The organism is Niveispirillum fermenti (assembly GCF_048066175.1).
GTDB classification, from domain to species: domain Bacteria; phylum Pseudomonadota; class Alphaproteobacteria; order Azospirillales; family Azospirillaceae; genus Niveispirillum; species Niveispirillum fermenti.
Genome location: NZ_JBLTXA010000002.1, coordinates 1 through 385253 on the forward strand (window position 1 = coordinate 1; position 385253 = coordinate 385253).

The 385253-nt window shown below is 65.3% G+C and carries 313 protein-coding genes, 2 tRNA genes and 1 pseudogene; 132 read left to right on the forward strand and 184 right to left on the reverse strand.

Features of this window, described 5'->3' with window-relative positions; all coding sequences use genetic code 11:
• Nucleotides 1-260: 260 nt before the first annotated feature.
• The 5 genes from ACM9LZ_RS01900 to tagF all read left to right on the forward strand — a co-directional run bounded on the left by ACM9LZ_RS01900 (nt 261) and on the right by tagF (nt 8235).
• Entirely contained in the window at nt 261-1454 is a 1194-nt protein-coding gene (locus ACM9LZ_RS01900) for a type VI secretion system-associated FHA domain protein (RefSeq protein WP_416617642.1), read from the forward strand.
• A gap of 19 nt (nt 1455-1473) precedes the next feature.
• On the forward strand, nt 1474-2787 hold the full coding sequence (gene tssK, locus ACM9LZ_RS01905; protein ID WP_416617643.1) for a type VI secretion system baseplate subunit TssK: 1314 nt from the start codon (nt 1474-1476) through the stop codon (nt 2785-2787).
• 146 nt (nt 2788-2933) lie between these two features.
• Nucleotides 2934-4103, forward strand: a complete 1170-nt coding sequence (icmH, locus tag ACM9LZ_RS01910; protein ID WP_416617644.1) for a type IVB secretion system protein IcmH/DotU — start codon at nt 2934-2936, stop codon at nt 4101-4103.
• Entirely contained in the window at nt 4100-7609 is a 3510-nt protein-coding gene (tssM, locus tag ACM9LZ_RS01915) for a type VI secretion system membrane subunit TssM (protein ID WP_416617645.1), read from the forward strand. The genes icmH and tssM overlap by 4 nt, the downstream gene beginning before the upstream one ends.
• The gene (gene tagF / locus ACM9LZ_RS01920; RefSeq protein WP_416617646.1) at nt 7591-8235 is read left to right on the forward strand and encodes a type VI secretion system-associated protein TagF; all 645 of its coding nucleotides are present in this window, start codon (nt 7591-7593) and stop codon (nt 8233-8235) included. The genes tssM and tagF overlap by 19 nt, the downstream gene beginning before the upstream one ends.
• A gap of 51 nt (nt 8236-8286) precedes the next feature.
• Here the strand turns inward: tagF and ACM9LZ_RS01925 are convergent, their stop codons facing one another.
• Complete coding sequence (locus ACM9LZ_RS01925; RefSeq protein ID WP_416617647.1) at nt 8287-9720, reverse strand: NAD-dependent succinate-semialdehyde dehydrogenase; 1434 nt, start codon at nt 9718-9720, stop codon at nt 8287-8289.
• A 151-nt stretch (nt 9721-9871) separates the two neighbouring features.
• On the opposite strand from ACM9LZ_RS01925, the gene ACM9LZ_RS01930 reads away from it, so the two are divergent.
• The 5 genes from ACM9LZ_RS01930 (at nt 9872) to ACM9LZ_RS01950 (ending at nt 15581) form a co-directional block, all read left to right on the forward strand.
• Complete coding sequence (locus ACM9LZ_RS01930) at nt 9872-10024, forward strand: hypothetical protein (protein WP_416617648.1); 153 nt, start codon at nt 9872-9874, stop codon at nt 10022-10024.
• A 21-nt stretch (nt 10025-10045) separates the two neighbouring features.
• Nucleotides 10046-11152: an acyl-CoA dehydrogenase family protein gene (locus ACM9LZ_RS01935; protein WP_416617649.1), complete on the forward strand. Its 1107-nt coding sequence runs from the start codon at nt 10046-10048 to the stop codon at nt 11150-11152.
• A gap of 8 nt (nt 11153-11160) precedes the next feature.
• Entirely contained in the window at nt 11161-12393 is a 1233-nt protein-coding gene (locus ACM9LZ_RS01940; protein ID WP_416617650.1) for an acyl-CoA dehydrogenase family protein, read from the forward strand.
• A 141-nt stretch (nt 12394-12534) separates the two neighbouring features.
• Entirely contained in the window at nt 12535-14664 is a 2130-nt protein-coding gene (locus ACM9LZ_RS01945; RefSeq protein WP_416617651.1) for an acetate--CoA ligase family protein, read from the forward strand.
• Between the two features lie 23 nt (nt 14665-14687).
• Complete coding sequence (locus ACM9LZ_RS01950) at nt 14688-15581, forward strand: crotonase/enoyl-CoA hydratase family protein (RefSeq protein WP_416617652.1); 894 nt, start codon at nt 14688-14690, stop codon at nt 15579-15581.
• Here the strand turns inward: ACM9LZ_RS01950 and ACM9LZ_RS01955 are convergent.
• Nucleotides 15578-16492 (reverse strand): alpha/beta hydrolase, encoded by a 915-nt coding sequence (locus ACM9LZ_RS01955; protein ID WP_416617653.1) that lies wholly within the window; start codon nt 16490-16492, stop codon nt 15578-15580. The genes ACM9LZ_RS01950 and ACM9LZ_RS01955 overlap by 4 nt on opposite strands.
• A gap of 152 nt (nt 16493-16644) precedes the next feature.
• Here ACM9LZ_RS01955 and ACM9LZ_RS01960 point away from each other — a divergent pair, with 152 nt between their 5' ends.
• Entirely contained in the window at nt 16645-17862 is a 1218-nt protein-coding gene (locus ACM9LZ_RS01960) for a CoA transferase (RefSeq protein WP_416617654.1), read from the forward strand.
• Nucleotides 17863-18008: 146 nt separating this feature from the next.
• Nucleotides 18009-19205 (forward strand): LLM class flavin-dependent oxidoreductase, encoded by a 1197-nt coding sequence (locus ACM9LZ_RS01965; RefSeq protein ID WP_416617655.1) that lies wholly within the window; start codon nt 18009-18011, stop codon nt 19203-19205.
• A gap of 105 nt (nt 19206-19310) precedes the next feature.
• Here the strand turns inward: ACM9LZ_RS01965 and ACM9LZ_RS01970 are convergent, their stop codons facing one another.
• The 3 genes from ACM9LZ_RS01970 to ACM9LZ_RS01980 form a co-directional block, all read right to left on the reverse strand.
• On the reverse strand, nt 19311-20756 hold the full coding sequence (locus ACM9LZ_RS01970; protein ID WP_416617656.1) for an FAD/NAD(P)-binding protein: 1446 nt from the start codon (nt 20754-20756) through the stop codon (nt 19311-19313).
• An 897-nt stretch (nt 20757-21653) separates the two neighbouring features.
• Nucleotides 21654-21929 (reverse strand): translation initiation factor IF-1, encoded by a 276-nt coding sequence (infA, locus tag ACM9LZ_RS01975; RefSeq protein WP_445376389.1) that lies wholly within the window; start codon nt 21927-21929, stop codon nt 21654-21656.
• A 79-nt stretch (nt 21930-22008) separates the two neighbouring features.
• Nucleotides 22009-22221, reverse strand: coding sequence for a cold-shock protein (locus ACM9LZ_RS01980; protein WP_416617657.1), 213 nt, complete (start codon nt 22219-22221; stop codon nt 22009-22011).
• A 428-nt stretch (nt 22222-22649) separates the two neighbouring features.
• Between ACM9LZ_RS01980 and ACM9LZ_RS01985 the strand changes: the two genes are divergently transcribed.
• On the forward strand, nt 22650-23051 hold the full coding sequence (locus tag ACM9LZ_RS01985) for an NUDIX hydrolase (protein WP_416617947.1): 402 nt from the start codon (nt 22650-22652) through the stop codon (nt 23049-23051).
• Nucleotides 23052-23138: 87 nt separating this feature from the next.
• Here ACM9LZ_RS01985 and ACM9LZ_RS01990 read toward each other — a convergent pair whose 3' ends face one another.
• The 7 genes from ACM9LZ_RS01990 to ACM9LZ_RS02020 form a co-directional block, all read right to left on the reverse strand.
• On the reverse strand, nt 23139-28967 hold the full coding sequence (locus ACM9LZ_RS01990; protein WP_416617658.1) for an SDR family NAD(P)-dependent oxidoreductase: 5829 nt from the start codon (nt 28965-28967) through the stop codon (nt 23139-23141).
• A gap of 94 nt (nt 28968-29061) precedes the next feature.
• Nucleotides 29062-29616 (reverse strand): hypothetical protein, encoded by a 555-nt coding sequence (locus ACM9LZ_RS01995; RefSeq protein ID WP_416617659.1) that lies wholly within the window; start codon nt 29614-29616, stop codon nt 29062-29064.
• Nucleotides 29617-29669: 53 nt separating this feature from the next.
• Complete coding sequence (locus tag ACM9LZ_RS02000; protein WP_416617660.1) at nt 29670-30494, reverse strand: hypothetical protein; 825 nt, start codon at nt 30492-30494, stop codon at nt 29670-29672.
• A gap of 666 nt (nt 30495-31160) precedes the next feature.
• A complete protein-coding gene (locus ACM9LZ_RS02005) occupies nt 31161-32465 on the reverse strand; it encodes an amidase (protein WP_416617661.1) in 1305 nt (434 codons plus the stop codon).
• 97 nt (nt 32466-32562) lie between these two features.
• On the reverse strand, nt 32563-33969 hold the full coding sequence (locus tag ACM9LZ_RS02010) for a phenylacetate--CoA ligase family protein (RefSeq protein WP_416617662.1): 1407 nt from the start codon (nt 33967-33969) through the stop codon (nt 32563-32565).
• Between the two features lie 24 nt (nt 33970-33993).
• Nucleotides 33994-35364 (reverse strand): MmgE/PrpD family protein, encoded by a 1371-nt coding sequence (locus tag ACM9LZ_RS02015; protein ID WP_416617663.1) that lies wholly within the window; start codon nt 35362-35364, stop codon nt 33994-33996.
• 1 nt (nt 35365) lies between these two features.
• Nucleotides 35366-36733, reverse strand: coding sequence for an MmgE/PrpD family protein (locus ACM9LZ_RS02020; protein WP_416617664.1), 1368 nt, complete (start codon nt 36731-36733; stop codon nt 35366-35368).
• 194 nt (nt 36734-36927) lie between these two features.
• Between ACM9LZ_RS02020 and ACM9LZ_RS02025 the strand changes: the two genes are divergently transcribed.
• Nucleotides 36928-37650, forward strand: coding sequence for a GntR family transcriptional regulator (locus ACM9LZ_RS02025; RefSeq protein WP_416617665.1), 723 nt, complete (start codon nt 36928-36930; stop codon nt 37648-37650).
• A gap of 25 nt (nt 37651-37675) precedes the next feature.
• On the opposite strand, the gene ACM9LZ_RS02030 is transcribed toward ACM9LZ_RS02025, so the two are convergent.
• The gene (locus ACM9LZ_RS02030) at nt 37676-38521 is read right to left on the reverse strand and encodes a helix-turn-helix domain-containing protein (RefSeq protein WP_416617666.1); all 846 of its coding nucleotides are present in this window, start codon (nt 38519-38521) and stop codon (nt 37676-37678) included.
• Nucleotides 38522-38876: 355 nt separating this feature from the next.
• On the opposite strand from ACM9LZ_RS02030, the gene ACM9LZ_RS02035 reads away from it, so the two are divergent.
• From ACM9LZ_RS02035 to ACM9LZ_RS02050, 4 genes are all read left to right on the forward strand, one after another.
• Nucleotides 38877-40025 (forward strand): FAD-dependent monooxygenase, encoded by a 1149-nt coding sequence (locus tag ACM9LZ_RS02035; protein ID WP_416617667.1) that lies wholly within the window; start codon nt 38877-38879, stop codon nt 40023-40025.
• A gap of 17 nt (nt 40026-40042) precedes the next feature.
• Nucleotides 40043-41557, forward strand: a complete 1515-nt coding sequence (locus ACM9LZ_RS02040; RefSeq protein WP_416617668.1) for an aldehyde dehydrogenase family protein — start codon at nt 40043-40045, stop codon at nt 41555-41557.
• 195 nt (nt 41558-41752) lie between these two features.
• Nucleotides 41753-42517: an SDR family NAD(P)-dependent oxidoreductase gene (locus ACM9LZ_RS02045; protein WP_416617669.1), complete on the forward strand. Its 765-nt coding sequence runs from the start codon at nt 41753-41755 to the stop codon at nt 42515-42517.
• 474 nt (nt 42518-42991) lie between these two features.
• Entirely contained in the window at nt 42992-45997 is a 3006-nt protein-coding gene (locus ACM9LZ_RS02050; protein WP_416617670.1) for a TonB-dependent receptor plug domain-containing protein, read from the forward strand.
• A gap of 111 nt (nt 45998-46108) precedes the next feature.
• Here the strand turns inward: ACM9LZ_RS02050 and ACM9LZ_RS02055 are convergent, their stop codons facing one another.
• Nucleotides 46109-46699 carry a TetR/AcrR family transcriptional regulator gene (locus ACM9LZ_RS02055; RefSeq protein WP_416617671.1) on the reverse strand — a complete coding sequence of 197 codons (591 nt, stop codon included), beginning with the start codon at nt 46697-46699 and terminating at the stop codon, nt 46109-46111.
• Between the two features lie 176 nt (nt 46700-46875).
• Between ACM9LZ_RS02055 and ACM9LZ_RS02060 the strand changes: the two genes are divergently transcribed.
• The 6 genes from ACM9LZ_RS02060 (at nt 46876) to ACM9LZ_RS02085 (ending at nt 54406) form a co-directional block, all read left to right on the forward strand.
• Nucleotides 46876-48048 carry an isovaleryl-CoA dehydrogenase gene (locus ACM9LZ_RS02060; RefSeq protein ID WP_416617672.1) on the forward strand — a complete coding sequence of 391 codons (1173 nt, stop codon included), beginning with the start codon at nt 46876-46878 and terminating at the stop codon, nt 48046-48048.
• 154 nt (nt 48049-48202) lie between these two features.
• Nucleotides 48203-49810 (forward strand): carboxyl transferase domain-containing protein, encoded by a 1608-nt coding sequence (locus ACM9LZ_RS02065; RefSeq protein WP_416617673.1) that lies wholly within the window; start codon nt 48203-48205, stop codon nt 49808-49810.
• Between the two features lie 13 nt (nt 49811-49823).
• A complete protein-coding gene (locus tag ACM9LZ_RS02070; RefSeq protein ID WP_416617674.1) occupies nt 49824-50603 on the forward strand; it encodes an enoyl-CoA hydratase/isomerase family protein in 780 nt (259 codons plus the stop codon).
• Entirely contained in the window at nt 50600-52585 is a 1986-nt protein-coding gene (locus ACM9LZ_RS02075) for an acetyl-CoA carboxylase biotin carboxylase subunit (protein ID WP_416617675.1), read from the forward strand. Before ACM9LZ_RS02070 ends, ACM9LZ_RS02075 begins: the two co-directional genes overlap by 4 nt.
• A 128-nt stretch (nt 52586-52713) precedes the next feature.
• Nucleotides 52714-53469, forward strand: coding sequence for a substrate-binding periplasmic protein (locus tag ACM9LZ_RS02080; RefSeq protein WP_416617676.1), 756 nt, complete (start codon nt 52714-52716; stop codon nt 53467-53469).
• A 40-nt stretch (nt 53470-53509) separates the two neighbouring features.
• On the forward strand, nt 53510-54406 hold the full coding sequence (locus ACM9LZ_RS02085) for a hydroxymethylglutaryl-CoA lyase (RefSeq protein WP_416617677.1): 897 nt from the start codon (nt 53510-53512) through the stop codon (nt 54404-54406).
• Between the two features lie 69 nt (nt 54407-54475).
• Here ACM9LZ_RS02085 and ACM9LZ_RS02090 read toward each other — a convergent pair whose 3' ends face one another.
• Nucleotides 54476-56647: a malate synthase G gene (locus tag ACM9LZ_RS02090; RefSeq protein WP_416617678.1), complete on the reverse strand. Its 2172-nt coding sequence runs from the start codon at nt 56645-56647 to the stop codon at nt 54476-54478.
• A 170-nt stretch (nt 56648-56817) separates the two neighbouring features.
• Here ACM9LZ_RS02090 and ACM9LZ_RS02095 point away from each other — a divergent pair, with 170 nt between their 5' ends.
• The 3 genes from ACM9LZ_RS02095 (at nt 56818) to ACM9LZ_RS02105 (ending at nt 60053) form a co-directional block, all read left to right on the forward strand.
• Complete coding sequence (locus tag ACM9LZ_RS02095; protein ID WP_416617679.1) at nt 56818-57624, forward strand: IclR family transcriptional regulator; 807 nt, start codon at nt 56818-56820, stop codon at nt 57622-57624.
• A 134-nt stretch (nt 57625-57758) separates the two neighbouring features.
• Nucleotides 57759-58142, forward strand: coding sequence for a response regulator (locus ACM9LZ_RS02100; protein WP_416617680.1), 384 nt, complete (start codon nt 57759-57761; stop codon nt 58140-58142).
• 30 nt (nt 58143-58172) lie between these two features.
• Nucleotides 58173-60053, forward strand: coding sequence for a response regulator (locus ACM9LZ_RS02105; protein ID WP_416617681.1), 1881 nt, complete (start codon nt 58173-58175; stop codon nt 60051-60053).
• Here ACM9LZ_RS02105 and ACM9LZ_RS02110 read toward each other — a convergent pair.
• The 4 genes from ACM9LZ_RS02110 to ACM9LZ_RS02125 all read right to left on the reverse strand — a co-directional run bounded on the left by ACM9LZ_RS02110 (nt 60019) and on the right by ACM9LZ_RS02125 (nt 63587).
• A complete protein-coding gene (locus ACM9LZ_RS02110) occupies nt 60019-60513 on the reverse strand; it encodes a PaaI family thioesterase (protein WP_416617682.1) in 495 nt (164 codons plus the stop codon). The two genes, ACM9LZ_RS02105 and ACM9LZ_RS02110, sit on opposite strands and share 35 nt — an antisense overlap.
• A 135-nt stretch (nt 60514-60648) precedes the next feature.
• Nucleotides 60649-61197: an AAA family ATPase gene (locus ACM9LZ_RS02115; RefSeq protein WP_416617683.1), complete on the reverse strand. Its 549-nt coding sequence runs from the start codon at nt 61195-61197 to the stop codon at nt 60649-60651.
• A complete protein-coding gene (locus tag ACM9LZ_RS02120; protein WP_416617684.1) occupies nt 61198-62217 on the reverse strand; it encodes an alpha/beta hydrolase family protein in 1020 nt (339 codons plus the stop codon).
• Nucleotides 62218-62336: 119 nt separating this feature from the next.
• Complete coding sequence (locus tag ACM9LZ_RS02125; protein WP_416617685.1) at nt 62337-63587, reverse strand: MFS transporter; 1251 nt, start codon at nt 63585-63587, stop codon at nt 62337-62339.
• Between the two features lie 254 nt (nt 63588-63841).
• On the opposite strand from ACM9LZ_RS02125, the gene ACM9LZ_RS02130 reads away from it, so the two are divergent.
• Genes ACM9LZ_RS02130 through ACM9LZ_RS02140 form a run of 3 tightly spaced genes read left to right on the forward strand, consistent with a single transcriptional unit; the run spans nt 63842 to nt 65957 of the window.
• The gene (locus ACM9LZ_RS02130) at nt 63842-64303 is read left to right on the forward strand and encodes a GNAT family N-acetyltransferase (protein WP_416617686.1); all 462 of its coding nucleotides are present in this window, start codon (nt 63842-63844) and stop codon (nt 64301-64303) included.
• A 53-nt stretch (nt 64304-64356) separates the two neighbouring features.
• Nucleotides 64357-65412 (forward strand): N-acetyl-gamma-glutamyl-phosphate reductase, encoded by a 1056-nt coding sequence (argC, locus tag ACM9LZ_RS02135; RefSeq protein ID WP_416617687.1) that lies wholly within the window; start codon nt 64357-64359, stop codon nt 65410-65412.
• A complete protein-coding gene (locus ACM9LZ_RS02140) occupies nt 65409-65957 on the forward strand; it encodes a gamma carbonic anhydrase family protein (protein WP_416617688.1) in 549 nt (182 codons plus the stop codon). Before argC ends, ACM9LZ_RS02140 begins: the two co-directional genes overlap by 4 nt.
• Before the next feature lie 44 nt (nt 65958-66001).
• Here the strand turns inward: ACM9LZ_RS02140 and ACM9LZ_RS02145 are convergent, their stop codons facing one another.
• Nucleotides 66002-67315: an APC family permease gene (locus tag ACM9LZ_RS02145; RefSeq protein ID WP_416617689.1), complete on the reverse strand. Its 1314-nt coding sequence runs from the start codon at nt 67313-67315 to the stop codon at nt 66002-66004.
• Between the two features lie 365 nt (nt 67316-67680).
• Here ACM9LZ_RS02145 and ACM9LZ_RS02150 point away from each other — a divergent pair, with 365 nt between their 5' ends.
• Entirely contained in the window at nt 67681-68163 is a 483-nt protein-coding gene (locus ACM9LZ_RS02150) for an Lrp/AsnC family transcriptional regulator (protein WP_416617690.1), read from the forward strand.
• A gap of 5 nt (nt 68164-68168) precedes the next feature.
• Here ACM9LZ_RS02150 and ACM9LZ_RS02155 read toward each other — a convergent pair whose 3' ends face one another.
• Nucleotides 68169-68990, reverse strand: coding sequence for an SDR family NAD(P)-dependent oxidoreductase (locus tag ACM9LZ_RS02155; RefSeq protein WP_416617691.1), 822 nt, complete (start codon nt 68988-68990; stop codon nt 68169-68171).
• Nucleotides 68987-70507: a flavin-containing monooxygenase gene (locus tag ACM9LZ_RS02160; RefSeq protein WP_416617692.1), complete on the reverse strand. Its 1521-nt coding sequence runs from the start codon at nt 70505-70507 to the stop codon at nt 68987-68989. Before ACM9LZ_RS02160 ends, ACM9LZ_RS02155 begins: the two co-directional genes overlap by 4 nt.
• 149 nt (nt 70508-70656) lie before the next feature.
• On the opposite strand from ACM9LZ_RS02160, the gene ACM9LZ_RS02165 reads away from it, so the two are divergent.
• The gene (locus ACM9LZ_RS02165; protein WP_416617693.1) at nt 70657-71262 is read left to right on the forward strand and encodes a TetR/AcrR family transcriptional regulator; all 606 of its coding nucleotides are present in this window, start codon (nt 70657-70659) and stop codon (nt 71260-71262) included.
• Between the two features lie 100 nt (nt 71263-71362).
• Here ACM9LZ_RS02165 and ACM9LZ_RS02170 read toward each other — a convergent pair whose 3' ends face one another.
• The 10 genes from ACM9LZ_RS02170 to ACM9LZ_RS02215 form a co-directional block, all read right to left on the reverse strand.
• A complete protein-coding gene (locus ACM9LZ_RS02170; protein ID WP_416617694.1) occupies nt 71363-73930 on the reverse strand; it encodes a beta-glucosidase in 2568 nt (855 codons plus the stop codon).
• On the reverse strand, nt 73927-74238 hold the full coding sequence (locus tag ACM9LZ_RS02175; RefSeq protein WP_416617695.1) for a hypothetical protein: 312 nt from the start codon (nt 74236-74238) through the stop codon (nt 73927-73929). Before ACM9LZ_RS02175 ends, ACM9LZ_RS02170 begins: the two co-directional genes overlap by 4 nt.
• A gap of 86 nt (nt 74239-74324) precedes the next feature.
• Nucleotides 74325-75935, reverse strand: a complete 1611-nt coding sequence (locus ACM9LZ_RS02180) for a tannase/feruloyl esterase family alpha/beta hydrolase (RefSeq protein ID WP_416617696.1) — start codon at nt 75933-75935, stop codon at nt 74325-74327.
• Complete coding sequence (locus ACM9LZ_RS02185; protein WP_416617697.1) at nt 75932-76828, reverse strand: alpha/beta hydrolase; 897 nt, start codon at nt 76826-76828, stop codon at nt 75932-75934. The genes ACM9LZ_RS02180 and ACM9LZ_RS02185 overlap by 4 nt, the downstream gene beginning before the upstream one ends.
• Nucleotides 76825-78336 carry a carboxylesterase/lipase family protein gene (locus tag ACM9LZ_RS02190; protein WP_416617698.1) on the reverse strand — a complete coding sequence of 504 codons (1512 nt, stop codon included), beginning with the start codon at nt 78334-78336 and terminating at the stop codon, nt 76825-76827. The genes ACM9LZ_RS02185 and ACM9LZ_RS02190 overlap by 4 nt, the downstream gene beginning before the upstream one ends.
• The gene (locus ACM9LZ_RS02195; protein WP_416617699.1) at nt 78333-81629 is read right to left on the reverse strand and encodes a family 78 glycoside hydrolase catalytic domain; all 3297 of its coding nucleotides are present in this window, start codon (nt 81627-81629) and stop codon (nt 78333-78335) included. The genes ACM9LZ_RS02190 and ACM9LZ_RS02195 overlap by 4 nt, the downstream gene beginning before the upstream one ends.
• A gap of 8 nt (nt 81630-81637) precedes the next feature.
• Complete coding sequence (locus tag ACM9LZ_RS02200) at nt 81638-84298, reverse strand: TonB-dependent receptor domain-containing protein (RefSeq protein ID WP_416617700.1); 2661 nt, start codon at nt 84296-84298, stop codon at nt 81638-81640.
• 193 nt (nt 84299-84491) lie between these two features.
• Entirely contained in the window at nt 84492-85325 is an 834-nt protein-coding gene (locus ACM9LZ_RS02205) for a DeoR/GlpR family DNA-binding transcription regulator (protein ID WP_416617701.1), read from the reverse strand.
• 132 nt (nt 85326-85457) lie between these two features.
• Nucleotides 85458-86753, reverse strand: a complete 1296-nt coding sequence (gene rhaI / locus ACM9LZ_RS02210) for an L-rhamnose catabolism isomerase (protein WP_416617702.1) — start codon at nt 86751-86753, stop codon at nt 85458-85460.
• Nucleotides 86754-86846: 93 nt separating this feature from the next.
• Nucleotides 86847-88961 (reverse strand): bifunctional rhamnulose-1-phosphate aldolase/short-chain dehydrogenase, encoded by a 2115-nt coding sequence (locus tag ACM9LZ_RS02215; RefSeq protein WP_416617703.1) that lies wholly within the window; start codon nt 88959-88961, stop codon nt 86847-86849.
• 107 nt (nt 88962-89068) lie between these two features.
• Between ACM9LZ_RS02215 and ACM9LZ_RS02220 the strand changes: the two genes are divergently transcribed.
• The 7 genes from ACM9LZ_RS02220 (at nt 89069) to lpdA (ending at nt 98116) form a co-directional block, all read left to right on the forward strand.
• Nucleotides 89069-90463, forward strand: a complete 1395-nt coding sequence (locus ACM9LZ_RS02220; RefSeq protein ID WP_416617704.1) for an FGGY-family carbohydrate kinase — start codon at nt 89069-89071, stop codon at nt 90461-90463.
• Between the two features lie 82 nt (nt 90464-90545).
• Nucleotides 90546-91625, forward strand: a complete 1080-nt coding sequence (rhaT, locus tag ACM9LZ_RS02225) for an L-rhamnose/proton symporter RhaT (RefSeq protein ID WP_416617705.1) — start codon at nt 90546-90548, stop codon at nt 91623-91625.
• A gap of 49 nt (nt 91626-91674) precedes the next feature.
• Complete coding sequence (locus ACM9LZ_RS02230) at nt 91675-92625, forward strand: alpha/beta fold hydrolase (RefSeq protein ID WP_416617706.1); 951 nt, start codon at nt 91675-91677, stop codon at nt 92623-92625.
• Between the two features lie 57 nt (nt 92626-92682).
• Nucleotides 92683-93144 carry an Lrp/AsnC family transcriptional regulator gene (locus ACM9LZ_RS02235; protein ID WP_416617707.1) on the forward strand — a complete coding sequence of 154 codons (462 nt, stop codon included), beginning with the start codon at nt 92683-92685 and terminating at the stop codon, nt 93142-93144.
• Between the two features lie 141 nt (nt 93145-93285).
• Nucleotides 93286-95376 carry a thiamine pyrophosphate-dependent enzyme gene (locus ACM9LZ_RS02240; protein ID WP_416617708.1) on the forward strand — a complete coding sequence of 697 codons (2091 nt, stop codon included), beginning with the start codon at nt 93286-93288 and terminating at the stop codon, nt 95374-95376.
• Nucleotides 95377-95453: 77 nt separating this feature from the next.
• The gene (locus ACM9LZ_RS02245) at nt 95454-96713 is read left to right on the forward strand and encodes a dihydrolipoamide acetyltransferase family protein (protein ID WP_416617709.1); all 1260 of its coding nucleotides are present in this window, start codon (nt 95454-95456) and stop codon (nt 96711-96713) included.
• Nucleotides 96713-98116, forward strand: coding sequence for a dihydrolipoyl dehydrogenase (gene lpdA / locus ACM9LZ_RS02250; protein WP_416617710.1), 1404 nt, complete (start codon nt 96713-96715; stop codon nt 98114-98116). The genes ACM9LZ_RS02245 and lpdA overlap by 1 nt, the downstream gene beginning before the upstream one ends.
• 247 nt (nt 98117-98363) lie before the next feature.
• Here lpdA and ACM9LZ_RS02255 read toward each other — a convergent pair whose 3' ends face one another.
• Nucleotides 98364-98957 carry a TetR/AcrR family transcriptional regulator gene (locus tag ACM9LZ_RS02255; protein WP_416617711.1) on the reverse strand — a complete coding sequence of 198 codons (594 nt, stop codon included), beginning with the start codon at nt 98955-98957 and terminating at the stop codon, nt 98364-98366.
• Nucleotides 98958-99051: 94 nt separating this feature from the next.
• On the opposite strand from ACM9LZ_RS02255, the gene paaY reads away from it, so the two are divergent.
• Complete coding sequence (gene paaY, locus ACM9LZ_RS02260) at nt 99052-99645, forward strand: phenylacetic acid degradation protein PaaY (protein WP_416617712.1); 594 nt, start codon at nt 99052-99054, stop codon at nt 99643-99645.
• 32 nt (nt 99646-99677) lie between these two features.
• Here paaY and ACM9LZ_RS02265 read toward each other — a convergent pair whose 3' ends face one another.
• The 8 genes from ACM9LZ_RS02265 to ACM9LZ_RS02300 form a co-directional block, all read right to left on the reverse strand.
• Nucleotides 99678-99980, reverse strand: coding sequence for an EthD family reductase (locus tag ACM9LZ_RS02265; RefSeq protein WP_416617713.1), 303 nt, complete (start codon nt 99978-99980; stop codon nt 99678-99680).
• A gap of 14 nt (nt 99981-99994) precedes the next feature.
• The gene (locus tag ACM9LZ_RS02270) at nt 99995-100774 is read right to left on the reverse strand and encodes an enoyl-CoA hydratase-related protein (RefSeq protein WP_416617714.1); all 780 of its coding nucleotides are present in this window, start codon (nt 100772-100774) and stop codon (nt 99995-99997) included.
• Nucleotides 100764-101840: a 1,2-phenylacetyl-CoA epoxidase subunit PaaE gene (gene paaE / locus ACM9LZ_RS02275; RefSeq protein ID WP_416617715.1), complete on the reverse strand. Its 1077-nt coding sequence runs from the start codon at nt 101838-101840 to the stop codon at nt 100764-100766. The genes ACM9LZ_RS02270 and paaE overlap by 11 nt, the downstream gene beginning before the upstream one ends.
• A 14-nt stretch (nt 101841-101854) precedes the next feature.
• The gene (paaD, locus tag ACM9LZ_RS02280) at nt 101855-102340 is read right to left on the reverse strand and encodes a 1,2-phenylacetyl-CoA epoxidase subunit PaaD (RefSeq protein WP_416617716.1); all 486 of its coding nucleotides are present in this window, start codon (nt 102338-102340) and stop codon (nt 101855-101857) included.
• Between the two features lie 4 nt (nt 102341-102344).
• On the reverse strand, nt 102345-103100 hold the full coding sequence (gene paaC, locus ACM9LZ_RS02285) for a 1,2-phenylacetyl-CoA epoxidase subunit PaaC (RefSeq protein ID WP_416617717.1): 756 nt from the start codon (nt 103098-103100) through the stop codon (nt 102345-102347).
• A gap of 76 nt (nt 103101-103176) precedes the next feature.
• Nucleotides 103177-103461: a 1,2-phenylacetyl-CoA epoxidase subunit PaaB gene (paaB, locus tag ACM9LZ_RS02290; protein ID WP_416617718.1), complete on the reverse strand. Its 285-nt coding sequence runs from the start codon at nt 103459-103461 to the stop codon at nt 103177-103179.
• Nucleotides 103462-103512: 51 nt separating this feature from the next.
• Nucleotides 103513-104493 (reverse strand): 1,2-phenylacetyl-CoA epoxidase subunit PaaA, encoded by a 981-nt coding sequence (paaA, locus tag ACM9LZ_RS02295; RefSeq protein WP_416617719.1) that lies wholly within the window; start codon nt 104491-104493, stop codon nt 103513-103515.
• Nucleotides 104494-104636: 143 nt separating this feature from the next.
• Complete coding sequence (locus ACM9LZ_RS02300) at nt 104637-105368, reverse strand: helix-turn-helix transcriptional regulator (protein WP_416617720.1); 732 nt, start codon at nt 105366-105368, stop codon at nt 104637-104639.
• Nucleotides 105369-105517: 149 nt separating this feature from the next.
• On the opposite strand from ACM9LZ_RS02300, the gene ACM9LZ_RS02305 reads away from it, so the two are divergent.
• From ACM9LZ_RS02305 to ACM9LZ_RS02315, 3 genes are read left to right on the forward strand one after another with little or no spacing between them, the layout of a single operon-like run.
• A complete protein-coding gene (locus ACM9LZ_RS02305; RefSeq protein ID WP_416617721.1) occupies nt 105518-106477 on the forward strand; it encodes an MBL fold metallo-hydrolase in 960 nt (319 codons plus the stop codon).
• 5 nt (nt 106478-106482) lie between these two features.
• Nucleotides 106483-108087, forward strand: a complete 1605-nt coding sequence (locus ACM9LZ_RS02310; RefSeq protein WP_416617722.1) for an FAD-dependent oxidoreductase — start codon at nt 106483-106485, stop codon at nt 108085-108087.
• Entirely contained in the window at nt 108084-108269 is a 186-nt protein-coding gene (locus ACM9LZ_RS02315) for a DUF2783 domain-containing protein (protein WP_416617723.1), read from the forward strand. Before ACM9LZ_RS02310 ends, ACM9LZ_RS02315 begins: the two co-directional genes overlap by 4 nt.
• Before the next feature lie 62 nt (nt 108270-108331).
• Here ACM9LZ_RS02315 and ACM9LZ_RS02320 read toward each other — a convergent pair whose 3' ends face one another.
• Genes ACM9LZ_RS02320 through ACM9LZ_RS02340 form a run of 5 tightly spaced genes read right to left on the reverse strand, consistent with a single transcriptional unit; the run spans nt 108332 to nt 112695 of the window.
• Complete coding sequence (locus ACM9LZ_RS02320) at nt 108332-109093, reverse strand: SDR family NAD(P)-dependent oxidoreductase (protein ID WP_416617724.1); 762 nt, start codon at nt 109091-109093, stop codon at nt 108332-108334.
• A gap of 40 nt (nt 109094-109133) precedes the next feature.
• Nucleotides 109134-109931, reverse strand: coding sequence for an SDR family NAD(P)-dependent oxidoreductase (locus ACM9LZ_RS02325; protein ID WP_416617725.1), 798 nt, complete (start codon nt 109929-109931; stop codon nt 109134-109136).
• A 52-nt stretch (nt 109932-109983) separates the two neighbouring features.
• Nucleotides 109984-110460 (reverse strand): VOC family protein, encoded by a 477-nt coding sequence (locus ACM9LZ_RS02330; protein WP_416617726.1) that lies wholly within the window; start codon nt 110458-110460, stop codon nt 109984-109986.
• Nucleotides 110457-111857 carry an aromatic ring-hydroxylating oxygenase subunit alpha gene (locus ACM9LZ_RS02335; protein ID WP_416617727.1) on the reverse strand — a complete coding sequence of 467 codons (1401 nt, stop codon included), beginning with the start codon at nt 111855-111857 and terminating at the stop codon, nt 110457-110459. Before ACM9LZ_RS02335 ends, ACM9LZ_RS02330 begins: the two co-directional genes overlap by 4 nt.
• 43 nt (nt 111858-111900) lie before the next feature.
• Nucleotides 111901-112695 carry a ThuA domain-containing protein gene (locus ACM9LZ_RS02340; protein WP_416617728.1) on the reverse strand — a complete coding sequence of 265 codons (795 nt, stop codon included), beginning with the start codon at nt 112693-112695 and terminating at the stop codon, nt 111901-111903.
• A gap of 233 nt (nt 112696-112928) precedes the next feature.
• Between ACM9LZ_RS02340 and ACM9LZ_RS02345 the strand changes: the two genes are divergently transcribed.
• Nucleotides 112929-113672, forward strand: a complete 744-nt coding sequence (locus tag ACM9LZ_RS02345) for a TetR/AcrR family transcriptional regulator (RefSeq protein WP_416617729.1) — start codon at nt 112929-112931, stop codon at nt 113670-113672.
• A 220-nt stretch (nt 113673-113892) separates the two neighbouring features.
• Complete coding sequence (locus tag ACM9LZ_RS02350) at nt 113893-115275, forward strand: aromatic ring-hydroxylating oxygenase subunit alpha (RefSeq protein WP_416617730.1); 1383 nt, start codon at nt 113893-113895, stop codon at nt 115273-115275.
• Between the two features lie 140 nt (nt 115276-115415).
• Here the strand turns inward: ACM9LZ_RS02350 and ACM9LZ_RS02355 are convergent, their stop codons facing one another.
• The 18 genes from ACM9LZ_RS02355 to ACM9LZ_RS02440 all read right to left on the reverse strand — a co-directional run bounded on the left by ACM9LZ_RS02355 (nt 115416) and on the right by ACM9LZ_RS02440 (nt 135747).
• Nucleotides 115416-116186, reverse strand: a complete 771-nt coding sequence (locus ACM9LZ_RS02355; protein WP_416617731.1) for an enoyl-CoA hydratase/isomerase family protein — start codon at nt 116184-116186, stop codon at nt 115416-115418.
• Between the two features lie 164 nt (nt 116187-116350).
• Nucleotides 116351-117712 carry an MFS transporter gene (locus ACM9LZ_RS02360; RefSeq protein ID WP_416617732.1) on the reverse strand — a complete coding sequence of 454 codons (1362 nt, stop codon included), beginning with the start codon at nt 117710-117712 and terminating at the stop codon, nt 116351-116353.
• A gap of 86 nt (nt 117713-117798) precedes the next feature.
• On the reverse strand, nt 117799-118206 hold the full coding sequence (locus ACM9LZ_RS02365) for a hypothetical protein (protein WP_416617733.1): 408 nt from the start codon (nt 118204-118206) through the stop codon (nt 117799-117801).
• Complete coding sequence (locus tag ACM9LZ_RS02370) at nt 118206-119975, reverse strand: FAD-dependent oxidoreductase (protein ID WP_416617734.1); 1770 nt, start codon at nt 119973-119975, stop codon at nt 118206-118208. The genes ACM9LZ_RS02365 and ACM9LZ_RS02370 overlap by 1 nt, the downstream gene beginning before the upstream one ends.
• A 23-nt stretch (nt 119976-119998) precedes the next feature.
• Nucleotides 119999-120595, reverse strand: a complete 597-nt coding sequence (locus ACM9LZ_RS02375; protein WP_416617735.1) for a nuclear transport factor 2 family protein — start codon at nt 120593-120595, stop codon at nt 119999-120001.
• 3 nt (nt 120596-120598) lie between these two features.
• Complete coding sequence (locus ACM9LZ_RS02380) at nt 120599-121141, reverse strand: VOC family protein (protein ID WP_416617736.1); 543 nt, start codon at nt 121139-121141, stop codon at nt 120599-120601.
• Between the two features lie 71 nt (nt 121142-121212).
• Nucleotides 121213-121767, reverse strand: coding sequence for a nuclear transport factor 2 family protein (locus tag ACM9LZ_RS02385; RefSeq protein WP_416617737.1), 555 nt, complete (start codon nt 121765-121767; stop codon nt 121213-121215).
• A 63-nt stretch (nt 121768-121830) separates the two neighbouring features.
• Nucleotides 121831-123147 (reverse strand): aromatic ring-hydroxylating oxygenase subunit alpha, encoded by a 1317-nt coding sequence (locus tag ACM9LZ_RS02390; RefSeq protein ID WP_416617738.1) that lies wholly within the window; start codon nt 123145-123147, stop codon nt 121831-121833.
• 91 nt (nt 123148-123238) lie between these two features.
• Nucleotides 123239-124408 (reverse strand): acyl-CoA dehydrogenase family protein, encoded by a 1170-nt coding sequence (locus ACM9LZ_RS02395; RefSeq protein WP_416617739.1) that lies wholly within the window; start codon nt 124406-124408, stop codon nt 123239-123241.
• Nucleotides 124405-125562, reverse strand: coding sequence for an acyl-CoA dehydrogenase family protein (locus ACM9LZ_RS02400; RefSeq protein WP_416617740.1), 1158 nt, complete (start codon nt 125560-125562; stop codon nt 124405-124407). Before ACM9LZ_RS02400 ends, ACM9LZ_RS02395 begins: the two co-directional genes overlap by 4 nt.
• Before the next feature lie 119 nt (nt 125563-125681).
• On the reverse strand, nt 125682-128129 hold the full coding sequence (locus tag ACM9LZ_RS02405) for a TonB-dependent receptor (RefSeq protein WP_416617741.1): 2448 nt from the start codon (nt 128127-128129) through the stop codon (nt 125682-125684).
• A 340-nt stretch (nt 128130-128469) separates the two neighbouring features.
• The gene (locus tag ACM9LZ_RS02410; protein ID WP_416617742.1) at nt 128470-129126 is read right to left on the reverse strand and encodes an EthD domain-containing protein; all 657 of its coding nucleotides are present in this window, start codon (nt 129124-129126) and stop codon (nt 128470-128472) included.
• Nucleotides 129123-129461 carry an NIPSNAP family protein gene (locus tag ACM9LZ_RS02415; RefSeq protein WP_416617743.1) on the reverse strand — a complete coding sequence of 113 codons (339 nt, stop codon included), beginning with the start codon at nt 129459-129461 and terminating at the stop codon, nt 129123-129125. The genes ACM9LZ_RS02410 and ACM9LZ_RS02415 overlap by 4 nt, the downstream gene beginning before the upstream one ends.
• Nucleotides 129458-130681 carry an iron-containing alcohol dehydrogenase gene (locus ACM9LZ_RS02420; RefSeq protein ID WP_416617744.1) on the reverse strand — a complete coding sequence of 408 codons (1224 nt, stop codon included), beginning with the start codon at nt 130679-130681 and terminating at the stop codon, nt 129458-129460. The genes ACM9LZ_RS02415 and ACM9LZ_RS02420 overlap by 4 nt, the downstream gene beginning before the upstream one ends.
• Before the next feature lie 13 nt (nt 130682-130694).
• Nucleotides 130695-132242, reverse strand: coding sequence for a long-chain-fatty-acid--CoA ligase (locus tag ACM9LZ_RS02425; RefSeq protein ID WP_416617745.1), 1548 nt, complete (start codon nt 132240-132242; stop codon nt 130695-130697).
• Nucleotides 132243-132265: 23 nt separating this feature from the next.
• Nucleotides 132266-133741 carry a 2-oxo acid dehydrogenase subunit E2 gene (locus tag ACM9LZ_RS02430; protein WP_416617746.1) on the reverse strand — a complete coding sequence of 492 codons (1476 nt, stop codon included), beginning with the start codon at nt 133739-133741 and terminating at the stop codon, nt 132266-132268.
• Between the two features lie 5 nt (nt 133742-133746).
• Entirely contained in the window at nt 133747-134763 is a 1017-nt protein-coding gene (locus ACM9LZ_RS02435; protein WP_416617747.1) for an alpha-ketoacid dehydrogenase subunit beta, read from the reverse strand.
• A gap of 15 nt (nt 134764-134778) precedes the next feature.
• The gene (locus tag ACM9LZ_RS02440) at nt 134779-135747 is read right to left on the reverse strand and encodes a thiamine pyrophosphate-dependent dehydrogenase E1 component subunit alpha (protein WP_416617748.1); all 969 of its coding nucleotides are present in this window, start codon (nt 135745-135747) and stop codon (nt 134779-134781) included.
• Nucleotides 135748-136007: 260 nt separating this feature from the next.
• Between ACM9LZ_RS02440 and ACM9LZ_RS02445 the strand changes: the two genes are divergently transcribed.
• The 8 genes from ACM9LZ_RS02445 to ACM9LZ_RS02480 all read left to right on the forward strand — a co-directional run bounded on the left by ACM9LZ_RS02445 (nt 136008) and on the right by ACM9LZ_RS02480 (nt 145052).
• On the forward strand, nt 136008-136883 hold the full coding sequence (locus ACM9LZ_RS02445; protein WP_416617749.1) for an enoyl-CoA hydratase: 876 nt from the start codon (nt 136008-136010) through the stop codon (nt 136881-136883).
• 22 nt (nt 136884-136905) lie between these two features.
• On the forward strand, nt 136906-137271 hold the full coding sequence (locus ACM9LZ_RS02450; protein WP_416617750.1) for a Rieske (2Fe-2S) protein: 366 nt from the start codon (nt 136906-136908) through the stop codon (nt 137269-137271).
• Between the two features lie 38 nt (nt 137272-137309).
• On the forward strand, nt 137310-137627 hold the full coding sequence (locus ACM9LZ_RS02455) for a 2Fe-2S iron-sulfur cluster-binding protein (RefSeq protein WP_416617751.1): 318 nt from the start codon (nt 137310-137312) through the stop codon (nt 137625-137627).
• Between the two features lie 260 nt (nt 137628-137887).
• The gene (locus tag ACM9LZ_RS02460; protein WP_416617752.1) at nt 137888-140698 is read left to right on the forward strand and encodes a TonB-dependent receptor plug domain-containing protein; all 2811 of its coding nucleotides are present in this window, start codon (nt 137888-137890) and stop codon (nt 140696-140698) included.
• Between the two features lie 74 nt (nt 140699-140772).
• Complete coding sequence (locus ACM9LZ_RS02465) at nt 140773-142044, forward strand: spinster family MFS transporter (protein WP_416617753.1); 1272 nt, start codon at nt 140773-140775, stop codon at nt 142042-142044.
• Nucleotides 142044-142910, forward strand: coding sequence for an SDR family oxidoreductase (locus tag ACM9LZ_RS02470; RefSeq protein ID WP_416617754.1), 867 nt, complete (start codon nt 142044-142046; stop codon nt 142908-142910). The genes ACM9LZ_RS02465 and ACM9LZ_RS02470 overlap by 1 nt, the downstream gene beginning before the upstream one ends.
• A gap of 1 nt (nt 142911) precedes the next feature.
• Entirely contained in the window at nt 142912-144102 is a 1191-nt protein-coding gene (locus tag ACM9LZ_RS02475) for a CaiB/BaiF CoA transferase family protein (protein WP_416617755.1), read from the forward strand.
• A gap of 26 nt (nt 144103-144128) precedes the next feature.
• Entirely contained in the window at nt 144129-145052 is a 924-nt protein-coding gene (locus ACM9LZ_RS02480; protein ID WP_416617756.1) for an SMP-30/gluconolactonase/LRE family protein, read from the forward strand.
• Between the two features lie 73 nt (nt 145053-145125).
• On the opposite strand, the gene ACM9LZ_RS02485 is transcribed toward ACM9LZ_RS02480, so the two are convergent.
• Complete coding sequence (locus tag ACM9LZ_RS02485; RefSeq protein WP_416617757.1) at nt 145126-147336, reverse strand: TonB-dependent receptor; 2211 nt, start codon at nt 147334-147336, stop codon at nt 145126-145128.
• Between the two features lie 41 nt (nt 147337-147377).
• Nucleotides 147378-148886 carry an aldehyde dehydrogenase family protein gene (locus ACM9LZ_RS02490; protein ID WP_416617758.1) on the reverse strand — a complete coding sequence of 503 codons (1509 nt, stop codon included), beginning with the start codon at nt 148884-148886 and terminating at the stop codon, nt 147378-147380.
• Nucleotides 148887-149195: 309 nt separating this feature from the next.
• On the opposite strand from ACM9LZ_RS02490, the gene ACM9LZ_RS02495 reads away from it, so the two are divergent.
• Nucleotides 149196-151406 carry a beta-glucosidase family protein gene (locus ACM9LZ_RS02495; protein ID WP_416617759.1) on the forward strand — a complete coding sequence of 737 codons (2211 nt, stop codon included), beginning with the start codon at nt 149196-149198 and terminating at the stop codon, nt 151404-151406.
• A gap of 136 nt (nt 151407-151542) precedes the next feature.
• On the opposite strand, the gene ACM9LZ_RS02500 is transcribed toward ACM9LZ_RS02495, so the two are convergent.
• Nucleotides 151543-152805: an NAD(P)/FAD-dependent oxidoreductase gene (locus ACM9LZ_RS02500; protein ID WP_416617760.1), complete on the reverse strand. Its 1263-nt coding sequence runs from the start codon at nt 152803-152805 to the stop codon at nt 151543-151545.
• A gap of 463 nt (nt 152806-153268) precedes the next feature.
• On the opposite strand from ACM9LZ_RS02500, the gene ACM9LZ_RS02505 reads away from it, so the two are divergent.
• Nucleotides 153269-154900, forward strand: coding sequence for a methyl-accepting chemotaxis protein (locus tag ACM9LZ_RS02505; RefSeq protein WP_416617761.1), 1632 nt, complete (start codon nt 153269-153271; stop codon nt 154898-154900).
• Nucleotides 154901-154959: 59 nt separating this feature from the next.
• Here ACM9LZ_RS02505 and ACM9LZ_RS02510 read toward each other — a convergent pair whose 3' ends face one another.
• Entirely contained in the window at nt 154960-155703 is a 744-nt protein-coding gene (locus tag ACM9LZ_RS02510) for an aspartate/glutamate racemase family protein (protein WP_416617762.1), read from the reverse strand.
• A 204-nt stretch (nt 155704-155907) separates the two neighbouring features.
• Here ACM9LZ_RS02510 and ACM9LZ_RS02515 point away from each other — a divergent pair, with 204 nt between their 5' ends.
• The 6 genes from ACM9LZ_RS02515 (at nt 155908) to ACM9LZ_RS02540 (ending at nt 165423) form a co-directional block, all read left to right on the forward strand.
• Nucleotides 155908-158613, forward strand: a complete 2706-nt coding sequence (locus ACM9LZ_RS02515) for a winged helix-turn-helix domain-containing protein (RefSeq protein WP_416617763.1) — start codon at nt 155908-155910, stop codon at nt 158611-158613.
• Nucleotides 158614-158744: 131 nt separating this feature from the next.
• Entirely contained in the window at nt 158745-160310 is a 1566-nt protein-coding gene (locus tag ACM9LZ_RS02520; protein ID WP_416617764.1) for a hydantoinase/oxoprolinase N-terminal domain-containing protein, read from the forward strand.
• Nucleotides 160311-160322: 12 nt separating this feature from the next.
• Nucleotides 160323-161423, forward strand: coding sequence for a DUF917 domain-containing protein (locus ACM9LZ_RS02525; RefSeq protein ID WP_416617765.1), 1101 nt, complete (start codon nt 160323-160325; stop codon nt 161421-161423).
• 192 nt (nt 161424-161615) lie between these two features.
• On the forward strand, nt 161616-163700 hold the full coding sequence (locus tag ACM9LZ_RS02530) for a TonB-dependent receptor (protein ID WP_416617766.1): 2085 nt from the start codon (nt 161616-161618) through the stop codon (nt 163698-163700).
• A gap of 426 nt (nt 163701-164126) precedes the next feature.
• A complete protein-coding gene (locus ACM9LZ_RS02535; RefSeq protein ID WP_416617767.1) occupies nt 164127-164951 on the forward strand; it encodes a tetratricopeptide repeat protein in 825 nt (274 codons plus the stop codon).
• Between the two features lie 238 nt (nt 164952-165189).
• Nucleotides 165190-165423: a (2Fe-2S)-binding protein gene (locus ACM9LZ_RS02540; protein WP_416617768.1), complete on the forward strand. Its 234-nt coding sequence runs from the start codon at nt 165190-165192 to the stop codon at nt 165421-165423.
• A gap of 46 nt (nt 165424-165469) precedes the next feature.
• Here ACM9LZ_RS02540 and ACM9LZ_RS02545 read toward each other — a convergent pair whose 3' ends face one another.
• Entirely contained in the window at nt 165470-165919 is a 450-nt protein-coding gene (locus ACM9LZ_RS02545) for a tetratricopeptide repeat protein (protein WP_416617769.1), read from the reverse strand.
• 254 nt (nt 165920-166173) lie between these two features.
• Between ACM9LZ_RS02545 and ACM9LZ_RS02550 the strand changes: the two genes are divergently transcribed.
• The gene (locus tag ACM9LZ_RS02550; protein WP_416617770.1) at nt 166174-166692 is read left to right on the forward strand and encodes a PAS domain-containing protein; all 519 of its coding nucleotides are present in this window, start codon (nt 166174-166176) and stop codon (nt 166690-166692) included.
• A gap of 6 nt (nt 166693-166698) precedes the next feature.
• On the opposite strand, the gene ACM9LZ_RS02555 is transcribed toward ACM9LZ_RS02550, so the two are convergent.
• Nucleotides 166699-168636 carry a cache domain-containing protein gene (locus ACM9LZ_RS02555; protein WP_416617771.1) on the reverse strand — a complete coding sequence of 646 codons (1938 nt, stop codon included), beginning with the start codon at nt 168634-168636 and terminating at the stop codon, nt 166699-166701.
• Between the two features lie 343 nt (nt 168637-168979).
• On the opposite strand from ACM9LZ_RS02555, the gene ACM9LZ_RS02560 reads away from it, so the two are divergent.
• Nucleotides 168980-169393: a VOC family protein gene (locus tag ACM9LZ_RS02560; protein ID WP_416617772.1), complete on the forward strand. Its 414-nt coding sequence runs from the start codon at nt 168980-168982 to the stop codon at nt 169391-169393.
• Here ACM9LZ_RS02560 and thiL read toward each other — a convergent pair.
• From thiL to rpiB, 9 genes are all read right to left on the reverse strand, one after another.
• The gene (gene thiL, locus ACM9LZ_RS02565) at nt 169390-170391 is read right to left on the reverse strand and encodes a thiamine-phosphate kinase (RefSeq protein ID WP_416617773.1); all 1002 of its coding nucleotides are present in this window, start codon (nt 170389-170391) and stop codon (nt 169390-169392) included. The two genes, ACM9LZ_RS02560 and thiL, sit on opposite strands and share 4 nt — an antisense overlap.
• Nucleotides 170388-170945: a transcription antitermination factor NusB gene (nusB, locus tag ACM9LZ_RS02570; RefSeq protein ID WP_416617774.1), complete on the reverse strand. Its 558-nt coding sequence runs from the start codon at nt 170943-170945 to the stop codon at nt 170388-170390. Before nusB ends, thiL begins: the two co-directional genes overlap by 4 nt.
• 15 nt (nt 170946-170960) lie before the next feature.
• Entirely contained in the window at nt 170961-171425 is a 465-nt protein-coding gene (locus ACM9LZ_RS02575; protein WP_416617775.1) for a 6,7-dimethyl-8-ribityllumazine synthase, read from the reverse strand.
• Nucleotides 171426-171455: 30 nt separating this feature from the next.
• The gene (ribB, locus tag ACM9LZ_RS02580; RefSeq protein WP_416617776.1) at nt 171456-172598 is read right to left on the reverse strand and encodes a 3,4-dihydroxy-2-butanone-4-phosphate synthase; all 1143 of its coding nucleotides are present in this window, start codon (nt 172596-172598) and stop codon (nt 171456-171458) included.
• Between the two features lies 1 nt (nt 172599).
• On the reverse strand, nt 172600-173190 hold the full coding sequence (locus tag ACM9LZ_RS02585) for a riboflavin synthase (protein WP_416617777.1): 591 nt from the start codon (nt 173188-173190) through the stop codon (nt 172600-172602).
• A gap of 80 nt (nt 173191-173270) precedes the next feature.
• Nucleotides 173271-174377, reverse strand: a complete 1107-nt coding sequence (ribD, locus tag ACM9LZ_RS02590) for a bifunctional diaminohydroxyphosphoribosylaminopyrimidine deaminase/5-amino-6-(5-phosphoribosylamino)uracil reductase RibD (protein ID WP_416617778.1) — start codon at nt 174375-174377, stop codon at nt 173271-173273.
• A 12-nt stretch (nt 174378-174389) separates the two neighbouring features.
• Nucleotides 174390-174854 carry a transcriptional regulator NrdR gene (gene nrdR / locus ACM9LZ_RS02595; protein WP_416617779.1) on the reverse strand — a complete coding sequence of 155 codons (465 nt, stop codon included), beginning with the start codon at nt 174852-174854 and terminating at the stop codon, nt 174390-174392.
• 96 nt (nt 174855-174950) lie between these two features.
• On the reverse strand, nt 174951-176240 hold the full coding sequence (gene glyA / locus ACM9LZ_RS02600; protein ID WP_416617780.1) for a serine hydroxymethyltransferase: 1290 nt from the start codon (nt 176238-176240) through the stop codon (nt 174951-174953).
• Nucleotides 176241-176270: 30 nt separating this feature from the next.
• A complete protein-coding gene (gene rpiB / locus ACM9LZ_RS02605; protein WP_416617781.1) occupies nt 176271-176705 on the reverse strand; it encodes a ribose 5-phosphate isomerase B in 435 nt (144 codons plus the stop codon).
• A 401-nt stretch (nt 176706-177106) separates the two neighbouring features.
• On the opposite strand from rpiB, the gene ACM9LZ_RS02610 reads away from it, so the two are divergent.
• Complete coding sequence (locus ACM9LZ_RS02610; RefSeq protein ID WP_416617782.1) at nt 177107-177529, forward strand: Ros/MucR family transcriptional regulator; 423 nt, start codon at nt 177107-177109, stop codon at nt 177527-177529.
• A gap of 255 nt (nt 177530-177784) precedes the next feature.
• Here the strand turns inward: ACM9LZ_RS02610 and ACM9LZ_RS02615 are convergent, their stop codons facing one another.
• The 4 genes from ACM9LZ_RS02615 to ACM9LZ_RS02630 form a co-directional block, all read right to left on the reverse strand.
• Nucleotides 177785-177988 (reverse strand): DUF6898 family protein, encoded by a 204-nt coding sequence (locus ACM9LZ_RS02615; protein ID WP_416617783.1) that lies wholly within the window; start codon nt 177986-177988, stop codon nt 177785-177787.
• An 18-nt stretch (nt 177989-178006) separates the two neighbouring features.
• Entirely contained in the window at nt 178007-178492 is a 486-nt protein-coding gene (locus tag ACM9LZ_RS02620) for a MarR family winged helix-turn-helix transcriptional regulator (protein ID WP_416617948.1), read from the reverse strand.
• Nucleotides 178493-178635: 143 nt separating this feature from the next.
• A complete protein-coding gene (locus ACM9LZ_RS02625; protein ID WP_416617784.1) occupies nt 178636-179166 on the reverse strand; it encodes a hypothetical protein in 531 nt (176 codons plus the stop codon).
• Nucleotides 179163-179837, reverse strand: coding sequence for a response regulator (locus tag ACM9LZ_RS02630; protein WP_416617785.1), 675 nt, complete (start codon nt 179835-179837; stop codon nt 179163-179165). The genes ACM9LZ_RS02625 and ACM9LZ_RS02630 overlap by 4 nt, the downstream gene beginning before the upstream one ends.
• Before the next feature lie 268 nt (nt 179838-180105).
• Between ACM9LZ_RS02630 and ACM9LZ_RS02635 the strand changes: the two genes are divergently transcribed.
• Together ACM9LZ_RS02635 and ACM9LZ_RS02640 are read left to right on the forward strand one after the other, a co-directional pair.
• Nucleotides 180106-180927, forward strand: coding sequence for a class I SAM-dependent methyltransferase (locus tag ACM9LZ_RS02635; protein ID WP_416617786.1), 822 nt, complete (start codon nt 180106-180108; stop codon nt 180925-180927).
• 386 nt (nt 180928-181313) lie between these two features.
• Nucleotides 181314-181856, forward strand: a complete 543-nt coding sequence (locus tag ACM9LZ_RS02640; RefSeq protein ID WP_416617787.1) for a PadR family transcriptional regulator — start codon at nt 181314-181316, stop codon at nt 181854-181856.
• Between the two features lie 158 nt (nt 181857-182014).
• On the opposite strand, the gene ACM9LZ_RS02645 is transcribed toward ACM9LZ_RS02640, so the two are convergent.
• The 8 genes from ACM9LZ_RS02645 to ACM9LZ_RS02680 all read right to left on the reverse strand — a co-directional run bounded on the left by ACM9LZ_RS02645 (nt 182015) and on the right by ACM9LZ_RS02680 (nt 189358).
• Nucleotides 182015-182260 carry a hypothetical protein gene (locus ACM9LZ_RS02645; protein WP_416617788.1) on the reverse strand — a complete coding sequence of 82 codons (246 nt, stop codon included), beginning with the start codon at nt 182258-182260 and terminating at the stop codon, nt 182015-182017.
• Nucleotides 182260-182664, reverse strand: coding sequence for a hypothetical protein (locus tag ACM9LZ_RS02650; RefSeq protein WP_416617789.1), 405 nt, complete (start codon nt 182662-182664; stop codon nt 182260-182262). Before ACM9LZ_RS02650 ends, ACM9LZ_RS02645 begins: the two co-directional genes overlap by 1 nt.
• 68 nt (nt 182665-182732) lie before the next feature.
• Nucleotides 182733-183647, reverse strand: a complete 915-nt coding sequence (locus tag ACM9LZ_RS02655) for a ribokinase (RefSeq protein WP_416617790.1) — start codon at nt 183645-183647, stop codon at nt 182733-182735.
• Nucleotides 183648-183717: 70 nt separating this feature from the next.
• A complete protein-coding gene (locus ACM9LZ_RS02660) occupies nt 183718-184302 on the reverse strand; it encodes a hypothetical protein (protein ID WP_416617791.1) in 585 nt (194 codons plus the stop codon).
• A gap of 102 nt (nt 184303-184404) precedes the next feature.
• Nucleotides 184405-185592 carry an acetyl-CoA C-acyltransferase family protein gene (locus tag ACM9LZ_RS02665; protein ID WP_416617792.1) on the reverse strand — a complete coding sequence of 396 codons (1188 nt, stop codon included), beginning with the start codon at nt 185590-185592 and terminating at the stop codon, nt 184405-184407.
• Between the two features lie 137 nt (nt 185593-185729).
• Nucleotides 185730-186512: an enoyl-CoA hydratase gene (locus tag ACM9LZ_RS02670; protein WP_416617793.1), complete on the reverse strand. Its 783-nt coding sequence runs from the start codon at nt 186510-186512 to the stop codon at nt 185730-185732.
• 28 nt (nt 186513-186540) lie between these two features.
• A complete protein-coding gene (locus ACM9LZ_RS02675) occupies nt 186541-187683 on the reverse strand; it encodes an isobutyryl-CoA dehydrogenase (RefSeq protein WP_416617794.1) in 1143 nt (380 codons plus the stop codon).
• A 175-nt stretch (nt 187684-187858) separates the two neighbouring features.
• The gene (locus tag ACM9LZ_RS02680; protein ID WP_416617795.1) at nt 187859-189358 is read right to left on the reverse strand and encodes a CoA-acylating methylmalonate-semialdehyde dehydrogenase; all 1500 of its coding nucleotides are present in this window, start codon (nt 189356-189358) and stop codon (nt 187859-187861) included.
• Between the two features lie 864 nt (nt 189359-190222).
• Between ACM9LZ_RS02680 and ACM9LZ_RS02685 the strand changes: the two genes are divergently transcribed.
• The 4 genes from ACM9LZ_RS02685 (at nt 190223) to ACM9LZ_RS02700 (ending at nt 195423) form a co-directional block, all read left to right on the forward strand.
• Nucleotides 190223-190828: a helix-turn-helix domain-containing protein gene (locus tag ACM9LZ_RS02685; RefSeq protein WP_416617796.1), complete on the forward strand. Its 606-nt coding sequence runs from the start codon at nt 190223-190225 to the stop codon at nt 190826-190828.
• 74 nt (nt 190829-190902) lie between these two features.
• Nucleotides 190903-192282, forward strand: a complete 1380-nt coding sequence (locus ACM9LZ_RS02690; protein WP_416617797.1) for an aspartate aminotransferase family protein — start codon at nt 190903-190905, stop codon at nt 192280-192282.
• Nucleotides 192279-193667 carry a glutamine synthetase family protein gene (locus tag ACM9LZ_RS02695; protein ID WP_416617798.1) on the forward strand — a complete coding sequence of 463 codons (1389 nt, stop codon included), beginning with the start codon at nt 192279-192281 and terminating at the stop codon, nt 193665-193667. The genes ACM9LZ_RS02690 and ACM9LZ_RS02695 overlap by 4 nt, the downstream gene beginning before the upstream one ends.
• A gap of 112 nt (nt 193668-193779) precedes the next feature.
• Complete coding sequence (locus ACM9LZ_RS02700) at nt 193780-195423, forward strand: YjbH domain-containing protein (RefSeq protein WP_416617799.1); 1644 nt, start codon at nt 193780-193782, stop codon at nt 195421-195423.
• On the opposite strand, the gene ACM9LZ_RS02705 is transcribed toward ACM9LZ_RS02700, so the two are convergent.
• Together ACM9LZ_RS02705 and ACM9LZ_RS02710 are read right to left on the reverse strand one after the other, a co-directional pair.
• Nucleotides 195424-196851 carry an ATP-binding protein gene (locus tag ACM9LZ_RS02705; RefSeq protein WP_416617800.1) on the reverse strand — a complete coding sequence of 476 codons (1428 nt, stop codon included), beginning with the start codon at nt 196849-196851 and terminating at the stop codon, nt 195424-195426.
• Nucleotides 196848-197579 (reverse strand): response regulator, encoded by a 732-nt coding sequence (locus tag ACM9LZ_RS02710; protein WP_416617801.1) that lies wholly within the window; start codon nt 197577-197579, stop codon nt 196848-196850. Before ACM9LZ_RS02710 ends, ACM9LZ_RS02705 begins: the two co-directional genes overlap by 4 nt.
• Nucleotides 197580-197769: 190 nt before the next feature.
• On the opposite strand from ACM9LZ_RS02710, the gene ybaK reads away from it, so the two are divergent.
• Nucleotides 197770-198252 carry a Cys-tRNA(Pro) deacylase gene (ybaK, locus tag ACM9LZ_RS02715; RefSeq protein WP_416617802.1) on the forward strand — a complete coding sequence of 161 codons (483 nt, stop codon included), beginning with the start codon at nt 197770-197772 and terminating at the stop codon, nt 198250-198252.
• A 117-nt stretch (nt 198253-198369) separates the two neighbouring features.
• Nucleotides 198370-199389, forward strand: coding sequence for a GGDEF domain-containing protein (locus ACM9LZ_RS02720; RefSeq protein WP_416617803.1), 1020 nt, complete (start codon nt 198370-198372; stop codon nt 199387-199389).
• Between the two features lie 153 nt (nt 199390-199542).
• On the opposite strand, the gene ACM9LZ_RS02725 is transcribed toward ACM9LZ_RS02720, so the two are convergent.
• The 10 genes from ACM9LZ_RS02725 to ACM9LZ_RS02770 all read right to left on the reverse strand — a co-directional run bounded on the left by ACM9LZ_RS02725 (nt 199543) and on the right by ACM9LZ_RS02770 (nt 208461).
• On the reverse strand, nt 199543-201255 hold the full coding sequence (locus ACM9LZ_RS02725) for a long-chain-fatty-acid--CoA ligase (protein ID WP_416617804.1): 1713 nt from the start codon (nt 201253-201255) through the stop codon (nt 199543-199545).
• A 238-nt stretch (nt 201256-201493) separates the two neighbouring features.
• Entirely contained in the window at nt 201494-201862 is a 369-nt protein-coding gene (gene mnhG, locus ACM9LZ_RS02730) for a monovalent cation/H(+) antiporter subunit G (protein ID WP_416617805.1), read from the reverse strand.
• Entirely contained in the window at nt 201849-202187 is a 339-nt protein-coding gene (locus ACM9LZ_RS02735) for an MrpF/PhaF family protein (RefSeq protein ID WP_416617806.1), read from the reverse strand. Before ACM9LZ_RS02735 ends, mnhG begins: the two co-directional genes overlap by 14 nt.
• Nucleotides 202184-202657 (reverse strand): Na+/H+ antiporter subunit E, encoded by a 474-nt coding sequence (locus ACM9LZ_RS02740; RefSeq protein WP_416617807.1) that lies wholly within the window; start codon nt 202655-202657, stop codon nt 202184-202186. Before ACM9LZ_RS02740 ends, ACM9LZ_RS02735 begins: the two co-directional genes overlap by 4 nt.
• Nucleotides 202654-204225 (reverse strand): Na+/H+ antiporter subunit D, encoded by a 1572-nt coding sequence (locus ACM9LZ_RS02745; RefSeq protein ID WP_416617808.1) that lies wholly within the window; start codon nt 204223-204225, stop codon nt 202654-202656. Before ACM9LZ_RS02745 ends, ACM9LZ_RS02740 begins: the two co-directional genes overlap by 4 nt.
• A complete protein-coding gene (locus ACM9LZ_RS02750) occupies nt 204222-204569 on the reverse strand; it encodes a Na+/H+ antiporter subunit C (protein WP_416617809.1) in 348 nt (115 codons plus the stop codon). The genes ACM9LZ_RS02745 and ACM9LZ_RS02750 overlap by 4 nt, the downstream gene beginning before the upstream one ends.
• 11 nt (nt 204570-204580) lie before the next feature.
• Nucleotides 204581-204982 (reverse strand): Na+/H+ antiporter subunit B, encoded by a 402-nt coding sequence (locus ACM9LZ_RS02755; protein ID WP_416617810.1) that lies wholly within the window; start codon nt 204980-204982, stop codon nt 204581-204583.
• Nucleotides 204979-207297, reverse strand: a complete 2319-nt coding sequence (locus ACM9LZ_RS02760) for a putative monovalent cation/H+ antiporter subunit A (protein WP_416617811.1) — start codon at nt 207295-207297, stop codon at nt 204979-204981. Before ACM9LZ_RS02760 ends, ACM9LZ_RS02755 begins: the two co-directional genes overlap by 4 nt.
• A gap of 244 nt (nt 207298-207541) precedes the next feature.
• Nucleotides 207542-207670, reverse strand: coding sequence for a hypothetical protein (locus ACM9LZ_RS02765; protein ID WP_416617812.1), 129 nt, complete (start codon nt 207668-207670; stop codon nt 207542-207544).
• A gap of 62 nt (nt 207671-207732) precedes the next feature.
• Nucleotides 207733-208461, reverse strand: a complete 729-nt coding sequence (locus ACM9LZ_RS02770) for an alpha/beta fold hydrolase (RefSeq protein ID WP_416617813.1) — start codon at nt 208459-208461, stop codon at nt 207733-207735.
• Between the two features lie 172 nt (nt 208462-208633).
• Between ACM9LZ_RS02770 and ACM9LZ_RS02775 the strand changes: the two genes are divergently transcribed.
• Nucleotides 208634-210274, forward strand: a complete 1641-nt coding sequence (locus ACM9LZ_RS02775) for a DEAD/DEAH box helicase (RefSeq protein WP_416617814.1) — start codon at nt 208634-208636, stop codon at nt 210272-210274.
• A gap of 3 nt (nt 210275-210277) precedes the next feature.
• Nucleotides 210278-210520: an Lrp/AsnC ligand binding domain-containing protein gene (locus ACM9LZ_RS02780; protein WP_416617815.1), complete on the forward strand. Its 243-nt coding sequence runs from the start codon at nt 210278-210280 to the stop codon at nt 210518-210520.
• A gap of 141 nt (nt 210521-210661) precedes the next feature.
• On the opposite strand, the gene ACM9LZ_RS02785 is transcribed toward ACM9LZ_RS02780, so the two are convergent.
• The 4 genes from ACM9LZ_RS02785 to ACM9LZ_RS02800 all read right to left on the reverse strand — a co-directional run bounded on the left by ACM9LZ_RS02785 (nt 210662) and on the right by ACM9LZ_RS02800 (nt 212536).
• Complete coding sequence (locus ACM9LZ_RS02785) at nt 210662-211387, reverse strand: hypothetical protein (RefSeq protein WP_416617816.1); 726 nt, start codon at nt 211385-211387, stop codon at nt 210662-210664.
• Between the two features lie 144 nt (nt 211388-211531).
• On the reverse strand, nt 211532-212107 hold the full coding sequence (locus ACM9LZ_RS02790; RefSeq protein WP_416617817.1) for a glutathione peroxidase: 576 nt from the start codon (nt 212105-212107) through the stop codon (nt 211532-211534).
• A gap of 64 nt (nt 212108-212171) precedes the next feature.
• Nucleotides 212172-212405: a hypothetical protein gene (locus tag ACM9LZ_RS02795; protein WP_416617818.1), complete on the reverse strand. Its 234-nt coding sequence runs from the start codon at nt 212403-212405 to the stop codon at nt 212172-212174.
• The gene (locus ACM9LZ_RS02800; protein WP_416617819.1) at nt 212393-212536 is read right to left on the reverse strand and encodes a hypothetical protein; all 144 of its coding nucleotides are present in this window, start codon (nt 212534-212536) and stop codon (nt 212393-212395) included. Before ACM9LZ_RS02800 ends, ACM9LZ_RS02795 begins: the two co-directional genes overlap by 13 nt.
• A gap of 17 nt (nt 212537-212553) precedes the next feature.
• On the opposite strand from ACM9LZ_RS02800, the gene ACM9LZ_RS02805 reads away from it, so the two are divergent.
• Nucleotides 212554-213105 carry an isochorismatase family protein gene (locus ACM9LZ_RS02805; RefSeq protein WP_416617820.1) on the forward strand — a complete coding sequence of 184 codons (552 nt, stop codon included), beginning with the start codon at nt 212554-212556 and terminating at the stop codon, nt 213103-213105.
• A gap of 39 nt (nt 213106-213144) precedes the next feature.
• Here the strand turns inward: ACM9LZ_RS02805 and ACM9LZ_RS02810 are convergent, their stop codons facing one another.
• Together ACM9LZ_RS02810 and ACM9LZ_RS02815 are read right to left on the reverse strand one after the other, a co-directional pair.
• Nucleotides 213145-215379 carry an LPS-assembly protein LptD gene (locus ACM9LZ_RS02810; RefSeq protein ID WP_416617821.1) on the reverse strand — a complete coding sequence of 745 codons (2235 nt, stop codon included), beginning with the start codon at nt 215377-215379 and terminating at the stop codon, nt 213145-213147.
• 200 nt (nt 215380-215579) lie between these two features.
• Complete coding sequence (locus ACM9LZ_RS02815; protein WP_416617822.1) at nt 215580-217796, reverse strand: intermembrane phospholipid transport protein YdbH family protein; 2217 nt, start codon at nt 217794-217796, stop codon at nt 215580-215582.
• Between the two features lie 111 nt (nt 217797-217907).
• Between ACM9LZ_RS02815 and ACM9LZ_RS02820 the strand changes: the two genes are divergently transcribed.
• From ACM9LZ_RS02820 to ACM9LZ_RS02855, 8 genes are all read left to right on the forward strand, one after another.
• Nucleotides 217908-218486 (forward strand): peptidylprolyl isomerase, encoded by a 579-nt coding sequence (locus ACM9LZ_RS02820; protein ID WP_416617823.1) that lies wholly within the window; start codon nt 217908-217910, stop codon nt 218484-218486.
• Between the two features lie 108 nt (nt 218487-218594).
• Complete coding sequence (locus tag ACM9LZ_RS02825; RefSeq protein ID WP_416617824.1) at nt 218595-219074, forward strand: peptidylprolyl isomerase; 480 nt, start codon at nt 218595-218597, stop codon at nt 219072-219074.
• 233 nt (nt 219075-219307) lie between these two features.
• The gene (locus ACM9LZ_RS02830) at nt 219308-219556 is read left to right on the forward strand and encodes a GlsB/YeaQ/YmgE family stress response membrane protein (RefSeq protein ID WP_416617825.1); all 249 of its coding nucleotides are present in this window, start codon (nt 219308-219310) and stop codon (nt 219554-219556) included.
• Between the two features lie 148 nt (nt 219557-219704).
• Complete coding sequence (locus tag ACM9LZ_RS02835) at nt 219705-220466, forward strand: ABC transporter ATP-binding protein (RefSeq protein WP_416617826.1); 762 nt, start codon at nt 219705-219707, stop codon at nt 220464-220466.
• A complete protein-coding gene (locus ACM9LZ_RS02840; protein WP_416617827.1) occupies nt 220463-221992 on the forward strand; it encodes a hypothetical protein in 1530 nt (509 codons plus the stop codon). The genes ACM9LZ_RS02835 and ACM9LZ_RS02840 overlap by 4 nt, the downstream gene beginning before the upstream one ends.
• A 13-nt stretch (nt 221993-222005) precedes the next feature.
• Nucleotides 222006-223103, forward strand: a complete 1098-nt coding sequence (locus ACM9LZ_RS02845; RefSeq protein WP_416617949.1) for a bifunctional transcriptional activator/DNA repair enzyme AdaA — start codon at nt 222006-222008, stop codon at nt 223101-223103.
• A 50-nt stretch (nt 223104-223153) separates the two neighbouring features.
• Complete coding sequence (locus ACM9LZ_RS02850) at nt 223154-223966, forward strand: isocitrate lyase/PEP mutase family protein (RefSeq protein WP_416617828.1); 813 nt, start codon at nt 223154-223156, stop codon at nt 223964-223966.
• 209 nt (nt 223967-224175) lie between these two features.
• Nucleotides 224176-225075 (forward strand): DMT family transporter, encoded by a 900-nt coding sequence (locus tag ACM9LZ_RS02855; RefSeq protein ID WP_416617829.1) that lies wholly within the window; start codon nt 224176-224178, stop codon nt 225073-225075.
• Here ACM9LZ_RS02855 and ACM9LZ_RS02860 read toward each other — a convergent pair whose 3' ends face one another.
• The 4 genes from ACM9LZ_RS02860 to uxaC form a co-directional block, all read right to left on the reverse strand.
• Nucleotides 225076-226536: a ribonuclease J gene (locus ACM9LZ_RS02860; protein WP_416617830.1), complete on the reverse strand. Its 1461-nt coding sequence runs from the start codon at nt 226534-226536 to the stop codon at nt 225076-225078.
• Between the two features lie 269 nt (nt 226537-226805).
• Nucleotides 226806-227564 (reverse strand): 2-dehydro-3-deoxy-D-gluconate 5-dehydrogenase KduD, encoded by a 759-nt coding sequence (kduD, locus tag ACM9LZ_RS02865; RefSeq protein WP_416617831.1) that lies wholly within the window; start codon nt 227562-227564, stop codon nt 226806-226808.
• A gap of 32 nt (nt 227565-227596) precedes the next feature.
• Nucleotides 227597-228442 carry a 5-dehydro-4-deoxy-D-glucuronate isomerase gene (gene kduI, locus ACM9LZ_RS02870; protein ID WP_416617832.1) on the reverse strand — a complete coding sequence of 282 codons (846 nt, stop codon included), beginning with the start codon at nt 228440-228442 and terminating at the stop codon, nt 227597-227599.
• Between the two features lie 77 nt (nt 228443-228519).
• Complete coding sequence (uxaC, locus tag ACM9LZ_RS02875) at nt 228520-229932, reverse strand: glucuronate isomerase (RefSeq protein ID WP_416617833.1); 1413 nt, start codon at nt 229930-229932, stop codon at nt 228520-228522.
• A 417-nt stretch (nt 229933-230349) separates the two neighbouring features.
• Between uxaC and ACM9LZ_RS02880 the strand changes: the two genes are divergently transcribed.
• The 3 genes from ACM9LZ_RS02880 to ACM9LZ_RS02890 are packed head-to-tail and all read left to right on the forward strand — an operon-like array spanning nt 230350 to nt 232866.
• Nucleotides 230350-231441, forward strand: a complete 1092-nt coding sequence (locus ACM9LZ_RS02880) for a methionine ABC transporter ATP-binding protein (protein ID WP_416617834.1) — start codon at nt 230350-230352, stop codon at nt 231439-231441.
• Nucleotides 231410-232075, forward strand: a complete 666-nt coding sequence (locus ACM9LZ_RS02885; protein WP_416617835.1) for a methionine ABC transporter permease — start codon at nt 231410-231412, stop codon at nt 232073-232075. The genes ACM9LZ_RS02880 and ACM9LZ_RS02885 overlap by 32 nt, the downstream gene beginning before the upstream one ends.
• Nucleotides 232076-232086: 11 nt before the next feature.
• Entirely contained in the window at nt 232087-232866 is a 780-nt protein-coding gene (locus ACM9LZ_RS02890; protein ID WP_416617836.1) for a MetQ/NlpA family ABC transporter substrate-binding protein, read from the forward strand.
• Nucleotides 232867-232911: 45 nt separating this feature from the next.
• Here ACM9LZ_RS02890 and ACM9LZ_RS02895 read toward each other — a convergent pair whose 3' ends face one another.
• The 5 genes from ACM9LZ_RS02895 to ACM9LZ_RS02915 all read right to left on the reverse strand — a co-directional run bounded on the left by ACM9LZ_RS02895 (nt 232912) and on the right by ACM9LZ_RS02915 (nt 238658).
• Complete coding sequence (locus tag ACM9LZ_RS02895; RefSeq protein ID WP_416617837.1) at nt 232912-233850, reverse strand: hydroxymethylglutaryl-CoA lyase; 939 nt, start codon at nt 233848-233850, stop codon at nt 232912-232914.
• A 2-nt stretch (nt 233851-233852) separates the two neighbouring features.
• On the reverse strand, nt 233853-235061 hold the full coding sequence (locus ACM9LZ_RS02900) for a CaiB/BaiF CoA transferase family protein (protein WP_416617838.1): 1209 nt from the start codon (nt 235059-235061) through the stop codon (nt 233853-233855).
• Between the two features lie 25 nt (nt 235062-235086).
• Nucleotides 235087-235695, reverse strand: a complete 609-nt coding sequence (gene leuD / locus ACM9LZ_RS02905; RefSeq protein ID WP_029013476.1) for a 3-isopropylmalate dehydratase small subunit — start codon at nt 235693-235695, stop codon at nt 235087-235089.
• Between the two features lie 3 nt (nt 235696-235698).
• Complete coding sequence (leuC, locus tag ACM9LZ_RS02910) at nt 235699-237108, reverse strand: 3-isopropylmalate dehydratase large subunit (RefSeq protein ID WP_416617839.1); 1410 nt, start codon at nt 237106-237108, stop codon at nt 235699-235701.
• A 137-nt stretch (nt 237109-237245) separates the two neighbouring features.
• On the reverse strand, nt 237246-238658 hold the full coding sequence (locus ACM9LZ_RS02915) for an aldehyde dehydrogenase family protein (protein ID WP_416617840.1): 1413 nt from the start codon (nt 238656-238658) through the stop codon (nt 237246-237248).
• A 115-nt stretch (nt 238659-238773) separates the two neighbouring features.
• On the opposite strand from ACM9LZ_RS02915, the gene ACM9LZ_RS02920 reads away from it, so the two are divergent.
• Nucleotides 238774-239826 (forward strand): nitrilase-related carbon-nitrogen hydrolase, encoded by a 1053-nt coding sequence (locus ACM9LZ_RS02920; protein WP_416617841.1) that lies wholly within the window; start codon nt 238774-238776, stop codon nt 239824-239826.
• A 22-nt stretch (nt 239827-239848) separates the two neighbouring features.
• On the opposite strand, the gene ACM9LZ_RS02925 is transcribed toward ACM9LZ_RS02920, so the two are convergent.
• The 11 genes from ACM9LZ_RS02925 to ACM9LZ_RS02975 form a co-directional block, all read right to left on the reverse strand.
• Nucleotides 239849-240157 (reverse strand): DUF1330 domain-containing protein, encoded by a 309-nt coding sequence (locus tag ACM9LZ_RS02925; RefSeq protein WP_416617842.1) that lies wholly within the window; start codon nt 240155-240157, stop codon nt 239849-239851.
• Nucleotides 240154-241398 carry an MFS transporter gene (locus tag ACM9LZ_RS02930; protein ID WP_416617843.1) on the reverse strand — a complete coding sequence of 415 codons (1245 nt, stop codon included), beginning with the start codon at nt 241396-241398 and terminating at the stop codon, nt 240154-240156. The genes ACM9LZ_RS02925 and ACM9LZ_RS02930 overlap by 4 nt, the downstream gene beginning before the upstream one ends.
• Nucleotides 241399-241527: 129 nt before the next feature.
• On the reverse strand, nt 241528-242352 hold the full coding sequence (locus ACM9LZ_RS02935) for an ABC transporter permease (protein WP_416617844.1): 825 nt from the start codon (nt 242350-242352) through the stop codon (nt 241528-241530).
• Nucleotides 242353-242392: 40 nt separating this feature from the next.
• Nucleotides 242393-243274 (reverse strand): hypothetical protein, encoded by an 882-nt coding sequence (locus ACM9LZ_RS02940; protein WP_416617845.1) that lies wholly within the window; start codon nt 243272-243274, stop codon nt 242393-242395.
• A 108-nt stretch (nt 243275-243382) separates the two neighbouring features.
• Nucleotides 243383-244438 carry a zinc-binding dehydrogenase gene (locus ACM9LZ_RS02945; protein WP_416617846.1) on the reverse strand — a complete coding sequence of 352 codons (1056 nt, stop codon included), beginning with the start codon at nt 244436-244438 and terminating at the stop codon, nt 243383-243385.
• A complete protein-coding gene (locus ACM9LZ_RS02950; RefSeq protein WP_416617847.1) occupies nt 244438-245181 on the reverse strand; it encodes a DUF3108 domain-containing protein in 744 nt (247 codons plus the stop codon). The genes ACM9LZ_RS02945 and ACM9LZ_RS02950 overlap by 1 nt, the downstream gene beginning before the upstream one ends.
• 33 nt (nt 245182-245214) lie before the next feature.
• Nucleotides 245215-246048, reverse strand: a complete 834-nt coding sequence (locus tag ACM9LZ_RS02955; protein ID WP_416617848.1) for an alpha/beta fold hydrolase — start codon at nt 246046-246048, stop codon at nt 245215-245217.
• A complete protein-coding gene (locus ACM9LZ_RS02960) occupies nt 246045-246665 on the reverse strand; it encodes a glutathione S-transferase family protein (protein WP_416617849.1) in 621 nt (206 codons plus the stop codon). Before ACM9LZ_RS02960 ends, ACM9LZ_RS02955 begins: the two co-directional genes overlap by 4 nt.
• Nucleotides 246666-246710: 45 nt before the next feature.
• Nucleotides 246711-248927 (reverse strand): TonB-dependent receptor, encoded by a 2217-nt coding sequence (locus ACM9LZ_RS02965; RefSeq protein ID WP_416617850.1) that lies wholly within the window; start codon nt 248925-248927, stop codon nt 246711-246713.
• Nucleotides 248928-249048: 121 nt separating this feature from the next.
• A complete protein-coding gene (locus tag ACM9LZ_RS02970) occupies nt 249049-250062 on the reverse strand; it encodes a zinc-binding dehydrogenase (RefSeq protein ID WP_416617851.1) in 1014 nt (337 codons plus the stop codon).
• A gap of 10 nt (nt 250063-250072) precedes the next feature.
• Entirely contained in the window at nt 250073-250825 is a 753-nt protein-coding gene (locus ACM9LZ_RS02975) for a glutathione S-transferase family protein (protein WP_416617852.1), read from the reverse strand.
• 102 nt (nt 250826-250927) lie between these two features.
• Here ACM9LZ_RS02975 and ACM9LZ_RS02980 point away from each other — a divergent pair, with 102 nt between their 5' ends.
• From ACM9LZ_RS02980 to ACM9LZ_RS02990, 3 genes are all read left to right on the forward strand, one after another.
• Entirely contained in the window at nt 250928-252286 is a 1359-nt protein-coding gene (locus ACM9LZ_RS02980) for an MFS transporter (RefSeq protein WP_416617853.1), read from the forward strand.
• Nucleotides 252287-252374: 88 nt separating this feature from the next.
• The gene (locus ACM9LZ_RS02985; protein WP_416617854.1) at nt 252375-253205 is read left to right on the forward strand and encodes a GntR family transcriptional regulator; all 831 of its coding nucleotides are present in this window, start codon (nt 252375-252377) and stop codon (nt 253203-253205) included.
• Between the two features lie 232 nt (nt 253206-253437).
• On the forward strand, nt 253438-254892 hold the full coding sequence (locus tag ACM9LZ_RS02990) for a DHA2 family efflux MFS transporter permease subunit (RefSeq protein WP_416617855.1): 1455 nt from the start codon (nt 253438-253440) through the stop codon (nt 254890-254892).
• Between the two features lie 199 nt (nt 254893-255091).
• Here ACM9LZ_RS02990 and clpX read toward each other — a convergent pair whose 3' ends face one another.
• The 8 genes from clpX to ACM9LZ_RS03030 all read right to left on the reverse strand — a co-directional run bounded on the left by clpX (nt 255092) and on the right by ACM9LZ_RS03030 (nt 263857).
• Entirely contained in the window at nt 255092-256357 is a 1266-nt protein-coding gene (gene clpX, locus ACM9LZ_RS02995; protein ID WP_416617856.1) for an ATP-dependent Clp protease ATP-binding subunit ClpX, read from the reverse strand.
• A 244-nt stretch (nt 256358-256601) separates the two neighbouring features.
• Nucleotides 256602-257225 (reverse strand): ATP-dependent Clp endopeptidase proteolytic subunit ClpP, encoded by a 624-nt coding sequence (gene clpP, locus ACM9LZ_RS03000; RefSeq protein WP_416617857.1) that lies wholly within the window; start codon nt 257223-257225, stop codon nt 256602-256604.
• A gap of 83 nt (nt 257226-257308) precedes the next feature.
• On the reverse strand, nt 257309-258649 hold the full coding sequence (gene tig, locus ACM9LZ_RS03005; RefSeq protein WP_416617858.1) for a trigger factor: 1341 nt from the start codon (nt 258647-258649) through the stop codon (nt 257309-257311).
• A 127-nt stretch (nt 258650-258776) separates the two neighbouring features.
• Nucleotides 258777-258860 (reverse strand) — tRNA-Leu (locus tag ACM9LZ_RS03010).
• Nucleotides 258861-258975: 115 nt separating this feature from the next.
• A complete protein-coding gene (locus tag ACM9LZ_RS03015) occupies nt 258976-261351 on the reverse strand; it encodes a 1-deoxy-D-xylulose-5-phosphate synthase N-terminal domain-containing protein (protein WP_416617859.1) in 2376 nt (791 codons plus the stop codon).
• A 173-nt stretch (nt 261352-261524) separates the two neighbouring features.
• Nucleotides 261525-261794 carry a hypothetical protein gene (locus tag ACM9LZ_RS03020; RefSeq protein WP_416617860.1) on the reverse strand — a complete coding sequence of 90 codons (270 nt, stop codon included), beginning with the start codon at nt 261792-261794 and terminating at the stop codon, nt 261525-261527.
• A 344-nt stretch (nt 261795-262138) separates the two neighbouring features.
• Complete coding sequence (locus ACM9LZ_RS03025; protein WP_416617861.1) at nt 262139-263605, reverse strand: NAD(P)H-hydrate dehydratase; 1467 nt, start codon at nt 263603-263605, stop codon at nt 262139-262141.
• A 176-nt stretch (nt 263606-263781) separates the two neighbouring features.
• Nucleotides 263782-263857, reverse strand: a tRNA-His gene (locus ACM9LZ_RS03030).
• Between the two features lie 338 nt (nt 263858-264195).
• Here ACM9LZ_RS03030 and ACM9LZ_RS03035 point away from each other — a divergent pair.
• The 4 genes from ACM9LZ_RS03035 (at nt 264196) to ACM9LZ_RS03050 (ending at nt 267541) form a co-directional block, all read left to right on the forward strand.
• Nucleotides 264196-264534, forward strand: coding sequence for a P-II family nitrogen regulator (locus ACM9LZ_RS03035; protein ID WP_416617862.1), 339 nt, complete (start codon nt 264196-264198; stop codon nt 264532-264534).
• A gap of 163 nt (nt 264535-264697) precedes the next feature.
• Complete coding sequence (glnA, locus tag ACM9LZ_RS03040) at nt 264698-266107, forward strand: type I glutamate--ammonia ligase (RefSeq protein WP_416617863.1); 1410 nt, start codon at nt 264698-264700, stop codon at nt 266105-266107.
• A gap of 235 nt (nt 266108-266342) precedes the next feature.
• Complete coding sequence (locus ACM9LZ_RS03045; protein ID WP_416617864.1) at nt 266343-267104, forward strand: ABC transporter permease; 762 nt, start codon at nt 266343-266345, stop codon at nt 267102-267104.
• Nucleotides 267105-267115: 11 nt separating this feature from the next.
• Nucleotides 267116-267541 carry a hypothetical protein gene (locus tag ACM9LZ_RS03050; protein WP_416617865.1) on the forward strand — a complete coding sequence of 142 codons (426 nt, stop codon included), beginning with the start codon at nt 267116-267118 and terminating at the stop codon, nt 267539-267541.
• Nucleotides 267542-267602: 61 nt separating this feature from the next.
• Here the strand turns inward: ACM9LZ_RS03050 and pssA are convergent, their stop codons facing one another.
• The 3 genes from pssA to ACM9LZ_RS03065 all read right to left on the reverse strand — a co-directional run bounded on the left by pssA (nt 267603) and on the right by ACM9LZ_RS03065 (nt 270018).
• Nucleotides 267603-268511 (reverse strand): CDP-diacylglycerol--serine O-phosphatidyltransferase, encoded by a 909-nt coding sequence (gene pssA / locus ACM9LZ_RS03055; protein WP_416617866.1) that lies wholly within the window; start codon nt 268509-268511, stop codon nt 267603-267605.
• A complete protein-coding gene (locus ACM9LZ_RS03060; RefSeq protein WP_416617867.1) occupies nt 268511-269203 on the reverse strand; it encodes a phosphatidylserine decarboxylase in 693 nt (230 codons plus the stop codon). The genes pssA and ACM9LZ_RS03060 overlap by 1 nt, the downstream gene beginning before the upstream one ends.
• 128 nt (nt 269204-269331) lie before the next feature.
• Entirely contained in the window at nt 269332-270018 is a 687-nt protein-coding gene (locus ACM9LZ_RS03065; RefSeq protein ID WP_416617868.1) for a TetR/AcrR family transcriptional regulator, read from the reverse strand.
• A gap of 118 nt (nt 270019-270136) precedes the next feature.
• Here ACM9LZ_RS03065 and ACM9LZ_RS03070 point away from each other — a divergent pair, with 118 nt between their 5' ends.
• Complete coding sequence (locus ACM9LZ_RS03070; RefSeq protein ID WP_416617869.1) at nt 270137-270904, forward strand: SDR family NAD(P)-dependent oxidoreductase; 768 nt, start codon at nt 270137-270139, stop codon at nt 270902-270904.
• Between the two features lie 14 nt (nt 270905-270918).
• The gene (locus ACM9LZ_RS03075; RefSeq protein WP_416617870.1) at nt 270919-272115 is read left to right on the forward strand and encodes an acyl-CoA dehydrogenase family protein; all 1197 of its coding nucleotides are present in this window, start codon (nt 270919-270921) and stop codon (nt 272113-272115) included.
• A gap of 78 nt (nt 272116-272193) precedes the next feature.
• Here the strand turns inward: ACM9LZ_RS03075 and fcl are convergent, their stop codons facing one another.
• The 4 genes from fcl to ACM9LZ_RS03095 form a co-directional block, all read right to left on the reverse strand.
• Nucleotides 272194-273168, reverse strand: a complete 975-nt coding sequence (fcl, locus tag ACM9LZ_RS03080; protein WP_416617871.1) for a GDP-L-fucose synthase — start codon at nt 273166-273168, stop codon at nt 272194-272196.
• Nucleotides 273165-274223, reverse strand: a complete 1059-nt coding sequence (gene gmd, locus ACM9LZ_RS03085; protein WP_416617872.1) for a GDP-mannose 4,6-dehydratase — start codon at nt 274221-274223, stop codon at nt 273165-273167. Before gmd ends, fcl begins: the two co-directional genes overlap by 4 nt.
• 129 nt (nt 274224-274352) lie before the next feature.
• Entirely contained in the window at nt 274353-275450 is a 1098-nt protein-coding gene (locus ACM9LZ_RS03090) for a glycosyltransferase family protein (protein WP_416617873.1), read from the reverse strand.
• Nucleotides 275451-275506: 56 nt separating this feature from the next.
• Complete coding sequence (locus ACM9LZ_RS03095; RefSeq protein ID WP_416617874.1) at nt 275507-277189, reverse strand: SulP family inorganic anion transporter; 1683 nt, start codon at nt 277187-277189, stop codon at nt 275507-275509.
• Nucleotides 277190-277271: 82 nt separating this feature from the next.
• Between ACM9LZ_RS03095 and ACM9LZ_RS03100 the strand changes: the two genes are divergently transcribed.
• The 3 genes from ACM9LZ_RS03100 (at nt 277272) to ACM9LZ_RS03110 (ending at nt 280791) form a co-directional block, all read left to right on the forward strand.
• A complete protein-coding gene (locus tag ACM9LZ_RS03100; protein WP_416617875.1) occupies nt 277272-278603 on the forward strand; it encodes an ROK family transcriptional regulator in 1332 nt (443 codons plus the stop codon).
• Nucleotides 278604-278711: 108 nt separating this feature from the next.
• Nucleotides 278712-279608, forward strand: coding sequence for an ROK family protein (locus tag ACM9LZ_RS03105; RefSeq protein WP_416617876.1), 897 nt, complete (start codon nt 278712-278714; stop codon nt 279606-279608).
• Nucleotides 279609-279630: 22 nt separating this feature from the next.
• Nucleotides 279631-280791, forward strand: coding sequence for an AGE family epimerase/isomerase (locus ACM9LZ_RS03110; protein ID WP_416617877.1), 1161 nt, complete (start codon nt 279631-279633; stop codon nt 280789-280791).
• 48 nt (nt 280792-280839) lie between these two features.
• On the opposite strand, the gene ACM9LZ_RS03115 is transcribed toward ACM9LZ_RS03110, so the two are convergent.
• On the reverse strand, nt 280840-281904 hold the full coding sequence (locus tag ACM9LZ_RS03115) for a citrate synthase (RefSeq protein ID WP_416617878.1): 1065 nt from the start codon (nt 281902-281904) through the stop codon (nt 280840-280842).
• Between the two features lie 104 nt (nt 281905-282008).
• Here ACM9LZ_RS03115 and ACM9LZ_RS03120 point away from each other — a divergent pair, with 104 nt between their 5' ends.
• Complete coding sequence (locus tag ACM9LZ_RS03120; protein ID WP_416617879.1) at nt 282009-283193, forward strand: citrate synthase family protein; 1185 nt, start codon at nt 282009-282011, stop codon at nt 283191-283193.
• A 48-nt stretch (nt 283194-283241) separates the two neighbouring features.
• Nucleotides 283242-283673: a YkvA family protein gene (locus tag ACM9LZ_RS03125; RefSeq protein ID WP_416617880.1), complete on the forward strand. Its 432-nt coding sequence runs from the start codon at nt 283242-283244 to the stop codon at nt 283671-283673.
• Nucleotides 283674-283976: 303 nt separating this feature from the next.
• Here the strand turns inward: ACM9LZ_RS03125 and ACM9LZ_RS03130 are convergent, their stop codons facing one another.
• The 4 genes from ACM9LZ_RS03130 to ACM9LZ_RS03145 all read right to left on the reverse strand — a co-directional run bounded on the left by ACM9LZ_RS03130 (nt 283977) and on the right by ACM9LZ_RS03145 (nt 288987).
• Nucleotides 283977-286103 (reverse strand): sodium-translocating pyrophosphatase, encoded by a 2127-nt coding sequence (locus tag ACM9LZ_RS03130; protein WP_416617881.1) that lies wholly within the window; start codon nt 286101-286103, stop codon nt 283977-283979.
• A gap of 187 nt (nt 286104-286290) precedes the next feature.
• Nucleotides 286291-286749, reverse strand: a complete 459-nt coding sequence (locus tag ACM9LZ_RS03135; protein ID WP_416617882.1) for a flagellar basal body-associated FliL family protein — start codon at nt 286747-286749, stop codon at nt 286291-286293.
• Nucleotides 286750-286958: 209 nt separating this feature from the next.
• Complete coding sequence (locus ACM9LZ_RS03140) at nt 286959-287765, reverse strand: 2-keto-4-pentenoate hydratase (RefSeq protein WP_416617883.1); 807 nt, start codon at nt 287763-287765, stop codon at nt 286959-286961.
• 124 nt (nt 287766-287889) lie between these two features.
• A complete protein-coding gene (locus ACM9LZ_RS03145) occupies nt 287890-288987 on the reverse strand; it encodes a LacI family DNA-binding transcriptional regulator (protein WP_416617884.1) in 1098 nt (365 codons plus the stop codon).
• Nucleotides 288988-289276: 289 nt separating this feature from the next.
• On the opposite strand from ACM9LZ_RS03145, the gene ACM9LZ_RS03150 reads away from it, so the two are divergent.
• Nucleotides 289277-290638 carry a hypothetical protein gene (locus ACM9LZ_RS03150; RefSeq protein WP_416617885.1) on the forward strand — a complete coding sequence of 454 codons (1362 nt, stop codon included), beginning with the start codon at nt 289277-289279 and terminating at the stop codon, nt 290636-290638.
• A gap of 86 nt (nt 290639-290724) precedes the next feature.
• On the opposite strand, the gene ACM9LZ_RS03155 is transcribed toward ACM9LZ_RS03150, so the two are convergent.
• The 3 genes from ACM9LZ_RS03155 to ACM9LZ_RS03165 form a co-directional block, all read right to left on the reverse strand.
• Nucleotides 290725-291258, reverse strand: a complete 534-nt coding sequence (locus tag ACM9LZ_RS03155) for a PepSY domain-containing protein (protein ID WP_416617886.1) — start codon at nt 291256-291258, stop codon at nt 290725-290727.
• A gap of 160 nt (nt 291259-291418) precedes the next feature.
• The gene (gene eda, locus ACM9LZ_RS03160; RefSeq protein WP_416617950.1) at nt 291419-292048 is read right to left on the reverse strand and encodes a bifunctional 4-hydroxy-2-oxoglutarate aldolase/2-dehydro-3-deoxy-phosphogluconate aldolase; all 630 of its coding nucleotides are present in this window, start codon (nt 292046-292048) and stop codon (nt 291419-291421) included.
• A gap of 107 nt (nt 292049-292155) precedes the next feature.
• The gene (locus tag ACM9LZ_RS03165; RefSeq protein ID WP_416617887.1) at nt 292156-295008 is read right to left on the reverse strand and encodes a TonB-dependent receptor; all 2853 of its coding nucleotides are present in this window, start codon (nt 295006-295008) and stop codon (nt 292156-292158) included.
• Between the two features lie 274 nt (nt 295009-295282).
• Here ACM9LZ_RS03165 and ACM9LZ_RS03170 point away from each other — a divergent pair, with 274 nt between their 5' ends.
• Nucleotides 295283-296302 (forward strand): PfkB family carbohydrate kinase, encoded by a 1020-nt coding sequence (locus ACM9LZ_RS03170; protein ID WP_416617888.1) that lies wholly within the window; start codon nt 295283-295285, stop codon nt 296300-296302.
• Between the two features lie 206 nt (nt 296303-296508).
• On the opposite strand, the gene ACM9LZ_RS03175 is transcribed toward ACM9LZ_RS03170, so the two are convergent.
• From ACM9LZ_RS03175 to paaG, 4 genes are all read right to left on the reverse strand, one after another.
• Nucleotides 296509-297267 (reverse strand): IclR family transcriptional regulator, encoded by a 759-nt coding sequence (locus ACM9LZ_RS03175; RefSeq protein ID WP_416617889.1) that lies wholly within the window; start codon nt 297265-297267, stop codon nt 296509-296511.
• A gap of 110 nt (nt 297268-297377) precedes the next feature.
• On the reverse strand, nt 297378-298142 hold the full coding sequence (locus ACM9LZ_RS03180) for an alpha/beta fold hydrolase (RefSeq protein WP_416617890.1): 765 nt from the start codon (nt 298140-298142) through the stop codon (nt 297378-297380).
• 71 nt (nt 298143-298213) lie between these two features.
• On the reverse strand, nt 298214-300229 hold the full coding sequence (gene paaZ, locus ACM9LZ_RS03185) for a phenylacetic acid degradation bifunctional protein PaaZ (protein ID WP_416617891.1): 2016 nt from the start codon (nt 300227-300229) through the stop codon (nt 298214-298216).
• Nucleotides 300230-300253: 24 nt separating this feature from the next.
• Nucleotides 300254-301048, reverse strand: coding sequence for a 2-(1,2-epoxy-1,2-dihydrophenyl)acetyl-CoA isomerase PaaG (gene paaG, locus ACM9LZ_RS03190; protein ID WP_416617892.1), 795 nt, complete (start codon nt 301046-301048; stop codon nt 300254-300256).
• A gap of 132 nt (nt 301049-301180) precedes the next feature.
• Between paaG and ACM9LZ_RS03195 the strand changes: the two genes are divergently transcribed.
• The 13 genes from ACM9LZ_RS03195 (at nt 301181) to cydX (ending at nt 320033) form a co-directional block, all read left to right on the forward strand.
• Nucleotides 301181-302623: a 3-hydroxyacyl-CoA dehydrogenase NAD-binding domain-containing protein gene (locus tag ACM9LZ_RS03195; RefSeq protein ID WP_416617893.1), complete on the forward strand. Its 1443-nt coding sequence runs from the start codon at nt 301181-301183 to the stop codon at nt 302621-302623.
• Nucleotides 302620-303063: a hydroxyphenylacetyl-CoA thioesterase PaaI gene (gene paaI, locus ACM9LZ_RS03200; protein ID WP_416617894.1), complete on the forward strand. Its 444-nt coding sequence runs from the start codon at nt 302620-302622 to the stop codon at nt 303061-303063. Before ACM9LZ_RS03195 ends, paaI begins: the two co-directional genes overlap by 4 nt.
• Nucleotides 303056-304258 (forward strand): 3-oxoadipyl-CoA thiolase, encoded by a 1203-nt coding sequence (gene pcaF / locus ACM9LZ_RS03205; RefSeq protein WP_416617895.1) that lies wholly within the window; start codon nt 303056-303058, stop codon nt 304256-304258. Before paaI ends, pcaF begins: the two co-directional genes overlap by 8 nt.
• Before the next feature lie 526 nt (nt 304259-304784).
• On the forward strand, nt 304785-306113 hold the full coding sequence (locus ACM9LZ_RS03210) for a surface lipoprotein assembly modifier (RefSeq protein WP_416617896.1): 1329 nt from the start codon (nt 304785-304787) through the stop codon (nt 306111-306113).
• A gap of 17 nt (nt 306114-306130) precedes the next feature.
• On the forward strand, nt 306131-309682 hold the full coding sequence (locus ACM9LZ_RS03215; protein ID WP_416617897.1) for a mediator of RNA polymerase II transcription subunit 21: 3552 nt from the start codon (nt 306131-306133) through the stop codon (nt 309680-309682).
• A gap of 131 nt (nt 309683-309813) precedes the next feature.
• Entirely contained in the window at nt 309814-311991 is a 2178-nt protein-coding gene (locus ACM9LZ_RS03220) for a sensor histidine kinase (RefSeq protein WP_416617898.1), read from the forward strand.
• On the forward strand, nt 311988-312635 hold the full coding sequence (locus ACM9LZ_RS03225) for a response regulator (protein WP_416617899.1): 648 nt from the start codon (nt 311988-311990) through the stop codon (nt 312633-312635). Before ACM9LZ_RS03220 ends, ACM9LZ_RS03225 begins: the two co-directional genes overlap by 4 nt.
• 78 nt (nt 312636-312713) lie before the next feature.
• A complete protein-coding gene (locus tag ACM9LZ_RS03230) occupies nt 312714-313628 on the forward strand; it encodes a DUF2189 domain-containing protein (protein WP_416617900.1) in 915 nt (304 codons plus the stop codon).
• 143 nt (nt 313629-313771) lie between these two features.
• Nucleotides 313772-315361: a thiol reductant ABC exporter subunit CydD gene (cydD, locus tag ACM9LZ_RS03235; RefSeq protein ID WP_416617901.1), complete on the forward strand. Its 1590-nt coding sequence runs from the start codon at nt 313772-313774 to the stop codon at nt 315359-315361.
• Nucleotides 315358-317043 carry an amino acid ABC transporter ATP-binding/permease protein gene (locus ACM9LZ_RS03240; protein ID WP_416617902.1) on the forward strand — a complete coding sequence of 562 codons (1686 nt, stop codon included), beginning with the start codon at nt 315358-315360 and terminating at the stop codon, nt 317041-317043. Before cydD ends, ACM9LZ_RS03240 begins: the two co-directional genes overlap by 4 nt.
• A gap of 93 nt (nt 317044-317136) precedes the next feature.
• Nucleotides 317137-318717: a cytochrome ubiquinol oxidase subunit I gene (locus ACM9LZ_RS03245; RefSeq protein ID WP_416617903.1), complete on the forward strand. Its 1581-nt coding sequence runs from the start codon at nt 317137-317139 to the stop codon at nt 318715-318717.
• A 5-nt stretch (nt 318718-318722) separates the two neighbouring features.
• A complete protein-coding gene (gene cydB / locus ACM9LZ_RS03250; protein ID WP_416617904.1) occupies nt 318723-319877 on the forward strand; it encodes a cytochrome d ubiquinol oxidase subunit II in 1155 nt (384 codons plus the stop codon).
• A 27-nt stretch (nt 319878-319904) separates the two neighbouring features.
• The gene (cydX, locus tag ACM9LZ_RS03255; RefSeq protein ID WP_416617905.1) at nt 319905-320033 is read left to right on the forward strand and encodes a cytochrome bd-I oxidase subunit CydX; all 129 of its coding nucleotides are present in this window, start codon (nt 319905-319907) and stop codon (nt 320031-320033) included.
• Nucleotides 320034-320120: 87 nt separating this feature from the next.
• On the opposite strand, the gene ACM9LZ_RS03260 is transcribed toward cydX, so the two are convergent.
• From ACM9LZ_RS03260 to ACM9LZ_RS03300, 9 genes are all read right to left on the reverse strand, one after another.
• Complete coding sequence (locus ACM9LZ_RS03260; protein ID WP_416617906.1) at nt 320121-322298, reverse strand: TonB-dependent receptor; 2178 nt, start codon at nt 322296-322298, stop codon at nt 320121-320123.
• A gap of 218 nt (nt 322299-322516) precedes the next feature.
• Nucleotides 322517-323317 carry a hypothetical protein gene (locus tag ACM9LZ_RS03265; protein ID WP_416617907.1) on the reverse strand — a complete coding sequence of 267 codons (801 nt, stop codon included), beginning with the start codon at nt 323315-323317 and terminating at the stop codon, nt 322517-322519.
• Nucleotides 323310-323621, reverse strand: a complete 312-nt coding sequence (locus tag ACM9LZ_RS03270) for a hypothetical protein (protein WP_416617908.1) — start codon at nt 323619-323621, stop codon at nt 323310-323312. The genes ACM9LZ_RS03265 and ACM9LZ_RS03270 overlap by 8 nt, the downstream gene beginning before the upstream one ends.
• A 6-nt stretch (nt 323622-323627) precedes the next feature.
• Nucleotides 323628-325187 (reverse strand): ABC transporter substrate-binding protein, encoded by a 1560-nt coding sequence (locus ACM9LZ_RS03275; protein WP_416617909.1) that lies wholly within the window; start codon nt 325185-325187, stop codon nt 323628-323630.
• Between the two features lie 2 nt (nt 325188-325189).
• On the reverse strand, nt 325190-326401 hold the full coding sequence (locus ACM9LZ_RS03280) for a class I SAM-dependent methyltransferase (RefSeq protein WP_416617910.1): 1212 nt from the start codon (nt 326399-326401) through the stop codon (nt 325190-325192).
• A complete protein-coding gene (locus tag ACM9LZ_RS03285; protein WP_416617911.1) occupies nt 326331-327227 on the reverse strand; it encodes an ABC transporter ATP-binding protein in 897 nt (298 codons plus the stop codon). Before ACM9LZ_RS03285 ends, ACM9LZ_RS03280 begins: the two co-directional genes overlap by 71 nt.
• Nucleotides 327224-328045 (reverse strand): ATP-binding cassette domain-containing protein, encoded by an 822-nt coding sequence (locus ACM9LZ_RS03290; RefSeq protein ID WP_416617912.1) that lies wholly within the window; start codon nt 328043-328045, stop codon nt 327224-327226. The genes ACM9LZ_RS03285 and ACM9LZ_RS03290 overlap by 4 nt, the downstream gene beginning before the upstream one ends.
• Nucleotides 328042-328854, reverse strand: coding sequence for an ABC transporter permease (locus ACM9LZ_RS03295; protein WP_416617913.1), 813 nt, complete (start codon nt 328852-328854; stop codon nt 328042-328044). The genes ACM9LZ_RS03290 and ACM9LZ_RS03295 overlap by 4 nt, the downstream gene beginning before the upstream one ends.
• Nucleotides 328847-329785 (reverse strand): ABC transporter permease, encoded by a 939-nt coding sequence (locus ACM9LZ_RS03300; RefSeq protein ID WP_416617914.1) that lies wholly within the window; start codon nt 329783-329785, stop codon nt 328847-328849. Before ACM9LZ_RS03300 ends, ACM9LZ_RS03295 begins: the two co-directional genes overlap by 8 nt.
• A gap of 310 nt (nt 329786-330095) precedes the next feature.
• Here ACM9LZ_RS03300 and ACM9LZ_RS03305 point away from each other — a divergent pair, with 310 nt between their 5' ends.
• Nucleotides 330096-331295: an FAD-dependent oxidoreductase gene (locus ACM9LZ_RS03305; RefSeq protein ID WP_416617915.1), complete on the forward strand. Its 1200-nt coding sequence runs from the start codon at nt 330096-330098 to the stop codon at nt 331293-331295.
• A gap of 19 nt (nt 331296-331314) precedes the next feature.
• Complete coding sequence (locus ACM9LZ_RS03310) at nt 331315-332787, forward strand: aldehyde dehydrogenase (protein WP_416617916.1); 1473 nt, start codon at nt 331315-331317, stop codon at nt 332785-332787.
• 7 nt (nt 332788-332794) lie between these two features.
• Here the strand turns inward: ACM9LZ_RS03310 and ACM9LZ_RS03315 are convergent, their stop codons facing one another.
• The gene (locus ACM9LZ_RS03315) at nt 332795-333613 is read right to left on the reverse strand and encodes a GntR family transcriptional regulator (RefSeq protein ID WP_416617917.1); all 819 of its coding nucleotides are present in this window, start codon (nt 333611-333613) and stop codon (nt 332795-332797) included.
• 278 nt (nt 333614-333891) lie between these two features.
• On the opposite strand from ACM9LZ_RS03315, the gene ACM9LZ_RS03320 reads away from it, so the two are divergent.
• Together ACM9LZ_RS03320 and ACM9LZ_RS03325 are read left to right on the forward strand one after the other, a co-directional pair.
• Nucleotides 333892-336087, forward strand: coding sequence for a xanthine dehydrogenase family protein molybdopterin-binding subunit (locus ACM9LZ_RS03320; RefSeq protein ID WP_416617918.1), 2196 nt, complete (start codon nt 333892-333894; stop codon nt 336085-336087).
• 15 nt (nt 336088-336102) lie between these two features.
• Nucleotides 336103-336579 (forward strand): (2Fe-2S)-binding protein, encoded by a 477-nt coding sequence (locus ACM9LZ_RS03325; RefSeq protein ID WP_416617919.1) that lies wholly within the window; start codon nt 336103-336105, stop codon nt 336577-336579.
• Between the two features lie 19 nt (nt 336580-336598).
• Here ACM9LZ_RS03325 and uca read toward each other — a convergent pair whose 3' ends face one another.
• The 5 genes and pseudogenes from uca to ACM9LZ_RS03350 form a co-directional block, all read right to left on the reverse strand.
• Nucleotides 336599-339259: an urea carboxylase gene (uca, locus tag ACM9LZ_RS03330; protein WP_416617951.1), complete on the reverse strand. Its 2661-nt coding sequence runs from the start codon at nt 339257-339259 to the stop codon at nt 336599-336601.
• A 36-nt stretch (nt 339260-339295) separates the two neighbouring features.
• A pseudogene (locus ACM9LZ_RS03335) lies at nt 339296-340190 on the reverse strand (ATP-binding protein); the annotation flags it as partial.
• A gap of 21 nt (nt 340191-340211) precedes the next feature.
• Nucleotides 340212-342002: an allophanate hydrolase gene (atzF, locus tag ACM9LZ_RS03340; RefSeq protein ID WP_416617920.1), complete on the reverse strand. Its 1791-nt coding sequence runs from the start codon at nt 342000-342002 to the stop codon at nt 340212-340214.
• Between the two features lie 184 nt (nt 342003-342186).
• Nucleotides 342187-343101, reverse strand: a complete 915-nt coding sequence (locus tag ACM9LZ_RS03345; protein WP_416617921.1) for a response regulator — start codon at nt 343099-343101, stop codon at nt 342187-342189.
• Nucleotides 343091-346468, reverse strand: a complete 3378-nt coding sequence (locus tag ACM9LZ_RS03350) for a hybrid sensor histidine kinase/response regulator (protein ID WP_416617922.1) — start codon at nt 346466-346468, stop codon at nt 343091-343093. The genes ACM9LZ_RS03345 and ACM9LZ_RS03350 overlap by 11 nt, the downstream gene beginning before the upstream one ends.
• Nucleotides 346469-346712: 244 nt before the next feature.
• On the opposite strand from ACM9LZ_RS03350, the gene ACM9LZ_RS03355 reads away from it, so the two are divergent.
• From ACM9LZ_RS03355 to urtE, 6 genes are all read left to right on the forward strand, one after another.
• Nucleotides 346713-347882 (forward strand): porin, encoded by a 1170-nt coding sequence (locus ACM9LZ_RS03355; RefSeq protein WP_416617923.1) that lies wholly within the window; start codon nt 346713-346715, stop codon nt 347880-347882.
• 92 nt (nt 347883-347974) lie between these two features.
• On the forward strand, nt 347975-349273 hold the full coding sequence (gene urtA / locus ACM9LZ_RS03360; protein WP_416617924.1) for an urea ABC transporter substrate-binding protein: 1299 nt from the start codon (nt 347975-347977) through the stop codon (nt 349271-349273).
• Nucleotides 349274-349408: 135 nt separating this feature from the next.
• Nucleotides 349409-351001: an urea ABC transporter permease subunit UrtB gene (gene urtB / locus ACM9LZ_RS03365; RefSeq protein ID WP_416617925.1), complete on the forward strand. Its 1593-nt coding sequence runs from the start codon at nt 349409-349411 to the stop codon at nt 350999-351001.
• A 13-nt stretch (nt 351002-351014) separates the two neighbouring features.
• Nucleotides 351015-352157, forward strand: coding sequence for an urea ABC transporter permease subunit UrtC (gene urtC, locus ACM9LZ_RS03370; RefSeq protein ID WP_416617952.1), 1143 nt, complete (start codon nt 351015-351017; stop codon nt 352155-352157).
• Between the two features lie 5 nt (nt 352158-352162).
• Nucleotides 352163-352915, forward strand: coding sequence for an urea ABC transporter ATP-binding protein UrtD (gene urtD, locus ACM9LZ_RS03375; protein ID WP_416617926.1), 753 nt, complete (start codon nt 352163-352165; stop codon nt 352913-352915).
• Nucleotides 352916-352918: 3 nt separating this feature from the next.
• On the forward strand, nt 352919-353614 hold the full coding sequence (urtE, locus tag ACM9LZ_RS03380) for an urea ABC transporter ATP-binding subunit UrtE (protein WP_416617927.1): 696 nt from the start codon (nt 352919-352921) through the stop codon (nt 353612-353614).
• On the opposite strand, the gene ACM9LZ_RS03385 is transcribed toward urtE, so the two are convergent.
• The 4 genes from ACM9LZ_RS03385 to ACM9LZ_RS03400 form a co-directional block, all read right to left on the reverse strand.
• Nucleotides 353615-355033, reverse strand: coding sequence for an amidase family protein (locus ACM9LZ_RS03385; RefSeq protein ID WP_416617928.1), 1419 nt, complete (start codon nt 355031-355033; stop codon nt 353615-353617).
• The gene (locus tag ACM9LZ_RS03390; protein WP_416617929.1) at nt 355030-357219 is read right to left on the reverse strand and encodes a S9 family peptidase; all 2190 of its coding nucleotides are present in this window, start codon (nt 357217-357219) and stop codon (nt 355030-355032) included. Before ACM9LZ_RS03390 ends, ACM9LZ_RS03385 begins: the two co-directional genes overlap by 4 nt.
• Before the next feature lie 97 nt (nt 357220-357316).
• Nucleotides 357317-359545, reverse strand: coding sequence for a TonB-dependent receptor (locus ACM9LZ_RS03395; RefSeq protein ID WP_416617930.1), 2229 nt, complete (start codon nt 359543-359545; stop codon nt 357317-357319).
• 453 nt (nt 359546-359998) lie between these two features.
• Nucleotides 359999-360964: an alpha/beta hydrolase fold domain-containing protein gene (locus ACM9LZ_RS03400; RefSeq protein WP_416617931.1), complete on the reverse strand. Its 966-nt coding sequence runs from the start codon at nt 360962-360964 to the stop codon at nt 359999-360001.
• A gap of 183 nt (nt 360965-361147) precedes the next feature.
• Between ACM9LZ_RS03400 and ACM9LZ_RS03405 the strand changes: the two genes are divergently transcribed.
• The 3 genes from ACM9LZ_RS03405 to ACM9LZ_RS03415 all read left to right on the forward strand — a co-directional run bounded on the left by ACM9LZ_RS03405 (nt 361148) and on the right by ACM9LZ_RS03415 (nt 364759).
• Nucleotides 361148-361906, forward strand: coding sequence for an AraC family transcriptional regulator (locus tag ACM9LZ_RS03405; RefSeq protein ID WP_416617932.1), 759 nt, complete (start codon nt 361148-361150; stop codon nt 361904-361906).
• Nucleotides 361907-362302: 396 nt separating this feature from the next.
• Nucleotides 362303-364321, forward strand: coding sequence for a serine hydrolase (locus ACM9LZ_RS03410; RefSeq protein WP_416617933.1), 2019 nt, complete (start codon nt 362303-362305; stop codon nt 364319-364321).
• A 78-nt stretch (nt 364322-364399) separates the two neighbouring features.
• On the forward strand, nt 364400-364759 hold the full coding sequence (locus ACM9LZ_RS03415) for a RidA family protein (protein ID WP_416617934.1): 360 nt from the start codon (nt 364400-364402) through the stop codon (nt 364757-364759).
• 159 nt (nt 364760-364918) lie between these two features.
• On the opposite strand, the gene ACM9LZ_RS03420 is transcribed toward ACM9LZ_RS03415, so the two are convergent.
• Together ACM9LZ_RS03420 and ACM9LZ_RS03425 are read right to left on the reverse strand one after the other, a co-directional pair.
• A complete protein-coding gene (locus ACM9LZ_RS03420; protein ID WP_416617935.1) occupies nt 364919-366400 on the reverse strand; it encodes a M81 family metallopeptidase in 1482 nt (493 codons plus the stop codon).
• Nucleotides 366397-367545 carry an NAD(P)/FAD-dependent oxidoreductase gene (locus tag ACM9LZ_RS03425; protein ID WP_416617936.1) on the reverse strand — a complete coding sequence of 383 codons (1149 nt, stop codon included), beginning with the start codon at nt 367543-367545 and terminating at the stop codon, nt 366397-366399. The genes ACM9LZ_RS03420 and ACM9LZ_RS03425 overlap by 4 nt, the downstream gene beginning before the upstream one ends.
• Before the next feature lie 382 nt (nt 367546-367927).
• On the opposite strand from ACM9LZ_RS03425, the gene ACM9LZ_RS03430 reads away from it, so the two are divergent.
• A complete protein-coding gene (locus ACM9LZ_RS03430) occupies nt 367928-370150 on the forward strand; it encodes a TonB-dependent receptor (RefSeq protein WP_416617937.1) in 2223 nt (740 codons plus the stop codon).
• Nucleotides 370151-370314: 164 nt separating this feature from the next.
• The gene (locus ACM9LZ_RS03435; protein ID WP_416617938.1) at nt 370315-370965 is read left to right on the forward strand and encodes a helix-turn-helix domain-containing protein; all 651 of its coding nucleotides are present in this window, start codon (nt 370315-370317) and stop codon (nt 370963-370965) included.
• Between the two features lie 165 nt (nt 370966-371130).
• Here the strand turns inward: ACM9LZ_RS03435 and ACM9LZ_RS03440 are convergent, their stop codons facing one another.
• Nucleotides 371131-371619 (reverse strand): Lrp/AsnC family transcriptional regulator, encoded by a 489-nt coding sequence (locus ACM9LZ_RS03440; protein WP_416617939.1) that lies wholly within the window; start codon nt 371617-371619, stop codon nt 371131-371133.
• 125 nt (nt 371620-371744) lie between these two features.
• On the opposite strand from ACM9LZ_RS03440, the gene ACM9LZ_RS03445 reads away from it, so the two are divergent.
• On the forward strand, nt 371745-375215 hold the full coding sequence (locus ACM9LZ_RS03445) for an indolepyruvate ferredoxin oxidoreductase family protein (RefSeq protein WP_416617940.1): 3471 nt from the start codon (nt 371745-371747) through the stop codon (nt 375213-375215).
• Nucleotides 375216-375308: 93 nt separating this feature from the next.
• On the opposite strand, the gene ACM9LZ_RS03450 is transcribed toward ACM9LZ_RS03445, so the two are convergent.
• From ACM9LZ_RS03450 to ACM9LZ_RS03475, 6 genes are all read right to left on the reverse strand, one after another.
• The gene (locus ACM9LZ_RS03450; protein WP_416617941.1) at nt 375309-376937 is read right to left on the reverse strand and encodes a family 43 glycosylhydrolase; all 1629 of its coding nucleotides are present in this window, start codon (nt 376935-376937) and stop codon (nt 375309-375311) included.
• 420 nt (nt 376938-377357) lie between these two features.
• Nucleotides 377358-378938, reverse strand: a complete 1581-nt coding sequence (locus ACM9LZ_RS03455; RefSeq protein WP_416617942.1) for an aldehyde dehydrogenase (NADP(+)) — start codon at nt 378936-378938, stop codon at nt 377358-377360.
• A 264-nt stretch (nt 378939-379202) separates the two neighbouring features.
• Nucleotides 379203-379643 (reverse strand): ATP-binding protein, encoded by a 441-nt coding sequence (locus ACM9LZ_RS03460; RefSeq protein ID WP_416617943.1) that lies wholly within the window; start codon nt 379641-379643, stop codon nt 379203-379205.
• An 8-nt stretch (nt 379644-379651) separates the two neighbouring features.
• Nucleotides 379652-379987 (reverse strand): STAS domain-containing protein, encoded by a 336-nt coding sequence (locus tag ACM9LZ_RS03465; protein WP_416617944.1) that lies wholly within the window; start codon nt 379985-379987, stop codon nt 379652-379654.
• A gap of 8 nt (nt 379988-379995) precedes the next feature.
• Nucleotides 379996-381204, reverse strand: a complete 1209-nt coding sequence (locus ACM9LZ_RS03470) for a PP2C family protein-serine/threonine phosphatase (RefSeq protein WP_416617945.1) — start codon at nt 381202-381204, stop codon at nt 379996-379998.
• A 1-nt stretch (nt 381205) separates the two neighbouring features.
• Nucleotides 381206-385253: beta strand repeat-containing protein (locus ACM9LZ_RS03475; RefSeq protein ID WP_416617946.1), on the reverse strand; the 4048-nt coding region annotated here is incomplete at its 5' end.

Consider the following 385253-nt stretch of genomic DNA (forward strand, 5'->3'; position numbering starts at 1 on the left):
CACATCGCATCCTCTTTTGCATGCCCCATTGTTTGCATACTGTATTGAATATAACCTTCTTGGTTTATTGATTTCGATATTTAGAACATCAATCAAATTTTGCGGCAATAGGGTAAATATATGGACGATCATGATTTATAGTGTATGTCGCGGTCCAAATATCAATCATCATTTTCTATTGAACATGAATTGAAACTTCCTTCATACTAAGAACAAATTTGGTTTGTTTCTACTTTTAATCACAAGGGCGATGATAATGGATGGGCCGCGCCGGCGGCGTCCGGCGCCATAGGCGATGCCCGCATGGAAGGTGCCGACAGGTCATGCCTGAACTCCGCATTGTCGAGGGGCCGAACAGGGGGGCCGTTTTCCGCTTTACCGACTTGCCGCTGACCGTGGGCCGTGACGAGGGGTACGACTGGAAATTGCTGGATATTCGAAGAAATCCCGTCATTTCACGTCAGCATTTCCGGATCGACATGCGGGATGGTCTGTATCTGATCACCGATCTTTCCCTGAACGGCGTTTTCATCGATGGCCGGCCGGAACCGCTTCCGAAAGGGCGGCCGCAGCCGCTGGTCGACGGTCAGCAACTCCTGATCGCCGACTATGTGCTGGAATTCCGCGTCCGGGCGCCGGTGGTTCCGGCCTCGCCGGTCCGGCCGCCGGCCGTGGCCGCACCGGTTCCGGCGCCTGCCCCGGTTCCCGATCCTGGCATCGATGATTTGGGGGATTGGGATGATCTGCCGGCCGATGACGCCCCGCGCGGCCACATGCCCGCGCCGTCCGTGGCCGCCCCCGACAGTTTGCTGGCCCGCTTTCTGGAAGGGGCGGATCTTCCGGCGGCCAGGCTGCGGCCGGACGTGATGCCGGGTGACATCCTGTTCATGGCCGGCCGGCTCTGCCGGGAAAACCTGGAGGGTCTGCATTCGCTTCTGGAAGGGGCCGAAGCGGCACAGCGTGGTTTTCCGGCCGCCGGCATGTCGTTCGGGCCGGGCGCGCGCCACCCGCTCCTGAAAACCACCGACATGTCCCGCCTTCTTGCCGACCTGTTGGCCCCGCCGCGTCATGCCGGGCAGCCCGCCGATCAGGTGACCCGGCTGGCTTACCATGATCTCGTCCGCTGGCAATCGGCCCTTTCCCGGCTTTGTGAACGGGCGCTGGACACCGTGATCGACAGCCTGAACCCGGAGAGCATTCGGCGGGAATACATGTACCAGAGAAGTGGGATAAGAAAAATAATAGACAAGGTGATGGTGATATTGAGTGTAAATGGCAAATTTCATTTCTTCTGGAACAGGTATAATGCAAAATGGAACAGATTGAATTACGATAAATTAGAAGAATATGATGAAATAATGCGACGTGTATTTGATGATATATTTGCTGAAATGGACAATATCGACGAAGCGATAAGTAAAAATGATGTCAGGAATGGCGTTCGATCGAAATAAATGATTTTGGGGGTGGGGCATGGAAAACCGTGTGGTTTGGTCGCAGGGCCTGTTTATCAGGCCACAGCATTTCCAGCAGATGGAAAGGCATATCGAATGGCAGGTTCAGCGCCATGCAGGCGCGCTTGGCGCCTATGGCTGGGGCGTGACGGATCTGTCCATCGATCTGTCGCGGTTGCGGATGGGGGAATTCGCGCTGGCGCGCTGTGCCGGCATTTTTCCCGACGGCACGCCCTTCCAGGTGCCGGAAACGGGCTTGCTGCCGCCATCCCTGACCCTGCCGTCGGGTTACGTGGGGCTGGTCTATCTTGCCTTGCCGCAGGACCGTCCCGGACAGGGTGCGATCTCTGACGGGGTCGCGACGCGCTACGGGACGTTCGTTGCCCTGGTGCGTGACACGGGCGACGGGCCTGACGGCGAAGCGGTGGAGATGCGGCTGGCGCGCCTGAACCTGTCGCTGCATCTGGAAGGGGATGTGCCGCCCGACCGCGCCTGCATCGCCGTGGCGCGTGTGCAGGATGTCGCGGCCAGCCGTCAGGCCGTCCTGGACGACGGGCATATCCCTTCCTGCCTGACCATCGGCACGTCACCGGTATTGCGGGGCTTCGTGGCGGAGGTCCGGGGGCTGGTGGCCCAGCGCCGCCATGGGGTTCCGTCGGGGCCGGATGCGGGGGTGGAGGATTGGCTGCTGCTGACGGCCCTGGGGCGGGCCCAGCCCCTGCTGGCCCACATGGATACTGATGGCACCTCACATCCCGAGGCGCTTTACCGCTTCTTTCTGTCGCTGGCTGGTGAATTGTCCAGCTTCACCGAACTGCGCCATGTATCTGAACTGCCGCCATACCGGCATGATGATCTGCGGGCCTGTTTCGGCCCGCTGATGTGGGAATTGCGCCGTTTCCTGTCGGCGCGCGGCGCGCAGGTCGTGAAGCTGGGGTTCGAGCCCTGCACCATCCGCCAGGAGACCTGGTTCGCCGTCGTTCCCGACGCCGACTGGATCGACAGCGCGGATTTCGTCCTGTCGGTCAAGACCATCCTGACGCCGGAGGACACGGTAAACAAGGTCCATGCCAAACGTCTGAAGATCTATCTGGGGAACGAAGTGGAGAGCCTGCGCAAGCAGGGCATCAATGGCTTTGGCCTGCAGCCCCTTGAACGGCAGGTGCGCCATCTGCCGGCCGTGACGGGCCGTGCCTATTTCCGGTTGGAGAAGAACCATGTGAATTGGCGTGACCTGCATGCATCGGGCCGATTTGGGCTGATGGCCCTGCCGGATGTGACCAAGCAGGAATTTGAAATCCTGATGTGGGTCTTTCCGGGCGGCATGCCATGACGGCACGCGACGGTTACGGCTCATCGGGGGCCGGGATGCGGCCCGTGCCGGGGGGACGGCATGCCTTTCCCCCTCGCGGGGGGCGGCGGCGTTCCGACAGAAGCTGGTCCGGCGGGGATGCACGTTCCCGGAGCGATGCCGGGCGATTGGGCACGGCCGACCCTGCCACCTCGCTGGTGCTGGCGGCCCAGCCGTTGCTCCAGCAGGCCTCGCGTATCAATGAGACCATGGAACAGCCGGACCTGCGGGCGCTTCATTCCTGGTTCGTCGAGGGGGTAGGGGCGTTCACGGCTGTCACCACTTCCCTGTTGCGGGACGGCAACGATATCCGGATCGCCGAATTTCTGGTCTGCGCCACGATTGATGACCTGATCGAGAACAGCGACTGGTGTCAGAACAACGAATGGATGGGGATCTCCATGATCACCACCTTCAAGTTCGATGATACCCGCGGCGAGGTATTCTTCGACCTGCTGGAAGACCTGCTGGAACGCCTCCGGCATGATAAACCGGCTGCCGGGGCGTTGGCCTTCCTGGCCCTGACCTGTCTGTCCGTGGGTTTCCGTGGTCCCTTGCGGGCGGGGCCGGAAGGCAAGGTCAGGGTCCAGGCCTACATGGGTGCCCTTGCCAGGGAACTGAAACATCTCTGGCCCGACGCCGATGGCCGGCTTTCGCCGAACTGGCGGGGAGAGGATGTGCCGCGTCCCCCGCTGTGGTCCAGCCTGTCGTGCCTGTTGCCGGTTCTGTTCGCCGTGCTGGTGGTGGCGGCTTTCTATGGCTTGTTCTGGTACGGCCTGACCGATCCGACGGATCGGGTGCTCGACCGCTATGCGACCCTGCCGCAGCCACCACCGCCCCCGCAATTCCCCCCGCCCGCCCCGCCCCCGGCCCCTCCGCCAGCGCCCGTGTCGGTGGCGCCGGTCTCCGGCGTCCGCATTGCGGAGACGGTCGGGGCGGTCAGCTTCGATCTCGGCGGTCTCAACCTGTTCTCATCGGCCAGTGCGACCGTGTCGGACGAAGCCCGTCCCGTCCTGCGTGAGGTGGCGCGCCGGCTGGCCGGTCTGCGGGGCCGCATTGTCGTGGAAGGCCATACCGACAGCCGGCAAAGCCGCGATCCACACTTTCCGAACAACGAACTTCTGTCGCTGATGCGGGCGCAGGCGGTGGAGAGCGTGCTGCGCGCGGAATTGGGTGGGCGCGCCATGGATGTCCGCGGCAAGGGAGCGAGCGAGCCGGTGGCAGAGAATACGACGGAGGAGGGGCGCCAACGCAACCGCCGCGTGACCGTCACCCTCTGGCGGGAGATGATGCCATGAGACGGCGCATGCTGCTGCGAACCAGGGGTCTGGAAGAGGCGGTCTATGCCGGCTTCCTGCTGGCCTCGGGTCTGGCGGCCTGGTATCTGGCACCCAAGACCTCGCTTCCGGTCTTCCTGCCGCCGCCGGCCCATCAGGCCCGGGGCGTGACGGTGGCGGTCGTGCTGCTGCTGGGCGCTGTCGTTCCTGTGCTGTACCGTTTGGTCAACCGGTGGCGCCAGCGGCGGTTGCTGGAGGGCATGACCGATACATCCTCTGCCGAACTGTCGGAGGATGAGACCGTCCGCCGGGAGGTTGAACAGCAAAGACGGAACCTGAAGGAAGGGCTGCAAGCCCTTGAACAACAATCGGCGAACGGGGAAGAAGACGGCCGGCTGAGGCGCGACAGGGTCTACAGGAATCCCTGGTATCTCATGATCGGTGTTTCCGCGTCTGGCAAGTCCACGGTGCTTGAAAATGCCGGTCCGTTGAAGTTCAAGACCCATGGCGGTGTCGGGGGGACCCTCGATTGCCGATGGCTGCTCAGCAAGGACGCTGTGCTGCTGGATACGGCTGGCCGCTATTCGGGCGGGAAGGAACGGGCCAACAAGGATCACCGGGCCTGGCTGGGCTTCCTGAAACTGCTGGTGCGCACCCGGCCCCTGCAGCCGGTCAACGGGATCATCGTCGCCATCGCTGTCGATGATCTGGTCGGCGAGAAGGCGGACGAGGCGGAACGCACCATGCAGGCCGATGCCATCCGTGCGCGCCTGGTTGAACTGTATCAACAGTTCAGTTGCCGCCTGCCGGTCTATGTGATGTTCACGAAGATCGATCTGCTGCGCGGTTTCCAGGAATATTTCGACGATTTCGACCGGGATGACCGTCTGCAGGTCTGGGGCGCGACGCTGCCCTTGCCGTCGGGGCGCGATGGCCCCGACCTGTCGCATCTGGCCCATGAATATGATCTGCTGGTCGATCGTCTGTACCAGCGTCTGCCCAGGTTGCTCGGCGCTCGCCCGGGGGCGGATCCAGCTCGCATCCTGGATTTTCCGGCACATTTCGCCAGCCTGCGCGGGGTCTGCACCTCCTTCCTGGAAAACCTGTTCGATCCGGGGAAAAGCGACAGCCCGCTTCTGTTGCGCGGTTTCTATTTCAGCAGCGGTATACAGGATCATCGCCAGATTGATCTGATGACCGACCGTGCCGCGGCGATCCATTATCAGGCCGGGTTGACCAATGTTTTCCCCGGTCAGGCGTTGCGGCAGGGACTGACCCGCATCCTGGAATTGCAGCCGGCCGTGGAGCGCAAGGGCAGCAAGGGTTTGAGCTACTTCATCGTGGATCTGGTGAAAGACGTGCTGATCGGCGAGGCCGGGTTGGTCGGGATCAGCACCCGGGCATGGCGGCGGCACCGGTGGCGGATGCGTCTCGCCTGGATGCTGGCAGCGGTGATCCTGCTTGGCGGGTTGGCGGGCCTGGGCATCAGCTTCCAGCAGAACCGGGCCATGCTGGCCGATAATGCTGTGCAGCTCGATCGTTTTGAAAGGACCCTGGCCGACCTGCTGCAGGAAAAGCCGGCGCCTCGGGTCACCGATCTGCTGCCCTTACTCGACACGATGGGCGACCGGGTGGCGGCGGCCGACGGGCCTGTCCCGGTCTGGCAACGTTTCGGCCTGTCCCGGCATCAGGATGTGGCGACCGCGGCGCGGAACATGTACGAGCGTACCTTGCAGGTACATATGTTGCCGGCCCTGCTGCGCACACTGGAAGACCAGTTGCGGCGCGACCTGTCCCCGGCCCAGCGGTTCGAGGGGTTGGCCGCCTATATGATGCTTGGCATGCCGGACCAGCGCGACCCGGTCCAGCTTCTGGCGGTCCTGCCGGCCATCCTCCCCCCCTTCGCCCCGAACGGCCAGGCGGCCGCGATGCAGCACCTGGAAAGTCTGATTACGGCCTCGCCGACAGCCGCCGCCGCACCATGGCTGGATGGCAATCTGGTCGGGATAACGCAGGATCTGCTGTCCAGCATGTCCCTGCCGGCGATCGGCTATCAACGGCTGGAATGGATGCTGAAGGCGAAGCATCTGCCTGTGTCCACCCTGTCATCAATGGCCGGGCCGAACGCTGCGGTTTTCGTCCGGCGGTCCGGCGGGGCAGGGCCGGGGGATGGGGTGCCGGGACATTTCACGCCCGAGGCGTTCCGCGACCATGTCTTGCCGGGCATTGCGCTGGTGGCGCGGCAACTGGGGCGGCAGGGCTGGATTCTGGACCCGGCCGGCGCGCCCGCCAGCCCGGTGCCGGATACGGTCCTGGCCCAGCATATTCTCGGTGAATATGAAAGCCGGTACCGGGCCGAATGGGATGGACTGCTGGATGATGTCCGCCTGGCACCGATGGAGGATCAGGCGCGGGCCAGCCAGGTGCTGGGCCACCTGACGGCCGGGGATGCGGGCTCGCCCCTGCAGGCACTGATGGATGTGATCGTGTTCCGGACCCGCCCTGCGGCCTTCCTGGAACAACAGGGGGCCGGTGGCGGTGGGGCAACACCGGCCATGCCGGTCCTTCCGGCCGGCGGCACGATGCCGGGCCGTGCCATCGACCGGCATTTCCAACCCCTGCATGCCTTCGTGACGGGCACCGGCGGGGGACGGTCATTATCCCAGCTTCTGGAAGCGATGCGTGAGGTGAGAAGCCAGATCAGCCACCATGATGCGGGGGTGCCCGTGGACCCGGCGGTCATCCGGCGCCTGAACAATGCCGTCGATGACCGGTCGCCGCTGGTGCGGGCTGTTGCCAGTGATATCGGCCGGGTGGCGTCCAGCGCGGTGGTCGCAGGGCAGCGCGATGCGCTGGTCCAGGCATGGGCGCAGGTTCGCGACCTGTGCCGTGCCGTGGACGGGCGTTATCCGTTCAGCCGTGATGCTCCTCGTGAAATCTCCGGTGCCGATTTCGATGCGCTGTTCGCGCCCGGCGGCCTGATCCCGGATTTCTTCGACAAGCACTTGCGGGCCCATGTCGACAGGGGGCAGGCGACCTGGGTCTGGCGGCCGGCCAATGGTGTCGATCTGGGCCTGTCACCGGACGTTCTGCGTCAGTTCGAGCGCGCTGATGCCATCAGCCGTAGCTGGTTCCAGAATCGCGGATCGCGGCGGAACATCAGCTTCAACCTGCGTCTGGTCAGCGTGAGCGGTGGTATCCAGTCCACCCGATTGCAGGTCGGGGCTGCGGCCCACGTCTTCAATCAGGTGCCGTCGGATAATGAGCGTGTGACATGGCCCCCCGATGGCGATTTGCGGGTGGAACTGACGGCTGCTCCCTATGGGCGTCTGTCGGTGCCGGCCGGTGACTGGTCGCTGTTCCGGCTGTTGGATCAGGCGGCTTGGTCTACCGGCGGCAACGGCACCTACCTTCTTGAGTTCAGGTTGGATGGCGGTGTGGTCCGTTACCAGCTCGACCCGTTGCATCTGACCCATCCGTTCGACCGGCGCGAGGTGGAGGGGTTCTCATGCCCGGTGATCCAGTAATGGAGACGGCCGCCCCCTGGCGCTGGAGCGGCCTGTTCGGCAAGCTGCCCTTGTTCGGTGATTTCATCAGCCGCAACGTGCCGGCGGCCCTGGTGGAACGTCTGAACGGCTGGGTGCAGGCCGGCATGCTGCGCAGCCGTGCCGACCTGGGGGATGAGTGGCTGTCCTACTATCTTTGTGCGCCCATCTGGCATTTCGCGCTGGCGCCGGGCCTGTGCGGACCCTGGGCGGTGGCCGGGGTCATGATCCCCAGCGTCGACAAGGCCAGCCGCCATTTCCCCCTGCTGGCGCTGGCCGGTCGGGCGGGTGACCTGCCGGCCCTGCTGGCCGGGGCCGGCGGCTGGTATGCCCAGGCCGAATCCCTGCTCCTCACGGCCCTGGCCGATGATCTGGATTGGGACGCCCTGCTGGCTGCTGTGACGGGCCTGGCGGCCGGCGACGCGGACACCCCCCGCCCTGTCGCCTTGCCGGGGGAGGGGGGCACAGGCGACAGCCTCTGGTGGACGCAAGGCAATGATACATTGCCGCCGCTGCTGCTGTCGCTGCCGGGCCTGCCGGACCCGGCCGGTTTCGCGATGCTGCTGGGCCGGCCATCACCGCCGCCGGAGCCGGCACAACCGCCTTGATCCATGCAATTTCCCTGTATGGATATTGTATGGAGTGATATATCCATACAATTAATATGCGCTTGTCTGTTGCATTACCGATTTCAGGAAAGTGTAGCCGTCCAGCCCTTCCGCCCCGCCTTCCCGGCCATATCCGCTATCCTTCACGCCGCCGAACGGCATGTCGGGATAGGTGGAGTTATAGTGGTTGATGGCCAGGCTGCCGCTTTCGATCTCGTCCGCCAGACGGGCGGCGACCCCGGCCCGGTCGGTGAAGGCATAGGCCGCCAGCCCGAATTCCAGCGCATTGGCCCCGGCTATGGCCTCGTCCAGGCTTTCCACCCGGCTGACCAGGGCCAGGGGGCCGAACGGTTCCTCCACCATGGCGCGCGCGTCGGCGGGTACATCGGCCAATATGGTCGGCGCGAACAGAAAGCCCTGGTCGCCCAGCCTTTCCCCGCCGCACACCAGCCGTGCGCCGCGTTGCAGCGCATCGGCCGTCAGCGCCTGCATGGCGGCCAGCCGGCGCTGGTTGGCCAGGGGTCCCATCTCCAGCGCCGGGTCCGGGCCGGTTCCGACCTTCAGCGCCGCCGTCGCCGCCGCGAAACTGTCCAGGAACCGGTCATGGACACTGGCATGCACGAAGAACCGCGTCGGGGCGACGCAGACCTGTCCGGCATTGCGGGTCTTGCCTCGCGCCGACAATGCCCCCGCAGCGTCGGCATCGGCATCGTCCCAGACGATCACGGGTGAACTGCCCCCCAGTTCCATGATTGCGGGTTTCATGTGCTGGCCGCACAGGGCCGCCAGATGCTTGCCGACCGGCACCGAGCCCGTGAAGGTCACCAGCCGCACGGCCGGCTGCGCGATCAGGTGGGCGGAGATGTCGGCCGGCTTGCCGAACACCAGATTGACCACCCCGTCCGGCACGCCTGCCTCCTGGAAGGCGCGGACCAGTGCCACCGCCCCGGATGGCGTTTCCTCCGCCGCCTTCAGGATGATGGAACAGCCCGCCGCCAGCGCCCCCGCCACCTTGCGGGTGGGGGAGGCGAGCGGGTAGTTCCAGGGAGAGAAGGCGGCCACGACGCCCAGCGGATGGCGCGTCACCATCTTGCGCATGCCGGGTCCGGCCGGCACGATCCGGCCATATAGCCGCCGCGCCTCCCCCGCATCCCACAGGATGCGGTCATGGGCCACCCGCACCTCGTTGCGGGCTTCCCTTATGGTCTTTCCCTGGTCCAGCACCAGCCCGGCTGCGATCTCCTCCCGCCGGTCCATCAGGTTGGCAGCGGCGCGAACCAGTATGCGCTCGCGTTCGTCGGGATCGGTGGCGCGCCAGACGCGGAAGCCCTTTTCCGCCGCCGCCAGCGCCTCGTCCAGGTCGGTCCTTTCCGCATGGGGCACGGTGGCCAGCACGCTGCCATCGGCCGGGTTCACGACCGGCCCGCCCCGGGCCGTCTTGCGCCAGCGGCCGCCAATGAACAGGGTCGGTTCGGGATAGGACATGGGTGGGCCTCCTCCGGGCATTGCGCTGTCGGCCGGGCGTGGCCGTCCGGTCCGTGCCGTCTGACGAATAGGCGCGTCCCCATCCAGCCCGCAAGTCCCGGCCCGCCAGCTTCCCGATCAGCATGATATTTCTTCAAGCCATTGAGATTGAATGAATATTTATGTCCTTTCCGGTGCGGCGATGACCGCCCCTCATCGCCGCATTCCAAAAAATAGCACCCCGCCGGGGATGAGCCTTCGTCATGCTGGCTTCGGAAAACTGGCTTGCTGCCGGGCGGCGATCGCCCAAGCTCAGGCGCTGTGATGCCAGCGGATGTGAGGCCCGATGAATTTCGAATTCAGCGATGATGTGACGGCCATGCGGCAGGAGGTACGCCGGTTCCTGGCGGACCGGCTGCCCCCCGGCACGGTGCGCCAGCAGATGGAGCAGGGACCCGTCATTGACCGCCCGCTATGGTCGGAAATGGCCGCCATGGGCTGGCTGGGCCTGACCATTCCGGAACAGCATGGCGGGTCAGGCCTGGGACATGAAGCCCTGTGCATGCTGGCGGAGGAGATGGGGGCCTTCCTGCCGCCGGTCCCCTTCGCTTCGACCCTTTACCTGGTGGCAGAGGCGGTACTGGCGTTCGGCAGCCCGGCGCAACAGGCTGAATGGCTGCCGAAGCTGGCCGACGGCAGCGTCGCCGGCACCTTCGCGCTGGCCGAGGGGGCGGGGGAACCGGCAGCCGGCACCATCCGGGCGCGCGTGGCCGCCGGCCGGCTGTCGGGTATGAAGGTGCCGGTGCATGACGCCGCAGCCGCCGGGCTGCTGCTGGTGGCGGCGCGGGATGTGGAGGGGGAGGTGGGGCTTTTCCTGGTGGCCGGCGATGCGCCCGGCATCCGGCGCACACCGTTGCGCACGCTGGACATCGCCCGCGATGCCGCCCGGCTGGATTTCCAGGATGTGCCGGCCGAGCCGCTGCCCGGTGCCGCCGGCTGGCCGGCCATCGCCCGGCTTCTGGACCGGGCGGCCGTGCCGCTGGCCTTCGAGCAGGTGGGCGGCGCCCGGGCGGCGCTGGAGATGGCTGTTGCCTACGCCATGGACCGGTTCGCCTTTGGCCGGCCGATCGCGTCCCTGCAGGCTATCAAGCACAAGCTGGCCGATATCTATGTGGCCGTGGAACTGGCCCGTTCCAACGCCTATTTCGGCGCCTGGGCGCTGGACCGCGATGCGCCGGAGCTGCCGCGCGCCGCAGCGGCGGCCCGGCTGGCGGCCATCGATGCCTACCAACTGGCCGCGCGGGAGAACATCCAGACCCATGGCGGCATGGGCTTTACCTGGGAGGCCGATTGTCACCTGCATTACCGTCGTGCGGCCCTGCTGTCCGGCATCATCGGCGGGGCGCGCCATTGGCGCGACCGCCTGTTCGACCAGCTCGCCCTTCAGCATTGAGGCTTCCCATGGATTTCAGCGACACCCCGGAGGAAGCGGCATTCAGGGCCGAGGTGCGGGCCTTCCTGACCGCGCATGCCCCGCGCCGTACCGCCGGCAGCCGCACCTATCGCAGCCGGCAATTGACGGCGGCGGATGTGCGCCTGTCCCAGCAATGGCAGGCGACCAAGGCCGCCGCCGGCTTTGCCGGCATCCATTGGCCCCGCCGCTATGGCGGGCGCGACGGCACGCAGATGCAGGCCGCCATCTTCGCCGCGGAGGAGGAGGCGTTCGACGTGCCGCCCGGCGTCTTCAACCAGAGTGTCGGCATGGCCCTGCCCACCATCATGGCGCATGGAACCGAGGCCCTGATCGACCGTTATGCCCGCCCCGCCCTTTATGGGGAGGAGATCTGGTGCCAGCTTTTCTCCGAGCCGGCGGCCGGGTCCGATCTGGCGGGTCTGCGCACCCGCGCCATGCGCGACGGGGAAGATTGGGTCGTGAACGGCCAGAAAGTCTGGACCTCCAACGCCCATTTCTCGCAGTTCGGCATGCTGGTGGCCCGCACTGATCCCACAGTGGCCAAGCATGCGGGCCTGACCTTTTTCATCCTGGACATGTCGGCGCCCGGTGTGGAGGTCCGGCGGCTGAAGCAGATATCCGGCACGGCCAATTTCTGCGAAGTGTTCCTGACCGATGTGCGCATCCCCGACCATCACCGGCTGGGTGCCGTCGGTGAAGGCTGGAAGGTGGCGCTGACCATGCTGGCCAATGAGCGCTTCACCGTGGGCAAGACGGAGGGACCGGATGTGGATGACATCCTGGCCCTGGTCCGGACCCTGACCATCGACGGACGGCCCGCCATCCAGGATCCCGCCGTGCGGGAGAAGATTGCCCGCTGGTATGTGCAGTCGGAGGGGCTGAAATATACCCGCCTGCGTACCCAGACCGCCTTTTCCCGCGGCCGCGCACCGGGGCCGGAAAATTCCATCGGCAAGCTGGTCAGCGCCACCAAATTGCAGGAGATCGCCGCCTACGGGATCGAACTGCTGGGACAGGCCGGGGCCGTGATGGACCCCGATTTCGCCCCCATGAATGCCTGGTTCCAGGAAGCGCTGCTTTATGCCCCCGGCAAGCGCATCGCCGGCGGCACGGATGAGATTCTGCGCAATATCATCGCCGAGCGTGTCCTGAAGATGCCGGGCGAGATGCGGGCCGACAAGGACGTGCCGTTCAACCAGATCCCGACGAGCCGGCGGTGAGCGAGCGTCCTTTTCGCCTTCCCGGCGAAAGTCCGTGCTGTGCGGGTTTCATCAATCTCCACCGTCACCCCGGCCTTCGCCGGCGTGACGGTGGAGAGAGTGGCAATGCATTTCGGTCAAGCAGAATTCAGGGAGAACCCCTTGTCCCGTCCCGTTTATACCCATGCCGAGCTGCGCCGCCTGATCGATCCCGCGTCGGTGGCCATTGTCGGCCTGTCGCGTAACGAAAAGTCCTTCGGTGCGCGTACCGCCGCCAACCTGTCGGGCTTCACGGGCCGCACCTGGGGTGTCAATCCGAATGCGGCTGAGCTCTATGGCATTCCCTGCTTTTCCGGCCTGTCGGCGCTGCCGGGGGTGCCTGACTGCGCCGTTCTGGCTGTGCCGGTCGATGCCGTTCTGCCGCTGGTGGAGGAATGTGCCGCGCTGGGCGTGGGCGGCTGTGTGATCTATGCCTCCGGCTTTGCCGAGACGGGGCTGGCCGACCGTATCGATTTGCAGAACCGGCTGGCGGCCATCGCGCGCGGATCGCAATTGCGCATCGTCGGGCCCAACTGCATCGGCCTGATCAACAATATCAGCCGGGCCGGCCTTTCCTTCGCCTCCGGTTATGGCGCCCGCCGTCCCGCCACCGGACCGGTCGCCATCGTCAGCCAGTCGGGCGGGCTGGGCCAGGCCCTGGCGCAGGTGGCGGAACGCGGCGGCTCCTACAGCCATTTCATGGCGGCGGGGAACAGTTGCGACGTCGATGTCTGTGACTATGTCTCCTATCTGGCGGACGATCCCGGCTGCACTGTCATCACCTGCATCGCCGAGGGGCTGAAGGACGGGGAGCGGCTGCTGCAGGCGGGCGAGCGTGCGCTGGCGGCCGGCAAGCCCGTCGTCATGTACAAGATCGCCACCGGCACGGCCGCCGCCAAGGCCGCCCTGTCACACACCGGTACGCTGGCCGGTGCGAATGCCGCCTATGAGGCCGCCTGGCGCCGCCTGGGTATCATCCAGGTCGACAATATCGAGGATGTGTATGAGACCGCCGCCTTCCTGGCCAAGGCCGGGCGGCCCAGGGCGACGGGCGTGGCGGCGGTGGCGGCCTCGGGCGGGGCCTGCGTCATCACCCTGGACAAGGCGGAGGCGGCCGGCGTGCCAATGCCGAAGCCGGCCCCCGCGACACTGGCCGTGCTGGACGCCAATGTCCCCGATTTCGGCAACCCGTCCAATCCCTGCGATATCACGGCCCAGGTGGCGACCAATCCCGGCTCCTATGGTGCCTGTCTGGAGGCGATGCTGGCCGATCCCGGCTATGCCGCCGTGCTGGTCATGGCGCCCAGCATCAGTGACCCTGGCACGCCCAGCAACGTGGCCCTGTTCTCCGGTCTGGCGGCGAAGGCCGGCAAGCCGCTCTGCCTGTCCTGGATGTCGGAATGGAAGCACGGGCCGGGGGCGGCAGCGGCGGAGGCCGATCCGCATGTGGCGCTGTTCCGTTCTACCGCCGGTGCCTATCGCACGCTTGCCGCCTGGCTGGAACGGGAACGTCGCATCACCGGCCCGGCACCGCGCCCGCGGGGCGGCAGTCCCAATCCGGCCGCTGCCCACGCGCGGGCCCTGCTGGCGGCGGCCGGGGAACGGCTGACAGAGCGGGAGGCCAAGGCGGTTCTTGCCGCCTACGGCATTCCCGTGGCGACGGACCATGTCGTGCAGGATGCGGATGCGGCCGTTACGGCGGCGGATCGGCTGGGCTATCCGGTCGTGCTGAAGCTGGAAACACCGGACATCGCGCACAAGACGGAGGCGGGTGTTGTCCGCCTGGATCTGCATGACGCGACGGCCGTGCGCGGGGCGTTCGCCGCCATCATGGATGCCGCCGGCCGGGTGGAACCCGCCCCGCGCATCGCCGGCGTCCTTGTGCAGCCGATGATCGCGGCGGGGCTTGAGATCGTGGTGGGCAGCCAGTTGGACCCGACCTTCGGTCCCATGGTGGTGGTGGGGCTGGGCGGTGTGATGGTGGAGCTGCTGCACGACAGTGCCGCCGAACTGGCCCCCGTCAATCAGCAGCAGGCACGCGACATGCTGGACCGGCTGAAAGGGGCGGCGCTGCTGCGCGGCTTCCGGGGACAGGCGGGGGCCGATATCGACCGGCTGGCGGGTATCATTGTCGCCCTATCGGAACTGGCCGCCGACCTGTCGGACCTGATCGCGGAAATCGACGTCAACCCCATCATCTGCGGCCCTGGCCGCGCCATCGCCGTGGACGCGCTGATCGTGCGGCGGTCGTGACAAAAGACACAGGAGGAAAAATCATGGCTAAATGGCTGAAGACCCAGGAATTCCTGACTTTCGAGGTCCGTGACCGCATTGCCTATGTGACGCTGAACCGGCCCGGCAAGCGCAACGCCCTGTCGCCGGACCTGATCAAGGAAATCCACGACGCCATGCTGGAGGCCGATGACCGCACCGATGTGCATGTCATCGTGCTGGCCGGGGCGGGGGATGATTTCTGCGCCGGGTATGATCTGGGCTATGGCTATAATCCCGACAATCAGCAGGATGCCACGGCCACCTATCGCAGCCGCATGGGCAGCTTTGATGATGATGTCTGGACCATGACCCGCAAGATGGGCCAGATGCATATCATTCCCGACATCCACAAGCCGGTCATCGCCAAGATCCAGGGCCGCGCCCTGGCCGGTGGGGCGGAACTGGCGCTGGCCTGCGACCTGATCATTGCCGCCGACGATGCCCGCATCGGCCATCCCGGCACGCGCGGCCTGGGGTCGCCGCCCGTCAACTACTGGTTCTACCATGTCGGTCCGCAATGGGCGAAACGCCTGCTGCTGACGGGTGACAGCATCGCCGGCATCGATGCCGCCCATATCGGCATGGTGCTCGACAGCGTACCGGCGTCGGAACTGGATGCGGAAGTGGACGCGCTGGCCCGGCGCATCGCCCTGATCGATCCGGAGATCGCGGCGGCGCAGAAGCGCATCGTCAACACCGCCATGGACCTGTCCGGTGCCCGTGTCCTGCGCCAGTTCGCCATCGAGGCCGATGCCAAGGCGCATCTGTCGCAGGGGCCGGGCCGCAGGACCTGGCGCGAGAATGTGAAGGCCCATGGCGTGCGCCAGGCCATCCGCATGCGCGACGCCACCTATGGCAGTGACCCGGTGCGCATCCGGTCGAAGGAGCCGCGTTAAGCGACCAGCGCCCGCGCCACGTCCCGGACGGCGGCGCGGGCCAATTCCGCATGCGCCGTCATCTGCAGGAAGCCGTGTGTGGCACCATGCCAGGTGACGGTTTCCACATTCACGCCCGCCGCCTGCATCCGCGCCACCATCATCCGGTTTTCATCTGCCAGCACGTCGCATTCGGCGATGCCGATGAAGCAGGGGGGCAACCCGCGCAGGTCGGCATCCAGGGGTGCCGCCAGCACCGGCGGCGCATCGGCCAGGGCACCCAGATACTGCCGCCAGTACCATTGCATGCGCGCGGTGGACAGGCCGTAGCTGCCATCACCGAAACGGTGTTGCGAGCCCGTGTCCAGCCCTGGGGCATAGCATCCATAGGCCAGCGCCGCGATGGGGGGCATGTCGTCGCGGCCCGCATCGCGCAGCGACAGCATCAGCGCCAGCGCCAGATTGGCGCCGGCACTGTCCCCGGCCAGGGCCGGCACGCCCATGCCTAGCCCCAGGGCCCAATCCCAGATCGCAGTTGTGTCGTCCATCGCGGCCGGAAACGGATGTTCGGGTGCCAGCCGGTAATCGAAACCGATCACCACCCGCCCGCTTTCCAGCGCCAGCCGGCGCATGACCGGGTCATGGGTATCGATGTCGCAGGCGAACCAGCCGCCGCCATGCACGAACAGGATGGCGCCGGGTGCCGGCCCCGGTGCGGGATGGTAGAGCCGCACGCGGATCGGGCCGCCGGGACCGGGCACGGTTCGCGTCTCCACCCGGTCCAGCCCGGCGCCGGGATCGGTGAAGACCATGGCCAGCCGGTTCATGCCCGCCCTTGCTTCTGCCGGAGCCATGCGGGTGATGTCGAAGCCGGGCGGGGCCTGTGCTGCCTGCAACTGCCGGGCGGCCTGGATTTCCGGATCGACGCTCATTGCTGCCTCGGCTGGGGCTCCTGCTGGTTCAGTATCCTCCGCTCCCCCGCCCTTGGCCCGCGAAATATTCTCCGGCCCGATACGCAAATCTCCATTCCGGCCGCGGCGCTGCCGGGGCCTTATGAGATCCGTACCGTAACGGAGCAACCCGTATGGCCATCCTGTCCGGCCTGAGCATCGTCGAATGCGCCGCCTTCATCGCCGGTCCCTTCGCCACGGGCGCCCTGGCCCGGCTGGGGGCCGACATCATCCGCATCGACCCGATCGAAGGCGGTATCGATCAGCACCGCTGGCCCGTCACGGCCGCGGGCCGCAGCCTTTACTGGGCCGGCCTGAACAAGGGCAAGAAATCCGTGCGCATCGATATCCGCCGGCCCGAAGGGCGGGAACTGGCCCAGGCCCTGATCACGGCCCCGGGGGAGGGGCGGGGCCTGTTCATCACCAACTTTCCCGCCGTCGGCTGGCTGGATTATGATGCGCTGTGCCGCCGGCGGGCCGATCTGGTCATGGTGAACATCCTGGGCAACCGCGACGGGTCGACGGCCCTGGACTATACCGTCAATTGCGCGGTCGGCTTTCCGCTGGCCACAGGGCCCTTGGGGGACGACAGGCCCGTCAACCATGTGCTGCCGGCCTGGGATTTCATCTGCGGTCAGACGGCCGCCACGGCCCTTCTGGCGGCCGAGCGGTTCAGGCGCCTGCATGGCAGGGGACAGCGGCTGCGCATCGCGCTGTCCGATGTGGCCCTGGCCGTCGTCGCCGACATGGGGCTGCTGGCAGAGGTGGAGATCAACGGCGCGGAACGGGAACGCCATGGAAACCATATCTATGGCGCCTTCGGCTGCGATTTTGCCACGTCGGACGGGCGGCGCCTGATGGTCGCCGCCGTCAGCACCGGACAATGGCAGGCGCTGGTCCGCGCCACGGGACAGGAGGGGCCGCTGTCGGCCCTGGCGTCGGCGCGGGGGCTGGACCTGTCGCGCGAAGGCGACCGCCACGGGGCCCGCGACGCCATCGCCGCCCTGCTGGCCCCCTGGTTCGCGGCCCGCACGCTGTCCGACGCCGGCCGGGCGCTGGATGCCGCGCGTGCCTGCTGGGGACCCTATCAGCGTTTCGAACAGTTGCTGGCCGAGGATCCGCGCTGTTCCCCGGCCAATCCGCTTTTCGCCCGGGTTGATCATCCCGGCATCGGAACCATGCTGACCGCCGGCAGCCCCATCGATTGTTCCGCCTGCCCGCCCGTGCCGCCCGCGGCCGGACCCGTGCCCGGACAGGATACCGATGCGGTGCTGGCCGACCTGCTGGGCCTGGGGACGGCGCAACTGGCTGGCCTGCATGATCGCGGCATCATTGCCGGTCCCGCCGCATGAAAGCTGGTCATGTACCCGAAAATAAAATCCGGCATGATGCGTTCTATCCGGCTTTTGTTTTGATGGACGGGATGAATTCCATATTCTAGCTTTTAGGACAAGGCGGTGGCCCCGATGAAGGCGGCTGTCGGCATGGGAGGAATGGAATGTCGAAGACAAGCCTGCGCCATGGGGTATTCCTGGCGCCGCTGCATCCGGTGGACGAGGATGCGCACGCCCTGATGCATCGCGATCTGGAACTGATGGAATGGCTGGACAGGCTGGGCTATCACGAGGCCTGGATCGGCGAGCATCATTCCGGCGGGTTCGAGACCATCGCCTCGCCCGAACTGTTCATCGCCGCCGCGGTCGAGCGCACCCGCCATATCCGGTTCGGGACGGGTGTGATCTCGCTGCCCTATCACAACCCGCTGATGGTGGCGAACCGCATCATCCAGTTGGACCATCAGTCCCGCGGGCGGGTGATGTTCGGTTTCGGTCCCGGCCTTCTGGTATCGGATGCCCGCATGCTGGGCATCGACCCCAAGACCCAGCGCGACCGCATGGCCCAGGCGCTGGATGTCGTCCTGCGCCTGCTGGACGGGCAGACGGTGACGGAGACGACCGACTGGTACGTGCTGCGGGAGGCTCGCGCCCATCTGCTGCCCTATACCCACCCGCGGCCGGAAATCGCCGTGGCCAGCGCGGCGACGCCGTCGGGCGGACGGCTGGCCGGCAGGTACGATCTGGCCATGCTGTGCGTGGCGGCCACCGACGCGACGGGCGGTTTCAACGTGCTGGACGTCAACTGGAAGCACGCCTGCGACGTGGCGGCCGAGCATGGCCGCAGCATGGATCGCGCGCGGCTGCGCCTGATGGGCCCCATGCACATTGCCGAAACCCGGGAAAAGGCGCGTGAGAATGTGCGCCACGGCCTGGAAAAATACCTGGACTATGCCCGCACCGTGACGCCGGGCCGCTTCGGCAACCTGGTCGGCCGTGACCCGGTCGACGTACTGCTGGAAGCCGGCCATATCGTCATCGGCACCCCCGATGATGCCGTGGACGTGCTGAAGAAGCTGCAGGCCAAGCAGGGGGATTTCGGTGTCTTCCTGCATCAGGCCCATGATTGGGCAGACTGGAACGAAACCAAGCGGTCCTATGAACTCTACAGCCGCTTCGTCGTGCCGCATTTCACCGGTTCCAACCGCGCGCGCGTGGAATCCTTCGACAATTGGAAGGCCCATTCGCTGGATTACAGCAGCCAGTCCCACGCGGCGGCCAAGGCGACGTTCGAGAAATATGGCGCCGGCGGGGCGCTGGAAAGTGCCGCCAAGACGGGGATGATCGGGGCCAGGGACTGAAATCGCGCTCCATCCGGTTCGCCGCCGGGTCACCTGTGCAGGCGGGCGGTTCCCGTCTCCCGGTCGATCGCCCGCGCGTTCCGGCACGGGCCCGACTGCTGATGCTCAGCCCGCCACGATCTCCCGCAGGATCGTGGCGGCCAGGTTCTTGGCCTGTAGGCGAATATCCGGCACGGCCGTGATTTCCCACGACGTTCCCTTCATGATGGGGCCGACGGCGTACAGGCCGGGAACGGTCGCGCCACCGGCAGTGCGCAACCGGCCCACTTCGTCGGTGTCCAGGCCGAGGCGCAACGGGTCCGGCACCACCAAACCCTGTTCCAGCAGGTTGCGCAACAGGGGGTCCCGCGTGCGGGCGATATCGCCACCCGGACCCACACAATTGATGGCATGGGCATAATCCGCCGTCTCACCGGTGGTTTGCCCGCGCCGTCTGAACCGCAGACGCAAGGTCGATGCGTCGGCATCCAGTGAGAGTATGCGCCCCGCCACGACGGTCAGGCGGCCTTCATCCATCATTTCCCGGATACGACAGGCGATGGTCGGTGCCAGCCGATGCCGGTGGACATCCCACCAGGGGCGCAGATGCCGGATGAACCGCAACCGCGCCTTTATGGGCAGGTTCTGCCAATAGCCGGCCGTGGCACCCCGCAGACTGTCGATCACCTCGTGCCAGCCGCCGCCACGGGCCTGTGCCGCCCCGACGGCCGCCCGCACGGATCGGAGCGAGCCGGCCAGGGACGGGGTGAGTGTGGGGATGACCGGTGGTGCCGGATGACCGGGGTCGGCATGCCGGCGCGGCAACAACCCCCGGCGCGACAAGGCCATGATCGGTCCCCGATGGCCGCGATCCGTCAGGGATATCGCCACGTCCACCATGGTCAGGCTGGTTCCCAGCAGCAGGACCGGTTCATCGGGCTTTACATGGTCCAGGGTGCCCGTCGCCCAGGGATCGGTATGGAAACGGGGGGATTGCAGAAGCGTCTGGGCCACGCCTGGTGGCGGGTCCGGCGGAAAATTACCGACGGCGAGGACGGCCGCGTCGATCCTGTAGGACCGGCCGACACCGGTCACCAGCGAGAGGCCCGCGCCATCTTCCGTCCGAGCCAGGGAAACGGCATCGTCAGCGACCAGGACCAGCCGGCCCAGGGCGCCATGCCCCTTCGCGGCCTGTCCCAGCAATTCCTGAAGATAGCGGCCATAATCCGCGCGGGAGACAAATCCGTTGCCGTCGCCAGGGTACATCGCCACCTGGTTTTCCCGGACCCAGTCGATGAAATGGCCCGGCTGGTCCGGAAACGCGCTCATGTTGCCGGCACGTACATTCAGCAGATGCGCGCCATGCCGCGTGCTGTAGGCTACCCCCTTGCCAAACCCGCGCGCCTTTTCGACCAGCAGGATACGCGCGGCACCATCACTGCCGGCCAGCAGGTGGAGTGCGGTCAGCGCCCCGCTGAGCCCGGCGCCGATGATGGCGATCGTTGGCCTTTTCCGGGCCGCCGCGACCATCAGCGACACCCGTGGCACGCCGGCCGGACGGGCCCGCCGCAATGCGCATCGCGGTGCCGGACAATATGGTCCCGGTCGGCGGAGGGCAGAGGAAAACCATCATACGGGGCCATCATGCTCTCCTTTCGTGCCGATCATGGTTAAGCTCATATAATATTCCTATAACGTCAATAGGGAATATTGCTCCACAGAGGATGGCAGCAAAGGCCGCAGCGGCCGGTGGGTTGACCCGGTGAACCGTTGTGGTCAAAAGAGGCGCACGGAGATGGGGGCGCCCGGAAGCAGGATGTTCGGCATGCGGCGATAGGCCGGCATGCTGCTGTTCTGTACCCTTTTGCTGTGCGGGATGATCCCCGGCAGCTATATGCCGAATTTCGGTGCGGTCGAGGGACAGGGTTCCCTGGACATCTGCTCGGGCATCGGGAAACGGCTGCTGCCGGTCGATGGCGATGCCGCCACACCGGTGGATATACCCATAGGATGGGCTGTACGCCTTTGCCATGCTGGGCGGGCTGGCCCTTTTCCTGGCGTGCCACTCGCAGGTCGGCGCCGCGTCCGGCCCAGGCGCGCGCCAGAGAGGCCAGATAGGGATGTGCCAATATCCGTCTTGACAGTATTATTTTACGTCAAGGCTTTGCACGATTTGACTCTGGAACGCCATTGGAAGGGCAGGTGCGGCTGTCCCAACACACTCCCTTTGTTCGGGTTGCGGCTGGTGCGGGTGCGTGACGGTGCCGGCCATTGCCGAGGCGCTGGGGCAATGCCGGGATCGCGCCGGCTTTGCCATCGCCCTGCCGGTCCAGTCCTGTTGACATCGGATATTCGAGCCCAAAGGCGGGCGCGAAGCGTGATGAAACCGCATCATCGGGCGGCTTGCCCGGCCGTTCCCACCCTCCGCGGCTGTTGCTTGACCTTGGGGGTGGGGGGCAGCCATTCGCGTCAGCGACGGCGCGGCGGTGCCGGACGGCGGGCAACGCCCGCAGTGGACGGCCGTTCGTCCTTGTGGCGATAGGTGATCCGGCCCTTGGTCAGGTCATAGGGCGTCATTTCCACGGTCACCCGGTCACCGGCCAGTGACCGGATGCGGCTCTTACGCATGCGGCCGGCCGTGTAGGCGATGATCTCGTGTCCGTTTTCCAGCTTCACGCGGAAACGGCCATCGGGCAGGGCTTCTTCGACGATACCGTCGAACTCGATAAATTCTTCCTTGGCCACGCGCGGGCTCCCCCTGAATGTGAAAAGGGCGGCGGCATGGACCCCCATGCCGCCGCCCCAAACCTGAAACCGAACCGGATCAGGCCACGCGCAGGTTTTCAGCCGCCGTCTTGCCCTTGCGCGGATCGCGGACCGCGTCGAAGGAGACCTTCTGGCCTTCGTTCAGGGTGCTGAGGCCAGCACGCTCAACGGCGGAGATGTGAACGAAAACGTCGGCGGAGCCATCCTCGGGCTGGATGAAGCCAAAGCCCTTGGTGCTGTTGAACCACTTGACGGTACCGGTGGTGGACATGAATGCCTCCTGGGATCTTTCCCGTTCGGAGCTGCCCGGCGCGGGAGTGCGGACGGGCGCCAAAGTCACGACAGGGAAGGACCAGCGGTAGCCGGAAGATAGCCCAGTAGCAAAGTCGACCCGCCAAAGGTGGTCCATGGCACGCCGAATGGCAAGCATCTGGTTGTGACATATCAGGCATGGCTGGAATGTGCTGACGTTTTTTGCTTTTCGCCAAGCTTGTGATGACAGGGGATGGACCTGAAGGAAGGAGCGCGGCGGAAGGCTCTGTGACGGACCATCGGGTCGGGTTCCACCCACAGAACGGGCTCGGCCGGGAACATTTCTGCTCCCCCGCTGTTCTTCCTGATTGCGATCCCCCCTGCCATCCCCCCAATGCCCGGAGGCCCCGACCCTTGTCCAAGCGCCGACGAAAGCAATGTGCCGCCGTGCCATTCCGGATCGCGGCGAAGGGTACCCAGGTCATGCTCGTCACGTCGCGTGAGACGCGGCGCTGGATTCTGCCGAAAGGCTGGATCAAGAAGAAGCTGACCCCGGACGCCATGGCCGCCAGGGAAGCGTTCGAGGAGGCCGGCGTTCTTGGCCGGATCGCTTCCTGCCCCATCGGTGATTATCATTATCTGAAGCGCATGCCTGATGGTGCTGCCATCGAATGCGATGTGGCTGTCTATCTGCTGGAAGTGACGCGCGTGCTGGATACCTGGCCGGAGATGGACCAGCGGGAGCGGCGCTGGATGCGCATCGATGATGCGGCTGCGCTGATCAGCGACGGCGAACTGGTGCCGCTGCTGCGCCGGCTGGCACAGGTGCCCTATCCGGCTGCCCTGTAAAACAAGGGAGCCTGTAAAACAAGGGAGGTCGTATCCGGCCGGCTCCCGGCGCTGCGGCGGGATGATTTTCGATCACCGGGGTCAAACCTATCCCATCGCCGCCTTTCCATCGTCGGTGACGGCGATGGCGACGCCGGTCAGTGTGCCGGCCGGGGCCTCGGTCACGATCAGGGACAGCACCTCCACCCCGGCGGCACGCAGGATGACGGCGCCCGCCATTGGCGTGACATCAAGGGTCAGGGGTGTGTTCCAGTCCCGGCCCGCCTTTTTTATCGCTTCCCGGCCCATCCAGACCCGCGTTGCTGCAACCTCCAGCGCTTCGTCCCTTTCATGGGCGATTTGCCGGGCCAGGTCGAAGCCCTGATGTCCCAGCAGGTCGCGCCACATGGCGGGTTCCCGGACGGATACCGTCTGAACATCGCATCCGACGGGGACCCGGCCGGACACCGCCATCCGCCATGGTCCGTCATGGGCGATCGAAAGGTGCCTGTCGGGCTGCAAGGGCTCCGGCCGCCCGTCAGGCCGGCGCCCGATGGCGCCCGCCGTTACAGCATCTGGTGCCCCGGCGCCGGCCGTGATCCGGGCCGACAGGAAGGCATCGGGCCGGCGCTCGGCCGCCAGACGCTCCAGCAGCGCCACGGCGAGCGGCAGGGCAGCCAGGTCGGACGTTTCCACCGCACTGATCGCCTTGTAGGAAAGGCGGGACCATCGCTCGACCGGCTGGCCATGGGCATCGGTGATCACCAGATCGAAGACGCAGACATCGCCGATCGTCTGGATTTCCTGTGCCCACAGGCTCCAGGGGCCGCTGCCCGGTTTGAGAACACCGATATCGATGCGTTCCACCATCACGGGGATCATGATCCTGTGGGGGATGCAGGCCTGTACGGCATGCAGTGCGGCGTCACGGACGCCCGGGTCCCCGATCAGGCCGCCCGGCGGCACCCGGTCCGAAAACCACGATCCCACGGGAATATCGGCCAGAAGACACCGGCAGTGACGCGCGTTGACGGCGTGATAGGCGGCGATACGGCGAAACCGCCCCGTCTGGAACAGCAGATGATCATACATCGCCGCCTCGGTCCGGCCCGGCAGGATAGCGGCAGCGACGGGAGGAGGGGGAGCTTCGTCATCGGCCGGCCGGGCGTCCAGCCGGCACCGCGCCTCCACATGGTTGATCTGGTAGCGGGTGGTCGAGCAGCGGACGGCAAGGGTGACGGTGCCGGCCCCGTCGGCCAGCCCGACCAGCCGAAGGGTCAGGGGATTGTCGGCCGCCGGCACGATGATGGCCTTGTTGAAGCGCACGGCCTCGAAAACCAGCCGGGCGTCGGCGCGATCCATCAGGGTGGTGGCCGTCTCGGCCAGGGCCTCCAGGATCATGACGGCCGGCAGGACGCGCTCTCCCGATATACGGTGATCTTCCAGATAGGGGTCGGTATCGATGGTCAGGTCGCTGTCCGCAACGATCTCCACCTTGGGGTAGAAGACCCGGACCCTTTCCAGGAACCGTCGCTGCCGCCCCGATGCCGGCGTCGGTGTCCGGCCATATCGGCCGGCGATGACGAGACGGACCGGCAGGTCCGCCATCTCCACCGACTGCATGAACGCCTTGATGCCGGCATCGATGGTGATCGGCGTGATACCCTGGCTGGTCAGCGCCTCCACCCGGCCGAGACGCTGGCCCATGCCCGTTCCCGACCAGAGCGACCATTCCAGTGCCCGGCAACGGCAGCCCGGCAGCGCGCGCTGCTGATCTTCGGTCATGCGGCTCAGCCATTCATTGGCGAAGGCGTAATCCGCCTCGCCATGCAGGCCGATCCGGCCGATGATCGAACTGAAGGTGACCAGCAGCTTCAGTGCGTGCCGGTCGACCTGCGCGAGGAGATGTCGCAGGCCGGCGATCTTGGGTGCCAGTGTCGCGGCCATATGCTCGTCGCTCAATCCTTCCACCGAACGGGGCGCGTTCTGTCCGGCGCCATGGATGATGCCGGTTACCGGCGCCCCGAGTTCCCCCGTGCCCCCGGCGATGGCGGCGGCGACGGCAGCCGGATCGGTGACATCGGCCACCTGATAGGAGACGCGGATTCCGGCGCCGCGGATGCGGGCCAGGTTGGCGGCGAGCTCGGCCGACCCATCCACCGTCGACCGGCCAAGCAGCAGCAGCCCGCAGCCGGTGTCACGCGCCAGTTGGTATCCGCATTCCGCGCTGATGCCCTTGCCGCCGCCGGAGACCAGAAGCACGTCGGCCGGCCCCAGGGGCGGCGACCGGCCGGCCGTTTCTGGCTGGATGATTTCCAGCGCCTCCATTTCCCGATGGCCGGCCCGGTCGATGAAGATTTCGCGGAAACCGTCTCCCATCTCCATGACGTCGCGGATGATCAGTTCGGCCAGCCGGCCCGCCCCCGCATCCGCCGCCGTGATGACCAGGGTGGGGATATGGGGGTTCTCCGCATGGAACGAACGGGCGAATCCGCCGCCGGACGGACCATCCTGGACGACGACCAGCATGGCGGGGTGCTTCGCGTTGCGCGTTTGCCGGGCACAGCGATGGGCCGCCGTCAAGAGAAGCGGGCCGGCCGTCTCCTCCTCTGCGCCCGCCAGCCAGACGACAACCCCGTTTCCGCCCGCCGTTTCCGAGAGCCGGCCGGTCAGGTCGGCCAGCCCGCTGGGAACGGTCCCGACAAGGCTCCAGGTGCCGGGCGGGCGGGCGGGAGCGCCGGCCGGGTCCGGTGCCGGATGCCGGACAGGCTTGAAGAAACGGACCCAGTCATCCAGCCCGGCCGGGACGGTGTCCCCGTCCTCTGCGCCGGGGTTCCCGTCCCGGGCCGACAGCGTTTCGACGAACGCGACGATCTCATCCAGGCTGGAATTGACGAAGCGGGTCGGATCGGCGGTGGCCGGAAGGCCGAGGGAGGCCGTGAAATGTGCGAGGATTTCCCCCACCTTGATGGAATTGAGATGCAGATCCGACAGAAGCCGGCTCGTGCCCTGAATCGTCCAGACCGGCAGCCCGGCCGAGGTGGAAACGATCTGCCGCAACCGATCCAAGGTCCCTCCCGATGATGGGCCATCCAAGGCGGGTGCGGGGGCTGCCGTACCATCCGGGGCATCATCGTCCGGCCCGGATGGCGCCATGTCCTGGGTCAAGACCTCCTCGCAGGGGTTCTTCAGCAGGTCGGGGACCCAGTACCAGTTGATCCGGCGGTGGAACCGGTCGGCGGCCAGCTTCCCCACCTCCCTGGCCCGATCAAGGACAAAGGCCGCGCCGACCGCACCCAGGAAGGGCGCGATCGATTCACCGCCCACATCCAGGGACAATACCGGAATATCCGTGGTCGCCCGGCCCAGGGCGGCGAAGACATCGCCCGGCCCCACCTCGATCAGCAAATCGACGCGGTCCGCCACCTGCTGCACGGCGGCGGCGAACGCCACGGGCTGAACGATCTGCGCCTGGAGATGCGCGGCGATGTCCGTGTCGGCCGGCAGCAGGCCGGCGGTGACCGTGGAGATGACGGGGCGCAGCAGGGGAATTTGCGGCAGTGCGGCCAGCTCCGGCCGCAGCCGTTCCGCCACCCCCGCCATCGCCGGCGTATGAAAGGCCTGGCGCAGGCGCAGACGCTTTGCCGGCACGCCGGCATGCGCCAGCCGGTCGGCCAGCGCCTCCACCGCCGGTCCTTTGCCGGCAATCACGGTTTGCGCGGGGGTGTTGATGTTGGAGATATGCAGTCCGGGTTCGCCCGCCAGCAGGGCCGCCACCCTGTCGTGACCGGCGGCGATGGCCAGCATCGCCCCGTCGGCGCCGGGATCGGTCGCCATCAGACGCCCACGGGTCCGGGCGAGCCGCAGCAGCGCATCCGCGTCCATCCCGTCCGCCCAATGCAGGGCGACCAGCTCGCCAAGGCTGTGCCCGACGGCGACATCCCCGTCGATCCCCAGCCAGCGCAGCAGACGCAGGCCGGCCAGGGAAGCGGTGACGATCGCCGGCTGGGCGAAGTCCGTGTCGGTTCCGGCCGGCAGGGCCGCCAGGTCCGACCGGGCATAGGTCTGGCGTACAGCCTCGAACCGATGCCATTGCGCGTCATAGCCGCGCCGGGCCGGCGCCGCCTGCCCGGAGAAGATCAGGCCGATCCGGCCCGTGACATTCTGGCCGGCGGCGAAAATGCCCTCGCGCGGGTCGATGACCCTGCCGTCATCGTCCCACTGTGTCAGCTTGTCATGAAGCAGGCGCAACTTGCGCGCCATTTCGGCCGGTGTGCCGGCGACAATCGCGGCTTTCCAGGGGGCCCAGGACGTGCGCGTGGCGCGCCGGATGGTTTCAATGCCAAGATCGGTCAGTTCGGCACGGGAGAGGTTGCCGGCCATCTCGGCCAGGTGATTGACGGTCCAGGCGAGATCGCGCAGCCGGAAGGCCGCGAACAGGAACAGTTCTGCATCCTGGGCGCCGTTGAACCGTTCCAGGTCGGTTTCGCCCAGCGGCGGCGTGCCCGTTGCCGCCGCCGGCATGTCCGATGACGGCAGTGCCTCCTCCAGGGTGATGTGGGTGTTGATCCCCCCGAACCCCATGGCGCTGACGCTTGCCCGCCGGGGCGTGGCGGTCCCGTACCACGGGACCGGATGCCGGATCACCCGCAGGCCTGCCGCCGCGCCATCGAGCAATGGATGCGGCCGCTGGCAGGCAGTCAGAGGCGGTAGGACCCGTTCGGAAAGGCATGCCACCGCGCGCAGCAATCCCGCCAGGCCGGCGGCGGCCTTGGTATGGCCGATATTCGCCTTGACCGAGCTGATCACCGCCGGAACCGGGGTGGCACCGGATCGAAGGCGGGTGTCAATGATCGCCTGAAGCTCGGCTGCGTCGCCCACCTTCGTGCCTGTGCCATGACCCTCGAAATAGCCGACCGACGCCGCATCATATCCGGCGCGGGTATAACAGCGCTCCAGCGCCAGGGCCTGGCCCGCGGATTCCGGGCGGGTGAGGCCACCCTTGCCGTCGGAGGAAACGCCCCAGCCCCGGATCACGGCATGAACCCGATCGCACAGGCCCATGGCGTCATCCAGGCGCATGAGCGCCACGAAGCCGCAGCCCTCCCCCGGCCAGAAACCTTCCGACCTTTCCTCATAGACCCGCATTTCCGTCCGGGCCAGGGCGGCCGTCCGGGAGAAGCCGATCAATTCGAACGGATCGATGCTGAGATCGACGCCGCCGGCCAGGACCATGTCGGCATCCCCGGCCGCCAGGGCGGAACAGGCATCCGCCACGGCCAGCAGGGACGAGGCGCAGGCCCCATCGACCGTATAGCCGCCGCCATGGAAATCGAAATAGTTGCATATGCGGCCGGCGATGGTGTTGGCCAGGCCGCCGGCCAGGGAATCCTCGTTGGGGACGGGGAAGGATTGCTTGTAATCGGCCTCTATCTCCCGCAGAAGCTGGCGGCGCGCCGCCTCGTCCCCGTCCGGGACCAGCCGGTCCAGATGACGGGCCAGCACGCCCCGCACATAGGGCCAGCGCAACCGCATCAGTCCGGCGCGGGAGAATTCACCCGTCAGGGTGTTGCCGACGATGACGCGGACACGATCCCCGGAAAGTCCGGGTGCCCCCTCGCGGAAGGAGATGCCGGTCAGCGTTTCCTGCGCGACGGTCAGCGCCAGCCAATGGGTGAGGTCCGTGACCTCATAACTTGACCGGGGAACCTTGAAACGGTCCCGGTCGAACCGGAACCCCCGCAGCAGCGATGCCTGACGGGTATAGGCCTTGTCCCGTGACCGGCCCGTTTCGTCGAAATACCAGGATGAAAGCCGCGTTCCCGGAATGGCGCGGAAGGACCGTCGCTGTGCCAGGGAATTTTCAAGGAACTGTGCAACATTGTTCGCATCCGGATAGCGGCATGCCATCCCGACCACCGCGATTGAGCAGCTCATGTTCCCGGCCGTTCTCGCTTCAACGGAAATGCTGTGGCAGATGGCGGGATGGCCGCGCCCCGAAGAGGCGGCCATCCCGCCGGTCAGCCGGTGATCAGGATGAAATCATGTTCACGCTGACCGGGTTCGACGGTGCGTTGCCCACCGGGCTGCTGGTGGAGACCATGATCGGCGAAAGCGCCTTGGCCGGAGCGGAAACCCAGGAGTAGGACTGGTTCTGGGCATTGAACGCCATCTGACGCGACATCAGCGTTCCCTGATAGAAGAACGCCTTCTGCCCGGCCGGGCAGTTGCAGGTGATGGAGGTGGTTGTCGTCGTCGTCCATTGCTCGGTGATGGACAGGGCGAAGGAAAAGGTCGTCTTCTCCGTGACGATCTCGGCATTCACACCGACTTCCTCGGAGATGCTGAAGGTCTCATTGGCGCTGAAGGTGAAGCCCGTGGAGACCGACAGGGAATAAGAGCTGTCCGCCTTCGAGTTGGAATTGTCCATCGTGGTCAGAAGCGACAGGTTCGGGGCGAACAGAATGACCGAGATGGCCTGGTTGTTCGCCGCGATCCCCTGGATGCCGGAGTTGAACGTATCGACATTCAACGGCGGCATGGTTTCGAAGATCGTCAGCGTTGTGGAGGGCGGGCCGAAAGGCATCTTGAAACTCCTGTTAACGATGGTGGTGAATGCCAAAGCTGCAACGGGCCGGATCAGTTCGGCGGGCAGGTCATGGGCGTCAGCCCGAACTGGGTGCAGACGGCGTTGTAGTCGCGGCAGAGGATGGAGCCGTCCTCATAGGTGACGCTCCAGGATTCCACCGTCAGCGTGGTCGGGTGCGTATCGCCGCCATCCTTCGATTTCCGCTTGTAATCGGAGATCGTCAGCGTCCAGCCGACATAGAGCACGCCGATCGCATCGGCATAGCCCGTCGACGTATTGTAGTTCTCCACCAGCATGATGGTGCGGCTGGCGGTGTTGTTGTAATCGGACAGCTGGGCATCGTTGAGCGGCTGGATGACATTCGTCAGGATGGCCTTCATCGTCGTCTGATCAAGGCCGTTGATCAGGGTGGCCGAGGCGGTCGTGCAGACATTGACGAACAGATCCTGGATCGCCTGGGCGTTCGGATAGTTGCCGCTGGTCGCCTGCGGCGCCTGATAGACGCCCGTGAACTGGTTCTGGGGGACGCCGCTGAGCAGCCACTTGAAGTGGTCGGGATAGGCGATGACTTCCAGATAGTTATTGAAGCCTTCCGCCTGCGTGCCCGGCTCCCAGTTCGCGGTGGCAGCCTGGACCAGGGCGGAGTTGTTCGACCCCGCCAGGGCCTTCAACGCCATCCCGGACGACGCGGTCAGATCGGACGATTTGGCGAGGATGCCGAAGGACTGGACACTGCCATTGGGCAGTTGGGAATCCACATTCGCCACATAACCGGCGAGGTTCGCGTCGGTCAATTGCTGGCAGCTCAGGCCGACATTCTGAAGCTGTCCCTTGAGCACCTGCGGGGTGAACTGCGAGGGCGATGTCTGCGCCAAGCTGACCTTGACTCCTTTGGGCGGTCCAAACGGCATGATGCTCTCCTCAAGGCAATGGGGTGGAACAGTCCGGCTCCGAACGGGGCGTGGGAGCGACCCTGATTGGGTGGCATTAAAATTGATGAAATCACTTAATAAGGCAATAGGTCATATAACTTTAACTTATAAAAAGAATCGTATTTCAATGAATGAAACTTCATGGGATGATTTTGTTCGGACAAAATCCCAATAAGATATTTTAGGCTAATTTAAACAATTAAATTAGCGTCGACCCGAGGAAAGGCCGAACGGTGTCGGGGGGAATGGTGGGTGCCAGATGAACCGTTCCCGCGCCGGAGTGGCGGGGGGCGAAGGTTCGTTTGGCGGCGGGTCAGGCATCTATCCCTGCACGCTCCGACGTCCGGCCGAAGACAGGCATCAGGCTTGCGCTGACAAGGGTGGTGATGGCGGCGCAGAGGATCACACCGCCGACGGTGGCCCCATGGCGATGGCCGCTTGCAAAATCGAGGACAGCAGTGCCCCGGGACTTTCGGCATGGTCGGGTGGCGGCCCACGGCGGTGCCGGCATTGTTCACCCGGGCAAGACAATGGTCTTGGTCAATTTCGTGGCGCAGATGTTCAAGGCCGACGCCGATGCCCGGCTTATTGCCGGCATCCGGGCCTGTCTCACTCCAGTGCCGCCGCGACGGCCAGCACGATGGCGGCATCGCGGCCGATCACCTGGACAGACAGGGGCAGCCCTTCGGGTGAAAGACCGGCTGGCACGGCGATGGCCGGGCAGCCGATGAAATCGGCCAGTGCCGTGAAATCGGCTTGATTGGCCGGCACCGGGTCGGTGAAGGGAAAGGCCGTCTGGGGGGCCGTGGGCAGCAGCACGGCATCGACCCGATCCAGCCAGGCCAATCCGCCCAGCTTGATCTCGTCCAACCCCTGATAGGCGGCGGCCACTCTGGTGGCCGGCTGCTTCCCACCCCAGCGCAGCAGGCTCAGGAACCCGGCGGAGAAACCTTCCTCGCTTTCAGCCAGTTGGGCGGCGTGGGCATTCAGCCCCTCCACCTCCGACACGAGCAGACCCATGCGGCGGGCCTGGCCGGGCTGATAGGATTGCATGTCGGCGTCGCTGGAGACCATACCCAGGTCGAGCAAGGCGGCAGCGGCATTGTCCCGTGCTGCCCAGATAGGGGCCGGGGCCTCCACGCGGGCGCGCCAGTCCGGAACCGCGAGCGTCAGGCCCGCCAGCGAAGCGACCGGCTCCACCGGTCCCGCGCCGGCATGGGTGGCGACAAGGGCACAATCTGCAACGCTGTGCCCATGCACCCCCACATGGTCCAGCGTGGTGGAAAGCGGGATCACCCCCTCCAGGCTGATGGCGCGGCGGGCGGGCTTGTAGCCGGCCAGGCCGCAATAAGCGCTGGGGATGCGCACCGATCCCATCGTGTCGGACCCCAATGCCGCCGCAGCCAGTCCGGCCGCCACGGCTGCCGCCGACCCGCCGCTGGACCCGCCGGCGGTATAGCCGGCTTTCAACGGATTTTCGGTGCGGCCGAACCAGACATTGTCCGTCGTTGCCCCCAGCGCGCCCTCATGCATGTTGACCGTGCCCAGGATGATGGCCCCGGCCGCACGCAGGCGGGCCACGCAGTCGGCATCCGTTACCGCCACCCGGTCACGATAGGCACCGATACCGGCATGCCAGAAGGCCCCGCCGATGGCGATGTTGGCCTTCACGGCAATGGGAACACCATCCATGGCCGACAGGGGCCGCCCCGCCGCCCAGCGCGCCGCCGAGGCCGCCGCCGCCGCCAGCGCCGGTTCGGCCAGTACCTGGGTATAGGCGCGGACCCGCCCGTCCAGCGCCGCGATACGGTCCAGGTAGAGGCGGGTGACGGCGACCGGATCGGTTGTACCGTCACGGTAAAGGGCGGCCAGACCAGCGGCACCGGCGGAATGAAGCATGTGGGCGTCGGTCATGGCTCTGGCTTTCGCGGGGGGAGGCACTCTGGTGAAGGCGCCAGCCTGACGGCCATGTCTGCGGCGGGGAGACCGTCGGGCATGGCCGGGCGTCGTCCTACTTCTTGAACCGCTCGTCGATCAGGCGGATCGGCTTCTGCCGCACGTCGATCTGGGTCAGGCCGGCCGTGGCGCGATGATCCACCAGTTCCACACCCACCTCGATCCCGATCTTCTGCTTCAGCACGGCGCGGCAGCGCTCCGCCACGCTCTGGCGGTCGCCGGCACCGGCGTTGGTTTCGGCCACGACGATGAACTCGTCACGCCCGGCGGCGTCGCGCACGGCCTTGCAGATATATTCGCCGGCGACACCTTCCACGCCGTTCAGCATCGGGCCGATGGCCTGGGGGAAAATGTTGATGCCGCGGATCTTGACCATATTGTCCGACCGGCCAAGGAAGCCCTCGATCCGCTTGAACTCCACCCCGATGCCGGACTTGCCGGGGCGGACCTGGGTCACGTCATGGGTGTTGAAGCGGATGATGGGGTGGATATCGTCCTTGTAGATACAGGTGACGATCATGTCGCCGAGCCCGCCATCGGGGACCGGCGCGCCGGTATCGATATCGCAGACTTCCAGATACTGGGCGTCTTCCATCACATAAAGACCGTCGCGGTCCGGGCCTTCACCGGCGATGCAGCCGGTATCACCCACGCCATACCAGTCGAAACATTCCGCCCCGCCCCAGGCGGCAGACAGGCCCGCCTTGTCCTCCTTGCCCAGATGGCCGGAGATCATGCGGATGTTCAGGTCGCGGACGGGATCGATCCCGTTCTCCCGCGCCACCTCGGCCAGCTTCTTGATGTAGTCGGAGAAGCCGACGATGACCGTCGCGCCGAACTCCTTCATCAACTGCACCTGCTGGATGGAGCGGGTTTCCACGCCCGTGCCGGCCGACATGAAGATCGACGAGGTCCAGTGCAGCACGCTTTCGCGCACGTAATGGCCTCCATTGATCATGCCATGGCCATAGACGGAATGGACCACATCATCCGGGCGCAGCCCCTGGAACCGGTAGAGGCGGCCCAGCAGCAGGTTCTGGGCCTCGCGCCCCTTGGCGCCGAACAGCAGAACCTGCGGCTTGCCCGTGGTGCCGCTGGTGGTATGGAACACGACAGGCGGCCGCTCCCCGGCCGGGTAGCTGGAAAAGGCGGAGAAATCGCCAAAGGGCGGCGCCAGTTCCAGGCTGGCCATGATGTCCGACTTGTCGAAAGCCGGCAGGCGGGGCAGGTCGGCGATGGAGCGGATATCGCCCTTTTCGATCCCGGCCTTGCCCCACAGGCGCTGATAGAAGGGCGTGGCCCAGGCGCGGGCAACACAGCGCATGAACAGGCGGTTCTGATGCGCCGTCAGCTCATCCCGGCTGGTCTTCGTGGCGAAGCGCACGAAATCGTCACCGATCGGGTGGTCCTTCTGCAAGGCATCCCAATCCACGGCATTGAAATAGGTCTTGTGCCCGTCCATAGGGTCCCTGTCTCCCTGTTGTGCTCAGCCCGGCAGGCCGCCGGCACGGCGCAGCAACGCCGCCATGTCGTCCTGGCTGTCGAGCGTGTCAATGGCCTGGATCAGCGGGTCGGCCAGATGGCACATCCCGGCGAAATCCAGGCAGGCGCGGAATTTCCGCAGATGCTGTTCACGGGTCAGCGGCGTGACCGGGCTGCCCAACTGGCTGTCGACGCGCGCCACCACGCGGCGACCGTCGGACAGGACCGCTTCGGCCAGGGCCGGGGTGAAGGCGGCGGGGTCGGGATTGTTGTCGGCAACCACCCTGATCCTGCCGCCCAGCGCATGCAGCACCGGGTCGGACAGCCGGCCGGACGTGAAATCCGCCAGGCTCACGGTGCCGCGCGTCAGCACCACGGCGCCCAGCCAGGCGAAGCAGAGCCGGGCATAGTTCGCCGTCATGGCCGCCGGATAGGCCGGCAGCGGCCGCCCCACCAGCCGGTGGATCAATGGCGGGGCCGTATAGGTCAGGCTTTCCAGGTTGGCGGGCGACACACCATGGTCGCGCATCAGGGCCTGGGTGGCGACGATGGCGCCATGGGCGGCGCGGCCCGTGGGGAAAGGCTTGTGGCTGACCTCCGCGATGCGCCAATCCTGCCCCAGCCGGTCCAGCAGCGGCGCCAGCGCGCTGCCCGTCTCGAACAGGGACAGATAACCGAAGGGGCCATCGATGCTGCCCTGTGTGCCGGGAACGCCGGCCATGGCAAGGTCCAGCGCCATCAGGCTGGCCTGCGCGGCATGCGCCACCTGAAGGGGCAGGCCGGGCTTGCCTTCCACATGGGCCTGCATGGTGCCGGACGCAAAGGCCAGCGCATGGCCGAAGGCGCTGACCGTCGTGGCCAGGTCCAGCCGGCGCAGCCGCGCCATGGCCGCCACGCAGCCGAAGATGCCGGCCGTGGCGGGACGGAAGAATTTCAGCGGTGTCGTGGCCGCCAGGCCCAGCGTGGCGGCGATATCGACGCCGGCGGCCATCGCCGCCCCGAATTCCGCGCCATTCACACGTGCGGTATGCCGCGCCGTATCGGCCATCAGGGCCGACAGAATGGTGGCCAGCGGATGCACGACCGCCGCTTCATGCACACAGTCGAATTCCTGCGCATGGATCTGGAAGCCGTTGATGAAGGCGGCCTGCGGACCGGAACAGCGAATGGCGCGGCCCAGGATGGGGGCCGGTCCGGTACTGCCCCAGCCCAGCGCCGCTGCCGTCGTCTCTTCGGCAAAGGGTGCCCTGGCCCCGGCGATGCCCACGCCCAGCGTATCCAGCAGGAAGATGCGGGCCGCCTCGCGGGCCGGCTCCGGCAATGTCACCCACTCAACAGACAGCGCATGCTGCGCCAGCCTTTCCGAAGCCGTCATCTCAAACCTTCCCCGGCATGATCCGCGTCGGCCAGGACCGCGGGATCGTTCCGCCATCGGCCAGCGCCAGACATTCTTCCACCAACCGCTCCACCGCCATCGCATCCATGCCGGCGGCGTGCATCAGGCTGCGCGCCTTGCCGACGGCACGGTCGTGCGGCAGCGGGTTTTCCGGATCGCCCAGCGCGTCGGGCTGTTCGCGGACCAGAAGGGTGCCGTCGGACAGCGTGATGGACAGGCGGGCGCCGAAATGGTCCGGATACGCGCCGGCGTAGGGTTCCGCCGTCACAACCTTCACCCGCGACCGCAGGGCGGTCACCTCCGCATCGGCAATCATGGCCGGGTCGAAGGCGGACAGGGGCGGGGGGCCACCCAGCAGGGTGACGGCAACCGCATGCTGCAGGGAGAATTTGGCCTCGATCACGCTTTTCGGCGCCGGCCGGTCGCAAAAGCGCAGGGCGTCGGCATAGGTCTCGATGGCCACGCCCTTCACTTCCGCCACCTCCAGCCGGTCGCGGTCCACCTGGTCCAGCAGGGCCAGGGCCGCGTCGATCACGGGATGGGCATGGCGACAGGCGGGCCAGGGTTTCAGGCTGACATCGGCCAGACACCAGGTCTCCGGGGCCGCGCCAGCCAGCAGGGCCGAAGGGTCGGCCCCGGCGGCCGTGGCTGCGAACAATCCCTCGCCCCCTTCAAGGATGCGGGCCGGACCCCGCAGCCCGGCCTGAGCCAGCCTTGCCGCCAGCAGGCCATCACCGGCGGCCTGGGCGTTGTGGACTTGCTTGGCATTGGACAGTGGATCATTGCGGGTTTCCCACAGCCCACCGGTCCGGGTGACGGCCAGCGCCATGGCCTGGGCCAGCGCGTCGCCCCGCAGGTCGAGGATGGAGGCGGCCGCCACCGCGGCCCCCATCGTGCCGCAACTGGCTGTCGTGTGCCAGACGCTGTAATGGGCATCGCCCAGCGCACGGCCCAGCCGGATCATCGCCTCGTACCCGCGGACGATGGCGTCCAGCAGCCGGTCACCGTCCGCCCCCTCCGCCTGGGCCAGTGCCAGGGCGGCGGGAATGACGACGGGACCGGGATGCAGGCGCGCCCGCTTGTCCACATCGTCCATCTCATAAATATTGCCCAGCGCGCCATTGTACCGCGCCGCCGCTTCCGCCCCGACGGTGCCGGCATGGCCGATCGCGGTGCAGCCGCCCGACCCGTCCGACAGGAAGACATGTGCCAGCGCCTGTGCCACGGGCGTGGCGACGCCGATCACGGCGCATCCCGCCCAATCCAGCAGGTGCAACGCCGCCTGACGGCGCATACCCGCCGTCACGGGGCGGGAAAGATGGTCAGCCAATTGTGCGACGAGGGGCATGGCACTTCCATTTGTCCGGACATAATGTTTGTACCATGGTGTTTTTCCGGGGGGAAGGGTGCTGAACGATGCGCCGCAAAAAAACACCGCAATTCGGATAAATCCGGCAGCGGGCTTGACGGGCATGGCCACCCCATGGCCTTGATCCGCCATGCCCGCCCCGGAACGGGCGGAAAAGAAAGGACAGGGCGGACTTGGCTATCGGCACGGCACCCCGTTATCAACAGATCGCCCAGATGCTTCGGGCGGCCATTGCAAACGGCACCTACAAGGTGGGCGACCTGCTGCCGACCGAACAGGAATTGTGCGAGATTCACGGGATTTCCCGCCATACGGCCCGCGATGCCTTGCGCCTGCTGTCCGATGCGGGTCTGGTCACGCGCAAGCGGCGGGCCGGCACCATCGTGGCGGCCCCGGCGGAACCGGTGCTGTTTGTGCAGCCCCTGGGTGGCTTCCAGGACCTGCTGCAATATGCCCGCGACGCCCGCTTGACCATCATGTCCTATGGCCCTGCGCCGGAGAACGGGCTTGCCCATGAACTGGGGTTGAAGCCGGCCGACTGGTGGGAACTGCGCGGCCAACGCGGCACGGGCACCAAGACGGTCGGGCTGACCCGCGTTCTGGTCCGGGCCGACTGCGCGCCGTCCAAGGCGGAGATCGAGGCAAGGCCCACCATCGCCGATGCCATCGAGGCGCGGTATGGGATCGCCGCCGCCCGGATCGATCAGCAGATCAGTGCCATGGTACTGGACGCGATGCTGGCCCCTTTGCTGGGCAGTGAGGCCGGGGTCGCCGCCTTGCGCACCCGTCGCCTTTACCATGATGCCAAAGGTGTTCTGTTCCTGGCCAGCGAAAGTGCCCATCCCGCCGACCGTTTCGTCTATTCGCAAAGCTTCACGCGCGAACGGGCGGAGTGAGCAAAGGCCCGCCCCGCCCCCGTCATCAATGTTCGACGCGGCGTTCCAGGGTCCAGTCCCAACGCGGCGCCGGCATCTGTTCGACCGGATCGGGCGCGATCCCGCCCTTCCAGTCTGCGTAGGCGCCGCCGATCTCCCGCGCGGTCTGCTTCAGGTCGGGAAGATAGCGGTCGGCGAAGACCTGTTCCGTCACCGCCTTGTCCATGAACCGCATGCCGACGACGCCCAACAGGTTCGTTCCGCTATAGACCGGAACGGCTGCACTCGACTCGCCCCGGTACTGGCGGATCGTGATGGCGTAGCCGGCCTTGCGGATATTGGTCAGGATCTTCTCGATCATGTCGCGCTGGCGGCCCGCCCCCTCCATCTCCCCACCGGAGCCGAGGGCGATGTCCAGCAGGGCCGCACGCTGCGGAGCGGGGCTGTAGGCAAGATAGGTGCGGCCCGCGGCACTGTTCAGCAGCGGCACGCGCACGCCGGCATTGTAGCGCTCCAGCGCCAGGGGGCTGGTCTTGTCCGTCGTGTGGCGCACCAGCATATGGTTGCCCTGATTGGTGCAGATCGACACCGGCCAGACCAGCTTCTGGCCAAGCTGGGCCAGAAGCGGCTGCGCCACCTCGCCGATCCAGGCCTCGTCGTCATAGCCGTCCGACAGGCCGCGCACCAGCACCGTCAGCCGGTAGCGGTCGTCCGATCCGTCGCGCACGGCATAGCCGGCCGAACAAAGGGTCTCCAATACCCGATAGGCCGTCGTCCGCGGCAGGTCGATGGCGTTGGCGACATCCGTCACCGTCACGCCGTTGCGGCTGTTCAGCACCTGCAGAACATCCAGCACGCGGAGCATTGCCCTGACGGGCTTCACCTTGTCCATCCCGAACCTCCAGACACGACAACCATGCGCCAACCGCATGGATCATGACAATAATCTGTAACTCTAACCGCAGAATATGCGCGTATGTCCACCTGTCGGATAGAAGGGGTGGATGGCGGTGCCGTCGCACCCCCGCTTCGGGGTCCTTTTGACCGATCCCGCGAAATATTATGACCGCCAGACGGATAGATCGGCGGTAAATGCCTACTGGATATACATTTTGCCTGTTTGCGGGTCCGTCCGCCATGTGGACAGAGGACAGCCGCCGCCTATGCCGCGGGCATTTCCGCACGGCCTAATCAGAGCGACGCCGATAGCAGGTCGGCCTTATGCGAATCTGAAGGCTTCAGCGCCCATGAGCAAAGCAAGAATAACCATCGTCGGTGGGGGCATCGGCGGTTTCACGGCCGCCATCGCGCTGCTGGCCCGCGGTTTTCCGGTAACCCTGCTGGAGGCGGCGCCCGCCTTCGGTGAGGTGGGGGCGGGTGTCACCCTGTCGCCAAACGCCATGCTGGGCTATGTCTATCTGGGGCTGGCGGAAAAGATCGCGGCGGCGGGTGTCGAGCCCGTGCGCCAGCGTATCCAGCATTGGGCCGACGGCCGCACGCTGCGGGTCATGGAACGGGCCGACATGCGCCAGCGCCACGGCGCGCCTTATGTCTATATCCATCGTGCCGACCTGCACGCCATCCTGGTTGCGGCAGCAGCAGCGGGCGGCGGTGTCCTGCTGACGGGGGCCGCCGCCGTGGCGGTGGAAGGCAGCGATGTCATCCTGGCCGATGGCCGCCGTATCGAAGGTGATCTCGTGGTCGGCGCCGACGGCCTGAAATCTGTCGTGCGCCAACGGTTCGAGGAGGACAAGGCGCATTTCACGGGCCATGTCGTCTGGCGCGCCCTGGCACCTGTGGAAGGACCGCTGGTCGATCTGGCGCATTTCCCCGGCATGCATATCGGCCCCGGACGCATGGTGGTGCGTTATCCGGTGCGCGGGTCCAAGGTTCTCAACATGGTGTTCTTCGCCCGGCAGCCGGGCTGGGAGCAGGATGGATGGACCATCCCCGCGGCGCGCAGTGACCTGGAACAGACCTTCGCCGGCTGGGCGCCGGAGGTGCAGGCCATGATTGCCGCAGCACCGGAGGGCCAGCTTTACAAATGGGCCATCAATGCCCGCAAGCCGCTGGCCGACTGGGCGCTGGAAGACAAGGTCGTCCTGCTGGGCGATGCCGCGCACGCCATGACGCCTTTCATGGGCCAGGGTGCGGCCTGCGCGATTGAGGATGCCATCGTGCTGTCGCGCGCCCTGTCGGTGGCGGGCAGCATCGGCGAGGGGCTGCGCCGCTATGTTGCCGCCCGCCATGAACGGGCCACCTTCATCCAGGGGGAATCGAACGCCAATGCCGATCGCCTGCAGGCTGCCGATACCGAGCTGTTCGGCCTGGAAGAGCTTCGCAACGAGGATTCGCTGGGCCTGCTGGATTATGATTGCCGTACCGTCCCCGTCTGAGAACAGAGCCGTTCGACATGCCGATTGATGTTCCGCCCTTTGAAGGCCATCCCATCTCCGACGCCACCGCCGCGTTCCTGGCCCGCACACATGGGATGCTGATCGATGGGCAGTGGCGGCCGGGCCTGGGGGGAGAAAGCCTGATCACCTGCGATCCCGCCACGGGATGGTCGCTTGCCACCGTGGCGGCCGGTGGGGCGGGGGATATCGACGTGGCCGTGGCCGCGGCGCACCGGGCCTTCAACGGCCCCTGGTCGCGCCTGGCGGCGCGGGCCCGCGCCGGGCTGATCAACCGGCTTGCCCGCCTGCTGGAACGCGACGCCGAGATGTTCACGGAACTGGAGATCCTGGACAATGGCATGCCGCGCTTCATCGCGGGGCTGACGGTCGGCAATTGTGTCGAGATGCTGGACTATTACGCCGGATGCATCCTGGGGATCGAAGGTGTCACCACCACCCCGCCGCCACACGTGACGGCCGATGCCGAGGCCCTGACCTATACATTGCGGGAGCCTGTGGGGGTGGTGGGCCTGATCGTCCCCTGGAACGTGCCCTTGTCGACCCTGGTGCTGAAACTGGCCCCGGCATTGGCGGCGGGATGCACGGTCGTCGTGAAGCCGGCGGAGGAAACGCCGCTGTCGGCCCTGGCCCTGGGGGCGCTGGTCGTGGAGGCGGGATTTCCGCCCGGCGTGGTCAATATCGTCAACGGTCCGGGGGAGACGGCGGGGGCCGCCCTGTCAGCCCACCGGCTGGTCGACAAGATCAGTTTCACGGGATCGACGGAGGTCGGGCGCAAGATCGTGCAGGCGGCCGCTGGCAACCTGAAGAAGGTATCGCTGGAACTGGGCGGGAAGTCGCCCGTCATCGTCATGCCCGATGCCGACCTGGATCTGGCCGGGCCCGGCGTGGCCATGGCGACCTTCTTCCTGCAGGGCCAGAACTGCATGGCCGGCACCCGCATCTTTGCCCATGCCGATATCCATGATGCCCTGGTGGCGCGGATATCGGCCTTCTGCGCATCCTTCAAGCTGGGACACGGGCTGGACCCGGCGGTCAATTTCGGGCCGCTGATCAGTGCCGGCCATGCGGCCCGTGTCGTGGGCCATATCGACCGGGCCGTGGCCGATGGCGCGCATCTGGCATTGGGCGGCGGCAAGCTGGACCGGCCCGGCCATTTCGTGCCCCCCACCATCCTGACCGGGGTGACCCCCGACATGGCCATCTTCCGGCAGGAGGTTTTCGGCCCCGTGATGGCCGTCCACCGGCTGGAGACGGCGGATGTGGACGCCATCGCCGCCCTGGCCAATGAAAGCGACTATGGCCTGTCGGGCAGTGTGTGGACACGCAGCCTGTCCACGGCGCACAAGCTGGCGGCCCGCATCCGGTCGGGACAGGTTTCCATCAATTGCCATGGTGCCATCGCCACGAACATCCCGTTCGGCGGCTACAAGCAGTCCGGCTGGGGCCGGGAATTCGGCCGCGAGGCGCTGGACGCCTATCTGGAAACCAAGGCCGTGACGGCAAGGCTGTAGCACCGCCAGGTCACCTCCGAACGCTCACCCGTCTTTCCACCCGCGCCGCCGGCCCTTTTTACCGCCCGCGGCGCGGGGCAGCTTCCCACCTTCTTTGAATTGCTGCGTCGGCGCATTCGCTGGGATATTGAACCGGTTGCTGTAAGCGGGCCGGGACCGGATGGCCACGCGAATGACAAGAAGAGGAGTGAGGTGATGGATATCAAGGGCGTTTCCGCGATCGTGTCGGGCGGTGGTTCGGGTCTTGGCGCCGCGACGGCCCGGGCGCTGGCCGCTGGCGGGGCTCGGGTGGCACTGCTGGACGTGAACCTGGAAGCGGCGCAGGCCGTGGCCCAGGAAGTCGGCGGCGTGGCGATCCGCTGTGACGTGACCAGCGCGGACAGTGCGTCCGCGGCGATTGCGCAGGCCGCCGCGGCCCATGGCCCGGCCCGCATCGCAGTGAATTGCGCCGGGATTGCGCCGCCGGCGAAGATCCTGGGCAAGAACGGCCCGCATGATCTGGAGCTTTTCCGCAAGGTGATCGAGGTCAACCTGATCGGCACCTTCAATATCCTGCGTCTGGCGGCCGATGGCATGGCAGGGCTGGAGCCGGTGACGGCGGATGGCGAACGCGGCGTGATCATCAACACGGCGTCTGTGGCAGCATTCGAGGGGCAGATCGGCCAGGCGGCCTATGGCGCGTCGAAGGGGGGCGTTCACGCGCTGACCATGCCGGCCGCCCGCGAACTGGCCCGCAGCGGCATCCGGGTGGTGACCATCGCGCCCGGCATCTTCATGACCCCCATGCTTCTGGGCCTGCCGCAGGATGCGCAGGACAGCCTGGGCAAGCAGGTGCCGTTCCCCTCCCGCCTCGGCCGGCCTGAGGAATATGCCGCCCTGGCCATGCATATCGTGGCCAACAGCATGATCAATGGCGAGACGATCCGTCTGGACGGCGCCATCCGCATGGCGCCGAAGTAACAGCAGGCCGGGCATCGGAATTGCCCCTTGGCGCTGCTCCGGCGGCAGGGGGCATCGCCTGTGGCGGGTCCTTGATCCGGGGACCCGCCATTTTCATGTCCGGAGATACGCTCCGGCTTTCTGGTTCCCCACGTTTCGCCGTCGCAGGCCGTAATGTTTGCATCCCATTCGATTTTACAAATTGTTTTCATTGGCGAATATTTCAAAGATGAATGAAATATAAATCCAAATGCCCGATTTTTTCGGAAATAAAATTTTTAAAGAACCAATTTTGAAAATAATATTTTGTTATAAATTGCTATGTAATTGCAAAATTGAAATGAATAGTGTCGGAAATGGCACGCCTTTTTGTTATCGAACGAGCGTTTTTCTTTATCGTTTGATCCGTGATGCCTGTCGGTGTCTCAATCGCGTCACAAAGCGGCCGCGGCTGATATCGGGCAGATGCCGGGGCATAACGAGAAGAGGTTCGTAATGACGAAGGGTAAGAAGGCCATTGCCGGCCTGCGGGGTATGCTTTTGGTTGGTGCTGCGGTCGGCATGGCGGGTGCTGCGGCTGCACAGGATGCCAACCTTGCGCAGTTGGAAGAAATTGTTGTTACAGGGTCGCGTATTGCGCGTAGCAACCTCAATTCCTCGGTGCCGCTGAATGTGGTCACCGAAACCGAGATCCGCTTCGCCGGTTTCACGAACCTGGCCGATGCCGTGTCCACCGCCCCGCAGATGGCCCCGTCGCTGAACGGGCAGAGCTCGGGCGGCTTCCTGTTCGTGGGCGGCCAGAGCCGCGTCGATCTGCGGGGCCTGGGCACCAACCGCACGCTGGTTCTGGTGGACGGCAAGCGCCACGTCACCGGCGCGCTGGACAGCCCGGCGGTCGATCTGAACACGATCCCGTCCAGCATGGTCCAGCGCACGGAAATCATCACCGGCGGCGCTTCCGCCGTGTACGGCTCCGAAGCCGTGGCCGGTGTGGTGAACATCCTGCTGCGCAAGGACCTGGAAGGTGCCGAGTTTGATGCCAGCTACGGCATCAGCGAATATGGCGACGGCCAGGAGATGCAGTATAGCGGTGTGTTCGGCAGCAAGTTCCATGACGGCAAGGGCTATGTCATGGCCGGCATCGAATATACCAAGGTCGACAGCGTCCTGGCGAAGGACCGCAAGTGGGCCAGCCCTGGCATCACCTTCAACACCCTTGTGTCCCCGAACACCGTGGTGCCGAACCCGATGAGCCGCACGGGCCGCGGCGGCGTGTTCCGCACGCTCGTCGCCAATCCGGGCAGCGGGCCGCTGGCCGCCAACGCGCCGGCCGGCGTGTCGATCGATTTCGAAAGCCGTTCGGTGCAGGGGCTGGACGCGACCTGTCTGACGCCGCGCAACAACCCGACGGCTGCGACGCCGTTCTGTAACGACCCGTCGCTGGACTACACGTCAATCTACACGACGCTTCAGGGCGAGAGCGAGCGTCTGCTGGGCCGCGCCTACGGTTCCTATGAACTGAACGATTTCGTGAAGATCACGGCCGAAATCGGTGCGGCCAGCGTGGACAGCAAGAACCCGCTCGCCCAGCCCGCCTTCACCGGTTCCGCCTCCTTCCGTCACATGGTGCGGCGTGACAACGCCTTCCTGAACGGCAATACGGCGAATGCGGTCGAACTGCGCCGCATCTTCGATGCCAACGGCCTGACGAGCCCGTCCTCTTCCGCCGAGCTGTACCGCTTCACCGAGGAATTCGGCCAGCGCGTCATCGAGCAGCAGCGCGACATGATCCGCACGGCCATCGGCCTGGAGGGTGATTTCGAGTTGGGTGACCGCAAGGTCAAGTGGGATACCTACTACCAGTACGGCCAGTTGGACGGCAAGTCGATCAACCGCGGCCAGTTCCACAAGGAACGCTACACCCGCCAGCTTGATTCGGTGATCGATCCGGCCACTGGCCAGCCGATCTGCCGTGACCTGCTGTCCTCCGACGCAGGCGTGCGCGCCAATGCCGCCGGCTGTATTCCGTTCGACTGGCTGAACGGCGCCAGCCAGGCCGCCATCGACTATTCCAAGGCGACGTCGGTCACCGTCGGCCAGGCTTCGCAGCAGGTTGCCGCCGTCAATCTGACGACCGACCTGTTCGAGCTGCCCGCCGGCAATGTCGGTATCGCCGTGGGTGCGGAATACCGCGAGGAGAAGTCGGACCAGGAAACCGACAGCGCCACAGCACAGGGCCTGCTGTTCACGAACGCCATTCCGCGCCGCAAGGGTGCCTATGACGTGAAGGAATTCTATGCCGAAATGCTGGTGCCCCTGCTGAAGGACATGTTCCTGGTCAAGGAACTGACCCTGGACGGCGCCTATCGCTGGGCTGATTACAGCACGGTTGGCGGCGTGGATCAGTGGAAGGTCGGTCTGGACTTCACCCCGATCGATGATATCCGCTTCCGCGGTACCTATTCGGAGTCGGTGCGTGCGCCGAACATCATCGAGCTTTATGCGCCGACGGGTGAGAACTTCACGACTGCCCAGCAGGACCCCTGCGACCGGTCGCGCGTTGCCACCCTGACCGGCGACGCCCGCAGCACCCGCGTCGCCAATTGCTCGCGGGATATCGCCGGCTATGATCCGCTGGCGTTTGAAAGCAACATCGGCACGGGCCGTTCGTCCCTGCGTCTGCTCCAGGGCGGCAACGCCAACCTGCGCGAGGAACTGGCCAAGACCTACACGTTGGGCGCGGTGATCCAGCCGACCTTCCTGGAAGGCTTTGCGGCCACGGTCGATTATTACGACATCAACATCAAGGACGCGATCAACCTGCCGGCGCTGTCGGGCGTGTTCCAGGCCTGCTATGACACGGTCGGCGGCTCTGCGCTCTGCTCGCTGATCACCCGTGATGCGACCGGTGCGCGGACCAACGTCGTCGGTGGCGTCGATGTCGTGCAGTTGACACAGGCGAACATCGCCAGCTTCAAGAACCGGGGTATCGACTTCTCCGTCGCCTATGGCTTCGATCTGACCGATATCTCCGAAAGCCTGGGCGAAGGCCGCCGTCTGGACCTGAGCCTGCAGGGCACGCACCTGCTGAAGTACGATTTCGTGTCGCAGGCCGGCCAGGCGCCGCGCCGCTATGCCGGTACGTCCGGGACCCCGTCCTGGAAGCTTCAGGGCACCGCGACCTATTCCGACGACGCGCTGACCTTCTCCTGGACGACGCGGTTCGAGGACAACATGGTCGCCGACGAGGCGCTGCTGCCCATCGCCGATGGCCAGCCGCTGCCGCGCATCCCGTTCTACACGGGTGATTACTGGGCCCATGATGTCCGCGTGCTGTACAAGGTCACGGACGACCTCGTCCTGCGCGCCGGTGTCCAGAACGTCACCAATGAGCGTCCGCCGAACCATCCGACCGTCTATACCGGTACGGGTAACGGCACCTCCGCCAACTGGGACAACCGTGGCCGCTATTTCTACGGCGGCGTGAATGTGAAGTTCTGATCCGTATCCTTCGCCTGAAGGGTAAACTTCCGGGGCCGTGGTCTTATCGACCACGGCCCCATTTTTTTAACAGCTGCGCGGTTGCGCCCCGTGCCGGACATGTCGGGCGGATCAGGCCACGACGCCGCGCAGGATCAGGTCGCGGTGCAGGGTGACAAGCTGCTCGGCCGATTTGCGGCCGCCCGGCTGATACCAGGAACAGATGCCTGTCAGCATGGACAGGATGGCATAGGCCGCGATCGTCGCCTCGTCCACGCGCAGGCTGCCATCCTGGCCGCCACGGCGCAGGATGTCGATCAGCACGCCTTCATAGCGTTTGCGCAGGCCCACGATCACGGCGTGATTACCCGCTTCCAGGCTGCGCAACTCCGAATTCGCGATGAACACCTGCTCGCGCCGGGTGATATGATAGGTGACGTGGAAGGTGATGAACCTTTCCAGTTGCGCCAGCGGCGTGGCCCCCGCCGGCACCGCCTGTTCCACTTCCGCCAGCAGCGTGGTCATATGGTCATGGACCAGATCGAACAGAATATCCTGCTTGTTGCGGACATGGTTGTAGAGCGAACCCGGCTGGATGCCCACGGCATCGGCCAACTGGCGCAGCGTGATGGCCTCGTACCCCTTGCGGTAGATCAGAGCCAAAGCCGCCTTGCGGATCGCTTCCATGGTTTTCGGCCCATGGCTGCCGGCCGTTCGGGCCATCTATGGCCTCACTTCCCGGTAATCGATGCAAGGCGCCAAGCTGCGGTGGGCAGGGGGGTGCCGTCAACTGGAAATCACGCATGCCATGCGGAGGCCAGGCCGCGGAATTCCTTGTTGAAACGGCCAATAAAAAAACGTATGACCGTTTCTATAAATGCCATCGGAGGAGACGCCCCATGCTGCGCAACAGCCTGCCCATGTTCGATTTCGGCCTTGGTGAGACGGCCGATGCGCTGCGCGATGCCGTGGCTGGCTTCGCGGCCGACGAGATTGCGCCCCGCGCGGCCGAGATCGACCGCACCGACCAGTTCCCCATGGACCTTTGGAAGAAGATGGGCGACCTGGGCGTGCTGGGCGTCACGGTGGACGAGGAATATGGCGGCGCCGGCATGGGCTATGTCGAGCACATGGTGGCGATGGAGGAAATCTCCCGCGCCTCGGCCTCCGTCGGCCTGTCCTATGGCGCGCATTCCAATCTCTGCGTCAACCAGATCCGCCTGAACGGCAACACGGACCAGAAGGGGCGCTATCTGCCCAAGCTGATCAGCGGCGATTTCGTCGGAGCGCTCGCCATGAGCGAGCCGGGTGCCGGTTCGGATGTGGTGTCCATGCGCCTGCGTGCCGACAAGCGGGGTGACCGCTATGTCCTGAACGGCACCAAGATGTGGATCACCAACGGTCCCGACGCCGATGTACTTGTTGTTTATGCCAAGACCGAGCCCGAGGCCGGGCCGCGCGGCATCACGGCCTTCCTGGTGGAGAAGGGGTTCAAGGGCTTCTCCTGCGCGCAGAAACTGGACAAGCTGGGCATGCGCGGCAGCCACACCGGCGAACTGGTGTTCGAGGATTGCGAGATCCCGGAAGAGAACGTGCTGGGCCAGGTGAATGGTGGCGTGCGCGTGCTGATGTCGGGGCTGGATTACGAACGCGCCGTCCTGGCCGCCGGCCCCCTGGGCATCATGCAGGCGGCCATGGACATCGTGGTTCCGTATATCCATGAGCGCAAGCAGTTCGGGCAGTCGATCGGTGAGTTCCAACTGATCCAGGGCAAGGTCGCCGACATGTATGTCGCGCTGAATTCCTGCCGCGCCTATGTCTATGCCGTCGGCCGCGCCGCCGACGCCAAGCGCATCACCCGCAAGGATGCCGCCGGCGCCATCCTGCTGGCGGCGGAAAAGGCGACGCAGCTGGCGCTGGATGCCATCCAGATCCTGGGCGGCAACGGTTATATCAACGAATACCCCACGGGCCGCCTGTTGCGCGACGCCAAGCTGTACGAGATCGGCGCCGGGACCAGCGAGATCCGCCGCATGCTGATCGGGCGGGAGCTGTTCAAGGAAACGGCGTAAGCGTCGATACAGTCCCAGTCTCTTCAACCGTCACCCCGGCGAAGGCTGGGGGCCAGTTCACTGGCGCCTCATTCCACGATGCTGGACCCCGGCCTTCCCCGGGGTGACGGTTGAGGGAGTGATCATGGTGCCGCAACGAAGAGGGCCACCGCCCATGCCCGTCCTTCCCACCAATATCGATACGCGCAGCCCGGCCTTTACCGAGAATGCGGCAGCCATGAAGGCGCAGGTGGAAGACCTGCGCGCCACCGTCGGCCGGATCAGCCTGGGCGGCGGCGACAAGGCCATGGCCAAGCATCTGGCCCGCGGCAAGCTGAGCCCGCGCGAGCGGGTCCGCACCCTGCTGGACCCCGGCACGCCCTTCCTGGAATTCAGCCAGTTGGCGGCCTATGGCGTCTATGCCGACGATGTGCCAGCGGCCGGCATCATCACGGGCATCGGGCGCATCGCCGGGCAGGAATGCGTCGTGGTGGCCAATGACGCGACGGTGAAGGGCGGCACCTATTATCCGCTGACCGTGAAGAAGCATCTGCGCGCCCAGGACATCGCGCGGGAGAATAACCTGCCCTGCGTCTATCTGGTGGACAGCGGCGGGGCCAATCTGCCGAACCAGGACGAGGTGTTTCCCGACCGCGACCATTTCGGCCGCATCTTCTATAATCAGGCGACATTGTCGGCCAACGGCGTGCCGCAGATTGCCGTGGTGATGGGGTCCTGCACGGCGGGCGGTGCCTATGTGCCGGCCATGGCGGATGAAAGCATCATCGTGAAGAACCAGGGCACGATCTTCCTGGGCGGGCCGCCGCTGGTCAAGGCGGCGACGGGGGAGATCGTGTCGGCGGAGGATCTGGGCGGCGGGGAGGTTCATACCCGCATTTCCGGCGTGGCCGACCATCTGGCCCAGGATGATGGCCATGCGCTGGGCATCGCGCGGCGCATCGTGGGCAACCTGAACCGGGTGAAGCGGCCGGACATCGCCATCCGGCCCGTGGTCGAGCCGCTGCACGGCGCCGACGAGATTTACGGCATCATCCCGACCGACACACGCAAGCCCTATGATGTGCGGGAGATCATCGCCCGCATCGTGGACGGATCGGAACTGGACGAGTTCAAGGCCAATTACGGTACGACGCTGGTCTGCGGCTTCGCCCATCTGTGGGGCATGCCGGTGGGGATCATTGCCAACAATGGCATCCTGTTCAGCGAAAGCGCCGTAAAGGGGGCGCATTTCATCGAACTGTGCTGCCAGCGCAAGATCCCGCTGCTGTTCCTGCAGAACATCACGGGCTTCATGGTGGGCCGCAAGTACGAGAATGCCGGCATCGCCAAGGACGGTGCCAAGCTGGTGACGGCTGTCGCCTGTGCCAATGTGCCGAAGATCACGCTGATCATCGGCGGGTCGTTCGGGGCCGGCAATTATGGCATGTGCGGTCGGGCCTACAGCCCCCGCTTCCTTTACATGTGGCCCAACGCCCGTATCAGCGTCATGGGCGGGGAGCAGGCGGCCACCGTGCTGGCCACGGTCCGCCGCGACGGGCTGGAGGCCGCCGGCAAGGAATGGAGCGCGGAGGACGAAGCCGCGTTCAAGGCCCCCATCCGCGAGCAGTATGAACGCCAGGGCCATCCTTACTATGCCTCGGCCCGGCTGTGGGATGATGGCGTGATCGACCCGGCCGATACGCGCAATGTGCTGGGCCTGTCGCTGTCGGCGGCGCTGAACGCGCCGATCCCACCGGCGAAGTTTGGCGTGTTCCGGATGTGACGGAGAGCGACAGATGAGCGATATCCTGACCGGCATCGACGCGCGGGGGGTGGCCACCGTCACCTTGAACCGTCCGGAGTTGCACAATGCTTTCAACGATTCTGTCATCGCCGAACTGACGGCCATCTTCCACCGCCTGGGGGAAGACCCGGCCGTGCGGGTTGTCTTGCTGCGCGGCAATGGCAAAAGCTTTTCGGCCGGCGGCGACCTGAACTGGATGCGTCGCATGGCCAGCTATGATTTTGCGCAGAACCAGGCGGATGCCATGGGGCTGGCCGGCATGCTGCGCACCCTGAACGATCTGCCCAAGCCGACGCTGGCCGTCGTGCATGGCAATTGCTTCGCCGGGGCCGTGGGGCTGGTATCCGCGTGCGACATCGCAATCGCGGCCGAAGGCGTACAGTTCGCCCTGACCGAGGTGCGGCTGGGCCTGATCCCGGCCACCATCGCCCCTTACGTCGTGGCCGCGATGGGCGCGCGGGCCTGCCGCCGTTACTTCCTGACGGCCGAGCGGTTCGGGGTGGATGAGGCGTATCGGCTGGGCCTTGTGCATGAGGTGGCGGCGGCAGAGGCGCTGGAGGCCCTGGCCGGGACGTTGACCGGCCAGCTTCTGGCCGGTGGGCCACAGGCCGTGACGGCAGCCAAAGCCCTGATCCCGCTGGTGGACCGCCCCATCGATGACGCGCTGGTGGCGGAGACGGCCACCCGCATCGCCCAGGCCCGCGCCGGGGTAGAGGCGCGGGAGGGGCTCGCCAGTTTCTTCGACAAACGCAAGCCGGGATGGGCGCCATGAGCAAGATCACTTCCGTCCTCATCGCCAATCGCGGCGAGATCGCCTGCCGGGTCATCCGCACGGCCCGTCGCATGGGTTTGGCCACTGTCGCCGTTTATTCGGATGCCGACGCAAATGCCCTGCATGTGGCCCTGGCGGACCAGGCCGTGCATATCGGCCCGGCCCCGGCCCGCGAGAGTTATCTGGTGATCGACCGGATCATTGCGGCGGCCAGGGCGGCCGGGGCCGATGCCATCCATCCGGGCTATGGGTTCCTGTCGGAGAATGCGGCCTTCGCCGATGCCGTCGCAGCCGCGGGGCTGGTCTTCATCGGTCCGCCGGCCGGTGCCATCCGCGCCATGGGCGGTAAGTCGGAGGCCAAGGCCCTGATGGAAAAGGCCGGCGTCCCGCTGGTGCCGGGATATCACGGCGAGGACCAGGGGGATGAATTGCTGGCCGCCCAGGCGGCACGCATCGGTTTCCCCGTCCTGATCAAGGCTTCGGCCGGCGGTGGCGGCAAGGGCATGAAGGTCGCGGCCAGCGCCGACGAGTTCCCCGCCGCCCTGGCTTCGGCCAAGCGGGAGGCGAAGGCCAGCTTCGGCGACGACCGGGTGCTGGTCGAGAAATATCTGGCCCGTCCGCGGCATGTGGAAATCCAGGTGTTCGCCGACAGCCATGGTGACTGCGTCTATCTGTTCGAGCGGGACTGTTCCATCCAGCGCCGGCATCAGAAAGTGGTGGAGGAGGCCCCCGCCCCCGGCATGGACCCTGCCGTCCGCGTTCGCATGGGCGAAGCGGCCGTGGCCGCCGCCAAGGCCATCGGCTATGTCGGCGCCGGCACGGTGGAATTCCTGCTCGATACAGATAATTCCTTTTATTTCATGGAGATGAATACTCGTCTTCAAGTGGAGCATCCGGTAACTGAGAAGATCACGGGCCAGGATCTGGTTGAATGGCAATTGCGGGTGGCGGCCGGGGAACGGTTGCCGTTGCGCCAGGAGGAACTGGCCATCCAGGGGCACGCCATCGAGGTCCGGCTCTATGCGGAAGACCCGGCCAAGGGGTTCCTGCCGCAGACCGGCACGCTGGCGCATCTGCGCTTCCCCGAACAGGGGGAGCATGTCCGGGTGGATACGGGCGTGCGCACTGGCGACGCCATCTCGATCTTCTATGATCCCATGATCGCCAAGCTGATCGTTTGGGATCGCGACCGGGATAGCGCGGTACAGCGGCTGCGCGGCGCCCTGGCCGCGACGGAGATCGCGGGCCTGAACGCCAATGTGCCCTTCCTGTCGGCCGTGGCCGCCCATCCGGGTTTTGCCGCCGCTGACCTGGATACCCGCTTCATCGAGCGGTATGAGGCCGATCTGCTGCCCGCCGCCGCGGAACCGGCGGCCCCGGTGCTGGCCCTGGCCTCTTTGGGGCAGCTGCTGTCGCGCCGTGTGGCCACGGGCACCGATCCGTGGGACGCGGTGGGTGGTTTCCTGATGAACCTGCCGGCCGTGGACAGGATGGAATGGGTTGTTCCGGGCGAGGGGGGCAGCCGCCACAAGGTGGATGTGACCTGGACCGGCACCGGCTTCACCATCGCCACGGACGGACGGACACTGACCGTATCGGGTCGGCTGGGGCCCGACGGCACGCTGTCGGCCACGCTGGACGGGGTACGGGTGTCGGCCCGCTGGGTGCAGTGGGGCGAGCATGTCACGCTGTTTCATGCCGGCGGCACGCACAGCCTTGTCCTGGCCGATCCCCATGCCGGCGCGCATGCCGACCAGGGCGGCCATGGCCGCCTGACGGCCCCGATGCCCGGCAAGGTCATCGCCATCCTGGTGGAGGAGGGGGCGGCGGTGACCAAGGGCCAGCCCGTCATCGTGCTGGAAGCCATGAAGATGGAACATACGCTGAAGGCCCCGGCGGATGGAAAGGTCACGCACCTGCGTTACGCCGTGGGTGACCAGGTGGGTGAAGGGGTGGAACTGGTCGGGTTCGAGGCCGCCTGAGAATCGGTGGCGGGTCCGGCGCGGCCCGCCACTTGAAACTGTCATCCGGCCTCGTCTCCACGCTTGTTTTCCTCAAGGAATTTCTGGGCTACACTTCATGCTGACGTCGGGAACGATGGGGCATCGCCATGTTCTCTCGCAGGGGCTTCCTGGGGGGGCTGACCGTCGCCACGGCGCTGTCCTGGCGCCCGGCGCAGGCGCGTCCTGCAATCTTCCGCATGGTGTATTTCAGGGATTTCGTCCCCTTCTCGCAGGTGGACGATGCGGGTCGCGTGCATGGCATGTTCGTGGATGCGGCCCAGAGCGTGCTGCACGACCGGCTGGGGCAGACGGTGGAGCATCAGGCCTTTCCCTGGGCCCGCGCGCAGGCCATGGTACGCGGCGGGGAGGCCGATGGTTTCCTGACCGTGCCCACGCCCGAACGCATGGCCTATGTCCTGGCCAGCGCCACGCCCGTGTTCCGCTTTCCCATGAGCATCGTGGCCGCGCGCGACAATCCGCGGCTGGATGCCCTGCGACGGGTCCGGTCGCTGGCCGATCTGGCGCCGTTCCGCGTCGGCCATTATATCGGTTCGGGCTGGGCGGAAGCGCATTTGCGCCCTCTGGGACTGGATATCCATTGGGCCACCGATCTGGCCGGTGCCCTTCGGCTGGTGGCCAATGGCCGTGTCGATGCCGTTGTGGACAATGCCGTCTCGTTGCGCCACCGTCTGGCGGACCCGGAATTTGCGGGCCGGCTGTCCGAACTGCCACACACATTGGCACAGCAGCCCTATCACCTGTGCATCGGCCGGTCGTCGCCCTTCGCCCCGCTGATGGCCCAGGTGGATATGGTGCTGTCCGGCCATGGACCGGCACCCTTGCCCGCCAGCAAGGCAAGCTGAGCCTTTTTGATCTTCCCGCCCCACAACCCCGGACATGAACATGCACGACATCCGTCTTGTCGAGGTGGGCCCGCGCGACGGCCTGCAGAATGAAAAGACCCTGGTTCCCCTGGCCACCAAGGTGGAACTGGTCAACCGCCTGTCCGCTACGGGCCTGTCGGTGGTGGAGGCGGGCGCCTTCGTCAGCCCGAAATGGGTGCCGCAGATGGCCGACAGTGCCGAATTGATGCGGGCCATCGACCGACGGCCGGGCATCACCTATCCCGTGCTGGTGCCAAACGAGAAGGGGCTGGAAGCGGCGCTGGCCGTCGGCGTCACCGAGGTGGCGGTGTTCGGCGCCGCATCGGAAGGGTTCAGCCGCAAGAACATCAATTGCACCGTTGCGGAAAGCCTGGACCGGTTCCGGCCCGTGGTGGATCGGGCGCGGGCCGCCGGGGTGCGGGTGCGGGGCTATGTCTCCTGCGTGCTGGGCTGTCCCTATGATGGCGCCGTCGACCCGGCCAGGGTTGCGGAGGTGGCGGCAAGCCTGATGGCGATGGGCTGCTATGAGGTCAGCCTGGGCGACACGATCGGCGTCGGCACGCCGGGGGCGGCACGCGCCATGCTGCGCCGCGTGGCGGAGGATGTGCCTATGGGCCGCATCGCCCTGCATTTCCACGATACCTATGGCCAGGCGCTGGCCAATATCCTGGCCTGTATCGAGCTGGGGGCCCGCGTTTTGGACGGGGCCGTGGCGGGCCTGGGCGGCTGCCCCTATGCGAAGGGCGCATCGGGCAATGTCGCGACAGAGGATGTGCTGTACATGCTGAACGGCATGGGCCTGTCCACGGGCGTCGACCTGGACAGGCTGGCCGCGATCGGGGAATGGATCAGCGCGGAACTGGCCCGGCCCAATGGCAGCAAGGTCGGCCGGGCGCTGGCTGGCCGCGCCGGCTGATACCCCCACCGATGGCAGATGCCGCCGCCCTTCCTGCATCGGAAAGGCGGCAGCTTGGCGGGCCGGCGGTCAGCCCTGCGCCTTCAGGGCGCGGCGGTGATGGTGCAGCAAGGGCTCCGTATAACCGCTGGGCTGTTCCACGCCTTTGAACACCAGATCGCAGGCGGCCTGGAAGGCAATGGAGCGGTCGAAATCCGCCGCCATGGGGCGATAGAGCGGGTCGCCCTCGTTCTGCTTGTCCACAACGGCGGCCATCCGCTTCATCACCGCCAGCACCTGCGCCTGCGTGCAGACCCCGTGCAGCAGCCAGTTGGCGATGTGCTGGCTGGAAATGCGCAGCGTGGCCCGGTCTTCCATCAGGCCCACATTGTGGATGTCCGGCACCTTGGAACAGCCGATGCCCTGGTCGATCCACCGCACGACATAGCCCAGGATGCCCTGGGCGTTGTTCTCCAGCTCTTCGTTGATCTCCGCCTCGGACCAGTTGATGCCGCGTGCCAGGGGGATGGTCAGGATGTCGCGCAGGCTGGCGCGCGGGCGGCTGGCCAGTTCGGCCTGCCGGGCGGCCACATCGACCTGATGGTAGTGAAGCGCGTGCAGCGTGGCCGCGGTGGGCGAGGGGACCCAGGCTGTGGTGGCACCCGCCATCGGATGGCCGATCTTGGCCTTCAGCATCTCCGCCATCCGGTCGGGCATGGCCCACATGCCCTTGCCGATCTGGGCATGGGAACGGAAGCCGGTGGCCAGGCCGTTATCGACGTTCCAGTTCTCATAGGCCCCGATCCAGGCGGCGGCCTTCATGTCCGCCTTGCGGATCATGGGGCCGGCCTGCATGGAGGTGTGCATCTCGTCGCCGGTACGGTCCAGGAAGCCGGTATTGATGAAGCAGACCCGGTCCTTGGCGGCGCGGATGCATTCCTTGAGGTTGACCGTGGTCCGCCGCTCCTCGTCCATGATGCCGACCTTCAGCGTGTGGCGGGCCATGCCCAGCACATCCTCGATCCGGTCGAACAGGTGGTTGGCGAAGGCCACTTCCTCCGGTCCATGCATCTTGGGCTTGACGATATAGACAGAGCCGGCCCGGCTGTTGGACAGGCCGCCGGTGCGGCGCAGGTCGTGCAGGGCAATCAGGCTGGTGACGATGCCGTCCAGGATGCCTTCGGGCACCCAGGACCCATCCTCCAGCGTGACGGCGTCGATCGTCATCAGGTGGCCGACATTGCGGATGAACAGCAGGGAGCGGCCGTGCAGGGTCACGTTGCCGGTGCCATCTGCGCTCTTGTAGGTGCGGTCGGGGTTCAGGGCGCGGTCCATGGTGCGGCCGCCCTTTTCGAACGTCGCCGTCAGGTCACCCTTCATCAGCCCCAGCCAGTTGCGATAGACCGTGACCTTGTCGGCGGCATCGACGGCGGCGATGCTGTCCTCGCAATCCATGATGGCCGTCAGCGCCGATTCCAGCACGATGTCGGCGACGCCGGCCGCATCGGACTTGCCGATCGAATGGCCGCGGTCGATGACGATGTCCAGATGCAGTCCATGATGGACGAGCAGGATGTTGGACGGTGCGGCGGCATCGCCGTCATAGCCCTTGAACTGTCCGGCATCGGCCAGACCGGTTACCGACCCGTCGGCCAGCGTCACGGCCAGGGCGCCGTCGGCAACGCGATAGCCCTTGGCGTCCTTGTGGCTGCCCGTGGCCAGAGGCGCCGCCTGGTCCAGCACCTCCCGCCCCTTGGCGATGACGGCGGCACCGCGCACCGGATCGTAGCCCCGGGCGCCGGGCGTGCCGACATCACCCAGTGCATCGGTGCCGTATAGTGCATCGTAAAGGCTGCCCCAGCGGGCATTGGCGGCGTTGAGCGCGAAGCGCGTGTTCATGACGGGCACGACAAGCTGCGGCCCGGCAACCTGGCTGACCTCCGGATCGGTATTGGCCGTCGTGATGGTGAAGTCCGGTCCCTCCGGCACCAGATAGCCGATATCGCGCAGGAAGGCCTCGTAGGTGTCCGCATCGATATCCTGGCCGCGCCGGGCGATGTGCCAGCCGTCGATCTTGGCCTGCAGCGCGTCGCGGCGGTCCAGCAGGCGACGGTTTACGGGCGACAGGTCGCGGAACAGGGCCGCGAATCCCTGCCAGTAGGCGGCCGGGTCCACGCCGGTGCCGGGCAGGGCTTCGGTCTCGATGAAGCGGTGCAGTTCGGCATCGACCTTCAGGCCATGGACATCGACGGTGGCGGACATGATCGCTCTTCCCCTGGTGGCGGGCTGTTATGGCTGGCACAAGGCGTAGCAGCGGGCCGGGTGCGACGCAACTGATCATGGAACTCTTTCCACAATGTGGAAATTGATGGGTTCCGGTGCTATCTATTGCTGCCCCGGGCGGCGATATTCCAGAACAGGGACCGACAGCAATGGCCAGATCCGGCACCGACAGCAGCGGCAATGTCCAGGTCCTGGGCCGCGCCATTGCCATCCTGAACCATCTGGCCCAGGCCGATGGCGGGGCCAGCCTGACGGAAGTGGCGACGGGTGTTGGTCTGGCTGCATCCACGGCGCACCGGCTGCTGACATCGCTGGAGTCGGAACGGTATGTGCGCTTCGATGCCGAAACCAGACTATGGTCCGTGGGTGTGCAGGCCTTCATCGCCGGCAATGGCTTCCTGCGCACCCGCGACGTGGTGCGCATGGCCCGCCCCCATATGCGTGCCTTGATGGAAGCCAGCGGGGAGACGGTCAATCTGGCAATCGAGGATCAGGGGGCGGCCGTTTATCTGGCGCAGGTGGAATGCCGGGAGATGATGCGCACCTTCGCCCGGCTGGGCGCGCGGGTACCGATGCATTGCTCGGGCGTGGGCAAGGCGCTGTTGTCCGCACTGGCCCCGGCCGGCCTGGACCGGCATGCCGCCCGGCACGGGCTGGCCCGGATGACGGCGCGCACCGTGACGGGGCTGGCCGATCTTCACGCGGACTTGGCGGCGAGCCGCGCCCGCGGCTATGCCATCGATGACGAGGAACATGCCGTGGGACTGCGCTGCGTGGCCGCCACGGTCTTCAACGAACATGGTGATCCGGTCTGTGCGGTGTCCCTGTCCGGGCCCATGGCGCGCATCACGGATGGCCGCATCGCCACGCTGGGCGGCCTGGCGCGGGAGGCAGCCTTGCGCATCACGGCGGAGATTGGCGGCCGCCCCCCGGCAGATTTGGGTCCGGCCGGATGATGGCCGGATGATGTACGTGCCTTCGGCCTTGATAGGCCATTCGGAATAAAGCACAACGCTTAGCGTCAAGTCCCGGTTCAGGGGGTAGTATAAGGCTCCGGAATCGTTTTTGTTGATGGCAGGACAGGGTGAGTATGAGGAGTGACCAGCGGATACTGGTTGTCGAGGATGAATTTCTGATCGCCATTCATGTCGCCGACATCATGGCCGATCTGGGGTTCATCGTTGCCGGTCCCGTGGGCAGCGTCGGACAGGCCCTGACGCTGGCCGACCAGGACCGCATCGACGGGGCCGTCCTGGACGTCAACCTTTCCGGACAGTTGGTGTTTCCGCTGGCCGCGGCACTGGCTGAACGGGATATCCCCTTCATCCTGACCAGCGGATACGATGCCGGTGGCCTGCCGCCCGAATGGCGGTCACGACCCCACCTGCGTAAGCCGGTGGAGGAGCGGGAACTGGCCCGGTTGGCGCTGGCGACCTTCTGTCCGCAGATGCATGAGACGCTGTCCGACGCCTGACGGGCGCGATGGACGGGGAAGGGTGATGAAGTGCCGCGTATCCTGTTGGTGGAGGATAGTCCGACCCAGGCCCTGCGCCTGCGTCTCCTGCTGGAGGACGAAGGGTACGGCGTGGAACAGGTGGACAGTGCGGAAGCGGCCCTGCCGGTTCTGAACCGCACATTGCCGCACCTGCTGATCGTGGATCACCACCTGCCCGGCCTGCAGGGGGCGGATTTGTGCCGGCTGATCCGCCTGCATGTGGCCACCCTTTCCATGCCGATCCTGATGCTGACCGCGGACGAGACGCCGCAGCGTCAGCGGGAGGGGCTGGAAAGCGGGGCCGACGATTTCCTGCCGAAATCGACCGACCCGTCGCTGCTGCTGCTGCGGGTGGCGCAATTGCTGCGGCATGCGCGGCGCGACGCGGATGTCGATGTTCTGCCCCAAACCCATTTCCGCCAGCCCCAGGCCCTGATGGTGGGGTTCGACCCCGGCCCGGCAGAGGACCTGCGCGGCCTGCTGCTGGAGGAAGGTTGCCATATCCAGACCGTGCGGGAAGGTGCCACGGCGCTGCCCATGCTGGCCCACGGCGCCTTCGACGTGGCCTTGATCGCGGAAGTGCTGCCCGATATGGACGGGCTGGCGCTCTGCCGGCGCTACCACCGGGCCGACGATGCGCAGACAGCAATGATCCTGGCCCATCGCGGCGACCTGGATCAGCATTCGGTGCGCGACATCCTGGCCACGGGCGCCGACGACCTGTTCACCGAGGATGCACTGCCGCCGCTGCGGGCCCGGCTGCGGGCCATTCTGCGCCGCCGGTATCTGGAAGAGCAGAACCGCCGCCTGCTGGCCGATTTCCGCGAACGCGAGGGACGGGCCCTGCAATTGGAGGCGGAGCGCAACGCCGCCCGCACCCGCGCCCTGCTGGCCGATCAGTTGGCGGCAGCCAACCGGCGGCTGGCCGATCAGGCATTGATCACCACCACGATCACGCGCAACGTGCCGTCGGGACTGGTGCTGACCGACGCCGACGGCGTTGCCACCTATCTCAATCCGCCGGCCATGGAATTGCTGGGCGATGACGTGCCCAGTGCCGATCTTTTCGGTCGGCTGGGCCTGCTGCGCAAACCCGGTGCCGCCATCCCCGCCGTGGCGGAAGAAGCGGCATCGCTGGTTGCACCGGATGGGCGGGTGGTGCCCGTGCTGTTCTCCATCACGCCGCTGGACGGGGATCCGGGCCCGTCCGGGGCCGTTGTCCAGATCATCGATGTGACCGAACGCCGGCAGGCGGAGGAACGCCAGGCCCTGCTGATGGCGGAATTGTCGCACCGGGTGAAGAACACGCTGGCCACCGTCCTGTCCATCGGCAGCCAGACGCGCCGCCGGCACGCCACGACGGACGATTTCTGGCGCTCGTTCGAAGGGCGGCTGCGCGCCCTGTCGGAGACGCATAACCTTCTGGCCGACCATTTCTGGGAATGGGTGCGCCTGGACGAGGTGGTCCGGCACGAGGTCAATCCCTATGCCCAGGAACCCCAGGATGTCGATCTGGACGGACCCGTGGTGGAGTTGCGTCCCAAGGCAGCGCTGGCCCTGGCCCTGATCTTCCACGAACTGTCGACCAACGCCGCCAAGTACGGGGCCTTCTCACAGCCCGGCGGGCATGTCTGCGTGCGGTGGGCCCTGCCCGATGAACAGCCGGGCGATGCCGGGCCGCGCATCGTGCTGGATTGGAAGGAAACAGGTGGGCCACCCGCCAACCGGCCGGGACCGGCCGGTTTCGGGTCCACACTGATCCAGCGATCCATCGCCTATGAGCTTCAGGGCTCCTCCTCGCTGCTGTTCGAGGAGGATGGCATACGCTGCCATCTGGAATTCCCGATGGGGGACGTCATCCGCCGCCGGGCCGGGCGGGAGGGCGGCTGACCGCAGCGGCGCTGTCAGGCCGGTCGCGCAGGCAGATCAGCGTCTGCTGGCCGACCGCCACCATGCTGCGGCTGTCGGCAGTGCAGCCGAACACCTCCAACTGGCAGACGGTCAGGGTGCGCCCGGCCTTCACCACGCGGCCCACGGCTTCCAGATAGTCGCCCTGGCCGGGGTTCAGGAGGTTCAGCTTGAACTCCACGGTCAGGACCGAGCTGTCGGCTGGAAAGAGCGTGAAGCCCGCATAGCCGCCCGCGCTGTCCGCGATGGCCGAACTGCCGCCCGCATGAAAATAGCCATGCTGCTGTGTCAGTTCCGGTCGATAGGGCATTTGGATGATGGCCAGGCCATGGCCCAGCCGGTGCAGGCGCGCCCCCAGATGCGCCATCAGCCCCTGTCGGGCGAAACTGTCGCGCACCCTCTGTTCCACATCCGCCGTCAGTGGCGCCCCGATTTCCGCCATGCTTTCGGTCCTCCCGGCCTGGTTTGCAGTTCGAACCGATCCTATCGGCCGCAGATCGGGTTCAGGCATGAGAAAATCTGAACCAGGCGTGAAGGCGATTTCATCCTTGCCGGTATTGCCGATGCTGTCGGCCGCTCATGCTTGCCATCTGGCGACATGGTCCCGCACGAAAGCGATCCTTGCCGCCACGGGGGCAAGCGGCAAGGCGATCGGGCTGTAGCCATGGGCGCGATAGGCGTCCTCCATGGCGCGGCAGGTCGCCGCCGCTTCGTCCGCATCCTGGCGTCTCTCCGCGTCCTGTACATAGATCGCGGGCCAGGGCGGGGCCACGAAGACAAAGGGATGATAACGGAACAGAGATGCCGCCCGCGCGGCATGCCCCGGCACTGGCAGCCCGCAATGGCGCAGATAGCCGATGACGTCGATGATGCCGCGGTCGAAAACCACAGGCGCCTTGCCGTGGCGGCCGGCCTCATGATGGGACCGCATCTCCCAGCCCAGCATCTGTTCGGCAAACGACGCGCGATCGGCCCATGGCAACGCCGTGCCGGCAATGGCCATCTGGTCCCGGATGATGGCGCGTCCCGCTTCCGGCATGCATATCATGCCTTGGGCCTGCAGGGCTTCGGCCAGGGTGGTCTTACCTGATCCAGGGCCGCCGGTGATAACAAAATAGTTTTTCATTCAATATCTTATTGATGTTTGCTGAAGTGATCTGAAAGCGGATTCGGCTTGCCTCTCGGCGGATGCCGCCGGATGGCCGGGTGCCCAGGCCGGGATCTGCCCGGACAGCAGCCAGGCAAGCGCCACGGGCCACAGGCTATCCTTGAACCGGTCATGGAAGAAGGCGAAATGACCGATGGCCTTCTGGCCGATCTCACGCGGGGCGATACGCCAATGGGTCCGGTGGCTGTTCGTGAAATAGTCCAGCAGCCGGTCGATGGCCGTCACGGTGCCATGCGGATCATCTTCCAGCCCGATGGCCAGTGTGGGTGCCGTCACCTGACGGAAGCGCAGCGCCAGATGGTCGCCCTCCCGCTGGCCGTCATGCATGCGGCCGGGGCGGACCGTATCCTCGAACCGGGCGCGCATCCGGCTCCAGTCACGGACCACGCCGGCGGGCAGATCCTCCATCCAGCCCAGCCGCCGGGCCGGAAGATACCCCAGAAGGGCCGTCAGGGCGGGCATGACGAGATGCCATTTCACGACCATGCGCCAGCGCCGGTCGCCTGCATAGTCGCGCCAGTAAGCATATTGCGCGCCGACCGTCAGGATGCGCCGCACCACACCGTTGGACGGAGCCAGCCCGATGGCGAAGCCGCCGATGGAATGACCGACCACCTGCAATGGCTGGCCGGGAAAGGCGGCCTGGGCGTAGCGCAGCAGGGCCTCCAGGTCCTTCTCGCCCCAATCGGCCCAATCGGCCCTCAATCCGCGCAGGGACGATGGGCGCGACTCGCCGATGCCACGATAATCATAGGTCAGCACGTCGAAGCCATTGGCGTGGAGATAGGCCGCAAAGCGTGCGTAATAGCGGCAGCGCACGGCGGTTGCGGCCGTGATGACGACAAGCGGCCGGCCCGGGCGGCTTTCCCCATGGCTCCAGATGAAGCCGCCCAGCGGCATGCCATCGCCTGCCATGACGCGGAAGGGAACGCCGGTCCGGTCCTGCCGTGCCAGCGCGGGCGGGGCGATATCCGGCATGCTGTCCCTCCGTTTCCCGTCATCGCGTGATCGGGTACAGGATCGGGCCGGCCGGCGCCGCTGTCGAATGAACAAGTCCGGTTCGTGGCTGAGGCTTGTTCACCCGTGCCCGCAAGGGGTCAGGAGCGCTCCACCGCGCCGGGGAAACGGTCCACCTTGCGCAGGGCCGGGAACAGCACGCACCAGAGCGCCACGATGGCCAGCGTGCCCATGCCGCCGACAATGACCGAGATGCTGGCGCCCCACCAATGGGCTGTGACGCCGGATTCGAACTCCCCCAACTGGTTGGACGCACCGATGAACAGGCTGCTGACGGCGCTGACGCGGCCGCGCATGTCGTCGGGCGTTTCCAGTTGCACCAGTGATTGCCGGATGAAGACGCTGATCATGTCCACCGCCCCCATGACGACCAGGGCACCGCCGGCCACCAGTGCCGACGCGGTGGAACCGAAGATGATGGTGCAGATGCCGAACACGGCCACACTGACATAAAGCGTCAGGCCCACGCGCCGGCGCACGGGCCGGAAGGCCAGGAGCAGGCCCGTGGCCAGCGCCCCGACCGAGGGGCTGGCCCGCAGCAGGCCGACCATTTCCGGTCCGGCATGGAACTGGTCCTTGGCCAGTACCGGCAGCAGTGCTGTCGCCCCGCCCAGCAGCACGGCGAACAGGTCCATGGAGATGGCGCCCAGCACGATGGGCTTGCCCCAGATGAAGCGGAAGCCCGCGAACAGCGTTTCCAGGCTGATCTTCTTCACCGCCTCGGGCCGGACCCTGGGGGCCAGCCTGATGAAGCAGACCAGGGTGAAGGCCACGGCGAACAGGCCGGCGCTGACCGCGAAGACCCAATGGCCGATCAGGCCATAGATCAGCCCGCCAAGGGCCGGGCCCACGATGGCCGCCCCCTGCCATGCTGTTGAATTCAGGGCCACGGCGCGCGGGAAGATGGCGCGCGGCACAAGGTTGGGGACCAGGGATGCGGCCGCCGGCATTTCGAATGCCCGGGCGGTGCCCAGGATGATGACGGCAATGAAGGCTGGCCAGATGGCGCTGTTGTCGTCCCACAGGGCGAACCACAGAACCAGCATGGCCGTCACTTCCAGCCCCTGGCAGAAATTGATGACCCGGCGCCGGTCGAACCGGTCCGCCACATGGCCCGTGACCAGCACCAGCAGGATGGATGGCAGGAATTCCGCCAGCCCGACGAAGCCCAGCGCCATGACACTGCCCGACACGTCATAGATGCGCCAGCCCGTGGCCACGATCTGCATCTGCAAGGCCAGGATCGAACAGATGCGGGCGAACCAGTAAAGCCGATAGGGCACATAGGCGAAGGGACTGGTCGGCTGATCGACCGGAGAAGCGTCGGACATGGAACCGGGACCGGGTGGCGGGCGGGCGGGCGGGCGGGCGGGCGGGAACTATGCGCCGCGCCCTTGCGGTGCGATAAGGGCGCATCCTGCAAGGCAGGGCCGCGCGGGACCGTTGGCATGGGGGAAGGGAGCGGCGGGGATTCTGGCGGCAATCATGTGTTCCGTCATGTTTTTTCAACCGCTTGCGCATGCTGAAATCGGTTCGGTACGGCGTTCGCAGGCCCTATGATGGGATTCGCTTTCAGGGGGACCGGATGTCGATCAAGGATGATGTGGTTGTGCGCGTGGCCCAGCGCCGGGACGTGCCGGAGATGGTGGCCTTGCTGGGCGATGACATGCTGGGCCGCACCCGTGAGCAGGATGGCGACCTGGAACCCTATTACGAGGCCTGGGACGAGATCATGCTGGACCCCAGCGCGGAAATCCTGGTGCTGGACCTGGACGGGCGCGTCATCGGCATGGCGCAGTTGAATTATGCCCGCGGCCTGGGTCGCCGCGGCATGCGCCGCTGCACCATCGAGGCGGTGCGCGTCGCTTCGTCCTTCCGGTCGAAGGGGCTGGGCGCCGTCCTGATCGAGAATTGCCTTGATATGGCACGGGCACGCGGCTGCGGGCTGGTGCAGCTTGCCACCGACAAGCGACGGACCGATGCGCACAGGTTCTACCAGCGCCTTGGCTTTGATGCTTCGCATGAGGGCATGAAGCTGTATTTGTAACGGACGGTAGCCAGAATGACGGCTCCCATCCGTTGACCAGGAGATTGCAGTACATGTCCAGCGCTTCCACCCCCGTCCGCGTCGCCATCCTTGGCGCTTCCGGCTATACGGGTGCCGAGCTGATGCGATTGCTGCTGCGCCATCCCCATGTGCGCATCACCGCCCTGACGGGGGAGCGGGCGGCCGGCAAGCCGGTGGCCGAGGTGTTCCCCCACCTGGCCCCCTACGACCTGCCGGCCCTGACACGGATCGCCGATGTGGATTGGACGGGGGTTGATTTCGTCTTCTGCGGTCTGCCGCACGGCACCACGCAGGAAGTGATCGCCGCATTGCCGGCCCATGTCCGGATCTGCGACCTGTCGGCTGATTTCCGCCTGTTCGATGTCGCCACCTATGCCGAATGGTATGGCCATGCCCACAAGGCCCCGGTCTTGCAGGAAACCGCCGTCTATGGCCTGGCCGAGATGGCGCGTGACCAGGTGGCCGGGGCGCGGCTGGTGGCCAATCCCGGCTGCTATCCGACCGCATCGCTGCTGCCGCTGCTGCCGCTGCTGCGCCAGGGACTGATCGCCGGTGATGACATCATCATCGATGCCAAGTCCGGCGTGTCGGGTGCCGGCCGCGATGCCAAGCAGGGCAGCCTCTATTGCGAGGTCGCCGAGGGCATGCATGCCTATGGCATCGCATCCCACCGCCACGCGCCGGAGATCGAGCAGAGCCTGGGCTGGGCCGCGGGCCGCACCGATCTGCGGGTTGCCTTCACCCCGCATCTGATCCCCATGAACCGGGGCATGATGGCCACCACCTATGTCCGCCTGAAGGACGGGGCAACGGCCGCCGACCTGCGCGCGACCCTGGAACAGACCTATGCGGGGGAGGCATTCGTCAAGGTCCTTTCCCCCGGCGTCGGCCCGCAGACCCGTCACGTGACCGGGTCCAACCTGGCTTTGATCAATGTCTTCCCCGACCGCATCCCCGGCCGTGCCATCCTGGTATCGGTCATCGACAACCTGATGAAGGGCGCTTCCGGTCAGGCCGTGCAGAATTTCAACATCATGCACGGCTTCGACGAAACGCTCGGCCTCGACGTTATACCGGTGTTCCCATGATCCAGACCCGTGCCATCCCGACCGTCCTGCCTTACCAGGGCAAGGTTCCCGTCATCGATCCGACGGCGTTCCTGTCCAACGCCGTCGTCATCGGTGACGTTGAGATCGGTGCCGGCAGCAATATCTGGTTCAACGTGACCATCCGGGGCGACGTGCATTCCATCCGCATCGGAAAGAACACGAACATCCAGGATGGCAGCGTCGTGCATTGCACCAAGAACCGGTTCAGCACGACGATCGGCGACAATGTCACCATCGGTCACCTGGCCCTGCTGCATGGCTGCGTGGTGGAGGATGGGGCCTTCATCGGCATGAAGGCCTGTGTCATGGACGGGGTCGTCGTGGAGTCGGGCGCCATGGTCGCGGCGGGGGCGCTGGTCACGCCGGGCAAGCGGGTGAAGTCCGGGGAATTGTGGGGCGGCAGCCCGGCCCGCTTCCTGCGCGCCCTGACGGAAGAGGACCTGCGGATACAGATGTCCATCGCCCCGCATTACGCGGAAATGGCGCAGACCTATCTGGAGGAGGTCGGCGGCGGCGTCGAATGACGCGGCCGCATGCCGTCCGTCAGAATGCCATGGCCGGGGGGCGGTCAGCGTCCCCGGCGGCTGACAATGTAATAGACCGCCCCCACCACGCCCCAGGCCGACAGCATGGCATAGGGGCGCCAGTCCGCCTCGAACCCCACGACAATCAGCACCAGTGACGACAAGGTTCCCAGGCCTGCTACCAGCAGCATCTGGGGCTTGGGCAGCTTGAAGCCGGCACGGTCATACAGATCGGGATGGTCCCGGGTGACGCGGGCCGCCGCCAGACAGATGGTGCCATATTTGACCAGATTGGGAATGTTCACCGCCAGGAACAGGAATGTGAGTTCCATGGGCAGGAACAGGCCCACGCAGCCCAGCGCGAAAACGGCCAGCAATGCCATGTAGGGCGTCTGCCAGGTCGGATGCACACGGGCCAGCGCTGCCGGCAGCACGCCCGCCCTGGCCATGGCGAACAGGCTGCGGCTGAACAGCATGAAAAGGCCGTTCAGGGACTTGCCAATGGAAGCGGTGGCGGCCAGCACGATCAGCGGAATGGCGGCCGGGCCCATGAAGCGCTGCGCCGCCTCCAGGATCGGTGCCTCGCTGGCGCCCAGGTCACCGGCCCCCAGTACGCCCAGCGCCACGAAGGCGACGCCCAGATAGAGCAGTGTCGCCGACCCGATCGACAGGGCGATGCCCAGCGGGATGTTGCGGCGGCTGTTCTTCACTTCGCTGCCGGCCTCCGTCGCCGCCTCGATCCCGGCAAACAGGCCGGTCAGGATGGGGGCGGCGGCGATCACGGCCATCCAGCCGTGCGGTGTGAAAGGCGTCAGGTGCGACAGGTCGACTGCCGTGCCGGCACCCCAGACGATGAATATCGCGAACAGCACCACCACCAGGGCCATCAGCACCTTCTGCGCCCGGGCCGCGATATGCACCCCGAACAGATTGGCCAGCAGGGCCATCACGAACAGGGCGAACATGGTGGGTTTGGTTGGCAAGGGCACGATCATGGAGAGATAGCGCACCAGCACCAGGGCCAGCACGACCATGGCCCCCATATTGGCCACCAGCCGCAGCCAGGTGATGAAGAAGGCCACCTTGGGATGAACGAACCGCGCCGGCCATTCATAGGATGCGCCGGAAACGGGCAGGGTGGAGCCCAGGAAGGCATAGCTGACGGCGATCAGGAAGATCGGCAGCGCACCGACCAGAACCGATAGCAGCATGGCCGGCCCCGCCAGCCCCGCCGCCGGCGCCATGGCCGAGAAGATGGCCACCCCCACGGCCGATCCCAGGCCCAGCGCCACCACGCCCCCCAGATCGATACCCTGCCGCAATTCCGGTGCATCGGGGATAGGCTTGGCATCTGTCATCACGGGGCGTTCCTGGTTCTGGCTGCTTCATGCGCGGTTCATGCGGCTCTGCCGCTGTTCTGGCAGGATAGGGTATGCGGGTGGGGAAGTTTTTCCGGGTTTGGGCCGGTTGTGGAAGTTTCTATGCCCCTTGGATGCCGGCAGCACCCCTGGATGGAATGGGGTCTGTTATCCGGGTATGCCATCCGGGTATGCCTGTTACGGCGCTGGCGGTCTGCGGCCGATCGATATTATCCTCGGTATGATCTGTTTCCGGAAAGTTGATACCGGATAATGCCCGATCATTGGATAATGATATTGGGAATATCCCCAAGCCGGGATCAGCATGCCGGACGGGTGAGATTACAGGGAGCCAGGGGAAATCCATGTCCGAGGAACTATCCGCCGCAGATATCCGCATTCTGGAGCAGTTGCAGAAGGATGCGTCTCTCTCCACCGGCGAACTGGCGGATAAGGTCGGCCTGTCCCAGTCGCCCTGCTGGCGCCGCCTGCAGCGGTTGAAGGAGGAAGGCTATATCAAGGGGCAGGTGGCCCTGCTCAACCGGGAAAAGCTGGGCCCGGGCATGGTGATCTTCGCCGTCATCAAGATGACGACGCTGACGGACGAACAGCGCGCGCAGTTCATACGAACCATCGAGCTGACGCCACAAATCCTTGAATGCTATACAATTTTTGGGGAAATGGACATCATGCTGAAGGTCGATGCCATGTCCATGCCCTGGTATCAGGAATTCATCTTCAATGTGCTTCTGAAGCTGCCGGGCGTGGTGGATGTGCAATCCACCGTGACCTTGAAGGAGATGAAATACACCACGGCCCTGCCGCTGCGCGGCGGCAAGGCCTTGTAGCCCGCCTATCGCCGCTTCGGTCCGATAAGGGACCAGTAGCGGGAGGGAAACAGGCGCTGGAACAGTTCGGCCATGCGGGCATCCCGGCCCACCAGCACGCGGTCACGGCGCTGTTCGATGGCTCTGACGATGATCTCCCCGGCTTCGGCCGGCGGCATCTTCAGCATGCGCCCCGCCAGAGCCTTCTGCTCCGCCCGCATTTCCGGCGTCATGTCCTTGTGCTGGCGCGCGCTGGCGGCGATGGCGGTGGCGACCCCGCCCGGATGCACGACCGTTACGCCGATCCGGCTGCCGGCCAGTTCATGGCGCAGGGCTTCGCTGAAGCCGCGCACGGCGAACTTGCTGGCGGCATAGGCGGCCTGTCCCGGCGGCGCGATGATGCCGAAGATGCTGGACAGGTTCACCAGCCTGGCATCGTCGCTGTCCGACAATAGCGGCAGGAAGGCGCGGGTCATGCGCACGACACCCTGGAAATTGATATTCATCAGCCAGTCGAAATCCGCCGCCGACACCTGCCGGAATGTACCGCTTAACGCCACGCCGGCATTGTTGACCAGGATGTCGGCGCCGCCATGTTCGGCCGTCACCAGGGCCGGGAAGGCCGCGATGGCGGCAGCGTCGCCGACATCCAGCGCATAGGCACTGGCAGGGACGCCATGATCACCGGCGGCGGTCAGGGCGGTGGCCTTTGCCGCGTCGGGGTCGATATCAGTCAGTACCAGCCCGCAGCCGCGCCGGGCCAGGGACATGGCAATGGCGCGGCCGATGCCGCCGCCGGCGCCGGTGATCACGGCCGTGCGGCCTTGCAGTCGCATGGGTCGGGTCATGGTGTGTCCCCATCGGGTCGGGTCCGGCCCGGGCCATGGAAGGCCAGGGTGCCGTCGGCGGGGCCGGACAGGTGGAAGGAGGCGAGATCGGCCAGATAATTCTGATGCACGCGCCAGGGCGGATTTTCCCCCTGGGCCGGCAGATGCGGGGCTGCGCGCAGGACATAACCGGAATTGAAGCCCAGCAGAGGTTCCCGGCCCGGCCCGGCCGTTGCCGACCGGGGCACGCAGACCGTCAGCCCCTGCCGGTCCATATGGTTCAGCAGGCGGCAGACCTGCCGCGCCGTCAGATCGCATTTCAAGGTCCAGGAGGCGTTCACATAGCCGAAGGCCAGGGCGAGGTTCGGCACATCGCCCAGCATCATGCCCCGGTAGACCAGACGGTCGGCCAGATCGACGGGCACGCCGTCAACCCGCAATTCCGCCCCGCCCAGCAGACGCATCTCCAGGCCTGTGGCCGTGACGATGATGTCCGCCGGCAGTTCCTCCCCCGTTTCCAGCCGGATGCCATCGGACGTGAAACCGGTGATGCGACCTGTGACGATGCCCGCGCGGCCCGTCTTGAGTGCCGCGAACAGGTCTCCGTCGGGGACCAGGCAGACACGCTGGTCCCAGGGGGCATAGGCCGGTGTGAAATGCCGGTCGACATCGATGCCGCTGCCAAGCGCCGCGCGGATGGCCTCGATGATGTGCCGCTTCACCTGCTCCGGCCGCCTTTTGGCCAGCCGGTAGGTCAGCAGGCTCCACCCGATATATTTCCAGCGCACCAGGGCGGAGGCCGGACCGTCCGGCAGCCAGCGGTAAAGGCGGTCGGCCAGACCATCATGCCGCGGCCGGGAGACAATATAGGTGGGGGAGCGCTGCAGCATCGTCACCTGAGCGCCCCGTTCCGCCAGGGCCGGCACCAGGGTCACGGCCGTGGCCCCGCTGCCGATGACGATGACGCGGCGGCCGGCCAGGGGCAGGTCCTGCGGCCAGTGCTGGGGATGGACGATGCGGCCCCCGAAACTGTCGGCCCCCGGAAAATCCGGTGCGAAGCCGCGGTCATAGCGATAATAGCCGCTGCACAGATAAAGAAACGCGCAACGGACCCGCCGGTCCCCGTCCGGCGTGGACAGCGTCACGGTCCACGCCTGTTCGTCGCTGGACCAGTTGGCCGCCGTGACCCGGCAGTTGAAGCGGATATGGGACATCAGCCCATAGGCCCGGGCCGTATCCTCGATATAGTCGCGGATGGCGGGCCCATCGGCGATGGCCGCCTTTCCCTTCCAGGGACGGAAGGGAAAGCCCAGCGTATGCATGTCGCTGTCGGACCGGATGCCGGGATAGCGGAAAAGGTCCCACGTGCCGCCGATCCGGTCGCGCGCTTCCACGATGGCCCATTTCTTCTGCGGGCAATGCATGGTCAGGCGGCAGGCGGCATCGATGCCGGACAGGCCGGCCCCGACGATCAGCACATCCAGCTTCTCGATCGGGTCCTGGTCGGCATAGGGGGGGGATTGGGTATCGGGGGGCATCGATGCCTCCTATTATTTACATTAATGTAAATATCATGGGTGGTCGGTCAGGCAAAGCACTTTCCGTAGGGGAAAGTGGACCGTTTGCGATCCCTTGACGGCTGCTGAAACCCTCGACCGGCGGCGGATGCCGTCCTATGGTGGCCACCATGCCGACAGAGAATCCGCCCCCAACCCGGCGCCCGCGCCGTACACCCGAGGAAGTCCGCCGTCTGGCGCTGGAGGCAGCGCGCGCCTGCCTGCTGGAGGCCGGCCCCGGTGCCTTGACGTTGCAGGAGGTGGGACGGCGGATCGGCATGACGCATGTCAACCTGATCCACCATTTCGGATCGGCGGCGGGTCTTCAGGCGGCGCTGATGGGCAGCATGCTGGAAGATCTGAACGACGCGCTCGGCAAGGCCGTCGCCAAGATCCTGTCGGAGGAGCCGGCGGCCCAGCGGGAAATGATCGACCTTGTGTTCGATGCCTTCGACCAGGGCGGCGCTGCGAAACTGGCGGCCTGGATCACATTGAGTGGTGAGACGGACCGGTTCCAGCCCATCCGCATGGCGGTTCAGTCGCTGGTGGATGATATCGGGCGCCGTCTGCCGCCGGACAGCGAGGTCACCATCGGGCGTATCAAGTCCAGCATCCTGTTCATCGCGCATAATGCCTTTGCTGATGCCCTGATCGGGGGTTTCATGCGGGACACGCTGGACCGGGAACCCGATGCGGCCCGCAAGATGGTCGCCCGGCTGCTGCCTTCCTTTTATTGACGGGCTGTTTATTGTCGGGTTCCGGTTCTGTCCGGAGGCCCCGTACCCCTGCCGTCCGGGGTGGCGGGAGGGGTACGGGGGAAGGGATCACCGTCGCGGGTCAGGGTAGCGTGGCGGCACCGCCGCTGACCCTCAGGCGGCCCTGCTGGCGGATATCGCCGGCGGAACTGCCGACCAGCAGCGTGTAGTCGCCGGGCTTCACCCGCCATTGCCCCGTTTCCTCATCCCAGGCCGCAAAGGCGCGCGGATCAAGGGTGAGGCTGACCTGCCGGCGCTCACCGGGCTGCAAGGCGACCTTGGTGAAGGCGCGTAACTGCCGGAGAGGCTCCGCCGCATCCCGGCTGGCCGGGGCGACATAGAGCTGCACCACCTCCTGCCCCGCCGGGCCGGCACTGTTGCGCAGGTCCAGCGTGACCGTCACCGGTTGCCCGCCGCGGATGCGCGATGGGGCCTTCAGCCTGCCATAGCTGAAGGTGGAGTAGGAAAGCCCGTGCCCGAAGGGATAGAGCGGCGTCACGCCCCGGGCCTCCAGCCCGCGATAACCCACCAGCAGCCCTTCGGCATAATCGCTGTCCAGGGCGGCCAGATCCATGGGGATATCGCCGTCCGCCGCCGGAAAGCTGACGGGCAGCCTGCCCGACGGATTGGCCTTGCCGAACAGCAGGTCGGCCAGGGCGCGCGACCCTTCCTGTCCCGGCAGCCAGAGCTGCAGGATGGCCCCGGCCTCGTCCTTCCAGGGCATGGTGACGGCGGCGCCGCTGTTCACCACCACGACGGTGCGCCCGTTCGCGGCAGCCACGGCCCTGACCAGCCTGTCCTGCTCACCCGGCAGGGCCAGCGTCGTGCGGTCATAGCCTTCCCCTTCGGTCATGGAGGAGGAACCGACCAGCACGATCGCGGCATCCGCTTCCCGCGCGGCAGCGACCGCTGCTTCGAACGCCGGAAGCGGCTGCCGGATGCCCAGGACCAGCGCTTCGTATGGTGTCTGGCCCGTCGCATAGTCGAGCTGGAGCCGGTAACCGCGCCCGGCTTCCAGGTCCAGGGCAACGGTGCGGCGCAGGACGGGAAAGCCGATCACGTCACGTGGATCGGGTTGTCCCTTCACCGACCGGTCCAGGATCGTCTGGCCATCCAGCGACAGCACCGCACGGCCCGTCCCGCGCACGCTGAATTCGTGCCGTCCGCTGCGCTCCGGCCAGAACCAGCCCGACCAGCGCAGACCGGCATAGCCGATCGTCTTGGCATCGGGCACATTGCCGGCGATCCGCTTGACGAAGGTCGTTGCCTCCTCGCTGCGCAGCGGCGGGCCGGCCAGATCGGCCGTGGCGAAATAGTCCGCCTGCAACCCCCTGCGGCTGCGGGCCTCATCGGGGCTCAGCATGGCGGCATCGGCGGCGGGCGGCGTTTCCTCGTTATCCACGCCTTGGGCATGGATGATGCGGGTGCCGGGCAATGCCTCCCGCAGGGCAGCCAGCGGAGTGGGGATGGAGGCAAAGGGCACCACGGCCGAACTGCCGCCGCCCTGGACGCGGATGACATCGGCATTCGGGCCGATGACGGCCAGTGTGCGGATATCGGACGGCAGCGGCAGCAGGTCCTTGTTCTTCAGCAGCACGATCGCTTCACGCGCGGCGGTGCGGGCCAGTTCGGCATGGGCGGACTTCATGTCGGCCGGGATGGTGCCGTCGCCGCCTTCCCTGACCGTGGATCGCAGGATCAGGCGCAGCACGCGGCCGGCATTCTCGTCGATCTGGTCCAGGCCGACCTCGCCCTTTTCGACGGCCTGACGCAGCTTGTCTCCGAAATGGGCGGGCGGTCCCGGCATTTCCAGGTCCAGGCCCGCATTTGCGGCCGCCGCCGTGGCGTGGGTGGCGCCCCAGTCGGAAACGACCATGCCCGGATAGCCCCATTCCTTCTTCAGCAGGTCGGTCAGCAGCCAGCGGTTCTGCGTGGCATAGGTGCCGTTCAGCTTGTTGTAGGAGGCCATGACCGACCAGGGGTCGGCCTGCTTGACCACCGTTTCGAAGGCCGGCAGGTAGATTTCCCGCAGCGCGCGGGCCGACAGCCTGGCATTCACGAAGAAACGGTTGGTTTCCTGGTTGTTGGCGGCGAAATGCTTCAGGGAGACGCCGATCCCCTTCGCCTGCACACCCTGGACATAGCCCAGGCCCATCTGTGCCGAAAGGTGCGGGTCTTCCGAATAGGTTTCGAAATTTCGGCCCCATAGCGGGGTGCGCACGATGTTCACCGTGGGGGCCAGCAGTACCGACGCGCCGTGGGCCCGCGCCTCGTCCGCGATGGCCCCGCCGACCCGGCCGGCCAGTTCCGGATTCCAGGTTGCCGCCACGGCCACACCCACCGGGAACACGGTGGCCGGTATGTCATCGTGCGAGCGTACCCCGGTCGGCCCGTCGGTCATCTTGATCGAGGGCACGCCCAGCCGGGGCACGCCATTCAGTTCCATGATGCCGGCCCCGGCGAGAAGATCGATCTTCTCGTCCAGGGTCATCTGCCGGATCAACTCATCGACCTTCACGGTCAGTGCGGCGTGGGTCTGGCCGGCTGCCGCGGGGGCGGCATCGCCGGCCAGGGCGGGGGCCGGAAGATGACAGGTCATGGCCAGCGCGATGCCGGCCACCGCCAACCGGCCCAGCAAAGGCCTTCTCATTGGACCTCCGCCAGGGCGGCTTCGGTCTTGGCGAGCAATTCGTCGGTCAGGTGCCCCCCGGAATAGGGCTGAAGCTGGCGCAGGGAAAGGCCCTTCACCATCTCGTATTGCGGGATTTCCAGCAGGCCGGGCAGTGTGCTGGTCAGCGCCGCCTTGGCGCCTTCATGCGCGGCCAGTTCCTCGATCGGCGTATCGAGCGAAAATTTCGCTTCGGCCGCTGACGTCTGCGCGGCGGCCGTCTGGGCGGCCACGACGGGCACGGGCAGAAGGATCGCCATGGCGGTGAGAAGGGGGAGCAGGGTCTTCATTGGTCGCGTCTCCTGGATATGGCCGTTCCGTTTGACGGCTGCTTGTCGGGATGGGGTGCCTTGGCCGGGATGTCGCCCCTTCTGCATCAAGGCTGTTGCGGATCGGTGCAGATGAAATTGGTGGCGTCGTCGGTGGACCCGCTTCCCGTCCAGCGTGCCACCTGCGGATAGGCACAGAGCGGACGGGTACGCAGCGGCTTTGCCGGCAGGCCGAGATAGCCGAACATGTCGTTGTCATATTTTGTGGCGACGATACGGTCCGGGGCCGGGCCGCCCTGGCGCCACTGGTCCAGCGCTGCCAGCCCGTCGAAGACATTGGGGCCGGGGCCGGCCAGGCAGTGGGACATGCCGGGCGCCATGAACAGCCGCACCGAACCGGCGGCCTTTGCGCCGCTGGCCTCCAGCACGTCACGGTAAAAGTTCACCGTGTTCTGCGGCGGTATCGCGGCGTCGCCATAGCCGTGATAGAGGATCAGTTTGCCTCCGGCGGCGAAGAAGCGGCCCAGGTCGGGGCCGCCGGGCGTGATATCCGCCTGGATGGCCTGCGCCAAGGGATAGTCGGTCTCCAGGTTGAAATCCGCGGTCGTCCATTGCGGATTGCCATGCACGAAATAACGATAGAACTCGGTCGCGAACCGGCCCTGCTGTGCGCCCGGTCCTGTCAGCCAGAGATCCCAGGCGCCGGGCGTGGCCTCCGCCCCGGGCATGAAGCCGGGGAAGAAGGGACGGCCCTGCCCATCATGCGGTCCACGGTAAAGGGCGCGGGCCGATTGAACCTGCGCGGCCGTCAGGCAATCCGCGGCGTCACCCTGGCGGCAGGTCAACACGCCGGGGTCGAAGGCGCAGCGGCGCGGATCGTCGATCACACCGTCCACCACGCCATCATCCGCATCGCACCGGGCCAGCGCGGCTTTCTGCAGTAGTGGCAGCTTCGCGTTGGGAATGGCGCCGCCCGGCCGCCCGAACACGGCCCGGTCGTTCATCGCCTTGGCTGTGGCCAGCCGTGCCCAGGGCATGGCGGGCGCCCCCGCCAGGATGGCGTCATAATCGTCGGGGAAGCGCGAGGCTTCCATCAGCGCCTGACGCCCGCCATCCGAACAGCCATGGAAATAGCTGGCGGACAGGCGGCTATCATAGTAGGCGGCGATGACCCGCTTGGCCGTGGCCGCCGCCAGGTGATTGGCCCGCCAGCCATAATCGCGGATCCGTTCCGGCTGGCCCTGTGCCCAGGTGGCGTCGACATCGCTTTTGGCATGATGCCCCATGTCGCTGCCCACAGACGCATAGCCCCTGGCCACGCCGCCGCGCATCAGCAGTGACGGCACCATCATGTTGCTGCCGAAGCCGCCATTGCCCGCCCCCAGCAGCTTGCCGTTCCAGGCGGCCGCCTCCGGCAGCCAGACCTCGACCCGGATGGAAGAGGCCGGCGTCGGTGTCAGGCGCACCTGGACGCGGCAGAAGGCGGCGGGGGCCGGCAGGCCGATCGCGCCCTTGTCCGGCGTGACAGTGGCACCGGCCGTCACGGATGTCGCGGCTTCGACCGTGCCGTCCACCAGGGGCAGACCGGTCAACTCCTCGCACTGCGCGATGCGCGGGATGGCGGGAGGCGGTTCGACGGGGGTTCGGGCACAGCCGGCCAGAAGGGCGGCGATCGCCCCCATGGTCAGCAGCCCGGAATGGAAAAGGTTGTTTTTCATTTGGACAACAGTCCCCTGCTATCGAGCCAGGCCGCCAGGCGTGCCGTCCATTCGTCCGTAGGCTTGCCCTGCGGCTTCATGCCGAAGCCATGTCCGCCCGTCGGATAGGTGGTCAGGGCCACATCGCGGCCCGCGGCGCGCCAGGCATCGGCCAGGCGGGTCGTTTCCTTGTTGGATATGTTGTCATCCTCTGCCACCAGCGCGAAAAGGGGCGGGACCCCGGCAGGAACCGACAGCGGGTCGGGCAAAAGGCCGGGATATATCGCCATGGCGAAGTCGGGCCGGCTTGCCGGCTCCCCCGCCAGGATGGTCCAGACGGCAACGGCCCCGCCCGCGGAAAAGCCCATCAGGCCGATCCGGTCCGGCTTCACGCCATAGCGCGCCGCCTCCGCCCGCACATGGCGGACGGCCTGCTGGCCATCGGCCGTGGCCAAGGGACGCAGCGGGGCGAGTGCCGCCTCCATTTCTGCCGGCTTGGAAATGCGCTGGAACAGTTTCAGCGCCACATCCTCGCCCGTCGGGATCAGGCGGTAGCGCAGCACGAAGGCCGTGATCCCCATCCCGTTCAGCCATTTGGCGACGGCGATACCTTCGTTCTCGATCGACAGCATATGGAACCCGCCACCCGGTGCCACGATGACGGATGTGCCATTGGCCTTGCCGGGGTCGGGCTGGAAAACCAGCAGCGACGGGTTGGAGACGTTGCGCGCGATGGTGCCGAAGGGCATTCGGTCCTCCGTCACCTCCGGCCGCGTACCGGCGATGGTGCCTGGCGCCCCCTGGGGCCAGAGCGGGATGGCAGTGCCCTCCGACAGGGTCACGGCCCTGGCACAGCCGGCCAGCATCATGCCTAGGCTGCCGATGGTGAAAAGACGTCGGGAAAGGGACATCATGGCGTGGCCTCCCGTGCGGCGGTGATGGCGGTGATGACCGGTTCTGCGGCGGAAACGGCCTTTGTCTCCACACCGATGGACAGCATCTGCGGCCGGGCCGCGTCATAGCGTGGCCAGGCGGGCAGATCGCCGCCATTGGGGTCGCCCGTTTTCGCGAAGCGGGCCCACAGGTCGGCCATCAGGCGTGCGGTCGCCCGGTCGGCCGGCGCCGGTTCGTCACCGGCATGGCCGAGTGTTTCGAAATGATAGGGCATGTCGGTGGCATGGCCGGCACCGCTATCCTTTTCCCGCTTGGCTTCGGCAACATAGCCGAAGCGGTAAAGCCAGGTGGGGGCACCCGCCGCCGCATGGCGGCGGGCCAGCGCCACCGATGGTTCAACAAAGACAACATCGCTGGCGATGGAACGCCGCATGGCACCGGCGGAACCATAGGCGGCCTGCACGGCATCCTTGTTGATCTCCACAGCCTTCAGGTGGGGACCATTCAGGAACATGCGGAACAGGCCGGGCACAAAGCTGAATTCATCATCATTGGCCCCGACGATAAGGGGAACCGCCGGCTGTGCGCCGGCTGCGAACCGGGCCATCAACTCGCCATCGATGATCCGCCCGTCGGTGATGGGGCCGGAATAGGTCTTTTCCTCCTTGTCCAGCAGGGTGATGCCGCCGCGCACCTTGTCCGCCGGCAATGCCCGCAGGCCCGCCACTCCGTCGGCGGCACCGGCGGCCTTGGCGAAGGCGACACCACGGGCCTCCGCCGCCGCCAGACCGGGCCAGGCATCCCGCCCGCCGCCGGAAATGACCGCCGCCTTCTGGAACAGGCCGCGTGCCGAAGATGAGGCCATCAGGCGCGCCACGGACTCCCCGCCCGCCGATTCCCCGATGAAGGTGATGTTCGCCGGGTCGCCGCCGAAGGCCGCGATATTGCGCTGGACCCAGTGCAAGGCCGCGATCTGGTCCATGAATCCCCAATTGCCCGTCGGCCCGTCACCGCTTTCGGCCGTCAGGTCCGGATGGGCGAAGAAGCCGAAGCGTCCGAGCCGGTAATTGAAGGTGACGACGACAAGACCCCGGCCGGCCAGGCCGGCCCCGTCCATGACGGGGTTTGCGGCGCTGTCGGTGACGAAGCCGCCGCCCGGCACCCAGACCAGGACGGGCAGGGGCCTGCCGTCGGCACCGGCCGTATCGGGGGCCCAGACATTCAGATAAAGGCAATCCTCGGCCGGTGGCTGTGCCGGCTTGGCGCCGGGAAGGGGGTTCTGCATGCAGTCCGGGCCGAACCTGTCGGCCTTGCGCACCCCGTCCCAGGTGGCCGGCGGGGCCGGTGGCCGCCAACGCAGGCCGCCAACCGGCGGGGCGGCATAGGGAATGCCCCTGAAGGCGTTCACACCACCGGCTTGAACGCCTTCAATGCGCCCGCCCTCCACCGCCACGTGCGTGCCGGCCGCTGCCGGCGCGGTGGTCAGAAGCAGGGCCGTGACCAGGGCGATGATAGTCGAGCCTTTCATCGGGCGCCCTCCGTGGTGAAGCGGTGCGTGCCCGGTTCCACCGAATAGATGGTGAAGCGATCATTCCCGCCGGTGCGCCTTGCACCCTTGGGCACCGCGCGCACCGGGCCGAACCGCCGGGGCACCCATATGTCGCCCACACTGTTCGCCGGCACCTGCACCGTCAGGGTCAGCGCACCGTTCTCCACACGCCAGGCACTGGCGGCACGGCCGTGGACGGTCTGCATCGTGGCTTCCGCCCAGGCCAGCCCGTCGGGGATCTCCGGCCGGACAAGAACGCGCTTGTAGCCGGCATCACCGGGTCGCAGCCCCGCCAGGCGGGTGCGCATCCAATCGCCGATGGACGAGAAATAATGGTGGTTGCGGGACCGGCTGTTCAGGCTCCAGGTCTCGAACATGGTCTGGTGGCCGTTTTCGATCCACCAGCCCCAGCCCGGCTCGTCCGTGCGGGTGGCGATCCGGTAAGCCAGATCGGCATGGCCATGGTCGCTCAATACCTCCAGCAGATATCGCGTGCCGAACACGCCGGTGCGCAGCCCGTTCTTCTCCGCATCGGCGGCGATGGCGGCGGCCACCGACGCTTCCTGCCCGTCCGGCACCATGCCGAAGGCCAGCGGCAGGACATTTTGAATCTGCGTGGGCGGCCCCGCCACGCCCTTGCCGTCCATGGTGCGGTACCAGCCATTGCCGGCGTCCCAGTAACGGGCGTTGTAGGCCGCGCGGATGGCATTGGCCAGGGCACGGTAGCGGGCCGCATCCCCGTCGGCGCCGATCACCGCCGAACTGCGGGCCAGCAGATCGGCTTCCAGGAAGAAATAGGCGCTGGTCACCGCATCGATGCCACCACCGCGGGCATTCAGGATGTCCAGCGGCCCCGGCGGGCTCCATTCGCTGAGGCCCAACCGGCCGCGATAGTCCGGCGCCTTGAAGATGGTGGCGGTGTAATCGACCAGCCGCCGCTGCATCGCGTGGTTTTCCGCCAGGACGCGGGTGTCGCCATAGGTGGTGTAAAGTTCCCATGGCAGGATCAGTGCGGCGACATCCCAGGGCGGGGTGGGGCCCCAGACCAGGTTCCAGCCCGGCGTGTCCTGATAGCCGTAGAAGGGCGTGGTGGGGATCACCTCCGGCACCTCGCCGCTGTCGGCCTGGGCGTCCCGGAAATCGGCCAGCCATTTGGTGAAGACCCGCGCCACGTCCAGGCTGCGCACGGCCATGCCGGCCGATGCCTGCGCGTCGCCCGTCCAGCCGTTTTTCTCATAGGTCGGCGTGTCGGTCAGGAAGCCGTGCAGGTTGTTGAGGATGCTGGCGCGAGCGGCCGCGTCGATCCGGTCCAGCAGCGGGTTGGCGCTGGCGAAGCTGCCCGTGTCGGCCACGGCGGAATGCACGATCTCGGCTGTCAGCATGTCGTGTGCGGGCGGGCCGGTCAGCCCTTCGACCTGGATATAGCGGAAGCCGGCATAGCCGAAGCGCGGGGACCAGCGTTCCGTGCCCGTGCCCGCCAAAATGTAGCGGTAGGTCTGGAGCTGGGCGTTGATCAGTCCGGAGGCAGGGGCCACCAGCCCGGCATCGTCCAGCTTTTCCGCCGCCACCAGGGAGATGGTGGTGCCGCGCGGTCCATTGGCCTTCAGCACGGGCAGGCCGGAGATGATACGCCCGAAATCATAGACCCAGATGCCGGGCTGCACCTCGCGCATTTCCACGGGCTGGATCGTGGCGACAGGGGCGATGGGCTCGACATTGGCGAAATCGATGGTGCCGGCGGGGCCGGGGACGCGGCGGGCCGGCACCCAGCCCGTATCATCGAACCCCGCCTGTTTCCAGCCGTCGGGCGTCAGCCGCGCGTCATGGCGTTCCCCGCGATAGACACTGTCGGACAGGGTGGGGCCGGATTGGCTGCGCCAATCCCCGTCGCTGGTCACGACCTGTCGGGTTCCGTCGGCGAAATCGATCTCAAGCCGGGCCAGAAGGGCGGGATCGGCATGCCAGGGCGCGCGGTGGAAATACCATTCGTTGGGATCGGTGACCCCGTACCAGCCGCGTCCCAGTTCCGCCGCGACGACATTGTCACCCGGCCGCAGCCTGTCGGTCACATCCTCCACATAGGCCAGGACGCGCTTGTCATAAGCGGTGAAGCCGGCACCCAGCGATGTGGCGCCGACCATGCTGCCATTCAGCAGCAGCCGCGGCATGCCGGCCCCGGCCCAATAGAGGCGGGCGCGGGCCACGGGTTTGTCCGGCAGCGCGAAGGTTCGGCGCAGCAGCGGGGCCGGCGCCCCCAAAGGCAGCACGATGTCGACCGACGGCACACCAGCCGCAACCCGCAACCCGTCGGCACCGACATTGCCACCTGTGAAGGGGTTGTCGTTGCCGGCGAAGATGGTCTTTACCTCCGGCGACCCGGTACCGCCCACCCGCACCCCGTGGATTACGGCGGCATCGGCCTGGCGGGCCGTGAAGCCGACCGTGCCGTGCGTCTGGGTGGGGTCGGTCAGCCGGGCCACCTGCACCCCGTCCAGGATGGTGGTGATCTCCTGCCCCCTGGCCCGGACGGACAGGTTCAGGCGGCGATCCTTCAGCGGGCCGCCGGGCAGGCGGGCACGGGCCAGTTCCGTGGTCCGCATGCCGCCCGACTTGCCCCCGCCATAACGCCGGACGGACTGGACCAGGGTGGGGCCGTCCTTGGTGTCGGTCAGGGTCCAGACATAGGCTTCGCCGAACTTCTTCCCTTCGCCCCGGGCACGGAACAGGATGTCCAGTGCTGTGCCCTTCAGGGTCAGGTCGATATCCAGTTCCAGATCGGACCAGTCATGGACCGTCTGATCCGGTCCCGAAATCCACCCGGCCTGCCACTGGTCCGCATCCAGCAGGCCCATTTCCCACCAATCCGGCGGGCTCCAGGCGCCGGGGCGACCGTTGGCGTCCCAGACCATGACCTGCCACCAATAGCGTGTACCGGCGGCAAGCCGGTGGCCGGCATAAGGGATATGGACATTGTCGCCCGAAGCGACCTTGCCGCTGTCCCAGGCCAGCGGCCCCGTTTCCAGGGCCGCCGGGTCCTGTGCCACCCGGATGCGGTAGGCGGACTGGCGGGCGACCGGCGAAAGCCAGGCCAGACGCGGGGCCTGTTCGTCCAGGCCGATCGGGGTCACGGCATATTCCACCCGCAGACCCTGCGGCGGACCGTTTCCCGGTGTGCCGCAACCGGCCAGCACCAGCACCGCCGTGCAGGCTGCCCACTGCAACCGTCCCTTCAAGGCCTGCCGCCGTCCTTCGCCCCGCCGATCGTCCCGCATCGCCATCCTCAGAAGCTCGTCCGCAGTCCCACGGACACCAGACGGCCCAGGGTGCTGCCATTCGTGTAGCCGGGAACGGCATTGTAGAAGGGCGGGTCCTTGTCGAACAGATTGTCGACATTCAAAGTGATGCTGGTGCCTTCCGCCAGACTGGCCAGGTTGTAGCTGGCGAACAGATCGATGGTGTTGAAGGCGCCGACCCGGTCCTGGCTTGGCACGCCCAGGATGGGATAGCTGTCGCGATGGTTCCAGGAAATGCGGCCCGACCAATTGTCGACATTGGCCCCCAGGCTGGCCACCAGGGCCAGCCGGCCCGTGCCGTTCTTCAGATTGTCGCTGAAGGCGCCACCCTGCACGGCCTGGGTCTTGCGGTTCAGGGTGTAGGTGCCCGATACCCGCGCGCTGATGATGCCGAAATCCATGCGATGCCGGTAATCAACCTCGAAATCGATGCCATCGGTATGGATGGCGCCCAGGTTGTTGCGCCGCGCATCGAACAGCACATAGGGGCTGGAAAAGGCGTACAGGGCGGGCAGGCTGGGCACACCATCGACCCGCATCGAACCGGCCAGGGCCATGGCCTGTTCCAGGGTCGGGTTCAGGACGAAATAGCCGGCAAAGTTCGGATCGGAATAGATCTGCGGCTCCAGGACAGGGGCAAGGCCGATCGCATCCTTGAACTTCACATTGAAATAGGTCGCGGACAGGCGCAGCCCGTCAATGGCGTCGGGCGTGAAGTCGAAGCCCAGTGACCATGTGTCGGCCGTTTCGGGCCGCAGGTCCGGGTTGCCGCCGGCCAGCACGATGGTGGGACGCAGCAGGTCGGTAAAGGGGCTGCCCGGCAGGCGGTTGGGCGAGAACAGCACCACCTGGACGCGGGAATCCACCGAATTGCCCATGTCGGCCAGGCTGGGCGCATGGAAGGAGGTGCCGTAATTGGCGCGCAGCGTCAGGTCCGACACCGGCCGGTAATTCATGGCGATCTTGGAATTGGTTGTGCCGCCGACATCGTTGTAATCGTCATGGCGGACGGAACCGGACAGTTCCAGACCATAAATCCCCGCGACCCGGTTGGCCGCACCCACCAGCGGCACATGCAGTTCCCCGAAGATCGACTTCACGTTCCGGTCGGCCTTTGCCCGCTGCAGGCTGGTCGGCGCGCCCGCCGGGCCGGAACCGATGCTGCTGTCGATATCCTCGTAATGATATTCAACGACCGCCGCGGCCCGGACGTCCCCGCCGGGAATGGAGAAGATCGGCCCGTCGACCACGGCGCGGAATTCGGCCAGTTGCTGCGTGGCCCGGCCGACATTCCAGTAATCATTGATCCGGGCCAGCAGGCCTGCGTCGCTGGCTCCGATATTGTAGGGATTGAGGGCCGTGGCCGCCGTCGTGCCGTTCAGGGCGCCGGTCGCCAGGGTGGTGTCGATCAGATCCTCGTTCGTCTCGTTGTAGGACCGGCCCAGATTGCCGATCAGACGGAGCTGCCAGGTGTCGCTCAATTCCACATGCAGTTCCGGCGTGACGCCGTAGGATTCAAAATAACCGTCGCTGACATTGCTGCGCCCGAATACCTCGTCGAACGCGATGGCGACATCATGCTGCACTTCCGTGCCGATGGGCCGGAAATAGGGGTTCAAGGCTGAAACCGTACCGCTCAGCGATGATTGCGCGGTGCGGGTCACGGTGTCGCGCGCCGACCAGTAACCCGTGGCATTGAAGGTGACGCCCTCGCCCAGATCCTGCACCAGCCGGCCGAACACGCTGTGGCGTTCCTCCTTCGGATAAAGGTCGGCATAGTCGGTCTGGTCGCACTGGTTCAGCGTGCCGGGCAGCCGCGTCTGCATGGCGAACGGGATGCCGCCCAGCAGGATATTGCCGGGCGAACAGGCCGTGCCGCGGAAATCGGAGCCGCCCCGCCCCGTCAGATCGGCCGTGGCATGGTCGCGATCGATGCCCAGCAGATTGTCATGCCAGGCAAAGGAGTAGGAGAGCCAGGCCGCGCCGGAGCCCCAGTCCCGCCCGCCGATCAGGCTGGCTTCCGTGCTCTTGAAATCCGCCGCGCGGCCATAGCGCACATTGGCGGATACACCGTCGTAGCGGTCACGGGTGATGAAGTTGATCACGCCGCCGATGGCATCGGAACCATAGATGGAGGAGCCGCCGTCGGGGATCACTTCCACCCGCTCGATGGCGTCGGGCGGGATGATGGAAGGATCGACGCTGGTCTGCAGGATGCCGGCACCCACCAGCCGGTTGCCGTTCAGCAGCACCAGCGTGCTGGCACCGCCGGAGGCGGCCAGATTGCGGATGTTGGGCCGCACGATGGGCAGGCCGTAATTGCCCTGGGCACGGGGGACGGTGCCGAAATTGCCGACCTGGGGTATCTGCGCCAGCAGGTCGTTGGCCGAGGCCGCGCCGGAGGCCACCACATCCTCGCGCTGCATGGCGATGGCATTCGTGCCGATGGGACCGACATTGCGGATCATCGTGCCCGTGACGATGATCTCCTCCAGCAGCACGTTCTGCGCGCCGGCCGCCGATCCTCCGGGGGAGACTTCCTGGGCCTGCGCGGCCGTGGCGGTGCCGATGGCCAGGACGGAGACGCCAAGCGCCAGCCGCCGCAGCCTGGACGATGTGCGGCGCCAGATCGGATCAAAACTGCTCATCAATTTCCTCCCCGAAGCCGAGCCATGCGGTATGGCCGCGGCTGAATCCTTTTTGGTTCGGTGGGGGGCCCTCACCCCCCGGGGGCGGATGCAGCGAGGCAACCGTCACCCTGTAAGAATGATCATTATTTATCTTAATCGATCACGTCAATAATCAATTTCAATCAAAACGGCCGTCTCCGCATGAATTGCGTCAACGCCCCGCTCTGACCACGCCCTGCCGGGGCATGTCGGCCACCATCAGCCTGATACCGGCGCCTTCCAGCATTCCGGCCTGCGCATCGGTGATGCCGGGATCGGTGATGACGGTATCGATTTCCGACAAGGCGCAGACGACATGGCCCGACGGACCACTGAACTTCGAACTGTCGACAAGAACGATGACCTCGTCGGCGCGCTCGATCAGGCGGCGCTCGGAAACCACCAGGATGATGTCGGCCTGCATCAGGCCCGCCGGCCCGATCGAGGCAGCCCCCATGAACAGCTTTGGCGCATGGAAATGCGGCATGCTGTCCTCGCCCGACGGCGACAGGATGACGTTCTGTTCGCGGAAGACCTGTCCGGATGGCAGCAGTATTCGTGTGGCGGGCTGCGGCAACAGGGCGCTGACGATATGCAGGGACGTGGTCAGCACCTGCAGACCCAGCGGGGCCAGATGCGGACACATCTGCAAGGTTGTCGACCCGCCGTCGATCATCACGCCCTCGCCGGGCACGCACAGCTTTGCGGCTGCGCGGCCGATGGCTTCCTTGGCGGCGCGGTTGCGCCCTATATTCTCGTGGAACGGCACACCCAGAAGCCCGCCCGGCGGGCTGGGCTGGGCGGTGGCGGGTGCCGGCTTGTCACCGCCCGCGCTGCGGGCGCCGCCACGCACACGCTCGATCCGTCCCTGTTCGACCAGACGGTCGAGGTCACGGCGGATGGTTGCGGGGGAGGCGGTGATCCTGGCCTCAAGGTCGCGGAAGGAGATGAAACCGCTATCTTCGAGGCTTTCCAGTATGATGCGTTCACGTTCGGCGGCGTGCATTGCGTACCTGCTTGTTTTCGCAGAATTTTGACGCGATGCGCGCGATTTTGCAATGATTGGCTTTGTCATGGCTGCCGCTCCAGACGGAAAGGGCCGGAGCGGCAATCGCATGGCGGGCCCGCAACGGCCTGGTCAGACGATGCCGGCGGTACTGCCGGCAGGCCGGCGCCGGGCCGCCATGGCCGTGCGCCAGCCGCTGGCGCGGTAGGTTGCAATCGGGTCGGCGGCCCCGCCCGCGCCGACACGCGCCATGGCCAGGATGGGGCTGACATCCGTGCGATAGGCTGTGCGCAGCGCCTGGAAGGCGGCCATGACGTCGTTTTCTTCCTGCGCCGTCTTCAACATGTCGCGGTCGACCAGCAGCGCCTTGGCGAAGGCCGTCGCGATGGCTTCCGCCGACGACAGCAGGCTTTCGATCGGATCGGTCACATTGTGCGACTGATCGATCATATAGGCCGGATCGAATCCGTCGCGCGGGTTGCGCTCCGCCTCCAGCAATTCGTTGAAGACCAGGAAAAGGCGATGCGGATTGACCGATCCGCTGTCCAGATCGTCGTCCCCATAGGAACTGTCGTTGAAATGGAAGCCCCCCAGCTTGCCGAACCGGTGCAGGCGGGCCACGATCTGTTCGATATTGACGTTGGGAGCATGGTGGCCGAGATCGACCAGGCAACGCGCCTTCGGGCCCAGATGCTGGGCGGCCAGGATTGAACTGCCCCAATCGGCGATCACCGTGGAATAGAAGGCCGGCTCGAACATCTTGTGTTCGATCAGCATCCGCCAGCCGTCGGGCAGGGCGGCATAGATTTGCGCGGCCGAATCCAGGTAACGGTCGAAGGAGCGGCCCAGGTCCTGCTGACCGGGAAAGTTGGTGCCATCCCCGATCCATACCGTCAGATCGCGGACACCCAGCGCGCGGCCGATGTCGATACATTCGATATTGTGTGCCACGGCCTGTTCGCGCACGGCTGGATCGGTGGAAGTCAGGGAACCCGTGGCATAGGAGTGTTTCTGGCCCGGCTGATCCTGGAACGTGTTGGAATTGACGGCATCGAAGCCAAGGCCGAGTGATGCGGCCACTTCCCGCAGCCCGGCATAATCCGACACCTTGTCCCAGGGGAAATGCGGGCTGACGCGCGGGGTGATGCGGCAAAGCTGCTGCACCACGGCGCAATCTTCAAGCTTTTCAAGAATGCCGGTCGGCTCTCCCGCCAGGGGAAAGCGGGCAAAGCGCGTGCCGCCGCGCCCCGTACCCCAACTGGGCACGGCGACGGAGAAGGCAGCAACGCGGCTGCGGATGGTCTCGACATCGATGCCCCGCCGGGCCAACTGACGGCCCAGGCTGGCATAATCATCCTCCAGCGCGCCCAGCGCCCCTTCATTCAGCCGTTCGATCAGTTGGCCGTCGATCGGAAACCCATTGGCCATGCTCTTAACTCCTCCCCCCATGCGCGCCGGCGGTCCGTCACCGGTTCTAACGGATTTATACCCAGTCCCGGTGATCGCATCCGATCATCGGCCTCAGCGTGTGAAGGCCTGTGCGTTCCCGGCATCGACATTGATCATGTTGCCGGTCGATTTGGCCGACAGATCGCTGGCGAAGAAATGGACGGCCTGTGCCACATCCTCGGGCAGGACTTCCCGCTTCAGCATGGAGCGGTCGCGGTAGTGCGCTTCCAGCCCGGCCCCGTCGTCGATGCCGTGGGCACCGGCCCGCTCGCGCCGCCAGGCGCCGTCCCAGATGTGTGAGCCCTTGATGACCGCGTCGGGGTTGACGGTATTGACGCGGATGCCGAACGGCGCGCCTTCCAGCGCCAGGCAGCGGGCCAGATGGAGGGAGGCGGCCTTCGCGGAGGCGTAGGCCGCGGCATTGGTGGCCGCCGCCACCCCGTTCTTGGACCCGATGAAGACGATGGAGCCGCCGTTGCCCCGCTTCATCAGCGTGAAGGCCGCCCGTGCCGTCAGGAAATAGCCTTCCGCCAGAACGGCGAAATTCTGGCGCCAGAGATCGGTCGTCGTGGCTTCCAGTGCAGCGGAAGACGCGATCCCGGCATTGGCGACCAGGATGTCCAGCCCGCCGAATTCCCGCGCGCAGGCGGTGAAGGCAGCCTCGATTTCCGCCTCGCGCGTCACGTCGGCCACGGCCATGCGCACGCGGTCCGCCCCGGCCTGCTTCTCCAGGCGCTCCGCCGCCTCGCGCAGGCGGTCCGCATCGCGGTCGACCAGCATGATGCAGGCCCCGTCCTCTGCCAGTCGCGCCGCCGTCGCCGCGCCGATGCCGCCGGCTCCGCCCGTGACCAGGGCGATCTTGCCGACCAGCGGGCGCGGTGCCGGCATGCGGCGCAGCTTCGCCTCTTCCAGCGCCCAATATTCGATACGGAAGGCCTCCCGCTCGTCCAGCCCGACATAGCCGCCGATCACTTCCGCCCCGCGCATCACATTGATGGCGTTGGCATAGAACTCCCCGGCGATGCGCGCCGTGCTCTTGTCCGCGGCCAGGGTGAGGCGGCCGATGCCCGGCACCAGCACGACGACCGGGTTCGCATCGCGCATCGGCGGATCGTCCGGTCCGGCGCAGCGCTGGTAATAGCCGGCATAGGCGCTGCGGTAATCTCCCGTCATGGCGGCCAGATAGCTGTCATCGTCAAGGCGCGCCGGGTCCAGCACCATGGGAACGATCTTGGTGCGCAGGAAATGATCGGGGCAGGACGTGCCGATGGCGGCCAGCCGGTCCAGGCCGCGGCTGCCCACGAATTCCAATGTTTCCGCGTCGTCGGCGAAGTGGCCGATCTTGCCGCGCGCACCCTGCATCAGGCCACGCAGTTTCGGCAGCAGCCGGGCGGCGGCGGCCGACCGTTCCGACGCCGGCCGGGCCGGCAGGGCAACCCCGCCGAACGCCGGACCATGGGCCAGACGCTCGTTCAGGTAATGCGCGGCATCGGCGATCAGGGCGATCGTGTTCTCATAGCAGGATCGCGCCGTATCCCCCCAGCAGATGATGCCGTGGCCGGCCAGCATGACGCCGCGCAGGCCCGGGTTCCTGGCGACATGGTCGCGCAACCGCAGCCCCAGCGCGAAGCCCGGTCGCTGCCAGGACAGCCAGCCCACGGCACCGCCCCAGACTTCCCGCGTCACCGCCTCGCCGTCGCGGGCCGCGGCCAGGGCGATGATGGCATCGGGATGCACATGATCGACATGGGTGAACGGCAGGTAGGCGTGCAGCGGCGTGTCGATGGAGGCAGCCCGCGGATTGAGATCGAAGGTGCAGTGGGGCAGGTAGCCCACCATTTCGTCCTCATGCTCCTGACCACGATAAAGCGCTTCCAGGGACAGCAGCTTGCGCTGTTCCAGCGTCGCGAACCCGTCCAGCTTCATCGAGCCCAGGTCACCGCCTGACCCCTTCACCCACAACACCTCGATATCGGCACCCGTCAGCGGGTCGCGGCTGATCAGCTTCGCCGAGGTATTGCCGCCGCCATAGTTGGTCACCGACAGATCGGCCCCCAACAGGTTGGAGCGCAGCAAAAGGGCCTGGGGCCCTTCCAGCCGGTCCATATGGCTTTCCCAACGGGAGCATGGGACAAGAAACGGGGTGGCTTTGGTGGCAATCGGCGCTTTGGCCTGGATATCTGACATGGAAGTCACTCGCACGATCAGTGTTGAGCGGTTATGTATCGAATCTTCTGGCCATAAACAATCATATTCGATAGGTTTCAATCAAACACTATCTTCGGAGTTGGCCGGTGAAGGATAGGGCCGTCGTCGTCCTGGATATCGGGAAGTCCCTTACGAAATTGAGCCTCTGGAGCGATGGCGGCCGGTGCCTGGCCCGGCGCAGCCGGCCCAGTGGCGCGAAGGAAAGCAGCGGGCGCGCCACGCTCGACACCAAGGGGGTGGAGCAGTGGCTGGAGGCTGTGCTTGGCGAGTTTGCGACGCTTGCCAGGGTCGGTACAATCGTTCCCGTGGGACATGGCGCGGCGGCGGCCATCCTGCGGGGCGACGGTCTGGCGTGCCCGCCGCTGGATTACGAGGTGCCGGTTCCGGCCGGGGTGCGGGCGCGGTACGATGCCATGCGCGACCCGTTCCGGGAGACGGGGTCGCCCGCACTGCCCCTGGGGCTGAATCTGGGGGCTCAGCTTTTCTGGCTGGAAGAGGAGGAGCCGGCGTTACGGGACGGCACAACGATCCTGCCCTGGCCGCAATATTGGGCCTGGGTGCTGACCGGCATCGCCGCGTCGGAGGTCAGCAGCCTCGGCTGTCACACCGACCTGTGGCAGCCCGCCGCCGGCCGGCCATCTGCCCTGGCCGAGGCGCGCGGCTGGGCCGGGCGGCTGGCACCGCGCGTCTTTGCGGGCGATGTGCTGGGCACCATCACGCGCGGCTGGGCGGCCCGGACCGGCCTGCCGGCCGATGTGACGGTCCGCTGCGGCTTGCATGATTCCAATGCGGCACTGCTGGCAGCGCGGGGTTTCGGTGAAATCGCCGGGGGCGAGGCGACGGTGCTGTCGACGGGGACCTGGTTCGTGGCCATGCGCACGCCGGCCGCCGGGACCTGTTTCCCCATCGAAAACCTGCCGGAGGGGCGGGATTGCCTGGCCAATGTCGATGTGCATGGCACCCTGATCCCGTCGGGCCGTTTCATGGGCGGGCGGGAGATCGAGCGGCTGCTGGGGCCTGCCCCGGATGTCACCGGACCGGCCGTCAACGAGGCGGCCCTGGCAGCGTCGATGGCGGAAGGGGCCGTGGTGCTGCCCGGCTTTGCCGAGGGGGTCGGGCCCTTTCCCTCCGGCCGGGGCTGCTGGCTGGCCCAGCCATCGACCCCGGCCGGACGGCAGGCGGCCGTGGCATTCTATGCGGCGCTGATGGCCGATACCGTGCTGGACCTGGTCGGTGCGCAATCCCGCCTGCTGGTGGAGGGACGCTTCGCCGAATCACGCCTGCTGACAGGGGCGCTGGCCGCGTTGCGGCCGGAGATGACGGTCTATACCAGCCATATCGACAGCGACGTTTCCTATGGCGCGCTGCGGCTGGTGAATCCGGCGCTGGCGCCGGCGGCGACACTGCGGCCCGTGGCGCCGCTGGCGCTGGACCTGACCGAATGGCGCCGCCGCTGGCGCATCGCCGCAGGAGAATGTTGAGCCGGCCTGTGCCGGCTGGCAGAACGGGTCACAAACCAAGACCGGGCCGGAAACCCGGCTGGACAGGGGGAAGGAAACGGGAATGGATGCCAATCCGCTGGCAGGGGTTTTGTTCCATTGGCTGGGTGGCCTGTCGTCGGCCAGCTTCTATGTGCCTTATAAAAAGATCAGGCGCTGGTCCTGGGAGATATTCTGGATAACGGGCGGCGTCTTTTCCTGGCTGTTGGCGCCGTGGCTCTTTGCGTTTCTGCAGACGGAGGATCTGCTGGGTGTCCTGGCCGGGGCGCCTCCCGCCACCCTGGCCTGGTGTGCCTTCTGGGGCGCCATGTGGGGCATGGGCGGGCTGACCTTCGGCCTCACCATGCGCTATCTGGGCCTGTCGCTGGGCATGGCTGTGGCGCTGGGTCTGACGACGGTGGTGGGGACGTTGGGACCACCCCTCTTCCATGGCACGCTGCCGGCCTTCGCGGCCACGCTGAGCGGCCAGTTGGTGCTGCTGGGCATCCTGATCACGCTGGCCGGCATCGCCACCGTGGCCCGCGCCGGGCACCGGCGGGATCGGATGCAGGCCGGTGCCGGCGGGGGAGAAGACACGGAAGGCTTCGATCTGCGGCGCGGCATCCTGATCGCGCTGTTCTCCGGCATCATGTCGGGCTGTTTCGCCTGGGGCCTGGATGCGGGGCAGCCCATCCGCGATGCCACGCTGTCGGCCGGCACAGACCCTATATGGCAGGGACTGCCTGTGCTTTGTGTCGTGCTGCTGGGCGGGCTTGCCACCAATCTGGTCTGGTGCGGCTGGCTGATCCGCCGCAACGGCACGGCGGGGGAATTCCTGGGCCGTCCCGGTCGGGGTAGTCCCGCCGCCGACGGGCCGATGCCCTTGCGCGCCAACTACCTTCTGGCCGCCCTGGGCGGCACGCTCTGGTATTTCCAGTTCTTCTTCTACACGATCGGCGAGAGCCAGATGGGGGCCTATGGCTTTTCGTCCTGGACCCTGCACATGGCCAGCATCATTCTGTTTTCAACGCTCTGGGGTTTTGCGCTGAAGGAATGGCGCGGGACGGACAGGCGCACGCGGGGGCTGGTCTGGCTGGGCATCGGACTGCTGGTCTTCGCCACCGCCGTCATCGGCCTGGGCAACCGGCTGGCCGTGAACGGATGATCAGGGGAAAGGGTCCGGCGCAAAGGACAAGTAGGGGAGCACGGGCAAGATGATGGGTGCATTCGCCGCTGTTACGGCCGTGCTGGCCGGTGGGGTCCTGGGCGGGCTGGCCCTGTTCACGGGCCTGACGGCCCGCCGGGTGGAAAGGGCCCTGCCGCCGCGCGGCCGTTTCCTGGAGGTCGAAGGCCACCGACTGCACTACCGCGACGAGGGCACCGGACCCGCCATCGTCATGATCCACGGGCTGGGCGGACAGATGGCCCATTTCAGCCATTCGCTTCTGCCGCGCCTGACCGACCGGTTCCGCGTCATCCTGGTCGACAGGCCCGGATCGGGCTATTCGACCCGGCCGGCGGGGGCCGGTGCCAACCTGCGGGCGCAGGCGGCCATTATCGCCGGCTTCATCCGGGCCCTGGGGCTGGAGCGGCCGCTGCTGGTGGGCCATTCGCTGGGCGGCGCCGTGGCGCTGGCCGTGGCGCTGGAACATCCCGACTGCGCCGGCGGGCTGGCCCTGATCGCCCCCCTGACGCGGCGCCAGCCGCAGGTACCCGATTGTTTCAGGGGGTTGGTGATCAAGTCGCCCCTTGCCCGCTGGTTTCTGTCCTGGACGCTGGCCACGCCCATGGCCATCCGGCAGTCAGAACGGATCATGGATACCGTGTTCGGCCCGGACAAGGTGCCGGCCGATTTCGCCACGGCCGGTGGCGGCTTGCTGGGGTTGCGGCCGGGGGCGTTCCAGTCGGCCTCCGCCGACCTGATGGCATCCAATGCCGACCTGAAATGGATGGCGGAACGCTATGGCGGCCTGACCCTGCCCGTCGCCATGCTTTATGGGCGGGACGACCGGGTGCTGGACTGGCGGCTGCATGGCGACGGGTTGCGCGCGTTGCTGCCCGCCATGGAACTGACCCTGGTGGAAGGTGGGCACATGCTGCCGCTCACCGCTCCCGACAGCACGGTCGCCTGGCTGTCCACCGTTGCGGGGCGGCGGGCGGATTGACGCCGTTGCCAACTGCATTATGCTCCGCGCCGGCCCCAACCCCGCAGGCGGACGATCATGGCGCTGGATGCATTCGACGTAAAACTTCTGCTGGCCGTCCAGGAGAAGGGCGATATCACGCAAGGCGAGTTGGCCGAGATCGTCTGCCTGTCCCCCTCGCAATGTTCGCGCCGGCTGCAAAGGCTGCGGGACGAGGGGTATATCGCGCGGGTCACGGCATTGTTGTCGCCGGCCAAGCTGGGCTTCACCCTGAAATCCTACATCGTCGTCACCCTGCGTTCCCATACGACGGAACATACGGCGGAATTTTCCGAATTCGTGCGCACCGCACCGCAGATCCTGGAATGCTGCATGCTGACCGGTGACAGCGACTATCTGCTGAAGGTCATGGCCACAGACCTGAAAAGCTTCGATCTTTTCGTCCAGGAACTGCTGCGGCTGCCCAGCATCGCCACCGTCCGTTCCTCCCTTGTGCTGCGTGATCTGAAGGAGACGACGAGCCTGCCGATCCCCGGCTGAGCATACCGGATGCCACAGATGCGCGTTTCGTGCGTTTGGGGCCATTTGGGGCCTGTGCTTCGCAAAGTTTCCCCATCCGATAGTGGCTATAATTTACAGATCGACCGGACGGTCATCTAATTCCAGCCCCTGGGGAACCCCATGATCGCACAGACCCGTCGCGCCGTGGACGAAGTGCCGCGCAACACGCCCGATCCGTCCTATGACTGGCGCCGTGTTGCCCACCTGCTGCATATCTCGCGCACGCTGGACGAGTTGGAGGAGAAGGTTCTGGTGCCGGAGCGCAAGGTGCTCTACCAGTTCTCCGCCCGCGGACATGACATGGCGCAGATCCTGCTGGGTTCCCGCCTGACCGACAGACACGACGCGGCGTGCGGTTATTACCGCTCGCGTCCCATGCTGCTGTCGCTGGGTGTCGATATCGAGGATGCGCTGGGATCGTCCATGGGGCGTTCGGGCGGGTATTCCGACGGCCGGGACATCGGTGTCGTCTTCAATTATCCCAACCCGCACGGCGCCCAGGCCCTGCCCATGTGCGGCGGGGTGGGGGCGCAATACACGCCGACGGCTGGCTGGGCGCAGGCCATCGACTATTATGCCCGCGTGCTGAAGCAGCCAGAGTATGATCAGGCCCTGGCCGTGGTGCTGGGGGGTGACGGGTCGGTTGCATCCAACGGGTTCTGGGCGGCGCTGACCATCGCGACGACCCAGCAATTGCCGATGCTGTTCTATATCGAGGACAATGGCTACGGCATCTCCGTCCCGTCGATCATGCAGACGCCGGGTGGCAACATCGCCGCCAACCTGGCCAGTTTCAAGGGGCTGACGATCCTGGCCGGCGACGGGGCCGAACCGGCAGAGGCCGCCCGCCTGGTGTCGCAGGCCGTGGCGCATGTCCGCGACCGCAAGGGTCCCTGCCTGCTGCGCCTGACGGTGCCACGCCTGCAGGGCCATTCCTTTCAGGACACGCAGACCTACAAATCGCCGGATTTCGTGGCGTCGGAATGGGCGCGCGACCCGCTACCGCGCCTGAAGGAATACCTCGTGCCGGCCCTGCTGGAGGAGGAGGAGTGGGAGGCCATCGCCGCCAATGCCAGGGCAGAGGTGGAGGCCGCGCGCCGGAGGGCCGAGGCCCGTCCCGTGGCCGATCCCGAAGGCGTGGTCCGCCATGTCTTCGCCGAGGAGGGGGAAATCCAGTCCCAGGGCGGACAATGGTCGCACGGCTATGTGCCGCCGCGATCAACGGCGGACCCCCGGCCGGAGGGGCAGCGCCTGAACATGGTGACCGCCATCCGCCGCACGCTGGATCAGGAAATGACGCTGAACCCCCGCGTCGTGCTGTTCGGGGAGGATATCGGGCCGAAGGGCGGCGTGCATGCCGTGACGCTGGGCCTGCAGGAAAAGTACGGCACGACCCGCGTATTCGATACCAGCCTGTCGGAGGAAGGGATCGTCGGCCGGGCCGTGGGCATGGCGCTGGCCGGGCTGGTGCCCGTACCGGAAATCCAGTTCCGCAAATATGCCGAGCCGGCCATGGAGCAGATCAACGATTGCGGCACGATGCGCTGGCGCACCAACAACCGCTTCGCCTCGCCCATGGTGCTGCGCGTGCCCGGCGGCTTCTTCAAGTGCGGCGACCCCTGGCACAGCCAGACCAACGAGGTGCAGTTCTGCCACGCGCCCGGCTGGAAGGTGGCCGTGCCGTCCAATGCGGAGGACGCCGTCGGGCTGCTGCGCGCGGCCCTGCGCGGCAACGACCCGGTGCTGTTCTTCGAGCATCGCGCCATGCTGGACGATGCCTGGGCCCGTCGTGCCTGGCCGGGTGACGATTACGTGCTGGAATTCGGCAAGTCCAGATCCCTGGCCGAGGGCGACGACCTGACCATCGTTACCTGGGGCGCCATGGCACCGCGCTGCCAGGCGGCGGCCGAGGGGCGGTCGGTGCATGTCATCGACCTGCGGACCCTGATGCCGTGGGACGAGGCGGCCGTGCTGGCATCGGTGAGCCGCACGCGGCGCTGCCTGATCGTGCATGAGGACATCCAGACGGCCGGCTTCGGGGCGGAGATCGCGGCCGTGGTGGCCGACAAGGTGTTCCTGGACCTGGATGCCCCCGTCGCCCGCCTGACCATGCCCGACATTCCCAGCCCGCATAACCCGGTATTGCTGGACTGGGCCGTGCCGTCGGTGGATCGCATCCGCGCCAAGATCGACGCACTGATCGCCTTCTGATGATGGTCAGCGGGCCGGGTCCCGACCCCGCCACCCGGCCCCGCGACCCCGACATTCCCCCGATAAGGAACCAAACCGTGATCGACATTCTGGCACCCAGGGAGCAGGAGGGGACCAAGGCCACCGTGCGCGCCTGGCTGAAGAAAGTGGGCGACACCGTGGCGCTGGACGAACCGCTGGTCGAACTGGAAACCGACAAGGTGACCCAGGAGGTGCCGGCGCCCGCGGCTGGCATCCTGACCGAGATCCTGTTGACCAGCGACAATGAGGCGGCACCCGGCGCGCTGCTGGGCCGCCTGCGTCCCGCCGGGCAAGCGGCGGTCGAAGCAGCCGCTGCATCGGCGTCCGTCCCCGCCACAACCAGCGTGGCGCCGGCGGCCGTGGCCACTGCCCCCACAGGGGGCGAAACCCGTCTTTCGCCATCGGCCAAGCGTGCGGCCAAGGAATTCGGCATCGACCCTGCCGGCGTGAAGGGCAGCGGCCATGCCGGCCGGGTCACCCGTGCCGATATCGAACGCGCGGCCGCCGAGCAGGCGGCCCGGCCGGCCGCGCCCTTGGCGGCCCCTGTCGCGGCCCCGCCGGCCCCTGTCGCGGCCTCGCCGGCCATGACTGACACCCCGTCGGCGGGCGTCCGGTCCCATACGGTTCCGCATGACAGCATGCGCCGGCGCATCGCCGAGCATATGTCGCATTCGCTTTCCGTTGCCCCGCATGTCACGGCCGTATTCGAGGCGGATTTCAGCGCCATCATGGCCCATCGCCGTGCCAACAAGGCGTCGTTCGAGAAGGCCGGCATCAACCTGACCTTCACCGCCTATTTCATCGCCGCCTGTGTGGAGGCCATGAAGGTGGCCCCGTCCATCAACAGCCGCTGGCATGATGACCATCTGGAGATCTTCGACGATGTGAATATCGGCATCGGTACGGCGCTGGGTGACAAGGGTCTGGTCGTGCCCGTGGTGCGGGGGGCGCAGGACCTTTCCCTGAAGGGCATCGCCTCTCGCCTGCAGGACCTGACCGACCGGGCGCGCGGGGGCAGGCTGAACCCGGCGGACATGCGCGGTGGCACCTTCACCATTTCCAACCACGGGGTTTCCGGCTCCCTGGTCGCCACGCCCATCATCATCAACCAGCCGCAATCGGCCATTCTGGGCATCGGCAAGCTGGAAAAGCGTGTCGTGGTGCGCGAGGTGGGCGGCGTGGACACGATCCAGATCCGGCCCATGGCCTTCGTGTCCCTGACCATCGACCATCGCGTCGTCGATGGACACCAGACCAATGGCTGGTTGTCGCGCTTCGTAGAGGTCCTGGAAAACTGGCCGCAGGGGAACGGTTGATGCGCTACGATCTCGTCGTCATCGGCGCCGGGCCCGGCGGCTATGTCGCCGCCATCCGTGCCGCGCAGAACGGGCTGCGCGTCGCCTGCGTGGAGAAACGTGCGACGCTGGGCGGCACCTGTCTGAATGTCGGCTGCATTCCGTCCAAGTCGCTGCTGCATGCCTCCCACCTCTACGCCCAGGCGCGGGGCGGCCACATGGCGCGCTTCGGCATCCGGTTGCCGGAGGTCGGGCTCGACCTGGACGCGATGCGGGCGGAGAAGGACAAGGCCGTGTCGGAGCTGACCGGCGGCATCCAGGGCCTTTTCCGGAAGAACAAGGTGGAGCGGGTGGAGGGTACGGGCCGCATCCCCGGCCCCGGCCGCGTGGCCGTCGCGCTGGCCGATGGCGGTGAACGGGTGCTGGAGACGGCGGAAATCCTGATCGCCACGGGATCGGAGGTCATGCCCCTGCCGGGTGTCGCGGTGGATGGCGACCGCATCGTGACATCAACCGAAGCGCTGGACCTGCCCTCCGTTCCCGGCCGGCTGGTGGTGCTGGGAGCGGGCTTCATCGGGCTGGAGATGGGGTCCATCTACAGCCGGCTGGGCAGTGCGGTCACCGTGCTGGATATGGCCGACCGCATCGCACCCGGCCTGGACGGGGAGGTGGCGGACGCCGCCCATCGGCTGCTGGTCCGCCAGGGACTGGCCATCCGCACCGGCACCCGGCTGGTCTCGGTTGAGACACCGGCGGCCGGCGGCGTGGTACTGACCGTTGCACCCGTGGCGGGCGGGGCCACGGAACGGATCGAGGCCGACCGCCTGCTTCTGGCGGCGGGACGCCGTCCCCTCACAGCCGGGCTGGGGCTGGAGGATGTGGGTATCGCGCTGGACGCGCGGGGCCGCATTCCCGTTGATGGCGAATTCCGGACGAAGGTGCCGGGCATCCGGGCCATCGGTGATGTGGTGGAAGGCCCGATGCTGGCCCACAAGGCGGAGGAGGAGGCCATCGCCTGTGCCGATGCCATTGCCGGCCGCACCGGCTTCGTCGATCACGCCCTGATCCCGTCGGTCATGTACACCGATCCGGAAGTGGCCAGCATCGGCCAGACGGAGGAGGCATTGAAGCAGGCCGGCACCCGCTATACGGCCGGCAGGTTCCCCTTCGCCGCGAACAGCCGGGCCAAGGCCAACAGGGAAACCGATGGTTTCGTGAAGGTGCTGGCGGGTGACGATGGCCGGGTGCTGGGCGTGCATATCATCGGTGCCTTGGCAGGCACCATGATCGCCCAGGCGACCCAGGCCATGGCGTTCGGCGCCACGGCGGAGGATATCGCCCTGACCTGCCACGCCCATCCCACCCATGCCGAGGCCTTGAAGGAAGCCGCCATGGCCGCCATCGGCAAGCCGATCCATATGTGAGGAACAGCAGGATGCGGGAAAGCAGGGGGCCTCGGCCGGTGCGCCCCCTGCCGGACAGACTCTAATTCTATTTTGCGGTGACCAGAACCTATTGGTTCTGGTCACCGCCCTCAATCGCCGGCGCCAACATTCGTTGGCTTGGCTGCGCCGCACGAGCGGTGCTGTGGCAGTCGCCGCCGGACCAACTTGCGATGAGTTCTACTCATCGCAAGTTGGTATAAGAGGTTGCGGCGCGCGCAAACAGGTTTCAGATGCCGCCGATGCCGTTCAGCACCATGCCGGTAGCCATGTCGGCGATTTCGTCGGCACCCAGCGGGCCGGCGGGTTTCATCCAGGTGTGGGTCCAGTTGATCATGCCGAAGAACAGCATCGCGGCCGTGCGGCGATGCGCGGCATCATCGGCCAGGGAAGGGCGCAGGTCGGCCAGGATGTCTTCCACCATGGCCACCAGGGCGCGCTGCCCCGTCACGATTTCTGCCCGGCGTTCGGCCGGCAGGTGCGCCAGATCGTTTAGCAGCACCTTCTGCCGCGCCGCCGCCCCGACATAAAGCCGCATGAAGCGCCGCGACAATTGCCGCAGCCTTTCCGCCGCCGGCAGCTTCATGCCGGCTACTTCCCCCGCAGCCATCGACAATTGTTCCACATGCGACGCCATGACGGCGTGAAGGATATCCTCCTTCGACGGATAATAGTGGTATATCAGCGACTTCGACGTGCTGCACGCTTCGGCCAGGTCGGCGACGGAACTGCCCAGGAACCCCTTGGCGGCGAAAAGCGCCGCCGCCCGGTCGATGATTGCCTCGCGGCGCTGTTCATAGTCCGCTGCCTGCTTGCGTGCCATGCCTGTTCCGGTTCTGCAAAGCTTGTCCGCCGACGGCGGTGATGGACCATAAGTCACCACCGGGCAACAAGAAATCAATGAAAGGATTGCCTTCATGCCCTGTTATCGCTTCGACGGGCTGGTGCCTGTGGTGGACCCCACGGCCTTCGTCCATCCCACGGCCAGCCTGATCGGCGACGTGATTATCGGGCCCCGCTGCTATATCGGCCCCGGTGCCGCCCTGCGGGGCGATTTCGGCCGGCTGGTCGTGGAGAACGGTGCAAATGTTCAGGATAACTGCGTCATGCACAGTTTCCCCGGCGCCGATTGTGTTGTGGAGCAGGATGGCCATGTCGGCCATGGTGCCGTCCTTCACGGCTGCCGGGTCGGCCGCAACGCGCTGGTCGGCATGAATGCGGTGGTGATGGATGGGGCCGTCATCGGGGCTGAAAGCCTGGTGGCGGCCATGTCCTTCGTGAAGGCGGGGATGGTGGTGCCGGCCCGCACCCTGGTCGCCGGCTCTCCGGCCCGCGTCATGCGCGACCTGACGGAGAAGGAGATCGCCTGGAAGTCCCACGGGACGGCCGAGTACCAGGAACTGGCCCGCCGCTGCCATGAAACGCTGGCCGAGGTGGAACCGCTGCGCGAAATGGAAAAGGACCGCCCGCGGTTCGCGGGCGGCCATGTCACCCTGGACAAAGCAAGGTAAGTTTGAGGGGAAAGCGATAGGAATGGCGGACGTCAATCCACGTCCGCCACCAGCAACGTCACGATATCACGGGCAAAACCCATCAGATCCTTGCCCGCCGCCCGGTTTTCCGGAGACTTCATGGCGGCGTCGAAGCTGTCCTGATCGGCGAAATGCATTTCCGCGATCATGAAATAGGCCGGTTCTCCGCCCATCGGCGCCGACGTGACGCGGTTGATGACGGTGCGCAGCAGGCCCGGTGTCCGGGCCACCAGCGGCAGATGGACCTCATTGTAATGCTTCAGGAAGGCCTCAACATCGTCGGGTTTCCGGTAAAGCGCGATCAGCTTCTTCATGGGTCCTCCTGTTGTTACCGTCCCTGCCAGACGGGCTTGCGTTTCTCAAGAAAGGCGGCAACGCCTTCCTGCTTGTCCCCGGTGCCCAGCAGCGACAGGAAACGCCGCCGCTCGAACAGCAGGTGATCACCGTGGGGCAGGTCGAAGGCGGCCCTGACGCTGGCCTTTGCCATCCGCAACGCCACCGGTGCCCGTCCGGCGATGGTGCGCGCCAAATCCAGGGCGCGATCCAGCGCCTGGCCGGCGGGCACGGCCTCGCCGACCAGCCCGGCCTCCACGGCGCGGGCCGTGTCGATCATCTCGCCGGTCAGTACCATGCGCATGGCAAGCTGGCGGCCGACCAGACGGGGCAGCGTCGCTGTTCCGCCGGCGCCAGGCATGATGCCCAGGCTGCTTTCCGGCTGGCCGAACCTGGCACCTTCGCCCGCAACCGACAGGTCGCAGCACATCAGAAGCTCACACCCGGCCCCCAGGCACCAACCCTCCACGGCGGCGATCAGTGGCTTGGGGCAGTCACGGATGCGGTCCCAGGCCTCCTGCCGGGGACCATGGGGCGCATCGTCGGGACCCGATGCGGCCAGTTCGCGGATATCCGCCCCGGCCGCGAAGACCGTCCCGTCCCCGGTGAGGACCACGACACGGATGGTTTCATCCAGCGCCGCTTCTTCCAGCGCCCTGGCAAGACGGGACAACAGCGGTGTCGCCAGGGCATTGCGCCGGTCGGGCCGATTCAGCCGCAGCAGGCGCACGCCATCGGACGGCGTTTCGATCAGCAGATGGTCCTTAGCCGTCATAATCGACCACGACATCCGATCCGACGGGCACCGACTGGCAGGTCAGGATATAGCCTGCCGCGACCTCGGCTTCCGACAGGCCGTAATTGGCGCCCATCTCCACCTTGCCGCTGACCAGCTTGGCCCGGCAGGTGGCGCAAACCCCGGCCTTGCAGGCATAGGGGGCCGGCATTCCCGCGGCACGGGCATTTTCCAGGATGTTGCCGAGGGTCGGATCGAAGCTGACATGGCGGCGGCGTCCGTCCAGGATCAGGGTGACCCGTGACCCTGCCGCCTCGGCGGCGCGGGCGGCATTGGCAGCCAGCCGGGCCGCGTCGGGCCGGTCCACGGTGAACCGCTCCAGCAACACCTTTTCCCGCGCCACGCCGCGTTCCAGCAGGCTCGCCTCCACCGCGTCCATCATGGGGCCGGGGCCGCAGATGAAAAAGGCGGCCACATCCGCGACAGGAATGACATGTTCCAGAAGCTCGGCGCACTTGGCCGCATCCAGCCGGCCATTGAACAGGTCGATCTCCTCCTCCTCATCCTCCAGGAAATGCAGGATGTTGAGGCGACCCATGAACCGGTCCTTCAGGCCGGCCAGTTCCTCCAGGAAGATGATGGAGGCGGTGTCGCGGTTGCCGTAAAGCAGGGTGAAGCGGCTTTCCGGCTCGCTCAGCAATGCTGCCTTCAGCAAGGACAGCACGGGCGTGATGCCTGACCCGCCGGCGAAGCCGACATAATGGTTGCGGGCCGATGGATCGAAGGTCCAGGTGAAGGCCCCCAATGGCGGCATCACTTCCACCACCATGCCGGGTTCCAGTTTCGCGTTGGCGAAGCTGGAGAACTGGCCGCCGGTCACCCGCTTGATGGCGACCCGCAATTCACCATCCTGCGGGGCGACGCAGACGGAATAGTTGCGGCGCACATCCTGCCCGTCCAGATCGGCGCGCAGCGTCAGATGCTGGCCAGGCTTGAAGGCAAACAGCGGCTTCAGCGCGTCGGGCACGTCGAAGCGGATGGAAACGGCGTCGGCGGTTTCGCGCCGCACCTCCGCGATGGTCAGGGGATGGAAGCCGGTGGACATGGGTTCTTGGCCCCTCAATGGCATTTGAAACGGTCGAACGGTTCCAGGCAATCCTCGCAGCGCCACAGCGCCTTGCAGGGTGTGGAACCGAAGCGGCTGACCTCCACTGTGCGGGTGGAACCGCAGCGGGGGCAGGGGGTGGGCATGGGCTGGCCGCGCAGGTTGGTGGCAGCCGATCCCTTGGGCGGCGGGGCGATGCCGTAGGCACGCAGCTTCTCCCGGCCCGCATCGCTGATCCAGTCTGTGGTCCAGGGCGGCGACAGCACGGTTTCCACCGCCAGATGACCCAGCCCATGGGCCGCCAGGGTGCTGCGCACCGCCATCTCGATGGCCAGCGTTGCCGGGCACCCGGTATAGGTCGGCGTCAGCAGCACGGAGCCGCGTCCGGCATCCACCCCCCGCACGATACCCAGATCGACAATGGACACGACCGGGATTTCCGGGTCCGGCACGGTGGCCAGCACATCCATGACCTGGCCGGGATCGACGGGGGTGGTCATGGTGTCACCAGGTCGCGTTGGGATAGGAGCGCTGCAGGTGCTGCATCGGGGCCAGCAGATGGCCCAGATGCTCGGTATGGTGGCCCCGGCGCCCGCCGGTCACGGGGCGGTGGGCCGGCAGCGGCGGCAGCGTGGCCTGTTCCAGCACGGCGGTTACCGCGGCATCGAAGGCCGGGCGCAGGGCCGTGCGATCGACGGCGATGCCGCGCGCCACCAGATCGGTTTCCACCGCATCGGTCATGAACAATTCATCCACGAAGCGGACCATCCATTCCAGCCCGTCGATCATGCGCTGGCGGCTTTCCGCCGTGCCGTCGCCCAGGCGCACCACCCAGCCGGCGGCCAGGTCGGCGTGATAGGCCACTTCCTTGACGGATTTGGCGGCGATGGCGGCCAGATGGCTGTCGGTGGACCGCGTCAGCCCGTCGAACAGCAGGCGCTGATAGGTGGAGAACAGGAATTGCCGCGCGATGGTCTGCGCAAAATCGCCATTGGGCTGTTCCACGAGCAGGCAATTGCGGAAATCCAGCGCATCGCGATGGAAGGCCAGACGATCGGCGTCACGGCCCTGTCCTTCCACCGTACCGGCATGGCCCAGCAGATAGGTGGCCTGCCCGATCAGGTCGAGCGCCACATTGGCCAGCGACAGGTCGATTTCCAGCGTCGGCGCGTGCCCGCACCATTCCCCCAGCCGCTGGCCCAGGACCAGGCTGTCATCGCCAAGGCGCAGGAGATAGTCGAAACAGGTGGTGTCGGACATGGGATGACCCTTGATGGTGAACGGTGCCGGACATGTCGGCGGCAGTCTGGGCGGGACGGTGGCCCGCCGTCCGCCGTCAGATATGCTTGATATGGTCCGGCACGGTGTAGAAGGTCGGATGGCGGTAAACCTTGTCGGCTGCCGGCTCGAACAGCGGACCCGACTGGGCCGGATCGGATGCCGTGATCTGGGCCGACGGCACCACCCACAGGCTGACGCCTTCCATCCGGCGGGTATAGGTGTCGCGGGCGTGGCGGATCGCCATGTCCGGATCGGCGGCATGGACAGACCCGACATGCCGGTGCGACAGGCCGTTCTTGGTACGGATGAAGACTTCCCAGAGGGGCCATTGCATGGACATCAGTTAAATTCCTTATCGTTGGGCCTTGTTGCCGGCGATGCGGGAAAGGGCTCAGGCGGCGTGGCGTGCCCGTTGCTTTTCGGCATGCGCCGTCGCGGCCTCGCGGACCCAGGCGCCATCGTCCCAGGCCTTGCGGCGGGCCTGCATGCGTTCGCGCGCCACAGGTCCCTCACCGCGCACCACGGCGTAGAATTCTTCCCAGTCGATGGCGCCGAAATCGTAATGCCCACGCGCCGCATCCCATTTCAGGTCGGCATCCGGCACGGTCAGGCCGATGGCTTCGGCCTGTGGAACGGTGACATCGACGAATTTCTGGCGAAGCTGGTCGTTCGTGTCACGCTTGATCCGCCAGCGCATGGACTGCGCCGAATTGGGCGAATTGTCATCCGGCGGGCCGAACATCATCAGCGACGGCCACCACCAGCGGTTCAGCGCATCCTGCGCCATGCGCTTCTGGTCCGGCGTGCCGGCGGCCAGCGCCATCATGATCTCGTAGCCCTGGCGCTGGTGGAAGCTCTCTTCCTTGCAGATGCGCACCATCGCGCGGGCATAGGGACCGTAGGAAGTGCGCTGCAGGGGCACCTGGTTCATGATGGCGGCACCATCCACCAGCCAGCCGATGGCGCCGATATCGGCCCAGGTCAGGGTCGGATAGTTGAAGATCGTGGAATATTTGGCCCGGCCGCTATGCAGCGCGTCGATCATCTCCTCCCGCGAGGTGCCAAGCGTCTCCGTCGCGGAATAGAGATAGAGCGCATGCCCGCCCTCGTCCTGGACCTTGGCCAACAGCACGGCCTTGCGGCGCAACGAGGGGGCGCGGGTGATCCAGTTGCCTTCGGGCAGCATGCCGACCACTTCGGAATGCGCATGTTGCGACATCTGCCGCACAAGCGTCCGGCGATAGGCCTCGGGCATCCAGTCCTTGGGCTCGATGAAATCGTCGGCGGCCACCCGCGCCTCGAACGCGGCCAGAAGTTCCGCCGGTTCGGCCGTGGCGACGGCTGCCTGCTTTTGAAACTCGGTCGTATACATCGGGTGGCCCCTTCGCTGTTCTCTGGGGTCACCATAAAATAGTCCGACCAGACGGTCAATTAATTTAGTGCAAGAATACGCATGCCAATCGCGGGCTGGACGAAGGATGTCCGGCGGGGCAAAAAGCGTCCCCTAGGCAGGGGTCAGTGCAGGACGCCGTCCAGCAGTTGGGCCGGCGAGGACAGGCCCAGGCGGGCGCAGGCCCGCCGGCGGTAGGTCAGCACGCTGTTGGCGCTGATGCCCAGGCTTTCACCGGCCTGATCGGCTGTCGCACCGGCCAGCAGCAGGGCGCAGACCCGGCGTTCGCGTGCCGTCAGGGTGGGATGGGCCTGGGCCAGCCGGGCTTCCAGCCGGTCGGGCAGGGGGCTTCCCGCCGCCGTCACCTGACGGGCATGGCGCAGCAGGATGCCCATGCACAGGCTGCCGAATGCCGGCAGGGATGCCATGTCCGCCGGTGCCGGTTCCGTCAGGTAGAAGCTGAGGACATAGTCCTGTGGTCCGTCGCGCCAGCCGAAGCAGATTTTTTCCGCAAAGCCGGGCTTCTCGAAACATTGCCAGCGATAGTCGCCGCGGCTGATCTGACCGCTGCGGACCCGGGTGACGAAGCTGCCACCCGGTGGCGTGGTGGCGCGCGTGTCGCGCACCGGGTCGGCAATGTGGAAATGGCTGGCGAAGGAACGGGCCCGGCGTTCGGACTGACCGTCCAGCCCATGGCTGAGAAGGGGTTGCGGGGTAGCCCCCTCGGCCCCCGCATAGGCGAACAGTTCCACCACGGGCAGCCGCAGCCGCGCCACCGCCAGCATGCGCGTGGCCAGATGCGGGGTGCCGATGGCATCCAGCAGGCCGGCGATCCTGTCAGGGGTGAGGTCCAGCATGGCGCAAGGGCTCCGGAGCCGCGGGGTCACCCTTTATGCGTAACGCCATCCGGTCGGCCTGTCATCAATTCCGATGACAAACCGATCGGCCGCCGCCGTCTATCCTGGCGCCAAGGCGAGCCCGGAACCGTATGGAAGAAACCAGACAGATGAGCAAGGCATTCGCATCCTCCGCCGATCTGGCGGAAAAGCAGGAGACGCTGGAGATCGTGTCCGACGGGGTCTATGCCCTGACGGCGGAAGGGGACCCCAATGTCGGGGCGGTGGAGGGCGAGGATTTCCTGGTCTGCATCGACGCGCGTGCCACGCCGTCATCGGCGCGCGACTGGCTGGCCAAACTGCGCCAGCATACCGACAAGCCCGTGCGCTATCTGGTGCTGACCCATTATCACGCGGTGCGCGCCTTGGGGGCGGGGGCCTTCGGCGCCGACACGGTGCTGGCCAGTGCCCCGACGCGCAGGCTGATCCACGAGCGCGGGCAAGCGGATTGGGACAGCGAACAGGGGCGCATGCCGCGCCTGTTCAAGGGGGCGGAAGAAATCCCCGGCCTGACCTTCCCCGACCTGTCATTCGACAATGGTCTGGAGATCGAACTGGGCGGGTCGCGTGGAACCCTGGAACTGCGCTTCTGCGGGCGCGGGCACACGGCCGGCGACATCGTGGCCTGGCACGGCAAGACGAAAAGTCTGTTCGCCGGTGATCTGGTGGAGGCGGAGGCCGCCCTTTACACCGGCGACGCCTTCCATATGGATTGGTCCGCCGGCACGCTGGATCGTATCCGGGCGTTCGGGGCGGAACAGCTTGTCGGCGGCCGCGGTGCCGTGGCGCGCGGGCCGGCGGCCGTGGAGGCCGCGATCGAACAGACGCGCGGCTTCCTGACCGGGATGATCACCCAGGTCGGCCCCGTGCATGCGGCCGGCGGCAGCCTGAAGGAAGCATTTGAGGCGACGCACCGGGCATTGGCCCCCACCTTTGGCCATTGGCCCATCTTTGAACATTGCCTGCCGTTCAACGTTCAGCGTCTTTGGGATGAGATGGATGGCATCGACTGGCCCCGGGTCTGGACCATGGAGCGCGACCGCGAGGTTTGGGCACTGTTGCAGGGGTGAGGGCCATGAACGGAACGGCCAGTCAAGGACACATTCCCGTCTGGCACCATATCGGTGCCAGCCCGCCACCGGTTGCCGGCGTCGATGATGCCGGCAACTCCGCGGTTCCGGTCGTCATCGTCGGGGCCGGGCCGGTCGGCCTTGCCATGGCACTGGACCTGGGGCGGCGGGGTCACCGGGTCGTGGTGCTGAACCGGCTGGATTTCATTCCCGCCGGCTCAAAGGCCATCTGCTTTTCAAAACGCTCGCTGGATATTTTCGACCGGCTGGGCGTGGGTGACGCCATCACGGAGAAGGGCGTCGTGTGGAATGTCGGCAAGGTCTTCCGCGGCGCGGAGACCGAGCCCGTGTTCCAGTTCGACATGCTGCCCGTGAAGGGGCAGAAGCGGCCGGGATTCGTCAATATCCAGCAATATCATGTTGAGGAATATCTCTGGCGGGCCGTGGCGGGCCTGTCCAATGTGGAACTCCGCTGGGGGCATGCCGTCACGGGCGTGCGGCCCGATGCCGATGGGGTGGAACTGTCGGTCGATGCAGGTGGCGACCCCTATCGGTTGCGGGCCGGCTGGGTGGTGGCCTGCGATGGCAGCCGGTCGGCCGTGCGTTCCCTGATGGGCCTGGATTTCGACGGACGGGTGTTCGAGGATCATTTCCTGATCGCCGATATCGCCATGAAGGGGGACCGGCCGGCGGAACGCTGGTTCTGGTTCGATCCGCCCTTCAATCCCGGACAGTCAGCGCTGCTGCACCGGCAGCCGGACGATGTCTGGCGGCTGGATTTTCAGCTTGGCTGGAACATCGATCGGGAAAAGGCGCTGGACCCGGCCAATGTCACCCGCCTGGTGCGCGCCATGCTGGGTGACGATGTCGTGTTCGAGCCCGTCTGGACCAGCCTCTATACCTTCCAATGCCGGCGCATGCGGCGGTTCCTGCATGGTCGCGTGATCTTCGCGGGCGACAGTGCGCACCTCGTCTCCCCGTTCGGGGCGCGGGGATGCAATGGGGGAGTGGCCGATATCGACAATCTGGGCTGGAAGCTGGATCTGGTGTTGAAGGGGCTGGCCGGTCCCGACCTGCTGGAAAGCTATGATCATGAAGCCGTCGTGACGGCAGATGAGAATATCCTGAACTCCAGCCGGTCCACCGATTTCCTGACGCCGAAATCGGCGGTCAGCACGCTGTTCCGTGATGCCGTGCTGGAACTGGCGGGCCGGCAACCGTTCGCGCGGCCCATGGTCAATTCCGGCCGTCTGTCCACGCCCGTCAGCTATCCCCACAGCCCGCTGAACAGCCCCGACATGCAGGACTGGCACGGGGCCGGCGTGGCGCCGGGCAGCCCGGCCGTTGACATGGCGCTGGAGGATGGCTGGCTGCTGGAAAGGCTGGGGGACGGGTTCGTCCTGATGGCCGATGGCTGGGAAGGCCCGGTGCCGGACGATGTGCGCCTGCTGCCCGTCGAAGCAGCGGGTGCGGCGGCACAGCGCTATGGGCTGATGCCGGGTGCTGCCTATCTGTTCCGGCCGGACCAGTATGTCGCGGCGCGGTGGCACCGTCCCGATGCCGGCGTCGTTGCCCATGCCTGCCGCAAAGCCCGGGGGTTTAAGTCATGACCGCATTGATCCTGACACCCAACATCCCGGACCCGGACGGGTTCTATGCCGAACTGCTGGCCCTGCACCAGGGGCGCACCGATGCGGACAGCCTGGCTGTCAACGCGCGTCTGATCCTTGTCCTGGCCAACCATATCGGCGACAGGGACGTGCTGCGTCAGGCCTTGCAGGCGGCGGGATAGGCGGCGTGCATCCCCGTGTCCGCCGTGGCGGGCCATTCCATTGTGACCCGCCACGGTTCCCGTCAAAGCTGGACGCGCTTGGTATAACCGCCATCGACGACAAGATTGATGCCGGTGACCCAGCCGGCGGCATCGCTGGCCAGGAAAGTCAGGCATGTCGCCACCTCCGCCGGCGTGCCCAGGCGGTTGCTGGGCTGCACGGCGACATTCTGGGCATAGACCTCCGGCCGGTTCTCCTTGATCCGGTCCCAGGACCCGCCTTCGATGAAGATGGGGCCGGGGGAAACGACGTTGACGCGGATGTTCTTCGCCATCAGCACCTGCGACAATTGCTTGGCATAGATGATCAGGGAGCCTTTCAGGGCGTTGTAGGCCATGGGAGCCATGAAGGTTTCCACGGCTGCCGTCGTGCTCATGAAGATGATGGAGCCGCCGCCGGCCTTTTCCATGAAGGGCATCACGGCCTCGCAACCGCGGAAGGCGCCCATCACATCGCCTTCGAAACAGCGATACCAGCTTGCTTCCCCATCCATGCCGGCGCCGCCGGACACATTATGGATGAAGATATCGACGCCGCCCAACTGTTCGCCCATGTCGGCGATCCATTGGCGATAGGCGGGGCCATCGCTGACATCGACGGGGGCACCCACCGCCGTGCCGCCGGCCGCCTGGATGGCGGCCACCGTTTCGGCCACCGCGTCGGCGTTGCGTGAACCGATGGCGACGGCACAGCCTTCGGCCGCCAGCAGTTCCACCGTCTGCCGGCCGATGCCGCGGGTCGATCCTGTCACGATGGCCTTCTTGCCGGCCAGTCCGAGATCCATGGTGTCTATCCTGTTCGTAACGTTCTGGAAGGGTACCGCGTCAGCCGGCGCGGCGCTGGGCGTCACGGATGGCGGCGTCGCGCTGCTTGGGGGTGGGGTTGGCGCGCAGGGTCAGACCGCCATTCACCTGCAAATTCTCACCCGTCATGAAGCATTCGTCCGATGCGAGCCAGACGGTGGCGGCGGCGATGTCGTCCGACGTGCCGATGCGGCCCAGCGGATAGCAGTCCACAAAGGCATCGACCACGGCCGGCAGCTTGAACACGCCCTGGGTCATCGGCGTTTCCGTCAGGCCGGGGGAGATGGAATTGACGCGGATGCCCTTGTCCCCGAACTCGTTCGCCACGGCCCGGACGACATGGTCGATGCCGGCCTTGGTGCCCATATAGGCCGCATAATTGTAGGTCATGATGGTGGCCGTGGCGGAACTGATCTGGATGATCGACCCGCCGGTCGGCTGCATGGCCCCCACCATCACCTGCAGGAACTGGAAGGCGCCCTTGAACTGAATATCCATGATGGTGCGCAGCGCGTCTTCCGGCATGTCCAGGAAGGGGGAGGCATAGCCCCACCCGGCCGCATTGACGGCGATATCCACGCGGCCCGACTGCGATAGCGCGGCGTCGGCCAGTTTCTGGATATCGGCCTTGTCGGTAATGTCGCAGGCAACGGCGATGGCACCGCTGGCGGCGGCGTAACGGTCCAGTTCGGCCGCGTCGCGCCCGCCGACAATGACGGTCGCCCCTTCCTTCAGAAGCCGGTCGGCGATGACCTGGCCCATATTGTCGCGCTTGCTGGCGCCCAGCACGATGGCGGTCTTGCCCTTAAATGTGGTCATGGTGTTTTCCCCCTTGTTCTGGTTGTCGTTCGCGGGTGCCTGTGGTGCGGCATCAGCCGGCAGCGGGTGCAAGCCTTTCCAGGGCGAACGGATGGTCCGGATCCGTTTCCTGGATCTCGACGATGTTGCCGTCCGGGTCCTTGCCATAGACGGCGCGCAGATTGCCGAAATCGCAGGGCTCCTCATGGGCGAAGCGCATGCCGGCGGACGAAAGCCGGGCGTATTCCGCCTGAATATCCGTCACATCCAGGCAGAAATGCGTATAGCCATGGTCGCAGGGGCGCAGCGGCTCGCCGGAACGGGCGGCCGGCGCCGAATATTCGAACAATTCCAGGTAGCAGTTGCCGGCCCGCAGCATGACGGTGCGCGCGGCCGACCCTTTCAGCCCGACCGCCCTGTCCGCCAGTTCGGCATCGGCCCACCGCACCTGGTCGATGGCGGGCACGAAGCCCAGCACATCGCGGTAGAAGACCAGCATCCGGTCAAAATTCGGCGTGTTCAGCGCGATATGATGGATGCCGCGGATCATGACGGTTCCTTTCCCAGAACATACCTGTCGATGGTCTGCTGGAAATGCCGGACGCGCACCTCCTGGTAGTTGGTCAGGGTCTGGCCCTGCTTGTGGGCGGCCTTCATGCCTTCCTGCTGGTCGCGCAGATTGTTGGTATCCTGGTCATAGACATGGCCGAACGCTGGGTCGATGCCCTGAGCCTTGGTGTAGCTGTCGCGCTCTCCCAGCCGCTGCGGCACCGCGGGTTCCGGCCGGTCGCCATTGTCGGGCACGGGGCGCAGGAAGATCAGTTCGAACAGACAGCGGTCGGGGTCCATCCCGATCGGCCGGAACCGGTAGACCATGGGCAGCGACAGGCCGGGAAACAGCACCATGTTGGGGAACAGCGAATATTCCACCACGTCCAGCATTTCGGTGTCGGTATAGCGGGACATGTCCGCCTTGTAGGTTTCGCCCAGCACCTTGCGCAGCACGCGCGCCATGACGATGCGGGCCGTCTCCCCTTCACCCAGCGTCAATTCGTCCTTCAACAGGGTGCGGTCGCCGACCAGCATCGTGTTGATCAGTTCCTCCTCGCTCAGTGCCTTGGGCAGATGCGGGCTGGAAACGCCGTTGGTGGCGTAAAAGCGGGAGACATTGTCGGTGAAGATGTCGTACTGCGTATTCTCGTCGCCGTTGCCATAGAGCAACTGGGGGTGCGTTTCCTGAGTATGGTAATTTTCCATGAACGCTTCCTGGGCCGTCTTCCAGTTGGCGAACAGTTCCTTTTCGATATGCAGGTCGATATAGCGGTTGGCGATGTCCCAGTTTTTGAAATGGTCCTGCATGGGGGCCATGTAATCTTCCAGGGACGGCGCATTCTCATCCATGTTGATGAAGACGAAGCCCCCCCACAGGCCGACGCGCACCTGTGGCAGACGGTGGCTTTCCGCCGTGACATGCGGCAGGTCCCAGGGGCAGGGGACACGCTTCAGTTCCCCATCCAGGTCCCAGGTCCAGCCATGGAAGGGGCAGCGCAGTTCCGTGGCATTGCCCTCGCCGCCCGTGGGACGCAGCTTGGTGCCGCGATGCAGGCAGGAATTGTGATAGGCCTTGATGGTGCCGTCCTGCGTGCGGACCACCAGGATGGAATAAGGACCGATCTCATAAACGTGATAATCGCCGGGCTCGGGTATATGTTCCTCCCGGCAGGCCCATTGCCAGACTTTCGGCCACAGGTTCTTCATCTCCATCGCGAAGAATTCCGGTGAGATGTAGCGGTCGAAGGCGATATCCTCGTCGCCCAGGAACCTGTAGCTCTCCATGGCCAGAACGGGTGGCACGGGCCGGCCGTCGCGATGGACGATCTCCTGCGTGCTGGGCCCGCGCGGGCAGCGCGCCTCTCCCGGCTTGGGGGTGGGGATCATCGTATCCATTCTTCATTTCCTCCCTGTCATATTCTTGGGGTTGCCTGTCCGGTCAGAAGCCGGACCCGCCCTCCGGCATGACACCGGCCGCCCAGTCCAGTCCCCGGCGCAGCAGCGTATGGAACACCGGATTGTCCCAGGACCCGCGTTCCACGCGAGGATAGAAATCCGTCAGCGGCTGCATGTCGTAATGGCCGCGGCAATGGCCCAGCGTCAGGTACAGGATGGTGCCCGACCCGATACGCCGCAGATAAAGCACGGGATGGTCCTGCTGTTCCCATTGCGAGGTCGTGAACCGGTCCGTCCTGCCCGCGAAGCCCGCCGCCAGCAGCACCTCGATCTCCGCCAGGATGGTCGACAGGTACAATTCATCCACCGTTTCGAACGGTTCGATGTCGGCCGTCAGCGGGTGGTCCCGGCCCGCCGCCGTCTTGTGTACCTGGTAGGGGCCGATGGGCGGATGCCCCTGGAACATCGTGCCCAGCGTTTCCATGAAATGCGGTGCCAGATTCGGGGTGTCGACCAGCCCCTCGGCCGTGAAACGCAGGATGGAATTGGTGCCGTGCAGCGCATACCAGCGCCCGCCACCCGCGATGTAGCGCCGCAGCGCCTCCTGCTCGGGCAGCGACGGCGTGACGTCGCAGGTGTAGGAGACGATGAAGTCGGCAGCCATGATCGCCTCGATCCGGCTGTAATCCTCGAACACGCGGGTACGGATACAGGGATTGCCGCCCAGTATCTTCAAAATCTCCAGCCGGGCATGGTCGATATCATGATAGCGGCCACTGGCGATCAATACGGCGTTGATCGGCCTGGAGGGGGGTGATGGGGCTTCGCCATTCAGCATGTGGGGCCATTTTTCGTGAAATGGTACGGCTGCTCCGCGTCGGATGGGCCGGCGGAGGGGGGCCAAAATCGCCAAGCGGTGCTGCTTGCAGTCAATTACGCTGATAACATGACAACGTGACGGTTTCAAGGCGCCAATATGCTTGTGTTCCACCTTCAGCCAGCGTATCTAATGCGGGTGACCCCCAGTCGCATTGCCCGGGGACCGCTCCCCTTATTTTACCGAGATTTCGGATGGACGAATCCACTAGCAACCTGACAGACCTGGAACCGGAGGGCTTCGCGCGACCGGACGCCGGGCTGCAGCAGCGGCGCAGCGCGGAAACGCGCATCGCCATCCTGGAAGCCACCATCGATTGCCTGGCCGAATTCGGCTATGCCCGCACCACCACGCTTCTGGTCGCCAGCAAGGCCCGCGCTTCACGCGGGGCCATGCTGCATCACTACCCGACCAAGCAGGCGCTGATCGAGGCGACGATCGAATACGCCTTCTATCAGCGCATGAAGAATTTCATGAAGAAGGTGACCAGCCTGACGGATGAGCAGCGTGTCTATGACAATGCCGCCATCCAGTTGAGCTGGCAGCAGTATCAGAGCCGGGAATACAAGGCCTATCTGGAACTGCATGTCGCGGCCCGCACCGATCCCGAACTGCGCGAGATGTTCCTGCCGCGGGCCCGTCTATATGACCGCATCTGGCGGGACGAGGTGTGCCGCGCCTTCCCGGAATGGAACCACGATATCGAATTGCTGCACCGCGCCTCGGAATTCACGCGCGCGGCCCTGGAAGGGCTGATGCTGAACGTGGATATCTGGGACGATCCGGACGCTGAGAAGTTCGTGGTGGAACTGGTTTCCACCACGCTGCTGATGCTGCGTGACGGGCGCATTCCTTTCAAGAAGCCGGTCGAAGCCCCGCCGCCGCCAGCCCGCAAGCCGCGCAAGGCAGCGGCCAAGCCGGCGGCGAAGAAAGCCTGACGGGGCGATAGCCACTATCGATATTTGCAGGAAGGGCGGCATGGGGTCCCCCCATGCCGGCCTTCCTGCTTTGTATTCCTTGGGTTTTTCCGGTCCGCCGGGCGGGCAAAGGCGCACCTGCGCGTCACTGTCAATACGCAAGCAGGCTGACATAAAACAATCAGGATTGCTTTTCTTATGACCGGATGTTAGCGTCCTTCTGAATACGGGAGGAACAAGAATGACAAAGGAAACCGCTTCGCCGGCCGGCTGCGGCGCACGCAGCCCGGGCCCGAGCTGGAACGATTATGCCGAGCGGGATACCAACCCCGTTCCCGATTTCCTGATCGCCGACAGCAGCCCGGACCTTGGGTCCGCCCCCATTGCCGCCAGCCGCTATACCAGCCCCGATTTCTTCCGCCAGGAATGCGAGAAGATGTGGCCCGCTGTCTGGCAGTTCGCCGCGCGGGAAGAGGAACTGCCCGAGCCCGGTGATTATGTGCTGTACGAGAATGCCGGCCGCTCCTATCTGGTCACCCGTCAGCCGGACGGATCCGTCCGTGCCTTCCACAATGTCTGCCTGCATCGGGGACGCAAATTGCGCACCGAAAGCGGCTGGGCAGAGACTTTCCAGTGCCCTTTCCACGCCTTCACCTGGAATATCGACGGGTCCCTGAACCAGATACCCTGCCGGTGGGATTTCCCGCACCTGGCGGACGCGGAAATGAAGCTGCCGGAGGCGGCCGTTGCCCGCTGGCAGGGATATATCTTCGTGCGCGAAAGCCACGAAGGCCCGTCGATCGAGGAATTCCTGGCCCCGCTGCCGGATCATTTCCAGCGCTGGCGGCATGATGAATGCGTCACCAGCGTCTGGGTGGCCAAGGTGGTCAAGGCCAACTGGAAGGTGACGGCTGAAGCCTTCATGGAGGCGTATCATTCCATCGCCACCCACCCGCAGATCCTGCCGTTTGCCGGTGATTCCAACACAAAGTACAGCGTCTATGGCGACAATGTGAACCTGGCGATCACGCCGTTTGCCGTCACCTCGCCGCACCTGCTGGACCAGGAATTATCGGAACAATGGATCATCGATCAGATGATCAAGTATAATGGCCGATCCGCGCAGGCAAATCTCAACATCACCGTTCCGATGGACAGTACGGCGCGTCGTGAACTGGCCGCGGTCAACCGCCAGCGGCTGGGACAGGATGCGGGCCGGGATTTCAGCGCGATCAGCGATGCGGAGATGATTGACGCCTTCACCTACAATGTGTTTCCCAATTTTTCTCCCTGGGGCGGCTTTCCGCCCAATGTCGTCTATCGCTGGCGCCCCTGGCCGGACCAGGATCATACCTTGATGGAAGTGCGGCGGATCACCCGTGTTGCCCCTGGTGCGCCCCGGCCGCCTTGCCCGCCCATGCGCCTGCTGGCCGAGGACGAGGCCTGGGGATCGGTGCCTGAACTGGGGGCGCTGGGGGCGGTCTTCGACCAGGATTGGGCGAACCTGCCCTATGTTCAGGAAGGGTTGAAAGCGTCGAAGAACGATCGCGTCAACCTGGGCAATTATCAGGAAAGCCGTATCCGCCAGTTCGCCCAGACACTGGACAAGTATCTGGCGCGCTGAGCGCCAGTTTTGCCTTGAAGTGGCCATCCCTTCTTTGGGGTGGCCCTCCTTCAGGGGCTCCTTCCAAAAAAACTTCGGCCGCCGTTCCGGGATTTGGGAACGGCGGCCTTTTCTTTGCGGGATGTCGGATTGCGGATCCGTCATACCGTGAGGAAAGGGGCGGGCGCCTTGGTCAGGAAGGCCGTGCGTGCCCGCGCGTAATCGGCGCCGGTAAGAAGCAGGGCCTGCGCCTGCGCCTCGAAATCCAGCAGCGGGTTGAGGCCCTGCGGCCCCCGCGCCAGGGCGGTCTTGGTCAGGGCGATGGCCTCCGGCGCCGCACTGGCCAGGCGGCGCGCCTTTTCCTTCGCCAATGCCAAGGCGCCATCGGGCGATATGTGATCGACAAGGCCGGCGGCATGCGCCTGGCCCGCATCCAGCACCTCGCACAGCATCATGAATTCCCGTGCCGCACCGGCGCCCAGGCGCTGTGGCAGGGTCCAGAGCAGGCCAAGATCGGGGATCAGGCCTACACGGCCGAAGGCGGCACAGAACCGGGCTGCCGGACCGGCGATGACGATGTCGCAGGCCAGGGCAATGGACAATCCTGCCCCGAAGGCCGCGCCATCCACGGCTGCCACCGTCGCCTTGCGGCCTGCCGCCAGGGCGCGGATGATCCGGTGCAGATCGCGCATGGTGGCCAGCATGCGCATGGGGTCGTCACCGTCCAGCCCGGACAGGTCACCGCCGGCACAAAAGGCTCTGCCATCCCCGGCCAGCAGGATGGACCGGCAGGCAGCATCGCCCTGCAATGCCTCCAGCGTGGCGATCAGCGGAACGGCCAGTTCCGGCACCAGGGCGTTGCGCTTTTCAGGCAGGCTCAACGTGACAAGGGCAACGCCGTCCGCCAGCGTGCAGGAAACGGTTTCGGACATTCATTCTCTCCAGGGTGGGCGGGCCGCAGGCTGGAGCGTATTCGCGTTGACGGGAAACACGAGCTCCAGCTTTCAGTTTCCAAAGCGCCGACGCCGCATCCGCGGCACGGACCGCACGGTGGCAGTCGCCGCCGGAGCGGTTTTCCAGTCAAAGGACAACCGCTCTAACCGTTGCCGGCGGCGGCCACGGCCCGGCGCATGGCGCCAAGACCGCTGGTGAACAAAAGTGATGCTGACAGCATCAACAGGATGCCGGCGCAGGCGATGGCCGGACCCAGCCGGGTCTCGTCACCAAAGACATAATCCGTCATGGCGGCCACGATGAACGGGCCGCCCGCAGCGCCGACCAGGCCGGTGGCCAGCACATAAAGCGCCGATGCCCGCCCCCGCAATGGCCGGGGCGTGGCGATCTGCAGCGCGGCCGGACCGATGCTGGCGCAGGAAATGGTCAGGAAATAGACCAGACCGAAGCCCAGGATGGTCATCCAGCCCGCCGGCGCCAGATAGGCGGCCGCCAGCAAGGGGGCGGCACAGAGGCTCAACACCCGGAACCAGCGCAGATGCGCGTCGAGTATCCCGCGGCGGAACATCCGGTCGACGATCCAGCCATGGGTCATCAGGCCCAGCAGCGGGGCCACGATCTGCGCCACGCCCAGCCACAATCCCGCATCCTTCAACGACCAGCCGTGAATGCGCGAAAGGAAGGTGGGGGTCCACATCTGAATGGCGACGATACCCGCCTGGACCAGTGCGAACCCGAGATTATGCGCCAGGTAGAAGCGAGCGTGCGGGCGCATGTGGCGGAACAGGGCGCCAAATCCCGGCTCGGTCATGTCCGTTGCGGACAATGGCAGCGATCGCGTCCGCGTTTCCGGCAGCAGAAAGACCAGAAAGGCCAGCAGCATTCCCGGTACGCCGGTTATGATGAAGACCAGTTGCCATGCCTTGACCTCCCCCAGCAGCGGAAGGGTCCGGGCGCCGGCATCCAGCAGCATGCCCACCAGGGGCCCGCCCACCAGAAAGGCCAGGCCGGTACCGACGGTGCCGCCGATGACGAAGACCGACAGGGCCGTCGACAGCCGCGACGGTGGAAAGAGATCGGCCATGATGGCGAAGGTGGCCGGGGTCAGCGACGCCTCGCCGGCACCGACCCCGGCCCTGGCCGCGAACAATTGCCAGAAGGATTGCGCCAGCCCGCAGCAGGTGGCGGCGATGCTCCAGAAAGTGACACCCACCCAGATGATCATCCGCCGGCTGTACCGGTCCACGGCCCAGCCGATGGGAATGGCGGCCAGCACATAGAACAGGGCAAAGGCCACGCCCTGCAGAAGGCTGACCTGCACATCGGTCAGCCCCAGGTCTGCCTTGATGGGTGGGATCAGCAGCGCCAGGATCTGCCGGTCCAGCATCGCCACGAAATAGAGCATGCCGAGGATGACGACGGACAGCCAGCGCCCGGATGAGGAGAGTTCTTTTCCACTATCCGTCGTCCCGCCGCTTCCCGCGGTCCCGGTCGCCGAAATCATTGCCCGATTTCCTTCCACCGATACCATCCCGGCGACCATGGCCGGTCACCGGGATGAGGTTGCCGGCACAGGCCGACCCCGCCCTGTCAGTTGCGTGGTGCGCCCGCCGCGATCCAGGCCTGGATACGGGCGATTTCAGCCCCGTTCAACGGCGGGCCATCCATCGGCATGCGCACACCCACACCGCCGGCTTCCACATGCGTGCCCTTCAGCTTGTGCAGAAGATAGCTGCCGGCCGGATCGCCGGGCTGCACGCGCTTCAATGCCACTTCTTCCGACGGCATACCGACCAGGCTGGCATAGGCGCCGCCCGGATGCAGGGCCATGCCGCCTGGTTCCTCCCCCGTCAGGTGGCAGGCGGCACAGCGGTTCTTCAGCAGCGGCACGATATCCCGCTGGAAGCTGGGCGCATCGGCGGCCGCAGCGGGACCGGCAACAACCAGCCCCCCCAACAGCATCAGCGCTGCGATCCGGATCGAACGCGGGCGGGTCATCATCCCTCCTTGCCGCCGTCTGTGGCGTGCATGGCAGCGATATAGGCATAAGTCATGGCCGGGCCGATGGTGCCGCCCGCCCCGAAATAGGCACCGCGGGTCGGCGATGCCACGCAATTGCCGGCCCCGTAGAGGCCGGGGATGGGCTGGTTGCCCATCGCCAGGACCTGTCCCTTCTCGTTGGTCAGGGGGCCGCCGCTGGTGTCGAGCGCGCCGGGCGCCAGGATGATGGCGTAATAGGGCCCCTTGTCCTGGAACGGATACATGGTCGGGTTGGGCATGCCGCCTGTCCTGGCCTTGCTGCCGGGCCGCAGGATGGAGAAATAGCCCTGCCATTCCCGGTCATAGCCATGCAGACCACGGTCGAAATCCGGGTCGCGGCCGTCGCGGGCATAGCGGTTGAACCGGTCGATCGTCTGCCGGGTCCGGGCCAAGAAATCCCTCGCCAACGTCACTCCGCCGGTCCGACCGGCCAGCGATTGCAGGCGTGCGGCGATGTTTTCCGCCAGTTGATCCAGGCTGTCCCCCTTGATCAGATAGGAGGCCGCATCGGGATTTTCCGGCAGCGGATAGTTGCCGCCATAGGCGTCCAGGGCCCGATGGTCGAACAGCATGAACAGCAACTGGTTGGGGTAGTCGGCATTCACCGGGTCATAGACGTAATGGACCTTGGTCCGGTCATTGTAGTTGCGCTTTTCATTGACGACACGGTGGCCATATTTGTTGACCAGGACCATGGAATCCGATGGTACGAAGAACACGCCGACACCCATGACGCGGTTCTCCAGCGCCTGGTCCAGCACCACCTGCGTGTACCAGGCGGTGGACAGCGTGCCGGGCACAGCACCGGCGGACGCCGCCATGCCGATGAAATCACCCTGCGACTGCGGCACGGCGCAGGACCCGTACAGCATGGTCTGGTGCAGTTGCAGCAGGTCGGTATTGTGGGCGAAGCCACCCGTGGCGAAGATCACCCCCTTGCGCGCGCCGATGGTGACGGTGCGCTCACCCGTGCGCGCCTCCAGCCCGATCACGCGGCCTTCCTCCAGCACCAGCTTCGTGGCGCGATGGCCCGTCAGGATGGGCGCGCCGCGCGATGTCAGCCAGGTCTCACAAGCGTCCGTGATGCGCCCGCCATGGCCCACGGTGCCGGCCAGGGTCTCGCCATTCTCGTCCTTCGGTGCCAGGGCGCGGCCCACCGGGACCTTGTTCTCGGGCAGATGGTCGGCATAGTCGGGGGACGGCTTCTTGTCCGTGCCTACCGTGAAAAGGCCGAATTCGACGGCCCCCAGCGCCTTCATCTTGTCGACCATGGGGGCGCCATTGTCGTAGAAGGCTTCCAGCAGCTTGTAGGACCGTTCATCCAGACCAAGGGTCGGATGGTCGGCATTATAGTCGTTGGGGAACGCATAGCGGCACATGTAGCGCATGGCATCCGGCTTGGGGTCGGTCAGCCCCAGTTCGGACAAGAGCGGGTGATTGGGCACCCAGGCCACGCCACCGGATTTGCGCGTCGTGCCGCCCAGCATGGGGGAGGCTTCCAGCAGCACGACCCTGGCGCCGCGATCGGCGGCGATGACAGCCGCCGTGCAGCCCGCGGCCCCACCGCCGACCACGACGATATCGGCCTCGACATCCCATGTACGGGCGGTCTTGCCATCATCCGCCTGGGCACAGCCGGCCAGCAGGGCGGATCCGGCGGCCATCCCGGCACCGGCACCTGTCAATATCCTGCGCCGGCTGAGGCCTGGCTGTTCATGTTGCGTCATGATCGTTTCCTCACCCTGTATCGTCAGTTTTGTGTCTTGGGGGCCAGGGCCCCGGTATAGACAGGATCGCCGACGCCGCGCCGGCCGACCATGTCGGGACCCATCAGGCCGAAATGGCGCTCGTCGGCAGCACGCCAGCTTTCCCAATCATGCAGACCGGTCCGGTGCGCGATGCGCCAGACGCCATCACGCCGCTGGAAACGGTCGATATAGCGGCCACCGATCCAGACATCCTCGTCCAGGGACATGTCATGGCGTTCAAAAACGCCTGTGCAGGCCCGCCCCTTGGGAAGACGGTGATAGGCCAGGAAATAGGATTCCACATGCGCCGCGTCGCCCGACAACTCGATCAGCACATTGCCCAGATGGTGCTGTGTGCGGTCCAGTTCGGCCAGCACGGCCATGGCATAGGTGCAGAACAGGGTCGAAGAACCCTCGTATCCGCCATGGCTGTGGGTGGCATCGGGATGGAAGACGGAACGCAGCAGCGCCTCATCCATCCGATCCAGTGCCCGGCAGTAGCGGTGGCACTGGTCGGTGATTGCCTGCCGGTCGGCCAGTGCCCGCAGCAATGCGCCATCCATCCCTGGCTGGCCGGGATCGTTCATCATCGTCATCATGTCTCACCCGACCTTGCGCAGCGGGTCGCCGCCATCCCAGTCGCGTGCGGCGTTGCGCATGCTGGTGAACAGGTCCAGCAAGGCCGGCGGGGCCTGCAGCACCTCCACCATGGTGCCGGGACCGCCATGGGTGTCGGCATAAAGGAACGCCCCATCATCCAGGCGGCCTTCCTGGATGATGTCGGCACCGGCCGCGGCCAGCTTGCGACGTGCGTCGCCCATATCGGATGTCAGCAGGCAGACATGGTGCAGCCCGCCAGCACCGTCCCGCTGGCCATCACGATAGACCGATGGCGCCTCATTATGCTGCACCACCAGTTCAATCTGCATGTCGTGCCAGTAGCCCAGCGCCACGGAGAAATCGACCTGCACCTCCTGACCGCGATAGGACATCCACGGCACGGCCACATGTTCCATCAGGAAGAAGGGGCCGGCCCCCATGCTGCCGGCCCAGAAGCGTACCGCCTCTTCCAGGTCCTGCACGATATAGGAAAGCTGCATCACGGGGCCGATGGCGGCGGTGAGCTGGCGGGGCGGCAGGGGCATCGGGCATCTCCGGTCTTGTACGATTTCCGGTGGCTTCAGCACATAGGCGTGCGGCCGGGCGGGCCGGGTGTTCAGCGGCGGGGCGGCAGTCCCTGGTCATACGGGTCGTCGGGAAAGCGTGCGCCGCGGGTCAGCAGCATGTCGTAGATGCCGCCTTCCCAGCGGGCGGTCGACGGCTCGTTGCGGTTCCAGTCCATGACATAAAGCCGGTCGATGATCCGCCATTCGCCATCGCGGCGTTCATAGCGGTCCAGATACCGGCCGGCGACGATCAGGTCGTTGACCTGGTCGCCATCGGCCACATGCATGAAGCCGACGACATAGGTCTCGCCGCGTGCGTGATCGCCATCGGGGTCGATCTGTATCCAGGCATTGCCAATCTTCTGCATGGACCGCAGCATGCCGCTGCGCATTGATGCCGTCATGTGATCGGCGAATTCCCAGGCATTGCCGTTGAAGGTGCCATGGGTTTCCGTGGCATCAGGCCAATAGGCCGATTTCAGCGTGTCCGCATCACAGCGGTCGATCCCATGGCAATAGCGGCACAGCAGGTCGTAGATGGCCTGCCTGGCCAGCATGTCATCAATCGCCCTTTCACGGGCAGACGCGGCGGGGACGGGCGACACGAGCGTTTTTCCTTTTTGAAAACAAAAGAGGGGGCGACCGGCCTCGGAAGGACCGGCAAAGGGTCAGCGCCGGCCCTCCAGATAATCGTTCAGAACCTCGTGGAAGCGGCGCACACGGGCTTCCTGTTCACTGAGGTAGGCATCGTCATAGCCGCGCGACCGCAGACCCTTCTGCTGCTGCACCGCCACGGACAGGTCCTGGTCGATGAAATCGCCGACATCGTCGCGGCCATAGACCAGATGTTCCAGTTCCGCCTCACGCAGGGGGCGCGGGCCGCAGACGGTGTTGACGCTCTCCACCCCTTCGATCCGCGGGACCAGGCCCCAATATTCGAAGGTGCATTTGTTGGGGTCGCTGATATGCGGCTCGGTCCGGAAGATGTGGACGGAACCGTCCACGGGCGTGCCGGTGATGGTGATGTTCGGGAACAGGGTGTGGTGGAAATAGTCGGTCAGTTCCGCATCGCTCAGCTTTTCAAGATAGGTGTGGCCGCGGCTGGCCCCCACCTCGCGCTTGCGCTGCTGCAAGGCCTGGCGACCGTCGCGCGACCGTCCCTTGAAATCAGCCGGGTCCAGGTCCCAGGCCCGCAGCATCATTTCCCAGATCGGCTCCACCTCGTTGGGATGTTCGGCCCGCATGGAGGGCTGGCCCAACTCGATCATGCGGTTGTGGCCGCTGGGATACATTTCGAAGATGGTGGCCTTGTAATCCTCATCGATCATCTGGACCATCTGCGGATGGACGGTCGGCAGATGATAGCTTTCATTGAAATTGTCGGATGCGAACTTCCAGTTCGTCTCCACCTCCACCTTGCGCCAGACGACGCGGACCATCTTCTCCATCTCACGGTTTGCCAGCAGGGCCGGCAGCGGGTCGAGATAGTCCAGCAGAGGCTTGGCGTCGGGATCCATGCTGTACCAGACGAAGCCGCCCCAGGTGGCACACGGCACCTCCTTCAGCCGCAGCTTGCCGCAGGGATTGCCCTTGGCGAAATTCTCCGGGTCCTGTGCCGCCTGCAGCACGCCGTCCAGACCCCAGCGCCAGCCGTGATAGGCGCAGGTGAAGGCCGGGACGGAACCTGCCTCGCTGACCACAAGCCGGTTCCCGCGATGGCGGCAGACATTGTAGAAGGCACGTATGGACCCGTCTTCCTGCCGGACCAGCACCACGGCCTCGTGCCGGAACCGGTGGACCACGAAGTCGCCGGGTTCCTCCAGCTCCGCCTCACGCGCGCCGATATGCCAGATACGGGTCCACATATGGTCCCATTCGGCCTCCATGAAGGCGGGGGACCAGTAGCGGTCACCGGTGATCGGGTCGCCGCGCAACTGTGCGCTGGTGCCGCCATCCATCACGTCGGGATGAAGAATCGTGTCCATGTCCGGCCCTCCCTGGGGTGTTTATTCTTATATAATGGTCAGTGATGATTAAAGCAGACAGAACTGCTTCTTTCAAGGCAAATGCCCCTGCTCATGGTCCCGTGAGGGCCCGCGCGATCAGACCTAATTGCACCTCCGCAGCACCACCGAAGATGGTAGCGGCACGGCTGTTCAGGTAATCGCCGGGGATGGCCTCGCCGGGAACAGTCGGGCGGGGTGTCCAGCGCAGGGCGCGGGCCGACAGGATCTCTACCCCGATCTCGCCCACGGCCTGTTTCAGCCGGCTGGCCCGCAGTTTCAGGACGGAGGCGACGGAGCCGGGGCTTTCGCCGGGTCGCAGGCCGCCCAGGGTCTTCAATTCCAGCATTTCGAAGCAGTCGATATCGATCGCCACCTCTGCCAGGCGCGCCATCAGGCCGCGGTCACGACGGGGGTCGTCGCCTTCGGCGGCCATGGCGTCCATCGCCCGCTCTATCCGGCCAAGCCCGGCGCGGAGCCGGCTGCTGAACAGCCCGGCTCCGCGTTCGAACTCAAGCAGGTATTTGGCGTAGGTCCAGCCCTTGTTCTCTTCCCCGATGCGGTTGGCGCGGGGAACGCGCACATCGGTCAGGAATACCTGGTTCAGGTCATGCTCCCCCCCGATGGAGATGATGGGCCGCACCTCCACGCCGGGGCTGTCCATATCGATGACCAGGAAGCTGATCCCGTCCTGCTTGCGCCCGTCGGTCCCGGTGCGGACCAGGGTGAACATGCGGTTGGCATGATGGGCGTGAGTGGTCCAGATCTTGGACCCGTTCACGATGTAATCCTCGCCATCCGCCACCGCGCGGGTGGTCAGAGAAGCCAGGTCCGATCCGGCGCCGGGCTCGGAGAAGCCCTGGCACCAGTAATCCTCCCCAGACAGGATGCGCGGCAGGTATCGCTGCTTCTGCGCGTCCGATCCGAAGGCGATGATCACGGGACCGGCCAGCCGGACGCCAAGCGGATAGATCAGCGGGGCACCCGCCGCCGCGCATTCGCATTCGAATATGAAGCGCTGGATGGCGGTCCAGCCGGTCCCGCCATGCGCGCGCGGCCATAAGGGGGCGACCCAGCCGCGCGCGGCCAGCCGGCGGTGCCAGGGCAATGAGACTTCCGGTTCCGGAAAGACGCCGGTGGTCAGCCGCTGGCCCTGGCGCATCTCCGCCGTCAGATTGTCGGCAATGAAGGCGCGGACTTCTGCGCGGAACGCCTGTTCCGTGGTTGTCAGGTCCAGGTTCATGCTGTCACTCCCTGGTCCGGCGGCGGTAATACGGCGCTATGCATGTGCCCGCCCCCCGGCAGGATGGCGGCGGCATAGGCTTCATTGGCAGCGGCGGTCCCGCCATGGGACAGATCGAAGGCCAGCAGCTTGCGGAAATAGCTGGCGATGGGCAGTTCCTCCGATACACCCATGCCGCCATGCAGTTGCACCGCCTCCTTCGCCACCAGTCGGGCACAGCGTCCCACCTTGGCCTTCGCGGCCATGCCGGCCCGCGATCCGGCGGGCCCGCCGGATCGCAGGGAAGCCAGGATGGTGATGGCCTCCGCCTCCTCGCAGCAGACGGACATTTCGGCCAGCTTGTGCTGGACAGCCTGGAAGGCGGCGATGGGCCGTCCGAATTGCTGGCGCTGCTTCACATAATCCACGGTCTGTTCCAGCGCCGCGCGCATGGCGCCCACCGTTTCCCAGCAGGCGGCCAGCCGCACAGCATCCAGGTCGAGGGACAGCAACGTGGTATCGTCGGACGCACGGCCCAGAAGCACACCGGCCGCCGCCGGGGTGCTGTCCAGCGTGATGTCGGCGGCGTGGGTTCCGTCCAGGCAGGCAGCGGCACAGATCGTCAGGCCCGGCGCCGTGGCCGGCAGCAGGAACAGACCGCGCCCGCCATCGGGCAAGCAGGCGGTGATCAGCAATCGCCCTGCCGTGGCGGCACCGGCGGCCAGCGGCTTCCGCCCCGTCAGGCGCCATCCGCCCTGGTCGTCGGCATCGGCCTTCACCGGGGCTGCGGCCGGTTCCTGGAAGGCGAGGGCGGTCCGTTCGCCCCCCTCCATCATCGTCGTCAGGGCCGCCACGGCATCGGCATGATGGGCGTGACGGGCCAGCACGCCGCCGGCCAGGATGATGCAGGGCAGGAACGGTTCCACGACCAGATGCCGGCCCATGGCACGAGCCAGAAGGCCCGTTTCCAGCGCGCCACCGCCGAAACCGCCGGCATCTTCCGGGAATGGCAGGGCCAACCAGCCCATGTCAGCGAAATGGGCCCAGATTTCGGGCCGGCAGCCACCCGGCGACGCCAGACTGTGGTGCCTGTCCTCGAAGCCGTAGAATTTGCCAAGGAACCGCACGGCGCTGTCCTCAAGCAGCCTTTGTTCCTCGGTAAGGTCCAGTTGCATGGGCGTGCCATCCAGTCTTCAACGATCGACAAGCAAGCGGCTCGGCCGATAGCCGGAATGGGGTTCAAACAGGAAAGACCCGGCCATTCAGAAAATGGCCGGGTTCCGGTGGAAGGCCGTCAGAACTTGTATCCGACCTGCAACAGCACCTCACGCGGGCGGGCCAGCACGCCATTGGTGTCGCCAAGGCCACCCGGACGGTCCTGGCCGGAGACCAGCACCTTCTCGTTCGTCAGGTTCCGGCCGATCAGGCCCAGTTCCCAGCGCTCATCAGACGGGAACAGGCGCAGGCTGGCGCTCAGACGAGCGAAGCTGTCCTGCAGCGCTGCCGGCGACTGGGTCTGGATATAGTAGTAGTCGTCGGAATATTGCACGTCGCTGCTGACACTGAAGAACAGGTCCTCGGTGACATTCTGGGTGAAGGTGAAGCCAAGGCCCGCGACCCAGTCCGGCGCGTTCAGCGTCGGCCGGCCCGACAAATCCTGATAGGCGCCGCCGATGCAGCCCTGGGCCTGCGTCTGGCCGGAATAGCATTGGGCGTTCAGGTAGGAACGGTAGCGGCTGTGATTGTAGGCGAGCGAGCCGCGCAGCGTCAGGTCGCTGGTGGCCGCATAGGTGCCTTCCAGCTCGATGCCTTGCTGCCGCACCCGCGCCGCGTTGGCCGTGAAATAGGAACTGCTGACCGGGTCCCAGGAACTGACCTGCAGGTCCTTGAAATTATAGCGATAGGCCGTGACGTTATATTGCAGGCGGCGGTCGAGCGCCTGATGCTTCATCCCGGCTTCGAATCCCTCCACCGTTTCCGGCCCGTATTCGACCTGGCTGGCCAGCAGCCCCGCATTCACCAGCGAGGAAAGGCCAGCACCACCGGACTTGTAGCCCGTCTTGTAGGCGCCATAGATCATCAGATCGCTGTTGGGGCGCCAGGCCAGCGTTGCCTCGGGCGAGATATCGTCGTCCTTGAAATCCAGGTTGATGCGCCGGACCGGGAAGGCGGCGGCCACAGCGGCATTCGACCAGCCCACGCCGACGAAGGATTTCTTTTCCTCCCGTGTCCAGCGCGCACCACCGGACAGTTCCAGTTCCGGCGTGATGTCCCAGTTCAACTGGCCGAACATCGACCAGGTCTTGCCCGATGTCGCCGCCTCGCGGTTGATGGTGTGATACCAGCCGGTCAGCGGATCACGCGGGATGTCGTCCAGCTTGGTGCTGCCGCCGAAATCAAGCTGGCTGTCCTGGTAATAGGCCCCCAGCATGAAATTCAGATTGCCATCATATTCGCTGTAGAGCCGCAGTTCCTGGGTGACCTGCTCATACTTTTCCGCCTCCGTGGCGGAGATGGAGGCGAACGACGTCCAGTCGTTGTTCATCAGGTACTTGCTGTTATGGGTGTAGAACCCGGTGGAGGAGGCAAGCACCAGATTGTTGGCGAAGGCATAGCTGAGCGACAGGACGCTGACCAGTGAATCCTGGTCGCTATACTGTTCGCCGTCGCGGCCATGCAGATAATATTGCGCCACTTCCTGCGGAATGTCGGTGCTGGCGATGCGCCAGTCGGCCTTGCAGTCACCCTGCGGGTCGACGATGGTGCCACCGAAGATCCGGCGCAGCACGACCTGGTTGCTGCCGGAGCAATCCACGATCTCCATCTGCGAAACGGCACCGTCATCCTTGTACTGGGTGCCGGTCACCTTCAGCGTGGCCGTCAGCGGTCCGCCATCATCATAGGTCAGCGTCAGGCGGCCGTTCAGTTCCTTCTCGCCCAGCCGCTTGTCGCGCGCACCAGGCAGGATGGGCGGCTGCGTCGGGCTGGGATTGGCCTGCGCCACCGCGTCGTTGCGCATCCAGCCCTGCATCTCCCGCGCCCGCACCGCCAGACGCAGTCCCCAGGCGTCGTTCAGCGGGCCGCCGATCGCCGCCTCGCCGATCAGTTCGTCGGCGTTGAATTCATAGCCGATCCGGCCCGTCGCCTCGAAGTCGCGTGTCGGCCCCTTGGTCACGATGGAAACGACACCGGCGGGGCTGTTCTTGCCGAAGAACAGGGCCTGCGGCCCCTTCAGCACTTCCACCTGCTGAATGTCGAAATAGCTCTGCCACAGGGCGCGGCCGCGGCTGACCTGCACGCCGTCGATATTGATCGACACGGCCTGTTCAAAGCCGACATTCGCCCCTTCGGTGCCGATGCCGCGGATCGTGATGCCGGCACCGGCACCGCCCGCCGTGCGTGAGGCGACGTTCAGGTTTGGCGTCATCTGGGCGATATCGCCGATATTGTTGGAGCTGTACCGCTCGATATCCTCCGCCCCCATGGCGGAAACGGCCACGGGCACATCGGCCAAGCGTTCGGCGCGACGGCGTGCCGTCACGACGATTTCTTCCATGGCCAGTGCGTTGCCGGCCTGCGGCGAGGCCGTTTCCTGGGCCAGAACGGATGGCACGACGGTCAGCGGCAACAGCGCCGTGCTGGACAGCAGCACGAGGCGGGCGGCGAGCTTCTTGCTGTCGCGCCGGGCGCGACATTGATTCTTGCTGTCGCGCCGGGCGCGACCTTGGTGAATATTGGACATTTTCCCTCCCTGGGTGGCGCTTATTTGCTTTTGTCGACTGACCCCTTGCGGGGCCGTCCAGGCGCCGTCTTGTTGATATCAGGCCGTGCCGCTCCTTTGCTGGATTGATTCCATACGTATGTAATCCAGGAAGGGCGTGTTTATGCAAGCTCGCTGATAATGGCCGTGCCGGACGGGGGTGGCGTGGTTACAAGACAGGCACTTTGGATGCCCGGTCGGACATCCATCGGCGGGTCTTCTTCTCCCTGCTGATGGTGATTCTTTTCGTTGGAAGGAAGCCTAGCGCGCAATCATGATACAGTCAATACTGACTGATAAAAAACGGAATGATTGCTTGTTTTCAGGATTGGTGAACCTCACCGTGCTGCCACAATACGGCTTCTTCCAGAATGACCATGCCATGAACCGTGACCGGACCAACCGTTTCCCAGGCGGATTGCAGGGATTGCGCGCTTTCCCACCAACTGCTTTCCACATGGCGGCAGCAGGGCCGCCCCAGGCTGTCGGGCCAGTTCCCGATCAGGATATCACGTTCCACCCGCAGCGCTTCGCCGTCCGGCAACAGAACGCTGTGCCGATCCTGGCTTGCCGGCGGCACGGGGCGGGCATCATCCAGGAACAGCATCAGCTTCACCCGGCCGGCCAGGGCCGGGCGTGTGGGGCCGGATTTCACGGTTCGCGTGGTCGTAATGGTCATGCGCGCACCACCGGACATGAAATTGGGCTCGTCCAGTGCTGCCCCGTGCAGATATTCCGGACAATCGCGCAGCCTTTCCACCGCGGTGGCATCGTCCACCCATACTTCCGGGCAGCCATCGCCAGCCCAGACCAGGCCGGGCAGGTCCAGCTCCGCGCGGTGGTTCTGGACATAGGCGCGCATGATGCCGGGCGCGACCAGGCGCAGTGCCAGTTCGCGATGGATGGTGCGCCAATGGTGGCTGAAGCTGGCAAGATCGATATCAGGCCGGCGATCCAGCAGGCTGATCAGCTTCATCATGCGGAAATCCCCGAACCGTCTTCGCCATAGGGCACGCGGGTCATCATGCTCACTACCTCCTCTTCCACGGCGCGGGATAGAATGGTGCGGTATTCGGCGAAGCGGGGATGCCGGGTGAAGGGCAGCCTTTCCTGGAAATAGGTGTCGGCGTCGGGCAGTTCCCAGATGACGCGCAGGGTGAACGCCCGGCCGACACGCACCTGCCAGGCCCCCACCAGCTTCCAGCCTGAGGCGATGATCAGCGGCGTGACTTCCTGCATCGTGTCCAGGAAGGTGCGGAATTCAGCCGGTACGATGCGCAGTTCGACATGCAGGAAAACAGGCTCGGCCATCATGCTCCCTCCCAGGCGGAACCATCTTCGGCCAGTCGCAGGATGGCCAGCACGTCATCCGGTCCATTCAGCGCGCGGGCATTTGTGCGGCCCCAGATATCGTGCAGGGTCTTTTCCGCGATCCGTGCATAAAGGTCCGGTCCCACCCCCACCTCTGCCAGGGTGCGCGGCATGCCCAGCCGCAGGATCAGCCGGTCCAGCACCTGCGGCACCGGCCGGTCACCGGCATCCAGGGCGCGGGCGATGCGCTGATGGGCGGCCGCGACCGTGGCACCGTTCCACAATTGCACGGCCGGCGCCATGACGCAGGAGGTGTGGCCGTGCGGCACGCCGGCCACCGCCCCCAGCGCATGGCCGATGGCGTGGCTGGCGCCCATCGGGATGCCGCCGGCCAGCGCCGTCATGGATTGCCAGACCCCGATCTGGCAGCGCAGGCGGGCCGCCAGGTCACCGGGCCGGTCCTTGACCCGGACCAGCCCTTCGCCCAGCAGGCGCAGTGCGCTTTCCGCCAGCCCGTCGCAATAATCATTGGAAAAGGGGGAGGTCAGCGTTTCCACCGCGTGGTCGATGGCCCGCACGCCTGTGGACAGGAACAGCCATTCCGGCGTGTGCAGCGTGATGGCCGGGTCCAGCACAACGCAGACCGGTGCCATGCCCGCATGCCGGAACCCGTGCTTTTGCGACAGCGCCTCGTCCTTGGCGCCGGCCAGGGTATTGAACTCGCCGCCCGACAGGGTGGCGGGCACGGCAACCAGGGGAATGTCGGGGGCTGCCAGACCCGCGTCGGCGATCCGGCCCTGTTCATCATAGTGAACCTTCAGCCGGTCCAGCCCTTCAAGATCATCCACCCCGTGGCGCAGCGCCAGGATCAGGATCTTGGCGGCATCGATGACCGATCCGCCGCCAACCGCCACGACCATATCGGCCCCGGCATCACGGGCGGCACGGGTGGCGATGACGATATCGGCCTTGGGCGCATGCGGGCGGATGCCGCAATGGGTGGCGACATGACGCCATGCCAGCGCATCGCGGATACGGGTGATCTCGCCGGTCTGCTCTGCGAGATGGCGCCCCGCCAGCAGGAAGACGCGCCGGGCCCCCTGGCGGGCCGCTTCGCCGGCCACGATGTCGGCGGCCGGATACCCCATGGTCACGCGGCCGATCCCGCTGCCAGCCAGCTCTGTCCGGGGCAGGCCTTCATGCGCGCTCTCAATTCCGCTCATGCGGCGGTTCCTTTCAATTGACGCGGCGGGAATGGCCCGCCCAGTAGCGTTCGCGCAGGTCGCGGCGCAGCACCTTGCCGGCCGCACTGCGGGGCAGGGCTTCGGCGAAATCGATGCTTTTCGGCAGCTTGTACCCGGCGATACGGCCGCGGGCCCATTCGATCAGGCCGGCCGGGTCGGGCGTGCAGCCCGGCTTGGGCACGATGACGGCCTTCACCGCCTCGCCCCAGCGCGGATCGGGAACGCCGACCACAGCCACATCGGCCACATCGGGATGACCGAAAAGCGCGTTCTCGACCTCTGCGGGATAGATGTTTTCCCCACCGGAGATGATCATGTCCTTCAGCCGGTCCTGGATGAACAGGTATCCCTGGTCATCCATCAGCGCCGCATCGCCTGTGCGCAGCCAGCCGTCGGCTTGCAACGCCGCCGTTTCCGCGGGCATCTGCCAATAACCCGCCGTGTTGGCAACCGACCGGACTGCGATCTCGCCTACCGTTCCGGCCGGCAGGGGCCGGCCGTTCCCGTCCAGAATGGCGATATCGATGCCCGGCAGTGCCCGGCCGGCCGACCGAAGGCGCGCCCTGTCCGGTGAAAGATGGTCCTCCGGTGACAGGGCGGCCACCGTACCGGAAGTTTCCGTCATCCCATACATCTGCACGAAACCGCAGCCGAACCTCTCCATGGCCGCCCGCAGCAGTTCTTCCGGAATGGGGGAAGCGCCGTACAGGACATGGCGCAGGCAGGAGAAATCGGTTTGCGCCGCCAGGGGATGACGGATGACCGACTGGATGGCCGACGGTACCAGGAACAGCTTCGTGACGCGGTGTTCGCCCACGGCCCGCAGGATGGCCTCAACCTCGAATTCCCGCTGCACAAGCAGCGTCGCCCCGCCCTTCAGCGCCCGCAGGCCTTGGCCCGTGCCGCCGATATGGAAACAGGGCATGGAAACCAGTGCCACCTCTCCCGGCGTCCAGGTGAACCAGTCCGGTTCCGTCAGGCAGACGCCGTCGCGCACGCGCAGCAGGTTGCGATGGCTCAGCATCACCCCCTTGGGCCGCCCGGTCGTTCCGGAGGTGTAGAGCAGCAGGACCGGATCATCGACCCATGATGGCGCGCCGGGGGATGCCCCGGCATCGCGTGTTGCCCAATCCCACAGGCCCGGCACCTCACCGGACTCTGTGGAGAGGACAGGGCAGGTGCCGGCGAGGACAGCCGCCCTGTCCATGAAATCGGGCGTGGCGAACAGCAGCGACGGTGTGCAGTCCGCCATCAGCCCGGCCAGTTCGGCCGCCGCCATGCGCCAGTTCAGCGGAACCACCATGGCGCGCACCCGTGCGGCCGCCAACAGCAAAATGAAATAGGCATCGCTGTTCTTGCCCAGATAGGCGATGCGGTCACCCGGACGGATGCCAGCCGCGATCAGCGCACCGGCCAGCCGGCCCATCATCTGGTCCAGACCGGCATAGGATGTCCGCCGTCCGTCGAAGATCAGCGCCGTTGCCGCCGGTCTGGCTGCCGCATGGACGGCGATCAGGTCCGGAAGGGTCGGATCATGCATGGATGTCCTCCTGTCCCGGCCCGTCAGGCCGTCAGTGCCGCTGGCTCTTCCAGCAATCCGCGCAATGTCGCCATGAACTGCGCCGCCAGGGCCCCGTCGATGGCACGATGATCGGACGACAGCGACAATTGCATCAATGTGGCGAAACCCAGCGCGTGGTTCATGTCGATGGGCTGCCGCCGGGCCGCACCGACCGCCAGGATGGCGCCCTGCGGCGGATTGATGATGGCGTCGAACTGGTCGATGCCGTACATGCCCAGGTTGGAGATGGAGAAGCTGCCACCCTGGAATTCGTCCGCCTGCAGCCGGTTGGCGCGCGCTCGCTCGGCCAGAGCCTTCACATCGGCCGCGATGCGGGCCACGGACTTGGTGTCGGCCGCCCGCACGATGGGGGTGACCAGCCCCTTTTCGGTCGCCACGGCGATGGCGATGTCGGCCTGCCCGAAACGGTGGATCTCGTCGCCATGCACCTGGATATTCATGGCCGGATGCCGTTGCAGGGCCAGGGCCACAGCGCGGACGACATAGTCGTTGACCGAGGGTGCTTCCCCCGTGGCCGCCTTGGCCGCAGCCCGCATGGCCTGCAGCGCGTCCACCCGCACGCTCATGCGCAGGTAGAAATGCGGAATCGTCTGCTTCGACAGGGACAGTTGCCGCGCGATGGCCTTGCGCATCGGCGACATCCTGACAATCTCCACCACGCCGGGATCCGCCGTCGCGGGTGCCGGCGGCGAGGCGACCGGTTCCGAACGGGGGGCCGGGGCGGGCGGGAGGGTTGCGGGCTGCGATGCCACACGTTCCACCCTGCCCAGCACATCCTGCTTGCAGATGCGCCCGCGCGGACCCGTGCCGGTGAGGCCGGACAGGTTCACCCCATGCTGCACCGCCAGGCGCTTGGCCAGGGGCGAGGCGAAGACGGTATCCAACCCCGTCGTGGTCGGCATGACGGATACCGGCGCACCGCCACCGACGCTGACCGGCGGCCGGCTGGCCTGATCCACATCCTGATGGGTCACGCGGCCATCGCGGCCCGATCCCGCGATGGCGCCCACATCCACGCCCCGGCCCAGGGCCAGTTCACGGGCAGCCGGACTGATGCGGACATGATCGGGGATGGGGGATGGAGCCGATGCTATGGGCGGCGGCGGGGCCGGGGGGGCAGCCGGGGAGGGGCCGGCCGCGTCACCTGCCGCCGTGGAAACATCGGCCGGCTTGAAGGCCGCGATGAAGGCATCCAGTTCGGCCGGCGACGCGGTGCCGTCGCTGAACACACCCAGCAAGGCCCCGACCGGCAGGGTCTGGCCGACCTGTGCCAGGACGCGGGCAAGCGTGGCGTCGAACTCTGCCTCGACCTCGTTGGTGATCTTGTCGGTTTCGATCAGGGTGATCAGCTGACCTTTCTTGAAGGCATCGCCTTCCTTCAGCATCCATTCCCCAATCGTCCCCTCTGTCATCTCGATGCCCCATTTCGGCATCGTGAAGGCGCGCAGTTTGGCCATGTCGCTCACCCCTGCCGATAGGCCAGCGTCCGGCGGACGGCATCGGCGATGGAGGTGGGGGAGGGCAGGTACGCCTTTTCCAGTTCACGGGCGAACGGCACCGGCGTGTGCGGCGGGGTCACCATCGACACGGGCGCCCGCAGGCTGGCGAACGCCTTCGATGCCACCAATCCCGCGATATCGACGGCCAGGCCGCAGCGCGGCGGCGCCTCGTCCACCACGATCAGGCGGCCCGTCGTCTCCACGCTGTCCAGGATCGCCTCTTCGTCCAGGGGGCTGGTCGTGCGCAGGTCGATCACGTCGCAGGCGATGCCTTCCGCTGCCAGCGTGTCGGCCGCACGTTCGGAGAAACCCACCATCTGTCCGCAGGTGACGATGGTGGCGTCGCGTCCCTCCCGCGTCAGCCGGGCATGGCCGAAGGGGATCATGTACTCCCCCTCCGGAACCTCACCCTTGGTCGCGTACATGGCCTTGTGTTCGAAGAACAGCACGGGGTCGTCGCTGCGGATGGCCGTGGTCAGCAGGCCCTTGGCATCGGCCGGCGTCGTGGGCATCACCACCTGCAGGCCGGGGATGGAGGTCATCATCTGATAGGCGGCTTGGCTGTGCTGGGCGGCGGCATTGACGCCGGCACCGTAGGATATGCGCACCACCGCCGGGCAGGTCGACTTGCCGCCAAACATGTAGCGGAACTTGGCCATCTGGTTCCAAAGCTGGTCCAGGCAGACGCCGATGAAGTCGGCGAACATCAGTTCGGCAACGGGACGCTTGCCGGCAAGGGCCGCACCGGCGGCGGCGCCGATGATGGCGCTTTCCGAAATCGGCGTGTCGATCACCCGGCCGGCACCGAATTTATCGTAAAGACCGATGCTGGTCTTCCAGATGCCGCCGATGGCCTCCGGTCCGCCCTCGGTTCCCATGCCGCCGACCACGTCCTCGCCCAGAAGGATGACGTTCGGATCACGCGCCATCTCTTGATGCAGGGTGAGGTTGATCGCCTCACGCATCGTCATGACAGGCATTGGCGCTCACTCCCCTCAATAGTTTATGTAGACGTCCTTCAGGACGTCCTCGGGCCGCGGCGGGGCGGCGTTGCGCGCGGCTTCCACGCTGGCATCGATCTGGCTGACAACGTCGGCATCGATCCGGTCCAGGTCGGCCCCTTCCAGCAGTCCTGCCTCCGTCACGCGCTGGCGGAAGATGGTCAGGCAATCGCGCTCGTTGCGCAGCCGCTCCACCTCGCCGGGGCCGCGATAGCGCTGCGGGTCGCCCTCGAAATGGCCGAAGAAACGCTCAGTATCCAATTCGACGGCGGCGGGGCCGTTGCCGGCACGGCAATATTCCACCACCTCGCGCATGATGGCGTGCGTCTCGAAGAAGTCGCAGCCATTGCCACGCCAGACCTTCATGCCGAAGGCGGCGGCGCGGCCCGCGATGTCACCGGAGCCGACGGCATATTGATGGCCGGTATGTTCGGAATAATGGTTGTTCTCGAACACGAAGATGCAGGGCGCCTTGGTGACGACAGCCATGTTCATGGCCTCGAACGTCGTGCCCTGGTTGCAGGCGCCATCACCGCTGAAGGCAACCGACACCTGGCCCTTGCCATCCAGCCTGGCCGCGATGGCGGCACCGACGGCAATGGGCGCACCGGCACCGACGATGCCATTGGCCCCCAGCATGCCCTTCGTCACGTCGGCAATATGCATGGACCCGCCCTTGCCCTTGCACAGGCCGTCGGCGCGTCCATAGATTTCCTTCATCATGCCATCGACATCGCAGCCCTTGGCGATGCAATGGCCATGGCCGCGATGGGTGGAGATGATGAAATCCTCATCCGTCAGGTTCTCGCAGACACCGACGGCCACCGCCTCCTGTCCGGCATAAAGATGGGTGAAGCCTGCGATCTCGCCCGTCATGATCTGGGCATGCAGGCGTTCCTCGAACTCCCGGATGGTGCGCATCTGCCGGTAGGCGCGCGTAAGGTCTTCCCGATTGAGCTGCATTTCCCTCGCCTCTCGGCCTTGTTGGATCGGCATGGCGGCGGGCCGGGCCGCCATCGCCTTCTGGATATGCGGCGGCGTCGCCGGCGGGGGCCGGGCACCGCCCGTCATCTGCCTGGTCTGTCGAATTTTCCGCGCTTTGAAGGCTTGCGGCGCGCGGCCAGGCGGTTATACTGCATGCGTGCATTATAAAGTCAGGACAGACTGTTTTTCAAGCGACAAAACACCGCCAGGACGAAGGCGGGCACAGGGGAGGCAAGGATATGGAAACGCCCCAGCCGGCGGCCACACCCGTCTACGAGACGGCAGAGCCGGTATTGACCCGTGTCGATGGCGCGGTGGCCTGGATCACGCTGAACCGGCCATCCTTCGCCAATGCCCAGAACGGGCAGATGACCTACGCCCTTGACGATGCCTTCCGCCGGGCGGTGGATGACGATGCCGTCCGGGTCATCGTACTGGCGGGAGCGGGAAAGCATTTCTGTGCCGGCCATGATATCGGCACGCCCGGGCGTGATGCCGATGTCACCCAGGACCGCCGCCACCTCTGGTACGATCATGTCGGCAAGCCGGGTGCGGAATGGGCCTATGCGCGCGAACAGGAACTGTATCTGGGCATGTGCCGCCGCTGGCGCGATATGCCCAAGCCGACCATCGCCATGGTGCAGGGCGCCTGCATTGCGGGTGGTCTGGCGCTGGCCTGGGTCTGCGACCTGATCGTCGCGTCGGAAGATGCTTTTTTTCAAGACCCGGTGCTGCGCATGGGCATCCCCGGCATCGAATATTTCGCCCATGCGTTCGAGATGGCACCCCGTATGGCCAAGGAGTTTCTGTTCTTGGGCGACAAGCTGCCGGCGCGGCGTGCCATGGAAATGGGAATGGTCAATCGCGTCGTCGCGCGGGACGAACTGGAAGCGACGGTGGCGTCCATCGCCGAACGCATTGCCGCCAATCCGCGCCTGGCGCTGGCGCTGGCCAAGCAGGCTGTCAACCATGTCGAGGAATTGCGCGGCAAGCGCACAGCCATGGATGCCGTCTTCCATATGCACCATTTTGCACATGCCCAGAACAACCTGCTGACCGATGACCGGATCGGCGGGGTGACACACCGCGACATCGCGCGGAACAACCGCTCCTGACAGATTGGAGAGAGAGAAGAAGATGAGTGAGACGTTTCACCGGTTCGGCGCCGTGGATGACATCGCGAACGGACAGAGCCGTGCGGTGGAGTTGAACGGCTGGCCGGTCCTGGTCTGCCGTCAGGAAGACAAGTTCTTCGCAGTCATCAACCGTTGCACCCATGCCGCTTCGGCCATGGAAGGGGGGCGCATCCGCCGCAACACGGTATCATGCCCGCTGCACGGCGCGCGCTTCGACATGGGCAGCGGGGCCTGCGTCGGCGCGCCCTACCTGCCCTTGAAGACATTTTCCGTGCGGGTGGAGGACGGGCAGGTGGCGGTGGCCGTGCCCGATACGCCGCCGGGCCCGGAACATATGCCGATCCGCGGCGCCTATCCGGCCGGCTGAGCGGAAACCATAAAGGTCGTAGACAAGGAGAAATGCGGATGGTGGACATCATCGTCACCGATCGCGACGCCAGTATCCACCGGCTGGATGTGGAGGATGGCCAGTCCCTGATGCGCGCCCTGACCGGAGCCGGGTTGGATGTGCCGGCCCTGTGCGGCGGTGCCCGCGCCTGTGCCACCTGCCACGTCCATATCGACCCGGACTGGGCCGGGCGTCTGCCGGCGCAGGAGGAGGGGGAGCGGGAGCTTGTGTCGGAGGAGCCATCCTTCATCGATGGCCGGTCACGTCTGTCCTGCCAGATACCGGTCACCACAGCGCTCGACGGGCTGGCCCTGACCCTGGCCCCCCTGGACTGATCGCGAGCGGCCTGTCGCTGGCGATACGCGCGAAAAATACAGTCATAGTTGACTGACACATTCATTTTGCATTTGAACAGTCACAAATGACTGTTATAGTGGGCTCTGCCTGTTACAGGGTGTCCGTTCTCATAGCCGGGCTGTTCCCTGTGGCCGCCAGCCCGCCGCGTCGGCCCGGGCACACAGGTTCAATCAAGCACCAATAACCCGCCCGGCCATCGGCCAGGGGCGGGAAGCCGACCTATAGGGGGAGGAAGAAAATGGCCCATAATCCCGACGCCATCCTTGCGTCCACGTCGCGGGCGGCAGGCCCGTTCCTGTCGTTACGTCCCTGGCTGCTGGCAGGTGCCGCCTTCATGGCCGCACTGCCTGCAGCAGCGCAGGGGCAGCCGGCCGAGATGGATCAACTGGAAGCCATCGTCGTCACCGGCAGCCGCATCGTGCGCGACGGGTACGAGGCACCGACCCCTGTCAGCGTCGTGACAGCCGTGGAAATCGCCAAATCGGCGCCCGTCACCATCGCTGATTACGTGAACCAGATGCCGGCCCTGTCGGGCTCCACAACCCCGCGCACCGGTCAGGCCCTGGTAGGCGGCGGCACGGCGGGTGCCAATCTTCTGAACCTGCGCAATCTGGGTCCGAACCGTACCCTGACGCTGTTGAACGGCCGGCGGGTCACGCCGTCCATGCTGACCGGGGCCGTCGATGTCAACACCATGCCGACCGCGCTGGTGCAGCGCGTGGATGTGGTGACGGGTGGTGCTTCGGCCGCCTGGGGGTCCGATGCCGTGGCCGGCGTCGTCAATTTCGTGCTGGACACGAAATTCAGCGGCCTGAAGGGCGAGGTGCAGGGCGGGGGGACGACGCATGGCGATGGCGGCAACTGGTCCGGCAACCTGGCCGGCGGCACGTCGTTCGCCGATGGTCGCGGCCATATCGTCGCGGCCCTGAACTATTCCAAGGCCAGGACGGTGCTGGCGGAGGACCGCGACTGGTTCCGGGGGCACAAGGTCGTGCCCAACCCCACACCGGGCAATGGCCAGCCGGCCCGCCTGCTGCTGCCGGGCACGTCGCTGAACGTCACGTCGGGTGGGCTTGTCACCACCGGCCCGCTGCGTGGCGTGCATTTCGATGCCAACGGGAATTACGACCCGACGCCCTTCAATTTCGGGCAGGAAAGCGGCATCTATGCCATTGGCGGCGACCAGGATGATTATTCGGGCCGCACGGCGGAAATCGCCCAGCCGCTGGAGCAGGGCAGCGTCTTCTCTCATGTCAGCTACGACCTGACCGAGAATATCAACGTCTTCGGCGAGTTCTCCTATGGCGATTCCCGCGCCATCAACCATTCCGGCCCCTTCTTCCGCACCAGCGGCCAGTTCGCCGTGCGGACGGACAATGCCTATCTGCCCGCGGATGTGAAGGCCATGGCCGATGCCGCCGGGATCAACAGCTTCGGCCTGGGCTTTTCGGGCGAGCGCTACGGCCGGCCGCAGGGTATCAACGACCGGTCGGTACAGCGCTATCTGGGCGGTTTCGAAGCGGAACTGGGCGGTGACTGGCGCATGTCGGGCTATGCCCAGCACGGCGTGTCCAAGGTCGGCAATGTCGTGGAAAACAATCCGATCCTGTCGCGTTTCTTCCTGGCGGCCGACGCCGTCGTGGACCAGACGACGGGCGATATCGTCTGCCGCTCCACATTGTCCAATCCCATGAACGGGTGTGTGCCCATCAATCCGTTCGGCGCCGCGGCCCCCACCGATGCACAGCGCAATTACATCTGGGGTCGCGCGGAACAGAATATCCGTATTCAGCAGGATGTCTTCGCGCTGGACTTCTCCGGTACGCTGGCCAGCCTGCCGGCCGGCGACCTGTCGGTCGCGTTCGGCGGTGAATACCGCAAGGAGAAGGGGGAAGCCGATGCCGATCCGATCTCGCAGCAGACCCAGTTCTATGTCGGCAACTACAAGCCGTTCAGCGGTTCATACGATGTCAAGGAAGCCTATGCGGAATTTCTGCTGCCCGTCTTCCGCGACAGCAAGCTGGGCCGTTCCCTGGAACTGAACGCGGCCGGGCGCATCGCCGATTATTCGGAAAGCGGCCAGGTGGAAACCTGGAAACTGGGCGGCACCTATCGACCCGTGGACGAGGTGCAGTTCCGTGTCACGCGGTCCCGCGACATCCGCGCGCCCAACCTGAACGACATGTTCCTGGGCGGTGCGACGGTCCTGACCAATCTGGTCGATCCCTTCCGCGCGAACGAAGCGATCCAGGTCAATGTGACCGTGGCCGGCAACCGCAATCTTCAGCCCGAAATCGCCAATACCCTGACGGCCGGCGTGGTATATCAGCCCGACTGGCTGCCCGGTTTCTCGGCGTCGCTCGATGTCTATGACATCAAGATCAAGGAAGCTATCGCCACATCCTCCGCCCAGCAATTGCTGAACGCCTGCTATGGCGGCGACCAGCTCTATTGCTCCTTCATCACGCGCGACGGGGCGGGTGGCCGGGTTTCCTCCGTCCGCGTGGAACCGTTCAACCAGCGGTCGGAGGTGGCGCGCGGCCTGGATATCGAATTCGGCTATCGCACCTATCTGGGTGAGGGGTCGCTCGACCTGCGCGGCATGCTGAACTATGTCGACAAGCTGGACATCAATTCCACCGTCGCCACCGTCTCCCGCGCGGGCGAGGTGGGCACCAATCTGGGCGCCGCGCAGGGCGTGCCGCACTGGCGCGGTCTGTTCACGGCCGGGTACAGTCTGAACCCGATCGATGTGCAGTTGAAGGCCCGCTTCATCGGCGCGTCCAAGATCGAGGCGGATTATGGCCCCGCCGACATCAACCGCAACAAGGTGCCGGCCATCGTCTATCTGGACGCCTTCTTCGGCTGGACCTTGCCCGTGGCGGAAGGCACGACGCAGCTTTTTGTCGGGGTGGAAAACCTGCTGGACCAGAATCCACCCATCTCGCAGTCGCAGGACAATTCCGGCTGCTGCTCGTCCGGCGCCAACCCCTTCGTTTATGACCTGATCGGCCGTTCCATCCGGGGCGGCATCCGGTTTAAGTTCTGATCGCATGGATCGCGGCCGGGGCCTGGGTCCCCGGCCGCAACCGCCTTCATGGACATGCGGAAGGGGATAAGGCCTTGCTGAAACGACTGGCGACCTCGCCGTCCTACGCGATGGTGCTGCTTTTCCTGGCCTATACGATGAATTTCGTGGATCGCCAGTTGATCACGGTGCTGCTCAATGACATCCGCGCCGACCTTGGTCTGAGCGATGCCCAGCTTGGCATCATCAGCGGCGCGGGTTTCGCGCTGTTCTACGTCATCGCGGGCGTGCCGCTGGGCTATCTGGCAGACCGCATCAACCGCAGCCGGCTGCTGGCCGCCTCCATCATCGTATGGAGCGGGATGACGGCACTCTGCGGTGCTGCGAGCAGCTTCACCCAGATGCTGCTGGCCCGGATCGGCGTGGCGGTGGGGGAGGCTGGTGGCACCCCGGCATCCCTGTCGCTGATCGGCGACTATTATCCGCCGGCTGTGCGTTCTTCCAAGCTCGGCATCTATTTCTCGGGCGCGGCGCTGGCCACCATGGTGTCCTATGCCGTGGGTGGCTGGGTGAACGAGATGTTCGGCTGGCGTGTGACCTTCGCCCTGTTCGCGCTGCCCGGCATCCTGATCGGGCTGGCGCTTCTGTTCACGATCCAGGAGCCGCCGCGCGGCCGGTTCGACGAGGGAAAGCCGGTCGCAGACCTGACGCTGCGCCGGGGCCTGGCCGTGCTGATGCGCACGCCGCTGTTCCCCACGCTGTGCCTTGGCTATGTCGGGTCGAATTTCGTGCTTTACACGGTGCTGACCTGGGGGCCCAGCGTGGCCATGCGCAGCTATGGGCTGGGCAGCGGCGATATCGGTCTCCTGATGGGACTGACATCCGGGATCGTGGCGGGTGCTGCCCATATCCTGGGCGGGTTGCTGGCCGACCGGTTGCGCCGGGCCGGCGGGCATGTGCCGCTCTACTACACTGCCGCGACCCAGGTGGCGTGCGCCCTGCTGGTCCTGGCCTTCCTGACAGCCGGCAGCTTCAGCCTGTTCGCCGTGTTCTTCGCACTGGCCTTCGGGGCCGGGGCGCTTTACGCCGCGCCATCCATGGCGGTGACGCAATCGATCCTGCCCCCCAACCTGCGGGCCATGGGTGCCGCCATCCTGCTGCTGTTCGGCACGGTGGCCGGGCTTGGGATGGGGCCGCTGATCGTCGGCGCGCTGAGTGATCATCTGCACCCCGTCCATGGCGAGCAGAGCCTGCGCCTGGCATTGCTGGTGCTGGTGCTGGTCGGGCTGCTGACATCGCTGGTCTATGCCTATGCCGCCTGGCGTTTGCGCGCCGATCCGCAAGACACAGCAATGGAGCCCGGCTGATGCAAACAAGGTCGCAAGCCTTCGGCCTGACCGACGCGGAACTGGCCACCCGCTCCACCGTCTATCGCGATGACGCGCTGCTGGGCCAGGTGATCCTGGTCACGGGCGGGGCCGGTGGGTTCGGCCGGGCAATGGCCATCCTGTTCACCCGGCTGGGGGCGGATGTGGTGATCGCCGGACGCGACGGCGACAGGCTGGCCGCCGCCGCCGCGTCCGTCGGCAATCTGACGGGCCGCACCCCCTTCCACCATCCCGTCAATATCCGCCAGCCCGACAGCGTCGATGCCCTGTATGACGCCGTCCAGGCACGGCACGGGCGTATCGATACGCTGGTCAATAATGCCGGCGGCCAGTTCGCGCAGAACGCTATCGATTTCAGCCGCAAGGGCTGGCTGGCCGTTATCGACACCAACCTGAACGGCACATGGTGGATGATGCAGGGCGCCGCCCAGCGCTGGCGCGATCAGGCCCGGCCCGGCAACATCATCAATATCGTTGTGCCCATCGCCCGTGGTATCCCCCAGACGGCACATACGACCGCGGCACGGGCCGGCATCGTCTATCTGTCCAAGACGGTATCGACCGAATGGGCGCCCTTGGGCATCCGCGTCAATTGCGTCGCCCCCGGCACCATCGAAAGCGACGGGTTCCAGCATTACGACCCGGTGGCCGTCGCCCGGTTCCGCAATGCCAATCCCTTGAAGATGCTGGGCGATGTCTGGGATGTGGCGGAAGGCTGCGCCTATCTGGCCGCCCCCTCCGCCAAGTTCATCACGGGCGAGGTGCTGACCATCGATGGCGGCATGCAGCAATGGGGTACGGCCTGGTCCGCCGGGCGGCCCGATTACTTCAAGGAAGGGGAATGACATGACGCAGATGGCAACCGGACCCCAGGCTGGTCCCCTGGCCGGACTGCGGGTGATCGACTGTACCCATGTCATCGCCGGTGCCTGGTGTTCCATGATCCTGGCCGACCTGGGCGCCGATGTGGTGAAGGTGGAAGGGCCACAGGGCGATGTGGCCCGCGCCCCCATCGGCCTGCACGGTTATGCCAACTATGATTATGTGAACCGCAACAAGCGTGGCCTGATGCTGGATCTGTCGCAGGAAGCGGGCCGTGATGCGCTGCGCCGGCTGCTGGTCACGGCCGATGTCTTTGTGGAGAACTACCGGCCCGGTGCCATGGACCGCATGGGGCTGGGGTATGCGGCGATGTCGGCCCGCAATCCGGGGCTGGTCTATTGCTCCGTCTCCGGCTTCGGCAACCGTGGTCCCTATCGCAACCGCGGCGGGCTGGACCTGGTGACCCAGGCGATGAGCGGGATCATGGGTTTCACGGGCCAGCCCGACGGCGATCCCATGCCCTGCGCCCTGCCGATTTCCGACCTGAATGCCGGCAGCTTCGCGGCGATCGGCGTGCTGGCCGCATTGCGGGAACGCGACCGGTCGGGGCATGGCCAGCATGTGGAGACCAATCTGCTGTCTTCCGCCTTCGCCTACACGGTCAACAACACCGGCGAATATCTGATGACGGGGCATCTGCCCCGGCGCACGGGCGGCCGTGGTGCCTATACAGCCCCCTATGAGGCGTTCCCGACGCAGGATGGCGATATCGTCATCGGGGCGGGGACGGAGGCATTGTGGCAGCGCACGGCCGCCGTGCTGGACGACCCGGTGCTGGCCACCGATCCGCGCTTCGCCACCACGCCGTCGCGGCTGGCCCATCATGCGACCCTGCGCGAACGCATGATCGCCGTGCTGACCACCCGGCCGCGGGCGCACTGGCTGGCGCGGCTGGGGGAGGCCGGTGTGCCCGTCAGTCCCATCAACAGCGTGGCCGAGGCCATCGATGACCCGCAGTTGCAGGAACTGGGCGCCGTGGTGACGGTGGAGGGCCGCCGCCATATCCGCACCCCCATCGATTTCAGCCGCACACCCGTTTCTGTGACGCGCGACGCCCCCCGGCTTGGCCAGCACGCGCGCGAGGTGCTGTCCGAGGCGGGCTTCACCGCCGACGAGATCGCCGCCCTGCTGGCCGGCCGCGAACCCACCGCCTGACCCAACCGACGCCCGAGGACAGATCCATGTGTGCCATCCGCGTGCTGACAGACAAGCTGCGCTTTCCCGAAGGTCCGGTCCCGCTGCCCGATGGCTCCGTCCTGGTCGTGGAAATCCAGGGACAGGCGCTCACAAGGGTTTATCCGGACGGCAGGGTGGAGGTGGTGGCCGAACTGGGCGGCGGCCCCAACGGTGCCGCACTGGGACCGGATGGCCGTGCCTATGTTTGCAACAATGGCGGCTTCCACTGGCCCGACCCCAAGGGGGGGGCGCTATTGCCCCATGGTCCCGCCCATGATTATCAGGGCGGCAGCATCCAGGCCGTCGACCTGTCATCCGGCAAGGTGGAAACCCTTTACACCCATTGCGGTGAGGTCGGCCTGAAGGGACCGAACGACCTTGTCTTCGACGAGACGGGTGGCTTCTGGTTCACCGATCACGGCGGGCACCATGGCCGCAGCGAATATCTGGGCACGATCTATTATGCCCGCCCCGATGGCAGCGCCATCAGCGAGGTGCTGTTTCCCTTCCGCCATGCCAACGGTATCGCGCTGTCCCCGGACGACCGGTCGCTTTACATCGCCGACAGTTTCGCCTGCCGTCTGTGCCGATACGATATCGTATCTCCCGGCGTGCTGGCGGATGACGGGCCTCGCCTGAGCGGACGGTCCACCCACTACCAGTCCCCGACCTATCGCGTGTTCGACAGCATCGCAGTGGAGGCGTCGGGCAATATCTGCATTGGTGTGGTGGCGGCGCAAGGCGGGATCGCGACCGTCAGCCCGCGGGGCGAACTGGTCGATTTCCTGCCGCTGCCCGACCCCGTCGTCACCAACATTGCGTTTGGCGGGCCGGATATGGACAAGGCCTATGTCACCCTGTCCAGCACGGGGCAGTTGCTGGAAATCGATTGGCCCCGGCCCGGCCATCCCCCGCATTTCGCGGGGTAAAGCCCGGCACGGGGGGCAATCGGGGGGCGGCTGGGTCACCCCGACACCATCCCCCCAACCGGAACGGACGGGTTCAGAACTTGTAACCCGCCGTCAGGGTCCAGGTCCGCGGTTCACCGACCGCGAGCGCCGCATTGCTTGGCGCCGTCGTGAAATATGAACGGTTCGTCAGGTTCTTGCCCGACAAGGTCAGGCTCCAGCTATCATTCTCCGACAGCAGGGCCAGCGAGGCCGCGAACAGGCCAACCGTGTCGGTCACGATCAGATTGGCGACGGTCGAATAATAATCGTCCTGATACTGATAGCTGCCGGACAGGCGCAGGCGGGCCTGATCCTGCCAGAAGGCGGGGGTTTCATAGGTGAACCCCGTCTGTACAGACCAGGGAGAGACCAGCGGCAGGTGTTTGGCACCGGCGGTGGCGCTGTCCGACAGCGGGTTCTTGGACTTGTACCTGTCATCCATCAGACCCAGGTTGGCGAAAAGATCCAGCCCGTCGGTGGCCCGCAGGGTCAGTTCCAGTTCGGCACCATTGACGCGGGCATTGCCGATATTGCGGATGGCATAGGAGCCTGCGGCCACCTGCTCGGTCTGCTGCAGGTCCTCAAGATCGTTGCGGTATACGGAAAGGTTTGCACGCAGGCGCCCATCCAGCATGGTGGCCTTCAACCCGGCCTCATAGGCCCAGACCGTCTGCGGATCGTAAACGGTGCCGAACACGACGGGGTTGGCAACAGCCAGCCCGTTGAACCCGCCGGCCTTGAAGCCCCGTGACACGGTGGCATACCCGAAGATGTCGTCGGTGAACTTATAATCCAGGCCAAGCTTGGGCGACCAGGAACTGAAGCGCGGCTCCCGCACGACGGGCACCAGCGCGATGGCCGGCCCGGGTGCAAAGGGCAGATAGTTCTGGATGGTGCCGTCCAGCTTCTTCTTGTCCTTCGTATAGCGCAGGCCGGCCGTGAACGACAGGCGGTCGTTCACATCATATGTACCCTGGGCAAAGGCGGCATAGCTGTCGGTGGTGCTGTCGATGGTCTGCGGCAGTACGGGCATGGAAAAGCCCGGCCCCAATACCAGCACATCCTTCATCACCTGCAGGCTTTCCTCACGGAAATAGTAAAGGCCGGTGATCCAGTTGAGGCGGCCGTCCAGCCCCTCGCCCTGGAACTGCACCTCCTGGCTGTACTGGTCGGTCCGGCCGCGGCCGTCCCGTACCAGGCCATTGGGGCGGTAGGTGCCATCGGGATCGCGGATGCCACCAGACAGGTCGAAGACGAAACCGTCGCTGGTGCCGACAAAGGCGGAGATGGAGCGCACCGTGACATCGCCCCAGTCGGCCGTGATGTCCAGAGACACGGCGGTCTGGTCGGTATAGCCGTCCGGTTCCGCCGTCGACAGGCTGACATAGCGCGAGCCCGCGCGCGCTGTGGCATCCCTGGTGGATACGGCGTTGGCCGCCTGTGTGGGGTAGGTGCCGGGGAAGGTGACAGGGATCAGGTTGGCCGGCCCGTCATTGCGATCCTGCGTGCGGGTGACCGACAAGGTGGCCTTCAGCCCGTCGCGGCCATAGAAATGCAGCTTGCCGCGCAGGGCCAGATTCTGCTGGCCGAACACATCCCGGTCCAGCGCTTCGTTATAGACATAGCCATCCTGGTCGCGGAACAGGACGGACAGCGACGCCCCCAGGCTGTCTTCGATCAGGTCACCGCCCCAGGAAGCCGAGGCATGGTATTCCTTGTGCGATCCGATGCCGGCCTGCACCTCGGCCCATTCATCCTCGCCCGGCGTGCGGGTGACCACCTTGATGGCACCGGAGAAGGAGTTGCGGCCGTAAAGCGTGCCCTGCGGTCCGCGCAGCACCTCGATCCGCTGGATATCGGCCAGTTCCAGGTTCGACCCGGCCAGACGGCCGCGATAGACATCATCGACATAGAAGGCGACGGCGGATTCGGAAGTGACCAGCCCGCCGGACTGTTCGGAGCCGCCACGCAGGCCAACCTGCAGGGTGGAGCGGCTGGCCGTCACGGGCATCAGCGTCAGGCCCGGCACGACGGCTGAAAGATCTTCGGCCGTGCCGATCTGCTGGTCGGCCAGGGCGGCGGCGGTCAGGGCCGTCACGGCGACGGGCGTGGTCTGCAGCGGCTGCTGCCGGCGTTGTGCTGTCACGATGATCTCGTCCAGCGTCAGCGTATCGGCAGCACCTTGGGCCAGCGCCGGCAACGTGGCGGCGGACAGCGCGGTCGCCAGCAACAGGGCACGTTGCCGTTTGACAAAGAAGTACATGAAAGAAGCATCCCTGCGTTTCTTGTTGCCATGCCCGTCGTTCAGACGACCATGCACACGGTTTTGATTTCCAGATAATTTTCGATGGCGCCGGCACCGCTTTCCCGTCCCCAGCCGGATTGCTTGAAACCGCCGATGGGCAGCGCGACGTCCCAGAAGGAATGGCAATTGACCCAGACGGTGCCGGCCCGGATGTCCGACGACAGGCGATGAGCCGCCGACAGGTCGCGGGTCCAGACGCTGGCGGCCAGACCGAACTCGGTATCATTGGCCGCGGCGATCACCTCGGTCACGTCATCGAAGGGGGCGGCCACCACCACCGGGCCGAATACCTCCTCGCAGACAATGCGCGATCCGGGATCGGCACCGGTGATGACGGTCGGCTCGATGAAGGTGCCGGCCGGCCCTTTCTGCCCGCCGCCTGTCACCAGCGTGGCCCCATCGGCGATGGCACCGTCGATATAGGCCTTCACCCGGTCAGCCTGACGGCGGCTGACCAGCGGACCCATCTGCGTCTCGGGCGCCAGCCCGTGGCCAAGGCGGATGGTGCGTGCGATCTCCGCCACGCCTTCCACCACCTTGTCGAAGACGGACCGGTGGATATAAAGGCGGGAACCCGCGACACAGACCTGTCCGCCATTGAAGAAGATGGCGTTGGCAGCACCGGCAATGGCGGCGTCAAGGTCGGCATCCGGCATGATGACGACGGGCGACTTGCCGCCCAGTTCCAGGGTGACCTTCTTCAGGTTGCCCCTGGCACCGTCCAGAATGGCGCGGCCGGTGGCCGTGGAGCCGGTGAACGCCACCTTGTCGACACCGGGATGGGCCGACAGCGCGGCACCCACGACCGAGCCAAGGCCCGTGACCACATTGACGACACCAGCCGGCACGCCGGCCTCCACCAGAAGTTCCGCCAGGCGCAATGCCGTCAGCGATGTCTCCTCCGCCGGTTTCAGCACCACGGTGCAACCCGCCGCCAGTGCCGGCGCCAGCTTCATGGCATGCATGATGAGGGGCGAGTTCCACGGCGTGATGGCGGCGACCACGCCAACCGGCTCCTTGGCGGTGAAGGCCTGGATGCGGGTGCCCGCCGGCTGATAGGTGATGGAAGAGGGGATCGTGTCGCCTGTCACCTTGGTGCAAAGACCGGCGAAGAACCGGAATTGCTCGGCCGCCATCGGGATTTCCGCCCAGCGGCCGACATAGAGGGCCTTGCCCTGGTCCAGGGTTTCCAGTTCCGACAATTCGTCGATATGGGCATCGATCAGGTCGGCGATGCGCCACAGGAGGCGGGCGCGCGCCGCCGGGACCATGGATCGCCATTCACCATCCTCGAACGCCTTGCGGGCCGCGGCGACGGCGCGATCCACATCGCCGGCATCGGCCGCTGCGATCTCCGCGATGGTCTCCCCCGTCGCGGGATTGACGGTGGGAAGGTAGCGTCCGGCGGCCGGGGCCACCCAGTCACCGCCGATCAGCAATCCGTGCCGGGGCTTCTTCAGCCACTCAAGGGCTGCCGGCTGTGCCGGCGCGAGATTTTCGATGCGCATTCCACCGCACTCCCAAGTTCGTAAGGGGCCGCCTCGGCCGGCGTTTTTTCTGCCAAGCAATAGAGTGCAGGGAAACGCAACCTGTCAGGGATGATCTGGCGTTTATCCGCTGTGTGGTGATAAACATTGCCTAATATGGGGCGCGGATGCCGGAAGAACGGTTTGTCGGACAATATCCATCTGGTTCTATGACCACCTGATGGACAGGTATGGCATTGGTGATGGTGATTGTTTCTTATCAGTGGATATTTGAAAACTTCACCCGCCAAATATTTGGCCGTATCAATATTGTTCCGGAGAGGTATGGTCATGTCAATGAACCGGGCCCTGAAGCCTGTGCTGGCTGTTGGTCTTTGCGCTGGCAGCCTCCTTTGCTACGCCGTGACGGCACAGGCGGCGGAGGGCTGGCGCAACCCGTCGCTGTCGCCCGATGAGCGGGCCCGCCTGCTGGTGCAGGAACTGACCCTGGATGAGCGGATCGGCCTGCTACATGGTCCCATGGCGCTGAGCTTTCCCGGCGGCCCGCCCTTGCCGGCCGGGTCGGTCGGCGGGGCCGGCTTCATTCCCGGTGTGCCGCGCCTGGGCATTCCGGCCCTGACGGAAACAGATGCAAGCCTGGGCATCACCAACCCGGGGAATGTCCGGCCCGGCGATACGGCCACCGCCCTGCCGGCCAGCATCGCACTGGCGGCCAGCTTCAATGCACCGCTGGCCTATCAAGGCGGCGTGATGATCGGGCGGGAGGCCGCCGCGCGCGGCTTCAACGTGCTGCTGGCCGGCGGCGCCAATCTGGCGCGCGACCCGCGCAATGGCCGCAATTTTGAATATCTGGGGGAAGACCCCCTGCTGGCCGGAGTGCTGGCGGGCGAGAGCATCCGGGGAATCCAGGACCAGAACATCATCTCCACGGTCAAGCATTTCAGCCTGAACGGGCAGGAAACTGGCCGATTCCACGCCAATTCGGTCATTGATGAGGCTGCACATCGCGAAAGCGATCTGCTGGCCTTTCAGATCGCCATCGAGAGGGGCCAGCCCGGCTCCGTCATGTGCGCCTACAACCTTGTGAACGGCGCCTATTCCTGCGGCAACGACCACCTTCTGAACAAGGTGCTGAAGGGGGATTGGGGCTACAAGGGCTGGGTGATGTCGGACTGGGGGGCCGTGCATGCGACAGATTATGCCCTGAAGGGCCTGGACCAGCAGTCGGGCGAACAATTGGATGAGCAGGTCTGGTTCGGGGAACCGCTGAAACAGGCGGTTGCCGCCGGGACCATCCCCGAAACCCGCCTGTCCGACATGGCGCAGCGCATCCTGCGTTCCATGTTCGCCGCCGGCCTGTTCGATGGCAAGCCGGTGAAGCCGGAGATCGATGCCGCGGCGCATGCCGCCATCGCCAAGCAAGTGGCAGACGAGGGGATCGTACTGCTGGCCAATGCCAAGGGCCTTCTGCCGTTGTCGCCGGCCGTCAGGACGATTGCCGTCATCGGCGGCCATGCCGACAGCGGTGTGCTGTCAGGCGCAGGGTCGTCGCAGGTGACGGCCACCGGTGGCAATGCGCGCGTTGTGCCGGTTGGCGGGGAGGGGCCGCAGGCCATGTGGGGCCGGCAGGTCTTTCATCCGTCCTCGCCGCTGAAGGCGCTGCGCGCGGTGCTGCCCGATGCCAGCATCACCTTCAATGACGGCCGGTATCCCGCTGCCGCGGCCGCGGCAGCGGCGCAGGCGGATATCGCCATCATCTTCGCCAATCAATGGATGGCAGAGGCGCTGGACGCCTATGACCTGTCGCTGCCGCAGGGCCAGGACGCGCTGATCGACGCCGTGACGGCGGCCAATCCCAACAGCATCGTGGTTCTGCAGACCGGCGGTCCCGTGCTGATGCCGTGGCTGGACAAGGTGGGGGGCGTGATCGCCGCCTGGTACAGCGGTCAGAAGGGCGGGGAGGCCATCGCCGATGTGCTGACCGGCCGGGTCAATCCGTCCGGCCGCCTGCCACAGACCTTTCCGGCCAGCCTGGACCAGTTCCCGCGTGCCGATCTGCCGGGCTGGGGCCTGCCGGCCAAGCAGCAATTCGACGTGGTCTATGACGAAGGGGCCGATGTCGGTTACCGCCTGTTCGCCGCCAGGGATATGAAGCCGCTGTTCCCGTTCGGCCACGGCCTGTCCTACACCAGCTTTGCCTATGACAAGCTGCGAGTGAGGGGCGGCGACACGCTGACCGTCAGCTTCGAGGTGAGCAATACGGGCGCGGTGGCGGGAAAGGACGCGCCGCAGGTCTATCTGGCCGACGCGGCCGGCACGCCGTTGCGGCGCCTGATCGGCTTCGACAAGGTGGAACTGGCGCCGGGTGAACACCGGACCGTCACCGTGAAAGCCGATCCCCGCCTGCTGGGGCACTTCGACGAAGCGGCCAACAAATGGCAGATCAAGGGCGGAAGCTACACGGTCGTCGTGGGCCCGTCGGCTGGCGTGGATAGCCTTTCCGCCAAGGCCCGCGTTCGCGCTCAACGCCTGAAGCCCTGAAGACGCGGAAAGGGCTGGCGGGCATCCCGCCAGCCCTTGTTCGGAATCCGAAGTTTTTCGCACTGTATTATGCATATTAAATCAATAGATAAGAAAAATTATCTTATCTATTGATTCATACGGAAAATATCCTGATCTATTCAGCCGGGGCCGGGGCCGGGGCGGCAGCCGCCATCAGGCTTTTCAGGTCGATGCCCGTATCAGCCAGCTTTTCCGGATCGACAGCGGCACGGGCCGTCACCAGCGCCCGGCACTGCATGAAATCCTTGGGCGAGCCCAGACAATCCAGCGCGATCAGCTTGCCCTGCTTCAGATAGGCGACGGAGAATGGAAGCTTGCCTTCCGTCCCACGGACCACGACCTGATCATGGCCGATCGACAGGCCTGCGGTCTGCATCTTCACCTCGTACTGGTCGGACCAGAACCAGGGCATTGCCGTATAGGGCTTGGGATTGCCCAGGATGACATCGGCCGCGACCTTCGCCTGATCGATGGCATTCTGCACCGATTCCAGCCGGATATGGGCGTCGGCGAAACCGTTGGGATGCAGGGCGCAATCGCCGATGGCCAGGATATGCGGGTCGGAGGAACGGCAGAACTCATCCACGGCCACGCCGTTGGGGCAGGGCAGCCCGGCCGCCGCCAGCGGTTCCACATTGGGAATGATGCCCACGCCGACCACCACCAGATCGGCCGGCAGCGTGCTGCCATCGGACAGGGCCACACCCGTGACGCGGCCATCCACGCCCGTCAGGCCGGTGACACCCGTGGACAGCATGACCTTGACGCCATGGCCTTCATGCAGGTTCCGGAAGAAGCGCGACACGGTGGGCGAGGTGACGCGCGCCAGCAGCCGGTCCTGCATTTCCAGGACGGTGACGCCATGGCCGAAGGACCGCAGCACCGCCGCCGCCTCCAGCCCGATATAACCACCGCCCACGATGACGATGCGGCGTCCGGGTTCGGTCAGGTCGGCCTTCATGCGGTCGATATCGGCGATGGAGCGGACATAATGGATACCTGCCAGCCCTGCACCTTCGCATGAAAGCTGCCGTGGCCGGCCGCCGGTCGCCCAGACCAGCCAGCCATAGGGCAGCGTTTCCCCGCTTTGCAGGGTGACGGAGCGTGCCGCGGCGTCCACCGCCGACACGCGCTGTCCCAGCCGCATGTCAACCTGACGCTCGGCCCAGAATTCCGGCTTGCGCAGGAAAAGGCGTGCGGCGTCGCGCTTGCCCGCCAGATAATCCTTGGACAGCGGCGGCCGCTCATAGGGCGGAAACGCCTCTTCCCCGATGACCGTGATGGTGCCCTTGAAGCCCCCCTGACGCAGGGATTGCGCCAGTTGCGCGCCGGCCTGTCCCGCGCCCGCGATGATGACCGGGTCCTGAACCTGTTCCATCTTCCTCGCTACCCTCCTCGTCTGGCGGGGAGACTGGTCCATTGTCCCTGTCCTGCGGGCATGGCGGGATCACGGCCCCTTGTCCTTGTTCTCTCCCCATGGGGGCAAAGCGATACAATGACAGGCGGGGTCTTGCCTACCCTCTTTGCTCCGGCAGGTTCACATATCGGCCTGTCGCTGCCCGGACCTGGGCTGCTGACTGCGACCCGGCTTGCATCTGAATGTTTCGTTTGGCTTGAAATTTAATAACCTGTTGTTCGAAATGAAAATATGAATATAGAAGTAATAAATACTGTAAATGTAAAATAAACCATTTTCATATCCCCTTGTATATCTGTATTTCGTGCGATGATTGTTTTAAATTAATGCTGAAACCATTTCCTTGGTTGTCCGCCTCAAGAGGATCATGATGGCTCTGTCCCGCTTCAGTATCGCGGTCCGCATTCTCTCTGTTCTTGGCTTGATGGGTATATTGACCGGCGTCATTGCGGTCTATGCCAGCGACCGGCTGTTTTCGATCGACGATCGCTATTCCCATCTGATCAACCATGAAGCGGCGGCGGCGGCCGAGGTCGTGACAAGTACCCGCGCCGTTATTGGGATCGGCCGCCAGACTTACAAGCTGATCGCCCAGACCGAAAAGGCTCGGATGGATGAAGCAGTTGTGACAGCCGCCACGAACGAAAGGCAAATGAGGGACACCCTTGCCGGTATCCTGAAGCTTCTCCCTGCCCGGGAACAGGAAATCAGCAAGTTGACCAGCCAGTTCGACAACCTGATGTCGATCTACAGGGAGATACAGCCCCTGGCCATGGCGAACAGGAACGAAGAAGCGCTCGACATCCTGAATACGCGCTTCGACCCGGCACTGGACAAATTGCGCGATGATACCGGGGAATTTGCCGAAAGCCTGCGTCGGGGGATGGCAGCCACATCCGATGCCGCCACGGAGAACTCAATCGCCACCCGGAACCTGTTGTTCACTTTGACGGCCCTGGGCCTTCTGCTCTGTGGCGGGCTGGCCTTCTACATCGCCCGGTTCACGATCACCAAGCCTGTCGCCCTGCTGACGGGTGCCATGACCCGCGTGGCCGGTGGCGACCTGACGGTGGATGTCCCCGGCGCGGGGCGCGGGGACGAACTGGGCCAACTGGCGGCGGCACTGGAGACGTTCAAGGCCAATGGCCTGGAGAACCGCCGCCTGGCGGAGGAGATGAAACTGGCCGAGAAGCGGGCCGAGGAGGACCGCCGCCGCGGCATGCTGAAGATGGCTGACAGTTTCGAGGCCAGCGTGATGGGGGTGGTGGCCCAGGTCGCGTCCGCCGCAACCGAACTGAACGCCAATGCCCAGTCCCTGTCGGCCGCGGCGGAACAGACCCGCTCGCAAAGCAGCATCGTGTCGGCCGCGACAGAGCAGACGAGCGCCAATGTGCAGACGGTCGCCGCCTCGGCGGAGGAGATGACCAGTTCGATCAGCGAAATCTCCCGTCAGGTGGGCACTTCGGCCAGCATTGCCCGTGCCGCCGCCGACCGGGCAGATGGCACGAACCGCACCATCCAGGAACTGGCAACGGAGGCCGACGCCATCGGCGCCGTGGTCAAGCTGATCGCCGAGATCGCCAGCCAGACCAACCTGCTGGCGCTGAACGCCACCATCGAGGCGGCCCGTGCCGGGGAAGCCGGCAAAGGCTTCGCCGTCGTGGCATCGGAAGTCAAGAGCCTGGCCAGCCAGACGGCCAAGGCGACGGAGGATATCTCCGTCCGCATCAACGGCATTCAGCAGGCCACCAACAGCGCGGTGACCGCAACACTGGAGATCACCCGCACCATTGAGGAGATCAACAATATCGCCTCGGCCATCGCTGCGGCGGTGGAGGAACAGGACGCGGCCACGCGGGAAATCGCGCGCAATGTCCAGCAGGCGGCCATCGGCACGCAGGAAATCAGCAGCAACATCGCCGGCGTCGAACAGACGGCCCAGAACACCAGCCAGGCGGCCGGCAACGTGCTGGAAGCGTCCGGTAGCCTCTCGCTTGAGGCGGAGACCCTGCGACTGGAAGTGGAACGGTTCATCCAGCAGGTCCGTGCCGGCTGATATAGCGTCGGGACGGAAGCCTGTCGCGCCGGGGTCCCCGTGGCCCCGGCGCCTGCCGTTTACCGGTCGATGGTGAACCCGATCAAGGGCTTGATGACGGGCGTGGCATAGGCCTTCTTGCTGTGCCGCAGGCCTGCACGCACCATGCCGGCCGCCATCAGGACCGTGGCCGGAATGGGGTCGATGACGGGGATGTCATACCCTTCCGCCAGCAGCCGCCGGCTGATCCGGTCGGCACAGCCAAGGAAACCCGTGCAGCCCAGCACGATCACGTCGGCATGCTGGTGCCGGACGGCCAGCAGCGCCTTTTCCGCCAAAGCTTCCTGCACCTCTTCCAGCCTTGCGTGCAGTTCCAGCACGGGAATGTCCACCACTTCCAGCGAGGCCAGCCGGTCGGCCACGCCATAGGCCCGTGCCAGATTGCCCAGCAGCGGTCGCACGCTTTCCAGCACCGTGACGATGCTGAACCGGTGCCCCAGCATGGACGCCAGATGCATGCAGGTTTCCGACGGGCCCAGGACCGGAACCTTGACCAGTTCGCGCACGGGCTTCAACCCCGGATCGGCCATGCAATCGATGACGATGGCATCCACCCCCTCGCGCTCCGCCTGCAATGCCTTGGCCAGGGTGCCGGGCACGGCCAGGGCATCATCGAACTCGCTCTCGATGGAGGGGGGGCCGATATCGATCATGGAATGGCTGAAGCCCAGATCAGCGCTTTCAAGATGCGCGATTTCCGCCAGGTCGCGGATGCCCGTTGTGGTGACGGGTGTGATCAGCCGGATATCGAATTTGCGTGCCATCGCCAGCCTTCCTTGTCATGGGATCGTGGAATGGCCGGATGATCGGGCCGTCCCGCCGCCCTGGGCAACCGGTCGCGGCGGGTAAGACCGTCCGTCCTACCCGCATCGCCCCCGTTTCCTACCCAAGGGCAGGCATGGCGGGGGCGACGCGGCATGGCATTGATGCTATGTGCGGATATCGGCTTTCCAAAACCGACGAGGCCCATGGACCCGATCCACGATATCCATCTTGCCGCCAAACTGACGCCGCCGCGCCAGATGGTGGCGCTGGTGGAAAGACCGGAACTGGCGCCCGTCGCCGACGGGCTGGCGGCGCGCGCCCTGACACTGGTGCGCACGCCGGCCGGCTATGGCAAGACGACGCTGCTGACCCAATGGTGGGCGGGCCTGGATGAAGGGGCGGTCCACCGGGCCTGGGTCACGCTGGAACCGGAGGACCGGGCGCCGCTGGCTTTCCTGTCCGCCATCGTCGCCTCGCTGCGCCGGGCCGGACTGGAGCTGGGGGAGGTGGTGCAGAGCGCGGAGCGCACGCTGCGCGACCTGCCGGCCAATTTCGTGCTGCGCCTGCTGCTGCGCGACGTGGAGACGGCGGCGCGCCCCATCGTGCTGATGCTGGATGATTATCATCTGGTGGAATCCAGCGACAATGACGCGCTGATGGGCTTCATCCTGCGCAACCGGCCGGAACACCTGCATCTGGTCGTCGCCATGCGCACGCGGCCCGGCTTTCCCGTTTCGGCGCTTCGCCTGGCCGGTGCGCTGGTGGAGGTGACGGAGGCGGCCCTGCGCTTCACCCCGGCCCAGATACAGCAATATTTCGCCGACCGGCTGGGACCCGATGATATCGCCCATCTGATCGACCGGACCGAAGGCTGGCCCGTCGCCCTGCAGCTTGTGCGCCTCTGGCTGGACCAGCAGGGCGATGTCGCGCAATGGGTACGCAGCTTCACCGGGTCGCGCGATGAGATGGCCGCCTATATCGCCGAGCAGGTGGTGGCCGGCCTGCCCGACAATCTGCGCGACTTCCTGGCCGCCACCTCCATCCTGGAACGGGTCAACGGCGAACTGGCCGATGCGGTGTGCGGCACGCAGGAAGGCTGGGCATTGCTGGACGAGCTGGCACGGCGCAATTCCCTGATCTTTCCGCTGGACCGGGAGGGGCATTGGTTCCGATACCACCAGTTGCTGCGCGAGTTCCTGGGCGGCTGGCTGCGCCGCTACCGGGGTCGTGATCTGCCGGCGCTGCACGGCAATGCCTCGCGCTGGTACGAGGCAAGGGGACAGTTGGTCGATGCCGTGCGGCATGCGGCACTGGCCGAGGACATGGACCGTGTCATCGACCTGATCGGCGGCAATGATTGCATGCTGGTGCTTCTGTCGCGCGGGGCGCATGTGGTGGATCTGATCCTGTCGCACGTGCCGCCGCATGTGGCCGCCCGCGAACCGCGCATTCAGGTGGCCCAGGCACTGCGTGCCGCCAAGCGGGGCCAACTGGCGGAGGCGCACCAGCTTCTGGACGCCATCCGCGCCCATCACCGGGCCGCCGATCCGGCCAGTCCCGATCCCGTGGAAGCCGACCTTCTGGTCATGGAAGGTCTGCTTGCGGCCTATCAGGACAATCGTCTGCCCCAGGCGCGGCTGGAGGCGCTGGAACAGGTGGGCGCCCGGCTGAACAGCAGCGATTATTACCAGGGGTTCGTGAACAATATCCTGTGCATCATCCATTACCGGCAGGGGGAGGTGGCCTTTGCCGGGGCCACGGCCGCCACGGCCGACCGGTTGTTCGTGCGGGCCAATTCCTCCTATGGCCGTATCTTCATCGCCATCCACCAGGGCTTCTTCCTGATTGAGCGGCTGCGCCTGGACGCCGCGGCCGAGGCTCTGGACCGTGCCCAATCCATGGCGAATACCGACATTCCCGACGATCGCCGCCTGCACGCCGTTCTGCAGGTCTTCCGCGCCACGCTGTTCTTCGAGCATGGCGAGCGGGAACCGGCGGAAGAACTGATCCTGGACGGGTTGAGCGGTGTGGAGGAGGGGGAGGGCTGGGTCGAGGTGTTCGCCACGGGATACCGCACAGCGGCCGGCCTCGCCTTTGCGCGGGCCGGGCTGGACGCGGCCCTGGCCATCCTGGACCGGGGAGAGGCCACGGCCCGCGCCCGTGCCCTGCCGCGCCTGTCCGCCCTGCTGCTGGGGCTGCGCATCGATCTGCTGCGCCGGGCGGGGCAGGTGGAGGCAGCCCGCCTGCTGGCCGATCGCTCGGGTTTCTCGGTGACCGGCGCCCATTGCACGCGACCCGAACTGATCCAGCGGCTGGAAGCGGTGGAAGCGGGGTTGACCCTGGCCGCCCTGGCCCTGGCGGAAGGACATCCCGACCAGGTGCTGGCCCTGCTGTCGCCCCTGGAGGCACCGGCGCGTGCCGGGGGCTTCGACCGCGGCGTGGCGCGCATCCTGCTGCTGCGCGCACTGGCGCTGGCCGCCAACGGCCGGCTGGAGCAGGCCGTGCCGGACCTGCGGCAATTGCTGGCCGTGACGCGGGAGGAGGGGGCGCGGCAGATCTTCATGGAACAGGGCGCCCCCGTCATCGGCCTGCTGCGCCAACTGGTGGTGCAGGTAGGTGCCGCGGGCCTGGCGCGCGCCAATCTTGACTGGATCGCCGACCTGCTGGTGGTCCTGGGGGACCATGATGGGGCGGCCGACCGCAGCCTGCCGGCCATGCTGCTGACCCCGCGGGAGCGGGAGATATTGCAGTCTCTGGCGGAGGGTGGTTCCAACAAGATCATCGCCCGGCGGCTGGACATGACGGACAATGCCGTGAAATTCCACCTGAAAAACATCTTCCGCAAGCTGGGGGCCAATGACCGCAAGCTGGCGCTGGCCATTGCCGAGCGGCAGGGGCTGCTGGAATAGCGACCGGGGAGCGGATGGCGGAATTCCGCTACCCATCACCGCCGCCCGGCCTACCCCCGGCCCCTGTCGCCTGCGCGTCCCGCCTTGGTCATGATCGGACCCAAGGAGCAAGCGACAAGGGAGCTGTGGCGATGCGCATAGGGGTGGATGTCGGGGGCACGAACACCGACGCCGTGATCATTCACGAGGGCAAGGTGATCGCGGCCCTGAAGACGCCGACCACCGATGATGTGGGCACGGGCGTGGTGCTGGCCATCCGGGGCGTTCTGGCCCAGGCCGGCGTGCCGCCGGCGGCCATCGGGCAGGTGACCATTGGCACGACCCATTTCACGAACGCCTTCGTGGAACGGCGGCGGTTGATGGAAGTGGCGGTGCTGCGCCTTTCGCTGCCGTCCAACACATCGGTGCGGCCCATGATCGACTGGCCGTCGGACCTGACGGCCGTCATCGGTGACCATATCTACTGGGCGCATGGCGGGTACGAGTTCGACGGGCGCGAGATCGCCCCCTTCGATGAGACCGAAATCGAGGCCGCGGCCCGTGACATGATGCGCAAGGGGCTGCGCCATGTCGCCATCTCCTGCGCCTTCTCCCCCATCAATGATGCGATGGAACAGAAGGCCGCGGCCATCCTGCGCGCCATGATACCCGGCGTGCATGTGACGCTGTCCAGCGAAGTGGGCCGCATGGGCATCATCGAGCGGGAAAACGCTGCCATCATGAATGCCGCGCTGTCGGCCATGTCGGGCACGGTGGTCGGCGCCTTCCGCTCGGCCCTGCAGAAACTGTCGATCACCGCCCCCTTCTATATCAGCCAGAATGACGGGACCATCATGGGGGCCGACCATGTGGAGCGGTTCCCCGTGCTGACCTTCGCATCGGGGCTGACCAATTCCATGCGCGGGGCGGCCTGGCTGTCGGGCCTGCAGGATGCCATCGTGGTCGATATCGGCGGCACCACCACCGATGTCGGCGTGCTGGCCCATGGCTATCCGCGGGAAACATCCATGGCCATCCAGGTGGGTGGGGTGCGCACCAATTTCCGCATGCCCGACCTTCATTCCATCGGCCTGGGCGGCGGCAGCCTTGTGGTGCGCCAGCCGGATGGCGCCGTCACCGTGGGGCCGCGCAGTGTCGGTTACGATCTGATCACCAAGGGGCTGGTGTTCGGCGGCGACGTGCTGACGGCCACGGACATCGCCGTAGCGGCCGGGCGCGGCGGGATCGGCGATGCCACCGCGGTGGCCGGTCTGGATCGCGGGCTGGTGCAAGGGGCGGTGGCGGCCATGCATGGCATGGTGGAAGCGGCGATCGACCGCATGAAGACCAGCGCCACGGCCGTGCCCGTCATCCTGGTGGGCGGCGGCGGGGTGCTGGTGTCCCGACCCTTGCCCGGCGTGTCGGAACTGCATGTTCCGGCCCATGCCGATGTGGCCAATGCCATCGGCGCGGCGATGGCCCAGGTGGGTGGCGAGGCCGACCGCATTTATTTCTATGACCGTATCGGCCGCGCGGCAGCCCTGGACAGCGCCAAGGCCGAGGCCGTGGAGGCCGCGGCAGCGGCGGGCGCCGATCCTGCCACGGTGCGCGTGATGGAGGTGGAGGAAACCCCTGTCGCCTACATGCCCGGCAATGCCATGCGCGTCCGCGCCAAGGCCGTCGGCGATCTGGCCACCCCATCGCGCAATGCCGCCTGAGGAACCGATACCATGCAGATTACCATCGACGATCTGGTTGATTTCGTGCGCGGTGCCGCCTTCCTGGGCACCGGCGGCGGCGGCGACCCCTATGTCGGCCGCCTGCTGTTGAAGCAGGAGATGGAGAATGGCCGCTCCCTGACCATCATCCCGCCCGAACAGGTGGATGATGGGGCACTGGTCATCCCCATCGCCGCGATCGGTGCGCCATCGGTCATGCTGGAGCGCGCACCGAAGGTGGAGGCACTGGAAGCGGCGCTGCGCACGCTGGAGGCCAAGCTGGGCCGCAAAGCCGATGCGCTGACCTGTATCGAATCCGGCGGGATCAACGCCACGCTGCCCCTGATCCTGGCGGCGCGCACCGGGCTGCCCATCGTGGATGCCGACGGCATGGGCCGCGCCTTCCCGGAATTGCAGATGGTCACCTTCAACATCTACGGCATGAAGGCGTCGCCCTTCGTCATGACCAATGACCGGTGCGAAACCGTGACCTTCGAGGTGGGCAGCAACCATTTCGCGGAGCAGCTTGCCCGCTCCACCGTCATGGCCATGGCAGGGGCCGCCCATCTGGCGATCTATCCCATGACAGGGCGGCAGTTGAAGGATGCGGGCGTGCCCGGAACCTTGTCGCTTGCCCTGGATATCGGCCGCGCCATCGCGCAGGCCCGGCGCGGCCGGGCCGACCCCGTGCAGGGATTGCTGGATTTCCTGCGCACCATGCCCCAGCCCCGCCACGCCGTCGTGCTTGCCGAAGGCAAGGTGGTGGATATCAGCCGGGAAACGCGCGACGGGTTCAATTTCGGCCGCGTGCTGGTGCAGCCCTTCGGCGATGCGGCGGGGGAGCCGGCGGAGATCGTCTTCCGCAACGAATATCTCACGGTCAGGCGGGGCGCCCGGTTCCTGGCCATGGTTCCGGATCTGGTCTGCGTGCTGGATGCGGAATCCGCCGAGCCGATCACCACGGAGACCTTGAAATATGGCGCCCGCGTCAAGGCTGTGGGCATCAGCACGCCACCCGTCATGCGTACCGATGCCGCCCTGGCCACGTTCGGTCCGCGCGCCTTCGGTATCGACAGCGACTACCTGCCGATCGAGGAACTGGTGCCCGCCTGACGGACCCACCCGCCGCTACCCTTTTCCGGGGCCGGGTCTACCCGCCCCCCGCTTTGACGGTGGCGGCGGGATTTCAGGAAGATGACGAACGGTAACACAAAGACGCGGGCGGCACCGGTGTGGCACACGGGCAAGTGTGTGCGAGACGAAACCGGTTCCGTGGCAAAACAATCAGCAGGAATGGGGATGCACATGGGACGGACCAATCACCACCGGTACTTGGGTGCCGGCATTTTCACAGGTTCCCTGGCCATTCTGGCCCTGGCGGCACCGGCCATGGCCCAGGATGGCCTGGTTCTGGAGGAAATCATCGTTACGGCGCAGAAGCGGGCCGAGCGGTTGCAGGAGGTGCCGGTTTCCGTCACCGCCTTTTCTGCCAGCACCATCGAGGATGCAGGCATCAAGACGGCGGAAGACTTCCTGTCCATGTCGCCGAACATCCGCATGGTGCAATCCTTCACGGTCGGCAACAGCTTCGTCACCGTGCGCGGCATTTCCCAGATCAACAACAATGACCCGTCGGTGGCCGTTGTCGTGGATGGCGTGCCGCAATCCAATCAGAAGCAGTTGGCCCAGCAATTCTTCGATATCGAGCGTATCGAAGTGCTGAAGGGGCCGCAGGGCGCCCTTTATGGCCGCAATTCGATTGGTGGCGCCATCAACATCATCACCCGCCAGCCCAAGGACAAGATGGAGGGTTCGGCTGAGGTCGGCTATGCCAGCGGCAATACATGGTCGGCCACGGCCGCCGTGGGTGGACCTGTCGTGCAGGACAAGCTGCTGTTCCGCGCCGCCGTCTCCTATCAGGACAGCGACGGGCTGATCACCAACACCTTCCTTGATCGCAAGGCCGATTTCTATCAGGACAAGACGGGCCGCCTGCAGGCCACCTGGATGCCGACCGACAGCATTTCCGTCGATGCCCGCGCCTCGCTGTCACGCACGGAAGGCGGCGCCGTTCTCTACAGCCAGTTGCCGACCAATGGCTTTTCCAACGCCACCTGGATCAAGCCGGAAGAGAATGTGCTGGGCGAAAGCCAGCGTGACATGGACGACCTGTCCCTGAAGGTCGACTGGGATTTCGGTGCCGCCACACTGACCGCCATCACGGCCTATTCACGGGTGAAGGAAAGCTATCGCGGCGATCTCGACTTCTCCTCAGTCCAGGCCCTGGGCCAGGGACAGGACCTGGATGTGGAGATGATCAGCCAGGAAGTGCGCCTGACCTCTCCCAACGATCAGCCTTTCCGCTGGATCGCCGGTGCCTATTACCTGCATACCGATCGCAGCCTGAGCACGACGGTGTTCGCCGACACCGACAGCACGGTCGCGGGCTTCGTTCCCCTCATGGTGTTCGGGGATGAAAGCAACGACAATGATGCCTATGCCGTCTTCGGGCAGGGGGCTTTCGACCTGACTGACAAGCTCGAACTGTCCGCGGCCCTGCGATATGACAGCGACAAGCGCGAACAGACCGACCTGCTGCGGGCCAGTGCCGTGCGGCAAAAGACCTTCAGCAAGTGGCAGCCCAAGGTCACCGCGAAGTACCAATGGACCGACGCGGTGATGACCTACGCCACCTATTCAACGGGTTTCCGCTCCGGCGGCTATAATGTTCCCACCGTGACGCCGCCCGTCTTCGCCAAAGAGACGACGACCAATTACGAGGCGGGCTTCAAGGCTACCATGGCCGACGGACGCCTGGTGCTGAACGGCTCCGCCTTCCATACCAGGCTCAGCAACGCGCAGATATTCAAGGTCGACCTGACCTCCGGTGCCCAGATCATCGACAATATCCGGCGCGCGACCCTGACCGGCCTGGAACTGGAGATGCAGACACGCCTGGCGCTGGGCTGGGACCTGTTCGGTGGAATCGGCCTGACGGACAGCGAGATCAAGGATTTCGACGGGACCGCCTCCTATCGCGGCAATCAGGTGCCGAACAATACGAAATTCACGCTAAACGCCGGCAGCCAGTACAGTTTCGAAATCACCGAAAATCTCGGTGGGCTTCTGCGTATCGACGTGGATCATCGTGGCAAGCAATATTACCATGCCGACAATACCGATTTCCGCCGTAAGATCACGCTGATCGATCTGCGGGCCGGGATGACTTATGAGAACTGGTCGCTGACGGCCTATGTCAAGAATTTGACCGATAAGCAATATTTCTCCGAATATGGCGATGCCTTCTGGACAGGCTCGCCGTCGGGGGAGGATGTCGGGCAATTGTCCCGACCGCGCACCTTCGGGGTAACCGCCAAGGTTCGTTTCTGAGTGTCCGTTCGAATAATTTCAGATGCTTCCAACTGTTTACAGGTCTTGTCTTTCAGCACCACCGTCACCCCGGCAAAGGCCGGGGTGACTGAATCAAGACATCAACATGCTGGAAAATAAGAAAACTTCTCAGACGGGCCCTAAGAATCACATTTTTTCGATTGGCTGCTGAAACTGGCCCCTGTCCATCCAGACAGGGGCCTCTTTTTGGCCGGTGAGTGCAAAGACCGTCTTTGTCTGCTATTGTCTCAATATTGGGTGAGTGAACGGGGCTGTTGCGGAATGAACCGGCGATGTGGGTTTTATGGCCAGCATGCGCAGCAACCACTCCGTCGATGGCTGCAACGCGGGGCATTAAAAGGCCTTTTGGCTGCGACTATCGTTACCGCCACATCCTTGGCCTCGGAAGTGAATGATGCAAGGGGAGTGGATGGCCTGCTGGTGAGGGTTTGCTCCGACGAGAGCTGTCTTCAGTCAGGCATCCGCTCTCTGGAGGGGCTGGCCGAACATGAGAAGGCTGCAGCGTTCAATACGTTGAAGCAAGCGGCATCGGGCAGAGATGCGTCATCCGTCAATGCAGCGAACCTTCTGGTCGGATGGTTTGTGCAAAGCCGTACTGCCGGATTAGGCAACATGTACGATCTTGCCCGCAAGGTGGCAGAGAGTGGCCATTACGTGTCGGGGGACGTCTATTATCTGCTTGCGCAATGCCATTTGGAGGCGCTTTGCGGGCAGGAACACGATGCGCATCTGGCGCTGCATTATCTTCGTATGGCAGCCGGAAAGGGGAATGCGAAGGCCATCAACAACCTTGTGCCCCACCTGGGCCGCGACACCGAAGAGGGCCGGACGACAGTGGCGGCATTACAGCGACTGGCGGAAGCAGGGGACTTACGCTCCATGCACAACGTAGCGGTTCTTCATGGAACCGGTTGGTTCGGGCAGGTGGATAATGACTTAGCGCGGCACTGGTACCACAAGGCATCGGCCAAGGGAGACAGAACCTCCCTTTTTTCACTGGGCCGGATGATGGTGATGGGCGTGGGCGGAGAGCAGAACCCGGCTCTGGGATATGCTCTGATAACCTTGGCAGCAGATGCGGGAGAACCGAACGCCAGCCGATACATCCGCGACAAGGGGACAGCCAGTATCGACGACGCGCAGGTGGCGGCGCTAAGACGGCAATGGCTGTCGATAAATGCATTGCCAGTATGTTTTGTGCCTGGGCGCTGTCCGAACCTCCACCCTTGAAGAGGCGCATCAATCCGGCGCCGTTCCGCCAAACTCAGGTGCGAATAATGCTCTCCCATGGCAGCATCCATTGCTAACCACCTGATTATAAAGAAGAGTCGCACTTCAAAATAGAATCTACCCCGCCCAAACGGGAAAGATTGATAATTTATCTTATGGAAAATATCTATATCGCGAATGGCTCGCAGAATCTGCTGGATTATGAGAGTGATTTGCAGTAACTATCTGACCAACACCCATGCACGAGCCTGGATTCGTTTCGACCATGTATGTCTGCATCTGCAACGCGATCAATTGCAAGTCGGTCCGCCGCAGTGTCGATGGCGGCGCGGGCAGCGTCGCCGGTGTATTCAAGGCCTGTGGCAAGACCCCGCAATGTGGTCGCTGCTTCACGACCATCCGGGAAATGGTCGGTTCGGCCAAGTCCGCCGCGGTGGCCGGGGGCATGGCGCCGGCTGTGGCTGCTGAATAACGGACGGCGGCGTAACGCTCGTTCAAATGTTCCGACCAATCTTCGGCTATTCGTTCGGTGTCACTGCCATTGCGGGCCTGTGTGCCTCGTCAAGACCCAGACGGGCGCGTAACAGCAATACCTGCTCCTCTGCCGCCTGGAACATCGGCACCGTTCCGCGTTGTCCGTTGAAAAGGAGCGCCGGCTTCCTTTCCCCGGACACATAGACGATGCGGTAGAGCCGATGGGCCTCTTCGTATCGCCCCAGTTCCTGGTTGATCTGGGCCAGGGCGAAATGGGCCTGCATATTGTTGGGCTGATCGCGGACGATCTCCTCATAGAATTGCAGCGCCATGACATAATCACCGGCTTCCCGTGCGGCAACCGCACGATCCGTGGCGCCGTTGCGCCAGGAGCCTGCCCCCTTCCCGCCCGGCGACCCCGAACAGGCAGGAATGGCTATCATGGTTGCCAGGATCAGCAGGCACAGTGGCAGGCGGGTCCTTTTATCCCTCATGATTTCGCCTTCCGTTCCTGTCCCCCTGCGGCCGCATCCACAGCCATTGCTGTCAGGGTGGCGCAACAGCGCTGAGCCTGCAAGAGGGGCTGCCGGTTACGATGTGCATGTGTATAGGATGGTATACGGTTGTTTACCAGGAACGGCGGAATACCCATCCTGCCGGCAAGTGAAGAACAGGAACAAAGAAGGCGGTTGGCGGCGTGATTGGTCCTGAACAGTCAGACATATCCATCCTCATGGCGGATCGCGGAATGCGGGCGCTGATCACCTTGTGGTGGCAAGAACGGGCGGCAGGCGGCGGCTCTGTGGTGCCGGCGCGCGCGCAGTTGGACCCCTGTGCCATTCCGCGCGGCATCCTGCCTTATATGTTCATTTATGAACGGGTGGCCGGCCGGCTGCGCTGCCGGCTGGCCGGTACCCGGCTCCGGGATATTTTCGGGCGGGATGAAACCGGTTGCCATCTGGACGAAGTCATCGCCCCGCAACATCTGGCAGGACGAACCGCCCTGTTCGACCGGTGCCTGGATGCCGGTCTGCCCCTGTTCTATCGCGGGTATCTGGTTCCAGCCGGCCGGCATTGGCGGGCTTTCAACCGGCTGCTGCTGCCGGCGGCCGCCAAGGCCGGGCAGCCGGCAACACAGGTGATGGGCCTGCTCAGGGTCTATGACCCGTCGCAGGCCAGGACCGTCGCCACCCTGCCTGCCGATGCGGACGGCTTGGTCGATTTCCGGCTGCTGGGTGAGGATGATTGCCGGTCGTTGCTGCTGTGACCGCCGTCAGGCCGCTGCCAGAACGGTCGCCAGCCTCTGCGCCGTTGCGTCGTCCATGCGGAACTGCACGCGCAGGACGCCGTCATCATTGCTGATCACACGCGCCGGCAACGCCGCGCCGTCCAGACCGGAGATATCGATCTCGTCCCCCGGGCCGGCATCAAGGGTGATGCGAAGAGCGGCGCCGGCCGTCGACAGATCGACCACGCGCCCCGCTACATCGGCGGCGGGCCGGTTGCGCCGCGCCCGGCTGGCAACACGGACCGGAATGTCAACGGCACGCCGTTCCACGGTGCGGCGCTCCCCGGCATGTTCCATGGACCGCAGGAATTCCTCCACCTCGCTGCGCAACTGTTCGGCCTGTTCGGACAGTTCGCCGGCTGCGGCATGCAACTGGCTGGACGCGGACATCGTGAAATGGGCGCCCTCCCGCACCGTCACGATGCTTTCCGAAACGTCCCCCGTGCGCAAGGCGGCTTCATGCACATTGCGGCTGATCTCTGCCGTGGCGGCGCCCTGCTGGTTCACGGCACTGGCGATGGCGCTGGAATTGTGCCCGATGCTGTCGATGATATCGGCAATGGCACTGATCATGCCGGCCGCGTCATCGGCAGCGGTCTGGACGGCGCGGGCCTGACTGCCGATATCATCGGTGGCGCGGGCCGTCTGCCCGGCCAGATTCTTCACCTCGCCGGCCACGATGGCGAAGCCCTTCCCGGCCTCCCCTGCCCTTGCCGCCTCGATCGTGGCGTTCAGGGCCAGCAGGTTGGTCTGGCTGGCGATCTCGCTGATCAGGCCGACCACGCCCTGCACATTGGCCACGACGGCCGACAAATCATCGACGATGCGCCTGGCATTGTGTGCCTTGTCTACAGCTTCCGCGGTGATCTGGGCTGTGATGCCCACCTGCCGGCCGATCTCCGCGCTGGATGCCGACAATTCCTCCGTCGCGGCGGCCACGGTTTGCGCGTTGTCACGCGCCACCTGGGCATTGTCGGCGACCAGGTTCGACTGGTCCCCCGTCATTTCGGCCTGCTTCTGCAATGCACCTGATGTGGCTTCCAGTTCCGTCGCGGCGGCGGCCACGGTCTTCAGCTTGCCGGCCACGGCCAGCTTGAAATCGCGCGTCAACACCTCCAGTGCCTGGCGGCGACGCTCCTTGGCCTCCTCCTCGCGCTGCTTCTCCGCCTCCAGCGTTCGGGCGTGCAGGGCGTTATCGCGGAAGACGGCAACGGCCCGTGCCATGGCACCCAGTTCATTTCGCGCATTGGTATCGGGTACATCGACTTCCAGCCGACCGGCGGCGAGACTTCCCATGAGGTCCGTCATGCGCGACAGCGGCCGGGCCAGCGTGCGGGCAATGGCGCTGGATGCGCCGGCGGCAAGCCCGCCCAGAACAACGACGGCACCGATCAGCACGATCAGCATTTCCCGGTATTTACGGCCGACATCATCCAGATAGACACCAGAACCGACCACCCAGTTCCAAGCGGGCAGCAACGTCACATAGGAAATCTTGTCCACGGGCCTGTCATGGCCGGGCTTGGGCCACATATAGGGCACGAACCCGGATTGTCCGGCACCGGTCGCCGCCTTCACGAACTCCCGGAACATCAGCGTGCCGGCCGGGTCCTTGAAGTGGGACATGTCCTGCCCGTCCAGTTCAGCGCGGATCGGATGCATGATCATCTGGTGATTGGTATCATTCACCCAGATATATTCCCCGGCGAACCGCATCGCCTTGACCGCTGCGAGCGCACGGGCCTGCGCCTCATCCCTGGTCAGGGTGCCCGCCCTCTCCTGCGCCATGTAGGCGTTGATGACGGACGCGGCCCCCTCCACCGCAGCCTGGGCGCTGGCATGGTACCGATCGCGCAATTCGGTGCGCTGAAGTTCACTGGCCAGAACGGCAAAAGCCAGGAGACCGGCAATCGAGAATATCACAACAAGGCCGAGTCTTTTTGAAATACTCGTATTATGGAACCAAGCCGAAATATTCGCTAACCACACCATTTTTATCCGCCCTAAATCTCATTATTTCTGCGATTGCAGCATATCGATGTCTTAAAGCGGGATTATACGAAAGTGAATATCCCGCCAATAGGGGATATTACCTATTGGCGGGATATTGTACGGAAACACTGGGTGGAGACGTGTATGGTCTTGATTTTCAAGGATACTGACCCGATGATTCTTGGTGAGAGAAGCCCGACCAACGTACATGTGTGCGGTATTGCGACACTGCGCCGCACCGAAAGGCGGGGCCATGAACAGGGGAGGAACGACGATGACAGTGCCCTTTGAACTCAAGGGACTGGACCATATCGTCCTGCGTGTTCGCGACATCGACCGGATGATCGGCTTCTACACCGATATACTGGGCTGCCGGATGGAGCGGATATTGCCGGAGGTAGGGCTTTACCAACTGCGGGCCGGCAACAGCCTGATCGATCTTGTGCCATTGGATGGCAAGCTTGGAGCGGCCGGCGGCGCCGGGCCGGGGGCGGAGGGGCGCAATCTGGAGCATTTCTGCCTGGAAATCAGCCCGTTCGATGAAGCGGAGATCAAGGCCCATCTCGCACGCCACGGCGTGGAGGCCGGCCCTGTCGGCCAGCGCTATGGCGCCGGCGGCGAGGGGCCGTCTCTCTATCTCCGCGATCCGGAGGGCAACAATGTGGAGTTGAAGGCCCGCTTGCCCTAAAAATGGCGCCAGCCACCGATGCCGAAATCAGGTGACATCCCTTCGGTACCCGATACGTCCAGCCCCGGGTCACCTTCAATCACCTTGCCGATGCGGGTAACCGCGATCCCGGCACTGGCGGCGGCGGCGGCGATGTCTTCCGCCTTTTCCTGCGGGGCCGTGAAGGCCACTTCGTAATCGTCACCGCCCGTCAACATCAGGGACCGCAGAGCGGGCTGGGACAGCAGGACGCGCAAGGCCGGGGCCGAAAGCGGCACGGCCCGGGCATCCAGGTGCAGGCGTACCTTGCTGGCCAGGGCCAGGTGACGCAGATCCGCGATCAGCCCGTCCGATATATCCAGGGCTGCCGTGCCGAACACGCGCAGGGATGCCACGAAATCCAGCCGCGGGCTGGGCCGGCGCAGCCGGGACAACAGATAGGCCCGGTCATTGTCCGCCACAGGGCTGGTCAATGTCCCCTGGGCCAGCTTCAAGCCAAGGGCCGCATCGCCGATATGGCCCGTCACGAACAGCGCGTCGCCCGGCCTGGCTCCCTTGCGGCGGATCATGCGCTGGAACGGCACCAGTCCCAGGGCGGTGACGGTCAGCGACAAAGGACCGGAGGTCGCAACCGTATCGCCCCCCAGCAGGTTGACCTTGAATTCCTTCTGCGCCCTGCCCAACCCGCCGGCAAAGGCACCGACCCATTCGTCCCCGACCGCGCGCGGCAGGGCCGTCACCAGGCTGTAGGCCAATGGCTCGGCCCCCTTGGCGGCAAGGTCCGACATATTGACGGCCAGCAGCTTGTACGCCAGGTCGGCCGGATCGTCCTGCGGCAGGAAATGCACGCCGGACACCATGGCGTCGGTCGTGACGACGAGTTGCTGGTCCGCGGGAATGTCCAGAACCGCGGCATCATCGGTCAGGTCGAAGGCACCGGGCACACCGACAGCCAGCGGCCGGAAGAAACGCTCGATCCGGCCGAACTCCCCCAGCCTGTCGCCAGCCTGTTCCGTCACGGCGTTCCCGCCCCGCCTTTTGCCGCCGTCCGGGCCGCCATTTCAGCCGGACGCAGGGTGCGGGCCAGCTTGTCCAGCACCCCGTTCACCATTCCCGGTTCCCGACCGGAAAAGAAGGCATGGGCCACATCGATATAATCATTGATGATGATGTGGGGCGGCACGGCCTCGTTGGCCAGCAACTCCCACGCCCCGGCCCGCAGGATGGCGCGCAGCAGCAGTTCCATGCGTTCCAGCGACCATTGCTGGCTCAGCAGGCCCCCCAGCATCTGGTCCACATCGGCCAGGCGGGCCTGCACGCCGCGCACGATGTCGGCGAACAATTGCGGCTCGGCCGTCACGAACTCGTCGCCATCCTGTTCCTGCCCGATCCGGTGACGAACGAATTCATGGATCACCGTCTCGCTGGAGGCGCCGGCCAGATCAATCTGGTAAAGGCCCTGGACAGCGGCCAGCCGGGCGGCACTGCGCCGGGCCTTGGCGGAGCCGGTGGGCTTGATCTTGGGCGGCGGCTCCGGCTTGGCGGGCGCGGTGATCTTCTTGCGGGGGGGCATGTCGGGACCTGGAACTCAGCGGGAATAGAGACGGAATTGCTTCTTCAGCTCGATCATCTGAAGGCAGGCATTGGCGGCGAATCCGCCCTTGTTCTTCTGGTTGACGGCGGCGCGGGCCCAGGCCTGCTCATAATTCTCCGTCGTCAGAATGCCGTTGCCGATGGCCAGCGTGTGGCGCAATGCCAGTTCCGACAGGCCACGGGCGCTTTCCTGACAGACATAGTCGTAATGCGTTGTCTCACCACGGATCACGCAGCCCAGGGCCACATAGCCGTCGAAACGGCGGCGACCGGAATAGAAATCCATCGATCGCACGGAAAACTGGATGGCGGCCGGGATCTCATAGGCGCCGGGCACCTGGAAAATCTCATAGGTCGCACCGGCCGCTTCCAGCGCCGCCACGGCACCCTTGACCAGTTCATCGGCAAGGTCGTCGTAGAAACGGGCCTCGACGATCATGATATGGGGCGCGTCGGCCATGGTCGTATCCTGTCAGACTGAAGGAATGGATCAGAAGAGGCTGGGTATGGCCCGCTGGCCGACAATGGTCAAGCCATAGCCTTCGAGGCCCACCACCGTCTTTTTGGTATTGCTCAGCAGGACCATGCGCTTCACACCCAGATCGTTGAGAATCTGGGCGCCGATGCCATAGTCGCGCAGCTCGCCCGCCAGGTCGGCATTGCCATCATCGATGGCGCGCAGCCGGTCAGCCAGCGAGAAGGGCTGTGCATCGCGCATCAGCACGATGACGCCGCGCCCATCGTCGCCCACGGCCTTCATGGCAGATTCCAGCCCGCCCACGGGGCCGTGGCGGTTGTCGCCCAGCAGGTCCTTCACGATGTTCAGGGAGTGCATGCGTACAGGCACCGGCACACCATCATGGATGTCGCCCTTGACGAGGGCGATATGTTCGGCCCCGCTGATGCGGTTGCGATAGACGATCATCTCGAACCGCCCGCCATGGTGGCTGTCCAGCACGGTGCGGTACGAGCGCTCGATGATGGTTTCCGTCCGGCGGCGATAGGCGATCAGGTCGGCGATGGTGCCGATCTTCAGGCCGTGCAACTGCGCGAACTTCACCAGGTCCGGCATGCGGGCCATGGTGCCGTCATCATTCATGATCTCACAGATCACGCCGGCGGCAGGCAGGCCGGCCAGACGGGAGAAATCAACAGACGCCTCGGTATGCCCGGCCCGGACCAGCGTGCCGCCATCGCGTGCCAGCAGCGGGAAGACATGGCCCGGCGTGACGATGTCGCGCGGGTCCACATTGGGATCGATGGCGACCTGGATGGTCCGCGAACGGTCGGCAGCGGAAATACCGGTCGTGACACCTTCACGCGCTTCGATGGAAACCGTGAAGGCCGTCTGGTGACGGGTGCCATTCTGCTGTGCCATCAGAGGCAGCCGCAGGCGCTCGTTCATCGGGCTGTCGATGGCCAGACAGATCAGGCCACGGCCGAACCGGGCCATGAAATTGATGGCCTCGGGCGTGGCCGCCGATGCGGGGATCACCAGATCCCCCTCATTCTCGCGATCCTCGTCATCGACCAGAATGAACATGCGGCCCTGGCGCGCCTCCTCGATCAGTTCCTCCGTGCTGGACAGCACGGGCCGATCCTCTTCCGTCAGGCGGGTTTCCGTGGCCGACATCTCAGGCTTCCTTTCCAACCAGCCGCGCGACGTAGCGCGCCAGCATATCCACTTCAAGATTGATGCGCGCGCCCGGCCCGATCAGGCCGAAGGTCGTCTGTTCTGTCGTGTGCGGGATGATGTTGACGCCGAAGACATCGTCCTCCACCTCATTCACGGTCAGGGACACGCCGTTGAGCGCCACCGACCCCTTGGCCGCGATGAAGCGTTTCAAAGTGCCCGGTACGCGAAAGCGCCAGCGATGGCTGTCGCCGTCGGGCGTCACCGAAACGACCTCTGCCACACCGTCGACATGGCCATAGACCAGATGTCCGCCCAATTCGTCCCCCAGTTTGAGGGATCGTTCCAGGTTCAGCGGCGTACCGACGATCCAGTCGCCGACGGTGGTCTTGGCAATGGTTTCTGCGGACACATCAGCCTTGTAGGCATGCGCCAGCTTCTCCACCACGGTCAGGCAGACCCCGTTGGACGCGATGGACGCACCCATGGCGACATGGTCCAGGTCGAACCGCGTCTCGATGGTCAGTCTCAGGTCGCCACGGCGCTCGATCTCCACGACGCGGCCGACATCGGTGATGATTCCGGTAAACATGGGCGATAACCTAGGGCTTGGCGCGACAATGCGCGAGAGGGCGATGGTTGCGCGGGGCGCATGGCGGGGGGGACCGGCCGTCAGCCTGACAGGCGATAGGACACCTGCTGGTCATCGGGGGGCAGAAAACGCAGGGCCTGGGCCAGGATGTCGGTTCCCAGCGGACCGATGGCCGCCAGCCCGTCACCACCGATCAGCATCGGCGCCCTGAACCATTCCACACGATCGACCAGTCCGGCCTTCAGGAAGGATGTAGCGACCGCCGCCCCGCCTTCCACCAGCACCCTGGTGATCCCCTGTCCGGCCAGCGTGGCCAGCGCGCCGGCCACCGGCAACCGGCCATCGGCATCGGGTGCCACGCGAAGCACCCGCACGCCCAGCGTCTCCAGCGCCGCGATACGGTCTGCGTCCGCGTCCGCAAGGGTGACGACCCAGGTGGGAGTCGCGGCTGCGCCGACCGCCAGCTTCGAGGTGACGGGCAGGCGCAGGCTGCTGTCCAGCACGACGCGGATGGGGCTATGATCCTCCAGCCCCGGCAGGCGGCAGGTCAGTTCCGGATCATCGGCCAGAGCCGTGCCGATGCCGACCAGGATGGCATCATGGTTGGCCCGGAGCATGTGCCCGCGCGCACGGCTTTCGGGGCCCGTGATCCATTGACTGTGACCGCTGACGGTGGCCACCCGCCCGTCCAGGCTGGTGGCCAGCTTCAGGGTGACGCCGGGTCGGCCTTTCACAATGCGCGTGATGAAACCGAAATTGACGTCCAGCGCTTCCTGCGCACACAGCCCCACATCCACGCGGATGCCGGCTTCGCGCAGCCGGCGGATGCCACCGCCCGACACGCGCGGGTCGGGGTCCTCGCAGGCCACCACGACACGCGCCACGCCGGCGGCGATCAGCGCCTCCGAACAGGGGGGCGTCCGGCCGTGATGATTGCAGGGTTCCAGGCTGACATAGACCGTGGCCCCGCCCGCGCCGGCACCCGCCTGTGCCAGGGCCTGCGGTTCACCGTGCGGCCGGCCGCCGGGGGCGGTGACGCCGCGGCCCAGGACGCGACCATCGCCGCCAACCACGATGCAGCCCACCGACGGGTTGGGCCAGACCCGGCCCAGATTGCGCCGCGCCAGCGCCAGGGCCGCCCCCATATGCGCGCGGTCATCCTCGGTGAAGGCCGGCAGGACGGTCATGCGGGAGCCGCCTCAGTCCGTCTTGGTGTCGGGCCGCAGCGTTTCGACGAACTGGTTGAAGTCCGACGCCTCGCGGAAATCCCGATAGACGGATGCGTAACGGATATAAGCCACCTTATCGATGCCGTTCAGATGGTTCATCACCATCTCGCCGATCTGGGTGGACGGGATTTCGGTCTCGCCGCTGCTTTCAAGCTGGCGCACGATGGAATTGACCACGCGGTCGACCCTGTCGGCATCGACGGGACGCTTGCGCAGGGAAATGCGCATGGACCGCAACAGCTTCTCCCGGTCGAATGGTTCCCGCTGACCAGAGCTTTTGACGACATACAACTCGCGCAACTGCACCCGCTCGAACGTGGTGAAGCGGGCCCCGCAGGCGGGACAGAAACGGCGGCGGCGGATGGCGGACCCGTCTTCGGTCGGACGGCTGTCCTTCACCTGGGTGTCGTCATTCCCGCAGAACGGGCAGCGCATGAAACCCCTCCGTCGTTATTGTCGTTGCACCAGCGGCCACTGCCAGAAAAGGCCCCCGGCCCTGTCACAGGATCCGGGGGCGGTACTCACGAGAAATCAAAGCGTCGGATAAATCGGGAAGCGGCGGCACAATTCCTGGACGCGGGCCCGTACCCTGCCTTCCGCGGCACTGTTGTCGCCATTGCTGACGGCCAGCGCGTCCAGCACCTCAACGATCATGTCGCCGATCTGCGCAAACTCCGCCGTGCCGAAACCGCGCGTCGTGGCAGCCGGGCTGCCCAGGCGCACGCCGGAGGTCACGAACGGCTTTTCCGGGTCGAACGGCACGCCGTTCTTGTTGCAGGTCATGCCGGAATTTTCCAGGGCATGCTCGGCAGCCTTGCCCGTCAGCTTCTTGGGGCGCAGATCGACCAGCACGATGTGGCTGTCGGTGCCGCCGGACACGATGTCCAGGCCGCCGGCGATCAGCCGTTCCGCCAGGACCCGCGCATTGGCCACCACATTGCCGGCATAGGTCTTGAATTCCGGCTTCAGTGCTTCGCCGAAGGCCACGGCCTTGGCAGCGATGACATGCATCAGCGGGCCGCCCTGCAGGCCCGGGAACACGGCGGAGTTGATCTTCTTGCCCAATTCCAGGTCATTGGACAGGATCATGCCGCCGCGCGGACCGCGCAAGGTCTTGTGCGTGGTGGTCGTGACGATATGGGCGTGCGGCAGCGGCGAGGGATAGACGCCGGCCGCCACGAGACCGGCATAATGTGCCATGTCCACCATGAGATAGGCGCCGATCTCGTCCGCGATCTTGCGGAAGCGGGCGAAATCGATCTGGCGCGGATAGGCCGAGCCGCCGGCAATGATCAGCTTCGGCTTGTGCTCACGCGCCTTGGCCTCCATGTCGTCATAGTCGATCAGGTGGGTGTCGCGGGTCACCCCATAGGACACAACCTTGAACCACTTGCCCGACTGGTTGGCCGGCGCGCCATGGGTCAGGTGGCCGCCGGCCGCCAGATCCATGCCCATGAAGGTGTCGCCGGGTTGCAGCAGCGCCATGAACACGGCCTGATTCGCCTGCGCGCCGCTATGCGGCTGCACATTGGCATAGGCGCAGTCGAAAAGCTGCTTGGCCCGCTCGATCGCCAGCGTCTCGGCAATGTCGACATATTCGCAGCCGCCATAATAGCGCTTGCCCGAATAACCTTCGGCATACTTGTTGGTCAGGACGGAGCCCTGTGCCTCCAGCACGGCGGTGGAGACGATGTTCTCCGACGCGATCAGCTCGATCTGGTCCTGCTGCCGGCCCAATTCCTTGCGGATGGCGGCGTGGAGATCGGGATCGGCCTCGGCCAGACTGTCGGTGAAGAAACGGGAACCCTGAATGCTGTCCATTTGCTCTTGGTCCTCATATACCGGTCGGGATCAACCCAACATGGCAACGCGGCGGGCATGTCGGCCGCCTTCGAATTCCGTGGAGAAGAAGGTGGCGACGCAGTCCTTCGCCACTTCCACCCCGATGGTACGGGCGCCCAGCACCAGGACGTTCGCATCATTGTGCAGGCGCGTCAGGCGGGCATCGGTGGGTGTATGGCAAAGGGCGGCGCGCACATGGCTGTGGCGGTTGGCGGCAATGGAAATGCCGATGCCGGTGCCGCAGATCAGGATGCCCATCTGGGCCCGGCCATCGGCCAGGGCCGCGGCCACCGCATCGGCGTAACGGGGATAATCGACCGATTCCGGACCGTTCGTGCCCAGATCCAGGACCGTGTGGCCGGCCTCCCGCAACTGTTCCGACAATTGCGCCTTCAGTTCCGGTCCGGCATGATCGCTGGCAATCGCGATGATCTGCGCACCCATGGACAATCCTTTTCCGGGCCGCATGCCCGGCGCAGAGAAATGGTTGCCGGCACCCAAACATAGTGGGTACCCGACGCGCTGGACCCTAGCAGAAGTGTTGCGCTTACACCAGTTTCCGCCCCCGGACGCCAAAGCAGCCCGGCATTGCCCATCACGCGCGCCTCATGCCCACCCTGTCCAAAAGGTAGATATTTCAAAATGGAAACAATTGAAACATGCAATCTGCAATGTCTCCACAAAGGAGATATGACATCAGGCCGAGCGCGTCACACAGGGGATACAAGAGCGCACAATGAAATATAAGTAATCAACACGAATACCCACTCAGTTCTTGTTGACAGCCGCGGGTGTGCATGCCATGTGACACATGCATGATGTTTACTGTTCAGGACCCAGAAAAAATGGATCAGCCGGACAACACTATCTCGGCCAATGAGCTTCTGCGGATGACGACGGACATCGTTTCCGCCTATGTGGGCCACAATACATTGTCCACGCAGAACCTGCCGGATGTGATCAACGCGGTCTATGGCACCCTGTCCGGCCTGCATGAAATCCCCGAAGAGGTGCCGGTGGAGCCGGTGCGTCCCGCCGTGCCGATCAAGAAGTCGGTGACGCCGGAATACATCATCTGCCTGGAAGACGGGAAGAAGCTGAAGATGCTGAAACGGCATCTGCGCTCCACCTACAACATGACCCCGGACGAATATCGGGCCAAGTGGGGGCTGCCGCCCGACTACCCGATGGTTGCACCGAACTATGCCGCGCAGCGGTCGGAATTCGCCAAGCAGATCGGTCTTGGCCGCGGCCCCTCGCGCCGCTGACGGCAGGGGGTGCCGTCCCAACCCGCTGTTTTAATTACCACCATGGCCATCCGCGTAAACCAGCCGGGCGGCCATGGTGCTTTAATACTATTTTGCGGTGACCAGAACCTATAGATTCTGGTCACCGCCCTCAATTGCCCGCGCCAACATTCGTTGGCGCGGGCGACGCCGCACGAGCGGTGCTGTGGCAGTCGCCGCCGGACCAAATTGCGTTGAGTTCTACTCATCGCACGTTGGTATAAGCAGGCAGGAACGTCACGAAACGCCGCCTGCCTTACGCAGCACATAATTCAACTTGGCCAGCGCGTTACGGGTCAGAACAAGGCGCCCGGCATTGGCCGGCCCCTGTATGACCACCTCCGTGTTGGTCACGGGGTCGATGGCGCTCACCCTTACGATGGCGCCCATCGGCTGGAATTCAATGAGCACGTCGCCTTCGTTGAGGGGGCGTCGCGGCATGATGCAACCCCATCCCGATCACTGCGTTCCCGGCGCCACATAGGCGCCATAGGAAAGCGAGGAGGTCCAGAACCGTTCCAGTTTGCGCATGGTGTCGTTAGCATTGGCCAGTTCGCCAGCCGCCAGGCCGTTCCGGTCCAGGGCATCTACCTGACGGGCGAACAGTTCGCTGATCCGGTCACGCAGCAGCAGGCCCTTATCCGACAGGCGCACCCGTACCGACCGGCGATCATGAGGCGAGCGTTCCTGCGTCAGATACCCGTTTTCGTGCATCTTCTTGACATTGTAGGACACGTTGGAGCCGAGGTAGTAGCCCCGGGCCGTCAACTCCCCAACGGTTAGCTCGTCATCGCCAATATTGTAGAGAATCAGGCTCTGAACATTGTTGATGTCCTGCATGCCGAGACGATCCAGCTCTACCTTCAGCACTTCCAGGAAATGGCGGTGCAGCCGCTCAATAAGCAGGATGCTATCGTAATAGGGTTGACGCAACGCCATCTCCATCCGTCGCAGATAATCGGCGGGAAGTGAACCAAGCAACAAACATCGCGTTTTAACACGATATTGCATAATGCCTAGTCAAAAACGATACCCCATTCGCGCCGCGATGGCCTCGCGGCACGGGAGAATATGGTTTTCCCGTTTAATCAGCTTGTTCGCTTGGCACCCAGCTTGGTCCGCGCCATCTGAAGCGAAAGGGCCAATGCCTGTCCCAATTGCCCGCCATCGCCCTTGATATCGTCACGGACCAGCGCGTGCATGGCATCAATATGCAGGCCGACCACCTGGAGCTGGGCCACCGTAGGAGCCGAAAGCGGGACGAGAAAATGGTTGAGCGAATTTGCAAAGTCCGACAGCAGATCATAGCCGAAGGTCTTGCCCAGCGTCATGATGCCGTCACTGATCTTGATGATGCGGCGCAGATGCTGGGCCCGCCCGTCCGTATCGGTCAGCGCCTGCTGATAGGCCTGCTGCAGGTCGGAAATGTCGAGCCGGGTCTGGGCATTGTGGGCATCCGACATGCGGGAGACATGCGTCATCGCCCGTGTCAGCGACATGGGATCAATGCGGCCCGGCTTGCCATCCGGCGAGCCACCCACCTTCTCGCGCAGCTTGTTGGGCCGCTTTATGATCTCAACACCGGATGCCAATGCTTCAGGCCTGAAATTGTCGTTCATGCGCTCACCCGACGGGTTCCGGCCTCACTATTGGCCGCACCCTCCTCCGTCACGGGAAGATCGGGATTCTCCATGGTTTCGGGCGCGCTGTCGATAACCATATGCGCGCCTTCGTCCACAACGCGCACATCTTCGGGGTTCATCAGACGTTTTTCGGGCCCGTCATAGGAAGTGGATTGTCGCCGCCGGTCCGGCCCGAAATAATTCGGCGCGCGGACGAACGATCGTGGCCGATCGATGATGGCCAGAAGCCGGGTGGCAACATTCATCACCGACATGGGCTTGGCCAGGTATTCCGTGACGCCATTGTCGCGGGCCAGCCGCACGGCAGCCTCGTCGGCCTCGCCGCTCATCATGACGAACGGCAGGAACCGGACCTTGTCGCTTTCGTGGCCGCGAACCCATTTCAGAAGGGCCACACCATCCATCGGTTCCATCAGATGGTCGGCGAAGATGATATCCACATCCCTGCCGGCCGTGCTGTCCATCTGCGCCGAAACGTCCAGGATGGCCATCGCCTCCTCACCATTGTCGGCCTGCAGCACCTTGCCGACCCCCAACGCCTTCAGGATGGTTACCATGATGGACCGTACGAAGCGGTTGTCATCCGCGACCATCACGGACAATCCGTCGAAGCGATAGAATTTTCCGGTGGAGGATTGCTTGCTCATCGGCCTGAATGCATGGGAGCGGGAAAGGCGTGATTAAACCTTCCACAGCTATCGGCCCGCAATCCATCGATTGCAAGCGCTGAAATGATATTCTTAAGCATAAGTTTATGGAGTCCCAATAGGCGGCGCCACCTTACGCAGGTGTTCATGCCTCATTAACATACGATTTCGCTTTTACATTGATCCTATTACAAAACGAACGCATGCCGAGAACAGTGGTACAACCGATGTTAATCATTTCTTAAAGCTAATGCAGAAGGGTGCAGTCATGGACTTGCAGGAACAGCTGCGCTGGACGCAAAGTGCCGACGCCTGGAGCCGATGGGCCGAACAGGTCGCGGACCCGGCGATCCGTATCAATATGCCGTTGTTGGACCTGGCGGCGGCAGCGCCGGGCGCACGGGTCCTGGACGTTGCGGCCGGTGTCGGCGAACCCTCCTTGAGCCAGGCGGAGAGGCTGGGTGGCAACGGGCTGATCGTGGCCTGCGATCTCGTGCCTGACATGCTGCGTACCTTGCGGGCGCGCGCTGCGGGCCGGACATCGGCGGCACCAGTACCTGTCGCGGCCGACATGACCGCCCTGCCCTTTCCGGACCGGAGCTTCGACCATGTCCTGTGCCGTTTCGGGCTGATGTTCGTGCCGGATGTGCCAGCCGCATTGCGGGAGATGCACCGCGTTCTGCGACCGGGCGGCAATGCTGCCCTGGCTGTGTGGGGAAACCGGGCGGAGAACAGCCTGTTCGATCAATTAGACCAGTGCCTGGACACTGTTCTGGGGCCCGATCCGGCGTCCTTGTTGCCGCCGCTGTTCCGTTTCGCCGATCCGGCCCCGCTCTTGCCCGCCGCCCGGCAGGCGGGATTTGCAGCGGCCGAATACAGGACGCTGCGGCTGCGCACCATGGCGGACGGGACAAGGCCATTCTGGCGCGCCACGCTGGACATGGCCTTCACACCACGGCTGGCCGGGGCGGACACCATGGCCACAGCCCGCCTTCACGACCATATCGCCAGCCATTACAGGGCCCTTGCGGACGCCCAGCACCGAGTCGAGGTCAGGAGCGCCGTCCACTTGCTGTGCTTCCAGGCCTAATACTATTTTGCGGTGATCAGAACCAATTGGTTCTGATCACCGCCCTCAGTCGCCGGCGCCAACATACGTTGGCTCGGGCGACGCCTCACGAGCGGTGCTGTGGCGGTCGCCGCCGGACCAACGTGCGATGAGTTCTACTCATCGCACGTTGGTATAAGTGCCAAATTACGATCACGAGAAGGCAGGGGTCCAGAATGACAGGGCCATGCTCGACGATCTGGCCCCTGGCCTTCGCCGGGGAGGTGGGAAAAAAGCAGCTAGAAAAAGAATAACTTCTCGACCGCCCCTCACCAAAGGGATTAGCGGTCCGAGATATATCAATTTGATGCATGCCTTGACTAAGTGAAGCCACGCTATATCGTGTCGGGACTTCAGACAGGTGTGTGATGATTGACGTTAAGACACTATGCCTTGGGGTTCTCAGCCGCGGCGACGCATCGGGGTATGAGATCCGCAAGGAGTTCGAGGACGGGCCGCTCAGCCATTTCAGTGATGCCGGCTTTGGTTCGATTTATCCGGCGTTGCGGCGCCTGCTGGACGATGGCCTGATCGTCATGTTGCCGCACAATGGCGATGGCCGCCCGGACAAGAAACTGTACCGCATCACGCCGGCGGGCCGCCATGCGCTGTATCAGACGCTGACCCGGACCCCCGCGCCGGACAAGCTGCGGTCAGACCTGATGTTCATCCTCAGCTTCGGGCATCTGCTGCCGCCGCGGCATCTGGACCGGATCATCGGGGACAGGATCGCCGATTACCGCCGGATCATCGCCACGCTGGAAGTGGAGGGGGAAACAACCCTGCGCACTCCCGGTGAGCGGTTCGTGGAGGGCATGGGTCTTGCCATCTACCGGGCCGTGGCAACCTATCTGGAGGAGCACCGTCATGAACTCGTGGCGGCTGCCCTGATGGAAAGCCAGGTGGCGTAACCGGTCCGCTTATCCGTATCTGCATTGATCAGAACCTATGATGCTGATCAATGCATCCCTCATGCGCCGGGCGCCGCCATCCGTGGGTTGGCTACGCGGCACGGGCCGCGCGGCGGCAGTCGCCGCCGGATCGGATTTCCCGTCAACGGAAAACCGCTCTAACGCAGCACGGTGCAGGTCCGGTCCCGGCACTGGATGACGACAAAAGCGTCCTTCTGGCCGGTACAACTGACCTTGTAAATAGTCTCTCCGACGCGGCCTGTGACCTGCTTCAGCACCTCCAGCTTGCCCGGGGCGCAATTGGCAGATCGGGCCGCTTCCTTGGCTTCCGCCTGCTGTGCGGCGGCAGGCATCGTCACAGACACCAGGACGGCCAGCAGAAGGATGGCGGTGATGCGCCGCATCACGGCTTCTTGCGCTGGGTGAACGCGGCGGCCAGTGCCTTCAGGTTGTCGGCCTGATCCGGTGCCCCGTCATCGGGTTTGGGCGGGGTGCCTCCCGTTCCCATGCGGGCGATGATGGCATCCATCATCTGCGGTGACAGCTTCTTCGGGCCGCCGGCCGGCCGGGCGGATCGGGCGATACCCTGGCCCGGCGCCGGCGACACCGGCGCGGCTGCGCCGCCGCCCCGGGCCACGCGATCCACGGCACTGCCGGCAATGGCCTTCAGAAAGGGCTTGCACAGGCCCCGAAGCAGTTGCTCGTCATCCAGCGCCCAGGTGATCAACACGCGCTGTGCCTGGGCACGACTGCCCTGGGCCACCTTCAAGGCTTCGCGAATCTTGAGCGTGACATAGGTGTCGCTCATGGCAAGGGCTCCCCTGGCTGGGTCCTTCCGCCAGAGTAACGAACCCGGCGGTCGATCCCAAGGCAATTTCACATGGCGGCGAGGACCTCTGTCGCTGTGGGCATGGCCGTTCCCGTCCCGATGCGGGTGCAGGCGATCGATGCGGCGACATTGGCATAGCGCAGCGCATCCCGCATGTCGTCACCGGCTGCCAGCCGCGCGGCCAGGCTGCCGACAAAGCAGTCACCGGCGCCTGTCGTATCGATGGCGGCTACTTTGCGGCCGGGCACCAGCACATGGGCATCCGCCGTCACGGCCAGCGCCCCCCGCACCCCCAGCGTGGCAATCACCGTCTGCCCCGCGCGGCGGAACAGGCGGCGGGCCGCATCGGCAATCGCCGCCTCGGTCGCATCGCCGGCCAGTTCGACGCCGGCGAAATGGCCCAGCTCGGTTTCATTGACGACGAGGATATCGGTATCGGCCCACAGGCCGGGCGGCGCGTCATCCAGCGCCGGCGCGGCATTCAGCAGGGTGCGGGCACCGGCGGCGCGGGCGCGGGCAAACAGGGTAGCGATGGTGTCCCGGGGCACCTCGAACTGGCTGACCAGCAAATCCCCCGCCCTGATGGGCAGACCGTCGGCGTCGGCCGGCACGATCTGCCGGTTCGCCGCGGGAATGACGACGATACGGTTTTCCCCTGTCGCCTCCACCAGGATCAGGGCGGAACCCGTCGCCTCGTCGGGGGACCGTCCCACATGGGTCGCCGCGATCCCCTTATCCTTGAAGAAGGACAGAATCCGGTCACCGAACATGTCCTGTCCGACCCGGCCGACGAAATGCACCTCCAGCCCCTGCTGCGCGGCGGCCACGGCCTGGTTCAGGCCCTTGCCGCCGGGCATCAGTTGCACCGTGTCGCCATTCACCGTTTCGCCGGCACGGGGCGCACGCCGCATGGTGGACAGGATATCGTAATTGATGCTGCCGACGACAATGACCTTGGACATGGGGCTTCCCCTCTCATTGGAGAGCCCTTCCTATCGCGTTCGCCGTCGGCTGCAAAGCCTTACGCGCGGCTCACTCGTGGCCCCAGGGCGCCGGCGGCGGGGGCACGGGACGGGTCAGGTCGAAAGTGACACGGAACAGCCGGCCCGGACGCGACAATTCATAGATGAACTCGGAACCCGGCTTCACCTCCATGGCCCAGACATTCTGCTGTGCGCCGGGCGGCAGCTTCTGCTCGGCGAACATGGTCTGTGAGAAGGAATCGACGGGAAATTCCTGACGCTCCGCCGTACCGGGGGCGGACGTGTCGCCGCCATATTGCGTGACGGCATCCTCGGACCCGTCCTCATGCCGATGGTCGTGCTTCAGGCGCAGCCCGTCCGCCGTGCGCGTCAGCACCCAGGTGCGCGACCGATCATCGCCCACATGAAAGGGCACCTTGACCTGATCGGCGGCACATTCGCGCACATGCATGACAAGCCGCTTGCCGGCGAACGGATCGTTGCCCGGATTGGGGTCACTGTTGGCCGTGATGCTGCCTTCGAACGCCTGACCGCACAGGGCGTTCAACCGGGTCAGGAAATCATCGGCCGGTGCCGCGGCCGACGGGGAGGCAAGGCCAAGCGAAAGGATCGCCAGGGTCAGGATTTTGCGCATGGATCCAACCTTTTATCGTTCGTTCTTCATGTGGCCATAAAAGAAAAGGCCCGCCGCACCATTCCGGTGGGCGGGCCGATCCTAACCGCAATCGCGGGATGATTACAGCCGTTCGATCACCATTGCGATGCCCTGACCGCCGCCGATGCACATGGTGACCAGGCCGTACCGCCCGCCTGTGCGCTCAAGCTCGTACAGCGCCTTCACCGTGATGATGGCCCCGGTTGCGCCCACCGGGTGGCCCAAGGCCACGCCGGAGCCATTGGGATTGACCTTTTCAGGATCGAAGCCCAGCACCTTGGACACGGCACAGGCCTGCGCGGCAAACGCCTCGTTGCTTTCGATGACATCAATGTCCGCCAGGGTCAGGCCGGCACGTTCCAGCGCCACCGGCACGGCATGGACGGGCCCCAGTCCCATCACCTCCGGCTCCAGGCCGGCATGGCCCCAGGCCACGATACGGGCCTTCGGGGCCAGCCCGCGCTTCTCAGCCTCCGCAGCGGACATCAGCACCAGGGCGGCAGCCCCGTCATTGACGCCCGAGGCATTGCCGGCCGTGACCGTGCCATCCTTCTTGAACACAGGCTTCAGCTTGGCGAAGTCGGCTTCGCTGGCGTCGGCGCGGAAATGCTCGTCCGTGTCGAACAGGCGGGTGCCGCCCTTGGCCTTCACCTCCACGGGCAGGATCTGCGACTTGAACCGGCCCTCCGCCGTGGCGCGGGCGGCCCGGCGATGGCTTTCCAGGGCCAGCGCGTCCTGCGCGGCGCGGTCGATATCATGCCGCGCTGCCACATTCTCCGCCGTGACCCCCATATGGATCTTGTGGAACGGATCGGTCAGTACCGTGACCATGGCATCCACCACGGCGGCATCGCCCATGCGCTGCCCCCACCGCACCGACGGGATGATGTGGGGCGACCGGCTCATGCTTTCAGCGCCGCCGGCGACGGCGACCTCGCACTCGCCCAGCTTGATCATCTGCGCCGCGGAGATGATGGCCTGAACCCCGGACCCGCACAGGCGGTTCAGCGTCAGGGCCGGCGCCGCCACGGGAACGCCGGCTTCCACGGCGGCGACGCGCGCCAGATAGGCGTCATGCGGCCCACTGGGAATGACCTGGCCCAAAACGACATGCTGCACGTCGCCGGGCGTGATGCCGGCACGGCTGACGGCTTCCTTGATGACCAGGGCACCCAGTTCGGCCGGGGTGAAATCCTTCAGGCTGCCGCCGAAACCGCCGATCGCGGTACGGGTGCCCGCTACGATGACCACATCATTCAACGCGCTCATGGAAATCCCTCCGGTCTATTTTATTGCACCGCAGCGAACCTAAGCGGTCGGTAGCGGTCTGGCAACCGTTACAACAGGTGCCCTGCGAAAGAGGGGGCGGGAAAGCCGTCTGCCTTCCCGCCCCCTCTCTCCTGTCGTCAGCGATCCGTGAAGTTCGGGGGACGCTTGTTCACGAAGGCGTCCATCCCCTCCTTCTGGTCGTCCAGCGCGAAGGTCGCATGGAACACGCGGCGCTCGAACAGCAACCCGTCGTTCAGGCCGGTTTCCAGGGCGCGGTTCACGCTTTCCTTGGCCATCATGGTGACGGGGCGGGAGAAGCCGGCGATCTTCTCGGCCGTCTTCAGTGCTTCGTCCATCAGGTCGGCGGCCGGCACGACGCGGGCCACCAGGCCGGAGCGCTCGGCCTCCTCGGCATCCATCATGCGGCCCGTCAGGCAAAGCTCCATGGCCTTTGCCTTGCCGACGGCGCGGGTCAGGCGCTGGGTGCCGCCCGCGCCGGGAATGGTGCCGATGGTGATTTCGGGCTGGCCGAACTTGGCATTGTCGGCGGCGATGATGAAATCCGCCATCATGGCCAGTTCACAGCCGCCGCCCAGGGCATAGCCGGCGACCGCGGCGATGGTTGGCTTGCGGCATGTGGCCAGACGACCCCATTTCTTCGTGATGAAATCGTTGAGATAGGTGTCCTGATAGGTGAACTTGGCCATTTCCTTGATGTCGGCGCCGGCCGCGAAGGCCCTTTCCGACCCGGTGACGACGATGACATGGATGGCCGCGTCATCCTCGAACGCATTCAGCGCCTTTTCCAGGTCCGTCACCAGGCCGTCGGACAGGGCGTTCAGGGCCTTGGGCCGGTTCAGGCGGATAATGCCCACCTTGCCCTTGGTTTCCACCAGGATGTTCTCGTAGGTCTCGGTCATTTCCCTCGTTCCTGTCTTGGTGTCAGGATCAGCCTTCGGCCAGCAGCCGCCGGGCGATGATCACGCGCATGATCTCGTTCGTACCTTCCAGTATCTGGTGGACGCGCAGGTCGCGCAGGATGCGTTCCACCGGATATTCACGGATGTACCCGTAACCGCCGTGAAGCTGAAGCGCATCATTGGCAACCTTGAAGCCCGCATCGGTGGCAAAGCGCTTTGCCATGGCACAGTAAAGGCTGGCATCGGGGTCGCCGGCATCCAGCTTCACGGCCGCCCGATGCACCATCAGGCGGGCCGCTTCCAGCTCCGTCGCCATATCCGCGAACTTGAACTGGAGTGCCTGGAAATCGCTGAGCTTGCGGCCGAACTGCTGGCGCACGGCCATGTGCGCCCGCGCCGCATCCAGACAGGCCCGCGCGCCGCCCAGCGAGCAGGAGGCGATGTTCAGCCGGCCGCCATCCAGCCCTTTCATGGCGATCTTGAAGCCGTCCCCCTCCCCGCCCAGCCGGTTCGACACAGGCACCCGGCAATCCTCAAAGATGACCTGGGCAGTGGGCTGGCTGTTCCAGCCCATCTTCTTTTCCTGCTTGCCGAAGGACAGGCCGGGCGTCCCCTTCTCCACCACCAGGCATGAGATGCCCTTGGGGCCAGCCCCGCCGGTGCGGACCATGACCACATAGATGTCCGACGCACCGCCACCGGAAATGAAGGCCTTGGAGCCGTTCAGCACGTAATGGTCACCATCCCGGTCCGCCCTGGTGCGCAGCGACGCGGCGTCGGAGCCGGCGCCCGGCTCGGTCAGGCAATAGCTGGCGAAGGACGCCATGCTGAACAGGCCCGGCAACCATCTCGCCTTCTGGTCCTCGTCACCGAAGGTGTCGATCATCCAGGCGGCCATGTTATGGATGGAGATATAGGCGGCGGTCGATGGACAGGCCGCCGACAGTTCCTCGAACAGGATGCTGGCATCCAGCCGGCCAAGGCCCGTGCCGCCATGGGCCTCGCTGCTATAGATGCCGGCGAAACCCAACTCTGCCGCCATGCGCAGCGTATCGATGGGGAAATGGTGATGTTCGTCCCATTCGGCGGCATGGGGGGCCATATATTCGGCCGCAAAGCCGCGGGCCAGGTCCTGGATGGCGCGTTGATCCTCGGTCAGGTCGAAATCCATCGCGGGCGATCCTGTCTTCTCTTTCAGGAGTTCGGGCATTCCCAAGGGTCAGGATCGCCCAACGGAAAGATGGACGGCACCGCCGGCGGGACCAGGCCCGGCAGCGACACCGCCCCAGTTTGGCGGCTCCCCGGCTGGGAGAGCGGAAAGGAGCCGCATGAACGCGACGCCGCGGTCAGCCCATGGTCGGAATGACGAAGCTGGCGCCCGATCGGATGCCCGACGGCCAGCGCTCCGTCACCGTCTTGGTGCGGGTATAGAAGCGCACGCTGTCCGGGCCATGCTGGTTCAGATCACCGAAGCCCGACCGCTTCCAGCCGCCGAAGGTGTAATAGGCCAGCGGCACGGGAATCGGCACATTGATGCCGACCATACCCACATCGACGCGCGCCGCGAAATCACGTGCCGTGTCACCGTCGCGGGTGAATATGGCAACACCATTGCCATATTCGTGCTCATTGGGCAGGGCCAGGGCCGCCTCATAATCGGGGGCGCGCACGATCGACAGGACGGGGCCGAAGATCTCCTCCTTGTAGATGCGCATGTCCGGCGTGACACGGTCGAATAGGACGCCACCCATATAGAACCCGTTCTCGTAGCCCTGCAGGCGCATCTCGCGGCCATCGACCACCAGTTCGGCCCCTTCCTTGACGCCGATATCAACATAGGACTTGACCTTGTCCAGGTGCTGGCGGGTCACGACGGGGCCGTAATCGGCCTTCTCGTCCGTCGACGGACCGACCTTCAGCGCCCGGACGCGCGGAGCCAGGCGGGAGACCAGCTCGTCCGCCGTCTTCTCGCCGACCGGAACGGCGACGGAAATGGCCATGCAGCGTTCCCCGGCCGACCCGTAGCCGGCACCGATCAGCGCGTCCACCACCTGATCCATGTCGGCATCGGGCATGATCAGGGCATGGTTCTTGGCGCCACCGAAGGCCTGCACGCGCTTGCCGTTGGCGGTGCCGCGCGTATAGATGTATTCACCGATGGGGGTGGAGCCGACAAAGCCGATGGCCTTGATGTCGGGATGGTCCAGGATGGCGTCCACTACCTCCTTGTCACCATTCACGACATTCAGGATGCCCTTGGGCAGCCCGGCCTCATACATCAGTTCCGCCAGCATCAGCGGCACCGACGGATCACGCTCGGACGGCTTCAGGATGAAGGCATTGCCGCAGGCGATGGCCGGCGCGAACTTCCACATCGGGATCATGGCGGGGAAGTTGAACGGCGTGATGCCAGCCACGACCCCCAGCGGCTGCCGCATTGAATACATGTCGATTCCGGGGCCGGCGCCTTCGGTATATTCACCCTTCAGCAGGTGCGGGATGCCGATCGCGAACTCCACCACCTCCAGGCCGCGCTGGATGTCGCCGCGGGCGTCGGGCAGGGTCTTGCCATGTTCCAGTGCCAGCTTCAGGGCCAGTTTCTCATAGTCGCGCTGCAGAAGTTCCAGGAACTTCATGAGGACGCGGGCCCGCTTCTGCGGGTTGGTGGCGGCCCAGCCCGGCTGCGCCGCCCGGGCATTGGCCACGGCCCCGGCCAGTTCCGCGGTGCTGGCCAGCGGAACCTCTGCGGAAATCTCGCCCGTCATGGGCGTGAAGATGGGGGCGAAACGGCCGGACTTGCCCTCGACTCGGGCACCGCCGACGAAATGATACAGCTTCTCGACCAACTGAACCTCCCTGGGTGTTTGGCCTGGACAGTGGCACGTGACGACGCGCACGACAAGGCGCGCATAAACCCATTCCATCGTGCATAAACCCCCACACCGTCCCCGGACATCCCTAAATGGGGATCACCGCAGCAAGAGCTTGGAGGGCAAACATTTCCATCCTTGCGATCCTGTCTCCGCCCCCTTGCCAGAACGGGGCGGAGACGGACCGGGAACCTTGCACATGGGGAGCGGCCATCCTATCCGATTGTCGGATTTTTATGATTCCGTCCAGTTCACATGCGGGGTTTCTACCTGTCGGTTGATATGGAACCAAGGAAGAAAGGTATAGGATATCCGTCAAAAAGTTCGCCTATCGCATCTTCCATGATACTGGAATCGATCGAAACTTTGCGCATGATTACTTAAATTATTTTTTCCTTATATAATTATATTCTTATATTTCTCTAGGATAATGGGATAAATTTCACATACAATCCGATAAAAATCACAAGACGAAAGTATAATTTCTTATAATCCTGGAATGCGCCTTAAAACAACGAATTAAAAATTATTGCCTGCCTTCATCAGTTTTGAAAGTCCCGTTTTGAATATGGGAGCATGCAACCGATGATATTTGATGTTGATCAAGAAATGCGTCTTTTCCTATCGGATAACTTTTCATAAGGTGAGATTATCGCCGGGCAGACGGCACCCGTTGGCAGTGACGGCACAGTGCCGAAAGCGATTGTCCGCAGGCAAATCAACCTGGGTAGGGAGGATACAACCTAACCCTTTGGACGATGCGCCCGGCCTTTCCGGTTAAAATCAATGCTGTATGTTTCTGCCTGACTGTACAAGGATACACAGGGGAGACACGGTCAAGTGCAACATCATGACGGTATCCATCTGCGCATGATGCGGACCTCCCGGGGTATGAGTTTAGCTGCCCTGGCGACATCCGCCGGCCTTTCCAAAAGTGAAATCTCCAAGCTGGAGAACGGGGTCCGGCCCTTTCGGCCCGATCATGTCATCCGGCTGGCCAAGATTTTCGGCGTCGGGCCCATGGAGATGCTGTCTCCGGCCAGTCCGCTGCGCACAATGTTGAGCGACAGCAAGACGGACAGTGAGTTGCCATTGTTCGATGGCCGCGATCTGGCGCGGGAAGGGGCCAATGCGACGGCACGCAGCAGCGTGCCCCGCCCGCCGCAGATGCGCGGGACCACGCAGGCCTATGCCGTGACGGTGGCCGATCTGTCCAACGCACCGGCCCTGGCCATCGGTTCGACATTGCTGGTCGATCCCGACATGCCTGCCAATGTCGGTGATCTGGTCGTCAACCGCGTTTCCTTCGCACCGCTGGCCTTCTATCTGCGCCAGGATGACGAGGGCGGCATCTACGGCATGACGCTGTCACGCCGCCGTGTTGATCTGACCATTGAGGATGTTGAGAAACTCCACCGGGTCATCGGAGTCTGGTTTCCTCACTGACCTTTTCCCGTGCTTGACGGCCGACCGTACCACGCCGGAAAATCATCGCCGTCGCAGTCAACGGGGTCAATGGAATGGCGGATGGGCCGGGTGGGGTCGGACAGGCGGCGATCGATGCGCTGATGAAGGCGGAGCAGGCGCGTTTCCGGGCGGGCCATCCGCAATCAATGGCCCTGGCGGGCGACGGGGCCGACGGCTTCTATCAGGGCGTTCCCATGCACTGGATGCGGGACTGGCCCCTGCCGTTTCCCCTGATCGTCACGGGTGCCCGCGGCGCCACCCTGACCGATGCCGATGGTCATGAACTGGCCGATTTCTGCCTGGGCGATACCGGGGCAATGTTCGGCCACTCGCCGGCGCCCGTGCGCGATGCCATCCGGGAACAGGCGGAGCGCGGTCTCACCTACATGTTGGCGACCCTGGATGCGCTGGTGGTCGGCCAATTGTTGCGGGAGCGGTTCGGGCTGCCGTTCTGGCAGGTCGCGACGACGGCCACGGATGCCAACCGTTTCGCTCTGCGCGTCGCCCGCGCGGTTACGGGACGGCCGAAAATTCTGGTCTTCAACGGCTGCTACCACGGCACGGTGGACGAGACCTTCGTCCGCCTGATCGACGGCGTTGCCGTCAACCGGCCGGGATTGCTGGGGCAGTTCACCGATCTGACGGCGGACACCAGGATCGTGGAATTCAACGATCTGCCGGCCCTGGAAGCGGCCTTGTCCGGCCGGGACGTGGCCTGCGTCATCACCGAACCGGTACTGACCAATTGCTGTATGGTGCTGCCCGATCCGGATTTCCATGCCGGGCTTCGCCGCGTGACGCGCGAGACCGGTACCTTGCTGCTGATCGACGAGACCCATACGATTTCCACCGGTCCCGGCGGCTATACCCGCGCCCATGGGCTGGAGCCGGACCTTTTCGTGCTGGGCAAGCCCATCGCTGGCGGGGTGCCGGCCAGCGTATGGGGATTCACGGATACCGTGGCGAATGCTTTGGACCGCGTGCGCGCCGATCTGCCGGCCGGCCATTCCGGTATGGGAACCACCTTGTCGGCCAACGCGCTTTCCCTGGCGGCCATGCGTGCCACCCTGGAACAGGTGATGACGGACGGGGCTTATGCCCATATGGAACGGCTGGCCGCCCGCCTGGCCACGGGGCTGACCGCCGCCATCGCACTACGGGGCCTGCCATGGCACGTCGTGCGGGTGGGGGCGCGGGTGGAGTTCATCTGCGCGCCCGGCCCCTTGCGCAACGGAACCGAGGCGGAGGCCGCACATGCCGGCCCGCTGGAACAGGCCATTCATCTGGCACTGCTGAACCGCAATATCCTGATCGCCCCCTTTCACAGCATGATGCTGGTCTGCCCGGCCACAACCGGGGAGCAGGTGGAAGCGCTGATCACCGCTTTCACGGAAGTGATCAGCCTGTTGGCCGGCGAAGGGGAACCGGCATGAGCGCTCCTTTCGACTATGGCGACGAGGCCACCGATTTCCTGGCCCGGCATCCGGAAATCGAGGCCATCGACATTGTGCTGACCGACGCCAACGGCATTGGTCGCGGCAAGATCATCCGTCGGCATGAACTGGCGGGGCTTTACCGCGACGGCCGGCACCTGCCCAGTTCCATCCTGGGCCTGGATGTGACGGGGCAGGATGTGGAGGAAACGGGCCTGGTCTGGTCGGTCGGAGATGCCGATCTGCGGGCCTGGCCCCTGCCCGGCACCCTGGTGCCCCTGCCCGGCACCGAACCGGCGCGCGGACAGGTACTGATCAGTCTTTATCAACTGGACGGGCGCCCCCATGGGGCTGATCCCCGCCATGCGATGGCGGCCCGGCAACGGGCGCTGGTGGCCGATGGACGGCACCCGGCCGGCGCCTTCGAACTGGAATTCTACCTGCTGGACCGGGAAGCCGGTCCGGATGGCAGGCCACGTCCGGCCGCCATGGCGCTGGACGGCCGTCGCCACGACCAGACCCAGGTCTATGGGCTGGATGACCTGGATGGCATGCAGCCTTTCTTCGGGCCGGTCTATGCGGCAGCCAGGGCGCAGGGACTGCCGCTGGAGACGCTGATCGCCGAATATGCGCCGGGCCAGTATGAACTGACCTTGCATTACCGGCACGACCTGCTGCGCGCCGCCGATGATCTGGTGATGTTGAAACGGCTGGTGCGTCTGCTGGCACGGCGCCAGGGGATGATGGCCTGCTTCATGGCCAAGCCGTTTGCGGGGCTGGCAGGATCGGGGATGCACCTGCATGTCTGCCTGAACGACAGGGAAGGCCGGAACCTGTTCGCGGAACCCGATGGACAAGGTCCGCCCGCCGAGATGCTTCGTCATGCCATCGGCGGTCTGGCCGCAACCATGGGCGACGCCATGCTGGTCTTCGCCCCTCACGCCAATTCCTGGCGGCGATATGTCAGCAACCTCTACGCGCCCGTACAGCCAAGCTGGGGCATCAACGACCGGTCCGTCGCCCTGCGTATCCCGGCCGGCCCGGCCGCATCGCGTCGCGTGGAGCACCGGCCGGCCGGTGTGGATGCCAACCCCTATCTGGTGGGGGCGACCGTGCTGGCCGGCATCCGGCATGGCATCGCCCTGTCCGTCGATCCCGGCCCCATGGCGCAAAATGACGGTTTCACCAGCGCCACACCGTTCACCAGCCAGATGCCGGCGGACTGGCGCACGGCCTGGGTCCAGGCCGGACGGTCGGACTTCCTGCGCGAAGCGCTGGGGTCGGACCTGCTGCGCGCTTTCCTGGCGATCAAACAGGCAGAGATCGGCCGTGTGGCTGGAACCATCCCCGATACCGATTACCTACTATATATAAATCACGTCTGATCATCGCTTTATGGTTGATCGGGCGGGCGGGTTGGGGAGATAGTGTGCCTGCACTATTCATCATCGCCTGCCATTGATGCGCCTTGGACTTGTTCTGATCCTTTTCTGCCTGATGATTGGTGCGGTCCGGGCGGAAAGCCCGCCGGCCGGCACACCGACAGCCTGGCTGCCGCCCGTAGGGTCCGCATGGATGCGGGTGGACGGCACGACGGACGGACGCCAACCCGTGGGGGGATTTGGGCTGCGTCCCGTGCGCCCCCTGGTGGCCGGCGTCCGGCAGGGGCGGACAGGGATGCTGGCCGATCTGACCTTCGAACTGCTGCCCCTGGACGAGGACTGGCCGGCCCTGGTGCTGGATGCACGCGGTATCGGTGGAGCCCCGGACGAACAGACGGACAGCTTGTTGCTGGGGCTGGATTTGTCGGGGCTGGAGGTTTCCGCCGGTGTCGGCTGGCATGGTACAGGGGCGAAACGGCCCGTCCTGCATCTGCGCCGGGAATTGCCGATAGAAGGCCGGCTGTGGATTGCCGGGGGTTTGGGCGGCCCGGACGGTCCTGCCGTCACGGCCGGATGGTACCCGCTGCCCGGCCTGTCCCTGCATGGCGGGTGGCAGCGGGACAGGGGTGCGGTGTCGGGCTTCTCCCTGATGCTGGCCGCCGATCGCTTCAACCGTCCCTGGCCGTTTGGAACAGGCAGGCCTGCCACGGGGTCTTCGCCGGCCGCCGCCAGCCCATGGCGGTCATCGGCCGCGCACTTGGCAACGGCCATGCCGGACAATGCGCAGGCACCTGTCACACTGGCCACCCACCGCCTGGGCCTGCCCGGCACGATGGTCACCATACCGGCCCGGGACATCGCCCCCTGGCACGTCCACCGGCGTAGCGGCGCCGAAATCCGCCGGCACGCACGTTTCCAGCGGGCCGGCACACCGTCGCACCTGGACCGGCACTGGGAACTGGTTGTGGATACAAGCCTGGACCTGGAGCCTCCCGGCACCGACCGGCAATGGCCACGGCGCCTGTCTGCCGGCCTGCTGGCCCATATATTGCCCTGGCCCGGCTGGATCGCCACAGCGTCCGGCCGGGCCGGCTGGTCGTCCGGTCTGCCGGCGACGGAAACGACATCAGCCATGGCCGGCAACGGCGACGCCGGCTGTTACCTGCGGCGGCATCTCATGTTGGAAAGGTTGCAACTCGCCCATGCCACTGCGCTGACCCCCGCCTTCGATCTGTTGCTGGAAGCCGGCTATCTTGATGCAATGCATGGCGGGGGTGGCGGAGAACTGCGCCTGCAGCCGCCGACAGCACGCTGGTCCGCCGGTCTGGCGGCGCATCAGGTCTGGAAACGGACACCATCAGATGGTCTCACCCTGGCCCGCGGAAGCCGCCGGCACAGCCTTCACGCCACCCTGGGATGGGACAGCGCCGATGCCGCAACCCGCACGCAATGGCTGGCCGGCCGATATCTCGCCGGCGACTGGGGCGGCGGCCTTATCCTGTCCCACCAGGCAGGAACGGGCGCCGTGCTCGCACTGGAAGCCACGGCGACGACACGGGCCAGCCATCTGGGTCTGACCCTGACATTGCCACTGGGCGGACCGGCGGACGGGATCGACCTGCTGGCACAGATGCGGGTGCGAAGGCTGGCACCGACCGGCGGGGCCCGGCCAGACCGGGTGCTGACCCTGGCCGACCTGCGTCACACCGCAGGCTATGGAAGGCTGATCACGGATTGGGACCGACAATTCCGTCCCTGATCAGGCCGCCTTCTTCAATGGCAGACTGTCATGCAGCGGCCGGGCCGTGATGGGCAGCATGGCGATGGCATCCAGTCCGCCATCCGACCGGTTGACCAGCCGGACATCGCCGCCATGGCCGCGGATCACAGACCGCGCGATGGACAGCCCCAGCCCGACCCCGCCCGTGCGGCGGTTGCGGGAGGATTCCAGCCGCACGAAGGGTTCGAATACCCGCTCCATCTCCGCTTCGGGGATGCCGGGACCATGGTCGGACACCACGATCTCGGCATGTGGCCCGACCACCCGGACCGACACCTGCGCATCACCGCCATAGGCCAGGGCGTTTTCGATGAGATTGCGCACGGCGCGGCGCAGGCTGCCCGTCCGGCAGACAACCGGCAGGCGCGCCGCGGGAGAGAACGCAACGGGGCGGCCGACATCGGTGAAATCGTCGCAAACACTTTCCACCAGGGAGGTGAGGTCGGCCCGTACCGCCTCCTCCCCCAACTCCTCCCGCGTGAAGGACAAGGTCGCCTCTACCGTGCTGCGCAGTTCGTCGAGGGTTTCCAGCATGCGGGCCTTGGTCTCGCCTTCCTCCAGCAACTCCACGCGCAGGCGCAGGTTGGTGATGGGCGTGCGCAGGTCGTGGCTGACCGCAGCCAGGATGCGGGTGCGGTCATCCACGAAGCGACGGATACGCTCGCCCATCGCATTGAAGGCGTGGGTGACGCGCCGTACCTCTTCCGGTCCGCGGCCGGCATCCAGAATGGTCACCGTCTCCCCCCGACCCAGCCGGTCGGCACTGTCGGCCAGTTGGCGCAAGGGACGGGAAATGCGGCGGGAGATATAGAAGGCCGCCGCGGCCACCATCAGGATGGAGGAAATCAGCCCCAGCGTAGCCGTGGTGCTCCACACTGTCGGTTGCACCATGCGGCGGTTGATGGCGTTCAACCATTGGCCATCGGGAAGCTGAATGGCGAATTTCATGCCCATGGCAACGGGATCGATCGCAGCCCAGGGATTGTGCAGGAAACCGGGATCGGCATTTTCCGACCGGTACCAGATCTTCAGCCGGACCTGGCCCTCCTCCAGCCCCAGCAGGTCGCGCAGGCGCGCCCTGGCGGCCTCCACCTGCTGCGGGTCGCTGCCGACATAGTCGGCGCGCACGGCCGGCTTGTCCTCCAGCATGAAGCGGGTCTCCGTCGTGCCCAGGGCCGACAGGGCATTCGCCCGGTGTTCGGCCGGCAGGCTGGCCATCACGCGCGTGGTGGCCGCCACTCGGAGCAGCATTTCCTCCACATGCGTGCGCCTCACCGCGGCGGCGCGGTCGTCAAGCGACACCGTCCAACTGCCGAGCTTGCCCATCAGCACGGCCGCAATCAGCAGCGCCACCATATGGGTGAACAGGCTGCGCGGCCGCAGCAGGAACCGGAAACCACGCATCATGAGCCCCGGACCTCCGTCGCCAGGCAATATCCCCCGCCCCACACCGTCTTGATCAGGGTCGGGTTGCGGGGGTCGGGCTCGATCTTGCGACGCAGGCGGCTGACCTGGTTGTCGATCGACCGGTCGAACACATCGGCTTCCCGGCCCTTGGTCAGGTCCAGCAACTGTTCCCGCGTTAGGACCATGTTGGGATGGCGAACGAACGCCTCCAGCAGCGAGAATTCCGCCGTGGACAATGACACGACGACCCCGTCGGCCCCGGTCAGTTCCCGCCGGCCGAGATCCAGCACCCAGCCATCGAAGGTCAGCCGCCGTTCCTCTGCCCGGCGCCGGGCGACATTGACTGGCAGGCTGTGGCTGCGCCGCAGCACGGCGCGGACACGGGCCAGCAATTCCCGCGGCTCGAACGGCTTGGTCACGTAATCGTCGGCACCCATTTCCAGACCGACGATACGGTCCGTCGGCTCCCCGATCGCCGTCAGGAAGATGACGGGCGTATCCGTTGTCTCCCGGATATGGCGGAACAGGGAAAGGCCATCCTCTCCCGGCATCATCACGTCCAGCACGATAAGGTCCGCCGCGCAGGCCCGCAGACGGCGGCGAGCGGTCGCCGCATCCTCCGCCGCGGTCACGCGCATGCCGTGCTTTTCCAGAAAGCGCGTCAGGGTTTCGCGGATGTCGCGATGGTCATCGACCAGCACGATATGGGGGGACTCGACGGGAAGCATTCTCTTATCAGCGGCAACATGACGGATCGGGGCAAGTGCGATCTCACCTTCGCATGGGGCCGGCCCGACCGGAAGCACAGGTTGGTATCAAAGTGTATCAAGGCGCGTTCCACCGGATGGCTTGACCGTCGGGGTGTCGCGCATTGAAAATGGCACCTTGCCAACTTCCTGAAAGCACGTGTCCCTTCCCATGTCCGCGAAATCGACCCCGGCGGTGATGGCCCTGAAGATGGCGGGCGTGGCCCACCGGCTGCTGGAATATGATTATGATCCCGATGCCGATGCCATTGGCATGGCGGCAGCGGCGGCGCTGGGCGTGGACCCCGCCACCCTGTTCAAGACACTGGTCACGGATGTCGAGGGGGCGGGCCTGGTGTGCTGCGTCATCCCCTCCCCCGCGCGGCTGGACCTGAAGGCCGTGGCTGGCGCCGCTGGCGGCAAGCGTGCCGCTCTGGCCGATCCCCGGCACGCGGAAAAGATATCCGGTTACGTGATCGGCGGCATCAGCCCGCTGGGCATGCGCCGCCGGCTGCCGACCCTGATCGACCGCAGCGCCGAAACCCTGCCGGAAATGATCATGAATGGCGGGCGGCGTGGCCTGCAGATCGCCGCTGCCCCGGCCGACATCGTGCGCGTCCTGTCGGCGCGACTGGCTGCCATTACCGCCCGGTGAACTTTCGGTCTAGGACCTGCTGTATCTATATTGATGGTGCTCACTACCGCCCCTGTCTGACTTGCATATACAAGTCTGTCGTAACACCTTGTCAGACAAGATTTGCAAGGAGGCGGAATGGACCAGGGTACGGTAGGTGGTTTAACCGAGGTCGTCGGCCGTGAAGGTTCACGGCTGTCGGCCCTGCATCGATATGATATCCTTGACACACCGCCAGAGCCGCAGTTCGACCGCATCGTGTCCATGGCTTCGCGGATGACGGGTGCCCCCATAAGCCTTCTGAGCCTGATCGCCGAAGACAGGCAGTGGTTCAAGGCCCAGGAAGGACTCGGCAGTACGCAGACACCACGCTCGCTTGCCTTTTGTGACCATGCCATCCGGCATCGCGGCGTCATGGTGGTAAAGGATGCGCTGACCGATGCGCGTTTTGCGGACCATCCGATGGTGACCGGCACCCCGAACATTCGCTTCTATGCCGGTGCCCCCCTGATCACGCGCGATGGACACGTCCTGGGTACGCTGTGCATCATCGACCGGCAGCCGCGCGCGCTTTCAGTGCGTGAGGAGGGGTTCCTGCTGGATCTGGCCGCCATAGCCATGGATGAGCTTGAGTTGCGCCTCGCCAACCGGGAACTGGCGGCGCTGGCCCGCACGGATCCGCTGACGGGATGTTTCAATCGCCGCACCTTTCTGACCCTGGCGGAACGGGAGATCGGGCGCCTTCAGCGGGCGGGCAATGATCTTGCGGTGATGCTGCTGGACATCGACCATTTCAAGCGGGTGAATGACCACAATGGTCACGAAGCCGGCGACCATGTGCTCAGCGCCTTTGCCCGGCGGATAAGTGACACGGTGCGTGTACAGGACATATTTGCCCGCCTGGGCGGCGAGGAATTCGGTCTGATCATGCCCGACACAAATCTGACCGCCGCACAGCAAACCGCAGAACGGCTTCGCGAGGCAGTGATGGCAACACCGGTGGAAACCGGCAGCCTGTCCATCCCCGTGACTGTCAGTATTGGCGTCGCTCAGGTGAAAAAAGGAGAAAGAAGCATCGACATCGCCATGCGTCGCGCCGATTGCGCCCTGTACCTTGCCAAGCTGGAAGGCAGGAACCTCGTGCGTACACATATTTGACACCCCGCTGCATTGATCAGAACCTGTTGCTCTGATCAATGCAGCCCAGGTGCCGGGCGGCGACATCCGGCGAGCGCGCTACGCGCGCCGAGGCTTGCGGGCGCTCAACGCGCCAATGATGCGGTGATGAATTGCTCTCGCCGCTGCCTGCGCTCAGCCTGTCTTTTTGCTATTGGCTTCCAACTCGTCCAGCAGGGCCTTGCGCGACAATTTGCCGATCATGGTCTTCGGCAGTTCATCGCGGAATTCGTAAAGCTTGGGCTGCTCGATGGTGGACAGCTTGTCCTCCAGGAAGGCCTTGATGTCCTCCTTGGTCAGGTCCTGTCCTTCGCGCTTCTTGATATAGGCCTTGACCGTCTGGCCGCGATAGGGGTCCGGCACGCCCAGCACGATGCATTCCGCGACGCCGGGATGCTGGTAGATCGCTTCTTCCACATTGCGGGGATAGACATTGTAGCCACCGGCCAGGATCATGTCCTTGATCCGGTCGACGATGAAGATATAGCCGTCATCATCGAAATAGCCGACATCGCCCGTGTGCAGCATGCCGCCGTCCAGCGTCTCCGCCGTGGCCTCCGCCTTGTTCCAGTAACCTTTCATGACCTGCGGGCCAATGATGCAGATTTCGCCCCGCTCACCGTGCGGCAGTTCCGTCTTGCGGTCCTCCAGGCTGATGATCCGGATCTGCGTGCCGGGCACCGGCAGACCGATCGAGCCGGCCCGATTGGCATGCGGCGGATTGATCGTGGCGATGGGGGAGCTTTCCGACAGGCCATAGCCCTCGACCAGCTTGCAGCCGGACAGTTCCTCGAACTGTGCCTTGACCTCCACGGGCAGCGGCGCGCCGCCGGAGTTGCAAAGCTTGATGGAGGACAGGTCGTACTTCGCCACATCCTTGTGATTGTTGATGGCCGTATAGATGGTCGGCACGGCCGGGAACTGGGTCGGCTTCTTCTTGTCGATGACCTGCATGACCTGGTCCAGTTCGAACCGGGGCAGCAGGATCATCTCCCCGCCCTTCATCAGGCTGAGATTCATCACGCAGGTCATGGCGAAGACATGGAAGAAGGGCAGCACGCCCAGCATCCGTTCCTCTCCGTCGACCGCCTCATGGAACCAGGTCACGGCCTGGCGGGTGTTGGCTGTGATGTTGAAATGGGTCAGCATCGCGCCCTTCGGCGCCCCGGTGGTGCCGCCGGTATATTGCAGCACGGCGACATCGTTCACGGCATCGATCGCCACCGGCGCCGGCCGGCCGTCATTGGCGATCAGGTCCTTGAACCACACATGTTTGTCGTCCGACGGGATGGTGGCGATTTCCTTGCGCTTGGCCAGCGGAAACAGCCAGTTCTTGGGAAAGGGCAGGACGCCGGCCATCGGCACGACGATGATCTTCTGCAACCGCGTCTGGCCGAACATCCTGGCCAGCTTGTCATAGGTCACCTTCAGATCGAGACTGACGATCCAGTCCGTCTCGCTGTCATTGATCATATGGACGATTTCCCGCTCGGCATAGAGCGGGTTGTAATTCACGACGGTGCCACCGGCCTTCAGGATGCCGAAATAGCAGATGACCGAGTAAGGCGTATTGGGCAGGAACAATCCCACCTTCTGCCCCTTCTTCAATCCCAGCTTCTGCAACCCCGCAGCGAACCGGTCGACCAGGGCGCCGACCTCCGCATAGGTGTATTTCTTGTCCAGGAAGTCGATGCAGGGCCGGCTGGCAAACCGCGCAACGGCATTGTCCAGCATGGCGGGCAATGATTGGGCGGGCAGGTCGATATCCCAGGAAACATCTGGCGGATAGCTCTTCTCCCAGATAAAGGGCTCGCGCTGTCCTTGCGGCTTCACTGCGGCATCGGCCATATCCGTCCTCCCGGTCCCGTGTCGTTGAGCGCCCGCTGCCCCGGCGCTTTCATTGACCTATATCGGGTGGGAAATCGCAACCTCAAGCGATTATTCCGGGTGACGTTACGGAAAGTGTGCCGATTTTTCGCAGAATGGAAGTCAAGTGGATTTTGAACGCTCGTCCCACATTTCCGGACATGCCGGCAAACCGGCGGTCAATGGCCCGCGAACCCGCTGTGTCCCTGGCAAATCCGTATCAATTCCCGCCCAGCCGATTGGCCGGATCATCGGGCGTGCCGCGCAATTCATCAACAACCATCCCACTCCACAATTTCTCGCTGCTGGCATAAAGCGCGCGGCCGATCATATGGGCGGCCACGGGGGTGGTCAGCAGCAGGAAAAGAATGGCCGCCCCCGCGCGCGCCACCACGTCGATACCGGGAAAGAACAGCGCCACGGCCACCAGGATCATGCCGCATCCCAGCGTGCCGGCCTTGCTGCTGGCATGCATTCGGGTCAGTGCGTCGGGCAGCCGGATGACCCCGATGGCGGCGATCAGGCTGAAAATGGCGCCGGCCAGAATCAGCAGGCCGAGAAATCCCTGCCAGATATCAAGGAACGTCATCTTTGTCCTCCGCGGCTTGCTTTTCCGGTGTTTCCGCCATCTTCTGATTGTAGACTGCCGCCTTGTGTTCCAGGAACCGTGCATAGGCGACCGTGGCAAAGAAGGCCACCAGCGCCAGCGCAATCGCGGCATCGAGGAAGACCACCTGATCGATATGGATGGCGAACAGCGCGATGAACGCCACGGCCAGCACCGTGAACAGGTCGGCCGCAACGATCCGGTCCCCTGCCCGCGGCCCGCGCAGCACGCGATACATGGTCATGACCATCGACAGGATGAGGATCACCAGCGAGACCTCAAGGCAGATATAGAAGAAGAAGGTCATCGCAGCACCTCCAGAATCCGCCGTTCCATGTTCGACTTGATTTCACGGCGCACCGCGTCCGGGTCGGAACCGAACATGGCGTGGATGTAAAGCGTCCGCCGGTCCGGCGCGACGTCCAGCGACAGGGTGCCCGGCGTCAGTGTGACGGCGCAGGCGAACAACTCGATCTCCCAGTCTGTCTCGACATCCAGCGGAATGGCGACCACGGCGGGTTGTACCTTCTCCCCGATGCCCACGATGCCGGCAGCCACCTTCAGGGCCGACCAGACGATCTCCTTTGCCAGCCACAGGGTGAAGCCGAGCCCGCCCCAGAGCCGCTGGAAGTAGCTCTGATCCGGATAGAGCGGCCTGGCGATCCACAGGATGAAATGCGACAGCACGATGCCCGAGATGAAGCTTTCCAGGCTGAAATCAGCCATGATGCCCATCCAGGCAAGCGCCAGCAGGATATTGACGACCAGCAGGCTCATTCCATGCCCTCCCCGCCCGCATCTTCTTCAGCGTGAAGGCCACCGATCAGCGTAGGCTGGCTGGCAGCAGGCCCCAGCACGGCATCCACATAGGTGGCCGGATCGCTGAGGCTTTCGGCGACACGGGTGACCGCGTTGGCCAGCGGTTCCGGCCGCAGGCCGATGGCGACCGTGATGATGGACAGCAGCAGCAGCGGGAAGACCAGCGGATAGGACCGGGCCGCGGGCATCTCCTCCAGGCTGGTCGTCCCCTCCTCCGGCGCCCGCTTCCATATCATCTCCACCCACACCCGGCCCACCAGCCAGAAGGTGAGCAGACCGGTCAGCAGCAGGGCCCCGACGATCACATAGTTCCCGGCCCCCAGACCGGCCTGGACCAGCATCAGCTTGCCCCAGAAACCCGACAGCGGCGGAAAGCCGGCCAGCGAGGCCATCGGAATGAACAGCAGGATGCAGAACCACGGCGCCGCCTTGAACAGGCCACCCAGCCTGTCATAGTCGGCGCTTCCCCCGGCCAGCCGCCGCACGACGCCCGCCCCCAGGAACAGGTTGGTCTTCACCACGATGTCATGCACCAGATAGAAGCTGGCCGCGGCCAGGGCCAGCGGGGTGGCGATGGCCAGCCCCATGACCATGCTACCGATATGGGCCACCACCTGCCAGGACCAGGCACGCTGAAGGTTCCGCACGGCCAGCGACGCCAGCACACCCGTGATCATGGTCAGCCCCGCCAGCCAGAGCAGGATGCCATGGGTCCAGGGCTGGTCGCCCGTGAAGATCAACGTGAACATGCGGATCAGCGCATAGACGCCGACCTTGGTCAGAAGCCCCGCGAAAATGGCCTGCACGGTCACCGCAGGGGTGTGATAGGCGGCGGGCAGCCAGGCGAAAAAGGGAAACAGCGCCGCCTTCATGCCAAACGCGATGATGAACAGCACGGCGATGGTGCTGACCAGCCCCTGATTGGCCACCTGCGGCAGGCGCACCGCCAGGTCGGCCATGTTCAGGGTGCCCGTGACGCCGTAAAGCAGCGCCACAGCCAGCAGCAGGCACGTCGTGGCCACCAGGTTGATGCCGACATATTTGACGGCACCGTCGATCTGCTCCCTCGTGCCGCCCAGCGACAGCAGCACGAAGCTGCTGATCAGCATGACTTCGAACCAGACATAGAGATTGAAGACGTCGCCTGTGATGAAGGCGCCGCAGACACCGACCATCAGCACCTGGAAGATGGCATGGAACCCGCCCTGTTCGCGCACCGGATCGATATCGCCCAGGCTGTAGATGGCCACACAAAGGGCCATGACGGACGAAATCCAGACCAGCAGGGCGGCCAGCGGGTCGGCCACCAGCGTGATTCCGAACGGGGCCGCCCAGGATGCCATCTGCACGACCTGGATACCATCATCCATGACGACGGACATCAGCAGGCCCGACAGGATGGTCAAGACCAGCGCACCGGCCAGCGAAAGCACGCGCTGCACCACCGGCCACCGCCAGAAGACCATGCAGAGCGCCGCGGTGACCAAAGGTGTCAGAATGGGGGAAACGGTCAGCCAGCCATTCATGATCTGTCACCCGGTTCCGCCGCACGCATATCGTTCGTGTCCAGCGTGTCCATTTCCTGATAGGCGCGCCAGCCCAGCGCCAGGGCAAAGGACAGAAGGCCGAAGCCGATCACGATCGCCGTCAGGATCAATGCCTGGGGCAAGGGGTTGGAAACGACCGTGGCCATCACCTCTTCCCCCTGGCCGATAAGCGGGGGCATGCCCTGGGTGATGCGCCCGACGGTCAGGATGGAGATGTTGACGGCGTTCGACAGCAATATGACGCCGAACATCATGCGCAGATATTGCCGTGACAGAAAAAGATAGACGGCACAGGCAACCATGCCGCCCACAACCAGGGCCATGATCACTTCCATCAGGCGGGCCCCCCTTCTTCCATCAGGGTCTGGACCATGGCCAGGATGCCGCCCAACACAACCAGATAGACGCCGATATCGAACAGCACCGGCGTGCCCAGGGCACCCAGCCAGAGAGCCGTCATGTAATTCTCTTCCGCAAAGGCCGCCAGCATGCCGGACAGCACACCCAGCAGCAGCCCGACGCCCAGAATGGTGCGGGGGGCGATCCGCAGCGCTTCCTTCATCGAAGCGACGCCGAATGCAAGCGCGTGCAGCGAAAAGGCCACGGCACAGATCAGACCGCCGACGAAGCCGCCACCGGGTTCATTATGGCCGCGCCACAGGATGAAGATGCTGAACAGCATCATCAACGGCATCAGCAGGCGCACACCCGTGCGCAGGATAAGACTGTCCATCATGGCTGTTCATCCTTGTCCTTGCGCCCGGACACACGCGCCTTCAGCAGGGCCAGCACGCCCAGCCCCGCCGTGGCGACCACCGTGATCTCGCCCAGCGTATCGAAGCCGCGGAAATCGACCAGGATGACATTCACCACATTGCGGCCATGGGCCTCCACATAGGACACGTCACCGAAGAAGCGGCTGAGATCGAGCGCCAGCGGCTGGTCCAACACGGCCAGCAGGATGGCGCTGGTCACGCCCCCAATGCCGATGGCGATGCCACCATGCAGCAGGCGCGCCGGGGGGGGCCTGTCACGGCCCTTTGGTAGCAATGGCAGGCGCGCCAGCACCAGGACCAGGATGATGGCCGTCAGCGTTTCCACCATCAACTGCGTGATCCCCACATCCGGCGCGCCGGACACCAGGAAGAACAGCGCGATGGAGACGCCCGTCACCGACAGCGACAGGATGGCCTCCATACGCGACACGGCCCGGACGGCACCGATGGAACCGATCAGCATGCTGACGGCCAGCGCGATCCCCACCGCGTCACTGCCGGCGACGGACAATCCCGGCCATGCCAACGCATCACGGAAGATCAGCGTGGCGCCCAACAGTACCAGAATGCCCGTGAACGCCATCACGAGATACCGGTTGAGCAGACCAGCCTGCAGGATCCCTGTCTGCCACGTGGCCAGACGATCGATCGCCGACAGGATGCGGTCCCAGGCCCTGTCGTGATCGATATGTGTCCTGGCCTGCAGGCGCTCCAGCGCCGCCTTGACCTGCGGCAGCTTGTGGAACAGCCCGACACCGATGGCGATGGTCACAGCCGACAGGCCCAATGCCGGGGTCAGCCCGTGCCACAGGGAAAGCCCCAGCGGAATTGCATCACCACGCACCGCCGACGCGGCCGCTGCCACCAGCCCCTGCGGCAGCCCGCCCCAAAGACCGAACAGCAGCGAGAGGGACGCCAGGAAAGCCGGACCCAGCCAGAGCTCCGGCCCCCCTTCATGCGCATGGCCGGTCGCCTTCGTGGGAGCGCCCGTGAAAGGCTTCAGGAAAACGAGGCCGGCGGCCCCCAGCATGGTGGCATTGGCCAGCACCAGCACCGCCAGCACCAGCCAGTTACCCCGCTCCAGCACACCCTCGTAGATGAGTTCCTTGCCAATGAAGCCGAAAAAGGGCGGCAGGCCGGCCATGGACAGCACGGCCAGCGCGATGAACAGCCCCGTGACGGGCATCTTGTGCCGCAGGCCACCCAACTCCCCCACCTCGCGCGTGCCGGTACCGTGGTCGACGGCGCCGGCACCCATGAACAAGGCCCCCTTGTAAAGGCTGTGGGCCAGCAGGAAAGCGGCGAAAGCGCCGACGGCCCCGTCCGTGCCCGTGCCGATCAGCAGCACCAGCACCCCCAACGCCATCAGCGTCGTGTAGGCCAGAATTTTCTTCAGGTCGGTGGAGCGCAGGGCCATGCCCCCGCCCCACAGCGCCGTGATGCCGCCCGCGATGGTCAGTGACCAGTACCAGGCTTCCGTGCCACCCATTTCGGGGTTCAGCCGGGCCAGCAGATAGACGCCAGCCTTCACCATGGTGGCGGAATGCAGATAGGCGCTGACCGGTGTCGGCGCGTCCATGGCGTTGGGCAGCCAGAAATGGAACGGCACCTGGGCCGATTTCGTGAAGCTGGCCAACAGCAACAGCACGAGCATGGCGGGATAAAGCGCGTGGGTGCGCAGATCGGTTCCCGATGCGGCGATGCCCGACAGGGTCCATTCCCCCGTCGCCTGCCCCATCAGCACCAGCCCGGCCAGCAGCGCCATGCCGCCCCCGCCCGTGACAAGCAGCGCCTGGATCGCGGACCGACGGGACCTTGCATCCTCATGGTTGAAACCGATCAGCAGGAAGCTGGTGACACTGGTCAATTCCCAGAACACGAACAGGCTGACAATGTCATCGGCCGTGACAAGCCCCAGCATCGCCGCCATGAAGCCCATCATGAACAGGTAGAACCGGCCTTCCCGCGGATGGCCACGCAGATAACCACCCGTATAGAGGATGATGAAGGTGCCGATGCCGCTGATCAGCAGGGCAAAAAGCAGCGACAACCCGTCCAGCCGGAAGGAAAGGCCCACCCCCAGCGATGGTGCCCAGGGTGTGTATTCCATCACCGGTTGCCCGGCGGCGATGCCGGGGACCTGCGTCAGGAACCAGCAAAAGGCCCCCAGCGGGACCATGGCCAGAAACCAATGGGATATGGCCGGAAAAATCCGGTTCAAGGTCGGCGCCACAGCCGCCGCCAGGATGATTGCGATGATCGATGTCAGGATCAAGGAACCGCCCGCCGTCATTCATGCTTATAGTTGACGGTGAATATAGGGATTGGCCCGTTCCAGCTTCAACCACTACCGGGAACATATGTGTCGTTTTGTCGCCACACCGTTCCCAAATAGCAACTCGCCAACAGGAAAAGCCGCCCTCGGCCGGTCCGGGCGGCTTTCTAATTCAAGGGGATGATGGGGAATGCCGGGAACCGGCTGTCTGCCGTTACCTGTTCCCGCCCGGTCACCCGCCTGCTTAATGGTGGCCGTGGCCACCATGATGCCCGTGATGAGCGTCATGGCCTTCGGGTGCCTTGATGGCGGCGATGCACAGGGCCGAAAGGACGCTGGCGGCGATGAACAGACCGATGGCGGCGAAACTCATGGGGAATCTCCAAATCCCGGAACGGCTGTAAACTTACCGGCCGGTGGACCGGCATGCAACCGCTATGGTGCCGCCGGCAGCGACAGCCAGTCTCTCATCAGTCCCGTCACCGTCTCCGGTTGCTCCAACGGGGCCAGATGCCCGCATCGCGGGATCACATGCAGCGCCGCGCCACGGATCATCCCCGCGATCTCATGTGAACGGTCCGGCGGCGTCTGGGCATCCTCGGCACCGACAATGACCAGCGTAGGCACCCGGATGGCAGGAAGATCCGGCCGGCTGTCGGGTCGCGACAGGATGGCAGACTGCTGACGACAGAAGGCGTCCCGGCCCACACGGGCCGTCATGGCCAGGACCACCCCGCCGATCTCCGGCACCTCAACATGGTCGGGATGGACCTGCGTGGCCAGCAGGCGGGGTGACATCCCGCGAAACCTGCCCATCCGGGCCAGCGTCAGAAGCGCCTGGCGCCGCTGGCGCTGTTCATCGGTATCGGCACGCGCGCTCGTATCCACCAGGCACAGGCGCGCCACCCGCTCGGGTGCCTGGCGCATGATCTCCATCGCGACATAGCCGCCCATCGACAGGCCGGCCAGCGCGAAACGCGCCGGTGCCTGCGCCAGCACGGCCGCTGCCAGCCCGCCCACCGAGTCCGCCATTGTCAGGTCCGGGACATGGCAATGGGCGATATCAGCAAGCTGCTCTGTCTGGTGCGCCCACAACGCATGGTCGCATAACAGCCCCGGCAGCAGGAGGAGGGGCTGCCTTGCGTCCGGCGTGGGGTGCATCATCGCCCGAAATCCTTGCTCTCAAAGGCCGAAATTGTTATCGAGAGCGCGACCGTAATCGAAGTGCCCCCCTCAAGGCCAATGCCGGGGACGCAAGGTTGTCAACGGTCGCTGTAAACCGCCGCCGACGTCACGGTGTTGTGCTTCGACGTCACTCAAGCCTGACGAAGGTCTAATGCTGTTCTCGGAACTTGGGCTCGGGTCCGAAGTCCTGCGCGCCGTTGAAGAAGTCGGTTACACCACGCCGACGCCGATCCAGGAGAAAGCCATCCCCTGGGTGCTGCAGGGCCGCGACGTGCTGGGCTGCGCCCAGACCGGCACGGGAAAGACCGCCTCCTTCACCCTGCCCATGATCGAAATCCTGGGGCGGGGCCGTGCCAAGGCACGCATGCCCCGGTCACTGATCCTGGAGCCGACGCGCGAACTGGCCGCACAGGTGGCGGAAAATTTCGAGCTGTACGGGAAATACCACAAGCTCTCGATGGCGCTGCTGATCGGCGGCGAGAGCTTTGGGGACCAGATCAAGAAGCTGGAACGCGGTGTGGACGTCCTGATCGCCACGCCGGGCCGCATGATGGATCTGTTCGACCGCGGCAACATCCTGCTGACTGACATCAAGGTTCTGGTGATCGATGAGGCCGACCGCATGCTCGATATGGGGTTCATCCCCGATATCGAGCGGATCGTCAGCCTGTTGCCGCGCAAGCGCCAGACCCTGTTCTTCAGCGCCACCATGCCGCCGGAGATCAAGCGTCTGGCCGACAAGTTCCTGACCTCTCCGGAAGAGGTGACGGTCAGCGCACCCGCCAGCACGGCCACCACCGTGGCCCAGCATCTGCTGGTCGTCCATGACGAGGACAAGCGCGGCGCATTGCGCCATCTTCTGTCGACCGACGACGTGAAGAACGCCTTCATCTTCTGTAACCGCAAGAAGGATGTGGCCGTCGTCCATGGCTCGCTGGTCAAGCACGGCTTCAATGCCGGCGCGCTGCACGGCGACATGGTGCAGTCCAAGCGCACCGAAACGCTGGAGGCCTTCAAGGCCGGCACCATCGATCTGCTGGTCTGTTCCGATGTGGCGGCGCGCGGCATCGATATTTCCAATGTCAGCCACGTGTTCAATTTCGACACGCCGCACCATGCGGAGGATTATGTCCACCGGATCGGCCGGACCGGGCGCGCCGGCAAGTCCGGCCGCGCCTTCACCATCGCCACGCCGGAAGACGGCAAGCTGGTGCAGGCCATCGAAAAGCTGATCGGCAAGGAAATTCCCCGGTTCGAGGTGGAAGGGATCGAGAAGGCTGAGCTGTCATTCGACGATGATGGCCGCCGCCGCCGGGGTGGGCGTCCCGAGAAGAAAGACGACAGGCGCCGTCCGGAACCCCGCAACCGCCGTGACCGGCCGGTGCGCGAAGCTACGGCCGAGCCCGTGGAGACAGTGGAAGCCGCTGCCGCGCCCGAGTCGCGGGAACAGAAGCGTGAGCGCCCCGACCGTGGCCGGTTTGAGGCCCGCGGAGAGGCGCGGGGCGAGTTCCGCCGGGACGAACATCGGCGCGAGCGCGATGACCGGCGTGACGATCGGCGTGATCGCCGTCCCCGCCGCGATGATCTGGACGATGATCGCGGCCCGCCCGTGGTCGGCTTCGGTGACGATGTTCCCGCCTTCATCCTGCGTCAGGCCCGTCCGCCGCGGGCGGCATCGGCCGTTGAATCGGAAGCGGGCACAGACGACCATAAGGCCGCCACGCCGGCCCGCCTTCCGTCGGAGCAAGCGCACATTCCTATTGCCGGTGAAGTCGATACCGCGGGGTCGTGAGCGATGCAGACGATCTTCATCCTGGTGAAGTGCGATTTGGGTCGGGCCTATGACGTCGCTGATCTGGCGGTGCAAAGCATCCCCGAAGTGTCGGAGGTGCATTCCACCTCCGGCCAGTATGACCTGATGATGAAGTGCTTTCTGGAAGATGGTGAGGATATCGGCCATTTCGTGACGGGACAGATACAGACATTGTCCGGCGTGAAGGACACCTTCACCATCATCACCTTCAAGGCCTTCAGTTGAAGGATTTTGACCAGAATTGAATGAACGAAAAAGGGTGGAACCACGTGGTTCCACCCTTTTTCGTTTGCAGAGACCTATGGTTAGAGCGGTTTTCCTTTGGACTTGAAACTGCTCTGGCGGCGACTGCCGCCGTCCGGATTTTCAGGGGAAACGGCAGACCTGTCCGGTGACTTCCACGAAGGAACGGGCGCCGACAGCGACAGTCAGGCGTATTTCCTTGTCGGCGGTGATCAGGGAATGTTCCAGGGGCAACACCCCGCTGGCCTGCGTGGCCTTGCCGGCTGCATCTGTGAACTGGATATTCACGGGCTTGGCCGGATCGTACCACGCCTCCGGATTGCCGCCCATATTGCGGGCCGGCACGCCTTCCCCCGTCACGGTGATGGCACCGTCCGCAAAGGCAACCGACGTGTTGGCCCCACGATAGATGGGCGTCGGCAGGACGAACCGCTTCGTCTCCGACTGGCCGCAGGATTGGGGATTGCTGGTCTGTTCAATAACGAAGGCCATGCGGTCGGGATTGACGCCTTCCGCCAGCTTGCGGGCCATCAATTCGTTCAGCTTGGCCAGGTCACCGCTGGGAATTTCGCGCTGCAGGCGGATTTCCAGTTCGTTGGCCCTGATCTCATGACTTTGGGCAATCTGCTGGACCTGCTGGGCACGTCGCTCCGCCTTTTCCCGCGCGGCGATGGCGGCGGCCAGTTCCTCCTGCATCGACCCCTCGCGGGATTTGAGCTGTTCGACACCGACCAGATAGGAAAAGCCGGCAACGACGCCCAGCACGCCCAGCCAAAGACCGGCCTTGCCAAGCCGCACCCAGAAGCGCCGGCGGTACCGCCGCTGATGATCATAAAGCCCGTAGCTCATCGCACACTGATAAATCAAGGGGATGACAGGCGCATCCACCTATGTGGACGCGCTCGCCGACCCTACTCCAGCCGGTCATGTAAATACAAGGGACGGGGAGCTGTCCTGAACAGGCAAGGGCCAAGGGGCGCCGCTCTGGTCCGTTCAGCCCTTGGGCAGTACCTGTTCGATCGCCGTCGCCAGTTCGGTAGAATCCGGCGTCACCTTGGACGAAAACGCTTCCACAAGGCTGCCATCCGGACCGATCAGATATTTATGGAAATTCCATTTCGGCTCACCCTTCTGGGCGGTCACCCATTTATAGAAGGGGTGCGCGGCACCGCCCTTTACGGGCTCCTTCGTCGTCATGGGAAAGTCGATGGCGAAATTGACCTCGCAGAACTCCTTGATCTCCTTGTCGGATCCCGGCTCCTGCCCGCCGAAGTCATTGGACGGCACGCCCAGAACGACCAGACCCCTGTCACGGTACTTGTCCCACAATTCCTGCAGGCCCTTGTATTGCGGGGTGTAGCCGCACATCGACGCGGTATTCACCACCAGCACCGCCTTGCCACGATACCCATCCAGCTTCAGCGGGCCGCCTTCAATGGCGGTAAAGCTGAAATCATGGGCGTTTTCCGCCTGGGCCGGGCCGGGCAGGCCCATCACCCCCATCATTGCGAGGCCACCGGCCAGCGCCAGAACAGCCCTGCGGCCCACGATCCCTGCCTTGTCGTCCATGATGCACCCTGCTGCGCGTCGATCCAGCCTGACAATGTAGTGCGCGAACACCATTCGTCCAGCATTACAGACGGGTCGCGACCTGCGCACCCGTCTGGCTGTTACGGACAAGGCACCGTTCCAGGGCGGCGCCGCGGACGGCGTTGGCCCCATCGCCCGGCATGGAGACCTGGACATAGTGGGCACAATTGGCGAAATGCGGATGTTCGTCGGCGATCTGCAGCGGCGGCGATACCGGTGCCCCGCCACAGGCGGCCAGCAAGGATGCCAGCGCCAGGATCGAAATCAAGCGGCCCATTGCCGCCTCCCTTTCATCATCGTGAAATTGCGAATATTGATGCCGACAATCACGTCTTCGCGCTTGCGGCGAAGTGATCCGCCGCACAGAGTCGCGATCGGGCGGGCATGGACGATGCGCGCATCCTGCATGGACCGGAGGAACCGTGATGACGCAGAATCCCCTGCCCCGCTTGCTGCTGTCGGATGACAGCCGGCTGGTCGTCATCGACATGCAGGACCGGCTGCTGGCCGCCATCGACCAGGGCAGCGCGGTCGTCACCCGGTGTGAAATCCTGTTGCGGGCGGCCCATCGCCTTGGCATCCCCATCGCCGCCACCGAGCAGAATCCGGCCGGCATCGGCCCCACGACGGCGGTATTGGGCGCGCATCTGCCGCTGCGGTTCGGGAAGGTCCATTTCTCCGCAGCGGAAGAAGCGGATTTCCTGGCCTGGGCGGCATCGGGCGGATCGGTGGTGCTGACCGGGACGGAGGCCCATGTCTGCGTGTTGCAGACGGCACTGGGTCTTCGGGCGTTGGGATTGCGGGTAGCCGTCGTCGCGGATGCCGTCGGCTCCCGGCATCCGGCCGACAAGCAGGCGGCACTGGACCGCCTTCGCCATCACGGGGTCGACATCGTGACGACGGAGATGGTCGTCTTCGAATGGCTGGGCCGGTACGACCGGCCGGAATTCAAGGAGTTGCTGCGGCTGATCAAATAGATCGGCCCCCACCGTCTCCCCTGCCCCCGCCTGTCTTTCCTATTGCTGCTGCCCGAATACCGACCCTGACAGGGACGGGCTCAGGAATTCGCCCAGATTCTTCAGCACGACGCGGAAGAATAGCCGGTCACCCGTGTCGATGCCGATCCGGCGGGTATAATTGCGCTCGCCGACAAGCTGGAAGGTCAGGCATTCCTCCTGATAGGTCAGGGTCGCGCTGCTCAGCACCGGGCCCCCGTCAGGGGCGAGATCACGGCGATGGCTGACGCCGACGGACCAGCGATCGGTCAATGCCGAACTGACGCCCAGCGACAATTCCTCCCGGTTGCGGGTGGCAAGTCCGCCATCCTGGATCTGCTTGTCCAGATAGATATAGCTGCCGGTCACGCGGAACTGCGACGGGCCGAAGACGCCCGACACGTCGTGCAACCGCTGGGCCAGCGTTTCGCTGTCCAGCCGGAACGAGTAGCTGACATCCAGCCAGGGGCTCGGCGTCAGCTCGACCTTGCCGACCACGTCGGAGGTGCGGCGGCGCAGGCCCGATCCATTGGGGAAATCGGTGTCGCCCTGCAGGCGATGGCTTTGCCCCAGGAACAGCGTGCTGGACCCGCCGCTGAAGCCGTAGAAGCCGGCCTTCATGCCGTAGGTCAGGCGCTGTCCGCCCTCCAGCCGGTCGATGCCGGGATAGCGCGAGGCCCGGAACAGGTTCGTGTAGTCGAACTCGATATCCTGGCTGTCCTCGTTGGGGATGTTGCTGCTGTTGGAGATATTCGGCGCCACCGACAGCATGACCAGGGGTTCCAGCAGCGTCTGGACCGTGCCATCCTGGCGCGCCAGCGGATAGCTGACGGTCCAGTCGGCATGGGTGAATCCGCGGAACCGTACCTTGTCGTCATCCAGCACGGTACCGTCCGACCGGCGCAGGTTGCTGACCCAATACCCATCGGTCCGTGCTTCGGCCTGTACGGTGGAAACCAAGCCGAATCCGGTCACATCGTCACGGCGCCAGCCCAGGCTGCCCGACACACGCCGCGTATCGTTGCCGTTGGACCGCAACAGCGACAGGAAACCGGCATCGGCCGACCAGCGCCCGCCCATCACGCCGCCGGGTTCCCCCATCGCGGCATAGGTCACCATGGGCAGGACGACGGGTTCCTCTTCCGGGTTGCCGGGGCGAAGGTCCTGGAAATCATAGACATTGATGGACAGGTAGTTCCGGGCGTCGAACTGCTCGACGAAGGCGCGGCTGGCCAGGATATCCTCTGTCGAATAATCGTAGCGCAGCAGGTGCGTATTGTCGGTCACCCGGCGCAGGTCGAAGCCCCAGCGCCATTGCTCATCAATGTCGAAACGGCCGGTGGCGAAGATATGGCCGCGGAATTCCTTCTTTTCCACCACGCCGGCCCCGGTATCGCGGGCGCGGTCGGTATAGACAGCGCTACCGGCCGCCGTGATGGAGCCTGTGGCGAAACGCTGCCGATATTCACCGCCCAGCAGCAGGCCGTCCTTCGTGCTGGGCGTCACCTCCAGGGTGAAATCCTTCGACTCGTCGATATCGAAGAAATAATAGAGCCGCGCATAGGTACCGAGATCGGAACTGATGCCGCCACCGGGGGAAAGAAAGCCGCTCCGCCGTTCCACGGTCGGGTCGGGATGGCCGAAAAACGGCAGCCAGAAGATGGGAATGCCCGCCACCTCCAGCGTGGCATCGCGATAATAGACGTCGCGCTTTTCCTGGTCATGGGTGATACGGGCCGCCCTGATCTGCCAGATGGGCGGGCGCGACGGGTCCTCCGCGCACAGTTCGCAAGGAGAGTAGACGGCATTTTCCATGCGCGTGTAGCGCCCCTCCAGCCGTTCCCCCTCAAGCGCGGCAAACTTGGAATTGTCCGACATCAGAATTCGGACCTGATCCACGAAGCCGCGCGACATGTCGTCGGTCAGTTCCAGGTAGTTGGCGAACAGCACCTCGCCCGTCGGCTCCAGGATGGAGACGTTACCCGATGCCGTGACGACATTGGTCTTTTCAGAAAAACTGACCGTGTCGGCCAGCAGCAACCGGGCCCCCTGGCTCAGTTCGACCTGTCCCCGCGCCGTGACGATCCCCAGGTCCTGATCATAGTCGACCCGGTCGGCATAGAGCAGGACCGGCTGCCCCTGGCCCTGCCCGGTACCGTCGGCTGCAGGGGTCTGCGCCCGGGCCATGGGCACGGCCAGCCCGCAAGCCAACGCCGTGGACAACAGCAAGCGGCGAAAGGAACGGGCGCTGTTCATCGTCTTGGTCGTCTCACGGATCACGGGACATGGTCGAATGCTTGTCCCCGACCGCTGCGCATGTGTCAACTGAAGCCTCCCGCGGCGCAACCGCGCCATGCCATGGTCGCGCGGCAATCATATGCTGGTTTCAGCAAGGGGATAGGGTCCGTCTGCGGCATTTTCATGCCCTTTTTGCCGCCGGCTCGACAGATGGAGACCTATTCCCCCATCGCCTTGAAGGCGGCGATGGCCGACGTGATGTCGTCCGGCGGCGCCGACGGTGGCGGCGGCGGCACCCGGAATGGGGCCAGACGCAAGGACATGTTCATCGGATAGCCGCCATAAAGGCCGGGACTGGCCCCGGACAGGTCCAGCCGGCGTTCCAAACCATCAAACGACAATTCCAACCCGTCATAACGGTAGTCATTCAGCGCACGGGTCACCAGCGCCAGGCTGTCATTGTGGCCGGGGTCCAGCCAGACAGGTATGGCCGGAGAGGCCAGCGCCAGGCGCCCGGCCCCGCCGGCATGCAGACGGCCGGGTCCCAGCCGGACCCCGGCCGCATCCCATCGCAGCGGCAGCCGCCCCGACAGCGCGCCATCGGCATTCAGCCCCATCACCCCCACCGCCCGCAACGCATCCGCCAGCGGCAGGCCAGCCACCTCGATCCCCATATCCAGTCGGGAACTGCCCAACCGATAGGTGGTGGCTGCGACCGTCACGGGATTGTCTGTCCACCTGAAAGCCTCCGGTGTCAGCCTCAGCACGCCATCACCCGGCAGTTCAAGGCCGACGGCGCCCGCGCGCAACGGGACGCCGACATCGGCCAGCGCCACGGACAGCCGCTGGGCCGGCATGGACAAGGGGGACAAGCGATCGAAGCGCAGGACGCCGTTCACCCCGGCCAGCCGCAATCCCGGCCGCTCCAGCGCCACCTGGTCCAGCAGCAGGTCGGCGGTACCGTCCAGGGTGCCCTCGTGCCACCCGGCCCGCAGACGTGCCGCGATGGTGCCGGAAAGACCGGCGGGCAGCGGACTGCCAGGGAACAGGCTTTCCACACGCCGTCCGTCCGCCCCGACCCGCAACGGAGAGAGCTCCAGCATCGCCCGGCCACTGCCATCCGGCAGGTGCAGGGTGACCTCGCCCTTCAGCGAAACAGCCCGATCCACCCCGCCGGCCGTCCAGTCCAGGCGTACTTCGCCGGCGGGGTCGCCGTGCAGACGGCCATCGACGGGCAAGGCGGCCGTCCACCCCGTGCGCAGCGACGCCACCCCCAGCCGCAGATCAAGCGGGGTGATCACGGGACCGGCCACCATCAGGCCCCGCCCCTCCACCCCCAGCGTCGGCAGGTTCACACTGCCCGCCGTAACGGGATCCGGCGCCAGCCACCATCCCCCGTCGCGACGGACCAGCAGCAGGCCAAGCGACAGTGAATTGTCACGAGGGCCGCCACCGATGCCGATGCCATCGGCTGTCAGACGCAGCGCCACAGTTGGTCCCGTGGCGGGAATCGCATCCAGCGAAAGCAGGTTGTCGGCCTGGAGGGCCAGCAGGACGGGACCACCGGTCAATCCGGGATCAGGCAGCCCTGCCCTTGTCGCGAACTGCGTGATATCGGTGATGGTCAGCCCGCCTTCCAGCCGGTGACGCCCCTGCCCGTCATCCTTCACGGAAAGGTTCAGCCGGGCGGCTGTCGCCCAATCGGCCCGCACCGTCCCTTGTCCGTCATGCCAGTTCAGCACCAGATCGGGCAGGCCCCTGCCCAGGCCGGCAGCCTGCAGATCGATCGCCGCCGTCCAGTTGCTGCGGTCCGGGCGCACCAGCCGTCCCTGCCCTGACAGACGGCTTTGCCCCGCCTCGTCGCGGGGGGTCAGCCGATAGTTCAGTTCGGTCAGTCTGCCAGCGTCCCAGGCTGCCGCAGCCTCCACCCCCGCCTGTGCCACGCCGAAACGCGCGGTGCCGCCGATGCGGCCTTGCCAGCCGTCAGGTCCCCTATCCAGGCGGCCATCGCCCTTGATAATCAGCGGGGGCAATCCGACGTCGGATGTCAGGGCGATGCGTGCCCCCCCGAACGTGACGGGACCGGTGATCGGCAAGGCGGTGCCTTGCGGCAGCCGGATACCGTCCGGCCCCACGGGCAGTGACAGATGCAAGCCTTCGATATGCAAAGGGCCGATCCGTCCATGCCAGAGATCGGCGGGGCTGAAACGCAGGCTGAACTGGTCAGCCCCCTGGTCGCCGCCCAGGCTGAAGGCGCCGGATATCCCTCCAGGCCCCAGATGATCGACGGCCAGTTCCGCCTGTGGATATCCCCAGGCCCGCAGATCGGCCGTCCAGCGGGCGGCCAGCATGGCCGGCAGCAGCATCCAAAGAAACATTGCCCCCGCCAGCATCAGGGCCGCGAGAACCAGTCCCATCCTTGTCGCGCGCGTCATCCCACGGCACCACCCGGCAATTCCCGCCGCCCCTGCGGCCATACCGCCCTTGTTCTTGCAAGGATGCTGCCGTTATCGTGGCCACGCAACCGATGCACGATGATGCCGCCAATGTTGAAGCGCCTTGCCTGTCTGATCATCCTTCTCCTGCTGGCGCCGGCCGCCCTGGCAGAGCGTCCGCCGGCCATGCCGGAGCACATGCTGGTCATGGAACTGGCCACCGGCACCGTCCTCATCCAGATGCGCCCCGATCTGGCGCCTGTGCATGTGGCGCGCATCAGGCAACTCGTGCGCCGGGGCTTCTATGACGGCCTGCCCTTCCACCGCGTCATTCCGGGCTTCATGGCCCAGACGGGGGACAATAGCGGGACCGGCCATGGTGGCACGGGGCGTTGGCTGGACCTGGAGCCCTCCGCCGAGCCGCATGTGCGCGGCGCCGTTTCCATGGCCCGCGGCATGAACCGCAACAGCGGCGACTGTCAGTTCTTCATCCTCACAGGGGGTGACCCATCACTGGACGGCAATTACACGCTCTGGGGCCATGTGGTGCAGGGGATGGACCTGATCGACGGGCTGAAGACGGGGGATGTAAAGAAGAACGGCTATGTCAAGGACCCGGATCGCATCCTGTCACTGCGCGTGTCGGCCGATCCGCCACGCCCGCCCAAGGCCGTGCCATCCCGGAATTAGCGGGTAGCCATCGCGCCCGCCCCTGTTCCCAACCGCCGTCCGTGCCGTTATGGTACGCGCAGCATGCAACCGACAGCCGGGCAGCATCCGGCGACAAGGAAGACCATCATGGACCTGGAAAATACCCTCTATCTCGACTTGGCATCGGGCCGCGTCACCATCCAGCTTCGCCCCGACCTGGCGCCCAAGCATGTGGCCCGCATCAAGGAACTGGCGCGGGAGGGTTTTTACGACGGCCTGACCTTCCATCGCGTGATCGAGGGGTTCATGGCCCAGGGTGGCTGCCCGGACGGTAACGGCATGGGCGGTTCCGGCCAGAACCTGCCACAGGAATTCAGCCGCGAACCGCATGTGCGCGGCACCTGCTCCATGGCGCGCGCGGCCAACCCGAACAGCGCCGACAGCCAGTTCTTCATCTGCTTCGCCGACGCCCGGTTCCTGGACGGCCAGTACACCGTGTGGGGCCAGGTCACCGAGGGCATGGAGCATGTGGACAATATCAAGCGCGGCCAGGGCCGCAATGGCGAGGTCCGCGACCCCGATACGATCGTGAAGCTGTCCGTGGCGGCGGATCAGGCCGCCGCCTGACGGGCACGCCTTACATCTTCGTTTCGCTGCCGATGACGCCGCCCGCAGGTCAATGCGGGCGGCGTTTTCATTTTGAAATTTACATCCGCCGCTTCCGCGCGCCTCATGGTCGGTGAACCGGCCGGCAATTCCGGGGCAGCCAATTCGGACGGGAACCATCGCCGGTGATAATCCGTTATGTCATCTGCCGGTGAAGGCCGGTGGCAAGCACCCAACATCCATAGAGGTTGCTGATGAACGACGCGAATATCGGCTGGATCGCAGCCATCATCATCGGGGGCCTGGCGGGCTGGATCGCCTCGATGCTCATGAAAAGCGACACGGGTGTTCTTCTGAACATCATCCTGGGCATCGTGGGAGCGGCGCTGGCCAGCTTCCTGTTCGGCATCCTGGGTGTCTATTTCGGCGGCTGGCTCGGCTATCTGGTGGCCGGCATCCTGGGCGCCTGCATCCTGATCGGGGGGGTGCGGGCCATCCGGTAGGTTTTCCCCGCTGAAACCAGACGGGTTGAACGGTTTCGCCCCGCCGGCCGCGCGGGGCGAAAGCCGTTGTGGTGTTCCATATGGTTGCGAAACTCTTTAATCTGCTCCATGCAAACCTGTCCCCGCGCCCGCATGGAGACCCGCCGAGATGATCGACCCCTCCCTTCCCCCCGCATTGGAAATCCGGGGCCTGCGCAAATCCTATGGCTCAAAAGAAGCGGTCCGCGGCATCGATCTCAGCATCCGGCAGGGGGAGTTCTATGGACTGTTGGGGCCCAATGGTGCCGGCAAGACCACGACGCTGAAGATGGTCGTCGGGCTGCTCAACCCGACGGCAGGCAGTATCAATGTCTTCGGCTTCGACACGGGCCGCGACCCCGTGGCAGCCAAGCGGCAGACCGCCTGGCTGCCGGATGAGCCGATGCTTTACGACAAGCTGACGCCGCTGGAATATCTGGAATTCGTGGCAGGTTTGTGGGGTATCGACGCAAGCGTCGCCAGCGACCGCGCGGACGAACTGCTGATCCGGCTCGACCTGCATGACCACCGGCATGAACGGTGCGAGGGGTTTTCACGGGGAATGAAGCAGAAGGCGGCGCTTGCCGGCGCGCTGATCCACGATCCGCGCCTGCTGATCCTGGACGAGCCGCTGACGGGGCTGGATGCGGCCATCGCCCGGCAGGTGAAGGACCTGCTGGTTGAGCGCGCGCGCAACGGCTGCACCATCATCCTGACCACCCATATTATGGAGGTGGCCGAACGGCTGGTGGACCGGATCGGCATCATTCAGCACGGGCTGCTCCTGGCCGAAGGGACGCTGGATGCGTTGCGCCGGCAGCATGGGCGCGACGGCGCAACGCTGGAGGATCTGTTCCTTGATCTGGTGTCCGGCAAGGCGGTGGCCGCATGACATTGCTGAAGCCCGGCAGCCTGCCCTGGCTGCTGCGTCATGAACTGCGTCTGGCCCTGCGGACCCGCAAGGTCGGCCCCTGGGCCTGGGCCGCTCTGATCTTGGGCGTCCTGTTCCTGCATGGGGTTGGCGTGCTGTCCGCCTTCGGCTTTGCCAAGATCAGAATCTCGCCGGAAGCCGTTCAATTGATCTTCGGCGGTGCAGCCATCTTCGCCGTGGCCGTGATGCTGGCCGGGGCCATGCAATTGACCGTGAACGCCTTCTATACGCGCGGCGACATGGACCTTCTGCTGTCTTCCCCGCTGCCGGCGCGCACCATCATGCCCGTGCGACTGCTGGCCGTCGCCATCACCATCATGTCCGGTACGGTGCTGACCACGGCCGCCTTCATGAATACCGGGGCCGTGATCGTGTCGGGCCGTTGGCTGGTCGGCTATGTCAGCCTGCCGGCCGTGGCGCTGCTGGCCACCACGCTTTCCTTTCTGATGGTGCTGGGACTGGTGCGCCTGCTGGGACCGCGGCGGGCGCGGACCGTGGCGCAGGTCATTGGCGGTGTGATCGGCATCGGGGCGGCCGTGGCGGCGCAAATCCCCAATATGAACAGCACGGCCGACAGCGCCACAAGACGGCAGAACTATGCGGAGATGGCAGCCTTTTCCGACCATCCCATGGCGGAGCCGGTACGCTGGCTGGGTGCGGCGATCACCGGGGAGCCGATACCGCTGGCCATCCTGCTGGTTCTGTCGCTGGGGGGATTCGCAGCCTGCACCCTGCTGCTGGGGCCGCTTTTCGTGCGGTCTGTCAATGCGGCCGCGGGCACCGATGCCACCCCGCGCAAGCGAAAGACGGATGGCAAACCCGTCGCTCTCAAGGTGCGTGGTGCCACGTCGGCCGTGCTGTGGAAGGAATGGCGGCTGATCCTGCGCGATCCCAGCCTGCTGACACAGGTGGCCTCCATCCTGCTTATCGCCGTACCGGTGGCCCTGCCCACGCTGGGCAAGACCATCGACACTGCGACGGGAGAGGCATTGGCCTTCGCCTGGCTCAGCGTCGTACCGGTGGCGGGGCTGCTCTCCGGGGCGCTGGTCTGGCTGGCCCTGGTGGCGGAGGATGCGCCGGACCTTCTTGGCACCGCACCCGTCCCTGCCCGACGGCTTCTTGCCGACCGTTTGCTGGCCGCGGCCCTGCCAGCTCTGGTGCCGTCCACGCTGATCTGGCTGTATATCGCGCCGTCGGCCCCCTGGTCCGCCCTGGTTCTCTGGCTGTCGACGATACTGGGCATCGCGCTGTTCCTGCTGCTGGACATAAGGCAGAGCCCTGTGACCGGTGGGCGCAAGGCGTTCCAGAAACGCTACCAGGGCAACCTGGTCGCTCTGTTCGCTGAAATGCTGCTGGCCTTCGCAATGTTCGGACTGGCCATCGTCCTTGTGCAGTTCCTGCCCCCTCTCTGGGCCGTGCCCTTGTTGTTGCTGGGCAACGCGGTGGCGGTGGGTTGCTTGATCCTGCCTGCGCGCAAGGAATACTGAGCCCCCTGTGGCGATGTCCGAAAACCGCGAGCGGGCCGCCCCCGGCCGTGGCAGGATCGACGCCATGGAAATGCTCGATCCCATCGCCTGTTACCGCGCCGTGCAGACACGGGACGCCCGATTCGACGGGCGTTTCTTCACGGCCGTGCTGACCACCGGCATCTATTGCCGGCCGGTATGCCCGGCGCGCACGCCCAAGGTGGACAATTGCCGTTTCTATCCCAGTGCCGCGGCGGCACAGGAGGGGGGGTTTCGCCCCTGCCTGCGCTGCCGGCCGGAGGCGGCACCCGATCTGGCCGTATGGCGTGGCACATCCAACACCGTGTCGCGTGGACTGACGCTGATCGCCGACGGGGCCCTGGATGGGGATGATGCCAGCGTGGATGCGCTGGCTGGTCGGCTGGGCGTCGGGGAACGACAGTTGCGTCGCCTGTTCAAGCAGCATCTGGGGGCCAGCCCTGTCGCCGTGGCCCAGACGCGCCGTGTGCTTTTCGCCAAACAGTTGCTGCACGAAACCCGTCTGCCCATGGCGGAGGTGGCGCTGGCCGCCGGGTTCAGCAGCATCCGCCGTTTCAACGAGACATTCCAGGCGCTTTACGGTCGCCCCCCGCGCGACCTCCGCCGCCAGGCGGTGGCGTCGGATCAGCCGGAAGGCAGCGTCGCACAGGATGGTATCCGGTTGCGTCTGCGCTACCGCCCGCCGCTGGACTGGCCGGATCTGCTGTCGGCCATCTCGGCGCAGGCCGATCCGGCCGAACAGGTCGGCGAGGGCCGCTGGCAGCGACGTCTGCCGGACGGGGGCGAGGTGACGGTGACCTGTCTGCCGGACCAGCATGCGCTGCAGGCGGTTATCCGCACGGCCGACATCCGGACCCTGTCTGCCATCGCCAGCCGCCTGCGCCGCCGGTTCGACCTGTCGGCCGACATGCCGACCATCAATGCCCATCTGTCGCTGGACCCTGTTCTCGCCCCCCTTGTCGCGGCGTGCCCGGGCCGCCGCGTACCCGCCCCGTGGGATGGCGCACTGCCCCCATCCTCCCCCACCGGCAAACGGCAATGGGAACCCTGGGGCGCCTATGCCCGGCGGCACATCACAGGCCCTCTCCCCTGACCGGCCGGGCGAGGTCTTTCCGCATCCACCCCCTTCCCCCTGGAACAGACATGATGACCCACGATCTGCCCACCTTCTTCCGGGCCCTGCATAGGGGACCTGACCCGTTGATCCTGTGCAATGCCTGGGATGCCGGCAGCGCCCGGATGATCCGCAGCCAGGGCGCGCGCGCCATTGCCACCACCAGCGCGGGGATGGCCTGGGCCCTCGGGATCGCCGATGGCAATCATCTGCCGGCCGACCTTCTGCTGGCCATGTCTGCCGGCATCGTGAAGGCGGTGCCCGACCTGCCGGTCAGCATCGATATGGAAGCCGGTTACAACGATGATCCCGCGACCGTGGCCGATCTGGCGCGCCGTGTGGTGGAAACCGGTGTTGCCGGCATCAATATCGAAGATGGAACGGACGCACCCGACCTGCTGGCCGCGAAGATCGCCGCCATCCGGAAGGCGGTCGGCCCTGCCCTGTTCATCAATGCGCGGACGGATGTGTATCTGCGCCAGCTCGTGCCCGGCGAAAGCCGGGTGGCAGAGGTGATCAAGCGCGGTGAATTTTATGGAGCCGCCGGCGCCGATGGGCTGTTCACACCGGGCCTGATGGACAGGGCGGCAATCGGGGACATCGCCGCCGGGACAAGCCTGCCCTTGAATGTCATGGCTGTGCCTGGCCTGCCGGCCGTGGCAGAACTGGCAGCACTGGGCGTCCGCCGGCTTTCATCCGGATCGGCATTGCCGCAACATCTCTGGGCGCGCGTAGCCTCCCTGGCCGGTGCCTTCCTGACGGATGGGGCATCGGACCCGCTCTGGGTGGAAAGCATGGCCTATCCGCAGATCAACGCCATGATGGCAGGGGCGTCGGCGTGATATCAAGTACCGGTGATCGCAACCGATCACCGGCCTCCATCGCCGGCGCCGGCATTTCGTGGAAACACGGCTCCAGCCACACAGTGGACCCCTTTCCCCACCGTTCTTGCCCCTGTCAATCCACCACCGCAAGATGCCACCATGATCATTCCGCCTCATGGGGGCGACCAGACGGATGGACCGGCTGCGAAACCGATACAGGACCCTTCATGACCGCCGCCAGCCCGCCGCTTTCCCCTTCCCGGAACCGCGCCACGATGGTCGCCGTCGCGGCGATGCTGGTCACCGTCACCAGCTGGGGCTCCGCCTTTCCCGCCATCCGGCTGGCACTGGACAGCATGGACCCGCTGCCGCTGGCCGCGGCACGGTTCGCCATGGCCGGGTTGATGGCCCTGGCCTATCTGGCCTGGACGCGGCCCGCCCTGCCGCGCGGTCTGGATCTTGTGCGGGCCGGCCTGTGCGGTGGCATCGGCATTTCGCTGTACAATCTGCTGCTCAATACCGGACAGCAGACGGTGGCAGCCGGTGCTGCCAGCTTCATCGTGAACATTGCACCCGTGCTGACCGTGATCATGGCCACCCTGTTCCTGAAGGAACGGTTCCGCGCCTGGGCATGGGCCGGCATGGTGCTCAGCATGGCCGGCGTCGGGCTGATCGCATCCGGCCAGCCGGGGGGAATGCGGCTGGGCGCCGGGACCAGCCTGCTGGTGGCGGCCGCCATGGCGACGGCCTGCTACTTCGTATTGCAGCGTCCTCTGGTGGGTCGCTATGGACCGCTGACCTGTTCGGCGCTGACCTTGCTGACGGGCGGCTTGTGGCTGCTGCCCTGGCTGCCGCAGGGAATTGCCCAAGCGGCGGCGGCGCCGGCACCGGTACAATGGGCGCTGGTCTTCCTGGCAGTTTTCCCCGCCGTCATCGGCTATGCCGCCTGGATGCTGGTGCTGGGCCATTTCGGGGCGGCCCGCGCATCCAACTTCCTCTATCTGGTGCCCGTCGTCGCTTCCACCGTCGCCATCCCGTTGACCGGAGAGGTGCCGGTCTGGACAACGCTGGCCGGGGGGGCGCTGGCCCTGGCCGGCGTGGCGCTGGTCAATATCAGGGGGCGGTGATCACACCTGTCCCGCCACCAGCACCCGGCCGGGATCGTAGGAGACGCGGTCGCCATCGGGAGAACTTTCCAGCGCCAGCAGCGGAGCGTTCACGCGGCCCAGGACCCTTGATCCCTGCGGTGACAGGCGGATCACTTCCGCTTCCTCCGCCACGATGGCGGCCTCACAGCCGGCGGCACGGGCCAGGCGGGCATGGGCGGCCAGATGCATATCGGTGCCATGCACAGGCAGCGCGATGCGCGGACGGACCAACTCGTAAAGCGCCCGCAGCTCGTTGGCGCCGGGGTGGCCGGAAACATGCAACGGTTCCCCGCCCAGCAGGTCGGTGCCCATCAGCACTTCCACCCCACGGGCCCGCAGCTTGGAGACGACCTTTTCCACCGCCTCCTCGTTGCCGGGAATGATCCGCGCGGACAGGACCACGGTGTCACCGGCCCCGAACGGCGGGAAGCGCCGCTCGCCTCGGGCCAGCTTGGCCAGGGCCGCCTTTTCCTCCCCCTGCCCGCCGGTGCAGACCAGGGCGACCTGTGTCCGGTCCAGCCCCTTCAGGTGGGCCGGTTCGGCCAGCGGCACGGGCACATGGTCCAGCATGCCCAGCGCGCGGGCCGTCTCGTCGCAATTGCGCATGGAACGGCCGGCCAACGCCACATGACGGCCCGCGGCCACAGCCGCTTCAACCGCCGACGACACGCGCGCCACATTCGTGGCGAAGCAGCAGATGGCGACCTGACCCTTGCGGCTGGCGAACAGCCGGTCGAAAGCGCGTCGTACCTGTGCTTCGGACGTGGCGGGCAGGTCCTTGTGGGCATTGGTGCTGTCGCACAGCATGGCCAGCACGCCGTCATCCCCCAGCCGGCGCAGCGCGTCGAGATCAGTGGGTTGGCCGATGCGCGGGTCCGTATCGAATTTCCAGTCGCCGGTATGCAGCACGGTGCCCGCCCCGGTATCGATGGCCAGTGCCACCGGTTCCGGGATGGAATGCGTCATGCGGATGGATCGGATGTGGAATGGCCCCACATCGAACGCCCCGCCCACCGGATAGGCATGCAATGCCACCTTCTCCAGCACGCCCGCCTCGTCCAGGCGGCGGGTGATCAGGCCCAGCGCGAAGGGCGTCGCCCAGATGGGGCAATCGATCCCCTGCGGCCAGAGCCGGTCGATGGCGCCGATATGGTCTTCATGGCCATGGGTGACAACCAGACCCAGCAGGCGGTCGCGGATGGGTGCCAGGAAGGCCGGGTCGGGAATGATGCAATCCACCCCCACAACCCCCTGATCGGGGAAGGCGATGCCGGCATCGACCAGCAGCCAGGCGCCGTCATGGCCGTAAAGCGTCCAGTTCATGCCGATGCGGCCCAAGCCGCCCAGGGGCACGACCAGCACCTCGCCCTGCCCCGGCACGGGCCAGCGGCGATCAAATTCAGTATAGCGGTGAAAGGGGATGACCGTGGCATCCGCCAAGTCTGTCGCCGCGGGGGCCCCGATGCGGGGGGAAGCGGCGGCGCTTTCGTCCAAAGCGCCAGAAATTTCTTCTCTCATGTGCAGGTATGATTCTGCATTGCAACATGAAAGTCAAAGGGTGCCAACGCGGGGCAGGCATCGCCTTATGGCGGGTGTTGCGCTCGCAACCACCAAAAAGAACCCCCGCCCTGGATGAAGGGCGGGGGAGCAGGTGGCATGCGCATCTGCGCGATGCCGGGAGGTTGAGGGGGAAAGAGGACAGTCCGGCTTTAACGGGCCAGCCAGCCGCCATCCACGGGAAGGGTGACGCCGTGGATATAGTCGGCTGCCGCGGAAGCCAGGAACACGGCCGCCCCACCCAGATCCGACGGTGTCCCCCAGCGGCCGGCGGGGATACGGGCCAGGATGTCGCGGTTGCGGTTCTCATCGGCGCGCAGCGCCTCGGTATTGTTGGTGGCGAAATAGCCGGGGGCGATGGCGTTCACATTGATCCCCCTGGCCGCCCATTCATTTGCCAGAAGCTTGGTGACACCGGCGATCCCGCTTTTCGACGCGGTGTAGGAGACGACGCGGATGCCGCCCTGGAAGGACAGCATGGAAGCGATATTGATGATCTTGCCGCCAGACCCTTGCGCGATGAAATGCCTCGCCACGGCCTGGGACAGGAAGAAGGGCGTCTTCAGGTTGACGTCCAGCACATCGTCCCAATCCTGTTCGGAAAAATCCAGCGCATCGGCGCGGCGGATCGTGCCGGCATTATTGACCAGAATGTCGATGCGCCCGAAGGCGGCGGCCACCTTGTTCACGATATCGGCGATCGGCGCGCCCGTTCCCAGATCGGCGGGCACGAACGCGAAGCGACCACCGACCCCCTCCACGGCAGCCTGGGTATCGCCGGGCGTCGACCGGCCGACGGCCACGATGGCGGCGCCCGCCCCGGCCAGTGCCAGTGCGATTCCCTGGCCGATGCCGGTATTGGCACCGGTGACAACAGCCACCTTGCCGGAAAGGTCGAAGGGATGGGTCATGACTGGAGTTCTCCCGCTGGCAGCCGTACTCTTCAACGCAACTGGCAGATATCGATGACGTTCATGTCGGTATAATCGAGATTCTCGCCGCCCATGGCCCAGATGAAGGAGTAGTTGGCGGTGCCGCTGCCCATATGGATGGACCAGGGCGGCGACATTACGGCTTCCCCGTCGCCAACCACGATGTGGCGGGCAGCCTCCGGCTCGCCCATGAAGTGGAACACGCGGTTGTCACCGGGAAGGTCGCAATAAAGGTAGACCTCCGACCGGCGATCATGCAGGTGCGGCGGCATGGTGTTCCAGACGGAACCCGGCTTCAGCATGGTCAAACCCAGCAGCAATTGCGCCGACTGACAGGTTGCCGGCACGATATACTGATAGATCGTGCGCTCGTTGCTGGTCTCCAGCGCGCCGCGATCCAGCGCGACCGCATCCTTGATACCGATCTTCCTGGTGGGAAAGCTGGCATGGGCCGGTGTGGATACCAGATAGAACCGGGCTGGATTGCCGGCATCGGCTGAGTCGAAGGACAGATCGGCCGCCCCCATGCCAACATAAAGCCCGTCCTTGTTGCCCAGTTCATGCACGGTGCCGTCGACCGTGACGCTGCCCGCCCCACCGATATTCACGATGCCCAGTTCGCGCCGGGACAGGAACGGGTGGCCGGCTGCCGATGCCGGTTCCGTCTGGCGCGGCAGGTCCAGCGTGCCGGACACGGGCGTGGCGCCGCCGACGATGAAACGCTCATTGTGGCTGTAATTCAGCACCACCTTGTCGGCCACGAACAGGCCCGTCATCAGGTAGCGGTCGCGCAGATCATCGTTGCTGGCGCCCTGCATCATCACGGGATGGGTGGCGTGATAGGTCTTGGCAAACATGGGGCTTCCTCCCGCTATATTCGTCATTAACTGTGAGGGACCCGCCAGGCGGCAGGCCTTCCCCCCTCAGCGATGGGTCAAAGCTTGTAGGCGCGCTTGGGCAGATTATAGGCGAGGTCGACGGCGACTTCTGCCGCATCGTCCTCGTGCAGGCGGTGTTCGGCCACCATCCGGGCCAGGAAGGCGCTGTCGACACGGCGCGCGACGTCATGGCGGGCCGGAATGGACAGGAACGCGCGCGTGTCGTCGTTGAACCCGACGGTATTGTAGAATCCGGCGGTCTCCGTCACCTGCTCACGAAAGCGCATCATGCCTTCCGGACTGTCATGGAACCACCAGGAGGGGCCGAGCTTCAGCACCGGATAATGGCCGGCCAGCGGCGCCAGTTCACGCGCATAGGTCGTTTCATCCAGGGTGAACAGGATGATCGACAGGCGCGGATCATTGCCATACCGGTCCAGCAGCGGCTTCAGCGCCCGGATGTAATCGGTGCGCGACGGCACATCGCCGCCCTTGTCGCGGCCGAACCTGTCGAAGACCTGGCCGTTGTGATTGCGGAAGGCACCGGGATGGATTTGCATGACCAGTCCGTCCTCGATGCTCATCCCCGCCATCTCGGTCAGCAACTGGCCCCGGAAAACCTCTGCCTCGGTAGGGGTGAAATCCCCTTTCAGCACCTTGCGGAACAGCTTTTCCGCGTCAGCTTGAGAGAGATCGGCCGTGTTGGCCGTAATGTGGCCATGGTCGGTGCTGGTGGCGCCGACGGCCATGAAATCGCGCCGGCGCTTGCGATGGGCGTTCAGATAGCCCTTCCAGTCATGCACATCCTCCCCCGTCACCTCGGCGAAGAGGTGGAGCGCGGACTGGAAATCCTCATGCTCGGGATCGACGACGGGGTCGGGACGGTAAGCGGTGACAACCCGGCCGGGCCAGCCGCTGGCACGTATGGCGTGATGATGGTCCAGCGTGTCCGTCGGCGATTCCGTGGTGGCCAGCAGTTCGATGTTGAACCGGTCGAACAGGGCGCGGGGCCGGAAAGCGTCGGTCTTAAGCGCGGCATCGATCGTATCGTAGTAAAGATCGGCCGTGTCGGCAGAAAGGGCCACTTCCATACCGAAGACATGCACGAACACATGGTTCAGCCACAGCCAGGACGGCGTGGCGCGGAACAGGTGGAAGTTGCCGGCGAACAGACGCCATGCGGCCCGCGGATCGGCCTTGGACGGGCCGGACCGGTCCCCCACCCCGATATCCCCCATGGCGATGCCCTGGCTGTAGAGCATGCGGTAGAGATAGTGGTCAGGCGCCAGAAGAAGCTGCGTGGGGTTGCCGAAATGGGCGTTGCCCGAGAACCAGGCCGGGTCCGTATGGCCGTGCGGGCTGATGATCGGCAGATCCCGGATCAGGCCATAAAGCCGCCGCGCGATGGCGCGCGTGCCGGGATCGGCGGGAAACAGGCGATCATCATGAAGGGCCAGGGGTTTGGGCATGTTCCGGACTACCTTGGACACGAACCGTTGGCGAGGGTGAGCACCACCCCGGCACTATCTGCGGCACTCCATTGTGGTAACCGGTGTCATATCGAATTTCAACAGGATTGTTTGGTAGCCTGCCGAAAGCACAGGCCAGGCAACGGATCATAGGATACCGATACCAATGACACACGGTTACCGCTGTGGAGCAGCATGCCCGGCGCTGCGGCCATGAAAGCCCGTGCCAGTCGCACCAGCAAACTATCAACGAACATCATGTGTTATTTTTCCAACAACACATGGCAGGAACGTGAATTATCCGGTTGTGCGTGCCGGGCCGTCGTTTCACCCTTTGCGCAAAGCAGCAATCGGGGCAGGATCGGACAGAAGCCACCCGGAATGGCCGTCCGGCATGTCAGGACAATGGATCGGATATTGACGCAGCAGGCAACGGGCGCCCCACCCGCATCGATGGTGCGGTTGTCGGGCATCGCCAAGATTTTTCAAAGCAAGGACGGTACGCCGGTCGCCGCGCTGGATGGGATCGACCTAGATATCCCCCATGGCGGCATCACGGCCATCGTCGGCCCCAGCGGGGCGGGCAAAAGCAGCCTGTTGCGCGCCGTCAACATGCTGGAACGGCCGGATGCCGGCCGCGTCGTGGTGGACGGGACGGACCTGACCATGCTGGACGAGCCGGCATTACGCCGTGTGCGGCAATCCATCGGCATGATTTTCCAGCATTTCAACCTGCTGGCCAACCGGACGGTGGCGGGCAATGTTGCCCTGTCGCTGGAACTGGCCGGCTGGAACCGGGACCGTATCGGCCCGCGCGTGGCCGAACTGCTGGCTCTGGTCGGGCTGACGGAAAAGGCGGGCCAGTACCCGGCGGCCCTGTCGGGCGGGCAGAAGCAGCGCGTCGGCATTGCCCGCGCGCTGGCGCCCAGCCCACGCCTGCTGCTGTGCGATGAGGCGACATCGGCCCTGGACCCGGAGACGACGCGGCAGATCCTGGCGCTGATCCGGCGCATCAACCGCGAACTGGGCCTGACCGTCCTGCTGATCACGCATGAGATGGGCGTGGTCCGCGAAGTGGCCGATCAGGTCGTGGTGCTGGAAGCCGGCCGCATCATCGAACAGGGGCCGGTGGCCACCGTTTTCGCCCACCCGCGCCATCCCACCACGCGCCGCTTCCTGTTGGGGGAGACGGGAACGGCTTTGCCGCCGGCACTGGCCACACGCCTGTCATCCGCGCCGGTGCAGGACGGGGCCGTGCTGATACGCCTGCATGCCGTGGGCGGGCTTGCCGCCTCCCCCCTCCTGTCCGATCTGGGGCGGATGGGGATCGGGGTGCGGCTGGTGGCCGGGCGCGTGCAGTCCCTGGGCGACCAGCCCTTCGCCGGCCTGGTCGCGGCACTGACGGGACCAGCCGGCGGCATCAATGACGCCATCCATCAATTGCGCGCCCAAGGGGCGGAGATCGAGGTTCTGGGCCATGTCGCCACAGATGCTGTCACTGCTGTCTGACGCCACCGTGCAGACATTGGTCATGGTGGCCGTGGCCGGCAGTCTGGCCACGCTTGCCGGGGTTCCGCTGGGCCTGTTCCTGGCCCTGTCCGGTCCCGGCGACCTGATGCCCCGCCCTGCCCTGCAACGCCTCTTGGGGCTGGTCGTGAATGCCGCGCGTTCCACCCCCTTCATCATTCTGGTGGTGGCCATCGTGCCGCTGACCCGGGCGCTGACCGGAACATCCATCGGGACGGCAGCGGCCACCGTGCCCCTGACCCTGGCCGCCATTCCCTTCATCGCGCGCGTCGTGGAAGCCGCCGTGCGCGATGTCGATCATGGATTGCTGGATGCCGCCCGCGCCATGGGCGCGCGGCCGGGCCAGATGGTCACCAAGATCCTGCTGCCCGAGGCACGGGCCGGCATCGTGCGCGGCCTGACCCTGGCCGCCGTCAACCTGGTCGGCTATTCGGCCATGGTCGGGGCCGTGGGGGGTGGCGGCCTGGGCGATCTTGGCATCCGTTATGGCTATCAGCGCTTCATGCCGGAAATGATGCTGGCCGTCGTGCTGATCCTGATCATCCTTGTACAAGCCCTGCAATCGGGCGGCGAGGCGCTGGCCCGCCGCCTGGACAAGCGCAACCCCGGCAATTGAGGACCTTTCCCATGCGCATTCCCGCCCTGCTGGCCCTGGCCGCCGCGTTGATCCTGTCCCCCGGTGCCGGGGCGGAAACCATCCGCGTCGGCGTTTCCGCCGGTCCGCATGCCCAGATCATGGAAAAGGTGAAGGAACAGGCCAGGGCTGACGGCCTGGACATCCGCATCCTGGAATTCAGCGACTATGTCGTGCCGAATGCCGCCCTGGACAGTGGCGACCTGGAGGCCAACAGCTTCCAGCACCAGCCCTATCTGGACAACCAGATCGCCGACCGGCGTTACAAGCTGGTGGCCGTCGGCCAGACCGTGACCTTTCCGCTCGGCCTGTTCTCCAGCAAGGTCAAATCATTGGACATGCTGCCCCGCCGGGCCCGGATCGCCATTCCCAACGACCCGACCAATGGCGGCCGCGCCCTGCTGCTGCTGGCCCGCGAAGGGCTGATCGGTCTTGATCCCAAGGTTGGATTAAAGGCAACCGTGCTGGACATCACCGACAATCCGCGGCGGCTGGACATCATCGAACTGGACGCCGCACAATTGCCGCGCAGCCTGGGTGATGTGGATGCCGCCGCCATCAATGGCAATTACGCGCTGGAAGCCGGGCTGGACCCGATCCGCGATGCCATCGCACGCGAACCCGCCAACGGCCCCTATGCCAACATCATCGCCGTGCGGGAAGCCGACAAGGACAAGCCCTGGGTGAAGAAACTGGTCGCCGCCTACCATTCCGAGCCCGTGAAGGCCTATATTGAGGAAACCTTCAAGGGGGCGCTGGTGCCGGCCTGGTAAGGTGACGTCCAGGGGAAAGGCCCTTGCCTTTCCCCTGGACCGGGATCACACGCCCCAGGCGCCGCAGAAGCCTTTGGGCAGACCGGCATCGGGGGTGAAGCCGTACATTTCCGTATCCGGCAAGGCCTGCTTCACCACATCGCGCACCGCCAGCAGCTTTTCCAGGTCGATCCCGGTGTCATAGCCCATGGCGGCCAGCATGAAGGCCAGATCTTCCGTCACGATATTGCCCGACGCGCCCGGCGCGAACGGGCAGCCACCGATACCGCCCAGGGAGGCGTCCAGCGTCGTGATCCCTTCATCCAGGGCGGCCAGCGCATTGGCCAGGCCCAGGCCGCGCGTATTGTGCAGATGCACGCCGGAACAGGCATGATCGCCCACCACGCCACGCACCGCGCGGATCATGCGCTTCAATTGCGCCGGGTTGGCGTAGCCAGTGGTGTCGGACAGGCCGACCTCGTCACAGCCGGCCTTCATCAGCGCCTCGGCGATTTCCAGCACCTTGGCCTCCGGCACCACCCCTTCCAGGGTGCAGCCGAAAGCAGTCGACAGGCCGCCTTCGAATTTCGGGCGGTTTTCCGGCGGCTGCGCCTTGATCAGTGCCGCGATGGCCGCCGTCTCCTCCAGCATCTGCGCGTGCGTGCGCCGCACATTGCGCAGGCTGTGGGTTTCCGACACCGACAGCGGGATGGTGATCTTATGGGCACCGGCCGCCACGGCGGCTTCCGCGCCGCGCAGGTTGGGCACCAGCACCGCCACGGTCAGGCCGGGGATGGTCCGGGCATAGGCCACGATCTCCGCCGTGTCGGCAAGCTGCGGCAGGATCTTGGCCGGCACGAAGGAGCCAACCTCGATCTCCCGCACCCCTGCCGCCGCTTCCGCCGCGATCCAGGCCTTCTTGGCTGCCGTCGGCATGATCGGGCTGATGCTCTGCAGCCCGTCGCGGGGACCGACCTCGGAAATCTCGATGAATGTGCCCGCCATGATCAACCCTCCGCCTGCACGATGATGCCCCGCGCCGTCAGATCGGCGATCCGGTCGCTGCCATAGCCCAGTTCGGCCAGGACTTCGGTTGAATGTTCACCCGGCTTGGCCAGATCACGCACCAGGGCCGGGCGCTGGCCATCCAGTTCCACCGGCAGGGCCGGCAGGCGGATCGGGCGGTCATCGCCCGGCAGGTGCATATCCAGCAGGCCGCCGGATGCCGCCAGATGCGGGTCTTCGAACAGATCTTCCGGCCGGTTGATGGGGGCGAACGGCAGTCCGATCTCCTCCAACCGGGCCAGCAGCTCTTCCTTGGTAAAGGTCTTGAACAGTTCCTGCACGCGCGGGATGATGCGGTCGCGCGCCTGTACACGGCCATTATTCTTGGCCAGTGTCTCGTCAGCGGCGAAATCATCCAGGCCGAACGCCTTGCAGAAGCCGACCCACTGACCATCGGTGACGACACCGGCAAAGACCGTCTGCTCGTCCTTGGTCTGGAACTGGTCATAGATGGCCCAGGCGGAGATGCGCACCGGCATGGGGCGGGCCGCCGTGCCCGTCACCACATATTGCGCCATATGCTGACCGACCAGGAACACGCAATTCTCGAACAAAGCCGACTTGACTGTCTGGCCACGGCCCAGCGTGCCGCGCTGGATCAGGGCTGCCAGCACGCCGATCACACCGAACAGCCCGCCGATCACGTCGATCACCGAGGCGCCGGCACGCAAGGGGCGGCCCGGCGGGCCGGTCATATAGGCAAGCCCGCCCATCATCTGCGCCACCTCGTCCAAGGCTGCGCGATGTTCGTAGGGGCCGGACAGGAAACCCTTGGCCGAGCAATAAACCAGGCCGGGATTACGCGCCTTCAGCGCTTCCTCGCCAAAGCCCAGGGCCTCCATGGCGCCGGGGCGGAAATTCTCGATCAGGACATCTGCCTTGTCGATCAGTTCCAGGGCGATGGCTTTGCCTTCCGGTGATTTCAGGTCAATCGACAGGCTGCGCTTGTTGCGGCCATACATGGGGAAATAGCCGGCACCCGATCCCAGCAGGCGGCGGGTATTGTCGCCGCCGATCGGTTCCACCTTGATGACATCGGCGCCCAGGTCACCCAGCACCATGCCGACCGTGGGGCCCATCACCATATGGGTGAATTCAATGACTTTCAGCCCGGCCAGCGGCAGGGGGGCGGCATTATCATTCTGCGACATGGCGCAACCTCGGCAATCGGATGGTTCAGAAAAAAAGCCACGGATGGCGCGCGCGATAGGCGCCTTCGAATGACTGGATGGTGGGCAGGCGCTTCAGGGTGACGCCGATGGCGTCCAGCCCTTCCAGCAGCATTTCCTTGTCGGCCGGCGGGATGGTGAAGGGCAGTTCCGTCCCGTCCGGCGTGCGCACGGTCTGCGCCGCCAGATCAATGGTCAGGATCTGCGGGTCTGCTTGTTCCACCAATGCGACGATCGACGGTTCCGGCAGGACCAGCGGCAGGATGCCGTTGCGTACACAATTACCCTGGAAAATGGCGCCGAAACTGGGGGCGATGACGCAGCGCACGCCATAATCCTGCAGGGCCCAGACCGCATGTTCACGCGAGGAGCCGCAGCCGAAATTGGGCCCGCCCATCAGGATGGGGGCCTTGCGGTAGGGCTGGCGGTTCAGCACGAAATCCGGATTTTCCACACGGGCGGCCACATCGCTGTAGCGCCAGTCGGCGAACATGCCCTCCCCCAGCCCTTCCTTCGACACGCGCTTCATCTCCCGCGAGGGAATAATGGCGTCGGTGTCGATATTGGCGCGGAACAGGGGGGCGGCAACGCCGGTCAGTCGGGTGAATTTTTCCATGGCTCAAGCCTCCCCCAGGCGACGCGGATCGGCGATATGGCCGGCAATGGCGGATGCCGCCACCGTCACGGGGCTGGCCAGATGCGACCGGGTCCCCGGCCCCTGCCGGTTTTCGAAATTGCGGTTGGTGGATGTCACCACCCGTTCGCCCTTGCCGAAATGCTCCCCACCAGCAAAGAAGCACATGGAACAGCCGCTTTCCCGCCATTCAAAGCCGGCTTCCTGGAACAGAAGGTGCAGGCCCTCGGCCTCCGCCGCCGCCTTCACCTGCATGGAGCCGGGAACGCAAATGGCGCGCACGCCCTTGGCCACCTTGCGCCCCTTCAGGATCGCGGCGGCGGCGCGCAGGTCGGACAGGCGGCTGTTGGTGCAGCTTCCGATAAAGGCGCCGTCGATGGGCAGGCCGATCAGACTGTCACCGGGGGCAAGGCCCATATATTCCAGCGCCCGGCGCTGGGCCTGGGCGGCCACGGGATCGGCGATGCCTGCCGGGTCCGGCACCTGGCCCGTCACCGGCACGGCATGTTGCGGGCTGGTGCCCCAGGTGACGGTGGGCGCGATATCAGCGCAATCGACCCGGATTTCCTTGTCGAAAACGGCATCCGCGTCACTGGTCAGGCTCTGCCAGTCGGCCGCCGCCTGTTCCCACAAATCGCCCGCAGGTGCGAAGGGCCGGCCCTTCACCCAGTCGATGGTCTTGGCATCCGGCGCCACCAGCCCGGTCCAGGCGGCGAATTCCACCGCCATGTTGCACAGGGTCATGCGCGCTTCCACCGACAGGGCTTCCACCGCCGGACCGGCAAATTCAATGGCATAGCCGGAACCACCACCGGCCCCATGGGAAGCGATCAGGTGCAGGATCATGTCCTTCGCGCCGACGCCCGCCGGCAAGGCCCCCTCAAACCATACCCGCATGGTGCGGGGCCGTTTGACCACCAGTGTCTGTGTCGCCAGCGCGTGCGCCGCCTCGGTAGAGCCAATTCCCCAGGCCAGCGCGCCCAGCCCGCCCTGGGTGCAGGTATGGCTATCCGGGCAGACCAGCGTGGCACCCGGCAGGGCGATGCCCTGTTCCGGTGACACGACATGCACAATGCCCTGGCGATTATCGCCAATATCGAAGATGCGGATGCCGGCTTCCGTCGCCGCCTCCCGCGTTTCCCGGATGAAGGCGATGCCACCGGGCATTGTCGTCTCGTCCCCCCTACCAGGGAACGTATCGACAATATGGTCCATGCAGACGAATGCCCGGTCGGGATGGCGCACGGGCCGCCCCTGCTCCTTCAGGCCCTTCAGGGCCATCGACCCCGTGCGCTCGTGCAGCAGCACACGATCGATATAAAGCAGGTCCGTCCCGTCGCCCAGATCGGCGACACAGTGGCGGTCCCACAATTTCTCGATCAGCGATTGCCCCATACCCGTTCCCCTTGAACTGCCAACCGGCGGATCGATCCCGCCGTGGGATGATCCCCTTGCGACTTTATAATGACCTTAAAGCATATAATGATCTATTGTTAGGTCATTAATACAACAACCATGATTTGTCACGTTCTTCAAGTCTCTTCCGCGAAGGCCGACAGCGGCAGCGGGCGGCCCGTCTGGGCAATCAGGGCCTGACGACGGAAGAAGCGGGTATAGCCATCAAGGCCCATGCGCGACGGCCCCAGGCCGCTCTCCCGAAAGCTCTGCTTGGGAGCCTCATGGAAAAGCGCGGTCAGGGCGGCATCGTTCAGGCTGACGGCACCGGCCACCAGACGGCGGGCCAACGCCGCCGCCCGGTCCAGGTCGCCCGCGAAAACCGCAGCCGACAGGCCATATTGGCCATCATTGGCCAGGGTGATGGCCTCCTCTTCACTGTCGAACGGCATGACGGGCAGCAGCGGGCCGAAGGTTTCCTCCCGCATCACGGCCATGTCGTGCGTGACATCGACAAGGATGGTGGGCCGCAACCACAGCCCGCCATGATCTTCCACTACCCCGCCGCTCAGCACGCGCGCGCCCTGATCGACGGCATCACGGATCTGATGCTCCAGTATCTCCGCCTGACGGGCAAAAATGATGGGCCCCAGTTCCCCCTTGGCACTGCCGGGTACGTTCAGGCGCACCGCTTCCGCCTGTTCCACCAGCCGACTCAGGAAATCGGCATAGAGCGGCCGGGCGACATAGATGCGTTCGATCGACTGGCAGGCCTGACCCGTGGCCAGCACCGATCCCCGCAGGGCCGCCGTGACGGCGGCGTCCAGGTCCGCGTCCGCCAGCACGATCAGCGGGTCCTTGCCCCCCAGTTCCAGGAAGCTGGGGATCAGGCGGCCGGCCGCCTGCATCGCCACCTTGCGGCCCGTGCTGACGGACCCGGTGAAGCAGACGCAATCCACGGCATCGACCAGCGCCTGCCCCGTGCCCCCGCCGCCCAGCACCAGGGCCAGCACATCGCCCAGCCCGGCAGCGGCCACGGCATCGGCCAGCGGGCGGGCAAAGCGCGGCGTCACTTCCGACGGCTTGATCAGCACCGCACTGCCGGCCAGCAACGCCGGAATGGCGTCGATCAGCGACAGGGTCAGGGGAAAATTCCAGGGACTGATCACCCCGACCAGATCATAGGGCACCCAGTTGGGCGCATGCCGGATGGCAGGATTGGCGCGGCCCTGCACCCAGCCTTCGGGCAACAGGCCGGGCGTGGCGGCGATCCAGCCCCCGATGGCGCCCCGCACACCGTCCAGTTCCATGCGCGCAATGCGCTGCCGGCCGGTATCGGTCGCCAGCGCCGCGACAATGGCCTGTCCATGATCACCCAGGGCCGTGGCGAAGCGGGCCAGGGCCGCGGCGCGCCCTTCCAGCCCCAGCGCGCGCCATTGCAGCTGGCCCGCGCGCAGGTGCGCGGCAACGGCCATCACGGTTGCCGTATCGGCGCCATCGATATGATCATCGACCTTCCCCGTGCGGGGATTGCGGACCGGAATTTCCATGGCGCCCCTCCTGCTCTATTGATATAAAGTTATATCATTGGAAATTACGCCACGATAGACATATCGCGCAATGCCCGGCCATGCAGTCGGGGCCATGCCGACCAAGGAGATGCCGATGACATCCACCCCTGCCGCCTACATGGCCCTTGCCCTGCAGGTGACCTGTCAGGCCGTGAACAATTGCCCCGACAAGGCGACGGCCCGGACACGGATGCTGGCCAGCATCGCGCGCATCCGGGCACAGGTGATCGCGTCGAAGCGGTTCATCGGTCCCGATGTGCGGCTGGTGGTGCTGCCGGAATATTTCCTGACGGGCTTTCCCATGGGGGAAAGCCCGGCCGAATGGGCGGACAAGGCGGCGCTGGACCTGGACGGGCCGGAATATGCGGCATTGGGGGAGTTGGCGCGGGCGGCAGACAGCTTCATCGCCGGCAACGCCTATGAGCGCGATCCGCATTTTCCCGGTCTCTATTTCCAGGCCAGTTTCGTGGTGGCGCCCGATGGCCGCGTCATCCTGCGCTATCGCCGTCTGATCTCCATGTTCGCGCCCAGCCCCTACGATGTCTGGGACCGGTATATCGATGTCTATGGCATCGACGCCGTCTTCCCTGTGGCGGATACGGAGATCGGGCGGCTGTCGGCCATCGCGTCGGAAGAGATCCTGTATCCGGAGATCGCCCGGGCGCATGCCCTGCGCGGCGCTGAGATTTTCGTGCATTCATCCTCCGAGGTGGCAAGCCCCCTGCCCACGCCGAAGAACGTGGCCAAGCAGGCCCGCGCCATCGAGAACCTTGCCTATGTGGTGTCGGCCAACTCGGCAGGCATTGCGGATATCGCCATCCCCGCCGCCTCCACCGATGCCGGTTCCAAGATCATCGATTTCCGCGGGCAGGTGCTGGCCGAAACCGGATATGGTGAAAGCATGACCGCCAACGCCACCATCGACCTGGGCGCCCTGCGTGCCTGGCGGCGGCGTCCCGGCATGGGGAACATGCCGGCCCGCCTGCCCCTTCCCCTGTTCGCGCAAGCCTATGCCGGCGCCCAGGCGCAATTGCGCAACGGCATGATCGGGCCGGACGGACAGGTGATCCCACCGGCCGGCCCCGCCTTCTACCGCGAGCGGCAAGCGCGGGTCATCGATGCACTGGACAAGGCGGGGATCATCTGAGATTGGCGGGTGGGCAGCGTGATCAGCCCACCCAGTCCCCCTCCACGGCCAGCACGCGCACAGTGGCCAGCCCCTGGCGCGCCTGCTTCAGCACGGCATAGTCGGGGCTGTCCCAGAACCGGCGCAGGGACGCCATGTCGGGCCAGCGGCTGACCAGGGTGACGGCACCATCATGGGCATCGCCCTCCAGCGCCACGGCTGGCCCCTTGCCGCGCAGAACATATTCGCCGCCATGACGGGCCACCAGTTCGGCGGCGGCCTTGGCATAGACGGCCACGAACCCTTCCCGGTCATGGATATGGGCGGTGATGATCATATAGGCAGGCATCATTTTGTCTCCGCATCGGCGGCGCGCAGGCTTTCCGCGCTGGGATAACGGCCAAGGGTCAGCAGCAGGGCGGCGCCGAACACGAACCCCACGCCGCCATAGATCAGGCCGATGTCGTAACTGCCGGTCTGCACAAAGATACGGCCGAAGGCCCAGGGGCCGAACCCGGCCCCCAGCGCGAAGAAGCCGTACATCATGCCGTAAATGGCACCATAGGCCTTCATGCCGTAATAGCGGCTGACCAGGAAGGCCATGATGTCATATTCCACACCGGCCGCGAATCCGATCAGGATCACGGAGAAGGCCGCCGCCATGGTGCTGACCTCTCCATGCGTCAGCAGCCAGCAGGCCAGGGCCGGCATGGCCAACAGCACAAAGGCCACGCCCGGCGCCCAGAACCGGTCGATCAGCCAGCCGCCCAGGATGCGCCCGGCAATGACGGCCGGCCCCATCAGGCTGGCGATCTGCACGGCCTGCTGCACATCCATGCCCTTGGTGCCCAGGATCTTCTCCAGGTTGGGGATGGGGCCGCCGACCGCGAAGGAAATGGGCACAAAGGCCAGGCCCAGCACCCAGAAACGGTAGCCGCCAATGGCCTGGCGCAGGCTAAGGCCCCCTTCCGCGCGCTTGACGGGCGCCCCCTTGGCCTTGACATCCGTGGTGTCGTGGAAGAACAGCAGGCCGACGGGCAATGCGATCAGCAGCGGCAGCAGCGCCAACCCGACATAGGCCACGCGCCAGCCGAACTCCCCGATCAGGAAATTGGCATAGAGCTTGGCGGCGGCACCGAACAGGCCCGTGCCCAGCAGGGCCAGCCCCAGCGCCAGACCACGGTTGGCGTTGAACCAGTTGTTGACGGCGCGGGTCCAGGTGATGGGCAGCGTGCCGGCACCCAGCGCCGCCATCAATATCCAGTTCGCATAGAACATCACGAGCGAACCGTTGGACAGCGCGAAACCCGCCAGCGTCAGCCCGAACAGGGCAACCGACGACAGGGCGACCAGCCGCACCCCGAACCGGTCGGCCAGCAGGCCAGCCACCGGACCGGCCACCAGGGCGCCCAGGGTCATGAACATCATGGAAACCATGATCTGGTCCACGCCCCAGCCGAATTCCTGGGACAGCGGCCCCACGAAGACGCCCAGCGTATAGATCGGGATGGGCGACAGGCCCGTGCCGATACCCAATGCCGAGGCCAGGACGACCCGCCAGCCTTCCCTGAATTCCGACCGATCGACCGACATCTGCGCCCCGGCTTAATTGGTATATTGATCGATCATTATTGCGGACAGAGAAGGCAAGCGGCAATGGGAAAGGGGTGAGGCGCTCCCCCTTTGTCCACTGTATGGTCAACGGCCCGGCGGGCGCTCATCCTACGCCTTCAACCGCCACCCGCGGCGCAGCAGCAGCCAGGTGACTGTTCCCAACACCAGGTTGGCCAGCAACAGAACGGCCGCCCCCGTCAGAAGGCTGAAATCGGCAGTGCCTATGAAGCCGGCGCGAATGCCGCCGATCATCATATGGAAAGGGTTCCAGTATGCGATCGTGATCCAGGGTTCCGGCAGCGTATCCAGCGCATAGAAGGTGCCCGACAGCAGCGACAAGGGCTGGATGACGAAACTGGTCACCGCCGACATATGTTCGAACTTTTCCGCCCAGATGCCGGTCAGAAGCCCCAACAGGCCCAGAAGACCCATGGCCAGCGTACCGAACAACAGCAACAGCAACGGTTCTCGCGGCAGCAGTGCTTCCGACCCCATCCACAGCACCATGACAAGCCATGTCGCCAGCCCGACCAGCCAGCCGCGTGTCATGGCCGCCCCGACATGCCCCGCGATGATGTCAGCGGGTGACAGGGGCGCCATCAGCATGTCCACGATGCCGCCATTGGTCTTGCCGGACATGATGGAGGACGAGCTGTTGGCGAAACTGTTCTGGATCATGCCCGCCGCAATCAGGCCCGGGGCCAGGAAGAACAGGTAATCCACCCCCAGTACTGCCGCCCTGCCCTGCGGGTTGACGATGGCGAACACGGCAAGCAGAACGATATTCATGAAGGCCGGCGCCCAGATGGTCTGGGCCTGAACCTTCATGAAGCGCTGCACTTCCTTGCGGTACAGGGACGTGACGGCCAGCCGGCGGCTTCGCCGCCCGGCAAGCTGGCCGAAAGCCAGGTCACTTACGCGCGTCGGTGTCATCCGTTGCCCTCTCCGTCCATTCTACCGGCATGGCCATCCGTCAGCCTTCCACAACCTCCACCAGCACCCCGTCGGGGGTACGCAAGGTGCCGGCACGACGGCCGGCATAATGCGCACCGGACCGCACGGACGGCGGCGTGATCCAGGGGCCGGGCACGCCATCCAGATCCGCGCGCAGCAGACTGACCATGGCGATACCCGCCGGCAGTTCACCCGCCACCTGCGGGCGCGGCACGGCCCCGGCCGGAAGCGTGTCGAACTCCAGGCAGACCAGGCCACGGGCCTTGGCCGTGCGCAGCCTGATCTTGTTGGACAACGGCAGGCCAAAGGCCTCGTTGATCAGGCGATAGCCGATTTCCATGGTCATGCGCGGTTCCACGGCCAGTTGCCGCTCAAACCAGGCGTATGTTTCGTCGGATTCCGAACAGCCCATCACCATGATGAAGATATGATCGATGGGGGCAGCCGGGCGCGGCAGACCGTTGCCCGGCACCTTGGACTTGATCTCCGTCAGGAAGCTGATCTCCCCGTCGGGTGCCCGGACCTGCATCGGATGGATGGTGGGTAGGCTTTCCATGGGCTTGGGCGGCCCGATCACATCGAAGGGAGAGGCATCCATGACAGCGCCCGTCGCGAACACGTCCTCCACCCCGATTTCCATGGCCGACCAGCCAAGAGAGCGCATGGGCACCGTTTCGGCCGGCGAGGTCCCCCGCACCAGCCGCAGGAATATCTCCACCCCCGATGCGGGCCCCAGCAGCACCTGTTCCCGTCCCGCCATGGCGGGTGCGCCCCAGCTTTCGGCCAGGGCGCGGTCGATGATCCCGGCCTCGATCCGGCGGTAGCCGAACCATTCCTGGTAAAGGGCTGCCGCACGCTCCGGATCGGCGACGGTCACAGTGGCGCTTCTGATGATACCCATGGCCGTGTTTCCCCCTGATGGCTGGTCTGGCAAGAAAGTGACAAATGAAAAAGCAGGGTCTTCCGGCCACCCGTGAGGGAAGCCGGAAGACCCCGAAGGCTGGCACATTCAGCCGGGTGACGGATCGGGGGCCACCTGGCACAGGCGAACCCCGCGATTGCCACCGGCAAACAGGCTGCCGAGCGCGGCGGGCATGGTTTCCAGCCCCTGGCTCGGGTCTTCGATCGGCAGCAGCACGCCCTGGTCGTACCAGGCACGCAACTGCCGTTCCGCCACGGGAAATTCCGCAGCGTGGTCCTGCACGAAGAAACCCTCCATGCGGGACCGGTAGCGCAGAAGCCTTGTGTAGTTGGGCGGGCCGTAACGCTCGCCCGGCGCGTAATCCGTGGCGATCAGTCCGCAGATGATCACCCGCGCCCGCAGTGCCAGATGGTCCAGCACCGTGTTCAGGATGGTGCCGCCGACATTGTCGAAATAGACATTGATGCCGTCGGGGGCCAGTTCCCGCAGCCGCCCGGCCAGGTCCGCGCTGCGGTAATTGATGCTGGCATCAGCCTTCAGCGTGTCGCGCAACCAGGCACATTTATCGTCGCTGCCGGCGATGCCGATGACCCGGCCGCCCAAGGCGCGGGCGATCTGCACCGCAGCGGAACCGACACCACCCGCCGCCGCCGACACCAGAACGGTATCACCGGGCTGCACCTGCCCCACCTTGGTCAGGCCGAAATAGGCGGTCATGCCGGCCGCCCCCAGCGTGCCCAGATGCAGGCGCAGGGGCCAGACCGGATTATCGACCTTGTAGATGTCGAAGATCGTGCCTGTGGTGCCGTCGGGGCGCAGCAGGGCATAGTCCTGCCAGCCCAGGGAGCCGATGACGATCTCCCCTTCCCGGTAGGCCGGATGGCGGGAATGCCGCACGATGCCCAGCCCGCGCCCGCGCATCGGATCACCGATGCCAAGCTTGCTATGCATGCCGACGCCGCCCGTGATGTAGCTGCGCTGCGCCGGCGACGTGCCCAGAAGGATGACCTGAACCAGGATCTCCCCCTCCTCCGGAACCGGCATCGGGCTGGAAACCAGGTCGAAATTATGGTCGCCGACCGGTTCGCCATCCAGCGGCCGCCGGGCCACGCGCCATTGCCGGTTGAAGGTGGGCAGGTCCATCAGATGTCCCCTTCCCCACGTTCCAGCACCGCCAGTTCGTAATAGGTCTGCATGTAGCCGGTGACATGACCCTTCAGGAAGATATGGTCCCCGTCGGCCGTGACCCAGACATGGTAGGGCGGGTGTCGGTCGGTGCCCATGTACTCGTCATCCGTGTTGGCGCCGACCAGGAAATGCAGCGCCTGGAAGGTGCCGGCCTTCACGGTCAGTTCCTCTTCCCCGATGAAGGTCAGATTCAATTCCCGTGCCGTCACCAGCTTCGGCCCATCGGCACCGCGATGATGGGTGGAGCACATCAGGAAATAGGGGATGACCTGCCGGCCCGGCCCCTGGGAAAGGTCGAAGCAGCGGGTGGTCAGCGCATCGGCCTGGATCGGGTGCGTGCCGAAGAAGCAGGGCCGCTCCGCCAGCCTTATTTCCTGTGAGAAATGACCTTCCCGGACATTATAGCCGTGAGCACGGGCCATGCCGTCGCGGAAATCGAACCAGGTCGATCCGACGAAGGCGTCATCAACCGAAATCTGGACAAACCCGCCCATGGGGGTCCAGTCCGGGGCCAGGTTCGTGATGCTGTCACGCAGCACGCGCGGCGAATTCTCGTCGATGATGCAGGTGGCGCGCAGCGTGCGCCGCCCATCTCCATGCTTGGTGATCAGGAAAGTTTCGCCGCCGCGCCGCTTGCCTTCCATGCCAGGGCGCCGCGACAGATAGTCGATGCGTCCGCGAATGGTCGTGTGATCCAATCTTTCCTCCCGTTACCGAATGGTTGGGTCTGGTCAGCGCCGCGCATGATCGCGGATGAACTGGTGCAGCACGGCGCAGAAGGCGTCCGGCTCCTCGTCCGCGGCATCGACGCCGACATCGTCCATATGGACGAAGCGGGCATCGGGGAAGTCGGCCACCGCCTCCTTCGTCTCCACGTAATTGTGATCGCGCGGGCCGGCGAACAGCAGCGTCGGGCAGGTGACCCCCGCCGCCAGCGCGCGATGGTCGGTATGGCCCATGGCCTGGTAAAGCCACTCCCAATGCCGGCATTGCAGCAGGGCGATCATGGTGCGAACCGCCATGGCCTCGGTGAAGCAGTTGCGGGACGGATCGGCCATTTCCCGTCCGCTCATCTCCCAGCGTCGGACCCAATGGCCTTTCACCACCTCTCCCGCCCGGTCGAAGCTGCGGGGCCTGGCGCCGCGCAGCACCTCGCCATAGGCGCGATTGTCCACGTTGGGCCAGCCATAGGCCGAAAAGCTCAACACGCGCTCGCCCATCTGCCTCACCATCTGCGCGCCCAGCGAGGCGCCCAGGTGATGGCCCAGCACATGAAAGCGCTGGAATCCCAGCCCCTGCACCGCCTGGGCCAGATAGCGGCCATAGGCGGGGCCGTCCGGCTGGTGTGCGGGCAGGTCGGACTGGCCGCAGCCGGGCATGTCCAGCGCCACCGCGTGATATCCCAAGGCCGCCAGCCGCGGCAGGATGGGTTCCCACATGCTGGCCGCGTCCGATGTGGCATGCAGCAGCAGCAGGGGCACGCCGCGGCCGGCCGACAGGTAATGCATCTGCCCCTGTTCAAAATCGACATAGCCCCTGATCACAGGGATCTGCGTGCCGGTCATCTCACCCACTCCCGTTCGGCGAATTGCTGGTAGGCGGGGCGCTGGCGGCAGCAATCCAGCCAGGATGCAATGGCAGGCCAGCGCGTCAGATCGAACGCACTGCGCGCCAGCAGGTCCGCCGCCGCCGCGACATTCAGGTCCCCCACCGTGAAGGTCGGGCCCGCAAGATAGGGACCATCCGCCAGCGCCTTTTCCAGATGCCCGCACAGGGTTTCGTTCCGGGCGGCCAGTTCGGCCAGTTGTGCATGGTCGCGGCCTTCGGGTGGCCGATACATGTACTGGATGGTGCGGACCATGGCCGGCGGCTCGAACTCGGTGGCCGCCCACAAGGTCCATTGCAGGATACGGGCGACTGCGGCGGGATCATCCTGCGGCCAGAGGCCGGGGCCATACCGCCAGGCCAGGTAGAGGTTGATGGCATAGGATTCCGTCAGCGTGAACTCCCCGTCCCGCAGGGCCGGGATCTTGCCGGCCGGATTGATCTTCAGATAATCGGGCCTCCGGGTATCGCCGGTCGAATAATCGACCGGCTCCACCTGATGGGGCACATCCAGTTCCGCCAGCAGCCAGTAGTTCCGATGCGTGCGGGGGGCGAACTTGCCGAAAAGCGTGATCATTCCGTCTCCCCATCGCCGGAACCGCAGGCGGCCGGCGGCATGCCGTCAAAGCCCGAAGCGGACGCGGACCAGGAAGGTACGCGGCTCGTTCGCATAGGCCGTCAGGGCCGGCGACGTGGCGTTGGAAATCTGCAGGGTGGAGAAGGCGAAGGTTTCCTTCGTGATGTTCCGTCCTTCCAGCGACACGGTCAGGTCTTCGTCCCGGTTGGTCCAGGAAATGGTCGCGTTGAACAGGTCGTAGGCGGGGGTCGCCGTCAGCGGGATCGTGTTGGAAACGTTGTTGTAGAACTTCTCCGAATGTTCCCAGCTACCCGACAGGGACAGGGCACCATCCCTCACCCCGTCGATCGTGTAGACGAAGCCGGCATTGGACTTGAAAGGGATCACGCCCTTCAGGTCCTTGTCGCGGCAATCCACGATGGCGGTGTTGCCCAGCGAGCAGAGGAAGGATGACGTGTAGTCCCCGTCCAGGATGGCGGCCGAGGCATAGAGCTGCAGCGCCGGCGTCACCTGCCAGACCGGCTCCAGTTCGATACCGCGCACCCGCGCGCCGGCGGCATTGTTGGTCGTGCTGACCACCGTGCCGGGGAAGAACACGGGGAGATGCAAGCCCTTGTAATCAGCCTGGAACAGGGCCGCGTTCAGGCGGAACCGGCGATCGGGCGTGCTGAACTTGCCCCCAACCTCATAGCTCTTCACCGTTTCCGCGCCGTATGGCGAGGGTCGGCCGCGCTCTCCCCCGCCGATGATCGTGCCGGGGGAGATGGAGTTGAAGCCGCCGCTCTTGAAGCCTTCGGTAAAGGAGGCGTAGAAGAAGATGTCGCGATTGGCTGCCCAATCCAGGCTGACCTTGGGGGTCAGCTTCTTGAAGGTACGGCTGTCGGACTGCGGTTCGGGCACAAAGGCCGCGAAGGTGGGATAGAACTGCGTGAACTTGGCCTTCTCGGCGGTGTATCGCAGGCCGCCGGTCACACTCACGCTGTCGGTGATCTTGAAGGTGCCCTGGCCGAACGCCGCATAGGCATCCGTGGTGCGATCCTTGAAGGCCGGCGTGGTGTAGGGAGCGGTATCTTCCTGCTCGCCCTTCTCGTAAAAATAGAAGACGCCGCCCAGCATGCTGAACCGGTCGCTCTCATAATTGAGCGTCAGTTCCTCGGAAAAGAACTTGTCGGTGAAATTGTAGCTGATGCCGATCACACCGGCCGGCAGTTCCACGAAGGGCACGCCGGTCAGATTGTCCATATAGCCATAGGCCGTCGTCGACCGCAGGCTGAGCGCGTCGCTCAGGATGACGGAAAGATTGGCACTGGCGTTGTAGCTGTTGGTCTTCTGCGCGCGATATCCCGACAATTCCGTGGTGCGCAGGTCGCGGCCCGGCACAGCGTTGGGATTGGTCACGCCCGGCAGGACCGATACAGACGTACCGACCTGCAGGTCGCTGTGGTCACGCACATAGGAACCCGCCAGTTCCAGTTCCACATCCTCGTTCGGGGTGAACAGCAGCTTGCCCCGCACACCGACCGAGTTGCGGTCATTGATCTTGTGGTCGCCGATGGCCGGCGCGTCCATCACACCGTCGCGCTTGCGGACCACGGTGCTGAGCGACGCCGCCAGCCTGTCATCCACCAGGCCGCCGCTGACATAGCCGCGGAATTCCGTGGTGTTGTAGCTGCCCAGCGCCACGTCGCCGCCATAGGTCAGGTCGAAGCTGGGCTTGCGCGTCACGATCTTCAGCGCACCGCCAGAGGTGTTGCGGCCATATAGCGTGCCCTGCGGGCCCCGCAGAACCTCGATCCGTTCCACATCAAAGAAATCGAAGAACTGGTTCTGCGGCCGGGGCTGGTAAACATCGTCCACATAGATGCCGACAGCCGGATCATAGAGAACGCCGCCATTCTCCTGCCCGATGCCGCGCAGCACGATGCGGGCAATGTTGGACAGACCGGCCGCCGGCTGGATCAGCACACCGGGGATCTGGCTGTTCAGGTCGGAGACATTCATCACCTGGCGCTGGTCCAGCATATCGGCGGAAAAGGCCGAAACAGCGATGGGCGTGGTCTGGAGGCTGGAGGCGAACCGCTGCGCGGTCACCGTGATCTCTTCCAACTCATAGCTTGCGACGGGCACCACCGGCTCCGTTGCCGGCGCCTGCGCCATCACCGGAACCGCCAGGGGCGCCGCCAGGAAGCTGGCCGCGACCATGGTCGCGATGTCCCGCACACGCTTAGCGGATTGTCCCGTTGCGGAAGTTCGTTCCGACATCTCCCAAACCTTTCCTGTTTTGAAGTTCTGCCTGTCTGCGGCGACGGTCTATGCCGTCGGCGATCTTTTGTTGAAAGGTATATTATTATGCTTTTTATACCTCTACAAGCGCTTTTCGCAGCTAATTGATGGCTGACGGATCCACACGCACCAGCGTCTTGCCAAGGTTGTTGCCCTGAAGCAGGCGGTCGAACTGCTGGGGGGCCGTGTCGATCCCCTCGCTGACATCGCGCAGTTCGACCAGACGGCCAGCCTTGATATGCGGCGTGGCAAATGCCACCCATTCGGCCAGGCGCGGGAAGAAATCATAAACAACCAGACCCAACATATGGGCCCGCTTGCCGATGATGGTGCCGATGGGCATGGTCGGGCGCGGCCCGTCGGCATGGTAATGTTCGGCCAGGCCGCACAGAACCACGCGCCCGTAAATCCGCAAGCTGGACAGAACCGGCAGCAGGACCGAGGCGCCGACATTCTCGAAATGCACGCTGGGGCCGCCGCCCGTCGCCGCCGTCAGCGCCTTGATCCAGTCCGGCTGCCGATAGTCGATGCAGTCGTCAAACCCATAGACATCGCGGGCCTGTGCGCATTTTTCCGGCCCGCCGGCAATGCCCACCGCGCGGGCGCCCAGGATCTTCGCCAACTGGCCCGCAGTGCCGCCCACCGCCCCGGCCGCAGCGTCGATGGTGAAAACATCGCCCTGGGAAACGCGGGCAAGCTGGGTAACACCGGCCCAGGCCGTCAGACCCGGCGTGCCCAACAGACCCAGATGCACAGCCAGACCAAGGGACGGATCGACCTTGCGGGCGCCTGCCGCATCCATCATTCCGAACTCGCCCCAGCCGGCCTGACCGACGACATGGTCGCCCTTGGCAAAACGGCTGTCACCGGAAGCCACCACCTCGGCCACGCAATAGCCGGGCAGCGGTTCCCCCGCGTCGGGATGCGGTTCCCCCATATGCTGCCCGCGGATGGCCTGGCCCAGATAAGGGTCAAAGGTCAAATAAAGGATACGAACCAGCAGCTTCCCATCGCCCGGATGATCGGGCACGATACGTTCCACGATCTCGAAATGGGTGGGGACAGGCTTGGTTTCTATCCGGTGCTTCAGCACCACTTCACGGCTCTTCGGCATTTTCTACCTCTCAGCGGGAAAGCATGTTCGCGGACTGCGCCTGCTCTGCGGCCTCTGCCGCGATACGGGCGGCGCGGGCTGCACGCAAATGTATGGACATTTCAGACACGATTCGGGCGACGATGGGATCACGCTGTACGGCCTGCCAATAGCGTGCCAGCTTCGGCCGCGTCAGCAGGACCGACGGCGCATCGAAGAAGGGCAGGAAATCCAGCGTCAGCCAGATGGTGGGGACCAGCGTGCAATCGGCAAGCGTCAGACGGCCGGCAATGGCGTAGTCGCCGCCCGGCATATGATATTCCAGCCGGTCATACCCATCGGCCAGCCCCAACAGCGCGGCATCCACGGCAGCCTGATCGCGTGTCAGCGGGTTGCGGCTGCGGAACAGGATCGACAGATGGTTCAGCACCGAGCCGTCCGTCAGCCGGATCAACATCCGCATGCGCGCCCGGTCCAGGATGGTGTCGGGCTTCAAGGGCGGGTCGGGCTGCAGATCATCGAAATAATCCATGATCGCTTCGGATTCCTGCAGGATGAACCCATCCTCCAGCCACAGGGTCGGCACCCGTCCAAACCTGAACTCGGCCTTGAAATCAGGCATGTTCAAGGGCCCACGCGGCGGCACAAGCTCCACCTGCCGTTCCAGCGCCTCCCCCTTCGCATATATCGCCATACGCGCCCGAACCCCCCAGGCCGAGGAGCCCGTATTCAACATTCGCATTGTCATCCGCCATTTCCTGTCGACTGGCCTGCAAACTCGCATAAGATGGTCTAAAGTATATCTTTATATCTTGTAAAGGCCTATAATTATACCTTATGAACATGCTAGCTCGATCAAAGCGCACGGCGCAGGAGGATCATCGGTATGGCCATTCTCATCCCCGACACCCATGCCGGGCCATCGGTCGCCGAGCCTTCCGTTCCGCAGCGTGCTTCCACCAGGGCCTGGGCCGCCCTGATCATTCTGACCGCGGCCTATGCGGTGGCCTTTCTGGACCGGGTGATCCTGTCCCTGATGGTCGATCCGATCCGTCAGGACCTGCAGGTGTCCGATGCCCAGATCGGGCTTTTGCAAGGTTTCGCCTTCAGCCTCATCTATAGTGTGCTGGGGGTACCGCTGGGGCTGGCGGTGGACCGCTACAATCGTGTGCGTATCCTGATCGGCGGCATGGTGGTGTGGAGCATCGCCAACATGGCCTGCGGGCTGGCTGTCAATTTCAATGAATTGTTCATGGCCCGCGCCTTCGTGGGGGTAGGTGAAGCGGCCCTGGCCCCCGTCGCCGCGTCCCTGATCACCGCCTATTTCCCGCCTGCTCAGCGGGGAACCGCTTTCGGGGTATATGTGGCGGGCAATTCCATGGGGGCCATCATCGCGCTGATGCTGGGTGGCCAGTTGCTGGCCCTTTCCGCCCACCTGATCGACATGTTCCCGGCATTGCTGGGCGGCTATTCGCCCTGGCATGTGGTCTTCTTCATTACCGGCCTGCCCGGCCTGATGATCGCCGCCATCGTGCCGCTGATCATCAAGGAACCACCCCGCATCGTTGAGGTGCCAAGGGTCGCGCCGGGGATGAATGGCGCCGCCGCGGGCCGGCGGGTGCCCTATGCACTGCTGACCTGTCTCATGCTGGCCGGCGTGCTGGTGGCGTCCTGCGCCTATGCCATGATCAGTTGGTTTCCCACGCTGCTGATGCGGACCCATGATTTGTCGGTCCAGCGCACGGGCGTGCTGTTCGGCATGACCTCCATGGGCATGGGACTGATCAGCAGCCTGATCAGCGGTGCCGTCATCGCCTGGCTGATCCGCCGGGGGCGGCCGGATGCCCCCGTTCTGACCGGTATCGCAGCCGGTGCCGGCTATATCCTGTTCGGCATCTTCGCCTGCCTGACGGGTGATGTCGGGTTGGCGCTGACCGCCTCAGCCCTGGCCTCGCTACTGTCCAACTGGATCACGCCGTCGGTGCTGACGGCACTGACACGGGTGACGGCGGCCGGCCATGTTGGCCGGGTCGTGGCCATCTACACGATGCTGACGGGGCTTCTGTCCATGACCATCGGATCGGCGCTGCCGGGCCTGCTGGCCGACACCCTGTTCCCGACGCCGACGGGCATCGGCCAGGCTCTGGCCGTGGTGTATGGGGGATCGGCCGTGCTGGCGATCGTGCTGTTCCTCGTCGCCCGGCCTCTGTTCATTGCCGAACTGAAGCGGTCCGAGCCAGCCTGACGGACCGTTTATCCGAACTGTGGACTTGAAACCGTCCGGCGTGCCGCATACAGGTGGGAGATAACAGTAAACGAGGAAACGGAACCTGATGCAGTCCAAGGCCGGCCAGCCCCCTCACGTGGTGGGAGGCGATCGCAACAAGCTGTGGCCCCCGGTCGACGCCAGCCTGCCGACGCCGCTCTATCATCAGGTCTTCCTGACCTTGCAGGAGAAGATACGCCGCGGCGATTTCGGCGCAGATGGCCAGTTACCCAGTGATCAGGAGATCGCCGACCGGCTGGAGGTGTCGCGCATCACCGTGAAGCGTGCGCTACAGGAACTGGCGGCACGCAAGATGGTGGTGCGCGGCCGCGGGCGGGGCACGGTCGTCGCCCCCAACAGCGGCCTGCCCATTGTGCGGGGCTCATTCGACGGGCTGACCGATTCCGTGCTTGAATCGGGGTTCGGAACCAAGATCGATCTGCTGGAAACCACGTCCGTACCGGCATCGCCCAGCGTCGCGCATCGCATGGAAGTCAGCGTGGGAACACCCATGCACCGCAGCAAGTGGCGCCGCAGGATCGAGGGGCAGCCCTTCTCCTTCTTCACCTCCTTTGTCTGCGAATCCGTTGCCGAACGGTTCGGTGTCAATCAGGAGGAGACGCTGCCCTTCGCACTGGTGCTCCAAAGTCAGGGTTACGACCGGCTGATGAGCGGCCAGTGGATCTCCGCCACGGCAGCAGAGACGGAGGTGGCGGCCGTGCTGGCCGTGGATGTCGGCTATCCCGTGCTGCGGGTGGAACGGGTGATGCATGACGAGCAGGGTGACCCGATCCAGTACCTGATCGGCTTTTACCGGTCCGATCAATTCAACTGGTACATCCGCAGCGAAGGGCCGTTCGTCGGCACCGTGGTCAAGAAAATGACCGAAAAGGATTGAGGCGGATCAGATCCGGCCAGCCAGAGGGGCGGTGCAGCGATGGGAACCAGCAGCTTTGCTGGTGACACCCTGATTTTAATGTGATAATGCTATATTATTAAGTCATTTCCGGTGACGGCATTGTCCGTCCCTGGGACGGCCGGCCTGTTCCCCCCTCCCTGCCCGCCGCCCCTGTCTTTTCCGCGCCGAACGGTCCAAGGGATGCGCATGTCGTGGAGCGGCAGGGCCGGCCATGGAAAATGAACCGCGAGAGCCCACCACGATGCCCGGCCGGCGAGAGCTGGCCGGTTTCGCCGCCTTGGGCGTCGGCATGTTCATGGCCGTGCTGGACGTGCAGATCGTCGCCGCCTCCCTGGGCCCGATCCGGGATGGCCTGGGGGCCACCAGCGACGAGGTGAGTTGGGTTCAGACCAGCTATCTTATCGGCGAAGTACTGATGATCCCCCTGACGGGCATGCTGGTCCGGCTGATGTCAAGCCGCTATCTGTTCATGGTGTCCGCCGGCGGCTTCACCCTTGCCAGCCTGGGCTGCGCGCAGGCGACCAGCATGGATGCCATGATTGTCTGGCGCGCGATACAGGGCTTCATTGGCGGGGCCATGGTGCCGATGCTGTTCGTCGCCATCTTTCGCCTGTTCCCCGACGGAAGGCGCGGGGCGGCCATGGCGGCCGTCACCGTGCTGGGCACATTGGCGCCCACCATGGGACCGGCGGTGGGGGGCTGGCTGACGCACCAGTTCTCCTGGCACTGGCTGTTCCTGATCAACCTAGTACCGGGCGTGATCATCACGCTGGTCGGGTGGCGGGCCATCGCCTGGGACCGGCCGGACTGGTCGCAACTCCGCCATCTGGATGTGGCGGGAGTGGGACTGCTGGTCATCACCCTCGGCGCCGGCATTTATGTGCTGGAAGAGGGAACGCCCAAGGGCTGGTTCGATGATGATACGATCCGCTATGGCACCGTCACGGCCATCATGGGCGGCCTACTGCTGGCGTTGCGCCTGCGTATCGCACGCCATCCCGTGGTGCGGCTGACACCGTTCCGCGAACGCCTTTTCGCCGTGGGCGCCGGTTATTCGGCGCTGACGGGAGTGGGCGTGTTCGGGATGATCTTCCTGCTGGTCATGTTCATGGACCTGGTGCAGGGGCTGGATGCCATGACTATCGGGCTGGTCATGGGCCTGTCGGGACTGACGCAACTGGCCATGACGCCCCTGATGGGCTGGCTCACCGACCGGATGGACCCGCGTCTGATGCTGGGCCTGTCGCTGGTCTGCTTCGCGGCGGCCGGGTGGATCAACAGCGGTGTCACGCAGGATTGGACGGCAACCGACCATGTGGTCCCGCAGTTGCTGCGCGCCCTGGGGGTCACCTTCATCTTTCCGCCTGTCAGCCTGATCAGCTTCGCGCGGGTCGGCCCAGCTTTGCTGCCCGATGCCAGCGGCATCTTCAACCTTCTGCGCCTGCTGGGCGGGGCCGTCGCCATCGCCGTTCTGAACAGCCTGCTGCTTCATCGGCGCGACCTGCACATGGCCGCCGGCATCTCAGCGGAACGCGAAGCCACGGCCATGGCCTTCGCCGATGCCTTTGCGGGCCTGACGGTGCTGTTTACCCTCGCACTGCTGGTGCTGATATGCCTACGCCTGCCCCGCCTGTCGGCCGCGGCAGACAGGCCCGTATCACACTGATACCGTCGGCCTGAATGATTGGGCTTTGGCCACGCGCCACGTGCCGCGTGGCAGCGGTCGCCGCCGTACCTTCGGTCAAACATTTTGGACAGATTGGTATGACCAGGTGCGGGGACGGACGAGCAATCGAAAAAAGGGCGGCCCATTGCGGGGCCGCCCTTCATCCCTGTTCAACCGGTCCTGTTCAATTCGGGTGTTATCAGGCCCCGGGAGCCACCTGATTGGCACGATCGGAATAGATGTAGAGCGGCTTGGCACGCCCCTCCACCACTTCCTTGTTGACCACGATCTCTTCCACACCCGTCAGGCCGGGCAGATCATACATCGGGTCCAGCAAGATCGTTTCCATGATGGAACGAAGGCCGCGGGCGCCGGTCTTGCGCTCAATCGCCTTGCGGGAGATGGCGCGCAACGCCTCCTCATGCACCGTCAGCTTGACGTCTTCCATCTCGAACAGGCGCTGATACTGCTTGACCAGGGCATTCTTCGGCCTGGCCAAAATCTCGATCAGCGCCGTCTCATCCAGGTCATGGAGAGTGGCCAGCACAGGCAGGCGGCCGACAAATTCGGGGATAAGGCCGAACTTCAGCAGATCCTCCGGCTCGACCTCCCGCAGGATGTCGCCCGTGCGCCGCTCGTCGGGCCCACGGACATCGGCGCCGAAGCCGATGGAGGTGCCCTTGCCCCGCGCGGCGATGATCTTCTCCAGCCCTGCGAAGGCCCCACCACAGATGAACAGGATGTTGGTCGTATCCACCTGCAGGAATTCCTGCTGCGGATGCTTGCGCCCCCCCTGCGGCGGAACGGAGGCGACCGTGCCTTCCATGATCTTCAGCAGGGCCTGCTGCACACCCTCGCCCGACACGTCGCGCGTTATGGACGGATTGTCGGACTTACGGCTGATCTTGTCGACCTCGTCGATATAGACGATGCCGCGCTGCGCCCGCTCGACATTATAGTCGGCGGCCTGAAGCAGCTTCAGAATGATGTTCTCGACATCCTCGCCCACATAACCGGCTTCGGTCAGGGTCGTGGCGTCAGCCATGGTGAAGGGCACGTCGATGATGCGGGCCAGGGTCTGGGCCAGCAGCGTCTTGCCCGACCCGGTGGGGCCGACGAGAAGGATGTTGGACTTGGCCAGTTCCACATCATTGTGCTTCGCCCCGTGGGCCAGCCGCTTGTAATGGTTATGAACGGCCACGGACAGCACGCGCTTGGCGTGTTCCTGACCGATGACATAGTCATCCAGCACCGTGCTGATATCGCGCGGGGACGGCACACCGTCGCGGGACTTCACCAGCGTGGTCTTGCTTTCCTCGCGGATGATGTCCATGCACAGCTCGACGCATTCATCGCAGATGAACACGGTGGGGCCGGCAATGAGCTTGCGCACCTCATGCTGGCTCTTTCCGCAGAAGGAGCAGTAGAGGGTATTCTTGCTGTCGCCGCCGGTCGACTTGGTCATATGGGCTCCGTACATCACCGGATGGCGTATGGCCCCTGGCCCGGCTGGCCCTTGACCGATACGCCCAACCATCCCTCGCGGGATGTCTGTTCCAAGCGGGCCTTCCGCCATCTCCGGTCACCCTTGCCCTTCCTGTGGAAGGGGGACGGGCACACAGGGCCGACGATGGACGCCCTCTTGGAACCTATTCAACAACACGAAAAGCGGCGGGATCAATATATACTTGTTCGTCGCCGCTTCTGCTTTACGCCGCCTGGGTGAGGCCACCGGGCCGATGGGCGATCACCTCGTCCAGGATACCGAAGGCCTTCGCCTCCTCCGGACTCATAAATTTGTCACGCTCGACAGCCTTTTCAATGACATCCAGCGTCTGGCCCGTATGCGTGACGAAAATTTCGTTCAGGCGCTCGCGCAGACGCAGGATTTCCTGGGCCTGGATTTCGATGTCGGCCGCCTGACCCTGGGCGCCACCCGAAGGCTGGTGGATCATGATTCGGCTGTTGGGAAGCGAGAACCGCTTGCCCGGCGCACCGCCGGCCAGCAGCAATGCCCCCATGGAAGAGGCCTGACCCATGCAGATCGTTGCCACGGGGCAGCGGACATACTGCATCGTGTCATAGATCGCCAATCCCGCCGTCACATAACCGCCAGGGGAGTTGATGTAGAAGGAGATTTCCTTGGTCGGGTTTTCCGCTTCCAGGAACAGAAGCTGGGCGCAAACAAGGCTGGCGACGGCATCGTTCACGCCACCGACCAGGAAGATGATCCGTTCCTTCAGGAGTCGGGAATAGATGTCGTATGCCCGCTCGCCACGATTGGTCTGCTCGACCACCATAGGAACCAGCGCGTTCATCTGCGGCTCGATCATGATCCCTGCTTCGCTCCTAACCGGCAGCCGCGGGGCCTGGATTGGTCCCCGCGGTACTCAACGCTTTCAAGGTCGGCGTGGCCTCAGGCCGCCGCCTCCTCTTCCTCGTCCGGGTCGCGCATCAGCTCTTCGACCGACACGCTCACCTCGTTCACCTTAACCGTTCCGAGGATGAAGTCGACAACCTTATCCTCGTAGATCGGGGCGCGCAGGCTTTCGACGGCCTGCGGGTTCTTGCGGAAGAAGTCGAACACCTGCTGTTCCTGGCCCGGATAACGGCGGACCTCATCGAACATCGCCTGGTTCAACTCCTCACGGCTCACCGAGATATTGTTACGGCGGCCGATTTCGGAAAGGAGCAAGCCAAGACGCACGCGCCGGACAGCAATGTCACGATATTCGGCCTTGAGGGCTTCCTCGTCCTTGCCTTCATCCTCGGCATCCGCACCGCCGCGGGCCAGTTCGTCCTGCAGGCGCTTCCAGATCTGCTCGAACTCGATGTCGACCATGCCGGCCGGGACGTCGAAGCTGTGCAGCTCGGCCAGCTTGTCCAGCAGGGCGCGCTTGGCGCGCAGGCGCGACGTGGCGCCATACTCGCCTTCCATGCGTTCGGTGATGGCCTTCTTCAAGGCATCCACATCGTCGAAGCCGAAGGACTTGGCCAGATCGTCATTGATCTCGGCGTCCTTGCCGGCTCGCAGCTCCTTGACCCGCACCTCGAAGATGGCTTCCCGGCCGGCCAGCTCGGCAGCATGATACTCGGTCGGGAACGTCACCTTGACGGTCACGTCGCTGTCGGCCTTGGCGCCGACAAGCTGATCCTCGAAGCCGGGAATGAACGAACCGGAACCCAGCTCCAGCTCATAATCCTCGCCATTCATGCCCGCCCGCTTCTCACCATCGACGGAACCGTCGAAGTTGATCAGCAGGATGTCGCCCAGAACGGCCGCCCGATCCTCCTCGACCTTCTCGGTCGTGCGGCGGCCCTTGGCCAGGCGGCCCAGGCTCTCCGTCACAGCGTCATCGGCCACCGGGGCAACGGGCTTGTCGATCTCCACGGCGGACAGGTCAGCCGGCTCGATCTCGGGCAGAAGCTCGACGGCGACGGCGAATTCCAGATCCTGGCCGGGGTCGAACTTCAGAACCTCGATCTTGGGCTGCAGTGCGGGGCGCAGGTTGTTTTCGGACACGGCCTTCTGGGCGCCGTCATTGACCGCCTCTTCCAGCACCTCGCCCATGACCGACTGGCCATAGCGCTGCTTCAGGATCGGCATCGGCACCTTGCCCGGGCGGAAGCCAGGGATCTTCACGGTCTTGCCAACCTCGGTCAGCCGGGTCTGCACCCGCGATTCGATATCCTGGGCCGTGATGACGACCTTGAAGTCGCGGCGGAGGCCTTCAGCGCTGGTCTCGGTGATCTGCATGGGACGAAATGCCTGTCTTCTGTCTGTTCGCCCCAGCCCCCTCTGCCATTTCAGGGACCGAAGCTCCCGCGGGGTGGGCCGGAAACCGGCTGCCGCGGTGGGTTGCGGGTCAAAACTCCAAAACTCGTGGTGCGGGCGAAGGGACTTGAACCCCCACGTCTTTCGACACCGGAACCTAAATCCGGCGCGTCTACCATTCCGCCACGCCCGCCCGCCGGGCGGACCAGGGGTCCGACCGTGGGAGCGCACCGTATAGCAAGCCCAAACAGGCTCGCCAAGCGCGGAATCTCCGGCAGGCCATGCCCGGGGGGCCTGCCGGCGTGATCCTATTCCAGAAGCAGGCGGGCCGCGGCGTCGATAACCGCGTCCGCATCCAGATTCAGGGCGCGATAAAGGTCAGGCAGGTCGGCGGACTGGCCGAAAACCTCCACCCCCAGGGCCGCCACCCTGTGCCCGCGGACGGACCCCAGCCAGGAAAGGCCCGCGGGGTGGCCATCGGTCAGCGTCACCAGACGGGCTCCGGCCGGCAGTGCGGACAGAAGCCGTTCCACGGGCGCTTCCTGCCGGCGCCCGGCCTGCCGTTCCCGGCGTGCCGCCATCCAACCCTGATAGAGCCGGTCGGCGGACGTGACGGCCAGAAGGCCGGCGCCCGGCACATCCTCCAGCATCTGCCCGTGCGCGGCCAGCGCCTCCGGCGCCAGGGCACCCATATAGATGATCGCCAGATCGGTGTCGGCTGCCGGCGGCCGCAGCCAATAGCCACCATCGATCACCGCCTTCTCGTCCAGCAGCCGGGCCGGCTGTTCCAGGGTGCGCGTGGACAGCTGCAGGTAGAGGCTGCCTCCGTCCGGCTTCTGCATATGCTCGAAGCCCCAGCGCATGATGGCGGCCAGTTCGTCGACGAAAGCCGGCTCGAAGCTGGACAGCTTCGGCAGGCCCATGCCGATCAGCGGTGTGGCGATGGACTGGTGCGCCCCACCTTCCGGTGCCAGCGTCACTCCACCCGGCGTCGCCACCAGCATGAAGCGCGCATCCTGGTAGAGCGCGTAATTGAAGGCATCCAGGCCGCGCATGACGAACGGATCATACAGCGTCCCGACGGGCAGCAGCCGCGTGCCGAACAGATCATGACTGAGACCAAGTGCCCCCAGCATCAGAAACAGGTTGTGTTCCGCGATACCCAGCTCGATATGCTGGCCTTGCGGATCACCCTGCCAGCGCTGCGCCGATACGACCTTCTGTTCCTTGAAGATGTCATGTCGCTCGTGCCGGTCGAAAAGCCCCCGCCGGTTCACCCAGGCGCCCAGGTTGGTCGACACCGTGACATCCGGGCTGGTCGTCACGATGCGGGCCGCTAGATCGGTATCCCCCTTTGCCAGGTCGGCCAGAATCTTGCCAAAGCCCTCCTGTGTGCTCATCCGTTCCGTCAGCGGAACATTCAATCGTTCCGGAACCGGGACGAATCCGGCCGATAGCCGGCGACGGTCGGTGGCCGTGAAGGGCACCTCCTCCGCCAGAAAGCGCTTCAAATCCTCCACATCGACATCCAGGCCGGCGAAGGGCTCCCATTCCTGCCCGTCACCGATGCCGCACTGCACCTTGAACGAGGCGATCTGGTCCGGGTTCATCAGGCCGGCATGGTTATCCTTGTGCCCCTGGAAGGGCAGCCCCATCCCCTTGACGGTATAGGCGACGAAACAGGCCGGCTGTTCGGCATCCGGCCCATTGGCAAGCCCGTGGAACGTATCAAGAATGGTCGGCAGGTCGTGGCCGGCCAGATTGGTCATCAGCCGGGCCAGCCCCGCATCGTCATGGCTGTCCAGCAGGCCGCGGATACCCCCGGTCGTGCCCAGATCGCGCAGCAGCGCCTCCCGCCAGGCGGCCCCGCCCTTGAAGCACAGGGCGGCGTACAACTGATTCGGGCAGGTATCGATCCAATGGCGCAGGGCGTCGCCGCCGGGCTCCCGAAAGGCCGCCTCCAGCAGGCGGCCGTATTTCATGATGACAACCTTCCAGTCCAAAGACCGGAACATGCCCGTGATCGGTTCCCACAGCTTGTCGGAAACGACGCTGTCCAGGCTCTGGCGGTTATAATCGATGATCCACCATGCATTGCGCAGATCATGCTTCCAGCCCTCCAGCAAGGCTTCGAAGACATTGCCCTCGTCCATCTCGGCATCGCCGACAAGAGCCACCATCCGGCCTTCCGGCTGATCGGTGAGGCCTTTCAGACGAACATAATCCTGTACCATGCTGGCAAAGGCCGTGACCGCCACGCCAAGCCCCACGGAACCCGTGGAGAAATCAACATCGGCCGTGTCCTTGGTGCGCGACGGATAGGATTGCGCCCCACCGAACGCGCGGAAGCGCTCCAGCTTCTCCCGGGTCTGCCGGCCCATCAGATACTGGATGGCGTGAAAAACCGGACTGGCATGCGGCTTGACGGCAACCCTGTCCTGGGGACGCAGCACATCGAAGAACAGGGCGGTCATCAGGCTGGCCATGGACGCACTGGAGGCCTGATGCCCCCCCACCTTCAGTCCATCGCGCGACGGGCGAAGATGGTTGGCGTTATGGATCATCCAGGTCGATAGCCACAACGCTTTGCGTTCAAGGGCGCGCAGATGTGAAAGGCGCCGGTCTTCATTGGCCGGCGTGGTGGAGGCCGGCCTAGTGGATGTATGGCTGCTGAAATCGGGCATCGTGCCAATCCTGGGGCTGAACGGGTTTCCTGGGAGCGCGGCGCTCTATCGGGCCGCTTTGTTCAGGACCTTGGCCGGACCGGATGGCACGACGAGGATCCCGGCCCTTTATAGGCCGGACGACGTCTTGAATGAAACGAGCGCTGTGCAGGTACCGCCTGCGCCATCCGCCGTTATCGGGTGCGGGTATTGCCGAACAACCGGTTGAAGCTGTCAACGGACAGGGTACGGACCGCCGCCGGGTTCAACCGCCTGCCGCTTGGTTCCGGACCATCCAGCATATCGTTGCGAGCAATGTAACGGACATGGGGCAAGGGAAAACCGTCTTCCGTCACTGCCAGCACCTGTGCTGTTTCAACAGTGTTGAAGATCGTTCTTTGATAAATGCCGCCTGGCACCGGTGTAACAGTTGGTTCGGAACGCTTGAACAACGATACGCCCATCGCAACGCCCCCCTGTCGCTTCTGACCTCTGCCTTTGATATTTGTCTTTGAAAATTACCCCAAGGCGGTAACGCCTTTGATCAAGACTTGGGCAGATTAACGCATTGACAAGGGTAGCGCAATGATCGAACCGCGCTTTTTGCGACTTTGTTCCCAGGAATTAACAGGTTTTTTAGAGAATATCAGAACGGGGACAGAACGGGCTCGACCAAGCCGGCCTTCGGTGAATATTCATCAGTAGGAATATTACCTCAAAGAAACCTTGCAATGCGTTGATCTCCAATATGGAAACCCCGTTCGTTCTTGAAACAAAAAAATCAGAGAACTTCCATATAATATTGATTTTAAAATAAAATATCTCGCCTTATAGCCGGAATTATCTCCGTCAGATCCTCCGCGATCAGCCCGGCACCACATCGCCGCCCTGCCTCGCCATGCCACCACACACCGGCCGCGGCGGCATCGAAAGCCCCCATCCCCTGTGCCAACAGCCCCAGAATCATCCCGGCCAGCACATCACCGCTGCCGGCTGTCGCCAGGCATGGCGGCGCATTGTGATTGATGCGCATGCGGCCATCGGGATGAACGATCAGCGTATCCGGTCCTTTCATGACGAGAATCGCACCCGAATCCGACGCGGCGCGGCGGGCCCGTTCCGCCCGTGACCCCGGCAGATCACCGAACAGACGCCTGAACTCACCTTCATGTGGCGTCATTATCCAGTCGCCGTTCAACCCCGCCCGCCGCAGGGAGGCGAGGTCGCCGGCAAAACATGTGAAGATGTCGGCATCCAGAACGCCGGCGCGATTGGCCGCCAGGGCGGACAAGGTCACCTTACGCAATAGGGGACCCGACCCCGCCCCCGGCCCCAGCAACACGGCATTGCGCCGTGTGTCGGACAACAGCGCGTCGAATCCACCCGCATCGTCAATGGGCTGCACGATCAGGCTGGGCATGGAAAGGCTATAGGTCATGTGTGCGGATGGGGCACAGGCCACTGTAACCAGTCCGGCCCCCATCCGCAGGGCAGCCCTGGCCGCCAGGCGGGCAGCACCGGTCATGATGGTGCCGCCCAGAACCAGGGCGTGGCCGCGATGATATTTATGGTCCGTCGCGGCGCGGCGCGGCAGGGCACGCCCCCAGACCGATGGCCCGTTGATAAGAATATCGACATCCATATCGTTGACCACCGCGTCGGGAATACCGATATCGGCGATCTCCACCCGCCCGCACAGCCCCCGACCCGGATACAGATAATGGGCAGGCTTGGGCCGGAAAAACCCCACGGTGATGGTGGCCGGCGCGGCACCGCCACGTACCGTTCCGTCATCCCCGTTGATGCCGCTGGGTACATCGACCGCCACAATGGGTTTGCCCGTGCCGGCCATTGCCATGATCAAGTCCAGGGCAACCCCACCCACCGGCCGGTTCAGCCCGGCGCCGAACAGGGCATCGACGATGATGCCGGCACCGTCGAGCAGACGCACGGTGGCCGGCAACACCGGGCCCGCCCAGGCCGCGGCCGCCCAGCCCGCGTCCCCGGCAAGGGCGCTCTTCTCCCCCAACAGACCGACACGGACAGGCCATCCCGCCGCCCGCAGATGGCGCGCAGCAACGAACCCGTCCCCGCCATTGTTGCCAGGGCCGCACAGGATGGTAACGGGCACCGGCCCGTCAGGTGACAGCGAGCGGACGGCGCGGGCCACCGCGCGGCCGGCTGCCTCCATCAGGGTAGGGCCGGAAATACCGGCCGCCATGGCCGCCCGGTCGGCAGCGTACATCTGCGCCACGGTCAGGATCTCAGCCGCCATCACCACCCCCTGCCTCGTCGCCCATGCCGCGGGGCCGAGGACCATCATTGGCCAGAAGCGGGCTGCCGGTCCATCAGGTTGCAGGATGCGTGACGCGGATACGAAAAAAGCCACCCTGGGGGCGGCTTTTTCGTTTGTCCCGATGGGGACCTCAGTTATTTTACCCGAAGGCAAAATGGGGCGATGGACGGGACTCGAACCCGCGACCACTCGGACCACAACCGAGAGCTCTACCAACTGAGCTACCACCGCCGCCGGGAGCCGCTGTATGCCCCAGGCGCCCCCCTGTCGTCAAGCGCTCGATTCAGAAAAAATTCAGGGGCAGCCATCTGGAAAGCGAGCGCCATATTATGATGCAAATATGGATGCAAAAATGAGCCATAATACTGGTTAATGCCCATTTTTAGGCTTAATGATGAAAAATTAATCACATATAAGCCTGTTTTTATAGCAAAGTGTCGGGACACTGGAGCATGGGGCGCACAAACCCGCGCCCTCAACGACTGGCATGGTCCGTGCTAACAATCATCCTGCGCTGGCTTGGTCGGTAACGGCTTGGCTGGCGTCGAAATTTGGAGCTGCGGGACGCGATGAAGAAGATTGAAGCCATCATCAAGCCCTTCAAGCTGGACGAGGTGAAGGAAGCCCTCCACGAAGTGGGGATCAAGGGCATCACCGTGACCGAAGCCAAGGGCTTCGGCCGCCAGAAGGGCCATACCGAACTTTACCGGGGAGCGGAGTATGTCGTCGACTTCCTGCCCAAGGTGAAGATCGAGGTTGTCATGGATGACAGCCTGGTGGAGCGCGCCATCGACGCCATCCAGCAGGCTGCCCATACCGGGCGCATCGGCGATGGCAAGATTTTCGTGACCCCGGTGGAGGAAGTGATCCGAATCCGCACGGGTGAGCGTGGTCCCGACGCCGTCTGAAGCCCGCCGCCTGACCGGCTGTCGGCAACCTCCGGCAAGTCCTGGAAGGCGGGTTCAGAATTTCCTTTCAAAGGGTCCGGGGATCGGGTAACGCCAGCGTCTGGCAGGCCCCTCCCGGGACCGGTTCAACAGCGACAAACCTCAAACCACGGAAGCAGAGGCTATGTCTGATTTGGCCAAGTTCTTCGACCTGATCAAGGAAAACGACGTCAAGTATGTCGATTTCCGCTTCACCGACATCAAGGGGAAGGTGCATCACGTCTCCCAGCACATCTCCACGGTCGACGAAGACCTGATGACCGATGGCGTGATGTTCGACGGGTCGTCCATCGCCGGCTGGAAGGCGATCAACGAGTCGGACATGACCTTGATGCCCGATCCGTCCACGGCGGTCATGGACCCGTTCTCCGCCCAGCCGCTGCTGACCATCCTGTGCGACGTGCTGGAGCCCTCCACGGGCCAGCCCTACAAGCGTGATCCGCGCTCCATCGCCAAGGCCGCCGAAAACTACATGGCCGCCGCCGGCATCGGCGACGTCGCCTATTTCGGTCCGGAAGCCGAGTTCTTCGTGTTCGACGACGTGAAGTTCGAAGTCTCGATGAACAAGGTGATGTACGAGTTCGACAGCGAGGAAGGCCCCTACACCTCTGGCAAGTCCTACGAGGGTGGCAATATGGGCCATCGTCCGGGCGTCAAGGGTGGCTATTTCCCCGTTGCCCCGATCGACAGCGCCCAGGACCTGCGCGCCGAGATGCTCACCGTTCTGGGTGAGATGGGCGTCGAGGTCGAGAAGCACCACCACGAGGTGGCCGCTTCCCAGCACGAGCTGGGTGTGAAGTTCGGCACGCTGGTCAAGATGGCCGACGGCATGCAGCTCTTCAAGTATGTGGTCCACAACGTCGCCCACCAGTATGGCAAGACCGCAACCTTCATGCCGAAGCCGGTGTTCGGTGACAACGGCTCGGGCATGCACTGCCACCAGTCCATCTGGAAGGACGGCAAGCCGCTGTTCGCCGGCAACGGTTATGCCGACCTGTCGGAAACCGCGCTTTATTACATTGGCGGCATCATCAAGCATGCCCGCGCGCTGAACGCCTTCACCAACCCGTCCACCAACAGCTACAAGCGTCTGGTGCCGGGCTATGAGGCGCCGGTGCTGCTGGCCTATTCCAGCCGCAACCGCTCCGCTTCCTGCCGTATCCCGCACGTGTCGAGCCCGAAGGGCAAGCGCGTCGAGGTCCGCTTCCCCGACCCGGCGGCCAACCCGTACCTGGCTTTCGCCGCCATGCTGATGGCCGGTCTGGATGGCATCCAGAACAAGATCCATCCGGGCGAGGCGATGGACAAGAACCTGTACGATCTGCCGCCGGAAGAGCTGAAGGAAATCCCGACGGTCTGCCGTAGCTTGCGTGAAGCCCTGGAAAGCCTGTCGGCCGACCGCGAGTTCCTGAAGAAGGGCGACGTCTTCACCGACGACATGATCGACAGCTTCATCGACCTGAAGATGGAAGAAGTGCTGGCGTTCGAAACCTCGCCGCACCCGATCGAGTACAAGATGTATTACAGCGTCTGATGTGGCCGGCCCGGCAACGGGCCGTCCCCCTCGACAGCTTGGTTCAGCAAACCCCGCCGGGCAACCGGCGGGGTTTGGCCTTTTCGGGCTGCCCTCAACCCCCTGTGCGGTTCAGATCAAATCCGCTATATGTCCGGCGATGCAGGATATGACGCCCCGGACCGACAGGTCCCCGACCGCTTTCGCCATGCCCGGTTTTTGGGGTGGCTCCCCCCGGCGTATCATGGGCATGGTGATGCGCAACTGGTTCCTGATCCGGCAAAGCTGGCCGCGCATTCTGGAACTCTGCTACTGGCCGACGGTACAGCTTCTGATCTGGGGCTTCATGTCGCAATTCCTGCGCGGCAACTCTTCCATCCTGGCCGGCGCGGCGGGCATGCTGATCGCCGCGGTGCTGCTTTGGGAAGTGCTGGTGCGCACCCAGATCGGCATGAGCCTGACCTTCCTGGAGGAACTCTGGTCCCGCAATCTGGGAAATCTGTTCGTCAGCCCGCTGCGTCCATGGGAATGGGTCGTCTCGCTGGTCGTCATGGGTTTCATCCGCGTGCTGCTGGGACTGATGCCGCCCATCTTCCTGGCCATGCTGCTCTTCGATGTCAGCCTGTTCGATCTGGGGTTGCCCCTGGCCGGCTTTTTCGCGAACCTGATGATGCTGGGCGTGTCGGTGGGATTGCTGACATCGGGCATCATCCTGCGTCACGGGCTGGGTGCCGAATCATTCGCCTGGATGGCCGTTTTCGTCCTGGCCCCCTTCTCCGCCGTCTATTACCCCGTTTCGGCCCTGCCTCCGATGGTGCAGTACATCTCGATGGCGCTACCCTCCACACACGTGTTCGAGGGCATGCGCGCGGTGTTGTTCGAGGGGCATGTACCGTGGGGGCAGTTGGGGGCTGCCGCCATTCTCAATCTTCTCTATCTGGGGTTGGCCGCCCTATACTTCCTGCGGGCCTTCCGGGATGCGCGCAACCGCGGGGCCTTGTTGCAGGCGGGTGAGTGAAGGTTGCCAGGGTGTCGGACAATAAACGCAAATACGCGGTACAGCGGCCCAAAGGGTCGAAATGGGAAACATTGTCCCTGGTCGACAGTCTGGGCCAGGGCCAGCAGGAATTTCGCAGCGCCGTATCCCTGCACGGAACCGGGCCTGTACGCCTGATCCAGGTGGATTTCGTCAGTGACGAGGCATTGGCTGATTTCGATTGGCGCCTGATCGAACTGCACGACCCGCGCAAGGGCGACCGGCCCAAGCCGACAGTGGTCGCCGGGAGCGAGCGGACGGCCAAACCACCGGCCCGCAACAAGGCAGGATCGGCGGTGAAAGGTTCAAAAGGTAACGCCCCGGACGAGAAGGTCCCCGTGCCGGTAAAAACCTACGTCATCGCCTTCATGTTCGGTGCCGCAGCCCTGCTGATATGGGCACTGTTCTATCGGACGTGAAAGGAAGAATGGAAGAGGGCCAAGCCTGCTGCCAGGCCCCGCCTGCCCTCTCCTCCGGCCGTCAGGCTTCGCGCCCCGGCTCCTCGATCGTCGGTACCGGGGTTTCCGCCGTCGTTTCATCGTCGGCCATCTCCTCCGGCGCAGGGCCTTCCTGGAGCTTGGCCGCCTCCGCCGCCAGCAGCTTGTACCGGCGCGCGGAAAACGGAATGCTGGCCATATAGACCAGCCCGACCACCGACAGGGTGGCCCAAGGCGCACTGACCAGGGCGGCGGCCGTGATCCCCACCCCCAGCAGCACGAAGACAACATAGCGCTGCGGAATGCGCAGGCCCTTCATGGAGAAGGTGGGAATGGCGCTGATCATCAATCCTGCCACACCCACGGTCCAGGGCACGACAATCCAGGGCGTGTCTATGACGCCCGGCCCGATCTCCAGCGTGGCGATCAGGGGTAACAGCGCCAGGAAAGCACCGGCCGGCGCCGGCACCCCGGTAAAGTAATTATAGGCGAAAGGCGGCTTTTCTGCCGCCGCCCCCAGCATGGTGTTGAACCGTGCCAGCCTCAATGCCGCGCAGACGCCCATCAGCAGGGCCGCCATCCAGCCCAGCGTGCGTGCGTCATCCAGCGACCAGAGGTAAAGGATCATCGCCGGGGCCACGCCGAAGCTGACCACGTCGGACAGGCTGTCCAACTCCTCGCCGAACTTGCTCTGGGCATTCAGCATGCGGGCGATACGACCGTCCAGCATGTCGAAAAGGGCGGCAACGGCAATGGCCAGCACCGCCTCCTTCCACTTGCCCTCCATGGCGAATCGAATGCCGGTCATGCCCGATGCCAGATTAAGCATCGTCAGCATGTTGGGCAGAAGCTTGTTGATGGACAGACCCGACAACCGGGGCGGGCGCAGCCGCCTGACGCGGTGGCGATGGCCCGCGACGCTTTTCTGCGGCGGGCTTCTATCCGCCGTCATCAGCGGACCTCGCCCTCACGCTGCTGTTCCAGGCTGGTCAGGTCGGCCAGGATGGTCTCACCGGCGATCATCTTCTGACCGACGGCGACCAGGGGATGAACACCTTCAGGCAGATAGACATCACAGCGGCTGCCGAACCGGATCAGACCGTAGCGCTCGCCGGCCTTCAATGCCTGAGCGGGGGCCACCCACCAGATGATACGACGCGCCACCAGACCGGCGATCTGCACGAAGGCCATTTCCCGGCCGTCCGGCAGGCCCAGGCGGATGGACATGCGCTCATTCTCGTCGCTGGCCTTGTCCAGGTCCGCATTGAGGAACTTGCCGGGCTTGTATTCCGCCGCCTTGACCACCCCATCGGTGGGGCAGCGGTTCACATGCACGTCGAACACATTCAGGAACACGGAGATGCGGGTCAGCTTCTCCTCCCCCATGCCCAGTTCGGGCGGCGGCGCGGCCCTGGTGATCAGGGTCACGCGGCCATCGGCCGGGCTGACAACCAGCCCTGGCTTGGTCGGCGTCACACGATCGGGATCGCGGAAGAAATAGACGCACCACGCGGTCAGGACCAGCCCGATCCAGCCCAGGAACGGCGTCCAGGTGGCGAGCAGCGCCGACACCACGGCAAACAGGGCGATGAAAGGCCAGCCGGCCTTGTTGATCGGGACGATAACGGTTTTCAGCGCGGACATGGTCTTTCGCGGCTACCCGGTGGTGAAAGTTCGATACGGCCCATACTAGACAGTCAGGACCGGGATTTGAAGCAAGATAGGACGCCGACGGCGGCCCCCTGCCCGAAATCCCATATCGGCATCCCCCATCATGGGCGCAAGGCCTTTTCGACAAAGGCGATGACGGCAGCGGCATAGGCCTCTGGCGTCAGGCCGCGCCGGCGGTGCTTGGCACGCTTTACGTACCAATCCTGCAGCAGCGGCTTGACCAAAGCGGCCGTCATGGTGGCATCAACCTGCGCGAAAACACCGCATGCCATCCCCTGTTCCAGCGTCTCGGCGATCATGCGCTCAGTCATCAGCTCGCTGGCCACGGCCTTGTCTCGTCCCTGCCTGGAAAAGGCCTTTGCCTCCATGAAGGCAAAGACGAACCAGGGATGCATTACCTCCGACAGGTAGATATGCGTTGCCAGCAGCCAGCGCAGACGGGCCGCGGGATCTTCCTGCGGCACATGGGCCGCATCGGCCAGCACCTCCTCCACCGCGCCGACCACCTGGCCCAGGATCATCAGAAGCAGCGTGTCCTTGCTGTCGAAATAGGTATAGAGCGCCCCCATGGACAGGCCCGACTGTTCGGTCAGGTCGCGCAACGTCATGGAATGGAAGCCCTTGCCGTTCGCCAGGGCCAGCGTCGTTTCGATGATGCGGGCCAGGTTGGCCACGGCCACGGCCGGCTTTTTCACCCGGATCGTGGCTTGATGACGCTCCAGCATGCGCCGGCAGAGTGCTTCCATCGACAGGTCATGACGCGCCTGGAACTCCCGCAAGGTTCCCATCAACCGCTCTCCCGCTCCGGCCCCTTTCCGCCCATAGCACGGATCGGCATTGCCGGCGAGCAGGCTTTGACCTATAAAAATAGTGAGCGTTCGCTCTAAAATTGGAAAGAGGTTCCCAATGGCGGCGTTTGCCGATCTTACCGGCCGCACGGCCCTGATCACCGGCGCGTCCAGCGGCCTGGGCCAGCATTTCGCCACCTTGCTGGCACGGGCTGGTGCGCGTGTTGCATTGGCCGCCCGACGCACGGACAGGCTGGCGCAGGCCTGCGCCGATATCCACGCTGCCGGCGGCCATGCCGTGCCGATCGCGCTCGACGTGACCGATCCGGCGGCTGTCGATGCAGCCATCACCGACACCGTCGCGGCGCTGGGTGGCCTGGACATTCTGGTCAACAATGCCGGCGTCACCGCCAGCACCTCGGTCCTCGACCAGTCGGAAGCCGATTGGGACCGGGTGGTGGATACCAATCTGAAGGGCTGCTTCCTGGTGGCCCAGGCCGCCGCGCGGGCAATGCGCCAGCGTGGCGCAGGCGGCAGCATCGTCAACATCGCCTCCATCCTGGGATTGCGTGTTGCCGGCCACGTTTCGGCCTATGCGGCGTCGAAAGCCGCGCTGGTGCAACTCACCCGCAGCATGGCCCTGGAATTGTCGCGTCATGGCATCCGCGTCAATGCGCTCTGCCCCGGCTATGTGGAGACGGACCTCAACCAGGATTTCTTCGCCAGCGAGGCCGGAAAGGCGCTGGTGCGCCGCATTCCCATGCGCCGCCTCGGCCGGCTGGAGGATCTGGACGGCCCGCTGCTGCTGCTCTGCTCCGACGCCGGTGCCTTCATGACCGGCACCGCCATCCCTGTGGATGGCGGTCATCTCGTCTCCTCCCTCTGACCGGAGAACAAGGAATGGATTTCACGCTGCCCCCCGCGCTGGAGGATTACCGGACCCGTGTCCGCGCCTTCGTCTCACAGGAAATCCTGCCCATCGAGGCGGATCGCGCCAATTGGGATGAACATGAGAATATCGCCGAGGCGCCGCTGGCCCTTCTGCGTGCCAAGGCAAAGGCAGCCGGGCTTTGGGCGTTGCAGATGCCCCGCGAACTGGGGGGACAGGGCCTGCCCTTCGTCGGCCTGGCTGCCTGCTACGAGGAAATGAACCGGTCGATCTTTGGCCCCGTCTGCTTCAATGCCGCCGCCCCCGACGACGGCAACATGCGCGTGCTGAACCAGGTGGGAACGGATGCGCAGAAGAAGCGCTGGCTGATGCCCATCATCAATGGCGATGTCCGTTCCGCCTTCGCCATGACCGAGCCGCATCCGGGCGGCGGGTCCGACCCGTCCATGATCCGGACCAAGGCCGAGCGAAAGGGCGACCGCTGGGTCATCACGGGCCATAAATGGTTCATCACGGGGGCCGACGCGGCCCAGCATTTCATCCTCATGGCCCGCACGTCCGACGATCCCCGCAAGGGCCTGACGGCGTTCCTGTTCGACCGTGATCAGCCGGGCTGGCGGATCGAACGCCGTATCCCGATCATGGGGCCGGAAGAGCATGGCGGCCATTGCGAACTCATCTTCGACGGGCTGGAGGTCGCGGATGAGAACGTGCTGATGGGCGTGGGTGATGGGCTGAAGGTCACGCAGATCCGTCTGGGTCCGGCCCGGCTGACGCATTGCATGCGCTGGACGGGGCTGGCCAAACGCAGCCTGGAGATTGCCGGCGATTATGTGAAGGAACGCCGGAGCTTCGGCACCACCCTGGCCGAGCATGAAGGGGTGCAGTGGCTGCTGGGCGAGGCCGCCATGCAGATCGAGATCGCCCGGCTGCTGACCATGAGGGCCGCGGCAGAGCTGGACCGTGGGCATTTCGCCCGCAAGGAAGTGTCGATGGCCAAGGTGCAGGTGGCCGAGACATTGGGAAAAGCCGTCGATACCGCTATCCAGCTTTGCGGAGCCAGGGGCTATTCCCGCGATACGGTGCTGGAATGGATCTACCGCTATGCCCGGCAGGCCCGCCTGGTCGACGGCGCGTCGGAGGTCCATAAAATGGTGCTGAGCCGCGCCTACCTGCAGGAGGGCGACGGGTTCTGGGACTGGTCATAACCGCCGGTCCCGCGCCTGGGACCGCGCCCATCGTCCGGCGACATGTGCCGGACGATGGGCGCGGAAAACCGGCAGGTGTCAGAGACCGCGCAGCCCGCCCTTCGCAGCTTCTTCCAGGAACCAGCGATAGGTCCGGTCCAGCCCTTCCGCCAGGCTGGTCCTGGCGGTCCAGCCCAATCGGGCCAACCGGGCATTGTCCATCAGCTTGCGCGGCGTGCCATCGGGCTTGGAATGGTCGAAGACAAAACGGCCCCGCCAGCCGACCGTGGCTGCCACCTGTTCGGCCAGGGTCCGGATCGACACTTCCTGGCCGGTGCCGACATTCACATGCTCGTACCCGCTGTAATTCTTCAGCAGGAAGACCAGCGCGTCGGCCAGATCATCCACATACAGAAATTCGCGCAACGGCTTGCCGGTGCCCCAGATGGTCACCTCCGGCGCCTTGGCCAGCTTGGCTTCATGCAGGCGGGCGATAAGGGCAGGCAGCACATGGCTGCCCTGGGGATGAAAATTGTCGCCGATACCATAAAGGTTGGTCGGCATGGCGGAGATATAGTCGCAGCCATGCTGCTTGCGGAAGGCCTGACACAGCTTGATGCCGGCGATCTTGGCGACGGCGTACCATTCGTTGGTCGGCTCCAGCGGGCCGGTCAACAGCGCATCTTCCGCCATTGGCTGGGGCGCCAGCTTGGGATAGATGCAGGACGATCCCAGGAACAGCAGCTTGCCGACATTGCTGCGGAACGCCGCCTGCACGATGTTCGTCTCGATGACCAGGTTGTCATAGAGGAAATCGGCGGGATAGCTGTTGTTGGCCAGGATGCCGCCGACACGGGCAGCGGCCACCACAACGGCATCGGGCCTGTTGGCGGTGACCCATTCCTCCACCGCCTGCTGGCGGGTCAGGTCCAGTTCATCCCGGCTGGCCGTCAGGATGGTGCAATCCTCCGACGCGAGGCGGCGCACGACGGCGGCGCCGACCATACCGCGATGACCGGCCACCCAGACACGCTTGCCGGTCAGGTCATAGGGCTTCAGGTCGCTCATGCTCATCCCCCTGCGCCGGCAGAGGCCAGCAGTTTCACGTCGGCCTCGACCATTTCCTTCACCAGATCGGGGAAGCTCGTCGTGTGGGTCCAGCCCAGCTTTGCCTTGGCCTTGGCCGGGTCACCCAACAGCAGGTCGACCTCCGTCGGGCGGAAATAGCGCGGGTCGATGCGTACCAGCACGTCGCCGGTGGCGGCGTCACGGCCCAGTTCCTCCACGCCCTCCCCGCTCCATTCGATGGTGCGGCCGACATGGCCGAAGGCACGTTCCACGAACTCGCGCACCGTGTGGGTCTCACCGGTGGCCAGCACGAAATCCTCGGCCTTCTCCTGCTGGAGGATGCGCCACATGCCCTCCACATAGTCGCGGGCATGGCCCCAGTCACGCTTGGCATCCAGGTTGCCCAGATAGAGGCAATCCTGCTTGCCATGATGGATCGCGGCCACCGCCCGGGTGATCTTGCGGGTGACGAAGGTCTCCCCGCGGATCGGGCTTTCATGGTTGAACAAGATACCGTTGCTGGCATGCATGCCATAGGCCTCGCGGTAATTCACCGTGATCCAGTAGGCATAGAGCTTAGCCACCGCATAGGGGCTGCGCGGATAGAAGGGCGTGGTTTCCTTCTGCGGGGTTTCCTGCACCAGACCGTACAGTTCCGACGTGGAGGCCTGGTAGAACCGGGTCTTCTCCTCCAACTTCAGGATGCGGATGGCCTCCAGCAGGCGAAGCGTGCCGACGGCGTCGGCGTTGGCCGTATATTCCGGCGTCTCGAAGCTGACCTGCACATGGCTTTGGGCGGCCAGATTATAGATCTCGTCGGGCTGCGTTTCCTGCACCAGACGGATCAGGTTCGTGCTGTCGGTCAGATCGCCGTAATGAAGCTGGAACCGGACATCATTCTCATGGATGTCCTGATACAGATGGTCGATCCGGGCGGTGTTCAGGGAAGAGGAACGGCGCTTCAGCCCATGGACGACATAGCCCTTGGACAGCAGCAGTTCCGACAGATAGGCACCGTCCTGGCCGGTGACGCCGGTGATCAAGGCAACCTTACGCGACATGCTTCCACTCTCCAGGGTGACGGCGGCACCGCCACCGTTATAAGGATACCGCCTGACCGCCCCGCCAGCGGCGAACAACCGCTGCTCATACCGTGTCGCAGCGGGAATGTGAACCCGCTGCGATCAGGGTCACTCGCCACCCAGCGTCTGCAGCGCGTCGAACACGGCATCAACATCGCCGACATCCGCGCGGATATAGCGCTGTCCTTCCCGTTGTCCCTGCCGGCAGATCAGGTCCACATCCGATTCCGGCGATCCGATATAGAGTACATCCCGGCCGGACGCGATGCAGCCATAAGTCTTCGACGGAATGACATAGGCCACGAACCCGTCGCGCAACGTGATCAGGTGCGCATCCGGCGTCACCAGCAGGCGACCGAGATCGCCGAACGGCACGGGCCGGCCGCGCGCCACGGGCAGCCCTTCGGCCTTCAGCCGCTGTTCCACCAGTTCGGCACCGGCACCGATGGCGTTCAGCCACAGGCCCACCCGACCATTGCCTTGCCGGTGGTGCCGGATATAGGCATCGATGAAGGTGTCGGTATCGTGCGCCACGCCCCAATTGCCGGAATAAAGCAGCACCTTGCGGCCCTGAAGCTCCGACGGAACGGGCAGCGGCACCTCCTCCCCCGTCAGTTCCACAGGGGGCGGGTCGCGCTTCAGCACGATATTCTCCGCCGGGATGCCATAGCGGCGCAGCAGGCGCACCTGATCCTCACCCGACGCCTCGAACCGCTGCACGCGGCGGCGCAGGCGGATGGTCAGCGCAAGGGCGGCGTCCAGCACCTTCGACGGCGTGGCGCGCGACGCGATCAGGCATTCCGGATGGAAATCGGCGATGCGGTAGATCAGCGTCTTGCGTAATACGACATTCAGCGGCACCAGAAAATGCAGCAGGAACGGCGGCGACCCCGTGAACAGGATTTCATCCGCCGCCGACAGATATTTCCAGGCACGGGAAATCAGCATCGCATTGGTGCGCACGGTCCAGGCCAGCCGCCGGGCCAGACTGGCCCTGTCCAGCGGCGGGGCCGGCAGGCGCAGGGTGCGCACGATGCCGTTGCCGACCGTTTCCTCGGTCATGGAGGCTTGCGGACCGGAAGTCAGGCCGACCAGGGTGACATCGTATCCCAAGGCCGCACGCTCGCGGCAATGCATCACGGCATATTGACCGACAGCACCGAAATCGGGCGGCAGCCAGTCGCACAGGTAAACAAGCTTGGTCATCTTCAGCCGGGCCGGTTCATCCAAGCCCGGCATTGACTGCGAAAGCACCTTTCCTGTCAATGCACCGTCGCGTCCGGGCTGCCTCCCGTCCCCGCCAGCAGGCGGCGCGCCTGTCTGCGGGCCTGTTCAACCGTGCCCGCGAAAATGACGGCCCCTTTGCGATGGCGAAGCCCCAGGCCGTGCAGCACCCCCAACGGCTGGCGCTGCACCCCGGCCAGCACGATATGGGCACCCCGTCTTTGGGCTCGGCCGACCAGCGTGGACAGCGCGTCCGCGCCCGTGGCGTCCAGCATCGGCACGGTCGTCATGTCCAGCACCAGCACGCGGGGCGCGCCCCCTGCCCGGTCCAGCACATCCAGCAGCTTGCGCGCGACGCCGAAGAACATCGGTCCGTCGATCCTGTACATCACGGCACCCGGCGGCAGGCCCGCGGCCAGTTCCGGCTTCTCACCGCTTTCCGACACGCTGACCGTTTCCGACATGCGGTGCATGAACAGCACAGCGGCCAGGATCACCCCCACCTCGATGGCGACGGTCAGGTCCACCAGCACGGTCAGGGTGAAAGTGGTGACCAGGATGACGCGGTCGCTGACGGGGGCCGCCCGCAATTCATGCAGGAAACGGCCCGCATCACTCATGTTCCAGGCCACGACGACCAGGACGGCCGCCAGCACCGCCAGCGGCACATAGGCCGCCAGCCCGCTGAAAGCCAGCATGAACAACAACAGGAAGCCGGCATGCAGCATGCCGGATACCGGCGAACGGGCGCCGGAGCGGATATTGGTCACCGTGCGTGCGATGGCACCCGTGGCCGGCAGCCCGCCGAACAGGGCGGACGCCGTATTGGCCGCCCCCTGGGCCAGCAGTTCGGCATTGGGCCGGTGCCGCCGCCCCGTCATGCCGTCGGCCACGACGGCGGACAGCAGCGACTCGACACCGGCCAGAAAGGCGATGGTCAGGGCCGCCGGCAACAGGGCCCGCAGCTTCTCCAGCGTGATGACGGGCAGCACGGGGGTCGGCAGATGGTCCGGAATGCCGCCGAAACGCGATCCGATGGTCTCCACATCAAGCCCCAGAGCGAATGCCAGCACGGATGCCAGCACCACGGCCACCAGGAATCCCGGAACCCGGGGCGCCAGCCGCCGCAGGCCCAGGATCAGCGCCAGCGACCCCAGCCCGACCAGGGCCGCCACATCCACCGTGTCCCGCGCCGCCCAGAAGGCCGGCCATTTATCGATGAAATCCGCCGGCACCGTCTCCATCGACAGCCCCAGCAAATCCTTGATCTGGCTTGAGAAGATGATGACGGCGATGCCGGCGGTAAAACCGGTGACGACCGGTTCGGGAATATATTTGATCCACTGCCCCAGCCGCAGCACGGCGGCAGCCACAAGGATCAGCCCGGCCATCAGCGTCGCCAGCACCAGCCCGTCATAGCCATGCCGGTGGATGACATCCACCACCACGACCACGAAGGCCCCCGTCGGCCCCCCGATCTGCACCCGGCTGCCCCCCAGCGCGGAGATCAGGAAACCCGCGACCACCGCGGTGACCAGCCCCTTGTCGGGCGTCGTGCCCGACGCGATGGCCAGCGCCATGGCCAGCGGCAGGGCCACGATGGCCACCGTAAGCCCGGCGATGGCATCTGCGCGCAGCGCGGCCAGGCCGTACCCTTCCCTCAATGTGGTGACCAGCTTGGGCAACAGTTCACGGGAAAGGGAGACAGGCGCGGCGCTCATGAGCGACCCCCGGAACAACAGAACGATTTATGTAGTTCAGGGAGGTTCCGCCTTTTCCATGGTGTTAGTCAAGGGGGCTGTGATGCCCGAAACGATCGTCCGGCCCACCATCCCATTGCCCTTCGCGGCCCACGGGCGTATTCCGGAAGCGCGATCCTCCCCCTTATGTGTGCGTCGAAAGCCCCTTTGCACCATGCCATCCGATCCGCCCTCCATCCCGGCCGCCGTGGGGGCCAACCTGTCGGGGACGAACCTGGAACGGGCGGGTGACCACAACCAGCGGGTGACGTTGCAGGCCATCCGCGTCGGTGGGCCCATCACGCGCGCCGATCTGGCGGAAATCACGGGCCTGACGGCCCCGGCCATCGCCAATATCACCCGGCGCCTGCTGGCCGACGGGCTGATCCTGGAAGCCGGGCGCCTGATGGGCCAGCGGGGGCAGCCGGCCATGAAACTGGCCATCGATCCCGATGGCTGCTTCTCCGTCGGCGTCAATATCGACCGGGACCATATCACGCTGGTCGTGCTGGACCTTCTGGGCCAGGTTCGGGCACGCGCCACGCGAGAGGTGAACTTCGCCCTGCCGGCGGCGGTGGCGGCCTTTGTGCGGGACACATTGCCGGCCCTGCTGGAAACGGGCGAGATCACGCCGCAGCGGCTGATCGGCCTGGGGGTGGCCCTGCCCGATGATCTGGGCCGCATCCATCTGCCCCATCAGCCCGATACCTATGCCGTGTGGAACCGGACGGACATCCCGTCGCTGTTCACGGGCCTGCCACCCCTGCCGGTTTTTGTGGAGAATGACGCGACGGCCGCCGCCCTGGGGGAGGCGCAGTTCGGGCTGGGTTTGCGACATCCCAGTTTCTTCTATCTGCTGGTCAGCCGCGGGCTGGGCGGCGGGCTGGTGCTGGATGGCCAGTATTTCCGGGGAGCCGACGGGCGCAGCGGGGAAATCGGCTTCCTGCCCGTGCGCCATCCCGGCCTGCCGGCGCGAACCCTACAGGACGCCGTATCCCTGTCGGCCCTGTTCGATCATCTTGCGGAACGCGGTCATCCCGTCGGCCAGCCGGACGACCTGCTGTCGCTGGATAAGGCGGGACAGGCCGCCTTGGCCGACTGGGTGGAAATGGCGGCCGGGCTTCTGGCCGATCCTGTTCTTGCCATCAGTTGCCTGATCAATCCGCAAGCCGTGTTCGTGGGAGGGCGGCTGCCCGGTCCCATCGTGGAGGCGCTGGCCGATGCCGTGAACCGTCGCACACGCGGCGCGGCGGGTCTGGTCCCCATCGTGGCACCGCTGCGCCGGGCCGCCATGGCGGCGGATGCCCCTGCCGTCGGGGCGGCCATCCTTCCCTTCAATCATCGCCTGCTGCCGGGCCGGGCCGTCCTGATGAAAACGGCGGAGGAGCAGGCTTGATTGCGGTTTCTTATTTCAATTTGTCTATTTAAAAATCCACTGATAGCTTCGCATCATGCAGAATGAAGCCGCCCGTCTACCGGGCGCCGGGATGGGGAACGTCGTTCGATGGTCAGAATAGGGGTGGATTTCGGCGGCACGAAGATTGAGGTCGCCGCTCTCTCGGACGATGGTGCATTCCTGTCGCGGCTGCGGGCCCCCAATCCAGGCAATTATGACGACGCCATCACGACGGTGCGCGACCTGATCGACCGGACGGAGACAGCAACAGGCAAGGCGGAAAGCGTGGGCCTGGGCGTACCGGGCAGCGCCAACCCCAAGACCGGCCTGATGCGCAACGCCAATTCCACCTATCTGAACGGCCGCAACTTCGCCGCCGACCTGACCACGGCACTGGGGCGGCCTGTACGGCTGGCCAACGATGCCAATTGCCTGGCCTTGTCGGAGGCCTCGGATGGCGCGGCGGCCGGGGCGAAGGTGGCCTTCGCCATCATCATCGGGACCGGCTGCGGTGGCGGCCTGGTCACCCATGGCAGGTTGGTGGAAGGAGGCAACGGCGTCGGCGGCGAATGGGGACACATGCCCCTGCCCTGGCCCCGACCGGAAGAAATGCCGGGCCCCACCTGCTGGTGCGGGCAGCAGGGGTGCCTGGAAACATGGGTATCGGGCACGGGCCTGCGCCGGGACCATGCCGCCACCACCGGTCGCGACCAGCCCGGAGAATGGATCATCGGCGCAGCGCGCGACGGCGACAAGGACGCCGCGGCAGCCCTGGATCGCTATATTGGCCGGCTGGGCCGGGCCATGGCGGTCATCTGCAACATTGTCGATCCGGACGTGTTCGTGCTAGGTGGCGGCATGTCGAATGTCGATGAACTTTACGGCCGGCTTGAAACAGCCATCCGGCCTTATGTGTTCTGCGACAGTTGGGCCGCCCGTATCGTCCCGGCACGATGGGGCGACAGCTCGGGCGTGCGCGGGGCGGCGCGGCTCTGGCAGTCCTGACCATGAACGGATGGTGACATTCATGACCGCGCCACACCTTCTTCCCGCTATTGAACGCCGCGACCGCCTTGTGCGATGGCTGGTCGACCAGGCCTATCCGCTGTGGTGGCAGGCGGGTTACGACCATGAGCAGGGCGGCTTCCATGAGAAGCTCGACATGCAGGGCCGCCCCGTGGCCGCGCCGCGCCGGGCGCGCGTGCAGCCGCGGCAGATTTTCTCCTATGCGCTGGCACCGGCCCTGGGGTGGAACGGCCCGGCGGCAGAGATCGCGGACAAGGCCCTGACCTGCTATCTCCAGCGCTACCGCCGGCCGGACGGGCTGTTCCGGACGCTGGTGGCGGCCGATGGCAGCCCGCTGGATGACAAGGCCGATCTGTACGACCAGGCCTTCGCCCTCTTCGGCCTGTGCAGCGCGGCGCAGTTGCTGAACCGTGTGGAGGATCTGCACCCTGTCGCCGTGGCGCTGCGCGATCAGTTGCGGGCCCTGTCCGGCCACCGGGGCGGCTTTGCGGAAATGCCGCGCGGCAGCCTGCCCCTGCAATCCAACCCCAATATGCATCTGTTCGAGGCGTCGCTGGCCTGGGAGGCAGCGGGGGGCGATGCGGGCTGGTCCGCCATGGCCGATGGTATCGCCGAACTGGCCCTGTCGTGTTTCATCGACACCGGCAATGGCGGCTTGCGGGAGTTTTTCGATGCCGACTGGCGTCCCGCCTCCGGCACGCCGGGCCGCATCATGGAACCCGGCCACCAGCTTGAATGGGCCTGGCTGATGCTGCGCTGGGGCAAGCTGCGCGGGCGGCAGGACGCGCTTGAGGCTGGTCTGCGGCTGGCCCGGATCGGGGAGGTCCACGGGGTGGACCCGGCGCGCGGCGTCGCCTTCAACAGTCTGCTGGATGATTTCAGCATCCATGATCACGATGCCCGCCTGTGGCCCCAGACCGAGCGGTTGAAGGCAGCCCTGCTGGCAGCCGAGGTCACGGGCGACGCCGGCTGGTGGGACATGGCCGTCCATGCCGCCGATGGATTGCAGCGCTACCTGGACACACCCGTGGCGGGACTGTGGTGGGACCGGATGACACCCGACGGGCGCTTCGTGGCGGAACCGTCGCCCGCCAGCAGCTTCTACCATATCACGTGCGCCATTGCCGAAATGGATCGCGTCATCGGCGCCAGCCTGGATTAGGATCCGCGGGGACCGGAATGCAAAAGCCTTCCGGTCCCCGCCCCACCCTCAGGCCGCCAGCGGACCGATATAGCGCGACGCAGGCCGTATCAGCCGGCCCGTGGCCTCCTGCTCCATCACATGGGCGGTCCAACCTGCAACCCGTCCCATGGCGAAGACGGGCGTGAACAGCGACCGGTCCAGCCCGACCGCGTCCAGCAGCAACGCCGTGTAGAATTCAACGTTGGTTGCCAGAGGCCGGCCGGGGCGATGATGGGACAGGGCGGCGATGGCTGCCTGCTCAACCTTTTCCGCCAGGCGGATGCGGGGGCTGGAAAGGGGCGCCAGCGCCCGCTTCAACACTTCGGCCCGCGGATCACGCACGCGATAGATACGGTGGCCGAACCCCATCAGCCGACGTCCCGCCGCCAGTTCGGCACCGATCCATGCCGGTGCGGCGCCGTCGGTGCCGATGGCGTCCAGCATGTCCAGCACCGGCCCCGGCGCACCCCCATGCAACGGCCCCTTCAAGGCACAAAGCCCCGCCACGACGCTGCTGATCAGCCCCGCCCGCGTCGAGGCCACGATACGTGCCGCAAAGGTGGAAGCGTTCAGCCCGTGATCGCTGACCGTGACCAGATAGGTATCCAGGGCACGGGCTTTGGCAGGATCAGCAGCGCTTCCCGTCAACATCCGAATGAAATCAGCCGCATGGCCCAGATGTTCATCCGGTTCAACGGGATCGAGGCCGGCCAGATGGCGGGCGTGCGCGGCGACGAAGACCGGGACCGCCGCCGCCACCGTCACGGCATCATCGGCAGCCGACCCATCAGCCAGCGAGGACAGCATCAGGCGCAAAGCCTCCACCGCGCTCAACCCCGCCGTGGCCGGCAGCAACAGGGGCAGCCGGCGAGCCACCCCCACCCGCGCCCGCGCCATTGCCGCGGCAAGCCTCCGACCGTTCCCACCCAACGGGTGGAAGTCCTGCCACAACAGCGCGGTGACACCCTCGAAATCCAGGCCTTCGGCGGCATGCTCCACCGGAAGCCCGCGCAGGACCAGGCGCCCGGCCGTCCCGTCGACATGGCTCAACACCGTTTCAGCCGCGATGATCCCATCCAATCCGGTCGTCATGATCGCCTCTCCACATTGGTCGCATCTGTGGACAGGGTTCATGTGGCCGGATATACAGTCAATATTGATTCAATGAATCAATATGAAATGGATGAAACCGGCAGATGCACCAGCCCCTGACACTGTCCGCCAAGGAAGCCGCAGCCGAGCTGGGCGTCAGTCTGCCCACGCTCTACGCCTATGTCAGCCGGGGCCTGATCCGGTCGGAGGCACCGGCGGGCGGGCGCACCCGGCTTTACCGGGCAGACGATGTGCGCGCGCTGGTGACGCGGCGTGACCGCCCGGCCGACATGGCCGGCGAGCGGGCACTTGATTGGGGTGCGCCGGTGCTGGAGTCGGCCATCACGCTGATCACCGGGGACGGGCTTTACTATCGCGGCCGCGATGCCGTCGTTCTGGCGGCGGGTGCCACGCTGGAAACCGTCGCCGCACTGCTATGGGAGGTGGCAGAGGCCCCCTTTACCGAACCGCCGCCGGTTCTGCCCTCGCCTGAGGCCGGATTGGCCGCGCTTGACCCGCTGGACAGGCTGTTGGCGCTGTTGCCAACGGCAGCGGCCGGTGATCTGCGTTCCATGAACCGCACACCGCTTGGCCTGGCCCGCACCGGCGCCCGCATTCTGCGGATGATGGCGGGTGTACTGGCCCAGGCCCGGCCCTCGCAGCAGCCCCTACACAGGCAACTGGCGGACGCCTGGGGCGTGACGGGAGAAGGGGTGGACCTGATTCGCGGGGCGATGGTCCTTTGTGCCGATCACGAATTGAATGCCTCGGCCTTCACCGTGCGCTGCGTCGCCTCCACGGGGGCCAATCCCTATGCGGCCCTGTCGGCGGGCATCGGGGCACTGCGGGGGCCACGGCATGGGGGGATGACGGCGCGGGTGGCCGCCCTTCTGCCCGGGCTGCTGACCGGGCCGGACCCCGTGCAATCCCTGTCGGCCTTTCTGGCGCGGGGAGAGGAATTGCCCGGCTTCGGCCACCCGCTCTACCCGCGGGGCGACGTCCGCGCGGCATGGCTGCTGCGGCGCATGGCGGCGGCATGGCCGCAGGATGACCGCCTGCATCGGGCGCTGGCCCTGGCAAAGGCGGCCACCGACCTTGCGGGCAGCCCACCGACAATTGATTTCGCGCTGGTCCTGCTGGCCGACCGGCTGGGCCTGCCGGCGCACGCGCCGATCACGCTTTTCACCGTGGGGCGCAGCGTCGGCTGGGTGGCGCATCTGCTGGAGCAGGTGCGGTCCGGCATGCTGATCCGGCCGCGCGCCCGGTACACGGGCCTGCGCCCGGGCTGATCCCCCTGCCCTCTTGCCCAAACCGGATCTGTCCGCCATATCCAGGATATGACGAACCCTGCCGACAAATATGCCGATGAGGCGTTGCGCATCGATCCCGTCAAGATGCGCAGTGATGCGGATCTTGTCCGCGGACGCTTTTGGGACAAGCTGCGGGCCAGCCTGTCACGCCTGCCCTTCGCGCAAAAGCTGATCGCCGCGCGCTATGCCGCCACAGACCCGGCCACCCCCGTCCGGGACAAGGCCGTGCTGCTGGGCGCCCTGGCCTATTTCATCATGCCGCTGGACGCCATTCCGGATTTCGTGTCGCTGTTGGGCTTCACCGACGATCTCGGGGTGCTGCTGCTGGCCCTGCGCACCGCGTCGGGCGCCATCCGCCCCGAACATCACGCCAAGGCCAGGGAATGGCTGGATGGCGGCCCCCTGGCGACCGCCGATCCGGATGAGGTGGCGCGTGGGCGCGTGATCGACCATGAATGACGCCCATCAATCACGCCCCTGAATGATACCGGTCCGTCTGCATGATGGCGCCCCGGATGGCGCCCCGGCGCCGGGGCCGCCTGGAACACATAAAAAGGCCCCCGACCTGTCGCACGGCCGGGGGCAGCGGGAATATCATGGATAATACCAACGTGCGATGAGTAGAACTCATTGCACGTTGGTTCGGCGGCGACCGCCGCCGCGCCGCTCGTGCGGCGGAGCCAAGCCAACGAATGTTGGCGCCGGCGATTGAGGGTGCTGATCAGAACCTATAGGTTCTGATCAGCACAAAATAGTATAAGCTCAGCCGTGGGCCAGAATGGCCAACAGCAGAAGCGCCACGATATTCGTGATCTTGATCATGGGGTTGACGGCCGGACCGGCCGTATCCTTGTACGGATCGCCCACGGTGTCACCGGTCACGGCTGCCTTGTGGGCATCCGAACCCTTGCCGCCATGGTGGCCTTCTTCAATATGTTTCTTGGCATTGTCCCAGGCGCCACCGCCGGAGGTCATGGAAATCGCCACGAACAGCCCCGTGACGATGACACCCAGCAGCATGGCCCCGACGGCGCTGAAGGCGGCACCCTTGCCCGCGATCAGCGCAACCAGGAAATAAAGCACGACAGGGGCCAGGACCGGCAGCAAGGAGGGGATGATCATCTCCTTGATGGCCGACCGGGTCAGCATGTCCACGGCGCGGCCGTAGTCGGGCTTGGATGTGCCCGCCATGATGCCCGTATCCTCGCGGAACTGGCGGCGCACCTCTTCCACGACGGAACCGGCCGCCCGGCCCACGGCCGTCATGCCCATGGCGCCGAACAGGTAGGGCAACAGCCCGCCCAGGATCAGGCCGACCACCACGAAGGGATTTGCCAGGCTGAAATCCACGGCCACGTCCCGGAAATAGGGATAAAGGTCGGGATTGGCCATGAAATATTTCAAATCCTCGCTATAGGCCGCGAACAGCACCAGCGCGCCCAGGCCCGCCGAACCGATGGCATAGCCCTTGGTCACGGCCTTGGTCGTGTTGCCCACGGCGTCCAGCGCATCGGTGGTGACACGCACTTCCTTCGGCAGATCGGCCATTTCCGCGATGCCGCCGCCATTGTCAGTGACAGGGCCATAGGCATCCAGCGCCACCACCATGCCGGCCAGCGCCAGCATGCTGGTCACGGCAATGGCAATGCCGAACAGGCCGGCCAGCAGATAGCAGCCGATGATGGCGATGCAGATCACCAGCGCGGGCAATGCCGTCGATTCCATCGACACGGCCAGCCCCTGGATGACATTGGTGCCATGGCCCGTTGTGCTGCTCTGCGCCACCGACTTCACGGGCCGGTAATCTGTGCCCGTGTAATATTCGGTGATCCAGACGATCAGAGCCGTCACGACCAGGCCGATGACGGCGCAGATGTAAAGGTCCTGGCCCGTGAAGCTGACGCCGCCGCCCGTGGTCAGCACGGTGCCGAAGCCTTCGGGCAACACCCAATGGGTCACGGCGGCGATGGCCCCCAGCGACAGCACGCCACAGGCGATGAAACCCTTGTAAAGCGCCCCCATGATGTTGTTGGAGGCACCGAGCTTCACGAAATAGGTGCCGATGATCGACGTGATGATGCAGACACCACCGATGGCCAGCGGATAGACCAGTGCGGCATCCAGATAGGACTGACCCACGAAGAAGATGCTGGCCAGCACCATGGTGGCCACCACCGTCACGGCATAGGTCTCGAACAGGTCGGCCGCCATACCGGCGCAATCGCCGACATTGTCGCCGACATTGTCGGCGATGACAGCGGGGTTGCGGGGATCATCCTCGGGAATACCGGCTTCCACCTTGCCCACCAGGTCGGCGCCGACATCGGCCCCCTTGGTGAAGATGCCGCCGCCCAGGCGCGCGAAGATGGAAATCAGCGAGGCGCCGAATCCCAAGGCCACCAGCGCATCGACCAGCGCCCGGCCGGTCACGCCCATGCCGGCGGTCAGGACCAGATAATATCCGGCCACACCCAGCAGGGCCAGGCCGGCCACAAGCATGCCGGTGACGGCACCGGCCCGGAAGGCCAGCGACAGTCCCTGTGCCAGCCCCTGGCGCGACGCTTCCGCCGTGCGCACATTGGCTCGCACGGAAATATTCATGCCGATATAGCCGGCGGCGGCCGACAGCACCGCGCCGATGATGAAGCCGATGGCGACGTGGGCGCCCAGCAGAAAGCCGACCAGCACCGCGATGACGACGCCGACAATGGCAATGGTCGTATATTGGCGATTGAGATAGGCGCCGGCGCCGATCTGGATGGCGTGGGCGATTTCCTGCATGCGGGCATTGCCTGGGCTGGCCGAGAGCACGGCCCGGGCCGTGACCACCCCGTAAAGGATGGCCAGCACCCCACATGCCAGCACGAAGTACAATACTTGCGTGGTCATGTCGTTTCCTTACCCTGTGAGAGATGCCGCTTCTGCTTTTGTGAAGGCCGGAACGGCCGGCGGCATTTGACAGGCGCAAGCATGCCATGCGTTTTTGAATGCGGCAATACGCCGCCATTGAAACCAGGGCATGGAAACCCGGGTTTCCGGCGAAATAAACGGTGCGATGCCGGTCAGGCGTATTACGTCAGTAGGCGGGCCGCTGGCTGACCGACTGGATCAGCACATCATGCACGACACCGGGGCCAAGCACCTTGTCGGTGGCTTCCTGCAACTTGGCCTTCAGCGCGGGAATGTTCAGGACCTGCCCGTCGATCACCTGCCCCTTGTCGATGCCGCCATAAAGCGCCTGCACATAGGCATCGACCAGCCGGGGGTTCTGCTGGCGGATCTGTTCCCGGGCAGCGTCATCGTCCACTTCCAGGCTGACGGTGACCATGATGTTCTGTTCCACGGTCTTGGCGCCAAGAATTGGCACGATCATGGGACCGACGGACGCAAAGGCGGGCGGGCCCTTGCGTTCCCTCTTCTTCGGCTCCTCCTGCTCGCCCTCATGTCCGGGCTTCGGGCCGAACATCACATAGCCGCCGACGCCAGCACCGATCAGCACCAACAGGGCCAGGACAAGCAGGATGATCTTCTTCATGGAACATTGTCCTTGTAACCGGTCCGGATACTATACCCCCTCCCCCGACCGGTAACGAGCAGCATTTACGGGAGGCCACCCGCTCCCGCCGGCAGAATTGAACAATGTTCACATATCAAAAGGGGTGTCAAGCCGATCGCCGGACCGTTTCGTTCCAACAGATCGATTCGCACCGGAGACCGCCGGTCCCCTCCATCGGGCGGAGCGGATCAGCGGGCAGCCGCGGCCACCGTCCGGACCTGGATGCTGCCGCCGCCGGCAAAGACAACACCAGCCGACTGGTCAAGGCCGATCTTATGGATACCCGTCACGGCCCCTGTGGTCACCAGCGTGCCGGCCGGCAGGGCAATGTTGCGTTCACGGCAATGATTGATCAGGAAGGCGACGGCCGCCACCGGCGTGCCGGGTATGCTGGCGAAACTGCCGGTGCCGACCACATCGGCCCCGATGCTGGTTTCCACGGTCAGGCTTTCCGGCGACGCTTCGCGCCAGCCCGCGATCTCGGGCCCTACGATCAGGCCGGCATTATTGCCGAAGTCGCTGACCACCACGGTAGGACCCAGATCGTTGATGCTGGCCAGCGGGCTGCCCGCCAGTTCGATCCCCGCATGGATCGACGCGATCAAGGACAGGGCCTCCGCCTCGTCACCTGCGCCCGTGGCCGGCATATCGGTTGCCAGCACGGCCACGAACTCCCCCTCCACGGCAGCAAAACCACCCGGAATGATCGGAAGATCGACGGTCTGCCCCGCCTGATAATCCCAGACATTGCCATCGAAAACCGGCCCGGCCAGCCGCATGGCGCCCAGGCGTTCCCGATGGGCGGGCGGCACCATCCCGATCTTCCAGCCACGCACCGGGGTCGGCCAAAGCCCGCGCGCGATATCCTGTATGCCATAGGCATCGACCATCGTTGCCGGGATGGGGCCGGGATAGTCCGGCAGGCTGGTGGCAGCCCGGCGAGCAGCAACGAAACGCCGGGCGATTTCCTCGGAAATAGCGGGAATGGACACCATAAAGCTCCTGACACAGGGTCGATGGGACCGATATCTTTTAATATGACACCGGTTTCCATGCAAGTCTGAGCGTATTTCCCACCCGATCTGCACCAAGATCAAGCGCAGACGGCGCCCAAAACGCTCAACGGATCGTGCCGCTGCTTTCCCGGATCACCAGGTGCGGCTGCACAACGGTTTCAAGCAGCTTGGCGTCGGGCTGCTCGATACGCTTTATCAGCTTTTCGGCGGCCATCTGCCCCATCTGCGTGGCCGGCAACCGCACGGTGGTCATGGCCGGACAGGTGCGCGAGGCCAACGGGCTGTCATCGAAGCCGACAACGGTCAACTGGCCGGGAATGCTGATGCCGTGCTGAAAGGCGACGCGATAGATGCCGGCCGCCATCTCGTCATTGCTGGCGAAAATGGCTGTTGGCGGCGTTTCCAGCGAGAGGAGCTTTTCCGCACAGGCCTGACCCGATTCAAAGGTATAGGCCCCTTCGACACATAATTCGGGGGTAAGGCCAAGCCCGTGCCGGGCCAGGCCATCGGCAAAGCCACGGCGGCGTTCATGTGCCGACCGGTAATGCGCCGGCCCGGCCACGAAACCGATGCGCCGATGGCCCAACTGCACCAGATGATCGGCCACCTCCGCGGCGCCCTTGTAATCCTCATAGACAACCAGATGCGCGGCCATGTCCAACGGGACACAGGCAATGCGCACAAAGCGGCACCCAACTTCGGTCAGCATGGCGGCCAGCGCCTCATCCTCCGACACCGGCGGCAGCAGGATGACGCCATCCAGTTTCTGACGTTCCACGAACTGGCGCACTTCCTTCAGGAATTGCGGGCTATTGCGCGCGCATGGATGCACGACCAGTTCGAACCCGCTTTTGCGGCAGGCTTCCAGGATACCGTTCTGGATATTGACGATATACTGGCCGTTGGGATTGTCGTAGACCACGCCCAGCAGGAACGAACGCTGCGACGCCAACCCGCGCGCCTGGGGGTCCGGCTCATATCCGATATCGGCGATGACCTTGGCGATCTTCTGTCGCGTCTCGTCATTGACCAGGGGGGACTGGTTGATGACGCGGGACACGGTCTTCTTTGACACTTCCGCCAAACGTGCCACATCATTGATGGTGGGCCGGCGCTTCTGGTCCCAAACGTAAAGGGGCCCCTCGCCCGCAATGTCGGCCATGGACGCAGCAGCTTCGGCAGATGTTCGGGCACCGGGCATGGACGGCACTGTCCTTTGGCTCTGGAGAGGGGGCATCTTGTCCATATGGACAAGATGAATCTTAGTGCCCTGCCGCGCAGGGATGACGCAACCCTTAAAGCAAAATCATTTAGCCGATGATACAATTTGCGACGCGCCTTTTCGCCGCATTTCATTTGCCATACCACGCAAGGAGATGGTAACCGGTGTCAAGACACATGTAAAGACATGCGCAAACGATGTGACGCATAGGACCGGTCGTGCGCCCGCCTTTGCGTCCCGACCCTGCTGCCCCGGTGGAGGAACCCAGATGTCGCCAGCCCGTCGCCTGCTGTTCACGACCGCCTGCCTGATGGCTGCCGCCACTGCCTCTGCGTCGGGGATCAACGTGGCACCGGCAGACATCCCGGCCTTTCCGGGTGCCGAAGGGGCCGGCGCCTACGCCCAGGGAGGTCGGGGCGGGCGTGTCCACATCGTCACCAGCCTGGCGGATGACGGCCCCGGTTCCCTGCGTGCGGCCGTGACGGCAAAGGGGCCACGCACCATCGTGTTCGCCGTATCCGGCACGATCCAGCTGAAATCGGAACTCAAGATCAAGGAAGGGTTTGTCACCATTGCCGGTCAGACGGCACCGGGGGGCGGCATCACGCTGCGTGACCATCCGCTGGTCGTTTCGGCCAGTCATGTTGTCATCCGCCATGTCCGGTCCCGGTTGGGCAGCGCCGCCGGCCAGGAGGCCGACGCTATCTTCATCCATGATGGCAAGCACATCATCCTCGATCACGTGTCGGCAAGCTGGTCCACCGATGAAAGCCTGTCCGTGTCCCAGAAATTCCGGGACGGCCTTATCGGGCTGGACAATGTGACGGTGCAATGGTCCATCATCGCCGAAAGCCTCAACAAGTCCGTCCATGCCAAGGGCGACCATGGCTATGGCACGCTGGCGCGCGGAGCCTTCGGCGCACGGTACAGTTTCCATCACAACCTGTGGGCCAGCCATACGGCCCGCATGCCAAGACCCGGAAATTTCGAAAGCATCGATACCGATCCGGTAGGTGCCTTCATGGATTTCCGCAACAATGTCTTCTTCAACTGGAAGGGGACCGGCAAGGGTGGCGCGTCTGGCTACAATGCCGATACCAACGCCGTGACCGCCTATAATTTCGTGAATAATTACTATGTGCCCGGTCCCAATTCAAAGGGTGCCCTGGCATTCGATGAGAGAAGCACCGTGGCAACGGCCTGGTTCGCCGGCAACTGGATGAACCATGCAGAGCCGGCCGACCCCTGGTCGCTGGTCAGCGGTGTGCAGGCCGACGGGTATCGCCGGAACACCCCCATCCCCATGCCCCCCGTGACCACGCAAACAGCGCCCGACGCCTTCCGGTCCGTGCTGGACAAAGCCGGTGCCGGCCCCGTGCGGGATGCGGTGGACGAACGGATCATTGCCGATTTGCGCCGTGGCGAGGGCCGCATCATCGACAGCCAGGAGGATGTCGGGGGCTGGCCCATGCTTGCAACCGGCGCCCCACCGCCGGACAGCGACGGCGACGGCATGCCCGATGATTGGGAAAGGGCCCATGGATTGAACCCGCAGGACCCGGCCGATGCCGCACAGGACAGGAATGGCGACGGCTATACCAATCTGGAAGATTATCTGAACAGCCTTTGAAACGGGAACGCCCCCGGGCCCGGCTGGCCGGGAACGGGGGCGTTGGAACCTGAAAGGAGGCCATTGGCCTCACTCAATCAGGCCGGTCAGCTCTTGTTGGCAAGAACCTGACCGCTGGCGCCGTCGACCCGGACGGAACGGGTCTCGGTGCCGCTCAGGACCTTGACATCATACATCAGCCGGTTGTCCTCATGCTCCACCTCGGCCTCGATGGCCTTGCCGCCGGCCTGCGCCTCGGCAATGCCGACAGCCTGGGCCAGGCTGGTCGAGGAAGCGGTCAGTTCCTGCGGCTTCACCCCGGCGCCAAGCTGCTGCGCCCAGGTGGCCAGCGTCTTCTTGTCGGCAGAGGCGATCTTGCCGTTGGACGCATCGATGTCCCAGCGGGTCACCGTCTCGCCGGACACGATGTCGATCTGATACAGGCCGACATTGTCCTTGGTGTCGAATTCGACGCTGACCGCCTTGCCCTTGCCTTCCTTCTCCGCCTGGGCGATGGCCTGGGTCAGGGAAATATTCGCTTGGCGAAAGGCCGCGACCTCACTGTCGGATGTATTGGCCAGGGACGGGCCGGCATGGGCCAGGACCAGGGCCAGGGCGGCGGTGCCGAGAAGCGTCTTCATGGTGGGGCATCCTACAAGTTGTTTTGTTCGATACCACCAAAACGATACCGGACCGCCGGTGGTTCCGGGGTTACCCCCTCTGGAACCGGTTGGTGCCTCCCCCCCCTTTGGCCCGACTGTCTGTTCTTCTGCCTGTCTGGCCTGTTGGGGGGCTGGGTCTTCAGGCCCCGGCGAAGGCGGCGGCCGCACGGGCATTGGCGGTGATGCCGGCCCAGTCACGCTCCGCAATCTGCCTGCCGGTGGCAATCCAGGAACCGCCGACGCCCACCACGTTCTTCAATGCCAGATAGCTGGCCACCTTGTCGCGCCCGATACCACCGGTCGGACAGAAACGGGCCTGCGGCAGGGGGCCGGTCAGCGCCGCGATGGTGCCGGTGCCGCCATATTGTTCAGCCGGAAACAGCTTCAGCACGTCGAAGCCGTCATCCAGCCGGGCCAGGATCTCAGACGGTGTGGCGACGCCCGGGATCACGGGCACGCCGCAGCCCTTCAGGGGTGCGACCAGGGCCTGGGTGGTGGCCGGCGTCACGATGAAATCGGACCCTGCCGACATGGCGGCATCCAGGTCGGCGGGCCGCAGGATGGTGCCGGCACCGACCACCAGGCCCGGCGCGGCACGCTTCATGGCGGTGATGGCGTCCAGGGCGGCCGGCGTGCGCAGCGTAACCTCCACCACCGACAGGCCGCCGGCGGCCAATGCCTGGGCCAAGGGTTCGGCATCCGCGACATGATCGATGGTCAGCACCGGAATGACGGGAGAGGCACGCAGCAATGCGGTGAAAGCCTGCATGTTCACGGATCGGAACTCCTTGGGAAGAGATGAGACGGGTGACAAGAAAACGGCCCCTCCCAAGGGGAGGGGCCGCAGGTGGGATGAACAGACGGGAGGCGACAGGATCAGTAACGGTAACGGGCACCCAGGAAGAACTGACGGCCCGTATGTTCGTAGGTTTCCAGGTTCTTGCGGTCGCTGGTGCCAACCCAACGCTCATCAAACTGATCGGTCAGGTTGATGGCTTCGAACGACACCGTGATCTGGTCGGTCAGGTCGTAGCTGGCCGAGAAATCCAGGTTGAAGGTCGAGGCCTTGCCGCGCACGTCGTTGCCGTTGCCGGGCACGATCTGCGTCAGGTAACCGTCGCGGAAGGAGCCGGAGATACGGGCCGAGAACTTCTCATCCTCGTAATAAAGCGTGGCGTTGTAGGATTTCGGCGACAGACCGACCAGCGGCTCGGTCACGGTCCGCATCGTCGTGGCGTTGACGATATAGTCGATGTCCGACTTCACATAAGTGAAGTTGGCAATGCCACCGAAATTGTCGAACGGCGCCGGCAGGAACGTGAAGGGCTTCTGAATGCTGACCTCGATACCCTTCAGCGGACCACCCGGAGTATTGCCGGCGCGGTTGACGGTGAAGACCGTGTCCGGGGTATTGGTACCGGTCAGCATGCTGACGGGCAGACCCGTCTCGCTGAACGGAATGGTTTCCGAGATGGTCTGGATGTAGCTCTTGATGTCCTTGTAGAACAGGCCGACCGTGAACAGCGTGCCGCGTTCCGGATACCATTCGAAGGACAGGTCCAGGGTGTTGGCCTTGATCGGCTCCAGATAGGGATTGCCGATATTCAACGTCGCCGACGTATTGGTGATCGAACCACCGGGTGTCAATTGCGGCAGGTCGGGCCGCGCCATCACCTTGGCGGCGCCGAAACGCACCAGCACATCGTCGACCGGCTCCAGAGTCAGGTTCATGGCCGGCAGCGTGTTGTCATATTCCCGCTCCACGGTCGCCGCCGTCGTGCCGACATAGCCGTTGGATGTCAGCTTGGTCTTGACCTGACGGACACCGATATTGCCGCGGAAGGGCATGCCGGCAAGCTCGGTTGTGAAGTCGGCCTGGATGTAGGCGCTCAGGCTTCTCTCGCGCGCCGACCGGTTGGCGCCGAGCTGGTTGGTTTCCGACAGGCGGAAATCGCCATATTCGTTGACACAGTCGCAATAGATGCCCAGAACCTCCGCCAGCTTGTCGATGGAAGGCACGACCCAGCTTGTCGGCGTGCCGGTCGGCAGGTTCAGATTGCGGCCGAAGCCCGTCAGAAGCTGGGAAATATCGGCAACCGTGACACCGGCCGGCAGCGGCACACCCGCCTCGGTCAGGTTCGCGGTGCTGAACGGATCGCGGGTCGCGTAGCGGCGGCGCTCGACGGTCTTGAAATCATATGTCTTATGAACCACGCCGCCCTTCAGGGTCAGCCAGTCGCTGGTGTCCCATTCCAGATCGCCGCGGAAGGTCTGGAACTCATTGTCCGTCTGGTTGGGACGCATGCGGATCAGCGACTGGTCACCCAGAACCGGGCCACCGGCCACGGCACGGGTCGACGGGCTGAAAACGTAGTTCGCGGGATTGGTGACATCGAACCCGTAATTGAACGATGGCAGGTTCATATTCCGGCTGAAATCGTAGGAATAGCCGTCGGTGTCATAGCGTTCCAGCGACACGGTCGTCTGGATCGGGTTCTTCTGCTTGGAAGTGGACCAGCCGGCGACGCCCTTGAAACGGATATCTTCAGAGAATTCCTGGTTGAGGCCCACCGAATATTGCAGGAACTCGGTCTCCAGCCGGTCATAGCGCTGTTCGGTACGCACATCGACATCGTCAAAGGTGCCGGCGATCAGGTTGCCCTTGTCATCATACTGTGCGGAGATGACGTTGGTGAAACCATTGCCACCCGCAGCCGCATTGCGGCTGAAGGAAATGATTTCCAGATATTCCTCCTGCCGGCTGCCCTTCAGATTGGCGTAAAGCACGTCCAGATCAATGCGGGTCGTGTCGAACGGCTGGAACTGCACGGCAGTGGTGACGCCCAGCCGCTCCTGATCATAATCCAGGCGGCCATAGCGCGGAATGCGCGGGTGCCAGGCATTGTTTTCCGGAAGGGCAGCGTTGCCCGCGGAATTCAAGGCGCCACCACCCTCGAAACGACCGGCGGAATTACCCGCCACACCCGGATTTTCCCAGCGACCGGTGGAGGACCCCTCCTCCGTCCGGTTGGTCTTGGCATAGGCGACAGAGGTCAGGATACCGATCCGGCCATCGGCGAAGGTGTCGCCGACCAGCAGCGTGCCGCGCGGATCCTTCGACTTTGACAGGTCATTGTAGCCCATCTGTCCGCCGGCCGCGAAGACGAACTTGTTGTAGTCGAACGGACGCGCCGTCTGCAGGTCGACGGTGGCACCCAGGGAGCCCTCCTCCGTCTGCGCCGACTGCGACTTGCGCACCGTCAGGCTGTTGAACAGTTCGGAAGCGAAAATCTGGAAATCGAAGCCGCGGCCGCGATTGGCGCCGCCGGACCCGTCCTTGCCGCCCGTGGTGGCCAGGGCCTCAAGCCCGTTCAGGCGAACGCGGGTGAAGGTGGAGGACAGGCCGCGCACCGTGATCGACCGGCCTTCACCGCCGTCGCGGTCGATGGACACGCCGGGGATGCGCTGAAGGGATTCGGCAAGGTTCAGATCGGGGAAATCGGCAATATCCTCGGCGTTGATGACGTCGACGATATCGTTCTCGTTGCGCTTCTGAACGATGGCGCTCGCCAGACTGCCACGGAAACCGGTGACGACGATTTCCTCCAGCGCGCCGTCATCCCCCTGCTGCGCCTGAACGGCCGCGGGAACAAGGCTGGCCAGCAGCACCATGGCGGAAGCGCCGGCAAGACGGCGACGGATGCAGGGCGTACCCGCGAACTTCTTCATAGCTTCCTTCCCCTTCAGTTTTATTACCCCGGTCGCTTCCCCCCGCCAAGTCCCACCGGCTGGCAGGGGATGGAGGAGTGCCGGGCAAATTCGCCTTCTGTTATCACCGGCAGCGCCTGAGGCGTCATTGACACCGGTGACATCGCTATTAATGATCCGAACTGACACCGGTGGCAATAGCCTTTTGCATTAAGGCCGCCAACTTTGTATCAAGATGTGGCACAAATCCCGCAGCACCACCGGGTAAGTCCTTACAATCAAGGGAGTGACGCTGATGAGCGGCCGTATCGTCTGTTTCGGGGAATTGCTGATGCGGCTCACGGCGCCGGGGCGCGAGTTGCTGCTGCAAAGCCCGCGGCTGGACATCACCTTTGGTGGGGCGGAGGCCAATGTCGCCGTGTCGCTGGCCCGATTCGGCTGGGACGCCGCCGTCGTTTCCACCCTGCCCGACAATGCCATCGGCCAAGCCTGCCGCGGGGAATTGCGCCGTCATGGCGTGGATACGCGCGGTATCCAGATGCAGCACGGCCGCATGGGCCTTTATTTCCTGACCGTGGGCGCCATGCAGCGCCCATCGGAAATCATTTATGACCGCGCCGGTTCCGCCTTCGCCGTCGCGGATGCCGGCGGCTATGACTGGTCCCGCCTGCTGGAGGGTGCCGGCTGGCTTCATATCGGCGGCATCACCCCGGCCGTCAGCGCCAATGCGGAAACGGCCGTGATCGCCGCGGCGCAGGCCGCGAAGGCAGCGGGGGTGAAAGTCTCCTTTGACTGCAATTACCGGGCGAAGCTGTGGAGCGATCGCGGCGGCGACGCACCCGCGGTCTTTGCCAGGCTGGCCGCCTGCGCCGATCTGATGTTCGGCAACGAGCGCGACATCGCCCTGATCCTGGGCGCCGATTTCCACACGCTTGCGCTGTCTGAACGGTTCCTGGCGGCGGCCGAACTGGCTTTCCGGACCTGGCCCGGCCTGCAGCGGCTGGCTTCCACCATCCGCACCCATTTCGATGTGGACCATCAGGAACTGACCGGTCGCATCGCCACGCGCGACCACCGGGTGCATTATTCACGCACCTACAAGCTGAACGGCATCGTGGACCGCATCGGCGGCGGTGATGCCTTCGCGGCGGGGCTGATCCACGGGATCGACCATGGCATGGCCACGGACGCAGCCATCAATTTCGCCGCCGCCGCCGCCGCCCTGAAACATGCTGTGCCGGGCGATGCCAACCTGGTTTCCACCGCCGACGTGATGAGCCTGGTGAACGAGGAGGGGCTTGATGTGAAGCGCTGATACGTATCTGCATTGATCAGAACCTATGGTCCTGATCAATGCGCCCCTCATGCGCCGGGCGCCGCCATCCGGCGGCTGGGCTTGCGCGCGCATGGGCGCGCGGGTGCTCAACGCGCCAACCAATCAACGCGCCAGCCAAGTTGCGATGAGTTCAACTCACCGCAACTTGGTATGAGCCCGCCGGCGCAATTAAAGACCGGAAATCTTCACCCGGCCTGCGGGAACAAGTGCCGGCGGATGGCTGTGGCGGTCGCCTGAAGGCGGGGCAGCAGTTCGGCCACCCTATCCGGTGGCATGCGGACCACCGCCGCACTGACGGACAGGGCTGCACAGACACCGCCGGCACCATCATGGACGGGGACCGCCACACAGCGCAGGCCTGTCAGGACCTCCTCATCATCCATGGCCCATCCCCGTTCACGGACCTGCGCCAGTTCGTGTTCCAGCCGGCCCGGATCGGTGATGGTGCGTGGGGTCAGGGCCACAAGATCACCGGTTGCCAGATATGTTCGGCGCGACGCCACCGGCAGATGCGCCAGAAGCACCTTGCCGATGCCCGAGCAATAGGCCTCAAGCTGCATCCCCTCCGCGGTGAACAGTTTTTCCCGCCCGAAGGACCGCTTCACGAGGTAGGTGACCATCTCCCCGTCGAAGACGCCCAGGTGACTGCTGGCGCGGCATTGCCGCGCCAGGTCATCCACCAGCGGCCCCCCCACATCCACCAGCAGATCCTCCAGCCGGCGCCCCCCGGCGAGCGACAGGACCGCGGTGCCGAGACAATAACGGCCCCGGCCCAGCCTGATCAGATAGCCGCGGGCCGTCAGGGTCTGCGCCAGACGGTGGAGCGTGGATAGCGGCAGGTCCAGTTCTCCCGCCACCCGGGCCAGCGAGCAGGTTCCCTCCCGGCCGATCAGGGCCAGCATGGTCAGGGCTTTGTCCAGCAGGCCGGGCACCGGATCGGCCAATTTCCATCTCCTCGGCAGGGGCCGGCCCAAGCCGGGCCGGATGAACCGGAAGATAAAGGCCCATAATTGCCACTGATTGGCAATTGTTCCTGTCGACCCGATCGCCTGGATCAGATCAAACTGGCGATCCAGCGTGCATGAGCGTCCAGCACCCGTTCCGGTTGGTCGCGAAATGGCGTGTGGCCGCAATCGGCAAGATCCAGCCGCGTCACCTCCCCGCGGACCTGCCCCTCGATGGCGTCCAACTGGGCCAGCGTGGCATATTCATCGCTGATCCCCTGGATCAACAGGGTGGGACAGGTGATGCCCGACAAGAAGCCCTCGATATTCCATTGCCGGAATGACGGCCGCAGCCAGGTATCATTCCATCCACGGAACGTCGCGGCCGGATCACGGTGATAACGGCCCAGCCGGCTTTCCATGTCGGTTTCCTGGAATGTGCGTCGCGCGGCCAGGATGCCCGTGATGGTCACATCCTCGACGAACACATGCGGGGCCTGGGCCGACACGCCCTTGACCGGCCACCGCGCCGCGCCGGCATGGATCAGGGCGATGGAGGCACCGTCGCTGTGCCCGATCAGCACGGGTTCGGCGATACCTTCGGCAACCAGCAGTTCCGGCAGAACCACCAGCGCCTCGCGATGCAGGTAGTCGTCCTGGCGCGGTCCTGTCAGCGGGGCCGATTGACCATAGCCGTAACGGGAATAAAGCAGCGCGCCACATCCCGTCGCCGCCGCCAGACGCTGTGGAAAATTCCGCCACAGCGCGATGCAACCCAACCCCTCATGCAGGAAGACCAGGGTCGGCAGGCCGGGACGGGCGGCCGGCACATGGGCGATTTCCAGCTCGTGGCCGGCAATGAGGCGTGAAGGCATCGACAATCCATGGCAAGACAAAGGCCGGGGGGCGGCCGCAACCGCCCCCCGGCCCCCTTTATCATCGACCCTTATACCGCGTTCATCGTCAGCAGGTCATAGCTGGCGACCAGTTCGCCCTCCTGGTTCGTGACCGCCACGTTCCAGCGGACCTCCCCCATTTCCGGCGTCTTGGCTGTCTTTTCCTTGGCGGTCAGGGCGGCCCGGATGCTGTCGCCGGGCTTCACCGGCTTGATGAAACGCAGCCCTTCCAGCCCGTAATTGGCCAGAACGGGACCCGGCGACGGGTCGACGAACAGGCCGGCCGCAAAGGACAGGATCAGGTATCCATGCGCCACACGCCCGCCGAAGATGGGACTGGCCTTGGCCGCTTCCTCGTCCATGTGGGCATAGAAGGTGTCGCCCGTGAAATGGGCGAAATGCTCGATATCCTCCAGCGTGATGGTGCGGGCCGCCGTCTTCTTGGTATAGCCCACGGGGAGTTCACCGAAACGCAGGCGGAAGGGATGCACCTCCCCCTCCTCCCGCTTGGCGCCGGCCAGCCAGGTGCCGGTGATGGCGGTCAGCATGTCGGGCGAGCCCTGCAGAGCGGAACGCTGCATGTAATGCTTCACGCCGCGGATGCCGCCCATCTCCTCCCCGCCGCCGGCCCGTCCGGGGCCGCCATGCACCAGGACCGGCAGGGGCGAGCCATGGCCCGTCGATTCCCGGGCACAGTCGCGGTTCAGGAAATGGATACGGCCATGGAACGACCCCACGCCCATCAGCAGTTCCGTCGCTACGGCCGGATCATGGGTCACGATGGACAGGGCCAGGGACCCCCGGCCGCGATTGGCGATGTCGATCGCATGGGCCAGATCGCGATAGGGCATCAGCGTGGCCACGGGGCCGAACGCCTCCACCTCGTGCAACTGAACCGCGCTATCGGGGTCGTCGCAGCGCAGCAGGAGGGGGGCGATGAAGGCACCGCGCTCATCGGCGCCGGCCACCGGACCAGCATCGCCATGGACGATACGCGCCTCGGTCGCCAGCAGGCCCACCTTGTCACGCACATCGGCCAGTTGGGACCGGCCGACCAGCGCGCCCATGGTCACACCTTCGCGCGCCGGGTCGCCGACCACCACCTTTGACAGGGCCGCCTTCAGCGCTTCCTGCACGGTATCGATCAGGGTGGCGGGCACAAGGGCACGGCGGATGGCTGTGCATTTCTGCCCGGCCTTGACCGTCATTTCCCGCGCCACCTCCTTCACGAACAAGGCGAATTCCGGACTGTCGGGGGTGGCATCCGATCCCAGGATGGCAGCGTTCAGACTGTCGCGCTCCGCCACGAAACGCACACCCTCGCGCGCAATGACCGGATGGTTCTGCAATTTGGCAGCAGTGGCGGCGGAGCCCGTGAAGGAAACGACATCCTGTCCCGTCAGATGCTCGAACAGGTCCCCCGTTCCCCCCACAATGAGCTGCAGCGCCCCCGGCGGCAGCAGGCCCGTATCGATCATGATGCGGAACGCCGCCTCGGTGACATAGGCGGTGGCCGTCGCCGGCTTCACGATGGCCGGCACACCGGCCAGCAGGGTGGGCGCCAGCTTTTCCAACATGCCCCAGACGGGGAAGTTGAAGGCGTTGATATGAACGGCGGCACCTTGCAACGGCGTATAGACATGCTGACCGATGAACCCGCCACGCTTTGACAGCACCTCGGTATCGCCATCGATCAGGATACGGGCGTTCGGCAATTCCCGCCGGCCCTTGGAGGCATAAGCGTAAAGCGTGCCGGCCCCGCCCTCGATATCGATCCAATTGTCGGTTCGCGTGGCCCCGGTATGGGCGGCCAGGACGTAGAGTTCCTCCTTGCGGCCCATGATGGCCTCTGCCAGACCCTTCAGCAGGCGGGCGCGCTCATGGAACGTCATGGCCCGCAGGGCCGGGCCGCCCACGGTGCGGGCATGGTTCAGCATGGCAGCGAAATCCAGCCCGTCGCTGCCCGTCGTTGCCACGATGGCACCATCCAGCGCCGACGGAATGGAAACCAGCCCCCCGGCGGCCTGTACCCAGCCGTCGAGCGCGTAGTTGCTCAGTTGCGACATCTCAACAATCCTCCCAAATACCCTTTAGCGGCCCGTGAAACGGGGCTGGCGCTTCTCCAGGAAGGCGCTGACGCCTTCCCGATAATCATCGGTGTGGCCCAGGAACCGCTGATGGTCCCGTTCGGCATCCAGTTGCTGATCCAGCGGCACCGACCAGCCGGCGCGGATCGCCTGCTTGATGCGGGCCAGCCCCTGCGTCGGCGCCTGCGCCATGCGGGCCGCCAGCGCATCGACGGTGGCGGCAAGCTCTGCATCGTCGGCCACATCCCAGATCAGGCCCCATTCCTTGGCCTGCTCGGCCGGCAATGGCATACCCGTCAGGGCTAGGCCCAGGGCGCGGGCCTGGCCGATATGGCGCGGCAGGGTCCAGGTCCCCCCGCTGTCGGGAACCAGGCCGATATTGGCGAAGGGCTGGATGAACTTGGCCGACCGCGCCGCAATCACGATATCACAGGCCAGCGCGATGTTGGCGCCCGCCCCCGCCGCAACGCCATTGACGGCGCAGATCACCGGCAGGGGCAGCGCCGTCAGGCCGCGGATCAGCGGATTGTACCGGTCCTCCAGCGACTGGCCCAGATCCACACCCTGTCCGCCCGGCGACACGGCCCGGTCCGACAGGTCCTGCCCGGCGCAAAAGCCGCGCCCCGCACCGGTCAGCACCAGCACGCGGGCAGCCCCCGGCACCGCCACGGCCTTCAGCGCCTCGGCCGTTTCGGCATGCATCTGTACGGTAAAGCTGTTCAGACGGTCCGGGCGGTTCAGCGTCAAACGGGCCACGCCATCGGCGATATCGAACAGGATGGTCTCAAACATGGGCATGCACCCTCCCCTTGCGGCAGGCCGTCCCGCCACGGATAATTAATAGAATGACTGGTCGGTCTATTATTGACAAGCCTTAATTCCATGGCTTAGCTATCCGGCATGCGAACCATTCCAGGAACAGAGGCGCCCATGGGCGTCGTCGGTGCCGGCGCCATGGGTGCGGGCATCGCAGAGGTTGCGGCGGCCGCCGGCCACCGTGTCGTGGTGCTTGACGTCGGTGCCGCGGCACTGGAACGGGGGCGGGCCATTGTCGATGCCTCGCTGGCGGCCCGCGTGAAACGCGGCACGCTGACGGCGGAGGCGGCCGAAACCATCAAGACGCGGCTGTCCTTCACACCGGACATCGCCGATCTGGCCCCCTGCCCGCTGGTGATCGAAGCGATCGTTGAACAGACGGCCGCCAAAGCGGCATTGTTAGCACGGTTGGAAAGCGTGCTGGCCGGCGATGCCGTCATCGCGTCCAACACCTCGTCCCTGCCGATATCGGGCCTGGCCACAAGCCTGGACAGGCCCGACCGGTTCGTGGGCCTGCATTTCTTCAACCCCGCCCCCGCCATGAAGCTGGTGGAGGTGGTGGCCGGCCGCGCCAGCGACCCCGGTCTGGTGTCCCTGCTGCTGGAACTGATGAAGCGCTGGGGCAAGGTGCCCGTGGCAGCGGCCGATGTGCCGGGCTTCATCGTCAACCGCGTGGCCCGCCCCTACTACGCCGAAGGGTTCCTGGCCCTGGGCGAGGGGCTGAACCCCGCCGCCATCGACCATGCGCTGAAAACGGCTGGCGGCTTTCGCATGGGGCCGCTGGAACTGGCCGACCTGATTGGCCATGACGTGAATTTCGCCGTGGCCAGTTCCATCTATGGCGCCTATGCCGGCAAGACCCGTTTCCGGCCGCAACCCGCGCAGCAGGCCCTGGTGGACGCCGGAAGGCTGGGCCGCAAGACGGGCCGTGGCGTCTTCACGGCGGGGGAGAAGCCGGCCGTGCCATTGGAGCCGCATGCAGCGCCCCCGCAAAGCCTTTGCTTCGCGCCGGGGCCGTCGGCACTGGCCGATGCGGCGCGGCAGGCCGGGCTGAACATCGTGATTGACGAGAAACTGACGGCCGGATCGATCATCATCGACGGGATCGCCCTGTGCCAGGGCGACGGCCGTTCCGCCGCCGCCCTGGCTGCCGGGGATGGCCGAACCCGGATCATGCTGGATGCGGCCCGGGATTTCGCAAGAACACCGACGCTGGTTGCCAGCCTGGCCGACCCGGATGACCGGGCCGCCCGTGCGGCCTTTGCCGGGTTCGCCGGGGCGCTGGGCCGCGATGCGCTGGTTCTGCCGGACCGGCCGGGCGGGTTGGTGCTGCGCACGCTGGCCCAACTGGCCAACGCCGCCGCCGATGCCGTGGCCGACAAGGTGGCCGGCGCGGAAGGCATCGATGCCGCCCTGGTGCATGGCGCCAACCATCCGCAAGGCCCGTTGGCCTGGGCCAGAACAACCGGCGCGGACCGGGTCCGCGCGGTGCTGCGGCATATCGCCGACAGTACCGGCGACGCCACCTATCAACCGGGGGAGGGATGGCCGGAATGACCGACAATGCAAGGCGCATCGCCGATGCCATGCTGTCGCGTGAGGGGACGGGACCGGCCTGGGGCATCACGATCCTGGAAGCGCGGGAAGGCTATGCCAGGATATCCATGCGCCTGCGGCCCGACATGCTGAACGGCCATGGCATGGCCCATGGGGGCATGATCTTCGCCCTGGCCGACACGGCCTTCGCCTATGCCTGCAACAGCCGCAACGTGGCGACGGTGGCGGCCCATGCCTCCATCGCCTTCCTGGCACCAGCCCGAGAGGGGGAGGTCCTGGTGGCCGAGGCACGGGAAGCCGCGATGGCCGGGCGCAGCGGCGTCTATCAGGTCAGCGTCACCACGCAGGATGGTCGCACCATCGCCGAATTCCAGGGTCTGTCACGCACCATCGGCGGCCCGGTGATCAAGGACACCAACGAAGAGGTTGATCATGGCTGATGCCTTCATCTGCGACGGGCTGCGCACGCCCATCGGCCGCTATGCCGGGGCCTTGTCGCCCGTGCGCGCCGACGATCTGGCCGCCATCCCCATCCGGGCCCTGCTGCAGCGCCATCCGGCGCTGTCCGGCGGCATCCTGGACGATATCATCATGGGATGCGCCAACCAGGCCGGCGAGGACAACCGCAATGTCGCCCGTATGGCGGCCCTGCTGGGCGGGTTGGGCGACAGCGCGCCCGGCACCACCGTCAATCGGCTCTGCGGCTCGGGCCTTGACGCCGTGGGCATGGCCGCGCGCGCCATCAAGGCGGGGGAAGCCGACCTGATCCTGGCCGGCGGCGTGGAAAGCATGAGCCGCGCGCCTTTCGTGCAAGGCAAGGCCGACAGCGCCTTTTCCCGCCAGACACAGATCTTCGATACGACGATCGGCTGGCGCTTCGTCAATCCGCTGATGCAAAAGGGCTTCGGCATCGACAGCATGCCGGAGACGGCGGAAAACGTGGCCGATGATTTCGGCATTTCCCGCACCGACCAGGACGCCTTCGCCGTGCGCAGCCAGGCGCGTGCCGCGGCTGCCCAGGCCAATGGCCGGCTTGCCGCAGAGATTACGCCCGTCGCCATCCCCCAGCGCAAGGGTGACCCGCTGCTGGTCGAACAGGATGAGCATCCCCGCGCCACCAGCCTGGAAGCCCTGGCAAAACTGCGGCCGATCGTGCGCCCCGACGGAACGGTGACAGCCGGCAACGCATCAGGTGTCAACGATGGCGCCGCAGCCCTGATCGTGGCCTCCGCCGCGGCGGTGGAACGCCATGGGCTGGTGCCGCGTGCCCGTGTGCTGGGCATGGCCGTGGCAGGCGTGCCGCCCCGCATCATGGGCATCGGCCCCGCGCCGGCCACGAAACTGCTGCTGGCGCGGCTGGGCCTGTCCATCGGCGATATCGACGTGATCGAGTTGAACGAGGCGTTTGCCGCGCAGGGTCTGGCGGTTCTGCGGCAACTGGGCCTGCCCGATGACGCGGCGCATGTGAACCCCAATGGGGGCGCCATCGCCCTTGGCCATCCGCTGGGCATGTCCGGCGCCCGTCTGGTCATCACCGCAACCGAGGAATTGCAGCGCAGCGGCGCCAGGCGGGCACTCTGCACCATGTGCATCGGCGTCGGCCAGGGCATCGCCATGGTGCTGGAACGGGTGTGATCTCATCTGGACGGGGTCGGACGGGGCCGGTCGTCGCTGCCGACCCGCCGGCATCCCACTAGTGGGCACCACGGAAATATAATTCGGAATCCGAATTATATTTCCGTCTCGGCAAACTTCTGTCATAGAATTATTTCTTAAAATATTATTGTTAATCAATAAATTATGGCATTTTCCTAATTTTATTTATTAAAATTATGGGATGGCGCGATCTACCGCCAATGGATTACCCCTATGACCTTATGCCAGGGGGCCAACCCGTGGGTCGCACGATCAATGGGCACAAACGACCGGCCCGCGCCGAATAAATCCAGCAATCGCAAGGGGCAGGCGGTCGCCCCGGCCCATACCAAAGCATAACCCGAAGGAGGTGCCCGGGAACCGGCACCGGTGCGCGGATATCCTGCATGCCCCCCGAACAGGGGAATGAAGGGTATCGCCCCCTCCCCGACATTCCATCCACAGGGCCGGCTGATATCCGGGGCGGAAACCGCCGGCCCGATCGAGGATGATTGGGGAGAGTTCCTTGACACGACAAAAGATGCCACCGGTGATCCGGGGTGCGATCCTGGCAGGACTGACCATGGCGGCTGCCATGCCCGCCGCCGCAGAGGTCGATGGGGTCGTTCAGCAGGCCACCGGTCACCTGCAGGCGGCAAAGGCCGGCGATGCCTATGCAATGCTGGCTCCGCTGGCCGCGGAACGGGCGGGTGACCCGGATTTCGACTATGCGCTGGGGCTTGCCGCAGCCGACAGCGGCCACCCGGCCGAAGCCATCATCGCCTTCCAGCGTGTCCTGGCCATACAGCCCGACAATGCGCAGGCCCGCGCGGAACTGGCCAGGGCCTATGCCCTGGCCGGCGATATCGACACGGCCCGCGCGCAGTTCGACACCGTGGTGCAGGACCCGTCCCTGCCCGACCCCGTGCGCCAGCGCTTCGACCGGCTGGTCCGCGATTTCGACCGGCAGATCGCCGGCGGCGGTACCGATCTTTCGGGCTTCTTTGACCTGTCGGGCGGCTGGGACAGCAACATCAACACTGCCACCGACCTGACGCAGATCACCATCCCGCTGTTCGCCGGCCTGGGGCCCGGCGCCCTGGGGGCCGCGGCCCGCAAGACCGGCAAATCCTATTATGAGATGCAGGGCGCCGTCAGCATCGTCAGCGCCGTCAGCCGGCAGACGCGCCTGTTCGGCAGCGCGCTGGGGTCCTGGCGTGACAATGTCGACAGCAAGGCATTCGATCAGGCATCCGCCGCCCTGACTGGCGGTGTCGCCCATACGCTGCCCAGCCGGGATGTGCTGTCCCTGTCAGGCCAGTTCCAGAACTTCTGGCTGGGCCATGACAGTTATCGCCAGAGCTACGGCGCGATCGGGCAATATACGCACCTGCTGGCGGGCGGGCGGGCTCTGACCGTCGCCGGGCAGCTTTTCCGCCTGGATTACGAAAACGACCCGTTGCGTGATGCCGACCGCTACGGGGCGGCCATCTCCTATATCGACCGCGTCATGGTGGCGACCCTGTCGGGCGGGAAGGAGGAAACCCGGCGCCGGTCCGGCGACCATCTTTCCAACAGCTATCTGGGCGCCAGCCTGGGCTTTGAACAGCCGGTGGGCGGTGTGAACCTTGTCGGCGGGCTTTCGGCTGAACGCCGCCGCTATGATGCGCGCGATGCACTGTTCCTGAAGAAGCGGGCCGACGAGCAGGTCGATGCCTCCTTCGGCGTCAAGGTGCCTGTGGCCGACCGCGTCTATCTGCGCCCGCGCGTCACCTACACGCGCAACTGGAGCAACATCGACCTCTACGATTACGAGCGCGTGACGGTCAATCTGGGCCTGCGGGCTGAATTCTGAAGGATCGGGTGACCAAGATGAACAAGCCATTCCGCGCCGCCCGCATGGCGGCCCTGTTGCTGACGGGCACGGCCCTGACGCTGCCCGCCCTTCCCGCCCTGGCCAGCAGCGGCCAGATACTGACCATGGATGTGGGACAAAGCCGGCGGGCCCCGCTGGTTCCCGGCCAGCAGGTGACGACCACCAGTGCGGCCACCCAGGTCATCATGACCAACGGCACCATCCTGTCCTTCGTCCAGGGCGGGTCCTTCACGGTGGGCAATGACGGCATACTGGACATCCATGCTGGCAACGCCACCGTCCTGGCCGCCCGCGAGCCCATCACGGTGCGCCTGCCCGGCGGCGGGGCCGCCGCGCTGTCGCAGGGGGCATCCGGCAACTTCACGATCGCCGTCGACGGCTTCACAGGGTCGGTCCTGACCGGTCGGGTGGATGTGACCGCCGCCGGCTCCTCCCGCAGTTTCGATGCCGGACAAGCCTGGCAGGCGACGGGCGGACAGGCGCCCGACCGCGTCTTCGCCAACGCCGCACAGGCCGTTCCCGCCGTGGCCAGCCAGCGCCAGGCCGGCATCGCCGCCGCCGCGGCCAATGGCCAACCCGTGGGGCTGGGCCAGGCATTGGCCGCCGTCGGTGCATCCGGCGATGTCGTGGCCGCTGCCACACGCCTTCAGGCCTCGGCCCAGAATCCGGCCCTGGCCAGTTTTCCCGCCGCCGATGCCGCCACGCTGGCCAATTACGCGGCCAGCCTGGCATCACTTTATGGTGCCCCGGCCTTTCAGGGCGCGGGCCCCGATCTGGTGCGCACCTATCTGTCCTATCTGGGCCAGGGCGGTCTGCCCGGTGACTTCCAGGCCGCATATGGCGACCTTGTCAGCCGCTATCTGGAACTGCTGCGCGCCGGCGGCGTGCCGGCCGACTTCGCAGGCGCCAGCGAGACTGCGATCAACGCCTACCTGGAATATATCCGCAGCACGGGCGCCCTTTCATCCCTGTCAGAGCCGGACCGAGCCCTGATCGGACAATATCTTTCCTTCCTGCGCAATGGCGGGGCGGTCGCTGATTTCACAGCGCTTTATACCCAGGCGATCAGCGCCTTCCTGGAGCATGTGAAGGCAGGCGGCCTGCCCAGCGCTTATGCCGGGCTGTCGCTGGAACTGGTGCGGCAATATCTGGAGATGCTGCAATCCACCGGACTGCTGCAGGGGCTGCTGGGTGCGCAAGCCGAGTTCCTGACGGCCTATCTGGCTTATCTTCAGACAGGTGCCGATCCGGACACGTTCCCGGGACTGCCGGAACAGCCCGTGGACCCTGTCGATCCCGAAAACCCGCCGCCCGTCGCAACGCCGATCCGCGTCGCCGGGTCCACTGTCGCCATCCTGCCGGACCGTGATGTTCATATGCCCATCGGCGCGCAGGAGGTCGGCTTCGTGGACGGAATGCCGGAATCCATTCCCGACGGCAGGTCCATCATCGTCACCGACGAGGCGACATTCGCCGATGTGCATGTGGATGACCGCTTCTTCATCGGCCGCCTGACGAACGGCAAGTTCCGCCAGTTCCAGCGCGACCATATCCTGAATGCCGACCAGGGCGTGCATTACGCCTATCTGCGCACCGACGGCACGACGCTGCCGGCCGGCGGCACGGTGACATACGGGCTTGTGGCGGCCACCCGGCCGACCTTCGCGTCAGGCGCCAGCGCTGCCGGCACCTTCGACGCGAAGATGGCCGTGGCCTGGGGGGCGGCTCCGAAGGTCGGCCTGGCCGGTACGCTGGCCATGCCCGGCGATGCGACCTATGCCTTCACCAGCGACGGGGGCGTGGCGGGTGCGGCACAGACCGGCATCACCTTGTCCGGTTATGGCCAGAATGCCTATCAGTTCAACAGCGCCCTGACGGGAACGGGGCGCGCCTGCACCGGCGGTGATTGCGGCATCCGCTTTCTGATGCAGCCGGGCGGGCCGGACGCACAGGCCCTGGCCGTCACCTATGCCACCAGCGGCGGGGATGGACTGGACCGGATCACCGGTGCGGCCGGCTTTGCAGCCATGCAGGACCCTGGCCCCGGACCGGAGGAACCCGGCGAGACGCCGCCGGTCAGCAATGCACGCGCCTATGCCATCGTCGCGCAAACGTCACAGGCCCGCGCGATGACCGTCACCCAGCAGGTCGTCACGGTATCGCCGGGCGGGCTGCCCACCCGGATCGGCAATTACGATGTGAGCGGCGCCAGCCTGCTCGATCGGCAGGAAAACACCCAGCAGGGCTGGGAGATCGGACGTTTCGGCAACGGTGCCGTCGCGCTGGGCAGCCAGACCTACACCCTGGGAACAGGACAGGCGGCGCATTTCGCGCTGGCCGGACCCTTGTCAAACATCCCGACCGACAAGCGTATCGATTACAGCCTGCACGCCTACAGCAAACCGACCTATGCCGATGGCAGCGCCATCCGCGAGGCGCGGCTCGACGGCAGGCTGGCCGTGATCTTCGGCCGCAACACCTGGGGCTATCAGGCATCGCTGGCCCTGATTGATGATGAAGGGGCCCGGAACTACAATTTCGGCCTGCCGGGCGGGGTCGAATCTGCCAATCGCGTATTCACCATCAACAACGGTGTCGTCTCCCTGGAAGGCCTTTCATCCAACCTGACCACCGATGATGCACGCTGCACCGACAATGCCTGCCGCGTGCAGTTCAATCTGGTCCTGGGCGGCGATGGGGCTGAAAATGCCGCCGGCGCCTACCAGATCAACCGGGGAGGACAGGGCCAGACCAACGGTATGCTGTCGGGTGCGGTTCTGTTCCGCGACATCGCGAAGGGCGGCGGCATCGTCGACCCCGTGACGGGCACGGAGCGCACGAACCAGTTCGTCGTCTATGCCGGCAGCGCTATCGGTATCGACCAGCGTGACAAGGTCACCACGACGACGCAGCCCGACGGTACGCTGGACAAATATGTCTGGACCATCAATCCAAAGGAAGCGCCGCAGCGCGGCAGCAACCAGTCGCTGGAGACCGGTACCGCCGGCGGTATCATCGGCTGGTCGCGCTGGGCCGACGGCATCACAGCCGGCAATTACCATGACGGCCCGCAATTCGCCCGATCCGGCAAGCAGGGCATGCATCTGGTCCATGGTGATCCGGCCACCGGCCTGCCGACCGGCGGAACCGTCACCTACACGCTGGCGGGGGCGACCAGTCCCACGATCCGGGACGGCTCCGCCGATCCGGGCACGATGACGGGCAGCGCCGCCGTCGCCTTCGGCAGCACGGCCCGCGTCGGGCTGGACATGATGGTGACGATCGGCGGACACGGCTATGCCGTCGCCACCAATGGCGGTGTTGCGAACCCCGGCGCCAGCCAGATAGCCGTGGGGGCCGACATGGGCTTCCGTGCCAACGACCTGGCGGCCACGGCCGGCGGCCCGGCCTGCACGGGCACCACCTGCACCGCATCGGTGACCGGCTTCCTGGCCGGAACCGGGGCCAGCCATATCGGGATCAGCTACACGATCAATGGCGGCACTTTCGACAAGCAGGTCGATGGTGCCGCCGTGTTCGGCCGCTGAGCCAGACGGGCCGGATGGTTGCAGCCATCCGGCCCGTCTATCTTCACGGTTGCCGTGTCCTGGCCGGAGAGGCCATATTCCATTGACCTGCCGCAGAGTCCGGCCGCCGACAGGTTGGCATGGGGGATGAATTGCTGCCGAGATTGACACCCGTTGCCGTCCTGTCCCTCTTCACCACCCTGGGCGTTCTGGCCGTCCTGGCCCTGGTGGCGACCGCGGTGAACCAACCCTGGCTGGGTCTTTCCCTATCGGCGGACGCGGATGGCAACAAGGTGTGGATCGCGGCCGTCGATCCGGACGGCCCGGCAGCGGGCCTGCCCGCGCCCGCGCACCTGCTGTCCCTCCGTGGCGCCGATGGCGGGGCGCTGGCGCTGCGGACCGGGGACCTGACACCGGAACCCGACATCATCGAAACGTACGAGGACATGCGTGCCTTCTTCCATCGGCAGACGGCCATCCGGCAGATGCTGGGAAGCGGGCAGGTCGGGCTTGAGCTGGTCATGGCCGACGGCAGTACGCACTGGCATGAAATGCTGCCTGCGCCCCACCGATTGCCGGACAACATGCCGGCGGAATTCTGGTTGCAGGTCCTCGTTGGCTTCACCAGCTACATGGTGGGCATCTGGGTCTGGTCCCTGCGGCCGGGCGACACGGGCCCGCGCCTGTTCGCCATCATCAGTACAGCCATACTGATCTTCGCGGGGGCCGCCGCCATCTATTCCACCCGCGAACTGGCCATTGATGGCAGCCTGTTCCGTACCCTTTCCAGCATCAACCATGGTGGTGCGCTGCTGTTCGGGGCCACCATGATAGCACTGCTTCTGTCCTATCCGCGGCCTTTGGTGCCTGCCGGCTGGCGGCTGGTGCCCATCGGGGTGTTTGGCCTGTGGTGGCTGGTGGACACGATGCATCTGCTGGATGGACCGCCGGCCGGCTCACATCTGCCCACCATGATCGAGATGCTGGGCATTGTCGCATGCGCCGGGCTGCAATATTGGTGCACCCGGGGCGATCCGCGGGCCCGCGCCGTGCTGCGCTGGTTCGGCCTTTCCGTGACGGTGGGGGCCGGTCTGTTCGTGATGATGATCATCGCCCCCAATCTGGTCGGGGCCGCCCCTGTGATGTCGCAGGGGCACGGGTTCCTCTTCTTCCTGCTGATCCATATGGGGCTGGCACTGGGGGTCGCCCGTTACCGGCTGTTCGCCCTGGATCGCTGGGCTTTCCGCATCCTTTTCTATCTCGTTGGCATCCTGCTTCTGATCCTGGTGGATGCGGTACTGATCTATGTCGTCGCGGTGGAGCGCGCACCGGCCTTCGGCCTGTCACTGCTGCTGATCGCCTTTCTCTACCTGCCTTTCCGGGACACCATGGCGCGCTGGCTCTCCGGGCAGCGGCGGGCAGACCGGGGCCGGTGGTTCCAGCAGGTGGCCGACGTGGCGCTGGCACCGACGGGGGCTTATCGCCGCTCCCGCTGGGCGGCCCTGCTGGAGGAGGTGTTCTCCCCCCTGCGCATCATGCCCGCCGATCCGGTGAACATGCCCGCACTCACCTCCGAAGGGCTGGGCCTGCTGATCCCCGGCATCGGCAAGGCCGGAGCCGGGGAATTGTCGCCCCTGCGCCTGGAATATGCCCAGGCCGGCCGGCGGCTCTTCTCGCCGCGCGATGTGGCGCTGGTCGGCGAACTCTGCGCCATGCTGGCCCACATCATCGAAAGCCGCCGTGCCTATGAACAGGGTGTGGCGGCGGAGCGCGGCCGGATCACCCGCGATATGCATGACAATATCGGCGTGCAGTTGCTGGGGGCGTTGCACAGCCGCGATACCGCCCGCAAGGACGGACTGATCCGCGAAACCTTGAGCGATCTGCGCGACATCATCAACAATGCAACGGGCAACGGCGCGCCATTGGGCGAGGTGCTGGCCGACCTGCGGGTGGAGATCGTCGACCATCTCTCCGATGCCGGCATTGAGGTGGATTGGGACGCCCAGCCCGTGGGGGGACTGGATCTGGCTCCACAGGCCATCCATGCCCTCCGCTCCATCCTGCGGGAGGCATCGGGCAACATCATCAGGCATGCCGGCGCCCGCTCGGCCCGCATCTCCATGCGGCGGGAGGATGACTGGCTGGTCGTGATCATCCAGGATGACGGGCGGGGCTTTGACCCTGCGGACGTGCAGGCGGGCAACGGTCTGGTGAACATGCGCACCCGGATGTCGGGTCTGAAGGGACAGGTTGCCGTCGCAAACGCCCATCCCGGCACCCGCATCACCGCCCATTTCCCCCTGGCCGGCACGGGAGAGACGCCATGAAACAGGTGCTGATCGTGGAGGATGTCAGCGAGACACGCCGCTGGCTGGTTGAGATCGTGCGGGCCGCCTTCGGCGACTGCGAGATCGAGGAGGCGGTGAACATGCGGGCCGGCATCTCTGCCGTGGCGCGCAGCGACTTCAACCTGGCCCTGATCGATCTCGGTCTGCCGGACGGGTCCGGGCTGGAGGTGCTGCGCAACATCCGGCTGCTGCGCCCGGAAACGGCCTGCGTCGTCACCACGGTCATGGGGGACGACGCGCATATCGTGGCCGCCCTTTCGGCCGGGGCCGACGGCTATCTGCTGAAGGAACAGGCGCCGGAGGTGATCACCCGGCAATTGAAGCAGATTGCCCAAGGCGTTCCCGCCCTGTCCCCCTCCATCGCCCGGCGCATCATGGAACATTTCAGGCTGACCGGCCCCAGCGCCACGCAGGACGAGAACCTGACGGCCCGGGAACGCGACGTGCTGGGCCTGATCGGCCGTGGCTTGCGCAACGCGGAGGTGGCGCGCGCCCTGGAACTGACGGAGAACACCGTCGCAGGCTATATCAAGTCCATCTACCGCAAGCTGGGCATCTCCAGCCGGGCGGAGGCCTCGTGGCATGCGGCCCGGCTGGGACTGGCCCATCCCACGGGCCGCTGAAAGCCGCGCGGGAGGCTGGGCACACCCATCCTTCCGGCCTGCCGAAAGGGCTAGGCGGGTGCGGCAAAATAGTCCACCATGACCTCTGTGATCACCCCGGAAGAGGGCGACGCGACCCTGTCGTTGCAGGTGGCCTGTCGATACAGGCGGGAGGAAATGATGGTGGCTGTTCAGGACAAGGAAGCGATGCTGCCGCTTCCGACCGATCACGTCCCGGTGCCGGCGGCCCGCCGGCTGACCAATCTGGATCTTCAGGCTGCGCTGGCCGATGGCTGGGACGATTTCCGGGCCGAGCCGGCCTATGGCCTGGTGTTCGGCGGATTCTACGCCCTGTTGGGACTGGGCGGGCTCGCCGCCTTCCTGCTTCTGGGCTGGACCCATATGCTCTTCCCCGCCATCACGGGCTTCCTGCTGGTCGGGCCCGTCGCGGCGCTGGGCCTATATGATATCAGCCGGCGGCGCCAGCTTGGCCGGCCTGTGGAAGGGGGGCGCGTCTTCTTCGCGTTCCGTCGCCATGGCGGCAGCCAGATCGGGCTGCTGGGCTTCTTCCTCGTCTTCGCCGCGATTGCCTGGATCAAGATCGCCACGCTGATCTATGCGCTTTATTTCGGACCGGCACCCATGGCACTGGCCAACCTGTGGGACGCGGTGACGCACAGCATGTTCGGCCTGCAGTTCGCCCTTACGGGGATCGTCGCGGGGGGTCTGATCGCCGGCACCATCTTCGCGCTCTCCGTCTTCGCGGCACCCATGCTGCTGGACAGGGATATCGATGTGGTGACAGCCATGATCGCCAGCCTGCGGGCGGTGATGCTGAACCTGCCGCTGATGCTGGCCTGGGGCGCCATGGTGGCTGTGGTCATCGGTTTTTCCATCGCGGGCGGTCTTCTTGCCCTGATCGTCACCCTGCCCTGGCTGGGACATGCCACCTGGCACCTTTATGTGCGGGCATTGGGCAACGCCCCGTCACTGGTCAGCCCCGACGGCCATTGATAGCTGCCCGGCCCGCCATCCGCCGGTTGTCCTACAGGTGGACAGGGCCCGTCGCCGGAACGGGACATCTTGTCTCCCCGGCTTGCCGGGACCGGTGTGAGCGTTCATGAATGCGGGCCTCCCGTTCCCGGTCCGACCGCAGCATGACAAGCCCCACCGCCACCCTGCCCGCCGAACCCGGCCTGCGGACAGCCGCCCTCCTTCAGGCATCCGCCGCCTTGCTGTGGATCGCCCAGGCCTGGCTGCTGGCACAATCCATTCAGCATCTGGCCGGCACGAACCCGTCGCTGGTAGACATCCTTCCGGCCACAGCCCTGTTCGTGGCCATCGGCCTGCTGCGCATCATGCTGGATGCAGCCGGCAACCGGATGGCCTTCGTCACTGCGCGCCGCATGCTGACCCGGTTGCGCCGGTCGGCGCTGGATGCCCTGGCTGCGCGCGATCCGTTGGACCCGGCCTTCCCCCCGTCCGGGGCGGCCGCCAGCCTGCTGGCGGAACAGGCGGAAGGGATCACGCCCTACCTGCAGCGCTATATCCCCGTTCGCTGGCGCCTCATGCTGGTGCCGCCGGCCATTCTGCTGGCCGTGGGGTGGTTTTCATGGGTGGCGGCGCTGATCCTGTTGGTGGCCGCGCCGCTGATCCCGCTTTTCATGGCGCTGATCGGGATAAGGGCCGGCAAGGCCAGCCAGGACCAGCTTGCCGCCCTGGGCGACATGACGGGGTTGCTGATGGACCGGCTGCGGGGCCTGCCGGCCATCCGTGCGCTGTCGGCCACCGATGCCGTGGCGGAAAGACTGTCTGAACTGGCCGTGGGTGTGAAACGCCGGACCATGGCGGTCCTGCGCATCGCCTTTCTGTCTTCCGCCGTGCTGGAGCTTTTTTCGGCCCTGGGTGTTGCCCTGGTCGCCATCTATGTCGGCTTCCATCTGCTGGGCCAGGTGGGGTTCGGTGCCTGGAGCGGCAGGCTGGACCTGGGCCAGGGCCTGTTCATCCTGCTGCTGGCGCCCGCCTTCTTCGAACCGCTGCGCGATCTGGCCGCTGTCTGGCATGACAGGGCCAGCGGCGAGGCGGCGCTGCGCGCCCTGTCCACCCTTGCCGATACCGGGCAGTCCACATGCACACCATCCACGGAACGGAAAGGACCGCCGGATGACGGGCTGGCGGTGGCACTTTCCGGTGTGGGCTATAGCTATCCCGACGCCGCCAGCCCCGTGTTCGAGGGCTTCGACCTGTCGGTGCGCCCGGGGGAGACCATCGCCCTGTTCGGCCCCAGCGGCTGTGGCAAGTCAACCCTTCTGGCGCTGATCGCAGGCCTGCTGCGGCCGGCCACCGGATCGGTCCGCATCGCCGGGACGCCGGGATGGGTCGGGCATCGGCCCTACATGCTCAATGCGTCGCTGGCCGGCAACGCCACGCTGGGGCGCCCCGGACTGGCAGCAGGGCCGGTACTGGCGGACCTGCTGCCGGGACAGGACCCGGCCCGCCGCGTGGGTGAAAACGGCGCTGGCCTGTCGGGCGGTGAAGCACTGCGTCTGGCGCTGGCCCGTGCCATCGCCGACCCGGCGGCCAGCCTGATCCTGGCTGATGAGCCGACGGCCCATCTGGACCGTGACACGGCGGCTGCCGTGACAGACCTGCTTCTGCGGGCGGCACGCGGCCGCACCCTGCTGGTCGCCACGCATGACCCGCTGCTGGCGCGGCGTATGGACCGTGTGGTGGAGATCACGCCATGAACAGGGATATCGCCCTTTTCCTGCGCCTGTTCCGGCGGGCGGCACCGCGCGCCTTCTGGTCGGGTCTGCTGTTGTCAGCCCTGACAATAGTGGCCGGTACAGCGTTGCTGGGGCTGTCGGGCTGGTTCATCACAGCGGCCGGCATTGCCGGCGCCGTGGCCGCCACGGCGCTGGCCTTCGACGTGTTCAGGCCGGGGGCCGGCGTGCGGATGCTGGCCATCACACGCACCGGCGCCCGTTACGCCGAGCGGCTGGTCACACACGATGCCACCTTGTCGGTGATTGCCGACCTCCGGGTCCGCATGTTTCGGGCACTGGCCCGCCCCGGACAGGGGCAGGCGCTGGACAAGCGCCCCGGCCGCCTGCTTTTCCGGCTGACGGGCGATCTGGATGCGCTGGACGGTCTCTATCTGCGGCTGGCGGTTCCGCTGGCCGCCCTGCTGCTTCTATCGCTGGGCCTGGGCATCGCGCTGACGCTGGTCGTCGGCTGGCCGGGTCTGCTGTTGGGCCTGGTTCCGGCCGGCCTGGGGGCAAGCCTGCTCTGGTCGCTGGGTCGGGCCAGCCGGGGCCCCGGCGGCCGGCGCGCCGCCGCCCTGGAATCCCTGCGCCTGCGCCTGCTCGACCGGCTGGCGGGCCGGGTGGACTGGCGGATGACAGGCAGGGAACAAGCCATGGACGGCCTGACCCTGGCCGCGGAACGGCGGCTGGCCGAAGCGGACGACCAGTTGAACAGGCTGGAGGTCAAATCCGGCCTGGTTCAAGGGCTTGCGGCGGTCCTTCTGCCGGCGGCCGGCTTGCTCGTGGCGGCATTCCTGGTCGAGGCCGGACGGTTGGGGGCGGCGGGCGCCGCCCTGGTCCTGCTGACCCTGCTGGGCGCGTTGGAGCCGCTGGCCGCCCTGCGTCGCGGGGCCGCCGATCTGGGCCGCATGGCGCGGGCGGCCCGGCGGGTCGCCACGGGCCTGGGATCAACGTCCGGCAGCCCGCCATGCCCGGCCACACCCCCGGCGGGATCCGCGCTATGCCTGGACCGGGTGCGCCACATCCAGCCCGATGCGCAGGCGCCCCTGTTCGATGGCCTCTCCCTTTACGTTCCCATAGGCCAGCATGTCGCCATCACAGGCGACAGCGGGGCCGGCAAATCCACGCTGCTGGCGCTGCTGACGGGCGAGGCGGCACCTCTGTCCGGTCAGGTCGCCGCCCTGCCCGCCGCCCTGCTGGCACAGGACACCACCTTGTTCCGGGACAGCATTGCCGCGAACCTGCGCCTGGCCGATCCCTTTGCCAGCGTGGAAAGGCTGTGGCAGGTGCTGGCCGATGCCGGCCTGGAACGAGTCGTGCGCGAAATGCCGGCCGGACTTGAAACCCTGCTGGGAGAAAGCGGCCATGGCCTGTCCGCCGGGCAGCGGCGGCGACTGACGCTGGCCCGGTTCCTGTTGCAGAACAAGCCCCTATGGCTTCTGGACGAGGTGACGGAGGGGGTGGATGCATCTGTCGCAGGCACCATATTGACAAATATCAAGGCAAACGGCCGTGACCGAACTATTCTGCTGGTCACGCATCTGAGGCGTGAGGCCGCCCTGGCCGACAGGTTGATCCGATTGCAGGGCGGGCGGGTGGTCATGGATGAGGCGCGCGGCACGCCGGCCTTTGACACGGCATTGCAGGCCCTGCGCCAGGACTGACCCCCTACCCCACCTTATCCGCCTTGGACGGGAGCCCCGCCATCGGGACGGGGCAGGCGTTGGGGAGCGCCGGGGACACCGGCGGGCAGACGCATGGAGTTGGACATTGTCGGGCTGTCGCGCCTGCAATTCGCGCTGACGGCCCTTTATCACTTTCTCTTCGTACCCCTGACCCTGGGCCTGTCGGTCATCATCGCCATCATGGAGACGGTCTATGTCATGACCGGCCGCGTGATCTGGCGGCAGATGACCAAGTTCTGGGGCACCCTGTTCGGGATCAACTTCGTGCTGGGGGTGGCGACCGGCATCACCATGGAATTCCAGTTCGGCATGAACTGGTCCTACTACAGCCATTATGTCGGCGACATCTTCGGTGCGCCGCTGGCCATCGAAGGGCTGATGGCCTTTTTCCTGGAAGCGACCTTTGTCGGCCTGTTCTTCTTCGGCTGGGACCGGATGACGAAGCTCCAGCATCTGGCCGCTACATGGGCCGTCGCCATCGGTTCCAATTTCTCCGCGCTGTGGATCCTGATCGCCAATGGCTGGATGCAGAACCCCGTCGGCGCGGTCTTCAACCCCGTCACCATGCGCATGGAGATCGAGGATTTCTATGCCGTGATCTTCAACCCCGTGGCGCAGGCGAAATTCGTACATACCGTGTCGGCCGGCTATGTCACGGCGGCGGTGTTCGTGCTGGGCGTGTCGGCCTGGTATCTTCTGAAGCACAGGCATGTGCTGCTGGCCAAGCGGTCGATGGCCGTCGCCTGTTCCTTCGGCCTTCTATCGTCGCTATCGGTGGTCGTGCTGGGGGATGAAAGCGGCTATCTGGCCACCGAACATCAGAAGATGAAGCTGGCCGCCATCGAAGGGATGTGGGAGACCGAACCCGCCCCCGCCAGCTTTACCGCCATCGGCTTTCCCAATCAGGCCGCGCGGGAGACACATCATGTCATCCAGATCCCCTGGGCGCTGGGCCTGATTTCCACCCGGTCGCTGAACACGGAGGTGCCGGGCATCAACGAACTGGTGGCACGCGGGCGGGAGCGGGTGGAGAACGGCATCCAGGCCTATGATGCGCTGGAAACCATCCGGACCGCCCGCGGCGTGGCCAATGTCGATCCATCCGTGAAGGCCATGTTCGAGGATCACGGCGCCGATCTCGGCTATGCCTATCTGCTGAAGCGTTATGTCGATGACCCGCGCCAGGCGACGGCGGAACAGATCGACAAGGCGGCCTGGGACCTGGTGCCACAGGTGGGGCCGCTGTTCTGGTCATTCCGGATCATGGTGGGGCTGGGCTTCTTCTTCATCGCGCTGATGGCCGCCTTCTTCTGGCAATCGGCCCGCCAGCGGCTGGGTGAACCCCGCTGGCTGCTGAAGCTGGCGGTCCTGGCCATCCCACTGCCCTGGATCGCGGCCGAACTGGGCTGGTTCGTGGCCGAATTCGGACGCCAGCCCTGGATCATCGAAGGCGTGCTGCCCACGGCGATGGCCGTTTCCAGCCTGGGCGTGACAGACCTGCTGATCACCATCGCCGGCTTCACGCTGTTCTACAGCGTGCTTTTCGTGGTGGAGGTGAAGCTGATGCTGCGCGCCATCGCCAAGGGCCCCGAACCCGATGATGAAGCGGCCCCCTCGCATCGCCTGCAAGCTGCCCCCCAGCCCGCGGAGTAACGGCCATGATCCTGCATGAGCTTATCGATTATGAAACGCTGCGCCTGATCTGGTGGGTCCTGTTGGGCGTACTGCTGATCGGCTTCGCGGCGACCGACGGGTTCGACATGGGGGTCTGCACGCTGCTGCCCTTCATCGGCCGCACCGATCTGGAACGGCGCACGATCATCAACACGGTCGGGCCTGTCTGGGAAGGCAATCAGGTCTGGTTCATCCTGGGCGGCGGCGCCATCTTCGCTGCCTGGCCACCGCTTTACGCCGTGTCCTTCTCCGGCTTCTATCTGGCCATGTTCGTGGTGCTGGCGGCGTTGATCCTGCGGCCGGTGGCGTTCAAGTACCGGTCCAAGCATGCCGATACGCAATGGCGCAGCCGCTGGGACTGGGCGCTGTTCATCGGTGGTTTCGTGCCGCCGCTGATCTTCGGCGTGGCGGTGGGCAATGTGCTGCAGGGCGTGCCCTTCCGGCTCGACCCGACCTTGCGCGCCTTTTATGACGGGTCGTTCTTCGGGCTGTTGAACCCGTTTGCGCTGCTGTGCGGGTTGCTGTCGGTCACGATGCTGATCATGCACGGGTCGGCCTGGCTGGCGCTGAAGACCAGCGGCACCATTGCCGGCCGCGCGCGCACCGTCGGGCTGGTGGCCGCACTTGCCACACCGGCCCTGTTCGCGCTGGGCGGGCTGGCGCTCTATCTGTGGATCGACGGCTATCGCATCAGCAGCGCCATCATCGCCGATGGCCCCTCCAACCCTCTGCTGAAAAGCGTGGAGACGGCCCCCGGCCTGTGGTTCGGCAATTATGCCAGATGGCCGCTGCTGCTGGTCGCCCCACTGCTGGGCCTGATCGGACCGCTGCTGGTCTGGTACGGGCTGAAGGCCGGACGGGAGGTGGGGACGCTGCTGGTTTCCGCCCTGTCCCTGTTCGGGATCATCGCGACCGTGGGCGTTTCCATGTTCCCGTTCATCCTGCCTTCCTCCGTCGACGCCGCCAGCAGCCTGACGGTCTGGGACAGTTCCTCCTCGCATCAGACGCTGTTCATCATGCTGGTGGTGACATTGATCTTCCTGCCCATCGTCATGGCCTACACGGCCTGGGCCTATCGCATCCTGTGGGGCAAGGTCGATCCTGACGCTATCCGCGATGGCCAGGGCCATCATTATTGACCCCATCCGGACATAAGGAGAAAGAATATGTGGTATTTCGCCTGGATGCTGGGCCTTCCCCTGGCCGCGGCCTTCGCCGTCCTGAACGCCATGTGGTTCGAGATGCGCGAGGACATGGCCGCAAACGGCAACGCGCCGGGTGACAACCAGGAATGACCCAGGTCGTCACCCCGAACCCATGAAAAGAAGGGGCGGGCCGCGACAGCGCCCCGCCCCTTGACATTGATCAGGCTGGCGACCCGATCAGAACTTTGCTTCCAGCGTCAGCCCCACCTGCCGGCCGCGCGGCAGGGAAACCTGGTAACCGCGCGGGCTGCCCGTCACGCCGAAATCGACGTAACGGATCACGCCCATCGGGTCGAGATTGTCGAACAGGTTCTTGACGAACAGGGTGGCGCGGTAATCACCGAAGCTCACACCGGTGCGGGCATCCACCTGGTCACGGCTGCCCGTGGATGCGAAATTGCCCACCTGATCATATTTCTTCGAACGGTAGGTGTAGACGACGTTGAAGAAGCCATCCATTTCCTCCGTCACGGGGAAATCGAAATCGGACACGACGGAGAACTGGTACTTCGGTGTGTTGGGTGCCGTCTTTCCCTTGATGGAACTGTCGCCCGTCAGGCGGCCGACTTCGGCATCGGTGCCGCTCTTGTATTCCGGGTCGTTCAGGGAAATGCCGGTCGACAGGCGCCACCAGTCGGTCAAGGCCGCCTGGGCCTCCACCTCGATGCCCTTCACCTCCAGCGAGCCGGCATTGGCGATGTAGGAGATGGAACCCGTGCCGAAGATGGCGGACTGGGTAAGCTGCTGGTCCTTCCAGTCGATGTAATAGGCGGCGACGTTCAGGCGCAGCCGGCGGTCCAGCAGATCGGTCTTCAGACCCAGTTCATAGTTCCAGGCGGCTTCCTCGTCATAAAACACCTGATTGCCGGTCAGGCGGGCATCGGAATTGAAACCGCCCGGCTTGTTGCCGCGGGCCACGACGCCATAGGCCATGACATCGCTGTTGAAGCGATAATCCAGGGTGAAGCGCGGGTTCCAGCTCTTGAAGGTCTTGGACAGATTGTAGTTGTTGTCCCCACCCTTCAGCCCCAGCTTGTCCACCGCATAGCGCAATTCGGCACCGGCGGTCAGCGCGTCGGTCAGGTCGACATTGACCAGGGCAAAGCCGGCATAGTTGCGGATGGTGTTGGTACCGTTGTTCTGCAGGCGGTTCAGCGGATACATGAACCGTTCGGTCGACCGGTCCTCATCATACATATAGGCGCCGACCAGCCAGCGGAATCCGTCCACCTTGTCGGCGGCGATGCGGACTTCCTGCGAGAAGCTTTCGATATAGATGCCGTCACGGGCATGCAGAGTGCCACCCGCACCCGTGATGGGCTGGAAATCCAGGTCGGCCTTGCGATCCTCGTCGGAATTCGTGTAGCCCGTGATGGAGGTAAGCTGGATGTCACCGGCCTGGTAATTGACGATGGCCGCAGCACGCGAGGTTTCGCGCGTCAGCCCGCCGCCATCCACGGCATCCAGATTAAGGCTGATCTGCTCCGGCGATGCCTGGACGACGCCGCAATAATACTGGAAGGCCGTGCCGGCAGCATTGGGGAAGCAATTGTTGCTTGCCGCCCGCTGCAGAACGGTGGCGTCGTGCCCATCCTTGTTCTTGCCATAGGAATAGCGCAGCGTGATATCCAGATTGTCGCTGGGCGTGAACAGCAGGGCACCGGAGACCGCCTTGGTCTCCTCATCCCCGATCTTCTTGCCATAGCGGCTGTCGGCGGGGTTGTTGTTCCGGTATTCGCCGCCATAGGTGTAGTAGTTGCCGGCAAGCTGGAAGGCCAGCTTGTCTTCGATCAGCGGCCCGCTGATCATGGCCAGCGCGTTATACTCATCATGCTGGGCGGCGGTCAGCTTGACCTCCCCCTCCATCACATCGGACGGCTTGCGGGAGACGTAGGAGATGGCGCCGGAGAAGGTCTGGCGGCCATAAAGCGCAGACTGCGGCCCCTTGATCACCTCCACCTGCTCCACGAACGCCATTTCGGTGCCGAACAGGCTGTCGGGAATGAAGACACCATCCAGGAAGGACGCGGCATTGGGCGTGCCCAGGATGGAAGACTGGCCACGGATGGCCGGCCGGTCCAGACGGCGGCCGAAATCCTGGTCATACGACAGGCCCGGCACCATGTTGGAAAGCTGGCCGATATCTTTCACGCCCAGCCGGTCCAACGCATCGCGGTTCATGGCTGTCACAGCCACGGGCACATCCTGCAGGCGTTCGGAAATCTTGCGGGCGGAGACAACGATCTCCTCCAACTGCAAGGGGGGCTCCGTCGTCTGGGCCTGCACGGCGGCGGGCACAAGAAGCCCGGCCAGCGGGGCACAGCAGATCAGCCGCGCCAGGACCTTCGTTTGCATCTTAACCTCCTGTCTGCTCGCCTGTTTGTGCGGATGCGGCGCCAGCGGCGTCCCGTCCATCCTTGTTGTATTTTTTTAAATACAATATGGAGGCAGAATGGTTCCGTCGGAATGGCTTGTCAACGGCTTTATGGCCGTTTCAGCGCAAAAAATGAGTTATTGTTATATCAATTTTTTGATTTCCCGGCCCGTATGGGCGCGCAGGGAGAGACAACCGGTCAGGTCGCCATTTGTTGAAAATCCGGGCAGATTTCGGGCCGGATCCGGGCTGCGAATGATGTCAGCATAGGGCCGGGGCGGGGAAATTCCGGGTCCAGCACCCGACAGCCGGCCCAGGCCAGCGCGAGGTTCGATGAGAGGAGCAACTTGTTCCTTGATGTAGACGACTGAGCTGCCCGAGCCAGAGATATAAGGCTGGGCATACCGGTACCCATCATCAAAACCATGTCGGCCGGCCGGGCCATCGCATCGGCCAGGGCAGCCGATATGGCGTCCCCCCGCAGGGTATAGATCGCATGGTAGCCCGGTTCCGGGTTGCGCACATCGATCACGTCCACCAGATCAAGCCCTGCTGCCTGCCAATAGGCCAGGGCTGGTTCCCGCAGGTCCGGCGGATAGGGATTGACCAGAACGGCACGGTGGACACCGGCTTCGGCGGCTGCGGCCCGGATCGCCTGCGCCGCCGTCAACAGCCGCACACCCCGGTCACGCCAATGGGCGACCAGGGCCGCCTCCCGTTCGGCGCCCAACAGATAGGACGTGCCCGTGCAGGCGAAAAGCGCGGCATCCAGCGCAATGCCGCCGAAACTCTCCAGGCTCTGGTCCAGCGTTTCAGCATAAAGCATCAGCCGGCGCAGCAGCGACGGATCCGTGCTGTGCATGCGGGTGGTCAGCATGGTGATGCCCGTGCCGAACAGACGCTGCATCTCCGGTTCCACCGTCGGATTGCCGGAGGGGGTGAGGACGCCCAGCACCCCACCCGCGCCATATTCCAACCGCTGTCCCGCTGCCTCACTCATCGCGGGGCGCGTCCTGGCGCGTCAGACCGGCCAGCACCCGGGCCATCAACCCGTCGGTCGCCATCTGTCGCTCCGTGCTGGCAGTCGCGTCCAGCGGCATCGATTTCAGGGTGCCGACATCCACACCGCGCAGGCTGGCCACCTCCCGTTCCAGCCGGTCAATCCGGTCATTGGCGACCGACAGTTCCAGCAGCAGTGCCATGGCGATGCGCAGCACCGCTTCCGTTTCCGTATTGTCCAGGCTGGACGGGCGGGCGCCACGGGCCAGGCTGGACAGTTCCACAATGGCATCGGCCGGTTTCATGGCTGTTTACTCCGTCGGCTGGTTTGCCCCGCCGGCCCGGACGATGGACCGGTAATCCGGTACCCGGTTGCGGATGGTGATGTTGGCAAGGCGGGGGGAATGGGAGAACAGGTCGATCTGATCGACCAGGAAGGCGGCAGGTGCCGCCTGCTGATAATCGCGCGCCAGCGCACGCATGCCGGACAGCCTTTCCCCGTCATCCATGATCTGTGCCACCTGCCCCAGCCGGTCGGCCAGGGCGGGGTCGCAGAAGAAGGGTTTGGGGCGACGGCAGGAGAATACCTCCATCGGCCGCAGCGCATCATTGTAGGGGGAACTGTTCCATGATGCGCCGAAGGCATCAGCCGTCCAGCTATTGGTCAGGAACTTCTTCAGGTACTGGGGGAAGGTGACGATCTGCAACGTCATCTCCACCCCGACATTGCGCCAATACTGTGCCACCGCCTGATAGATCAGCGTGTCGGCCGGCAGGCTGTCGATCACGACTTCGGCTGCGATCACAAATCCGTCAGCAAACCCCGCCTGGCGCAACAGATCGCGCGCCTTGACGGGGTTATAGGGATAGGGTTCCAGATCGGGATCATAGCCGAACGTGATGGCGGGCGCGGGCTGTCCCGCTGGCGAGGCATGGCCTTCCAGAAGGATGTCGGCCAATGCCTGCTTGTCGATGGCGTAATTCAACGCCTGCCGCACCCTCACATCGCGCATGGGCGCATCCGGGGCCGTCCCCTCCACCCGGAAGGCGATGGACATCACCTGCATGGACGGGGTGATGACGACAGGAAAGCGATTACGCTTCAACCGTTCCAACTCGTCGATCTCCACCCCCGCAATATCGACATCACCGGACAGCAGGGCCTGGGCCCGTACCGCCGCATTGGGCAATTCCATGAAAGTCAGGCCCGTCACGGCACTGGGGCGCCAGCGATAGGGGTTGGCCACGGCCTGGGCCTGCCGCCGCCGCTGATCCCAGCCTTTCAGCAGGAAGCTACCGGTCCCGACCGGCTGTTGGGCGAAACCATCCGGCCCCAACTGGCGCCACAGGTCCGGCTCCACCATCATCACGGCGGCCATCCGCTTGGGCAGGATGGGGTCGGGCTCAGCCGTTTCCATCTCCACCACCAGCGGGTCGATGGTGCGCACGGCCTTCACGCCGCGCAATTCATTGCCGATGACGGAACGCCGCCCTTCCGGCGACATCAGCCATTCCATGACGGCGGTGACGGCATCGCCATCAAACACCCGGCCATTACCAAAGCGGACATCACCGCGCAGGTAAAAGCGCCAGACGGTCGGGCCCACCGGCTCCCAAGCCGTCGCCAGGGCCGGCTGCAACCGGCCCTGTTCATCCAGTTCCGTCAGTGCATCAAAGATGGCGGCCCAGACCTGCGACCCCGGCCGGCCATTGCCCCGGAACGGGTTGCCCAGGCTGGCCGGAAGGGAATTGACCGCCATGCGCAGTTCCAGCGGTGCCGGCTCCGCCGCCATCGCTGTCGCCAGCACGGGGGCCGGCGGGCAAATAGCCGTCAGCAACAGCAGGGGAAGCGCCAGAAGGGTTCGTCGCATCCTCATCCCCGCGCCCCGCCGGTCTGCTGTCCGTAAGCGACATACCAGGCGCCGGGTCCGCGCAGTTTGGGGATGCGTTCCTCCCGCACGGTGGCGGCATCGAAGCCGGCTGCCACCATATCGCCCGTCACGTCAGCCGTGGCGTATTTCACCCAGAATGGTTCATTGTTGAATTCCACATCCCAGGATTTTTCAACCTGATGCGGCACGTCCAGATCCTGGAAGCGGTAGGGCACATCCTGGTGCAGGGCGACGCCCCCGGCCGCCAGCAGGCGCCGGCTTTCCCGCATCATGGCGCGGCGGACATCATTATCGATCTCATGCATGACATTGTGGGACACGACGAGATCGAATTCGCCATCGGCAAAGCCCAGCCGCGCCGTATCCATCTGATGGAAGAAGACACGCGCCCCCAGCGCCAGGGCGCGGGCATGGGCATAGCGCAGCATGCCGGCGCCGATATCCACGGCATGCACGTCTGCTTCGGGGAAATGCAGCGCATATTCACAGGCCGCCGCCCCGGCGGAACAGCCGATATCCAGGATGCGGCGCGGCTTCAGGTCGGGGAACCGTTCCGCCAGAAAGGCGATGACGGCGCCAGCCTTGCTGTCCCCGGCCCCGATCCCCTGCCCGACGGAAAAGACGCGCCCACCCATTTCATACAACGCGCCGGCCACCACATCCGCCTCCCCCCGGTCCAGCGTATAACCGCCGGGCTGGAGATGGATGTCGATATCGGCCACCAGACCGATGCCGGACAGGTCGGGGTCCAGCGACAGGCCGCCGCCGACCGTCTCCAGCCGCTCCGCCGTCAGCCGCCGGTATGTCTCGCGCAGGGTCTCATCATGGCGCAGGATCGGTTCCCCTGCCGTCTGCCACAGCAATTCCTGTGCTGCCCGGTTCATCGCGCTCCAGGTCCGGTAACCGGAACTGAGGCGGAAGGCATCCGCCACCTCTTCATGCGATTGCGGGGCGTGACCATGGGCGGCGCTGAAAGCCGGCACGCCCTGCTTTTCATAATGGCTGATATTGCGGGGACGCACCTGGGCGTTCAGGAAGCGGCGCAGCGCCACGATGGCGCTCTGCCGGCTGCGATCCTCGGCGGTCAGATCGGGCAACATCGCGTGCGGTGCGGTGATCATGTCACTCTCCTTGAAGGCCACCCTGCTGTCCGGCGCGGTGCGCGGCCAGCAGGCGGCCCAGATGGTCCTCATCAATTTCCCCCGCCGCGGTCAGCGCCGTCATCAGGTCCGGATCGGCCAGCGCCCCCTTGGGGTCCAGCGATGCCGCCAGCAGCAGGTTGGTATAGGGGTGGGTCGGCCGTGCCATGACGATGTCAACCGCACCTGCTTCCACGATGCGGCCCGACCGGATGACGCAGACATGATCCGCCAGATGCCGGACCATGGCCATGTCGTGGGAAATGAACAGGATGGCCAAGCCCAGCCGGTCGCGCAGTTCGATGAACAGGGACGCCACAGCCGCCTGGGTGGTGACATCCAGCGCCGACAGCGCCTCGTCCGCGATCAACAGGCGGGGTTCCATCGCCAGGGCGCGGGCAATCGCAATCCGCTGCTTCTGCCCGCCCGACAGGCCGGAGGGCCGCCGGTCCAGCAAGGCGCTGTCCAGATGCACCAGCGCCATCAGCGCCTCGATCCGGGCAGCGCGGGCCGCCCGGTCGCCATAGCCGATCACCTCCAGCGGTTCGGACAGGATGGCGCGGATGGTGTGGCGCGGGTTCAGGCTGGCATCGGGATCCTGGAACACCATCTGGATCGACCGGCGCGCCCGGCGCCGCACCTCCCCCTTCAGGCCGGCCAGATCCTGCCCATCCAGGCAGATACGGCCCTGGCTGACGGGGGCGATCCCGGCCACGGCGCGGGCCAGGGTCGATTTACCCGAACCGGACTCCCCGACCACGGCCAGGATTTCACCGGCGCGCAGGTCCAGGCTGCAATCGGACAAAGCCTGTTTGGCCTGGGCGCCCGTGCCATAGCGCACGCCCAGCCCTTCGATGGTCAGCAGGGGTGCCGTCATCATGCCTCTCCCGTCGCGGCCGGTGCCAACCGGGCATGGCGCAGCAGGCTGCGTGTATAATCATGCTGTGGATCGGTCAGCACCTGTGCCGCCGGCCCACTTTCCACCAGCCGGCCCTGATGCATCACGGCGATCTGGTTGCAGATGGCCGCCGCCACACTGAAATCATGGGTGATCAGGATGCTGGCGCGACCAGCCGTCTGCTGCTTCAGCAGGGCCAGGATCTGCAACTGGATGGTCGGGTCCAGTGCCGTTGTCGGCTCATCCGCGATCAAAAGGTCGGGACCGTTGGCCAGCGCCAGGGCGATCATGGCCCGTTGCCGCTGCCCGCCGGAAAGCTGGTGCGGATAGGCATCCACGCAGGCATCCTTCCCCGGCAACCGCATCCGGGTCAGCATCTCCACCGCCAGGGCACGGGCGGATTTCGCATCCAGGCGCTGATGCCGGCGGATGGATTCAATCAGGATGGACCCGATGGTCCGCACCGGGTTGAAGGAGGAAAGCGGGTCCTGGAACACGAAGCCGATGCGCCCGCCGCGCAAGGCCCGCATCCGCCCTTCATCCAGATCGTCAATCCGCTGGCCGCCCAGATGCACCGATCCAGCGGCCAGCCGCACCCCATCCGGCAGCAACCGCGCCACGGCGAAAGCGGAGAGCGATTTGCCCGACCCGGACTGGCCGACAATGCCCAGCACCTCCCCCGCCGCCACGGACAGGGACACGCCATCCACCAACCGGCGCGGCGGGCCGCCGGCCGGTACGGCATCGATCTGCAAATCCCGGATGGCCAGGATGGGGGTGTCGTTCACAGGCCCGTTCATGCCGTGGCATCCCGCAATTTCTGGCCGAACAGATGGGCGCTGACCACCAGAAGGATGATGGCGCCGGCGGGGGCCAGCAACATCCAGGGGGCGACCAGCATATAGGCCCGGCTCTCATTCAGCATGCCGCCCCAGCTTGGCGCGCCCAGGGGCGCACCGATGCCCAGGAAGGACAAGGCGCTTTCCGCAATGATCATGTCGGCGAAATGGAACACGACCAGCACCGACAGGCTGGGGATCAGCCCCGGCAGCACATGGCGCAGCAGTAGCCGTGCCGTACCCATCTGCATCATCTCTGCCGCCAGGACATATTCACGCTTCAACAGGCTGCTGCCCTCCGCATAGGCGACGCGGGCGAAGACGGGCCAGGTGGCCAGCCCCAGCGTCAGCACCACAGCCCAGAAACCGTTGGACCCGACAATGGCGATCACACTGACCGCCAGGACAAAGACGGGAAAGGATTGGGTGAAACTGGTCAATTGCCGCATGAAGGCGCCCAGCAGGGAGGTGCTGCGCGCCGCCAGCAGGCCCAATGCCGTACCGATGCAAAAGGCGATGGCCGTGGCCACCAGGGCGGTTCCCAGCGACCGGTAAAGCCCCGCCAGCAGCCGGGCCGCGATGTCCCGCCCCAATTGGTCGCAACCCAGCCAATGCCCGTCCGTGAAGGGGGCGGCAAAGCGTTTGGACAGGTCGATCAGGGCGGGATCATGAGCCACCAGCACCGGCCCGGCCACCAGCGCCAGAAGGCAAAGGCCCAGCACACCCAGGAACAGCCAGGACCGGCCGGAGGCGAAAAGACGCTCAACCATTGGCACCCCCCGCCGCACCGGGGCCGCGCAAGCGGGGGTCAAGGCGCATCTGCACCGCCTCCGTCGCCAGATTGGTCAGGAAAACGGCGATGACGATGATGAAGACAATCGCCTGCACGACGGGAAAATCCAGATTGAGGGTGGAGCGCACCAGCAGCCAGCCGATACCGGGCCAGGCGAAGATCGTCTCGATCACCACCAGCCCCGTGACCATGAAGGCAAATTCCGCCCCCACGACAGCCGTGGCGCCGAGCAGCGCATTCGGCATTACATGCCGCCACAGGATGGTGCGCGGCCCTGTCCCGATGGCAACAGCGGTGCGTACATAATGCGACCGATAGGCAGCAGCAGTATTCGCCTCCACCACGCGGATCAGCTTGGGCGCCAGGAAGGATGTGACGGAAACCACGGGCAGAACCCAGCTTGCCGGCCCCGCATAACCAACGGCGGGCAACCATTCCAGCCCCACGGCGAACAGGTTGACCAGCAGCAGTGCCAGCACGAAACCGGGAAAGCCCTGCATCACCGAAATGAAGCCGCGCGCCAGCCGGCGCCCGGCCCCGCCCCGTTCCTGCCCCAGCCACGCGCCAACGGGGATGGAGACGGCAAGGTTCAGTGCCATGGCCATCACGGCCAGAAACAGGCTGGCCGGGAAGGTGGCAAGCACCTTGTCCAGCGCCGGCGCCCCATCGACCAGCGAATTGCCGAAATCCAGGCGCACCATATGGGAGACGAAGATCAGATATTGCTCGATCAGGCTGCGATCGAAACCATAGGCTTGGCGTACAGCGTCCAACTGGGCCGGACTGGCATCGGGCCCGGCCAGCATGATGGCCGGGTCACCGGCAAGCCGGACCAGAAAGAACAACACCGTCATGGTGGCGACCAGCAGGAACGCGAAATCGCGGACCCAGATCATAAGCCGCAACATGGGGACACTCCCGCGGCAATGGTATCGATGCCGAAACGGCACCATATTGTCTCTTAATGTGTACATTAGGAGACAATGCAGGCACAAGCGCTTTTTAGGCGGCCCCGTTCCATGGACTCGCGCCTCTACCATTAATCTTTTGATTATTAAGAGAATATGGAGAGGATTCACCCCCGCCTGGACCACGCCTGGACACCGGCCGGCGAGATGTACGCAAAATAATACAATAAGCCCATTTCCGGGGTTGCCAGCCCCTCATATTGTCTTATAGTGCATACAAATCAGCGCACAACAAGCGGCGACCTTCACCATGCATGCATCCGAACGGCGCATCCTTATCGTCGGTGCCGGGCCCGTCGGCCTGATGACGGCCTATCTCCTGTCCCGCCAGGGCATCCCTTCCGTTGTCGTGGAACAGGAAGCCGAACTGCCACAGGACCTTCGCGCCTCCACCTTCCATCCGCCCACGCTGGACATGCTGGATGAACATGGTTTCGCAAGCCCCCTGATCGCGCAAGGCCGCATCTGTCCCTCCTGGCAGATCCGCATGCACGACACGCACGAGCGGGCCGAATTTGACCTGTCTGTGCTGAAGGACGACACCGCCCACCCCTATCGCCTGCAATGTGAGCAATGGCGCCTGTGCGAGTTGCTGGCGGAAAGGCTGCGGGGCGAGCCGCTGGTCGATATCCGCTTTTCCACCCGGCTGACCGATCTGTCGCAGAATGGCGACGGCGTCACCGCGACGGTCGAGACACCGGCGGGGGCGCAGACGCTGCGCGGCCTGTTCCTGGTCGGCGCCGATGGCGCGCGCAGCGTGGTCAGGGGCCTGATCGGGCTGGAATTCGATGGTGTCACCTATCCCGAGACAACCATCCTGGCGACCACCAGCTTCCGGTTTGAAGACCATCTGCCGGGCCTGTCCAACGTCAATTATGTCTGGAAGAAGGACGGCACATTCAGCCTGCTGCGCCTGCCCGACCGCTGGCGCTGCAGCCTCTACCCCGATCCCGGCATGCCGATCGAGGAAGCGCTTCTGCCGGAAAATATCGACCGGAAGATGCAGGAGATCGTGCCGCGTGATGCGGAATATGAGATCGGTGAGGCCCGTGCCTACCGCGTCCATATGCGCATCACCCGCGATTACCGCAATGGCCGCGTCGTGCTGGCCGGCGACGCCGCGCATATCAACAGCCCCAGCGGCGGCATGGGGATGAATGGCGGTCTGCACGATGCCTTCAACCTGGCCGGTACGCTGACGGAAATCTGGCATGGTGGCTCCCTGGATCTGCTGGACCGCTATACCCGCCAGCGCCGCCCCATCGCGGAGGCCGAGGTGCTGGCCCAGGCCGACCGCAACCGGTCGCGCATGCAGGAACGCGATCCCGCCAAGCGGCGCGTGATCCTGGACGATCTGCTGCGTATCATCGCCAATCCGGAAAGCGCGCGGGCCTATCTGCTGCGCTCCTCCATGATCGAGGCCCTGCGCAAGTCGGCGCAGATCCGTTAAGCGAAAGGGTAGCCGCCCCATGTCCGCCAGCTTCAGCGCCTTCATCGCCGGCAAGCCCGTCATCGGTGCCGGTCCTGCCCTGCCCGTCATCAATCCCGCCGACGAGACCGAACTGACCCATGTGGCGGAAGCCGGCCCCGACCTGGTGGCCCGCGCCGCAGAGGCCGCACGGGCGGCCTTCGACGACGGGCGCTGGTCCCGCCAGTCCGTGGAAGCCCGGCAGGAGATGCTGCGCCGCATCGCCGACCGGATCGACGCCGGGGCGGCGGAACTGGCCGCCATCGAAACGGCCAATACCGGCATTCCGCTGAGCCAGTCCAAGGTGCGGCACGTGGCCAGGGCCGGGCACAATTTCCGCTTCTTCGCCGACTATATCGGCCAGGCGGCCGGCCGTGTCTATGACCAGGCGCCCGACCACATGACCCTGGTGCGCCGCCAGCCTGTTGGGGTCGCTGGCCTGATCGCGCCCTGGAACGCGCCTGTGGCGCTGGGAGCCATGAAGATCGCCGGCGCCATCGCCTTCGGCAATAGCTGCATTATCAAACCGTCCGAGCAGGCACCGCTGGGCGTTCACAAGCTGGTCGAACTGATCCATGACGCGGGCCTGCCCGACGGGGTGGTGAACCTTGTCAGTGGCCGGGGCGCCGTGACGGGGGATGCCCTGGTACGCCACGGGGATGTGAACGTCATATCCTTCACCGGCGGCACGGCCACGGGCCGGGCCATCATGTCGGCCGCCGGGCAGATGCTTAAGCCTTCCACCATGGAGTTGGGCGGCAAATCGGCCAATATCATCTTCGACAGCGCCGATTTCGACCAGGCGGTGGATGGTGCCCTGCTGGGCATCTTCACCAATAACGGCCAGCAATGCCTGGCCGGGTCACGCATCCTGGTGCAGCGGTCCATCGCCGACCGCTTCATCCCCGCCTTCCTGGACCGCGTCGCCCGGCTGCGGGTGGGCAGCCCGCTGGATGCCGGCACCGAACTGGGACCGGTCGCATCGCGCGCGCATCGCGACCGTATCCTGGCCTATGCCGAGACGGCACGGCGGGAAGGCATGCAGATCCTGGCCGGCGGCAAGCCCCATGCCGGATTCGACAAGGGGTTCTACCTGGAACCGACCGTGGCCATGACCGATGATGCGGCCGCGACCGTCTGCCGGGAGGAAATCTTCGGCCCATTCGCCACCATCCTGCTGTTCGACACGGCCGATGATGCCTTCCGCATCGCCAACGCCACGGATTTCGGGCTGGTGTCCTATGTCTGGACGCAGGACCTTTATCTGGCGCTGCGCGCGCAGGAAGAGTTGCAGTCCGGCGTGGTGTGGATCAACACACCCATGATGCGCGAATTGCGCGCGCCGTTCGGCGGGTGGAAGGAATCCGGCGTCGGGGCGGAAGGCGGCATGGATTGCGAAGCCTTCTACACACGGCAGAAGACCGTCACCATGGCCCGCCACCCCCTGCCCCTGCGGCGCATGGGACAGGGGTGAGGGCGTATCAACCGATATGACGCCATTGCGGTCGTGCAGTGCTGTTGTCCCGCGTCAGCAGCATGTAATATTCGTACCGGTCGGGATTGTAGAGGCTCTGCTGATGCAGGATAGGCTTGCCATCCCGGTCGAAGACGGTACGGCGCAGCCGGATCACGGGCGACCCGATGGCCACCCCCAGCTTTTCGGCAACATGGTCGTTGGCGGCAATGGCACTGATTGTCTGTTCGGCACTGACCGGGATGATGCCGGCCTGTTCCAGCACCCGCACGACAGGTTGGTCATCCAGGGTCTTGCCCTGCAAAAGCGATGCACTGCCGGCAGGAAGATAGACGCCTGTCACCGACACCGGCTTGTCCTTGTGCGACCGCAGCCGCTCCAGCCAGACACCCCGGCTGCCCGCCGACAGTTTCAGCGCGGCGCAGGCATGCGGCGGCAACAGGATATCGGCATCGAAACCCAGCGTCTGCGCCGTTGTTTCCACCCCGATGGTGATCAGGTTCTCGATCAGGCCCGACAGGCGCTGCGGGCTGGAAGCCCCCCCTTCCTGCGGGGCAGGAAAGGTGCCGACGCCCTGGCGTCGCACCACCAGCCCCTCGCGTTCCAGCAGTTCCAGCGCACGGCGCACGGTGACGCGGGACAGGTTGAATTCCGCGGACAGGGCCATCTCGGTCGGCAGCGGCGTTGTCGCGCTGTAGGCGCCATCGATGATCTGCTGGCGCAGCACGACGTAAAGCTGGTGATAGACCGGCAGGCTGCTGACATCCTTGGACAGCGAACCCCGCCCGCCGGCCGCCGGCCGGCCCTTTCGCTGTTTCGTGTTCATGGCCAATTCACATCCCCAATCGCCATCGGACCGACCACGGCACACCAGCCCCTTTTCCGGAAAAATGGAAACGGCGTGAAGCGGTTTGCGCATATTGTATTACATATGATACATCTAAGAAAGCGCGCGCCGACAAAGCCTTACCCTTGGCAAACGGCAGAAAGCCGGGGCCTTCCATTCTGTCTTCCCCTGTCCCCGACAGGTGGACAGACCGGAAAGGTAAGGTGCTTTGTCGCTATTTACAATCAAGATTGCCGAATTCGATGCAAGGAGGTTGCGTGACAATAGACGACAAGGCGTCACCGACCGCGCCGGCCCTGTCCCGTCGCATCCTGCTGGCCGGCGCTGGTGGATTGCTGTTGGGGCTGGCATTGGGCCGGGCGGGTCCGGCGGTGGCCGTGGGGCGTGCAGGCGATGCCGACACACCTTTTGCCGCCTGGATGAATATTGCACCGGACGGCGCCATCACCATCGCCACCCCGGCCGCGGAAATGGGCCAGGGCATCTTCACCTCCCTGCCCAAGATCCTGATCGACGAGCTTGGCGGCGACTGGTCACGGGTGACGATCGTCAATTCCGATGGCAACCCGGCCTTCAACAACCCTGCATCGAGGGGCCAGACGACGGGCCAGTCGATCAGCGTTCGCGGCTATTATCCGCTGCTGCGGAAACTGGGAGCCCAGGCGCGGGAAATGCTTCGCCAGGCCGCCGCCGCACAGTGGAAGACAACCGCCGACCGGGTACGGATCGAAAACGGATACGCCATCGACGACATTACGGGACGGCGCCTGAATATCGGCCTGTTGGTCCAGGCCGCATCGTCCCTGCCCATCCCTGCCGACCCGCCGCTGAAGCCGCGGGACCAGTTCACCTTGATCGGCAAATCCATTCCGGCCAAGGATGCCGCCGACAAGGTGACGGGCCGCGCCGTATATGCCGGTGATATGAAGCTGCCGGGTTTGCTGACTGCGACCGTCAGGATGAGCCCGGTTTTCGGCGGGCGTATTCGCCACTACGACCCTGCACCGGCCCTGGCGGTTCCCGGGGTTGTCGCCGTGGTACCGTTCGGGGGGCAGGTGCTGGACACGCCCTATCCGTATGAGGCCGGCATCGCCGTGGTGGCGGAGAATTTCTGGGCCGCCCGGAAAGGCTATGATGCTCTGGACGTGACATTCGAGGGCGGGCGCGACGCCACGGCCAGCACAGCGGCCCTGGCCGCCGCCCGGCCGGAGCTTGCCCGGACGGGCCACGCCATCCAGGCGCTGGCACAGGGGGATGTGGACGAGGCCTGGGCACAGGCGGTCCAGCGGCTGGACTGTTTCTATGACGCGCCCTTCCTGGCCCATATGACCATGGAGCCGATGAGCTGCGTGGCGCATGTGGAGGCCGGCAAGGCCACCTTGTGGGCACCGACCCAGGGTCCGCTGGTGGTGGCCCGCGTCGTGGGGCAGTTGCTGGACCTGCCGGCCGAACAGGTCACCGTTCACCGTACCTTCCTCGGTGGCGGCTTCGGCCGGCGCTGGCCGCGGGATTTCGCGGTGCAGGCTGCCGAGATCGCCCGCGCCGTCGGGCGGCCTGTGAAGCTGATCTGGACACGCGAAGAAGACATGCAGCACGGGTTCTACCGTCCCGGCATGGGCCTGCGCGCCCGGATCAGCCTGGACGCGCAAAGGCGGCTGACGGGCATGCACCTGACGGCTGTCGGTCCGTCGCTGATGTCCTGGCAGCGGGCGCTGACCGGACCACCGCGGGCCGATTTCGCCGCCGTGGGCGGATTGAACGACATGCAGTACAGCCTGCCAGCCCTGAAGGTGGATTGGGTTGACCAGCCGACCCCCATCCCCATCGGCATGTGGCGCGGCGTCGGCCATTCCCAGAACGGCTTCTTCGCCGAAAGCCTGATCGACGAGATCGCGCATGCGGGGGGGCTGGACCCCTACCGGTTCCGCCGGGAGATGCTGGCCAGCCATCCCCGCAGCGTCCGCGTGCTGGACAAGGCGGCCGATGCCATCGGCTGGGGCCGGGCATTGCCGCCGGGAAAGGGCATGGGCATCGCGTTCATGGAATCCTATGGCACCCTGGTGGCCCATGCCGCCCTGGTGCATGTGACGGAGGGCAAGGCCCGGATCGAAAGGCTGGTGGCCGCGGTCGATCCCGGGCTTGCCGTGGACCCCGGCACGATCGAAGCGCAGATGCAGGGGGCCGCCATCTTCGCCCTGTCAGCCCTTTACCATGGGGAAATCACGGTGACCGACGGCAAGGTCGATCAGACCTCCTTCACCGACCAGCCGATCCTGACCCTGGCGGAAACACCACCTATGGAGGTGCATATCCTGGAAAGCGAGGGCGTCGCCATGGGCGGCATCGGGGAACCCGGCCTGCCCACCGTGGCCCCGGCCGTCACCAACGCCATTTTCGCTGCTACCGGCATCCGCGTCCGATCACTGCCGCTGGCAAGGGCCGGGCTGGCCTGACGGGGAGGATTTGAGATGACCGGCACGATCAGCCTGACGATCAACGGAAAGCGGCACGATCTGGATGTCAGCCCCGACACGCCGCTGCTGTGGGCCCTGCGTGATGCGCTGGGCCTGACGGGAACAAAATTCGGCTGCGGCATCGGCGCCTGCGGTGCCTGTACGGTGCATATCGACGGCATTGCCACCCGTTCCTGCGGAATGCCGGTGGAAGCGGTGGGTGATGGCGCCGTCGTCACCATTGAAGGGCTGGACCCCGACGGCCGGCATCCGGTCCAGCAGGCCTGGCAGGAATTGAGCGTCCCGCAATGCGGCTATTGCCAGTCCGGCATGATCATGGCTGCCGCTGCCCTGCTGCGGGACAATCCGGACCCGACGGAACAGGATATCCGTGACACGATCACCAACCTGTGCCGCTGCGGCACCTATCACCGGGTCCTGTCAGGCATCGTCCGGGCGGCAGCGCTGAAGAAGGGCGGGGGCGGTCCCTGACCTGCCCCCGCCTTCCCCCTCATTCAGCGGCAACGGACAGCAAGGCGTCACCGGCCACCACAGGGCGGCCGGCCCGACAATGGACAGCGCGGATGCGGCCCGGACCACGCGCATGGACGGCGAATTCCATCTTCATCGCCTCCAGCACCACCAGCGGTTGACCAGCCTCCACCTGCTGGCCCACCTCGACCAGCACCTTCCAGACATTGCCGGAAATATCGGCCTGAATGGCATCACGATCGTCGGCGGGGGGCGGGGCGTCGGCGTCCTCCTCCACGGCCGGCCCCTCGTCGGCCTGCCAGCGTGCCACCTCCGCCGTGAATGCGGCCTGCTGGCGGGCACGGAAGGCGTCGATCTGCGGGGCCTGGGCCGCCCATGCCGCCTCGTGCGCAGCGAGGTCGAACACATCCTCCTCGACCCGAACCTGCACCCGGCCGGCGCGGAAATCGGTACGGAACCGGTCAAGCTCCGCCTCCGTCGCGGGATAGAAGCGTACCCGGTCGAAGAAACGCAGCAGCCAGGGTTCGCCCCCGAACTGACGGTTGGCCAGAAACCGGTTCCAGATGGGCACGGTGCGGCCGACCAGCTGATAGCCACCCGGACTGTCCATGCCATAGATGCACATGTAGACGCCACCGATGCCGACCGTGCCTTCCGCCGTGTAGGTACGGGCGGGGTTGTACTTGCTGGTCAACAGGCGGTGGCGCGGGTCCAGCGGCACAGCACAGGGTGCGCCCAGATACACATCCCCCAGGCCCAACACCATATAACTGGCATCATAAAGCGTGTCGCGCACCTGTTCCCGGCTATCCAGCCCGTTGATGCGCCGGATGAAATCGACATTGTTGGGCAGCCACGGTGCGTCGGCCTTGACCGTTTCGCGATACCGGGTGACAGCCCCCAGCGTGGCCGCATCCTCGAACGCCAGGGGCAGATGGACGATGCGGCTGGGCACCTTCAGCCCCTCCACGTCGCCCAGCCCGGCCTCCAGTTCAAGCAGTTTCTCAATAAGCATCTCCTGTGCGATGATCCTGCTGTCATAATGGATCTGAACCGAGCGCACACCCGGCGACAGTTCGGCGATGCCGGGCAGGGCCGCGGCCTTCACGGCCTCCATCAACAGGTGGATGCGCAGGCGAAGGCGCAGGTCCAGCACATTCTCCCCATATTCCAGCAGGACATATTTGTCCCCGGCCTGACGATAGGTGACCATGGGCCTGGCATCCGTGGCCGGCAGGCGGGCCAGGATGCAGCTTTCCGGCCGGATGCGCGGCGGTTCCGTCAGGGTGACAGGGGCCAGCGCCGCGATAGCCGCGTCCTGCGCCTGTTCCAGGGCCAGGGCATCGGCGAAGCTGATGGGACGGAAGCGGATGGTGTCGCCGGGCTTCACCTGGCCGACTTTCCACAAATCGGCCTTCGCGATGGTGGCAGGGCAGACGAAGCCGCCCAGGCTGGGCCCGTCGCAGGTCAGGATCACCGGCGTATCGCCAGTGAAATTGATACTGCCGATCGCATAGACGCAATCATGGATGTTGGACGGGTGCAGGCCCGCCTCCCCGCCATCGCTGCGCGTCCATTCCGGTTTCGGCCCCACCAGCCGCACCCCAAGGCGGTTGGAATTGTGATGGACGCGGTAATCGCTGCCGAAGAAGGTTTCCATCGCTGCCGGCTGGAAGAAATCGGGCGCACCATGGGGACCATACAGGACCGCGATGTCCCAGTGCCGGCCATAAAGGGGGATCAACGCGGCCGGTGCCGGGGCCGGATCATGGACCGGGGCCGGCGTGGTGCAGGCCGGCACACCCGGCCGGCTGACGGGCAGCACGTCGCCCACCCGCAGGGTGCGGCCCGCATGCCCGCCGAACTGGCCCAGCACGAAGGTCGATTTCGACCCGAGATAATCGGGCACGTCCAGCCCGTTGCGGATGGCGATATAGGTGCGGCAGCCGCTTTCCGCGCGGCCCAGCCGCAATACCTGCCCCGCCCTGACAGCGATGGGGCGCCAGAGCGGCAGCGGCTCGCCATCATCCAGACTGGCCCCGACCGGCGCGCCCGTCAGGGCGATCACGGTATCCCCGTGGAAGCGCAGCATCGGTCCCTGCAAGGTGCATTCAAGCCCTGCGGCACCCGGATCATTGCCCACGATCCGGTTGGCCAGTCGGAAGGCATAATCATCCATGGGACCGGAAGGCGGCACGCCGACATCCCAATAGCCCTGTCGGCCCGGATAATCCTGGACCGTCGTGTATGTTCCCGCTTCCACCACCTCCACCACGGGCGAGACATGGTGATAATCGTCCAGGAAACGGGTCGAGACCCGCCCCTCGCTGAACGGTGCGCCCGACAGGATGCCGCGCAGGTAATCCAGATTGGTCGCAATGCCGTGCAGGCGCGTGGCATCCAGGGCCTCCAGCAGCCGGATCCGGGCCTGTTCCCGGTCGGCGCCATGGGCGATGATCTTGGCGATCATCGGGTCGTAATGGGCCGAAACCTCCGTACCCGTGCGGACCCAGCCATCGACACGCACCCCTTCGGGAAAATGCACCTCCGTCAGCACGCCCGGCGAAGGGGCGAAATTGCGCACGGGATTTTCCGCATAAAGCCGGACTTCCATGGCCGCCCCCTGCGGTTCTGGAAGGTTCTGGAAGACCGGCGGCTCCCCGGCCGCGATGCGGATCATCCATTCCACCAGGTCCAGCCCCGTGACCGCTTCGGTCACGGGGCTGGACCTGCAGGCGCGTATTCACCTCCAGGAAATAGAAATCGTCGCGCGCCCCGTCATAGATGAATTCCACGGTCCCGGCCGACACATAGTTCACGGCCCGGCCCAGCCGCACGGCAGCATCCAGAAGCCGGCGGCGGGTCTCCGGCGGCAAGCCGGGTGCCGGTGTCTCCTCGATCACCTTCTGGTTCCGGCGCTGGACGGAACAGTCACGCTCCCCCAGGGCCACGACATTGCCGTTCCCGTCACCGAATATCTGCACTTCCACATGGCGGGCATCGGCCACGAACCGTTCGATGAATACCCCGCCATCCTTGAAGAAGGACTGGCCCAGCCGCTTCACACTGTCGAAGGCGGCGACCAGTTCCGCCGCGTCCCCGCAACGCTGCAGGCCGATGCCGCCGCCACCCGCCGTGCTTTTCAGCATGACGGGATAGCCGATGGCCGCCGCCGCCGTCCGGGCTTCCTCGATGTCCCGCAGCAGGCCGGTGCCGGGTGTCAGCGGCACACCGGCAGCCTGGGCGATTTCCCGTGAAGTATGTTTCAGCCCGAACCGCCGGATCTGGTCGGGCGTGGGGCCGATGAAAACGATGCCGGCCGCGGCGCATTGCTCGGCGAAGCCGGTATTCTCCGACAGGAAGCCATAGCCGGGAATGATGGCTTCCGCCCCGGTCTGCCGTGCGATCTCGATGATGCGGTCGCCGCACAGATAGCTTTCGGCCGGCGTCTGCCCACCCAGGGATACCGCCGTGTCGGCGACAGCGACATGCAGGCTTTCGGCATCGGCGTCGGAATGGACAGCGACGGACCGGATACCCATGCGCTTCAAGGTGGCTGCAATGCGGACGGCGATTTCGCCGCGATTGGCGATCAGAACGGTCTTGAACATCTTTTCCCCCGCAAGGCCCGATCAGGTGGCGTTCTGCGCGCGCAGGCGCATGTAGGCGCGCCAGCCGCCCAGCCCCGTGATGTCGGCGGCGTCGCGCGTGGCCCAGGCCTCGCACAGGAAGCCCTGGACACGGCGTCCATCGACCAGTTCCACGGTGCCGATCCCCAAAGGCGGTGGGATCAACGCCACGAAGGACCGGTAATGGGCGACCGGCATGTCCCACAATTCCACGGCGATGGGCATCCCCTCGCCCGTGCGCACCAAGCCAGGCTTGGGCGGCGTGGTGCCGGGCAGGGCGTAAAGGCGATAGGCGGCGGAGGTCAGCGTGCTTTCCAGCAGCACGGCCCCCCGTTCCGTCAATTGTCCGTTCAACGGCATGCCCGACAGGTGCGCCCCGACCACCGCCAGCGTCACATGGCCATGCCGGTCGGCATCCTCGTCCCGCGTGACCTGCGGCAGCGGCAATTGCGAGGCGCCCCGGCGCCACGGGCAGGCCGCCTGCCACAGACGGCCAAACTCCAGCAGCCGCGCTTCGTTCCAGGCGGGCGCCACCAGGGTGATACCGGCCGGCAGCCCGTCCGCCCGGAACCCGGCCGGCAGCGCGATAGCCGACCAGTCCAGCAGGTTGACGAAATTGGTATATATCCCCTGCCGCGCATTCAGCGTCACGGGATCGGCCAGCACGGCGGCAATGGTCGGCAATGTCGGCGCCGTGGGCACCAGAAGCCCGTCCAGCCCATCCATCAGCGCTTCCACCCGGCGGGCCAGTTCCATGCGGCGATACTCCGCCTTGAACCCGTCCGCTGCGGAGAAGTCGCGCGCCTTGGCAATGATCGACCGGACAACGGGATGCACCGCGTCGGGCGTTTCACGCATCATCCCCTCGATGGCGGCATAGCGCTCCGCCACCCACGGCCCGTCATAAAGCAGTGCTGCAACGTCCCATAGAGGCTGGAAATCCACCGGCTTCAGCACGACGCCCAGCGACGCAAGGCGGCCCAGGGCTGCCTGATAGACAGCAGCAGCCGCGTCATCCCCGAACCAGGGTGGTGCAGCGGGAATGCCCAGCACGGGGCGCGGCGGCCAGGAAGGGGGGGCGGCCGGTGCATGGCGCGAATAGGCGTCGGCCGCGTCATAGCCGGCCATATGGGTCAGCACCGTATCCCCATCATCCACCGACAGCGCCAGCACCGTGATGCAATCCAGCGTGCGACAGGCCGGCACCAGACCGCGGGTGGAGACCAGCCCGCGCGTCGGCTTCAACCCGACCAGATTGTTGTGCCCGGCCGGAACGCGGCCCGAGCCCGCCGTATCGGTGCCCAGCGCGAACGGCACAAGCCCGCGGGCCACGACGGATGCCGACCCGGAACTGGAACCGCCACTGACATGCGCAGCGCTGAAAGCGTTCGCCACCACCCCATAGGGGGAACGGGTGCCCACCAGACCGGTTGCGAACTGGTCCAGGTTGGTCTTGCCGATCACGACGGCCCCCGCCGCCTCCAGCCGTGCGACGGCGGCGGCGCTGGTATCGGGAATATAGGCGAAATCGGGACAGGCGCAGGTGGTGGAAAAGCCGGCGGCATCGATATTGTCCTTCACGGCGAACGGGACGCCGTAAAGGGGGGCCGCCGGGTCCAGCGCCCGGATGCGTGCTTCCAGATCGGCCGGACCGATCATGCTGATCCATGCCGGGTCGTCGCCGGAAAGGCGGGCCAGCAAGGCTGGTAGCAGGTCCTGCGGACGGGCCCCCGCCCGATAGGCCTGCTGCCAGTCATGAAGCGTCCAGAATTCGGTCGCGATGCTGTCTGTCATGGTCCCGTCTGATCTCCCCCGTGGGCGGGTGTCGCCGGGCAGGAACGGGCCGTCGCCCGCCTTCCAGGGGAAGGGGACGGCCGGTGCCGGGCCGGGCGGTTGTCCTGATGTCGGGGGAAGTATGGCGGCACATGCTGCACCGCCATATACGCAGGATGACGTATTGGGACGGAAGAAGCGGACCCTATCCCTTGCCCGCCATCATGCGCATGGCCAGCGACGTGGCCGAGGCACGGTTCTCCACCCCCATCTTGGCGAAGATGCGTTCCAGGTGCTTGTTCACCGTGCGCGGGCTGATGCCCAGAATCTCGCTGATCTCCCGGTTGGTCTTGCCATGGATCAGCCAGCGCAGCACCTCCACCTCGCGCAAGGTGAGGTCCAGTTGCGTGCGCAGGATATCCTCGCCCGACGGGCCGGCCGTGACCAGTTGGAACAGGTGTTCCCCCGGTCCGGTCCGCAGCAGATGACGCGCCGGCCCCAGGCCGGCGGACGGGGCCAGCGGCTCCGCCGTCTGGGTATCCGGCCCGCCTTCCACGGCGCGGCGCAACAGGGCGCGAACGGCTTCCGGCGGCTCCGCCCCGTCTCCGAACGCTGCGGCCAGCAGGCTGGCGGCCTGCGGCGTGGACCAGAGGATATGCCCTTGCGGCGTGATGGCGAAAAGATGCCGGCCGCTGGCATCCAGCGCCAGGCGGGCGCCGTGCGCGGCCCGGGCGGTGGCGATATGGACGCGGATGCGGGCCAGCAGTTCCACCAGACTGACGGGCTTCGTCACGTAATCGGTGCCCCCCGCCTCCAGCCCGCGCAGCACATGGGCCGTTTCGGTCAGGCCGGTCATGAAGATGACCGGCAGATGCGCCGTCCGGGCGTCGCGCTTGATCTGCTGGCAGGTTTCGAACCCGTCCATCCCCGGCATCACGGCATCCATGACGATCAGGTTCGGCATGACCCGTTCCAGCAGGGTCAGGGCCGCCTCCCCCCTCGTCGCCGCCAGCGCGGTGAAGCCCGCGCGTTCCAGCGCATCGACCAGCATGTTCAATTCGTCACGGTTATCATCGACGACAAGGACCATGTCGCCGGCCCGCGGCTGCTCATCGCGCATCACCATCCTCCATCCCGGCCGGCACCGCGGTGCCCAGCACCTCCGCCAGCCGATCGAACTCGAACCCCTGGGCCAGCAGGGTCAGCCGGTCGAACCAGCCGTCCCGACCCGGATAGGCCGCGCGCAATTCGCGCAGAAGCACTTCTATTCCGCGGACATGCCCGATCCGGGCCAGCCCCAGAAGGCCGGTGATTTCCGCCGCCGTCAGGGGCGGTGCCTGTTCCCCCTCCTCCACGGCGGGCGGTGCCTCCCGCTGCCATTCCAGGTCCAGCAGCACCTCCAGCCTTTCCAGCAACTGTGCGATATCGACAGGCTTCACCAGGAAATCGTCGTGCGGCTGGTCGGCCCCGCGTCCCCGTTCAGCCAGATCATGCGCCTCCGCCGACAGAAGCAGGATCAACAGTTCCTCCATCCCGCCATCGCGCAGCGCCCGCGCCACCTGCCAGCCGTTCAGGCCACCCGGCATCGAAATGTCCAGGATCAGCAGGTCCGGCCGGCGGCGGGGGACAAGATCCAGGCACTCCGCGCCGTTGCCGGCGAAGATCAGGTCGAAGCCCAGCGGTTCCAGCAATTGCCGCATCATGGCCAGATGCTGCGGGTCGTCGTCGCACAGCAGGATGGTGCGGCGCGCGCCGACATAGCCCGTGATGCGGCGGGCCTGTCTTGCCTGCAAGGGGGCCCGCACTTCCGACAGCAGCATGCGCACGCGGAACGTGCTGCCCCGGCCGGGCTGGCTGTCCATGGTCAGTTCCCCGCCCAGGATATGGGTCAACAGCCGTGTGATGGTCAGTCCCAGCCCGGTGCCGGGAATGACATCCATGCGGCTGGGCAGGTTGCCGCGATCGAAGGGCAGGAAGATGCGTTCCTGATCCTCCACCGCGACGCCGATGCCGGTATCCGTCACCTCGAACTCCGTCGTCTCTCCACGGCGGCGGACGGCGAAGCGCACCCGTCCCTTCTCCGTATATTTGACGGCATTGGACAGCAGGTTCATCAGGATCTGGCCCAGCCGCTTCTCATCCGTCAGCACGAAGCGCGGCAGGCCCGGATCGGGGTGATAATCGAATGCCACATCCTTGGCGGCCGCATGTGGACCGAACATGTCGGCCAGTTGCGCCAGGAAGGCCGGCAGGTCGACCACGTCGCGGCTGATCTGGACGGTTCCCGTCTCGATCTTCGAAATGTCCATCAGGCCATCGACCAGCCGCGTGATATGCTCGGCGCTGCGCCGGATCACGCGCACGGCATCCTCCGGCTGGCGCAGGCCGCCGCGCTCCAGCAACTGGGCATAGCCGTTGATCGAGTTCAACGGCGTGCGCACCTCGTGGGAAAGGCCCGCGATGAAGCGGGTCTTGGCGATGTTGGCGGCTTCTGCCGCCTCCTTGGCCTTCTGCAGCGCGGCGTCGGTCTGTTCGTGCGCCTCGATCTCATCCAGAAGCAGGGCCATGCGGCGCTCGCTTTCCTCTTCCGCCAGACGGCGGCTTTCCTGCGCCAGCACGATGGCCCAGGCGGCAAGCCCCATGATGATCAGAGCGGCGGCGAACACGATCTGCAGGGTGGTGCGCACTGTCTGCTGCGACACGCCGGGCATGGCCCCGTACTGCGTGCCGATCAGGGCCAGCAGCATGGCCATCCCCGCTGTCAGCAGCAGCATGACGCAGGCGAACCGGCCGATGCGGCTGCCCAGCCATTGCCGCAGCGACGCCGGCAGATGGGCACCGATCAGGTCATGCGCCTGTTCAGCCAGGGTCGCCCGCGTCTTGCAGCGATCATGGCAACGGGTTTCCAGTGAACAGCACAAGGAACAGATGGGCGCGCCATAGGCCGGGCAATGGGACATGTCCGGCGGCTCGAACATGTTCTCGCAGATCGAGCAGCGGATCAGCCCGCCTTCCGCCGGCAGCACATCCGGCGGGCGGGCGATATAGTACCGCCCTTGCGTGGCCCAGGCGATCAGCGGTGCCGCGGCAAAGGCGGATACCAGCCCGATCAGCGGGGCGAAGGCCCGCGCCACCTCCCCCAGCAGCCCGAAGACCGCACAGGTGGACGCGATCAGCGAAATGACCAGCGCCCCCACCCCCACCGGATTGATATCGTAGAGATGGGCACGGCGGAATTCGATGCGCGGCGGGCTCCAGCCCAGCTTCTTGTTGACCAGCAGGTCGGCGGTCAGCGCCCCGACCCAGGCGACGGCCAGGTTGGCATAGATGCCGAGAATGCTTTCGATGACGCCGAAGATGCCCATCTCCATCAGCACCAGCGCCAGCATCACGTTGAAGACCAGCCAGACGACGCGGCCGGGATGGGAATGGGTCAGGCGGGAAAAGAAGTTGGACCAGGCGATGGAACCGGCATAGGCATTGGTCACATTGATCTTGGCCTGGCAGACCACGATGAACAGCACCGTCAGCGCCAGCGACAGCGCAGGCGAGGCGACCAGCCGGTCGAACACCATCCGGTACATGGCCGTCGGCGTCGCGGCCTCCAGCATGCTCATGCCCAGTTGCAGTGCCGCATAACCCAGCAGGGAACCGGCCACCAGCTTTGCGGCACCGATGATGATCCAGCCCGGACCGGCCAGCAGCAGGGCCGCCCACCAGCCCGCACGGTTCGCCCGTCGCCGGTCGGGCAGGAAGCGCAGATAATCCACCTGCTCGCCGATCTGCGGCAGCAGCGATAACAGGACGGATGTGGCCAGACCGAAGGCCAGCAGGGAAAAGCCGCCTTCCGGCGCGTGCAGCCCGGCCAGACTGGTCCAGCCGGCCAGTTCGCCGGGACCGGCCAGCAGCACGAAGGCCAGCGGCGATAATTGCAGCACAAGCCAGACCGGCTGCGTCCAGACCTGCATCCAGCTTATCTTGCGGATGCCATGGATGGCGATGGGCAGCACGATCAAGGCGCTGATCATGTGTGACAGCCAGAGCGGGATGCCAAGGCACAGCGTCAGCGCCTCCGACATGATGGCCGCTTCCAGCGCCAGCAGGATGAAGGTGAAGCCCGCATAGATCAGCGAGGTGATGGTGGACCCGATATAGCCGAAGCCGCCGCCGCGGGTCAGCAGGTCCATGTCCACGCCGAACTTGGCGGCGTAATAGGCGATGGGCAGGCCCGTGGCCATCACCAGCATCGACACCAGCACGATGGCCGCCATGGCATTGGTGAAACCATAGGCCAGGGTGATGGATGCGCCGATGGCCTCGCAGGCCAGGAAGGAGACGGCCCCCATGGCCGTGTTGCCGACACGGAAGGGCGACCAGCGCCGCGCCCGGTCGGCCGTGAAGCGCAGGGTATAATCCTCCACCGTCTGGTCGGAAACCCAGCGGTTGTACTGGCGCCGCACACGGACGATGGGCAGTGACTTCAGCATGCACGGACCATCAGCACATCCTTCCCCATACCATCTCCCCCCTCGCAACGGCCCCTGGCGAGCGCAACCGGTCACCAGACCTGTTCCACCCCATGCCCAGCACCCTAGCCGGGTCCAGGATGCGCAGACATACGTCGTCTGACGTATTCGTTTTCGCATCTGCGAGACATTAACCTTCCTTCCACAAACACGGCCATGGGCACGACAGGCCCGGCCGGCAAAATCCGATAACAGGGGATGCTTCATGATGGGACGCAAATTTGCGCGCCGGCCGGCCTGGCCGCGGGCCGCGGTGTCGGGCCTTGCCCTGCTGGCAGCCGGCCTGACGGCCAGCCCGGCCATGGCCGGCTTCACGCAGACCTTCGGCGACGGACAGTCGATCAGCATCGGGCTGGGCATGCGCGGCAGCTATACCAGCGCGGAGGATGCAGCGCCCAGCGGCACCGACCGGTCCAACGATTTCAACCTGGACAGCGTGCGCCTGTTCGTTTCCGGATCGCTGACCGACACGATCAAGGCCACCTTCAACACCGAGCGCGACGGCGACGGGAACCTGAAACTGCTGGACGGCTATGCCCGGTTCGAATTTTCCGACACGTTCAATATCTGGGTCGGCCGCATGCTGCCGCCCAGCGACCGGTCCAATCTGGATGGTCCCTATTTCATCAATGCCTGGTCCTATCCGGGCGTGGTCTCGCAATATCCGGCCAAGTTCGCCGGCCGTGACGACGGCGCCACCGTCTGGGGCAAGCTCGCCGACAAACGGCTGACCTATGCCGTGGGCGCCTTCAAGGGCCATAACCGCATCGCCGGGGCCAGCAACGAGGGTGACAAGCTGCTCTATACCGGGCGGCTTGCCTACAATTTCCTGGATGTGGAAGACAACCCCGCCTATTACACGAGCAGCACCTATTATGGCGCCGCCGATGTCCTGACCCTGGCCATTGCCGGTGCCTATCAGGCTGACGGCGTGGGAACCGCGGCCAACCCCGGTGATTACAGCGTCGTCAGCATCGATGCCCTGTTCGAAAAGAATCTGGGCACGGCCGGCACCGTCACGCTGGAAGGCGCCTGGTACAGCTATGACACCGACGGGGTTGCCGATGTGGCACCCGGGTTCGGCGGTGCATCGGGCACCGACAATGTCGGCGGCATCGTCGGGGGCGAGGCCTGGCTGATCGGGGCCGCCTATCTGCTGCCGGGCAAGGTGGGGATCGGACAGTTCCAGCCCTTCGCCCGCTACCAGACATTCGACCCCGATGGCGTGCCCTTCGACATCGAGCAGTATGATGTCGGCGTGCATTACGTGATCAAGGGTCATGCCGCCCGGATCAGTGCCGAATATTCCACCATCGATGCGGGGCCCGGCCCCAAGCTGGACCGCTTCACGCTGGGCCTGCAATTGCAGTTCTGACGCCGTTCCGGGGGCCGCTCCCCCGCGGCAGCGGAAACGGCCCCCATCGGCGACATTCTTCCAACCCATTTCTGCTGACGGGAGATAACCCCATGTCGCGTCGTCATTTTCTGCGCTCCGCCACCCTGGCCATCACCGGTGCCGCCCTGCTGCTCGGCACCTCCGGCGTGGCGCTGGCCGCCGACAAGCCGCCCATCAAGGTCGGTGTCCTGCATTCGCTGTCGGGCACCATGGCCATCAGCGAGACGACCCTGAAGGACGTCATGCTGATGCTGATCGAGGAACAGAACAAGAAGGGCGGCGTGCTGGGCCGCAAGCTGGAACCGGTGGTGGTCGATCCGGCCAGCAACTGGCCGCTGTTCGCCGAGAAGGCGCGTGAGTTGCTGGCTGTCCACAAGGTATCGGCAGTATTCGGCTGCTGGACGTCGGTGTCACGCAAGTCCGTCCTGCCGGTTTTCGAGGAACTGAACGGCCTGCTGTTCTATCCCGTGCAGTATGAGGGGGAGGAAAGCTCCCGCAATGTGTTCTATACAGGTGCCGCACCCAACCAGCAGGCCATCCCCGCCGTGGATTACCTGATCGAAGAGGGGATCGAGCGCTGGGTCCTGGCCGGCACCGACTATGTCTATCCACGCACGACCAACAAGATCCTGGAAGCCTATCTGAAGGCCAAGGGCGTGCAGGCGGCCGATATCATGATCGATTACACCCCCTTCGGCCATGCCGACTGGCAATCCATCGTCCGCGACATCAAGGCCTTCGGCAGCGCCGGCCGGAAGACGGCCGTCGTGTCCACCATCAATGGCGATGCCAATGTGCCTTTTTACAAGGAACTGGCCAACCAGGGCGTGAAGGCAACCGACATTCCCGTCATCGCCTTTTCCGTGGGCGAGGAGGAACTGGCCGGTATCGACACCAAGCCGCTGGTCGGCCATCTGGCGGCCTGGAACTATTTCCAGAGCGTCGAGACACCGGCCAATGCCGAGTTCATCAAGAAGTGGCGGGCCTTCACCAGGAATGCCAAGCGGGTGACCAACGACCCGATGGAAGCACATTTCATCGGCTTCAACATGTGGGTTCAGGCCGTGGAGAAGGCAGGGACGACCGATCCCGACAAGGTGATCGATGCCATGATCGGCGTATCGGTGCCCAACCTGTCGGGCGGCTATTCCGCCATGCTGCCCAACCATCACATCACAAAGCCGGTGCTGATCGGCGAGGTGCAAGCCGACGGCCAGTTTGAAACGGTATGGCGGACCCGGGGCCTGGTCGCCGGGGATGAATGGTCCGACTACCTGCCCGACAGCAAGGACCTGATCGCCGACTGGCGGGCACCGCTGTCCTGCGGGAATTTCAACAGCGCCACGGGCAAGTGCGGCGGGGCCAAGTAAGAGCCCGACCGCCTGCTCACCCCACGGGGTCACAGGCCCCGCTTCCTCCCCTCGTCCCCCCTTATGGTGGCAAAGACCGCCGGAAGGGGGGCTTGCGACCAGCGCGCCCGCCCCGGCCCCAGGAAGGCTTGCCCCATGCGAATGCTGCTGATGCTGCTGTCCCTGCTGCTGGCGCCGATGGCGTCGGCCGATGTGCCAGCCCCCCTGATCGACGCGCTGGCCGCCGATGATTATGCGGCCAGGGAAGAGGCGCTGACCACACTCACGCAAACGGGCGACCCTGCCATCGTTCCGGCACTGAAGGCACTGGCGGAAGGCTCGCTCTACCGCCGTCTTTCGGATGACAAGGTGTTTGTCGGGCGGGAGGTGGATGATGGCGTAACCCTGACCGACCCCCTCACAGGGGCGGTGGCGGGCGTGCAACCGCAAGGCGCCGTCGAGCGCATCCGCGTCAACAACCGCATCCGGCGGGCCGTGCAGGCGGCATTGGGCGCACTGACCCTGCGCAGTCCGGAAGCAGCCACCCGTCTGAAAGCCGCCGAAAGCATCTTCACCAACAAGGAGACGGAGGCGCTGCCCGTGCTGGAGGCCGCCCTGGCGGCCGAACAGGATGACCGTGTGCGCATGGCCATGCGCCAAGCCCGCGCGGCCATCCTGGCCGCCGGTGACAGCGACGCGCAGACGAAGCTGGCCGCCATACCCCTGATCGCCGAACGCGGGGGGCGCCCGGCCCTGGCGTTGCTGACCCCACTGGCCACCGACGCGGACGCGGTCGTGGCGGAGGCGGCAGCGGCGGCGGCACGACGGATCGAGAACCATCTGGCCTGGGCGGCGGCGGCCCAGAACATCATCTATGGCCTGTCGCTGGGTTCCGTCCTGCTGCTGGCCGCCATCGGGCTTGCCGTCACCTTCGGGGTGATGGGCGTGATCAACATGGCCCATGGCGAGATGGTGATGCTGGGCGCCTACACCACCTACGTCGTCCAGAACCTGATCCGGACCAGCATGCCGGAACTGTTCGACTGGTCCCTGCTGATCGCCTTGCCGCTGGCGTTCCTGGTGGCGGGCGGTGTCGGCATCCTGATCGAACGTGGCATCATCCGCTGGCTGTACGGTCGGCCGCTGGAAACGCTTCTGGCCACCTGGGGCCTGTCGCTGGTGCTGCAACAGGCCGTGCGCTCCCTGTTCGGGCCCACCAACATGGAGGTGGGCAACCCGTCCTGGATGTCCGGCGCCTTTCAGGTGGGCGAGGTGACCATCACCCATGGCCGGCTGTGGATATTCCTGTTCGGGCTGATCGTCTTCGCGGCCCTGATGGTGCTGTTGAAACGCACGCCGCTGGGCCTTCAAATGCGGGCCGTGACCCAGAACCGCTCCATGGCCAGGGCCATGGGCATCCGCACCGCGCGGGTGGACGCGCTGACCTTCGGCCTGGGATCCGGCATCGCCGGGCTGGCGGGCGTGGCCCTGTCGCAGATCGACAATGTCAGCCCCAATCTGGGCCAGGGCTACATCATCGACAGTTTCATGATCGTGATCTTCGGCGGGGTCGGCAACCTGTGGGGCACGCTGGTCGGTGCCTTGTCACTGGGCATCGTCAACAAGCTGCTGGAGCCGCTGGCCGGCGCGGTGCTGGGCAAGATCCTGGTGCTGGTCGGCATCATCCTGTTCATCCAGGCGCGTCCGCGGGGCCTTTTCGCCCTGAAGGGCCGCGCCATCGAGCATTGAGGGGGCTGCCATGATGAAGGGCGGATTGATCCTGCCGCGACTGGACCGGGCGGGCCTGATCTTCGGGGCGGTTGCCCTGGGGCTGGCCCTGCTGGTTCCGGTCCTGAACCTGGCCGTGCCGCCGGACAGCCCGTTCCATGTGCCGCCGCATGTCGTGGCGCTGATGGGCAAGTACCTGTGCTATGCGCTGCTGGCTCTGTCCGTGGACCTGGTCTGGGGATATTGCGGCATCCTGTCGCTTGGCCATGGCGCCTTCTTCGCCCTGGGTGGATATGCCATGGGCATGTACCTGATGCGCCAGATCGGGCCGCGCGGCATGTATGGCCATGCCGAATTGCCGGACTTCATGGTCTTCCTGAACTGGCAGGAACTGCCCTGGTACTGGCTGGGCTTCGACCAGTTCTGGTTCGCGGCCCTGATGGTACTGCTGGTGCCGGGCCTGCTGGCGGGCCTGCTGGGCTGGCTGGCCTTCCGCAGCCGGGTGACGGGGGTCTATCTCTCCATCATCACGCAGGCCATGACCTTTGCCCTGCTGCTTGCCTTCTTCCGCAACGACATGGGGTTCGGGGGCAATAACGGCCTGACCGATTTCAAGGACATTCTGGGCGCTTCCATCCAGGCCGACGGCACGCGCAGCGCGCTGTTCGCCGCGACCGCCGTGGCGCTGGCGCTGGGGTTCGTCCTGTGCCGCTGGATCGTGCGATCCAAGCTGGGCCGCGTGCTGGTCGCCATCCGCGACGCCGAAAGCCGCACGCGCTTCCTGGGCTATCGCGTGGAACGGTACAAGCTGTTCGTCTTCATGATATCGGCCTGCATGGCGGGGGTCGCCGGCGCGCTCTATGTGCCACAGGTCGGCATCATCAATCCCGGTGAGTTCAGCCCCGCCAACTCCATCGAGGCGGTGATCTGGGTCGCGGTCGGCGGGCGCGGCACGCTGGTCGGCCCCGTCATCGGCGCGGTGCTGGTGAATTTCGGCAAGACGGTCCTGACCGGAGCGCTGCCGGAAGTGTGGCTGTTCGCGCTGGGCGGCCTGTTCATCGCCGTCACCCTGTTCCTGCCGCGCGGCATCGTCGGCCTGTGGATGGCGTATCAGCACCGCCGGGCCGAAAGGCAGGAAGCTGCAACAACCACCAATCCCGCCCTGTCGGAAGGTTGATCCCCATGTCCAGAACCGATCCGCAGCACACCCAGCTCTATCTCGACGGCGTCTGCGTCAGCTTCGACGGGTTCCGGGCATTGAACAACCTGTCGCTGATCATCATGCCGGGAGAGATGCGCGCCATCATCGGCCCCAACGGTGCCGGCAAGACCACCATGATGGATGTGATCACGGGCAAGACGCGGCCCGATGCCGGTGCTGTGCTGTTCGATGGCGACACCGACCTGACCCGGCTGGACGAGGCCGGCATCGCCAATCTGGGCATCGGGCGCAAGTTCCAGAAGCCGACGGTCTTCGAAAGCCATACGGTCTGGGACAATATCGACCTGGCCCTGGCCGGACGGCGGGGCCCGTTCGCCACCCTGTTCCACCGTGACGGTGCGGATGACCAGCGCATCCTGGAGATACTGGACGTGATCCGCCTGTCGGGCCGCCGGCACGTGCAGGCGGGATCATTGTCGCACGGACAGAAGCAATGGCTGGAAATCGGCATGCTGCTGGCGCAGGAGCCCAAGCTGTTGCTGGTCGACGAACCCGTGGCCGGCATGACGGATGCGGAAACGGCGGAGACGGCCCGCCTGCTGCGCGACATCGCGCAGACCCGATCCGTCGTCGTGGTCGAACATGACATGACCTTCGTGCGTGACCTGGATGTGAAGGTGACGGTGCTGCACGAAGGTTCCGTCCTGTCCGACGGGTCCTTGGACCATGTAAGCGCCGATCCGCGCGTCATCGAAGTCTATCTGGGGCGGTGATCCATGCTGAATGTCGAAGCCATCAACCTGCATTACGGTGCCGCCCAGGCCCTGCGGGGCGTCAGCCTGCGGGCGGAACCGGGCCGCGTCACCTGCCTGATGGGCCGCAACGGCGTGGGGAAATCCTCCACCCTGCGCGCCATCATCGGCCATCGCCCCGTCAGCGGCGGTTCCATCTTCTGGGAAGGGGCGGACATCACGAAACTGTCGCCGGATGAGCGGGCCCGCCGCGGCATCGCCTATGTGCCGCAGGGGCGGGAGATATTTCCCCTGCTGAGCGTGAAGGAGAACCTGGAAACGGGCTTCGCCCCCCTGCCCCGCCGCCAGCGAACCATCCCGGACGAGATATTCGAGCTGTTCCCCGTGCTGAAATCCATGCTGGCCCGTCGGGGCGGCGACCTGTCGGGCGGGCAGCAGCAGCAACTGGCCATCGGCCGCGCGCTGGTGACACGGCCACGCCTGCTGCTGCTGGACGAACCGACTGAGGGCATCCAGCCCTCCATCATCAAGGATATCGGCCGGGCCATCGGCTGGCTGCGCGACCGGGGCGACATGGCCATCCTGCTGGTGGAACAATATTTCGAGTTCGCCCGCGACCTGGCCGACCTTTTCGCCGTCATGGACCGGGGAGAGGTCGTGATGGGCGGCGAAAAGGCCGATCTGGTGGAAAGCGAGGTGCGGCGCTTCCTGACGGTGTGATCACAGAGCGGGATGCGTCATCGGATGCATCACCGACAGGGGCGGCCAGCGGTCGGCCCAGGGGCGCGCCTGTTCCAGTTCCAGGGCCAGCGACAGCAGCAGTTCCTCCTGCCCGCGGTCGGCCGCGAACATGACACCGACAGGCAGCCCATGTTCCGTCCAGGACAGGGGCAGGGAAATGGCGGGCGTGCCCGACAGGTTCTGCAGCGGCGTATAGCCCAGCCAGCGGAACATGCGGCGCATCAGCCGTTCCGGCTCCACATCGGGGGCCATGAAACCCAGGGGCGGCGGCGGCGCCGTCAGGGTCGGCGTCAGGATCACATCGTATTTGTCGGCATAGAAAGCCGACAGGCGACAGGGCAGTTCGGCCACCTGGCGGAACGCGAATTCCAGATCGTCGGTGCCCATGGCCTCGGCCATGCGGCCCAGCGCGTTGGTCCAGGGTTCCAGCACGCGCTCCGGATCGCCGCCGCGTGCCCGCACCCCATCCACGCAGTCGGCCGCGATATGGCACCACAGGATGCGTTCCGCGCGGTCGGCATCCGGCCCGTCGACAGGCCAGCCGATGGACACAATCTGGTGGCCCAGTTCGCCGCACAGCATGACCGTGTCCGTAACGGCCTTGATCACCGCCGGTTCCGGCATGACGCCGGACAGGGTCGGCAGGACCATGCCGATGCGCAGACGGCGGCGCAGCGGCTCGGTCACGGGCGGCGGACGATCCGGATGGGCCAGTGCGAAACCGGCCGCCACGTCACGCACACTGCGCGCCATCAGGCTGTCGCCGACCAGCAGATCCTCCACCACATGGCGCGCCCGGACACGCACCGTGGTGCCGCGACCGGGCTTCAGCCCCACCAGCCCGCAGCAGGATGACGGGATGCGGATCGACCCCGCCCCGTCGCTGCCATGGGCCAGCGGCACCAGTCCTGCCGCCACGGCCGCCCCCGCCCCCCCGCTGGAGCCCCCCGGCGTATGCCGGAAGGACCAGGGATTGCGCGTCACGGGGCCGATCACGGGCTCCGTCACGCCCAGCAGGCCGAATTCGGGCATGGCGCTCTTGCCCACGGGGACCAGACCCGCCTCGTCCAGCCGCCGGACATAGGCATGGCCCGATGCGACGGGCGTGAGCGGCCTGGATGCAGAGCCGCCACGGCTGGGCAGGCCGGGATAATCCAGCGAATCCTTCAAAAGATAGGGCACGCCGGCCAGCGGGTGGTCGGGCAGCGGCATGGAAGCGCAGGCGCGGCCAAGATCGAAGGCGGGCCAGCTCAGCGCACGAAGCTGCGGGTCCAGTGCCTCGATACGCTGGATCGCGGCCTCCGTCAGTTCGGGAGCGGAGATCTGGCCCGACCGGATCAATTCGGCCTGGGCATGAGCGTCCAGGCGGCCAATGGCCATTGCATCCGACAGCTTCATTTCAACCCCTTGCTCCATTCCAGGCACTGTTCGGCGAACGCCCAGAACAGGGCCATCTGCTTGAATTGGTCGCTGAGCCCCGCCCCGGCCTGATGGCCGGCGGCCATGTCGACATGGAACAGGATGGGGGCCGGGCCCTTGTTATGGTCGCGCAAGGTCGCCACCCATTTCGCCGCCTCCCAATAGCTGACGCGATCATCACGGATACCGGCCGTGGCCAGCACGGGCGGATAGACGGCATCCTTGACATTCTCGTATGGCGAGATGGAGGCGATGTAGTCATAGGCCTGCGGATCGGCCAGCGGGTCGCCCCAATCGGGCCGGAAGGCAGGGACCAGGGGATGGTCGGCATCGCTCATGGTGTTCAGCATGTCCACGAACGGCACCTGGGCGATGGAACCGGCCCACAGGTCGGGCCGCAGGTTCAGCACGCCGCCCATCAGCAGCCCCCCCGCCGACAGCCCATAGGCCACCACGCGCCGGCGGGTGGTATAGCCCTGACCGATCAGATGTTCCGCGCAGGCGATGAAGTCGGTGAAACTGTTCTTCTTCTTGAAACGACGCCCCTCCAGGAACCAGCGGCGGCCCTTCTCCGATCCGCCGCGCACATGGGCGATGGCATGGACCCAGCCCCGATCCACCAGCGCCAGGGCGGGGACGGAAAATTCCGCCTCCGACGGGACGCCATAGGAGCCATAGGCGTAGAGCAGCAGCGGTGCCGTGCCGTCCAGTACCGTGCCCTTGCGCATCAGCAGCGTGACCGGCACCTGTTCGCCGTCCGGAGCGGGGGCCATCAGGCGCCGCACCTCGTACCGGCCGGCCTCGAAGCCCTGGCCGGCGGCCTGGGCCTGTACCGTGCGGCGGGTGCCCGCCGCCATGTCATGGTCCAGCCATTGCCGGGGTGTGCGCGGGCTTTCATAGATCAGGCGCAGAACGGCGCCGTCATGTTCCTGCACCGGCGCCAGTGTCAGGGTATAGGCGGCCTCATCGAAGGCCACCTTGCCGCTGGTGCCGGCCCTGTCGGTGACGACCAGTTCCAGATTGCCGTCGACCCGCTGCAAGCGGACGAAATGTCCCTTGAAGGGCAGCATCTGCAAAATATGGCTGCCCGGACGATGGGCGACCCAGTCACGCCAATGGGCCCGGCCCGGCCGGTCCAGCGGTGCGCGCATCAGCTTGCCATCCAGCGCCCCGTCGGCATCGGTCAGGATGACCAGTTCCCCTCCCCATTCCTCCACCCGGTAATGCAGGCCGGGACGGCGCGGCTCCACCAGCATCGGCTCGGCCAGCGGATCGGCAGCCGGGATCAGCCGCACCTCATCCACATCCGGACCCAGGATATGGATGATGACATGGCTGTTCGATGCCGTGCGCGACAGGGACATGAACAGCGCCGGATCGGGTTCGGTATAGACCAGTTCGTCGGCCCCACCCCGTGCCGGCCGGCGATAGACCTTGACGGGCCGCGACAGCGGATCCCGCCATATCCAGAAGACATAGCGACTGTCAGGGGAAAACGCGACGGCGCGATACCCATAGGCGTCGGCATTGGGCGTGGTATTGACCGCCCCCGTCTCCAGATCACGCACGCAGATACGGTGGCGGTCGCCGCCTTCCACATCCTCGGCCCACATGAACAGCGTGTGGTCGGGGCTGTGTTCGGCCTCGGTGATGCGGAAATAGGCGTGGCCACGGGCGCGTTCCTGCGCATCCAGCAGCACCTGTTCCGCCCCGCCGCCGCGGGGGCGGCGGGCATAGACCTTGTGGTCCTCGCCCGGTCGGACATAGCTGTAATATTCCCACGGGCCGTCGGGTGTCGGCGGGGCGGCCATGTCGGCCCCGGTCAGGGCCTGCATGGCCTGGACATAGGCCGACTGCACGGCCCGTGTCGGGGCCAGCAGGGCATCGGCATAGCGGTTTTCCGCATCCAGATGGGCCCTGATCTCCGGGTCCATCAGCGATGTGTCACGCGATACCTGCGCCCAGTTCGGATCGCGCAGCCAGGCATAATTATCGATACGGGTCCGGCCCAGTTGCACGATGCGTCGGGGACGCCGGGGCGGACGCGGGGCATCTGGCACGCCGCCGGCGACCGTGGCCCCCGTATCCGCCCGCGCGGGCAAGGCCAGCAGGGCGACACCGGCCGCCATCAGCAATGAACGCCGCCGCATCACCACACCCGCCATGCCCTTGTCCTTTCCCGTTCCATACCAAGACCTGTACCCCGGGGGGGGAGCCCACAGGGGACAGGGTACGTCAATGGCTGATGATCACATCAACCGATCACATCGACCAGCGCAGGGTGACACCGTAGGTCCGCGGCCGCACCAGGCCCTGACTGAGGCCGTTGGCCTCCGGCACGGTGCGGGTGACGCCGCGCTTGTCCGTTACATTGTTGGCGAAGACCGTTGCAGAGGTCGTGCCGAAGGTGGCACCCAGGCGCAGGTCGAACAGGTTGTAGCCACCCTGTTCGTTGGCCGTGATGCCAGGAACCGCGGAATTCATGTCGCTGATCCCCTTCGACAGGTAACGATGGGCAATGGTAACGGTGGGATCGAAATCGGCATCGAAGCGATAGATGGCGGTATTGGCGATGGACCAGTCAGCCGACCCGGCCAACCGCGCGCCCTTGGGTGCCGTGCCGTACCACAGGATGAACAGGTCTTCGTCCAGCCGCGCTTTCATGTAGGTGACGGTGCTTTGCAGGTCCAGATTGGCCGTGGCCTGCCAGGAAGCCGACATTTCCAGCCCCTTGATGGAAGCGGCCGCCCCGTTGGAAGCATAGTTGTAATTGTCGGGCGTCAGCAGGCGGAGCTGGATGTCGGTCCAGTCGACATAGAAGGCGGTGGCATCCAGCAGCAGCTTGCCATCGGCCAGCGTGCTGCGCAGTCCGGCTTCATAGTTCTTCAGGCTGTCACTGCGCGAACCGCTGGGGATCGGGAAGGCGGACAGGCCCGAGGTGTTCGGCGTGCCGAACCGGAAGCCTTCCGAATAGAGGCCGTAGACCATCAGCGTCTTGCTGGGGGTGTAGGTCAGCGAGACCTTGGGCGAGAAGCCATCCTCCTTGGTGTTGGTGCGCTCCACCGACGGATTGCCGGGATAGGTGGAAAAGCCGACGCTGGTGGAGGTGCTGGTCACCTCCGTCTTGAACAGGCGCCCGCCGGCCGTGATCTTCAATTCCGGCGTCACATGATAGGTCGCCTCACCGAACAGGGCGGATTCCTTGCCCGTCAGGTCGGTATAGTAGGCATTGAAGATCTCCCCGTCGGGCGCGATGATGCTGCCCGTGCCGGGACCGTAATTGGGAGAGGCGTTGAAGGCCGCCGCAGCACCCGCGGCACCCAGTTGCTCATAAAGGTGCTTGTCGCTTTCGAAATACATGCCGCCCAGCAGCCATTCCAGCGGACCATCATTGTTGGAGGCCAGACGCAATTCGGCACTTTTCCCGTCGCTGTCGCCACCGGACCGGACATAGAGCGGGTTGGTGATGTTCAGACCCAGATCGGCATTATAGGCGGCGCGATAGGGGGTGAAATCGAACAGGAAGCCCTGCTCCTTCTTCTGATAGGCACCCAGCGCCGTCAGGGTGGCGAAGCCCAGGTCACGGTCCAGCCGCAGGCTGTGGACCTGGACTTCCGTATCGTTGGGTTCCGACAGTGCGGTGGAACGGCCGAAGCTGCCATAGGCCGGGTTGCGGTAGGGGGCGTCGTCGGCCTCCGTCTTCTGGTACAGGCTGAGCCAGGAAAGCTCCGTCAGGTCGTCCGGGGTCCACACCACCGACAGGCGGCCACCGCCTACATCGATGTCGCTGGACCCCTTCTCGCCCGTGCCCGCATTGTCCAGATAGCCGGGGTCGCGCCGGAAGGTGCCGACGGCGCGCACGGCCAGCTTGTCCTCCACCAGCGGCATGTTGACCATGGCCTTGCCCGTCCAGCCGATGTCGGCATTGCGGGTGCGGGACAGGGTGGTCTCCAACGCCGCATCGGACCGGCCGGCATCAGCCTTGTTGGCAATATAGTTGACAGCGCCACCCATGGAGGCGGAACCGAACAGCGAACCCTGCGGACCACGCAGCACTTCCACCCGGTCCACGTCGAAGGCGTCGATGTCGGGGATGACGATGGTCCAGCCCGGCTCGGTCAGCGGGACCTCGTTGATGTAATAGCCCGTCGTCCCCTGGCCCTGCACATTGCCGGAATTGGTGGCGACGCCGCGGATCACGACATGCGAGGTGCCCGGCTGGAATTCGTTGAACACAACGCCGGGCGTGCGCTGGATATAGTCGGCGAAGCTCTGGGCGCCGATGGCTTCAAGCTGCGCGCCCGTCACCGCGGAAACGGAGCCGGAAACCGCACGCACGCTTTCCTGGCGCTTGGTGGCCGTGACGATGATCTCTTCCAGAAGGAAGCTGCCGCGGGCGGCCCCTGCCTCCTGCGCGCCGGCCGTGGCCAGGGGCGAGAGAAGGGCGATGCCGGAAAGCAGCAGCGTGCGGTGCCAATTGAAACGGGTCATTGCGAGGTTCCCCTGTTCTCTTATGGATGATTAAGGGCCGTGCCCCGGCCTCTGTCTTCCCCAGCCTATGCCCTTCCGGGCAGGCCCGGCATACCCGGGCAGGTCATTTACTGGTGTGATCGGGCCAACCGACCCGCGATCCCGGGTCCGCGACTACCGCAATGCAGCGGCGTGCAAGTGCTATGGGTCGCAGGCGCATACCAGCCGGACAACCATTGATTTCGGGCTCACGACAAGGGTTGCCGTAAATGGGGGACCGCAGTCATTTTGGCGATGCACAAGGTTCTGGCGACGGGCGACCGGCACCGTCCCTGGCCCGAAGACGACAATGTCGCCATCCGACGGCGACCGCCACAGCACCGCTCGTGCGGGGTCGCGACGCCACTGAATGTTGGCGCCGTCAATTGAGGGCGGTGATCACAACCAATAGGTTCTGATCACCGCAAGATAGTATTAGCCGCACGTCCGCCCCAGCCGGCGTGCCAGCCAGGTGGCGGACTCCGTCAAGGCGCGGTCAGCCAGGGGCGAGATGGAAACCGCTTCCAGGAAACTGTGGCTTGCCCCCTCGTACAGGTTCGCCACCACCGGCACGCCGGCCGCCCGCAGCGCAGCCGCCATGGACAGATTGCCATCCGCCAGGATGTCGCAGCCGGCAATGGCCAGGAAAGCCGGCGGCAGGCCCTGCAAGTCGGCCCGAAGGGGTACGGCGAGCGGATCCTCGTAATCGGCGGGACCCCGCAGATAGGCGTCCCAGAACACCACCATTTCGGCACTGTTCAGCATATAGCCGTCACCGCCATACCGTTGGTGCGAGGGGGTGACGGCATGGTCGAAGGCACCATAATTCAGCAGCATGCCATCCAGCAGCGGCTTGGCCTGTCGCCGCAGCAGCAGGTTCGCGGCAACAGCCATGTTGGCTCCCGCGCTGTCCCCGGCAATGGCAATGCGCGACGGGTCCAGCCCGGCCCCGGCCCCGTCCTGCCGCAACCAGTCGATGACGGACACGATCTCCTCCAACGCCGTCGGGAACTTGGCTTCCGGCGACAGGCTGTAATCGACACCGATGACGGCAATACCGGCGCGGGCCGCATATTCGCGCATCAGCCGGTCATGGGTGTCGAGGCTGAACAGCATCCAGCCGCCGCCGTGGATATAAAGCAGGGACGGCAATCCCCGGTCCAGCACGGGGCGATGGATGCGGATACGCACGCCGCGCGGGCCTACCCGCAACTCATCCGTCCGGGCCATGGCAGGGCCGCCCGCTGCCCAGGGCGCGCGCACCCGCTCGGCCACCTGCCGGCGGTCGGCCATGGTTTGGCCCGGCTGAGGCGGATGGGCGGCGTAGCCGCTGTTGATGGCCTCATGGAACTGCCGGATTTCGGGGGCAAGATCATCTGCGGCTTCGATACCCTGGCTCACGCACCACTCTCCCGGCTACGATCTCTTTCCGATGCTAAGGGAACCGGGGGGAAGGATGCTTGCCATGGCGGGCCAAACACTGCCGTGGGCGGGCCGATCCGGCCTCCCGAACTTGACCCGTACAAGGGAATTGCCTTTTCATCCCCTTTTCCGGGCCACGGATAAGCGGGACTGAGGGACAGGATGAAGCGCAGCGCCGATTATCTGGTGACGCAGCGGCCGGTCATCGCTCTGCAGGACGAATATCCCGCCGGTTTCGTCGATCCGTTCCATAGCCATCAGCACACGCAACTCCTGTATGCCTCGGCCGGTGTCATGTCGGTGGTGACCGATTGCACTTCATTCGTGCTGCCGCCGCAGCGGGCCCTGTGGCTACCGGCGGGCACCCCGCACGAAGTGTCCTGCCGCGGACCGGTTTCGTTGCGGACATTGTATATCGATCCTTCCCGCGACCGGGACCCGGGCCATTGCCGGGTGATCGAGGTGTCGGATTTCCTGCGCGCGCTGATCCTGGAGACCGTCGGCTTTCCACCCGATTATGACCTGCAGGGGCGTGAAGGACGTATCGTCCATCTGCTGCTGGACGAGATCGAACGCATGCCCAACGCGCCCTATCAGGTTCGCATGCCAGCCGATGAACGGCTGCTGCGCGTCTGCCGGGCCATCCTGGCCGAGCCGGCCGACAATCGCGACCTGGACGATTGGGCCCGCATGGCGACCATGAGCCGGCGGACCTTCACCCGGCTTTTCAAGCAGGAAACGGGGATGGGCGTCGCCGTCTGGCGCCAGCAGGTGCGCCTGATGGAGGCGCTGTCGCTGCTGGCCAGCGGCCGGCCGGTCACGCTGGTGGCCTTCGATGTCGGATATGACAGTCCCAGCGCCTTTACGGCGATGTTCCACCGGACCTTCGGTGTGCCGCCCAGCCTGTACCAGGTCCGCTGAGGCCGGGCGCCGGCCCGGCATGCCGACTGGCATCATGAATTTGACGATCGGAAATGCCACCGGCGCGGCGGGCGGGATGCAGGGCCCGCACCGGCCCCGACAGGCCCGCACCTGATCGGATCGGCGGTGCGGCAGCAGGGTGCGGATTGGTCCTTCGGCACCGGCGTCATTCGGCACTATCTTTTCGGAAATTTTTTTCATATAAGAAAAACAATGAAACAGGGGATTTGAGTGGCGGGAGAAAAAGGCACCCGGCTCGGGTGTTTGGTGGGGTGCCGAAGCCGACCTCTGCGTCACCCGGCGTTTTGCCGCGCCCTTCCCCTTGCCACCGCACACACCCCAGTTGGCGGCGGTCGCCTTTTCTTGAACCAACAACAAATCGGACAGGGAAAGACCATGAAATATCGCAAACGCCTTCTCATCCCCGCGCTGGCGACGGTGCTTCTGGCTGGCGGCCCGGTCCTGGGCCAGGTGCCGTCGCCCGTGCCGCCCGGCCCGGAAGCGGCCGCAGCCACGACGCAGGCGCCGGAGGCCGACGCCGACGCCGACGCCGATGACAGCGCCAGCACGGCGACCATGACAGCGGCGGATCTGGAAACGCTGCTGGATGGCTTCCTGCCCTATGCGCTGAAGCGCGGCGACATTGCCGGGGCGGTCGTGACAATCGTGAAGGATGGCGACATCCTGTTCAAGAAGGGCTATGGCGTCGCCGACCGTGCAACGGGCCAGGCCATTGACCCGGATACGACGATTTTCCGGCCGGGCTCCATCTCCAAGCTGTTCACCTGGATTGCGGTGATGCAGCAGGCGGAAGCGGGCCGGCTGGACCTGGACGCCGACATCAATACCTATCTTGATTTCAAGATCCCGGCGACCTTTGCCGAACCCGTCACCATGCGCCATATCCTGACGCATACCGCCGGGTTCGAGGAAGTGGTCAAGGACCTGATCGTCCTGAACGACAGCCAGCCGATGGCCCTGGGCACGCTGTTGTCCGCCCATGTTCCCGCCCGCATCTTCAAGCCGGGCACAGTCGTGGCCTATTCCAACTATGGCACGGCGCTTGCCGGCTACGTCGTGGAACGGCTCAGCGGCGAGAATTTCGCCGATTATATCACCCGCCACATCATGCAACCGGCCGGCATGAAATATGCCACCATGGCCCAGCCGCTGCCGGCCGACATGGCCGGGCTGATGTCCAAAGGGTATGAATCGTCCCGCGATCCGGCGCGGCCGTTCGAAATCATCAATCATGCCCCAGCCGGGTCGCTGTCGGCCAGCGGTGCCGATATGGCAAGGTTCATGATCGCGGTGCTGAACCACGGCGACGGCCCCAACGGCCGCATCCTGCGACCCGAAACCCTGGCACAGATGCTGTCGCCGCAGCATCGCCCCCTGCCCGGCCAGCAACTGGCCATGGGCCTGGGGTTCTACGAGCAGAACCGCAACGGCTACCGCATCATGGGCCATGGCGGCGACACGGTACTGTTCCACAGCGACCTGTCCCTGTGGCTGGATGAGGGGGTCGGGGTCTTCATCTCTCTCAACAGCACCGGCGATGAACGATCCCCGGGGCCCATCCGCAGCGAGTTGCATCGGCTGATCGCCGACCGCTATTTCCCGGCGAAGGCACCAACAGCCCCTGCCCCGACCGAAACCGTGAAGCGCAACGTGCCCGTGGGCGGCACCTTTTACAGCTCCCGCCGGGCCGACCATACGCTGGTCAGCTTCATCAACCTGTTCAGCCAGGGAGACCTGGTGACGAACGAGGATGGCACCGCCTCCTTCACCCTGTTCCGCGATTTCGCGGGCCTTCCCAAGCGCTGGCGCGAGGTGGCGCCCGACCGGTGGCAGGAAGTGGGAACCGACAGCCTGATGCACACCAGGACGGATGCGGATGGTCGCATCGTGACCATCACGACCGACGATTATCCGGCCATCTTCATCTTTGAACGGGTGCCGGCCTCCATCAACAAGGGCTGGAGCCTGCCGTTGCTGGGGGCAACCCTGTTCCTGGCCTTGTTCACCGCCTTGTGGTGGCCCGTAGCGGCCCTGGTGCGCCGTCGTTACGGACGGGCGCATCCGCTTGCCGGCGGCGACCTGCTGGCCGACCGTCTGGTGCGAGTGTCCAGCCTGATGGCGCTGGTATCCCTGGGCGGCATGATCGGCGTGCTGACATTGGCCATCACCCCGTTGATGGAAGGGAGCATCGGCTGGCTTCTCGCCCTGCTGAAACTGGCGGGCTGGCTGGGCATCCTGGGCCTGCTGCCGGCCGGCTGGCGGGCCTGGCAGGTCTGGCGGCAGCCCGCCGGTTGGGGCGTTCGCCTCCGCGCCACCCTGACGGTCGCCATGTTCCTGTCGGTGGCCTGGTTCCTGACCACCTACAACCTGGCAGGCTTCAGCCTCACCTACTGATCCCCGATTACCCATCCCCACCGCCCCCGGCCCCGTCCAAGGCCGGGGGCTTTGCATGATATAAGGAGCCTTCGCATCATGACCATCGCACCTGCCCTTTCCCCCGCCATCGCCGCCGGCGACCTGCTGTTCCTGTCCGGTCAGCTTGCGTTCGGCGATGACGGCGCCATCGTCGCGCCCGACGATGTGGCGCGCCAGACCGAACAGGTCATGGCCAATATCGCCCGCGTCCTGGCCGCCCATGGGCTGGCACTGGCCGATATCGTGAAGACCACGGTCTGGCTGACCGACACGGCCGATTTCGCGGCTTTCAACGCAGCCTATGCGCAGGCCCTCGGTACGCACAGGCCGGCCCGTTCCACCGTGCGGGCCGACCTGATGCTGCCGGGCGCGCGCGTGGAGATCGAAGCCATCGCCCGCCGTATCAGCGGGGAATGATCCAGAGCGTATTTCCGCTGACCGGAAACCCGCTCTCGCCCTTCAATTCCTCAAACCTCGGCGCCGCCGGGGCGGTCTTCCAGTGAAAGGAAAGCCGTCCCGGAAGCAAAAACCCCCGGAAGGCCTGCACCTTCCGGGGGTTTTTTTCCGTTCCCTGCTTCAGGCGCCAAGCGCCAGCGGGTCGGCCACGCGGGGCCAGTAATCGGGGCTGCGGGTGCTGTAGGGGATTTCGGCGAATGCCGGCGCGATGGCACCGGGGGTGGAGACATACTGGATGTCGCTGGCCATGGGGGCAAAACCGGCATGAAAATGCTGGGTGGATTTTACGATGACCATACGGGATGCCGTGGGGTCCAGGCCCAGGCCCGTGAAGGCATCGGGCTGGAATACCTGGCTGCGCTGTGAGGTCAGCACGATATGCAGACCGTCCCGTGCTTCCAGCCACACAGCGGTGCCCAACGGCGACGGCCCGCCCTCCAGCCCGGTCTGGAAATGGTTTTCCACGATATTGCGGACCGTGACCGTCAAATCGACCGGATCACCGGAAGCGGGACCGCACTTGCCGCCCAGCCGCAAATCGAAGCGCGATCCGATGCCGGCATTGCAACAGATATTGATGGCGCCCAGGTCCCAGAAACAGCCGATGACCACCTGGCCGAGGCCGCGTTCCAGCAGCCGTTTCAGGATGAAGGTGCTGTCGCCCGGTGCTCCGCCGCCGGCATTGTCGGCCACATCGGCCAGCACGACGGGCCGGCCCGGGACGGGCGGACGGTCCAGAGCCCGATCCAGCGCCGTATCGATGTCGGTCACACCGGGCCGCAACTGTTCACGCATCCGGTAAAGCCGCAGACCCAGGTCGCGGGCAAGACCCGCCGCCTTGCCGGCATCGCCATCAGCCACCACCCAGGTGCGCGTGCCCGTCCAAGGCGTATCACCCCAGGGAAAACCATGGGCCAGGGAGACCGACAGGATGCCATCCTGACCCTCCGCCTCCCGCATGGCGTCTACAAAACCGCGCACCGGTTCCACCGTCGTCGGGTAGAGGGTGATCATCTTGCAGTCGAAATCCCGCATCACGGGACGAATTTCGCCCCGCGCGGTCCGCAGGCACAGGTCGAAAAGTTCGTCGGCGCGCGCCGCTCCGTCGATATGGGGATATTCCTTCATGGCAATCAGCACGTCGGCATTGTCCAGCATGGAAGGCGACAGGTGGCAATGCGGGTCCAGCACGGCGCCGATGGCCACCCCGGGGCCGACCATGGCGCGGATGGCCGTGATCAGCTCACCTTCGCAATCATCCTGCCCCACGGCCATCATGGCGCCATGCAGGAACAGCAGCACCATATCGACCGGGCCCGACCGGCGCAGATCAGCCAATACGCTTCCCTTGAAGTCGGCCCATACCGGTGCCAGCACGCGGCCGGCCGGCTGGGAATAAACGCACAGGCTCTCCACCACTTCCAGGCCCGCCGCCTCACCGCGCTGGCGCCATTGCAGCAGGTATTGGCCGCCCTCCGTATCGGCATGCCGGATGGAAGCGTCGCCGTGGAAGATGCCATATTCCTCGAAGCTGCCACGCCCGGTCGGCATCGGCGCGAAGCTGTTGGTCTCCGTCACCAGGAAAGCCGTGAACATCCTCATGCCAGTTCCCCGCTGCAACGATCGGGAGACAGGTCGGCCGCCGTGACACCCAGGTCCGTGACGGACGATGGCAAAGGCCGGCCGGTCAGCATCGCCGCCCCGACCTGCGCCAGGGCCGGGGCCATCTGGATGCCATAGCCGCCCTGGCCAGCGAACCAGAAAAAGTCGGGATGGCCCGACGGGCGACCCAGAACGGGACTGCGATCGGCAACGAAGCTGCGCAGGCCGGCCCAACTCCGCGTCACGCGGCGCACGGGCAGGTCGGCCGCCGTCTGCACCCGGTCCACACAGACGGCGATGTCCCATTCATCAGCCTGCGCATCGCAGGGCGGGGACGGCGTCTCGTCGGCAGGGGACGCCAGGATCATGCCGGCATCCGGCTTGAAATAGAAACCGCCGCCGGGGTTGATCAGGGCCGGCCATTGCTGGATGTCGGCCCCGGACGGCGGGTCGAGCAGCATGGCCGTGCGCCGTAACGGCATCAAGCCGACCGCCGGCACGCCGGCCATCCGAGCCACATGATCGGCCCAGGCACCGGCGGCATTGACCAGCATGGAAGCCCGCACCTTCTCGGTTCCCAGCGTGACGATCCAGCCGCCATCCTGCCGTTTGACAGCACGCAGGTCGGCATCAGTGCGCAACGTCACACCGCCGGCCCGTGCCTGACGCAGATAGCCTTGGTGCAGGCCATGCACGTCGATATCCTTGGCATCCGGCTCCCACAAGGCATGACGGAATGCCCCCGATCGCAGGATTGGCACCTTGGCCACCACCTCCTGCGGGGTGAGCCAGCAGGCCGTTTCCCCGACCCGGCGTGCCCCGGCCTCGATCTCCTGCAATTCTCCCAGACCATCATCGTCGGCGATGTAAAGACAGCCGCGATGTGTCAGCAGCGGGTGGTCAGCGAAACCGGCGGGGGGCTGCATATAGAAGGCCCGGCTGGCTGAAGTCAGCGCCTTCACCGTATTGTTGCCGTACAATACGCTGTAAAGCGCGGCCGACCGGCCCGTCGTGTGATATCCGGGAAAGGCCTCCCGCTCCGCCAGCAGAATGCCTGAGCCCGGCACACCGGCCTGGACGAGACACGCCGCCATGGAGGCGCCGCCCATTCCGGCGCCAATGATCACAATCTCGAATTCCTGCATAGAGACAACCTCCCGTCTGCCTCGCATGGTCGGCAATCTTGTCCGATAAGTCAAATATTTTTCGTATAATGCAATTCTTCGATGCAAGAATGAGAGCTAACATATTGAAATAATAATAATATTGGATTTCCTAGGCACTCAAAACATTCACCGACGCCAAGCCAACGGCCCATGACGCGGGGATAATGTAGGATAGGCAGAGTAATTTTCCGATAGGAATATTGACTGTTGACCCGCGCCTGAAAGCCTGCTTCAATCCGTATAGTCAATAATTGCTCTGAAGTGCCCGCACCGCGCCCTTGCAAAGAGGCTGCGCCGGTCTTGCACGTATCAACGATAGGGTCGGATAACGGCCCTGCATGGACAGGAAAGGCGATTCCCCATGACATCGACCGCGCTTCTGGCAAGATGCCGGCCGCACCCGCTGCCCCTTCTGGCGGGACTGGCACTGACGGCTCTTCCCCTCCTGCCCTCCATGGCACAATCCACTGGCAGCCAGGAAATCCTTCTGGAAGAGATTATCGTGACGGCGCAAAAGCGTCTGGAGAACCTGCAAACCGTGCCGGCGTCGGTCAGCGTGCTGAGCGGTGCGCAGATGGCCAAGTCCAGCCCCGGCGGGCTGGCCGATTACGCTGCCTATCTGCCCGGTTTCAGCGTGACCAGCGCCGGCACACCCGGTCAGGTGACCATCGCCCTGCGCGGTATCTCGGCCGTTGGCCAGGCCGCCACGGTCGGCACCTATATCGATGACACGCCTTTGGGCTCCAGTTCCAACTATGCGCGGGCCACCAGCTTCGCACTGGATCTCTTCCCCTATGACATTCAGCAAGTGGAGGTGCTGCGCGGTCCCCAGGGCACGCTTTACGGTGCCAGCACGATGGGCGGCCTGCTGAAATACGTCACCCGCCAGCCCGATCTGAACAAGACCGAAGTCCGTTTCGGGGCAGAGATGTCCGGCACGGACAAGGCCGGCGGCGCCAACTGGGGTGTGCGTGGGCAGGTGAATATCCCGTTGGTGGAGGATCGGCTGGCCATACAGGCCAGCGCCTTCCGCCAGGAAAATGCCGGTTACATCGATAACCCGATGACCGGCGCCCGCAACACCAATCCGGTCGATCAGGAAGGCGCCCGCATCGCCGCCCTTTGGCGGCCGGCAGAGACCGTGACGGTGCGCCTGTCCGCGCTGTTCCAGAAGGTCGACGCCCTCAACAATTCTGTCGCTGCCTATGATCCGGTGACCGACAGGCCGCTGGGCGGCCGGCTGGACAGCCGCTATCGTATGGATCAATCCTTTGACAAGGACCTCTCCTTCTATTCCGGTACGCTGGACTGGGATCTGGATTGGGCCAACCTGACATCGGCCACCAGCTATTCCAAGGCTGAAACCGTGCAGGGGCAGGATGCCTCGCTGGTCTATGGCGACCTGTTCCCGATGTTCACCGGTGGCGCCGTCGCGCCGGGGCTCGCCCCGTTCGAACTGGGGCTGGACCTGGAGAAATGGACCCAGGAAGTCCGCCTGACATCGCCGTCCGGCCAAGGTTTCGAATGGATGCTGGGTGGTTTCTACACCTGGGAGGACAGTGTCCAGGCACAATTGCTGAACGCAACGGATATCAATGGCAATCCGGTGCCCGGTTTGGACCCGATGGCCATTGTGAGCATCCCGAGCCGGTATGAGGAGGTCGCCGTCTTCGGCAATGCCACGGTTGCGTTGACCGACAGGTTCGACGTGACGGCCGGCTTGCGCTGGGCCCGGAACGAACAGGATTATCAGCAGATTACCGACGGCGCCCTGGTCGGCGGTGCGGCCGAAATGGTCGGCGCCTCGTCGGAAAATGTGCTGACCTTCATGGTCAGCCCGCGTTTGCGGGTGAATGACGATCTGACGCTTTATACGCGCGTGGCCAGCAGCTATCGGCCCGGCGGTCCCAACGTGGCGCTGCCCGGTCTGCCGCCCAGCGTGGATGCAGACACATTGATCAGCTATGAGGGGGGTGTCAAATCCACGCTTCTGGACGGTCGGTTGCTGGCCAATGCCGCTGTGTTTCTGATCGACTGGAAGGATATCCAGATTGCGGCCAGCAATGGCGGCATCGGCTATCTGGAAAATGGCGGCAAGGCCCGGTCGGCGGGGCTGGAATTTGAAACGGTGCTGCTGCCGGGTGATGGCTGGCGGCTGGGCTTCAACGGGGCCTATACCGATGCCTTCTTTAAGGGCGATGTGCCCTCCGTCGGTGCGCTCGACAACGACCGGCTGCCCCTGATCCCGAAATTCTCCTTCTCTGTCACGGCGGATCAGGAAATAGCCCTTGCCGGGGACTGGACGGGTAATTTCGGGGGCGGATATCGCTGGTCGGGGTCGACCTATAATGCCGCGCCCAATGCGCCGGAAGCCGTATCGACCAAGTCCTATGGCGTGCTGGACCTGCATGCCGGGGTCAGCGACGGAACGGTTTCCGTGCGTGCCTTCGTCCGCAACGCCATGAATTCCCGCGCCACCACATCGGCCAGCATGCTGACCAGCGCGGTGGGCGTTCAGCAGCAGATCGACCGTACGGTCCTGCAACCCCGCACCATCGGGCTCAGCCTCGACGTCACCTACTGATCGGGCGAACAGCCCCGGTATCCCTGATTATTCAGATGACTGCTGCGCCTTGCCACAGGGGAAAAGGGTTCCCATCGACCCTTGCCCTGTGGCATTTTTTGTTTTCCGAAACGCTAAATCGAAATGCGGAACGGAAAAGCTGGCAGTTCTGGGGATTTGGAAACATGACGCGGAAAGCACCGATCGGGAAGGCATTGCGCCGCCTGCGTCTGAAAAATGACTGGACCCTGGCCGACGTGGCCGAGCGCACGGGTCTTGCCGTCTCCACCCTGTCCAAGGTGGAGAATGACCGCATGTCGCTGACTTTCGACAAGATCGTCAGCCTGTGCGAGGGGTTGGGTGTCGATATCGGCACGCTGTTCACGGGCGACGCACCGCAGCCATCGCCGGGCGAACCGGCGACCCAGCCGACGCCGATGATGACCCGGCGCAGCATCGACCGCGGCGCAGGCGACGACGCCGAGGCGGAGGTGGATACCAAGAATTACCGCCACCGCTACCTGAACACCGATATCACCCACAAGAAGATGATCCCCATCATCGTGGAACATTACGCCCGCACGCTGGAGGAATTCGGCCCGCTGGTCCGCCATCCGGGGGAGGAATTCATCTTCGTGATGGAAGGCGCGATCGAGGTCCACACCGAATATTACGCGCCCACCCTGGTGACGGCCGGGCAGAGCATCTATCTGGACAGCACCATGGGCCATGCCTATCTGGCGGCCGCGGATGGCCCGTGCCGTACATTGTCGGTCTGTTCCAGCCCCGAAACGCTGCGGGCCTTCAGCCCCGGCAAGGCCACATCCAAGGCCTGACAAATCAGCTCATACTATTTTGCGATGATCAGAACCAATAGGTTCTGATCATCGCCCTCAATCGCCGGCGCCAACATTCGTTGGCTTGGGCACGCCGCATGAGCGGTGCTGTGGCGGTCGCCGCCGGACCAGGTTGCGATGAGTTCTGCTCATCGCAAGGTGGTATCAGCCCGCCCCCACCATGGGGGCCGGACGGTTCACGAAGGCCTTCAGCGCGAAACTGCTCTGGATATTGGCCACGCCGGGCACGCGCGTCAGCACCTCCAGCAATGTCTGGTAGTGATCCAGGTCTCGCACCACGACACGCAGCAGGTAGTCGGCACCGCCGGTCATCAGATAGCCGCCCATGACCTCCGGCAACTGTGCAACCCGTGTTTCGAACACTTCCAGCACATCGCTGATCTGCCGTTCAACCGTGACCGACACGAAGACGATCATGGGACCGGCCAGACGTTTCTCGTCCAGATTGGCCGTATAGCCGCGGATATACCCCTCATCCTCCAGCCGGCGGACCCGGCGCAGGGTCGGGGTCAGCGACAGGCCGATCTTTTCGGCCAGGTCGCGCCAACTCATCCTGCCTTCCTGCGCCAGGGTACGCAAGATCTTGAGATCATAATTATCCAAGCCCGAATCGTGGTTCATTCGTCTTTCCATAGTGTAATTTTATAGTTCATTCATGCTTCCGTTCTGCTTAACGGTAGGCCAGATTGGTGACACTTACCAAGCGCCTTCCGATAGGCTTTGCGTGAAATGCAAAAGCCTTGCAGGGAAGCGATCCAATGGGTTTCGGGCTCGACAGCATCTATAATCAGGAAACCGGTCCCGCCTTCATGACCGGCATCCAGGCGCTGGTACGCCTGCCGATGATGCAGCGCCGCCTGGACCGGGCGCAGGGGCTGGACACGGCGGGTCTGGTCAGCGGCTACCGTGGGTCGCCGCTGGGGGCGTATGACCAGCAGCTCTGGAAAGCCAGGAAGCATCTGGCGGCGCATGACGTGCTGTTCCAGCCCGGCCTGAACGAGGATCTGGCCGCCACGGCCCTGTGGGGCGCACAGATGCACAAGGCCTATGGCGCCACCAGGGCCGATGGCGTGTTCGGCATCTGGTACGGCAAGGGACCGGGTGTGGACCGCACGGGCGATGTGTTCCGCAGTGCCAACATCCTCGGCACCTCTTCCCTGGGTGGGGTGCTGGCCGTGGGCGGCGATGATCACGCCGCCCAATCCTCCATGTTTCCGCATCAAACGGACGGCATTTTCCAATCGGTGATGATGCCGGTGATCCAGCCTGCCAATGTGTCGGAAATCCTGTCGCTGGGCCTGGCCGGCATCGCACTGTCCCGCTTCTCCGGCCTGTGGGTGGCGATGAAGACCATCGCGGAGGTGGTGGAAAGTGCCGGGTCCTTCCCCCTGCCCGACCCCTATCCCGCTTTTGCGCGGCCCGACGGCGCGGTGCCGCCGCATGGGTTGAACTGGGACCCGACCATCCCCTGGCCGGCGCAGCGCGCGGAGCTGGAACGGCGGCTGGTGGAAGAACGGCTGCCTGCCGCCATCGCCTGGGTCCGCGCCAACCGGCTGGACCGCCCCATCATCGATCCACCGGTCAAGCGGTTGTGCATCGTCACGGTCGGCAAGGCACATCAGGACCTGATGCAGGCGCTGGAAGATCTGGGTATCGGCCCCGGCGAGGCAGCAGAACTGGGCATCGCCGTCTACAAAGTGGCGGTGAGCTGGCCGCTGGACACCGCCAGCCTGATCGGCTTCGCGGGCGGGGCCGAGAACATCCTCGTGGTGGAGGAAAAGCAGCCCATCGTTGAAAACCAGATCAAGACGGCCCTTTTCAACCAGGATCGGCGCCCCCTGGTCCTGGGCAAGGCCGATGAGACAGGTGCGACGCTGCTGCCCGCGATCATGGAGTTCACCCCCCTGATGGTGGCAGGCGCGCTGGTCGCCCGGCTGGGCGGCAGCCCGGCCGCCGCACGCCTGGCACAGCGGCTGGCCGTTCTGGAAGCGCGCGCACCGAAGGGCACCGTCGTGCCGTTTCCGGCGCGCAAGCCCTTCTTCTGTTCAGGCTGCCCGCACAACAGTTCCACCAGGACGCCGGACGGCTCCATTGCCGGCGGTGGCATCGGCTGCCATGTCATGGCCTTGTCGCAACCCAAGCTGAAAACGGCAACCTTCAGCCAGATGGGCGGCGAAGGGCTGCAATGGGTGGGGGCGGCCCCCTTCTCGCAAACCGGCCACATCTTCCAGAATCTGGGAGACGGCACCTATCAGCATTCAGGCCTTCTGGCGATCCGCGCCGCCATCGCGGCCGGCACCAACATCACCTTCAAGATCCTCTACAACGACGCTGTCGCCATGACAGGCGGCCAGCCGGCGGAAGGTGCGCCCGACCCGCAGCGCATCCTGCGCCAGTTGGCTGCCGAGGGCGTGGGCGATATCCGCCTGGTGAGCGATGACCCGGACAAATGGCGCACAGGCCTGCCGCCCGGCGTCAACCTGCATCATCGCGACGAGTTGGATGCCGTACAACGGCAATTGCGGACCGTCCCCGGCGTTTCCGCCATCCTTTACGAGCAGACCTGTGCCGCGGAGAAGCGCCGGCGGCGCAAGCGCAAGGAGTTTCCCGATCCGCCGCAACGTCTGTTCATCAACCCGCGCGTCTGCGAGGGCTGCGGCGATTGCTCGGTCCAGTCCAACTGCATCGCTGTGGAACCGCTGGAAACCCCGCTGGGCACGAAGCGACGCATCAACCAATCGGCCTGCAACAAGGATTTCTCCTGCCTGAAGGGCTTCTGCCCCAGTTTCGTGGAGGTCGATGGCGCCATCCTGCGCAAACCCGACGGGAACCGGGTGAAGGAGATGGAGGCCGCCCGCTTCGCCACCGTGCCCGCCCCCACACTGCCCGCCATCGATGCGCCCTACAACATCTATGTCGCGGGCATCGGGGGGTTGGGGGTGCTGACCGTGGGGGCGCTGCTGGGAACCGCGGCACATCTGGACGGACGCGAGGCGACCGTGCTGGACTTCACGGGCCTGGCGCAGAAGAATGGCGCCGTGGTCAGCCAGGTGCGCATGGCCCCGGCTGGCCGGCCTATCCATGCCGTGCGCATCGGGGCGGGTGAAATCGACCTGATGCTGGGCACCGATCTGGTCGTGGCCGCCGGTGCCGATGCCCAGGCCAAGCTGGGGCACGGACGCTCGCACATCATCCTGAACGAGGATGTCGCGCCCACGGCCGACATCGTCACCGACCGCGACGCCAATCTGCCGGCATCGGCCATGATCGACCGTCTGACCCGGCGTGTGGATGGTGCCATTGATCGTCTGCGGGCCACGGCCCTGGCGGAGGGGCTGTTCGGCGATGGGGTTGCGGCCAACACGCTGCTGCTGGGCTATGCCTGGCAGAAGGGGCTGGTTCCCCTGTCCGCCGATGCGCTGCGGGGAGCCATCAAGGCCAATGGCGCCGCCGTGGAGATGAACCTGCGCGCCTTCGACTGGGGCCGGCTGGCGGCCGTGGACATGGCAGCGGCGGAAGCCATGGCCGGCATCACGAAGCCCGCCATCCAGGCGCCGGAAGCCCTGGAAGCCCTGATCGAGCGGCGGGCGGCCGACCTTGTCGCCTATCAGGACCAGGCCTATGCCGACCGTTACCTTTCCATGGTGGAGAATGCGCGGGCGGCAGCGCGCGGGCTGGGCGAACGGGGTGCGGACTTCATCCGCGCCGTGGCCAGCCAGGGATACCGGGTGATGGCCTACAAGGATGAGTACGAGGTGGCCCGGCTTTACACCGACCCCGCCTTCAAGGCCACCCTGTCGGCCCAGTTCTCCGGCCACAAGCGCCTTTCCGTCTGGCTGGCCCCGCCATTGCTGTCGCGCACCGACCCGCGCACAGGCCGGCCCGCCAAGCGCCGGTTCGGCCCCTGGGTCTTCACGCTGCTGCGCCTGCTGGCCAGAGGCAAGCGCCTGCGCGGCCATTGGCTGGACCCGTTCGGCCACACGGCCGAGCGCAAGGCCGAGCGGCAACTGGCGGCGCAGTACGAAGCCATGATACGGGGCATGGTCGGGCATCTGACCCCGGCCACGATCGACACGGCCCTGGAACTGGCCCTGCTGCCGGCCGACATCCGCGGCTTCGGCCCCGTCAAGGAAGAGGCGATGGCCAAGGCGGACGCGCAGCGGACCCGGCTGCTGGCCCGCCTCCACCGGTCGCGCGGCACCGCCGCGCCGTCGGCCGCTGCGGAATGATGCCGGCGGGAGGGGTACCGGGTTCCGACGGACGACCTGCGACATCCCCGGCGCCGGGGTGGCCACCTCCCCGGCCGACCACCGCCATCTGCATCAAAGCGCCCGGTAGGTGAAGCCGGAAAAGCGGGCGGTACCGGTCCCGGCCGAATAGAGGCCGGGACGCAGCATCAGGAAGCCGCCCCGCACATTGTGGTGATAGCCGGAGACCTCCATCCCGCGATCGAACCGTTTCCAGCTCTGCCCGCCGTCCCCACTGGTGTCGTAGGTGACGATGTGGCGGTCGTTGGTCACCCGGAGCCGCATGCGCCGCCCATGCGGGTTGGCTGGACGTCCACGCTCGATCCCGTACTGGTGCGTCACGAACCGTTCCGCATCAAAGCCCAGCCCGCAATAGAGCGATTGGTCATAGAACAGCACGAGCCCGGCGACACCCCCCGCTTCAATTTCGATATCGCATTCGAACCGGTAGGCATTGTCCCCTGCCACCAGCAAAAGCGGTGACGAATTTGCCGGCGCCACTCCGCGTGCCACAAGATGCAACGCCCCGCCCGCCACGCGCGCACGGGCAGCCTCATCTGCGGCGGGCTTGAAGAAATTCCATTTTGTGCCCAGCGCCAGGCTTTCGAAATCATCCGACAGCGCCATGCCGTGCGGCCCGGGCCGGCCACCGCCAGGGGCCGCGAGGGGCCGGGACAGATCCCCGCCCTTCATGCGGAACCAGCCATCATCGGTCCATTCCACAGGGTCCAGCAAGGCCTGGCGCCCCAGGGTCCAGAAGCCGTTCTCATAGCCGTGATAGACGGCCCACCAATCCCCCGCCGGCCCCTCCACCAGCGTGGCATGGCCGCGCGACCACCAATGTTCCGACGCATCCACGGTGCGGACCAGCGGGTTATGGGGACAGTCCTCCCACGGCCCATGGATGGATTTCGACCGGGCCGCGATCACCATATGGCCCGTCGGCGGACCGGCCGTGCCGCCCACGGCCGTGATCAGATAGAAATAATCGCCACGGCGCGTGATCTTCGGACCTTCCGGGGCGAAGCCCTCGACAATCCAGTCCTCAGGATAGCGCCAGGGGTCATAGACATGCTCCGGCTCCCCGACCGTGGACAGGCCATCTTCGGACAGCCGGATACGATCGCCCCTGGACAGGAACAGCCAGCGCGACCCATCCTCTCCCACGGCATGGCCGGGATCGATATGGCCCGGCAGGCCCAGATATTCCGGATCACTCCAGGGCCCCTCGATCCGATCGGCCCAGATGACATAAGTGCCGTCGGGCTTGCCCTTGACGGGGATATAGAGGAAATAGCGGCCACCATGCTTGGTCAGTTCCGGTGCCCACACCGACCCGATATTCCGGGTCAGCGCCGCCGTCACGGGGCGCCAGTTGATCATGTCGCGCGAATGCCAGATGACCAGCCCCGGATAACTGTCGAAGGTGGAGAAGGTCATATAATAATCCTGCCCGTCCTTCAGTATGGTCGGGTCGGGATGGTCGCCCGACATCAGGGGGTTCAGGAAACGTCCGTCCCCAAGGTCGGGCTTGCGCTGGTTGTCCAGCCCGCGCGCCCAGGCCAGCGGTTTGGCGGCCCCTGTCGGGCAGGCCCCGGCGGCCCTGTCGGGCGTTGATCCCAAAGCCGGCATGGTGGCCGCCAGCGTACCCGCACCCCCGATAAGGGCCAGGCCCATGGCATTGCGGCGGGACAGATCGGTCATCGCGCGTTCTCTTCCTCGGCTGGGTGGGTGACGGCCGGACCGCGCCGGCTTCGGAATGCAGGGGAAATAAAGCGAGAGAAGCGGATTCATCGCGCATGACGATGCACAATATCCACTACGGCCGATGCGGAGATGGCAGCAAAAAAATCCTGATGCTTTGCGGATCGTGATGCATCGCCAAGGATAATTGCGTGCGCCGCAGGCCTATTGGTGCCCGGATAATTCTGCCGAAGGCTGCATTTTCTTCCCCATTTCCCATGACGACTGCTGCGCCACTGATAGCGTTACCATAACCATCCGCCGCATGCGCGTCAAGACACCGGTGTCATAAAATGATCCGCTGACGTGAAGAGAAGCCCGGCGCCATCCTCGAAAGGAACGATGCCGGGCATATGGAACCGTGCCTTCAGAACCGGACCGTCAGGCGCCGGCCAGCGTCAGCACACCATCGATGCGGCGGTTCAATTGCCAGGGATTTGCGGCCTGCAAGGCCGGCGGCAACAGCGCATCGGGCAGGTTCTGGTAACAGACAGGCCGCAGGAAACGCGCCATGGCCAGCGTGCCGACAGAGGTGGAGCGAACATCGCTGGTGGCCGGGAACGGGCCGCCATGCACCATGGCGTGGCAGACCTCCACCCCCGTCGGCCAGCCGTTGGCCAATACACGGCCCGCCTTGACAGCCAGCAGGGGGAGTAACTCGGCCGCCACGGACCGGTCAGCCTCATCCATGTGGATGGTGGCCGTCAACTGGCCCTCCAACGCCAGGAGGACCTGGCGCAGTTCCGTGCCGTCACGACAGACGATGACCAGGGACGAGGCGCCGAACACCTCGTGCCCCATGACGGGATCGGCCAGGAAATGGGTTGCATCCGTGCGGAACAGCGCGGCGCGGCCCTGGGTCGTGCCCGCCGCCGCCTGTCCGGTTGCCACGCGCTGCACGCCCGGCCGGCCCGACAGCGTTTCCATCCCCTCGCAATAGCTGGAGCAGATGCCCGGCGTCAGCATCACCTGGGCGGCGACAGCCGACAGGTGGCTGGCCGCGGCAGCGATGAAATCCTCCGCCCCCTGCCCCTCCACGGCCAGGACCAGACCCGGATTGGTGCAGAACTGGCCGGCCCCCATGGTCAGCGATTGCACGAATGCGGCTGCCAGATCCCTGCCACGGTCAGCAAGGGCGGCGGGCAGAAGCAGCACGGGGTTGATGCTGCTCATCTCCGCATAGACGGGGATGGGTTCCGGCCGGCCATTGGCAATGGCAGCCAGCGCCAGGCCCCCGGTACGCGACCCCGTGAAGCCGACGGCCTTGATCCGCGGGTCGGCGACCAGCGCCTCCCCCAGCACCCGCCGGGTGCCGGGCAGATAGGAGAATACGCCCTCTGGCAGGCCGGCGGCGGACACGGCCGCCTGGATCGCGCGCGCGACCAGTTCGCCGGTGCCGGGATGGGCGCGATGGCCCTTCACCACGACAGGACAACCGGCGGCGAGGGCCGACGCCGTATCCCCCCCGGCAACGGAAAAAGCCAAGGGGAAATTACTGGCACCGAACACGGCGACGGGGCCGACGGGCTGGTTCATGCGGCGCAGGTCGGGACGCGGCAGCGGCTGGCGGTCGGGCTGCGCAGGGTCGATGGTCACGTCCAGCCAGTCGCCCCGGCGCACCGTGGCAGCGAAAAGACGGAGTTGGCCGACCGTGCGGCCCCGTTCCCCCTCCAGCCGCGCGCGGGGCAGACCGGTTTCCGCCATGGCGCGCGTGATCAATGCATCGCCGATATCCAGGATACGCGCGGCCACATCCTCCATGAACGCAGCCCGCACCTCGGGGGCCAGGGTGGAAAAGACGGGTAAGGCCGCCGCCGCCAGGGCACATGCTTCATCCACATGGCCAGGATCGGCGTCCCAGAAGCCGGGATCCAGGGTTGCCCCCGTCGCCGCCTCCACCGCCTCATAGCTTGTCTGCCCCCGGCGTTCACCCGCGCCGATCAGGATGCTGCCATTAATCATCTTCCTGAACCTCCATCTCGGGCGGGTTCTTCCCGCCTTTGCCCCCGCCGGCCATGCGACCGGTGGCCGGCCCGGTCGCGCCTGCGCGAACGAAACCGACACGCAAAACCGGCGCGCAATTGTTAGCGCTCCCAATGGCCCGATGCCAAGGACAAAGATGGGATGGCGGAAAGGAACCGCTCGGAACGGTGGTCAGCAAAGGCAATTCCGGTCCCGGGAGCATTGCTCGCCGGGACCGAATGCCCGTTGGGCGTCCTTTGTGGATCACATGGCCATTACAGGGGCGCCGCTGCCGCTGTAGGTCACCATGACCTTGTTGAGCCCGTCCTGCCGGTAGAAGGCGACATGCTCGAAGCATTTCTTGATGATCCGGAGGCCGCGCCCGGAAACGGCATCTTCGTCCACCTCATCGTCCAGCGCGTCGAAAATGGATTGGATACCGTCGGGCATCGCCTGACCGGCATCGCTGATCAGCAGCCGGACGCGCGCGCCTTCCAGGGCACAGGTCACGTCCAGCGTGCCTGTCCGGGTATCGAATGCATGCTCAATGATGTTGTTGACGATTTCGACAACACCGATCTCGAACAATATGAACTCGTCATCGCGCAATATATTCGAAGTCGCGGCCCGCAGCAGCCGTGTCAACCACGAAACCTGATCAAGACTGGCGGGCACCGTGACATGAAGAGCAGGCTCGTTGCTCATGGCACCGCTCATTGGCCAAGGGTGGCGATCGCACTTTCGGTATCGGGATGGATGGCGAAGACCTTGTCCATGCGGGTCAGCGCGAACATGGTCTGAACCGATTTCTGCAGGCCGCAAATGGCCGGCCGCTGCTTCAGGTTCAACGCCTTGATGATGGAGATGAGCGCGCCCAGGCCGCTCGAATCGATGAAGGCCACGGGCGCGACATCGATGATGATACGCTCGCCCGGCGCAGAAAATTCGGACAGGAACTGCTGACGGAAACGGACGGCAACCGCGGCATCGATGCGCGGCACCGTGACGGTCACGATCGGAATGGCACCTTCATGTCGGATATTGATCATATTCTCCCTCAACGCCCTGAGACGACTTCGAAGGCAAGGATACTGACATCATCCTCGAAACGCTCACTGCCCTGCCATTTCGTCAGGGCTCCGCAAAGAATAGCATCCAAATCAGCGAGCGGCGCGTCCCTTGAACTATCAAGAAGGATATGCAACCGCTCCTCCCCGAATTGCTCGCCATCGGGTCGGGCACATTCCGTCATGCCGTCCGAATAGAGGACGACGCGGGTTCCCGGCGCCAGAGGAACGGTGACAGACAGGTAATCCCCGTCCGCCATCAACCCGACGGGAAAACCGCCATCCCCGGCCGCCCGGATCGGCTTGCCCGGATCGATGATAATGGGGCTGGGATGGCCGGCCTGGCAGAAGGTCATGCTGTCGCCGCCCGGACTGATGATGCCGCAGATCATGGTGAAATAGTCGGGCATCCCGGCATCGACGCGGGCAAAGCGCCGGTTCAACTCGGATATGATCCGTTCCGGCGCGGGGCCAGACCGTTCCGCATGGGGAACGAAGGCCGCCACATCCAGCAAATGGTTCAAGGTGACCGACAGCAGGGCCGCACGGGCCCCATGGCCCGCCACGTCCACCATGTAGAACGCGACGGAGCCATCCGGCAGTTCCAGGTAATTGTACATGTCCCCCGAAACGAAGGTGGACGGCAGCATGAAGGATGCGAAGCGCAAGGGCCCCATATCCTTGATCGGCTCCGGCAGAAGACAGCGCTGCGCCACGGCCGCCGCTTCCATATCCTCCTGCAGGCGGGCATAGGCGGTCTTGATCTGCTCGTTCGCTTCCGCCAGCAGACGGTTCTTGCGCCGCAGCCGCTGCTGCAGCTCCAGCAGCCGTTTCACCACCTCCAGCCGCGCCTTCAGGATGGGGGGACTGATCGGTTTCAGCAGGAAATCATCGGCACCGGCCGCCATGGCTGCGCTGAAATCCGCCGCCCCTTGCCGCGCCGTCAGCAGGATGAAATGAACATAGTGCGGCAGGTTCATCGCCCGCAATTCACGGCACAGTTCGACCCCGGTGATGCCCGGCATCTCCCAATCGCTGATGACCAGGTCGATCTCCTCCCCGCTGCGCAGGGCCTCCAGGGCGGAGAGCCCGTCATGGGCCAGGCTGACGCGGAAATCATGCTGGCCGATCAGTGCCGTCAGCAGTTTCCGCATCAGCGCGTCGTCATCGACAACCAGAACATGTATCGGATTATCCATATCAGGTCCCGGTATGGTCGAGGGGGTGGAGCGGGTCGTTCGTGACATCAACCGTGGAACTGCCGCTATCATGCCCGAAAGGATCGACCAAGGGCAGACCGTCATTACCCAGGCCATCCAAACCCGCACCACCATCGAACAGCGGGGCCGACAACATGCCGAGGGGAATGCCCAGGCCGCCATCATTATCGATGTTCCAACTCGTGTCATAATGGCCCGCCGGAATGGTGGCGCCCGCCTGATCATAAAGGTCGATGCTGATGTGGCGGACACCGCTGTCCGCACCCGCATCAAGGCTGAGACTGCGCAGTACCGACTGGTAGACCGACACATCCGCCGTTCCCGACAGGATCAGCGCATGATGGGTCTCATCGAAACCGCCGCCCAGCACCTCGATATTGGTGCTGGCGATCAGCACACGGCCATCCGGCAGGGTTTCAAGCTGCAGGCCGGCCAGATACAGGCCATCACCATCATGGAAATCCAGCGGGTCCAGGGTGATGATGGCGCGCGAGACGGTCTGCCCGCCCAGCAGCGACAGGTTGAGCCCGCCGGCCACCAGCAGGTCACCGGCCAGGGCCCCATCGGCCGCGGAAAGGGACACGTGCAGGTTGGCCGACAGGGCCGCGCTGCCGCCGGCCGCCTCCCGTGCGGTGGCCGTGACGGTCAGGCCCAGTCCGCCACTGCTGCCATCAGGGGCATGCAGCGACAGGTTCACCAGATCCGCCGGCGCCAGGGTCCAGGAACCGTCATGGTTGTCCGTGCCGGCGGACAGCCGTGCCCCTGCCGGCAGGCCGGCCACAGTGACATGCAACGTCTCCGAACCGTCCAGATCGGTCAATACCGACTGGATATCCAGCGGAATACCGGCCCCGGACAGGCCGACGGCACCGGACACATGCAATGTCGGCATATCGGCAACGGCCGTGACGGTGACATGGACCTGTCCGCCGACACTGCCCTCGACGCCGCCCGGCCCCGTGACGCGGGCCGTGATGCCCAGGTTGAAATCGGCGTCGCTGTTGGCCGGCGGCCTCAGGGTCAGCCCGACAAGCTGGGCCGCGGTCAGCGACCAGGTTCCATGACCCAGGTTGGTGCCGGCCGACAGGCTGCCCCCATCGGGCACGCCCGTGACGGTGACGGTCACGGCCCCGGACAAGGCGGCATTGTCCGTCACGACACGAAGGTCGAGCGGCACAACCCCATCTTCCTGCACCGTAACGTCCAGGGCTGCCAGATGCAGCGCGGGCATCTGCGGCTGCACATGCAGGGTCAGGGTGGAACTGGCATGAGCCTGCGATCCGGTCTGGGTTTCCAAGGCCAGCGCCGTGACCGACAGGTTCACATCACCCGACAGCCCCTGCGGCAGGGTCAGGCGCAGTCCCGCAAGCTGCCCCGCGGATACGGTCCAGGTGCCGTCACCATTGTTCTGGCCGGCCGACAGTACCGCCCCCGCCGGCAGATTGCCGATCGTGACGGACAATTGCTCCGATCCGCTGGTATCGATCAGGGCGCTGTTGATCCCCAGCGCCACGCTGGCTCCGGACTGAACCGTCAGCGCGCCGACATTCAGGCTGGGCGTATCGGCAACGCCGGCCACGGCGACCGACAGATTGCCGCTGACCGTGACGGGGGTGGCCGTGCCGTCTTGTGCCGTGGCGGATACGCCCAATGTCAGGGTGCCAGAGAAATGGGCCGGCGGGGTCACGGTCAGGCCGGACAGGTCCGCCATGGTCAGCGACCAGACCCCATTCCCCAGGTTGGTTCCATGGTTCAGCGTCGCCCCCGCGGGCACGCCCGTGACCTGGATGCTGGTAAAGCTTTCCGATCCGTCCTTGTCGCCAAGGGCCAGGCCGATATTCAGGGCGATGGCGTTGTCCTCGTTGCCGGCCGCCTTGGCCAGGGTCAGGATCGGCGTATCGGTGACAGGCGCGATGGTAACCGAGACATTCCGGAGATTGAGGTTGAAATTGCCTTCCAGTTCCGACGCAACGCCGCCGACCTGGAAGTTCAGCGTGCCACTGAAATTGGCGGGCGGATTGAGCTTCAGCCCGACAACCTGTGCAGCGGAAAGCACCCAGTCGCCGGTGGCCGCGTTATAGCTGCCGGCGGAAAGGCTGGCACCGGCCGGCAGGCCCTTGACGACGAAGGACAGCACCTCCGACCCGTCCAGATCTCCCAGCACCCCGCCGATGGACAGGGCCAGCGGCTGATCCTCCACCCCGACGGGGGCGGAGAAGGTCACGGTCGGAAGGTCCGCCACCCCTTCCACATTGACATTCAGCAGGCCGATCTGCGTGGTGATGCCCAACACCTTGACCGAGATACCAAGCTGGAAATCACTGCTGTCATTGGCCGGCGGCGTGATCTTCAGGGTGGACAGCAGGCCCTGGCTCACGGTCCAGGTGCCGTCACCATTCTTGGTGCCGGCCGACAGGGTCGCCCCCGCCGGAACCCCGCCGATGGTGATGCTGAGCGCGCCCAGCAGGTTGAGGCTCACCAGGCTGGTGCCGATCGTGATGGCACTGTCCTCCAACCCCTTGACCGGGTTCAGCAACAGGCCCGTCAGAACCGGCAGCACTTCCGACGCCACCGTCACCGTCAGGACCTTCGACAGCGAAGCCATGGAACCGTCCGCCGTCTGGGACTGCGCCGTGACCGTGATCGGCAGGCTGCCGCTGAAACTCAGCGGCGGCGTGATGGTCAGGCCCGCCAACTGGCCGGGCTGAACCGTCCAGGAACCATTGCCATTATTCACCCCGGCCGACAGGCGCGCTCCATTGGGAATACCGGACAGCACGTAGGACAGGCTCTCCGCCCCGGTCAGATCGGTCAGCGCCCCCACAATGGTCAGCGGAATGGGGCTGTGATAGGCCCCGGCGATATTGCTGACCAGCAGCGTGGGTGCATCGGCCATCCCCGTCATCTGGACCGCAAGACTGCCATTGACCGTCAGGGCCCCGGCCCCCTGGCCAACACCGAAGGAAACGGCCAGATTGAAGTTCTGGCTGAAATTTGCCGGTGGCGTCAGGGTCAACCCCGTCAAGTCGGCCAAGGTCAACAGGTACGAACCATTCGCCTGCAGGGCACCATGGTTCAACGTGGCACCGGCCGGCAGGCCGGAGACGAGAACCGTGTTGACATCCGCCGCCAGGGCCACGGTGGACAAGCCCGTCAAAAGGTTGAGCGGCAGCGCCTGCCCCTCGATGCCGATGGCCGCCCCAAGACTGACCGACAGGTCTGAATGGCCAAGATCGGGCAGCCCCAGGCCCGGAGCAACCGTCACGGCAATATGGCTCGTGGCGCTGGCCTGGCTTCCACCCGACGTCTCCGTGGCCGTGGCGCGCACAGTCAGATCCAGGATGCCGCTGTAATTATGCGGCGGGGTCAGGGTCAGGCCGACCAACTGGCCCGGGGACAGCGACCAGCTCGTGCTGCCATCCGCCGCGATCGCGGCCAGTGTGCCATGGTTCAGCACCCCACCCGACGGAACACCGGTGATCGTAATTGAAAGCTGTTCCGACCCGTCCAGATCATTCAGCACGGGTGCCACCACCAGCGGAATGGGGCTATTGGCCAATCCTGCCGCCGGCAGCGCGACAAGGGTGGGGATATCGGCGACGCCGGCCACGGTGACCGGCAATGTCGCCACCGTGGTGGCCACACCACCCAGCCCCTCCGCCGCCGTTGCTGCCACGGTCAGGTTGAAACTGCCACTGTAATTGGCCGGCGGCGTAACGGTCAGGCCTGCCAACTGCGCCGGCTGCACCAGATAGCCGACACCGGGCACCAGCACACCTGCCGACAGGCTCGCCCCCACGGGCAGGCCCGACACGATGTAACTCAATGTTTCCGACCCATCCTGGTCCTGCAGCCGACCCAGGATATTCAGCGTGATCGGCTGATCTTCCAGGCCGCTGGCCGGCAACACCGCCAGCAAGGGCGCATCAGCCACCGGTGCCACCGTTACAGCCAGGCTGCCGTTGGCACTGACGGCCGTGGACCCGACATGGGCCGTGGCCCTGACGGAAAGATTGATCGTTCCGCTG

What these genes read in the sequence shown, in the direction of transcription:
- ACM9LZ_RS02325 (WP_416617725.1), bottom strand. Translation starts at nt 109,931, where the DNA reads ATGACCACATTTAAGGGCAAGACCGCCATCGTGCTGGGCGCCAGCAAG.
- ACM9LZ_RS02335 (WP_416617727.1), bottom strand. Translation starts at nt 111,857, where the DNA reads ATGGATACGATGATCCCCACCCCCAAGCCGGGAGAGGCGCGCTGCCCG.
- kduI (WP_416617832.1), bottom strand. Translation starts at nt 228,442, where the DNA reads ATGTTTGCCAAGACCTATCACGCCACCCATCCCGTGATGATGCAGGGC.
- ACM9LZ_RS03310 (WP_416617916.1), top strand. Translation starts at nt 331,315, where the DNA reads ATGTCCGCCAGCTTCAGCGCCTTCATCGCCGGCAAGCCCGTCATCGGT.
- ACM9LZ_RS02110 (WP_416617682.1), bottom strand. Translation starts at nt 60,513, where the DNA reads ATGGCGGAAATCGGGGCGCCACTGACGGCGGATGTGGAACAGAGGGTG.
- tig (WP_416617858.1), bottom strand. Translation starts at nt 258,649, where the DNA reads ATGCAGATCACCGAGACCAGCGCTGAAGGCCTCCGCCGCGACTTCAAG.
- ACM9LZ_RS02675 (WP_416617794.1), bottom strand. Translation starts at nt 187,683, where the DNA reads ATGGATTTCGACCTGACCGAGGATCAACGCGCCATCCAGGACCTGGCC.
- ACM9LZ_RS03455 (WP_416617942.1), bottom strand. Translation starts at nt 378,938, where the DNA reads ATGATTAATGGCAGCATCCTGATCGGCGCGGGTGAACGCCGGGGGCAG.
- ACM9LZ_RS02450 (WP_416617750.1), top strand. Translation starts at nt 136,906, where the DNA reads ATGAGTGAGACGTTTCACCGGTTCGGCGCCGTGGATGACATCGCGAAC.
- ACM9LZ_RS02215 (WP_416617703.1), bottom strand. Translation starts at nt 88,961, where the DNA reads ATGTCAGATATCCAGGCCAAAGCGCCGATTGCCACCAAAGCCACCCCG.
- ACM9LZ_RS02805 (WP_416617820.1), top strand. Translation starts at nt 212,554, where the DNA reads ATGACGCAGAATCCCCTGCCCCGCTTGCTGCTGTCGGATGACAGCCGG.
- ACM9LZ_RS02900 (WP_416617838.1), bottom strand. Translation starts at nt 235,061, where the DNA reads ATGTCGCAGAATGATAATGCCGCCCCCCTGCCGCTGGCCGGGCTGAAA.
- ACM9LZ_RS02065 (WP_416617673.1), top strand. Translation starts at nt 48,203, where the DNA reads ATGCCCGTCCTTCCCACCAATATCGATACGCGCAGCCCGGCCTTTACC.
- paaE (WP_416617715.1), bottom strand. Translation starts at nt 101,840, where the DNA reads ATGTCCACCGGCTTCCATCCCCTGACCATCGCGGAGGTGCGGCGCGAA.
- ACM9LZ_RS02340 (WP_416617728.1), bottom strand. Translation starts at nt 112,695, where the DNA reads ATGCTGAATGGCGAAGCCCCATCACCCCCCTCCAGGCCGATCAACGCC.
- ACM9LZ_RS02940 (WP_416617845.1), bottom strand. Translation starts at nt 243,274, where the DNA reads ATGGGTATCATCAGAAGCGCCACTGTGACCGTCGCCGATCCGGAGCGT.
- ACM9LZ_RS03180 (WP_416617890.1), bottom strand. Translation starts at nt 298,142, where the DNA reads ATGCCTTCACGCCTCATTGCCGGCCACGAGCTGGAAATCGCCCATGTG.
- ACM9LZ_RS02670 (WP_416617793.1), bottom strand. Translation starts at nt 186,512, where the DNA reads ATGACCGAGACCTACGAGAACATCCTGGTGGAAACCAAGGGCAAGGTG.
- ACM9LZ_RS03465 (WP_416617944.1), bottom strand. Translation starts at nt 379,987, where the DNA reads ATGATCAATATCCGACATGAAGGTGCCATTCCGATCGTGACCGTCACG.
- atzF (WP_416617920.1), bottom strand. Translation starts at nt 342,002, where the DNA reads ATGACAGACAGCATCGCGACCGAATTCTGGACGCTTCATGACTGGCAG.
- ACM9LZ_RS02500 (WP_416617760.1), bottom strand. Translation starts at nt 152,805, where the DNA reads ATGGAACAGGTTCAGGACCCGGTCATCATCGCGGGCGCGGGACAGGCC.
- ACM9LZ_RS03415 (WP_416617934.1), top strand. Translation starts at nt 364,400, where the DNA reads ATGACCATCGCACCTGCCCTTTCCCCCGCCATCGCCGCCGGCGACCTG.
- ACM9LZ_RS01955 (WP_416617653.1), bottom strand. Translation starts at nt 16,492, where the DNA reads ATGAGCGTCGATCCGGAAATCCAGGCCGCCCGGCAGTTGCAGGCAGCA.
- ACM9LZ_RS02440 (WP_416617748.1), bottom strand. Translation starts at nt 135,747, where the DNA reads ATGCAGCTCAATCGGGAAGACCTTACGCGCGCCTACCGGCAGATGCGC.
- ACM9LZ_RS02100 (WP_416617680.1), top strand. Translation starts at nt 57,759, where the DNA reads ATGAGGAGTGACCAGCGGATACTGGTTGTCGAGGATGAATTTCTGATC.
- ACM9LZ_RS02015 (WP_416617663.1), bottom strand. Translation starts at nt 35,364, where the DNA reads ATGACGGCTTCGGAAAGGCTGGCGCAGCATGCGCTGTCTGTTGAGTGG.
- ACM9LZ_RS02145 (WP_416617689.1), bottom strand. Translation starts at nt 67,315, where the DNA reads ATGACAGATGCCAAGCCTATCCCCGATGCACCGGAATTGCGGCAGGGT.
- ACM9LZ_RS02935 (WP_416617844.1), bottom strand. Translation starts at nt 242,352, where the DNA reads ATGACACCGACGCGCGTAAGTGACCTGGCTTTCGGCCAGCTTGCCGGG.
- mnhG (WP_416617805.1), bottom strand. Translation starts at nt 201,862, where the DNA reads ATGACGTTCCTTGATATCTGGCAGGGATTTCTCGGCCTGCTGATTCTG.
- ACM9LZ_RS02750 (WP_416617809.1), bottom strand. Translation starts at nt 204,569, where the DNA reads ATGGCCCTGGTTGTGGGCGGCATGGTTGCCTGTGCCGTCTATCTTTTT.
- ACM9LZ_RS03460 (WP_416617943.1), bottom strand. Translation starts at nt 379,643, where the DNA reads ATGAGCAACGAGCCTGCTCTTCATGTCACGGTGCCCGCCAGTCTTGAT.
- ACM9LZ_RS02415 (WP_416617743.1), bottom strand. Translation starts at nt 129,461, where the DNA reads ATGATGGCCGAGCCTGTTTTCCTGCATGTCGAACTGCGCATCGTACCG.
- ACM9LZ_RS03140 (WP_416617883.1), bottom strand. Translation starts at nt 287,765, where the DNA reads ATGGTGTCCATTCCCGCTATTTCCGAGGAAATCGCCCGGCGTTTCGTT.
- ACM9LZ_RS02310 (WP_416617722.1), top strand. Translation starts at nt 106,483, where the DNA reads ATGAACGGAACGGCCAGTCAAGGACACATTCCCGTCTGGCACCATATC.
- ACM9LZ_RS02395 (WP_416617739.1), bottom strand. Translation starts at nt 124,408, where the DNA reads ATGAACCTGGACCTGACAACCACGGAACAGGCGTTCCGCGCAGAAGTC.
- ACM9LZ_RS02725 (WP_416617804.1), bottom strand. Translation starts at nt 201,255, where the DNA reads ATGGCCGATGCCGCAGTGAAGCCGCAAGGACAGCGCGAGCCCTTTATC.
- ACM9LZ_RS01935 (WP_416617649.1), top strand. Translation starts at nt 10,046, where the DNA reads ATGAATTTCGAATTCAGCGATGATGTGACGGCCATGCGGCAGGAGGTA.
- ACM9LZ_RS03060 (WP_416617867.1), bottom strand. Translation starts at nt 269,203, where the DNA reads ATGTCCGCGCTGAAAACCGTTATCGTCCCGATCAACAAGGCCGGCTGG.
- urtE (WP_416617927.1), top strand. Translation starts at nt 352,919, where the DNA reads ATGCTGAATGTCGAAGCCATCAACCTGCATTACGGTGCCGCCCAGGCC.
- ACM9LZ_RS02700 (WP_416617799.1), top strand. Translation starts at nt 193,780, where the DNA reads ATGATTGGTGCGGTCCGGGCGGAAAGCCCGCCGGCCGGCACACCGACA.
- ACM9LZ_RS02030 (WP_416617666.1), bottom strand. Translation starts at nt 38,521, where the DNA reads ATGGACAAGGTGAAGCCCGTCAGGGCAATGCTCCGCGTGCTGGATGTT.
- ACM9LZ_RS02915 (WP_416617840.1), bottom strand. Translation starts at nt 238,658, where the DNA reads ATGGAAATTCCGGTCCGCAATCCCCGCACGGGGAAGGTCGATGATCAT.
- ACM9LZ_RS03355 (WP_416617923.1), top strand. Translation starts at nt 346,713, where the DNA reads ATGATGGGACGCAAATTTGCGCGCCGGCCGGCCTGGCCGCGGGCCGCG.
- ACM9LZ_RS02540 (WP_416617768.1), top strand. Translation starts at nt 165,190, where the DNA reads ATGCACGAGCCTGGATTCGTTTCGACCATGTATGTCTGCATCTGCAAC.
- ACM9LZ_RS03390 (WP_416617929.1), bottom strand. Translation starts at nt 357,219, where the DNA reads ATGGCGGGTGTGGTGATGCGGCGGCGTTCATTGCTGATGGCGGCCGGT.
- ACM9LZ_RS02390 (WP_416617738.1), bottom strand. Translation starts at nt 123,147, where the DNA reads ATGGACACGATTCTTCATCCCGACGTGATGGATGGCGGCACCAGCGCA.
- gmd (WP_416617872.1), bottom strand. Translation starts at nt 274,223, where the DNA reads ATGTCGCGTAAGGTTGCCTTGATCACCGGCGTCACCGGCCAGGACGGT.
- ACM9LZ_RS02690 (WP_416617797.1), top strand. Translation starts at nt 190,903, where the DNA reads ATGGCGGATGGGCCGGGTGGGGTCGGACAGGCGGCGATCGATGCGCTG.
- paaC (WP_416617717.1), bottom strand. Translation starts at nt 103,100, where the DNA reads ATGTCCGACACCACCTGTTTCGACTATCTCCTGCGCCTTGGCGATGAC.
- ACM9LZ_RS03275 (WP_416617909.1), bottom strand. Translation starts at nt 325,187, where the DNA reads ATGCGACGAACCCTTCTGGCGCTTCCCCTGCTGTTGCTGACGGCTATT.
- ACM9LZ_RS02365 (WP_416617733.1), bottom strand. Translation starts at nt 118,206, where the DNA reads ATGACCCGCCCGCGTTCGATCCGGATCGCAGCGCTGATGCTGTTGGGG.
- ACM9LZ_RS02035 (WP_416617667.1), top strand. Translation starts at nt 38,877, where the DNA reads ATGAGCAAAGCAAGAATAACCATCGTCGGTGGGGGCATCGGCGGTTTC.
- ACM9LZ_RS02830 (WP_416617825.1), top strand. Translation starts at nt 219,308, where the DNA reads ATGAACGACGCGAATATCGGCTGGATCGCAGCCATCATCATCGGGGGC.
- ACM9LZ_RS02405 (WP_416617741.1), bottom strand. Translation starts at nt 128,129, where the DNA reads ATGTCCAATATTCACCAAGGTCGCGCCCGGCGCGACAGCAAGAATCAA.
- ACM9LZ_RS01950 (WP_416617652.1), top strand. Translation starts at nt 14,688, where the DNA reads ATGGCTAAATGGCTGAAGACCCAGGAATTCCTGACTTTCGAGGTCCGT.
- ACM9LZ_RS03305 (WP_416617915.1), top strand. Translation starts at nt 330,096, where the DNA reads ATGCATGCATCCGAACGGCGCATCCTTATCGTCGGTGCCGGGCCCGTC.
- ACM9LZ_RS03280 (WP_416617910.1), bottom strand. Translation starts at nt 326,401, where the DNA reads ATGAGGACCATCTGGGCCGCCTGCTGGCCGCGCACCGCGCCGGACAGC.
- ACM9LZ_RS02080 (WP_416617676.1), top strand. Translation starts at nt 52,714, where the DNA reads ATGTTCTCTCGCAGGGGCTTCCTGGGGGGGCTGACCGTCGCCACGGCG.
- ACM9LZ_RS02825 (WP_416617824.1), top strand. Translation starts at nt 218,595, where the DNA reads ATGGACCTGGAAAATACCCTCTATCTCGACTTGGCATCGGGCCGCGTC.
- ribB (WP_416617776.1), bottom strand. Translation starts at nt 172,598, where the DNA reads ATGTCGGCCACGGAAACCCGCCTGACGGAAGAGGATCGGCCCGTGCTG.
- ACM9LZ_RS02050 (WP_416617670.1), top strand. Translation starts at nt 42,992, where the DNA reads ATGACGAAGGGTAAGAAGGCCATTGCCGGCCTGCGGGGTATGCTTTTG.
- ACM9LZ_RS02920 (WP_416617841.1), top strand. Translation starts at nt 238,774, where the DNA reads ATGACATCCACCCCTGCCGCCTACATGGCCCTTGCCCTGCAGGTGACC.
- ACM9LZ_RS03130 (WP_416617881.1), bottom strand. Translation starts at nt 286,103, where the DNA reads ATGACCACGCAAGTATTGTACTTCGTGCTGGCATGTGGGGTGCTGGCC.
- ACM9LZ_RS02190 (WP_416617698.1), bottom strand. Translation starts at nt 78,336, where the DNA reads ATGAAAGGCTCGACTATCATCGCCCTGGTCACGGCCCTGCTTCTGACC.
- pssA (WP_416617866.1), bottom strand. Translation starts at nt 268,511, where the DNA reads ATGACGGCGGATAGAAGCCCGCCGCAGAAAAGCGTCGCGGGCCATCGC.
- ACM9LZ_RS03420 (WP_416617935.1), bottom strand. Translation starts at nt 366,400, where the DNA reads ATGAGGATGTTCACGGCTTTCCTGGTGACGGAGACCAACAGCTTCGCG.
- ACM9LZ_RS02645 (WP_416617788.1), bottom strand. Translation starts at nt 182,260, where the DNA reads ATGCGGCGCATCACCGCCATCCTTCTGCTGGCCGTCCTGGTGTCTGTG.
- ACM9LZ_RS03350 (WP_416617922.1), bottom strand. Translation starts at nt 346,468, where the DNA reads ATGCTGAAGTCACTGCCCATCGTCCGTGTGCGGCGCCAGTACAACCGC.
- ACM9LZ_RS02095 (WP_416617679.1), top strand. Translation starts at nt 56,818, where the DNA reads ATGGCCAGATCCGGCACCGACAGCAGCGGCAATGTCCAGGTCCTGGGC.
- ACM9LZ_RS02265 (WP_416617713.1), bottom strand. Translation starts at nt 99,980, where the DNA reads ATGAAGAAGCTGATCGCGCTTTACCGGAAACCCGACGATGTTGAGGCC.
- ACM9LZ_RS02610 (WP_416617782.1), top strand. Translation starts at nt 177,107, where the DNA reads ATGGATCAGCCGGACAACACTATCTCGGCCAATGAGCTTCTGCGGATG.
- paaY (WP_416617712.1), top strand. Translation starts at nt 99,052, where the DNA reads ATGCCCTGTTATCGCTTCGACGGGCTGGTGCCTGTGGTGGACCCCACG.
- tssM (WP_416617645.1), top strand. Translation starts at nt 4,100, where the DNA reads ATGAGACGGCGCATGCTGCTGCGAACCAGGGGTCTGGAAGAGGCGGTC.
- ACM9LZ_RS02505 (WP_416617761.1), top strand. Translation starts at nt 153,269, where the DNA reads ATGGGTATATTGACCGGCGTCATTGCGGTCTATGCCAGCGACCGGCTG.
- ACM9LZ_RS02740 (WP_416617807.1), bottom strand. Translation starts at nt 202,657, where the DNA reads ATGAGCCTGCTGGTCGTCAATATCCTGCTGGCGCTTGCCTGGATGGGC.
- ACM9LZ_RS02710 (WP_416617801.1), bottom strand. Translation starts at nt 197,579, where the DNA reads ATGCTTCCCGTCGAGTCCCCCCATATCGTGCTGGTCGATGACCATCGC.
- ACM9LZ_RS02720 (WP_416617803.1), top strand. Translation starts at nt 198,370, where the DNA reads ATGGACCAGGGTACGGTAGGTGGTTTAACCGAGGTCGTCGGCCGTGAA.
- ACM9LZ_RS02315 (WP_416617723.1), top strand. Translation starts at nt 108,084, where the DNA reads ATGACCGCATTGATCCTGACACCCAACATCCCGGACCCGGACGGGTTC.
- ACM9LZ_RS03120 (WP_416617879.1), top strand. Translation starts at nt 282,009, where the DNA reads ATGCACCAGCCCCTGACACTGTCCGCCAAGGAAGCCGCAGCCGAGCTG.
- ACM9LZ_RS02455 (WP_416617751.1), top strand. Translation starts at nt 137,310, where the DNA reads ATGGTGGACATCATCGTCACCGATCGCGACGCCAGTATCCACCGGCTG.
- ACM9LZ_RS02620 (WP_416617948.1), bottom strand. Translation starts at nt 178,492, where the DNA reads ATGGAGATGGCGTTGCGTCAACCCTATTACGATAGCATCCTGCTTATT.
- ACM9LZ_RS02370 (WP_416617734.1), bottom strand. Translation starts at nt 119,975, where the DNA reads ATGACGCAACATGAACAGCCAGGCCTCAGCCGGCGCAGGATATTGACA.
- ACM9LZ_RS02195 (WP_416617699.1), bottom strand. Translation starts at nt 81,629, where the DNA reads ATGCGGGACGATCGGCGGGGCGAAGGACGGCGGCAGGCCTTGAAGGGA.
- ACM9LZ_RS02795 (WP_416617818.1), bottom strand. Translation starts at nt 212,405, where the DNA reads ATGGGCCGCTTGATTTCGATCCTGGCGCTGGCATCCTTGCTGGCCGCC.
- ACM9LZ_RS02435 (WP_416617747.1), bottom strand. Translation starts at nt 134,763, where the DNA reads ATGCCTGTCATGACGATGCGTGAGGCGATCAACCTCACCCTGCATCAA.
- ACM9LZ_RS02055 (WP_416617671.1), bottom strand. Translation starts at nt 46,699, where the DNA reads ATGGCCCGAACGGCCGGCAGCCATGGGCCGAAAACCATGGAAGCGATC.
- ACM9LZ_RS03215 (WP_416617897.1), top strand. Translation starts at nt 306,131, where the DNA reads ATGAACAAGCCATTCCGCGCCGCCCGCATGGCGGCCCTGTTGCTGACG.
- ACM9LZ_RS03270 (WP_416617908.1), bottom strand. Translation starts at nt 323,621, where the DNA reads ATGAAACCGGCCGATGCCATTGTGGAACTGTCCAGCCTGGCCCGTGGC.
- leuD (WP_029013476.1), bottom strand. Translation starts at nt 235,695, where the DNA reads ATGGAAAAATTCACCCGACTGACCGGCGTTGCCGCCCCCCTGTTCCGC.
- ACM9LZ_RS02460 (WP_416617752.1), top strand. Translation starts at nt 137,888, where the DNA reads ATGGCCCATAATCCCGACGCCATCCTTGCGTCCACGTCGCGGGCGGCA.
- ACM9LZ_RS02380 (WP_416617736.1), bottom strand. Translation starts at nt 121,141, where the DNA reads ATGCCCCTGCCGCCCCGCCAGCTCACCGCCGCCATCGGCCCCGTGATG.
- ACM9LZ_RS02945 (WP_416617846.1), bottom strand. Translation starts at nt 244,438, where the DNA reads ATGGACCTGCCCACCTTCAACCGGCAATGGCGCGTGGCCCGGCGGCCG.
- ACM9LZ_RS03245 (WP_416617903.1), top strand. Translation starts at nt 317,137, where the DNA reads ATGGAGTTGGACATTGTCGGGCTGTCGCGCCTGCAATTCGCGCTGACG.
- ACM9LZ_RS02650 (WP_416617789.1), bottom strand. Translation starts at nt 182,664, where the DNA reads ATGAGCGACACCTATGTCACGCTCAAGATTCGCGAAGCCTTGAAGGTG.
- ACM9LZ_RS03225 (WP_416617899.1), top strand. Translation starts at nt 311,988, where the DNA reads ATGAAACAGGTGCTGATCGTGGAGGATGTCAGCGAGACACGCCGCTGG.
- ACM9LZ_RS02085 (WP_416617677.1), top strand. Translation starts at nt 53,510, where the DNA reads ATGCACGACATCCGTCTTGTCGAGGTGGGCCCGCGCGACGGCCTGCAG.
- ACM9LZ_RS02615 (WP_416617783.1), bottom strand. Translation starts at nt 177,988, where the DNA reads ATGCCGCGACGCCCCCTCAACGAAGGCGACGTGCTCATTGAATTCCAG.
- ACM9LZ_RS03345 (WP_416617921.1), bottom strand. Translation starts at nt 343,101, where the DNA reads ATGCGCGATGAGCAGCCGCGGGCCGGCGACATGGTCCTTGTCGTCGAT.
- ACM9LZ_RS02155 (WP_416617691.1), bottom strand. Translation starts at nt 68,990, where the DNA reads ATGACCCGACCCATGCGACTGCAAGGCCGCACGGCCGTGATCACCGGC.
- ACM9LZ_RS02545 (WP_416617769.1), bottom strand. Translation starts at nt 165,919, where the DNA reads ATGAGGGATAAAAGGACCCGCCTGCCACTGTGCCTGCTGATCCTGGCA.
- clpP (WP_416617857.1), bottom strand. Translation starts at nt 257,225, where the DNA reads ATGATCGAGCCGCAGATGAACGCGCTGGTTCCTATGGTGGTCGAGCAG.
- ACM9LZ_RS02770 (WP_416617813.1), bottom strand. Translation starts at nt 208,461, where the DNA reads ATGATGCACCCCACGCCGGACGCAAGGCAGCCCCTCCTCCTGCTGCCG.
- ACM9LZ_RS02585 (WP_416617777.1), bottom strand. Translation starts at nt 173,190, where the DNA reads ATGTTTACCGGAATCATCACCGATGTCGGCCGCGTCGTGGAGATCGAG.
- ACM9LZ_RS01900 (WP_416617642.1), top strand. Translation starts at nt 261, where the DNA reads ATGGGCCGCGCCGGCGGCGTCCGGCGCCATAGGCGATGCCCGCATGGA.
- paaA (WP_416617719.1), bottom strand. Translation starts at nt 104,493, where the DNA reads ATGTATACGACCGAGTTTCAAAAGCAGGCAGCCGTCGCCACGGCCGAA.
- ACM9LZ_RS02480 (WP_416617756.1), top strand. Translation starts at nt 144,129, where the DNA reads ATGTGTGCCATCCGCGTGCTGACAGACAAGCTGCGCTTTCCCGAAGGT.
- ribD (WP_416617778.1), bottom strand. Translation starts at nt 174,377, where the DNA reads ATGACCGTCCTGCCGGCCTTCACCGAGGATGACCGCGCGCATATGGGG.
- ACM9LZ_RS02270 (WP_416617714.1), bottom strand. Translation starts at nt 100,774, where the DNA reads ATGACGGCTAAGGACCATCTGCTGATCGAAACGCCGTCCGATGGCGTG.
- ACM9LZ_RS02425 (WP_416617745.1), bottom strand. Translation starts at nt 132,242, where the DNA reads ATGCATGATCCGACCCTTCCGGACCTGATCGCCGTCCATGCGGCAGCC.
- ACM9LZ_RS01990 (WP_416617658.1), bottom strand. Translation starts at nt 28,967, where the DNA reads ATGAGCTGCTCAATCGCGGTGGTCGGGATGGCATGCCGCTATCCGGAT.
- uxaC (WP_416617833.1), bottom strand. Translation starts at nt 229,932, where the DNA reads ATGCCCAAACCCCTGGCCCTTCATGATGATCGCCTGTTTCCCGCCGAT.
- ACM9LZ_RS03165 (WP_416617887.1), bottom strand. Translation starts at nt 295,008, where the DNA reads ATGAAGAAGTTCGCGGGTACGCCCTGCATCCGTCGCCGTCTTGCCGGC.
- ACM9LZ_RS02400 (WP_416617740.1), bottom strand. Translation starts at nt 125,562, where the DNA reads ATGCAACTGGACCTTACCGAGGAACAAAGGCTGCTTGAGGACAGCGCC.
- ACM9LZ_RS02560 (WP_416617772.1), top strand. Translation starts at nt 168,980, where the DNA reads ATGACAGTGCCCTTTGAACTCAAGGGACTGGACCATATCGTCCTGCGT.
- ACM9LZ_RS03105 (WP_416617876.1), top strand. Translation starts at nt 278,712, where the DNA reads ATGGTCAGAATAGGGGTGGATTTCGGCGGCACGAAGATTGAGGTCGCC.
- ACM9LZ_RS02550 (WP_416617770.1), top strand. Translation starts at nt 166,174, where the DNA reads ATGCGGGCGCTGATCACCTTGTGGTGGCAAGAACGGGCGGCAGGCGGC.
- paaZ (WP_416617891.1), bottom strand. Translation starts at nt 300,229, where the DNA reads ATGTCGCAACTGAGCAACTACGCGCTCGACGGCTGGGTACAGGCCGCC.
- ACM9LZ_RS02070 (WP_416617674.1), top strand. Translation starts at nt 49,824, where the DNA reads ATGAGCGATATCCTGACCGGCATCGACGCGCGGGGGGTGGCCACCGTC.
- cydD (WP_416617901.1), top strand. Translation starts at nt 313,772, where the DNA reads ATGACAAGCCCCACCGCCACCCTGCCCGCCGAACCCGGCCTGCGGACA.
- ACM9LZ_RS03065 (WP_416617868.1), bottom strand. Translation starts at nt 270,018, where the DNA reads ATGGGAACCTTGCGGGAGTTCCAGGCGCGTCATGACCTGTCGATGGAA.
- ACM9LZ_RS02060 (WP_416617672.1), top strand. Translation starts at nt 46,876, where the DNA reads ATGCTGCGCAACAGCCTGCCCATGTTCGATTTCGGCCTTGGTGAGACG.
- ACM9LZ_RS02005 (WP_416617661.1), bottom strand. Translation starts at nt 32,465, where the DNA reads ATGACCGACGCCCACATGCTTCATTCCGCCGGTGCCGCTGGTCTGGCC.
- fcl (WP_416617871.1), bottom strand. Translation starts at nt 273,168, where the DNA reads ATGAGCATGAGCGACCTGAAGCCCTATGACCTGACCGGCAAGCGTGTC.
- ACM9LZ_RS02185 (WP_416617697.1), bottom strand. Translation starts at nt 76,828, where the DNA reads ATGATGTCCCTTTCCCGACGTCTTTTCACCATCGGCAGCCTAGGCATG.
- ACM9LZ_RS02115 (WP_416617683.1), bottom strand. Translation starts at nt 61,197, where the DNA reads ATGAAAAACTATTTTGTTATCACCGGCGGCCCTGGATCAGGTAAGACC.
- ACM9LZ_RS03385 (WP_416617928.1), bottom strand. Translation starts at nt 355,033, where the DNA reads ATGAAGCTGTCGGATGCAATGGCCATTGGCCGCCTGGACGCTCATGCC.
- ACM9LZ_RS02090 (WP_416617678.1), bottom strand. Translation starts at nt 56,647, where the DNA reads ATGTCCGCCACCGTCGATGTCCATGGCCTGAAGGTCGATGCCGAACTG.
- ACM9LZ_RS02815 (WP_416617822.1), bottom strand. Translation starts at nt 217,796, where the DNA reads ATGACGCGCGCGACAAGGATGGGACTGGTTCTCGCGGCCCTGATGCTG.
- ACM9LZ_RS02970 (WP_416617851.1), bottom strand. Translation starts at nt 250,062, where the DNA reads ATGCCGAAGAGCCGTGAAGTGGTGCTGAAGCACCGGATAGAAACCAAG.
- glyA (WP_416617780.1), bottom strand. Translation starts at nt 176,240, where the DNA reads ATGGACAGCATTCAGGGTTCCCGTTTCTTCACCGACAGTCTGGCCGAG.
- ACM9LZ_RS01930 (WP_416617648.1), top strand. Translation starts at nt 9,872, where the DNA reads ATGAATATTTATGTCCTTTCCGGTGCGGCGATGACCGCCCCTCATCGC.
- ACM9LZ_RS02470 (WP_416617754.1), top strand. Translation starts at nt 142,044, where the DNA reads ATGCAAACAAGGTCGCAAGCCTTCGGCCTGACCGACGCGGAACTGGCC.
- ACM9LZ_RS03015 (WP_416617859.1), bottom strand. Translation starts at nt 261,351, where the DNA reads ATGCCCGATTTCAGCAGCCATACATCCACTAGGCCGGCCTCCACCACG.
- ACM9LZ_RS02240 (WP_416617708.1), top strand. Translation starts at nt 93,286, where the DNA reads ATGATCGCACAGACCCGTCGCGCCGTGGACGAAGTGCCGCGCAACACG.
- paaD (WP_416617716.1), bottom strand. Translation starts at nt 102,340, where the DNA reads ATGACCACCCCCGTCGATCCCGGCCAGGTCATGGATGTGCTGGCCACC.
- ACM9LZ_RS02665 (WP_416617792.1), bottom strand. Translation starts at nt 185,592, where the DNA reads ATGAGCGCGTTGAATGATGTGGTCATCGTAGCGGGCACCCGTACCGCG.
- ACM9LZ_RS03240 (WP_416617902.1), top strand. Translation starts at nt 315,358, where the DNA reads ATGAACAGGGATATCGCCCTTTTCCTGCGCCTGTTCCGGCGGGCGGCA.
- ACM9LZ_RS02495 (WP_416617759.1), top strand. Translation starts at nt 149,196, where the DNA reads ATGTCAATGAACCGGGCCCTGAAGCCTGTGCTGGCTGTTGGTCTTTGC.
- ACM9LZ_RS02975 (WP_416617852.1), bottom strand. Translation starts at nt 250,825, where the DNA reads ATGCGAGTTTGCAGGCCAGTCGACAGGAAATGGCGGATGACAATGCGA.
- ACM9LZ_RS02855 (WP_416617829.1), top strand. Translation starts at nt 224,176, where the DNA reads ATGACCGCCGCCAGCCCGCCGCTTTCCCCTTCCCGGAACCGCGCCACG.
- ACM9LZ_RS02845 (WP_416617949.1), top strand. Translation starts at nt 222,006, where the DNA reads ATGTCCGAAAACCGCGAGCGGGCCGCCCCCGGCCGTGGCAGGATCGAC.
- ACM9LZ_RS03195 (WP_416617893.1), top strand. Translation starts at nt 301,181, where the DNA reads ATGGGCGTCGTCGGTGCCGGCGCCATGGGTGCGGGCATCGCAGAGGTT.
- ACM9LZ_RS02125 (WP_416617685.1), bottom strand. Translation starts at nt 63,587, where the DNA reads ATGTCCGACGCTTCTCCGGTCGATCAGCCGACCAGTCCCTTCGCCTAT.
- tagF (WP_416617646.1), top strand. Translation starts at nt 7,591, where the DNA reads ATGCCCGGTGATCCAGTAATGGAGACGGCCGCCCCCTGGCGCTGGAGC.
- ACM9LZ_RS02660 (WP_416617791.1), bottom strand. Translation starts at nt 184,302, where the DNA reads ATGCGCAAAATCCTGACCCTGGCGATCCTTTCGCTTGGCCTTGCCTCC.
- ACM9LZ_RS02235 (WP_416617707.1), top strand. Translation starts at nt 92,683, where the DNA reads ATGGCGCTGGATGCATTCGACGTAAAACTTCTGCTGGCCGTCCAGGAG.
- urtA (WP_416617924.1), top strand. Translation starts at nt 347,975, where the DNA reads ATGTCGCGTCGTCATTTTCTGCGCTCCGCCACCCTGGCCATCACCGGT.
- ACM9LZ_RS03440 (WP_416617939.1), bottom strand. Translation starts at nt 371,619, where the DNA reads ATGGAAAGACGAATGAACCACGATTCGGGCTTGGATAATTATGATCTC.
- ACM9LZ_RS02745 (WP_416617808.1), bottom strand. Translation starts at nt 204,225, where the DNA reads ATGAATGGCTGGCTGACCGTTTCCCCCATTCTGACACCTTTGGTCACC.
- ACM9LZ_RS02410 (WP_416617742.1), bottom strand. Translation starts at nt 129,126, where the DNA reads ATGATGAAGCTGATCAGCCTGCTGGATCGCCGGCCTGATATCGATCTT.
- ACM9LZ_RS02170 (WP_416617694.1), bottom strand. Translation starts at nt 73,930, where the DNA reads ATGAGAAGGCCTTTGCTGGGCCGGTTGGCGGTGGCCGGCATCGCGCTG.
- ACM9LZ_RS02445 (WP_416617749.1), top strand. Translation starts at nt 136,008, where the DNA reads ATGGAAACGCCCCAGCCGGCGGCCACACCCGTCTACGAGACGGCAGAG.
- ACM9LZ_RS02375 (WP_416617735.1), bottom strand. Translation starts at nt 120,595, where the DNA reads ATGATGACGATGATGAACGATCCCGGCCAGCCAGGGATGGATGGCGCA.
- ACM9LZ_RS03395 (WP_416617930.1), bottom strand. Translation starts at nt 359,545, where the DNA reads ATGACCCGTTTCAATTGGCACCGCACGCTGCTGCTTTCCGGCATCGCC.
- ACM9LZ_RS03315 (WP_416617917.1), bottom strand. Translation starts at nt 333,613, where the DNA reads ATGAACACGAAACAGCGAAAGGGCCGGCCGGCGGCCGGCGGGCGGGGT.
- ACM9LZ_RS02785 (WP_416617816.1), bottom strand. Translation starts at nt 211,387, where the DNA reads ATGAGCTACGGGCTTTATGATCATCAGCGGCGGTACCGCCGGCGCTTC.
- ACM9LZ_RS02075 (WP_416617675.1), top strand. Translation starts at nt 50,600, where the DNA reads ATGAGCAAGATCACTTCCGTCCTCATCGCCAATCGCGGCGAGATCGCC.
- ACM9LZ_RS01965 (WP_416617655.1), top strand. Translation starts at nt 18,009, where the DNA reads ATGTCGAAGACAAGCCTGCGCCATGGGGTATTCCTGGCGCCGCTGCAT.
- ACM9LZ_RS03410 (WP_416617933.1), top strand. Translation starts at nt 362,303, where the DNA reads ATGAAATATCGCAAACGCCTTCTCATCCCCGCGCTGGCGACGGTGCTT.
- ACM9LZ_RS02895 (WP_416617837.1), bottom strand. Translation starts at nt 233,850, where the DNA reads ATGGCGGGCACATTCATCGAGATTTCCGAGGTCGGTCCCCGCGACGGG.
- ACM9LZ_RS02320 (WP_416617724.1), bottom strand. Translation starts at nt 109,093, where the DNA reads ATGGATCTCGGACTGGCCGGCAAGAAGGCCATCGTGACAGGATCGACC.
- ACM9LZ_RS02530 (WP_416617766.1), top strand. Translation starts at nt 161,616, where the DNA reads ATGGGACGGACCAATCACCACCGGTACTTGGGTGCCGGCATTTTCACA.
- ACM9LZ_RS03260 (WP_416617906.1), bottom strand. Translation starts at nt 322,298, where the DNA reads ATGCAAACGAAGGTCCTGGCGCGGCTGATCTGCTGTGCCCCGCTGGCC.
- urtC (WP_416617952.1), top strand. Translation starts at nt 351,015, where the DNA reads ATGAAGGGCGGATTGATCCTGCCGCGACTGGACCGGGCGGGCCTGATC.
- glnA (WP_416617863.1), top strand. Translation starts at nt 264,698, where the DNA reads ATGTCTGATTTGGCCAAGTTCTTCGACCTGATCAAGGAAAACGACGTC.
- ACM9LZ_RS03285 (WP_416617911.1), bottom strand. Translation starts at nt 327,227, where the DNA reads ATGATGACGGCACCCCTGCTGACCATCGAAGGGCTGGGCGTGCGCTAT.
- ACM9LZ_RS02180 (WP_416617696.1), bottom strand. Translation starts at nt 75,935, where the DNA reads ATGAAAAACAACCTTTTCCATTCCGGGCTGCTGACCATGGGGGCGATC.
- ACM9LZ_RS02420 (WP_416617744.1), bottom strand. Translation starts at nt 130,681, where the DNA reads ATGAGCGGAATTGAGAGCGCGCATGAAGGCCTGCCCCGGACAGAGCTG.
- ACM9LZ_RS02765 (WP_416617812.1), bottom strand. Translation starts at nt 207,670, where the DNA reads ATGAGTTTCGCCGCCATCGGTCTGTTCATCGCCGCCAGCGTCCTTTCG.
- ACM9LZ_RS03300 (WP_416617914.1), bottom strand. Translation starts at nt 329,785, where the DNA reads ATGTTGCGGCTTATGATCTGGGTCCGCGATTTCGCGTTCCTGCTGGTC.
- cydX (WP_416617905.1), top strand. Translation starts at nt 319,905, where the DNA reads ATGTGGTATTTCGCCTGGATGCTGGGCCTTCCCCTGGCCGCGGCCTTC.
- ACM9LZ_RS02515 (WP_416617763.1), top strand. Translation starts at nt 155,908, where the DNA reads ATGGACCCGATCCACGATATCCATCTTGCCGCCAAACTGACGCCGCCG.
- ACM9LZ_RS02120 (WP_416617684.1), bottom strand. Translation starts at nt 62,217, where the DNA reads ATGCCGGATATCGCCCCGCCCGCGCTGGCACGGCAGGACCGGACCGGC.
- ACM9LZ_RS03135 (WP_416617882.1), bottom strand. Translation starts at nt 286,749, where the DNA reads ATGAAGAAGATCATCCTGCTTGTCCTGGCCCTGTTGGTGCTGATCGGT.
- ACM9LZ_RS03115 (WP_416617878.1), bottom strand. Translation starts at nt 281,904, where the DNA reads ATGACGACCGGATTGGATGGGATCATCGCGGCTGAAACGGTGTTGAGC.
- ACM9LZ_RS02965 (WP_416617850.1), bottom strand. Translation starts at nt 248,927, where the DNA reads ATGTCGGAACGAACTTCCGCAACGGGACAATCCGCTAAGCGTGTGCGG.
- ACM9LZ_RS01995 (WP_416617659.1), bottom strand. Translation starts at nt 29,616, where the DNA reads ATGCCTTTCGGCCCGCCCTCCACAACGCTGACGATCTTCGAAACCATG.
- ACM9LZ_RS02925 (WP_416617842.1), bottom strand. Translation starts at nt 240,157, where the DNA reads ATGATGCCTGCCTATATGATCATCACCGCCCATATCCATGACCGGGAA.
- paaI (WP_416617894.1), top strand. Translation starts at nt 302,620, where the DNA reads ATGACCGACAATGCAAGGCGCATCGCCGATGCCATGCTGTCGCGTGAG.
- ACM9LZ_RS03045 (WP_416617864.1), top strand. Translation starts at nt 266,343, where the DNA reads ATGCGCAACTGGTTCCTGATCCGGCAAAGCTGGCCGCGCATTCTGGAA.
- ACM9LZ_RS02625 (WP_416617784.1), bottom strand. Translation starts at nt 179,166, where the DNA reads ATGAACGACAATTTCAGGCCTGAAGCATTGGCATCCGGTGTTGAGATC.
- nusB (WP_416617774.1), bottom strand. Translation starts at nt 170,945, where the DNA reads ATGCCCCCCCGCAAGAAGATCACCGCGCCCGCCAAGCCGGAGCCGCCG.
- ACM9LZ_RS03110 (WP_416617877.1), top strand. Translation starts at nt 279,631, where the DNA reads ATGACCGCGCCACACCTTCTTCCCGCTATTGAACGCCGCGACCGCCTT.
- ACM9LZ_RS02955 (WP_416617848.1), bottom strand. Translation starts at nt 246,048, where the DNA reads ATGACCGGCACGCAGATCCCTGTGATCAGGGGCTATGTCGATTTTGAA.
- ACM9LZ_RS01940 (WP_416617650.1), top strand. Translation starts at nt 11,161, where the DNA reads ATGGATTTCAGCGACACCCCGGAGGAAGCGGCATTCAGGGCCGAGGTG.
- ACM9LZ_RS02475 (WP_416617755.1), top strand. Translation starts at nt 142,912, where the DNA reads ATGACGCAGATGGCAACCGGACCCCAGGCTGGTCCCCTGGCCGGACTG.
- ACM9LZ_RS03265 (WP_416617907.1), bottom strand. Translation starts at nt 323,317, where the DNA reads ATGAGTGAGGCAGCGGGACAGCGGTTGGAATATGGCGCGGGTGGGGTG.
- ACM9LZ_RS02780 (WP_416617815.1), top strand. Translation starts at nt 210,278, where the DNA reads ATGCAGACGATCTTCATCCTGGTGAAGTGCGATTTGGGTCGGGCCTAT.
- ACM9LZ_RS02130 (WP_416617686.1), top strand. Translation starts at nt 63,842, where the DNA reads ATGTCGATCAAGGATGATGTGGTTGTGCGCGTGGCCCAGCGCCGGGAC.
- ACM9LZ_RS02305 (WP_416617721.1), top strand. Translation starts at nt 105,518, where the DNA reads ATGAGCAAGGCATTCGCATCCTCCGCCGATCTGGCGGAAAAGCAGGAG.
- ACM9LZ_RS02360 (WP_416617732.1), bottom strand. Translation starts at nt 117,712, where the DNA reads ATGATTTCGGCGACCGGGACCGCGGGAAGCGGCGGGACGACGGATAGT.
- nrdR (WP_416617779.1), bottom strand. Translation starts at nt 174,854, where the DNA reads ATGCGCTGCCCGTTCTGCGGGAATGACGACACCCAGGTGAAGGACAGC.
- ACM9LZ_RS02755 (WP_416617810.1), bottom strand. Translation starts at nt 204,982, where the DNA reads ATGATGGACAGTCTTATCCTGCGCACGGGTGTGCGCCTGCTGATGCCG.
- ACM9LZ_RS02635 (WP_416617786.1), top strand. Translation starts at nt 180,106, where the DNA reads ATGGACTTGCAGGAACAGCTGCGCTGGACGCAAAGTGCCGACGCCTGG.
- ACM9LZ_RS03100 (WP_416617875.1), top strand. Translation starts at nt 277,272, where the DNA reads ATGCCCGAAACGATCGTCCGGCCCACCATCCCATTGCCCTTCGCGGCC.
- ACM9LZ_RS03090 (WP_416617873.1), bottom strand. Translation starts at nt 275,450, where the DNA reads ATGACCAAGCTTGTTTACCTGTGCGACTGGCTGCCGCCCGATTTCGGT.
- tssK (WP_416617643.1), top strand. Translation starts at nt 1,474, where the DNA reads ATGGAAAACCGTGTGGTTTGGTCGCAGGGCCTGTTTATCAGGCCACAG.
- ACM9LZ_RS02990 (WP_416617855.1), top strand. Translation starts at nt 253,438, where the DNA reads ATGGAAAATGAACCGCGAGAGCCCACCACGATGCCCGGCCGGCGAGAG.
- ACM9LZ_RS01960 (WP_416617654.1), top strand. Translation starts at nt 16,645, where the DNA reads ATGGCCATCCTGTCCGGCCTGAGCATCGTCGAATGCGCCGCCTTCATC.
- ACM9LZ_RS02655 (WP_416617790.1), bottom strand. Translation starts at nt 183,647, where the DNA reads ATGTCCAAGGTCATTGTCGTCGGCAGCATCAATTACGATATCCTGTCC.
- lpdA (WP_416617710.1), top strand. Translation starts at nt 96,713, where the DNA reads ATGCGCTACGATCTCGTCGTCATCGGCGCCGGGCCCGGCGGCTATGTC.
- ACM9LZ_RS03095 (WP_416617874.1), bottom strand. Translation starts at nt 277,189, where the DNA reads ATGAGCGCCGCGCCTGTCTCCCTTTCCCGTGAACTGTTGCCCAAGCTG.
- ACM9LZ_RS03170 (WP_416617888.1), top strand. Translation starts at nt 295,283, where the DNA reads ATGAGCGGCCGTATCGTCTGTTTCGGGGAATTGCTGATGCGGCTCACG.
- paaB (WP_416617718.1), bottom strand. Translation starts at nt 103,461, where the DNA reads ATGTCCATGCAATGGCCCCTCTGGGAAGTCTTCATCCGTACCAAGAAC.
- ACM9LZ_RS02800 (WP_416617819.1), bottom strand. Translation starts at nt 212,536, where the DNA reads ATGCAGGATGCGCGCATCGTCCATGCCCGCCCGATCGCGACTCTGTGC.
- kduD (WP_416617831.1), bottom strand. Translation starts at nt 227,564, where the DNA reads ATGACCCATCCCTTCGACCTTTCCGGCAAGGTGGCTGTTGTCACCGGT.
- ACM9LZ_RS02575 (WP_416617775.1), bottom strand. Translation starts at nt 171,425, where the DNA reads ATGGCCGACGCGCCCCATATCATGATCGTCGAGGCCCGTTTCTACGAC.
- ACM9LZ_RS02020 (WP_416617664.1), bottom strand. Translation starts at nt 36,733, where the DNA reads ATGCCCCTCGTCGCACAATTGGCTGACCATCTTTCCCGCCCCGTGACG.
- ACM9LZ_RS03450 (WP_416617941.1), bottom strand. Translation starts at nt 376,937, where the DNA reads ATGACCGATCTGTCCCGCCGCAATGCCATGGGCCTGGCCCTTATCGGG.
- ACM9LZ_RS03155 (WP_416617886.1), bottom strand. Translation starts at nt 291,258, where the DNA reads ATGAAGACGCTTCTCGGCACCGCCGCCCTGGCCCTGGTCCTGGCCCAT.
- ACM9LZ_RS02775 (WP_416617814.1), top strand. Translation starts at nt 208,634, where the DNA reads ATGCTGTTCTCGGAACTTGGGCTCGGGTCCGAAGTCCTGCGCGCCGTT.
- ACM9LZ_RS02980 (WP_416617853.1), top strand. Translation starts at nt 250,928, where the DNA reads ATGGCCATTCTCATCCCCGACACCCATGCCGGGCCATCGGTCGCCGAG.
- ACM9LZ_RS02820 (WP_416617823.1), top strand. Translation starts at nt 217,908, where the DNA reads ATGTTGAAGCGCCTTGCCTGTCTGATCATCCTTCTCCTGCTGGCGCCG.
- ACM9LZ_RS03435 (WP_416617938.1), top strand. Translation starts at nt 370,315, where the DNA reads ATGACGCGGAAAGCACCGATCGGGAAGGCATTGCGCCGCCTGCGTCTG.
- ACM9LZ_RS03470 (WP_416617945.1), bottom strand. Translation starts at nt 381,204, where the DNA reads ATGGATAATCCGATACATGTTCTGGTTGTCGATGACGACGCGCTGATG.
- ACM9LZ_RS02890 (WP_416617836.1), top strand. Translation starts at nt 232,087, where the DNA reads ATGCGCATTCCCGCCCTGCTGGCCCTGGCCGCCGCGTTGATCCTGTCC.
- ACM9LZ_RS02330 (WP_416617726.1), bottom strand. Translation starts at nt 110,460, where the DNA reads ATGATCCGCGGCATCCATCATATCGCGCTGAACACGCCGAATTTTGAC.
- ybaK (WP_416617802.1), top strand. Translation starts at nt 197,770, where the DNA reads ATGTCCGCGAAATCGACCCCGGCGGTGATGGCCCTGAAGATGGCGGGC.
- cydB (WP_416617904.1), top strand. Translation starts at nt 318,723, where the DNA reads ATGATCCTGCATGAGCTTATCGATTATGAAACGCTGCGCCTGATCTGG.
- ACM9LZ_RS02695 (WP_416617798.1), top strand. Translation starts at nt 192,279, where the DNA reads ATGAGCGCTCCTTTCGACTATGGCGACGAGGCCACCGATTTCCTGGCC.
- ACM9LZ_RS03025 (WP_416617861.1), bottom strand. Translation starts at nt 263,605, where the DNA reads ATGGCGGCTGAGATCCTGACCGTGGCGCAGATGTACGCTGCCGACCGG.
- ACM9LZ_RS02885 (WP_416617835.1), top strand. Translation starts at nt 231,410, where the DNA reads ATGTCGCCACAGATGCTGTCACTGCTGTCTGACGCCACCGTGCAGACA.
- ACM9LZ_RS03295 (WP_416617913.1), bottom strand. Translation starts at nt 328,854, where the DNA reads ATGGTTGAGCGTCTTTTCGCCTCCGGCCGGTCCTGGCTGTTCCTGGGT.
- urtD (WP_416617926.1), top strand. Translation starts at nt 352,163, where the DNA reads ATGTCCAGAACCGATCCGCAGCACACCCAGCTCTATCTCGACGGCGTC.
- ACM9LZ_RS02735 (WP_416617806.1), bottom strand. Translation starts at nt 202,187, where the DNA reads ATGACCTTCTTCTTCTATATCTGCCTTGAGGTCTCGCTGGTGATCCTC.
- ACM9LZ_RS02255 (WP_416617711.1), bottom strand. Translation starts at nt 98,957, where the DNA reads ATGGCACGCAAGCAGGCAGCGGACTATGAACAGCGCCGCGAGGCAATC.
- ACM9LZ_RS02175 (WP_416617695.1), bottom strand. Translation starts at nt 74,238, where the DNA reads ATGAAGACCCTGCTCCCCCTTCTCACCGCCATGGCGATCCTTCTGCCC.
- ACM9LZ_RS02010 (WP_416617662.1), bottom strand. Translation starts at nt 33,969, where the DNA reads ATGGACGGGCACAAGACCTATTTCAATGCCGTGGATTGGGATGCCTTG.
- ACM9LZ_RS02040 (WP_416617668.1), top strand. Translation starts at nt 40,043, where the DNA reads ATGCCGATTGATGTTCCGCCCTTTGAAGGCCATCCCATCTCCGACGCC.
- ACM9LZ_RS02045 (WP_416617669.1), top strand. Translation starts at nt 41,753, where the DNA reads ATGGATATCAAGGGCGTTTCCGCGATCGTGTCGGGCGGTGGTTCGGGT.
- ACM9LZ_RS02165 (WP_416617693.1), top strand. Translation starts at nt 70,657, where the DNA reads ATGCCGACAGAGAATCCGCCCCCAACCCGGCGCCCGCGCCGTACACCC.
- ACM9LZ_RS03150 (WP_416617885.1), top strand. Translation starts at nt 289,277, where the DNA reads ATGTCGCCAGCCCGTCGCCTGCTGTTCACGACCGCCTGCCTGATGGCT.
- ACM9LZ_RS02520 (WP_416617764.1), top strand. Translation starts at nt 158,745, where the DNA reads ATGCGCATAGGGGTGGATGTCGGGGGCACGAACACCGACGCCGTGATC.
- paaG (WP_416617892.1), bottom strand. Translation starts at nt 301,048, where the DNA reads ATGCCCATGTTTGAGACCATCCTGTTCGATATCGCCGATGGCGTGGCC.
- ACM9LZ_RS03125 (WP_416617880.1), top strand. Translation starts at nt 283,242, where the DNA reads ATGACGAACCCTGCCGACAAATATGCCGATGAGGCGTTGCGCATCGAT.
- ACM9LZ_RS03290 (WP_416617912.1), bottom strand. Translation starts at nt 328,045, where the DNA reads ATGAACGGGCCTGTGAACGACACCCCCATCCTGGCCATCCGGGATTTG.
- rpiB (WP_416617781.1), bottom strand. Translation starts at nt 176,705, where the DNA reads ATGGGTGCGCAGATCATCGCGATTGCCAGCGATCATGCCGGACCGGAA.
- ACM9LZ_RS03430 (WP_416617937.1), top strand. Translation starts at nt 367,928, where the DNA reads ATGACATCGACCGCGCTTCTGGCAAGATGCCGGCCGCACCCGCTGCCC.
- ACM9LZ_RS02355 (WP_416617731.1), bottom strand. Translation starts at nt 116,186, where the DNA reads ATGTCCGAAACCGTTTCCTGCACGCTGGCGGACGGCGTTGCCCTTGTC.
- ACM9LZ_RS02300 (WP_416617720.1), bottom strand. Translation starts at nt 105,368, where the DNA reads ATGCTGGACCTCACCCCTGACAGGATCGCCGGCCTGCTGGATGCCATC.
- argC (WP_416617687.1), top strand. Translation starts at nt 64,357, where the DNA reads ATGTCCAGCGCTTCCACCCCCGTCCGCGTCGCCATCCTTGGCGCTTCC.
- ACM9LZ_RS02525 (WP_416617765.1), top strand. Translation starts at nt 160,323, where the DNA reads ATGCAGATTACCATCGACGATCTGGTTGATTTCGTGCGCGGTGCCGCC.
- ACM9LZ_RS02160 (WP_416617692.1), bottom strand. Translation starts at nt 70,507, where the DNA reads ATGCCCCCCGATACCCAATCCCCCCCCTATGCCGACCAGGACCCGATC.
- ACM9LZ_RS02705 (WP_416617800.1), bottom strand. Translation starts at nt 196,851, where the DNA reads ATGATGCGTGGTTTCCGGTTCCTGCTGCGGCCGCGCAGCCTGTTCACC.
- ACM9LZ_RS02205 (WP_416617701.1), bottom strand. Translation starts at nt 85,325, where the DNA reads ATGCACGCCGCCGAACGTGAACGCATCATACTGGAAAGCCTCGAAGAT.
- ACM9LZ_RS03020 (WP_416617860.1), bottom strand. Translation starts at nt 261,794, where the DNA reads ATGGGCGTATCGTTGTTCAAGCGTTCCGAACCAACTGTTACACCGGTG.
- ACM9LZ_RS02490 (WP_416617758.1), bottom strand. Translation starts at nt 148,886, where the DNA reads ATGCGCATCGAAAATCTCGCGCCGGCACAGCCGGCAGCCCTTGAGTGG.
- ACM9LZ_RS02790 (WP_416617817.1), bottom strand. Translation starts at nt 212,107, where the DNA reads ATGGACGACAAGGCAGGGATCGTGGGCCGCAGGGCTGTTCTGGCGCTG.
- ACM9LZ_RS03035 (WP_416617862.1), top strand. Translation starts at nt 264,196, where the DNA reads ATGAAGAAGATTGAAGCCATCATCAAGCCCTTCAAGCTGGACGAGGTG.
- ACM9LZ_RS02810 (WP_416617821.1), bottom strand. Translation starts at nt 215,379, where the DNA reads ATGAACAGCGCCCGTTCCTTTCGCCGCTTGCTGTTGTCCACGGCGTTG.
- clpX (WP_416617856.1), bottom strand. Translation starts at nt 256,357, where the DNA reads ATGACCAAGTCGACCGGCGGCGACAGCAAGAATACCCTCTACTGCTCC.
- pcaF (WP_416617895.1), top strand. Translation starts at nt 303,056, where the DNA reads ATGGCTGATGCCTTCATCTGCGACGGGCTGCGCACGCCCATCGGCCGC.
- ACM9LZ_RS02640 (WP_416617787.1), top strand. Translation starts at nt 181,314, where the DNA reads ATGATTGACGTTAAGACACTATGCCTTGGGGTTCTCAGCCGCGGCGAC.
- ACM9LZ_RS02835 (WP_416617826.1), top strand. Translation starts at nt 219,705, where the DNA reads ATGATCGACCCCTCCCTTCCCCCCGCATTGGAAATCCGGGGCCTGCGC.
- ACM9LZ_RS03070 (WP_416617869.1), top strand. Translation starts at nt 270,137, where the DNA reads ATGGCGGCGTTTGCCGATCTTACCGGCCGCACGGCCCTGATCACCGGC.
- ACM9LZ_RS03405 (WP_416617932.1), top strand. Translation starts at nt 361,148, where the DNA reads ATGAAGCGCAGCGCCGATTATCTGGTGACGCAGCGGCCGGTCATCGCT.
- ACM9LZ_RS01925 (WP_416617647.1), bottom strand. Translation starts at nt 9,720, where the DNA reads ATGTCCTATCCCGAACCGACCCTGTTCATTGGCGGCCGCTGGCGCAAG.
- ACM9LZ_RS02345 (WP_416617729.1), top strand. Translation starts at nt 112,929, where the DNA reads ATGGACGAATCCACTAGCAACCTGACAGACCTGGAACCGGAGGGCTTC.
- ACM9LZ_RS02930 (WP_416617843.1), bottom strand. Translation starts at nt 241,398, where the DNA reads ATGTCGGTCGATCGGTCGGAATTCAGGGAAGGCTGGCGGGTCGTCCTG.
- rhaT (WP_416617705.1), top strand. Translation starts at nt 90,546, where the DNA reads ATGGATGCCAATCCGCTGGCAGGGGTTTTGTTCCATTGGCTGGGTGGC.
- urtB (WP_416617925.1), top strand. Translation starts at nt 349,409, where the DNA reads ATGCGAATGCTGCTGATGCTGCTGTCCCTGCTGCTGGCGCCGATGGCG.
- ACM9LZ_RS03325 (WP_416617919.1), top strand. Translation starts at nt 336,103, where the DNA reads ATGACCGGCACGATCAGCCTGACGATCAACGGAAAGCGGCACGATCTG.
- ACM9LZ_RS03425 (WP_416617936.1), bottom strand. Translation starts at nt 367,545, where the DNA reads ATGCAGGAATTCGAGATTGTGATCATTGGCGCCGGAATGGGCGGCGCC.
- rhaI (WP_416617702.1), bottom strand. Translation starts at nt 86,753, where the DNA reads ATGGCCAATGGGTTTCCGATCGACGGCCAACTGATCGAACGGCTGAAT.
- ACM9LZ_RS03145 (WP_416617884.1), bottom strand. Translation starts at nt 288,987, where the DNA reads ATGCCCGGTGCCCGAACATCTGCCGAAGCTGCTGCGTCCATGGCCGAC.
- ACM9LZ_RS02960 (WP_416617849.1), bottom strand. Translation starts at nt 246,665, where the DNA reads ATGATCACGCTTTTCGGCAAGTTCGCCCCCCGCACGCATCGGAACTAC.
- ACM9LZ_RS02140 (WP_416617688.1), top strand. Translation starts at nt 65,409, where the DNA reads ATGATCCAGACCCGTGCCATCCCGACCGTCCTGCCTTACCAGGGCAAG.
- ACM9LZ_RS02200 (WP_416617700.1), bottom strand. Translation starts at nt 84,298, where the DNA reads ATGAGCAGTTTTGATCCGATCTGGCGCCGCACATCGTCCAGGCTGCGG.
- ACM9LZ_RS02985 (WP_416617854.1), top strand. Translation starts at nt 252,375, where the DNA reads ATGCAGTCCAAGGCCGGCCAGCCCCCTCACGTGGTGGGAGGCGATCGC.
- ACM9LZ_RS02485 (WP_416617757.1), bottom strand. Translation starts at nt 147,336, where the DNA reads ATGTACTTCTTTGTCAAACGGCAACGTGCCCTGTTGCTGGCGACCGCG.
- ACM9LZ_RS02630 (WP_416617785.1), bottom strand. Translation starts at nt 179,837, where the DNA reads ATGAGCAAGCAATCCTCCACCGGAAAATTCTATCGCTTCGACGGATTG.
- ACM9LZ_RS02150 (WP_416617690.1), top strand. Translation starts at nt 67,681, where the DNA reads ATGTCCGAGGAACTATCCGCCGCAGATATCCGCATTCTGGAGCAGTTG.
- ACM9LZ_RS02840 (WP_416617827.1), top strand. Translation starts at nt 220,463, where the DNA reads ATGACATTGCTGAAGCCCGGCAGCCTGCCCTGGCTGCTGCGTCATGAA.
- ACM9LZ_RS01980 (WP_416617657.1), bottom strand. Translation starts at nt 22,221, where the DNA reads ATGTCCACCACCGGTACCGTCAAGTGGTTCAACAGCACCAAGGGCTTT.
- uca (WP_416617951.1), bottom strand. Translation starts at nt 339,259, where the DNA reads ATGATCCGCATCGCGGCCGGGGAGCCGCCGGTCTTCCAGAACCTTCCA.
- ACM9LZ_RS03075 (WP_416617870.1), top strand. Translation starts at nt 270,919, where the DNA reads ATGGATTTCACGCTGCCCCCCGCGCTGGAGGATTACCGGACCCGTGTC.
- ACM9LZ_RS02230 (WP_416617706.1), top strand. Translation starts at nt 91,675, where the DNA reads ATGATGGGTGCATTCGCCGCTGTTACGGCCGTGCTGGCCGGTGGGGTC.
- ACM9LZ_RS02430 (WP_416617746.1), bottom strand. Translation starts at nt 133,741, where the DNA reads ATGGCCAAACTGCGCGCCTTCACGATGCCGAAATGGGGCATCGAGATG.
- eda (WP_416617950.1), bottom strand. Translation starts at nt 292,048, where the DNA reads ATGCAGGCTTTCACCGCATTGCTGCGTGCCTCTCCCGTCATTCCGGTG.
- ACM9LZ_RS02510 (WP_416617762.1), bottom strand. Translation starts at nt 155,703, where the DNA reads ATGGCACGCAAATTCGATATCCGGCTGATCACACCCGTCACCACAACG.
- ACM9LZ_RS02350 (WP_416617730.1), top strand. Translation starts at nt 113,893, where the DNA reads ATGACAAAGGAAACCGCTTCGCCGGCCGGCTGCGGCGCACGCAGCCCG.
- ACM9LZ_RS03230 (WP_416617900.1), top strand. Translation starts at nt 312,714, where the DNA reads ATGACCTCTGTGATCACCCCGGAAGAGGGCGACGCGACCCTGTCGTTG.
- ACM9LZ_RS02850 (WP_416617828.1), top strand. Translation starts at nt 223,154, where the DNA reads ATGATGACCCACGATCTGCCCACCTTCTTCCGGGCCCTGCATAGGGGA.
- leuC (WP_416617839.1), bottom strand. Translation starts at nt 237,108, where the DNA reads ATGGGGCAATCGCTGATCGAGAAATTGTGGGACCGCCACTGTGTCGCC.
- ACM9LZ_RS03445 (WP_416617940.1), top strand. Translation starts at nt 371,745, where the DNA reads ATGGGTTTCGGGCTCGACAGCATCTATAATCAGGAAACCGGTCCCGCC.